Here is a 451,018-nt window from a genome sequence, read left to right on the forward strand (position 1 = left end):
CAGATTGCCATCGAAATCGGTACCAACCTGGCCGCGAACATAAACCGTGTTGCCGGCGCGGACCGCTTGGCACAGGTCATTGTCCAGGCTCTGGTTCGGGTAGGTTTCCTTGGTATTGAACATGCGAATGCGGGTATGGGTTGGTGTGGACATGTAAAGCTCCTGAAAAAGTATTAAGCGCTGACGATGGTTTTAGGGGCGACCTGGGCGACTTCGGCTTCACGCTGGTCGGCATCGCGGTAGTCGAGGTACGAACGCTGGATGGCGATGTGGTCAGCCACGTACTTGGCGTCATGCCAGACGCCCCAGATAAACGACGAGCCGCGCCGGGACTGCCATGGCAAGCCGAGGAAATACACGCCCGGTTCGCTCGACACCCCACGCTGGTGCTGCGGCTTGCCGTTGTCGTCGAACGCGTTGACCTTCAGCCAGCTGTAATCCGTGGCAAAACCGGTGGCCCAGATGATCGAAGTGACGCCAGCCTTGGCCAGGTCGAGTTGCAGGATCGGGTTTGTCACGCAGTCCGGGTCCGGGAAGGTATGCCGGGCTTCAGGTTCTTCCGGCAGGTCCAGGCCGTTGCGCTCGATGTAGGCGTCGGCGGCATCGAGCAGCGCCTTGTAGTTTTCATCGCCGCGCGCCAGGTTGTCCGCCAGGTTCGGCTGGAAGGTCGCGACGGCGCCGTTGAACGATTGAGTCAGGCCGACCAGCGTCATGCCGCGATGAGCCAGGCCACGGAAATCCACGGTGCGACCGCCGTGGGCGCCGCTGACGGCGATGGTCACGTGCTCGCGACCAGGCTTCATCGCCGCTTGATCCCATTCGCCAAGCACCCCCAGCCACCAGCAGAAATCACGGTTGCGATAGGCGCGAGGAGGGCGGTCATGGGCACCCACCGAGAGATAAACCTTCCTGCCAGCGCCTTGCAGTTCATCGGCAATCTGCACCCCCGACGACCCGGCGCCCACCACCAGCACCGCGCCTTCCGGCAACTGTTGCGGATTGCGGTATTCGGCGGAGTGGATCTGGGTGAATGGCGCATCTTTCGGCGCAATCGGCGGGATCACCGGGCGCTGGAACGGCCCGGTGGCAGCCACGACGCGATTGGCTTCGATCACGCCTTCGGAGGTTTCAATGGTGAAACCCGGCCGACCGACATTGCGCTCGACCTTCAGCACCTCCACGCCGGTGCGGACCGGGGCGTTGAACTTCTTGGCGTAGGCTTCGAAATAATCGGCCACCCGCTCTTTCGGGGCAAAGCCGTCAGGGCTCAGATCGTCAAACTCCATACCGGGAAAGCGATCGTGCCAGGCTGGACCATTGGCCACCAACGAATCCCAGCGCCCGGTGCGCCAGCGTTCAGCAATGCGATTGCGCTCCAGCACCAGGTGCGGCACACCGAGTTTGCTCAAATGTTCACTCATGGCCACGCCAGCCTGACCGGCGCCAACGATCAGCGTGTCTGTTTTTATTTTTTCAGTGGTCATCTTTTTACCCTTCGAAGTGGGAGTCAGGTCGGTTATGGCCTGCCATCGCTTGGGGTCAAGACTAGGGTTCACCCTGGTATCGGTAAAATATTATTAAGCTGGGAACTGAGCATAAATAACGGATGCAGAGGGTTGGGCTCTGGCTTTACAAGGCTGGAAGGGAGAGATTGAACAATGAACAAACAAACACTCAGCGACATCTATCGCGCCTACATCGACTGCCTCAACCGCCAGGACTGGCCAGCCCTGGGCCAACTTGTCGATGAAGATGTGCATTACAACGGCCGGCGAATCGGGCTGTCTGGTTATCGGGTGATGCTGGAGCGCGATTTCCGTTCGATCCCTGATCTGCGCTTCGTGATCGAACGGCTTATCGCCGACCCGCCGCATATCGCCGCCAGGCTGTGCTTTGATTGCACGCCGGTGGGGGAATTGTTCGGTTTACAGGTGAATGGGCGGCGGGTGGTATTCAGCGAGAACGTGTTTTATGAGTTCAAACACGGGAAAATCTGCAATGTCTGGTCGGTCATCGACAAGGCAGCGGTCGCAGCGCAAATCACTTAAAAGGGGACACCCATTAGCCATGACTGGAGACCGGCTAATGGGTGTCCCCATTTAAGGATATCGACTACTTCGCTTTCCAATGACCGCCACCCGACTCGCAATCAATCCTGGCTTGCTCGACGTGTTCTACGCCGTAGTAATACGTCGTCACCTGGGCATTGTCGGGAATGTTCAGCGACTTGGCGTTCTTGTCCTTGCTGGTGGAATGCGGGTTGGCCAGGGATTCCTGGGTCAACGTGGCGATGCAGGTGGCCTGGTAATGATCGGCGCAGTGCTCGACCTTCTTCTTGGTGCTGCTGAGTATGTCCTTGCTCTCGTTGCTGCATGACCAATCGATGGAATTCACCGGCATGCCTTCGTACTCATAACAACTATGGGTTTCGACGACGGGCACCGAAGGGCTTTCGGATCGGGTCAGCACGTCACAGCCTTCAGCCATGGCCCAGGCGGGGCTCAGGCTGGCGATCAAAAGCAGAAGCAGGCATCGACTGTTCATCGGCGTTTCCTCTTCAGTGGCGCTTGACCTGATCCAGGATCAGCGCTGATGAAGTTTCGAAAACGCAATGACGTGCGGGGTTCAATTCGTTTTTGATCCGCAGTGGTGGCGCGGGCAGGAAAACTGTGTGGCGAGGGGACAAGCCCCTAACCACAGGGGTGATAAGGAGTGATCAGGCTTTGCTGGCGGCCAGGTAGGCGCCAAGTCGGCTGCCCATTTCGGCTCCCAGGGCTTGCAAGCCACTCAATGGCCGGACCATTACTTCAAATTCAACGATTTTGCCTTCGTCATTGAACCGGATCATGTCGATCCCTTTTAACTCTTTTCCGCCAACCTGCGCGCTGAACTCGAGTACGACATTCAAGCCGTCCGCTGTCGCCAATTCGCGGTGGTATTCAAAATTCTCGAAGACATCGACCACGGTGTTCAGAATCATCGCCACCACGGCCGCGCCCGGATAAGGCGTGTGTGCCATGGGCGAGCGGAACACTGCCTTTGGGTCCAGCAATTCGGGCAAGGCTTTCAAGTCGCCCTTGTGGATCATGGCGTGCCACTGTTTCAAGGACTCTGCAGCTTTGGGATGCAGGTTCAGTTCAGACATCTTCAACTCCTTATTTTTGTTTTGGTCCGTAAATACTCAGCCATCGCAGCAAAGCGCTGGCGCGTTTCATGCTCGAAAATACGATTGACCAGCGGATCCAGCAACCCTCCCAGCCAACGCGGACGTAAACGGACGCTGAAGGTGTAGATCAACTCCGACCGGTTGTCACCCAGATCTCGATGGCGCATCGACGCGGACCACCACTCAAACACGCCTTCAGGCTCGACCAACAGGGCCGCGGCGACCTTTGCCGGTTGGAAGTTGACGAAACGGGTGCGCATGGAAAAGTAACGTTTCCAGCCCCGCCCTTCATTGAAGGTGATTGCACCGATGTAAGGATGACTGCCCCCGCCTTCGACGCCGGCGCGGGACAAGAGCGTGTCCCACTGCATGCGCACCGTATGATTGTGGAAGGCTTCGAATGCATCGGCCGCGCTGCCAGGCATGATCAGGGTGATTCGATGTTGGCGCATGCGTCGTCCTCGACGATTTTCGCCATCATGCCCCAGCGTGGAACCAGAATGATACGAACCGCCATCACCACGCCTACCAGAACGGCAGCAAGTCCCGAGGCTTCTAAAAGCGTCGGCAACCGGCCCTGAAACAACAGGCCGAGCACGCTGGCGAACAGCGATTCAAGGGCGATCAGTTGGCCGGACAGCACCATGGGCAGGCGACGGGACGCGGCGTTCCACGCCCAGGCCCCGGCGAACGACGACATCACCGCGATCACCAGCGCCCAAATGTACAAATGGCCGGCCACGGAAACGCTGAAACCCAGGGTCGGCAGCTTGAGCAGACCGAGCGCCTGCACCACCGGTAACAGGCACAAGGTGCCCATTCCGGCGCCCGCCATCATGAGTCCTGTCCAGACACCGGTCGCATTGGCCGGGAGTTTTTCCAGGGCCCTCTGGTTCAGCACGCTGAAGGCCAGCCACAAGGCCACGGCGCTGATTGAAAAAACCAGCCCCAGCAGCCACGAGCCGTTGACTGCGGCGGGTTGATGGAGGCTGCTGAGATTCGACAGCAAAAGCCCACCGGTCAAAAAAGCCAACGGCAGGGACAATCGGCGCCATTCGATGGTTTTTTTCGTGGCGTTGCCGAGCAGTGCCAACAGCACCGGCACCATCCCGATAAACGCGGGCGTCAGCACCGGGCCGCCAAAAATCACGCCGGCGGCAATACAACTGCTGTAGCCCAGGTAGCCGATGAGCCCCAGGCCTGCGGCAACAAATGGCTGGTCGCGACGCAGAAACCGCAGTTGGGCACGACAGAGCAGGACCACGCCGGCACCCAGCGCACCGGCGATCAGAAACCTGACGATCAACAAATCGAAGATGCTGTAGGCGCCGGTGACGTAGGCCGCCACGAAATTCAGCGCCCAGCTCAGGGTTGCGACCACGGCCAGGGTCACGCCGATGAAGATGTTTGTGGGAGCAGAGGTCATAGCGTGGTGTCCGCGAGGTATTCAGCGCATGTTGCACAGCGTCGTCGGTGTGCTACAAACGAGTTCTCGGTCCTGGATGCATAACCTCAGATTATGAATACCCTTGGGAAGTCATTACCGCCACTCGCCAGTTTGCTGCCGTTTGAAGCAGCGGCCCGACTGGAAAGTTTTTCAAAAGCCGCCGATGAATTGCACATCACGCAAGCGGCGATCAGCCGTCAGATCCGCGGGCTTGAAGAGAATCTGGGGCTGAAGCTCTTTTGCCGGCGCAATCGCGCGGTGTTCCTGACGGAGGAGGGTCGTGAGCTCGGCCGCGTGGTCAGCAGCGCGTTGCAAAGTATCCGCGACAGTGCGGTGACCTTGCGTGAATCACCGCGCAAAAACCGTGTCGTTTTACTCTGCCAGTTGTGCGAAGCGTTCTATTGGCTGATGCCGCGCCTGTCGACGTTCCACCAGCAATACCCGGATATCGAGATCCAGGTCGCGACCTCCACCCGACCACTGACTGAATTCAACGAGCACTTCGACGTTGCCTTGCAAAGCACCGGGCGCGCCAGCGGCTTGCATGTGCTGGCGTTCACCGCCGCCGATGAAGTGTTCCCCGTGTGCAGTCCCCATTACCTGTCGGCCCGACAATCGCTGCCTATCAGCGAACTTCGCATCCATACGCTGTTACACCATCGCGCCACGCCACCCCATTTGATGGAGTGGGACAGCTGGCTGCAGAGGTTTGGGCAGATGGTAGACAGCTATCCCAAGGGGGCCGTGTTCGACAGCTACCCCTTGATGCTTCAAGCCGCAGTGGAAGGGCATGGGATTGCCATGGGCTGGCGTCGAACCGCCGGCAAGCTGATTGACAGCGGGGCGCTGGTGCGACCTTGCGCCGAAAGTGTGCCTTTACCGGAGGCGATATCCGTTTACAGGCAACAGGGCGGGGAAGATCGGCTTGAGGTGCGTGCGCTGATTGGGTGGCTGGAAGAGGAATTGCTCAGTGAAAGCTGAAAGCGGCGCTCCCTGAAAACACCCCTCCAAAGCGCAGCGCTCTCGGATACACTCCAGTGATGCCAAAACATCATCATGCGCCGCTTGATCTCGCCCGAATCGGAAACAGCATCGTTACGCGACTGCTGCTACTGGCGCTGTGCATGGTCATTTTTGGCGCTGTCGTGCGCTATTACGTGTTAACCAATTTCCTGCGGGAAGATTTAAGCGCGGTAGTGGAAGGCCAGCAGTTAACGTTGGCCACCTATGTCGCCCGCGATATCGATAGCAAGATTGACCAGCGTCAGCGTTTGCTGGAGCACTTGGCCGCAGCCATCCCCGCCGAGCTGCTGACGCAACCCGAGCGGCTGCACGCATGGCTGAAAGAGCATTACGACTATCAAACGATGTTCACGGCCGGTTTGTTTATTGTGAACACTCAGGGGCGTTCACTCGCGAACTATCCCGATACCGATGACGTCGTGCCTGAGGACGTTCAGGCGGGTTTGACGGGGCGTTCATTTATCAGCCAACCGCGAGTGAGTGGTGCAACCAAAACGCCAATATTGCCCATGTCGGTGCCCATCAAGAATGCCCACGGAGAAGTCCAGGGCGTGCTGGTTGGCGTCACCGCGCTCGGCGCTTCCGGGCTTCTTGACTCGTTACTGTTGAGTCGCGTGAGTGATGCCTCGGGTGATTTCCTGCTGGTGTTCCCGGACAGTCAATTGTTCGTCGACTCCTTGCGGCTCGATGTCGAACTCAAGCCCACGTCGCCTCCCGGCGCCAACGAACTGCTTGATCGGGCGATGGCGGGGTTTCGCGGGGCAGGGTTGACGCTCAATGCCAAAGGCACCGAGGAAGTCGCCGCGATAGCCGCTGTCCCCAGTGCCGGCTGGTTCATCGTTGCCCGTTTGCCGACCAGCGAGGCGTTCGCCACGGTGACGCGAACCCAGCATTTTTTGCTGAAGGGTGCAGTGTTATCGATTTTGTTTTTCGCCACGTTCGCCTCCATCGGCTTGTATTTTGTCTTTCGTCATCTGTTTCGTGCCGCCACGCAGGCTGACCGCATGACTCGCGATGAAATGCCCCACGCGCCGTTGCCGGTTATTCGAAATGATGAAGTCGGGCATTTGATCTCGGCGTTCAATCGCTTGTTGGTCAAGCTGAATGACAAACAGGATGAACTTAAGAAAATTGCCCATCACGACACGCTGACGGGTTTATCCAACCGGCATCATCTCTCTGGCCAGCTTCGGCAGGTGCTGGCCCTGGCGCAGCGCAAAGAGACCCAGGTCGGTTTGTTGTTTATGGACCTCGATGGTTTCAAACACATCAATGACTCCCTGGGGCATGAGGCCGGTGATGAAGTGCTGCGTCAGGTGGCGCGGCGTTTTTCCAGTGTCGTGCGGGCGAGCGATACCCTGGCGCGCATCGGTGGTGACGAGTTTGTGGTGCTGCTGAGCGACCTTGGGGCCGATGCGGAAGAGACGCTCAGCAGCGTAGCGACGCAATGCATCGACGCATTGAGAGCACCGTTTTTCATTTCCGGCACGGTGTGCATCGTGGGTGTTTCGATTGGCATTGCGTTGGGCAACGGGCAAAGTTCTGCCGATACGCTGCTATTGGCCGCTGACCGAGTCATGTATCAAGCGAAGAAAACCGGGCGCGGTCGGTATGTGACGTACAAGCTTTAGGCCTTTAAGATGGCGGCTTTCCCCGATGACCAAGGATGGACAGTGGCCATGATCACAATCGGTAGTCAGAACAACGCTCCGACGCCGCAACATCAGCATCATGACGTTTATGTTTTTCACATCGACCCGTCCCGGCCCGACAAACCGTTGTGTTTCGAGCAGTCGATTGGCGGCGGGCATTGCGAGCAGGGCGGGGCGATATGGCTGGCGGTTGCGGAACTCGAGACCTGGCCCGGCGACTGGCGCCAGCACCTTAAAAAATCCGGTTGTGGCTGGGTGGCCGCACTGGTGGACGCCCATCCCGGTGCCGACCAGTCGACTATCGTCGCCATGATCCTCAAACAGCACGCCAAGCCTCCCAGCCTGTGGGGTTCAATCGCCGGCTGGTTCAAACGCAACTTTTCCATCACCGGCCGCTACGGCGTTTAATTCAGGAGCAACCCGATGAGCCAGACCCTGGAACGGGCGATTGCAATCGCCGCGGCCGCCCATGAAGGGCAGGTCGACAAGGGCGGATCGCCTTACATCCTGCATCCTTTGAAAGTCATGCTGCGGGTGACGACCCTGGAAGAACGGATCGTCGCCGTGCTGCATGACGTGGTCGAAGACACTGGCATCAGCCTCGAAACGCTGCGCCAGGAAGGCTTCAGCGAAACGGTGCTGACGGCCATTGAATCGGTCACCAAAGTGCCGGGCGAATCCTATGAAGCGTTCGTCGAGCGCGCGGCGCTGAACCCGATAGGTCGGGTGGTCAAACTCGCGGACCTGGAAGAGAACAGCGACTTGTCCCGGATTGCGCAGCCGTCGTGGGACGATCTGGAGCGGGTTGAGAAGTATCGGCGGGCGATTGGCGTGCTGCGGTCGTAACCCGCCAGGTCAATTTGCGAAGAGGTCTGGCGACAATGGTTTATCGCCGCCCCGTGGTGGCACTCAATGCATCCCACACCGCCATGACCTGAGTCACCGATGCATCCATCACCGCATGAGGAATCCCGTCTCTGGCCAGCGCCGTCAGGCCCAGCAGAAAGCTGTCAAACATGGCGGCCAGGGCTTTCGTATCGGTAGCGACCGGCAGTTCGCCCTGAGCGATCGCGCGTTCGATGCAGGCGATGATGCCCACCCGGTTGCGAGCCCTGGCTTCGGCCAGCGGTGCAGAAACGGCGGTGGGCTGTGCCGAGCAGGTGTGCATGACGCCCAGTGTCACCAGGCAGCCTGGCGGATGACCGGTTTCGCTCTGCATTTTGGCTGAGCGGCGCAGGGTCAATTCGATGGCTTCGCGCGGGGGCAGGCTCGTGTCGAACAACCCCTCGGTCACGCGGCCGTGGGTGTTTTGATAGCGCTCGACCACCTCTTGAAACAACGCCTCTTTGGAGCCGAACGCCGCATAGAAGCTGGGCGCAGAGATGCCGCCACCGATGGCACTCTTGAGCTGACTCAGCGACGTCGATTCATAGCCATGCTCCCAGAACAGATGCATCGCCTGTGTGATTGCCGTGTCACGGTCGAACGTGCGCGGGCGGCCCATCGTTGCCATGTTCACCTCCGTTTTTTCATGACTTAGATACTAGTCGATACAAAAGTCATTGACCATGCTCTTTGCGCGCTTTAGATTTATACCGATCAATACATAAGTGCGTAATCAGGAGCAAAGCAATGCAGGACAGTCAGCTTGAAAAACAACGGTTACCCCTCGGCGCGCTGCTGGCGCTGGCGATGACGGGGTTCATTTGCATTGTGACCGAGACCTTGCCCGCCGGGTTACTGCCCGAAATCAGCAGCGGTCTGAATGTGTCTCCCTCACTGGCCGGGCAGATGGTCACGGTCTATGCGCTGGGTTCATTGCTGGCGGCGATCCCGCTGACCATCGCCACCCAAGGTTGGCGGCGGCGCAATGTCTTGCTGCTGACGATTGTCGGTTTCCTCGTGTTCAATTCCATCACCGCCTGGTCATCGAGTTATGGCATTACGCTCATCGCGCGGTTCTTCGCCGGGGTGTCTGCCGGATTGGCCTGGAGCCTTCTGGCGGGGTATGCGCGACGTATGGTGGCGGTGCATCTTCAGGGGCGAGCCATGGCCGTGGCGATGGTGGGCGCGCCGATTGCGCTGTCGCTGGGCGTGCCGTTGGGCACTTGGCTTGGCGCTTTGGTGGGCTGGCGTACGGCGTTTGCGTTGATGTCGGTGCTGACGTTGGGGCTGATCGTCTGGGTGCTGGCGAAAGTCCCGGATTACCCCGGCCAGGCCGGTTCCGAGCGCATGCCGTTAGGCCAGGTGTTTTTCACCCCAGGTGTGCGCCCGGTCCTCGGGGTCGTGATGACCTGGATGCTGGCGCACAACATTCTCTATACCTACGTCGCGCCCTTCGTTACCCCGGCCGGACTGGGCAGCGATATCGATGTCGTGCTGCTGGTGTTCGGTATCGCCGCGCTGCTGAGTATCTGGATCACCGGGCGCCTGGTGGACCGGTACCTGCGCAACGCCGTATTACTCAGCCTCGCCACGTTCGCCGCCACAGCCTTTGTTTTCGGGTTCTTTTCCCAATCGGTGATTGTCATCTACGTCGGTACATTCGTCTGGGGCCTGACCTTCGGTGGCGCCGCGACACTGCTGCAAACCGCACTGGCTGATACGGCGGGCGAGGGCGCGGACGTCGCCTTGTCCATGAACGTGGTGGCCTGGAACGGCGCGATCGCCATCGCCGGTCTGTTCGGTGGTGTCCTTCTCGATCAGGTCGGTGTCGTGTCGTTTCCGTGGGTCTTGCTGGTGTTGTTACTGGCGGGGTTATGGATTGCCGTTGGCGCGCGGGTGCATGGTTTTCCGCAGGGGCAACGGCAAGGAGGCGCGGCGGTGGTCGGCCATTAATATGAGCGAGATTTACGGTGCCTGGTTCAAATCGAGCGCTGATTCACCCGTCGGGTCAGTTCCTCAGCCGTCTCCTTGCGCTCCGAATAGCGGTCAACCAGGTCCGGGCGATCGCGCAGCAGCAGCGTAAACTTCACCAATTCCTCCATCACATCCACCACCCGGTCGTAGAGCGCCGAGGGTTTCATGCGGTTGTCCTCGTCAAACTCCAAAAAGGCCTTCGGCACGGAGGATTGATTGGGGATGGTGAACATGCGCATCCAGCGCCCCAGGACGCGAAGCTGATTGACCACGTTGAAAGACTGGGAGCCGCCACACACCTGCATCACCGCCAGGGTCTTGCCCTGGGTCGGGCGAACCGCGCCGATGGCCAGCGGCACCCAGTCTATTTGTGCCTTGAACACCGCAGACATCGAGCCGTGACGTTCCGGCGAGCACCAGACCTGGCCTTCGGACCATTGCATCAGCTCAAGCAGTTCCTGCACTTTTGGATGATCGTTCGGCGCGTCGTCCGGCAGTGGCAAACCGGAGGGATTGAAAATCCGCGTCTCGGCACCGAAGTGTTCGAGCAAGCGCGCGGATTCTTCGACCATCAATCGACTGAATGATCGGGCGCGCGTCGAGCCGTACAACAGCAAAATCCGTGGTTTGTGTGGGCCGTTTTGATCAGGGGATTGAATCAGCGAGGTGTCGAGGTTGGGCAGCGGGTGAGTCATGGGGGGCTCCAGTTACAACGTGCTGATGCGGTCGAGTTCCCGCTTCAAGGCATCGCGATCAAGTTCGGCGAAGGGCAGGGCGAGAAAGGCCCGGCAGCGTGTTTCGATACGCGCCAGGGTCGAGTGGAAAGCGGCGGAGACGGCGGCTTCGTCGCCTGTCACATCTGATGGATCTTCCAGTCCCCAATGCGCTTTCAATGCTGGCCCGAAGTACACGGGGCACGCCTCACCGGCGGCCTTGTCGCAGACAGTGATGACGATGTCCGGCGGGTTGGCTTCGAAGGCGTCGTTGCCTTTGCTGCTCAAGCCGTCAATGGCGATCCCGGCTTCTTGCAGCGTGGTGAGGCTGCGTGGCAACACCTGGCCTTTGGGAAAACTGCCGGCGCTGACCGCCTCGAAACCCTGCGGCGCCAAGTGATTGAACATCGCTTCGGAGAGGATGCTGCGGCAGCTATTGGCGGTGCACATGAATAGAACTCGCATGGAAACTCCTGATGGACAAGGGTTAGAAACTTAGGCGCAGAGCCAGGGCAGATAAGGTAATGAACAGGATGGGCACGGTCAGCACGACACCGACCTTGAAGTAGTAACCCCAAGAAATACGCAGGCCTTTGCGTTCCAGGACGTGCAGCCAAAGGAGCGTCGCCAGGCTGCCGATCGGGGTGATTTTTGGCCCCAGGTCACAGCCAATGACGTTGCCGTAGATCATGGCGTCGCGCACCACGCCGGTGGCGTCACTGGCCTGGATGGATAACGCGCCCACTAATACCGTTGGCATGTTGTTCATGCCGGACGACAGCAATGCGGTCAGAAAACCAGTGCCCAGAGCGGCGCCCCACACGCCGTATTCGGCCAAGTGGTTGAGGGCATCCGTCAGGTAGGCGGTCAGGCCTGCGTTTTTCAGTCCGTAGACAACCAAGTACATGCCCAGTGAAAAGGTCACGACTTGCCAGGGCGCTTCGCGCAACACTCTGCGTGTGGAAATCACATGCCCACGTGCCGCTACGGCATATAGCGTTGCGGCACAGACAGCGGCGATTGCACTGACCGGAATACCCAGTGGCTCCAGTGCAAACAAACCGACCAGCAACACCACCAAAACACACCAGCCGAAACGAAAGGTCAGTGGATCTCGCACCGCAAGACGCGGGTCTTGAAGTTCTTCGACTTGGTAGTGCTGCGGTATATCGCGGCGGAAAAACAGGTACAGCGCGACCAGCGTCGCGGCCACTGCCACGAGGTTGACCGGAACCATCACCGAGGCGTATTGGCTGAAACCAAGGCCAAAGTAGTCGGCCGAAACGATATTCACCAGATTCGACACCACCAACGGCAGGCTGGCCGTGTCGGCGATAAAACCTGCAGCCATAACAAACGCCAGGGTTGAGGCAGGCGAAAAGCGCATCGCGATCAGCATCGAGATCACGATCGGGGTCAAGATCAGTGCCGCACCGTCATTGGCAAACAGGGCGGACACGGCTGCCCCGAGCAGTACCGTGAACGCGAACAGGCGACGCCCGTCGCCCTTGGCCCAGCGCGCCACATGCAAAGCCGCCCACTGAAAGAATCCCGCCTCATCCAGCAACAAGCTGATGACGATGACCGCGATAAACGTCGCGGTCGCGTTCCAGACAATGCCCCACACCAGGGGAATGTCGTCCAATGTCACCACGCCGGAAACCAGCGCCAGAACGGCACCCAAAGAAGCACTCCAGCCAACGCCCAAGCCCTTGGGCTGCCAGATGACCATCACAATCGTGAATAGAAAAATCGCTAACGCAATCAGCATAAGAACACTCGACGAAACAGGGGTCAGCAGCACGCTGCGGAATTGAGCGGACGGTCGCTCATCTGTCTGAGCCGGGCAGTGTTTTCCGCAAGCCAGTCGGCATTGGCGTGCAGCGTGGTTTCAAGCACCGCGCGCACCCAGTCGGGCAGTTCCGGGTTGAGCCGGTAATACACCCATTGACCCTGGCGTCGATCAAGCAGCAGGCCGCATGCCCGGAGTTGGGCCAGATGGCGGGAGATTTTCGGCTGGCTGTCATCCAGCGCGCAGACCAACTCGCAGACGCATAACTCGCCTTCACGGGTGATCAGCAGAGTGGCCCGGGCGCGGGTTTCGTCGGATAGGCATTTGTAGAGGGCTGGAGGACTGAGCATGGTGAGGCCGTAGATATGTGAAGGTCCGAATATACGGATATCCATATGTATTGAGCAAGCAACTTTTCAATACGGCTCTGGGCGCTTGGAGGTTCCCAAGTAGTGAGGGAGCAAGCCCCCTCACTGCAGCGCCTGGCGATTACCCAGGCTTGTGGTTATCCAGTACCCGGTTGGCCGCCAGCTCACCCATCAGGAGCGTCCGGTGCAGCACCAGCATCGTATGGCGTCGCGGGCCGTCCGTCAGCTCGACGAGATCGTTGACCATTGCGCGGGCCGACGACAGCGATTCGTAGATCTCAACCAGCAACGTTTCGTCATCCACCGCTGCGTCGATGGAGAAGCAGGTGCCGGATCTGCGGGGCGGTATCTGCGTTTTCGTCGCCCCGGGGTTGAGGTAGAACTTGAGTGCGCGGTCTGCCGCCAATTTCATTTTCTTGGGGTCAAGATCGAAAGAGGCGTCGTAGGGTACGGGATTGGTATCTGGGGGGGTTGGGTCTCAGGGGGAAGCGCACAGCCAATTGAACCTTGCTCAGTCTGGCCGACGCCCACTCATGCGATAGCGGCTTGGTTTATCTCGTCCGTTGTATCGGCGGCCGCGTCAGTTCATCTATTCTACAAGCGCCCCGGCAGAGTGTTTGTAGCATCCAAGCAGGGTTCGTCGCGAAGTAACTTGGCACGCCAGACGGGTATATCGTCTGCGTCCACATCTAAGCGCTTGAGCCACTGGTCCGCCGACCAGTCCACCAGCCGTAACTCGCCATCATGAGAGCCGCCGTGCAATGAACCCACAGTCTCGTAGCGGATGCCCTTGAGCACATGGTTCAGTAACACGTAAGCAGCCGGTTTCGGATCATTAGCATCACCGGCAAGGTACGGGTGCGCGCCGGCCTGGATCACCACACCGTTACCGTAGTCATAAAAGGCAAAATGGCTGGAAGGTAGCTGCGCACGTAGCCCCTCAAGACCGCCAACAAGATCCAGTCGCGCTTGGTCGAGCAGGGTCAGCCAACTGACAGTCTTGATTTTTGTGGGCTTGAACTCGGGGATATTAGCCAACAGACCTGCTGTTCCCGCATCCAAACCAGGCATGCGCGCCGCCATAAAGGCTTCAGTAGGCTCATTGCCATCCCGGTTGGTTACGGAGAGATTGAAGGCATGCCCCGCGTAGCCCTGCTCTGGAACCAATCGGCGCGCGGAGTCGAGGAATAAGCGTAGGAAGCTGAGAGGGTTTTGCTCTTGGTACAAAAGCGGTACTGAGAATTGCAGAACGCTTAGCTCATCCCCGATCTTAGCCGCCCATCCCCGCATACCAAAAACATCGAAGAGCCAAGCGCTAGCGTCATTTGATTGCTTGCCACTGAGGTAGTAGAAGCTGAGAAGGTCGTCTTCATCCATTGCTTCGACCATATCTCGTAGTGGCTTTGCGTTAGCATAGGTTGACAATGGCTTGCCTTGAGGAGGTTCTTCGCGCCAGAGCCAGGTGAGGTGGGGCTCAGCCAAGCGTTTGAAGTCGTCGAAGCACTGGCATAGCGCCTCGCGCACCAAGGGTGTATGGGCCTCCTTGAAATACAGCGTTCCTCGCAGGCAAAGTACTGCTCCGATATAGTTCTGGGGGCCGCCCTTCATCAATAGATGGCCGGGTATTTCCAGCAGGTGTGGTTGCTTGGCAAGTTCTTCGGCTACATTGAATTCCGGTTCCATGGGTGTTGCTCCTAGTCAGTAAGCGGGGATCATTGGCCGAGGGGAGCGGCCACGCGTCAGGATAAACATAACGCCACTCGCGATGGCAGCGGCCCATCCGAGCTGTTCCACTGGCACATTGGACTGCTGATTTTCCTGGCTACAGTCACATTCGGTGGATGTCATCTCAACGACCTTGCTTTTGTTGCCAGCAATTTTTGCATAATCCCGCGCCTGCTCCATATTCGGTGGGTCAGGTGGGAATTTCATCTCCACTACTTGCTTGATATTGTCCTGAGTTGGTGACTTGCTGGAATCCTTGACGATCACGACATCGGGTCGACGAATCATCCCTTTCCCGGACTTGAACGGTGGATGTTCTGGGTCTTCATTCCAGTACTTGTTGATCCAGCCCGGTATCCAGCTATGAGGGCTGTTCCCTGTTTGACTGTCGAGGATTGGCTGTGGTGGATTCTTGGTCATGTCGTAACTGACCTCGGGCTTATACGGACTACGCTTCTGGAGAATCTCGTCAAGCTCCCCAAGGCGCTGGGCCACACAGCCCTGTTTGAGATTCTTGCCATCTTGGCTGATGTTGGGTGTGCTGCTGCAATAGCAAATTGCCGAGCACAGTACTTTCTTGTCCTGGGGATCGAGCTTCGGCTTCAGGATGCCCACGGGGTTAGTCTTTCCTTCGGGGCTCATGCCACCCTGAGACAAGCCGGATTGGTCATTCATTCTTCGCCTCCCTGCACCAGGTCAATATGGATAGACTCCGACGCATCGTGCTTAACCCACGATGTCATGCCCTCGATATTTGTGGTGTCGAGCGCGCTCCAGCCGGCACTAGACCAGACCTTTACTTTGCGGCCAACGATGGGTTTGCCGGTTTCCTGATCTATGAGTTGAAAGCGTCCGGAGTAAGGGGCTGTGGAACTGCTCAATGGCACGATGGGGGTGAACGGGGTCGGTGTGAACATGTCGCCGATGATCACGGTTCCCGATCCACCGATGATCACGTTGCCATGTTCACCGACACTGCCGAGCGTTGCGGCAGGTTTTCCGTTGATGAAAACCGTCGATGACACGGCAGAGCTAATCGGGCTTCCGCAAGCAGATACATCACCTTGACGTGCTGCGGGCAAACAATCGAAGACGACGTCAGGAGAACCTTCGATTATAGGGTTGGTGCCATGCCCCGGCATTGGACATGCGGTAGGGTCAGTAACGCGGGCGGCGGGCTTTCCACTCATGATGCCTATCCTTGCAAAAGTGATTGGAGATCAAGAAAACATGTTGAGTTAACGAGTTAGGCTGTGAGAAGCCTTGATTCTTGATGTTCGCGCGAGAGGATACCGCGTATAAGAAATGACACTTTTCATTTAGGTCAGGACGCTCTCTGCTGAGCACCGTTCAACACACGTGCAGTAATAAGTTGGGTCAAGCCTGTGTAGGAAGAATCATTGAGGCGCTGGACTGTCGCACACCTAAAAATTGGGCCGCCGCAATCGTTCTTGTTTATTTGTGGGGCTGTACATTTGCCTACACCCTCATTCATTCGTGCCTAGGAAGGCCGCACGACATGCAGAACGTTCTTCTTTCATCCATTTTGTAAGAAGGTTGGTAAGTTGTGATTTGGTAAGTTTCATGTTCTCAGTTTTATTTAGATTAATAGCGTGTCACTTTGAACATAGATGAAAACTCCTTGTTACAGATTTTAAGGAGCCATCACCCTCGCTACCAAACGAAGGGTGGCGGCCATACGTGGGTTGGTAGACCGGCTGCAACAGGAAAACCCCGGCGCTCACGAAGGAGCCCCACGCATGACCACCATAAAAGCAGAGTCCCAAAAAGAGACTGCATAAGGCGTTGCCATACGGCTGTTACAGCGGGCTACCAAACCCGATCACTGTTTTTCAGTGACCAGCAAACGATATAGCCCGCCCCACAGCCGCACAAGCCGGCGGATTCTGGCGTACTCGTAGGCAACGACGCAAGGCGTTGTAGCCTCTTATGACGTAACACTGAGTGTCTTTAAACATGGGTTGGAAAAAATGTTTAAACGCATCAAAAAATCATGCATGCCAACGGCCCCGATCTGCTGACGGATCTGGATCAGGTCAACTATTTCACCCTTTGACGGGACTCAGGTTTGAGGACGTTAATCCAGTGCATAGTTAATTCCAGCACTGGCCGAAAACCCTTTTTCATCAAAACTGACCCAAGCGTTTCCCCAGGAAAACGCTTCCTGGTCGGTCCGGAATGAACGTGAAAGCTGTCTCCTGAATGAGTTTTTGAGATGGCTGACTTCTTGCTCAATTGATTCTCTCGGGGGCCAACCTTTTTCGGTTCCTGTGCCTGGCACTGACACCCCGATATGGACTGCTGTCAGCCAACCAAAATGGAAGCAGAGAGCAAAACTACCTGATACGCCTTCAATGCTGATTCCCTGATACGTACGCCATACGTACCCGTTTTTGTGGTCCAGTTCGGATCGGTAGAACTGCGCAAGCAGAGCGGATGCGGTTTCGCAGGTAAAAGCGTTCCTGATTTCAAGGTTGCGTCCAGCGGCCGCGATATGTATAGCGCCATCTTTCGGGTTAATGGTGAGTGCGGGATTCAATGTGCAGGCCGCCTGGCGAACCGTTGATTTGTGACAGATTAACAGCTGCTCTTATGCTACGGGTTCAACCAAAGCTGTCACTGCAGCTTGCAGCTGCCACCTACCCTTTGTCGCCTCCCCACCAGCCACGCCATTTTGGGTCTCTACTTCTAACTAGATTCTGTAGCTACAAGTGGAACGCGCAATGAGCATCGAACCGGCGGCACCTGAAACGAAAGGCGTTACGGTGAAGTTACTGGCATCGATTGACCTCGGTCCTGAGATCGAAGGCATGGCAGGGCGCCAACTCAGAATGCGCAGGGTGACCATCGAACCCGGAGGCGTCTTCGGGCCGGTGCACAACCACATCGACAGGCCAGGCACCGTCTACATATTGCAAGGAACAATCACCGACCATCGCAATGGAGTCGCCACGGATTATGGGCCGGGAGTGGGGTGGCCCGAGGACAGGAACACCACCCACTGGCTTGAGAACAGAGGCACGGAGGCGGCGGTGGAGATCTCGGTCGATATCGTCAGGCAAGCCTGAACTCAAGGCTTTGCTGACCATTCGTTCAATCGATAGTCATCATCAAAAAATGCGAGTTCTGTTTTTTCCTCAACGGAGGAGGATAGCGACATACCGATCTCGCTTCTGAAGGAACCTGCGCGATGAGAATCTCAACTGTTTTGGCCCTTGTCGCCGTACTGACCGGCGGTTTTGCCGTCACCGCACCGGCCTACGCCGCCGACCCGCAGGCCTGCCATTTCCTGCCGATGGGGGACAGCAGCGCCGAATTGAAGCATTCCCAATCGGTGGGCGTGCTCTATAGCGAAAACACCGTCAACACCCTCCAATACCTTGAGAGCTACCACGCGGTCGCCGTGAACGGCGGCAAGAACGCCGCCCTCGATTCGCGCATCAGCAACGCTTTCATCAAAAGCTCCGACCCGAAACTGGCGATCAACTGGCTGATGGGTTCGTTGCAGAAACAATTCGCTTCGGTGACCGTCTACGACAACCTCGATGCGCTGGTGGCTGCTCACCCGGATGTGGTGGTGATGCTGGACACTTACAGTCGCTTGGTTTCGAAGCGCAACAACCAGGTCGAAGCGCGATTCCTCGCCAAGTTCTACGACGCGAACCTGCAATATATCGGCAAGGCTGAAGGCTCCCGTGAACAGCAAATGCCTTCGGTCTGGGTCCATGGCAAAGCGGCGCCAGAGATCGCGGCGCAAATCGACCAGCAGACCGAGTTGCAGGTGAATGCGTTGAAACAGTTTGATGCATCGCTGAAAGCGCTAGTGACGTCGGGCAATGTGGCGCGGGTGGCGACTAACTGAGGGAATTGCTGCCTCAGTCTCTTTGTCCATGCCCCAAGGCCGCTGATAAGTGATCCACGGCCCGTGTTTCGACAGAGCCTTCGTCGCCGCCTTCACAGAAGACAGCGCACGTTGCCGAGTGCCCGTTCTCAGTACAGCGGTAAATCGCCACGACACTGCCGGGTCCGCTTCCCGTATGCCCACTCAGGATCAGGCCACTGTGCACGGCACCTTGCATCAGGCCGAGGCCATAACCCGGGGAAGTCCATGGACGTCCGGGAATGGGGGCGCTGAGGGGATGCACCGTTTGCATTTCCTGTCGTAGAGCGTGGGGCAGGAGCCGGTCGCTCAGTAGGCGATCCAGGCACAGCGCCGCTTCCCCAAGTGGCCCGACCAGCAAACCGTGATACACCCAACCTGGGTCGTACGTCGCGCGCACATCCTGCAAATCGGCTGGAGACGTCGCCAGGCGAACCTGCGATAAGCCGAGGGGCGAAAACACCCGTTGAGTCAGCGCCTCTGCGAGTTCGAGACCGGTTACCCGTTCAATAATCTTCGCTACAAACAGATAGCCGACATTCGAATAGCGCCATCCGGTTCCCGGCGCATAGCGCAACCGGCCGGCATCGAGACGTTGCAGCATTTCATCCGTCGACCAAGGTGAGTCATGGCGCGCAACGGCGGCATGGTATTCAGCCAGTTCACCATAATCCGCCAGCCCCGCCTCATGCCGCAGTAGTTGGCGCAGGGTGAAGGGACCTTCAGGCATCGTATCGTCCAGCTCGACCAATCCGTCACGTACCAGTGACAGGGCCGCAGCCGAGAGCACGGTTTTGGTGAAACTCCACCAAGGCACCCCCCTTGCGTCGGTCTGTTCGGGCGCGGCTGGGGATCCGTTCGACACAAGGGAAAAAAGCATGGGGTGATAGCTCTGGAGAAAAGGGTGACGACTTTATGATCAGGAGTTTGCCTGAAAATAAATCGAACACCGCCTCGATTGTGTTTGCCGGGGGCTTTGGCTAATCTTGCACAAACCCGCAAGCTCAGGCATAAACATGCATTCTTCAATCGAACTTCCTTCCCTGCGCCGGCAAAAAATCCTGCTACTCATCGAACGTGATGGCAAGGTCATGGCCTCGGAACTCAGCCAGCATTTCGCCGTTTCCGACGACACCATTCGCCGTGATCTGGCGGAGTTGGATGCCGCAGGCCTGGTGCAGCGGGTGCACGGCGGGGCGTTGCCGCGGCCCAAGGACACCGGCAAGGATTACTTCACCCGCGTCAGCGAAACCGATGAAGTGAAAACCCACCTGGCGCAACTCGCCACGCGGTATGTGCAGAATGGCCAGATCGTGATTTTCGACTCAGGCTCGACCACGCTGCAGATTGCCCGGTCGCTGCCGGCGGATATCGCCATCACTGCCGTTACGGCCTCGCCGGTGATCGCGATCACTTTGGCGGAATACAAAGGCATCAAGGTGATTCTGGCGGGCGGTCAGCTCAATCCGGCGACGATGTCGGCCAGCGGACATGAAACCTTGCGGCTGTTTCAGGGCATCAAGGCGGATCTGTTGTTCACCGGGGTGTGCGCGATTCATCCCGAGGTCGGCATCAGCTCGCTGCATTTCGATGAAGTGCCGGTGAAGCAGGCGATGCTCGACAGCGCGGCTCATGTGGTGGCCGTGACCACGGCGGACAAACTGGGCGCGGTAGAGCCCTTTGTGGTCGCGCCATGCCGGCGCATCCAGACGCTGATCACCGAGCGTCACCTGGCCTCGGGCAATGTTGAGGATTACCAGCGATTGGGAATCGAAGTGGTGCAAGTCGACACGGCGGTTTAGCGCTGACGCAGCAAATCGATTTGCTCCGCCGGGATCAGCGTCCTCAAAGTTTTGTACAGCGAACGGGTTTCCAGCAGGTTCCAGACCCTGAGCATGGTTTCCAGGGCATCGAGTGGTTTGCTGATGAAGTCCTTGGCCCCCAGCGCCAGTGCCCGCAGGCGGGTGTCGCGGGTAGCGTCGGCGGTGAGCACGAGAATCGGCAGGTATTCGCCGCTCGGGATGCGTCGGTTGAGTTGTTCGAGGACGGCAAAGCCGTCGAACTCGGGCATGTGCAGGTCGAGAATCACCAGGTCCGGCTCGAAGCTGTTGAACAGGTCCAGGGTGCGCAGCGGCTGGGTGCTGCTCAGCACATTAGTCAGCCCCTCGCGCACTAGCAGTTGCTCCACCAGGTCGAGATTGGGGCGTTGGTCGTCGATAATCAGAATGCGCAGGTCGGTGTTCACACGGGCTCCGGAAAGTAGTGGTCGAGGTGGGCGAGGAACGAAGGAATGTGAATCGGTTTGGTCAACACCGCCGTCGCACCCGCTTCGCACAAGGCCAGGCGGGTGAGGTCACTGGCGTCGGCGGTAATCATCAGCACTGGCGTAGTCCGTGTGGTCGCGGACTGGCGCAAGCGCTGCAGCACGTTCAGCCCGTCGATATCCGGCAGCGAGACGTCCAGCAGAATCAACTGCGGCGTGTGTTGTGCGGCCAGGTCCAGCCCCAGTTGCCCTTGCATGCTCGACAGCAGTTTTATGCCAGGCCTGCGTTGCAGCAGGGTTTCGATCAGCGCCAGGCTCGAGAGGTTGTCTTCGATGCACAACACCTTGCCCTGGACATCCGGGCCGGTCAGGACGGGGATTAGCGCTCGGTTATCGATCAGCGCAGCGGTTGGCCCGGCGGTTTCCTGCAAGCGCACAAACGGCAGTTCCAGGGTAAATCGCGAGCCGACGCCGGGTTGGCTTTGCACGGTCAGGCTGCCCTTCATCATTTCCAGCAAGCTCTTGCTCAACGCCAGGCCAAGGCCGCTGCCTTCCACATTGGGGTCGGTTTCCAGGCGCTCGAACGGCTTGAACAGTTGACCCAGACGATCCGCCGCAATGCCCTTGCCGGTATCGCTGACCGACACGGAGATGCGCTGTTGTTCAACCGTGACTTCGATGCTCACCTGACCCTCAGGCCGGTTGTACTTGATCGCATTGGACAGCAGGTTCAGCAGCACCTGGGTCAGGCGTTGTCGATCAGCGACAACTCCGCTGTCGGCGGCCAGCGTCGGCAATGGCGCCAGATGGATACCGGCGTCGGTGGCCATCGGCGAAACCAGGGTCAGGGCTTCTTGCAGCGCAGTCGCCAAGGGCACCGATTCGATGTTCAGCGGCAGGCGTCCGGCTTCGATCTTGGCGATGTCGAGCACTTCGTTGATCAGGGTCAGCAGGTGCTGGCCGGCGCGCAGGATATGCCCGATCTGTGCCTTTTGCCCGGGGGGCGAGTCCATGTCCAGTAGTTGCGCAAAACCGAGGATCGAGTTCAGCGGGGTACGCAGTTCGTGGCTCATGCGCGACAGGAATTCGCTTTTGGCCCGGCTGGCGCGCTCGGCTTCTTCGCGGGCGGTGCGCAGCGCAATCTCGGCCGCGCGGCGGTCGGTAATGTCCCGGGTAATCTTCGAAAACCCGCGCAACGCGCCGCTGCTGTCGTATTGCGCGGTGATCACTACACTGGCCCAGAAGCGGCTGCCATTCTTGCGACTGCGCCAGGCCTCTTCCATGTAATGCCCGTTGCGCGTGGCCTCGCGCAGCGCCATCGCGGGATGCTCCGGGCACTCTTGCGCCAGGTAGAACACCGAGAAATGCTGGCCGATGATTTCCTGCTCGGTGTAGCCCTTGATCCGCTCGGCGCCGGCGTTCCAACTGGTGACGTAGCCTTGGGTGTCGAGGGCGAAAATCCCGTAGTCCTTTACGCCGTCGATGATCAGCCGCAAGCGCTCTTCATTGTCACGCAACGCTCGCGAGCGTTCGGCCAGCAGCAACCCGGCCTCCACCAGTCGCGTGCCCAACTGACCAATCTCATCGTTCTCCGGCGGTTGCGGCAGCAATGGCTGACCGAGGGCCAGGCGTTGTGCATTGCCCTGGACTTTCTGCACCCGGGCGACGATGCCCTTGGACAAAAACAGCACTGCAACGATGGCGCCAAACAGTCCGCAGAGGGCGGCCAGCAACGTTGAGAACAACAGCCGCTGGCGGGTCGCGGACGCCGCCGCAGTACGCTCGGCCAGCAGCGTGTCCTCAAGGGTGAGCATGGTGCTGATGTGTTCGCGCAATTCGTCGAGGATGTGTTTGTTGTTGATCAGGATGATGGTGATCGACTCGGGTTTGCCTTCGCGATCGCTGAGCATTTCCTCCAGTCCATCGACTTTGCTGTTGATCAGCGGGGTGATAGCTTCCAGTTGTGCGCGCACCCGCTCATCGCGCACGTTGCTGTCGAGCCGGCGCAGGGCGGATTCGATCAAGGGCTTGGCCTTCAGGTAACCCGGCAGGAAGTCCTCCCGGTGCGTCAGCAGGTAGCCGCGCACGCTGGCGGCGGCCTCGGCGAGCAGCGTGTGGACGGTCTGGATGTCGCCTTGCACCAGCAATACCCGGCGCACGTCTTCTTCGGCGCGCGCGGTCTGGCGTTCGGTGATGTAGATCAGCACCAGCGACAGCAACAGCACCACCAACGGCAGGGAAATCACCACCAGGGCTTTGCCCCGTAGCGGCAGGTCGGCCCAGCGTCGGGCGTAAAACACGTTCATGGTTGAGTCACCAGGCCCAGCGCAATGCCACGGACCGCAGCCTGGGTGCGATCGGACGCCCCGAGCTTGCCAATGACCCGTTCGACATGAGCTTTTGCCGTGCCGGTAGTTATTCCCAATTGCTCGCCGATCAGACGATTGCTCATGCCGTTGGCCACCAATCCGAGCACCTGGCGTTCCCGGGGCGTGAGGTTTTCGGTCGGTGTGGCGCCGCTGGCATTGCGCTCGGTCATCCGTCGCAACAGACGGGCGCTGACCGCACTGTTGAGGGCTTCTTTACCGGCGGCGACTCGCTGCAGGGCGTCGATCACTTCATCGCGGCTGGCGTCTTTGAGCAGGTAACCGACCGCGCCGGCGTTCATCGCCGCCTCCAGGTGATCGGGGCTGTCGTCCATGGTGAAGATCACCACTTTCAGGGTCGGCAGACGTTGTTGAAGCAGGCGTGCCGCACCCAGGCCGTTGAGCACCGGCATGCGAATGTCGAGGATGACGATGTCGGGCAGCAGCCGTTCGCACAGGTCGACCGCTTCCTGGCCATCGCGGGCCTGGCCGACCACTTCGAATTGCGGATGACCCGCCAGCAGGGCGACGAAACCGGTGCGGGTGACTTCATGATCGTCCGCCAGCACCAGACGCAGGATTTGGCTCATTGAGGTGTTCCATTCAAGTGGGCAGGCACGCGAGCGTGCAGTTGGGTGCCGCCGTCGATTGCGCTGGTGCAGGTGAGGCGTCCACCCAGCAGGCTGGCGCGTTCCTGCATGGTGGCGAGGCCCAGATGCCGCGTGTCGTCGGTGTCGAGTTGTTGTTGTTCGGTGGCAAAGCCTTTGCCGTTATCGTCTACCCGCAGCAAGGCCTGGCCTTCGTCCAGTTCCAGCGCCAGTTTTACCTGGCTGGCCCGGGCATGTTTGAGGATGTTGTTGATCGCTTCCTGGGCGATCCTGAACAGGGCGATTTCCACCTGGCTGGGAAAACGCGCCTCGCAACGAGCCATCCACTGCACGCTGATCCCGGCTTCTCGCAGGCGATCTGCCTCTTTATCGACTGCCTTCAATAAACCGAAATCATCGAGCACCGCCGGGCGCAGGCCGCCGATCAGTTGCCGGCCTTCGCCCACGCTGTGCTGGGCCAGCGCAAGAATCGCCTGCAAATCCGCGCCCAGGGTGCCTGGCAGTGCTGGGCAGCGGCCGGCGAAACCTTGCAGGCGCTGGTGCAGCCCGGCGAGGGTTTGGGCGAGTCCGTCGTGCAGGTCGTACGCCACGCGTTTGCGCTCGTCTTCCTGGGCGCGGAACATCCGGTTGACCAGGTCCGACAGGGTCCGATCCCGCGCCTTGAGCGTCGTCAGCAGCCGATCGTTTTCAAGGTGCGCGGCCAGCAGGGTGGCGAGCAGTTGCAGGGATTCGCTGTCTTCGTTGTCCGGCGCGCGCAGGCTGACGCTGTTGGCCAGCACCAGGGCACCAAAGGCATTGCCGTCGCCACCGCGTAACGGCACTCGCAGCACATTGGGCAAGGCGTGCCCCGGACGTTCCTGCCAGCACGGCGTGCGCATGGCGCGGTCGGCGACGGCTTCGAGGCTGTTGAGTCGATCACGGCTGCCATGCCGGGCGGTGGTGCTGACGCGCCCCTCGGCATCCCATTCCAGCAGCAACCCGTGGTCCATTGCGAGGAAGGCGCACGCCCGTGCCAACACGCGCTCGCGCATGGCGCCGGGAGCCAGTTGGGTCAACTCCTGCCCGGTGTCGACCAATAACCGCAGGCGTGCCGCGCGACTCTCGGATTGTCGATAGTGAGTGCGGATGGCCAAGGCGCTAGCAGGGTCGTGAGGCGGGTTTTGCATGGTTCGGCTCCGGCGTTGAGACAAGCCCGCGGGCGCAGGGGGAGGTCATTAAACCTTGTTAACGGCGCCGGGCGCTATCTGCCAAATGGCATAGGCAAATGACTCCGGTTGGCCGATGTCGGCTGGCTGGCGGGTTGGCAAAGTGGGTTCACCGACCCCCCATGGAGTATCGCAATGAAACTGAAAATCCCGGCCATCGCCCTGTTTTTTGCTCTGGGCGCCCCGTTTTTACAGGCCGCAGAGACCGCCGCCCCGTACGTTTATCGCACCGTGGCCCAAGCGCCTGCCAACGTGAAGGACCGTGAGATTGCCGGTTTGTTTGACCGTTGGAACAGCGCGTTGCAGACCGGCAACGCGCAGTCGGTGGTCGACCTCTATGCGCCGGGCGCGGTGTTGCAGCCGACCGTGTCCAATCAGGTACGGACCACGCCGGATCAGATCAAGGACTACTTCGATCACTTCCTGGCGCTCAAGCCTGTGGGTCAGATCAACTACCGCGAAATCCGCCAACTGGGCAGCAACGTAGCCATGGACAGTGGTGTCTACACCTTCACCCTGACCGAGGCCACTGGCGCGACCCGTCAGGTGCAGGCGCGCTACACCTTCGTCTATGAACAGGTCGATGGTCAGTGGAAGATTCTCAACCACCACTCTTCGGCGATGCCTGAAGCGCAGGTGCAACACGCGGCGAAATGATCGTGCTCCCGGCGTCCACACCCTTGAGGTATGGGCGCTTTTGTTTATCCGCTACCGCAGCAGGTGCACGGCCAAGCCGATCAACCCACAGCGGATCAACACCTCAATGACTCCGCGCTTGAAGCGAAACAGCGCAATCGCCGCGCCAATCGCAATCAGCGCCGAAGGCCAGTCGAGATGGCCGCTGAAACCGTTGGGCCAGAGCACGTGGTAGCCGAAGAAACACGCCAGGTTGAGGATCACCCCGACCACGGCGGCGGTAATGGCGGTCAGTGGCGCGGTGAATTTCAGTTCGTTGTGGGTCGACTCCACCAGCGGCCCGCCGGCGAGGATGAACAGGAATGAAGGCAGGAAGGTGAACCAGGTCACCAGCGTGGCGGCGAGCGCGCCGGCGAGGAAGACGTGATCGGCGCCGAACACTTGCTGCACGTAGCCGCCGACAAACGCGACGAAGGCCACCACCATGATCAGTGGGCCGGGCGTGGTTTCGCCCAGCGCCAGGCCATCGATCATTTGCGTCGGCGTCAGCCAGCCATAATGGCCGACCGCGCCTTGATACACGTAAGGCAGCACGGCATAGGCGCCGCCGAAGGTCAGCAGTGCGGCTTTGGTGAAGAACCAGCCCATCTGCGTCAGGGTACCGTCCCAACCGAACAGCACTGTAAGCAGTCCCATCGGCACCATCCATAACACGGCGCCGATCAGGGCCAGGCGCAGCAATTTCATCGCGTTGAAACGCGCATGTTCAGGTGTCGGGGTGTCGTCGTCGATCAGCGCCGGGCCGTAGGATTTGTGCGTCGAACTGTGGCCGCTGTTGCTGAATTTCTCCGGGGCCAGGCGCCCGCCGAAATAACCGATAACGGCTGCGCCCAACACGATCAGTGGAAACGGCACATTGAAGGCGAAGATCGCCGCAAATGACGCCGCCGCGATCCCCCATAACCAGTTGTTTTTCAGCGCCCGCGAGCCGATTCGATGGGCCGCCTGCAGCACAATCGCGGTCACCGCCGGCTTGATCCCATAAAACAGCCCGGCCACCACCGGCACGTCCCCGAAAGCGATGTACACCCAGGACAAGCCAATCAGGATAAACAACGACGGCAATACAAACAGCACGCCAGCGATCACACCGCCCCAGGTCCGGTGCATCAGCCAGCCGATGTAAGTCGCCAGTTGCTGCGCCTCCGGCCCGGGCAGCAGCATGCAATAGTTGAGCGCGTGCAGAAAACGCCGCTCCGAGATCCAGCGTCGGCGTTCGACCAACTCCTGATGCATGATCGAAATCTGCCCGGCCGGGCCTCCGAAGCTGATGAAGCCGAGCTTGAGCCAGAAGAGAAAGGCTTCGCGCAGGGGGACTTCCTGGGGTTTTGCGAATGTATCGCTCAAGAGGTGAGCCTTTTTCATAGACCGGCGGTTTGCTTACAGTAGCGGGGAATAGGTGCGCGCGTTTGATCGTTCCCACGCTCTGCGTGGGAATGCCTCAGGGGACGCTCCGCGTCCAGTGACGCGGAGCGTCACGGGCTGCATTCCCACGCGGAGCGTGGGAACGATCAGTGTCGGGACTTCAACCCTTTGTACATTCAGCAACGTTGTAACTGATACAGCGCTTTCGCGAGCAAGCTTCGCTCCTACAAGGGATAGGGTCGCGCTGGAGATTTACTGCGTCCCGAACATCGCTGTCCAGTAAATCCCCGCATCACTCTTCGGGTCCACCGCATACGCCGCGCCCAGTTCGCGGAACTGCGGGTTCATCAGGTTGGCGCAATGGCCAGGGCTGCCGAGCCAGCCATCGACGACTTTGCGCGTGGTGTCTTGCCCGGCGGCGATATTTTCGCCGATTTGTTGGTAGCTGTAGCCGGCCAGTTCAGCCCGGTCACCCGGTGTGCCGCCCGAGCGGTCCTTGTGATCGAAATAATTGTTGTTGGCCATGTCGCGGCTGTGGGCTTCGGCGGCGGCCCCCAGCGTGGCGTTCCAGGCCAGCGGCGTGGTGGCGGCGAACGGTTGGCCGCCGCACTGCCGTGGTTGGGCGCGGGCGGCATTAAGCAGTTCCAGCAACTTTTGACCTTCGGCTGGCGCGTCGCCCAGTCGCCCGCTCAACAGCGGACGCGCGAGGACGATGCGCCATTGGCTACCGTCGCGGCTGACGCCGACATCGATGAATTGTGGGTTCAGCACCACCTGGCAGAAGCTTTCCTGCACGGCCTTCATGGCCGACGTCGCATCGCGCGGGCCGGACAGGGTGATCGCCTGCACATTGACCATCGGATATTTCGCTTGCGCCATCGCCTGTTGCAGGTCGACGTTTTGCGTGGCGGACAGCACCAGGCGCGGATCGGCCGCCAGCGGTGGCAGCTCCGGCGATGCCTGGCCGCCACAACGCTGCACTTGGCTGCGATAGGTATTGATCGACTGAACCAGTTGCGTCTCGTCAGTGGCCAGGGCGCTGGTAGCGAACACCAGGCCGGACGATAACGCCGCAACACACAAAACGGATGATAGGACGCGCATGAAAATCCCCCTTGAACGGACTGCGCCCATGATGCGCGATTTCACCCCGTTCGGGGCACTGCCTTTTCGAATGATTTGCCGACTACAATAAAGCGAAGTCGCCCGTCGACGCCCTGAAGAGCCTGCCCATCATGCGCCTCCCGTGGATAGCCACCTGCCTCGCCATCACCCTGCTTGCAGGCCAGGTTTTCGCTGACGATCAGGCGCAAAAAAAAGAAGTGGCCGTGGACAAGGCCCAAGTGTTGGAAGAGAAAGCCGCCGACAAAGGCAGTGCAGCACCGGCGCCGAAAAAGGCCGAGACGATTACTCAATCTGAAGTTCAGGCCGTCGACCCGGCAGGCACGGCGCCGCTGGACGAAGCCATCACCTGCATGGCCCGCAGCATTTACTGGGAAGCTAAAGGCAAAGACGCCGCCGACATGGAAGCCGTCGCCAATGTGGTGATGAATCGCCTCGGCCACAAGGGCTTTCCGGACACGGTGTGCGGGATCGTCAAGCAAGGCTCGGAAAAGCATGCCTGCCAGTTTTCCTGGTGGTGTGACGGTAAGCCGGACACGGCCCAGGAAGACGTCCCCTACGCGATGGCCAAGGAAATCGCGCGCAAGGCGCTGAACAAGCAGCTACCGGATCGCACCCACGGCGCCATGTATTTCCATGACCGGACAGTGAAACCGGACTGGGCGCATGAATACATCAAGACTGCCCAGATCGGTTTGTTCACGTTCTACAAACCCCATGGCGGCGACGCGAAATAGCGCGGTCAGGCGTGGCCCAGCGCAATGGCGAAGGACACTACGATGACGCAGGCAATCGCCAGATTGAAATTCATGAGGAGTTCGTCCGAGCTGTTTTAGGTGGTGCCATCGTGAACAGGTCAGGGGGAAATGAAAAATTCGCTTTCGTGATTTGAATGATCGAAAGAAATGATGGGATCAAAAGATCGCGGGCTGCGCCAGCGCCTACACCGACCGCGTTCACGACTGTACGCGCCCAATGCAGGAGCTGCCGAAGGCTGCGATCTTTTGATTTACAGGTTTTTTTTCAATAACCCTTCCAATGCCCCGGCACCCACACCCACTCGTTGTGAGCCCAGCGATACTGCCCGGCCACCCAGTGATACCCCGGCGCGGGCATCACCGGGACCATTTCGACCCGCGGTGGCGGCCGGTGCGGGTGGGCCGGTTCGATGACGCAGCCGGACAGGGTGATCGCCAAGAGGCCGGCGATAGCGGTGGTCTTGAATAGTCGGGACATTGTCGGACTCCTTGATTCGTATGAGCAAGCAGGTGATTCAGCGTCATTGCAATCGGCGGGTCAGCGCACCCAGCGCCCTTCGATCCAGTACCAGTTCGGTCCGCGCGCCTCCCAATGACCGGGCATCCAGCGCCCACCGTGCCTGATGTGTTGCCAATGACCGGGCGCCCACACATAACCCCGACCGTCCCAGCGCCAGTGACCGTTATCCCAGGCATAACCGGGACGGGCCATGGGCGCCTGCTCCATGCGTGGAGGCGGTGGCGCCTGGCGAATGATGATCTCGGGCTGGGCAAATACCGGCGTGCTCGCCAGCGCCGCCAGCGCCAGGGGAACGAGCAAGACATGCCGCAACTTGATCAAGGGGTGCACAGCTTTCATGACAACTCCTCAGGGCGCATCCGAAAGTGGATGTTGCTGATGAATTGGACGTCGTATCGGGAAAAGATTGGTCCCGGGGAAAATGAAATTTTCTTCAGGTTGGGAGGCGCGTACAGTGCAAATCGGCTGGCCTGAAAATCCATCAGGCCACTTTTCAGGTCAAAAGCGATGCACACCCTCGGCCTCATCGTTTACCCCGGCTTCCAGGTATTGGGCCTGGCCATGTGCGCCACTTTCGAAATGGCCAACAGCGCCGCCGACGAGCCGGTGTACAGCCTCGCCTTGCTATCCGAGCAGGGCGGCACGGTGCAGACGTCCGCCGGATTCGGCGTGGAAACCACCGCTTTCGACCAACGCACCTTCGACACCTTGCTGGTGATGGGTGACAACCTGATCCGCCCGGTATCGCCGGGGATGGTCGAGTTCCTGCGCAACGCCAGCCTGACCACCCGGCGCCTGGGCTCGATCTGTACCGGGGCCATCGCCCTCGCCGAAGCCGGATTACTCGATGGCCGGCGCGCAACTACGCACTGGTGCCACGCCCGCGCGTTGCAGCAGGCCTATCCGAAAGTCATCGTTGAAGAAGACCGGATCTTCATCAACGACGGTAACGTCTGGACGGCGGCGGGCATGAGCGCTTGTGTCGACCTGGCGCTGGCTCTGGTGGAAAAGGATCTCGGCGCCGAAATCGCCCGTCGGGTGGCCCGGCAATTGGTGGTCTACCACCGGCGCGCGGGTGGGCAGTCGCAGTTTTCGGTGATGCTCGAACTCGAACCCCGTACCGACCGCATTCAGGCCGCGCTGACCTATGCCAAGCACAACCTGAAGTCCGCACTGTCGGTCGAAGAACTGGCGGTTGCAGCCAACCTCAGTCCTCGACAGTTCAGCCGGGTGTTCCATGCCGAAACCGGCCAATCACCGGCCAAAGCCGTGGAAAATCTGCGGGTGGAAGCGGCGCGTTTGATGATGGAAACCGGGCGGCATTCCATCGATGTGGTGGCCACCGATACCGGTTTTGGCGATCGCGAACGTATGCGTCGGGCCTTTATCCGTGCCTTCGGGCAGCCGCCGCAAGTGATCCAAAGGGCCAATCGAGGTTGATGTCCTAAAAGGTGGTGTATTCGGCATTTAAGACAAAATATGATTGCCGTAATCTTGATCTCGTTGAAGCCCGTTTCCTCAATGAGATCACCGCCATGTCCTTCGTCAAAGCCGCCGCCGTACAGATCAGCCCGGTCCTTTACAGCCGTGAAGGTACCGTCAACAAAGTTGTGCAGAAGATCCTTGAACTGGGTGAGCAGGGTGTGCAGTTCGCCGTGTTCCCGGAAACCATCGTGCCGTACTACCCGTACTTTTCCTTCGTGCAATCGCCGTTTGAAATGGGCGCCGAGCACTACAAGTTACTGGATCAGGCCGTCACGGTTCCTTCGGCTACGACCGATGCCATCGGGGCCGCCGCCAAAGAGGCGAACATGGTCGTATCTATCGGCGTCAACGAACGTGACGGCGGCACGCTGTACAACGCGCAGTTACTGTTCGACGCCGATGGCACCTTGATCCAGCACCGCCGCAAGATTTCCCCGACCTACCACGAACGCATGATCTGGGGCATGGGCGATGGCTCCGGCCTGCGCGCCACCGACAGTGCCGTGGGACGCATCGGCCAACTGGCGTGCTGGGAACATTACAACCCGCTGGCCCGTTATGCCTTGATGGCCGATGGCGAACAGATCCACGCCTCGATGTACCCCGGCTCGTTTGCCGGCCCGTTGTTCACCTCGCAAATGGAAGTCAACATCCGCCAGCACGCCCTCGAATCGGCCTGCTTCGTGGTCAACTCCACGGCCTGGCTCAGTCCCGAGCAGCAAGCGCAAATCATGGCCGACACCGGCTGCCCGATCGGCCCGATCTCCGGTGGTTGCTTTACTGCGATTATCAGCCCGGATGGCGTGGTGTTGGGCTCGCTGCAGGAAGGCGAGGGCGAGGTGATCGTCGACCTCGACATGGGCCTGATCGACAAGCGCAAACGCATGATGGATTCGCGCGGTCACTACAGCCGTCCGGAATTGTTGAGCTTGTTGATTGACCGCACGCCGACGGCGCATGTGCATGAGCGCAGTGCGCATCCGAAACTGGCGGCCGCTCAGCAAGTAGAAGAAGTCAGCCGCTGATATCGATGCCTCGGAAGCCGATCATCTCGGCTTCCAAAGCCCCGTAGGCCCGAGAAACATCACAGATCGGTAATTGTCAGAACCAGAGCCTGAAGCTAGACTCCAGCCCCATGAACCGCTATCTGCGCTTTTGCCTCATTTTCCTGATCAGCCTCGCGCTTCCCCTGAGTGGAATGGCGGGCGTTCAGGCACCCGCCGATCCCTGCCCGATGAAATCCATGGGCATGTCGATGATGGGTGACATGGGCAAGGACTGCTGCCAGGACATGGGCATGCCGTCCGATCACGGCAAACCCTGCAAACCCGGTCAGGAATGCAAGACCGGTGGCATGCTGCAAGTGTTCATCACTAAACCTCCCGTCACTTTGTTCAGTCCCGTGGTAGCGACGTTGTTTGTCGACATGCTGCCAGTCCAGACCCCGTCCGGGGTATGGCGACCCCCTCGCACCTGATTCCTGTTCCCCGTTAAGCCCCATTCCGCCTGCGCGGGATGGCGTTGCTGTGCGCTTTTGATAGCGCGCAGTGGATCCTGACAGGACTCATAAACATGAACTCCATGTGCTCCCGCACACGGTGGCCGCTCGCGGCTGCCCTGGCGGCAAGCGTACTGGCTTTGCCGTGCGTTGCTGCCCCGTTGACCCTGGATGAAGCCTTGCGCCTGGCCGATCACAACGCGCCGTCGCTCACCGCCCAGGCGGAAAAACTCCAGGCGGCCAGAAGTGCCGCGATCCCGGCCGGCGAATTGCCCGACCCGAAGCTGTTGCTCGGCGTGCAGAACTTCCCGGTCGGCGGCCCTGATCGCGGAACCCTGGATCACGATTTCATGACCATGCAAATGGTCGGCGTGATGCAGGAAATGCCCAACCGCGACAAGCGCCGCGCGCGTACTGAAGTCGCTGAAGCTGCGGTTGACCTGGCGGCGGCCCTAGGTCGGGTCGAACGCCTGAACGTGCGTCAAGCCACGGCACTGGCGTGGATCGGCAGCTATTCGGTGGAACTCAAGCAGGCGTTGTTTCAGCAGTTCTATCGCGAGAATCGACTGTTGAGCGACACCGTCCGCGCGCAGATCGCCAGCGGTCGCGCGCAACCGGCCGATGCTGTCACGCCGAAACAGGAAGCCGCGCAACTCGATGAGCAACAGGACCAGTTGCAACTCGAACGAGCCCAGGCCCGCGCCACCCTCAAGCGCTGGATCGGTCCCGCCGCCAATGAACAACCCAGCGGCAACTGGCCGCAATGGCCCATCGATACCTTGGGCTATAGCCACAAACTTGAGCATCACCCGGCACTGGCCGCGTTTGGCCCCATGACCCGCGAAGCCCAGGCCAAAGTCCGTGAAGCCGAAGCCGATAAATCCTCCGATTGGAGCTGGGAGCTCGATTACCAGAAGCGTGGGCGTGAGTTCGGCGACATGGTCAGCGTGCAATTCACCTTCGACCTGCCGCTGTTCCCCGAAACCCGGCAAAACCCCAAGATCGCCGCCCGACATGCCGAGCTCAATCAACTGGAAGCCGAGCGCGAGGCGCAACTGCGCGAGCACACCGAACAACTGGAGACGCAACTGGCCGACTACCAGCGGCTGGACCGTGCCGCGCGGCGAACTCAAGAAAGCCTGTTGCCGCTGGCTAAAGAGAAGGCTGAGCTGACCCTGGCCAGTTACCGCGCCGGCAAAAGCGATGTGTCGGCGGTGGTTGCGGCCCGACGTGAACTGATCGAAGCGCAGCTAAAACAGATCGACGTCAACGAGCAAAAAGCGCTGACCAGCGCACGCCTGTATTTCGCCTACGGGGAGGCCGCCAATGAGTCTTTCTAAAAGCGTTTTGTGGGTCGGCTTATCACTGATGGCGGGTGGTGTCGGCGGCTATTGGTTGGCCCATAAACCTGAATCGAACATGCCAACGGCCTCTGCACAGGACGAACGCAAAGCCCTGTATTGGTACGACCCGATGTACCCGCAGCAGAAGTTCGACAAACCCGGCAAATCACCGTTCATGGACATGGAACTGGTGCCGCGTTACTCCGACGGCGTGGCGCAAACGACGGCGATCAAGATCGACCCGGGCGTTACCCAGAACCTCGGTGTTCGTCTGGCGACAGTCACCCGTGGCGCTCTGGCCGTAAGCTTCGAAGCGGCGGGCGTACTGAGTTACAACGAACGCGATGTGGCGGTGATTCAGGTCCGCGCACCGGGGTTTGTCGAGCGCGTGTATGCCTTGGCGCCGGGTGATGTGCTGAAGGCGGGCGCGCCGTTGGCGGATATTTTGGTGCCGGAATGGGCGGCGGCTCAGGAAGAATTCCTGGCGCTCAAGCGCATGGGTGATGCAGGGCTGCTGGCAGCGGCTCGCCAGCGCCTGCGTCTGACTGGAATGCCGGCTGCGTTGATTGCTCAGGTCGAACGTAGCGGCAAAGTACAGCTGACCCAGACCCTGACCACCCCGATTGCCGGCGCATTGCAGGAGTTGAATGTACGTAATGGCATGACCCTGGCCGTCGGCGAGACGCTAGCCCGGGTCAATGGCCTGAGCAGCGTCTGGCTGGCGGTGGCGGTGCCGGAGTCCCTCGCCGGCGCGGTTCGGGTCGGCCAGACCGTTGAGGCCAGGCTGGCAGCCTACCCAAACGCCATCCTGCGCGGCACGGTCAGCGTGATCCTGCCGCAAACCAGTGCCGACAGCCGTACCGTCAGCGTGCGGGTCGAACTGCCCAATCCCGACGGTCGCTTGCGTCCCGGCCTGACGGCGCAAGTGCGCTTGAACACTGCCGCCGCTCAATCGGCGCTGTGGGTGCCGAGCGAGGCGTTGATTCGCACCGGCAAGCGGGTACTGGTGATGCTCGCCGAAGACGGCGGGCGCTACCGTCCGGTCGAGGTGCAAGCCGGGACGGAAAACGCGGGCAAAACCGCCGTGCTCAACGGGTTGGAGGAGGGCCAGAAGGTCGTCAGTTCGGGGCAGTTCCTGCTCGACTCCGACGCCAGCCTCAAAGGGATCGTCGCCCAGCCCCTGGATAAAGCTGGAGGCCAGCCATGATCGCCGCACTGATTCGCTGGTCCGTGGCCAACCGTTTCCTCGTGCTGCTGGCGACCCTGTTCATCACGGCCTGGGGTGTTTGGTCGGTACAAAGTACGCCCATCGATGCGCTGCCGGACCTCTCCGATGTCCAGGTAATCATCCGCACACCGTACGCCGGCCAGGCGCCGCAAATCGTCGAGAACCAGGTGACCTATCCACTGGCAACCACCATGCTTTCGGTGCCGGGAGCGAAGACGGTGCGCGGCTATTCGTTTTTCGGCGACAGCTTTGTCTACGTGCTGTTCGAGGATGGCACCGACCTGTACTGGGCGCGTTCCCGGGTGCTGGAATACCTGAGCCAGGTCCAGAGCCGTCTGCCGGCCAGCGCCAAACCGGCGCTGGGGCCAGACGCCACCGGGGTCGGCTGGATTTACCAGTACGCCTTGGTCGATCGCAGTGGCGGGCATGACCTGGCGCAGTTGCGGGCCTTGCAGGACTGGTTCCTCAAGTTCGAGCTCAAGACCCTGCCCAACGTTGCGGAAGTTGCCACCGTTGGCGGGATGGTCAAGCAGTATCAGGTGCAGCTCGATCCACTGAAAATGGCCACGCTGGGGATCACTCAGACCCAGGTGACCGAAGCCATCGGCAAGGCCAATTCGGAAACCGGCGGCGCCGTGCTGGAGATGGCGGAAACCGAATACATCGTGCGCGCTTCTGGTTACCTGAAGACCCTCGATGATTTCCGCGCCATTCCATTAAAGCTCGGTGCCGGCAGCGTGCCCGTGACCCTCGGTGACGTGGCAACGATTCAACTGGGCCCGGAAATGCGCCGTGGCATCACTGAACTCGACGGCCAGGGCGAAACGGTCGGCGGGGTGGTGATTCTGCGCAGCGGCAAGAATGCCCGGGAAACCATTGCCGCGGTCAAAACCAAACTTGATCAGCTCAAAAGCAGCCTGCCGCCCGGCGTGGAGATCGTCACCACCTACGACCGCAGCCAGTTGATCGACCGCGCCGTGGAAAACCTCAGCCATAAACTGATCGAGGAATTCATCGTCGTCGCGCTGGTTTGCGGGATCTTCCTCTGGCATTTGCGCTCGGCGCTGGTGGCGATCATCTCGCTGCCGGTGGGGGTGTTGATCGCGTTCATCGTCATGCGCCATCAGGGGATTAACGCCAACATCATGTCTCTGGGCGGGATTGCGATTGCCATCGGCGCCATGGTCGATGCTGCGGTGGTGATGATCGAAAACGCCCACAAGAAGATCGAGGTCTGGCACCGCAGGCATCCCGGGGAAGAGTTGAAGGGTGAACGGCATTGGCAGGTGATGACCGAAGCGGCCGTGGAGGTCGGACCGGCGCTGTTTTTCTGTCTGTTGATCATCACGCTGTCGTTCATTCCGGTGTTCACCCTGCAAGCGCAGGAAGGGCGGCTGTTTGGCCCGCTGGCGTTCACCAAGACCTACGCCATGGCGGCGGCGGCTGGGTTGGCGGTGACATTGGTGCCGGTGCTGATGGGTTACTGGATTCGCGGACGGATCCCGGATGAACAGCACAACCCATTGAACCGTTGGCTGATCAAGATCTATCAACCGGCGCTGGATGCTGTGTTGCGCTGGCCGAAAGTCACCTTGCTGGTGGCGTTGCTGGTGTTTGTCAGCACGCTGTGGCCGGTGTCGCGCCTGGGCGGCGAGTTCCTGCCGCCGATGGACGAAGGGGACTTGCTCTACATGCCGTCGGCACTGCCCGGTTTGTCGGCACAAAAAGCGGCGCAATTGCTGCAACAGACGGATCGGCTGATCAAGACCGTGCCGGAAGTCGAACACGTTTTCGGCAAGGCCGGTCGTGCCGAAACCGCCACCGATCCGGCACCGCTGGAGATGTTCGAAACCACGATCCAGTTCAAGCCCAAGGATCAATGGCGGTCGGGTATGACTTCGGAAAAGCTCGTGGAAGAACTGGATCGGATCGTCCGCGTGCCGGGGCTGACTAATATCTGGATCCCGCCGATCCGCAACCGCATCGACATGCTCGCCACTGGCATCAAGAGCCCGATCGGGGTCAAGGTCGCCGGCAGCGATCTGGCGCAGATCGATGCCGTCACCCAAGCGGTCGAACGCGCGGCCAAAGCCGTGCCAGGGGTCAGTTCGGCGCTGGCCGAACGCTTGACCGGCGGGCGCTACATCGATGTCGATATCGACCGTCAAGCCGCCGCGCGCTATGGCCTCAACATTGCCGATGTGCAAGCGATCGTCGCCGGGGCCATCGGTGGTGAAAACGTCGGGGAAACCATCGAAGGCCGGGCGCGCTTCCCGATCAACGTGCGCTATCCCCGTGAGTGGCGTGACTCGGTGGGCGCGCTGGAACAACTGCCGATCTCCACACCGTTGGGCAGCCTGATCACCCTCGGTACGGTGGCGCAGGTTCGGGTTACGGATGGCCCGCCAATGCTCAAGAGCGAAAACGCTCGACCGTCCGGCTGGGTCTACATCGATGTGCGCGGGCGCGACATTGCGTCGGTGGTCGACGACCTGCGCCGCGTGGTCAGCGAACAGGTCAAGTTACAGCCGGGCATGAGCCTGAGTTACTCCGGGCAGTTCGAGTTTCTGGAACGGGCCAACGCCCGCCTCAAACTGGTGGTGCCAGCGACGCTGGTGATCATCTTTGTGCTGCTGTACCTGACCTTTGCTCGGTTCGACGAGGCCTTACTGATCATGGCCACGTTGCCGTTCGCCCTGGCGGGCGGCGCATGGTTTCTCTATTGGCTGGGGTTCAATTTGTCGGTGGCCACCGGGGTCGGCTTCATTGCCTTGGCCGGGGTGTCTGCCGAGTTTGGCGTGATCATGCTGCTCTATCTGAAGAATGCCTGGGCCGAGAGCGACCGTACCGATGCCGGACTGGTCGCGGCCATTCGCGAGGGCGCGGTGCAGCGGGTTCGTCCCAAGGCCATGACCGTGGCCGTGATCATCGCCGGCCTGTTGCCGATCCTGCTCGGCAGCGGTGCCGGCAGCGAAGTCATGAGCCGTATCGCCGCGCCCATGGTCGGCGGGATGGTCACCGCGCCGTTGTTATCCCTGTTTGTCATCCCGGCTGCGTACCGCTTGATGCGTCGCCGTCAATTGCTTGTTCAAACCACCCTCACTGAAGGAACTATCCAATGAAACTGACTCTGATGGCTGTCGCCACGACCGTTGCTGCGCTGTCGTTTGCTGCTTACGCGCAGGACATGCCGGGAATGAAAATGGACGCCGCACCAACGCAACAGCAAGCCCCGGTGGCCAAGGCTGCCGGCACGATCAAGGCCATCGACGGCGAGAAACACACAGTTACCATCGCCCACGGCGCAGTGCCGGCGGTGCAATGGCCGCCAATGACCATGGGCTTTCGCGCCACCGAGGCGCAACTGGCTGGGGTGAAGGTCGGGGATTCGGTGGACTTCGAGTTTCAACTGGCGGGATCGACAGCGACGCTGGTGTCGATTGAGGTCGCGAAGTAGCGTGTAATTAACCAGCGGCGCGAACCGGGTTCGCGTCGCCGGTTTATCAGTTTTAGAGTTCCATACCCAGGAAAATCAGGGTGTTGCCATGGGCCTCAACCGCCGCACGTTGGTTGTAACTGTCGCGGTGTGAACAGTTGAAGCCGTGCTCGGCCTCCGGATACACCACAATTTCAACGTTGTCGTTGTTGTCGAAACGCTCAGCGATTTTCTCCACCGCTTCTAATGGAATATGGCTGTCCGCCTCGCCGAAGTGCATCAGAATCGGCACCGCGATTTCATCGGCACGGTCCAATTGGTTCTGGATGCCGCCGCCGTAATAGGCAATGGCCACGTCGACGAAACCGTTGGCGGCGGTGTGATACGACAGCAAACCGCCGAAGCAGTAACCGATGGACGCGATGCCGCCATCCAGGCCCGGTTGCGCCTGCAGGGCATCGATGGCCAGTTTGATATCGGCCTGGGCCGCGTTCACGTCGGTGGCGTTCATCAACTCGACCGCACGTTTCCAGCCGGCTTCGTCGTAGCCCAGTTCGATGCGCGGGCCGCTGCGCCAGAACAGGTCCGGCGCAATCACCAGGTAGCCGTCGGCGGCGTATTGCTCGGCGACCGAGCGGATGTGTTCGTTGACGCCGAAGATCTCCTGGATCAACACAATCCCCGGACCCTTTTGGGTATGGGGAATCGCCAGGTAAGCACCGAATTTACCTTCGGGGCTGTCGATCTCGATCCATTGGGTGGTCACGCTCATGGTGGCTCCTGTCTTGGCAAGTGAGGGGGCGGTTGCAGCTTATTCAGCGAGTGTGTCAGTCATTGTGACGGCGCCAGAACCATCGAGCCAGCAAGGCATCAAGGCTGAGCTTTCCGGCACCCGCCAGTAACAGCGGCATCAGGGCGGCCAGGTAGATCAGCGGCAGCTTGAAGTTACCGTGTCCTTTGTTACTGATGGCATAGCCCTGGGCAAGTTCACCCAATGTAGACCAATCGGCGGGCCAATGAACAGCCGCGGTTGCGACGACAGTGACCACCATCAGGATAATCGCCGACACCCGCGTGCCCAGGCCCACCAACAGGGCGAGGGCGCAGATGAGCTCGGCCCACATCGACAGTTCCCAGTTCAACGTGGCCGGTACGTGGTTGAACGGAAACGGGAAGGCGTCCTGGATATCGGCGAACCAGTTCTCACCGTTCCATTTCTCCAGGCCCGACTCGAAAAACTCCCAGGCGAGAAAGACCCGCAAGGTCAGCGGCGCAACCCAGCTGCCGGCGCGGTCGAGGTTCAGGTGCAGGCCTTTGACGGCCGAAGACAGTGAGGTGTTCATGGGCTTGATCTCCGTGAGGGCTTTGATCGGCTGGGCCAATCGACCAGCACATTTGATCAAGCGGGTGTATCTGCGGTGTGTCGTTGAGACGGGGTTTTAGGCGGGAGGTGTATCGAGAGGGCGGCTGTACACACTTTGATACGTAGGAGCTGCCGAAGGCTGCGATCTTTTGACTTTGCTTCTTAAAAACAAGATCAAAAGATCGCAGCCTTCGGCAGCTCCTACAGGGGGCATATTTCACTCAGGAATAGGCACGGTTTTGGCTGCGCTTGTTCTTCACCGCCCACTTACCCACCAGCCGAACGGCAATCGCCGCGCACATCATCCCGAACGGCAACACATACCACGCGCTCATCGGTATCCGCTTGAAATTGGAGTAGGTAAACACCGCCGCAATCACCCACATCCCCGTTATATGCAGAGCTTTCCAGGCTTTGGGGCCGATCAGCTTCGCGGTGGTTTTGAATGAAGTCAGCGCCATCAACAAGATGAACAGATAGCCGACCGACCCCGGAATATTACCCACCGTGGTGCGCCCCGGCCAAAATTCGGGGTTCAACTGCCCATAGCTGTAGATCAACACCGCATGCACCAGATGCGAAAAGGCAAACGCCAAACCAATAAACCGCCGCTCACGCACCAGGGATTTAGTGAAGGGCGAGGGCACCAGCACGGCAAAAGCGGACGCCAGGAACGCCGCCAGAAACAACGCAAACGAGGTCCGGGCCGTGGCGCGAATCGCGCTGCGGGTGGCTTCCACCAGATCGGGGTTGAGCACCAGGATCAGGCCGGTCATCAGCAGCACCAGCAAGGACAGCAGGCCAAACAGCGACCAGCCGTGGTAACGAGGGATTGAGGCATTCATGACAACGCTCCTGAACAAGGGCCGACCTGAGTCAGCAGACGGCAAGAGTTTTTCAACCGGATGTGTGGGCGGTATGTCCGAAAGGTGCCGTGGTGCAACTTCATGTATCTGAACGGGCGCCAGATACATTCCCCTACAAAACTGTGATCCGCCCCGCACCAGTGGCGTCTAGCGTCTGTGTCCCCGAAAACCCATGGGGCGAGACTTCGGAACCCGGCATGCAAGCGCTGTTGAACGAGATCCTTGACGCAGTTCGTCCCCTGATCGGCCAGGGCAAGGTGGCTGACTACATTCCCGCCCTCGGCACGGTGCCGGCCAATCAGCTGGGCATTGCCGTGTATGGCAATGACGGCGAGTTGTACTGCGCGGGCGACGCTGAGACGCTGTTCTCGGTGCAGAGTATTTCCAAGGTGTTCAGCCTGGTGCAGGCCATCGGCCACTCCGGCGAAGCCATCTGGGAACGTCTGGGGCACGAGCCGTCCGGCCAGCCGTTCAACTCGCTGGTGCAGCTGGAATTCGAACGCGGCCGCCCGCGCAATCCGTTCATCAATGCCGGGGCGCTGGTGATCTGCGACATCAACCAGTCGCGCTTTGCCGCGCCGGCCCTGTCGATGCGCGATTTTGTCCGGCGCCTGTCCGGCAACCCGCAGGTGATGGTGGACGGCAAGGTCGCCGAATCCGAATACCAGCACCGCGCGCGCAACGCCGCCATGGCGTACCTGATGCAATCGTTCGGCAATTTCCACAACGACGTCGAAGCCGTGTTGCGCAGCTATTTCAGCCACTGCGCCCTGCGCATGAGCTGCGTCGACCTGGCGCGAGCGTTCTGCTTCCTGGCCAACGACGGTTTCTGCAAACACAGCGGCGAACAAATCCTCACCGCCCGCCAGACCCAACAAGTCAACTCGATCATGGCCACCAGCGGTCTCTATGACGAAGCCGGCAACTTCGCCTACCGTGTCGGCCTGCCGGGCAAAAGCGGCGTCGGCGGCGGGATTGTCGCGGTGGTGCCAGGGCAGTTCACCGTGTGCGTCTGGTCGCCGGAATTGAATGCCGCCGGCAACTCGCTGGCGGGCATGGCGGCTCTGGAATTGTTGAGTCAGCGGATTGGCTGGTCGGTGTTCTAAGACTCCGCGCCAGTAATGACGCTTCGGTCGTTTTCCTATACATTTTCCGGCCGCCCCTCTGCATGGTGAAACCGCTTCATGTCCCTGATGCTCGAACGTCTCGTCGCTGGCACGCCAATCCCTTTTGCCGGTAATCGTGTCTCCGTGGTCAGCCCCGAACTGGCGGCACGCTTTCAGCCCGGTGACCATTTGCTGGTGGAGCAGGTCAGCGGCGAATTGTTGTTGATCCCGGTGGTGGACCAGCAAGCAGCGGCCGTGGCGATCGAGCGCGCGCAAGCGGCATTCACTGCGATGTCGGTGGTGTCGGACGAAGCCATCAGCGAGTTCTTCGACCTGTTTGCCCAACGCCTGGAAACCCAGGAGGCCTGGGCCTTGATCGAGGCCGCCAACCTGGCCGACATCGAACGCGCCAAGGCCCGTGGCCGTTCCACCACGCGCTTGCTGGCCGACGAACGCATGCGCCGCGACATGATCTCCGGCCTGCGGGCCTGGCGCGATGCGTCGGCCACTCGCGGCAAAGTCATCAGTTGCGTCGAGCATGATGGCTGGAAAGTCGAGCAAGTGGTGTCGCCGCTGGGCATCGTCGCCTTCGTCTTTGAGGGTCGGCCGAATGTGTTTGCCGACGCCGCTGGCGTGCTGCGCACCGGCAACACGGCGGTGTTGCGCATTGGTAGCGATGCGTTGGGCACTGCGCAAGCCATCGTCGAGCACGCCTTGAATCCGGCACTGGCCGACGCCGGGTTGCCGAGCGGCGCGGTGTCGCTGGTGGAAAGCGTCAATCATGCCGCCGGTTGGGCGATGTTCGCCGACCGGCGTCTATCGCTGGCCGTGGCCCGTGGTTCGGGTCGGGCCGTCAGTCAACTGGGCAGCATCGCCCAACAGGCCGGCACCGCCGTCAGCTTGCATGGCACCGGCGGTGCCTGGCTGATCGCCGATAAAGCCGCCGATACCACGCGTTTTGCCGCCGTGGTGCGCAACTCGCTGGATCGCAAAGTCTGCAACACCCTCAACGTTTGCCTGATCCAGCGCGACCGTGCCGCCGAACTGGTGCCGCTATTTCTTGAGGCTTTGAAGCAGGCCGGCACGGCTCGCGGCCAGGGCTGCAAATTGCACATCGTCGAAGGCAGCGAATCGTACTTGCCGAGCGATTGGCAGACCGCCAGCGTCGAGGTCTACCGCGCCGAAGGCTACGTCACCGAAGCGTTGGCCGAGCCGCTGGCGGAAGATCAATTGGGCCGCGAGTGGGAGTGGGAAGAAACCCCGGAAGTCAGCCTGAAAATCGTTGACGACCTCGATCAGGCCGTTACGTTGTTCAACCGCTACAGCCCGCAATTCACCGTGTCGCTGATCAGTGAAACCGCCGAGGCGCACGAGCGTTTCTACAACGCGGTCAATGCCCCGTTTGTCGGCAACGGCATCACTCGCTGGGTCGACGGCCAATACGCGCTGAACAAGCCGGAACTGGGGCTTTCGAACTGGGAAAGCGGTCGCCTGTTCGCTCGCAGTGCGATTCTTTCGGGCGATGGGGTATTCACCATTCGCAGTCGCATGACCCAGACCGATCTGTCGGTCAAACGCTGAGCCGCGCAACGAGCGAACTATACTGAAAGGGTGTCTGTGTTTGCGTAATGGAGGTTTTCACCATGAAACTTCATTCCTTTGAGCAGTACTCCCATGGCCTGGCGACGGTCGCTCGCGATGCGTGGATTACCGCCAGGGTCAAGTCGGCCCTGACCAAGGCCGATTCCGGCCTTGGCCTGCATATCCACGTCAAAACTCACGCCGGTACGGTGGCGTTGAGCGGCCTCGTCGACACCCATAGACAGTGCGAACAGGCGATGGACCTGGCTCGCACGATTAATGGCGTTGTCGATGTCGAGGCCAGTGGCTTGCGGACTCATGTGTTCAAGCCAGGAAGCACTTCAACACCGCCCAATGCGGAAGAAACCACTGATCGTCGGCCTGACGACAGATAAAGCCTGACGGCAGCGCTCCCGTTAACCGGGGGCGCTGCGTCGGCTATCAGTTGAATATCGATGTTCCTCTCTCAGGCTGCGGCGTCTACGGATCGCGCTTGAATCGCGCACGTCACCGGATGCTCGGCCAGGGACACAAAGCTGCGGCTGTCAGCGTCCAGCGCATCAATCGAACCGGTCTCGATGTCGTACACCCAACCATGCAGGTTCAACTGACCTTTTTCCTGGGCCAGGCGCACGCTCGGGTGGGTCTGGATATTCGCCAATTGGGCGATGACGTTCTCGCGCACCATCGAACTGACCTTGGCCGCTTCATTGGCGTGGGTGCGGGATTCGTTGATGACCTTGGCCGACTCGGCGTGTTGCAACCAGCCGCTGACGGCAGGCAGGTGATCCATGCATTTGCACTTGGCCACGGCGGTCATGGCGCCGCAGTCGGAATGGCCGCAAATCACGATGTCAGTCACGCCGAGCACGGCGACCGCGTATTCGACCGTGGCCGAGACACCGCCCGGATGCGGGCTGTAGGAAGGGACGATGTTGCCGGCGTTGCGGATTACAAACAGTTCACCGGGTTCTTGCTGGGTCAGCAGTTCCGGCACGACGCGGCTGTCGGAACAGGTGATGAACAAGGTGCCAGGGTGCTGGGTGGTGGCCAGGTGTTTGAACAGGTCAGTGCGTTGTGGAAAGGCTTCGTTCTGGAACTTCAAAAAACCGTCGATGAGCGCTTTCATGTTTGCTTCCTTATAAGTGATGAACGGTGGCGGCTCAGTTTGAGCAACCGGTGCCGAATTCGCTGTATTGCAGAATGTGGGTGACGCCTTTGGAGTCGAGGTACGTCATCTCCACCGGTGCCGGGCCGCAGACATCGGCGACCGGGGTGATGCTGACGACTTGGGCGACATCCAGGTCCATGCCGTACTGGTAGGCGACGGCGCTGTCCTGGGCCTGAGCCTGGGTTGCCAGGCCGGCGATCAGCGAGAGTGCGAGCAGAAATTTGTACATGGGGCAGCCTCCAGATGAACGTGGCGAGTGGAAGAGGTCGGGGTGGTTGGCCCGCACGTTAAGCGCGGGCCGGTACTGATTTAGAAAGGACGCAGTGGCAGGAACTTGCCGTCCAGGGTGATCACGGCGCGGGAGCCGCCTTCCGGGTCTTCGACTTTCTTCATGTCGAGCTTGAAGTTGATCGCGCTGATGATGCCGTCGCCGAATTGCTCATGAACCAGGGCTTTCAAGGTGGTGCCGTAGATCTGGATCATTTCGTGGAAGCGGTAGATGGTCGGGTCGGTTGGCACACCCGAAAGGCTGCCACGCAACGGGATGATCTGCAGACGGGCGATGCTGTCAGCGTCCAGGTCCAGCTTCTCGCCGACCACTTTGGCGGCGGCTTCTGGCAGCGGGTGTTGGCCAAGCAAGGCGGCGGTGACGTACGCCAGACCCAGGCCGGTGCCGTCGGTCAGGTCCTGCCAGGACAGGTTTTTGCGCGCCTTGGCGTCGAGGATCGAAGTGGTCAGGGCCAGACTCTGGTCGTTGTAAGCGTGGGACTGTTGCATGGTGTGACTCCTTTATCGGATTGGGTTGTGCTGTGTGTGGAGCAATCTTCTGCCGATTGATCCATAGCGTCCAAGACCGATATACAATGCTGCGCATAAGTACAGCCTATAGATGGTGTTCCCATGCTGCTCCGACATCTGCGTTACCTGATCGCGGTCGCCGACCACGGCGGCTTCACCCGCGCCGCCGAGGCGCTGCACGTGTCCCAGCCGACCCTGTCGCAACAGATCCGGCAACTGGAAGAAACCCTCGGCGTCAGCCTATTCGACCGCACTTCGCGCACGGTCAAGCCCACCGATGCCGGCGTGGCCTACATCGAATGCGCGCGACGGGTGCTGGTGGAGCTGGAGGCGGGTAAGCGGGCGTTGCATGACGTGAAGGACTTGTCCCGCGGCAGCTTGCGCCTGGCGATGACGCCGACTTTCATGGCGTACCTGGTAGGGCCGCTGGTGCGCGATTACGTGGCGTGCTTCCCCAACATCCACCTGGAGATTTTCGAACTGTCCATGGACGACATCGAGGCTGGGCTGGCGGATGACTCACTGGACATCGCCATTGCCTTTACGCCGGTTCGTAATCCCGAGATCGAGTGCATCCCGGCGTTTGTCGAGACGCTGGGGGTGATGGTCGGGCGCGATCATCCGTTGTACGAGAGCCGAGGGGCGTTGGCGCCGAATGAAGTGGCGCAACTGGAGTTTGCGTTGCTGGCACCGGAGTTCATTACCCGGTCGTCCATCGACGAATATTTCCGCCAGCAAGCCATCACGCCCAAAGTAGTGATCGAGGTGAATTCGGTAAGTACGTTGCTGGAGGTGATTCGGCATACGGCGGTCGCGACCATTTTGCCGGAGGCGATTGCGACCGAGGATCGGGCGTTGCGCAAGATTGCGTTGCAGGGTGAAGCGCCGCAGCGGGGGGCGGCGTTGTTACGTCGTCGGAATAACTACCACAGTGCGGCGGCGTTGGCGTTTGTCGATCTGGTGTTGGGGATGAAGCCAGCTTAGCGGTAGCAAATGTCGCGCATAAAAAAGGGCCTGCTCCGTGATGGGAGCAGGCCCTTTTTCAATCCTGGTTAGTAGAACCGATCAATCACCCGAACTTCGTTCTGGTTCTGCATCGATGCCCACGCCTGTTTCAGAGTTTGCAGAACATTACCGATGAAGTCCTTGTCGGCCGCGGCTTTCTTGCCGACGTAGCCCTGGCCGCGACGGTACATCTTCAGGCGGGCCAGCAAGTTCTGGTTGTTCTGGTCGAACTCTGCTTCGTGAGCATGGGGCGACAGGCAGTCCATGTGCACCTGGCCCGACTTGCTGATCCACAGGATATGGCTGTCGTGGCTGTCTTTTTGCTCAGCGAACATACGAGCCAGTTCATCGATAGTAGGTTGATTGTTCAGATTCATAATTAAGCCCCTTGACCATTTGGTGATCTTTCAAAGTTGATTCGCTAATACAGGTAGCCCATCGGTTAGTTGATCCCTGGCACCGAAACCAGGACGTCAGCGGTCAGCCATCAAATTGACGGGGTCTCGCGTCTGTTGCATGTAGTCGTGTTGAATAACTGCTACGCAATAGCGTCACAACGAAGAGAAGCGGCGAAACCTGGAGGCCACTGCCGACGTTTTCAGGGTCGGCCACAAGCTTCATGAGAACGTTTCGCCAGCGCTTCTCGTCCTTGTACTGGACGTTCGGGCCAGGTCAGCTTCTTCAATCTGCCTTGTGGGCAGCGTGTATCCGGGAAAAACAGCTCGGCGGTCAGACGAGCTTGCTCAAACGTGTTGCCTGTACTCCCGATCGGGGAGCTGTCTGCATCATGCAAGGGCAAATCGACGGCGTCAACGGTTATGTAGTGATTATTTTTGGTCACTACATATTGTCGGACAAAGTCATTCTGGAATTAAAAACGGAAGGGTGAGCGCCGTTCAGGACGACAGACGCTGGCTTTGGAAGTGGTACAAGGTGCACGGATAACCGTCCACCGGAAGGTGATGCAGGGTAAATGCACCACCCGAAAGTTCGGGCAGGATTCGACTCCAGAACAGCCTTGCAGGCTGGTTCACATCGATGTGGAAAATCTGCCATTGACCGGGGAGCCGGCTCAAGAGGGTGGAAGCGACAAACTTCGCGACGCCTTGGCCACGAAAGCGTCGGCTGACAAAAAAATAGCCGATGTTGAACTCTGCGCCGGCCACGTGGGTTTCATCATCCACAGTCACGAATCCGGCCAGCTCGCCGTCAACCTTGATCAGGAACGGCTGCGTCGCCGGACTGCGCCAGTAACCCGATTTGGGCTGGATGTTGAATAACCCCTGTTCACCAAGCTTCAGCGGCAGCCACTCGCTGAAGTCGTACACGTAGAACTGCATCAGGTTTTCAATCGTCTCCAGCTCATCGCGCTGGGCGGCGTGAAGTTCTATGGCCGGCATGGTTGGCTCCCGATTCTGCGGACCGTCCCTGGTCCGCACATGTTCACTCAGTGTGGCGCGAAATCGTACTTGCCACCTGTTTTCAAGGCAGCGGCATAGGCCGGCCGCGCCTGGAAGCGTTCAACCCAGGCGGCAATGTGAGGGTAGTCACGCAACTTGCCCTGGGCTCTGGCGATCTCGCCGATAAAGCTCATCTGGATGTCGGCGGCGCTGAATTCATCGCCGAGCAGATAATCGGAGCCACTCAGTGCCGTGTCGAGGTAGCTCAGGTAGTTGGCCACTTCCGAGTTGATTCGTGGATGCAACGGCGCACCGGCTTCACCCAGCTTGCCGACGTACAGATTCAGCATCAACGGCAGCATCGCCGAGCCTTCGGCGAAGTGCAGCCACTGCACGTATTGATCGTAGGCGGCGGTGGACGGATCAGGTTGCAGGCGCCCCTGGCCGTGACGGCGAATCAGGTAGTCGATGATCGCGGCGGACTCGATGAGCTTCTGCGCGCCGTCCTCGATCACCGGTGATTTGCCCAGCGCATCAATGGCTTTCAATTCCGGCGGCGCGAGGTTGGTCTTCGGGTCGCGCTGATAGAGCTTCAGTTCGTAGGGGATCGCCAGTTCTTCCAGCAGCCAGAGAATGCGCTGGGAACGGGAGTTGTTCAGGTGATGGACGATGATCATGGTCGGTGCCTTTTCAGAAAGTGGGGCGATCGCCGGGCTTGAGCAACACTAGACCATTCGCGGCTTCACGAAGTGCCCTCAAGCGTTGCTGTCATAGCTCACCTTCCGCGAAATGACCAGCGAGCCGGTGCCGTGTTGATCGCTTGTATAGTTTGCTGGCGAGGAATAGATTCGGTCCTCAAGGATGCCATCTGGCCATCAACCAAAGGGAAGTTGCCGTGACTTGCTCAAATTCGCCTGGTTACAACCTCATCCTTTGATCTCAACGACGTCAATTTTTTGCAGGTGACTGATAATTCTGGTCCCTGAGACGTGCGAAGTTGCGTGTCAATCCAGTGAGGATACCGAATGAGAGTGATGATTCTGGATGATGACCCCTGGATATCCGATCTTTTAAAGCAGCTCGTGTTGAGCATCCGCCCGGTTGCCCAGGTCGATTGCTTTATCGATGTCGCTAGTGCTTTAGACGCTTGGCAGCCAAGCACCTACCAGTTGGTGATGGCCGACTGGAATCTACCGGATGCCCCCGGCGTCAACCTGTTGCAGAAAATTCGCGAAAAAGATCAAGACACGCCGCTGATTATGATCACCGGACGCGCTGATCGAGACAGTGTGTTGGCAGTAAAGTCGCTGAGAGTTAGCGCCTTTTTCACCAAGCCATTCCAGGTTTCGCGTGTCGTTCAATGCCTGGACGCGCTCCTTCCGCTTGATGAGCCCCCTCGAGCGACCACTGTCAGCACTGAAGACCTGATGAGCTATCTCAGTGGTTTGTCCGCGGATGAGTTGGACTTGCCTTTACTGGCCTCGGTAAAGGACAAGCTTCAACTTGGCTATGGCGGGGCGTCGATGGATTTGCGGGAACTCGCCAATGACTGGCAGCACGACCCGGCGCTATGCGCCCATTTGATCGCCGCGGCCAACGGTGCTGCCTATCTCGGGCTCGGCCAGCCCTGCACGAATTTGCACGGTGCCCTGACGCGGCTGGGAGGGCTTACCAGCGTGAATCTGGCGATCAGCCAAGCCCTGCGACAGACCAATACTCAACCTGACGGCATGCTGATGACTTCCATCCAGGCGCATTTAGATGATGCGGAGCGTTTGACTGAAAGGGTTGTTCTATTGGCTCAACAATGCGGTCTGGACCCCGCGCCCCTGCAAAGTGCCGCCCTGTTGCACCGCATGGGCGAACTCTGTGTGCTTTACCAAACTCAGAAATGGGAGAACCAGGGCAATAGCGTCGACGAAGAAACGCTCTTGCACGCAGTCCGCGATTTTGCAGCGCCTTTTGCCGTTCGCTTGAAAGCACGCTGGGGACTGCCTATGGTTCTACGTGAGTTGATAGGCGCTATTTATGCGTTGCCTCCTATGCACGTTCGCCGCGAACAAGTGGTGATGCGCCTTGCTGCCGCCATGAACAACGGTGAACCCGAAGCAGACCTTGAAAGACTTCAACGATTAGCCGGCCTGGCCTGAGACCGATAGGGACTGGCAGGCGGGGTGTTCCGGCGCAGATCGAAGCTGTTCAGGTTTGCTGGTTATTAAATGCAAGGGATTTGCCAGGAGCAACGGAATGCGCGACAAGACGTTTAGCCTCAAACCAGTCCTCCTGATCGTCGATGATCAAGTCACCGACCTGAGAATTCTAAGCACTGCAGTGCATGATTTAGCTGAGGTCCATATCGCCCAAAGTGGTCAGCAGGCGCTTGAGATTGCTCGTCAATGCCGGCCCGATGTGGTGTTGCTCGACATCGAAATGCCGGGCATGAATGGTTTCGAGGTGTGCCGGGCGCTGAAGTCCGATCCGGAGCTGTTGGACGCCGCGGTCATTTTTGTAAGCGCTCACACGCAGACCAACGAGGAGCTTTTCGCTCTGGAGTGCGGGGCGGTGGACTTCATTCAAAAGCCGCTGAATATCCCGGTTGCCAGAGCCCATATCAAAGCTCATATCGCCTTGCGCAATGAGGCCAAGAGGCTCGCCAATCACGATGCACTGACGGGGCTGCCCAACAGAATCCTGCTGCAGGATCGTACCGAGCAGGCGTTACAAAAGGCCCGTCGCAACAATGGCCGTGTGGCGATGCTGCTGCTTGATCTGGACAACTTCAAAGCAATCAACGATTCGATGGGCCACTCGGTCGGCGACTTGGTGTTGCAGGAGGTGGCATCGCGATTATCGCGATCCATGCTCGTCGAGGACACCGTCAGCAGGCAGGGAGGCGACGAGTTCATCCTCCTCCTGCCCGAGGTGGTGAGTTTCGATGCCGTCGGTGACTTCGCTGAAAGGGTGCTGGCCACCATCTCCAGTCCTTTTTCAATCCAGGCAAACCGATACGACCTCAGCGCGAGTATCGGCATCAGTGTATTTCCTGAAGATAGCGACGATATGGAGTCCCTGTACCGGCATGCCGACGCAGCCATGTATCAGGCGAAGCTTGCAGGTCGTAATCGCTATTGTTTTTTCTCTTCGCATATCGAGAGCAGCATGCGTGCCAGGCACCTGCTTGAGCGCCATATGCGCAGGGCTTTGGAAGAGGGTGTTTTTGAGGTCTTTTACCAGGCGAAGATTGATGCACGGCATAACCGGATCGTTGGAATGGAGGCATTGATCCGATGGCGCAACCATGACGGCGTTCTGGTCTCGCCCGCAGATTTCATACCATTGGCTGAAGAAACAGGCTTGATCATTCCGATTGGCAAATATGTGCTGCTCCAGGCCTGCAAGGACACGAGGGTGCTTCGTGAACTGGGTCATGACATTTCAATTAGCGTGAACATCTCTGCTGTGCAGTTTCGCGAGGAATCCTTTCTGGCCATGGTGAAAAGCATCTTGGTCGAGTCTGGACTGCAAGCAAAATTCCTGGAGCTGGAGATTACCGAAGGGGTTCTGGCAAGAGACATTGATAACACTCGAGAAACCCTCTTCGATTTGAAGACGCTCGGGGTTCGCATTTCTATCGACGATTTCGGCACCGGTTATTCGAGCCTGGCTTATCTCAAACGGTTTCCCATTGATGTTCTGAAAATAGATCAGAGTTTTGTGCGAGATATGCTCACCGACAAAAGCGATTCGGCAATTATTGAAGCGATCATCAAGTTGGGTCAGGCGCTAGGTCTTGAATTGGTGGCCGAAGGTGTAGAGACCCAGGAACAGGCCGATGCGCTTCTGGAGCAAGGCTGTCAGATCATGCAAGGTTATCTGTATTGCCGTCCTGTTCCTTTTGCTCAGATATCTTCATTTTTATCGTCTGGGCTCAACGTTAATGTTGCGCATACGAACTAAGCTGCAGACGCCCCAACAGGGTCCGAACCTTAAAAATTGAAGGCTTGAAGGTCTTCTGAAACGGGACAATGCGGGTGAGAAAGCATAAGTTTTTTGCATTGAGCTGGGGAGTGGTCATCACTCTGGCGGTGGGGTTGGGGGCAAGTATTCTGGGCGGCTGGCTTCTTGACCGCATCAACCAACAGCAGGCTCAAGAAGCGATCGTAGCGGCTACCGACGAAGCCGCAGATTTGGTTTTAACTCGCCTTAATCTTTACCAATACGGATTGCGAGGCGCTCGTGGAGCGGTGCTGACTGCGGGTGAGCATGGCGTCAGTCGTGAGATTTTTGATCAATATAACCAAACGCGCGACCTCGCTGTCGAGTTCCCCGGCGCAAGTGCCTTGGGCTTTATCAGGCGTGTCCTGGAGCAGGATGAAAGCGACTTTCTCAAGCACGCTCGGGCCGACGGAAAAACTGATTTCTCCATTCGCCAATTCTCGCCTCATTCAGGCGAGCGTTACGTTGTCCAGTATGTCGAACCGGTTGAGGGTAACCAGCCTGCAATTGGCTTGGACATCGCTTCAGAAACATCGCGGCGAGAGGCGGCACAGTCCTCGATACAAAGCGGTGCGGCACGAATCACCGGGCCCATTACGCTGATACAGGCCCAGGGGAAACCGCAGCAGTCTTTCCTGGTGTTGTTGCCCATCTTTCGCGGCGCAGTGACTCCGGCGACTGCTGCTGAACGCGATGCCGCCGCTTTTGGCTGGAGCTATGTCGTGTTGCGCACAGAGGAGGTACTCAGAGGCCTGCGCATAGAAAATGAAGCGGTACATCTACGATTAAGGGATATCACCGTCCCAGGGCAGGAAAAACTGTTTTATGAAAGCCTCGACGCCTCGGCTCGCCGTCAACCGCTGATGACCCATCAGTTGGAGCGCGAGGTATACGGGAGGCGTTGGCAAATCGAACTCGACGCCAACGCGCTGTTCATCCAGCGACTACATCAGGTCTCACCAAAAGTTGTGCTGTTTTTCGGTGGTTTTCTCACGCTTCTAATGGCGACCTTGGCAAGTGTCGTGAGTGTCAGCCGTCAACGTCGGCGGCAGATATTTGCCGAGCAGGCAAGGCTGGCTTCCATCGTTGAAAGCTCGGCAGACGGCATTATCGGGAAGACACTCGATGGCGTCGTCACCAACTGGAACAAAGGTGCCGAGCACCTTTTTGGGTACACCGCCGAGGAAGCGGTGGGACAGACGCTCGCCAATTTGATTGTTCCGGCAGCACTTGTCACAGAGGAAGCTCATATCCTTGCGCGCATCAGGGCGGGAGAGCGTATCGATAGCTTTGATACCCAACGCCATCACAAAGACCAGCGACTGATCGATGTCTCCGCCAGCATTTCACCCATTTATGGCGAGGGTGGTCGCGTCGTTGGAGCCTCCAAGACATTAAGGGATATCTCGGCGAAAAAAGCAGCTGAGGCCCGGATTCTCGAACTCAATTCCAACCTTGAGGAGCAGGTTGCGCAGCGAACGTCCGAGTTGCGGCATCTCAATCTGTTGTTGGGCACGGTGCTGCGCTCGGCTACCGAGGTTTCGATCATTGCGACGGATCTCGATGGCGTTATCCGTGTGTTCAACAAAGGTGCCGAGCATTTGTTGGGTTATGACGCCGATGAGTTAGTCGGTAAAGACACCCCGACGCTCTTCCATGTACCCGAAGACGTCGCTGCCCGTGGTGTAGAGCTGAGCGAGGAGTACGCTCAGACAATCGACGGTTTTCGGGTACTTACCCATAAGCCTGAGCTTGAAGGAGCGGAAACCCGAGAATGGACTTACATACGCAAGGATGGCTTGCGGGTTCCTGTCACGCTGGTGGTCACCTCCATGCGCGACGCCGATGGGGTGTTGAGCGGTTACCTGGGTATCGCCGTAGACATCACCGAACGTAAAGCGGCAGAAAAGGAATTGGCTGCGAGCCTGAAGACGACACTGGAACAACGTAGCGAACTGATGGCGGTGCACGATCAGTTGCTGATGGCGGCTGAAGTGGCCGAACTGGGCGTCTGGTCCTGGACCTTGACTGACAATGCCTTGAAGTGGAATGACCGCATGTTCGAGTTCTACGGGCAGCCACTGTCGTTGCGCAATACCGGCCTGGGTTATGAGCACTGGTACTCGCGTGTTCACCCCGAGGATGTCGTGGCTGCGGCTGCAAAGCTGAAGGGTGCCGTCGAGGGGACTGATGTGTATGACACCATTTTCCGTGTCGTTCGCCCGGACGGCCAGATCCGCTTCATTCATGCAGGCGCGCAGGTCGAACGCGGTCCAAACGGTGCAGCTTTGCGTGTGACGGGTATCAATCGGGACATCACTGCTCAACGCGAGCTAGAGTCACATCTGCTTTACGCCAAGGAGCAGGCCGATGCAGGGAGTGCGGCCAAGTCCGCATTCCTGGCCAACATGAGTCATGAAATACGCACACCGATGAACGCCGTGTTGGGTATGTTGCAGTTGGTGCAGAACACCGACCTGGATGGTCGTCAACTCGATTATGTAAGCAAAGCGCAGACCGCTGCGAAATCACTGCTGGGTTTGCTCAATGACATCCTCGATTACTCCAAGATTGAGGCGGGCAAGCTGCAGCTCGATGTGCACCCGTTCGAGCTCGAACCGCTCATGCGTGACCTCGCTGTAGTGCTGGCAGGCAACCAGGGCCAGAAAGACGTTGAGGTCATGTTTGACCTGGACGCCAATTTACCCAGCGACCTGATCGGCGATAGTCTGCGACTGCAACAGGTACTGATCAACCTGGCGGGCAATGCCCTGAAATTCACCCTGGAAGGCCAGGTTGTGGTCAGCGTTGAACAACGGCTGCGCACGAAAAGTGCTGTGAGCTTGCGCGTCGCCGTTTCTGATACCGGCATCGGTATCAGCCCGGAACAACTTCAGCGCATTTTTGAAGGCTTCACTCAGGCCGAGGCTTCAACTTCCCGGCGCTTTGGTGGTACAGGCCTGGGCCTGGTGATCTGCAAGCGGTTGGTCGCCTTGATGGGCGGTGAACTTCAGGTGCAGAGTCAGCAAGGCGTGGGGAGTCGTTTCTGGTTCGATATCACACTGGATGTAGCCCCAACGTCACTGCCGAAATCCACCCGCCCTGAAGTCGATGTGTCCATACGGATTCTGGTCGTCGACGACAACGCCATGGCGGGTGAATTGCTGTTGCGAACCGTTCATGCATTGGGATGGAAGGCTGACCGCGTGAGTGGTGGCACTCAAGCGGTGGAATGGGTGAAGAAAGCCCAGGCGCTAGGTGAAGCCTACGACGTGGTGCTGATGGACTGGCGGATGTCCGATATGGATGGGCTGAGCGCCGCGCAATTGATCCATCAGCAAGGTAACGGTGTGCCACCTCCGCTGGTCATTATGATCACTGCTTACGGCCGCGAAGTATTGGCCGATGCCCACCAGGCGGGAGACGCCCCCTTTGTGGGTTTTCTCACTAAACCTGTCACTCCCAAACAGCTGGCCGACGCTGTTCAGCGCGCACTCAACGGCGAAGACCTGCTGCATTCCCCCCATTCCCGGTCAACGGTTGTCCGCCCGCAGCGTCTGGCCGGGCTGCGGCTTTTGGTGGTGGAAGACAACATGCTCAATCGCCAGGTAGCCGATGAGTTACTGACAAGGGAAGGCGCTCAGGTGACACTGGCGGAAGGCGGACTGGAGGGTGTCAGCAAGGTGATGAGTGAACGATTTGACGTCGTATTGATGGACATCCAGATGCCGGACATTGATGGCTTGGAGGCGACCCGTCGCATTCGATCAAACCCGCGTTTTGCAAAGCTTCCGATCGTGGCGATGACCGCCAATGCCTCCAATAGCGACCGTGAGGCGTGTCTTGCCGCGGGGATGAATGAGCATGTTGGCAAGCCCATCGACCTGGAACAACTTGTCGCAACGCTGCTCTTGCAAGTGGGCGGCGAGGGCATCCAGGCAGCTTCAGGCCGGGGGCAAACCATGATGGGCGAAGGCGTCATCGATTCCCGTGCATCAATCATTGATCGCTTTGGTGGTGACCTCGAATTGATCCGTGTCGTGCTGAGAAACTTCGGCCCGGAGCTGGAAAAGCAGCTTGTCCGGTTGCACGATCAGATCCAGCACCAAGACGCATCGGGGGCCGCTTTTGTACTTCATTCCATTAAAGGCAGCAGCGGCACCATGGGTGCCAAGGCGCTGTCACAGTTGGCCGGCAGCCTTGAGCAGACCCTGAAAGATCCAGAGTCTGCAGCGAGCATCTTTGCTGATGTCACCTGGTTTGACGAGTTGAGCAGGTTACTGCAACTCAGTCTTGAGCAGATGAATGCCGACTTTGGTCAGAGCCCACGAGCAAAGATCAGTGTTGGCAACGAAACCATGGAACCGACGCAATGGAAGCAATCCCTTGAAGAGATTTTGCTATTGCTGGAGGCAGGTAATCTTCAAGCCATAGAGTTGACTGACGCATTGGTGTCAAAAACTCCGCAATACCTGCGACCCCGGTTCGACGAGCTGGTGGCCAGGGTCCAGTCGCTAGACTTTTCGGCTGCGATGCCGATTGGTCGTGACCTGCTGAGATCTGCCTGATGAAACCGTCGATGGAAACCGGGTTACCGCATTCCCACAACCGTCCAAAATTGCTCATTGTCGACGACCAACCGACGAATATCCGGGTACTGCATGAGCTGTTTCGTGAGGACTTTGATGTATTTATGGCCACCAGCGGTGAACAGGCGATCACCGTATGCCAGGCCCAACAGCCCGATTTGATCCTGCTGGATGTGGTGATGGAGGGCATGGACGGGTATGAAGTATGCCGTCGACTCAAGGTTGACCCGGCGACCCAAGGCATTCCCATCATCTTCATTACCGCACAGCAACAGGAGTCAGAGGAGCTGCTGGGCCTGGAGCTTGGTGCCGTGGACTTCATCAGTAAACCGATCAATCCAGTGATTGTTAAAGCACGGGTACGAACACATCTCACCCTGAAGTTACAGAGCGATCTGCTACGGAGTATGGCGATGATGGACGGCCTTACCGGGGTGGCCAATCGACGCAAATTCGATGAGGATATCTCGGCTGATTGGCGCCTGTGCTTTCGAGAGCAAAAGCCGCTGTCGTTGATCTTGGCGGATGTCGATTTTTTTAAGCGCTACAACGACCGTTATGGGCATCAGGCAGGCGATGGCTGCCTGAGATCCGTTGCCCGAGCCTTATCTGAAACGGTTGGACGCCCCTACGACCTGGTGGCTCGGTATGGCGGCGAAGAGTTTGCCTGCATCCTGCCCAAGACAGACCTTGCTGGAGCAATCGAGATTGCACAAAGGATGCAGGAGCGTGTTCGAGCACTGGGCATTGAACATTCTGCTTCTGATGTCGATCGTGTGGTGACTATTTCTCTGGGGGTCGCAACATTGACGCCCACTGGTGATCTTGTATACCAGGCCTTGATAGAAGCTGCAGACAAGCAACTCTACGAAGCGAAGAGAGCTGGTCGGGGGAGGGTGTGTTCATCTTCAATGGCGGCTAGTTAAGGCTCCCCTTTTTTGGCTGAGTTCTAAAGGCAGTGTTGAATCAGAGCTTGCTCCAATCAAAAACGCCCAGTTATTGCCTGGCTGCCCACAAACTACGCTTTGCTCGCCGGTTTGGCGGCGCGTTTGGTGCCGGTCGCTGGTTTGCGGGGGGCGGTCTTGCGTTTTTTCTTCCACGGCGTGGCGCCGCGACCGGCCGGGCTCGCCGGGCCGCTGATGGTCATGCTCAGGCCGGCACAACGGGCGACCTGCTTGCTCATCCACGCCGCCTGCTTGGTGACGAATTCTTCCAGGCTCATTTCACCGCTTTGCACCATGTCCAGGGCCTGCTCCCAGATCGCGGTAGTCCCCGGATCGGCGATGGCTCGTGGCACCGCGTCGATCAGGCTGAACGCGGCCGGGGTCGCGGCCAGGGCCTTGCCGTTCTTCACCAGGTAACCGCGGTCGAGCAGGCCCTGGATGATCGAGGCGCGGGTCGCTTCGGTGCCGATCCCGGTGGTGTCCTTGAGCTTCTGCTTGAGCAGCGGGTCTTCCACCAGTTTGGCGACGTTCTTCATCGCCTTGATCAGGTCCCCCTCGGTGAACGGCTTGGGCGGTTGGGTCCAGAGGTCCTTGAGTTTGACGTCAGCTACTGCGCAATCCCGTCCTTCGGCCAGGGCCGGCAGGGTTTGCGGCGCTGGCGCCTCACGGCCCTTGGCCGGGGCGAGGGCTTCGGGCAGGGCGCGCTTCCAGCCGGGCTCGACGATCTGCTTGCCCACGGCGCGCAAGGCTTCGCCGGCACAGTCAAAGTCGGCCTGGGTACGGTCATATTCATGATTGGGCAGGAACTGCGCCAGATACCGCGCGCGGATCAGGGTGTAGACCGCCCGCTGCTTGCCCACCAGCCGTTCGAGGTTCTTCGCCGCCGCCGTGGGGATGATGCCGTGGTGAGCGCTGACCTTGGCATCGTTCCAGGCCCGGGAACGGCGTTGAGGCTGCAGATGCTCGTTCAAGGCGTTCAGGCTCGGATCGGCCTGGCGTAGCGCCGCGAGAATGCCGGGGGCTTCGCTGTGCTGGCTGACAGGCAGGAAGCCGCAGTCGCTGCGCGGGTAAGTGATGACTTTGTGGGTTTCGTAGAGCGCCTGGGCGATATCGAGGGTTTCCTGGGCACCGAGGCCGAGCTTCTTCGAGCAGACTTCCTGCAAGGTGCCCAGGTCGAACGGCAGCGGCGCGATTTCCCGCATGCGTTCGGTGCGCAGCTTGATCACCCGGGCGCTCGCCGCGCCACTCATCGCCGCCGCCGCTTGCTGCGCCAAGGACTGATTCAAGCAACGATCCTGATCGTCGCAAACATCGGACGCCGCGCGCCACTGGGCGGTGAACGCGGTGCCATCGTGCAGCAGTTGCACGTCAATGGCCCAATAGGCGACCGGGACGAAATCGGCAATGCTGCGATCCCGATCCACCACCAACCGCAGGGTAGGCGTTTGCACCCGGCCCACCGGCAACACCCCTTGGTAACCGGACTGCCGGCCCAGCAGGGTGAACAGCCGACTCATGTTCATCCCGATCAGCCAATCGGCCCGAGAGCGGCCCAGCGCCGAATGATAGAGGCTGAACGTCTCGGCTCCCGGCTTCAGCGCTGCCAAGGCCTTGCGGATCGAGGCATCGTCCAGCGCCGACAACCACAACCGCTGGATCGGCCCGCGATAACGACAATGCTCTACCAATTCCCGGGCGATCATCTCGCCTTCACGGTCGGCGTCCGTGGCGATCACCAGTTCAGTAGCCTCACCGAGCAAGCGTTTGACCGCTTTGTACTGGCTGGCGGTGCGCGGTTTGACGGTCATCTTCCATTTGTCGGGGATGATCGGCAGATCCGCCAGCACCCAGCGCTTGTAGCGCGCGTCATAGGCGTCCGGCGGTGCGGTTTCCAGAAGATGGCCGATGCACCAGGTCACCGTGACGTTCGTTCCCAGCCAGCAACCGTCGCCCCGGCGCTTGGCGCCAAGCACTGCCGCGATGTCTTTGGCCTGGGAAGGTTTTTCACAGAGGTACAGCTGCATAACCACCATCGTTCAAGTCGGTTTGAAGAAGATGAACAGAATGCGCAGGGATTTCGATTGGGGCAACCTTTATCTGTATGGATATACAGATAAAAGGTTGCCGATGATGACGCGTGGCATCTAGGGCATGCGCATCAGTGCGCTTCGCAGGCGTGTGATCAATTTCCTGGACTTCAGGCAGTCGAGTGGTCGAAGGTCGTCCAGTGCTGGCACCTGCTGCGTGATCCACCATCGGCCTTCTTCAAGGCCCCGCTTGCCATAAATGATGACGGCCATATCGAGGTGGTCGTTCAACAGTGTCGCAAGCTCACGGGCATTTTCGTCGAGATAATCCTCTGCATACAACGCGACCGTCTGTTGCCAATCGGCATCGCCGGGGTAATCGTCTTCCAGTCGTTGCATGTTTCAAATTCCTGTTTATCAGTCCACCACAAACAACCTGGCGCCAATGGCGGTTGAGGACCGATGCGCCTCGGCATTGTCCGCCACTTGATAGCTCATGCCGGGTTTGAGCACGAATTGGCGACCATCCTCCAACTCGGTGTGCAGTTCCCCCTCAAGACAAAACAGCACATGACCCTTGGAGCACCAATGATCGGCCAGGTAGCCCGGTGTGTACTCGACGATACGCACTCGAATCGCCCCTAACTGTTGGGTGCGCCACAACGCACTGCCTGTTTCTCCCGGGTGTTCGGTGGGTTCGATCTGCGACCAGTCGGTGGTGCCGAAGGGGATGTTTGAAATGTCCATTCTGCTCTCCAAAGTTTGGGTCATGCCGTGGTGATGGCCGGCACTTTAACTGCTCAATGCGAAGACACAAACACCGAATTCTCCACCGGCGGCGGCAAGGCAAACGCACCTTTCATCCGCGCCACTTCCTCGGTGGGCGAACGGCCAAACAGCCTTTTGAATTCGCGACTGAACTGCGAGCCGCTTTCATACCCGACGTCGGCCGCCGCCCGCGCCACGCTGTAGCTGTTGCGTACCATCAGTAGCCGCGCCTGGTGCAGGCGTGTCGATTTCAAGTACTGCATCGGCGAAGTGTGGGTGATGGCTTTGAAGTGCGCGTGGAAGGTCGGCACGCTCATGTTCGCTTCCGCAGCCAGGTGTTCGACGTCGAGCCGCTCGCCGAGGCTGCCATGGATTTTACGCAGGGCCCGGGAGATGCGGCCGAACTGCCCACGAGCGGCGAGGGCGGCGCGCATCGATCCGCCCTGGGCGCCGGTGAGGATTCGATAATAGATTTCCCGCACCAGTGAAGGCCCTAGCAGGCGACCGTCCAGTGGCGAGTCGAGGGCTTCCAGCAGACGCAGGACCGATTGGCTCAAGCGCGGCTCCATCGGTGAGGCGTACATGCCTTTGGGTTCTGCGGTGGGCTGGTCGTCGAGCTGCAGCATCAGGTCGGCGGCGAGGTTGAAGTCCAGATGAAAATAGAGCGCCAGCAGCGGCTCTTCGGCGCTGGCGTCGGTTTCCATGGTGAACGGCACCGGCACGGCAACCGCCAGATAGTGTTGGGCATCGTACAGGTAAGTCGCGTCGCCCCAGTACCCGCGCTTGCGGCCCTGACAGACGATGACGATGCCCGGATCGTAGAGCACCGGCGTGCGCTCCAAAGCACGGTTGGAACGCAGCAAACGCACATCCGCCAGCGCCGTGAGGTTGTAACCCTCATCCGGGGCGAGTTTGGCCAACAGTGCAATCGTCTGCGTCTGGCAATCGTTTTGATCTACGCCTGATCCGCTCAAAAGACGTTTCCGCCCGATATGACAAGGCTCGAATGTGAACTGCTGCGAGCCGCAAATCAATCGACTCATAGGATTAGGCAAAAGGCCGACAGTAATCGGCGTTCAGCCGTCGCCGTTGCAGCCCTATCATGGCCAACAAACCACAGCGGAGCACGACCATGACGACGACAAAAACCCTCTTCATCACCGGCGTCAGCAGCGGCTTTGGCCAGGCGCTGGCCAACGAAGCACTGGCCGCAGGGCACCGGGTGATCGGCACCGTGCGCAACGAAACGGCGCGCATCGAGTTTGAACAGCACCCATCGAAAAACGCCTTCGGCCGCTGCCTGGATGTCACTGACTTCGCAGCCATTGACGCTGTTGTCGCTGAGGTCGAAAACAACCTCGGCCCGGTGGATGTCTTGGTCAACAACGCCGGTTACGGCCATGAAGGGATTTTCGAGGAATCGGCGCTGGAAGAGATGCGCCAGCAGTTCGACGTCAATGTGTTCGGCGCCGTGGCCGTGACCAAGGCGTTCGTGCCGTTCTTCCGTCAGCGCCGGGCGGGGCACATCATCAACATCACCTCCATGGGCGGCTTTATCACGATGCCGGGCATCGCCTATTACTGCGGCAGCAAGTTTGCCTTGGAAGGGATATCCGACACCTTGAGCAAGGAACTCAAACCGTTCGGCATCGCGGTCACGGCGGTGGCGCCGGGATCGTTTCGCACCGACTGGGCCGGGCGCTCGATGCGCCGCTCCGAGCGCAGCATTGCCGACTATGACGCGACCTTCGACCCGATCCGCACCGCGCGCCAAGCTAAGAGCGGCAAGCAACTAGGCGACCCGGTCAAAGCCGCCCAAGCCATGCTGGCCTTGATCGCCAGCGACGCACCGCCAGCGCATTTGTTGCTGGGCAGCGATGCGCTGCAATTGGTGCGCGAGCGATTGGCGAATATGGCGCAGGAGATTGACGCGTGGGAGGCGCTGACTCGTTCCACGGATGGTTGAACCAAAGCGCTATCGAGAAATTGATTAGCGCCACGTTTCAAGCTGTGTCAGTTTCACCGCGCCTGCAATGGGGCGAGTGACAGGACGATCTCGCCAAGGGATCGCCGTGGTCTGTCGAAACTGACTACTTTGAACAAGGACGTAAATCATGTCTCAAGCAAAAGCCCGGACCAGTGACGCCTACTCGACCGTCGATACGTTCAGCCACTTGTACGACCGTGGCGGCAGTGCACTGATAAATGGCAAGCCATCGTTCACCGCCGATCAGGCCGCCGACCAGATCCTGCGCAAAGGCGCGTCCTGGCACGATCAGAATGCCGACGGCAAGATCGACCTCAGTTACACCTTCCTGACCTCGAAACCGGCGAACTACGACGCGGCCCTCGGCACGTTCGGCGAATTCAGCGCCCAGCAAAAAGCCCAGGCGGTGCTGGCGATGCAATCCTGGTCGGACGTGGCCAACGTGACCTTCAGCGAAGGCAAGGGTGGTGACGGTCACATGACGTTCGGCAACTACAGCAACAACACTGGCGGCGCGGCGTTCGCCTATTTGCCCCAGGGCAGCCAGTACGACGGCCAGTCCTGGTACATGATCAACGACCAATATCAGGTCAACAAAACCCCGGACACCAACAACTACGGGCGCCAGACCCTGACCCACGAAATCGGCCACACCCTGGGCCTGTCGCACCCCGGCGTGTACAACGCTGGCAACGGCAACCCGACCTATAACGACGTGACCTACGCCCAGGACACCCGTGGCTACAGCCTCATGAGCTACTGGAGTGAAAGCAACACGCACCAGAACTTCAGCAAGGACGGCAGCGGCGCCTACGCCTCGGCCCCGTTGCTGGACGACATCGTCGCGGTGCAGAAACTCTACGGCGCCAACCTGGACACCCGCGCCAGCGACACGGTCTACGGCTTCAACGCCAACGCCGAGCGCGACTTCTACAGCGCCACGTCCGCCGCGTCGAAAGTGGTGTTTTCGGTATGGGACGGCGGGGGTAACGACACCCTGGACTTCTCCGGTTTCAGCCAGAACCAGAAGATCAACCTCAACGAAGGCTCGTTCTCCGATGTGGGCGGTCTGGTCGGCAACGTCTCCATCGCTCACGGCGTGACCCTGGAGAACGCGATCGGCGGTTCGGGCAATGATCTGCTGATCGGCAACGCAGCGGCGAACAGTCTGGAAGGCGGGGCCGGCAACGACATCATTTACGGTGCCGGTGGCGGTGATTCGTTGTGGGGCGGGGCTGGGGCGGACACGTTTGTGTTCGGCGCTGCCAGCGATTCGACCATGACCGCGCCGGACTGGATCATGGATTTCACCAGCGGCCAGGACAAGATCGACTTGTCGGGCATCGCCGAATTTGCCTCGGGCAATGCGACGCTGAACTTCGTCAGCGGCTTCACCGGGCATGCCGGCGATGCAATCCTGACCTGGTTTGCCGAGACCAATCAGACCAGTTTGATGGTCGATCTGACTGGCCATGGCGCGGTGGATTTTGCGGTGGGGACGGTGGGGCAAGCAGTGGCGACCGATATCGTCGCTTGATGTAAAGCAAGATCAAGAGATCGTAGCCTTCGGCAGCTCCTACTGGTTTGATGTTCGCCGCGATTGTGCGGATGAACGCCATCCTGTGTAGGGGCTGGCGCAGCCTGCGATCTTTTGATTTTGTGGTTCCGTTCGGCTGCGAAGCAATCGCGATGCCGAAACATGGGTTATACCTGACAGTCGTGGTCTAAGGTTTTTGGGGCTGCTGTATTGCCCATCGCATAGGTTCATCACTGTCATGAGGAACGTATTCCATGAAAAGCTCCGGTCCCAGTCCTGTCATCACCATCGCCGAGCAACCCGGCTGCCTCTTGGTGAAGTTTCACGGTATTCAGGTGGCCGCGTCCGCCCGGGCGCTGGTGCTGCTTGAGGCCAACTATCCCCCGGTGTATTACGTCCCGCGCGAAGACATCGACGAAAAATATTACGCCCGCACCGACCACACCAGCTACTGCCCCTATAAGGGCGATGCCAGCTATTTCAGTTTGCAGATCCCTGGGCATGAAGGCGCCAATGCGGTGTGGAGCTATGAGAATCCCAAGGTGTCGGTCGAGCAGATTCGCGGCTACGTGGCGTTCTATCCTGACCAGGTGACATTCGAGATTCTCAAAGACGTCTGACCGGTTTTTTATCAGAAGCGATCGAGCCGGTACGGTTCGATTGCTGGCAAACCATGTGAAGGGGTGAGCGCAGCCATGTGGGCGATCAGCTCAGCGGTCACGGCCGCCTGGGTCAAGCCCAAATGCTGGTGGCCAAAGGCGAGCAATACCTTGCCATCGCACACCCGGTCGATGATCGGCAGCGAATCCGGCAAGGACGGGCGAAACCCCATCCACGGCGTGGCATCGGCAGCGTTCAGATCCCGGCGGAACAGGCCTTTGCTCAACCGGTGCAACTGCCAGGCACGCTCCATGCTCGGCGGGCGGTCGAGGCCGGCGAACTCGACGGTGCCGGCCAGCCTCAGCCCATCGGCCATCGGCGTCATGATGAATTTGCGCTCCAGCGAGGTGACGGCGAACGGCAACCGATCCTGCTCATGGGGCAACATCAGGTGATAACCGCGTTCGGTATCCAGCGGGACTTTTTTGCCGGTCAGCGCGGCGGTGAGCTTCGCGGAGTGAGCACCGCAGGCGATCAGCACCTGGCGGGCGTTGAGGCTGCCCTGGTCGGTGATCAGCGAGACGCCGTTTTCATGCAGTTGTCCACCCTGAACCTGCTGTTTCAAGAACTGCACGCCGCAGGTTTTGGCCGCCTCGACCAGTTCGCAGACAACCCGGTAAGGATCCAGAAAGTGCCCGGTGCTTGGAAAAAACAACCCGCCCTGAATCTGTTCGCTGAGTTGCGGGGCAACCTCGCGTACCGCCTCGGCCTGCCAGAAATCGACCGGCACCTGTTGCTGGCGCATCCGTGCCTGCAGCGCTTCAATCGCCTGACGCGAGTCGGCACGCTCGAACACCAGCAACGAGCCATCTTCCTTGAGCAAATCGGGGCGGGCGATGTCCGCCAGCAATCGCTGCCACGCGCCGAGACTGCTTTCGTTGAGCGCGCGGATGCCGGCCACGGTACGTTGGAACGGCGCCGGGCGCAGGTTCAGCAACAGGCGCATAAACCAGGGCAGGGCGCGCGGCAGGTATTTCCAGTCCAGGCGCAGCGGGCCCATCGGGTCCATGAGCATGGCGGGCAGGCGCTTGAGGATCGACAGGTCGGCAATCGGAAACACCTGCTCGGTGGCCAGGTGCCCGGCATTGCCGAACGAGGCGCCATGGCCGGGTTCCTGCTGGTCGATCACCACCACCCGCAGGCCTTGGCGGGCGAGGCGCAGGGCGCAGGCGACGCCGATGATGCCGGCGCCGACCACGGCGATGTCGTGCGGGTCATTCGAAGTGAAGTGATTAGACATTGGCCTGGGCTTCTCTCTGGCCATCGAGCAGGCGGCGCAGTTGCAGCGGATTACCGTGCTTGAGCGCCGCAGGCAACAAGCTGTCCGGGAAGTCCTGGTAGCAGACCGGGCGCAGGAACCGCAGGATGGCGGCAGTGCCGACCGAGGTCGAGCGCGGGTCGGAAGTCGCCGGGAAAGGACCGCCATGGACCATGGCGTCACACACCTCGACCCCGGTCGGCCAGCCATTGATCAGCAGGCGGCCGGCCTTGCGTTCCAGCACCGGCAGTAATGCCCTGGCGCTTTCCAGATCGGCATCATCCAGGTGCAGAGTGGCGGTCAGTTGACCTTCAAGGTGTTCGATGACCTGACGGATTTCATTGTCGTCGGCACATTGCACGACCAGCGATGCGGCACCGAACATCTCAGCCTGCAACGCGGGGTCGCTGAGAAAATCCTGCGCCTGGGTCACGAACAAATACGCTTGGCATTGGTTCGGCGTTTCACCTTTCAGGCCAATGGCGGCCGTTTCTGCACGCATCAAACCCACGCCTGCCTCATAAGCATTGAAGATGCCGGGCGTGAGCATGGTCTGGGCCGGGCTGCGTTGAACGAGGTCCGCAGCCGCGTTGATGAATCGATCCAACGCGGGGCCTTGATGGGCAATCACCAATCCAGGATTGGTGCAGAACTGGCCAGCACCCTGAGTGAGTGAAGCAACGAAACCCTGCGCCAGCGCTTCACCGCGTGCTTGCAGGGCTGCCGGGAACAGCAAAACCGGATTGATCGAACTCATTTCCGCATACACCGGAATCGGCTCGGGACGCGCCTGAGCTGCCTTGCACAACGCCATGCCGCCACTGCGCGAACCGGTGAAACCGACGGCTTTGATTCGCGGATCGCTGACCAACGCGATACCCACTTCGCGGCCAGACCCGAACAACAGCGAAAACACACCTTCGTGCAGGCCGCATGTTTTCACGGCCCGAGCCACTGCGCGGCCCACCAGTTCGCTGGTGCCGGGATGCGCGCCATGGGCCTTGACGATCACTGGGCAACCGGCGGCGAATGCCGAAGCCGTGTCACCACCAGCGACTGAAAAGGCCAGCGGAAAATTACTCGCGCCGAACACCGCCGCCGGCCCTAGCGGCACCTGGCGCTGACGCAAGTCCGGACGTGGCAGGGGCTGACGTTGCGGCAGCGCGTTATCGACCCGTACATCCAGCCATTCCCCGGCGCGCACGGTGCGGGCAAAGGTGCGCAGTTGCTGGCAGGTCCGGCCACGTTCCCCCTGAATGCGCGGGCGCGGCAGACCTGTTTCAGCGACCGCACGTTCGATCAGCTCATCACCCAACGCTTCGATCTCATCGGCAATCGCTTCGAGGAAATGAGCGCGTGCGGCCAATGGTGTTTCGCGATAGCTGTCAAAAGCCGCTGACGCCAACGCGCAGGCCTGATCGACATGCGCCTCGGTGCCTCCGGGATAGGCCGGGTCGAGGGTTTTATCGGTGGCTGGATCAATCGCCCGGATCGCTTCGCGGCTACCGGTAACGGCGTGCTGACCAATCAGCATTTGGCCTGTCAGAGTCATGGCGCTTTCCTGGAAAAATAGAGTGAGCCCGCTGCGAAACAGGGCTGTTCGCAGCGGGCACGAATACAGGGTGAGATCAGGCGACGTTCTGCTCGGCCGACCAGTTTTTGTACCACTGGCGGAACAACGTGTACTGGTTCTCGGCGTAATGCCGCTGGGCATCGCTGAGCACATCGGTGTCGTTGAAGTGCAGGGTGTATTCCTTGTCGCCATTGAGCACCATCAAGTGCTTGTAATAGAGCACCAGGTCGCAGCCCTCATCGAACGACGACAGCACCGCCAGCGCAGATTCCAGCTCCCGGGCCAGGCGTCGGGCCTTGGCGTCACCTTTGGCCGCTTGCTTGCTCAGGGCCACCAGTTGCAGCACTTCGCGGGGCAGCGCGTTGCCGATGCCGGTAATGGCGCCGGTGGCGTTGCAGTTGACGAAACCATGCACCACTTGGGTGTCGACCCCGACCATCAGGGTGACGTTATCGTCCTTGGACGTGATGTTCTCGGCGGCGTAACGCAGGTCGGCAGCACCGCCGAACTCCTTGAAGCCAATCAGGTTCGGGTGCTCGCGGCGCAGTTCGAAGAACAGGTCGGCGCGGGTGGCGAAGCCGTAATAAGGGCTGTTGTAGATCACCGACGGCAGGTTCGGCGCGGCGTTCAGGATGGCGGCGAAGTGGGCTTTCTGCGCGGCGGGAGAGGCACCGCGAGAGAGAACGCGAGGAATGACCATCAAGCCATGGGCGCCGACCTTGGCCGCATGGGCCGCGTGGGAAATTGCCTCGCGGCTGTTCACCGCGCCGGTGCCGACGATGGTCGGAATGCCCGCGGCGACCAGACGCGCCACGCCTTCCTGGCGTTCGGCTTCTGTCAGCAGAGGCCAGTCACCCATGGAGCCGCAATACACGACCGCACTCATGCCGATATCGATCAGTTCGCGACCTTTGGCCACTAACTTGTCAAAGTCCGGCTTGCGTTCGGCGGTGCACGGGGTCATCAGCGCTGGGATGCAGCCAGTGAAAATGTTATCGCTCATTGTTGTCACTCCTCGAAGCGTTTAATTGAAGGTTAAGTGGCGCGGGGCGGCTCAAATGCCCCACGCGAAGGAATCCTGTTCGTCGATCAGCAGCGTGGCGTCGGCGGTCATGAAGGCCTGGCCGGTAATGAACGGGCGGACGCGTTCGCCTTCCCATTCGTAACTGCCGATGAACTGGCTGCCGGTGATGCTCGCTTGTACCCAGGGCTCGCCGGCGGCCAGTTTTCCATCGGCCGCCAGGCAGGCCAGTTTGGCGCTGGTGCCAGTGCCGCAGGGCGAGCGGTCGTAGGCTTTGCCCGGGCACATGACGAAGTTGCGGCTGTCGGCGTGATCGTCACCGGCAAACAGTTCGACATGGTCGATGAGCGCGCCGTCTTCGCCATGGATGCCCTGGTCTTCCAGAGCCTTGAGCATCGCCCAGGTGTAATCGGTGAGGGTTTCGACGTTGTCCATTTGCAACGTATGGCCGTGATCGGACACCAGGAAAAACCAGTTGCCGCCCCAGGCGATATCGCCGTAAACCGTGCCGTGCCCTGGCACTTCGACTGGCACCTGTTGCCGGTGGCGGTAGGCGGGCACGTTGCGCAACGTCACCGTGCCGTCTTCGTGCAGCGTGGCGCTGACCGGGCCGACGGGCGTGTCGATCTTGTGCACGCCGGGGCCGATGTACCCCAGGTAATGCAGCGAATTGACCAGGCCGATGGTGCCGTGACCGCACATGCCGAGGTAGCCGGCGTTGTTGAAGAAAATCACACCGCAGGTGGCATCCGGGGAGACCGGTTCGCAATACAGAGCGCCGACCAGCACATCGTTGCCACGGGGCTCCAACAGGCAGGCACGACGCCAGTGGTCATGCTGGTCGCGCAGGGAATCGCGCTGCTCGGCCATGGTCTGGCCGGCCAATTGGGGAAAGCCTTTCATCACCAGGCGCGTCGGTTCGCCGCCGGTATGGGAGTCAATCACATGAACCCGTTTCATAAATCTGTCCTTTAGAAGTGTGCAGGCGCGGGGCGCTGGCGGGTCGGGGTGGCGAGGGTCGAATCGGCTTCGCTTTCATCGTCCTCGGATTCCAGTCGCACCAGATGCGCCGGCACGCCGGTTGCTGCGCCCCAGCAATAAATCCCCATCGCGCAGACCGCCACCACCAGGGTATCGAAGGGATGGCTGAGCACGCCCAGGCCACCAAAACTGCCGAGCTTGGACAGAACGATGGTTACGGCGTAGAAGCCAATCAGCCAGGCGGATGAGCGCACTTGCTGGGCCAGGCTCAGGTGGTTGGTCGGCACGAAGCGACCGCACAACAGATACACGACGAACATCAGGATTTGCAGGCCGAGCAGCCAGGACACGGTGTCCCAACCCGACCAGTAGACGATCAGCGCCGCGATGATGAACGACAGCGGACCGAGCAGGCCCATCCACTTGACCCGGAACGGGCGCGGCATATCCGGTGCATTGCGGCGCAGGGCGGCGACGGACACCGGCGCGACGGCGTAGCTCAACACCAGTGCGGCGGAGACCACGTTGATCAACGCTTCCCACGAAGGAAAGGGCAGGGTCCAGAACACCGACAGGGCAAAGGTCAACCACAGCGCCGGGCGCGGGATGCCGGACTTTTCATCGATACGGGTGAAGACCTTGAAGAACGTGCCGGTTTGCGCCCAGCCGTAGATCACTCGCGGCGTGGCGTTCATGTAGATGTTGCCGCAACCGCTGGGGGAGATCACCGCGTCGGCGACCACCAGATAAGCCAACCAACCCACGCCAAGTGCCAGGGCGATATCGCGATAAGGCAGCGCCAGTTCCTTGGCCACGCCGGCCCAGCCGTTGACCAGCATTTCGGTGGGCACGCCGCCGAGGAAGGCGACCTGCAACAACACATAAATCAAGGTAGAAAGCAGCACGGAAAGGATCAGTGCAATCGGAATGGTCCGTTGCGGATTCTTCACTTCGCTGGCCACCGAAATGATTGGCGTCAGCCCCAGGTAAGCGAAGATCACACCGCCAGCGGACACCGCCATCTCCACACCCGACAGGCCGAATGGGGCGAAGCCCTGGGCCTGAAAGTTGGCCGGTTTGAAGAAGGTGAACAGCACACCGATCACCAGCAGCGGGACGATGAACTTGAACACGCTGACCAGGTTATTGGCCATGGCGAAGGTCTTCACGCTGCGGTAGTTGAGCATGAAGAACAGGCACAGCAGGGCGAACTGCATCAGCCAGCCAAGGATCGTCGGATCGCTGGAGCCGGCCTTGGTCAGCTCGGGAAACCACGCCGCGGCATATTGCCGGGAAGCCACCACTTCGATCGCCACCAGGCTGGTGAAGGCGATCAATGTGATGAAGCCCATCAAGTAGCCGAGCAACGGTCCATGGGAGTAAACCGGGTAGCGAACCACGCCACCCGCACGGGGCAGCGCCGCGCCCAATTCACAGTAAACAATGCCCAGCAGCAGGACGGCAAAACCGCCCAGCAGCCAGGAGAAAATCCCCGCTGGACCTGCGATTGCTGAAACGTGGCTGGCGGCGAATAACCAGCCGGAGCCGAAGATGGCGCCCAGCCCGATGAACGTAAGGTCCATCAACGAAAGTTGCCTTTTGAACTTGCCTTTGCCTGACATAGCGTCGCGCCTTCTTGTGAGTTATTGGATAGGCAGGGGTGCATGCAATGGCCATAGAGTGAACTCGACGGCGCGCTGGCGATTGATGTTTTGCGTGGGTATGGATGACGAAATCAGCACAATGCAGGAGTGCTCGACACCGCACTCGCGACGGGGCAAGGTGATCGAAAAATGCCTCAAAAGTGAGAGGGTGAGTGTGATGGCGCAGAGTGCGTTGGCGATGTTGTGCGAGGGGAATGAGGGCACTCGTCCGGAAACGATCGAAGCATTATTGGCCGGCGTGGCACCGCTGTTGCCGATGCTCGATGTGATTCCCAATGCCGCGATCTTTATCAAGGACGTCCAGGCGCGCTACGTCATGGCCAATCTCGCTCTGGTCCAGCGCTGTGGCATGAAACAGCTGCTGGGCAAAACCAGCGCCGAGGTGTTTCCGGCGCAATTGGGGCCGGGCTACACCGAACAGGATCGCCGTGTGCTGGAGCAAGGCCTGGTCCTGGAAGATCAACTGGAATTGCACTTGTACGGCAGCCGGGAACCCGGTTGGTGCCTGACGCACAAACGACCGCTATATAGCCGCAGCGGTGAAATTATCGGCTTGGCCGGGATCTCGGTCGATCTGCAATCGGCCAGCGACACTCATCCGGCCTACCAACGTCTGGCGGCGGTCGACGAACACATTCGTGCGCATTTCAATCGCCGGGTCACCTTGGGCGAACTGACGCGCATCGCCGGTATTTCAGTGGCGCAACTGGAACGGTACTGCAAGCGCGTATTCCACCTGACGCCACGGCAAATGATCCAAAAAGTGCGCCTGGAACACGCCCATCGCCTGCTGCACACCGACATTCCCATCACCGAAGTCGCCCTGCAATGCGGCTACACCGACCACAGCGCGTTCACTCGCCAGTTCAAAGCCTTGACCGGATTTACGCCGCGCCAGTATCGGCAGGCTACGGCACAATGATCGTCCCCACGCTCCGCGTGGGAATGCCTCAAGGGACGCTCTGCATTCCAGCTCCGGGAAGGGACGCAGAGCGTCCCGGGCTGCATTCCCACGCAGAGCGTGGGAACGATCTTCATCCGCCAGTTCAAGGCCTTGACCGGATTTACGCCGCGCCAGTATCGGCAGGCTACGGCGCAATGATCGTCCCCACGCTCCGCGTGGGAATGCCTCAAGGGACGCTCTGCATTCCAGCTCCGGGAAGGGACGCAGAGCGTCCCGGGCTGCATTCCCACGCGGAGCGTGGGAACGATCTTCATCCGCCCGTTCAAGGCCTTGACCGGATTTACGCCGCGTCAGTATCGGCAGGCTACGGCACAATGATCGTCCCCACGCTCCGCGTGGGAATGCCTCAAGGGACGCTCTGCATTCCAGCTCCGGGAAGGGACGCAGAGCGTCCCGGGCTGCATTCCCACGCAGAGCGTGGGAACGATCTTCATCCGCCAGTTCAAAGCCTTGACCGGATTTACGCCGCGCCAGTATCGGCAGGCTACGGCGCAATGATCGTCCCCACGCTCCGCGTGGGAATGCCTCAAGGGACGCTCTGCATTCCAGCTCCGGGAAGGGACGCAGAGCGTCCCGGGCTGCATTCCCACGCGGAGCGTGGGAACGATCTTCATCCGCCAGTTCAAGGCATTGACCGGGTTTACGCCGCGCCAGTATCGGCAGGCTACGGCGCAATGATCGTCCCCACGCTCCGCGTGGGAATGCCTCAAGGGACGCTCTGCGTTCCAGCTCCGGGAAGGGACGCAGAGCGTCCCGGGCTGCATTCCCACGCGGAGCGTGGGAACGATCTTCACTACCGGACAGCGCTTACCAACGTCGATTCATCAATCTGCGCAATCGAAGTCACCCCGGTCAACGTCATGGCCACGCGCATTTCCCTGGCGAAAATATCCAGCATGTTTTCCACCCCGCGCTGACCATCCGCCGCCAGCGCATACGCCATCGAACGCCCCAGCAATACACCTTTCGCCCCCAGCGCCAACATTCGCACCACATCCAGCCCCGAGCGAATCCCCGAGTCGACCAACACGGTCAGATCATCACCGATGGCTTGCATGATCGCCGGCAAGGCCTTAGTGGTGGACAGCACACCATCCAGCTGCCGCCCGCCGTGGTTCGACACGACGATGCCATCCGCGCCAAAGCTCACCGCATCTTTTGCATCCTGCGGGTCGAGAATGCCTTTGATGATCATCGGACCGTCCCAGAAATCACGAATCCACTGCAGATCGGCCCAACTGATCGACGGGTCGAAGTTCTTCGCCAGCCAGCCCATGTAGTCTTCGAGCGTGACGGCTTGGCCCAGGTAGGCCGAAATATTGCCCAGGTCATGCGGCCGCCCCATGAGGCCAACGTTCAACGCCCAATCGGGCCGGGTCATCGCCTGCAACATTCGCCGTGACGAAGCGAAAGGACCGGACATCCCCGAATGCGCATCCCGATATCGCGCGCCGGGCGTCGGCATGTCGACGGTAAACACCAGGTTCTTCACCCCGGCGGCCTTCGCCCGTTCAAGGGCGTTTTTCATAAAGCCGCGGTCTTTCAACACGTACAGCTGAAACCAGATGGATTGCTGGCTTTGCGCCGAGACTTCCTCGATCGAACACACCGACACCGTGGACAGGCACAGCGGAATGCCTTTGTTTTCCGCTGCACGCACCGCCTGCACTTCACCTCGGCGGGCAAACATGCCCGTCAGGCCGACCGGCGCGAGGATGATCGGCATGGCCAGGGGTTGGTTGAAGAGGGTGGTTTCAAGGCTCAGGGTTTCGACGTTTTTCAAAATGCGCTGACGCAGGCTGATGCCGGTCAGGTCGGCACTGTTGGCCCGCAGCGTGTGCTCGGCATAGGCGCCGCCATCGATGTAATCGAACAGGAATCGGGGAAGTTTGCGGCGTGCTGCCTCGCGGTAGTCAGATGCGGATGAAATGATCATGGGGCCTCGGTCTGGGGAGTGGCGGGGCGGTGGGTTGCGTCAAATCGCTCATATCAAGACGCTACTGGCTTGAGCATGTTCCACGCGCAAACCAGTAGGCTGGCCCATTAAACAATAGAATCGATGTCCAGCGTATGAGGCATACCGCTGCGAGAGGCATACATCAGGTCGCCATCGTTCTGCTGCGGGATCATTGCGTACTGACCCTTGAGGGTGTTCTCCCGCTGAGCCTTCCAGCGACGGAGGGCGGCTTCGAGATTGGGAGATTGCGCAGCGCTGCCATATACATTTACAAGCGTCAGACGACGTGCTTTTTCCCTTTCCAGCCGTTTCACCGAATCAAAAAGTTTTTGCGACTCAGCGTTCAGCTCATTAACAGTCTGTACATACTCGGGATCATTGTTTTTGTAGCGCAGGGATTCCTTTGTTTGCTTACCTCGAAACTGCACCTTGCCACGCATCGTCTCCAATGCGGTCGCCACCAGTTCGAATTCACCTTCAGTGACCACCGTCCCGCCCGTTTCCTGAGTTTGCTGCCAACGTCGCAAGGTCGCCCAGGAAAACGGGATGTAGGACCCCGGTATGCTGTGGTCACCTAGACTCATGGCTTGATCGATGAAACCACCACGGAACGGCAGGTCGCCATCTTTGGCGAGAGCGCGAGTGCAGGCGGCCTCTTCCACAGAGGCACAACCCGGATCCCAGAGAATCGCCGACTCGTCCTGCCCGGTAAAATCCACGGGCATGAAGTGATGCAACGTACCGTGGTGCTCGTAAGGATCACCACCAATACGAACCAGGCCGACGGCAAAGATCAAAATACCTAAAACAGGATTGGTAATAAAAAGCGCCGCAAGCCCGGGAATCCAGATGGAGCGGCGAGCGTTCATCCAAGGCGCCGGGACACCGGGAATCATGTCGTTGTTGTTCACCATCCTGTGATGCGCCAGCGGCTCGGCAGCGGCGACGAATGTGGCATCACCCACGCGTGGTGATCCGTAGGTGTAGAGGAGGACGTTGTATTTCATGGTTTCATCAGATCGCAATGCTTCCGCCAATAGCAATGCAATAGCGCCGCCAAGACTATGACCACTGATAATGATTTTTTGGTCGACATGGAATCGGACTAAGTAACGTTGAATAAAACTCTTCAGTGCTTTGTACGCATCGTAAAAGCCGTGATGGACCTTTCCTTTACCCTCTATGAAAGGAACTTGTGCCGCATCTGCGTCACGCCACCAATCGGACAACTCCAATGTTCCACGGATAGCGATCAGTATGATCTCATCATGATGGGTGATGAACGCCTGCGTGCTCTTTCCGCTAACCCAACACTCATTGGCGTCATCAAAATTATGCAGGTTGCCGGGGTGTTCCTGGTCTACGCCGGGTTTGTTCTGCTCGTACACCGTTGGGTCAAACGGCAAAATCTCAAAGCGCTTCGAGTAAGGAACTTCTTCATACACTGGGAAGTAACGATGAACCGATGACTGTGAACTGTCGACCTTCCAGCTCTCTCGAAAGTTTGAAAGCGCATTGGCAAAAAAATGTCCGACGCTGGGATCATCCGGGAAGTACACAGGACTCTCGGGGGTTTTAACGGGAACTTGACCAAAATTGGAATAACTCAAATCCGCCATGATCGCGAGTTGGTAAAGGTTGAGTGCACTGAAGTCATTATCGGTTGAGAGCAGGGGCCTGAAAGCACGTAGTGGGCGCACCTGTAGGAGCGTGTGCCGCTTCGACAGCAGCCCGACACCAAATTTGGATAACGGTTCTGGACCAAATCCCAGCTCATCAAGCGCTCTTGCTGCGAGGTCTTCCGGCGGATACTTACGGTCAACGGGTGGAGGTAAGTGTGCGCTTTGCTTGACCAGGTCCCGCACCTCTACCTGGATGAATTTGTCTCCTGCTTTTTTTGCGGGGTTATGGTCGACAGGAAAACCGTCTTGGTGAAAGAAACGAGTTTGTTCGGCGCGGACTTGGAGTTCGGTGATAGGGAGTGGGTAAAATTCTCTATCCATCAGGCGCCGATAAAGCTTGGTAGTGCCTATATGCGGATAATCCAACATTAATACAACGGGTCCTCGATAACAGTTTTCAATTTTGGCAAACCCTTCCGCGTCCAGTACCCCAGTATATTTTTGTTCTGCGCTGTCCTGAAGAGTATAGGCAAGACCTCCATAGGGTTTGCCATCACCGAACTCATCCACTAACTGAAAACTAACCCAGTGCTCGTTGTTTGGGCATTTATACATTTTGCCGCTAAAAGCCGGCGTGTCCCCATCTTCCATGGGTTTATACGAACTCATCCTTTGATGTCCTTATTCGGTACAGTTGGGGTAGACGGTACAGTCACGTCCATCGGGCATCTTGAAAGACTTGATGAACTTATATGGCTTGGCGCAGGGCTCCTCGTTGTTGGTTCCCCACAAACCAGTACAGGCCTTCCAGCCATTGGGAGTCTCGAGCCACCATCCGTTGTAATAAGGCTTCTCCTTATCCGCGACACTAATCACAAACTTCACGGTTTTACCCGCTAACTGATTGCGCTGCAACGCTGCGCCCGGCAGGCTTTTTTGCGCGACTCCATTCGTGTCGGGCGCCCGGCACTGCAGGATTTTGACGATGTAGCGATATGGCCCCATCGTGCGAAACAACCACTGGCACTGGCGCTGAAAGACCAGAGGGTCCGACATAGGTAACGAAGGAGCCGTTTCTGACGGCTCATCACGAATTGTTAAACCGGCCGAGACCGAATCCATGTCCAGCTCACGTTTGCCCCACTGTCCTTTGATATTCAGCACCACCTTTTTCAAAACCATTGAACAACCCTTCGCGGTGTCCGTCAGCGGCAGCTTGAACTCAGCCGGACGCACTCCCTTGGGTTGTTCACTTTCGATACGGTTATGCCCGGAACACGACTCACCGGAGGCCGACTCGTAATACGCCATCGGACTGATGGTGAAGTTCTCCGGCGCGTCGGCCTGGAAGGTAAAGCTCTCTGTCTGCGCCATTGAACAGCCCGACGCCGTCACCGCCATTGCGCTGACAAACAAGGCTCGCAGGAGGCGGGGAGTAAAGCGTCGTGCTTGCAACATGCAGAAAGTCCTCTTTGGCATGGGTTTATTTGAATTCATCCTTTAATTTCCTTATTCGGTGCAGTTGGGGTAGACGGTGCAGTCACGTCCATCAGGCATTTTGAAATTGGTAAACACCGGAGTGGTTTGGCAGCGGAATGTTTCTTTCGTTTCGATACAAGGCTTCCAACCCTTGGGTGTTTCTAGCCATGACCGCCCAAAATAAGGCCATTCTTCTTTCGCCTCCGTCAGCACAAACTTCACGGTTTTGCCCACTAACTGATCGCGCTGCAACGCTGCCCCTGCCAGACTCTTTTGCACGACGCCATTCGCGTCGAGCGCCCGGCACTCTAGTATTTTGATGATGTAGCGATAGGGCCCCACCGTGCGAAACATCCACTGGCACTGCCCCTGAAAGACCAGAGGCCCCGAAACGGGAAAAGAGCGAACCGTTTCCGAAGGCTCATTACGAATTGATAAACCGGCAGTCTGCAGGCTCATGTCCAGCTCACGCTTACCCCACTGTCCTTCGATATGCAGCACCACCTTTGTCAGAACCATTGAACAACCCTTCACGGTGTCCGTCAGCGGCAGCTTGAACTCAACCGGACGCACTCCTTTGGGTGGTTCACTTTGGATAAGGTAATGCCTGGAACACGACTCGCCGGAGGCCGACGCGTAATACGCCATCGGACTGATGGTGAAGTTTTCCGGCATATCGGCCTGGAAGGTAAAGCGCTCAGTCTGCACCATTGAGCAGCCCGACGCCGTCACCGCGAGTGCGCAGACAAACAAGGCTCGCAAACGCTGAGTAAAGCGTCTTGCGTGCCTCATGCCAGGTGTTCTCCTGACCAGAATTTCACCTCATTAAAAAGCCGTTCGTAGTGAACCTGCGGTGTTTCACCGGCATGGGGCAACCAGTTTTTTATGATGGGCGGCTCGGTTTCATGGAGTTTGTTCATGACCAGAAAATGCACTTGCTCAGGCTCAGACCATCCCCATTGCTCAACTTGCGAGAGTTGTTCTGTGAGCCAGGCGCTTGGGTCTTGGCGCTCGCCGAGTCGCATCAGATCGTCGCTGTGTTCTTCCCACAGATAGCGATAGACGTTGGCATGCAGAATTTCCCTCGACTGGCTCGCCGGTGCCGGAACGTTCAGCCAGGCCGGATCGGCAGGAACCGGATGTTCACCGGGCACAGGGTTATGGGTGACTTCCCAATGCGAGCCCTGCCAATAACACACACTGATCGCCGGCCCCAGGTACCCAGGGCGGGCCTCTTCGGGGATATGCCCCAAGGCACGGGTCAGGACTCGATTGTCGTGGAAACGGTACAGCGCCTGGTTGGGTCGCGTGCCGATAATCACGCGCTCACGCCAGTGGCGGGTCAGTGCCGACAGCTCATCTTTGCGAATGCTCGCCAGCCAGCCCCAATTACGCTCGGGCTCCTGGAGCAGTTCTTTGATGCGCTCATCGTCAGGCTTGTCGATGAGGAATATGAAAGGCCCTGCGTCCGCTAAATCGCTGACCTGAGTCTCGCTGTACACACTGCGATGCTGATCAGGATCACGGTTGCTCAACCAGGCCTGGCGAACGTCGAGTTCGCCTTCCGAGTCCAGAATCAGGCACAGGACATGGTTGAGTTTTAGTTGATCGGTCATCCATTGCCGAGGGAGGGCAGCCGTCATGATGTCATTCCTTTGGGCAGGCAAAGACCGTTTTTACAGGCCTCGCAAAGTGGGCAGTAGTCAGCGCCTTTCACTTTGCTCGCTGCCATCAACGCGAGTTGTGTCGGGGCCATTACCGGCAGTGCCGCCGGGGTCGCCAGGGCTGTCAGTACGCCCGGCAACAACGGATTGGCGGCCGTTCCCCCCGCAGGCGCACCGCCGATTTTAATCTCGGTGCTACTGAAAATACCTCCGGGACCAATCACGATGTGTTGGCCACCGGCTTTCAAGGTAATGCTGGCGCCGGCATCAAGAATCAGATTGGCCCCGGCTTTGAGGTGCACTTGCTGGCCTGCCTCGACCACCAGTGTTTGGCCGACGCGGGTATGGCTGCTGTTGGCGACCTGTAAGTGGTCGTTAGCCTTGAGCTGGACCTTACGATCAGCCGTGACAGTACGCTGCTCTTCCGCCTCCAGCACCGAAATACTGTTGCCCTTAATGGTTTCCCGGCGCTCATTTCCGACTTCCAATCGACTGTCATGCTCGACCTTTTGCTCCATATCACGTTGAGCACGCAGGTAGATCAGCTCCTGGCCGCTGCGGTCTTCAATCGACAGCTCGTTGTAGCCGCCACTGGCGGGCGAGCTGTGGCTACGCAGGACTGTTTTGGTTTTGTTCGCGGGCAAGGGGTAGGGCACCGGCGTGACTTTGTTAGGCACGCAACCGGTAATCAATGGATTGTCGGGATTACCTTCCAGGTAAGTCACCACCACTTCCATGCCGATCCGCGGGATGGTCACCGAACCGAAACTATCTCCCGCCCAGCTGGAGGACACGCGTAGCCAGCAACTGCTCTTGTCGCTGCCAAGTTCGGCGCGATCCCAGTGGAACTCGACCTTGACGCGTCCGTACTCGTCGCAAAATATTTCTTCCCCCGCTGGACCGGTGACACGGGCTGTCTGGCTGACCAGCACCGATTTACGCGTGACCAGCGGTGGGCGGTAGAACACGTCCCAGGGAATCGCGCGGAAGCTGTTGCGGTAACCTTGGGTAAACCCGTCTTCGGGTTTGACGTCGCTGGTGATTGATTCCTCCAGTGACTGAGGTTGCTTGCCCTCGTGCGTTACGCTGAGCAACAGCCACAACTCGTTGCACTGCGCTCGCGGGTGTTCGATCAGGTTAAAGAAGTGGCCGCTGCGCAGGAACGGCTGATCGCTTTTACCCTCGGCCAACTGATAGTCGCTACGGTGTCGTTCCAAAGCTTGCCGGGCAAACTGTTTGCCGAGCTTTTCATTTTCGATCAGCAACGGATAGCCGTAATCCTCCAGCACCGGCGTGGCCTCGACCGCCAGTTGGCTTTCCAGCAACAGGCTTGGGCGTTGGAAATCGTAGTCTCGGCGCGTGGCGGTGCTGGTGCGGGTACTGAAGCGCATGGAGAACTGGCTGACGACCGGGTGATCTGCCGCCAGGCCAGCGCCTTGCTGATACGGCACGTCCCCCAGTTTGGGGAAGTAGGTCTGGTCGTCGGTGAACACCAGTTGGTGGCCATCCTCGCTGTGTTGGTGGTGCCACGAAATCCCAGCCTCACTGCACAAGCGCTGGATGAACTCGAAATCGCTTTCACCGTACTGGGTGCAGTATTCGCGCTCAGGGCTGGTGCTGACATGAAAGGTATATGCATCGGCCTGAATGCCGTATCCATCGAGCACCTGGGCGATGATTTGCGGCACCGTCAGGTGCTGGAAAATCCGTTGGTTGTGGCTGAACTGCAAATAGTGCAGCGCGGGCACCAACGTCAGTTGATAACGGGTCAGGCGCTTACCGGCCTCACCCACAAAAACGTCTTCGATACGCCCATGAATACCTTCGCCATCCAGGCCGAACTGAAGGAAAGCCGGCTGACTGAGCAGACTTTCCAGATCGAAATCAGGGGACTCACTGACGAGTTCCACCTGGATCGCGTACAGGGTGCTCATCGCTTCAGTGCCGTGAAAGGCCAGTACCTTGAAGTCGTTGCGAACAGAGGGGATCAGTAACGTGAAGTGCGCAGCATTGGCCGGCGCGAACATACGCTTATCCTTAAGCGGAGAGGGGAGACAAAATGCGAAGCCCAAGCCATTCCTGGCCTGAACAAGCTTGAATTTCACCGCAGGCTAACAAAGCGGCAAAGGAAATGATGTGGGATCCGTCCTGAAAAGCGTTCCGAATTTTCAGTTATTCAGAATGTGTCTTCGGCGAACGAAGGGACCGCGAAAATCAGGCTGAGTTCACCCCGGAAGGGCGCGCATCATACCTAACCCTTTGCCGATACACACAGGATGGTTTCTGAAGGGGATTTTCCGAACAAAAAAACACCCCATCGAGAGGGGTGTTTAATGAGTTGCACGGTTTTTCCCGGACTCCTTTTTTCGGCTGCGCCCGTCAGTTGGTATCCAGATCCACGTTCTTGGTCTCGCGCAAACAGATCAGCCCCACAATCAAACTGACCCCGGTAATCACCACCGGGTACCACAGCCCATAGAAGATGTCCCCGGTGTACACCACCAACGCAAACGACACCGTCGGCAGGAACCCGCCGAACCAGCCATTGCCGATGTGGTAGGGCAGGGACATCGAGGTGTAGCGGATGCGTGTCGGGAACAGTTCGACCATCAGCGCCGCCAGCGGGCCGTAGCACATGGCGGAGATGATGATCAGCACGACCATCAGCGCCACGATCATGGTTTTGTTGACCTGCTGGGTGTCGGCTTGCGACGGATAGCCCGCCAGGGTCACCGCGCCACGCAGGGCTGCTTCGTCGTAGCCATCGATTTTCACGTCACCGACGCTGACTTGCACGCCGCTGCCGGCCGGGGCGGCGACGCTGGTGTAAGGCAGGCCCTGCTTGACCAGAAAGGTCTTGACCTTGTCGCACGGGCTATCAAATTTCGCCTTGCCCACCGGGTCGAACTGGAAGGTGCAGGTGGCCGGGTCGGCCAGTACGGTGATCGGCGCCTGTTGGCGGGCCTGGTCGACCGCCGGGTTGGCGTAGTGGGCGATGGATTTGAAGATCGGAAAGTACAGCGCGGTCGCCAGCAGCAGGCCGATCATCAGCACCGGTTTGCGCCCGACCTTGTCCGACAGCCAGCCGAAAAAGATAAAGAACGGTGCGCCAATGATCACGCTGACGATCAGCAAACTGTTGGCCAGCGCCGGGTCCATTTTCAGGAACTGGGTGAGGAAGAACAGCACGTAGAACTGCGCCGCATAGAAGGTCACCGCTTGCCCGGCGTTGATGCTGAACAGGGCGATCAGCACGACTTTGAGGTTTTCCCATTTGCCGAAGGAATCACGCAGTGGCTGTTTGCACAGCTTGCCTTCCTCTTTCATTTTCACGAAAGCCGGCGACTCGTGCAGGCTCAGGCGAATCCAGGTCGAGATGCCCAGCAGCACGATGGAAAACAGAAACGGAATGCGCCAGCCCCAGACTTCAAACTGGTCGCCGGTGAAGTAACGGCAACCGAGCACCACCAGCAATGACAGCAACAGGCCGAGGGTCGCGGTGGATTGAATCCAGCTGGTGTGGAAGCCGCGTTTACCCATCGGCGCATGTTCCGCCACGTAGGTCGCGGCGCCGCCGTATTCGCCACCGAGGGCCAGGCCCTGGAGCATGCGCAGCACCACCAGGATGATCGGCGCGGCAATGCCGATGCTGGCGTAGGTCGGTAGCAACCCGACACAGAACGTCGCCAGGCCCATGAGCACGATGGTCGCGAGGAAGGTGTATTTACGCCCGATCATGTCCCCCAACCGACCGAACACCAGCGCACCAAACGGCCGCACGATGAAGCCGGCGGCAAACGCCATGAGCGCGAAGATAAACGCCGTGGTGTCGTTGACCCCGGCAAAGAACTGCTTGCTGATCACCGCCGCGAGGGCGCCATACAGGAAAAAGTCATACCACTCGAACACCGTCCCCAGGGACGAGGCGAAGATGACTTTCTTGGTGCCGCTGCTGACGCCCGCGCTGCGCGTGGCTTCCAGGGGCTGAACGTGTTCTGACATATCGGTATCCCTCACAGTGATTGTTTTTGTTGTTCCACTGTCGGCGCCGGCCTTTTGGGCCAGTGCCGCTACTGTCAATTCGATGCTACCTGCATCGATCTTTCGGTGACCCCCCAATCCCTGTAGGCGCTACCGAAGACTGCGATCTTTTGATCCTGGCGCCGGTTCAGTCACCGAAGGATCAAGATCAAAAGATCGCAGGCTGCGCCAGCTCCCACATTGACCGTGTACAGGTGTGATTCAAGCGTTACTCAGCAGTTCCTTCTCCGGGGTGACACTCCTTGTGCCGGGGTTAAGAATCAACTGCGCCGCCTTCTCGGCAATCATCAGCGTAGGCGAACACGTATTACCCGAGGTGATGCGCGGCATGATCGACGCATCGGCGATGCGCAGGCCGGGAATGCCATGTACGTTGAGCTGCGCATCAACCACTGCATCCGCGTCATTACCCATGCGGCAAGTACCCACCGGATGGAAAATCGTCGTGCCGATCCGGGCAGCCGCTTCATGCAATTGTTCTTCACTCTGCAAACTGTCACCGGGCAAATACTCGACCGGTTTGAACGCAGCCAGGGCCGGTGCAGCAACGATGCGCCGGGTCAGGCGAATGGCATCCGCCGCGACCCGTAAATCCTCAGGATGACTCAAATAGTTGGGCTGAATCAGCGGCGCTTCCTGCGGATCGGCACTTCGAATCTCAACCCGCCCACGGCTCTGCGGCCGTAGATCACACACCGACGCCGTAAACGCAGGAAACGCATGCAACGGCTCGCCAAATCGCTCCAGCGACAACGGCTGCACATGGTATTCAAGGTTCGCCGAAGCCTGCTCCGGCCCCGACCGCGCAAACGCGCCCAACTGACTCGGCGCCATGGACAACGGCCCGCTGCGGTCATACAGATAACGCAAGCCCATGCCCATCTTGCCCCACACACTGCCGGCGATCTGGTTCAGGGTGCGGGCGTTTTCCAGTTTGTAGATCAGCCGCAGTTGCAGGTGATCCTGCAAATTGCCGCCAACCCCCGGCAGCTCATGCACCACGCCGATCCCCAAACGTTGCAGCAAGGGTCGCGGGCCGATCCCGGAGCGTTGCAGGATGCTCGGCGAACCGACGGAGCCGGCGCACAACACGATTTCCTTGCGCGCCTTGAAGGTTTTCGCCTGGCCTTGCCAACGAGTGATGACCGCAGAAGCACGACCGTTTTCCAGCAACACACGGTCGACTTCGACGTCGGTCAAAACAGTGAGATTGGCGCGATTACGGATCGGTTTGAGAAACGCCTTGGCCGCGTTCCAGCGAATCCCGGCCTTCTGGTTGACCTGAAAGTAGCCGCAACCTTCGTTATTACCCTGGTTGAAGTCATCGATGCTGGCAATACCGCTTTGCTCGGCGGCGCTGCGAAACGCATCCAGAATCGGCCACGACAGCCGCTGGCGTTCAATCCGCCATTCCCCGGCGGCGCCGTGAAATTCCGAGTCGCCGGCAAAATGGTTTTCGCTTTGCTTGAACAGCGGCAGCACGTCTTTCCAGGCCCAGCCCGGGTTGCCGTCCGCCGCCCAGCCATCGTAATCGCCTGCCTGGCCACGCATGTAAATCATGCCGTTAATCGAGGAACAGCCGCCGAGCACTTTGCCCCGTGGATAGCTGAGTGTGCGACCTTGCAGACCCGGTTGCGCTTCGGTCTTGAAGCACCAGTCGGTGCGTGGATTACCGATGCAGAACAGGTAACCCACGGGGATATGAATCCACGGGTAGTTATCGCGCCCGCCGGCCTCGAGCAGCAGCACCCGATGTTGCGGGTTGGTCGACAATCGATTGGCCAACAAACACCCGGCCGGCCCGGCGCCGACCACGATGTAATCGTATTCATCAAGGGAAGTCTGCATCCCTGACCTCGTATTGTTGTTCTTGTTGTGGCTCATCCTAGTTGTTAGCTTTCGTCAAAAGAATGTTAGTTTTTGCGCAGCCGCTGTGCGTTTTCAGACAGCGTAGCCCTAAGGAAGCATGATGTTCGATTGGAACGACCTACGGTTTTTTCTCGAATTGCAGCGCAGCGGCCGCTTGCTCACCGCCGCCCGCCGCTTGAACACCACCCACGCCACCGTGGCCCGGCACATCGAGGCGATTGAAAAGAGCCTCGGCACCGCGCTGTTCGTGCAGCACGCCCAGGGCTATCAACTGACCCCGGCCGGCGAAGCGCTGCTCAAACACGCCGAAGCCATGGAAAATGTGGCGCTATTAGCCCAGGAAGAAATCACCCAATCCACTGCGCCGCTGGGCAAAATCCGCGTCGGCGTGACCGAAGGCTTGGGCATCATGTTCCTCGCCAGCCGCATGAACGGCCTGTTCGAACGTTACCCTGGCCTCGAAGTGGAGCTGGTCGCCGTGCCGCGCTTTGTCAGCATCCTCAACCGCGAAGCCGAGATCAGCATCCACCTCGAACGCCCGGCCGCCGACATGCTCGTCACGCGCAAACTCACCGACTATCGCCTGGCGCTCTACGCCAGCCAGGCCTACCTCGACCAGGCGCCACCGCTGCACAGCCGCGAAGACCTCGGCCGCCACGCCTGGATCGGCTACGTCGACGACCTGCTGTTCAGCCAGGAACTGATGTTCCTCAACAGCTTCTGCCGCAACCCCCAAGTCGTATTCCACAGCACCAGCGTCATCGCCCAGCAACAGGCGGCGCGTTCGGGGTTGGGGATTGCGGTGTTGCCTTGTTATATGGCCAGTGCTGATCCGCAATTGGTGCCGTTACTGCCGGATGAGAGCATTCAGCGCAGCTACTGGATTAGCACGCGGCGGGAGTTGCATAAGTCGGTGAGGTTGCGGGTGTTGTGGGATTACGTGGTGGAGTTGTGTGAGCGCGAACAAGACTTGCTGCTCGGCGCTACCTAACCGATACACCCAATCCCCCTGTAGGAGATGTGTAGGAGCTGTGTAGGAGCTGTCGAGTGAAACGAGGCTGCGATCTTTTGATCTTGTTCTAGCGGTGTCTTCACAGACGCCAAAAGATCGCAGCCTTCGGCAGCTCCTACAGGGGATCGTGTTTCAATCCGAGAGCGTGAGGGCATCGCAGGGGGAGTTGCCGGAACAACACTTGGCGTCCACTCTATTTCATGACGACAAGGAGCGTTATCCAACACTCCGTCGCGATAAAGGGAGTTTGCACCATGACCGACGATACAAAAACAAAAGGCCCGGCGTCGTATTTCCCCTCAATAGAAAAAAAGTACGACCAGCCGATCGACCACTGGCTGGGGCTGCTGGGCACACTGGGTGACAAGAAGCATATGGAAATGGTGGCGTGGTTGAAAACCGAGCATGGCATGGGGCATGGCCATGCGAATGCATTGGTGGCGCATTATTTGGCGGGCGCTAAAAAGTGAGTGATCAGGCGCAGTCAATTCCCGTGTAGGAGCAAAGCTTGCTCGCGATGGCGTCAGGCCTGGCACACCGCGTTATCGTTCATATCGAGCAAGCTCTGCTCCTACGGAAATAAAGTCTGCATCCCTCACATCAACTCTTCAGGTCTCGGGCGGAAGGTCTCGGATGGTCCGTTGCAACGGGTCGTGCGGCTGGCCGTCGGGAATCGACAGTGTCGCGCGCAATCCGCCTTCCGGCCGGTTCACCAGCGTAATCCGCCCACCCAGCCGCGTCGCAATGGTGTTGACGATCGTCAACCCCAGTCCAGCCCCCTTGGCATTTCCGCGACTGTAAAAACGTTCGAACAATCGCCCGCGATCCGCTTCGTCGATGCCCGGCCCCTGATCCTCGACGCTCAGTGAATAGAACCCGTCCGACTGACTGAGCTGCACAGTGATCACGCCGTGTTCGGGGGAAAAGTTTGCCGCGTTGCTGATCAGGTTGTTCAGGGCAATGTCGATCGCGGCGGCGTCAGCGACGATGTTGAAGGGCCGGTCATTGACGTCGAACGCCAGTTCAAGCTTCTTGCTCAGCAGCCAAGGCGTCAATTCAACCAGGCTGTCGCGCACGGTTTCGGCCAGGTCGATGCTGTGCAGCACCGGCGCCACGGCTTTAGGTTCGAGGCGGGCCATGGTCAGCAGTTGATTGACCAGGCGAGTGGTGCGGTCGACGCCTGAAATCAGGAACTCCAGGGACTCGCGGCGCTCCTGTTCGGTGCCGGCCTCCAGCAGGTTTTGCGCATGCACCCGCAGCACCGCCAGGGGCGTGCGCATTTCGTGGGCGGCGTCGGCGATAAAGCGCCGTTCGCGCCCCAGCACTTCCTGAATCTGCGCAAGCATGCGGTTGAGCGCCGCTTGCATCGGTTCCAGTTCGCTGGGCAAGGGCGCCAGTTGTAAGGGCTCCAGCGAGCCACTGTGCCGCGCCCGCAAGGTCGCCGCCATATTCGCCAGCGGCTTGAGCCCCCAGCCAATCGCCAGCCAGACCATGGCCGCCAGAATCAGACTGCCCAGAATATTGGGCCATAAGGTATGGCGCACGATCCGGTCCACCAGGTCCGAGCGCACGTCGTCGCGTTCGCCCACCCAGATGCGCAGGTTGTTCTGTTTGTCTTCGAGCATGAACGCGCGCCAATGGCGGTTGTTCAGATCCACCACGTCGCTGAACCCAGGTTTGCCCGGTGGTGTGCTGAAGGTAGGCGCGCTTGCGGTATGCACCAATACTTCGTCCTTGGGATTCCACACCTGAAAGGCAATCTTGCTCTCATAGGGATGGCCATCCACCCATGGCACCGCTTCGCTCAGGGCCTGATTGAACGCCTGGTACAGCTCGGCGTGCTCCTTGCTGGCCAGCGGCATGCGCATCACACCCTGCAGCAGGCGGGCGTTCTGCGCCAGTTGGGCGTCGTAGACTTCGGCGATTTCGTGGTTGCTGTCATGCAGGTTGAACACACTGATGATCGCCAAACCGGCCAGCAGCAGGCCAATGATCAGCGTCAGGGTGCGGCGCCGGATCGAGGTCATCGACGCTCCTCGACCAGATAACCGACACCACGAATGGTGCGGATCAGGTCACTGGAGAATTTTTTGCGCAGGTGATGGATATGCACTTCCAGGGTGTTGCTTTCCGCCTCTTCGCTCCAGCCGTAGAGCAATTGCATCAGGTGATCGCGGGTCATGACCCGGCCCGGCGGCGAGAGCAATTCGTGGAGCAACTGATATTCCTTGGGTGTCAGGGCCACCGGTTCGCCCCGATAGCTGACTTGCTGGGTGCCGGGGTTCAGGCTGATGCCAGCATGTTCGATCAGCATTTGCGCGCGCCCGGCACTGCGCCGCAACAAGGCGCGCAACCGGGCTTTCAACTCTGCCAGGTCGAAAGGCTTGACCAGATAATCATCGGCCCCGGCGTCCAGGCCGGCGATGCGGTCTTCGGTGGCATCCCGGGCGGTGAGGATCAGCACCGGCAGGTTGGAACCGCTATCGCGCAGGCGGCGCAGCACTTCGAGACCGTCCATGCGTGGCAGGCCGAGGTCGAGCACCGCCAGATCAAAGGTTTCACTGAGCAACGCATGCAAGGCGCTGCCGCCGTCCTGCAACCAGTCGACGGTGTAACCCTCGCGGCCCAGGGCCTGATGGATCCCCTCGCCGAGGGCCACGTCATCCTCGATCAGTAATAAGCGCACACGGACTCCTGTCAGTTGAGTTTTTTGTTGACGTCCACCAACAAGGCTTCGATCTCTTTGCGTCGGCCTGCATCGGCGGTTTCCCGGCCAGGGCGCGGGGCCGCTTGCAGGGCTTTTTGCAGGGCGTCTTTGGCTTCGCCGTAACGTTTTTGACGGTAGAGGTGATCGCCCCAGAAGTACAGACTATCGATGCCGTTTGGGTTCAGTTGCAAGGCTTGCTTGAGCAACTGATCAGCCTTGTCCGAGTCGCCGAAGCCGATCGGCCAGCCCGGCACCCGGTCATACAGGGCCGCGAGGCTGGTGTAAGCCGAGCCTTGCAAGGCCTTGGGGTCCAGGGTCAGGGCTTTTTCCAGGTCGGCCTTCGCGGCTTTTGCCTTGCTCAAGGCGCCGAGACCACCCTGGGCGCCGGCCCAACTGCTGGTGACGATTCCGGACCAGATCCAGGCTTCGGCCACTGATGGGCGCTCCTGGGTGAATGCCGAAGTCTGGGCCGCGAGTTTCTCGAAAGCCGTGGTGCGTTGTTCGGCCGGCACTTCGTACTGGATGTGCCCCCAGTTTTGCTGGATGCCGGTCAAGCGTTGCTGATCGGCGGCGTCCAGGGCCCAGACGCTCTGGCTCAAGGCACCCAGCAGTAGGCAAGCAATCGTCTTTTTCATGGCTTGAGGTTCTCGTTATCAGGTTTGTGGCTCAGGCGGCGGATCAGCGGCAATTGCTTGCGCAGCCCCTTGTCCACCAGATGCGGCAGCAGGCTGTTGAGGCGCACGAAAAAACGCTCCGGCCAGCCCAGGTACAGGTCGCGACGGTCGCCGGCAATTGCATGGATCACCGCCGAAGCGACGGTTTGTGGATCATCGACGTTGGCTTTCAGCGCATCGTTCAAGGCCTGGGCCGCCGCGCTGTTCATCGTCGTGCGGGTGGCGCGGGGCGCGACATAGAGCACGCCGACCCGGGTGTCCGCGAGTTCCCGGCGCAGCGCTTCGGAAAAGCCACGCAGGGCAAACTTGGTCGCGCAATAACTGGCGTATCCGGCATAGCCGATGGAGCCATAGGTCGAACCGACATTCACCACCATCGCGCTGTCGGCCTGTTTGAGCAGCGGCAGTAACAGCTTGGTCAGGCAGATCGGTGCGCTGATGTTCACCGCCAGCATGGCGTTGATCTCACTGTCGTCGAGCTGTTCAAGCATGGCGAAGTGATTGACCCCGGCCGCGTTGATCAACAGGTTGATGCCACCGATGGCCTCGGCGGCGGCCAAGACCTTGCGGCGGTCGGCGAGAAAAGTCAGGTCGGCAGCGACCCAGCCCAACTGCTGCGGATAGCGCGCAAGTAACGGCTCCAGCACCTCACTATGGCGGGCCACGGCCAATACTCGCGCACCGCTGGCGCACAGGGCGCTGGCGATGGCCAGGCCGATGCCGCCACTGGCGCCGGTCAATACCACGCGAGCCTCAGACAGGCGCATGCAGGTTCTCCCCGTCGCGCGGCAAACCGCGGAACATGTCGGCGTAAAGCCTGTAGACCACTTTCGAGGCGTGGATGACGGCAGCCTGGTCGGCCGGGTCATCGAGGGTGTTCATCAGTCGGCGATAGGTTTGCATGTGCTCCACATCCAGAGAGCCGTGGGAGCTGAGGTAGCTGAAGGCGCTTTCCGGCAACTCCAGACGTTCACGAATGCTGCCCGCCGCGTGGGTAGCCAGGGCAATGCTGGTACCTTCCAGCACGTTGACCATGCCGAACAGACCCACGGGATTGTCCCGGGCGATGAGGTCGTAGAGGAAGCTCACCATCAGTTCAATCGGTAACGACGGACGCCCATTGCGCACCGCCTCCTTGTCACCGCCGCAGGCCTCGATGTCGTCGAGCACCCATTGTTCGTGGCCGTATTCGTCTTCGATGTATTCGCAAACCGCTTTGCGCAGCCATTCCAGACGTGACGGCAGACGGGCGCCACACGCCATCATCAACGGCACGGTATGGCGCACGTGGTAATAGGCCTGGGCCAGGAAGGCGCGGTAGCTTTCCAGACTGACCTTGCCTTCGAGGGCATCGCGAATGATCGGCAGGTTGAACAGCTCATGGCGTTCCTGGTGAGTGGCTTCTTGCAGCGTGTCGAAAAAGGTCATGATGCGGATTCCTGCTGGAAAACAGATTCAGTGAGTTGCGTGCGGTAGCGCTCGACAATGGCGTCCCGGCGCGGTCGGCCATTGGCGGTGAGCAAACCGTTGGCGGGTGTGAAGGGTTGATCCAGGCGAGTCCAGTGATGGACCTGGGCGTAATCAGGCAGGGCATCGTTGGCTTCGGCCACGGCGGCGGCCAGCTCGGCGTCGGTAGCGTCCGGGCGATGGGGCCAGAGCAGGGCGTGATTGGTTGGCATCGCTTCGCCGTAGACGAAGGCCTGGGCGATATGCCTGCGCTGGGTCAGTTCGGCCTCGACCCACTCGGGGTTCACGTTGCGCCCGAAACTGGTGACGAATTGATGTTTCTTGCGCCCGTTGAGGTAGAGGAAACCCTCGGGGTCGAACTCGCCGAGATCACCGCTGGGCCACCATTCGTCAACGTGTGGCGCATTCCCTAAATAGCCAAGCAGGGTCCAGCCCTTGATCAGGACTTCGCCGTCCTCCGCCAGGCGAATCTCGACGTGGGGCAGGGGCCGGCCGACACTGCCGGGGCGGCGTGCGCCAGGTCGGTTGAGGCACACCACCGAGGCGCATTCCGACAGTCCATAGCCTTCGAAGACAGGCACCCCGATGCGCTGCGCGCGGTGCAACAATTCCTCGGAAACCCGCGCGCCGCCGACCGCCGCGAAGCGCAGCGAATGTGGGTTGAAGGCTTTTTGCTCGGCAGCGCTGACCAGTAGCAACAGCAATTGCGGCACCAGGATCAGGCTCTCGGGCGCACGGCTGGCCAGGCAACTGAGCAGCTTCGGCAGGTCGACGCCGCTGGCGCCCTGGATGCCGAGGGTTTTTTGACTTGGCACGCTCAACGTTGCCCCGGCATACAGCGCGGCATAGCAGCCGATATTTTCCAGCAGGATCGCCAGGGGCAGCAGCGCCAGATGGTGCTGCGGATCGGTCGGTTTACTGGCCTGATCCAGCTCGCGGGCAACCCGCAATACGCTTTCGGCGCTCAAGCAAACGCCCTTGGGCGTGCCGGTGGTGCCTGAAGTGAAGGTCAGCTTGGCGGTGCCTTCGTGCATCGGGTTTGGGTTGCTGAAGGTGCGACGCCAGAACTCGCCGTTTTTTTCATACCCGGCGGCTTGCAGTTCGGCTTCCAGTTCCGGTTCGGCAATCACCCGTTCGGCCTGGCTTTGTTCCAGGCAGTGTTTGCGTTGCGCGGGGCTGAAAAACGGCGGCAGCGTCAGGCAGGTCAAGCCCTCAAACAGCGCGGCCAGGTCCCAGAGCATCGCTTCGGTGCCATTGTCCAACGCCAGTGCGACGACCTTGACGTGTTGATCACGCAGGCGCTGCTGGCGATAGATCACTTCAGCGTAGAGCGTGGCGTAGTCCACTTTCAGTTGATCGCCCCACAAGGCGATGGCGTGTCCCTTGCGTTCGGCATGGCTGCGCAAGGTCTGTTTGAAGCGCTCGACTTCAGGCGACATGGCTGGAATCCTCAATGGACGGCGGCAAACCCAGGCGATTGAACATCCCGATGTTGCGCAAATGAATGAACCCGGCGCGGATGTTGCCGACGTGGACCCAAGGCTTGCTTTCGTAGTAACTGCCCCAGTTATTGTTGTCGTCACCCAGCCGCGCCGGATCGGCAGCGCAGAGGGTGACCGGTTTCAAACCGAGGCGATGAAAGCTGTTCACCAGGCCGATATTGCCGGTGAACGCCACCCATTCCAGGCCGCCCATGGCCAGCAGGTAGGTGATGGCGATAATGCTCAGGCGCGCACTGCCGGTGTCGCTGGCGGCCAGGTTGCCCACCTCGACAATACCGGCGCGGTCCACGGGACGGTCGGCGGCGGCACTGATCAGCGGATCGATGGATTCGTCCAGGTAGCGCTCCAGAAACAGCGGCTCGGCATCCGCCCGCCGCACGCCGGCTACGGCACAGAGTTCGCCGACCGCATTGCTCATGCCGAACAGCTCCGGCATGAAATGGCGGATATCGGCGCCGTGGGCCTTGCGAAAACGTCGCTGGATATAGGCTTCGAAGACAGCTCGCTGGGGCTCATCCGGCAAGGCTCTGGCGAGACTCATCGGCGGGGTTTCGGCTTGGCCGAAGTGCAGCGGCAGGGGGATGTTCCAGTCGAAGTCAGGCATTGAAAGGCGCCTCCCGGGTCAGTGTGGGAGGAGTATCAAAGGCATTTCTTAACGGAGTCTGAAGGTGGCGAAAGGAGGTCGCCCAGGCACCTTCAGATTGCCTTAAGGCTGGGCGGGCAGGGTGGCGGCGGTCGATCAAGGCTGCGCGAATGAATCGCCAGCCATTCTGAATTCATGAGGCCCGTTATGACCCGCGATTCAATCGCTCATCGCTATGGAAAACTGTCGATCACCCTGCACTGGCTGATGCTGGCGCTGTTTGTCGGCGTTTACGCCTGCATCGAAATCAAAGGTCTGCTGCCTCGCGGGCATGACTTGAAGAGCCTGTTTCTGGGGCTGCACGGGGTGTTCGGCGTCAGCATCTTCGTGTTGGTCTGGGTTCGATTGATCGGGCGCCTGACACCGCGTCCGCCCATCACCCCGGCCCCGCCAACCTGGCAGACCGGCGTTTCGCACCTGATGCACCTGGCGCTCTATGTCTTGATGATCGCTACGCCGGTGTTGGGCTGGTTGACCTTGGCCGTCGCCGGTAAACCCTTGCCGTATTTCGGTTGGCCGCTGCTGTCGCCGGTGGCGATTGACCCGGACCTGGCCAAGCAGATCAAGTATTGGCATGAACTGCTGGGCAGCACCGGTTACTGGTTGATCGGCTTGCACGCGGCGGCGGGGTTGTTTCATCACTATTGGGTGCGGGACAACACCTTGGTGCGCATGTTGCCGGGGCGTGGCACAGAGCGTCAGCGCTGATCGTCCGGCTCCGTGGATTTCACCTGGCAGACCTCGATCTTTTATAGGAGCGAAGCTTGCTCGCGAAGGCGTCAGGTCTGGCTCACCGCGTCATCCTTGTTCGCGGGCAAGTCGGATCGCCGCACCGCTCGCTCCTACAAAGGCGGGCGTTTAATGGCTTGTTTAATGACACTCGGTGTTACGTCATAAGAGGCTACAACGCCTTGCGCCGTTACCTACGCGTACGCCAGAATCCGCCGGCTTGTGCGGCTGTGGGGTGGGCTATATCGTTTCCGGGTCACTGCAAAACAGTGATCGGGTTGGTAGCCCGCCTCTAAGTGAACCGCATGGTGTTACCTTTTATGGTGGTCATGCGTGGGGCTCCTTTGTGAGCGCCGGGTTTCTCACTTAGACCGGTCTACCAACCCACGTATGGCCGCCACCCTCGTTTGGTAGCAAGGGTGATGGCTCTTAATACTCTAAGTGAGGTTCCATCTATGTTCAAAGTGACACCCAACCCCCCGAATACTGATCCAGTACTCTACGACGCCTCTTTTGATCTTGATCCCAAGAAAATGAAAGCGGCGGCAGACCGCGCACTCAACTTCTACCTCAACCCCGGGGCGACGAAAACGCAGATACCGCCCCGCAGCTGCGGCACCTTCTTCACCATCGACGCAGCGGTGGATGACGAAACGTTGCTGGTCGAGGTCTACGAATCGTTATCAACGGCCCGCAAGATGGTCAACGATCTCGTAGAGCTCACGGACGGCCCGCGACGCCATACGATGCTGGTGTTGCATCGGTCGCTCGTGATGGGAGAGTTAGCGGTCAATCGGATACTGGATAACCACAAGCCCGGCTAATCACCCGGCCCTGTAGGAGCAAAGCTTGCTCGCGAAGGCGTCAGACCTGATACACCGCGTCATCGTTCTTCGCGGGCAAGCCTTGCTCCTACTTTTGCGACTTACGCTGCCAATGTAGGCGCTGCCGAAGGCTGCGATCTTTTGACTTTGCTTCTCAAAAACAAGATCAAAAGATGGCAGCCTTCGTCAGCTCCTACGGGGGATATGTGCTTCAGGGAAGGATTTCGAACGAGGTACTGGCTAAGCGTTCGCCATTCACCATGATGTGTACGGCGTGCTCGCCAGCGTAGTGGCGGCGCGTGGTCAGTTCCTTGATCTGCTGGCCACGGCTGACACATTCGCTGGTGTGGCCGGGCAGGGTGAGGGCCTTGAGCTTGAACACCTTCGCCGATGTGCTGCCATTGGCCTTCACGTAATCAATCGCATAATCAATCACCAACCGCTGACTCTCCGCCACCGTGGATTTCACGGTGAACGACAGGCTGATTTTCTCCCCAAGCCGAATAACCTTCGGTTCCACTTTCACATCGATGATCTCGACCTCGGGTTTACCGCCCGCACCGATAACCGCCAACGCCCGCTGATTCCCCTGTTTGATCAAACTACGCAACGCATGCTTGGCAATCCACGCCGTGTGCTTGTTCTCCAGCGACCAGCCCTCGATCAAATCCAGCACCCACTCCGGATGATCCTTGGTGATGTCATTGAGGTGGTTGGCCACGGACTTGCGCACGTAAAGGCTTTCATCAGCCTTGAGGTTATCGAGAATCGCCGCCGCCAACGTCGGATCAGCCTGAATCGGTTCCAGCCGAAACGACCACGGCAAACGCGGCCGACTGCCTTCACTGGCAAGACGCCGAACGTGTTCGTTTTCATCCAGCGACCACACCTGCATCAATGCCAACGACCGCTCAAGATCGCCGCGCAGAAAATGCCGGATCGCGAATTCGGAAGAACCGAATGAGGTGAAAAACTTGAGCGCTTCCATCGATTGCTCAAAGTCATGCGCGCCATACATAGCGACGTAATTCGGCAACGAGATGCTGACAAACCCGCTATTCAGTCGAGGGGCGAGGGCGCGCAATACGTCGAGGGATTCTTCATACCCCAGCGGCAACACCGCATGCAGGCACTCACTGACCCGCGCCATGCGCTGCATGATCGACAATTCCGCGAGCCCTTCATTGGCCATCTTCAGGAAGGCCTTGGCATTGAACGCCGGATAAACCGCCGTCATTTCGGTCGCGATGTGCTTGAGGCGCTCGGCGTTGAAGATTTCCTTCAGCGCCGGGGCGGAGGTTTCAGCGGCGGTCATGGGCGAGTCCGTGAAGAGGGCGGCTCAGGTTATCGGGGTAGCGATGAACGCCTCAAGCTTTTCTGCCTGCGCGGTGAATTCAGCGATGTGCGGGAAGCGCGTGGCATCGACCTGATCCGGCACCACGAGGTTGGTGAAACTCCAGGCGACTGCAACGGTGATCCCGTCCTGCGCAATCGAAGTACCGCCCAACAGTGGCTGCTTTTCCAGTTCACGTTCCAACGCTGAATAGGCCGCAGCGAGTTGCCCTTCAACCCGCTCAACCCACGGCTGATACTGAATGTCCGCCGGCCGTAGATTACGTTCGTAGTAAAGCTGCACCGACTTCTCACACGCCGCCAAGGCCAACCCGATGACCCGCAACGAACGCAGACGCTGCTTCAGATCGCTTGGCATCAAGCTTTTACCGGGGCCGGCAAGCGCTTCGAGGTAGTCGATGATCAGCGTCGAATCCACCAACACTTCACCATCATCCAGCACCAGCGTCGGAGCCTTGACCACCGGGTTGATCTGCTGGAATTGCTCGAAGTGGCGGAACACAGAAACGGATTCGTGCTCCAGGGCGATGCCCAAGTGTCTGGCAGAAATGGCCACGCGCCGCACATAGGGCGAATCCAGCATGCCAATCAATTTCATCAACGTTCCCCTGTAGGAGCAAAGCTTGCTCGCGATGCGGACAACCTTAGTCAGAGGTGCTGCGACCTGCAAACGCTCTCGCGCTAATCCTCAAACCCCACCTGCTCATGAATCTCATCCACCTTCAATTCCAGCCGATACGCCACGGCAATAAACAACGCCTGACACAAACACAGCGTCGCACTCAACGACCTGAACGCAAACGAACTCCCTTCATTCACCAACAACACCGTGCTCGCCCGCTTGGCCAGCGGCGAGAGGTTGCTGTCGGTGATGATTAACGTTTTCGCCTGATGGTGCTGGGCGATGCGCAGGCAGTGTTGGGTTTCCTTGCCGTAGGGCGTGAAGCTGATGGCGATCACCAAATCATTGGCGCGCACGCTACGCATCTGCTCGCGGTAGCTGCCGCCGAGCCCGGACACCAGGTGAATGCGCTTGTTGGTGTGTTGCAGGTTGTAGACGAGGTAATCGGCCACCGCGAACGAACGGCGCACGCCGACCACGTAGATGTTGTCGGCATTCACCACCAGATCCACAGCCTTGTCGAAGGCCACATCGTCGAGTTCCATCCCCAGCCGTTCGATGCCCGACAGCGTGGCATTGACGCACTCGCGCGCCAGGTCGCCGCCGCTGGCCTTCTGCGACTTGTTGGCGATCATGCTGCGGATGCGCTGCTGGTAGTTCTGCACCGGCGTGGTCTTGTGCGTGTAGGCCTCGCGGAACAACGCCTGCATTTCGCTGAAACCGCTGAAACCAAAGCGCTGGGAAAACCGGACGATGGCCGACGGATGCACTTCGCACTCACGGGCGATGTCGCTGATGCGGTCGACCATGATCCGGTCGCTCTGCTGGCTCATGTAGCTGGCGATGCGTTTGAGCTGGCGCGGCAGGCTTTCGTATTCGTTGGTGATCAGCTGCAGCAAACGCTCGGCGTTGATCGGTGGGCCGGCGAGGTCGCTCTCGGGCGTGCTCTCAGTCGGAGCCGGCTGATCGGTGCGGGACATAAGAAATCCTTCTGGCTTGTTCTTATAGGAATGACGAATTGGTCATCCCCTGACAATAGGTTGGCTGTGCGCAGTCTACAGGGTAGGCCGGAATAAAATCTTGAGCTTGCCGACGGCAAGCGGCCTGCTGAAACGATGAACCACGTCTGGAACGCTCGTACAGGAGTTTATTGGAAAAAATATTCCACGTAAAAAATATATAGAATAAATATTGATTGTTCGGTCCCGGTCGTTTTAGTCTGCATCCACCAAGAGTGTTCGGCACGTCCATCGTCCCGAGCGCAGGCTGATAAAAATAACAGGAGCCAACATGGGCCAGACTCGTTTTGCCAGTGGGCGTCAATTGGATCTGATTTGCCTGGGGCGCCTTGGCGTCGACCTCTATGCGCAGCAAGTCGGCGCACGGTTGGAAGATGTTTCAAGCTTCGCCAAGTACCTGGGCGGTTCCTCCGCCAATATCGCGTTCGGCACCGCACGCCTGGGCCTCAAGTCGGCGATGTTGAGCCGGGTAGGGGACGACCACATGGGGCGCTTCCTGGTGGAATCCTTGGCCCGCGAAGGGTGTGACGTCAGCGGCATCAAGGTCGATCCGGAGCGCCTGACGGCCATGGTCCTGCTGGGCCTTAAGGACCGCGAAACCTTTCCTTTGGTCTTCTACCGCGAAAACTGCGCCGACATGGCGTTGCGAGCCGAAGACGTCAACGAAGCCTTTATTGCCTCCAGCAAAGCCTTGCTGATCACCGGCACCCATTTCTCCACCGACGGCGTCTACAAGGCGAGTATCCAGGCGCTGGACTACGCCGAGAAGCACAACGTCAAACGCATTCTGGATATCGACTATCGTCCGGTGCTCTGGGGCCTGGCGGGTAAGGCCGATGGTGAAACCCGTTTCGTTGCCGACCAGAACGTCAGCCAGCATGTGCAGAAAATCCTCCCGCGTTTCGACTTGATCGTCGGCACCGAAGAGGAGTTTTTGATTGCTGGCGGTTCCGAGGATTTGCTCACCGCGCTGCGTAACGTGCGGCGTTTGAGCACCGCGACGTTGGTGGTCAAGCTCGGCCCACAAGGTTGCACGGTGATTCACGGGGTGATTCCGGTGCGCCTTGAAGACGGCGCGATCTACCCCGGCGTGCGCGTGGAAGTGCTCAACGTGTTGGGCGCTGGCGATGCCTTTATGTCGGGCTTCCTCGCCGGTTGGCTGGAAGACGCCAGCGACGAGCGTTGCTGCCAGTTGGCCAATGCCTGCGGTGGGCTGGTGGTGTCGCGTCACGCCTGCGCCCCGGCCATGCCGACCCGCGCCGAACTCGACTATCTATTCAACAGCCCGGTGCCAATCACCCGGCCGGATCAGGACGTCACGCTGCAACGTTTGCATCAGGTCAGCGTGCCGCGCAAACAGTGGAAGCAACTGTTTATCTTTGCCTTCGACCACCGCGGGCAACTGGTGGAACTGGCGCACAAGGGTGGGCGCGACCTCAACGCCATCGGCGAACTGAAACAGCTCTTCATTAAAGCTGTGGAACGGGTCGAAGCCGATTTGCGCACCCAAGGCATCGAAGCTGATGTCGGGTTGCTGGCAGATCAACGCTTCGGCCAGGACTCGCTGAACGCTGCCACTGGTCGTGGCTGGTGGGTGGCGCGGCCGGTGGAAGTCCAGGGTTCGCGGCCATTGGCCTTCGAGCACGGGCGTTCTATCGGCAGCAATCTGATTGCCTGGCCGCAAGAACAAATCATCAAGTGCCTGGTGCAATTTCACCCCGATGACGAGCCACTGCTGCGCCTGGAACAGGAAGCGCAAATCAAGGGTTTGTATCAGGCATCCCAGGTCAGCGGTCATGAACTGCTGCTGGAAATCATCCCGCCGAAGGATCACCCCTCGACTCACCCGGACGTGCTCTATCGCGCGCTGAAACGCCTCTACAACCTGGGCATTTACCCGGCGTGGTGGAAGATCGAAGCGCAAAGTGCCGAGGAATGGAAACAGCTTGATGAGTTGATTCAGGAACGTGATCCGTACTGCCGTGGGGTGGTGCTGTTGGGCCTGAATGCACCAGCGGCGGCGTTAGCCGAAGGCTTTCAACAGGCCCGCCAGAGCCAGACCTGTCGCGGGTTTGCAGTGGGCCGGACGATTTTTCAGGAACCGAGCCGGGCGTGGATGGCCGGGGAAATCGACGATGAAACGCTGATCCGCCAGGTGCAGGGCACGTTTGTCGAACTGATTGATGCCTGGCGCACCGCCCGCGCCTGAAGCGCCGAAGACCTGTAGGAGCAAGCTCTGCTCCTACAGGGGCGGTTTTTAGCGAATTTATTTAGAAAACAATAAAAGGTGCAGCCATGCCCGCTATTCGAATTGGCATCAACCCGATCTCCTGGAGCAACGACGACCTGCCGTCCCTCGGTGGCGAGACGCCGCTGAGCACCGCCCTGAGCGAAGGCAAGGAGATCGGCTACGAAGGTTTCGAACTCAACGGTAAATTTCCCAAGGATGCCAAAGGCGTCGGTGACGTACTGCGGCCTTACGATCTGGCGCTGGTCTCCGGCTGGTACTCCAGCCGTCTGGCCCGCCGTTCCGTGGCCGAGGAAATCGACGCCATCGGCAGCCACGTCGAGCTGCTGGCGAAGAACGGCGCCAAGGTGCTGGTCTATGGCGAAGTCGCTGATTCGATTCAAGGCCAGCGCATTCCACTGGTCGAACGCCCGCGTTTCCACACCGAACAGGCTTGGCAGGAATACGCCGACAAACTCACCGAACTGGCGCGCTTCACCCTGTCCCAGGGCGTGCGGCTGGCGTATCACCATCACATGGGCGCTTACGTCGAATCCCCGGCGGACATCGACAAGCTGATGGCCCTGACCGGCAGCGAAGTCGGCCTGCTGTTTGATTCGGGCCACTGCTACATGGGCGGCGGCGAACCGCTGCAAGTGCTGCGCAAACACATCGAACGCATCTGCCATGTGCATTTCAAGGACGTGCGCAAACCGGTGGTGCAACTGGCGCGCAATAATCTGTGGAGCTTCCCGGATTGCATCATCAACGGCACGTTCACCGTGCCGGGGGATGGCGATATCGACTTCGGAGCACTGCTCGACGTGTTGCTGGCCGCCAATTACCACGGCTGGCTGGTGGTCGAGGCCGAACAGGACCCGGCGGTGGCGCCGAGCTACATCTATGCCAAGAAAGGCTTCGACACCTTGCGGACGTTGCTCGACGAGAGGATTGCGCTATGAGCCTGCTGGTCAAAAGCAATGCCCGTGGCCGGACCATGGTCGAGTTGGGCAAGGGTGAATTGGAATATGTCGGTTTCGCTGCTTACCGCTTAAGTCTCGGCGAAACATTGCCGGTGTCTGCGGGCGATAAAGAACTGTGCCTGGTGCTGCTCAGCGGACGCGTCAGCATCAAGGGCGAAGCACCAGGGCAGGGCGCATTCGACTGGGACAATATCGGTGATCGCCAATCGGTGTTCGAAGATAAATCGCCGTTCGCTGCCTACCTGCCGCCCGGCAGTCAGGCGCAAGTGGTCGCCCTCAGCGACGTGCAAATCGCCGTGTGCGCCGCGCCCGGTTCAACCGCCGACAACCTCGGCCCACGCTTGATCAAACCCGACACCATGAAGCGCAGCGTGCGCGGCAAGGGCGCGAACACCCGCTACGTCTGCGACATCCTGCCGGACATCGAGCCGGCCCATTCGCTGTTGGTGGTGGAAGTGCGCACGCCGTCCGGGCATTCGTCGAGCTACCCGCCGCACAAGCACGACACCGACGATCTGCCGCACCAGAGCTTTCTCGAAGAAACCTATTACCACCAGATCAACCCGCCCCAGGGCTTTGTGTTCCAGCGGGTCTACACCGACGACCGCAGCATCGATCAGGCCATGGCCGTGGAAAACAGTGATCTGGTCGTGGTGCCCAAGGGTTACCACCCGGTCAGCGTGCCGTACGGCTACGAGTCGTATTACCTGAACGTGATGGCCGGCCCGAAACGCGTCTGGCAGTTCCATAACGATCCAAAGCACAGCTGGCTTCTGGATCTCTGAATTCCAACCTCTGCACGGAGAACAAGAACAATGAGCAACGCCCCGGTTTTAGGCCATTACATCAACGGCCAGGTGCAAGACAGCGGCAGCGAGCGCTTCAGCAATGTGTTCAACCCGGCTACCGGCGCGGTGCAGGCACAAGTCGGTCTGGCCAACCAGAAGACCGTCGACGAAGCCGTTGCCTCGGCATTAAAAGCCTTCCCGGCGTGGTCTGAGCAATCGTCTCTGCGTCGCTCCCGGGTGATGTTCAAGTTCAAGGAACTGCTCGACCGTCACCACGACGAATTGGCAGAAATCATCAGCCGCGAACACGGCAAAGTGTTCTCGGACGCCAAGGGTGAAGTCACTCGTGGCATCGAAATCGTCGAATACGCCTGTGGCGCACCGAACCTGCTGAAAACCGATTTCAGCGACAACATCGGCGGCGGCATCGACAACTGGAATCTGCGCCAGCCCCTGGGTGTATGCGCCGGAGTCACACCCTTCAACTTCCCGGTCATGGTGCCGCTGTGGATGATCCCGCTGGCGCTGGTCACCGGTAACTGCTTTATCCTCAAGCCCTCCGAACGCGATCCGTCCGCCAGTTTGCTCATGGCCCGTTTGCTCACCGAAGCCGGGTTGCCGGACGGTGTGTTCAACGTGGTCCAGGGCGACAAAGTGGCGGTGGATGCCTTGCTGCAACACCCGGACATTGAGGCGATTTCCTTTGTCGGTTCGACGCCGATTGCCGAATACATCCACCAACAAGGCACCGCTCGCGGCAAGCGTGTGCAGGCGCTGGGCGGGGCGAAGAATCACATGATCGTTATGCCCGATGCCGATCTCGACCAAGCCGCCGACGCGTTGATTGGCGCGGCTTACGGCTCGGCGGGTGAACGCTGCATGGCGATTTCGATTGCCGTGGCGGTCGGTGATGTTGGCGACCAGTTGATCGCCAAATTGCTGCCGCGCATCGACCATCTGAAGGTTGGCAACGGCATGCAGGGCGACAGCGACATGGGGCCGCTGGTGACCGCCGAGCACAAGGCCAAGGTCGAAGGCTTTATCGGCGAAGGCGTGGCCCAGGGTGCGCAGTTGATCGTCGATGGCCGCAACTTCAAGGTGCCCGGCGCCGAGAACGGCTTCTTCGTTGGCGCGACGCTGTTCGATAACGTCACGACCGAAATGAGCATCTACCAGCAAGAAATCTTCGGCCCGGTGCTGGGCATCGTCCGCGTGCCGGACTTCGCCAGCGCCGTTGCGTTGATCAACGCCCATGAATTCGGCAACGGCGTGTCCTGCTTCACCAGCGACGGCGGCATTGCCCGGGCGTTTGCCCGCACCATCAAGGTCGGCATGGTCGGCATCAATGTGCCGATTCCGGTGCCGATGGCCTGGCATTCGTTCGGCGGCTGGAAACGCTCGTTGTTCGGCGACCACCACGCTTATGGCGAAGAAGGCATCCGTTTCTACAGCCGCTACAAAAGCGTGATGCAACGCTGGCCGGACAGTATCGCCAAAGGCCCTGAATTCAGCATGCCAACCGCCAAATAACTCACCCTGCGGAGAACAACAATAATGAGCAAGCCCCTGCGTTTCGCCCTGAACCGTATGGTCGCCCCACGTTTGTCACTGCCGGCGTTCATCGAGCTGGCGGTGACCCTCAAGGCCGACGCCATCGAGATCCGCAACGACCTCAAAGGCGTCGAAATCGAAGACGGCACTGCACCAGAGCGCGTACGCGAATTGTGTGCGGCCAAAGGCATCACCGTGCTGTCGATCAACGCGCTGTATCCGTTTGATGTTTGGAATGACGAGCGCCGGGTCCAGGCCTTGAAACTGGCTGCCTACGCCCGGGATTGCGGCGCGCAGGGGCTGGTCATGTGCCCGTTGAATGATCGCGCCGACAAGCGCAACGAAGCCGAACGCGCTTCGGGGCTGCGCACGGCGTTGACTGAGCTGGCGCCGATTCTGCGCGATCACGGCATTCTTGGTTTCATTGAGCCGCTGGGTTTTGAAGAGTGTTCGTTGCGGCGTAAACGCACGGCGGTGGATGCGATCAAGGCGATTGGCGGACTGGATGTGTTCCGGCTGGTGCACGACACCTTCCACCATCACCTCGCCAGTGAGCAGGAGTTCTTCCCTGAACTGACCGGGTTGGTGCACATCTCCGGGGTCGAGGATGCCGAAGCGCCGCTCAACAGCATCCGCGACGGCCATCGGGTGCTGGTGGGCGAGGGCGACATCCTCGGCAACGCGGCGCAGATCGAGACGTTGCTGGGCAGCGGTTACAGCGGCTACCTGTCGTTCGAACCGTTTGCCGACAGCGTCCACGGCCTGGCAGATATAGAACAGGCGATCGGCGCGAGCATGGACCACCTGCAAAAATCTTTGGCCTGAAAGGGGCGCACATGACCACTACAAGACTGACCATGGCCCAGGCCCTGGTGAAATTCCTCGATAACCAGTACATCGAGGTCGATGGGGTCCAGAGCAAATTCGTCGCCGGGATCTTCACCATTTTCGGCCATGGCAACGTGCTCGGTCTGGGCCAGGCTTTGGAGCAGGACAGCGGCGACCTGATCGTTCACCAGGGCCGCAACGAACAAGGCATGGCCCACGCCGCCATCGGTTTCGCCAAGCAACACCTGCGGCGCAAGATTTACGCTTGTTCCTCCTCGGTCGGCCCCGGCGCAGCGAACATGATCACCGCTGCTGCCACCGCCACGGCCAACCGCATTCCTTTATTGCTGCTGCCCGGCGACGTCTATGCCTGCCGTCAACCGGACCCGGTGCTGCAACAGATCGAGCAATTCCACGACCTGAGCATCAGCACCAACGATGCCTTCAAGGCCGTGAGCAAATACTGGGACCGCATCAACCGTCCCGAGCAACTGATGACCGCGGCGATCCACGCTATGCGCGTGCTCACCGACCCTGCGGAAACCGGCGCCGTGACCCTGGCCTTGCCGCAAGACGTGCAAGCCGAGGCCTACGATTACCCGGATTACTTCCTGCAAAAACGCGTGCACCGCATCGAGCGGCGTCCGGCCACCGAAGCGATGCTCGGTGATGCGCTGGCGCTGTTCAAAGGTAAGCGCAAACCGCTGATCATTTGTGGTGGCGGCGTGCGTTATTCCGGGGCGAATGCGGCGTTGCAGGCGTTTGCCGAGCGCTTCGACATTCCTTTCGCCGAAACCCAGGCTGGCAAGAGTGCGGTGGTGTCGAGCCATTCGCTGAACGTCGGTGGTATCGGTGAAACCGGTTGCCTGGCGGCGAATCTGTTGGCCAAGGACGCTGACTTGATCATCGGCATCGGCACCCGATACAGCGACTTCACCACGGCGTCGAAATCCCTGTTCCAACATCCTGAGGTGCAGTTTCTCAACCTCAATATCAGCCCCTGCGATGCGCTGAAACTCGACGGCGTGCAGCTGCTGGCCGACGCAAAAACCGGTTTGCTGGCATTGGCCGACGCACTGGGCGATTACCGTTCGAGCTGGGGCGATCAACCGCGCCAGGCCAAGGCGCACCTGGATGAGGAAGTCGACCGCATCTATCAGGTCGAATACCAGGCCAAGGATTTCGTCCCGGAAATAAACGACCACCTGGACCCGGCCGTGCTGCGCGAATTCATTGAGCTGACCGGTTCCTGCCTGACCCAGAGCCGCGTGCTCGGCGTGCTCAACGAAACCCTGGCCGACGACGCTGTGATCGTCGCCGCCGCTGGCAGCCTGCCCGGCGACTTGCAGCGCAGCTGGCGCAGCAAGGGCGTGAACACTTACCACGTCGAATACGGCTATTCCTGCATGGGGTACGAGGTCAACGCTGCGCTGGGCGTGAAACTCGCTGAACCGGATCGCGAGGTCTACGCGCTGGTCGGCGATGGCTCCTACATGATGTTGCACTCGGAGCTGGCGACCTCGATTCAAGAGCGGCGCAAGATCAACGTGGTGCTGCTGGATAACATGACGTTTGGCTGCATCAACAACCTGCAGATGGAGCACGGCATGGACAGCTTCGGCACCGAGTTCCGCTTCCGCAACCCGGAAACCGGCAAGCTCGATGGCGGTTTCGTGCCGGTGGATTTCGCCATGAGCGCGGCCGCCTACGGTTGCAAGACTTATAAAGTGAACACCGTTGAAGAGCTGCAAGCGGCGTTAGCCGATGCGCGCTTGCAAACGGTGTCGACCCTGATCGATATCAAGGTTCTGCCCAAAACCATGATTCACAAATACCTGTCCTGGTGGCGGGTCGGCGTGGCGCAAGTCTCCACCAGCGCGCGCACCGACGCGGTGGCCAAGACCCTGAACGAACGACTGGCCAAGGCCCGTCAGTACTGATTGCCCCTGAAACCGACAACAATTTTTCACAGGAGAATCTTCATGTCTTTGCTCTCTAATTCACTGCGGGTTGGCGTCATCGGCACCGGGGCCATCGGCCAGGACCATATCCGTCGTTGCAGCCAGACCTTGCTCAATAGCCAGGTCGTCGCCGTCACCGACATCAATTTGCAGCAAGCGGCCAAGGTCGTGTCCGACCTGAAGCTGACCGCCGAGGTTTATCCCGACGGCCACGCGCTGATCAAGGCGCCAGAGGTCGAGGCAATCCTCGTCACCTCCTGGGGCCCGAGCCACGAAGAGTTCGTGCTGGCGGCGATTGCCGCCGGCAAACCGGTGTTCTGCGAGAAGCCCCTGGCCGTCACCGCCGAAGGCTGCCGCAAGATCGTCGAGGCCGAAGTGGCCCACGGCAAGCGCCTGGTGCAGGTCGGTTTCATGCGCCCTTACGATGAAGGTTATCGCGCACTGAAAGCGGTGATCGACAGCGGCCAGATCGGTGAACCGCTGATGCTGCACTGCGCGCATCGCAACCCGACCGTGGGTGAGAACTACAAGACCGACATGGCGATTACCGACACGCTGATCCATGAACTGGATGTGCTGCGCTGGTTGCTCGACGACGATTACGTCTCGGTGCAAGTGGTGTTCCCGCGCAAATCCAGCAAAGCCCTCGCACATTTGAAAGACCCGCAAATCGTCCTGCTGGAAACCGCCAAGGGCACGCGCATCGACGTGGAAGTGTTCGTCAACTGCCAGTATGGCTACGACATCCAGTGCGAAGTGGTGGGGGAGACCGGCATCGCCAAACTGCCGGAGCCGCAACAGGTGCAATTGCGCAGCGGTGCGAAACTGTCGAATGCGATTCTGATGGACTGGAAGGATCGGTTTATCGCCGCGTATGACGTTGAGTTGCAGGCGTTCATTGATGGCGTTCGTGCAGGTCAGGTCGGCGGCCCATCCGCATGGGACGGCTTCGCCGCCGCCGTCGCAGCAGACGCGTGCATCGAAGCACAAAACAGCGGCCAGATCGTAAAAGTTGGCCTGCCAGACCGCCCACACTTCTACGGCTAACCGCCGATCGTTCCCACGCTCCGCGTGGGAATGCATCCCGGGACGCTCTGCGTCCCAAGAGCGGACGCAGAGCGTCCATGGCGGCATTCCCACGCAGAGCGTGGGAACGATCAGCGTCAGGTGAAGGAGAATAAAAATGCGCATCGCACTAGACCCCTACATGTACCGCACCCTGTCCCTGGGCAAGATGGTCGATAAGGTCGCCGAGCTCGGATACGAACATATCGAGCTGTCACCCCGGGAAGACTTCCTGCCGTTCTACAAGGCTCCACGCGTCGACAAGGCGCGAATCAAGGAGTTTCGCAAAGCCCTGAGCGACACCGGGGTCAAGCTCTCTTCCTTATTACCGATGTACCACTGGGCCGCCGCCGACGAAGGCCTGCGGGTCGCCGCCGTGCGCAACTGGAAGCGCGCGATCCAGATTGCCGTGGAAATGGACTGTGAACTGGTCAACACCGAATTCACCGGCCAGTCCGACAACCCGCTGGTCTGCGAGAACCAGTTCATGCGCTCCATGGACGAGTTGATTCCAGAGTTCGAGCGCGAAGGCATCAAGCTTGATATCCAGGCCCACCCGTACGACTTCTGCGAGCGTAACAACGAGTCGGTGGACATCATTCGCGGTCTGGATCGCGACTGGATCAACTACCTCTACGCCGCGCCGCACACGTTTTTCTATGACGACGGGGTCGGTGATATCGCCTCAATGCTCAAGTACGCCGGCTCCAAGCTGAGCCACTTGATCATCGCGGACACCTACAACCACAAGGCCTCTTCGGGGTTGCGCTACATCGTCAACCCGCCGGGCGTGGTTGCCACCGTGCATCAGCACTTGGACATTGGCCAGGGCGAGGTTAACTGGGATGCATTCTTCGGCACCTTGCGCGAGATCCAGTTCGACGGGATTGCCACCGTGTCGGTGTTTGCCTGGGAAGACCGGCCGGATGAATCCAACCGGATGATGCTTGAACGTGTGACCCGGGAACTGTGCCAATAACCCGAAACCGATCGTTCCCACGCTCCGCGTGGGAATGCAGCCCGGGACGCTCCGCGTCCCAAAAGCGGACGCAGAGCGTCCATTGATGCATTCCCACGCAGAGCGTGGGAACGATCAAGAACAAGCTCCGCGGTTACCTATAAGGAGAACAAGATGCGTATCGGACTTGTCGGTTACGGCCATGGCGGCCGGTTTTTCCATGCTCCGCTGCTCAGCAGCCTGCCGGGCGCCACGTTTGTCGGCGTGGTCACCCGTTCCCCGGAGCGCCGGCAGTTGCTGGCTGCCGAGCACCCCGGCGTGCCGGCCTTCGACAGTATCGGCCAACTGGTGGAAGCCGGGATCGATGTGCTGGTGGTGTCCACGCCGCTAAAGGGCCGTCCGGCGCTGGTGCTCGACGGCATTGAGCACGGGGTGGCGGTGGTCAGCGACAAACCGTTCGCTGCCGATGCACAACAGGCGCAAACCCTGATCACCATGGCCGAGCGCCAGGGCGTGCGGCTCAGCGTTTACCAGAATCGGCGCTGGGATTCGGACTTCCTCACCGTGCGCAAACTCATCGAGTCCGGCGCGCTGGGCCAGATCACCCGCTTCGAATCCCGGGTCGAACGCTATTCGCCGCAATCGGTAAACAACGGCAGCGGTGGTGGTTTCCTGCGGGATTTGGGCAGCCATTTGGTGGATCAGGCGTTGCTGTTGTTCGGCCCGGTCACAAAGGTCTACGCCGAATTGGAATACCTGGAAAAAGACCAGACCTACGATAACGGCTTCTTTGTCTCCCTGACCCACGCCAGCGGTGTGATTTCGCACTTGGGCGGCAGTTGCCTGCAAAACACCCCTGGGCCACGTTTCCGGGTGACGGGCACTCAGGGCTGCTACAGCGTCGATGGCCTGGATGGGCAGGAGGACTCGGCCCTGGCCGGGCTCTCGCCAAAAACCGAAGGCGAGCGCTGGGGCGTCGAAGAACATCGGCGCTGGGGCTGGTTTGAACAGGGCGAGGTGCGAGAACGGGTGCCCTCCGAGCGTGGCTGCTGGAATCAGTTCTATTTACAGCTACAAACCGCGCTACAGAGCGGTGGCCCACTGCCGGTGGAGGCCCGTGATGCACTGGCGACCACCCGCGTTCTGGACGCTGCGCGCTTGAGTGCCGAGCGCCATCAAGTGGTGGATTTGGGCCAGTTTGATCACCGTGGAATAAAATCAGAATAAAATTCTAAAATGAGTTGATATAGAAATTATTTTCCAATAAAGTCATTTCCAGGTTGCCGACTATCAACGTCCAATCTCGCTCAAGCCAGGCTTGAACGGGTGCAGGACGAACCAAAAACAAGAAACAAAAGCCAGGTACCGTCGATGAAAACCTTTAACGCTGCTTTGCATGTATTACGTTCCGCGCAACACCTCTTTCGCGACCTGCCTCGCGCCGCGTTTCAATTAATTCCCCGCTTGCTCTGCGTTGAACGCAACGGCGCCCTGGTCTGCTGCATTCCAGGCGCACCGATTGTCCGCTTGCCCCGTCACTGAATCCGTCGCGCCATATCCATAAAACCAACAAGAATGTGGAGAAAGACTTTTCATGAAGACCAAGATCCGTTTCACCGCACTTGCCTTGTCCCTGATGTTCGCCAGCGGCGCTGCATTGGCCGATATGAAGATCGGTGTGAGCATGTCCCAGTTCGATGACACCTGGTTGACCTACCTGCGCGAATCCATGGACAAGAAAGCCAAGTCCTATCCCGATGGCGTGCAGTTGCAGTTCGAAGATGCCCGCAGCGATGTGGTCAAGCAGCTGAGTCAGGTCGAAAGCTTCATCAGCCAGAAAGTCGATGCCATCGTGGTCAACCCGGTGGACACCGCCGCCACCCGTAAAATCACCGAAGCCGCCGTCAAGGCCGGCATCCCGCTGGTCTACGTCAACCGCCGCCCGGATGACTTGAAACTGCCCAAAGGCGTGGTGACTGTGGCCTCCAATGACCTGGAAGCTGGTGAAATGCAGATGCAATACCTGGCCGACAAAATGGGCGGTAAGGGCGATATCGTGATTCTGTTGGGCGACCTGGCCAACAACTCCACCACCAACCGCACCAAAGGCGTCAAAGAGGTGCTGGCCAAGTACCCGAACATCAAGATTGAGCAAGAGCAGACCGGGACCTGGTTGCGGGATAAAGGCATGACCCTGGTCAACGACTGGCTGACCCAGGGCCGCAAGTTTGATGCGGTCGTGGCCAACAACGACGAAATGGCCATCGGTGCCGCGATGGCCCTGAGTCAGGCCGGCGTCGAGAAGGGCAGTGTGCTGATCGCGGGTGTCGACGGTACGCCGGACGGCTTGAACGCGATCAAGAAAGGCAACATGGCGGTCTCGGTGTTCCAAGACGCGAAAGGTCAGGCGGACGGTTCCATCGACACCGCCGTGAAAATGGCCAAGAACGAACCGGTTGAGCAGGCTGTATGGGTGCCATACCGCTTGATCACTCCGCAAAACGTCGACACCTTTAAATAGCCCGTCCGTTCAATAACAACAATAAGTACGCAAGGTTGCCACCGCGACCTTGCTGATGGAGTACCTGATCATGTTCGCTTCAGCGACTGCTTCGAGCACCACCCCGTTGGTGGGTATCCAGCCAACCGCAACACCTGTCGATGAGCCGTACCTGCTGGAGATCATCAACGTCAGCAAGGGTTTTCCCGGTGTCGTGGCCTTGTCCGATGTGCAGCTGCGGGTGCGCCCCGGTTCCGTACTGGCCCTGATGGGCGAGAACGGCGCGGGCAAATCGACCCTGATGAAAATCATCGCCGGCATCTACCAGCCGGACGCCGGTGAAATCCGCCTGCGGGGCAAACCGGTGGTATTCGAAACGCCGCTGTCGGCGCTTCAGTCCGGGATCGCGATGATCCATCAGGAACTCAACCTGATGCCGCATATGAGCATCGCCGAAAACATCTGGATCGGTCGTGAGCAGCTCAATGGCCTGCACATGGTCGATCACCGCGAGATGCACCGTTGCACCGCGAAACTGCTGGAGCGCCTGCGCATCAATCTCGACCCGGAAGAGCAGGTCGGCAACCTCAGCATCGCCGAGCGGCAGATGGTCGAGATTGCCAAAGCCGTGTCCTACGACTCCGACATCCTGATCATGGACGAACCGACCTCGGCCATCACCGACAAGGAAGTCGCCCACCTGTTCTCGATCATTGCCGACCTCAAGAGCCAGGGCAAAGGCATCATCTACATCACCCACAAGATGAACGAAGTGTTCGCCATCGCCGATGAAGTGGCGGTGTTCCGCGACGGCGCCTACATCGGCCTGCAACGGGCCGACAGCATGGACGGCGACAGCCTGATTTCGATGATGGTCGGTCGCGAATTGAGCCAGTTGTTTCCGGTACGCGAGAAGCCGATTGGCGACCTGCTGCTGTCGGTGCGCGACCTGAAACTGGACGGGATTTTTAAAGGTGTGTCCTTTGACCTGCATGCCGGGGAAATCCTCGGGCTCGCCGGGTTGATGGGCTCCGGACGGACCAACGTCGCCGAAGCGATTTTCGGCATCACCCCCAGCGACGGTGGCGAGATTCGACTCGATGGTCAGGTGGTGCGCATCAGCGACCCGCACATGGCCATCGAGAAGGGCTTCGCACTGTTGACCGAGGATCGCAAGCTTAGTGGCCTGTTCCCGTGTCTGTCGGTGCTGGAAAACATGGAAATGGCCGTGCTGCCGCACTACGCCGGTCACGGTTTTATTCAGCAAAAAGCCCTGCGGGTGTTGTGTGAAGACATGTGCAAAAAGCTGCGGGTCAAGACCCCGTCGCTGGAGCAGTGCATCGACACCTTGTCCGGTGGCAATCAGCAGAAAGCCTTGCTGGCGCGTTGGCTGATGACCAATCCACGGATCCTGATTCTCGACGAGCCGACTCGCGGCATCGATGTCGGCGCCAAGGCCGAGATCTATCGGCTGATTTCCTATCTCGCCAGCGAAGGCATGGCGGTGATCATGATTTCCTCGGAACTGCCGGAAGTGCTCGGCATGAGTGACCGGGTGATGGTCATGCACGAGGGCGACCTGATGGGCACCCTCGATCGCAGCGAAGCGACCCAGGAACGGGTGATGCAACTGGCCTCGGGCATGTCCGCGGTTCACTAATTGATGCCGGTGGTGGCTGCGGCCAGCGCTGGCGACGCGATAAAAGGGTGAGTGGTTATGAACGCGATACTGGAAAACAAGCCAGCAACGGCCCCGACGAAAAGTCGTCGGCGCTTTCCGACCGAGTTGAGCATCTTCCTGGTGCTGATCGGCATCGGCCTGGTCTTTGAAGTGTTCGGCTGGATCGTGCGCGACCAGAGCTTCCTGATGAACTCCCAGCGTCTGGTGCTGATGATCCTGCAAGTGTCGATCATCGGCCTGCTGGCCATCGGCGTGACCCAGGTGATCATCACCACCGGTATCGACCTGTCCTCCGGTTCGGTGCTGGCGCTGTCGGCGATGATTGCCGCCAGCCTGGCCCAGACTTCTGACTTCGCCCGAGCGGTGTTTCCATCGCTGACCGACTTGCCGGTGTGGATACCGGTGATTGCCGGGCTCGGGGTCGGGCTGCTGGCGGGGGCGATCAACGGCAGCATTATTGCGGTGACCGGGATCCCGCCGTTCATTGCCACCCTCGGCATGATGGTCTCGGCCCGTGGCCTGGCGCGGTACTACACCGAAGGCCAGCCGGTGAGCATGTTGTCCGATTCCTACACCGCCATCGGCCACGGCGCGATGCCGGTGATCATCTTCCTGGTGGTGGCGGTGATCTTCCACATCGCCCTGCGTTACACCAAGTACGGCAAATACACCTACGCCATTGGCGGCAACATGCAAGCGGCGCGGACCTCCGGGATCAACGTCAAGCGACATCTGGTGATCGTCTACAGCATCGCCGGGTTGCTCGCTGGCCTGGCTGGCGTAGTGGCCTCGGCCCGTGCCGCGACCGGGCAGGCCGGGATGGGCATGTCGTATGAACTGGATGCGATTGCCGCTGCGGTGATCGGCGGCACCAGCCTGGCGGGGGGCGTAGGGCGTATCACCGGCACCGTGATCGGCGCGCTGATCCTCGGCGTGATGGCCAGCGGCTTTACCTTTGTCGGGGTCGATGCGTATATTCAGGACATCATCAAGGGATTGATCATTGTGGTGGCAGTGGTCATCGACCAGTACCGCAACAAGCGCAAACTCAAGCGCTAAAACCGAAACAAACCGCAAAATGCGCCACGCCTGACCCGCGTGGCGCAGCCGTTTGTCTTCTATATACAGCCGCTGGACTGAATTTCTTGCTATAAACGCACTCCGATAATCACCACAACGGCTGCCAAAGCGCACTTTCCGGGTGTTGTCGGACAAATTCGCTGTCTTTTCAGTTGCTGAGGCCTCAAGTCGGCCTTAGACTGCCGCCCCTCGTAAATTGAGTGCCGGGTGGCGCTTGGAATAAATGGCGCCTTTGCGGCGGACGACCAAGGTTCGCCGGAACGCTCCCTAATTCGCCTTAATGCACGTTTTTTTATAGAGATATCAATGACAAAGGACAAGTTGCTGGCCATGCCGGCGGATGACTACATGAATGCCGAGCAACATGCTTTTTTCTACGAGCTGTTGCAGAACATGAAAGTCGAAACCCACGAGCGCATCGAACAGAACCGCATCGCCATCGAAAGCCTGGACACCCCGGCTGACCCGGCCGACGCTGCTTCCGTTGAAGAAGAGCGCACCTGGCTGGTCAACGCGATCGATCGCGACCAGCGCATGCTGCCTCAGTTGGAACAGGCTCTGGAACGCATTAAAGAAGACAGCTTTGGCTGGTGCGACGACAGCGGCGAGGCCATTGGCCTGAAACGCCTGCTGATCAGCCCGACCACCAAGTACTGCATCGAAGCTCAAGAGCGTCACGAGCAGATCGACAAGCACCAGCGTCAGGCCTGATTCGCTAGCGCCGCAATCGCGGGCAAGCCTTGCTCCTACAGACACCCTCTGTAGGAGCAAGGCTTGCCCGCGATGCTTTTTGCCGTCTGTGAAACCCCCCGCACTTCTATTGACCTGCTGCAACATCCACTACTAACGGACCATAGATAATGGCCCACTAGTGGCGTTTAATGCAGTCACAACAAATAGAAGACGCATGGGGTGACGAAGATGACGAGAGACGGATCTCTGGTTGGGGCAATACCTGCACCCGTGCCAGTGCCAAAAAACCTTTGGCTGACGCCGACCTTGCAAAGCATCGCCCTGGTGCTGTTGCTGTGCGGCATGTCCTTGGGCGGCGCATCGCTTTATATCGGCCTGCCAGTGGCGGTGCTGATTATCTGGCTACCACGCCTGCGTTCACGCGCGATCCCCGATTCAACCCTGACGGACAACGCCAGCGCCATCGCCGAACTGACCCGCGACCTTTCCTACACCACCAGTCACAACGCATTGTCCGCCGCGGGCGTGGCCTTTTCGGTCAAACAGCTGGCCGAGAAGGTGCAATCGCAACTCGACGCGGCCAAGCGGATTGTCAGCAGTGCGGAGGTGATGATCTCCACTGAGCAGGCGACGTCGACACTCAGTCGAGAAGCCTTGAGTGCGGCCAGCGAGGCTCACCAGAGCAGCGCCGCCGGGCGCACCGAACTGATCGAATCGATCTCCCGCATGCATCAGCTCAGCCAGCGCGCCAGTGCCAGTCGTGAACTGATCGAAGCCCTGAGCCTGCGCAGCGACGATATTCAGCGGGTCACCCTGGTGATCCAGTCCATCGCCAGCCAGACCAATTTGTTGGCACTCAACGCCGCCATTGAAGCGGCGCGGGCCGGGGAACACGGTCGCGGGTTTGCGGTAGTGGCTGATGAAGTTCGCGGTCTGGCCGCGCGTACAGCGACGGCCACCGGTGAAGTCGGGGAGATGGTTGCCGACATCCAGCAACGCACCGCGCAAGTGGTGGAGCAGATCCGCCAGCTCTCCAGCGATTTGGACATCGGCGTCGAACAGGTGGAACACACCGGCCAGCATCTGGAAAACATCGCGCGCCTGGCCGCCGGCGTCGAACAGCAGGTCGAGGAAATCGCCCGCGGCGCCGACACCAATCGCGAACAACTGGACAGCCTGTTCCATGCCATCGAGCAGATGCGCAGCGACCTGGCGATCAGCGATCAGCAGACCCAGCGCCTGGCCCAGGCTGCGGTGCAAATGGAAGGCCAGGCCGAAACCATCAGCGAACGCCTGGCCGAAGTTGGGCTGGACGATTATCACCAACGGATTTATGACTTGGCCCGCGAAGGTGCAAGTCAGATTGCCGCGCGCTTTGAAGCGGATATCGACCAGGGTCGTGTCAGCCTCGATGACCTGTTTGATCGCAATTACCAGGCGATTCCCAACACCAGCCCAGCCAAGTTCAAGACCCGTTTTGACCGTTACACCGATCAGGTGCTGCCGGCGATTCAAGAGCCATTGCTACCGCGTCATGAAGGGTTGGTGTTTGCCATCGCCTGTACGCAGCAGGGCTATGTGCCGACCCATAACACGGTGTTCAGCCAGCCGCTGACGGGGGATGCGCAGGTCGATGCCGTGCAAAACCGGACCAAGCGCAAGTTTGCTGATCGGACGGGCGTGCGCTGTGGCAGTCATCAGCAACCGGTGTTGTTGCAGACGTATACGCGGGATACGGGCGAGTTGATGCACGATTTGTCGGTACCAATCACGGTGAAGGGCCGGCATTGGGGTGGGTTGCGGTTGGGCTACAAACCCGAGAAACCGCGCGGACCTATGTAGCAGCTGCCGAGGCACGAGGCTGCGTTCGGCTGCGAAGCAGTCGTGAAATCAGGCGGCGCGGTGGCTCAGGAAGACCGTGTGTTCAGGTTTGACGACTGCTTCGCAGCCGAACGCAGCCTCGTGCCTCGGCAGCTGCTACAAGTCGAACGCAGGCTTCGGCAGCTGCTACAAGTCGAATGCAGCCTCGTGCCTCGGCAGATGCTACAAGTCGAATGCAGGCTTCGGCAGCTGCTACACAGTGCGTGTTTCGCCTAGTGAATTTGATGCATCCGCAGGTTCAAATCGTCCACCACCCGCGCCCAGTCGGCGTCTTCGCGCAGTTGTTCTTTCAGGAAGCCGGCTTGTTGCGGGGTCCAGAACTCGGCATCGATCAGTTTCTTGTCGTCGGCCAGGGGGGAGTGGCTGGCGATGAAGTCGTCGATGGCCTTCTCGCTGGAGTCCAGGCCAAGCTGGTCGAACAAACCTTTCAAATCGTGTGTAGGTGAATCCATGTTCATCTCCTTGCGGGTCGCGTCGAGTGCGAGATCTGAGGTGCGGCTTCACTGCATCTGAGGGAGCCACGCTTCAGGAGTTCGATTGCGATGGTCGAAACCAGGAGAGAGCATAGACGGCAAAGCTGAATCAGGCTTTCAACGCACCGTCATCGACCGCGAGCTTCAGGGCCTTGGCGGCTTCCTGGGCGGCGATGGCCGCGACGTCGGAGGTCTTGAACCAGCGATCCTTCTCGACCTGGTGGTAGGTCACAGCGGTCAAGGGTGGTTTGGCGCGCATGACAATGACAGCCTGGAATTCGCCTTCGACCTCTCTGGCTTCGCCCCGGATAAAAAATTCACCGATATCAAATTCCGTCACGTAGCTGCCTTCCCTTGGAAATGTTCTGTTGTATTGAACGCCGTCCGCCGAGGGGCCGGAATTCATGGGTCGTGCAGTATGGCAGTAGTTGCCGGCCGACGGCTGAGTTAAGTCGTCGGCGTGACGAAACGTCATGGGGGATAAATGCAATGATCGACGTCAGGTGCGCGCCGACAATGAACGGGCGAGGGCGCAAGCTTCGTTATGGTCGGTGCGGAAACCTCTGACACGACCGCTAGAAGTTTCCTTGATATGGAAGAAAGCCTTGCCGGCCGGCACCACCTGATAACGCGGCAGCGCAAGCGTCTGAGGAGGCAGGGCATAGGCCTGAAACACCACTGGGTGCAGGCGCGCATCGGTGTTTGTGTGAGGGATGGAGTGATTTGCAAAGTGGGTCATCGTGCACATGAGAAGTCCTTTTCGTGTGTTTACCGACGTGTGTGCGTCGTTTTGAGTAGTCTCGATGAGCATGGCTGCTCTAGAATCGCCGTCACTGGTTGGCGATTGCATCCATCTAAAGCAATTTTTTATGGGCGATATGTCGGAAAAGTGCTTTTCTTAGAGAGTTTTTTCCCTAAAGTTAGTAGTACGCTTTTTCTGGCCGCGAGAAGGGTGTTTTCCTTCAACGTCTGGCGAACGTCGGATGGGACGGCGAGAGTGACAATCCAGTAATCTCACAAACTTCGCGATGGATGAGCGTTCAGCTCAGTTCAGGATTTCAACCCGGCTCATTCGGCAACACCATCGCCATGGCCGCTTTTTTCTGCTGTGCGTTTTTCCTGCGCGCAGCATCATTTTCAGATGTGGGGATGTTTCCTTGGCAGTAAGTAATCTTGATATGCACGCATTGTTCGTTCTGGGTGATTTGCGTGCAAAGTTGGTTAAGCAGTTTCAGTCCCGCTTTGTCTATGTCACCGAACAGAACGCTGAAGGCATCTACATTGCCGAAATCGATACCGAAGCAGCGCTGGTGGTGGACGACAAACCCGGCCTCAAACTCAAGGTCGGCGATCATTTCAGCGCCTCGGTATTGCCCAGTCGCGAAGGCGGCAAACTGGACATCAAGTTCCGTGAAATCAAACTGACGGTCTACGGCCTGGGCGATTACGCCTTTGTCACGACCGCTGACGGTCACGGCATCGTGTTCAAGGAAGGTCATAGCGTGGTGATGGTTTTCGCCGCCCACCAGCAGTTGCAGGAAGGCCTGACCAAAACCCTGAAAGCAGTGACGGCCAAGGCGGCCAAGTGGCGCAAGGGTGAGCTGATTACCTTCAAGGCCAGCGAGTAATGCCCCTGACCCGCGCCGATTTCCACGTACAGAACCTCGCCAGTGCACAGGTCGAGGCCCAGCGCCTGTTCGATCAGAAGGCGATTCTGCAAGGCGGTTGGCTGACTTGGGTGGCGTCACAGATCTACACCTTGCGTCCGGCGGAGTACGCCAGCATGGTGCGAAGGGAGCTCTCGCGCTTACAGCAACCTTCTGAAAAGTAATCCCCGCACCTCGTAACCTCTAAAAAGCAGGAACCTCTACTACAGTCAGTGGACTGAGTATTCAGAGGCTTGCAGTCTTGTCTGTCAGGCCATCCTGCTATTGCTGTGAACAGCACGAGGTGCAAAAGCATGAAAGGACTTCGACGGTTGCTGGCCGCTTACCTGGCCACGTTCGGCTTGTTGGCTGCGTCGGTCCCGGTGTTTGCCGCCCAGGCCCCGATCCACTTCGCCGACCTGAACTGGGAAAGCGGCAGTCTGATCACCGATATCCTGCGGATCATCGTCGAGAAGGGCTACGGCTTGCCGACTGACACGTTGCCGGGCACCACCATTACCCTGGAAACCGCGCTGGCCAACAATGACATCCAGGTCATTGGCGAAGAGTGGGCGGGGCGCAGTCCGGTGTGGGTCAAGGCCGAAGCCGAAGGCAAGGTTGTGAGCCTGGGCGATACGGTCAAGGGCGCCACTGAAGGCTGGTGGGTGCCGGAGTACGTGATCAAGGGCGACCCGGCGAAGGGCATCAAACCCTTGGCGCCGGACTTGCGCAGTGTCAGCGACCTGCCGCGCTACAAGGATGTATTTAGCGACCCGGAAAGCCCGGGCAAGGGGCGCTTCCTCAACAGCCCGATCGGCTGGACCTCGGAAGTGGTCAACAAGCAAAAGTTGACGGCCTATGGGTTGAACGACAGTTACGTGAATTTCCGCAGCGGGTCCGGCGCGGCGCTGGACGCGGAGATTGCTTCATCAATCCGTCGTGGCAAACCGGTGTTGTTCTACTACTGGTCCCCGACACCGTTGCTCGGGCGCTTCAAGCTTATCCAACTGGAAGAGCCACCGTTTGACGCCGAGGCCTGGAAAACCCTGACCGACGCGGACAATCCGAATCCCAAGCCGACCCGTTCGCTGGCCTCGAAACTGTCGATTGGGGTGTCCACGCCGTTCCAGAAGCAATACCCGCAGATTGCCGCGTTCTTCAGCAAGGTCGATTTGCCGATCGGGCCGCTGAACAAGGCCTTGGCCGAGATGAGCGAGAAACACACGGCACCGCGTCAGGCGGCCGAGGCGTTCATGAAGGCGCACCCGGATGTTTGGCAGGCTTGGGTGCCGAAGGATGTGGCGGATAAGGTCAGCGCCTCATTGAACTAGACGGATGCCCCCCGTAGGAGCTGCCGAAGGCTGCGATCTGATTTTGATCTTTAAGAACAACATCAAAAGATCGCAGCCTTCGGCAGCTCCTACGGGGGAGCGGGGCGTCTGTTAAATCGGCTTAGAACCTTGTCTGTACGGCCAACTCAAAGGTCCGCGGCGTACCGAGGTAATACGCCGGCGAAACATGCGCAAACTCGGCATACACCTCGTTGGTCAGGTTGCGCACCCGGCCGGTGACGGTGGTGTGCCGGTCGACCTTGTAGCTCAGGAAACTCCCGAACAGCGTGTAAGACGGCACCGTCATGGTATTGGCGCTGTCGGCGAACACCGAAGCGACATACCGCGCATCGACGCCGCCCTGCCATTGCGGCGCAAAGTCATAGGTCAGCCAAAGGTTACCGACTCGATCCGGCACGTTGGTCGGCGTGTTGCCCTTGCGTGAAACCACCACCCCTGCGGCGTTTTTCTCGGTGAACTCGTCGTATTGCGCATCGACCCAGGCGAAATTGCCTTCGGCCAACAGCTTGTCGGTGATCCTGAAGGAAGTCGCCAGTTCGATGCCTTTCGATGTTTGCTGACCCACCGGGATGCTTTGGGTCGAGTCCAGCGGATCGGTCACTGCGAAATCCTTGCGCTCGATCGTGTACGCCGCCACCGTCGCCGAACCGCGACCGTCCAGATAATCGAACTTGCTGCCCACTTCCCACTGCTTGCCGGTGGACACATCAAAGTCCTGCGTGCCATTGGGCTGTTCGGCGGCGGTGCTGTATTGCACGTAGACGTTGGCCGTCGGAATGAACTGATAGGTCAGGCCGACCCGACCGGTGACCGGCTCCCAACTGCGCTTGAGGTGCCGTGGATTGCTGGCGGTCACTTCCCGATGGTTGGTCACATCGAGGTCGATGTCGTCATAGCGCAGACCGGTCAGTAGCGCCAGTTTGTCAGTCAGCGCCAAACGATTCTCGGCAAACAGTGCCTTGGTGGTGACCTCGTTGGTCTTGTCGCTGACAAACCCCGGTTTGGTGCCAGGGATGTCATAGAAGTGTCCCGGCTGGAAGTTGTTCGGGTCGACGGTGCTGGCGCCTTTGACGTTCAGTGGCGAATGGGTGGTCTGGTTGACCTTGTACTCGAAACCGCCGGACCAGGTGGTGTCGAGGCCCAACAGGGTGTTGTCGTGGCGCAATTCAAACTGGTTGCCGTTCTGCTCTCCCTGGTGCCGTACCTGATAGGCCGTGGAGCGATTCACCGTGCTGTTGTCGGCGTTGTATTGGTAGGTTTCCAGGTTGCGGTAATCGCGCTGGCTGTCGAGGTGGTACAGGGTATTGCGCAGGGTAGTGCTGTCGTTGATCCGGTAGTCGATGATCGAGCGCACCCAAATCGTGCGCTGCTCGTAGCGGCCATCTTCAACGTTGTAGTTATTGAAGCGGTTGTGTTTGTCAATCTTCAACTCGCCAGCCTTGGGATTGAGCACCGGCGTGCCCCAGTACGGACTGTCTTCGTGTTCGTCCTGATATTCCAGGGCCAGGGTGTGGGACAGGTTCGGCGTCAGGTCGCTGAGCAGTGAGAACGCCACGCTCCAGGCATCGCGCTCCTGGCGGTCGATGTAGCCGTTGCTGGTGTTGTGGCTGACGTCGAGTCGCGCGTAATGCTGCACGTCCGCCCCGGCTTCGCTGAGGGCGTGGTTGAGGCCGAACGCGGTTTCGGTGGTGTCGTAGCTGCCGTAGCTGACCCGGCCTTCGACGGCTTGCTCTTCACGGGTCGCCAGTTTGGTCACGTAGTTTAACGAGCCGCCCACGGAGCCGGCGCCATTGATCAGCGACGACGGACCACCCACCAGTTCCACTCGATCATAAATCCATGCATCCACGGGGCGTGCCAGGCCGCTGGCTACGTTAATGCTGTTGAACATCTGGGTGATCTGGCTGCTGGTGAAACCGCGATAGGACACGAAACCGCCGAAACCCGGCGGTGCACTGGCGTTCACACCGGGCAAAGTGTTGGCGGCGTCCTGGAAGTTCTGCGCGCCGTGGCGCTCGATATCGTTGCGGTTGGCGATGGCCACCGAGGCCGGCGTGTCCCGCACGCTCAGGCCCAGGCGCGAGGCCATGCCGCTGGATTGATCGAGGCTCAGCCCCGGTTCGGCATCGGTCTCGCCATCAATGGTGATCGGCGCGAGATCGACAGTGGATTGCGCCCAGGCGTTAACGGACAGGCAGCCAAACAGGCTTGCCAGTAAAGGAATGTGTTTCATCGATTGAATCCTGAATTCTTGTCTAGGAAACAGCGCACAGGCAAACGTCACGCGTTAGCGCAGCGGGCTGATCGGTAAAGGCAAAGAAACTCAGGCGAAAGGCGGGGCGCGAGGGTTGGCCGACGGCCAGGTGTAGCGGGCAGGGAGGTCGATTTTGGCAGCGACTGCCAGTGGTGGGCTGTGTTGTTGCGGCAGGATCGCCAGGGTCAGGCTGGAATTGAACGCCGGGCCCATGCCGCCGGTGGAGCACAGCGGGCAGCCAAACGCCTTGGACAGGGTGGGCAGCTTCTCTTCGGAGGTGTTCGACGATGCCGGCGCCTGGGTTGCCGGGTCCACCGTACAGAACTGGCCGCCGAGGCCGTTGAGCTGCATCCCGACCATTTGCCCATGACCGATACTGCAGGCGAACACGTTGAACAGGACGCAGCAGTAAAGCATCCAGGCCATCAGTGTGCGATCAGTTCGGGCGAATTTCATGGAGCGGCACTTTACCACTGCCGATGACGAATACCCTTACAAAAAAGTTCAATGAAGTTCATCCTGCTGCGACATTTCACGCTGGATGTCTGAATATGAGCCTAATGGTCGCGCAATGGATTGCTGCAATCTTCCTGTTGATCAGCCTGATTCACTTGTATTGGGCGGCAGGCGGCAAGTTGGGAAGCGAGGCGGCGGTGCCGCGCGTGCCCGGGGAGGGTGGAGGGGAACCAAGGCCGGCGTTCAAGCCGTCAGGTTTTGCCACGTTGCTGGTCGCGGTGGGGTTGTTGCTGATCGCAATGCTGGTGTGCCTGCGGGTCGGTCTGTACTTGCCGACGGTGCAGCACTGGTCGCTGCAATGGGTGATCAGCGCGATAGCGATGCTGATGTTTGCCCGGGCGATTGGTGATTCGAACCTGGTGGGGTTCTTCAAGCAGGTCAAGGATTCGAGATTTGCCCGGCTCGACACCTGGGCTTATTCGCCGTTGTGCGTGGTGTTGGGGGCCGGGTTGTTGGCAGTTGCCTGGATTTGATTCACGGGTAGAGCAAGATCAAAAGATCGCAGCCTTCGGCAACTCCTACAGGGGAATGTGTACACCTGTAGGCGCTGCCGAAGGCTGCGATCTTTTCGCGTCTAGCTACCGGTTTCGGTCCGCCGACTACTCACCTCAGCCGGCACATCATCCCCGGCCATCCGCTTGCGAAACAACGCCGCCCGCGCCAGCAACAGCGTGGTCACCGGCACCGTGATCGACAACAAAATCGGAATCAGCCAGGCGTGTAGCACTGGCGCCGACTTGAGTGCCGAAAAGTAAATGATCGAGGCCAATGCCACGCACCAGGCGCCTAAGGTCGAGGCCAGCGCTGGCGGGTGCATGCGTTGAAAGTAATCTTTCATCCGCATCAAGCCGACCGCACCGATCAGCGCAAACAGACTGCTGAGCACCAGCAGGATCGCCACCGGAATCTCGACCCACAACGACAGTTCGCCAGTCATTCGATCACCTCGCCACGCAGCAGGAATTTGGCCAGGGCAAACGAGCCGACGAAGCCGAACAGGGCGATCAGCAGCGCCGCCTCAAAGTAAGTGTCACTGGCATAACGAATGCCCAACGTCAGCATCATCAGCATGGCGATGATGTACAGGTAATCCAGCGCTAGAACCCGGTCCTGAGCCGATGGACCCTTGAACAGCCGGATCAGCGTCAGCACCATCGCCAGGGAAAAGATGAACAGGCTCAGCAGGATCGCGTTCGACAGCAAGGCGCTCATTCGAAGATCTCCATCAAGGGGCGCTCGTAGGTCGTCTTGAAGTGCTCGATAAACGACGCTTCGTCATCCAGATCGAACACGTGCAGCAACAGAATGCTGCGGTCCAGCGCCAGTTCCGACCAGACCGTGCCGGGCACCACCGTGCAGATCATCGACAACGCCGCCAGGCCGTTGGCATCACGCAAATCCAGCGGCACCTTGATGAACGCCGAGCGCGGTGGCCGGCGACCGGCGTTGAGCACGCCCCAGGCCACCGCGAGGTTGGACACCACTACGTCACGACCGATCAGCAAAAACAATCGCACAATCACCCCCGGTCGCCGAATCCGAATCGGCAACGGCCGCAATTTGCGCATCATCAATGGTGCACAGAACCCGAGCATCGCGCCCAGCAGCAGGTTGCCGGGGCTCAGCGACAGGTTCAGCAGCAGCCATAACAGCCACAGCGCCAGGGACAACCACGGTGCGGGAAACAGACGCTTCATGGTTGCACCTCCAGCATCGCCGCCTTGGCTTCAGGACTTGGCACGGCGCGGGTGCCGAGCACCGCCATCACGTATTGCTGTGGGTTGTTCAAGGCATCCGCGGCCGCTTGGGTGTAGCGCATCAGCGGTTCGGCTTTGAAGGTCAGCGCAATGCTCAATCCCAGTAAGGCGATGATCGGCACGCATTCGAAGCGTCGTAGCAGCGGCGATGGTCGCTCTTCAGGGGTCCAGAAACGCTGGATACCGAGGCGCGAGAAGGCAATCAGCGAGGCCAGCCCAGAGAGAATCAGCAACGCCAGCAAGCCCCAGGCCGCGTTCGATATCGGTACGTCGCCGCTGTTGCCGATGCCCAACGGATTGAGCAGGGCGCTGAGCAAGCCCAGCTTGCCGATAAACCCGGAGAGCGGCGGCATGCCGATGATCAGCAACGAGCAGGCAATGAAACTCAAACCGAGGAAGGCCATGGTCCAGGGAATTACCTGACCGACCACGGCTTTCTGTTCGTCGTCTAGGTTGATGCCTTTGGGCGGTTGCAGGGATTCCATCGGTCGTGGCAGCAGGTCGCCGTCGTCGTACAGCGGCATTTCATTGGCCGAGCGGGAACGCTCGATCAACTCGGCCAACAGGAACAGCGCGCTCAACGCCAACGTCGAGCTGACCAGATAGAACAACGCCGCGCCAATCAGGTTCGGCTGGGCGAAACCGATGGCCGACAGCAGAATCCCCGCCGACACCAGAATGCTCAGGCTGGCCATGCGTTCCAGGCGCTGCGCGGCCAGAATCGCTACAGCGGCACAAACGATGGTCGCCATGCCGCCGTAAATCAGCCAGTCGCCGCCAAAGTACGCCGACGCCCCGGCCTGGCCGGAGAACAGCAGCGCCCACAGCCGCAGCAAGGTGTAGACGCCGACTTTGGTCATGATCGCGAACATTGCCGCCACCGGCGCACTGGCGGCGGAGTAGGCCGGCACCAGCCAGAAGTTCAGCGGCCACATCCCGGCTTTCGCCAGAAACGCCACCGCCAGAATCGCCGCGCCGGCATGCAACAGTCCGCGATCGGCTTCCGGCACCAGCGGGATTTTCAGTGCCAGATCGGCCATGTTCAGGGTGCCGGTGACGCCGTAGATCAGCGCCGCGCCAATCAGGAACAGCGACGAGGCCAACAGGTTGATCGAGATGTAATGCAGCCCCGACGACACCCGCGCCCGACCCGAACCATGCAGCATCAGGCCGTAGGACGCGGCCAGCAGCACTTCGAAGAACACGAACAGGTTGAATATATCCGCCGTCAGGAATGCGCCGTAAAGGCCCATCAACTGAATCTGGAACAGCGCGTGGAAACTCGAACCGGCGCCATCCCAACGGGCCATGGCGAACAGCAAGGCGCTGACGCCGATGACCCCGGTCAGCACCAGCATCATCGCTGACAGACGATCGACCACCAGCACAATGCCGAACGGCAACTGCCAGTTGCCCGGCAGATAAACGCCAATAGAACCTGGCACGCCAGTGGATTGCGTCCATTGCAGCAGCATTATGGAAATGCCCAGGCCCATCAGGCTGGAGAACAGATTGATCTTGGCTTTCAGTGGGCGATGTTTTTCGCCGAGCATCAGCATGATGGCGGCGGTCAATAGCGGCAGCAGTATCGGTGCGGCGATCAGGTGCGTCATCGCATTCATTCTTTAGGCTCCCGGCCATCCACGTGGTCGGTCCCGGTCAGGCCCCGGGAGGCCAGCAACACGACAAGAAACAGCGCAGTCATGGCGAAGCTGATAACGATGGCGGTCAGCACCAGTGCTTGCGGCAGCGGGTCGGTGTAATGCAGCAAATCTTGCGGCACGCCGTCCTTGATGATCGGTTCTCTGCCGATGAACAGACTGCCCATGCTGAAGATGAACAGGTTGACGCCGTAGGACAGCAGGCACAGGCCCATGACCACCTGGAACGTCCGTGGCCGCAGGATCAGCCAGACGCCGGACGCGGCCAGGACGCCGATGGCGATTGCGATGACTTCTTCCATCAGACGGCTCCTTTGGCGGCAACGGATTTCGGCAGGCCGGCGGATTTAGGCTGAGACGCGGTCTTGTGACCCCGTACCGATTGGTGGGCGAGGGCAGTGAGGATCAGCAGCGTCGAACCGACCACCACGGCGTAGACGCCGATGTCGAAGAACAGCGCGCTGGCGATGTGAATGTCGCCCAACACCGGCAGATCGAAATGCCAGGTGTGGGTCGTCAGGAACGGATACCCGGCCGCCATTGCCCCAAGCCCGGTGACCGTGGCGAACAGCAGCCCGGTACCCATCCAGCGCAGCGGCCGCAGGCTCATTTGCGCCTCGACCCACTGCGTGCCGGCGACCATGTATTGCAGGATGAACGCCACCGACATCACCAGCCCGGCAACAAAACCGCCGCCCGGTTGGTTGTGCCCGCGCATGAACAGATAGAACGACACCACCACGGCAATCGGCAGCAACAGGCGCACCAGCACCGCCGGCACCATCATGAAACCGAGGGCGGTGTCGCTGGCCTGACGCGGGTTGACCAGGTCGGTGACCACGTCGGGCGCCAACAAACGCTGCTGGGCCGGCAATTGCAGGCTTTCTTTCGGTGGGCGGAAGCGGCGCAGCAGGGCGAACACGGTCAGCGCCACCGCCACCAGCACGGTGATTTCACCGAGGGTGTCGAAGCCTCGGAAGTCCACCAGCATGACGTTAACTACGTTGCTGCCGCCGCCCTCGGGCAGGGCACGGCTGAGGTAGAACGAGGAAATGTCGTTTGGTGTCTGTCGTGTCAGCATCGCGTAGGCCAACAGCGCCATGCCGCCGCCGACCACACTCGACAGCAGCAAGTCACGGATACGGCGGATGCGCGCTTTGCGCAGGGTGCTCGGCAACGGCGAGACTTCTTCGATCCGCCGAGGCAACCAGCGCAGGCCCAGCAGGATCAGGACCGTGGTCACCACCTCGACCACCAGTTGCGTCAGCGCCAGGTCCGGCGCCGAGAACCAGACGAAGGTTACGCAGGTCATCAGCCCGCACACGCTGACCATGGTCAGGGCGGCGAGACGGTGATACTTGGCTTGCCAAGCGGCGCCGAGGGCACAGGCAATCGCCAGCAGCCAGAGAATCACGAACACGATCGAGCCCGGAATCTTCGGCCGGTCGCCCCAGCTCAGGCTGCTGTGGAGCATCGGAATCAACCCGGCCGCCACTGCAGCGAGCACCACCAGGAACAGCTGGGTTTGCAGGCGCTTGGTGCTGATCCGCCGCTCCAGGCGGCGGGCCAGGCGCATCATGACCACCAGGCTGCGCTCGAACAGGCGCTTGCCGTTGAACCGGCCAATCAGCGGCGGGTATTTGAAGCGTCCGCGCTTGAGCTGGTTGCGCAGCAGCAGGTACAGCACGATGCCGCAGGACATGGCGATGAGGCTCATGATCATCGGCGCGTTCCAGCCGTGCCAGATCGCGAGGCTGTATTCAGGCAGGGTACCGCCAACGACGGGCAGGGCCGCCGCCGCGAGCAATGGGCCGACGACTTGCGCCGGGAAAATCCCGACGATCAGGCAGGTGAACACCAGCAGTTCCACTGGGGCGCGCATCCAGCGAGGCGGTTCGTGCGGGGTGTGTGGCAGGTCGGTGGCGGTCGGGCCGAAGAACACGTCGACGGTGAAACGCAGGGAGTAGGCGACGCTGAACGTCCCGGCGATGGTCGCCACAATCGGCAGGGTCATCTCGACCCAGGCCGTGGCGTTGATGAATACCGTTTCGGCGAAGAACATCTCTTTGGAGAGGAAGCCGTTGAGCAATGGCACGCCGGCCATCGAGGCGCTGGCGACCATCGCCAGGGTCGCGGTGAACGGGATCAGCTTGATCAGGCCGCTGAGCTTGCGGATATCCCGGGTGCCACTTTCGTGGTCGATGATCCCGGCGGCCATGAACAGCGAGGCCTTGAAGGTGGCGTGGTTGAGAATGTGGAACACCGCGGCCACGGCGGCCAGCGGACTGTTCAGGCCCAGCAGCAAGGTGATCAGGCCGAGGTGGCTGATGGTCGAGTAGGCCAGCAAGCCCTTGAGGTCATTCTGGAACATCGCGCAGTACGCGCCGAGTAACAAGGTGCAGGCGCCGGCCCCACCGACGATGTAGAACCATTCTTCACTGCCGGACAGCGACGGCCACAGCCGTGCCAAAAGGAAAACCCCGGCCTTGACCATGGTTGCCGAGTGCAGATAGGCCGAAACCGGGGTCGGCGCCGCCATGGCGTGGGGCAGCCAGAAGTGGAAGGGGAATTGCGCGCTTTTGCTCAGGGCGCCAATCAGGATCAGGGGTAGCAGGATAGGGTACAGGGCATGTGCGCGAATCAGATCGCCGGCGGCCAGGACCTTGTCCAGGTCATAGCTGCCGACCACATGGCCAAGCAGCATGACCCCCGCCAGCAGGCACAAACCCCCGGCACCCGTGACCATCAACGCCATATAGGCGCCGCGTCGCGCATCGGCGCGGTGGTGCCAGTAGCCGATCAACAGGAACGAAAAGAGACTGGTCAGCTCCCAGAAAAACACGATCTGGATCAGGTTGCCGGAGATCACCAGCCCGAGCATGGCGCCCATGAACGCCAGGAAAAACGCGAAGAACCGCGGCACCGGATCGTCCGGCGACATGTAGTAGCGGGCGTACAAAGAAACCAGCGTACCGATGCCCAGCACCAGCAGCGAGAACAGCCAGGCAAACCCGTCCATGCGCAGGACGAAGTTCAGGCCCAGGCTCGGCAGCCAGAAGAACTCTTCGCGAATGACGCCGCCATTGGCGATTTGCGGGTACAGGAGGGCGACCTGGATGGTGCCGATCAAGGCAACCAGGCCAGCCAACAGCGATTCGGTGTTACGCGCGTTGTGTGGCAGCAAAGCCGCGACACAGCTGCCGATAAAAGGCAGAAGCAGTAGAACTATCAGGGACATAGGCTTCTAATCTGCGGAAGTTTGTGAAGCATCATACGTGCCACTACCCGGATCACCAACTGCCAAGCTGTGGCAGGATCCTACAAGGTAGGCGGAAAAGGCCGGTTTTGCTCGTTCCCACGCTCTGCGTGAGCTTTTGGGCCGCGGAGCGTCCCGGGCTGCATTCCCACGCGGGAGCGTGGGAACGATCAGTGCTCGGCTTCGCGCTCCAGATCATCCTCAACCTCAGCGACTGCCTTACCCTTGGTCTTCAATTCACTGACAATCACCGCCGCCACGATCAATCCCGCCCCGAGCAACGCAATCGCCGGCAAACGCTCCCCGGCCAGACGCCCGGCAATCCCTGCCCATACCGGCTCACCGGCATAAATCAACGTCGCCCGGGTCGGCGAAACACTCTTCTGCGCCCAGTTCATCGCCACCTGAATCGCCGCACTGGCCGCGCCCAGGCCCAAGGCGCTGCACAACAGCAGCCATGAAAAGTCGGGAATCACCTCGTGGGTGGGCACCACCATCAGGAACGACAACACTGAGGTGACGCCCAATTGCACCACTGTTACCCGCCGCACATCGACCTGGCCCGCAAAGTTACTGATCAGAATAATCTCGGCGGCAATCGCGATGGCGCTGATCAACGTGGCGATTTCACCCGGACTGAAGTTCAGCGAAGCCCCGGACGGACCAGAAAGCAGCATCAACCCGGTAAACGCCAGCATGATCCCGATGCTCGGCATCAACCCCGGGCGTCGTCCCAGCACCAGCCATTGCAGCAACGGCACAAACGGCACGTACAACGCGGTAATAAACGCCGACTGACTACTGGGAATCGTCTGCAAGCCCACGGTCTGCAAGCCATATCCAAGCATGATCGCCACGCCGATAAACGCCCCGGCCTTGAGTTCGAACAGCGTCAGTTTCCGCAAGTGGCGCCAGGAGAAAAGGGCAACGATGCACGCCGCTGCGGCAAAGCGCAGGCCAACAAAAAACATTGGGCCGCTGACGGTCATCGCATGCTGCACCAGCAAGAAAGTCCCGCCCCAGACCATAGTAATCACCACCAGCACGCACTCGGCCTTGCTGAACCGCGAAAAACGGGAAGAAGCCTGGGGGGAATTCACCGACGTCATGACCTTGCGCGCTACCTGAGGCGGACGCACAATGCGTCCGAAGTTGCGCAGTATACTGCCCAACCCCACCGAGTGAGCAATATAGTGCACAAAGATTCTCCCCCGCGGGCTTCGGTCCTCCAGCACGTCAGCCAGAACGTTCGACGCCTGCGCCACGCCGCCGACATGAGCCAGACAGCCCTGGCCGAAAAATCCGGGGTCAGCCGCCGCATGCTGGTGGCCATCGAAGCTGGCGAGAAAAATGTCAGCCTGACCACCCTCGACCGCGTGGCCGAAGCGCTGGAGGTGGCGTTCAGTGACCTGATCCAGGCCCCGGAGGCTCGCGATCATAGTCGTATCAATGAAGTCGCCTGGGCTGGAACGATCCCCGGCAGCAAAGCCGTTCTACTCTCCAAAGCCACCGCTACCCGCGAGGTGGAGCAATGGGAATGGTGCCTGCAACCGGGGGAAATTTACCCCTCGCAACCAGATGCCGATGGCTGGAGCGAACAGATCTACGTATTCGAAGGCTGTCTGACCCTGATGCTGGGCGACACGCCCCACGAAATTGCTGCCGGTGAGTTTTATATGTTTGCCAGCAACCAGCCCCATACCTATCGCAATGACGGGGAAGTGGCGGCGCGGTTTGTGCGTAATGTGGTGATCTGACTGTTTCCAGGCCAACAGTGGATGAACACTTTGCTGTTTTTTAGCTGCAAGTGTTTCTTGGATGACGCTATAAATTATTGAAATAGAAGGTTTTTAGTTTCAGGCATGACTCCTGCAAAAGGTCTTGGGTATTCACCCGGAACCACGGAGTCGGCCCCATGACAACTTCACCCATCACCGCCCACATCATCCGCTCGGACGCCGAAGCCATCGCCGTCGCCCATAAGCTCGCCGCCCGCTTCGCCGTCGAGGCCAGCGTCCGCGACCGCGAACGACGCCTGCCGGTGGCTGAGCTCGATGAATTTTCCGCCAGTGGCCTCTGGGGCATCACCATTCCCAAGGCCTACGGCGGCGCCGGGGTTTCCTACGTGACTGTCGCCGAAGTGATCAAGATCATTTCCGCCGCCGATTCGTCTCTCGGCCAGATCCCGCAAAACCATCTCGGCGTGCTCGACATCCTGTTGCAAACCGCCACCGAAGAACAGAAGCGCTACTACTTCGGCAAAGTCCTGCAAGGCTACCGTTTCGGCAATGCCTTTTCCGAATCCAAAAGCAAAAATGCCGGGGCGTTTGAAACCCGCATCCGCTTCGACCAGGACACCGCGCAGATCGACGGCGAGAAGTTTTACTGCACTGGCGCGTTGTTCGCGCACATCGTGCCGGCGGTAGCGGTCGATGAGGACAACAAGGCGTTCATCGCCTTCATCGAGCGCGACAACCCGGGTTTGACAGTGATCGACAGTTGGGACGGTTTCGGCCAGCGCACTACGGCCAGCGGCGGCGTCACTTTGAACGCGGTAAAAGTCCCGCGCAGCGCGGTAATCCCGGCCCACAAAGCCTTCGATGAACCCACCGCCGACGGCCCGATCTCGCAAATCATTCAGGCCGCCGTGGACACCGGCATCGCCGCTGGCGCGCTGGAAGAAACCAAGCGCTACGCCCGTGAATCCCGGCCATGGATCGACAGCGGCCAGGATCATGGCTGGCAGGACCCGTTCAGCATCGCCGCGATTGGCGACCTTGAATGGCGCGTCCACGGCACCGAAGCAATCCTGAAAAAGGCCGGCCTGGCTATCGACGCAGCGTTGCTCAACCCCAACGAAGACACGGTTGCCCACGCCTCAGTGGTGGTCGCCCAAGCCAAAGTCCTCTCCGCCGAAATTGCCTTGCTCGCCAGCAGCAAACTCTTCGAACTGGCCGGCACCCGCTCGGTGCTCGGCAAGTACAACCTCGATCGCCACTGGCGCAACGCTCGGACTCACACCCTGCACGACCCGGCGCGCTGGAAATACCACTTGATCGGCAACTACCTGCTCAACGGCGTGAAGCCCGCGCGCCACGCCTGGAACTGAGGAGCCCACCATGAACGCTTTGACCCAACCGATTACTGCCGGGCAGCCCCTGGCCAAAAGTCAGCACGACTTGCACAACGCCCGCAGCCTGCTCGATGAGACCCTGCGTTTCGTCCGTCAGCAAGCCCAGGCTACGGATGATCCCTATGTCATCAGTCGCTTCGGCGATTTGCACATTCGCATTGAAGTCGCCGCCGCGCTCTTGGAACGCGCCGAAGATTTTCTGAACAGCGCCGACGAAGACACGGAAATCAGCGTCGCCATCGCCGAGTCGCACCTGGCTAGCGCCGATGCCTTGAATGCCGTGAGCAACGCCGAATTCGAACTCACCGGCCAGCGCACCGCATTGCATGGATCGCTGCACGACCCGTTGCGCTGGAAACCCCATCTGATCGGCAACTTTCGCCTAAACGGCATCCATCCCCCAAGCTTCAGGAGCGCCGTTTGATGGCCCGTGAAATCCGTCTCAATGCTTTCGACATGAACTGCGTCGGCCATCAGTCCCCGGGGTTGTGGGCGCACCCGCGGGATCGCTCCTGGCAGTACAAAGACCTCGAATACTGGACCGATCTGGCGAAAATTCTTGAACGCGGCAAGTTCGACGGTTTGTTCATCGCCGATGTGCTCGGTATTTACGACGTCTACAACGGCAACGGTGACGCAGCAATCCGTCAGGCGGCGCAGGTGCCGGTCAACGATCCGCTGCAACTGATCCCGCCGATGGCGCTGGTCACCGAGCACCTGGGTTTTGGCCTGACCGCATCGTTGTCCTTCGAGCATCCGTATCCGTTCGCCCGACGCCTGTCGACCCTCGATCACCTGACCAAGGGCCGCGCGGGTTGGAACATCGTCACGTCCTATTTGGAGAGCGGTGCGAAGAACCTTGGCCAGAAAAACCAGACCGAGCACGACGCCCGTTACGACTTCGCCGAAGAGTACCTGGAGGTTTGCTACAAGCTCTGGGAAGGCAGTTGGGAAGAGGGCGCGATCTTGCGGGATCGCGAGCGGCGGATCTTCAGTGACCCGAGCAAGATTCACGAGATCCAGCACGTCGGCAAACACTTCCAGGTGCCAGGGATTCATCTCTGCGAACCGTCGCCGCAGCGCACGCCGGTGTTGTATCAGGCCGGCGCGTCGAGTCGCGGCAAGCAGTTTGCTGCTGAACATGCCGAATGCGTTTTCGTCGCGGCGCCATCGAAAGTGCTGCTGAAAAAAACCGTCGCCGATATCCGTCGTCGTGCGGCGGAGGCCGGGCGCGATCCGAAGAAGATCCTGATCTTCAACCTGCAAACGGTGATCCTCGGCGAGACCGATGCCAAGGCCAAGGCCAAATTCGAGGAATACAAAACCTGGGTCAGCTATGAGGGCGCCATGGCGCTGATTTCCGGCTGGACCGGGATCGACTTCAGCCAGTTCAAACCGGATGAACCGCTCAAGCACGTGCACACCAATGCGATTCAATCGGCGGTGGAAGCGTTTTCCACGGCGGACCCGAACAAGGTCTGGACCCCGAATGAATTGGCGGATTGGGTGGGGATTGGCGGGTTTGGGCCGTTGTTTGTCGGCAGCCCCGAGACGGTCGCTGATCTGTTGCAGGAGTGGGTCGAGGAGACCGATGTAGACGGCTTCAACCTGGCCTATGCGCTGACCCATGAAACCTTTATCGACGCCGTGGAACTGCTGGTGCCGGAGTTGCAGAAGCGCGGGGTGTACAAGACCGAATATGCGCCAGGGACCTTGCGCGAGAAGTTGTATGGGGAAGGGCCGCGATTGCCCGACATCCATCCGGGCGCGGGGTATCGCGATTTGGCGGGGTTGCGGCAGCAGGAGAAGAAAGTGGTGTCTGCCTGACCCGATAAATGATCGTTCCCACGCTCCGCGTGGGAATGCATCTCGGGACGCTCCGCGTCCCTGCTCCAAAAGCGGACGCAGAGCGTCCATGGCGGCATTCCCACGCGGAGCGTGGGAACGATCATTACGTCAACCCTTCAGCCCGGCGGACCACCGCACGCTTTTGCCCATGAACAGGAGGTCAAACCCATGAGCGTGCATGAACTCAAACAACCTTCCGGCGTGGATACCGCCGAATGGCAAGTCAAGGCGCCCCAGGCTTTGGAGCAATTGCGCCACTGGGGCCAGGTCAGTCCGTTGCAAACGGCGCTGCGGCACAAGCGGCACGGCCAGTGGTTTGTATGGCGCTGGATCGATGCCTTGCGCGATGTCGAGCGCCTGGCCGATGGCTTGCGCCAGCAGGGCTTTACCGAGGACTCGCGGTTGGTCCTGAGCGGTGCTTTCGAACCGAATCTGTTGCTGCTGGCGCTGGCAGCGAAGCATGTCGGCGGTGAGGTGCTGACCTTGCCCGACACCCTCGATGCCGAGGCGCTGCACAAAGCGCTGTGGCGCAGCCGTCCCACTCACGCCTTCATTCAAGGGCGGCAAACCCAACAACGGTGGCTCAACCACGGCCAATCGCTACTGAACTTCGCCGAACTGCTTGGCCCGGTGGAGCCGCCGCAACGCCTGCGTCTGGGCGTTTCCGGTCCACAGCTCTGGAGCGAAGAGGGCAGCGAATGGCAGGACGGCCTGACGGTGGTGCTCGAACAATGGCTGGCCAGCGGCCAATCCCTGGCCTTCCCGGAAAGTCCCGGCAGCGCCAGTCGTGATCGTCGGGAAGTGGCGCCGTCCGGGCTGCTGCTGTCCGCCGAGCGCCTGCAACGACTGGCCGCAGAAATCGAAAGTCGCCTCGCCCCACAAGGCACCTGGCGCCGACGCCTCTGCGACTGGGCCATCGCCCACCCGGAAAGACCGCTGCAACGGCTGATCAAAAACCGCGTCCGCCGCCTGCTGGGCTTTCACAACCTGCATTTCATCTGGCAAGCCACCCGCACCCCTGACGCTCAATCCGCGCCAACCTGGCTCGCCGAATTCAAACGGGATATCGCATGAGCTCGACCGATTCCATCCTGCAAGTCAGCGGTATTTCCCTGTCGTTCAAAGGCGTGAAGGCGATCAACGAATTGTCCTTCGACGTGCGCCGTGGCGAGATCTGCGCACTGATCGGCCCCAACGGCGCCGGCAAGAGTTCGCTGCTGAACGTGTTGAACGGCGTGTATCCGTTCGATGCCGGCTCCATCGTGTTCGAGCAACAGCCGTTCAAACGCATCGACCCGTTGACCGCTGCGCGCCGGGGCATTGGGCGCACGTTCCAGAACAACGCGCTGTTCAAGAAAATGAGCGTGATCGACAACATCCTCACCGGCCTGTCCCGGCACCTGCGCAGCAGTTTCATCGAGCAGGCGCTAAACCTGCCGCGCGCCCGGCGTGAAGCACAAGATTTCCGCCTCCAGGCCCAGGGCATTCTCGAATTCCTCGAACTGCAAGCCCATCGCGACGTGCCGGTGGGCAATCTGTCTTACGGCCTGCAAAAGCGTGTGGAACTGGGCCGCGCCTTGATCGCCGGCCCGCGCCTGTTGTTGCTCGACGAACCGATGGCCGGGATGAACGCCGAAGAGAAACAGGAAATGGCCCGGTTCATCGCCGACATCAACCGCGACCTCGGCACCACGGTGGTGCTGATCGAACACGACATGAGCGTGGTCATGGGCCTGTCCGACCACGTCGTGGTACTCGATTACGGGCGCAAGGTCGGCGACGGCACGCCCGCCGAAGTGCAGGCCGATCCCGAGGTGATCGCGGCGTATCTGGGAGTGGTGCACTGATGACGTTCTTCTTCGAAACCCTGCTCGGCGGCTTGCTCGCCGGCACCATGTATTCGCTGGTTGCCATCGGCTTCGTGCTGATCTACAAGGCCAGCGGCGTGTTCAATTTCGCTCAGGGATCAATGCTGCTGTTCGCCGCGTTGACCTTCGTCAGCCTGCACGATCAAGGCGTGCCGTTTGCCTTGGCGCTGTTGCTGACGGTGGTGGTGATGATCATCGGCGCGCTGTTGATTGAGCGGCTGGTGTTGCGGCCGTTGGTCAATCGTTCACAGATCACCTTGTTCATGGCCACGCTCGGGCTGTCGTTCATTATCGAAGGCCTGGCGCAAGGGTTGATGGGCTCGCAGGTGCGGGCGCTGGATCTGGGTATCGACGACGTGCCGATTTTTATCGGCGGGATGATGGTCAGTCAGTTCGACCTGATCGCCGCCGCAGCCGCCATCGTGCTGGTGACGGTGTTGGCGCTGCTGTTCAACAAGACCCGGATCGGCGTGTCCCTGCGCGCGGTGGCGGATGACACCACCGCCGCGCTGTCGATCGGCATCAACCTCAACCGCATCTGGCAGATCGTCTGGGCGGTGGCCGGGGTGGTCGGGCTGGTGGCCGGATTGCTCTGGGGCGCACGCCAGGGCGTGCAATTTTCGCTGTCACTGGTGGTGCTCAAGGCCTTGCCGGTGTTGATCATCGGCGGCTTCACCTCGATTGGCGGGGCGATTGTCGGCGGGCTGATCGTCGGCGCGGCGGAGAACCTCGCCGAGGTCTACATCGGTCCGTTGATCGGCGGCGGCATCACCCCATGGTTCGCTTACGTTCTGGCCCTGGCCTTCCTCTACATCCGTCCCGCCGGCCTGTTCGGCGAGCGCGCCATCGAGCGAGTCTGAACCCATGTCGATTTCCCTTTCCCGCGAAACCGCGCCGTCGGTGTTGGTCCAGCGCCGAGTGCCCATTGGACTAAGCGCTTTACTGTTGATCGCCTTCGTCATCGTGCCGCTGACCGGCAATGATTATTGGCTTAACGCGATTCTGATCCCGTTCCTGGTGCTGTCGCTGGCCGGACTCGGCCTCAATTTGCTCACTGGTTACACCGGCCAGACGTCGGTCGGCGCGGCTGGATTCATGGCGGTCGGGGCTTTTGCGACTTACGGTTTTTTGCTGCGATTACCTGAGCTGGGTTTGCCGGTAGCGCTACTCGGCGGCGGTTTGATCAGCGCTGTGGTGGGTTTTGTGTTCGGCCTGCCGAGTTCACGGATCAAGGGTTTTTACCTGATGGTCACCACATTGGCGGCGCAATTCTTCCTTGAATGGCTGTTCGTCAAATTCCCCTGGTTCTACAACTACGGCTCGTCCGGGACCATTTCCGCGCCGAAACTGGCGCTGTTCGGCCATGACCTGAACACACCGGTCGGCCGTTATTTGCTGACGCTGACGACGGTGCTGCTGTTGACCTGGGTTGCCGTGAACCTGGTGAAAAGCCAGATCGGCCGCAACTGGATGGCGATCCGCGACATGGACACCGCCGCGGCGGTGATCGGCATCCCGGTGGTGCGCTACAAACACCTGGCGTTCGCCGTCAGCTCGTTCTACCTCGGCATCGCCGGCGCCTTGTGGGCCTTCGCCTATCTGGGCACCGCCAGCGCCAGCAGCTTCGATATCAATCGATCGTTCCAAATCCTGTTCATCATCATTATCGGCGGCATGGGCAGCATCGCCGGCAACTTCGTCGGCGCAGCGTTTATCAGCCTGCTGCCGATCCTGCTCAGCCACGCCGGGCAGGCCTTGTTCGGCGGGTCGGTGGACGCCGGGCAATTGCAGAACCTGCAAAAAATCATCTTTGGCGTACTGATCATCCTGTTCCTGATCAAGGAACCGGAAGGTTTGATCCGCCTGCTGGGCAACCTTCGTGAGCGGCTGAGCCACTGGCCGCTGCGCTTCTGAATTCCTGACCTGATTAGAGAGACAACATGCGTGCATCCTTGAAACGTTCCTTGCTCGGCGCCGCTCTGACGCTGGCGGTTTTCAGCAGTGCGGTGCCAGTGGTTCAGGCCTCGCCGGACCAGCAATTCTTCCCGCTGGCCACTTACCGGGTCGGCGCGTATGCCTCCAGTGGCGTGCAGGTGTGGGCCGGGATGCTCGATTACCTGAACTACATCAATGAGGTGGAAGGCGGGATTAACGGCGTGAAACTGGTCTGGCAGGAATGCGAGACCGAGTGGACGGCGGAGAAGGGCATCGAGTGTTATGAGCGCTTCAAGAAAGGCCTGGACGGCGCGCCGGTGGCGATCTATTCACCCAACGGCGCCCCGGCGGCTTACGCCTTGAGCGAGCGCGCCGAGGTCGACAAAATCCCGCTGATCACCCTCGGCTACGGTCGCACCGAAGCCACCGACGGCACAGTGTTCCCCTACAACTTCCCGGTGATGCTGACCTTCTACAGCGAGGCGTCGAGCCTGATCAATTACATCGCCCAGCGCGAGGGCGGGTTCGACAAACTCAAGGGCAAGAAGATCGCCACGGTCTATCACGACTCGGCTTATGGGCGCGAAACCCTAGGTCCGTTGAAATTGTTGGCCGAGAAGTACGGTTTCGAGAATATCCAGATTCCTGTCGCAGATCCGGGCAACGAACAGTCGTCGCAATGGCGGCAGATTCGCCAGGTCAACCCGGACTGGGTGTTCCTGCGTACCTGGGGGGTGTCGACGCCAGTGGCGGTGAAAACGGCAGCACGATTTGGCTTCCCGGTGGACCATATCGTCGGCGACATCTGGGCCAGTTCCAGCGAAGACGTGTTGCCTGCTGGCGCCGCCGCCAAAGGCTATCTGGCGCTGACGCCATACCCGGCCGGAACCGATTTCGAGATCCATAAACGCCTCAAGCAGAACATCCTCGACAAGGGCAAAAGCGACCTCAAGGACTTGAAGAATTTCGGCAGCGTCTACTACAACTCGGGGCTGGTGAACGCCGCTGTCATGGTCGAAGCGATTCGCACGGCCCAAGGCAAGTTTGGTAAACGTCCGTTGAATGGCGAGGAAGGGCGTTGGGGCCTGGAGCACCTGAACATCGACGACGCGCGGCTTAAGGACATGGGCTACTTCGGGTTGATGCAGAACCTCAAGTTGTCCTGTAAGGATCACGAGGGCGGCGGTTCGGCGCGGGTGCAGCAGTGGGACGGCGCCAACTGGACGCTGATCAGCGACTGGATCCCGGCCGACCGCGCCTTGCTGCGGCCATTGATCGATGAAAAATCCGCAGCCTTCGCCAAGGAAAAAGGCCTGACGCCACGCACGTGCACCGGGGATGAATAAGCCATGAGCCAAGCCGCCAGCGACATTGCTGCCAATGACCTGTTGCAGGTCAAGGACATCGAAGTGATCTACGACGGCACGATCCTGGCGGTAGCCGGGGTCTCGCTGTCGGTGCCCAAGGGCGGCATCGTCGCGTTGCTCGGTGCCAATGGCGCGGGAAAAAGCACCACGCTCAAGGCGATTTCCGGGCTGGTCCGGGCCGAGCGGGCGGAGGTCAGTCGCGGGAGCATTGAGTTTCTCGGCCGCGATACGGCAGGCGTCGATCCGAGTGTGCGGGTGCGTCAGGGCATGGTTCATGTGCTGGAGGGCCGGCATGTGTTCCCGCAACTGACGGTGGAGGACAACCTGCGCAGCGGTGGGTTTGTCCGGCGCTTGAGTCGCCAGGACATGGCCCGGGACCTGGAAAGGATCTACGCCTGGTTCCCACGGCTGAAAACCAAGCGCAAGACCCAGGCCGGGCTGACGTCCGGTGGCGAGCAGCAGATGGTCGCTATCGGCCGGGCGTTGATGACGCGTCCTACTTTGGTACTGCTTGATGAGCCATCAATGGGTTTGGCGCCTATTATCGTCCAGGAGATTTTCGAGATCGTCGCCCAGCTCAATCGCGACGAGCAGGTGAGCTTCCTGATCGCCGAGCAAAACATTAATGTGGCGCTTAAGTATGCGTCCCAGGCTTATGTGCTCGACACGGGGCGGGTGGTGTTGTCGGGAACAGCTGAGGAACTGCTGGCTCGAGGCGATTTGCACGACTTCTATCTAGGTAAACATTGACCGTGAGAATGCGATGAATCAAACCCCCAGCGGACAGGCGACCGACGCCATCCGCCATGCAGACATCCTGATCGTCGGCGGCGGCCTCAGTGGCGCAATGTTGGCGGCGCAGCTGTTGCGCTTGCCCGGCAAGCGTTCGCTGCTGGTGATCGAACCTCGTGCCGATCTCGGCCGGGGCGAGGCGTATAGCGCGGTCGAATTGGGCCATACGCTGAACGGCAATGCGGCGCGGATGAGTGTCGACCCGGACAACGCCGAAGACCTGACCCAGTGGCTGACCGACTACATCGCCGCCGGTGGCTGGCCGGAGTCGGACCAGCAGCATGTGCCGGTCAGCGAGTTGTTCCCGCCACGGGGGATTTTTGGGTTGTACGTGCAGCAGCGTTTGGCTGAAGCGCAAGCGGTGGGGGCGGTGAATGGTTCTTCGGTGGAGCATTTGCGGGCCGAGGTGGTGGATCTGCAAACCCTGGATGATTCGGTGCTACTGAGCTTGAGCGACGGTCAGCGCTTGCAGGGCGCTTTTGCGGTGCTGGCCACGGGAATGTTTCCTGCCGCGCGTACGCCGCAGACCGAATCCAGCGGCTTGAACGGGTTGGCGCTGGATCCGTGGGATGTCGCCGCCATGCAGCAGCTCGACCCGCAGTCCACGGTGCTGATCATCGGCTCGGGCCTGACCATGGTCGATGCGGTTGTGTCGCTCGAACAGGCCGGACATCGCGGGCCGATTGAAGTGTTTTCCCGTCACGGGTTGCTGCCGCATGTCCGGCGCCAGCCGCCGGCCTGGGTGGATTTTCTGGCCGAGGATCACAGCGTTCGCACGCCGCGTCAGTTGGTGCGGGAGGTGCGTCGGCATTGCCAGGACGCCATCGCCCAAGGCATTGACTGGCAATCGCCGCTCGACACCGTGCGGGCGCACATCGGCCGGTTGTGGAGTCAGGCGACGGACGTGCAACGTCGGCAATTCGTGCGACACGTGCGGCCATGGTGGGAAAGTCATCACCACCGCTCGCCGCCGTTGAGCGCGGAGCTGGTGGCGCGGCTGCATGGGGAAGGGCGGTTGCGGATTCAGGCGGCGTCGTTCAAGGGGCTGGAGCCTTCGGTGAACGGAGAGGTGAGCATTCGCATTCGTCGTCGTGGCGAAGCAGAAACGATGATCGTCAGCGGCGCGGCGTTGATCAACTCCAGCGGCATCGAATACGACTGGCGCCGGGTCGCCCGGCCGTTGCCACAACAATTGCTGGCGCGTGGACTGATCAAACCGGGGCCGTTGGCGCTGGGGATAGCGGCGGCGGTGGATGGCGCGGTGCTGGACGCCGACGGGCAACTCGCCCAACGGTTATTTGCCATGGGCCCGCCGTTGCGCGGCATGTGGTGGGAAAGTACAGCAGTGACGGACGTGGCGAGTCAAGCCAAGGTCTTGGCGGCTCGGTTGGTAGATGGACCGTAGCAGCTGCCGAGCAGCGCGAGGCGGCGTTCGGCGGCGAAGCCGTCGTAAAACCAGCTACCTCGCTGTATCAGGATGACCGTGCATGGCAGGTATACGACGGCTGCGCCGCCGAACGCCGCCTCGCGCAACTCGGCAGCTGCTACCACGGGTATCGGTGGTCGTTAAAACGAGGAAACCCCGGGTAGAACGGATCTACCCGGGGTTTCTTGTTTGAAGCCGCACAAACTTAAGCGTCAATACGCTGATACTTCGAACCGAACTCAGGACGGTTTTCCGCGACGTAGAGTTTGGCTTGTTCGGCGTTCTGTTGCAGGTTGACGCTGCCTTTGCGCTCGGTGTCGATGCCGACGGTGTTGACGTTCCGGGTCGCCTGTTGGCCGACTTTTACTGCGGCAATGGCTTGTGGTGCGGCGATGGCCGAAGTGGCGCCAAGGACGGTAAGGGCGAAGGTAAGACCAATGATGCTTTTCATGATGTTGCTCCAGAGAGTGGGAAGAAGATGTCGCCACTCTAGTGCTGGAGCGTGGCGATGAAAAAACACCCTGAGGCATAGTCGATATCGAGAGCGTTGATCCAGCGTATAACCCCAGTGGGAACAGGCTCGCTCTCACTAGGGTTATCGGTGTGTTGTAGATCGTGATCAGTAGCGCTGATATTTCGAGCCGAACTCTGGGCGGTTTTCTGCAACCACGACACCGCCGAGTACTGCATTGCCCGGGCTGACCAGCGCAACCCGTTCGCGCAGTTCTTGCAGACGGTCGGCGCCGCCTTCGGCCACGCGATTCTGGATCAGGCGATCGGAGCCACCTTCCGCCACACGTTCACGCAACTCTTGCAAACGATCTGCACCGCCTTCCACCAACAGGTGCTGAGTCGGGGTGTGGGACACCGCTTTGGTGTTGGCCGAAGCCAGGTTCGACAGACCGAGGCCGCCAACCAGTGCCAGACCGAGTGCCAGGGACGAGACTTTCGAGAAGTTGAACATGGGTGATTCTCCGTGCGTTTAAGTTGAGTGAGTCAGTAGCGCCGAGTGGGTCAGTGCTATCTGGTGTTCACAGTTAAACGCCGGGGTGTATCGGTGATGTGTGCCGCAACGCCGCGAAATTGGCTGCTTCGTATCTATCGCGGGGGTTTATACAGACGGATACAAAACCCTTTCATGGCTGCTCGCCGAGCAATTCCACAGGAAAAGAGAAGACATAGCCTTCGCTGCGCACGGTCTTGATGTAGGTCGGTTCCCGGGAGTCATCCAGCAGCCGCTGGCGCAGCCGGCTCACCAGCAAATCGATGGAGCGGTCGAACAGATCGGCATCGCGGCCCTGGGTCAGGTTGAGCAACTGGTCGCGGCTGAGTACTCGTTGCGGGTGATCGAGGAATACCCGCAGCAGACGGTATTCGGCGCCGCTGAGGGCGACCATGGTGTCGTCTTCGTCGAGCAAATGACGAGCGCTGGTGTCCAGGCGCCAGCGGCCAAAGCCCAGCAGGCGGCCAGTTTCAGTGATCAACAGATTTGGCGGCAGCATTCGGGTGCGGCGCAGCACAGCGTTGATCCGCGCCAACAGTTCGCGGGCGGCGAAGGGTTTGGTCAAGTAATCGTCAGCGCCCATTTCCAGGCCGAGGATGCGGTCGGTTTCATCGTTGCGGGCGGTGAGCATCAGGATCGGTGTGGCTTTGTGTTTGCCCGAACGCAATTCGCGGCACAGCACCAGGCCGTCGTCGCCGGGCATCATGATATCGAGCACGATCAGATCGACCTGGTTGGATTCCAGGAAGTGGCGCATCTGCCGGCCATCCGCGACCACGGTGGTGCGCAGGCCGTTTTTCTTCAGGTAATTGCCGACCAGCTCGCGGATCTCGCGATCGTCGTCGACAATCAGAATGTGGTTCACATGTTCCATTGCTCAACCCCTCTTGTTATTCGCACGTTGGCATTTTAGGGAGCGACGGCCTGCTTGCCCATGGGCTTTGTATCGCACTGTATCAGGGGCCCTGTTTGACACCTTACGCCTTAATGGCAGGGTCTTTACGACACATGGCAGATACCTCGGGGCGATTGAATGGGATCCATCGAGCCAAGGCGACTGACCTCGCAACGACTCTTCACTGGCAGCCCTGAGGAAATCACCATGAACTGGAACACACTCGCTACAGCCAGCTTCTTCGCGGTCCTGAACGTTGCAGCCTTTTCGGCCCAGGCCGATGTTAAAACCGCGGAGCCGCTGACGGCCAGTGCCGCCACCCTCAAGGCCGACCCGTTTGGCGCTCTGAAGCACGTCAACGCCGGGTTGCTGAACGTGGCGTATGCCGAGGTTGGTCCGGCCGACGGTCCTGTGGTGATTCTGTTGCACGGCTGGCCCTACGACATTCATAGCTACAGCGAAGTGGCGCCGTTGCTGGCGGCCAAGGGATACCGGGTGTTGATCCCGTATGCGCGCGGCTACGGCGACACGCATTTCCTGTCGGACAAGACTCTGCGCAACGGCCAACCTGCTGCGCTGGCCAGTGATGTCATCGATTTCATGGACGCGCTGAAGATCAAAAAAGCCGTGCTGGGCGGCTACGACTGGGGCGCGCGCTCGGCGGACATCGTCGCGGCGCTGTGGCCGGAGCGGGTCGAGGCGCTGGTGGCCGTGAGCGGCTATCTGATCGGTAACCAGGCCGCGGGTAAAAATCCATTGCCGCCCAAGGCCGAATTGCAATGGTGGTATCAGTTCTACTTCGCCACCGACCGCGGCGAGGCCGGTTACGAAAAGAACCGCCACGACTTCGCCAAGTTGATCTGGCAAACCGCCTCGCCGAAATGGACCTTCGACGACGCCACCTTCGACCGCAGCGCGGCGGCACTGGATAACCCTGATCACGTCGCGATCACCGTGTTCAACTACCGCTGGCGCCTGGGCATGGTTCAGGGTGAACCGCAATATGAAGCGCTGGAACAGCGGCTGGCCAAGGCCCCCAGCATCACCGTGCCGACCATTACCATGGAGGGCGACGCCAACGGCGCGCCGCATCCGGCGGCCGAAGACTATGCCAAGCGCTTCACCGGCAAGTATGAGTTCCGGTTGATCAATGGCGGCATCGGCCACAACCTGCCTCAGGAAGATCCGCAGGCCTTTGCCAAAGCGGTGATTGACGCGGATCATCTGTAACCGCCACCGAACTCCTGTAGAAGCGAGCTCGCGATAGCGGTCGGGCAGCCAATATCAATGCTGGATGTGATGGCCTCATCGCGAGCAAGCTCGCTCCCACAGTATGCAACCCACTTCAACAGGATTCGTTGTTCATGAAAGCACTGATTTTCGGCGCCACCGGCATGGTCGGCCAAGGCGTACTGCGCGAAAGCCTGCTCGCAACGGACATCGAGCAGGTGGTCGTCGTTGGCCGAACTGCCGTCGAGACCACGAACCCCAAGCTGCAGTCGTTGGTAGTGGCCGATTTGACCCGGATAAGCGCGGTCGAAGCGCAGTTGCATGGCTATGACGCGTGCTTTTTCTGCCTGGGTGTTTCGTCGTCCGGGATGGATGAAGCGCAATATTCGCGCCTCACCTACGACCTGACCCTGGCGGTGGCCGAGGTGCTGGCGCGGCTCAACCCGAACATGACCTTCGTGTATGTCTCGGGCGCCGGCACTGACAGCAGCGAAAAGGGCAAAAGTATGTGGGCGCGGGTCAAGGGTCGTACCGAGAATGCGCTACTGCGATTGCCGTTCAAGGCGGTTTACCTGTTTCGACCGGGGATGATCCAGCCGCTGAACGGCGCGACGTCCAAGACCTCGGTGTATCGCTGGACTTACATCGTGATGGCGCCATTAATGCCGCTGTTGAGAAGGTTGTTTCCGCGGCAGGTGCTGACCACCGTTTCGGTGGGGCAGGCGATGTTGGGGGTTGCCCGGCATGGGGCGGCGAGTGCCGTTTTGGAAGCTCCCGCTATTGCGGCTGCGGCGCTTAGGGGGTAGCCGGGCAGGGGGGGGCGAGCGAGGTCAGGCGTTGTTGAGCATCTCGATCAAGCGCTCTGGCCAGACCGTTTCGGTGGTTTCCTGCAACTCGGCCACTGACCACCACTTGTGCTCGGTCATCACCCGCGCTTCGTCGGCGGTCCAGCCGTCGCGGGACAGCTGATCGCTGTCGACCCGGACAACGAAGTAACGCTCCACGGCCAGCACTTTTTCACCGTCGGGTAGCATCATCGAAGCGCTGCGCTCTCCCACGCAAGCGCCCACCGTGTCGACGTGCAGACCGGTTTCCTCGCGCAATTCGCGAATCGCTGCAGCTTCGAAGGTTTCACCGTCCTCAACACCACCACCGGGCGTTGCCCAATAGTCGCGACCATCCAGGGCATCGCCCTTGTGCTGGAAGCGAAACAGCAGGACCTGATTGGCGGGGTTGATCACGAGGAGCCTTGCGGCGTTGCGTTGGCGCATTACAGTTTCTCTTTCCATAGAAGACACATGATCGTTCCCACGCTCTGCGTGGGAATGCAGCCCGGGACGCTCCGCGTCCCAGAAGCGGACGCAGAGCGTCCGTTGAGGCATTCCCACGCAGAGCGTGGGAACGATCAACGTAACGGTTTACATCAGGTTGGTTACGCAACCACTTGATAACACGGCACATATGCGGCGCCACCCGGCAGTTTCATCCGGTGCTGGGCGACGAAGGCTTTGAGCAGTTGGTCCAGCGGTTGCATCACCGCCGCGTCGCCACGAATCTGGTACGGCCCGTGTTCTTCGATCAGGCGGATGCCCTTGTCCTTGACGTTGCCGGCAACAATCCCGGAGAACGCGCGGCGCAGGTTGGCCGCCAGTTCGTGGGCCGGCAGGTTGCGGCTCAGTTGCAGGCTGGCCATGTTTTCGTGGGTCGGGTCGAACGGGCGCTGGAAACCTTCGTCGATCTTCAGCAGCCAGTTGAAATGGAACGCGTCGTTGCGCTCGCGACGGAACTGTTTGACCTCTTTGAGCCCGGCCGTCATATGCCGCGCCACTTCCGCCGGGTCGTCGATGATGATGGTGTAGTGCTGTTTCGCGGCGTCACCCAGGGTGGCGCCGACGAAGGCGTCCAGTTGCTCCAGATACGGCGCCGCATGTTTCGGCCCGGTGAGGACGACCGGGAAGGGCAGGCCTTTGTTGTCCGGGTGCATCAGGATGCCCAGCAGGTACAGGAATTCTTCGGCAGTACCGGCACCGCCCGGGAAGATGATGATGCCGTGGCCGACGCGGACGAAGGCTTCCAGGCGTTTTTCGATGTCCGGCAGGATCACCAGTTCGTTGACGATCGGGTTAGGCGCTTCGGCGGCGATGATGCCCGGCTCGGTCAGGCCCAGGTAGCGGCCGCCGTGAATGCGCTGCTTGGCGTGGGCGATGGTCGCGCCTTTCATCGGGCCTTTCATCACGCCGGGGCCGCAACCGGTGCAGATGTCGAGGCTACGCAGACCGAGTTCATGCCCGACTTTCTTGGTGTATTTGTATTCTTCGGTATTGATCGAGTGGCCACCCCAGCACACCACGATCTTCGGCTCGACACCGGGACGCAGGGTGCGGGCGTTGCGCAGCAGGTGGAAGACGTAGTCGCTGATGCCTTGCGAGGTGCTCAGGTCGATGCGCTGGGCGTCGAGTTCGTTTTCGGTGTAGACGATGTCGCGCAGGGCGCTGAACAGCATTTCCCGGGTGCTGGCGATCATTTCGCCGTCGACGAAGGCGTCGGCCGGGGCGTTCAGCAGTTCCAGGCGCACGCCGCGGTCTTGCTGGTGAATGCGGATTTCGAAGTCCTTGTAGGCTTCGAGGATGGTCTTGGCGTTATCAACGTGGGCGCCGGTGTTGAGGATGGCCAGGGCGCACTGGCGGAAAAGGGTATAGGTGCTGCCGGAACCGGCTTCGCTCAATTGCTGAACTTCACGTTGGGACAGGGTTTCCAGGCTGCCTTTAGGGCTGACCGAGGCATTGATTACTTGACGTTGGGACATTCAATGATCCTTAAAACGATGCCAGTCATACAGGAGGAGCGATTGGCATCCGAATAAAATGTATCCATGAAAGAAGATGGCACGAACTGCGCAGTCTCGCCATGTTCCCCGTTTGACGATGAAAAGATGATAAGGAGCCCCAGCATAGCTAAATCCCCCGCAGAGGCGATAATGCGCGCACTCTTTTCGCTCACTGAGCCTTTTACCATTGATGCAGGGAACCCCGCCAAGATGTTCGAAATCCAGCCAATGAATGCCGAAACCTTTCGACGCCAGACCCGGCGCAGCACGGTGATCATCGCCCTGATTTTCCTGGCGCTGGCGATGGTGCTGTCGACCGTGGCAGTGGCGTTGTTCGGCGAACCGGGTGGCGACAACCTGCGGTTTAACGTCGGCGGCGTGTTTGTCGCGGTGTTGCTGATGGCGGCGCTGATGCGCGGCCGGTTCTGGAACGAAGAGTGGATGGCACCGGCAGTTTACGGCTGGCGGCTCAAGCGCAGCCTGATGAGCGTCACCAATGTCATGCATCAGGTGACGGCGGCGGTCGAGAAGGAGGATCCGAGCGCCATGAAACTGCTGCGTTTCTACCATTTGGGCTTGAGCCAGATGCACGAGCTGGACGCCAACTCCAGCGACCACAGCCAGTTGACCCGCGAAATGGACCAGCACAAGGCGCGGATGGAAGCGTTGGGCCTCGACACCGAGCAGACGCGATTGAATCCAGAGTGGCTTGCGGCGCTGAAGCAGACGCCGCGCTAAACGGTGGTGTGGGCGGAATCCGCAGTATTGGATCTAGGGTTTCGCGGCACTGGCGCCTAGGCTGAAGGTCACTCCCCGAACAGGGAACCTGACACCGGCAAGGAAACGCTCATGACCGCGACACGCTTTCACGCTCCGATCCTGATCTTCGCCGCCGTGCTGGGCGTGGCCATGGCCGTCAACGGCGTGTTCATGCTGATCAACCCGTCGTTGTGGTACACCGCCGTGCCCGGTGTCGAACGCACCGGGCTGTTCAACCAGCATTTCATCCGCGACATCGGTTTGCTCTACGTGGCCATTGGCGCCGCGTTCGTCGGTGGTGGCGTGAGCCCGACTCACCGGGTGCTGCTCTGGGCGTCGGCAGCGATCTGGCTGACCGCCCATGCCCTGTTTCACTTCTGGGAAGTCGCCGCCGGGGTCTGTGGGCCGGAGGCGTTGCGGGTGGATTTTGCGGCAGTGACGTTGCCGTCGGTTTTCGGGATCGCGCTGACGGTTTGGGCACTGAAAGCACGCCATCAGCTAATCTGATCCATGATCAGGCATAGTGAAGCGGTCATTTGACCCAAGAAGCGATCAGGAAGCATCGCCTCTTCATCAGCATCTAGGGAACGTCATGGGACATCCGGCCGTAAAGGTTCATATCGAGGCCCTTCAGCCTGGCGCAGCGTTGCTGGCCGAGCAAGTCGAAGCAAAGCTCAAGGTTCGTTATGCGGTGGTTCTGCTGCTGGCGGTGTGTCTGTCGATGACCGCCGTTGCGATCTGGGAGTCCTGGAACTCGCGCCATTACCACTTGCATGACAAAGAAGTGGCGATGTCCAACCTGGCGCAGACCCTGGCCTCCCAGGCGCAGTCAACGATCAAACAGGCCGACACGTTGCTTTTTACCCTGGTCGATCTCCTCGAAAAGGACGGCATGGGCCAGGCGCAACTCCTGCGCTTGCAACAGTTGCTCAGCGCCCAACGCAGTGAACTGGCGCAGATTCACGGTTTGTTCATCTACGATGAAAAGGGCGGCTGGGTCGTCAATTCCAATGGCCCCGCCGCGCCCAATGCCAACAACGCCGACCGTGAATACTTCATTTTTCATCGAGACCATCCCGACCGTGGCCCGCATATCGGCCCGTCGATAAAGAGTCGTTCGACCGGCGAATGGATCATGACCGTGTCGCGCAGGATCAATCATCCCGACGGCAGTTTCGCCGGCGTGGCGTTGGCAACGATCTATCTCAACCACTTTCTGGATTTGTACAACAGCATCGACATGGGCGAGAACGGCGTGATCAACCTGATCGCCAACAATGCCACCATCGTTGTGCGTCGACCGTTCAACGAAGCTGAAGTCGGCACTAGTGTCGCCAAGGGGCCGCTGTTCACCCAATTGCTGCCCAAGGGCAATTTCGGCACGGCAATGGTCAAGTCGTACGTGGATGGTGTCGAGCGGGTGGTGGGGTTTCGACGGGTCGAGGGTTATCCGCTGATCGTTTTCGCGGCCCTTAACAAGGAAGAAGTCCTGGCCGGCTGGCGCGAGCAATCGTTGAACAGTGCGGTTATCGTGGCCTTGCTGCTCGGGTTCCTCGGCGTACTCGGTTATCGGCTCATTCGCGTGATGAAACAGCAGAATCACATTCAAAGCGTATTGCTGGACGCCCAGGAAAAACTCCTTGAGGTCAATCGCAGCCTTGAGTTGTTGGCGTTGGAAGACGCGTTGACGGGGCTGGCCAACCGGCGGCAATTCGATGTGTTCATGGTGGCGGAGATGGGGCGTGCACGGCGCAGCCAGACGGGCCTTGCACTGCTGATGATCGATGTCGATCACTTCAAACTGTTCAACGATCACTACGGGCATGTGGCCGGCGATGTGTGTTTGCGCAAGATCAGCGCGATCATCACGCAAAACATCAAGCGCCCCGGCGATCTGGCCGTGCGCTATGGCGGGGAAGAGTTTGCGGTGGTGCTGCCCGGCACTGACTATGTCGGGGCCTTCCTGGTGGCGGAAAAAATCCGCCGTGCGGTGCAGTTGGCGGGCATGGAGCACAGTGAAAGTGCTGAAGGCATGGTGACGGTCAGCCTGGGTGTCTGCGCCTATGATCCGGCCTCGCAAGCCAGTCCCGACGACTTGGTCAGTGCGGCCGACAAGGCGTTGTACGTGGCCAAGGCCAGCGGCCGGAACATGAGCGTCATTGCCAACTGAATTCAGACAAAGCGGTCACTGCCCTGGACGAGTTTGCTGGCGAGCCAGGGTTGCTTGAGCTTTTCCAGCCACCAACCCAGGGCGCGGCCGTCGTGGTCTCCACGCCAACCGGCATAGAGAATGTTCGGCTCGCGCGGGTCTGCCATCTGTTTTTCAACCAGTGTGCCGTTGTTCAGTAGCGAGCCGACGCGATGCCGGGGCAACCAGCCCACGCCCAAGCCGTCGCACTGGGCGAGGATCTTGGCACGCATGGTTGGCACCGCTAGCACCGGTTGCCCGCCGGAAACTCCATAGGTGCTGCCTTCGCTGGCACGGGAGGAATCGGCCACGACAATCGCCCGATGCTGTGTCACCTGCGCTCGGGAAATCGGTTCCTTGGCCTTGGCCAGCGGGTGTTTGGGTGCGACGGCGAACACCCATTCCATTTCCCCCAGCTGCATCCAGCGTAACGACGCAATGGCCGGTGGCTCGTTGGTGGCGCCGATGATCAGGTCGGCGCGACCTTCACGCAGGGCTTCCCAGACGCCTTTGAGCACTTCCTGGGTGATGCGCAACGGCACGCCGGATTCCAGCGCGTCGAACTCGTGAATTACCGGGATAAACGTGTCGAACTCCAGCAGTTCATCGGTGACGATCCACAGCCGACTCTCCCAGCCGTTGGCCACTTGCTGGACGCGTTGGGTCAGCCGGGACACGTCCTGCATCAGCCGCGCAGCCTCGTTCACCAGCAACTCGCCGGCCGCCGTGAGCTGCAAGCGGTAGCGACGGCGATCGAACAGCAGGGCATCGAAGCGTTCTTCCAGTTGCCGCGCGGCGTAGGAGACGGTTGAAGGCGCCTTGCCCAAATACGCGGCGGCGCGTGACAGGCTGCCGGTTTCGCGGATGGCTTGGAGCAGGGCCAGGTCTTCAATCGACAGCATTTCAGATCCTCGAAGATCAAAAGATCGCAGCCTTCGGCAGCTCCTGCACGGTACCGCGTACACCTGTAGGAGCTGCCGAAGGCTGCGATCTTTTAGCGGTTTCAAGCGGTCCGACGCAACTTCCACAACCGAATCAACCGCACATAAACCAACAGGTTCACCGCCAGCACCACGCTGCCCAACCCCAGCTGAATCGCCGGGGTCAGCCCGGCCGGGTAAATGACCGGCAACACGTAATGCTCGATGAAACCGCCGCCATAAACGGTTTGCCCGGCCGCCTCGCGCATCAGGTTTTCCCAATAGGTCAGCGGGCAGGTCAGGTGAAACACTTCCACGATCACGCCCCAGGCAGCGGCGGGCAGGTGCCACCAGATCAGGGGGCGCCATTTGAGCACCAGCAGCCCGCCGAACAGCACGAACAGAATGAACAACAAGTGAAACAGCACCAGCCCGTCGGCGGCGATTCGGTAAAGCATGTCGACTCCCTGACTCTTCAAGTGAATGGCGCCATGTTACTCGGGCCGGTGGCCTGCGCTCTATCAATTCAGTGCGACGGCCACAAGTGCGCAAGATTGTTCAAGCCTTCGGCCGCGTCTGCTGGCACAGTCGGCGGTCTTTCCACAGGTCAAGAGCGTTATGTCGAACTCACTCATGCCGCGCGCTGCCTTTCTTCGCGGCGCGGCAGCGATCATGCCGTTGTCCCTGGCCACCGCGCCCTGGGGCTTGTTGGCCGGCTCCATGGCCATTGAGGCCAACCTCACGCCGCTGCAAGGCCAGGGGTTGTCGAGCATCGTGTTTGCCGGCGCCGCGCAACTGGTGGCGATTGGCATGCTCAAGGGCGGGGCGGGGATTTTTTCGATTCTGCTGACCACGCTGCTCCTGACCTCCCAGCATTTGCTCTACGGGATGAGCCTGCGTTCGGTGATTTCACCGTTACCGGGTCGTTGGCGGGTGGGCCTGGGCTTTTTGCTGACCGATGAGCTGTTCGCCCTGACCAGTCAACATGACAAGCAGCAGTTCAATCGCTGGTACGCCCTGGGCGTGGGGCTGACGTTCTACATCGCCTGGAACCTGTTCACCCTGGCCGGCATCGTGTTGGGCAGCAGCATTCCGGGGCTGGAACATCTGGGGCTCGACTTCTCCATCGCCGCGACTTTTATCGCGCTGATCACCCCGGTGGTGCGCAATGTGCCGACGGTGGTCTGCGTGGCGGTGTCGCTGTTCTGTTCGGTGCTGTTCAGCTATTGGCAGTGGGGCTCGGCCCTGGTGCTGTCGGGGCTGGCGGGCATGACCGCCGGATTTATCTGCAACAAGCTGTATCTGGAGCGCACATGATCGTTTGGGCAGTGATTATCGGCATGGGCGTGCTGGTGTTTTTGAACCGCTACGTGTTTCTCGAACCGCGATTACCGCTGCGGTTGAGCAGCAATGCGCGGCAATTTCTCGGGTTCGCGGTGCCGGGCATGCTCACGGCGATTTGCGGGCCGATTGTGTTCATGCCCGACAAACAACTGAACCTGCAATGGGACAACCCTTACTTGATCAGTTCGCTGGTGGCGGTGGGGTTGGTGCTCTACACGCGCAATACGCTGCTCAGCATGCTGTTGAGCATGGGCTTCTTCTTTTTGCTGCGCTGGTGGCTGTGAGCCGGGCGGGTGGAAGTGTTCTACGCTTAAAGTTGATATCCCTTCAGGAAGAGAGGTGGACATGACAACCGAACCCAAGCAGCCGGACCTGGATGAAGACACGGATGAGCCGAGCGATGAGGAGATTGAGCGGCAACGGCGCTCGATGCCGGACTGGAAGCATCCCGATGATGGTAAAGAGCTGTCCGACCGCGATGTAGAAATTCCGCTTAAACCTTAAGATCAAAAGACAAGATCAAAAGATTGCAGCCTACGCGCCTGTGGGCGCTGCCGAAGGCTGCGATCTTTTTTGCACCGATGCCTTAAATCGCCTCATTCCAGCGAATCTGCGTAATACCCAATTGCTGAGCTTTATCGCGCGCCGTTTCGAGGCTCGCGTGTAAGGCAATCTTGCGCTCGGATTCGGGATAGGCGTGAGCAGAAGCCGAATGGATGGCTTCCACATCGGAAAACCCCACCGCCAGTTTGAAAAAGTGTTGTCGCACACCACCGAGCAGGTAATGCACGGCATAAGGGACAAGTTCGCTCATGTATTCCTTTTGGAGCCAGCCAGGCCATCGGCTTAGTCGGTGAACAGGGAATTCTGAGAGGTCTGCGGTGCAAGCGTCATGCAGAAACAGGGCGCCTGAAAAACAAGAGGCCAGTTCGGCCTCAGTATTCAGAGCGTTTACACGGCGGGTTCGTTCAGTTCTTCTGCCGAGTGGCCTGCAAGCGTTGCTTCAGGCGTCTTCCAACTGTGGGAAGTCGGGGTGGGCGGCGCGATAACCGAGGGTCTTGTCGATCCAGGCGTTGACTTCATTCACCATCACGGGCGGCTTGCCCGGATAGCGTTGCAGCGTGGCGCGCAGAATGCGTTCGATATGGGCGACCGCGTGCAGGTTTCGAGTCTTTATGTAATGGCCGATAAAGCAGTCGAGTTGCAAGTGTTCTGTCATTGACAGATAGACACACTCCAGCCCATCGACTTGTTTGATTGCAAAATCGTCGCGCAACTTATTTCTCTGCAAGGTGTGTAAAAGTTGTAGGGATTTCCTGAGGTTGTTGACTCTTTGGTCAACTGGGCATGCTTATGGAAATGCGGCGCGCATGCTATCTGTAGTCCTGTTAAATGTATGTATGACGGTTGAAATGTCAGACCGGCGGTTATGTGTCAAACAGTCGCAGTTATATAAGTGTCTCGTGCCTGAAACACTTAATGTAACGTTTGAGTTTCCTGTTTATATAGGCAACTTATTAGTAAGGGTACTCAGGCGTGCTGGATAACTTTCAAGGCACCTCGTCAATCAACGTGGCGCCCTGGTTTCGAACATTGCCCACCGCTTTGCCCACCCTGTGCCATTGGAAACTGTCGCTGGTTTCACCCTGCAACAACACCAGTTGTTCAGCGCGCTCCCTGGGAGTGGCCGGGTCGAGCCATTCCCGGGCCAGCTCCGCCGACAACACCACTGGTCGCCGGTCGTGGACGTCGAGCAGGCCGCCTGCGGCGTCGGCGGTGATGATCACAAAACCGTCGTCGTCCCGAGGCTCGGCACCCGCGACCGGAAACTGACCGATCGCCGCGCAGTAGATCGGCGTCCGGTCGCGGTGGCGGATCAGCCACGGTTGGCGCGTTGAATCGCCGGCATCGACCCATTCAAACCAGTTATCAATCGGGCAAATGGCCCGGTGCGGCCAGATCGCCCGGAAGAACGGATCGTGGGCGACTTTCTCGGCCCGGGCGTTGATCGGCGCGGCGCGATCCTTCGCCCAGTGCGGCCGCCAACCCCAGCGCACGTTGTCGGCGTGCAGGCCATCGCTTTGCAGATGAAACAGCGCCAGTTGGGTGGTCGGCGCAGCGTTGTAGCGAGCTAACGGCTCATCGCCGACGTGGTTGATCAGCGCGTCGGGGATACTCAACACCGCCACGAAATCGTGAATGCCTCGGTACTGCGACAGCCGTCCGCACATGGGCAAAACCTCCAACCGGAGATTTCAGCTTAGATGACGTGAGCCCGCTGCAACTCGGTCAGCGACAAGGCCTTGAGCTGCGCCAGCAACGGATCGCGACGATCACGGGGATGCGCCAGGTCCACCGCCAGTTCCTGACGAATGCTGCTCGGCCGATTGTCCATCACCAGCACCCGGTCGCTCAGGTACAGCGCTTCATCGACATCGTGGGTCACCAGCAGCAGGGCGATGGCGTGGCGCTCGGCCAGTTGCAGCAGCAGGTCCTGGAGTTTCATTCGGGTGAAAGCGTCTACCGCGCTGAACGGTTCATCCAGCAACAGCACCTGTGGGCGCGAATACAGGCCGCGAGCGATGGCCACCCGTTGCGCCATGCCACCGGACAAGGCCTTGGGCAGCGCCTGGGCAAAACCGCCGAGGCCGACTTCTTCGATCAATTGCGCCACCCAGGCTTTGTCGTAACGGCTGTCGGCGCTGAAACCGATGTTCTGTTCCACCGTCAGCCACGGCATCAGGCGCGGTTCCTGAAACACGAACGCTACTTCACCGGCATAGTTTTTTAGTTCGCCCTGAAAGTCCTTTTCCAGCCCGGCAACGATCCGCAGCAAAGTGCTTTTGCCGCAACCGCTGGGGCCGAGCAGGCTGACAGTTTCCCGGGGTTTCAATTGCAGATGGATATTGTTGAGCACCGTCGTGGTGGCGAAGGTTTTGCGCTCAACGTGAATGTCCAGCAGGTGTTCGCTCATGGCTCAATCCTCTGCGCTTTGGCCGTTGAAAGTGTCGCGCCAGGCCAGGAAGCGTTTCTCCAGGCTGGCGAGAATGCCGTCGCTGAGTTTGCCCAGCACCGCCAGCACGATGATCGCGGCGAGCACGATGTCCGGGCGCGAGGTTTCGCGGCCGTCGCTGAGTAGATAACCAAGGCCCTTGGTCGCGGCGATCAGTTCGGCCGCCACCAGGAACATCCAGGCCAGGCTCATGCCGCTGCGCAACCCGGTGAACAGGCCGGGCAGGGCGGCGGGCAACAGAATTCGTCGCACCAGTCGAGCACGACTGAAACCGTACATCTGCCCGACTTCCACCAGTTTGCGGTCGATGTCGCGGATCGCCGCGACGCCGTTGAGGTACACCGGGAAGAATGCGCCGATGGCGATCAGGACAATTTTCGAGGTTTCGTCGATGCCCAGCCACAACAGCAACAGCGGCACCCAGGCCAGGCTCGGAATCGAGCGCAGGCCGGCGAACGTCGGTTCCAGATACGCTTCTGCTTCGCGGCTCAAGCCGACCCACGCGGCAAACACCAGGGCCAGGCTGGCGCCGATGGCGAACCCCAGCAGCACCCGCAAAAGACTGGCGCTGATGTGCTTCCACAGCGCACCTTCGGCCAGATCGCCGAGGGTCAGGGCGACTTCGCTGGGTGCGGGCATCTGGTAGGAGGGGAGCCAGCCGAGGCGGACGACCAATTCCAGTATCAGGATGATCAACACGGGCAGGGCCAGGCCTTTGAGGCGCAGTTTCCAGGCGTTGCTGAGGCGACGGGGTGCGGGCAATGCCACGGGTGTGTGGAGGATTTTGCTTTTGCTGGTCATGGGTTTCTCCAGGCCAAGATCAAAAGATCGCAGCCTTCGGCAGCTCCTACAGTGGGATATGCGGTTCCCTGTAGGAGCTGCCGAAGGCTGCGATCTTTTGCTTTTGCTTTATTGACGGGCCACGGTTTCCTTGAAGCCTGTGTCGATCAGTTGATCAATGACGTGGTCGACGTTAACCCCTTTGCGAACCAGTTCCTCAGACACCAGAATCGGCGCCGCAGCTTTGGAGGCAATCACATCCTTAGCGGTCAATTGCGGGCTGCTCAAGTCGGTGCGCGACAATTGCAACTTGGCCACTTCCAGCGGCAGGCCGGACTCGGTGGCAAGCAGTTTCGCCAGTTCTTCCGGGTTTTTAACCGCCCATTCCCGCGCCTGCTCATAGGCGTTGAGCACGGTTTCGATGGTTTTCGGGTGTTCCTTGGCGTAGCTGTCAGTGACGCTGACCACCCCGTAACTGTTGAAGTTGGTGTTGCGATAGAGCAATCGCGAACCGGCCTGGATCTGGCTCGCGGCCATGTGCGGATCGAGCCCGGCCCAGGCGTCGACGTCACCTTTTTCCAACGCGGTGCGACCGTCCGGATGTTGCAGGTGCACCAGTTCCACGTCGTCCTTGCTCAGGCCGGCCTGTTGCAGGCTGCGCAGGGTAAACAGGTACGGGTCGGTGCCTTTGGTGGCGGCGATTTTCTTGCCTTTCAGGTCGGCCACGGTCTTGTAGGGCGAATCCTTGCGCACCACCAGCGCGGTCCACTCGGCGCGGCTGTAAACGTACACCGACTTGATCGGGCTGCCATTGGCCCGGCTCAACACGGCGGCGAGGCTGGCGGAGGACGCAAAATCGACGCCGCCGCTGTTGAGGTATTCCAACGAGCGGTTACTGCCCTGGCTCAGCACCCAGCCGACCTTGGTCTGGGGCAGGGCTTTTTCCAGGAAACCGAAGTGCTTGAGCACCAGGCTGACCGGCGAGTAATAGGCGTAATCCAGATGCACTTCGGCCGGTGTGGTTTCGGCAGCCTGGGCCAGGGGTTGCAAGCTCAAGGCGATGGCGACGGCGCTGATCAGGTGCCTGGCTTTGGGGAAACGGAAGAGGGAACTCATGGGGGCAACTCCGGCAAGGCAACGGGATTCTTATGTCCTAATAAGCGGTTTGTATGAATGCTTCCTGCATAAAAGGAATATTGCAGGCTCTGTGCCATGTTGTGGGTTTCACCGGTTTCCGGGGCTTTGCGGAGCTTGGAGGGACAAATCGATGTGCCCAGCGAAACAGTCTGTTGCGCCGCTGTTGCTGGGCAAACACCGCGCTTTACCGGTCATGAGCTTATGCATAAATAGAATTTAAAAAGCTTGCGATAAGAGCGTTATGGTCTATCGGAATAACACCCCCGGAGCCTCCGATGAACCTGTCCCGATCCCTGCGCAGTCTGTTGACGTGCGCGTTATTTGCCGCACCGTTTGCCTACGCCACCGAACCCGTTGTCCTGCACGTCGGCGACCAGAACTACTACAACGTCCGCGCCTCGGTGGAGGCCTCGGGTGTGTTGGAAGGGGCGCTTTACACGGTGGACTGGAAACACTTCCAGGCCGCCGCGCCACTGGCTGAAGCGCTGAACACCGGCGCACTGGACCTGGGCTTTCTCGGTGATTCGGGCTTTCTGTTCCTCGCCGCGAAACAGGCCCCGGTGAAGCTGATTGGCGTGTCGCGGCAAAACCCGGACACCATCGCGTTGCTGGTACCGAAGGATTCCCCGGTCAAAACCATCGCCGACCTCAAGGGCAAAAAAGTCGCTTATTGGCCCGGTGCCTGGAGCCAGCAATTGACCTTACGCGCCCTGGAGAGCGCCAACCTGCCGGAGAACTACGTCGACTTCATCAAACTGATGCCAATCGACGCGGCGGCAGCATTGCCCCAGGGCAGCATCGACGCGTTCCCGGTCTGGGAACCATACATCTCGCAACAGATTCTGTTCTCCGGCGCCCGGCCGATTCTTACCGCCAAGAACCTGATGCCCGGCCTCAGCGCGATTGCCGCCTCAACACCTTCCATCGACAGCAAGCGCGAAGCCATCGCCGACTTCCTCGGGCGCCTGAAGAAGGCTCGGGCCTGGGTCGACAACCACACCGACGAATACGCCGACCTCTGGGCCAAGAAAGCCAACCTCGACCAGGACGTTTCCCGTCATTGGTTACGCCAGGCCCACATGACCGTCGGCCCGGTCGATCAGCAAGCCGCCACGGATTTGCAGAGCACTGCGGACTTCCTGTTCAAGGTCAAGGCACTGCCGGCGGCATTGGCCACGGCGCCGATCATCGACCATTCATTCCAGAAGTCCCTGGCTGAGTAAGGTGTCGTCCTGCAGCATGTCGATAAAGCGCTGTGCTGCCGGCGCCATGGCCTGACCGGTGCGGGTGATCAGGCCGATCTGGCGGGTGACGCCCGGATGATCCACCGGCACCTTAACCAAATCATCACGGCCGTCATCGGCTGATTCGGGCAGCAGGCTCACGCCCAACCCCTGGCGCACCAGCGCCAGCACCGTCGACATGTAATTGGCTTCCAGCCCTGGCGATAACGGCAGTTGTGCGTCGGCGAATAGTTGCTCCACCAACTCCCGCACGCTGCTGTCGCGCCCGGTGAGGATGATCGGTTGATCCGTCAGTTCGCTCAGTTTGACCGAGCGCCGCCGCGCCAGCGGGTGGTCGGTGGGGATGAACAGGCACAGCCGATCTTCCAATACCGTCTGAAACTCCAGCCCATGGCTCATCCGCGCCCGCACGCCCAGGCCGAAGTCCACCTCGCCGTCGCGCACTAGCGCATCAATGCGTTGCGCCACAACGTCCCGCAGCCGCACTTCGACCCCCGGAAATTGCTCGCGAAACCGCTTCAACAGCGGTGGCAGGGCAGCGGCGCACATCGACGGCAGGGCAGCGATAGTGACCACGCCCCGGCGCAACGACGCCAGATCCCGCGAGGCGCTGACGATGTTGTCCAGATCCAGCAACAACTTCTCCATGGGCAACAGCGCACTTTGCCCGGCACTGGTCAGCGCAACATGCCGGGGGCTGCGTTCCAGCAGGGCGACGCCGAGCCAGTCTTCCAGTTGTTGAATCTGCACGGTCAGGGCCGACGGCGAGAGGTTCAGCGCCACTGCCGCTTTGGCGAAGTTGCCGGTTTGCGCCACGACGAGGAAGGCGCGGATGTGCTGGATCGAGTTTTTCATTTTGTTTTTCCGAATGCAGGCTGCCGAACATTTCAATTTACAAAGATTACCTGCAATTCCAATACTCGGTGAAAACAACAACAGCGCATTTCATCGCCGTCGCGAGCAGAAATGCCGAACAGGAACTGCCCATGCTTGCCACACTCGGTGTCATCACCATTCTCTGTTTGCTCGTTGCTGTGATGAGCAAACGTCTTTCGCCCCTGGTGGCCCTGATCGCCTTGCCGATCATCGCCGCGCTGCTCGGTGGCTTCGGTCTGCAAACCAGCGCTTTCATCGTTACCGGGATCAAGAACGTCGCCCCGGTGGTCGGGATGTTCGTGTTCGCGATTCTGTTCTTCGGCGTGATGACCGACGCCGGCATGCTCGACCCGATCATCGACCGCATCCTCAAACGAGTCGGCACCCGCCCCACGCGTATCGTCATAGGCACCGCGCTGTTGGCGTTGCTGGTGCACCTGGACGGTTCCGGTGCGGTGACTTTTCTGGTGACCATTCCGGCCATGCTGCCGTTGTACACGCGCCTCGGCATGGATAAACGCATTCTCGCCTGCGTCACGGCGATGGCGGCCGGGGTCAACTTCCTGCCCTGGACCGGCCCGGTGCTGCGTTCCTCGGCGGCGTTGCATGTGCCGGTGGCTGACCTGTTTCAACCGCTGATCCCGGTGCAAATCGTCGGTCTGATCTTCGTCTTCACCTGCGCCTGGTTCCTCGGTCGCCGCGAAGAAAAACGCCTGGGCCTGGGTGCCGGGGCCGCGGTGGACGTAATGCCGCAACGGGTGTTGACCGAGGCCGAGGTCGCCCTGCGCAAACCACGGCTGTTCTGGCTCAACCTGGTGCTGACGGTGGTGGTGATGGGCGTGATGATTGCCGGGGTCGTCGACCCGGTGGTGATGTTCATGCTCGGCACGGTGCTCGCCTTGTGCATCAACTACCCCAATGTTGACGCGCAACGGGCACGCATCGACGCCCATGCGAAAACCGCGCTGACGATGGCCAGCATTCTTCTGGCTGCCGGGGTGTTCACCGGGATCATGCAGGGCAGCGGCATGCTCAAGGCCATGGCCGAGGTCGCCGTGGCGCAGATTCCCGCCGGGCACGGCAAGTTGATTCCGATGGTGGTGGGTTTTATCTCCATGCCCCTGAGTCTGCTGTTCGATCCCGACTCTTTCTACTTCGGCATCATGCCGGTGGTGGCCGAAGTCGGCCGCGCCCTGGGCGTCGATCCGCTGCAAGTGGCCCAAGCGTCACTGCTGGGCGTGCACACCACCGGGTTCCCGGTCAGCCCGCTGACCCCGGCAACCTTCCTGCTGGTGGGCTTGTGCAAGATCGAGTTGGCGGATCACCAGCGCTTCACCATCCCGTTTCTGTTCGCCGCCTCGGTGCTCATGACCCTGACTGCGCTGCTCTTTGGAGTCTTTTGAATGAAAACCTTACGCATCGGTTCCGGTGCCGGTTACTCCGGCGACCGCATTGAGCCGGCCATCGAACTGGCCGAGCACGGCGACTTGGATTATCTGGTATTCGAATGCCTGGCCGAACGCACCATTGCCCTGGCGCAACAGGCGCGTCTTCTCGATCCGCAAGCAGGCTTCGACCCGCTGTTGGGCGAACGCATGCGCCGGGTATTGCCCTTTGTCGGGCGTGGCGTCGATGGTCAGCGCCGACGTTTACGGGTGATCACCAACATGGGCGCGGCCAACCCTTTGGCGGCGGCGCAGGAAGTGCGGCGGATCGCCGGGGAGCTGGGTTTGTCGGGACTCAAAGTAGTCGCGCTCAGCGGTGACGATGTGCTGGCAACGCTGCTGGTCGATCCGTCGCAGATTCTGGATAACGGCAAGACCTTGGCGTCCCTGGGCGAGCGCCTGATTTCGGCCAATGCCTACCTCGGCGTGGACGGCATCATCGAGGCGTTGCAGGCCGATGCCGACGTGATCATTACCGGTCGCGTGGCGGATCCCTCGCTGTTTCTCGCGCCGCAGATGTTCGAGTTCGGCTGGGCGGCGGACGATTGGCCGCTGCTGGGACGCGGTACGTTGGTCGGGCATTTGCTCGAATGTGCCGGGCAGATCAGCGGTGGCTACTTTGCCGATCCGGGGTTCAAGGATGTGCCGGACCTGGCACGCCTGGGGTTTCCGTTGGCCGAAGTGGATGCTACCGGGCGCGCGGTGATCAGCAAGGTCGCCGGTTCCGGCGGGCGCATCGATACCGCAACCTGCACCGAGCAGATGATCTACGAAGTGCATGACCCGGCGGCTTACCTCACGCCGGATGTCAGCGCTGATTTTTCCGGTGTGTCGTTCACGGTTCAAGGTGTGGATCAGGTGCTGGCCCAGGGCGCTGACGGCCGGACGCGACCGTCATCCTTGAAGGTGTCGGTGGGTTATCTCGACGGTTGGATCGGCGAGGGCCAGATTTCCTATGGCGGACCGGGCGCGCTGGCGCGAGGGCGATTGGCCCGTGAAGTGGTGCTGGAACGTTTGAAGCTGACCGGCGTCGAGTTTGAGGAAATCCGCGCCGAGCTGATCGGCGTCGATGCCTTGCACGGTACTGAACTGGGCTCCCGAACGGACAGCGAACCTTGGGAAGTGCGCCTGCGGGTGGCGGCCCGTTGCGCCGATCGCGGCGAAGCGCTGCGCATCGGCAATGAAGTGGAAACCCTCTACACCAACGGCCCTTATGGCGGTGGCGGGGCCAGCAAATCGGTGCGCCAGGTCGTGGCGGTGGCTTCGCTGTTACTGCCGCGTGAAGCCGTCACCTTGCAGATTCATTCGGAGGACGTGGCATGAAACTGCGTGAACTGGCCCATTCCCGAACGGGCGACAAGGGCGATACTTCAAACATCTCGGTGATTGCCTTCCGCGCCGAGGACTACCCGCGTTTGTGCGAATGGCTGACGGTTGAGCGAGTCACCGCGCATTTCGCCGAGCTGCTGGACCTGCAAGGTCCGCCGCTGCGCCGCTACGAGTTGCCCAACGTCCATGCGCTTAATTTTGTCTTGCCCGGCATTCTGCGCGGCGGCGTCACCCGGTCCCTGGCCCTCGATGCCCACGGCAAGGCGCTCGGGGCGGCTTTACTCGATCTGGAACTATGAAACGCCCGAGATAGCGGCACTTGAACCAAAACTGTGTAACCCTATCCAACCTGAGCCCGCAGCGACATGCGGGCCGATTGGAGGATCACCGGGCGAGGGGTTTTTGCCATTAACGTGATGACCGCAATGGTCTGGCCCAAGGCAAAACATGACGCAACTGTTCAAGGTTCTTTCGGCGCTTGCCCTGGCTATCGGGCTGGCGGGTTGTATCGCGGCGCCCATCGAACTGACGCCCCAGACACAACAGAGTCTGCAGGTGCTGCCGCCGATCCGTTTCCTGCTGACCTTTGACGACGGCCCCAGCGCGTCGAGCTTCTGGAACCCGACCGAGACCGTACTCGAGAGCCTCGCGCAAAACCCGGTGCAGCCGAATATCAAAGCGGTGTTCTTCGTCCAGACCGGTGCGCCACGGGCCGGCGATAGCGATATCGGGCGCCGGGTCATGCACCGCGAGCACTCGCAAGGGCAAATCCTCGGTTTTCACACCGCTACCCACTCGCACACCAATCATCGCTCGCTGGACCCTGAAGAGCTGGAACAGTCCCTGACCAAAGGCAGTGCCGACATCGCCGCTATCACCGGGGCGCCGCCGACCCTGGTGCGTCCGCCGTTCTGGAATTACGACAAGCGCACTTTCGCCGCCTATCAACGGCATGGCATGCACGTGCTGTTGACCGACCTGAGCGCCAATGACGGCAAAATCTGGGGTTTCAACGCCAGCCCCCGGCGTCGGGCGAACATGCTGCGGCAGTTGTCCGAAGTCCGCGAGCGTATCGCGAAAGGTGAACTGCCCACGGTCGACGGGGCGATTCCGGTGGTAGTGACCTTTCACGACCTCAATCGCTACACCGCCCGGCATACACGTGAATACCTGCAAATCCTGCTCGACAGCGCCCAGGCCACCGGTGTGAGAACCGCGCCGAAGCCGTTTTATGATGATCAAGGGCAATTGCAGCGAGCGGCGATGGCCCGCACGGTCAGTGAAAGTGCGGAATCGGTGCGTTTGCCAGGCATCTGGAATTGGCTCTGGGACGGGGATTCCCATTAAATACTCACCAAAGTGCTAAGCAGATCGCATTTATTATTGGTATTTCCGGACGCAGGTTGGCGAAAGCGCATCTATGCTGAGCAAGTTGGATCCGATCAATCGCCATGGAGGCACCCGTCATGGTTTCAATTCCAGAACTTTGCGGCATTTTGCAGTCCGGTTTTCGTCCACTCTCGTGCGACTGCACGGTGAACTCCGACGGCTCATTGCGGATCAAGGTGTACGACCTCGCCACCGGGCGGATTGATCTGTTGCTGCCCTATGTCTCACCATCGCGACTGACCACGGTTCGCGACATTTCCAACCTGATTGGCGAACTTCGCACTGAAATGCGTGCGGGGCGCCGGGCCTTTGCAGGCTAATTCGAGCAAAACACAAAACCTGTGGGAGTGAGCTTGTTCGCTCCCACAGGTTATTCATCGCTCGTCTAATCCCTTGGTACCCGTTCATTAACCATCTGCAAGCAATGATTCAATCCCGGCCCATCGTGACCTTATAACCGACGCTGAAACGCCTTGACGATCCGCAGCGTGGTGTCGCTGATTTTCAGGTTGTGGATGGCGTCCAACGGATGCCATAGGCAGTCGATAATCTCGTTTTGTGGCCGGACCTCGTCGAGGTTCACCACCGACGCTTCATAGACATGGTGTCGGGTGCTGCCGTCTTCCAGCTCCATCAGATACAGCATGCCATCGACCCCAAGGCCGGTTTCTTCCGCCAGTTCCCGGATGGCTGCGTCCACTTTGGTTTCGCCGGGCTCGACTTTTCCGCCAGGCAAGGTCCAGCGACACCTTGGCTTGCGCACCAGGAGGACGTGTCGGTCTTGTTCGCAAATAACGGTGGCGCGTACTTTCATGTGTTACCTGAATGCCCGGCTGTCACAAAACAGTCATAAAAATGCAATATTCGAGCCGAGGCCCCGTGTTTCGGTGATTCGAAGGGTTGGAGTTGTCGTGCAAGCCGAAAGTGCAACCGGATGTCGCGACGTCTGGTCGGCACCTGAGCGAAGAGCGGGTGTAGGGTAGGCCAGTCAATCCTGGATTTTTACTGCCCAAATGGAGGTGACTATGAGCATTGAAATGCTAACCAAGATGCACATGAACGGTTACGACGTACTCAGCGTGAACCATGGCCCCTGGCGGGTGTGCACCAAAGGTGACCGCCTGGCCGCCTTTGCCAGCCGCGAAGAGGCATTGGCTTTCGCGGCGTCTCTGCCGGCTTATAAGGCGCGCTCGAAACGGCCGGCACCTGAACGGTAGGCGACTTGTGTGTAGCCCCGGCCTGTTTCGGGGCTTTTTATTGTCCGGCGACTAGTAACCGCTGCCACCTATGCCGCCCATTCCACTCGTGGAGTGGGAGGGTTCCCTGGCTTTGTGTTGGGCATTACTCCACTCCGCACAGCTCATGAAACTGGTGTGATCAACCTTGCCTGCGCCATTGAAACTGACGTTGTAGGGTTGCTGGCGGCCGTCCTGCGTCAGCTTGTAGTCAAAACAGCTGCCGGGTTCCACCGTGCGATCGGTGATCGCCAGGGGCTTGCCGCCGATCTGCTCGACTTGATCCTTGCTCATGCCGCTCTCGACTTTGACGACCAGCGGCTGGTTGCGGTAGAGGTGTGAATCGGTGCTGCAACCGCCCGACGTCGCCAGCACGGCGAGCAATGCGAACAGGGACTTGTTCATGGCAGTGGTCCGGTTAGTCAGCCTTCGTCCGGCTGATGTGCCGCGCCTTCACTTCCTCGGCGTAGGCTATCAGTCGTTCTTCGTCCCCCTGGAACACCTCGTGCAGTCGCAGGACTGCTTGTGCGTCCACCTCATTGCCGGCCTGGCGAAACAGTTCGGCCAGGCGTAAAAGTTCTACCGCCGACCACCGCAGATCTGACGCTACGGTCTGTAGATCGCGCCGAAGTTCCTGCTCGGATTCGTTAAGCCACATGATGACCTCCTGTGTATTCCCGCTACGAAAGATTAGTCCCGTTTAACGCGTGGGGTATTCCGTTTGCAAGGGCGTGCGTCGGTTAAGTCGCTTTCGCCGATCGTTCGCTGGATGTCTGTGCGGGTACGCGCTACATTCGCCGTTTTTCGGGATGAGGAAGCGTCATGCGGATGTTGATAACGGGGGTAGCGGTGGCTATGTTGTCGGGCTGTTCATTGCCCGCATCCCTGGTGCCGGGCGAGCCCAATGTCAGCAAGTACAGCGCCAAGCCTCCCAAGGAGTACGTCGCGTGCGTATTGCCGTTGTGGCAGCAGCAGGTTTCGAAAACCAATCAGATGGCCATTTCCAACGGCTATCGCCTGACGGCGCCAAGCATCATCACGGCGGACGAGATTCTGGATATCGTGAAATCTAAGGACGGCAGCCGGGTGTCGCTGTATCAGGGGCCACCCTGGGCGAAATCGGCGGCGATGCGGCAGGCAGTGCGTGACTGTCTGTAAGACTCGAGTGCGGTGCCGATTCTAAAAAAAGCAGAAGCCGGATTTTTCCGGCTTCTGCTTTTTTACGTTCTAGGTGATGTCGGTCAGCGCAATGCTCTGCTCTGAGCCTGCACCGCTTTTCTTTTCCCGGCGATCCACCAGCCAGTCATCCACCTGCCCGGAAAACTCCGGCGGGGCCTTGCGTCCGACCTTTCTCGCCAGATCAAGAATGGCGGTCTGGGCGAGGGCGTCTTCCATGCGTTTCTGCGCCGTCATCATCGCCCCATGCACCGCGCAGTGGCCGTCCAGCGCCCAGGCCGGCGCCGAGCCTTCGAACAAGGCGCAACGGCCACGAATCTCCCGGCAATCGAAGATCAGCTTCTGGCCGTCGATGGCGTTGACGATGTCCAGCAGGGTGATTTCATCCGCAGGCCTGGCCAGTTTGAAACCACCGCGTACGCCTTCAGTGGCCACCACCAGTTTGGCCTTGGCCAGTTTGGTGAAGATTTTCGCCAGGTAGTCCAGCGGTACGCCTTGCAGCTCTGCGAGGTCGCGCACGCTCGCCTCGCGGGAATCGCCGCCGTTGCCCACCAGAAAAAGCAGGCAATGAATGCCGTACTCAACACCTGCGCTGTAAAGAGACATAGGGATCTCCGACTAATATAGTCGCAAATATTAGCAGCGGAACAGGAGGGCGGCAACGCGCTTCATCGGGCGGTTAAGCGCTGCCGTTTATTTTTTGAAGGCCTGTTTGGTCGACGAGTGCCGGTGTAGAAGGATTGTGATAACCAATCTGATAAGCCGATGGGAATGATCAGTAAAGTTGACTTGTTTAGATTAAAGGCGATCAATACAGTCGTAGTTATCCGGTCAGGCAGCCGTCGGAACCCTGAACAATTTCACTACCTGGTTTTCCTCTCGGAGTTAAAAATGAAACTGCAGATTCTGGTCATTGGCGCAGGTTTCGGTGGCATGTGGACGGCATTGAGCGCCACGCGGTTGTTCGATATTCATGGGCACGACAGCGTTGAAGTGACCGTGCTGGCGCCTCAGGCGGAGCTTCGGGTGCGTCCGCGCTTCTACGAACCGAATGCTCATCAACTGGTCGCTCCGATTGGCGAGCTGTTCGATGCGGTGGGCGTGAAGTTCATCAAGGGCGCCGCCGAAACCATCGATGTCGAGCAAAAACGCGTCGGCTATATCGATGCATTGGCTGCCCAACAGGTGCTCAGCTACGACAAACTTGTTCTGGCTACTGGCAGCCGTCTCGCATCGCCGAACACTCCGGGGGTGGTCGAATTTGCATTCGACGTGGACCAGATTGAGCAAGCCGTGCGCCTGGAAAACCACCTAAAGTCCCTGGCCAACCTGCCAGACACCAAGGCTCGAAACACAGTCGTGGTGGCTGGCGGCGGCTTCACCGGGATTGAAACTGCGACTGAAATGCCCGCTCGTCTGCGAGCAATCCTGGGTCATCACGCCGACATCAACGTGATCATCATTGATCGCGGCGAAAAAGTCGGCGCGTCCATGGGCGCTGAAATCAGCCAGTCCATTGCCGAGGCGAGCACTGAGCTGGGCGTTAAATGGCAGCTGAAATCGTCGGTCGTAGCGGTCGATGAAAACGGTGTGACCCTGGCCGACGGTCAGCGCATCGAAGCCAAAACCGTAATCTGGACCACTGGCGTGCGAGCCAGCTCTTTGACCGAGCAGATCCCAGGCGAACGCGATCACCTTGGCCGCCTGCACGTGGACGCCCACCTGCAAGTCATCGGCCAGGACGATATCTTCGCCACAGGCGATGTGGCCTACGCGGCGAGCGACGACATCGGCAACCACGCGCTGATGACCTGCCAGCACGCCATCGTTCTTGGCCGTCACGCCGGCAACAACGTCGCCGCACAGATGCTCGGTGTCGACCCGACGCCGTACAGCCAACCCAAGTACGTAACATGCCTGGACCTGGGCGCCTGGGGCGCGGTCTACACCGAGGGTTGGGATCGTCAGGTCAAACTGGTAAAACAGGAAGGCAAGGCGCTGAAGACCCAGATCAATACCGTGTGGATTTACCCGCCAGCCGCCAATCGTGAGACCGCGTGGGCCGCCGCCGATCCTCTGATTCCGATTGCTTGAGGCATAGAAGTCCGCACAAATAGTGTTGATATATAAGGGCTTACGCGTTTAATTAACCGAACGGTGTGCAGAAACATATTGTTTCAAAGTGTTTTAGTAGGTTAATATCGCCCCGCGTTCACCACCACGGTTTATGCATTTTTAAGTCCCAGGCGTCCATCAGCTGCCTGGGATTTTTTTTTGCCCGCGATTTGGCATTCGTTGCTGCTTTTTGTTTCTGTGGGTATTGATCGTTAAATACTTCATATTCTAAAAAGGAATATATAAATCATTATTTATTCCTTTTGTTATCGCTCCTGTCGGTGCATTTTGAAGGCCTGCACCTCAGTGCGGTTTTGCCCCACATCAGACAGGAAGCCTCAACATGACCATCAAAGCGATCAACGTTCGTAACCAGTTCAAAGGCGTTATCAAGGAAATCCTGGAAGGTGAAGTGGTCTCGGAAATCGACGTGCAAACCGCGTCCGGCATCGTCACATCGGTGATCACTACCCGTTCCGTGCGCGATCTGGAATTGAAGATTGGCAGTGAAGTGATTGCGTTCGTGAAGTCCACCGAAGTGTCGATTGCCAAGCTCTGAAACTGAGTGAGCAGGCTCTTTGTGCCGAAGACTGCGTTCGCTTGTAGCAGCTGCCGAGGTACGAGGCTGCGTTCGGCTGCGAAGCAGTCGTGACATCAGGCGACGCGGTGTTTCAGGAAGACCGCGTGCTCAGGTTTTACGACTGCTTCGCAGCCGAACGCAGCCTCGCAAGCTCGACAGCTGCTACGAGCCGCATCTCTGCTACCGGGAAATCAACCCACGCTCAATCGCGTAATTAAGCAACGCCGCCGGCTTATCAATATTCAGTTTGCGGCGGATGCTCAGGCGATGGGTTTCGACCGTGCGTACGCTGATGTCGAGTTCCCGGGCCATTTCCTTGTTGTTCAGCCCCAACACCATTTTGCACAGCACCTCGCTCTCTCGCGGGGTCAGCTCGTTGTCGGCCGGCCGGTCAGCCGCCAGCTTCTGGGCGATTTCGGCGCTGTAGAACGTTCCGCCACTGGCAATCGCCTCGATGGCCGCGATGATTTCGCGGGATGGGGAATTCTTCAGCACGTAGCCGCTGGCGCCCGAGCGCACCGACTCGCTCACGTACTCGTTGTTGTCGTACATGCTGAGGATCAGGATCTTGATCGACGGGTGTTCGCGGCGCAGCAGCCGGGTCAGCTCCAGGCCGTTCATGTCCTTGAGGCCAATATCCACTAACAGCAAATCGGGTTGGGTTTCGCGGACCATGTCGACCGCGCTCGCACCGCTGTCGGCCTCGCCGACGATGGCGAGAAAATCCACCACCGCCAGCAAGGCGCGAATGCCGTCACGCACCAGTGAATGATCGTCGACCAGGGCGACACGGATCGGGAAGGGCAGGCTCATCAAGTCATTTCTCTTATTGTGTTGGCCGTCTCGCTCAAGGGCAGCAGAACATTCAGTTCACTTCGGCCCGGCGTGGAATGCAGGTCGAGTCGGCCACCGAAGTGCTCGACCCGCTCACGGATATTGCGCAGGCCGATACCGGCGTTCAGGCGGTCGACTCGATTGACGTTAAAGCCGATGCCGTCATCCACCACGATCAGTCGCAATGCCTGCGGCGATCCCTGCAGTGTGATCGACACCGTGCTGGCCTGGGCATGTCGTTCAATGTTGGTCAGCCCTTCCTGGGCGATGCGGAACACGGCGACGGCCGCACCGTCCACCAGATCGCAATCGATCAGGTCGCTTTCATAGTTCACTTGCAGACCACTGCGCTGCTGGAACTCGGCGGCCAACTGGCCGATGGCGGCCGGCAGGCCCAGGGTATCGAGCAGGGATGAACGCAAGTCATGGGAAATGCTCCGTACCTCGCCGATGGCACTGCCCAGGCGTTCTGTGGCCTCGCGCAAAATGTCCAGGCCATTGTCCCGACCGGCCTCGATCAGGTGACTGGCCAATTCGAACTGAAACTTGATCGAGACCAGCAACTGGCTGATGCCGTCATGCAGTTCACGGGAGACCCGTGAGCGTTCCTCTTCTTGCAAGCTGACGATGCGCTGATTCAGTCGCTGCAGTTTTTTGTCGGCCAGGCGATGTTCGCTGACGTTCAGGGTCATGCCGCTGATAAACACCAGCAGCACGGCAATCAGCGCCACCGCCGCGATGGCCAGCATGGTGCCGTGGATACCATTGGCGACTTCATCTCGGGCTTGTTGGGTCGCCTGTTCGACGTCTTCGAGGTAGATGCCGGTGCCGAGCATCCAGCCCCAGCGGTCCAGCATGACGACGTAGGCGAGCTTGTCGGTGACCGCGCCGGTCGAGGGTTTTTTCCAGGCGTAGCGTTGGAACCCGGCGCCGGATTCGGCGCTTTTCAGCAACGCCTGAATCACCGGCAGGCCGTGGGGATCGGTCATGTCCCACAGGTATTTGCCCACCAGTTCCGATTGCCGCGCGTGCATCAGGCTGCGGCCCTGGCGGTCGTAAACGAAGAAATAGCCATCGACCCCGAAGCTGAGTTTTCGCAGTTCTTCGAGCACCCGCTGCTGGGCCACAGCATCGCCGTGGCCATCGTCATACAGCGGCTCGATCAGGCTCTTGGCCATTTCCACGTAGTTTTTCAGCTCCGCGCGTTTGCTGGCGAGAATGCTGTCCTCGATCAACTGCGCCTGCTGTTCGCCCAGCTGTCGATTCTGGAACATGACCAAGGCGCAAATGACCGCAATCGCCAGGATCAGCGGCAGAATGCCCAGGGCAACAATTTTGTGTTTGAGCTGCATATCTACTCCTGTCCAGACCGGGCGACGGTGCGGCAGGGCCGTTGGTGGGTGTCGTGGTGGGGGCATGATAGGCCAAAAAGACCTGCACTTCGCCAGTGCCAAGCGCCGTCGGACTAATGGATAAACCCGGTCTGCGTAGTACTACGTAGAAGGGCCTTACGTAGTACTGCGGATTCCGCTGGTGGCGACATGCGCGGATATTAGGCGGGCTCGTATAACGGGCACCATTATAAAAATTATCGCCGCGGCCTATCGGACTGCCGGCAGGAGACACGCAATGACCCGTCTGGTTAAACACCTCGCCTGGTTTGTCGTGGCTGTCATTGGAGCGATTGCGCTGAGTGTTGTGGCCCTGCGCCGCGGCGAAGCGATCAACGCCCTCTGGATCGTCGTCGCCGCCATCGCCATCTACCTCGTTGCCTACCGCTATTACAGCCTGTTCATCGCCAACAAGGTGATGCAACTCGATCCCAATCGAGCCACTCCCGCCGTACTCAACAATGATGGCCTGGACTACGTCCCGACCAACAAACACATCCTTTTCGGTCACCACTTCGCGGCGATTGCTGGCGCGGGGCCTTTGGTCGGTCCGGTGTTGGCGGCGCAGATGGGCTACTTGCCCGGTACGCTGTGGCTGATTGCCGGTGTGGTATTTGCCGGTGCGGTTCAGGACTTCATGGTCCTGTTCCTCTCCACCCGCCGCAACGGTCGCTCCCTGGGTGACATGGTCCGTGAAGAAATGGGCCGCATCCCCGGGACCATCGCGCTGTTTGGCTGCTTCCTGATCATGATCATCATCCTAGCGGTGCTGGCGCTGATCGTGGTCAAGGCCCTGGCCGATAGCCCGTGGGGCATGTTCACGGTGATGGCGACCATCCCGATCGCGATGTTCATGGGCGTGTACATGCGCTACATCCGCCCGGGCCGCATTGGTGAAATCTCGGTGATCGGCGTGGCGTTGCTGCTCGGTTCGATCTTCGTGGGCGGGCAGATTGCTGCTGATCCAGCCTGGGCCAAGGTCTTCAGCTTTACCGGTGTGCAGATCACCTGGATGCTGATCGGTTATGGTTTTGTTGCCGCCGTGCTGCCCGTTTGGCTGATCCTCGCGCCGCGTGACTACCTGTCGACCTTCCTGAAAATCGGCACCATCCTGGCGTTGGCGGTCGGGATCCTGATCACCATGCCTGAGCTGAAAATGCCGGCGCTGACCCAATTCATCGATGGCACCGGGCCGGTGTGGAAGGGCGGTCTGTTCCCGTTCCTGTTCATCACCATCGCTTGTGGCGCGGTCTCGGGTTTCCACGCGCTGATCGCCTCCGGCACCACGCCGAAACTGCTCGCCAGCGAAGGCCATGCCCGTTACATCGGTTACGGCGGCATGCTGATGGAATCCTTTGTCGCCATCATGGCCATGGTTGCTGCTTCGGTGATCGAGCCGGGCGTGTACTTCGCCATGAACAGCCCTGCTGCCGTGGTCGGTGGTGATGTGATTCAAGTGGCACAAACCGTCAGCAGCTGGGGTTTTGCGATTACTCCGGAAGCCCTGCAAGCGGTGGCCCATGACATCGGTGAAACCACCATCCTCGCCCGTGCCGGCGGTGCACCGACCCTGGCGGTGGGTATCGCGCAGATTCTGCACAGCGTGTTGCCAGGTGAGAACACCATGGCGTTCTGGTACCACTTCGCGATCCTGTTTGAAGCGCTGTTCATCCTGACCGCCGTCGATGCCGGCACCCGAGCCGGACGTTTCATGCTGCAGGACTTGCTCGGCTCCTTTGTCCCGGCGCTCAAACGCACGGAATCCTGGACCGCCAACCTGATTGCCACTGCCGGTTGTGTCGCGATGTGGGGCTACTTGCTCTACCAAGGCGTGATCGATCCACTGGGCGGCATCAACACCTTGTGGCCGCTGTTCGGCATCTCCAACCAGATGCTCGCCGGCATCGCGTTGATGCTCGCCACGGTTGTGCTGATCAAAATGAAACGCCAGCGCTACATCTGGGTGACCATGCTGCCAGCCGTGTGGCTGCTGATCTGCACCACGACGGCGGGCTTCATCAAGCTGTTCGACGCGAATCCTGCGATCGGCTTCCTGGCCCTGGCCAAGAAATACAGCGACGCCTTGGCCAACGGCCAGATTCTCGCCCCGGCCAAGGACATCAACCAGATGCAGCACGTGATCTACAACGCGTATACCAACGCAACGTTGACCGCGCTGTTCCTGTTCGTGGTGTTCAGCATCCTGTTCTATGCGCTCAAGGTTGGCATCGCCGCTTGGGGCAGCAAAGAACGCACGGATAAAGAGTCGCCCTTCCAGGCTGTGCCGGACGCGTGATCGAGGATTGCAACCATGTTCAATGACCTGAGTCGCCTCGGTAAATACCTCGGTCAGGCCGCGCGTCTGATGGTCGGCATGCCCGACTACGACAACTACGTCGAGCATATGCAAACCAAACACCCGGACAAACCGGTGATGAGCTATGAGATGTTCTTCCGGGAACGTCAGGAAGCGCGTTACGGGAGTAAGGCTGGGCCGAAGTGTTGTTAAACCTGTAGGAGCCAGGCTTGCCGGCGAAAGCGATCTTCAGGACGCCTTCGCCGGTAAACATGACTTCTGTAGGGGCAGGGCTTGCCCGCGATAGCGATCTTGAGGACGCCATCGCCGGCAAGCCTGGCTCCTACAATTTCGTTTTTTGGTGTCAGTGCCCCTGATTGCTTTTGATCAATTCATAAGCCCGCCGCACCAGCGGATTCACCGTATTCGGCCGAATCCACAAGTGATACGTCACGTCCGGCAACCTCGGCAACCCATCGTTTTCCCCCAGTACCCGCATGTCCGGCCCGAGCATTTCCATGCTTCTTGGGGTCACGCCCAACCCTGCGCGAGTGGCGGCCTTGATCCCGATCAGGTTCGACGCCAGGTACGCCTGGCGCCAGGGAATGTTCGCCCGTTCCAAAGCCTCCAGCGCATAACGCCGATAGATGCTTGGCTCATCCACCAGAATCAGCGGCAACGGTTCGCCAGGGTTGTGGATGTACTGCGCCGAGCAGATCCACCACACCGGCGAGGTGCGCAGGGCGAAGCCTTCAAGACTCGGATCGGCGCGGGTGGAAATCACCATATCGACCTTGCCCCGGTGCAGGTCATCCATCAAAAACGGACTGCGCCCGACATCGATCTCCAGACGTAAACGCGGTGCTGAGCGGGCGATGTGGCTGAGCATCGGCGGCAGGATGGTGTCGGCGATGTCGTGGGGCGAACCGATGCGCAGCACGCCGCTCAAGCTGCTTTCACGCAGGGAATTGAGCGCGTCGTCGTTGAGTGAAAGCATCTGCCGGGCATGGCGTAACAACTGCTGACCGGCCTCCGTGAGCTGCTTTTGCCGCCCGCGCTTCTCGAACAGGCTCACGCCCACCTGTTGCTCCAGGCGTTGCATGTGCTGGGTAACCGACGATTGCGTGCGGGCCAGTTGCGCGCCGGCTTCGGCAAAACTGTGGTGGTCGACCACGGCAATGAAGGTGCGCAGTAATTCGAGATCGAGGGTCGACATGGGGCTGCTTTTTATATCAAGGGCAGGAAGCTAAACATTACATATTTTTATGTGTTGGCTGCCAGAAATTTTATCGAATGACGGTTGATGCCAATAAAGTCGGGGTTATAAGCATTTTGCTCTGAGCAGAAACACCGCAAGTTATAACGATATTAGATATTTGTATTTCCGTTACCTCAACGCTGTACCCAGGATGCCCACTCATCAGGTCGGGGTACGCCGATCATCCATGAGGGGAAATCCATGTTGTTCGAGCGCTCACCCGTAAAACGATTGTTGCCTGTGATGCTGGGCGCCTTGATCTCCTTGTCCGGCATCAGCGCCGCCCAGGCCGATGCCACCCTCGACAAGATTGAGCAACGCCATGTGTTGGTGGTCGGCGTGCTGCTGTCCGGCGGCCCGTTTGGCGGGATCGATCCCACCAGCCAGAAACCTCGCGGCTTGAACGTCGACCTCGCTAACGAGCTGGGCCGACAACTCGGCGCCGAAGTGCAATTGGTGCCGGTACTTCCCGCCAACCGCGTGCAGTTCCTGCAACAGGGCAAAGTCGATTTGCTGATCGCCAACATGGAATGGACCACCGACCGCGGTGAAATCCTCGGCTTTGTGCCGACGCCGTTCTACCGCGTCGGTGGCACCGCCGCCGTGCTTAAGGACAGCAAGATCACTCGCTGGGAAGACCTGAAGAACCAACCAGTCTGCACCTCCCAGGGCAGCAGCTACGTCAAGCCGCTGACCGAGTTGGGTGCCGAGATCAAGGCATTCAAGAGTTCGTCGGAATCCTTGCTGGCTCTGCGCGGCAACAACTGCGTCGCCGCCGTGCACGACGCCACGCTGATCAATCCATTGATCGCCGACACCGCCGAATGGCAGGGCTACCGCGCCATCGAGCCGGAACTGAACCCCGCGCCGTCGGTGATCTGGACCCGTCGTGGCGAAAGCGACACCCAGGCCAGACTCGATCCGATCATCAAGGAACTGCACCGCAGCGGCTGGCTGATCGAAGCCCAGACCCGCAACCACATCACCCCGGCATCCCCGGCGTTGGTCGAGTTGCAGAAACAATTCCAGGCCAACGGCGCCTGAGCCCGGCACTTCATCGTTTTCCACCGACCGTCGCTCAAGGTAGCCGTGCATGAAGCCACTTTTTTCCGCTAGAACCCTGACCACCCTGTGCCTGGCCGGGTGCGCCACGCTGGCCGCCAACTTCGCTCAGGCCGACGCCACCCTGGACAAGATCGAGCAACGCCACGTCATAAACGTCGGGGTGATTCTCAGTGGCCCGCCATTTGGCACCATTGACCCGAAGACCGGCGAACACTTGGGCTACAACGTTGAACTGGCCAAAGGCATCGGCAAGGCGCTCGGGGTTGAAGCCAAGACTGTTTCCGTCCTGGCACCGAACCGCGTGCAGTTCCTGCAACAGGGCAAGGTCGACATTCTGATCGCCAACATGCAGTTCACTGAAGAGCGCGCCGAGATTCTCGACTACGTGCCGACGCCCTATGAAGAAGTCGGCGGCGCCGCACTGATTCGCAAGGGCGCGGGCATCACCCAGTGGGCCGACCTGAAGGGCAAACCGGTGTGCGTGTCCCAGGGCAGTAACTTCATCAAGCCGTTGCAGGAAACCTACGGCGCCGAGATCAAGGCCTTCCGCAGCCAGTCGGAATCGCTGTTGTCCCTGCGCGGTAACGGTTGCGTGGCGGCGGTGCATGTCAGCCCGACCATGCATGCGTTGTTGAGTGATGCCGAATGGGCCGGTTATGAAATTCCGCTGCCGGGGGATCTGATCCCGTCGAACTCGGTGATCTGGATTCGCAAGGGCGAGCACGATACCCAGGCCAAACTCGATGCCATCGTCCGCGACTGGCATCGCAGCGGCTGGCTGATCGCCTTGGGTGAGCGCACCGGCATGGCGCCGTCCCAAGCCCTGCGTGATCTGCATGAGCAATATCGAAACGCCGCACCACTGGCGGTTCAGCCATGAGTCAGGGGTTGTTCGAGACATTGCAGCAATTGCTCGGCGCCAGTCATGTGCAAAGCAGCGAAGAGGCTGCGCCGTACCTGACGGACAAGCAGGGTCGCTACGTCGGCCAAGTGATCGCCGCCGTGCACCCGGCCAACACCGAGGAAGTCGCGGCGGTGGTCCGCGCCTGCGTGGCCAATGACACGCCGATGGTGGTGCAGGGCGGCAACACCGGTTTGATGGGCGGTGCGACCCCGGACGCCAGTGGTCGCGCCGTGTTGCTGTTGCTCGATCGGCTAAATCGCATTCGAGCCGTAGACACCGACAACGACACCCTGACCGTCGAGGCCGGCTGCATTCTGCAAACCGTGCAGGACGTGGCGCGCAACGCTGGGCGCCTGTTCCCGCTGAGTCTCGGCGCCGAAGGCAGCTGCACGATTGGCGGCAACCTCGGCACGAACGCCGGTGGCACCGCAGTGCTGCGTTATGGCAACACCCGCGAGCTGACGTTGGGCCTGGAAGTGGTCACCGCTCAGGGCGAAATCTGGAATGGCCTGCGCGGTTTGCGCAAGGACAACACCGGCTACGATCTGCGAGACCTGTTTATCGGCAGCGAAGGCACCCTCGGCATTATCACCGCCGCGACCCTAAAACTCTTTCCGCTGCCCAAGGCCCAGGCTACGGCGTTGTTGGCCTTCGACTCGTTGGCCCAAGCGGTGGCGTTCCTGTCCCATGCCCGCGCCGGTTTCGGTGCCAGCCTGACCGCATTCGAATTGCTCAGCGCCGATTGCCTGGCGTTGCTGCGCGAACAATTTCCCCAAGGCCCGCAACCGTTTCTCGGCGCGGTGCAGCCGTGGTTTGCGCTGTTGGAACTCTCCGACAACCACAGCGAAAGCCACGCCCGCGAAGCCTTCGAAACGGTGCTGGGCGAAGCCTTTGAGCAGGAGCTGTTGGCCAATGCGCTGATCGCCGAAAGCCTGGCCCAGAGCGAAGGTCTGTGGCTGCTTCGGGAGAACATGAGCGAGGCGCAAAAACGTGCTGGTCGCAACATGAAGCACGACATCTCGGTGCCGATTTCCCAGGTTGTGGCGTTCGTCGCCCACACCGATGGGCTGCTGCAGAAGCATTTTCCCGGTGTGCGGAATTTCACCTTCGGCCATTTGGGCGACGGCAACCTGCATTACAACGTCGCGCATCCACTGGATTCGACGGTTGAGGCGCACATGGCGAACTACGCGGCGCTCAGCCTGTTGGTCCACGACAGCGCCCATGCCCACGGCGGCTCGATCAGCGCCGAACACGGCATCGGCCAGCGCAAAGTCGGTTTGCTGGAGCGCTACAAGAGCCCGGTCGAACTCGACCTGATGCGCCGGATCAAGCACGCCCTGGACCCGAAAAACCTGCTCAATCCGGGCAAGGTCGTGGAGGTATCCAAGCCATGAATCTGCGCCTGTCCAAACGCGTGCAGCGCGTATCGCTGTCGGCCAACGCGGCGGCCAAATCCCAAGCCACGGCATTGCGCGAAACCGGTCGCGACATCCTCGACCTGACCACCGGCGAGCCGGATTTCGACACCCCGGAACACATCAAACAAGCGGCTTACGCTGCCATCGCCGCTGGCGCCACCAAGTACACACCGACGCCGGGAGTGAAGGCGTTACGGATCGCGGTGCAACGCAAACTCCAGCGCGAAAATCGGCTGGATTACCCATTGGAATCCATCGTGATTGCCAACGGCGCCAAGCAGATCATCTTCAACGCCTTCGCCGCGACCCTTGATGACGGCGACGAAGTGCTGGTGCCGACCCCGTACTGGCCGTCGTTCCCGGACAGCGTGCGTTTCAATGGCGGCGAGCCGGTGTTTATCGAGTGCGGGTTGGTGCAAGGCTGCAAACTGACGCCGCAACAGCTTGAACAGAACATTGGCGAGCGAACCCGCTGGCTGATTCTCAACGGCCCCGGCAACCCGAGCGGCGCGGTCTACAGCGCCAGCGAGTTGCAAGGCTTGGCCGAAGTGCTGCGTCGGCATCCGCAGGTGCTGATTCTGTTGGATGAACTCTACGAACATATCCGTTTTGATGGCCAACCAGCGCAGAGCCTGCTCAACGTCGCGCCGGATTTACAGCCGCGTTGCCTGTTGGTGGGCGGGGTGTCCAAGACCTACGCCATGACCGGTTGGCGCATTGGTTTTGGTGCCGGGCCACAACCGTTGACCAGTGCGATGGCAGTGGTGCAATCGCAATCAACCTCCGGGGCTTCTTCGGTCGGACAAGCCGCCGCGTTGGCAGCCTTCGATGGCGGGCTGGATTTCTTGCCGGAACAGGTTGCGGCCTATCAGCAACGGCGAGATTTACTGGTCAGTGCCTTAAGCGAAGTGGACGGGCTGGAGGTGCTTGAGCCTCAGGGCGGTTTTTTCGTGTTCGTGCGCTGTGAAGGTTTGTTGGGGCGTTATCGCCCGAACGGAATCCGCCTCAACAGTGACGCCGATGTCATCGCGTACTTGCTGGAGGAGGGCGTCGCCGGAGTAGCAGGCAGCGCTTACGGCTTGTCGCCGTGGTTCCGTCTTTCCATCGCCACCGCAACCGACAGTGTCGCCGAAGCCGGCCGCCGCATCGCCCACGCCTGCGGGCAATTGCGGGGCGAAGCATGAGTCATCTGTTGGAGCTGTTCGTCCACTGGACCGCCGGGTTCGGCCTCAATTACAACTTCCTTCTGGACGCCTACCAGCGCGGCACATTGGAGCAAGGCGCGCTGACCACCGCGCTGCTGTGCCTATTCACCATCGTCGGTAGCTTGTTGGCGGGTGTCGGCTTGGCGGCGATGCTGACCTCGGGCAAACCCTGGCTGGCCAGACCGGCGCGGGTGTTCATCGAAGTCACCCGCAACACGCCGACCCTGGTGCAACTGTATTGCGCCTTCCTGGTGTTGAACATGCTGCTGACCCAGGCCGTCGGCGCGGCCAACCCGCTAACGCCGTTCGCTTGGGTAGTGATCGTGATCTCGTTGCACAAGGGCGCGTTCCACGCCGAAGCCTTGCGCGCCGGCATCGAGGCGGTGCCGGCGGTAACCCTGGAAGCCGCCAGCTCCCTGGCGTTCAGCAGCCGTCAGTTGCTATTGAATGTGCAACTGCCGCTGGCGTTGCGTTTTGCCTTGCCTTCGCTGATCAACAACCTGATCGACCTGGTGAAGATGACCGCCGTGGCCTCGGCCATCGCCGTGGGCGACATCACCTACGCGGCGATCATGATCTGGACCCAAAGCGACAACGTGCTGGAGCTGATGATCCTGATCCTGAGCTTTTTCGGCCTGCTGAGTTTTATCGTCAATTGTGTGGGGCGTCTGCTTGAAGCGCGCCTGAGGATGCCCGGCTATGGCCATTGAATCGTCCGTCAGCGCACCGCTGGCCTGGCCGCGCCGGCATGTCGGCAAGTTGCTGTTGTTGGCTGGCGCTGTGCACTTTCTTCTGTATTTCGCACCGCAAAGTCCGGTGTTCAAGGCCTTGCTGCAATGGTCGCCGGCCCTGGCCGTGGGCTTTGGCCAGAACATTCTGATCAGCCTGGTGGCGATCGGCCTGGGCTCGGTGCTCGGGTTGTTGGTGGGTGCGCTGGCGGTGTCGCCGCTGCGTCTGTTGCGCTTGCCGGCGCAGATCTGGGTGCAGATTTTTCGCAACGCACCGTGGCTGGTGCTGATCTATTTCACCACCTACGTGTTCCCGTTCGAGATCAAGCTCGGCAGCACCTACGTCTCGTTCCCGGACTGGGTCAAGGTCACCATTGGCCTGGCCTTGCCGGCGAGCGCCAACGTCGCGGAAATCTTCCGTGGCGCCATCGACTCGATCCCCAGCACCCAATGGGAAGCCGCGCGGTCCCTGGCCTTCACCCGAGGGCAGATTTTCCGCTCGATCATCCTGCCGCAGTGCTTCAAACGCATGTTGCCGCCGTGGATGAACCTCTACGCGGTGATCACCATGGGCACGGCGCTGGCTTCGCTGGTGGGCGTACATGATGTGATCGACACCGCGCAGATCGCCAGCAACACCGTGAACCTGACCGGTTTCACCGTGGTGATTTACCTGAGCCTGCTGGTGTTGTTCTTTGCCTATTGCTACCCGATTTCCCGACTGACCCAACGCCTGGAGCGACGTTATGCCTTCTATTGAAACCGTCGCCGAGCCCCTGGTCAGCCTGCGCGATCTGCACCTGTCGTTCGGCGCCAACCCGGTGCTCAAGGGCATCGACCTCGACGTCCATCGCGGCCAGGCCGTATCGATCATCGGCCCGTCCGGCTCTGGCAAATCGACGATCCTGCGCTGCATCACCGGCCTGTTGCAGCCCCAGCGCGGCAGCATCCGCGTCGGCAGCACCGAGGTGCACACCTTGGCCAAGGAGGCCCAGCGCATCGAGTTGCGTAAACGTGTGGGCTTTGTGTTCCAGCAGTACAACCTGTTCCCGCATTTGTCGGTGCTGGAAAACCTGGTGATTGCGCCGCGCAAGGTGCTGGGACGCAACCGGGCCGACGCCGAGAAAGAAGCCCGGTCCCTGCTGGCCAAAGTGCGCATGGAGCACAAGGCCGACGCTTATCCGGGGCAGTTGTCCGGCGGTCAGCAGCAGCGAGTAGCAATCGCCCGCGCCTTGGCCATGCGCCCGGAATTGATTCTGTTCGATGAAGTGACCTCCGCCCTCGATCCGGAAACCGTCGGCGAAGTGCTGACGGTGATTCGCGAGCTGACTGAAGAGGGCATGACCTGCGTGCTGGTGACCCACGAAATGCGCTTCGCCGAAGAAATCAGCGACATCGTCTACTTCACCGAAAACGGCGTGATCGTCGAACACGGCAGCGCCGCGCAAATCTTCCAGCACCCGAGCAGCGAACGCACCCAAGAGTTTTTGCGCCATGCCTTGGGTGATCCGGGCCGCCGCCCGGCGACTGCCAATGATCCGTACCTGTTGACCAACCTGAGCCGCTACAGCCTGTCCGTGTAACACCGAGGAGCTAATTCATGAGTACCGATAACCGTGCCGTCGTCATCGAGGATTTCCTCAAGAAAATCCGTGTCATCAATCAGCGGGGCGTCGACCGCTCCGCGCTGGTGGAAATTGTCACCTTGCTCGAAACCCTGGCCGAGCGCCGGGATCTGTTCAACTTCGACGCGTTCCCGGCGCCTGTGCCGGGGCAGGGCAGCACTGCGTTCCGCTACCGCCTCAATGACGATGGTGACACGCCGACTTTGTACTTGAATTCGCTGTTGCCGGGCAAAAGCACGATCCCGCACAACCACGAGACCTGGGCGATCATCAGCGCTGTCGAAGGCCAGGAAATCAACTACGTCTACGGCCGTAGTGACGAAGGTCGCGAGCCTGGTTTCACGACTTTGCACCTGGAGAAAGAAGTGATCGTGCAGCCGGGCACGTCGATCTCATTCCTCGGTGAAGACCTGCATGGGATTCGGGTCGATGGCGAACACGCGACCCTGCATTTCCACCTCTACGGCTTGCCGCTGGAATCCCTCAATGGTCGCTACGGCGTCGAGGCTGACGGGCGCATTCTCAATTACAACGCCTCGCAAATGGCGCCGTCGATCAAGGCCTACGCATGATCGATTTGTACTACTGGCCCACCGGCAACGGGTTGAAGATCGGCATCCTGCTCGAAGAGCTCGGGCTGGAATACCGAGTGTTGCCGATCAATATCCGTGAAGGCGAGCAGAAGCGGGCGGCGTTCCAGCGCATCAGCGCCAATGGGCGGATTCCGGCGATTGTCGATCATGCGCCAGAAGGGTTGGAGGCTCCGCTGAGTCTGTTCGAATCCGGCGCGATCCTCAATTACCTGGCCGACAAGGCCGGGCGTTTTCTGCCACCAACGGGGACGGCCGAGCGGCAAAAGGTTCAAGAATGGCTGTTCTGGCAGGTCGGGCATGTGACGCCGTACCTGAGCCAGTTGCAGCTGTTCAAGGAGAAGGCGCCGGAACCGATTCCGTTCGCCCTCGACCTGCTCAACGCCGAGGCGACGCGGTTGTATCGAGTACTGGAAACGCGGCTGTCTGAAGTGCCGTTTGTGGCGGGCGAATACTCCATTGCCGACATGGCGATCTTCCCGTGGATTCAGCCGCTGCGACAGGGCCAGGACCTGGTGGACCATCCGCAGATCCATGCCTGGCGCGAACGTCTCAAGGCTCGGCCGGCGATTCAGCGCGCCTATGCCAAGGGCCACGACATCGCCGCCAACGAGCGTTCCCTCGCGCTTCAATAACTCTAATTTTCAAACGGGACTCCCATGAGCCAGACCGTAACTCCAGGGCAATTGCAGCAGTGGCTGTTCGATGGGCAGGAAATCGCCCTGTTTGACGTGCGTGAGCATGGCCAATATGGCGAAGCCCATCTGTTTTTCGGGGTGAACCTGCCCTACAGCCGCCTGGAGCTGGAGGTTGGGCGCCTGGCGCCGAATTCTCAGGTACGGCTGGTGATTTATGACCAGGACGGAGGTGACGTTGCGGCGCGCGCCGCCAAGCGTTTGCGGGCGTTGGGCTATGGCCACGTACATATTCTCGACGGCGGTGCCGATGGCTGGCAGGCAGCGGGTTTTCAACTGTTTGCCGGGGTGCATGTGCCATCCAAGGCCTTTGGCGAGTTGGTGGAAGAGGCCAGTCATACGCCTCACGTAACCGCCACACAGTTGGCCGAATGGCAAGCCCGGGGCGAGCCCTTGGTGGTGCTCGACGGTCGGCCGTTTGATGAATACCGCAAGATGACCATTCCCGGCTCGGTGTGCTGCCCGAACGGCGAACTGGGCTATCGCGTCCACGATCTGGTGCCGGACGAGAGCACGCCGATCGTGGTCAATTGCGCCGGTCGTACCCGCAGCATTATCGGCGCGCAGACGTTGATCAACCTCGGAGTGAAGAACCCGGTCTATGCCCTGGAAAACGGCACTCAGGGTTGGTATCTGGAAGACTTTCAGCTGGAGCATGGCAGCACTCGGCGGTATGCCGATGAGGTGTCAACCGATGCCTTGCCGGGGCAGCGTATGGCCGCCGCCCAGCTGGCGGAAAAGGCTGGGGTGAAAACTGTCGGGGCTGCTCAAGTAGAAGCGTGGGCGTCGGATAATGGGCGCAGCCTGTTCCTGTGCGACGTGCGCACCGCCGAGGAGTTTGCCGCCGGCAGTTTGTCGGGTGCGCAACACACGCCGGGCGGGCAGTTGATTCAATCCACCGATTTGTACATCGGCGTGCGTCGGGCGCGGTTGGTGTTGATCGACAGTGATGGCGTGCGTGCGCCGATTGTCGCCAGTTGGCTGCGGCAGTTGGGGCATGAGGCTTATGTGCTTGAGGGCGGCGTGGGCAGTTCTTTGGCGTTGCCTTTATCTGAATCCGTTGCGCCTGAAGCATTGCCATTGATCACGGCGCAGGCCTTGGCTGATGCGTTGAAGGACGATGCCGTCGCGCTGATCGATCTGCGCCCGAGCGTGGTTTATCGCAAAGGTCATATCGGCGGGGCGCGTTGGTCGATCCGTTCGTTGCTGGCGGCTGATGTGGCCGGGGAGCAACGGCCGTTGGTGTTGCTGGCGGATGATCCGCGACTGGCGGCTTTCTCGGCACTGGAATTGCCTGAGCATCAGCGTCAGCTAACCCGGTACGCCTGGAATGTGGCAGGACTTGCCCTGCAAGAGGACGCCAACACACCGCCCGACGAGCAGTGCATCGATTTCCTGTTTTTCACCCACGACCGCCATTCCGGCAACAAGGACGCGGCGCGTCAGTACCTGGCCTGGGAAATCGGCTTGCTGGCGCAGATGAGCGAAGACGAAATCGCCAGCCTCAAGCCGCTGAAAGCTTCCAATGGTGACCGGATCCGCACTCGTCTGGTCCATTCAGCACGTACTGAAAAGGGCAACGGCGGGCGAGCGGTCAACGTTCCAGTCACACGATTAAGCACCGTGCTGTTCGACAACCTCGCACAAATGCGCGACGCCCGTTCCCGTCGCGACCACGAGCGCGTCCTGAGCTACGGCGCGCGGGGCAACCCGACGGCATTCGCCCTGGAAGATCTGGTCACGGAACTTGAGGGCGGCTACCGAACACGCTTGTTCGGCACCGGCCTGGCGGCGGTCGCGCAAACCTTCCTGGCCTACCTGCGCCCCGGCGACCATGTACTGATCACCGACGCCGTGTACTCCCCGGTGCGGCGCCTGGCCCGGGATGTTCTCGAACCGTTCGGCATCCAGGTCAGCTACTTCGCGCCTGACGCCAGCGACCTGCAATCGCAGCTGCAAGCCAACACCAAAATGGTCTACACCGAAGTGCCCGGTTCGTTGCTGTATGAACTCTGCGACCTGCCGGCCCTCGCCGCGCTGTGCAAACCGCGCGGCATCCTCCTGGCCGTGGACAACACGTGGGGCTCGGGTTATCTGTACCGGCCGCTGACCCTCGGCGCGGACATCTCGATCATGGCCCTGACCAAATACTTGTGCGGCCACAGCGATGTGGTCATGGGCAGCGTCTGCACCCGGCAGGACGTCTGGCAACCGCTGGCGGCCATGAGCGACACCTTCGGCAACGCCGTCAGTCCCGACGACGCCTATCTGGTGCTGCGCGGCGCCCGCACCCTGGCGTCGCGTCTGGACGTCCACGAACGCCAGGCGCTGGAAATCGCGCACTGGCTACAGGCTCAACCCGAGGTGAAGCGGGTGTTCCATCCCGCGTTGCCCGATCACCCCGGCCACGCCCTGTGGCTGCGCGACTTCAAGGGCAGCAACGGCTTGCTCTCGTTCGAACTGCGCAACGCCGACGAAAGTTACGTCGAGCGCTTCATTGATGCGCTTCAGCTGTTTGGCCTGGGCGCGTCCTGGGGCGGCTACGAAAGCCTGGTCACGGTCGCCGAACTCAAGGAGCGCGATAGCGAGCAGGATCGCGCGCTCAGTCCGGTGCTGCGATTGCACATCGGGCTGGAGGATGTCGAGGCGTTGATCGAGGATCTGCAGCGGGGATTCGCTGCGGCGGGGTAAACCCGAGGTCGAGGCAGCGAATCGGTGAGGCGCGGCAGTTACCAGAGTTTGTCGCCTTTAGCCGGATCTGCGTTGCGCCGATCCGGGCCAGTGGGGTTGCCGATGTTCACGAGTCTTCTTTCCAGCAGAACATTCTGAAGCGCCTGCCGTGCCGTCGGGTCCAACTGATGCTCGCGCTCCTTGAGTTCAAGCAGGATAGGGCTGGACCAGGCGCGATAGGTTTGCTCGGCAATACGAACGGGGGTCATCTATCTCTCCTTGATAAAACGCGCACCGTTGAAGTGGGCGCTGTTTGATGAGGTAGAAACGTTAGTTGAGGAAAGGGGTTATTGCCAGCCATCGGTCCGGCTGATTCCTGGCCACGACCTGAAAAACACTGTCCCCCACGCCAAAAGCCACGTAACTTACCGCGCAAAATAATTAGACATTTAAGGATGATGCGCGTGGGGGCTTTTCGACTGCTGCTGGCGGTGCTTGTGGCGATTTCACATATGGGCGTGACGTTTGCGGGGCTCAATCCCGGCGTTGTTGCGGTGATTTCCTTTCTGATCATCAGCGGCTTTGTGATGACGTCCCTGATCGAGAGGAACTACAACGCTCCTGAGCAATTTCCATTGTTTTACGTGGATCGACTGTTGCGGCTCTACCCGCAGTTTCTGCTCTACTTCGTCGCTTCCTGCGTGGTGATTTATTTCCAGTTGCCCGGTACGCCGCAAGCGGCAGCGCTGACCGTCAAAAATATCGCCTGGAGCCTGACGATCGTTCCGCTGGATTTCTATATGTTTGGCTTCACCGTGCCTGAGGTCCTGCCAGCGGCCTGGTCGTTGGGTCTCGAGATGTGTTTCTACCTGCTGATTCCGTTTCTGATCGTCTACAAGCTGCGAGGCCTCGCGTTTGCGTTGTCAGTGGCGGTGTTCATGGTTGCTTCGCTGGGCTACATCGACACCGACGTCTACGGTTACAGACTGCTGCCCGGCGTTCTGTTTATCTTCCTTTGCGGCAGCTATATGTACAGGTTGCGGGCCAGAGGCGGAATGATGGTTGCCACCACCGCCATCATTGCAGCGCTGATGTTCGCAGCCATTGTCGCGGGGATCATTCCTCGACGACCTTTCAACGCCGAGGTGACCGCAGGCATCGCCTTGGGCGTGCCGGCCGTGTTCTTGCTGAGCAGGCTGAAATACCACCGCATCGATGAATTACTGGGCAACATCAGCTATGGCGTGTTTTTGAATCACTTTGTGGTGATGTATTTCCTGCGGGGATTCTGGCCTGTTACCTTCAGCGTTTCGACGGTGCTGCTGCTCTCGTTTTTGCTGAGCGGCGTGTCGTATTACTGCGTCGAACGGCCGGCGCTGAAGCTCCGCCACGCGATACGGAAGGGTGCGGGATATGGCGCCGTTCGAGAGCAGCGAAGTGGAAGCGCCGCTTAGGGGAATACTTGTCGCACGCTGAATGTCGAGTCATTCGGCGTGCGACAAAGTGGGTGTCGGCTCAGGCGCAGGCCTGGCCGAGGTGGTTGTCTTGCGCTGCGGTGATCAAGTGCAGTGGAACGTGCTCTTGTGCATCGACGCAGGGGACTTCGAAATGGCCCACTATCTGGAGATGTCGCTCACTCAATTCGGTCGACTCTTGTGCCTTTGCCATAGCCATTCTCGCGTGGTTCGCTGCGATTTCATTGAGAGTTGACACGTTACATCTCCGGGGGGACTGACCAAGCTGATTGTGATTGCCGCCGCGTCAGAATTACGTCGTTCTGGGGCAGTTAGACCGGCCTTTGCAATCCCCACGCCAGACAGGCCCGCGCATGACGCCCCTCCTTTTTACAGGCGACGAATGGTGTCATCCCGTGCCTGTTCAAGCTCACCGACCGTCAGACTGCTTGAATTATCGGTTATGCCCAGACTCCATTGATCGAGGGGCAATTGTTCCTCAATGGCGGTGAACTCCGCGCTGAGGCAAGTTAATGACATCGTTCGAAGATTTCAGAACCCAATCACATGCGCTCTTGATCGAGCTGGATGCCGCGACGATGGGAATGATGACGTTGGTGACATCAAAATGCGTTTCAGGGCCGGAATGGGACGCGGCCACGAAAAGACAGCACGATGCTTACGAACGCTGGAACGCCTTCCTCAATATCCCCGGCTAGTTCCTGCTGGTCGGGCGTAAATTGGCCATGCACTTCAACAAGAGGAGCCGCACATGGACGCCGACCAAGTGAACAAGCAAGCGTCGGAGCAAAGAGTCTGGGATCGGTACTTCTGCGCTGCGTTGATTGCAGAGAGTCATCTGACAGCACCCATTGTCGGAGAGACTACTCACGAAGACCGGCAAAACCTTTTGGTTGAACGGGCCAAGGCACTCGCCGACAAAATGCTGGAAAACAGAAAATAACCGGAGCCCAGCCATCGCGCTGGGCTTTTCATTTGCGTGCGATACCGGTGATCGGCCGCTGTGAATCATTTACCGAATGCAGGCTCAATCCTCCTGAAGCATTTGCTTCTCTGTTTTGGCCAGGTCATCAATAGGGTGGATGCAATGACGTCAGTCGATGATTTCCGGATCAAGTCCCACGCGCTGCTGATGGATCTCGATGCGGCCACCGCGCAAATGATGCAGCTGGTTTCCGCCCGGTCAGTATCAGGGCCGGCATGGGAGGCGGCCGTCAAGCGCCAGCACGATGCCTACGCGCACTGGAATGCCTTCATCAATAGTCGTGACGGGGCCGACCCGGCCGATGGCCCGCCTTGAACAGTGGGTAATGGGCGAAAAAAAGCCCGGCGCCGGGCCGGGCATGTGTCGTTTCGAATCAGCTTCCAGAGCCGCTGCTCCCTTTACCCTCACCACCCCCTTTTGAACCACCGGCGGGAGCGGGGCCGTTATCGGTCGTACCTGCGTCGGCGCCATTGGGCATGGAGCCCGTCGTGCCATCTATGCCCGAGGACGATTTGCCACCGTCCGTGCCCGTGCCGACGCTGTTCGTTTCATTACCTTGCGGCTGCGCGGTACCCGGCGGAAGGGCTGAGCCTTCGGTCGTCTTCTCGGCAGCCAGGCCGTAAAGCGAACAGGTGGATAACAGGCCGGCGAGGGTGAGCACTGCAAATTTGTTTTTCATGGTCCCAGTCTTCCGTAAAAGTGATTGGCACAGTATTGGAAGAATGGGGAATGCAAAGGTGCTGGGGAGCAGACGAGTGGTGGTTATGTTGGCGTGAAGTTTGTCCTCCGTGACCGGAAACGACACGGTGTTTTATGTGTTCTCCTCGGCCGTGTTGAGCGCTTGGGCGCGGACATAGGTGCCGAACACATGGTCCCAGAGTGGCGAGGACACGCCGAAATTCTTCTCGACGCCCTTGCGGTGATGCAGGTCGTGATTGACCGCCAAACCGGAAACAAAACGGTAGGCCCAGTGTTCCGGACGGTGCATTACGTAGTGCAACGAGATGTAGAAGAAGTAGCCAACGATCACGCCGGTGAAAGCCGAAGTCAGGCCGGTCAACCACGCGAGTACCAAAAGAGCGGCATAGGCTGAACTGGTCTTCCAGCTGGAAATGCCGATGAAAGCGAGCACATCGAGATGATGGGTCCAATGCTCCCGGCGATACAGCGAGTGGAACAGGAAGCGGTGCACCAGGTACTCAACCAACGTCCAGGCCAATAGCCCGGCGAGTGCCTGACCGATATGAAAGGGGGCGATGCACAGGGCAAGGACGACAAACAGCGGAACGGTGAAAAAGTCGAGGTAATACGCAGCCGATGACATCAGCCATTTGTTGGACGCAGCCATGCGCAAGAATTCCTTGGTGTGCCCGATGGGCATGATTTTATGAGTCGATGTTGCGAAGCGCGGCAAAGCTAGCATAAGTACGTTTGATTGCATATTTCGGCTGCTCACTGTCTTGGCTGCGCGAGTAAAACGGCCATTCGCCTCTTAATGATTTGATCCAAAAAAAGTTGTAACCCTATTCGTTAATATTCTGCGATATCAGTCAGTTTGACTGCTAGGCATGTCAATGCAGGACATCAACGTTCCCCCCGTCATATCCGGGTAGGCAAACATCATCACTTTTTATCAATGCCCAAGGGCCGTTAGTTTACAGCGGTATTGATTTACATCATGGCGGTCACCAGCCCAGGGCCGAACTTCATTATTGTCAGCCGCTTTTCATCACTCAACTCGGTGACCGCCGGTTTCGGCGCCACAGTGGGGATCTGCACGGTGGGGTATTGTTTTCAACCCTGTCGTTGTTGGGACTTGCCGCGTTGCTGGCGCAATACCCCGTCCGATGTCGCCACGTTGTGCGGTTCCGCGTATCTGCCGTCTTTCTTGGCAGCCACTGAGGGTGGCCTTATGCAGTGGAAGGACATTTGCAAGCAAGTGGCTGACAGTTACAAACGCCGCAACTGGATGCTGGTGCGTACCCCGAAATCAGTGGTCGAATGCGCCGATCCGGGCTTGATCGTATCGGAGCAGTATCAGGGCATGTCGCTGATTCTCGATTGCAGTCTGGATCAGATGTTTCAACTCCTTGAGCGGCTGGGCCCCGGCATGATCGATATCACCGCGCTTGCCTCTTCAAAGGGGCGGGAGGGAAAGCCATCGAGCGTGGTGCCAATGGCGGTCGAGCGTTTTCTGGCGGTACGGTTGGCCTGTTGAACCGGGAGGCGCGATCTTGCGCCTCAGCCCTGGCGCGATACCGGTGTTCTGCGGCTGCGATGGGTCAGCAGCAAGGCCAATATCAGCCCCAGCACACTGGCGCCGTAGGACATTTGCAGCGCGAGGAAGAAGTCCACGGTTTCGCCTGGGGTCACACAGCTGTAGCTGAAGCCGTCACCATCCCGGGTGACGCCCGGTGCGTCGGTCAGGTCAACGGGCGTCTGGGGCGGTAACGGCGCATCGGGATTGCCGATGTTTCTCCAGGTTTGCTCCGACAGCTGATTGATCGCCGTCAGTTGCCCGGCACTGCAGCGGTTGAGCGCATAGAGGCCGATAATAATCATGGCAAATACCAGAATCAGCATTGGCACCACGTGGTAACGCTGTGCAGGTAGCAAACACACCACCACCAGCCCGGCAATAAAACCCGCGACCCATGGATCGAACCAGAAAACCCAGTTGCCGACCCAGCCCTCGGGGATCAGGAGCACTGGCAAGTAGGGCGTGACAAATCTCACCAGCAGAAAGCACAGGGCAGCTACGAGGACGGCGACCAGCAGGGGTTTGATCAAGGACTTCATCGGGTATTCATAACCTTTAGTGAGCAGGGTGGACGCGGGGTGGGCACAGAGGTGCGCGCGGTCATCAGTGGCTGAGCACGTTCGCCGAAGCGGTGGGTTTTTGAGGAGGCGAGGCCAGGGAGGTCTCTAGCGGCTGCGGGGGATGCAGGTCTGCGATCATGTGCGATTCCATCCGTGGAAAATTCGAGCGCGGATTCTGCAGCAATTGGCGCTGGCCTGGAAGGCCCGGTGCAGAGCGTGCGCACGTCTGGGTGGGCGTTTCCAAATCAGCCCACCCTCAGGGAAATCCTGATGGCATATTGAGTTCAGCGATGGCAAGCTTCTGACCTGCAGCGCCGACCCGTGTGCAGTCGGGCAGGACGCTCACTCCTCAATAACTGCTGCCATTTACCTCAGGTGTTCATCACCTGTTGGTCCCACTGAACAAGGATGTCGTCATGAAAATCTCTCTTGGTCTTCTCGCCCTCGCTGGGTGCCTGTCCACCTTTTCTGTCTCGGCCGCTGGCCCGAACCACAACGATCTGTTCAAGGCTTTGGCGGAGTGCAAAGCCAGTGCGCAGCAGGTGACCGAGTTCAACGGTCTGGTTGACGCAGGCCAATTGTCGTTGCCCAAGGATGTGCCGCACACCCCGTGGGGCGGCGGCGCCTGGCAGGTCACGCCGGCGTTGACGGTGCATGGTGTGTCGTCCAGCACCGCAGTAATGACCGACCGCGTCAGCTTCTTTCTCCAAGCCAAAAGCAGCAGTCCGAAGGCTGATGCAGAGCAGCTCGCCAGCACCCTGAAACTGCAAAAGGTGCTGGATACCGACGGCTATGTTGACTTCCAGCGCAGCCTCGACAATGGCGCGACCCTGCGAGTGGTCTCCACGGAAAACAAGGACAGCGATCTCTACGTGGGTTGTAGTTATCAGCAGGACGCATCCTGATACTGGCGGTAGACGGATACGCCGCGAACCCGCTGTGGCTTCGCGGCTCAAGATCTGGTGCAGCGTCACTTTAGTCCTGACCGTAGCTGCAAAAGTACACTCGGATGACACGTAACCGAGGGCAAATAATGAGTTGGAAAATTAGACCGGCTGTCTCGAGTGACATTGAGTTTCTGATGGATATTGATCCTCTCGCCAAAACAGATGAGGGCCGTCAGGAACACATCGAAAGGGCCATAGGATCACTTGGCTGCTGGGTTGCCTGTGCTGCGAACGATCCAAGCGTCCCAATTGGTTATGGCTGCCTGGAACGAAGTTTTTTCGGGGAGTGGCTGATTTCGCTTGTCGTGGTTTCAAACGCATTCAAACGTACTGGTGCAGGTCGAAAAATCGTTACTCATCTTGAGCAATGCGCTAACGCGGCAAAGATTTTCACCTCAACTAATGCGTCCAATGTTGCGATGCAGCAATTACTCAGACAGCTCGGATATCAAGACAGTGGCAGAGTAGAGAATCTTGATCCGAACGATCCAGAGCTAATCTTTGTGAAATTTTTGAGTCGGCGACAGTTGTGAGAGATGAGAGGTCTGTGGGAGCACATGAACTAACAGCTGACTATTAAGTCAGGGTAGTTAGCTGCACTTCTTCCATTTTCAGGACGTCACCATGCGCAACTTCACCCTGGAGTACCTGTTCAACGGCGAACCCCGCACCCACGTTTTCGAATTAAAGCAGCATCAACTGCCCGTCCATCAGGCGGCAATGCATCTGCTACAACTGCATTTGGGGGATGGAGAAAATAGCCTGATCATGCCTACCGCAGACGCGACGCCTGAGGAGATTCTAGAGCAGGCTGAGCGGGTAGGGCTGACGCAGATTAAGGTCGTCGATCCCATCAGGTGATGCCGGGTGTGGCGACCGTTTGAGTCCATAACCGATAGCAGTCAATCCGGCGCTATCAACACCGCCAGCGTCAACTTGATGAATTCAAACGGGAGCCAACCTGATCCGCCTGCGCCCAAGCCTCAACCGCGCCCGCTATAGATATGGCTCAGAATCATCAGCTCAAGCACGGCCACCAGCACACAGAATGCGACAAATCCGCGCGTGAAGGCCCTACGAGGCTTTTCGTAAGGCTCAATATTGCCAAAGATGGTGAGAAGGTCGGATAAAAACTCAAGAAACCCCATAGATGTATGCTTTCGCTCCGTCAATTTACCCAGCCTGCAACGCCGTAGCAGGCTGGCTCGTACATCTCTCTTAGTGGAGTGTCGCAACCCTGCGACTCTCGCCAATTCTGATCCGATCCAGCGCTCTGTTTAGTGAATCCAGGGCATCAAGGAGCGCTTTCGCCTCCGACTCCCGGCCATCACCCCAAAGGCGTTCAGCCATTTTGTTCAGGGCCTGGATTGAGCGCTCAATGTCTGCAGCGGTCGCCGCTGTTTTATTTTCCTGCTGTTTCTTTGGCATTCAGTAACCCTTCTGCGGGGTATTGCTTGTCTCTCAGAAGCCCGCGCTTGGTGGGCACCGATCTGCATGTTCGTTCAGCTTTTGCCTGGTTTCTTTTCGGCGGTAACGATGCAGGCGGCGAAAAAGTTGTTTTGAAAGTTAAGAATGGCTTCTTGCTGCATCTTCTCGGTTGCGTACTTGGGAATCTGGTAAGCCTCTCGGATCAGTATCTTGAACAAATCGCTCACATATTCGTTTCCTGCGTCTTCGGCCATTTGCCATGGCACTGACATAGGTACGCCTTGCTGCCTACTCTTCATGACCTGCTTGGCCGAGTTTTCTGTTCGCTTGCACTCATCAAAGTCTTCACTGGGCAAAGGGGAGCCTTGAGCCGAGAGACTGATAGTGAACAATACAGCGGCTGTAGAAAGATATTTTGAGTGCACGACGCGCCATCCTTGATGTTTGATCTGAATTTTACCAGTCATGGCTCCGAGCCACCATTGGTCGCCTGGAGCGCCATCACACTGAACCCTACCGACGACGCAACCTCTATCCCTGTAGACCAACACTAGGGGCTCCAATGAGAGAGGTACAGCGAAGACTGGCCATGACAGCCTGGCGCAAGTTGTTTGCACTGGTTGGAAACCAAATAGACGAAGAGGATAAGTACTTCAGATTGTTGAGGCGGGCTGATGAGATGGAGCGGGCAGACCTCATCACCAGCGAAGAGTGGCGCAAGCTTGTCCAAGAGGCAGGAGCATCACTTGCAAACACCGCGGAGTGCATGGGCGGACGAGGGTAAGGCGGAACAAAAAAGCCCGGCGCTGGGCCGGGTCTTGGTACTTGGCTATCGAAAAATCCCTGACGAACTGCGCGAAGTCGGTGAGGATTGTGGTCGGCATCGTGTGGCGAGGCTGATGCGTCTTGAAGATCTGCGCTCTCAGACAGGGTATCGAAGACACCCTTGCTACCGTTGCGCGCGGCGCGCAGCTTGTCGTCGGCCAGCGTACTCAGAGAGATGTCAGTGTCCGGATGAAGACCTACATAGGCCCGGCAGTCGGAGCAGAGGTAGGCAAATGGCCAATCTCCGTAGCTGCGACCGTTGTAGATTTCCGAATTGCACACGAGACGGACTTCGTTGCCGCAGTAGCGACATTCCGTAGGTACAGGGATGGGATTCTTTACGCGTTTGAGTGCGCGGCGGCTGACGTGTGGCAGCGGTGCGGACGCAGCAATACGCCCGGTGGCGTTAGCCCGAGGATCGATCTGCATGGTGTTTCCTTATTGGGGCATGTGGGCGGCAAGGGCGCCGTACAACATGAGGGCGGTGCAGATGGCGGGTGCGAAGAATGCGCTGTCGGGCGATTACCTTTCGGCTTGCCCAGCGCTGCAATGGCGAGGTCATAGATTAGGCCGCGCGCTCGGCGGCCATCGGCGATGACTTCGCAGATCATCCGCTCAATCGGATATTCGCGATTGTCGGTCAGCAGGGGGGCAATGTGCTCCTTCGGACCCAGATGTTCGGCCAGCGCCTCCCACAGAGACTGCGGAGTGACCAAGGCAACCGACTTGCCATGCGCCCGCGGTGCCGTGACGTCGCCGCCGCAGATCAGCGAGTTGATTGCATCGTGGAGCCAGTCCGGCCCCTCTGGTGTACCGAGAAAGTCGGTCATGGTCGAACCTCCACTTCAAGTCGGCGTGCCAAGGCGCAGGCTTCGTTGTGATCGCGACGGAAGCCCTGAACCTTCCCGGTCTGGTTATCCACCACATGGAAGAACTCACGGCCAGCCGGCTTGACCTTCAACTGGAAGGTGCACACGGGCATATGCCGATTGATTAACCGGTAGGACTCTGTGGTAGCCAGAGCTGAGCGCTGACGCAGAACGTCGATGATGTCTCGGCGCGCTTGCATGCTTGGGTGCATGGACGCCTCCAGGGTGGTGGATGTTGATCCGACAAAACTCGGCTGCACTCATCCGTTCCGCTGGTTGCCGTTGGGCGCGGAGGGGAGTGCCTGCGGGTTGTGTCGGAGGGAAACGGCTTAGCGTTGGATTTGGCTTTTTGGTCCGCAGCATCTCGCCAATGAATCATTGACCAGACTCACGGTCATATCGCCGATCTTTCCATTTAGGACGTTCAAATGAAGCGTGCAGTAATAGTGTTCATGGTCATCTCAGGCTCCCTTCTGTTGGGAGGCTGCGGGCCTCACTGGGGCGACGGAGACAGGTACGGTCGAGATCGGGGTTACGATCATGGTCGTGGATACGACCGTGGGTATGACCGAGGCGATGACCGAGGCGATGACGATGATCGCGGGCGTGACCGCAGATATGATCGTCGTGACAATGACCAGGGATATGATCGCAATCACGGTCGCGATCGTGACGATAGAGACGACTAGCTCGCTCTGATCTCCCTTCTGAATTTCTCTACGACCTGTCACCAAATTTAATCCGTGAAATCCCTTGGCCCGCTACTGGCGACGGCCTGGATTTGCAGCATCAATTTGTCTTCGTGCGCTGGGGTGGCCTACCGAAATTCCGGCCGATGCGCGGTGACATCGACGGCCTACTGTCCACTGCCTGAATGAGTGTTGGGCGCAGCCTTCAGGCTTGCTGCGCCACGCAGGTGAATCGTTCAGCTACTTCATGGCCGTAGCTCCTATCGCTCACCCACTGGGCAGGCAGTGGCCACCTATGGAATGAGTTTCTTGATGGCTGACTTGCCAAGGCCGCGAATCCAAAGCCCGAAGTGCCCAAGGTCTTTCCGGGCCCTATGCGTTCACGGATACGCCGCTGGCCATTCAAGAGCGCGAGCGGCCGAAGGGGCAGATGGGAAGAGTCAGTTGGGTCTGTTCGGGAGAGGTATGACGAGTAGCGCGGATCCCGTAGCGGGTACGGCACGCATAAAAAAGCCCGCGAGAGAGGCGGGCTTCAGATGCTGACCTTTAGAGGCAGTCGGACCTGCCTATCTGAAAGTCGGCTATCGGTGAGTTGCTTGAGTCGTTGAAGGTGTAATTAACCAAAAGCCCCGACTTCACGAAAGATCCTAGACCTTTTTCAGCGCAGGATACAGAAGCGGCAAGGGCTTTTGTGTCCTTAGTAAATGCATCGGAATCGACTTCGTTTTTCGAGACTTTTGTGAGCGTGTATGAAATACGCATGATCCCATCTTTGTAGGTTACCGAATCGAGGCGAGTTGATTCATCGAACATCTTTCGGGATTCGGCATTCATGATGAGCGCGACACCTTCAAGCTGGCGTTCTCGCTCTTGCTTTTTCTCTTCCGGAGAAGACTGTGCATGCCAGACTTGGACCAGGACAAAGAGTAAAATCATTGCCGAAAAAAAAATGATTAATCCGCGATGCTGCTTCAACTGAGAGCTCCGTAGCAAAAGGCCATCACTTATTTGATCATGCCGCTACTATCATTTCAAGTTAGAGGAATTGCCGGTCACGTCTCCGGCGCCGAGTTCCACGGTCGTGTTCAGTTCGCCAGCGCTCGATAACAGCCGATTCTGGGATTTGATGCAGGTGGGCGGTTACTGTTAGATCCGGTAGCACAGTGACTTTTCTATACGGTGGCGGAGATGAGAACACCCGATATTATTGCTTCGATCTTATGGAAAACAATATTGCTGGCAGTCCATATCTAAAGACGTACACCGATACGGGAATAATTACATTCAATTCACTCCAGCCGTCCTTAAATATAGTTGGAGCAATTCAAGCTCCTGCGCCATCAGTTCTTGACTCTTACGGTCGGTACCCCATCCGGTGCCTCGGCCGCTCGTGGCCATTGAGCGTGCATCTGGGTTTGTGAGGGAGATCTGCTGGTCTGGACTTTCGTGGAGCTGCGCCTCGATTTCTTTGAGTTTCTGCATCTACTTTTTCAGTGTTTCTATCTTTTCTTTCAGCCGCTCTGCTTTGGCCTCGGCCACTTCAGGCGTTGCCCGATCCGCTGAATCCATCGCCGCCAGATATCGATCAATGCTCTGCTCGATCTGCTGCATACGTGCCTTCACCTTGCCCTGAGTGAAGTTGCGGTCGCGATTATTGACGGCCTTTAATTTGCTGCCGTCGATGGCGATGATCGACTGAGAGAAGAGATTGAGGTTGCGGCAAAGAACTACGAACTGGCGGCATACGCTGCGGATGGCTTTGCCGTTGTCTTTGCGAAAGTCGGCAATGGTTTTGAAGTCCGGAGCCAAGCGCCCCGTTAACCACATCAACTCGACGTTGCGTTCGGCCTCACGCTCAGGCCGGCGGCTGGACTGAATCCGATTGAGATAGCCGTAGATATAGATCTTCAGCAATATCGCTGGATGGTAGGCCGGACGCCCTGTTGCGGCAGGGGCGACGCCCTCAAAGCCAAGTGCGCCCAGGTCGAGTTCATCGACGAAAACATCAACCACGCGCACTGGATTTTCTTCGGCTACGTGATCGTCCAGACACTCCGGCAGCAACGTGACTTGCGTCCGAGCCTCACCTTCAATGAATCGCTTCATGATCGCCCCCGCTACGATCTCGACGATCAGAAGGTTAGACAATCACTGGCGTTTTCACACAGCCTGGACCCATAGCGGACGTGCGGGGCGGTCTGATCTCGACGGATTCGACGATTAGTCGCGGCCCGAAGTTGGTTGACCCCTTGTCACCAAGGGGTCGTTTGAATCAGTTGTGAATGGCAATAAACGTTTTGTGGAGACTAGGCCGCTGCCTATCGAGCTGTTGGGCCAGATGTTATGGCCCGCAGTACTTTCCAGCTTCCGGTGCCGACACCGGCCCTGTTCGGCGAGCGGTTTGTATAGACGTGATAACCAATGGTCTTTCTTCCTGCGAAATGATTACAGGTATCCAGGTATCCACCTTGAGAATTGTTGTATTCGTTCCTGAGGCTGATCGGGTCCCCAATATAGATCTGTGAGCCGACAGCACCGTACATTACGACCCAATCGAGAGTTTTGTGACCGGTTTTTTCAACGCCGCGGTTCGCCTTTTCCGCAGTGGAGACATTGTAAAGCTCTGGTGAGGTGGCGTGATTGTTCGTATCGAGGTAGCCGCCACCGTTTTTGTCGCTGTATCCCGGGCCGTCTCCGTACAGATTCAATAGCCTGATGGTATCGCCAGAGCGCACCCTGTCACCGTCTGGCTTACCCGTTGCGGATCCGATCAACCAGGTGTCGATGGGGCCTTCTTTTTCTGGTGAGAGAACGGACACAACATCATACTTGGCGCCCACCTCTTTGGAACTGTCATAAATAGAGAGATAGCCGCCGTTCCAATTGGCATAGCCGTTGAGAAAGCGGACTTTGTCGCCATATTTGAGCACATCGGCTGTTGGCTCAGTGGTGACCGTTTTCTTCTCGACGCTGACGTTGAATGAGCCGCTGTTGTTCCCGTAATCTCCCGCCAAATCATTGATGAGAAAGGTGAGTTCTCCGTCGGTAGGTACTGTCCAGCGGAACACGCCCGTATTGACCGGAGTGAGATAGTCATCGCCGATCTTCATCAGGAGTGCACCGACAAGTCCGTCCGGATAGACCAACCCGGCAGGCTTGTACGAACCAACGAGACTCTCATCCCCTTGAGGACCGTAGGCCCTACTTGAGCCACGCTCTACCCATCCCGAGGCGATAATCGTAATGACGTCGCCCTTCTTAACCGTGAAACCTGTCTTTTTGCCGCTCTCCAGCTTTGCATCGATTGTGCCGGACCAGATATCGGATTGAGACATTGTGAAGCTCCTTTTCCATAGTGATTTCCCAGGCGTTTGCCGGGAGGAAACAACGTTTTTCGCGTTGTGACCTGCGTACTCACTAGTGAAGGAACCCACGTTAAAAGATACGAACCGGCCTAGCTCCATGCTCAATCTGACGGCTTGGGATTCCTTCCCGCAGGTCGCAAACTGACTATAGAGGGTGAGGGTAATCTGTCAAAAAATCACCGAAAGTAGCCATCCATGACTGACCGCTTTCAACCCAAAGCGGTCAGTCGTGACAGGTAAAAAGCGACCGAGTGAAGTCGTTCACTTCGCGCCACGCTCGACTGGCTGCCACACGCCGTCTGCCTTCCTGCACAAGAAAACCTCATCAAGCGACTAACTCGACCTCTGATAGAAATTAGCTGATGTATGTGATTATCGCTGGTCAATCCTTTTCGTGGTTCCCATTCTGCTATGGGACTCTATGGAGAGTGTCCCCGTTCACAACTGTTCAATTGTCTTCATCCATGCCCCTTCTGAATGTTCAGATTTCTCGTGTGAGATAGACGCTGGTACCAGCAGCGCATAAGATTTGTCGCAACAACATTCTCATTGCTGCTTGAAAACCCAATCCCAACACAACAAAAAATTTGGATGGATGAATGGAAGTTTCGATCGGAACCCTTCTCAGCGCTTCGGCTACGCGATATGGCGATAAAACCACCCAGGTTGCCAACGGGCGCAACTATTCATGCATGAGGACATTGAGAAAAACGCTTGTAACTTTGGCGATATGCCTCGCGGCGATGGATGCATCGGCCCAAGCACAACCTGTGGTGCAATTCATCGCCACGGGCGGGACGATAGCCATGAAGATCGACCCGGTGACCAAAGGCGTCGTCCCCGCAATTTCGGGAGATGACCTGATGCAGACGGTGCCGGATGCCGGCAAATACGCGATCGTCGAAGTCAACAACTTCTCGAACATGTCGGCCAACTATGTCGAAGCGAAGTGGTGGACACGTCTCACTAAGGCCGTTGATGATGCGCTCGCGCGTCCCGAGGTCGCCGGCGTCGTCATCGCGCACGGCACCGATACGATGGAGGAAACGGCTTACTGGCTGGACCTGACCGTCAAGTCCGACAAACCGGTGATCCTGATCGGTGCGCAGCATAATGCATCCTCGCCCGATTTCGATGGTCCGCGAAACCTGCTCAATGCCATCCGCATTGCTACCACGGCTCAAGCCCGCGGCAAGGGCGTGATGTTGGCGATGAACAACCAGATCAATGCGGCGCGCAGCGTCACCAAGACTCACACAGGAGATGTCGAGACCTTCAAGTCTGGTGACTTCGGCTTTCTTGGCGAGGTCTGGGAGGACAAGGTCATCTTCACTAACGCACCGCTGCGCCGCCAGCATATCGACATCGGTACCGCAGAGATGCCGCGCGTAGAGATTCTAGCCATGTTCGGTGGGGCCGATGGGTCGCTGCTGCGCTATGCCGTCGACCAGGGTGCCAAAGGCATCGTGGTGCAAGCTGTTGGCATGGGCAACATGAACGTCTCTATGTTCGAGGCGGTCAAGTACGCTCTTTCGAAGAACGTACCGGTGGTGGTTGCGACCCGAGTACCCAACGGCCGCACGATGCCAGTCTATGGTTTCGTCGGCGGCGGCAAGACCAGCTACGAAGCAGGTGCAGTGATGGCCGGCGATCTGAGCCCTCAAAAGGCGCGCCTGCTTCTCATGCTCTTGCTGCAGAGCGGTATCAGCAGTCAGGCAGAACTTCAAGCCGCATTTGATCGCTAGTACTAGTGCGTGGATTCGAGGGTGCCGTCGAAGCTTCTCCGTGGGCCGCGACGGGAGCCATCTTGAGTTGCAGGCTGGTTTCTACGAGAAGCGGCGGTGCAGTAGCGGGGAGTCGGGCGAGAACATTTAAGATGTGATCGGCGTTCAGACTTCCCGACTCAAGCACCCGTTTTACCGCTACCAGCACCGGGTCGAAACCGGCAATGGGCACAGCCGCCAGTACCTGCATCATGATCCGACCACCGTTGCTGTGACGTCTTAGGTCCCCTTCGATGAATGGGATGTAATTCTGCCAGCCAAAACTGACCTGACCTCGATCAAAGAGGCGCTTGTGGTTGGCAATCATTGCGGCATCGGCATCATTTCGACCGCTCCTTGCAGGCTAACATCTCCAGGAAAACCTACCTCTACATGAGGTACCACTCGCTGTGACCAAAGTTGCTCGACTTTCCATCCCGGCCAAGAAATAAGATTGGGATAGTGCTCAGTAGAGAGGAACATCACTACCGCTGGGTCATGCGGTGAATGGCTAGAGTTGGCATGCATCTGCTGCTGTGAGCATTCGCTATCGGGCGAAACCAGAACCGCGCTGACCGTCTGCTTTTGGTCGATTGCAGTCACTCCGGCGCCATCATCAGCGGAAGCGTCATTTTGATGAGTTCCTCGTTCTTGTCTATGGCGTCCAGGGCACTGCGCACGTTGTCGGCAACATCGGCTGAGCCGCGCGCTTCGACCCAGTTGGTCAGCTCCAGAATGGCCGCTTCAAGGGCTAGTTGGTTTTCGTTGATCTTGTACCGCAGAGGGGGGAGCAGGTCTGAATGGGGCATCGCGAATCTTCGGTTAAAAGGTTAGCGTAGCATCGTGTTACATGAAGGATATTTAACGATCGGCAGGACGCCGGAAGAGGGGAAAATGAGCTTGGTTATGGAACGGTTCCAGAATAGTTATGGAACACATGCTGAGCGGAGACGATTTCACCAAACCCCAGAAACGAAAAAGCCCTGACTAATCAGGGCTCTAACGTATTCAAGATGGCGGAGGCGATGGGATTCGAACTCATGGACCTGTTACAGTCGACGGTTTTCAAGACCGTTGCCTTAAACCACTCGGCCACACCTCCGTTTGCGTTGCGGGCGCCATAATACCTGAATGAAACACACTGTCAAACTCTCTGCATGGCTTGTTACAGAGCGTCTGTTATGATCTTTGCCACTGAACGTTTCAAACCAACAGGAGTGTCGCCATGCGCGAACAGGATTACGCAGTTAATAACAGCGTGCAGGCTGAGCAGCTAGAGGTTAGCCGCGTCCTGCGCAACACGTACGGCTTGCTCGCTCTCACCCTCGCATTCAGCGGTGTGATGGCGTTCGTTGCTCAGCAGATGCGCGTCGGCTACCCGAACATTTTCGTGGTGCTGATCGGCTTCTACGGCCTTTTCTTCCTTACCAACAAGCTCCGTGACTCGGCCTGGGGCCTGGTGTCGGCCTTTGCGTTGACCGGTTTCATGGGTTTCCTGCTCGGCCCGATCCTCAACCGTTACCTGGGCATGCAGGGCGGGGCGGAAGTGGTCAGTTCCGCTTTCGCGATGACTGCGCTGGTGTTCGGCGGTCTGTCGGCCTATGTGCTGATCACTCGCAAGGACATGAGCTTCCTCGGTGGTTTCATCACCGCCGGGTTCTTCGTGTTGCTGGGCGCGACGCTGGCAAGCATCTTCTTCCAGATCAGCGGTCTGCAACTGGCGATCAGCGCAGGTTTCGTGCTGTTTTCCTCGGTCTGCATTCTGTTCCAGACCAGCGCCATCATTCATGGCGGCGAGCGTAACTACATCATGGCGACCATCAGCCTGTATGTATCGATCTACAACCTGTTCATCAGCTTGTTGCAGATCTTCGGCATCATGAGCCGCGATGATTGATCGCAAGCCCTGAGTCATAAAAAAACCCGCTTCGGCGGGTTTTTTTATGGGCGCCTCTTCGACTACCTAATAGGTACGCTTGATTTCAGAGGCCGGGATTTTTCATCGATGTCGGCGGCGCTGACTTTCAGCCGCAACGTCAGGCCCTGCAGCTGCCTCATTTTCAACATGCCCAGCTGCCAGCCTTTTCGCTCCTGCCTGTTGGCATCCAGGCCGTGACATTCAAGTTTTCGTTCAGGGTGACTCATGGCGTCCGCGTCTTCCCAATGGCAGCGTACTTCAAGCAATTGCTCGTCCAGCCTGGTCGCTAGCTGCTCGTCCTCCTTCAGGAATGTTTCGACTTCAAGCCCAACGGTGGAGGTGTCAAACGTGTTGCGGCCGGTCTGTGACCGATCCCAGATCGTGAAATCAAAACTGTTGAGCACCAGCGTGCAATCGCCGACTCTTTTACCCAGCTCCACCTCGAATTCAGAGGTGTGAGGTGTGGGGTAAAGCTGACTGTAAAACATCGCTTTGTCAGGATCGGGCTCTCCGGCGTAATCGTCGGGCAAGATGCATAGACTTGTGAACAGCGGGCGGTAGGAGGCGGTCACGTCCACGACAAACTGGGCGGGCATCTCGGTCTTGAGGGTCACGTGATTGGAAAACATCGCGCAGCCTGTTGCTTGCAAAATCAGGCTTCCCAGTAGCAAGTTGCGGACGAAACGAGGTACGGCACGGGGACAGAGGTGCCGTAGTAACGGGCGCATAAGTACTTCCTTGTAGTATTGCCGGGCGGCAATAGGGTGCGCACTCTAGCGGTGTATGAAGAGTGGTGAAAGCGCAAACCTTATTGCGATCAGGAAGAGGACGTCCCTTACTCCGCCACGACAATGCTGCCATCGGCTTGTTGGCGATAGATGGTGTAGGGCAGCAGCATGGTGTCGAGCGCGCCGGAAATGACCACATCGATCAACACAAAGATCGTTCCGTTGTTGTATTTCTCCGGATCGACGCCTGCCTCCAGCGGCGCATGCAGGGTGCAGAAATCATAGGTCACGCCACTGTAGATCCGTGGAACCGCACCGCAGTAGCTTCTTTTCTCCTTGAGACTCTTTGCCGCTGCTTCGTCACTGCGCACCACCGTTTGAACAGTGCCGCAACCCGCCAGCATCAATGCCACCAGCAACATCACCTGAGTTTTCATACCGCCAATCCTTCGCCGGAAAACAGTCAATCTATCCCATACAGCCCCAAACAACACTCACGCCATCGGCGGCAACCGGCGCTTGACCGGGGTTTTCTTGACGATCGCGGTGTTGGTTTCAGCGTGGGTGTTGAGGCGGTCGAGCAGGGTGTCCAGTTGTTCCATCGAGCGCACATGCAGGCGCGCAATGAAGCAGTCGTCACCGGTGACCTTGTCGCACTCGGTGAATTCGGGAATGGCCTGGATTTGCCGCTCGACTTCCTGCAACTGCCCAGGCAACGGACGAATACGCACGATGGCCTGGAGCTGATAGCCGAAGCATTTGGGGTCGATCTCGACGGTGTAGCCTTTGAGCACGCCGCGTTCTTCGAGACGGCGCAGGCGCTCGGCGACGCTGGGCGATGACAACCCGCTAATCTGCGCCAGGGCTTTGAGCGAACGCCGTGAGTCTTCCATCAAGGCGCTGATCAGCACTTGATCAATGTCGTCGGTCATGGCGAAACCTCGATTAGGCAATTAGACAAAACGCCCTCGATAAAAAAGGCAGAAATCGAGTTTAGCCTGATTTTTGCGCTGGAGAAGACCGTCGACGGATTGGCATAATTTGCGCTCAAACACAGGAGTCTGATGATGGACAAAACACTACGTCGCGGGTCATTCGAAATGACCGCCGCCATGCTGATATCCGGAACCATTGGCTGGTTCGTGCTGGTGTCAGGCCAGCCGGTGCTGGACGTAGTGTTCTGGCGTTGTGTGTTCGGTGCCGGCACCTTGTTGCTGATCTGCGCGGCGTTCGGCTTCCTGCGCCCCGGCATTCTGACCCGCACCACGTTCCTGCTGGCAGTGTTCAGCGGGATGGCGATTGTCGGCAACTGGGTGTTGCTGTTTGCCTCCTATTCCCGAGCATCGATTGCCATCGGCACAGCGGTGTACAACGTTCAACCGTTCATGTTGGTCGGGTTGGCCGCGCTATTTCTCGGGGAAAAAATCACCGTGCAGAAGCTGTTCTGGCTGGGCATTTCATTCCTCGGGATGCTGGCGATTGTCAGCGCCCATGGCGAGCAGGGCGCGGGTGGCAATGATTACCTGATGGGGATTGGCCTGGCGCTGGGCGCGGCGTTTCTTTACGCGATTGCTGCGTTGATCATCAAACGCCTCACCGGCACGCCACCGCACCTGATCGCGTTGGTCCAGGTCTGCACCGGCGTGCTGTTACTCGCGCCTTTTGCGCACTTTTCGGCATTGCCCCAAGCGCCGAGTGCCTGGGCCAGCCTGGTGACCTTGGGCATCGTGCACACGGGTTTGATGTACGTGTTGCTCTACGGCGCCATCCAGAAACTGCCGACGGCACTGACCGGCGCACTGTCGTTCATCTACCCGATTGCGGCGATCTTTGTTGACTGGTTCGCCTTCGGCCATCGCCTGGAACCGCTGCAATGGCTGGGTGTGGCCGCGATCCTGCTGGCCGCCGCCGGAATGCAACAGGGCTGGGGCCTGAAATTGCGCCGGGTGGCCACGCCGTAAGCCTCAGAGGTTCCAGCGCGGCGCGGTCTTGGCCAGTCGCTGGCGCATTTCACCGACGTTGGCGGCCAATTGCCGGGTCAATAAGCGGTAACCATCCAAGGGACTGTAAACCGGCGCATCGAGGCTGGCGTCCGGCAGCTCCACTGGTCGACTGAGCCGCTGGGACGCCCCGGATTTCAAGGCCCGGGCCATGCCGATCAACTGAATGCGGATCTGCCGGTGTTCGGCTTTCAACGCCGTTTGCAGATGCGCCATGGCGACCGGATCACTGGCATCCGGACGCGTGTTGCCAAGGATCTCCAGGGTGCTGATGCACATGCGCAGGTTGCGTTGAATGGCATCCAGTTCAGTCATGGAGATCCGCACTTCCTTGGACACCGACGGCATGAGCGAGCGCAGTTGCACCATCACCGTGTTCAGGCGACCCATGAGTTTGAGATGTTCGTCATCGGTGACTGGCAAGCCATTGATGATCCGCCCGTAGCTGGTTGCACAATCGCGCAAGGCATCGGCCAGGTTGTAGCGCCAGGAGAACACCGCGTACAGCGGCAGGGCGAAGGAAAACGCCAGGGCAAGGGCGATGCCGATCAGAATGTCCACGCCGCGCCACAACCCGTCAGTGACCGGGTTGTCGCCATGCCCGGCGACGATAAACACGGTGATCGCCGACAGCAGCGCCGTGTAGCCGCCCTTGCCGATGGCGTGATACGAGAAGAACCCGCACACCACCGACATCGCGAAATACGTCAGCCAAGGCAAGCCGAGCCAGGCCTGCTGCGCCACCAGCAATAAGCCGACGCCAGCCCCGATCAAGGTGCCGATCGCGCGTTCGGCGGCTTTCTTGCCGATGTTGCCGTGGTGCTGCAAGCCGCCGATCACCACCAGCATGGTCACCGACGCCCACTCGCCGTGGGGCAGGTGGATGCCGGTGGTCAGCAGGATCGTCGCCAGCAATCCCAGCGAAACCCGCACCGCGTGGATCACTCGCGCGTTGCGATAGCGCCGGTACGGGTCCAGCAACGGACGCAGCAAACGGCGCATCAGCGGTGGCAGGCGGTAGGCTCTCAGATAGCGTCTCCTCAGAAAATGTAATCAGTGGTCAGGAAGCTCGAATCCCGCCCGCGAATGATCTCGCTGATCAGTGCTTTGTTGCTGTCCTGAAACTTGGTCGCCACCAGCGTGCGGATCGAAAACACCCGCAGCGCATCATGTACCGACAGAGTGCCTTCGGCGGAGTTCTTGCGGCCGTTGAACGGGAAGGTGTCCGGGCCGCGCTGGCACTGGGCGTTGATGTTGATACGTCCGACCTGATTGGCGAAGGTGTCGACCAGTCGGCCGACCGCCACCGGGTTGGTGCCGAAGATACTCAGTTGCTGGCCGAAGTCCGATTCCAGGACGTAATCGATCACCGTGTCCAGATGGCGGTACGGCACGATCGGCACCACGGGACCGAACTGTTCTTCCTGATAGACGCGCATCTGCGGGTTCACCGGATACAGCACCGCCGGATAGAAGAACGACGCCCGGGCTTCACCGCCGTTGGGGTTGACCACGGTCGCGCCTTTGCTCACCGCGTCGGCCACCAGCGAATGCAGGTAATCGACCTTGCTCGCTTCCGGCAGCGGCGTCAGGGCTACGCCGCTGTCCCACGGCATACCAGGTTTGAGGGTGGCGAGTTTGGCGTTGAATTTTTCGATGAACGACTCGACCACATCTTCATGGACGAAGAGGATTTTCAGCGCGGTGCAGCGCTGGCCATTGAACGACAGCGAACCGGTGAGCGCTTCGCTGACGGCGTTGTCCAGATCCACTTCGGGCAGGACGATGCCGGGGTTCTTCGCGTCCAGGCCCAGTGCCGCACGCAAGCGGTGTGGTTTTGGATGCAGTTTTTTCAGGTCGCTGGCGGCCTTGTTGGTGCCGATAAACGCGAAGATATCGATCTTGCCGCTGGCCATCAGCGCACTGACGGTTTCGCGACCGCTGCCGTAGATCACGTTGATCACGCCGGTCGGGAAGCTGTCGCGGAAGGCTTCCAGCAGTGGCCGAATCAGCAACACGCCAAGCTTGGCCGGTTTGAACACCACGGTGTTGCCCATGATCAGCGCCGGAATCAGCGTGGTGAAGGTTTCGTTCAGCGGGTAGTTGTAAGGCCCCATGCACAGGGCGACGCCCAGCGGTACGCGACGGATCTGCCCGAGGGTGTCCTGTTCCAGTTCGAAACGGCTGGAACGACGGTCGAGTTCCTTGAGGGCGTTGATGGTGTCGACGATGTAATCGCAGGTGCGATCGAACTCTTTTTCCGAGTCCTTGAGGTTCTTGCCGATTTCCCACATCAACAACTTCACCACCGCCTCACGCTGTTGACGCATGCGCCCGAGGAAGGCTTCGACGTGTTGAATACGCTCGGCCACGCGCATGGTCGGCCACAGCCCCTGGCCACGGTCGTAGGCGCGGACGGCGGCGTCCAGCGCAGTCAAAGCCGTTTCGGCATCCAGCAACGGCGTGCTGCCGAGGATCACTTGTTCGTCGCCATTTTCGCCGGTCAGGTACACCGGGCTGCGGACCTGGGCGAGGGGGCCGCTCCAGGTGCGCAGTTCGCCGTCTACCAGGTATTCGCGTTGCTCGGTCTGGCCGTCGAGGCGGTATTTTTCAGGGATGTCGCTGCTGTCGGGAAACAGATTGCCAAGGATGTTTGGTGTGGTCATGTCGCTACCCCGTCTGGATTGGGTGATGCACTGATGAATCGTTTTAGCAGACCTGGGCCTTGCTTGTCATGACTCATCTCAGCGTTTGCGCCGCTCGGTCCTATGGATGGCGGAGCGGGTCATGGCCTCAGATGCCCCCCTTGTTGGCCCCCAATGCCCTCAACCCGGCCGCGCCGGTGCCTTAGTGTTGACCTCGCGTTGAACACAATAAAAAGGAGCCTCCCGCTGAGGGGCGCCATAAGAGAGGACTGCCATGCGGGCACGTCGATTCACTGAAAAGCCTAGCCGTTGTTTTGCGTTGGTGGGCTGCGTCTTCGCCACGCTGCTCAGCGGTTGTGGTGATGATCCAGAACCGCCGGCCACCCGCAGCGAAGCGGCCAACGCCATGCCTGGCGATGCCGCACTGGCCCAGGTCTACGCCAACAGCTGCAAGCTCTGCCATGCCAACCCCGCCGCCGGAGCACCGCTGACAGGCGATAAAAAAGCCTGGGAGCCGCGCGTGCAGCAGGGCGCCGACACGCTGCTCGATCATGCGATCAACGGCTACAACGGCATGCCGCCGATGGGACTGTGCATGCAGTGTTCGGAGGAAGAATTCCTGGCGCTGATTTCGTTTATGTCCGGTCAGTCCATCCAACAATAAGATCAGCAGGTGCACTTATGACGATGGACCTGACACGACGTCAGTTACTGCAACGGGCGAGCGTCATCGGTGCCTTCACCGCGCTCGGCTCAAGCCCGGCGCTGGCCGAATTGCTGCGTGCACCGCGGTTGATTCCCTGGCGCAACTGGTCCGGTGGCCAGAGTTGCCTGCCGGCGGCGCGGCTGGCACCGAAAAACCTCGATGAACTGACCCAGGTGATTCGCCAGGCCCCAGGCAAAATCCGCCCGGTCGGCTCGGCCCATTCCTTCAGTGCCCTGGTGCCCACCGACGGCACGCTGTTGTCCCTGAGCTACTTCACCGGCCTGCTCGATCACGACACCCGCACCTTGCAGGCGGAGTTCGCCGCCGGCACGCCGATGTCACGCATGGGCACGCCGCTCAAGGACGTCGGCCAAGCCCTGCCGAACATGGCTGACATCGACTATCAGACCCTCGCTGGCGCCATCTCCACCTCGACCCACGGCACCGGCAAGACTTTTCAGTCCTATTCGGCCCACGTCTGCGGCCTGCAATTGGTGACCGCCAGCGGCGATGTACTGGACTGCGACAGCACGCGCCATCCCGAGGTGTTCAGCGCCGCCCGTGTCTCCCTCGGAGCCTTGGGCGTTGCCACAAAAATCAGAATGCAAAACCGTCCGGCGTATCGACTACGGGAGCGCCAGTGGATCGCCAAAACCGAAGAGCTGCTGGAAGACATCGACAAGAACTCACAGGAAAACCAACACTGGGAAATGCTCGTGGTGACCCATTCCGACTACGCCTTGTCGATCGCCCTCAACGAAACCGCCGACCCGGCCACACCGCCGATCCCGGCGGATGAAGAGGGCGGTAACGAGTTCGTGACCTTGATCGAGAAGATCGACAAGTACGGCAGCGACTTCCCCGACCTGCGCCGCACGATGCTTAACAACCTGCGCCACCTCGCCAGTTTCGATGACCGGGTCGGCGACTCATTCGACATCTACGCCAACGTGCGCACCGTGCGCTTTAACGAGATGGAATACTCGGTGCCCGCTGAATATGGCCCGGCCTGCCTGCGGGAAATTCTCAAGCTGATTCAGGACAAGGACCTGCGCACCTGGTTTCCCATCGAGTACCGCTATGTGAAGGCTGACGACATTCCTCTGAGCATGTTCGAGGGCCGCGACAGTTGTTCGATCTCGGTGCACCAGCATTACCAGATGGACCATCACAACTTCTTCGCCGCCGTCGAGCCGATCTTCTGGAAATACAACGGCCGGCCGCACTGGGGCAAGTTACACACGCTCAACGCCAAGAACTTGCAGCCGTTGTACCCGCGCTGGCGTGAATTCGTTGAGGTTCGCCAGGCGCTGGACCCCAGCGGCAGGTTTCTCAATGCGCATTTGTCATCGATTCTGGGGGTGAACTGATGGCCGTGAATCGTCGCAATTTCCTGCTTGGAACCGTGGGCGTAGGCGCCTTGCTGGTGGGTGTCGGCGCGTGGCTGCGGCCGGGGGATCGGGGCGGGCCGTACAGCGATTATTTTCGCGCGCTGAACCGTGAACTCAAGGCCCACGGCCCGATGCGTCCGGTGATGCTGATCGATCTGGATCGCCTCGATCACAACATCGACGCGGTGCTGCAATCGGTCCGGCGCGGTGGCAAACACTTGCGTCTGGTGGAGAAATCCCTGCCAGCACCGGGGCTGCTGGCGTATATCGCCAAACGTGCCGGCACGAAGCGCTTGATGTCGTTTCATCAACCGTTTCTCAACCATGACGCCGCGCAATTTCCGGACGCCGACATCCTGCTGGGCAAACCGCTCCCGGTGCGTTCGGCGCAGCTGTTTTATGACACCCACAAAGGCCCGTTTGACCCTGCGAAGCAGTTGCAGTGGTTGCTCGATACGCCGGAACGCTTACAGCAATACCTTGCGCTGGCGCAGGGCCTGGGCACGCGAGTGCGGGTGAACATCGAGCTGGACGTCGGCCTGCACCGTGGCGGCGTCAGAGACCTGAGTGTGCTCGGGCAGATGCTGACGCTGATCAGCGCCCACCCGCAACACTTGGCGTTTGCCGGGTTCATGGGCTACGACCCGTTCGTGGGCATGGGCGTGCCGGGGATCCTTGGTTCCCCCGAGGAACTGTTCGGCAAAGTCATGGTGATCTACAACCGCTGCGTCGATTTCACTCGTCAGCAGTATCCGGGTCTATGGCGTGAAGGGCTGACGCTCAACACCGCCGGCAGTCCGAGCTATCGCATGCACGAAAACGAAAGTCTGAGCAGCGAAGTCTCGGTCGGCACGGCGATGCTCAAGCCGACGCACTATGACTTGCCATCGCTGGTGGACCATGTGCCGGCGGCGTACATCGCCACGCCCGTGTTGAAGAGCACCGGGGCGGTGAATATTCCGGCGCTGGACGACAAGTCGAAGCTGTTCTCGTGGTGGGACGCTAATCAGCGCGAGACGTTTTTCATCTATGGCGGCAACTGGATGGCCGAGTTCGAATCGCCCCAGGGTTTGCAGAGCAACGGGGTGTATGGCCGCAGCTCCAATCAGGAAATGGTCAACGGCTCCAGCGCCGTGGGCCTGGCGGTGGAGGATCAAGTGTTCCTGCGCCCGACCCAGACTGAATCGGTGTTGCTGCAATTTGGTGATTTGCTGGCAGTGCGAGGCGGCAGGATTGTCGATGCCTGGCCGGTTTACGCCTGAGCCTGACACACAAGTGCAGCAATCTTCTGGCAACAATCCGTAGAGCTACGCGCGGTCCACCGCGAAGGACGCAAAACCCACCAGATCGACAGGGAGTCATCGATGGCATTCATAGAACCCGCAGGGCGTCAGGACACTGGCGATTATCGCTGTCCCGACGTGCAACCCCAATCCTGGCTGGCGCAGGCAGCCGGGATCGAGGCCGAGGTGGCGCAGTACTTCATGGTCAGCGCCCGGTGCGGCTGTTTCATGCAGGCCGCGCGCAGCCTCAACGTCAGAACGACGTTGTTGCGCAAACAACTGGCGAAACTGGAGGTGCAGGTGCAGCGCTCCCTGTTCAACTTTCAGGGCAGCAACCTGACCCTCAGCCGCGAAGGGCTGGAACTGCATGCCCAACTGATCGCGCTGGCCCACGAACGCACATTGCCGCTGGTCGAACAGCCGCTGATCCGGCTGGCGGTGGCCGAGTCGATCCTGCATGACATCCTCGGCCGCGACCTGATCGCGCTGCTGCGGCGCAATGCCAGCGTGCGCCTGGAGATCATCTCGCTGGACAGTGAACTGGCCTTGCAAGCCGTCAGCGCCGATGTGGTGCTGTGGCTGGCAGCCGGTGACTCACCGCTGCCCGGGCCGACATTTGCAATAGATGAGCCGCAACACCTGGCACGACTGGACTATTTCCCGCACATCGCCAAACGTTATTCACGGGTTACGTCTCGGCCGGACAGCCTCGACGACCTGGCGGATTTCATGCTGGTGCATTGGCAGCATGACCGGCAGATCGACAGCTTCGGGCCATGGAACCGTCTGGTGGAGCAACGCCTGGCCGGGGTTGTGCAGTTGCAGTCTTACGAACTGATGCTGGAAATGATCCGTTGCAGCGCCTGCATCGGCCTGTTGCCCGGCTACATCAGCCGCTTCGACCGCGCCCTGATTGCGCTGCCGGGGTTGTTCAGCGAACCGATGCAGCGTCAGGCGTGGCTGGCAGTGAATGCTGAATCCCGGCAGCAGACCGAGGTGCAGGAACTCGCCGAACTGATCCGCAACACCTTCCATGAACGGCGGGAGTGGTTCTCGAATTGACGGTAACCCCCTGTGGGAGCGAGGCTGCTCGCGAAGGCGTCGTGTCAGTCACATCAATGCTGAATGACTCACCGCCATCGCGAGCAAGCGTTGCTCCTACATTGGATGAGTGTCGTGCTCAAAATCCGCGTATACCGCAGCTCCTCTGTAGGAGCAAAGCTTGCTCGCGATGACGCCAGCACAAACAACATCAACTCAGACGGTCAACCCTGAGCACGAATCCGCCGCCCCAATACATCCATCACATCACAGCCATCGCGTAACAACATCGCCGCCGCCTGCGCCAGTTGCTGCACATCGGCGCCCTTGGCCTGCGTGATATCAAGGCTGGCCAGGCTTTCCATCATCTGCGTCACCGCCAGAAAACGGGTGGCGGCATTGCTGTGCAGCACATCCAACGGCGCTTGCGTGGCCACCAGCAACACCGGAATGTCGTGGTCATTGTTGGTCATCGGCATATGCGCATTCATGCCTCACCTCCCGCTTGTGCTGCGTGCAAACCGTCGATCGAGGCCTGCACCAGTGAGCGTGCGGTATCGAGCATGTGCTTGCTGGCCCAGCGTAATGTCTGAATGTGTTCCGGGCGGGTGGCGTTAGGGGCTTGATGGGCGAGGGCTTCGGCGCAGCTGAGGTAGACGGAAGCGTGTTCCAGGGCGTCGAGCAGGGGGATGTCGGGTTGTACGGCGAAAAGGTGATGGTCGACGTGGTCGCAGCGGGCGAAGGGGGTGGATTTTGTGGTTGCGTTGGTCATTGGTGTAGCTCCTTAGTCATCAAGAGCTGCCACAAAATCGCCGTCAAACGAATGGGTGGCAACTGTGCGCAGGTTGACGGACCGGTCTAAGGTACCCGGCGCACCCGAAAGTGCCCCGCGCACAGTCACCATTAAGCTTTGAGTCGAGCACACGAGTACACGAGCAAAGTTGGAAGACAATGCGCACCTTAAAACCGCCGAGCCGTCAAACCCGATCACGAATGAGTCGTGACAGGCGCGAGGATAGGGAGAGAGGGCAGGGCAGTCAACCAACGCAACGCCCGAAACAGCTGCTTTTCCTGTAGGCGTTTTCCAGGCATGACCCCGATCCCGTAGGCGCTGTCGAAGGCTGCGATCTTTTGATCTTGCCCCTGAAAATCAAGATCATAAGATCGCAGCCTTCGGCAGCTACAGGGGCCTACGTACAGCACGTTAAATAGATGCGCCCCCTTTTGCGGTCTGCATTTTTTAATTTAATTTATTTTTGTGATTCGAATGTCGTCGACGTCAAAAGTTGTACTCCAGCCGACAGTTTGTAGCGCTAATGTTGTGGAGCCAGTGAAATAAAAATACAGCGCATAATCATCCCATGCCGCCGTGGGGAGTATGCAGTTGACATACTTTTCATAAGAAAATCCGATTCTGTAGCCATCCCAAGTTCCTTTAAATCTGGCCTTGCAGTTTATCTTGTAAAGGCCAGGCTCAAACTGAAATGTTTTTCTTATACCCAAGCCGGTACTTGTGAAGAACTTGTTGCCCGATTCACTCACGATAGAACCTGTGGTCAAAATCTCCCAACCATTCAATCCACTCTCAAAATCTGTAAAGTCTATTTCTATCGAAGAATTCATGATTAGTCTCAACGTGGTCTCAGGGAAAGTGAGTGTGGGCAGTGGAACACCGTGATTAATAAGTTTTAATTCCAGTCTGACCCGAATATCGCTGATGTTTTTTAGTTTGGTTAATTCGCTGCGCAATAGTGGTTTTCTCAGACCATTTGTTCGGTCGCTTTCAGTAATGGACTGATTCTCTGCAACCGTTATCGTGTATTTCTCATCATTTTCTTTTATTCCCTCGACATATAGATCGTATCTCTGCCCCACCTCAATAAATAGCCATGGGCGGACTGTAACGGTTGCGTCGCCAGGAAAGGTGCTGAGATCTAGCTCCTCGCCCTTTTCGGCTTCGGGAATTACAGGAGCCGGTAATCTCTGGTCTCCATCCTCAATCCGGATCACCCGCAACCCCAGGGGCAGCGATTCCGAAACGGGCGCACCGCTGCGGATCAACACCCAGGTCAGCTCAATATCCTTTCCCTGCCGCGCCGCCAAAAACGCCGAACTGAGAACAAAGTCTGATTGCCCCGCACTGAACTCCTGCTCCGGAAACGGCACGGCACCCGGTGCGGCGTTGATCTCTTTGAGTAATGCCTTGTCACCCGGATCGCCAGCAAACGTCACTCGTACGTTCACGCCACTCGCATAAGTCAGCACATCAATCGGACTGGCAGCCGGCGGTAGCAGGGTCGGCGGCGTCAATTCCAGCCGCGCACTGCCAATACTCAATACCCGCTCGCGAGAAAAACGCAGCGGTTCCCCCGCTCGCTTGAGGTAATAATCCACCGTCACTGTGCCATTGAGGTTCGGACCAATGTATCTCGGGTCCACCCAGAACGGCACCGGTTTGCCGGCGGTGTGGATGGTCAGCGGGATTTCGTACAGTGGGTGGGCGCCAGTGACAGAACCTACCCAGCGCAAGCCGACGATATCTTTGGCGCGGGTTTCGATCACCGGGTCGTTGAAACGGGCCGTGATGTTGGCGCCGGTCGGGGCGTTTTCCGGTAACAGCACGTCTTTGCTGTCGGCTTCGGTGACATCGGGGGCGCGGAACTCGGGCAGGGCCACACCGACGTTGAGTTCCAGCACCAGGGAATCACGCTCGCTGCGCACCGCCAGTTCGTCATCATTGGCTACTGTGTAATAGATCTTCAAGGTGCCGCCATTGAGGGGGCTGATTTCGCTGCCGGGCAGGCCGCGCTCGATGGGTGTGCCGACGGGCTCGCCGCTGACGATGATGGGGATCTGGTAGTAGGTCTCGCCACCGCCCGGGCGTTTGCCCTGACAATGAATGGTGATCAGGTCGCCGGGTTTGCGACCTTCGTAATACGCCACGGAAATCGTTGCGTAAGGCGAGTCGGCTGGCAGGGTACCGTTGGGGGCTTGCACCACGCTCGGTGCCGGCAAACGGCTGATGTCACCCTCCACGCTGACGCTGGCGTTTTTCGATGGCTGATCCGCCTCACCGCTGCGGATGCGCACGTAGGACACCGTGGCAAACCCTTGGGCGATGGCTTTGACGGCGGCGTTGGGGATGAAGAAGTCGAGGTGAAACGGCACGTAATCCACCAGTTTTACCAGCGGCCCGACGATGATCGGCGAGCCTTGGGCCGGGGTGCCGGTCCAGGTCAGGCGGACAGTGTCGTCCACCGCGAAGTCCGTGGCACGGGTGTAGACCCGCACGTTCACATCGTCGTTGCGCAAATCTTCGAGGTTGATGGTATTGGTCGGTTTGCTCCCAACCAGTACCAGCGGCGCCTCCAGCCGATTGCCGTCCAGATCCACCTTCACGTAGGCGAATTTGGCCCACGGCGCGCGCTCATCCGGGCGGTTATCGACGCGGTCGATGACCTGAAAGGTCACGACCACCCGCGTGCCGTCACCGGCAGCTTCGATCACGGCGCGCGTGAAGGTGATGATGATCGGGTTGTTGACCGGGTCGTCGACCTGCGCCTGAGTCACCGGGTAATAAATCACTTCCTGACTGCCCCAGCGGCAAACGATGCGGTCGAACGTGGTCCTGTGTTCATAGGGCTCGATGCGCATTTGCACGCCCCGGTCGGCCATGTCCGCGTCGACACCCCCGGAGACGTCGGTGATAAAGGTGTAATTGAACCCGGAATGCCCTTCTTCGGGACTGTCGTCATAGTTGCCAGGGCGGGTGGTCTTGACCAGGTAGGTTTCCAGCGGCTCCGAGCGTTCCGGTGTCTGGGTGCCTTGCGTGACCTGGTAAAACACCGGCATCGCGTCACCGTCCAGGACGTGTTCGCGGGGGATCCAGAGCACCACCGGCTTATCCAGTTCGTGATCAAACTCAATGGTTTTACTGACAACCGGTGAGGTGAGGCTCTGCCAATACATCTCAACTTTATCGCCGATGCCCATGGCGAGCCAGGCGCTGACGATGCATTGCAGATCCCCTTCGAGTGCACGAATCGGAATCCCGCCAGCGTAGTGGTCTGGGTCGGTCAGGGTGGTGCTGGACGGAAAGTACGGCGGACGCAACGCCAGAGGGGCATTGGGTGTTTCGGATTCAACCGGATGGAACTTGTTCATGGGGATACCTCTTCGCCGCAGGACAGGGTGGAGGTATCACACAAGAAATGGCGTTGCGCTGCCTACTGTCAGATCTGACAGTGGCGACGAGTGGTCAGTTGATAGCGCCTTGCACAATACTTGCGTCAAGGATCTTGCCATGCAGGTAGATCGCGGTTTGGTTTAGAGTGGGCGGCCATGCACGCTTCACGGAAGAATCATCATGCCCGTCACTGACCCCAGCATCACCCTCCAGCGCTTCAGCGAAGCCCACATCGACGGTATCACCGCGCTCTACAACGATCCGGCCATTACCCGGCAGGTGCTGCAAATGCCGTTTCAGTCCACCGAAGTCTGGCGCAAACGCCTGATGCCGGAAAACGAGCGGGTGGTGCAACTGGTGGCGCTGTATCAGGGAGCAGTCATCGGTAACATCGGGCTGGAGCAGTTCTCGCGGATCCGCCGCAGCCATGCCGGCAGCATTGGCATGTGCGTCGCCGGGGAATGGCAAGGCAAAGGCGTCGGCTCGAAACTGTTAGCGACAGCACTGGACATTGCTGACAACTGGATGAATTTGCGCCGGGTCGAACTCTCGGTCTACGCCGATAACGCAGCCGCTATCGGGCTCTACCGCAAGTTCGGCTTTGAAGACGAAGGCCTGTTTCGCGACTATGCCGTGCGTGACGGCGTGTTGGTGGATGCCTTGAGCATGGCGCGCCTGCGTTCCACGCCCAAGGCCGGTTGAGTCAGTCGCCCAAAGCAAACGCCACCGCCGCCTGCGCATGCAGTTCGGTGGTGTCGAGCAAGGGCAGGGGGCTGTGCTCGGGTTTGATCAACATGCCGATTTCCGTGCAACCGAGGATGATCGCCTGGGCGCCACGCGTGGTCAGCGACTCGATGACCTGTTGATACACCTTGCGTGACGCCTCGCTGATTACCCCGACGCACAACTCGTCATAAATGATCCGATGCAACGCCTGGCGTTCCTCGGCGCCCGGCACCAGCACCGTCAGCCCCATGGCTGACAACCGATCCTTGAGGAAATCCTGCTCCATGGTGAACGCGGTGCCCAGCAAGCCGACCTTGAGCGCCCCGGCATCGACTGCTGCCTGACCGGTCGGGTCGGCGATGTGCAAAAACGGAATGCTGATCGCTGCCTGAATCTGCCCGGCCACCTTGTGCATCGTGTTGGTACACAACACCACACAATCCGCGCCACCAGCCTCCAGTCTGCGCGCGGCATCCACCAGAATCGCCGCCGCATCGTCCCAGCGCCCGGCATGCTGGGCCTGTTCGACAGGCCCGAAGTCGACGCTGTACATTAGCAATTGCGCCGAACGCAACGGCCCGAGGCGGTCGCGAACCTGCTGGTTGATAAGGCGATAGTACTCGGCGCTGGACTCCCAGCTCATGCCGCCGATAAGACCGATGGTGCGCATGCTGTGCTCCTGTTTGATGGCAACCCTTTGTTAGAGAGTCTCCCGTGGATTCGAGCGTCGATCTATCAGGAAATTTCACATGCTGAGCCAACGCCTGCTGGACGATCAACTCTGCCTGCAACTGCTGCCGCGCGCGGCTTACAGCGCGCGGGATCCGGCGCAATGGCACACGCTTGGCGTGACCCTGGAACGTCAGCAAGGCGTGCATGCCATCGATTCCGACCATCGGGTGGACTTTGACACATTGCCCGGCGTACTGGCGCACACCCCGGTCGGTGTCGAGGTGTTTTCCGAATCTGCCGGTGGCGGCGAATACCTGCTGCTGCGGATGGACGAACAATTCGCCCGTCAGCACCTGCCTTCGGTTAACCACCGCGTGCAGTCAGCGGGCCACGGTCCGGCGCTGGGCTTGGCGCGGACGTTGCGGCGCCTGCTGTTCAATCCGCAACCCGACCGTTTGGCCCTGGAACAAGCGGCGCTGGCGTTCGTCGGTCTGGCGAGTGTGCCAGCCGATACCGCGCAAAGGGCTACGCCCAAGGGGTTCAGCCGGGTTTTGGAGCAGATTGCCGAGCAGTTCCATCAACCCCTGAGCCTGGAGCAGTTGGCCGTCACTTACGGGCACAACGAGCTGCGATTTCTGCGCGACTTCACCCGAGCCATCGGCCTCACGCCCCATGCGTATCTGGTCGAAGTGCGCCTGCAAGCGGCGCGGCGGATGATCGAGCAAACGGACCTGCCCCTGGCCAGCATCGCCCTGGACGCCGGTTTCGCCCATCAGTCACACATGGGCAGTGCCTTTCGCAAACACCTGGCCATGACCCCCAGCCAGTACCGCTCGCGCTTTTAGTCGTACGCCGGTAGCGCGCTTCTGCCATGCTCAAAGTCCGCAGCACCGCTTCAATCAAAGGAACACCGCAATGGACGACGTACGGCAACTGGGCGAGATGCTTCGCCACTACGCAGAAAGCGAAGCGCACAAGAAGCAATTGTTTGAATCGCAATCGGCCGTGTGGGCGACGCGCATTGGTGAGCTGTTCGATCAGATCCAGCAGTGGCTGGAACCGGTCCAGGCACCGAACCTGCTGGAGGTCAGCCGCGAGCTGTACGTCGCGTCCGGGCCGAGCGTGGCGGTCGAGACCTCGACCTTCAAGACCGAGAAACTGACAATTGTGATTGCCGGCAAACCGGTGGAGTTCGTGCCGGATGTGATGGGCGCGAGTGGCCAGATTTCATTGGCAGTCATGGGCCTGACCGCTGCGCGTTACGGCAGCATTTCGCTGGTCTGCCTGCCGCCATCCACCAGTTGGCAATGGCGCAAGACCAACGGCCTGAAAGACCCGGACACCTTCGCTTTTGATGCTGATTTCCTGGCGTTGCAACTGCAGAGCCTGATCCCCCGCGAGCGCGGTTGATCGAACTCCTGACGCTGTGTGGCCTCAATGACTCTCGACGTTGATCGTTCCCACGCTCCGCGTGGGAATGCAGCCCGGGACGCTCCGCGTCCCATTGGAACGCGGAGCGTCCCTTGAGGCATTCCCACGCAGAGCGTGGGAACGATCAAGAAGTGCCGTTTCCGCGAACGTTCCTGGCAGTGTGTTTTCAACGGGCGGATTCTAGATCAATCCGCCGTTGAGGGACGAGCATCTTCCTGCTGCCTTGTGACTACTGATCGTTCCCACGCTCCGCGTTGATCGTTCCCACGCTCCGCGTTGATCGTTCCCACGCTCCGCGTGGGAATGCAGCCCGGGACGCTCTGCGTCCCACTGAAACGCGGAGCGCCCCTTGAGGCATTCCCACGCAGAGCGTGGGAACGATCGGTGTCAGACTTCGAGGTTGCCCCACCCCGGCTTCGCCTCTTCCGGCGCCACCGCTTTCACGGTCTTGCCCGTCGCCAGCTCCACCCGCCGCGCCACCTCCGGGTCATCGGCGAACGGAATCAGGCTCGCATCCTCCAGGCTCTCGGGTGTCTGGTGCTTCAGGCAATACTCGATCGCCAGCCAGAACCCGACGACCCCGAAAATATTCAACACCATCTCCATCATCTCAACCCTCAGGCAATCTGCGCTTCACGCTCGGCCATCGCCACATCCGACACCCGCACGGTGCGCCAGCAGTTGTAGGCCATCAGCAACATGCCGCTGAGGAAGAACACCCCGCCGGCAAACCGCACCACGAACCCCGGATGGCTGGCCTGCAAGGCTTCGACGAAGGAGTAGGTCAGCGTGCCGTCGTCGTTGATCGCGCGCCACATCAGGCCCTGGGTGATGCCGTTGACCCACATCGAGGCGATGTACAGCACGGTGCCGATGGTTGCCAGCCAGAAGTGCAAGTTGATCAGCGGCGTGCTGAACATCTGCTCGCGGCCGAAGACTTTCGGCACCATGTGGTAAATCGCGCCGAAGGTGATCATCGCCACCCAGCCGAGCGCTCCGGCGTGGACGTGGCCGATGGTCCAGTCGGTGTAGTGGGAGAGGGCGTTCACCGTCTTGATCGCCATCATCGGCCCTTCGAACGTGGACATGCCGTAGAACGCCAGCGACAGCACCAGGAAACGCAGGATTGGGTCGGTGCGCAATTTATGCCACGCGCCCGAGAGCGTCATCATGCCGTTGATCATCCCGCCCCAGCTCGGCGCCAGCAGGATCAGCGACATCGCCATGCCGAGGGACTGCGCCCAGTCCGGCAGCGCGGTGTAGTGCAAGTGGTGCGGGCCGGCCCAGATGTACAGGGTGATCAGCGCCCAGAAATGCACGATCGACAAGCGATAGGAATACACCGGCCGACCCACCTGTTTCGGCACGAAGTAATACATCATCCCGAGGAACCCGGTGGTCAGGAAGAAGCCCACCGCGTTGTGCCCGTACCACCACTGCACCATGGCGTCGGTGGCCCCGGAATACACCGGGTATGACTTGAACCAGTCCACCGGTATCGACAGGTGATTGACCACGTGCAGCATGGCGATCACCACGATGAACGCGCCGAAAAACCAGTTGCCGACGTAGATATGCTTGGTCTTGCGCTGCACCACGGTGGTGAAGAACACGATGGCGTAGGCGACCCAGACCACGGTCATCCACACCGCGCCGGAGAACTCGATCTCGGCGTATTCCTTGGTGGTGGTGTAGCCCAGCGGCAGGGTGATCAGCATGATGACGATCACCGATTGCCAGCCCCAGAAGGTGAACGCGGCGAGTTTGTCCGAGTACAGCCGCACCTGGCAGGTGCGCTGTACCGCGTAGTAACTGGCGGCGAATTGGGCGCTGCCGGCAAAGCCGAAAATCACCAGGCTGGTGTGCAGCGGGCGCAAGCGACCGAACGTGGTCCACGGCAGGTCGAGGTTCATTTCGGGCCACACCAGTTGCGAGGCGATAAATACGCCCATGGCCATGCCGACCACACCCCAGACGATGGTTGCCACGACGAATTGGCGGACGACCTTGTAGTTATAGGCCTCTGCGATTGTTGCTGTGCTCATGGTCAGTTCATCCATGCAAAGTCTTGCCAGGCCACCCGGTCTGGCATGGGATGCACTGTAGAAACCTTGCCGGAAACAAAACAGACTCAGGAAAACTCGATTTATGCGGATCAGATACGGAGCATGCCTGCGGCCATCTGCTGCGCTCTGATACGGTTTTTTAGCGTTCAGGTGGGTCTGTAACGTGCTGCGCCGCAGGTTCATCATCCCGGCCATAAAGCCCCGTGTAGCAGCTGCCGAGCAACGCGAGGCAGCGTTCGGCGGCGCAGCCGTCGCAAACCCTGCAATCGCGGTCTACCTGAAACACCGCGGTGGCTGATTTCACGACGGCTGCGCCGCCGAACGCTGCCTCGCGTTGCTCGGCAGCTGCTACACGGGGACAAGAATCCACCCTGATGAGGCAGCCACATGTATCAGTACGACGACTATGACCGGGCGCTGGTGTTCGAGCGGGTTGCGCAGTTTCGCGATCAGGTTGAGCGCTTCATGGCCGGTGAACTGAGCGAAGAAGAGTTTCTGCCGCTGCGTCTGCAGAACGGCCTCTATATGCAAAAACACGCCTATATGCTGCGGGTCGCCATACCCTATGGCACCTTGAGTGCCGGGCAGATGCGCACCCTGGCGAGCATCGCCCGGGACTATGATCGCGGCTACGGCCACTTCACCACCCGGCAGAACATGCAGTTCAACTGGATCGAACTGGCCCAGGTGCCGGACATCCTCGAACGCCTGGCCCAGGTGGAGATGCACGCAATCCAGACCTCTGGCAACTGCGTGCGCAACATCACCACCGAAGCCTTCGCCGGGGTCGCAGCGGACGAGCTGATCGACCCGCGCCCCCTGGCGGAAATCCTCCGGCAGTGGTCGACCATCAACCCGGAATTCCTGTTCCTGCCACGCAAATTCAAGATCGCCATCTGCTCGGCGAAACAGGACCGCGCGGCGATCATGATGCATGACATCGGCCTCTATCTTTACCCCGGCAGCGACGGGCAAATGCTCCTGCGGGTGATCGTTGGTGGTGGTCTGGGGCGCACGCCGATCCTCGGTTTGCAGATTCGCGAAGGCTTGCCGTGGCAGCATTTGCTGTCCTACGTCGAGGCTGTGCTGCGGGTCTACAACCGCCACGGTCGGCGGGACAACAAGTACAAGGCGCGGATCAAGATCCTGGTGAAAGCCCTGGGCATCGACGCCTTCGCCAAGGAAGTCGAGGAGGAGTGGCAGCATCTCAAGGACGGTCCGGCGCAACTGACCGATGTCGAGTATGAGCGGGTCGCCAGTGCCTTCGTTCCGCCGGTTTATCGAGCGTTGGCCGGCACCGACCTGGATTTCGGCACGCGCCTGGCGCAGAACCCGGCCTTCGCCCGTTGGGTCGCGCGCAACGTGCAGCCGCACAAAGTGGCGGGCTATGCCAGCGTCGTGCTCTCGACCAAACCGGGCATCGCCTCACCGCCGGGGGATGTCACCGCCGAGCAGATGGAGGCGGTGGCGGACTGGTCCGAGCAGTTTGGTTTCGGCGAGATTCGCATCGCCCACGAACAGAACATCGTGCTGCCGGACGTGACCAAGGCCGACCTGTATGCCTTGTGGTGCCTGGCCTGCGACCAAGGGCTGGGCTGCGCCAACATCGGCTTGCTGACCGACATCATCGCCTGCCCCGGCGGTGACTTTTGCGCGCTGGCCAACGCCAAGTCGATCCCCATCGCCCAAGCGATTCAGGGGCGTTTCGAAGACCTCGATTACCTTCACGATCTCGGCGACATCAGCCTCAACATCTCCGGTTGCATGAACGCCTGCGGTCACCACCACATCGGCAACATTGGCATTCTCGGCGTGGATAAGAACGGCAGCGAGTGGTACCAGATCACCCTCGGCGGTGCCCAGGGCAAAAACAGTGCGCTGGGTAAAGTCATCGGCCCGTCCTTCAGCGCCGCTGAAGTGCCTGATGTGATTGAGCGAATCATCGGCACCTTTGTCCGTTATCGCGAGAGCGAAGAACTGTTTGTCGACACGGTGCAGCGCATTGGCCTGGAGCCGTTCAAGGAACGGGTCTACCCGAAAGTGCTGGAGGTGCCGGCATGAACAATCTGTTGCGGCTGGAGGAGGGTGTGGCGCGGATTGATCGTGATGACCCGTGGACATTGGTTCGGGATATCGACGCTGAATGGCCTGCGGGGCGATTGATTCTGCCGTTGGCCCGCTGGCTGGATGAACCGACTCGGAACGGGGTTTGGCTCGGGCCGGACGATGAGGTCGAAAGCCTGAAGTCCTGCTTCAACCTGCTGCCGTTGATCGCGCTGGATTTTCCGAGTTTTCGTGATGGTCGCGGGTACAGCCAGGCCTATCTGTTGCGCACCCGGCTGGGCTGGACCGGTGAATTGCGGGCGATTGGCGATGTGTTGCGTGATCAACTGAGCCATATGCGTCAGTGCGGGTTTGACAGCTTTGCGGTGCGTGAGGACAAGTCGGCCGAAGATGCGCTCAAGGGGCTGGCAGGGATGAGCGTGTTGTATGGGCGCTCAGTGATTGAGCCGCGCCCATTATTCAGACGCCGCTGAACTCTTTTTTTGTAGCAGCTGTCGAGCAACGCGAGGCAGCGTTCGGCAGCGTTTGGTGGCGCAGCCGTCGTAAAACCATGCACTGCGGTGTATCAAGTAAACCGCGTGCGCAGGATTTGCGACGGCTGCGCCGCCGGACGCTGCCTCGCGTTGCTCGACAGCTGCTACAGGGGTACGGGGAGTGGGTTTAGGGAGGTTTTTGCTTGGGGCAGTACTGGCATTTTGGTAAAGTCCGCGCAATCGGCCGTTTTTTTGGCTGCATGGACGAAATCAAGAAGGGAGTCTGGCGTTGTGAGTTTCGGCAAGAAGATTTTAGGGCTGACGGCATTTTTGCTGATGCTGACCCTGTGGGCTGGCTACTTTTACGTGTTCCAGGAAAACCGCGGCGGGCAGTTGGGCGGCGCCTATGACAGCACCGCTTGGTGCGGCACGCCACCGTCGGCCGATGCGCTGTCCCTGGGCAAGGATCAACTGACCCTGCGCGTCACCAACAACCTGCGCGGCGAGTTTATGCTCGGCGGCTCGGTGATCGTTTCCGAGCGCACCTTCAACCGCTATGACCTGGGCCGCAACGAATTGCGCCTGCGCTTGGAACCGCTGCAATGGTCGTTCGGCGCCACGCCGATCTTCCTCGAGCAGGTGCGGATCAAACCCCTGAGCCGCAACCTCGCCGCCGACAATAAAAGTGCCTACGCCGAACTGGAGTCGCGCCCCATCGGCGTGCAGGGCCGTGCCACCGAGTTTCCGTTCGACACCTACCGCTACGGCTACAAACCGGTGCTGTATTACCTCAAAGGCAACGAACGCATCGACCTGCGTTTCCGCCACATCACTACGCTGATGGAGATGTCGAACACCTTTATGCCGGTCCAGAAATACAACCGCGTGGAGTACATCAACGAGAAGAACTCAATGGTGCGCGATGAGGATTACAAGGCTTACAGCACCAATGAGTGCGCGTTCAGTGTCGAGCGCAAGGGCTCGTTCAAGGTGATCGTTTTGCTGTTGCTGCTGGTGATTTGCCTGCCGCTGATGCACGTGTTTTACCGCGATGAACCGGGGATTGATTTCCTGGCGACGTTGGTCGGGATTGGTGCGGTCCGGGTGATGCTGGTGGGGCCGTTGCAGGATTTTCAGTTGTACAACATCGACTTCCTGTTTGGCGCGGCGATTCTGCTGGTGGGGACGGTGTCGTTGATCAAGGCGATGCGGGCCAATAGTCGGCGGGAATTGGCGGCCAGGAGTGGGTCGTCCTGGTGAGTAACCTGTAGCAGCTGCCGAGCAGCGCGAGGCTGCGTTCGGCGGCGAAGCCGTCGTAAACCCTGCGCACGCGGTCTACCTGAAAAACCGTGGCACCTGGTTTTACGACGGCTTCGCCGCCGAACGCAGCCTCGCGTTGCTCGACAGCTGCTACGGGGGTTATTTCAACGCCGGATCCGCCATGTTCATTTTCTTCCAACCCTGCAATAACACCTGGGCCTTGGGCTCCTTGCCGTTCTCCAGGTAGTACTGGATCAGCGACAACCGCGCATTGCGATTCGCCGGCTGCACCTTCAACAACCTTTCCAGTTCCTCGCACGCTTCATCAACCTTGCCACTGTCATGCAGCGCCACCGCCAGCACATAACCGTACTGCGCGCTCTGGGGTTCCAGCGTCGCGGCTTTGCGCAGCAGCGGCATGGCTTGCGCCGTTTTACCCGCACGAATCAACGACAATCCCTGGGTGTGCAGTAGCAACGCCGCGTCCGGGTGTTCCTTGATGCTCTGTTCCAGCAGCGCTTGCGCCTCGGGACCGCGCCCGCCGGCCTCCAGCCATTGCACCAATGTCACCAGTGCCGGATAGAAGTCCGGGTCAAGTTTCAGGGCTGAGCGCAGCAGCGGCTCGACGTCCGCCGTGCGCCCGCTGGCCTGATAGAGCATGGCCAGGTTGAGGTTGGCCTCGGCCCGTTCCGCCAGGTTTTTCTGCACGTCCTCGTACTCGGCGATGGCCGCGTTCCAGTTGGCCTGCGCACGGCCCAAACCATTACGCGCCACGTTCAGCAGATCCCGAGCGGCAACAATCCGTACCGCCTTCACCGGGTCACCGAGCAACGGCGTCAGCAATGGAGCGCGCTCCGCTGGCGGCAGGAACGCACTGATCGCTCGCACCGCGCTTTCGCGCACTTGCGGCGCCGGGTTGCTCAAGTCCTGGGTCGCCAGTTTCAATGCTTGCTCGCTGGGGTATAGCGGCAGTTCGGCCAGCAGGGTCGCCCGTTGAATCGCCGGCAGGTCGCTGCGCTGCAATTGCTCGTACAAGGCCTGCGCTGCCCCCGGTTGACCATTGCGGATCAGCCACAGGCTTTCGTCATAGCGCGGTGCTTGAACAGCAGACGCCGAAGCGCTGTTCCAAAGCTTGAACTGCTCGGTCACCTTGTCCCCGGCCTTGCCTTGGTGGCAGGTCAGGCACGCATCCGGCGTCCCGAGTTTCGCCGCTCGCTCGGGGTTGGGAATGCTGAAGCTGTGGTCATGCCGGAAGTCATTGCCCATGTAGAACTTGCCCGGCATGTGGCAATCCACGCATTGCGAACCCGGCTGACCCATGGTGTGACGGGTGTGTTCGATGGAATCGTAGTTCTTCGCCTGCAAGCCCTTGCCATCGACACCTTCCACCGCAGTCTTGCCAGCGGTGTTGTGGCATTGCAGGCACACGCCGTTGCCCGGCGCCTTGAGTTCAGTGCTGTGGGGGTTGTGGCAGTTGCTGCAGCGCACGCCTTTGTCGAACATTTTGCTTTGGGCGAAGGAGCCGTGTTCGAACACTTCGTCTTTGATCTTGCCGTCCAGCGCGTACAGCTCACGGGTCAAGGCGCTTGGGAGATAGTCGTCCATCAAGCGCTTGCCGACGGTGTAGCCATCGCCCAGCGGCGCGCGGCGCGAGTGGCAGCGGGCGCAGGTTTCGAGCTCGACGGTGGCGTTCTTGTCCTTGAGATCGACGGCAAAACCGGCGTGGATCAGATCAGTTTTTTTTGCCGTCCATTCCAGGTGAGTTGAGGCCGGACCGTGGCACGCCTGGCAACCGACGCCGAGACTGTTCCAGTGACTCTCAAAGGTGTTTTTTACCGCATCGAAATTGCGCTTGTAACCGGTGGTGTGGCACTCGACGCACATGAAGTTGGCGTTCTGGCTCGGCTTGCTCCAGTGCAGCGGGTTCTTGAAGTTCACCCCCTGGCCCGGATAGAGATGAAACCAGCGGTGCTTCTCGGTATCCCAGGCCACACCGAGGGCCTGCAAGCGACCTTCGCCGACCTCGATCAGGTATTGCTGAAGCGGCGCGATGCCGAAGGTGTAGGCGACCATGAAGTCAGCGTTCTTGCCGTCGACCCCAGGGGTGTTGACCCAGAACTCGTCACCCTTGCGCGAGAACACAGTGGTCTCTTTTTCCGCCTTGAAGGTGACGTTGTTGAAGTCGCCCAGCATCGTGTCGGCGGTGGCCGGCTGCATCGCCAATTGGTGATGGGAGCCTTGCCAGTCCTTGACCTGTTCGGTGTGGCAGCCCTGGCATTGCTGCTCATCAACCATCGTCGCCGGCGCCGCAGCCACCACGGGTTTGACTGGTTGCGCGACAGGCGCTTTGACCGCTACAGGCTTGAGCGGGGCGGGGGCGCTGCTCTGGAACAGAAACCAGCCAATCGCCGCCACGGCCAGCAGCAATACGCCGATGGTCACGGGAAAGAGGTAGCGGTTCATCAGGGTCGGGCGCGAATCAGGGGTTGGGTTTACAGCTTTATTTTTATGCTTCGGCATTGCGACTTCCGTAGTCCGAGTGCGTTGGCCGTTCAGGGCGCGCTTTGAAGCTCAATGCAGCGTTGCCGGATGGTAAGCGTCTGTCAAATGGGCTTTGTGCGCTGAGCCACAGCCTTAGATGAATCTTCGATGATGATGACGGCAGATTATTGATATTTGGCTATAACTACCTGTGCGCTTCCCGTCGCGTTATCGACCCTCTTACAGGAGTTACAGCATGAAGCTTGCGTTAATGATGAGCACACTGTGCATCGCCTCGATCGGGGTGGTCGGCTGCTCCAGTAAAGTGGTCGAACCCGACCAGTATTCGGGGTTTCTCAAGGACTATAGCCAGCTCAAGGAAGCCAAGTCGCCGTCGGGTGCCGAGGTCATGCGCTGGATGGACCCGAAACTCAAAATCGATAAATTCACCAGCGTCTACATCGAGCCGACCCAGCTCTATCCCAAGCCGCAAGCCACGGTGAAAATTCCCCAGGCCACGCTTAATGGCATCACCGGTTACTACGACCAGGCGCTCAAGCGCGAACTGGGTAAATCCTTGCCATTGGCCGCAGGTCCAGGGCCAGGCGTGATCGTGGTGCGCGCGGCCATTACCGCCGTCAGCAGCAAGACCGAAGGCCTCAAGCCGTATGAAGTGATCCCGATTGCGCTGGTGGCGGCGGCGGTCAGTACGGCCAGCGGGATTCGGGATCAGGAAACCACCCTGGCGACGGAAGCGGTGTTCCTCGATGGTGGTAACAACACGGTTGTGGCCCAGGTAGTGCGCAAAGGCACCGGCAAACCGCTGGAGAACGACTCTCAGGTGATGAAGGCCGATGACGTAAAAAGCGTGATCGATGGTTGGGCTTCGGATTTGCATCAGTCGTATCTGAAACTCAAGTCCAAGTAGCCCCCACAGATCGTATACAGATCGTTCCCACGCTCTGCGTGGGAATGCCTCAAGGGACGCTCCGCGTTCCAATGGGACGCAGAGCGTCCCGGGCTGCATTCCCACGCGGAGCGTGGGAACGATCAGCTGGGGGGGGCACTCCCCGACAAACCATCGATAATACGGATTCCCCCCATCCCCACGCATCACGTCAGCAATGTCCCGCGCCCAGGCATCCCGATCCCCGTCATAGGCATGCAAACTCGCTCGATAAAACTGCATCAAGCGCTGGCGGTGCGCGTTCACCCGCTCGTTGAACCCGGCATCGCTTTTGTTATTGCACTTGCTCGGGAGTGGCGGCCTCGAACGGGTAGACCCGGCGCCATTCGGCAGCCATGTCCACGATAGTCCAGCCACGGGATTTTGCTTCGTCCAGCGCCTTGTCCAGCTTGCCGATCTGGGATTGGCGGTCGTAGGCCCATTCGCGTTTGGCGTCGGTGTGATGCACCAGGCCCATGAAGCGTTTGCCGGGCCCGGCGGCGGTCCACTGCAGCATTTGCAGGTCGCCGTCGGAGTTGCCGAAGGCGAGGATAGGTCGCCGGCCAATCACTGCATCGATGGATTCCGGTTTGCCCGGGCCATCGTCGTTATGCGCCAGTTTGGCGGTGCGCAGGATCGACGGCTGGCCGTCCTTGAGCTGGTAGGCGGTGACGAACGTGGTGCCGATCACTTGCTCTGGCGGGATGCCATAGACCTTCTCGGCGAAGGCGCGCATGAACGCGGTGTCGCCGCCGGACACGATGTAGGTCTTGAATTGTTGGCTGCGCAGGTAATCGAGCATTTCCAGCATTGGCTGGAAGATCATCTCGGTGTAAGGCTTGCCGGTTTTCGGATGGCGGGCCTGGGTCAGCCAGGTCTTGGCGTAGTCGTCGAAGGCTTCGGTGGTCATGCCGGTATGGGTCGCACCGAAGATTTTCAGCAAGCCCTCCATGCCTGCGGCGGCCAGGGCTTTGTGATCATTTTCCAGCACGGCTTTGAATGGCTGGGTGGTTTTCCATTCCGGGTGCTGCGGCGCGGTGCGCTTGACCTCGTCGAAGGCGAACAGCAACTCGAAATACGCCGGTTGCTCGCTCCACAGCGTGCCGTCGTTGTCGAACACGGCGATGCGTTCGTCGGGTTTGACGAAGTCTTTGCTGCTCTGATCGGTGACCGCCTGGACGAACTCGATGATGCTCTTCTTCGCCGGGCCGTCGTTCCACGAAGGCAGGGGTTCGTTGGCCTGGGCCAGCAGTGGCAGTGCCAGGGTCAGCAGCAGGGTCAGCCCGTAGCGGTGGCGGATCGATAGCGGGTTAGTCATGGGACATCCTTCTCGTGAACGGGGTTGAGTGGCCGTAACGCGGGACGCGCCGGGGCCTTTCGATGCAGGGTTTGAGAGTGCAGCGTAGCCAAGGATTGCTTGAGCTGGCGCAGGCCATGCCGCTGAGCGTCGCCCCGCAGAGGGTCAGGTGGGTGCGCATCCATATTGTTGTCATTGGTCCGGCTCCGTTACCAGGCGTACTGTAGGCGCAAGGTCCAGGTGTTGACGTCCGGTGAACCGGTGCGCTCGAAACCGTATCCGAGTAAGCGATCATCCCGTCAAACTGCGGCGACAGCATGAAACCGACACAGGCGCCGAAGAGGCCTTTTTCCTGTTTGTTGTCCTACCAGCCACCGTTGATTTTGGTTTCGCCGCCCCGGTTGTAAGTCGCATCAAGCTAAGCCGACAACGTCGTAATCCCCGGTCGGGGCGGTGATCCACAGCGCGCCGAAGAGGAAGGTTTCCGGGGGCCAGTTGGCGAACTCTTCCTTGGGCAGCGCTTTGCCGTCGAACAGGTTGTGCACCAGTACAAAATGGGTGTCGGCCATTCCGCCGTTATGTTTGGTGCCGTCGAAGGTCCAGGGGCAGGCCATCAATCCCTGTCTTGATGTCTTCAAACGTATTTTTTGCTCCTGCAATGTTCTGGACTACGGCTGATGACTTATTGCCCGACTTTATTGAGCAGCGGCATTTGCCACTGGCCACTGGCGACTTCCGGTTTTGGCAGGTACAGGCGCAAAATGCCGTAGAACGGGCCATCCGGCGCTGGCAGCCAGTTGCTTTGCAAGTCGTTGGCGGGGGGCTTGCGCTGTACGTAAAGGGTCAAGCCACCGTCGGCATCGAGCTTGAGGCTGGGCAGCATCCGCGAGTTGATCAGGTAGCGGTTCAGCGGGTTGGCCACCAGCAATTTGTTCTTGCTGTCGTACATCGTCAGGGACCAGAACGCATCGGCCGGGGGCAGGGCGTCCTTGTCGAAATGCAGGGTGTAGTCGTGTTTCGAGGCGTCCACCGGTTGACCGTCCTTGTCGACGAAGTAACCGATGTAATTCGCCTCTTCCGCGGAGTTGCCGAAGATCCCCATGTTGGCGCCGGCATAGCGGTACAAGTAGTTGCCGTTGAGGTGATCGCGAGTACCGAAGAAGTCGCCGCTGGTGACCTGGTGAGTGTCTACTTTGGTTTTCTTGAAGTCGGTGAATTCAGCCTTGGCGTCGCTGATGCCATCTTCAAGGGCCTGGCGCTGATCGGCGGTGAAGTCCGTGAGCTTGAACGGCTCGCCGGCCTCGATACCGATTTTCGCGAAACGTGCCAGCAAGTCTTTTTCCGCGTCCTGGGCCGGGGCGAAGGCGAGCATGAAGTTCAGGTAGCGGAACAGGTCCGGGGTGTCGCTCATGGTCGGCGTGGGTTTGGGCCAGGCGACTTCCGGGGCTGCGAGCGGGGCTTTTTGTTTGACGTAATGGCTCAAGGTTTCGACCTTGTAGCCTTTCTGGATCTGCTTGACCTTGCCCAGGTCTTTTTCGTCGAACAACTGCGTGCGGTACAGCGCATAGGCGATGTTGCTTTCGCTGCGCACCAGCCGATCCATTTCCACCGGTTGCTGGCCCTGCCAGTTCGGCCCGGCAATCATGAAATGCCCGCCATTGTTGCCGGTGCTGCGGGTGCCCAGGTAGGCAAAGTTCTGCGTATAGATGTCGATCAACTGCACGGAATAGTAGCGGTGCTCTTCAATCGGCGGCAGGGTCAGTACCAGCGGTTCGGCGCGCAGGTCCATCCAGATGAAGGAGTAGGGCGTGTCGGCATTCGGCGTGACAAACGCGGTGTCCTTGGCGGTGAAGGCCTTGGCGGTGTTGCCGATCTGATTGAACGGCGCCTTGAAATTCGCGCTCGTGGTGTCCACGGCCTGGGAGTAGAGGGTTTTGTACATCTCCACCACCGGGAAACCGTACAGGTAGGCTTCCTTGGCGATGCCCCGGGCTTCTTCCGGGGCGGCGGTGAAGTTGGCCCAGGCGCTGCCACTCAGCAGGATTGAGAGACTGGTGAGTATCAGGCGTGGGGCTTTTTCAAAACGCATGGGGTGTCCTTTCAAGGTAATGCCCGTCAATGACGAGATAGAACAAACCGTGCGTAGCCTGTGGTGAGGGCGCTTGCTCCCGCTGGACTGTTGAACACCATCAGCTCGCCGTTGTGGGCGCCGAGCCGCGTGTCGAGGTCCTGGGCTTGCGCCTGGGCGCCCACACCGCAGCTGACGAACGCCGCCATGATGCTGAAACCCGCTGCACGCAGTGCAATGTGCATATCAATGTCCTCATTTGCCGAAGGTGACGTTGATCCCGGCGAACAGCGTGAATTGCGGCAGGCCATCGCCTTTACGCTCGACTGTCCATTGGGGTTCTACGAAGGTGTTGAATATATTGCTCCCGGATTTCCAGACCTTGCCGCCACCGAAACCGATAGGGATGTGCCGGTGCTGTAGCCGTTGTGCGGGTCGGGGCGGGTGCTGATCGGCAAGGTCGCTCGCAGCAATTGCGGGACGCCGATGAAATTGTCGGGGGGCCACTGGCAGGGTGCCACGCAGCAACGCGTCATTGGTGTGGACGTTGGTGTCAAAGAGTTTGGGCGTGCAGTAGTCCTGCAGATTGGCGCTCGGCGCCAGGTTCAGCGGGTTGTCACTTTTGTTGGCTTCCTCGGCGTTATTGGCGTGAGCACAAAAGGCAGACGCCAGCAATGCCGCCAACAAACAGGCCTGCGCTCCCTGACTTTTCGACATGATTCCCCGGTTCCTTGGTGGCTCAGTGGACGAACTCGGCCATATTTTTGGCCTTTACTGCGTAATCTCTTTCCTATCAAGCCTGTAGGACACGTCTTCTGACGCTAGCAGCTAACCGTGAGTTATCCAGTCGAAAGGGTCAATTCTTTGGTTTTGTGAGCGGATTGGTGTTTTTTCTGTGTAGTAAAAAGTTAATACGAAACAGCGGGTTGGAAGCGGGGGTTGATGAGAAGGGTGAGGTTTTATAACGGTGAGGCGGGCACATAGGATGTGCCCGCTGAAGATTTACGTCGGGATACTGATTCAGCTCTTCTTCGCCTGCGCCCGAATTCGCTCTTCCTGCTCACGCAGCTCTGGCGTGAACTCGGGACCGAAATCCTCGGCCGAGTACACCGGGCGAATCTCGATCTCGGCGTCTGTCCCCGGCATGGGGTTCGGGCAGCGCTTGACCCATTCGATGGCTTCCTCTTTCGACTTCACTTCCCAGAGCCAATAACCGGCGATCAGCTCCTTGGTCTCGGCAAACGGACCGTCGATGACCGTGCGTTTGTCGCCTGAAAACCGCACACGGGCGCCTTTGCTGCTGGGTTGCAGGCCATCGCATGAAAGGAGAATGCCAGCCTTGGCCAGTTCTTCGTTGTAGTTGCCCATCGCGGTCAGCAGTTCCTCGGTGGGCATCACACCCGCTTCGGAATCCGGGCTGGCTTTGACAATGATCATAAATTGCATGGTGTTCTCTCCGCTGCAGGTGAGTGATTCACTGTCTAGTCGAATGGCTGTGTCCTGAATCGACAAATTCTTCGACATTATTTTCGTTACTTAGTATTCCTGCCCTGCGACTCCACTCGTCACTGGAATGCCACCACCTATGCCTGTCCTGGAATTCACCACCCTGATCCCCGATCGCACACCTGCGCAGGTCCTGGATTTCTGCCTGGAAGGCGTCAACTTCCCGAAGATCTTCCCCGAGCGCGTCACGCCGTTGGGCGATATCGACATCAACAACCTACGCATCGAAACCGGTCGGCAGTTTCGTTTTCGGCACTGGATGTTCAATGTCATTCCTTCGAACTGGACAGTGGTGATTCGAGAAGTCTGCGACACACATTTCATCGACGAAATGCTCAAGGGGCCGATGGCTGCCTTTCGTCATGAACACCGGGTGGCGGCGGGAGAGGGCGGTACGCTATATACCGACCGGGTGACCTATGCGGCCATCGGCGGCGCGCCATTGGAGTGGTTGCTGGTCAATGGCTACCTGCGGCGGATTTTCGCGGCGCGGCATCGCAATATGCTGCGGTTGCTGGCCCTGTAGGCGCAAGGCTTGCCCGCGATAAACGATAACGCGGTCCACCTGGCGCAGCGCGGCGCTTCCATCGCGGGCAAGCCGTGCTCCCATAAGGGCGTGTGTGTTGTATCCAATTTGTGCGCCGACACTTCACAATTTGTATCCGGGCATAGGTCGTCGGCCCATTTCGTGGTTAACTTCGGCCTCTTCAGATTTCCAACAACACTTCCAGAAGGACTCCGTTCATGGCTCAAGTCACTCTTAAAGGCAACCCGGTTCAAGTCAACGGCCAACTGCCACAAGCCGGTTCCAAGGCGCCAGCCTTTTCCCTGGTTGCCGGCAATCTGTCGGACGTAACCCTGGCGAGCTTCGCCGGCAAGCGCAAAGTGCTGAACATCTTCCCAAGCGTCGACACCCCGACCTGCGCAACCTCCGTTCGCAAGTTCAACGCCCAGGCCAACGACGTCGCCAACACTGTGGTGCTGTGCATCTCCGCTGACCTGCCGTTCGCCCAGGCACGCTTCTGCGGCGCCGAAGGCCTGGAAAACGTGCAGAACCTGTCGACCCTGCGTGGCGCCGAGTTCATCGAAAACTACGGCGTTGCCATTGCTGACGGCCCGCTCAAAGGCCTGACGGCCCGTGCCGTTGTAGTACTGGATGAGAACGACAACGTGCTGCACAGCGAACTGGTTAAAGAAATCGCAGAAGAGCCTAACTACGAAGCGGCACTCGCCGTTCTGAAGTAAGGCTTTTACAATTGTTAACGGCCTGGCTCTGTCCAGGCCGTTTTCATTTGTGCTTCAGTGTCTTAGATAAATCTCCTGTTACGTAAGCCGAAGGTAAATTGCCGGTAAAGGCGCTTTGCTTAATACCCGCCAGTGCTTATCGTTCAGCCTCCCGTAGAAGAAGCCCACGCGCCCAATGGTTGATCATTCAATGCAATCCTCCTCCCGTAGTCCCCGTCGCTGGCTGTTCGGCCTGCTTGTCCTGTTGGTCGTCGCTGGCGTGTGCTGGAAATTCTGGCCAGCCGGTACCGACCATAAAGCAGGCGAAAAGCCGAAAGCCGTCGCCGGGCATACGGGCAAGTCCGGGGGCATGCGTCCGGGCTTTGGCGGTGCGACCGGGCCGATTCCGGTGCGAGTGGCCCCGGCGGTCAAGGGTGACTTTCCGCTGTATTACAAGGCGCTGGGCACGGTCACGGCACTGAACACCATCAATGTGCGCAGCCGGGTGGCCGGCGAATTGATGAAGATTGCCTTCGAGGAAGGGCAGATGGTCAAGGCCGGTGACTTGCTCGCCGAGATCGACCCGCGCCCTTACCAGAACGCCTTGCTTCAAGCCGAGGGCACCTTGCTGCAGAATCAGGCGCAGTTGAAAAACGCTCAGGTCGATGTCGAGCGCTATCGCGGCCTGTTTAAAGAAGACAGCATCGCCAAGCAAACCCTGGACACCGCCGAAGCGCTGGTAGGCCAATACCTGGGCACGGTCAAGACCAACCAGGCAGCGGTCAACGACGCCAAACTCAATCTCGAATTCACCAAAATCCGCGCGCCGATCACCGGGCGGGTCGGCTTGCGCCAACTCGACGTCGGCAACCTGGTCGCTGCCAATGACACCACCGCGCTGGCGATCATCACCCAGACCCAGCCGATCAGCGTGGTGTTCACTCTGCCGGAAAACAGCCTCGACACCGTGCTCGCCCGTTACCACACCGGCGCCAAACTGCCGGTGGAAGCCTGGGACCGTGGCGACATGAAAATCCAGGCCAGCGGCGTCTTGCAGAGCCTGGATAACCAGATCGACGTCACCACCGGCACCCTGAAATTCAAGGCCCGTTACGATAACCGCGATCAGGCGTTGTTCCCCAACCAGTTCGTCAACGTGCACCTGCTGGCCGACACCCTCAAAGACGTGGTGCTCGCGCCCTCGGCAGCCATCCAGTTCGGCACCAACGGCACCTTCGTCTACGCCATGGACGGGGACAAGAAAGTCACGATCCGCCCGTTGAAAGTCGGCGCCAGCGACGGCGATAACACCGTCATCACCGAAGGCCTGGCCGTCGGTGATCGCGTGGTCCTGGAAGGCACCGACCGCCTGAAGGAAGGCAGCGAAGTGGAAGTGGTCAACGACAGTCTGGACGTGCCGACCACCCCGACCGAACACCTGCAAGGCAAGTCGGCGGCCAAGACCACTGAAGCGACCGCCAACGACAAGGTGAAGAAGGGCGCATGAACATCTCGCGGCTGTTCATCCTTCGCCCGGTCGCTACGACCCTGAGCATGCTGGCCATTATCCTGGCCGGCATCATCGCCTATCGTTTGCTGCCGGTGTCGGCGCTGCCCCAGGTCGATTACCCGACGATTCGTGTCATGACGCTCTATCCAGGCGCCAGCCCGGACGTGATGACCAGCGCGGTGACTGCGCCCCTTGAGCGGCAGTTCGGGCAAATGCCCGGCCTGACGCAAATGGCGTCTACCAGCTCCGGCGGCGCTTCGGTGCTGACCCTGCGTTTCAGCCTCGACATCAACATGGACGTCGCCGAGCAGCAGGTGCAGGCCGCGATCAACGCCGCGACCAATTTGCTGCCCAAGGACCTGCCAGCTCCGCCGGTGTACAACAAGGTCAACCCGGCGGACACCCCGGTGCTGACCCTGGCCATCACCTCCAAGACCATGCTACTGCCCAAACTCAATGATTTGGTCGACACCCGCATGGCGCAGAAAATCGCCCAGATCAGCGGCGTCGGCATGGTCAGTATTGCTGGCGGCCAGCGTCAGGCCGTGCGGATCAAGGTCAACCCCGAGGCCCTGGCCGCCAATGGCTTGAACCTGTCGGACGTGCGCACCCTCGTGGGTGCCTCCAACGTCAACCAGCCCAAGGGCAACTTCGACGGCCCGACCCGGGTGTCGATGCTCGATGCCAACGACCAACTGACTTCGCCCAAGGACTACGCCAACCTGATCCTCGCTTACGCCAACGGTGCGCCGTTGCGGCTCAAGGATGTGGCGGAAATCGTCGACGGTGCCGAGAACGAACGACTGGCGGCGTGGGCCAATGAAAACCAGGCGGTGTTGCTCAACATCCAGCGTCAACCCGGGGCAAACGTCATTGAGGTGGTGGACCGGATCAAGGCCTTGCTGCCGAGCATCACCGACAACCTGCCGGCCGGTCTTGACGTCACCGTTCTGACCGACCGCACACAGACCATCCGCGCTTCCGTAACCGATGTGCAACACGAACTGCTGATCGCCATCGCCTTGGTGGTGATGGTGACGTTCCTGTTCCTGCGCCGCGCCAGCGCGACGATCATTCCTTCAGTCGCGGTGCCGCTGTCGCTGATCGGCACCTTCGGCGTGATGTACCTCGCCGGGTTCTCGGTCAACAACCTGACCTTGATGGCCCTGACCATCGCCACCGGTTTCGTGGTGGACGATGCGATCGTCATGCTGGAGAACATTTCCCGATTTATCGAAGAGGGCGACAGTCCGCTGCAAGCGGCGCTCAAGGGCGCCAAGCAGATCGGCTTCACCCTGATTTCCCTGACCCTGTCGCTAATTGCGGTACTGATTCCGCTGCTGTTCATGGCCGACGTGGTGGGGCGGCTGTTCCGTGAATTCGCCATCACCCTGGCGGTGGCGATCCTGATTTCCCTGGTCGTGTCCCTGACCCTGACGCCGATGATGTGCGCGCGGCTGCTCAAGCGTGAACCCAAGGAAGAAGAACAGGGCCGTTTCTACCGGGCCAGCGGCGCGACCATCGACTGGATGATCGCCGCCTACGGGCGCAAGTTGCAGTGGGTGCTCAAGCACCAGCCGCTGACTTTGCTGGTGGCCATCGCCACCCTGGGCCTGACCGTGTTCCTTTATATGGTGGTGCCCAAGGGCTTCTTCCCGGTGCAGGACACCGGGGTGATCCAGGGCATTTCCGAGGCGCCGCAGTCGATTTCCTTTGCGGCGATGAGCGAGCGTCAGCAGGAACTGGCCAAAGTCATCCTGGCCGACCCGGCGGTGGAGAGCCTGTCGTCCTACATCGGTGTCGACGGCGACAACTCGACGCTCAACAGCGGTCGCATGTTGATCAACCTCAAACCCCATAGCGCTCGCGACCTCAGTGCCACCAAGATCATTGCCCGCCTGCAACCGGAAGTGGACAAGCTGACCGGCATTCGCCTGTTCATGCAACCGGTGCAGGACCTGACCATCGAAGATCGAGTCAGCCGCACACAGTACCAATTCAGCATGTCGTCGCCGGACTCGGAGTTGTTGAGCCTGTGGAGCGGCCGTCTGGTGGAAGCTCTGGCCCAACGGCCGGAACTGACCGACGTCGCCAGCGATTTGCAGGACAAGGGTTTGCAGGTGTACCTGGTGATCGACCGCGATGCGGCGTCGCGGGTCGGTGTGTCGGTGTCGAACATCACCGATGCACTGTACGACGCCTTCGGCCAGCGGCAGATTTCGACCATTTACACCCAGGCCAGCCAGTACCGCGTGGTGCTGCAATCGCAGTCCGGCGAGAAGATCGGCCCGGATGCGCTGAACCAGATTCACGTCAAGACCACTGATGGCGGCCAGGTGCGCCTGTCGAGCCTGGCGCATGTCGAGCAACGGCAGACGCAATTGGCGATCACTCATATCGGCCAGTTCCCGGCGGTGATGATGTCGTTCAACCTGGCGCCCGGTGTGGCGCTGGGGCATGCGGTGGACATCATCGATCAGGTGCAGAAAGACATCGGTATGCCGATTGGCGTGCAGACCCAGTTCCAGGGCGCGGCCGAAGCGTTCCAGGCGTCGCTATCGAGCACTTTGCTGCTGATCCTCGCGGCGGTGGTGACCATGTACATCGTGCTCGGCGTGCTCTACGAGAGCTACATTCACCCGATCACCATCCTCTCGACCTTGCCCTCGGCGGCGGTCGGCGCCTTGCTGGCGCTGCTATTGACCGGCAATGACCTTGGGATGATCGCGATCATCGGCATCATCCTGCTGATCGGCATCGTGAAAAAGAACGCGATCATGATGATCGACTTCGCCCTCGACGCTGAGCGCAATCAAGGCATGGACCCTGAAAAGGCGATCTATCAAGCCGCGCTGCTGCGTTTCCGACCGATTTTGATGACCACCCTGGCCGCGTTGTTCGGCGCGGTGCCGCTGATGCTGGCCACCGGTTCCGGCGCAGAGCTGCGTCAACCGTTGGGTCTGGTGATGGTCGGCGGCTTGCTGGTCAGCCAGGTGCTGACACTGTTCACCACGCCGGTGATCTACCTGTACTTCGACCGGTTGGGACGCCGCTTTGGCAAGACTGACTCGAAAGAGGTGGTGGTATGACGGCGAGCTGCGAGTTTCAAGCTGCAAGCGGCAAGCTAAAGCCAGCGCATGAACTGCTTTTCTCTTGCGGCTTACGGCTTGTAGCTTGGAGCTGTCGTCCATGAACCTGTCCGGACCTTTCATCAAGCGCCCGGTCGCGACCATGTTGCTGAGTCTGGCGATCATGCTGCTGGGCGGCGTGAGCTTCGGCCTGTTGCCGGTGTCGCCATTGCCGCAGATGGACTTCCCGGTGATCGTGGTCCAGGCCAGTCTGGCCGGTGCGAGCCCGGAAGTGATGGCTTCGACCGTGGCCACGCCGCTGGAGCGTTCCTTCGGCGCCATCGCCGGGGTCAACACCATGAGCAGCCGCTCCAGCCAGGGCTCGACCCGGGTGATTTTGCAGTTCGACCTCGACCGCGACATCAACGGTGCGGCGCGGGAAGTACAAGCGGCAATCAACGCCTCGCGCAACCTGCTGCCCAGCGGGATGCGCAGCATGCCGACCTACAAGAAGGTCAACCCGTCGCAAGCGCCGATCATGGTGTTGTCGCTGACGTCTGACGTGCTGGAGAAAGGCCAACTCTACGATTTGGCCTCGACCATCCTGTCCCAGAGCCTGTCCCAGGTGCAGGGCGTCGGTGAAGTGCAGATCGGCGGCAGTTCCTTGCCGGCGGTGCGCATCGAGCTTGAACCCCAGGCGCTGAACCAGTACGGAGTGGCCCTGGACGATGTGCGCAACACCATCGCCAACGCCAACGTGCGCCGGCCGAAAGGCTCGGTCGAGGACGACCAGCGGTTGTGGCAGGTCCAGGCCAACGATCAACTGGAAAAGGCCAAGGATTACGAGTCGCTGATCATCCACTACAACAACGGCGCAGCCCTGCGCCTGAAGGATGTAGCCACGGTCAGTGATGGCGTCGAGGACCGCTACAACAGTGGTTTCTTCAACGACGACGCGGCGGTGTTGCTGGTAATCAACCGCCAGGCTGGCGCCAACATCATCGAGACGGTCAACGAGATCAAGGCGCAATTGCCGGCATTGCAGGCGGTATTGCCGGCCAGCGTCAAACTGAACCTGGCCATGGACCGTTCGCCGGTGATCAAGGCGACCTTGCACGAAGCAGAAATGACCCTGCTGATCGCCGTGGCGCTGGTGATTCTGGTGGTGTTCCTGTTTCTCGGTAACTTCCGCGCTTCGCTGATACCGACGCTGGCGGTACCGGTGTCGCTGGTCGGCACCTTTGCGGTGATGTACCTCTACGGCTTTTCCTTGAACAACCTGTCGTTGATGGCGCTGATTCTGGCCACCGGGTTGGTGGTGGATGACGCCATCGTGGTGCTGGAGAACATTACCCGGCACATCGACGAAGGCGTGCCGCCGATGAAGGCCGCGTACCTCGGCGCCCAGGAAGTCGGGTTCACCTTGCTGTCGATGAACGTGTCGCTGGTGGCGGTGTTCCTGTCCATTCTGTTTATGGGCGGGATCATCGAGAGCCTGTTCCGCGAATTTTCCATCACTCTGGCGGCGTCCATCGTCGTCTCGCTGATTGTGTCGTTGACCCTGACGCCGATGCTCTGCGCCCGTTGGCTCAAGCCGCACACGCCGGGCCAGGAAAACCGTCTGCAACGCTGGAGCCAGCGCGCCAACGAATGGATGGTCGGCAAATACGCCACCAGCCTCGACTGGGTACTGCGTCACCGGCGCCTGACGTTGCTCAGCCTGTTCGTGACCATTGGCGTCAACGTCGCGCTGTATGTGGTGGTGCCGAAAACCTTTATGCCGCAGCAGGACACCGGTCAGTTGATCGGTTTCGTGCGTGGCGACGACGGGCTGTCGTTCAGCGTGATGCAGCCGAAAATGGAAATCTTCCGCCGTGCCGTGCTCAAGGACGAGGCGGTGCAAAGCGTGGCCGGTTTCATCGGTGGCACCAACGGCACGAATAACGCCTTTATGCTGGTGCGCCTGAAGCCGATCAAGGAACGCAACATTTCCGCGCAAAAGGTCATTGAACGCCTGCGCAAGGAAATGCCCAAGGTGGCCGGCGCCCAACTGATGCTGATGGCCGACCAGGACCTGCAATTTGGTGGCGGCCGTGAACAGACCACCTCGCAGTATTCCTACATCCTGCAAAGCGCCGACCTGGGCTCGTTGCGCGAGTGGTATCCGAAAGTCGTCACCGCGTTGCGGGCCTTGCCTGAACTGACGGCGATTGATGCCCGCGAGGGACGCGGTGCGCAACAGGTGACCCTGGTCGTCGACCGTGACCAGGCCAAACGCTTGGGCGTGGACATGGACATGGTCACGGCGGTGCTGAATAACGCCTACAGCCAGCGGCAGATTTCGACGATCTACGACAGCCTCAACCAGTATCAAGTGGTGATGGAGGTCAACCCGAAATACGCCCAGGACCCGATCACCCTCAAGCAGGTTCAGGTGATCACCGCCGATGGCGCGCGAATTCCGCTGTCGACCATCGCGCATTACGAAAACAGCCTGGAAGACGATCGGGTCAGCCACGAAGGCCAGTTCGCTTCCGAGAGCATTTCCTTCGACATGGCCGAAGGGGTCACGGTGGAGCAGGGCACGTCGGCCATCGAGCGGGCGATTGCCAAGCTCGGCATGCCGGAAGACGTGATCGTGAAAATGGCCGGCACTGCCGACGCCTTTGCCGCGACCCAGAAGAGCCAACCGTTCATGATTCTCGGCGCGCTGGTGGCGGTGTATCTGGTGTTGGGCGTGCTGTATGAAAGTTACATTCACCCGCTGACCATTCTGTCGACCTTGCCGTCGGCCGGGGTCGGCGCCTTGTTGTCGATCTATGCCTTGGGCGGGGAGTTCAGTTTGATCTCGCTGCTGGGGCTGTTCCTGCTGATCGGCGTGGTGAAGAAAAACGCCATCCTGATGATCGACCTCGCCTTGCAACTGGAGCGGCATCAGGGCATGACGCCGCTGGATTCGATTCGCAGCGCCTGTTTGCAACGTCTGCGACCAATCCTTATGACTACGCTGGCGGCAATCCTCGGCGCGCTGCCGTTGCTGCTCAGCCGTGCCGAAGGTGCGGAAATGCGCCAGCCGCTGGGTCTGACCATCATTGGCGGGCTGATCTTCAGCCAGGTGCTGACTCTCTACACCACCCCGGTGGTTTACCTCTATCTCGACAAACTGCGCCATCGCTTCAATAAATGGCGTGGGGTACGTACCGATGCAGCTCTGGAAACTCCGCTATGACTGACCGTTCGCTTATCACTCTGGCTGCACCGATTGCCATGGCCCGAGGCTCGCGCTTGTTGAGCCTGGCGCTGTGCATGGCCCTGATCAGTGCCTGCGCTGTCGGCCCGGATTATCAGCGCCCGCAAACTGCCGAGATTGCGCAGTACAAGGAAGCCGAGGGCTGGCGCCAGGCCAATCCCAGTGATTCCCTGGCCCGTGGCGCCTGGTGGGAGTTGTATGGTGACCGGCAGCTCAACGGCTTGATCGAAAAACTCAACACTGCCAACCAGACCGTCGCCCAGGCCGAAGCTCGCTATCGTCAATCGCAAGCCTTGGTGAAAAGCGCCCGTGCGGCGTTTTACCCGACGGTTGACTTGAGCGCGGGCAAAACCCGATCCAGCCAGGGCGCCGGTAGCAGCAGTTCCAGCCTGAGCAGCTCCGCCAGTGGTATTCGCAATACCTACAGCACCGAATTGGGCGTCAGTTGGGAAGCGGATATCTGGGGCAAGTTGCGCCGGGGGCTGGAAGCCGACACGGCCAGCGCCCAGGCGAGTTTCGCCGATCTGGCGGCCATGCGCCTGAGCCAGCAGTCGGAGATGGTGCAGAACTACTTGCAGTTGCGGGTCATCGATCAGCAGAAACGCTTGCTGGAATCGACCGTCGTGGCGTATCAACGCTCGCTGCAAATGACCCAGAACCAGTACCGCGCCGGCGTCTCCGGGCGTGACGCGGTGGCTCAGGCCCAGGCGCAGCTCAAAAGCACCCAGGCCGATCTTGTCGATCTGATCTGGCAACGGGCGCAGTTTGAAAATGCCATTGCGGTATTGATCGGGTTGCCCCCGGCAGAATTCAATCTGGCGGAAACCCAGGACATTCCAAAACTGCCGCAAATCCCTCTGAGCCTGCCGTCGCAACTGCTCGAACGCCGCCCAGACATTGCCTCCGCCGAACGCTCGGTGATTGCCGCCAACGCCAATATCGGCGTGGCGAAAGCCGCGTACTACCCGGACCTGACCCTGAGTCTCAGCGGCGGTTACAGCAGCAGCACGTCCAGCAACCTGATCAGCCTGCCGAACCGCTTCTGGTCGGTGGGGCCGAAACTGGACTTGCCGTTGTTCGACGGTGGCGCGCGCTCGTCGGAAGTCGACCGCAACGAAGCGCTCTACGACGAAACCGTGGCCAAGTATCGCCAGACCGTACTCGATGGCTTCCGCGAGGTGGAAAACTATCTGGTGCAGCTCAAGGTGTTCGAAGACGAAGCGGCAGTGCGGCAGGAAGCGTTGGACGCGGCGCGCGATTCCTTGCGCCTGACCGAGAACCAGTACAAGGCCGGGTTGATTGCTTATCTGGATGTGGTGGTGGTTCAAGCGACCGCGTTGAGCAACGAACAAAGCGTGTTGAATGTGTTGCAGAGCCGGTTGATTGCCAGTGTGCAGTTGATTGCGGCGTTGGGCGGTGGATGGGATGGGCAGTTGCAGGTGAGTGACAAGGAATAACCTGCGCAGATCGTTCCTGCCCTCTGCGCAGATCGTTCCCACGCTCTGCGTGGGAATGCCTCAACGGACGCTCTGCGTCCGGGACGCGGAGCGTCCCTGGCTGCATTCCCACGTGGAGCGTGGGAACGATCAAAAAAGGGGCTTCGGGGTGTCAAACAAGCGTTTCATCGGCTTGATGGCCTTTTGATAATTTTGTCAGTGCGTTCTTCCGCGCAATCAGTACAATCGCCGACTTTGCCCCCCGAGCACGGACGCAATACGGTGGGCGGTCACGAGAAATCTCATGCTCATCGGCACCTATTCCCCCACGCTGGTTTTCATCTCGCTGTGCGTGGCGATTCTCGCTTCCTATACCGCCCTGGACCTCACCGGCCGGATCGCCACCACCAAGGGCCGCGCCGTCCACCTGTGGACCGCCGGTGGAGCCGTCGCCATGGGTATTGGCGTGTGGTCGATGCATTTCATCGGCATGCTCGCGTTCAAATTACCGATCGATCTTGGCTACGACCTCGGCATTACCGTGCTGTCGCTGGCCATTGCCGTTTTGTCCTGCGGCTTTGCCCTGTGGCTGGTCAGCCAGCCGAAGCTGCCGGTGTGGCAATTGGCGTTCGGCGCGCTGGTCATGGGCAGCGGGATCAGCGCCATGCATTACACCGGCATGGCGGCCATGCTGATGCAGCCGGGTATCGATTACGACCCGACGCTGTTTGGCGCCTCGCTGCTGATTGCCGTCGGTGCGTCGGCTGCGGCGTTGTGGATTGCCTTCCGCCTGCGCCAACACACGCCTTATGTGGGCCTGATCCGTGGCGGCGCTGCGGTGATCATGGGTTTCGCCATCGTCGGCATGCACTACACCGGCATGGCCGCTGCGCGCTTCCCGGACGGCAGTTTTTGTGGCGCGGCCCTCAGCGGCTTGAGCGGCAAGGGCCTGGACAACCTGGTGTTGATCACCACGTTGGCGGTGTTGAGCATCGCTTTGCTGACGTCGATTCTCGATGCACGCCTGGAAGCCCGTACCGCCGACCTGGCGCATTCGCTGACCGAAGCCAACCGCGAACTCACCCAACTGGCTTTGCACGACACTCTGACCGGCCTGCCAAACCGCACGTTGCTGGCTGACCGCATTGAACTGGCCATGTCCAAGGTGCAAGAGCAGGGCGGTTGTTTTGCACTGATGTTCATCGATCTGGACGGCTTCAAACCGGTCAACGATGCCTTTGGCCATCACATGGGCGACCAGTTATTGCGTGAGGTCGGATTGCGCCTGCGCGAGGACTTGCGCAGCCAGGACACCTTGGCGCGGATCGGTGGCGACGAATTCGTGCTGCTGGTGCGCCTGAGCGAGCCCAACGATGCGCTGAGCCTGGCGGCGCGACAGGTCAACCTGATTGCACGCTCGTTCCGGGTGGCCGAACATGACTTGCAGATTTCCGCCAGCGTCGGCATCGCGCTGTATCCGGGCAATGGCCAGACTGCGCAAGAACTGCTGATGAACGCCGACGCCGCGATGTACCACGCCAAGGGCGCCGGGAAAAACGGCCACAGCTTCTTCGACGCGTCAATGAACAGCAACGCCCGCAAACAGCTGCAATTGCTGCAAGACCTGCGCGCGGCTCTTGAACACCAGCAGTTCAGCCTGTATTACCAACCCAAATTCGACGCCAGCAACGGCCGCCCGGTCGGCGCGGAGGCCTTGCTGCGCTGGGAACATCCGACCCAGGGCATGCTGCTACCGGACAAGTTCATCGAACTGGCGGAAAAGACCGGACTGATCATTCCCATCGGCGAGTGGGTGCTCAATGAAGCCTGCCGGCAGATGCGCGAATGGTACGTGCTTGGCTACACCGACTGGCGCATCGCAGTGAACCTCTCGGCCTTGCAGTTCTGCCACGTCGGTTTGGTCCAGAGCGTGGCCAAGGCCTTGGCCACGCATCATTTGCCGGCCAACAGCCTGACCCTGGAAATCACCGAAACCACCGCTATGAGCGACGCCGATGCGAGCATGACCGTGCTGCAGGAACTGTCGGAAATGGGCGTCGATTTGTCCATTGATGACTTCGGCACCGGTTATTCGAGCTTGATGTACCTCAAGCGTTTGCCGGCCAATGAGCTGAAGATTGACCGCGGTTTTGTTCGCGATCTGGAGCACGACAGCGATGATGCGGCCATCGTCTCGGCGATCGTTGCGCTCGGCCAGGCGCTGGGTTTGCGGATTGTGGCAGAAGGCGTGGAGACCGGTGTGCAGCAGGACTTCCTGACCAAACTGGGGTGTGATTCGTTGCAGGGTTACCTGCTCGGGCACCCGCTGCCGGCGGAGCGTTTCATGATCGATATTCACCGTGGCGAGCAATTAGCGGCCGGCTGATCCCCAGTAGCAGCTGTCGAGCACCGCGAGGCAGCGTTCGGCGACGAAGTCGTCGTAAAATCAGCCAACGCGGTGTATCAGGCAGACCGCGTGCGTAGGGTTTGCGACGACTTTGTCGCCGAACGCTGCCTCGCGCTGCTCGACAGCTGCTACGGGGTCGCTGCCATGACAATTGATGCAGGCCATGCAAAACCCGCCAATGGCGGTTATTCTTGCCCCCGACTGCTTAAGCTCGAAACGGGGAACGTTAGCATGGAAAAAGTCATCGTCATCACCGGCGGCAGCCGCGGAATCGGTGCGGCCACGGCACTGTTGGCCGCAGAACAGGGCTACCGGATCTGTATCAACTATCAGGCTGATGAACAGGCTGCGCAAAGTGTGCTGGAGCAAGTCCGCGCCCTAGGTGCCCAAGCTATTGCAGTGCGCGCCGACGTCAGCATTGAAGACGAAGTGGTCGCCATGTTCCACCGGGTCGACACTGAACTGGGCCGGGTCACCGCGTTGGTGAACAACGCCGGCACCGTCGGGCACAAGTCCCGGGTCGACGAAATGTCCGAATTTCGCATTCTCAAAACCCTTAAAACCAACGTCCTGGCGCCGATCCTCTGCGCCAAGCACGCGATCCTGCGCATGTCGCCCAAGCACGGCGGGCAGGGTGGCAGCATCGTCAATGTGTCTTCGGTCGCTTCGCGTCTGGGCTCGCCCAACGAGTACGTGGATTACGCAGCATCAAAAGGTGCGCTGGACAGCTTCACCATCGGCCTGTCGAAGGAAGTGGCGGGCGAGGGGATTCGTGTCAACGCCGTGCGGCCCGGTTTTATCTACACCGATTTCCACGCGCTGAGCGGCGACCCGGATCGGGTCAGCAAGCTGGAATCGGCGATCCCGATGGCCCGTGGCGGCCGGCCGGATGAAGTGGCGGAGGCGATTGTCTGGTTGCTGTCGGATAAGGCTTCCTATGCGACAGGGACGTTTGTGGATTTGGGTGGTGGACGCTAACCGCTGATCGTTCCCACGCTCTGCGTGGGAATGCCTCAACGGACGCTCCGCGTTCGGCTTTTGGGACGCAGAGCGTCCCGGGCTGCATTCCCACGCGGAGCGTGGGAACGATCACGCGGTCACTGTCAGAACGACCGCACAATCCGCCCCAACGTCTCCATCGCCTTCTCCGAAGCCTCATCCCACGGGCTGCCGTAGTTCAACCGAATGCAATTCCTGAAGCGCTGGGTCGGTGAAAAGATCGGCCCCGGCGCGATGCTGATGCCCTGTGCCAGCGCCATCTGGAACAATTTCAACGAATCCATCTGCGGTGGCAGTTCCAGCCACAGGAAATAACCGCCCGCCGGTTGGCTGACGCGGGTCTGTGCCGGGAAGTAGCGGGCAATGGCGGCGAGCATGGCGCTTTGTTGTTCTTCCAGGGCGTAGCGCAGTTTGCGCAGGTGGCGGTCGTAGCCGCCGTGTTGCAGGTAATCGGCGATGGCTGCCTGGGCCGGCATTGAGGCGCAGAGCGAGGTCATGAGTTTCAGCCGTTCGATTTTCTGTGCGTAGCGCCCGGCGGCGACCCAGCCGATGCGGTAGCCGGGGGCCAGGCTCTTGGCGAACGAGCCGCAATGCATCACCAAGCCTTCGGTGTCGAACGCCTTGGCTGGTTTCGGCGCTTGCTGGCCGTAATAGAGCTCGGCATAGACGTCGTCCTCGATTAGCGGCACTTGATGGCTGCGCAACAGTTCCACCAGTTCCTGTTTCTTCGCCTCGGGCATGGTCGCGCCCATCGGGTTCTGGAAACTGGTCATGCACCAGCAGGCCTTGATCGGATGGCGTTCCAGGGTTTGCGCGAGCACGCCGAGGTCGATGCCGTCACGCGGGTGCACGGGGATTTCCACCGCTTTGAGTTTCAGGCGTTCCAGCACTTGCAGGCTGGCGTAGAACGCCGGGGCTTCGATGGCCACCAGGTCGCCGGGCTCGGTGACGGCTTGCAGGCACAGGTTCAGCGCTTCGAGGGCACCGTTGGTGATCAGCAGTTCTTCCATCGGCAGCATCAGCCCGCCGACCATGTAGCGCAGGGCGATTTGCCGGCGCAGTTGCGGGTTGCCCGGCGACATGTCGGTGACCACCATGCGCGGGTCCATTTCCCGGGCGGCACTGGCCAGGGAACGGGACAGGCGTTGCAGCGGGAACAGGGTCGGGCTGGGGAAGGCCGAACCGAACGGCACGGTGTTCGGGTCCTTGATCGAGTCCAGCACCGAGAACACCAGTTCGCTGACGTCGACTTCGGTGGATTCGTTGACCTGGCTGCTGATCACCGGCTCCGAGAACGGGCTCGGGGCGTGGGTGTTGACGAAGTAGCCGGAACGCGGCCGGGCGCGGATCAGGCCACGACGTTCCAGCAGGTAATAGGCCTGGAACACCGTGGACGGGCTGACTCCGTAAGTCTGGCTGGCGTAGCGCACCGACGGCACGCGCTGGCCGGGGCCGAGGACCCCAGAGCGGATCAGTTCAGCGATGTCATCGGCGAATTTTTCGTAGCGTTTCATCTAGAACCCGGTTTGGAGTCATTCTGGGAAATCGGGGAAGCTTCATCGCGGGCAAGCCTTGCTCCTACGGTACGGTGGTGCCTGTAGGCGCAAGGCTTGCCCGCGATTGAGCGCGAAGCGCTCGGCATCTTAACGGCTCAACGATTCATCGGCGCAACAAACCGGCTCTGCGCCACGCTGTAAATGTCCGGCTCATCGCTGTCGATAATCTTGAAGCTGATCGTCTGCGAGCTGCTGCTCGGCCGTTCCGTGGTCATCGCCACCGACACCGGCACATCGACAATCTCACCCGGCGCCAGGCTCAACTCAGTCTTGCCTTGCAACTGGAAGCCGTCGCCGTCCTCCAGGCTCAGGCGGTAATCCTGGCGCTGCTGGGTCTTGTTGATGACTTTGAGGCTGTAGATGTTCTCGATCAGGCCTTCGCTGTTTTCACGGTACATGCCACGGTCTTTGGTGACGTCCAGCGACACCATCGGCCGTTCCACCAGCGCCAGGGCCAGCGCGCCGATCATGATCAGCAGCACCGCCGTGTAACCGATCAGCCGTGGCCGCAGCAGATGCGTCTTGCCGCCCTGCAACTCATGCTCGGAGGTGTAGCTGATCAGCCCGCGAGCGTAGCCCATTTTGTCCATGATCGAGTCGCAGGCGTCGATGCATGCCGCGCAGCCGATGCATTCCATCTGCAAGCCGTCGCGGATGTCGATGCCGGTGGGGCAGACCTGCACGCAGACCTGGCAGTCGATGCAGTCACCGAGGCCGACATCGGCCGGTTTCACATCACGTTTGCGCGGGCCACGGTTTTCGCCACGGGCCACGTCGTAGGAAATGGTCAGGGTGTCCTTGTCGAACATCACGCTCTGGAACCGCGCATACGGGCACATGTGCATGCACACCGCTTCCCGCAGCCAACCGGCATTGATGTAGGTGGCGCCGGTGAAGAAAATCACCCAGAACAGACTGACACCGGCCATTTGCAGGGTCAGCAGTTCTTCGGCCAAGGGCCGGATCGGCGTGAAGTAACCGACAAAGGTCAGGCCGGTGAGCAGGCTGATTGCCAGCCACAGCGTGTGCTTGGCCGAGCGCCGCAGCAGCTTGTTCAGGCCCCAGGGCGCGGCTTGCAACTTGATCCTCTGGTTGCGCTCGCCTTCGGTGATCTTCTCGCACCACATGAAGATCCAGGTCCAGGAGCTTTGCGGGCAGGTGTAGCCGCACCAGACCCGGCCGGCAAACACGGTGATCGCAAACAGGCCGAACGCGGCAATGATCAACAGCGCCGAGAGCAGGATGAAATCCTGCGGCCAGAAGGTCGCGCCAAAAATGTGGAATTTGCTTTCGGACAAGTCCCAGAGCACCGCCTGACGGCCGCCCCAGTTCAGCCACACGGTGCCGAAGAAGGCGAGGAACAGGAAACCGGCACCGCTCAATCGCAAGGTGCGGAACAGACCGGTGAAGCTGCGGGTGTGGATCAGGTTGTCGCTGGATTTGGCCTTCATCTTTGGGCGTGAAGGCTCGAATGTTTCTACGGTTCGGACGGGGATTCTCTCGCTCATGGTCGTTCGCTCATCAGCCTCCATCAGGCCGGTGCACTATGAGCGGCGATCTGTTTGCATAACAGGCTCAGGTATTGCAATAAAAAGCGGATCAGATGGGCTTTGAACGAGTGCCTGCGACAACTTGATGCACCCGCGAACGCAGGCCGCAGGCGCCTATCCCAGGCGCCCGGGCGGGTTGTTGATCCGGGTCAGTCAAATCACCGAATCACTGTCGGTGGCCTTCAAATGCTTACGACCGTCGACGGCGCCTGCTACGGTCAATGCGTCGGCTTCTGCTTCGGTGATGTAAATGCGCTGGCCGTTGATCTCCACCGCCGACATGGCTTTTTCCGAATCGGTGATGACGGTGACGTCGGGGCACAGACGAATTTCTTCGCCGTTTTCGGTGGTGAAAAAGCAGGTTTGGCTTTCGATGCGCACGGTCATGGGACTGTCCTTTTTTCGGCGGAGACTAAAACGTTAGGTCGCCATGGACGGTCATCGTTCTGTGCAACCGATTAATGGTCGGCGCGGTCCACCCTCTATCAACTCTCACAAGGACTGCGCGATGGACGCCTGGTGGCATGAAGTTTGGGTGACGCTGCAAGCCGAGTTCGCCGACGTCGGCGACGCTTCACAACTGACGCGCATTACTGTGCGCCTGCTGATGGCCGCGGTGCTGGGCGGCATTCTCGGTTTCGAACGTGAGCTCAAGGGCAAGGCTGCCGGGGTTCGCACGCATATGTTGGTGGCCTTGGGCGCTGCGCTGTTTGTGCTGGTGCCGCAGATGTCCGGCTCCCAGGCCGACGCGATGAGCCGGGTGGTGCAAGGGGTGATCGCCGGGATCGGCTTTCTCGGCGCCGGGACCATCCTGAAGAACACCGAGGGTGACGAAGGTCACGTGAAAGGCCTGACCACCGCCGCCGGGTTGTGGATGACAGCGGCCATTGGCGTTTCGGCCGGGATGGGCCGCGAAGCGACGGCGGTGCTCAGTACGTTGCTGGCGTTGGCGATTTTCAGCGTGATGCCCGTGGTGGTGCGAATGCTCGACAAAGACCGCAGCCCTAAGGATTGACTTGATAGGATCGTTCCCACGCTCTGCGTGGGAATGCAGCCCGGGACGCTCTGCGTCCCAGTGGAACACGGAGCGTCCCTTGAGGCATTCCCACGCGGAGCGTGGGAACGATCGGCTACTCAGGGGTAACGATCACCGGCGGCATGGTGTCCGGCGGGTCTTCACGAGGTGGCGGGGTGGTGCCCGGCGGCTCTTGTTCGGGCACCGGCTCCGGCTCGGTCGGCGGTATCGTCGGGTTGTCGATGTTCGGATCAGGCGTTTCAGCCGGGATCGGTATGCTCATCGTTGAAGCCTCCTTTGTTGCACATGGCGTGAGTCGTGCTTAAGTGAGTTGACCACCGCGCGAAGGTTTTGATTCCCACCAATACTCAGGCAAATCCCCGTGAACTTTTACCGGCGCCTGTCGCTCGGAACCTAAGTGAGTTCATTCCGGGACGGATCGGCCCGCGTGGATGAACATCAGGCACAAGAGCGTCCTTGGGGCGTAAAGGAGAGATGCTCGATGATCGCTGAAAAACCGACAGAACTCAGTTACAACCCGCACATGCCGCTGTCACAGGCGTTATTGCTGCCGCGCATTGCGATTGAAGACACCATGCCGACCCTCGACGGCGGGCAGTTTGCCGTCAAGGCTGTGGTCGGTCAGGACGTGCTGGTCACCAGCAAGGTCTTTGCCGATGGCCACGACAAACTGGCCGTGCGCATCCGCTGGCGCGGCGAGGGTGAGGAGTCCTGGCACAGCGAAACCATGGCTGACTTGGGCAACAATGGCTGGCAGGGCCGGTTCCGGGTCGAGCGCCAGGGCCGCCATGTGTTTTGCATCGAAGCCTGGATCGATCAGTTCGCCAGCTTCTGTTATGAGCTGGAAAAGAAACACACTGCCCGAGTGCCGGTAAGCCTTGAGTTGCAGGAAGGCCGGACGATGGTGCAAAAGGCCGGCGAGCGCAGTGAAGGTCAACTGAGCGAGCAACTGGCCGAGCTGCACCATGACCTTTCCGGGTTGCTCGAAACCGAGCAGGTCGCGCTGTTCCTGCACCAGCGTAGCGCTGACCTCATGGCCGAGGCCGATCACCGCACCTACCTGAGCCTGAGCCAGGAATACCCGCTGGACGTCGAACGGGAAATCGCCCAGTTCGCCAGCTGGTATGAGCTGTTTCCACGCTCGATCACCGATGACCCCGCACGCCACGGCACCTTTAACGACGTGCACTCGCGGCTGCCGATGATTCAGGACATGGGTTTCGACGTGCTGTACTTCCCGCCGATCCACCCGATCGGCCGCAGCTACCGCAAAGGCCCGAACAATTCCCTGACCGCCGGCCCCGACGATCCGGGCAGCCCGTACGCCATTGGCAGCGCCGAGGGTGGCCACGAGGCGATTCACTCCGAACTGGGCACCCGCGAAGACTTCCGCCGACTGGTGGTGGCGGCGGCTGAACATGGGTTGGAAATCGCCCTCGACTTCGCCATCCAGTGTTCCCAGGACCACCCTTGGCTGCAGCAACATCCGGGCTGGTTCAACTGGCGGCCCGACGGCACGATCAAATACGCCGAGAACCCACCGAAGAAATACCAGGACATCGTCAATGTCGACTTCTATGCCGCTGACGCAATCCCCAGCCTCTGGGTCGAATTGCGCGACATCGTGGTCGGTTGGGTCGAGGAGGGCGTGAAGATCTTTCGCGTCGACAACCCGCACACCAAGCCGCTGCCGTTCTGGCAATGGCTGATTGCCGATGTGCGGGCATTGCACCCCGAAGTGATCTTCCTCGCCGAAGCCTTTACCACCCCGGCGATGATGGCGCGTCTCGGCAAGGTCGGTTACTCCCAGAGCTACACCTATTTCACCTGGCGCAACACCAAGTACGAACTGTCGACGTATTTCAGCGAGCTCAACGAGTCGCCGTGGAGTGAGTGTTTCCGCCCGAACTTCTTCGTCAACACCCCGGACATCAACCCGGCGTTCTTGCATGAGTCCGGACGTGCCGGGTTTCTGATCCGCGCAGCGCTGGCGACCATGGGCTCGGGCCTGTGGGGTATGTATTCGGGTTTTGAGCTTTGCGAGGCGGCGCCGATTCCGGGCAAAGAGGAATACCTCAACTCGGAGAAATACGAGATCCGCCCTCGGGACTTCAATGCGCCGGGCAACATCATTGCCGAGATCGCCCAGCTCAACCGCATCCGCCGGCAGAACCCGGCGCTGCACACGCACCTGGGGCTGAAGATCTACAACGCCTGGAACGACAACATTCTGTATTTCGGCAAACGCAGCGCCGATGGCAGCAACTTCATTCTGGTGGCCGTCAGCCTTGATCCGCATAACGTTCAGGAAGCGAATTTCGAATTGCCGCTGTGGGAAATGGGCTTGCCGGACGACGCCAGTACTCAAGGCGAAGACTTGATGAACGGCCATCGCTGGACCTGGCACGGCAAGTACCAGTTCATGCGGATCGACCCGGCCCATCAGCCGTTCGGGATTTGGCGAATTACCGTCTAGCACGATCGTTCCCACGCTCCGCGTGGGAATGCAGCCCGGGACGCTCCGCGTCCCTTCAGAGCCGAACGCGGAGCGTCCGTCGAGGCATTCCCACGCAGCGCGTGGGAACGATCATCAACAGGAGTTTCAAATGGCGAAGAAACCCAAGGCCACAACCTTCATCAAAGATCCACTCTGGTACAAGGATGCGGTGATTTACCAAGTTCACGTTAAGTCTTTTTTCGACTCAAACAATGACGGTATCGGCGACTTTCCCGGGCTTATCGCCAAACTCGATTACATTGCCGATCTGGGCGTCAACACCATCTGGCTGTTGCCGTTCTATCCATCGCCACGTCGCGACGACGGCTACGACATTGCCGAATACCGTGGCGTGCATTCCGACTACGGCACCATGGCCGACGCCAAGCGCTTTATCGCCGAGGCGCACAAACGCGGTTTGCGGGTGATCACCGAGCTGGTCATCAACCACACCTCCGACCAGCACGCCTGGTTCCAGCGCGCGCGCAAGGCCAAGAAAGGCTCGGCCGCCCGGGATTTCTACGTCTGGTCCGATGACGATCAAAAGTACGCCGGCACCCGCATCATTTTCCTCGACACCGAAAAGTCCAACTGGACCTGGGACCCGGTCGCCGGCCAGTACTTCTGGCACCGCTTCTATTCGCACCAGCCAGACCTGAATTTCGACAACCCGCAAGTCATGAAAGCCGTGCTCTCGGTGATGCGCTACTGGCTGGACATGGGCATCGACGGTTTGCGGCTGGACGCGATCCCGTACCTGATCGAACGCGACGGCACCAACAACGAAAACCTGCCCGAGACCCACGACGTCCTCAAGCAGATCCGTGCCGAAATCGATGCCAACTACCCCGACCGCATGCTGTTGGCCGAGGCCAATCAATGGCCGGAAGACACTCAGCTGTACTTCGGTGACGCCGATGCCATTGGCCTGAACGGCGATGAATGCCACATGGCGTTCCACTTCCCGCTGATGCCACGCATGTACATGGCGCTGGCCCAGGAGGACCGCTTCCCGATCACCGACATCCTGCGCCAGACCCCGGAAATCCCGGCCAACTGCCAGTGGGCGATTTTCCTGCGCAACCACGATGAGCTGACCCTGGAAATGGTTACCGACAAGGAGCGCGATTACCTGTGGAATTACTACGCGGCCGACCGCCGCGCGCGGATCAACCTGGGGATTCGCCGCCGTCTCGCGCCGCTGATGGAGCGCGACCGTCGCCGCGTCGAATTGCTCAACAGCCTGCTGCTGTCGATGCCCGGCACGCCGACCTTGTATTACGGCGATGAGATCGGCATGGGCGACAACATCTACCTCGGCGACCGTGATGGCGTGCGCACGCCAATGCAATGGTCGATTGACCGTAACGGTGGCTTCTCCCGCGCCGACCCGGCCAGCCTGGTGCTGCCGCCGATCATGGACCCGCAATACGGCTACCTGTCGGTCAACGTCGAAACCCAGGCCGGCGACCCGCATTCGCTGCTGAACTGGACCCGGCGCATGCTTGCCGTGCGCAAACAGTCCAAGGCCTTCGGCCGTGGCACGCTGAAAATGCTCTCGCCGAGCAACCGACGGATTCTGGCCTATACCCGCGAATTCACCGGCGCTGACGGCAAGCACGAAATCATCCTGTGCGTGGCCAACGTGTCGCGCAGCGCGCAGGCGGCGGAACTCGACCTGTCGGCTTACGCCGGCATGGTCCCGGTGGAGATGCTCGGCGGTAACGCCTTCCCGCCGATCGGCCAGTTGAACTTCCTGCTGACCCTGGCGCCGTACGGCTTCTATTGGTTCGTCCTGGCGGCGGAAAACCAGATGCCGAGCTGGCACGTGGAACCGGCGCAAAGCTTGCCGGACTTCACCACCCTGGTGCTGAAAAAACGCATGGAAGAACTGCTCGAAGCGCCGTCGCGCGGCACGCTGGAGCAGGGCATCTTGCCGAACTGGTTGCAGAACCGTCGCTGGTTCGCTGGCAAGGACGCGGCCATCGACAGCGTCAACATCGCTTATGGCGTGCGTTTCGGCGATCCGTTGCACCCGGTGCTGTTGAGTGAAATCGACGTCACCAGCGGCGGCCAGACCAGTCGCTATCAACTGCCATTCGGCTTTATCTCCGAGGACCAGGTCGGCGCGGCGCTGCCGCAGCAACTGGCGTTGTCGCGAGTGCGGCGGGTGCGTCAGGTCGGCTTGATCACCGATGCGTTCAGCCTTGAAACCTACATCCATGCGGTGCTTGAGGGCATGCAGGCCAGTACCGTGTTGCAGTCCAGCGAAGGCGAGATTCGTTTCGAACCGACGAAGGAACTGGAAAAACGCGGCCTGACCACCGAATCGGAGGTGCGCTACCTGTCCGCCGAGCAGTCCAACAGTTCGGTGGTGATCGGCAACAGCCTGGTGCTGAAACTGATCCGCAAAATCGCCTCGGGCGTGCACCCGGAACTGGAAATGAGCGCGTACCTGACCCATGCCGGTTTCGCCAATATTTCACCACTGCTGGGTTCGGTGATTCGCCGTGATGCCAAGGGTGAGGACACGCTGTTGATGATCGCCCAAGGCTACTTGAGCAATCAGGGCGATGCCTGGGAGTGGACCCAAAACAACCTCGAACGCGCATTGCGCGATGAACTGGCCGATGCCATGTCCGAGCAGGAGCAGCACTACAACGCCTTGGGTGAATTGCGCGATTTCGCCGGCATGCTCGGCCAGCGCCTGGGGGAAATGCACCAGATCCTGGCGGCGCCGACCGACAACCCGGACTTCGCCCCGCAGGTCACCACGCAGAAAGAAGCCCTGGCCTCGGCCAAGGATGTGGCGGCGCAACTGGAACATGCGCTGAAGTTGCTCAAGCAGCATCAAAGCGAATTGAACCCGGCCGACAAAGTGCTGGTCACTCGTTTGCTGGACAACAAAAAAACCATCCTCGGCCATGTCCAGGAACTGGGCAAGAAAGCGGCGGGTGGTCTGCGGATTCGTGTCCACGGCGACTTGCATTTGGGCCAGGTGCTGGTGATCAAGGGCGACGCCTACCTGATCGACTTTGAAGGCGAACCGGCGCGGCCGCTCAGCGAGCGCCGTGGCAGGCACAGCCCGTATAAAGATGTCAGCGGTGTGTTGCGTTCCTTCGACTACGCCGCGGCGATGGCGATCAACGTGCACAACGTCGACAACACCGCCGACGCCCAAGCGGCGCGGCAACGGGTCGCCGATCGCTATTTAATTGAAGCGCAACAGGCATTTATCGACGCTTATCGGCTGGCGGCAGCTAGTCTTGCTCATGCGTGGCAAGATCCCGAGGGCGAAGACGCTGCATTGGCGTTATTCGGCCTGGAGAAGGCGGCCTATGAAGTGGCTTATGAGGCGGAAAATCGCCCCACCTGGCTGCCGGTGCCGTTGCACGGTTTGTATGGGTTATTGAGTGGGCTCAAACCCTTTTCGGATCTTGGTGGAGAGTAGTCATGAGTTTCTCGAACAAGGAACAGGGGCATCATAAAGAAGCGCTGCTGCCCAGGGCGCGGGACATTGACGCGCTGGTGCGCGCCGAACACCACGACCCCTTTGCCATACTCGGCCCCCACGGCGATGACCATGGCGGGCAATTCATCCGTGCTTATTTGCCGGACGCGCTGAGCGTTCAGGTAGTGGCCAAGGATTCCGGCGAAGAGCTGGGCAGCCTTGAAGCCACCCAGACACCAGGGCTGTTCGTCGGCCACTTCGACCGCGCCCAGCCGTATCTGCTGCGCACCCGCTGGGCCGGTGGCGAGCAACTGGCCGAAGACCCTTACAGCTTCGGGCCGTTGCTCGGTGAGATGGACTTGTACCTGTTTGCCGAAGGTAATCACCGCGATCTCAGCGCCTGCCTCGGCGCGCAGCTGAAGAACGTCGACGGTGTGGACGGCGTGCGGTTCGCCGTGTGGGCACCAAACGCGAAACGGGTCTCGGTGGTTGGCGACTTCAACGTCTGGGACGGTCGTCGGCATCCGATGCGCCTGCGTCATCCGACCGGGGTCTGGGAGTTGTTCGTTCCGCGTTTGCAAGCGGGGGAGGCGTACAAGTACGAAATCCTTGGCACCCAGGGCATTCTGCCGCTGAAAGCCGACCCGATGGCCCTGGCCACGCAAATGCCGCCGGACACCGCTTCGAAAGTCGCTTCACCGCTGAGTATCGACTGGCAGGACCATGAGTGGATGCAGTCGCGCGGTGACAAGCAGAAGCCTAGCGCGCCGCTGTCGATCTATGAATTGCACGCCGGATCGTGGCAGTGCGAATTGGACGATCTGGGCGAAGTCGCCCGCCAGTACACCTGGCATGAATTGGCCGATCGGCTGATTCCGTATGTGAAGGAGCTGGGTTTCACCCACATCGAACTGATGCCGATCATGGAGCACCCGTTCGGCGGTTCCTGGGGTTATCAGTTGCTCTCGCAATTTGCCCCGAGCGCCCGATACGGCTCGCCGGATGACTTCGCCGCGTTCGTCAATGCCTGCCACCAGGCTGACATCGGCGTGATCCTCGATTGGGTGCCGGCGCATTTTCCGACCGATACCCATGGCTTGGCGCAGTTCGACGGCACGGCGCTGTATGAATACGCCAACCCGATGGAAGGCTTTCACCAGGACTGGGACACCCTGATCTACAACCTCGGGCGCACCGAAGTGCACGGCTACATGCTCGCGTCGGCGCTGCACTGGCTCAAACATTTCCACGTCGATGGCCTGCGGGTCGATGCCGTGGCGTCCATGTTGTATCGCGACTACTCGCGCAAGGCCGGCGAATGGGTGCCGAACCGCCATGGCGGTCGCGAGAACCTGGAAGCCATCGACTTCCTGCGCCACCTCAATGATGTGGTCGATCTGGAAGCGCCTGGCGCGCTGGTGATCGCTGAAGAGTCCACGGCGTGGCCGGGTGTCAGCCAGAACACCCAGCAGGGTGGCCTCGGTTTCGATTACAAATGGAACATGGGCTGGATGCACGATTCGCTGCATTACATCCAGCAGGACCCGGTCTACCGCGCTCATCATCACAACGAGCTGAGTTTCGGCTTGGTGTATGCCTGGTCCGAGCGCTTCATCCTGCCGATTTCCCACGATGAAGTGGTGCACGGCAAGCATTCGCTGATCGACAAGATGCCTGGCGACCGCTGGCAGAAATTCGCGAATCTGCGGGCCTATTTGAGTTTCATGTGGGCGCATCCGGGCAAGAAGTTGTTGTTCATGGGTTGCGAGTTTGGCCAGTGGCGCGAGTGGAATCACGATCAGCAGCTGGACTGGTACTTGCTGCAGTACTCCGAGCACAAAGGCGTACAGAAACTGGTCGGCGACCTCAATCGGTTGTACCGCGAAGAACCGGCGCTGCACGATCAGGACGATGCACCGCAAGGCTTCCAGTGGTTGATCGGCGATGACGCGATCAATAGCGTCTATGCCTTTATGCGCTGGAGCAAGGAGGGTCGGCCGGTGCTGGTGGTGGCCAACTTCACGCCGGTGCCGCGTTCGGCCTATCGCGTCGGCGTGCCGTTTGCCGGGCGCTGGACCGAGCTGATCAACAGTGATGCCGACACCTACGCCGGTTCCAACTATGGCAATGGCGGCGGGGCGTTTACCGAGGAAGAACCGAGCCATGGCCAGGCGTTGTCGCTGGTGTTGAATCTGCCGCCGCTGGCGGTGTTGATTTTGCGGCCGGAAGGCTAGTTCCTGATCGTTCCCACGCTCTGCGTCACTAGTGTCCGGTAAACATGTTTCAAAGCTGAAGGTTGCCCTGGGCAGCCTTTAGTTTTTCTTGTTCCTGCCTTCGTCGGTCTTTGAATTCTTGGGTAGCGGGCCGTTCATGCAGGACATGTGCAATCCGCACCGTCAGCTCAAACAACGAGCCGGGAAACCCTGAGCGACGGTGAAAAAGGTGCAGTAACAAGTAGCTGATCAAAGCACTGTAAATCTGCAGGCGAACGGCATTTTCGGAGAAAGCATAGAACCGCTTGAGTTTCAGATGTTGCTTGATCCACTTGAAAAACAACTCGATCTTCCAGCGATTCTTGTACAAACCCGCGATTTCTTCAGCTGTTCTGGCAAAGTCGTTGGTCACCAGGATTAACGGTGTCACGTGCCCTTCGCGTTCAATCACGACACGTCTTACTGGTTCGTCTCGATAGTCATTCACACGTTTGCCACCCAGACGTTTTTTGCCGAACTGAACGACCTCATCACTCATGACCGGGCTTTGTTCGGCAACGGTTGAGTGCTCGTGCAGCACCTCGTAGTTGGCATTTTTCTTAAACCGAGTGACGAAATAAGCACCTTTGCTCTGCAACTGGTACCACCAGTTGTAATCGCAGTAACCTTTGTCAAAGACATAAGTCATGCCGGCCTGAATCGGCATATTCAGCGCATCGCTCATGTCGTTGACGTTGGCGGGGGTAATGTTCACGTACACCGGGGCCAACTGAGCCAGATCCAACCCTACGTGTACCTTGAGGCCTTGTGTGATGCGGGTTTTAGTTGCGGCAGTCCAGTCATCAAAGTGAGGTCCACGCAAGGTAATCGAAGTGGAATCAATCAGACTAACCATGGCGCCGACTTCCTTGCGCTGTTGACGGCCGACACCGCGCAACAGGTTCTCACAGAGGTCTTGGAACGGCCGGTAATCACGCTTGTTCAACGCATCTGACAGGGTCGAGCGGGCAATGGGGCCGGCTTGGAGATGGTAGCTATGCGCAGCCAGCGTTTCGGAGAAAGTCGCCAATGACCGCAGGCTTAAGGCTTGGGTTACATGGCCGCTGACCAGTGTTACCAGCAATTGCCAGGATGTGCAGCGTTTGACGTAGCGATCCGCCTGGTACTTTTCGGTGGATTGCTGGAAGGACGGGCGAGGGATCGCACTGAGCAGTTGGGCTAAACGGGTGCTGGAGAACATGAGTCAAAATCGAGTCTGAAAAATCCGATTATGACTGAAGTCCGCCAACAGCAAGGGGGAGCAAGCTCCCCCTTCAGTTTTTACCGGACACTAGTGACGCTCTGCGTGGGAATGCCTCAAGGGACGCGGAGCGTCCCGGGCTGCATTCCCACGCAGAGCGTGGGAACGATCACTTCACCACCGCATCCGCACCCCCAAACTGCCAATCAACCCATTCAAATCATTGTCATCCACATCACTGCTGTAATCGGCGCTGACGTACAGGCTGACGGTGGGCGTGACCCTGGCCACCAACCCCAATCCCACATCCACGGTCGACGAATTGCGGCTGCTGCTGATCTTGTCCACCTGGTCCAGGGTCACGGTATTGCCGGTGTACACCGTGTGCCACAAGTTGGTCCGCACATAGGGTTCGACCGGCAGGCCATTGATGTCGTAACTGCCTTTCAACCGCGCACCGACCCGGCCGCTCCAGGACGTCAGATCGCTGGAGGAAGCGTTATTGGCGCCGGCATAGGGCGTGTCCAGGGTAATGCGCTGATTGATCAACTGCGCCTGGGGTTCCACCACCCAGTTCTCGCCCAGGCCAATAGGAAAGCCACCTTCCACCGACACCGTCATCGCGCTGCCCTCGGCGGTTTGCCGCATGCCCTGGGCATCGCGGCTGTAGCCGTTGACCCGGCCACCGCTGGCGGTCAAGTCGACGTGCCAGCCTTGTGGCCCGGTCAGGCTCCAGTAAGCGCCGAGACTCTGGCCTTGCAGGTTGAGGGTGTCATTGCCGGGGTCGGCCATCGCTCGGCTGGTCAACAGGCCGTTGCTGTTGCCTTGGTATTGGCTGGTGCCGCCGACCAGGCCGACCCGCTGCACATGACCGCTGCCGCTTTGCAGGGTCAGGATGGCCGGGCCTTTGAAATCGTCTGCGCCGGGGATCGCAAAATTCTCGGACTGTACATCGGTTTGGGCCTGGCGTGACGCCTGCCCATAGAGTTGATCCCAGGCAGCAGGTGCGGCGTCTTCGGTGGTCAGGTGTGAACTTCGCAAGTCCGGGTTGAAGGTGTAGCGGCCCGGGTAGGTGGCGGCAACGTTGGGCAAGGTCAATGTTGGCACTTCCTGGCGATACCAAGGAGTGGTGTCATCCTCGGCAGGACCGGCCTGTACATCCATGGACGAACACAGCAGGAGTGTGCTCGAGACTGTGCAAACAGTGATTCTGATCTCTTGTGGGGTGAATGAAGTTTTCATGGAGGTCTACCTTGCAAACGCATGCCGTTTCGCGCTTTGGCGTCTCTCCTACCCCGAATGAGGGGCGACCGAATGGATTGAGGCAAGCCTTTGGCCGCCCGTTTTAGCGGGTGTCTGAAGGTTTGTCCCTGGCGTATTTCCGGGGGTAGTAACGTGTAGCTAAGAAGACCTGTGACCTTGCGTCAAGAAAATGGCCGATAAATGGTAGGGCTATTTTAGCGATTGCAAGTGGCTGATTATTGGCGCGTACATAAGTGTTTGTTTGTACGAAAAATCATCAAAAAACCGTCAAGTCAGCCGCTTTTGATAGCTGGCTAACGGCCTACCAGCTCAACCTGACACCGACGTTGCCGACAACGCCGCGCAGCTGATTGCTGTCAATATTGCTGCTGTAATCGGCACTGGCGTACACGCTGACGGAGGAGGCGAGGCTCACTACCACCCCGACACCGAGATCGGCGGAAGAAGATTTTTGTTCACTCTCGATTCGGTCGACATGATCGAACGTCACCGTGTCGGTCCCCGAAAAGGTGTGCCACAAATTCGCCCGCAGATAGGGTTCCAGCGGCCGGCCACTGACTTCGTAGCGGCCCTTGAGGCGAGCGCCGAGGCGACCGGTCCAGGCACCGTCGGAATCGAAGGAGACCCGGGAAATGCCGTCGTCCTGACTGTCCAGGGAAATCTGCTGATGGATCACTTGCGCCTGGGGTTCCACTACCCAGTTGCCGGCCAGCGCGATCGGGTAGCCAGCCTCGGCCGAAAGCGTCAGGGCATGGCCACGGTTGTCGAGTTTGAGGCCACGTTCGGAACGGTTGTCACCGTCGAACCGCGTGCCCATGACGACCGTATCGATGTACCAGCCCTTGGGATCGGTCAGCGTCCAGTACAAGCCGTAGCTGTCGCCTTCAAGTTCCACGCTGCCGGCACGCTTTCCTTCAAAGCCTTCGTTGAAACCGTCGACAGCGCCCTGCAAGCGGGTGTGGCCGACGAAGAACCCGGTGCGCTGGGTTTGCCCGCCAGAAGTTTGTGAGCTGTACAGGTCGTTGCCCACCTGAAAACCGTTCAGTGATCCGTTGAGCCGTGGGGTGACGGTACCAGCCCAGGTCTGGTCGAAATTTTTGCCATAGACCCGCGCCCAGCCTGCGCCGAATGCACCGGTTTCCGTGAGCAGGCGTTGATCGCCTTGTCGATCATGGAAGGTGCCCAAGGCGCTGAGGGTCAATTGCGCCGCGGCGGGTGGCAGCACCGACCAGGTCGGGACTTCCGGGCGATACAAGGGAATCGGCGCCGCACCCGGTACCGCGGTGGGCAACACCGGGAGCGGCGAACTGCCGGCCGGCGCAGCGGGCACCGTGATGAGGGTCGGTGGCAGCGTTGGGTCGGCGTTGGGAATACTGATGACTGTGGGTGTCGCCGCTGCTGCAACGAGAATCGGCGGCAACGCGGGGTCGGGGTTGGGAATGCTGAAGATCGTCGGCGTCGCCGCTGCCACGGGTGTCGCCGCCGCCGGAACGATGGTCGGTGGCAAGGTCGGGTCGGGATTGGGAATACTCACGAGCGCTGGCGCGACCACCGCCGAACGCAAATACCAACTGTTTTCGGTGCCTGCCGTTACACCGCCCTTGAACAGGCGGTAGTCGTAGGCGCCCGCCGATATCGGGCCACTGAGGACAAACGCGCTGTTTTCGCTGACGGCCGCGCCTTGGGCCTGGACCAACTGGATACCATTTTGCTGGGTCAAACCGCCGACGCCGCCGAGGTTGCTGACACTGATCACCGTGCTTCCGGTCAAGGTTCCGTCGTTGACCACCAGTTTGTCGCTGGGGGAATTGTCGTCGCCGACCACGCTTTGCAGCAGCAACTGGCCGCCATTGCCGGCGTAATTGCCTTGCACCGTCAGGGTGTCGTCGGTGCGGGTGTTGTCGCGGGCGAGGTCAATGAAGCCTGCGTTGTTCAGGGTCGCGAACTGGCCGGCGGTGAAGGGCGTGATGCTGCCTTGTGCGGAGGTCAGGGTGCTGCTGCCATCAATATTGAACACCCCGGTGCCGCTGGCGCTGTCGCCGAGGACAAAGTTGCCGGCAAGGTCGAATTGCGCGCCGTTGCTCAGGTTGACCGTTTCCCAGTTGAGATAGCGGGCGGGGCTGCTTGCCTTAGTGTGATCGAAGGTCAGCAGGTCATTGCCGGGGCCGCCGTCAAGGCTTGGGGTCAGGGCGAGGGTGCTTTCATCCAGGTTGCTCACGGTTACGCGGTCATTGCCGTCGGCCATCAGGATCGCCGAACGAATGAGGCCGCCGCCATTCCAGACCAGCGTGTCGTCGCCGACACTGGCGCGGATTTCGCCGACGATCTCGCCGCCCGTCACGGTGATGCTGTCGTTGCCGCCGCTGACACTGACGTTGCCGCCGATTCGGCCACCGGAAACAATGATGGTGTCGGTGCCGAAACCGGTCACCAGATTGCCAAGGATCTGCCCACCGGACAGGTCGAAAATATTGTTATCAAGTTTCATGTCGACCCGGCCAATGGTGCCGCTGGTCATCCTTGCAACATCGCCGTCCTCGAAGGCCCCGGTAATCGTGCCACCGGTCATCAGGAAGGTGTCGCGACCGTCGCCTTGAGCGAGGGACTGAATCGTCCCGCCGCTCATGAAAAAATCATCGATGCCATTGCCCTGGCTGACGGCTCCGGTGATTTGCCCGCCGGTGATGCGCAGACTGTCGTTGCCGATGCCCTGATCCAGCGTGCCAGCGAGGGTGCCGGAGTTCATCTGCACCGTGTCGATGCCGGCGCCAAAGGTTACGTTGCCATTGATACGTCCGGTGCCGTTGACGGGGAAGGTCAGGCTGTTATTGCCCGCCAGGTCGGTCAACGCAGCGCTGCTGCCGCTGTCGCAGGTGTATGCATCGTTACCGGGGCCGGCGATCAGGGTGCATGCGCCGGAGGCGGGTGGGCTGACAAAAATCAGCAATGAAGCGGGTACTGCGAAGACCTGCGGTACTGACCGCAGCAGGCTGGTGTAACGGCTCATGGCGAATCCCTACGTCTTACTTCGGGGAATTCATCCTTGGTGGTTCGCCGGACCTTGAATCAACTTAATCTCATGAATAACGCGAAGCCTGTGCCCTAACGAATTGAATGCGCTACTCCTTAGCTTTTTAAGGTGTAGACGCATTCTTTGGCTTGGGGTAGCGCTACTGACGAATGGTTCTGTCAAAAGAGAGGCTTACAGGTGCACTTCTACCGCCAGCGGTAAATGGTCCGACAGGTGAGTCCAGGGGCGGTTGCCGAGTATTGTCGGATGATGGCTGCTGGCATTGCGCAGGTAAATGCGGTCCAGACGCAGCAGCGGAAAGCGCGCCGGATAAGTCTTCGCGGGACGGCCGTGATGGCGTTCAAAGGCTTCGTGCAGGTAAGCGCGCCGGGCGAGGGCGGCATTGCCTTGCAACTGCCAGTCGTTGAAGTCGCCGGCGATGATCACCGGCGCATCGTCGGGCAGGGATTCGAGCAGTTGGCAGAGCAACTGCAACTGCAACTGACGATGGCTTTCGAGCAGGCTCAGGTGCACGCAGATCGCATGGACTTCGGCGTGGCCCGGCACGTCCAGTACACAGTGCAGCAAGCCCCGTCGTTCGGGGCCGGTGATCGAAACGTCAAGGTTGCGAAATTCGCGGATCGGGTACTTCGACAGCAGCGCGTTGCCGTGGTGGCCGTCGGGGTAGACCGCGTTGCGACCATAGGCGAAATCACTCCACATGCTGTCGGCGAGGAACTCGTATTGCGACATCTGCGGCCATTCGTTGTAACGGGACGAGTGGCGCTCGTGTTCGCCGATCACTTCCTGCAGGAATACCAGGTCCGCCGAGGTGCTGCGCACCGCTTCACGCAATTCCGGGAGGATGAAACGGCGGTTGAGCGCGGTGAATCCTTTGTGGGTATTGACCGTCAGCACTCGCAGTCGATGGATGGCGGTGGAGGTGTTCAAGGGCACCGATTCGCGCGTGCGGTGTTCTGAATCGCTGGTCACGTTGGCTCCTCTGAATCCAGGTTGCATAAGTATGCGACTGATGGAGCAGCGGGCAGTTCAGCGGGATTTTTTATAGGAGCAAGGCTTGCCCGCGATGACGTCCTTGAGATCGATATCGCGAGCAAGCTTTGCTCCTACAGGGCACGTTCAGACGAACACGATTTCATACGGCAAACGAATCCGCTCCAGCAGCGCCTTGGGCAACAGCGGCGCAATGCCGATGGCCGGTTCGCCATCGAGTTGACTGGCATAGGCGTGGGTGGCGTGGCTTTTGCGGGCGATGGTCCAGGTGTCGAGGCGCACCTTGCGGGCCCGGTGCCAGGGAATCAACCCGTGGTCGCGCGTCGACCAGTGCCAGGCCCAGACCGGCATTTCGTAGATCGCCACGCCGACGATCGCCGCGGCCCTGGCGGCTGCCCGGCCAACGGCGTCATGGTCATCGGTGCCGTCTTCACGCCACGTGCTGAACAGCACATCGCCGGGTCGCAGGTAGCGCGCAATGTAGTGACTCAACTGTTGTTCGCGCTCGATCAGGGCGTTATCGGTAAAGCCGCCACGAATCCATTTCAGGCTGTGCATCGGCAAGCCGAGGCGGCGTAAGGCCTCGACACTTTCCTGGGGGCGGAACACGCTCAAGCGTTTTTCCGACCATTGCTGCGAGCCCGGATGGCTGGCGCTGCCGTCGGTGATCGAGATCAGTTGCAGGGGATGGTCGAGGGAGGACAACAACTGCAGCAAGCCGCCGCACATGACCACTTCGTCACCGGGATGGGGCGCGATCACCACGGCGCGTGCGCCTTCGGGGACCAGGGTCTGGGTGTTGATGACCGGGATGTTGTCCAGTTGCGGGGCGTTGTTCCAAACCTGTGAAGGTAGACTGCTTTCGCTGAGGTAAACCGATGTCATGGGTTACGTCCTTGTTCTGTCTCGCCCTCAGTCGTGCAACGCTTGATGGATCAAGCCTGGCCGACCCGTGAAGGCTGGTTGATAGCAATGTGCCGCGCTCCGAACCCTGGATTGCAGCCAACAGAGTATTGCTCATACAACCCTGTTCGTCGCCTTGCGGTTTCATCTGATCCGGTTTTTTTATTCAATCTGTACCATGTTCCGCAAAAAATCCCCGAAACCACCCCGCGCCCGGCTGTCCAGCCGGGCGCTGGTCAGCACTTGCGGCTGATGGCTCCAGGCGATATTCGCCCCGCTGAGCTCCAACTGGCGCACCAGTTGCACATCTTCATCGCAGGCCAAGGCTTCAAACCCGCCGGCGCGCTGATAAGCCTCGGCGCTGATGCCCAGATTGGCGCCGTGGATATGCCGGTGACCGTCCCGGGCCTGGTAATGCTGGTGATAGCGAATCTGCGCCGACTCATCGAACTCGGCGGTCCACTGATCCACCGTGACCGTGCCGCACACCGCGTCGGCGCCGAGGGCCAGTTGCGCCACCAGCCAGTCCTTGGCCACCAGGCTGTCGGCGTCGGAGCAGGAAATCCAGCGCGCCCCCTGTTCCAGTAGATACCGTGCGCCTGCGGCCCGGGCCTGACCGACATTGCGCGCCTCGATCGCCAGGCTGTGCACCGGGTATTGCTCGACGATCCAGGCGGAGCGGTCGGTGCAACTGTCGAGCACCACCAGCACGATCACCGGTTCACCCTCCAGCCGTTCATGGCACCCGGCACGCAGGGCGGCGCGGATGCAGCCTTCGAGCAGGTCTTCTTCGTTGTGTGCCGGGATCAGGATTCCAATCATCGCAAGCCCTCCAGCGCCGCCACGGAGCGGGGTTCTCGGCTCCAGAGTTCCAACAGGAAATCCGCTTCCTGATGCAAGAGCAGGCGCGGCAAGTGCAAATGTTCGTGGAGCAAGTCATGGACCTGGCGAGCATTCAGCGGACAGCCATCGATGGACGGGCGCCAGTGGCAGGCGAGCAGTTGGCCGTCAGCCGTCAGCGACTGTTCGGCCCGGGCGATCAGGCGAATCAGGTCGTCGGCATCCAGGTAATAGCCGATCTCGCTGATCACAATCAGGTCGAATTTCTCTTCAGGCCAATCGGCGGGCAAGCGGCTCTGGCGCACTTCGGCGTGATCGAACAGGCTCAAGCGCGTGCGGGCCAGTGCGACGGCGGCGGCCGCGGTATCGCAACACAGCAGGCGGTCGCAGCGGCTGGCCAGTTCCGCACTCAATTCACCATTGGCGCAGCCGGGTTCGAAGATTGAGCGGTAATGGGGCCGGGGCAGGGCGGCGAGGGTGATCGCGCGTTTGCGTTGTTCGTACCAGCGTTGGCGAAATGCCCAAGGGTCATCGTTCCCAGAGAACAATCCATCGAAATAGCGATCCTCTACGCTCATAGAAACACCACTTCGAACGGTTGCAGTAATCGGTCCAACACGTAGGGCGCGAGCACCGGCGGCAGGCCGATCTGCGGGTCGCCTTCCAATTGGCTGGCGAAGGCGTGGATGGCGTGGCGCTTGCGGGCGACCCGTTGCGGCTCAAGCAGAATCTTGCGTGCTCTGTGCCAAGGCACAAAGCTGTCTTCCGGGGTTGCCCAGTGCCAGGTCCAGACCGGTAATTCATGCAGGGTCGCACCGACCCGCTTCGCCGCCTCGGCGCTGGCGCGGCCCACGGCTTCGTGGTCGCAATGGCCGTCCTCGCGCCAGGTGGTGAATACCACATCGTCGGGCCGCAAATGCCGTTCGATGAACTCGCACAGCTCGGCTTCCTGCGCTGCCACTTGGCTGTCAGCAAAGCCACCACGCAACCATTTCAGGCTGTGCAGCGGCAGGCCGAGTCGGCGTAAGGCTTCGACGGATTCCTGCGGCCGCACGGCGCTCAAGCGCTCCACCGGCCAGCGCCGGGAACCGGGGTGACTGGCGCTGCCGTCAGTGACCGAGATCAGTTGCAGCGGTCTGCCAGCGTCGGCCAGCAGTTGCAGGAAGCCACCGCAACCGAGCACTTCGTCATCCGGGTGCGGGGCGATGACCACGGCGCGTGAGCCTTCAGGCACCAGGTCGAGAATGTCGATCACTGGCAATCGCGCGAGATGGTGCGAGGTTTGCCACAGGTGCAGCGGCGTGCCCTGGCCGACGATGGGGTTGGCTTTCATAGCGTCCAAGCCCCGCTGACAACCTCTTGGCCGAGTGCGGCGAGATCCCGTTCCGCGTGGCTTTGGCGCAGGAATACCGGCAGATCGGCCATCAACTGGGCGAACTGTCGATCCTTGCAATAGGGGCCGGCGCCGAGGGCATGGCCGACATGCAGAATGACGTGCTCGGCGCAGTGTTCAACCACCGCTCGGGCTCGCCGGGCCAGCAGTTGCGTGTTGTCCATGGGGTAGGCGTCGATGGTCAGGGCGCTGCCCCGCAACACTTCGGCCGCCGCATGCAAGGCACTGTCGACCGCGCCGAGATGCGCCAGGGCATGCGGTTCCGGGCGTTGCGCGCAGTGCCGGCGCAGGCGTTCGGCAATGCTCCGGGCTGCGCCGTACCAGCAGGCGGCGATACCGATCCCGCCTTGCCAGAAACCCGGCCGCTGCAAGTAGTCGCCGGGGTTGCCGATGGCTTGCGCTTCGGCACCTTCGAACAGCACTTCGACGCTGCCGGTGGCGCCCATACCCACCGCTTGCCAGCCATCAGCGGTCACGTTCACACCCGGTTGATCCAGCGCGACCGCGACCAATTGCTGGCGGTCTTGATCATCCCAGGCCGTCAGCAGTGCATGACTGATGACCGTGGCCCCCGAACACCAGGCCTTGCGCCCATTGAGCAGCACCATGTGCCCCGAAGGGCTGATCTGAACCTTGGCCTGCGGTGGTTCGGCGGCCCACATGCCCCAGGTGCTGGCGGGTGTCGGCGATCCTCCGAGTTGCTGGATGATCGCCAGCGCGTCGGTATGGCCCTCATACAATTTGCACAACCCGAGGTCATGACCGCCGACCTCGGCCAGTCGCTGAAACCGTTCAAGCGTCTGGCCGCTGCCGGGCAGTGGAAGCTGATCGAAACCGGCCTCCACCAACGCCCGCAGGCACTGGCCTAACGCCTGAGTGTCGGCGTAGTTCGTGGGTTGCTGTTGAAGAAACGCCTGAAGGTCCATTTCAATCGTCTTCCTCATGCTGCAATTCGAACAGCAGCAGCGAACGGCCGGTGACCGAATATTCGTGACCGAACTCGAAGCGCTCCTGACCGCGAATCGATGGCTGATTGGTGTCGATCATGCAGGTCCAGTGACCGCCATCCGGCACTTCCGGCAAGGTGAAATTGACGATGTCGTGGTGGGCGTTGACCACCAGCAGCAGCGTGGCATCGCCACCCTTGCGGCGGATCCCGGTTTCCTGGGCGCGGCCATCCAGCAGCATGCCCAGGCAACGGCCATGAGCTTCCTGCCATTGTTCGATGGACATCTCGCTGCCGTCCGGGGCCAGCCAGGTGACGTCCTTGACGCCGATGTCCTCGTTGTAATTACCCACCAGGAAGCGGCCACGACGCAGGATCGGATACGCCAGGCGCAACTTGATCAGACGTTTGACGAATTTGAGCAGGGCCTTGCCGTCATCGCTCAAGTCCCAATTGACCCAGCCGATCTCGCTGTCCTGACAATAGGCGTTGTTGTTGCCGTCCTGAGTGCGGGCGAATTCGTCGCCGGCCACCAACATTGGCGTGCCCTGGGACAGCAACAACGTGGCGAAGAAGTTGCGCATTTGCCGCTGGCGCAGTTCGTTGATCTCGGGGTCGTCGGTCGGGCCTTCGACGCCGTGGTTCCAGGACAGGTTGTTGTTGCTGCCGTCCTGATTGTTTTCGTCGTTGGCTTCGTTGTGTTTGTCGTTGTACGACACCAGGTCGTTGAGGGTGAACCCGTCGTGGGCGGTGATGAAGTTCACCGACGAGTACGGCCGCCGTCCGCGCTGGTTGAACATCTCGCCGGACGCGGTCATGCGGCTGGCAAAGTCGGCCAGTTGGCCGTCATCGCCTTTCCAGAAGGCGCGCACGGTGTCGCGGAATTTGTCGTTCCACTCGACCCAACCCGGTGGGAAACCACCGACCTGATAACCGCCGGGGCCGCAATCCCAAGGCTCGGCAATCATCTTCACCTGGCGCAAAACCGGGTCCTGACGGCAGGCAACGAGGAAGCTGTGACGTTCATCAAAACCGTCGTGATAGCGCCCGAGAATGGTTGCGAGGTCGAAACGGAAACCGTCCACGTGCATTTCCGTGGCCCAGTAACGCAGGGAGTCGGTGACCATTTGCAGCACGCACGGGTGACTCAGATCCAGGGTGTTGCCGGTGCCGGAATCGTTGATGTAGAAGCGCTTGTCATCGGGCATCAAGCGGTAGTACGAGGCGTTGTCGATGCCGCGCATCGACAGGGTCGGGCCTTGTTCGTTGCCCTCGGCGGTGTGGTTGTAAACCACGTCGAGGATCACTTCCAGGTTCGCTTCGTGCAGGTGCGCGACCATTTCCTTGAACTCGGCGATCTTGCCGCTGGCCAGGTAGCGCGGGTCCGGGGCGAAGAAGGCGATGCTGTTGTAGCCCCAGTAATTGGTCATGCCTTTGTGCAGCAGATGCTGGTCGTTGACGAAGGCGTGGATCGGCAGCAACTCCACGGTCGACACGCCGAGCTTGCGGATGTGTTCCAGCACGTCATCGACCATCAACCCGGCGAAGGTGCCACGCACGTTCTCGGGGACGGAGGGGTGGCGCATGCTGAAACCGCGCACGTGAGTCTCATAAATGATCGTTTTGTCCCACGGTACGCTGACCCGATGGTCGTGGCCCCAAGTGTGGGCCGGGTCGATGACTTTGCATTTCGGTACGAAGGGTGCGCTGTCGCGTTCGTCGAAACTGAGGTCGGCATCTTTATGGCCAATGGTGTAGCCGAACAGCGCTTCAGACCATTTCAACTGGCCGACCAATTGTTTGGCATAGGGGTCGATCAGCAATTTGTTGTGGTTGAAGCGATGGCCGTTGGCGGGGTCGTACGGACCGTAGACACGGTAGCCATAGATCAGCCCCGGATGGGCGTCAGGCAGGTAGCCGTGGTAGATCTCGTCGGTGTATTCCGGCAGCTCGATGCGCTCCAGTTCAACTTCGCCGGCATCGTCGAAGATGCACAGTTCGACCTTGGTGGCGTTGGCGGAAAATAGTGCGAAGTTGACCCCCAGGCCATCCCAGGTCGCGCCCAGCGGGAAGGGCAAACCTTCACGGATTCGCGAGGCCTCGGCTTGAGGTTCTGGCGCGGCTTTCTTTGGATTGGTCATAGGTGCTCCTGCAAATGGGGTACGGGTGTGTCGTGGTGCTTTCCTGTAGGAGCGAGGCTTGTCGGCGAAAGTGCCCTCAAGAATGCCTTCGCCGGCAAGCCTGGCTCCTACACAATCAAATATTGCGGGCGAACGCGCCCACGGTGGCGAGCGAACTCGCCACGAGATCAGTCAGCTCAAAAGCGTGAAACGTCAGACCGCCGGCGGTTTTTTCGCGGTGCGCGGTTTTTTCTCGGCGGCTTTTTCCCCCGGCGGGGTTACTTTTGCCGCAGCGGCCGGCTTGGCTTTGGCTTTCGTTGCCGCGGCTTTGCCATCCGGTTTTTCGTCCAGTTTGCCGTTAGCCTTGCTGGCAACCGGTTTGGCAGCGGCGGCTTTGCCGGCGGCAGCCTTCGATGATTTCTTCGGCGCCAGGGCTTCCGCTTCAGCCAGTTTGCGCGCCATCTCCCAATGGCGTTCTTCCTGGCCCTCGGGCTTGCCTTCGGACTCCCAGATTTGATAGGCAAATTCGCGAACGCGTTTATCTTCGGTACTCATCGCAATGCTCCTGAACTGAACTCAAGTGTGGATAGTTTGGATAAAGAGATTGACCGGGAAATCCCCCAGCGCGGCGCTGATGTTCAGCTCCCTGTGATTTGTGACTGCTGCGCTGGAAAAAAGTCCCTTCAGGTTTTCGTCCGGGGCGGCGAACGGTAATTTGACCCGCGTATCGCCCCACTGCAGCGCGTCCACCTGAGGCGTGGCACTGTTTTCCAGCAACCCGGCACAACGTATCGGCACGATCACGATGGCGCGTTTTCCTTCCAGCGAGCGCGTAAATGCCAGCACTCTATGCGCCTCGCCACCGACCACCTCAAGCGCCTCGTAAGTCCCTTGGCGGAATAACTCGGCATGCTCGGCCCGCCAGTTAAGCGTGCGGGCGATCAGCCGTTGCTTAATGCGCCCGTCACGCCAGTTCGCCAACAGCTCGGGCGCATCCAGCGGCGCTTGCAGTGACTGCTGACGGTTGGCGTAATCCACCGGCCGGCGGTTGTCCGGATCGACCAGGGTAAAGTCCCAGTAGTCGTTGCCCTGATAGAGGTCCGGTACCCCCGGCACGGTCATGCGCAGCAAGGTTTGCGCCAAACCATTCAGCGCGCCGGGAGCGGCAATCGCCTGCGCCGCTTCACCGAGGGCCGAACGCAACGGATGACCTTCGGTGCTCAGCAACAACCGATTGAGAAAGGCCTCGGTGGCCTGCTCATAAGCGTCGTTCGGCGCGCTCCAACTGCTTTGCAATTTGGCTTCGCGCAGGGCTTTTTGCTGCCACTGCCAGAGGCGTTTGGCATAGTCCGCCAGCGCCGGTTGATCGTCGCTGCGCAACGTCAGCGGCCAACTGCCGAGAATCGCTTGATAGAGAATCAACTCGTCACCCGCCGATGGCGCGCTGTCGTCGCTGCGCAGTTCGCGCGCCAGGTCTCGCCAGTGTTCGACCTGCTCGGCGTACCAGCCGCTGCGTTCACTCAGCACCGCGAGCCGGGCGCGAGTGTCTTCGCCGCGCTTGTGGTCGTGGGTGGCGGTGGCCAGCAGATTGTTCGGGAAGGTGTCGAGGCGATTGCGGCACACGGCATGGAAGTCGCTGACCGGCGCACTGAACTGCTCGGTGCTGAAGCCCACGTCATTGCGCGACAGCAACACCGCTGAGCGATAGAACGCGGTGTCTTCGACAGCTTTGGCTGCGGCCGGCGAGGTCAGTTGTTGAAAGCGCACGCAGGCATGTTTGAGGATCTTGCGCTGGCGGCCCACCGAGCGTTTGCGCCAAGGCTCGCCGCCGAGCCAGCCGGCCAGGCAATCGAGCACCGGCCAGTCGGCCTCGCTCAAGGTCAGCCGCGCACCGTCCATGGCTTGCTGGAAAAACACGTCATCTTCAGCCGAGCGGCCACGGGGGCTGATGTAGGTGCGGTACACCGGGAAATGCACGATCAACTCCTGCAACGCCCGGCGAATCGCACCAAGGGTCAGGTCGCGGGTCATCAGGTCATCCCGGGCCACTTGCAGCAGCGCCTGGGCAACGCTTTCGAAATCCCCGGCCAGCGAGCCGTTGAGGATCTGCTGGCGCGCCAGTCGCGCTTCCTGGATGAACTCGGCTGGCCGTTCGCTGTGACGGCTCCACAATTCGCCCAAGGTCTCGGCGCCGGCCGGATCGTGTTGCAGCAACGACAACTGGTTCATGAATTCGTAACCGGTGGTGCCATCCACCGACCAGTCGCGGTGCAGCGTTTCCCCTTCGCCGAGGATCTTCTCGACGTAGATCGGCAAGTGCCGCTGCGGCGACAGGCTATCGACCCGACGCCGCAGTTTGCGGCAGTAACCCCGTGGGTCGGCGAGGCCGTCGATGTGGTCGATGCGCAAGCCATCCACTAAACCCTCGGCAATCAGCTCAAAGATTTTTGCGTGGGTCGCTTCGAACACTGCCGGGCGTTCAACCCGCAGACCGCCGAGTTCGTTGACATCGAAAAAGCGCCGCCAGTTGATATCGTCTGCCGCCGTGCGCCAACTGGCCAGGCGATAACTCTGGCGCTCCAGCAAGTTGTGCAGGTTTTGAAAGCCTTCTGTCGTCAACGAGTCATATGTGCTGATGTGCTGTTGGATGGCGTGCAGGATGGCCGGCTCGCCCGCCAACTCGCGCAGTTCCTCTTGCAAAGGAATCGCCAGGCTATGGGCATCGGTCTGGTAGCTCAGGGCGGCAAAACGGTCGCTGAGAAATTTCAGTTGCTCGGTCTGTTCGGCATTCAGGTGCTCGTCAGGCTTGAGCAGTTCGCCGTACCAGGTCGGACAGATCGGAAAGTGATGGTCGTAGTGCTCGACGTAAAACGCGCCGTGCGCGGCATCAAAACGCAGGGGCAGGGTTCCGTCCTGCAACGCCACGCCGTAGTCGCTGCCCAGGAACGGCAGCAGCAATTGGCCTTCCATCAATGGATCGGGGGAGTGCCACTGGATGTCGAAAAATTCGCCGTAAGGACTCAGGCGCCCCCATTCCAGCAAGTCCAGCCACCAGGGGTTATCGCCACCGCCGACCGCCATGTGATTGGAAACGATGTCGAGGATCAGGCCCATGCGCTGCTGACGCAAGGCATCGACCAAACGCCGCAACGCCGCTTCACCGCCGAGTTCCGGGTTGACCGTGGTCGGGTCCACTACGTCGTAGCCGTGCATGGACCCGGCCCGGGCGCTGAGCAACGGCGAGGCATAGACATGGCTGATGCCCAGGCGGGCGAAATACGGCACCAGCGGCACCGCATCGTCGAGGGTGAAACCTTTATGGAATTGCAGCCGCAGGGTCGCCCGCAGCGGTTGGATAAGCGCCTGGTTCATTGGTCACGCTCGGCCGCCTGAAGTCGCGCGCAGGCGAGCAGTTCCAGGCGTCGAGCGGCGTCCGGGCCATCGAGCAAGGCCTCGCTGTCACCGGGCAGGCGCCGCGACCAGTTGGGGTGCGTGTCGGTGGTGCCGGGCAGGTTGGCTTGCTGTTCGATGCCCAGGGCATCTTCCAGCGGCAGCAACACCAGCGGCGCACGGGTGTGACCGAGGAAACGGACAGCCGCGTCGAGCACCTGATCGGCCTCGTGAGACTCTTCACGAAAATTTTGCGGGTCCTCGCTCAAGGCCCGGCGCAAGCCTTCGCGTTCGCGTTCGCGGTGCTGGCGCCACTCGATCTCACCGTTGGCATCGATCAGACCGAGCCTGGAGTTCCAATCGATATCGTGGCCATGCCACCAGCCATTAATCGTTGGCAGATCATGGGTGCTGGTGGTCGCCAGGGCGTTGTCCGGCCAGTCGAGGATCGGCTTGAAGTGAGCGTTGTCCTGTTCAAACAACAGCACGCGCATACCGAGGATCGAGCGGGCGATGAGTTTTTCCCGCAGGCCGTCGGCCACTGTCCCCAGGTCTTCACCGAGGACAATCGCCTGATGCCGATGGGATTCGAGGGCCAGCAGACGCAGCATGTCGTCCACCGGGTAATACAGATAAGCGCCGTCGGCGGGCGGTGCATCGTTGGGGATCACCCACAATCGTTGCAAGCCCATCACATGGTCAATCCGCAGGCCACCGGCGTGGGCGAAATTGGCCCGCAGCATTTCAATAAATGCACGGTAACCGTTACGCACCAGGCCTTCCGGGGAAAAGGCAGAAATCCCCCAGCCCTGGCCGGATCGGTTGAGGATGTCCGGCGGTGCGCCAACGGTCAGCGACGCGAGCAGTTCGTCCTGACGACTCCAGGCCTGGCTGCCACCACCGTCGGCGCCGACCGCCAGATCGGCCACCAGCCCAATGCCCATGCCGGCGCTGATCGCCGCGGTTTGCGCGCGGGCCAGGCAACGGTCGATCAGCCATTGGCAGAAGGCGAAGAAGCCGATGCGTCCGGCGTTTTCTTCGGCAAAGTCGGCGAGGGCCGCGCTGCGCGGGTCGCGCCAGTGTTCAGGCCAGTGGCGCCAGTCCAGATCTTCACCGCGAGCGGCGCGGGCTTCCTGGATGGCTTCGAACCGGCAGTGGTTTTCCAGGGCTTCGCCGCCAGCATGACGGAAACTGCTGAAGTCTTCGTGCAAGGGATGTTCACCCTGGATAAAGCCTTCGTAGAGCGCCTGCAACAACCGATGCTTCACTTCGGCGGCGACCGGCCAGTCAATCAGCGGCAGGGCTTCCAGTTGCTGCAGTTGTTCGGCCAGCCCAGTGACGTCAATCGCATCACGCAAGGCGCGCTCGCCAAGGATCGCCCCCGGCGCGGCGTAGAGGCTGTTGAGGAACAAACGGCTGGACGGTGAATAGGGGCTGTAGCGATGGGTGTCGCTGCTGAACATCGCGTGCATCGGGCTGATCGCCAGCGCTTCGGCACCGCGTTCACCGGCGACCCGAGCGAGGTCTTCCAGGGCCTGGGTATCGCCGAAGCCTCCGTCACCGGGGCGACGCAGCGAATACAGCTGCACGCTCAAGCCCCACGTGCGCGGGATCGGGCTGTCGACCGCATCGCCGACGCTGTAGCAGCGCTCGGGCGCCACGGCCAGGGTAAAGGATTGTCCGTCGATGCTGACGTGTTGATAGCCCACCGGGATCAAGCCGGGCAGGACCGCTTCGGCATCGAGTTTCAAGTGCAGGCGCGAGCCGTCTTCGAGGTGCACCTCACACGGGGTTTCAGGCTCGAAATAGCGTGCCAGGTCGAGGCCCTTGCCCACGTCCGCGGTGATCAGCGGCGGCAGGTGCCGGGTCTGTTGCACTTGCTGCAATTGCAGCAGGCTGGCGTCGATTTCCTGAGTCGTGCTGGCCGGGTGGCCGAGCCCGATCAGCACCGCGCGCAGCACCGCCGACGCGACTTTCTGTGGGCGGCCGTTGGCGTCGATCCAGTCGACTGCCAGGCCAGCACGGCTGGCCAGTATTTCCAGTTGCGCATCGCTCATAGGCGCTCTCCATCAGGTAGCAAAGGGTTTGCAGCCGTGAGGCTGACGAGCACGCAAAAAGGGGCGAGGCTGCTCTGGTTCAACAGGCCGGACGCGGGAGGGTGTTCGAACAACAGCGAAGCATCGGCCTGTGGAGGGTGGACCACGGGCGCCGCGCTGAGGTTCAGGTCAATGCGCAGCAGACTGCCGTTGCCCAACCGCCAGCGCGCCGACACCGCGCCTTCGGCCAGCACTTCGGCTCCCAGCGCCTGGGCACCGGGCAGGTGAGGAATGATGTGCTCATGTCGCAGTTGCAACAGTTGCTGATAAAGGTCGTGCATGGCTTGCTGCGCCGGGTTGCCAGCGTGTTTGGGCTGTGAGGCCTCGAAGGTTTGCGGCGCATTCGGGTCGGGAATCTGCTCGCGTTTGTGCGGGTCCTGGAAGGCACTGAAGGCCGCGAACTCGCTGCGCCGACCTTCACGCACCAACTCCGCCAGTTCGCCGTGGTGGCTGGTGAAAAACAGGAAGGGTTGCTCGGCAGCAAACTCGTCACCCATGAACATCAGCGGAATCATCGGCGACAACAGCAGCAACGCGGTGGCGGCTTTCAGCGCGTCGGTCGGGGCCAGTTGATGCAGGCGTTCGCCAAAGGCGCGATTGCCGATCTGGTCATGGTTTTGCAGGAACAGCACAAAGGCACTCGGCGGCAGGTGGCCGCTGGGTTCGCCCCGTGACTCACCGTGGCGATTGATGTGGCCCTGAAACACGAAGCCTTCGCTCAAGCAGCGCGCCAGTTGCTCCGTGGGGTTTTGTGCATAGTCGGCGTAATAGGCGTCGGTTTCGCCGGTCAACAGAACGTGCAGGGCGTTATGGCCGTCGTCGTTCCATTGCGCATCGAAACCTTGTTCCAGCAGGCTGGCCTGGTTGTGTTCGTTTTCCAGGTTCAGCCACACATGCCGGCCGGGCGCGGTCTGGCGGCGCACCCGTTGCGCCAGCTCCTGGAGGAAGTCCGGGTCTTCGATGGCGTGTACCGCATCCAGGCGCAAGCCGTCGAAGCGGTATTCCTGCAGCCACATCAGCGCGTTTTCGATGAAGAAGTCCCGCACCTCGCGCCGCCGGAAATCGATGGCTGCGCCCCACGGCGTGTGTTTGTCTTCGCGAAAGAAGCCCTTGGCATAGCGATGCAAATAATTGCCGTCGGGGCCGAAGTGGTTGTAGACCACGTCGAGAATCACCGCCAGGCCATGGCCGTGGGCGGTGTCGATCAGGTGTTTGAGTTGTTCGGGGGAGCCGTAGGAGGCTTGGGGCGCGTAGGGCAGGACTCCGTCGTAGCCCCAATTGCGCGCGCCGGGAAATTGCGCCAGCGGCATCAGTTCGATGGCGGTGATGCCCAGTTCAACGAGACGCGCCAGGTGTTGCTCGACTGCACTGAAACCGCCAAGGGTGCCGACGTGCAGTTCGTAGATCACCGCTTCATTCCACGGCCGACCTTGCCAGTCGTTGTGTTGCCAGTGGTAGGCGAGGGGATCGATCACCACACTGTGGCGGTCGAGGTCCCCGGCCTGGGCGCGAGAGGCCGGGTCGGGCACCTCCAGCTCGCCATCGATGTTGTAGCGGTAACGCGTGCCGGCCGGGCAGCGGGTCTTGATCATAAACCAGCCATCGGCCTGGGGCAGTAGTGGCAAGGATTGTCCATCATCCAGTTCGACACTGACGTCAAACGCATCTGGCGCCCACAAGGCAAAACGCGTGTGTTCTGCGTCCAGCATGATTGCGCCGTGGGGCCAGGTCTCAAGGGTCCGTAACGGCATCGTTGAAAACCTCTTGGTTATTTTATTTGTGGCCCGATTTACCCAAGGCTTTCGCCACCAGTTGTTCGTAGAGTTCGGCGTAGGGTTCGACTGCCTTGCACCAGTTGAACGGCGCGGCCATGGCGCGGCAACGCATGGCGTTGAGCAAATCGGGGAAGGCGAACACCTTGAACGCACGGCCCACGGCTTCGCGGTAACTCTCGACGGTGGATTCGTCGAACAGGAAACCGGTCACGCCGTTTTCAATGGTGTCGGCCAGCCCACCCGTGTTGCGCGCCACCGGCAACGAGCCGAAACGCTGGGCGTACATTTGGCTCAAACCGCACGGTTCATAACGCGAAGGCATCAGCAGGAAGTCACTGCCGGCGAACATGCGACGGGCGTCGGTTTCATTGAAACCGATGCGCACGCCCACCTGGCCGGGGAAGCGCAGCGCCAATTCGCGCATGGCTTGTTCTTCTTCCGGTTCGCCACGGCCGATGATTGCGATCTGGCCACCGTTTTCGACGATGAAATCAGCCACGGCTTCCGTCAGGTCCAGGCCTTTCTGGTAGACCAGTCGCGACACGACGGCGAACAGCGGACCTTCGGAATCGTCCAGGCCAAACAGCTCGCGGACATGGGCCGCGTTGACCGCTTTACCGTCCCAGTCGCCGATGGTGAACGGGCAGAACAAGTGCGGATCGGTGGCCGCGTCCCAGCTCTCATCAATGCCGTTGGGAATCCCGCTGAGCAGGCCTTGCTGGGTCTTGGCGGCAAGAAAACCGTCGAGGCCGCAGCCGAAGGCTGGCGTAGTGATTTCCTGAGCGTAAGTGGCGCTGACCGTGGTGATGTGGCTCGAATAAGCCATACCGGCCTTGAGGAACGACATCTTGCCGTAGAACTCCATGCCTTCCTGTTGCAGTGCGTGCATCGGGATACCCAGTTCCGGGCAAGAGCCCAGACTGGTGACGCCTTGGTAGGCGAGGTTATGGATGGTGAACAGGGTCGGGGTGCGCTGCCCACGCCAGTGCATATAAGCAGGGGCCAGGCCGGCGGGCCAGTCATGGGCGTGCACCAGGTCCGGGCACCAGTGGATTTGCGCAAGGTTGGCGGCGATATCCGCAGCGGCCAGGCCGAGGCGGGCGAAACGAATGTGGTTGTCTGGCCAGTCGCGGCCGTTGTTGGCGCCGTAGGGCGAACCTTCGCGCTCGTAGAGTTCGGGGCAGATCAACACGTAAATGACCAGGCCGTCGGCCATGTCCATGCGCCCGATCTTGCAAGGTGGAAGCGCGGCATGACCGCCGAGTTCGCCGATAATGTGGATCGGATTTTCACTGTTAAGCACTTGCGGATAACCGGGGATCAGCACGCGAACGTCGTGCAGGTGAGCCATGGCTCGTGGCAGCGCCGCCGAAACGTCGCCCAAACCGCCGGTCTTCACCAGGTCGGCGATTTCCGAAGTGACGAACAGGACTTTTTTCTTGTTGGGGTTCTGACTGGCAACCGGTGCCAGTGTCTTGGGTACGCTGATTACCTTGCTGCTCGGGGCATTCACGGCGCTCGATTCGCCGACCTGCTGATGAGCACGTTCTCCCTGAATATCTAAAGCCGCACTGATCATATGAATCTCCCGTGTTGTTGATCTAATTCTAGGTCTGGCACAAACGGTGTTCGTGGCCAAATCCTGTGGCCGGGCGCAAACGCGCTACGCATCGAGGAGCAATGGCTGCCCAATACGCTAATGCACAAAGGGTGAGGCGGCTCATACAAGGGCTACTGCAAGGATTGCACCAGTCGGAACGCACCTGTCTAAGAGAGGACTCTTCACGCCAGGTAAAAGTTTCGACTATTTTCCCGCTTTGTGACCGACCGGTTTCAACCCGCGAAAATGAGTCTAGGCCAGAACTTAGAGCGGCACGGAGCAAATGGCAAAATTGTTCGACAATCGGTTTAAAGAGGTACGGACGTACTGATTTGGAGGGTAAACGCACCGACGAAGGGCATGTTTATTTTTGTTGGCGGGCCAAAATGTCACGGAGGAGTCATAAGGTTGTGCGTGGGGGAATCGGGTTTTGCACTATTGCGGTGCGCAGGATATATGGGGTAACGGCTAAAAGATCGCAGCCTTCGGCAGCTCCTACAGGGGAATGCGTGCTCTGTAGGCGCTGCCGAAGGCTGCGATCTTTTGATCTTTGCTTCAATTCAACAAACGAACCGGCGTTCCCGCCGCCCAACCCTGAATGTCCTCGATCATCTGCGAAAAGAACATCTGGTAATTCTGCCGGCTGACATACCCGACATGGGGCGTGGCCAGTACATTCTCCAGCGTGCGGAACGGATGATGCGCAGGCAACGGCTCCTGCTCAAACACATCCAGCGCCGCACCCGCCAGCCGATTTTTCTGCAACGCCTTGATCAGCGCCGCTTCATCGACAATCGGCCCGCGAGCGGTGTTCACCAGCAGCGCCGAAGGTTTCATCCAGTCCAGTGCCTGGGCATCAACCATCCCTCGGCTACGGTCGCTGAGCACCAGGTGTACCGACAGCACATCGGCCTGTTCGAACAGCTCCTGTTTGCTGACATAGGTCACGCCGACTGCTGCGGCCCGTTCGGCGGTGAGGTTTTCGCTCCAGGCGATCACCCGCATGCCGAACACCTGGCCGAACTGCGCCACGCGCTGGCCGATGCTGCCCAAGCCGAGAATCGCCAGGGTCTTGCCATGCAGGTCTCCACCCAAACCTTGCTGCCAAAGGCCTGCACGCAACGCGTTGGCTTCGGCGACGAGATTGCGGGTAGCGGCCATGATCAGCGCCCAGGTCAGTTCCGGTGCGGCGTGTTTGTAGCTGTCGGTGCCGCAGACCTGAATCCCCAGCGTCGCTGCGGTTTTGAGGTCCAGGGCGGCGTTGCGCATGCCGCCGGTGACCAGCAGTTTCAGTTTGGGTAAACGCCGCAGCAGGTCTTCGTCGAACCGCGTGCGCTCGCGCATCACGCAAATCACCTCGAACTCGCCCAGGCGTTCGGCCAAAGCGTCGTTATCGGCCGGGTAATCATGGATAAAACTGACTTCGCCAATGCTGTCGAGCACCGACCAGTCCACCACGCCGCTGGCCACGTCCTGCCAGTCATCGATCACCGCAATCTGCACTGCCATCAGCCTCACCTCATCCGCGAACAGGGTTGTATTTGCTTAGCCAGCCCAGCAGGGCCTGGTGGAATTTCGCCGGTTCTTCCATCTGTGGCGCGTGGCCCAGGCCTGGGAATTCGATCAGCGTCGACTGGGGAATGAGCTGGGCCACCTGCTTGCCGAGCACTTCATAGTGACCAATCTTCGCCTTGACCGCCGGTGGCGCGATGTCCTTGCCGATGGCGGTGGTGTCAGAGGTGCCGATCAGCAACAGCGTCGGCACCTTCAAGTCCTTGAACTCGTAGTACACCGGTTGGGTGAAGATCATGTCGTAGATCAGCGCCGAGTTCCATGCCACCTGGGTCTTGCCCGGACCTTTGCTCAGGCCGGCGAGCATGTCGACCCAACGGTCGAACTCAGGCTTCCAGTGCCCGGCGTAATAGGTGCTGCGTTCGTATTCGCGGATGCCGTCGGCGCTGACTTTCAACTCCCGTTCATACCATTGATCGACGGTGCGATACGGCACGCCGAGGGCTTTCCAGTCTTCCAGGCCGATGGGGTTGACCAGCGCCAGTTGCTCGACTTGTTCCGGGTATTGCAGCGCATATCGGGTGGCGAGCATGCCGCCGGTAGAGTGCCCGAGCAGGGTGGCTTTCTGGATGCCCAGCGCCTTGAGCAACTGTTGGGTGTTGGTGGCCAGTTGCTGGAACGTGTATTGGTAATTGTCCGGTTTGCTGGAAGTGCAAAAGCCGATCTGGTCCGGGGCGATCACCCGGTAACCGGCCTCGCTCAAGGCCTTGATCGAACTGTCCCAGGTGGCGCCGCAGAAGTTCTTGCCGTGCAGCAGCACCACGCTGCGTCCGTTGGCCTTGCCATGGGCGGCGACGTCCATGTAACCCATCTGCAGGGATTTGCCTTGGGATTGAAAGGCAAAGTGCTTGACCGTGTAGGGGTAGTCGAAACCTTGCAGTTCCGGGCCGTACGCCGGACCTTCGGCATGGGCCAGGACGGGCAGTGCGGCGGTCAGCAGCAGGCTGGGCAGCCAGCGGGAAGGGGACATAGGTTTACTCCATGGAAATGCGGCGATGCTGGATGGGCATGATTAGGGCGACATTAAACACAGGCAATGAGCGACCCTGATCGTTCAACCCATCCAGCCCAGCGTTGCCAGGGCCAGTACGGCATACCGGGCGCCCTTGGCAAAGGTCACGATCAACAGGAATCGACCCAGCGGCTCGCGCATGACGCCCGCCACCAGGGTCAGCGGATCACCGATCACCGGCACCCAACTGAGCAGCAACGACCAATGACCATAGCGCTGATAATGTTTGCGGGCTGTTTCAAGATGCCGAGGGCTGACCGGAAACCAGCGCCGCTCGCGAAAGCGCTCGATGCCCCGGCCCAGCCACCAGTTCAGCAGTGAGCCAAGGACATTGCCCAGGGTCGCGACCGCCAGCAGCGACCAAAGCCAATACTGGTCGCTGAGTAACAGCCCTACCAGCAGGGCTTCGGACTGCAATGGCAATAGCGTCGCGGCGCCGAATGCCGCCAAAAACAGCCCGAGGTAGGCACCGGACATCAATGGGCGGGGTAGTCCGCCACCACCGTGTCAGCCCCGTCTTTTTTCAGGCCAATGATTTGATAGGCGTCGCTCATGCCGTCCATTTCCATGCCGGGCGAGCCCATGGGCATGCCGGGAGCGGCAACCCCCAGCAGATCGGCACGCTTGCTCAGCGCCAGCACTTGCTCGGCCGGCACATGACCCTCGACGAACTTGCCGTTGATCAGCGCTGTGTGACAAGACGCCAGGCGTGGCGGCACGCCGTGCTGTTGTTTGAAGGTGCTCATATCGGCTTCGACGTGATCCTCGACCTTGAAGCCGTTGGCCTCCAGGTGGCTGATCCATTTTTTGCAGCAGCCGCAATTGGCGTCGCGGTGGACTTCGATGGGGATCAGGTCGGCGGCCTGGGCCAGGGAGGAAATAAACAGGGCGCTCAGGGCGACTAGACGCAGGTGGGTTCGCATGGGGGGATCTCGACTCGGGTGGCGGTCAAAAAAGAGGCATTTTGACTACTTTAGCCAATGAAGAGGAGTGAGAGTGTTTCGAAGTAATACATACCAGCACGCGGTAGCTGCCGAACAGCTCGTAGCAGCTGCCGAGGCACGAGGCTGCGTTCGGCTGCGGAGCAGTCGTCAAACCTGAGCATGCGGTCTTCCTGAAACACCGCATCGCCTGATTTCACGACTGCTTCGCAGCCGAACGCAGCCTCGTGCCTCGGCAGCTGCTACGAAAGAATGCAGCCTCGTGCCTCGGCAGCTGCTACGAAAGAATGCAGCCTCGTGCCTCGGCAGCTGCTACGGGAGGACGCAGCAGCTGCATGTCCAGGATGATCAGCGAACCTTGAACCGGCCCATGATCGAACTCACCCGGCTATTGGCTTCCAGTAACTGCTGAGTATTGAGCTCACTTGCGTGACCGCTTTTCACCAACTCATCCACCATGTGCCGGATCTGCACCATGCTGCGGTTGATCTCTTCGGTTACCGCGCTTTGCTGTTCGGCGGCGGTGGCGATCTGGGTGCTGAGGCTGTTGATGTGGCTGACGGAGCCGGCCATTTCATCCAGGCCAGAGTTCACCCGAGCCGTCGCGTCTGCAGCGGACTGGCAACTGGCCTGGGTGTTTTCCATGGCCGCCACCGAGGAGCTCACGCCCTGGGTCAGGCGTTTGAGCATTTCGTTGATTTCCGACGTGCTGGCCTGGGTCCGGGCGGCGAGGGCGCGGACTTCATCGGCCACCACCGCAAAGCCACGACCCTGTTCACCGGCGCGCGCCGCTTCAATCGCCGCGTTCAGCGCCAACAGGTTGGTTTGCCCGGCAATCGCGCCGATCACCCCGAGAATCTCGGTAATCCGTTGCGCGTCCTGCTGCATGTTTTCAACTTTATGGGTGGCGCTCGCCACTTCTTCAATCAACGCCACCACACTGCTGGACGCTTCACCCACCACCACCCGCGAGCGATCGGCGTGTTCGCTGGCGCGTTGGGTGAACGAAGCGGTTTCGGCGGCGTTCTGCGCGACGCTGTCGGCGGTGGAGCTCATTTCGGTGATGGCGGTGACGGTCTGATCGGTTTCCGAGGCGTGACGCACCAGGATCTGACTGGTGTGCGCCGAGGTCCGTTGCAGGTTGTCCAGGCTCGACGCCATGGCCCCGGTGGCCTGGGTCACTTCGCCGATCATGTTCTGCAAGTAGATGATGAAGGCGTTGACCGAATGGCCGATGGCCCCCAGTTCGTCCTCGGCGCGGATGGTAATGCGCTTGGTCAGGTCGGCGTCGCCGGCCGACAGCGCGTCGATGTTGGCCTTGAGGATTTTCATGCGATGGATCAGTTGGCGAATCGCGTAGATCTGCAGCAACACCAACAGGATCACCATCGGAATCTGCAACAGGCTCAAGGTGTTCAGCACATCGTCACGCTGGGCGGTGATCAGCTTGGTCGGCAGGGCGGTGGCGAGGAACCACGGCGTGCCTTCGATCGGGCGCATGAAGAAGGTGCTGGCTTCGCCATTGTTGTCGAATTCGACCCGCTGCGCCTTATCACGGTTTTGCAGACCAGCCTTGACCTGGCTGGCGAACGGCGAGTTGCCGGCCAGCTCACTGATGTTCTTTAGAACGACCGGCCCGCTGATGCGCGAACTGTTGCTGATGATTTTGCCGTCGGCTTCGACGATCAGCATCTCGGCGCCGAGGTCTTTTTCCTTGCGCGCGATCAGGTCATTGAAGAAGCCCAGGGTTACATCGATGGTCGACACGCCGTAGGCCACGCCATTTTTCTGAATGGCCATGGCGCAGTTGGTGCGCGGCTCGGCACTGGCGTCATCTTTATAGGCCGCGGCCCAGGCGCACTGGCCGCGCGGGGTTGCCATGCCGCCCTTGTACCAGGTCTGGTCGTAATAGTTGGGCGCGGCGTCGCTGTTCCAGAACGTATTGACCGCCAGTTTGCCGGAGCTGTCGCGGTGCCAGAAGGTGCTGAACTTGTTGCGCCCCGCTTCACGCTGGCCGGGCAATGGCCAGATACCGCCACCAAACACTTTCAGCTCGCCGTACTGGTCCACCAGACCGGGCAACACCGTATCGATGGCGGCGCTGTCGAGCAGGGGAATGGTCTGGGTGATGCTGCGTTGCTGGGCCTGGACCTTGTTCAGTTCGCCCTGGATCTGCTCGGCGACTTCGGCGATGCGGTTAAGGGCCACCTGTTCTTCGGTGTGGCGCAGTTTCGGCGCGACCAACTGGCTGATGCCCACCACCGTGAGCACCGATAGCAGCAGGATGAACAGGACCAGAAACAGCGTGTAGCGAGCCTGAATGGTACGGAATGCGGGCATGGGACCGGTCCTTGTGCTGCGTTCTTATTGTTGGAATTCGGGATTGGAAATTGGGGGTGTCGAAGACTTATCGGCCCGCTTGGGGGGAGCTTTAGGTACGCGCGTACAAGAAACGCATTTAAGGGACGGGCGGGCCGGGAGAGGTGAGTGTCGCCGCCGATACAAGCAGACTGATCAGCGGAATATGACAATCGATGAATCGCCTATACCAAGATTAAAAATTCCCTGTAGACCAATGAAAACGGGCACTTGGAGATTTGTATCGAAAATGTACGAGATTTGTAAAAAGTTGAAATATTTGTAGGTGGGCCGTCGTTTCGCGCCGATACTTCCCCGCATTCATCTCGCTTAAACAAGGATTTTTTATGTTCCCGTCGCAAGGACATCCGAACGTCGTCGCGCTGGCAGGAGTACGGTCATGACTATCGGTGTGGTCGGTAGCTGGACTGCCAAATCGGGCCTGCTGGTACGCCAGGGTTCGCCCAATGCCAAACCGGTGTCGCAGAGTGCCAAGGTGCGGGAAATCCTGACCATGGTCGGCACCAACCCGACATTGCTGGACCGCACGAAGATGGATGCCGAGCAACTGTTCAAGCAGGTCAAGGGCTTTGATCCGACGAACATCTCGGCCAAGCAACTGGGCAACATGAGCACCTTCCTCAAGCAGAAGGGCATCATCGGTGATGTGACCGCGCTGACATTGCTCAACGCTGGCGACAAGTTCGACAAGTTCGGTGTGCCGAATGACCCCGATGCGAAGTTCAATGCGCTGGAGTACTTTGCCACTCAACTGGACTCCATCCAGAACAACAACCTCAAGGGCAACAAGTACGCCAACTACCTGGTCCCTGAGTTCAAGAAAGCGATCTACGTCTTGCAGAACCTCAAGACCTACGGCGAAGGTAACGGCACGACGGTCAAGAAGAAGGAAGTCTGAAGTGGGCTTCTGACCCGATTGACTCGGGTCAGAAGACGCTCGATCAACGATCGAGCAACTGCATCACCGCTTCCGGGTAACGCAAGCCGGCGGTGGCATCGGCGGGGAAAATCGCTTCCAGCGCCTGCAACTCACTGCTGCTCAGCTTCACCTCCAGCGCCGCAACATTTTCCTCCAGGTATTTACGCTGCTTGGTCCCGGGAATCGGGATCAGGTAATCGCCTTGCGCCAGGACCCAGGCCAACGCCAGTTGTCCGGCCGTCACGCCCTTATCGGCGGCGAGTGCTTGCACTTGCTGCACCAGCAGCAGGTTTTTTGCGAAATTCTCCCCTTGAAAACGCGGGCTGAAGCGGCGGTAGTCATCCGCGGCAAAGTCATCCGGGCTTTTTAGCGCGCCCGTCAAAAAACCACGACCGAGCGGACTGTAGGGGACAAACGCGATACCGAGTCGCTGGCACGCGGCCAGGCAACCGTTGTCTTCCTGATCGCGGCTCCATAACGAGTATTCACTTTGCAAAGCGCTGATCGGATGAACCTTGTGCGCCCGTTCAAGTGTGGCGACCGAGGCTTCGCTCAAGCCCAGGTATCGCACCTTGCCAGCCTGTACCAGTTCGGCCATGGCGCCGATGGTTTCCTCGATGGCCACTTGCGGGTCGATCCGGTGCTGGTAGTACAAGTCCAGGGTGTCGACGCCAAGGCGTTTAAGCGTGCCGTCGATTGACTGGCGGATGTATTCCGGGCGGCCATCGACACCCCGCGCGCCGGGGTTGGCCGGGTCGCGCACGATGCCGAACTTGCTGGCCAGGAACACCTGATCGCGCTTGCCGACGATGGCTTTACCGATCAGTTCTTCATTGGTGTGCGGGCCGTACATATCAGCGGTGTCGAGCAGGTTGATCCCCAGTTCCAGCGCCCGGTGCAGCGTGGCGGTGGCTTCGCGGGTATCGGTGCCGGTGGTGTAGAAATCGGTCATGCCCATGCAGCCCAAACCGATGGCGCTCACTTGTGGTCCGTTCTTGCCCAATTGACGTGTTTGCATGAGATCAGCTCCCTGAAAATGTGAGCCGCCATTGTTAACCTCGACAGAAAGCAGATAAACCGGCTAAAACCGCTATCACTATTCGTTATTTCTAAATAATCAGCAGGTACGGCAGAACCATGGACCGTCTCAACGCCATGCGCGTGTTTACCCGGATCGTCGAAACGGGCGGCTTTGCCAAGGCGGCGGACAGCCTGCAAATGCCCCGTGCCTCGGTGACGATTCTGATCAAGCAACTGGAGGCCCACCTCGGGGTGCAACTGTTGCAGCGAACCACCCGGCAAATCAGCCTGACCCTGGATGGCGCGGCGTATTACCCGCGTTGTGTGCGCCTGCTGGCGGATCTTGAGGAAACCGAAGCGGTGTTTTCTGCGGCCCGGCACAACCCCAAAGGCTTGCTACGGGTGGACATGCCGGCGGGGATCGGGCGTTTGATCGTGATTCCGGCCTTGCCGCAGTTCACCGCCAGGTACCCGCTGATCGAGCTGGAAATCAGTTTGAACGACCGCACCGTGGACCTGATTCGTGAAGGCGTGGACTGCGTGCTGCGTGGCGGCTCAGCGCTTGATGACTCTCTGGTGGCGCGGCCGCTGGTCATGCTGGATCAGGTGACCTGCGCCAGCCCCGACTACTTGCAGCGTCACGGCGTGCCTCAATGCCCATCGGATCTGCACGGCCATCGGATGGTGGAGTATTTCTCCGCCACTACCGGTACGCGCTTCGGGCTTGAGTTTGTGGTGGAGGGGCAGGTGCAGCAGGTGAATTTGCCCAGGCAGGTTTCGGTCAACAGCGCCGATGGTTATATGGCCGCGTGTGAGGCCGGGTACGGGTTGGTTCAGGCCCCGTACTACCACGTGGCACGGCAGTTGAACGAGGGGCGGCTGTGCGAGGTGCTCAGGGATGCGCCGCCACCGGGAATGCCGTTGACGGCGCTGTACCCGCCACACCGCCAGTTATCCCGGCGGGTGCGGGTGTTTGTCGACTGGCTGGTTGAGCTTTGCGCGCAACCGGGCAAGCATTTTTACCGAAGCGAATCAGGCGGCTGAACGATTGGCTTCGGTGTGTGTGGCGAGTTGCAGCGTGTCGTGCAGCTGTTGCATGTGCGGGCAGTGCAGGTCCAGGCTGCGCGCCCCGGCGCCGCGATGAAACAGGGCGAACCATCGATCCTGATCAAGTGCAGGGATCAGCCCGGTGAAGACGAATCCCTTGGTGCTCAAACGCTGGAGATCCTCGGCAAAACACGCTGACAGTGCCAGCCTGAGCGAAATCAGCCAATTCACGGGCAGTTGAATCAGCTGTTCGAGCAGGCGTTTGTTCAGGCGTTCGATGACGACATCAACCCTGTGGTGATGCTGTTTCAACTGCAGGGGCAATGAAGGGGAGACCGACACGCACTGGCCACTGCCGAACACTGAACCCAAGTGCTGCATGAACGCCCGGCAGCTGTCCGGCCACGTAATGTCGGGTAGCGGGCAGGTGCGCCCACTGCGCAGATGGACACCGACCACGATGCTTTCCGCGAAGGTTTGAGCGAAAGGAGAGGGCACGTAGTCCGGCAGCAACCCAGTGCAATGGAAACCCAGCGTGTGCGCCATGCGCTGGGTGTATGGATGATGGGTGACTTGTTTGATCAAGATGCACCGCCCTGCAACCGCACGGGGGTGTTCCAGTAATTCACGGCCCAGACGAGTCGCGATGCTCTGGCCGCGAGTCGCCGGGTGCACGACGCTGAGGGCCAGTTCGGCGCTCTCGGTCGGGAGTTTGTCCCGGCATAGCGCTGCGTGCCCGAGGACCTGCGAACCCTCCACCGCAAGCATGGATTGCCAGCGACCGTCGTTGTTGTGCTGGGTGATCAACTTCGGCAGATACACATCCGGCGTCACGTAATGATCACCGTACACCTGCCGAAAAAGCCCGCTGACAGCTGCAGCATCGGAGGCCCTGAAGGGGCGGAAAATCAACTGACTCATGGCCCGGCCTCCGGCGCGGGCGTGTACACCCGCAAGTCCAGGACACGCAGTTGTTTACCCGAGCGTGGGTGCAGCGCGAGATCGGTGACGGCACAGGGCCTGACCTGGAAATCCAGCAGACCGTCCTGGTTCAGGTTGCCAATGGCGGGGTAGTGAGCCACGAGTGCCTGGCGCAGCACCTGGCTCAGCGGTTCGATGGTTTGGGTGCCCGCCACGGGGACCCAAAGCACGCTCAACAGGTCTTTGTGTCCGGACTGTTCGATGCGCAATTGCCACTGCTCACTCTGGGTCAGGCGCTGGACGATGTCCTGTATTTCGTCGGTCAACAGCGACATCACTCCCACGCGCACTCGCTGACTGTGGACGCTGCGCCCCCTGAGGGCGAATTTGCGCCTGGGCGTATCAATGGGCTCAAGCCAGCAAGCGCGATCACCCACCGGGTAGCGCAACAGCGGCATTAACCGGCGACTCAGATTGGTCACCATCAACAGGCCCACACGGTTGCACTCATCAATGATGTCGCCGCTGAGTTCGTCGATGATCTCCAGCACCGTGTGATGTTCGAACACCCGATGTTCGCCCAGCGCACAGTCACGGTCGCAGCCCCCAATCAACCCGGCGTCAACGCTGGCATAACCGATGGAGGCCACGCGGGCATTGGGGAACACTTGGGCGAAGATCGCCAGTTGGCCGGCAAACACGCTTTCACCGCCGTAAAGCAGGGTGTTAACGCCGCTCAACACCCGTCCGTGTTCTATCAGGTACGCCGCATACTTGAGCAACTGTGCCGGTACGCCGGACAGCACATTGATCCTGTGGTCGCCAATCGCCGACGTCAGCCCCTGAAAATCGACGTTGCCGGTAAAGGGAAACTCACTGATTGAAACCCTGACATGAGCCAGTGAATCGTGGATAAACAGAAAGCTGGCGCAAAGGTCCCCGGCAAAAAACAGATTGGCGACCCGGTCGCCATTGTTCAATTGCGATGAGAGGCTTTCACCGAAAGCAGTGACCAGGGCGCGCCATTCATCGTGGGTGTAAACCGCCAATTTGCCCTGGCTGGTAGTTCCCCCGGTTTTAAACAACAGCGCATCGTCGACCGTAGCCGTCAGGACCGGCCACTGTTTCAAGTCATGGCTGCCCGCCCAATAGTTAATCCCGTCGATCAAGGGAATATCGTTTAACGTGAATCCCTGTAACGGTAAATGTTTGAGGTGATTGTTATAAAAGCGCGAGTGTTCGCGTATGTATTGCACCAGTTGTTCAAGCGTAAAAAGTTCGTTCATTGGAATTCCTTTTCCAGGCGTTTATTCAAACGGCTAACGATTAAAAAATTATTGTTGTTTACGTCGGTCGATCACTAACGGCGTCTTGCCGCTGTGACTGTTTCGTTCAAATTGAGTGGCGGCACAGGGGTTAACTTCAAGGATCAACAGTGCGGCCCTCACTGCATTTTCAAGCGCGGTGTCGGACAGCAGTTGGTCGCAAACCTGTTGCGCCTCGCCATCGGCACGCACCACCAGGCGTTCGCCCCCACTGGGCGCATGGTCGAGCACCATCTGAATGGGCACACCTGCGCAGCGAGCCAGGTGTGAAGGCGAAATGAATTCGGTGCCGATCCGCAGCCATTGTCCGTGCCGTTCCAGCAATTCAAACCGTGGCGAACTCAGCCCGCAGGGGCAATTCCCTGGAACCCAGCGCCCGGTGTCACCCACTTCGTAGCGGCGCACGGTCTGCGTGTCACGGGCCAGTGAAGTGAACAGCAGGCGCCCGACTTCACTGTCGTGGATAGGCACATCCTGTTCCAGACCAACGATTTCCAGGTGCTGGGTATCGCACATCAAGTGAAAGACGCCATCGGTAGTCGCCGCGCAGGCATGACCCAAGGGACCGGCGTCCACGGAGCCGTAGATCGCTGAGCGAATCGTTGACACGCCGCAGCTTTCCATCAGTTGTCGGCTGGCCAGTCCAGGATGCTCGCCACCGAGGAACACCTTACGAATACCCCCATAAGCCCGCAGGGTCGTTTGTTCGTTGAGAAACAGCCGGTGCAGGGTGCTCGGCATGCCGATCAGCACGTTGACTTTCTGCTGGACGATCAGCCGTGCGATTTCGCTGAAGTCGTCGTCATGGGGTGCGCCCATGGGTAAATGGGTGGTGCCCATCAGCCGCAGAATCCAGGAAAAACTGGAAAAACCGCCGTACAGACTGCCGCCATAGAACAGGTTCATGACCCGGTCTTGTGCCGGGTCCAGTCCGGCGGCGAACAGCCCGTCAGCCGTTGCGCGCATTTGCCGTTGAAAGTCGCGGTAGCTGAAACCGGCCAGCGCCGGAGTGCCGCTGCTGCCGCCAGAGCGAAAGTACAGCTGTGCCGATTGGGCAATGGGCTGGGCCTGGAAGGCGTGTTTGTCCATGATCGCAAAGCCCCTCGTGTCCACGGCTGCGGGCACTGCATCGAGGCTGGCATGGGTGCTCAGCACCTCCGCGGGCAGGCTCACCGAGAGGCGGCGACTCAGACGGGCCAGGGCGTATACACCATCATGGGGCTCGCCGGCGTAGCCTTCGTGGATCGACTTGGCAGGCGCAATTCGAGTGACACCGGCATTGACCAGCGTTCGCACCAGCGCCGGCGTTTGTGCCGGTGGGCAAATCAGAGCGCAGCTTTGCAGGACGGTGCGCCAGGGCAGTAGCGTTTCGGCAATCAGCGACTGCGGCACCGGTTTGAGCACCAGGGTGCGAAACAGCGGCGAGGGTGCGAGGGTTCGATGATGCTCCCAGATAACCCGCCATCCTGCTTCGGTCCAGACCTCGCCGATTTGCCCGGCAAAACACTGCTCCAGTCGCGCCATTGCACAGAGGGTGGTGATTTCAGAGGCTTCCTGATCGGTTGGAACCAGCGCCGGCCAGTGTGCGCTGCGACGCTTGAATGCCTCGGCCAGGCGCGATCCCATGTCGTGCAGAACGGCCGGGTCATCGCTGTCCACCAGCACCCATTGCGGGCTGGAACAGGCCTGCTGATCGAGGCGACAGACTTCGTCCACCAGGGCATCCAGTGCGCCCGGCTGCGCAGCTTCGGGCGAGAGATAAGCGAAGCTGATCCGGTGCCCCCAGTCGATCCAGCGACAGCCGATGGGCACTTGCCGACGAATCGCCTTGAGCGCGGTTTCGCCGCCCCATGCCGCCACCGCATCGGCCCGGGTGCAGAGGCGCGCAATGTCTGCGGTCTCGACGGGCAACACCGCAATAAAATCGGCCAGCCTGCCGCTGCTGTCGCATCGGCCGAGGGCGTCCAGCAGGTGTGCCGTCAGGCCCTGGTCGCTGGAACTGGGGCGCAGCCAGTTGATGTTGCCCGCCAGCAGGCTTTCCAGCACCGCACAAAACGCCAGCATCGGCGCATTGCCCGGCGTGATGTGCACCACCAGCCCCAGCGGGTGCCAACTCTCGAAGCGCGGTTGCCGGTAATCGATCCTCCGCAGGGAGCGCGGCTGCAACCCCAGTTCGCGCTCAAGTTTGCTGTTCAGATGCTCTGGCTGGCAGAAATCGATCAGCCCTTGACGCTGATCGTCATCCAGGCCGAGGTCCAGTTCGCGAGTCTGCAAGCGCCGGGCAAAACGCGCGGCCGAGGCCACGACGATTTCGCTGTCGACAGGTGTCATCAGCAATTGCGGCAAAGCCTGGTGCAGACGGTCCAGGGCAGTATCGAGGGCAAGGTCGGCGTGCAGTTGGCCGTTGATCAGGAACATATCAAGCCCTCCCGAGCAATTCGGCCGCAGCCATGGCGCAGCTGCGACCGGGGCTGGTGCCGGCGCGTCCGTGCAACTGAAACCAGTCGCTGGTCAGGCCGCATCCGCACGTTGCGCCGGGGTACAAGGTGGCCAGGTCGCTCATGACCACGGCATGGGCCGGACTCGACGAAATATACGGTGACACGAAGTTCAGCAGGCCGCTTTGGCCATAAGGCTGGACGCTGAAGTCGGCTGGATTGCGCACGAAAACCTTCGAGTAAACCGGTACATGAAAATGATGATGGGCACATTCGATATAGGGCACCGCGTGCTCGACCGCGCCATAGCCGTCGCGGCAGCGGGCCGGTTCGATGCCCAGTTGCCGCTCGATCCGTTCATAGAGTCGAGCCTTGGGAATCTCCTGCGCGGCGTGGTTTTTCCAGCCGCCACCGAGAAACACCAATGACCCGGCAGGCAAATCGAGCGGCGCCATGCCGGTCACCTCCATGCGTTGCAGCGTCTGCCAGAGGAACGCCGGAAAACCGAAAATGCGCACAGGGAGCTGTTCTTCGGCGAACGCCTGCAATGCGCGAATCACGCCGGACAGGTCGAACTCGTGGCCATCGCCGGTGCGCCGCAGGGCGTAGACGATTCGGTTGGCAGGCGCATAACGACACAGGAATTGATCGGTGTAGGCGGTGCCCAGGCGGTTGTCGGACTCGGGTTCATAGCTCAGCAGCAGGTAGTTACACGGGGTGTCCGGGGTGTCCCAGCCATACTGCTGAAAAATCCGCGTGACCATGCCTTGGGCAGCGGCCATGCTGCGTTCGTCATAGCGCATGCGGCTCTTCTGGCCGCTGGTGCCGGACGAGGTCAGCTCCAGCGCGCCTTCACCGGTGGGGCTCAACAACAGATGCTGCTTGAAATAGTTGGCGAAGATCGGCGGCAGTCGCGACCAGTCCTCCAGCGTATTGAAGGCCTGAGCATCCAGGCCGTGGCTGTGCAGCCAACGTTCGTAGCCGGGCGTATGGTGGCAATGAAACAGGCTGATTTCAGCCATGGCGCGATCGAACAACCCCGGCGGTACGCCATCCAGGTTGTAAGGTTGCGCCAACGCACACAGTGCGTCGGTGTAGGGAAGGTGAATCATCAAAAATCCTTTTTTGAGTGTTTGATTTAGACGGCTACCGTGTGCGGCGCCGTCGCAGAAAGGGTTGTAATGGCACGAGGCAGAGCAGCCCTGCAGTAGCGGCGATCAAGGCGAATGACTCAAGGCTGTCTCCGGCACCAAGCGCCGCCATCAGTGACCCGGCGCCGCCCATGATCGAGATGGAAAGCATGCCGATCATGGCCGACACCAGCCCTTTGCTGTCCTCGCTGGAAAACAGCGCCAATCGATACAGCGCGGCATTGCTCATGCCCAGGCCGACGGCGTAGATCGCCAGGCAGCCGACCAGCCACCCAATCGAAGCGCCATAAAAACCAACGATCAGTAGCGCGCCGAGCCCAGCGCAAAAGGGCCAGAGTGCGTAGCGAATCAGTTGCGGCAGGGCCGATCCGGCAACCAGGCGATCAAGCAGCAGATTGCCGAGAATGACCGCGCCGAACACCGGGATCTGCCAGAGCCCGTAGTGCAGGGCGGACAAGCCCTCACCCTGAATCAACAACAGTGGCGACAGGCCAATCCAGGCTATCAGGGGCAAGCTCATCAGCCCCAGGGCGACGGACGACCGCACAAACGCCCGGTTGCGCAATAACACGCCATAGCGGCGCACGGTCCTGCGTAAGTCGAAGGGCATGCCGGTGGTTCCGCCGCCCAGGGTTCGCGGCATGAAGACATACAAACCCACCCAGCCCCCCAAGGCGGCGATACCCAGCAGCAGAAACAGTTCCCGCCACGAGAGCCATTGCAATAGCAAACTGCCGAGCAACGGCCCCAGCAGCGGCGAAAGCAGGGCGATGTTCCCCAGCCACGCCATGATCCGGACCGCATCGGCCTCACAGAACACTTCTTGCAAGGCGGGATAACTCACCGCGATGACAAAGCCCAATCCCATGCCCTGGATCAGTCGCAAGCTGTTGAATGCCTCGATACCTTGCACCCAGTACGCCGCGCCACAGGCCACGGCAAATAGCGCACTGCCGATGAGCAGCAACGGCCGGCGGCCGTAGTGATCGGACAACGGGCCTATCAGCCATTGCAGCAGCACACCGCCGGTCAAATACAGGGTGAATGCATACGGAACATGTTCGGGACTGGCCGCCAGTTGTTCGGTCACGGTCAACATGGCGGGCATGATCAAATCGCTGGCCATATAGGTCAGTAGTTCGAAAACAGCGAGAGCCAGGCAAAAACCGGTTAGTTGTAAGGGGCGTAGATTTATTAGTGATGTGTGCATGACGTCCTTGTCGATACATAAAGTTCAGGGAGCAACGTGTGTCGCTGTATCGAGAGTAATCATGGAGGCGCACTCACCCTAGCGAGCGATTGAGACTTGGGGTTTCAATGGTTTGCCATGTATTGCAAGTTGCCGGGATAAGAAAAAGTAGAGGGCGATGTGGATCCAAACTTACATAAGTGCGAAAAATCCGCTGTACGAAAAATGCCCGCAACAGGGCGGGCATTTGTTCAGGATTGATGAAAAAAGAGTCTTTGTCTTACCTGTGATTCAAAGATGCGGATTACCGGTGCTCGTAATAACCCGGTCCGCCACGATCATAGTGGCGGTCGCCGTGCCAGCCTCCGTGGGGGAAAACGATACAGCCGCTCAGGGACAGTAGAGCGATCAGGGGAATCAGCAGTGTGATTCGACGAAGCATTTCAAAATCCTCATGGTTATCGCCGCAATGAAGCCAAAACTCTTCATCGGCTGTAACATGAGACTCCGTTTACGGCCGTTCATCCCCGTCTGAAGGTAGGGGCTTGGCATGTAAACGGATACAAACCGGATACATTTCAAGGTTCAGGAACCCGCAATGACCCAGTCGCAACGTTTGAAATACTCGATTCTGATCTCCCTGGTAGTCCTGGGGATCATGTTCGGCCTTTCCTATCTGCAAAACGCAGGGATCATCAGCGAGAAGCTGTTCCAGTACATCGCCATTGGCGTGGCCGTGATCGTGGTGGTCGTCAATGGCGTGATGCGTCGCAAGGTCAAGCCTTGAGCGACGCGCTCGAGGTGGTTTCGCTGTAGAGAATGGCAATAGCCTGCGGATGCAGGCTGTAGCTTTTGTCCGCATTGAGCGTGATCACGCCCTCGCTGCATAGCCGCTTCAAAACCTCCCGCACACTCAGGAAGGACAGGGGAATATCCAGGTCCAGCAAATACGTGTGCACGCCGCGTACGCCCAGGTTGCGTTCGTTTTCGGCGGCGTTGAGCAGGGCGTCGATGACTTTCAGGCGAATCAGGCTGGTTCTCAGGCCAAAGCTCTTGAGCAGTACTCTGATTCGTTCGTTTCCGTGGCGCTCGGCCCGTTCAAAGATCCCGGAGCCGTGGCTCATGGAAACGCTCTTTGGCGCATGGCTACCGTCCGTTGGCAGTTGCGAGTTGTACATGCAAAAACTCCTTTTCAGAGCCTGATCAGGAAAAAGTGATGGTGCTCTCAATCATTAAGACGAACGAGCACGGCAAATCATGAAGACTTTGATGTAGAAAATTTGTCGCTTTCTTGTCAGCGCTACGTGATACGGGTTCTGGCGCGGCCCTGAGGGCTAAATATCTTGTTATTCATTTCGTTCCTAAGGCCAGGCACATTCCGTGTAAAACGCGGGGTGTGATTTTCCCCAGGCTGGGTTCCGATGTCGCTGCGCCGCCATCCCGTCGTGCGCCCATCCTGGTTTCAGTCTTTTTTTGGAGCAGGAGCGAGCGTGATTAATTACAGGCAGTTAACCCGGTTAAGCCTTGCAGGAGCGTTGGTCGCGCTGAGTCTTGCGGCATGCGCGCGCAGTGTGCCGGAACCCTCGTCCGTCGATATTCGCCGCACCAGCTTCGGCGTGCCGCACATTCGTGCCGAGAACGAGCGCGGGCTCGGTTACGGTATCGGCTACGCCTACGCCCAGGACAACCTGTGCCTGATGGCCAACGAGATTGTCACCGTCAACGGCGAGCGCTCGAAGTATTTCGGCCCGGACCAGTTCACCATCGAAGAACGCGCCAACCTGGCCAGCGACCTGTTTTTCAACTGGCTGAATACGCCCCAGGCGGTGGCCGGTTTCTGGCAGGCGCAGACCCCGGAAGTAAAGGATCTCATCGACGGTTACGTGGCGGGTTACAACCGCTCGTTGGCTGAGCGTCAGGCCCAGGGTTTGCCGGCTCAATGCCAGGGTGACTGGGTACGTCCGATTGTCGCCCAGGACCTGGTGAAGCTGACGCGGCGCCTGCTGGTCGAAGGCGGGGTCGGGCAGTTTGCCGAAGCGTTGGCCGGCGCTACTCCGCCTGCCGCCGTCGCTCAAGCGGTGGGCGCTACGCAGTCGTTCCAGGTCGCTGCCGAACGCCAGCAACGCTTTGCCCTGGATCGTGGCAGTAACGCGGTGGCGATCGGCAGTGAGCGCTCGTTCAACGGTCGCGGCATGCTGTTGGCCAACCCGCATTTTCCGTGGGTGGGCGGGATGCGCTTCTACCAGATGCACCTGACCATTCCCGGCAAACTGGATGTGATGGGCGCAGCCTTGCCCGGTCTGCCGATGATCAATATCGGTTTCAACCAGCACCTGGCCTGGACCCACACGGTCGATTCGTCCAAGCATTTCACCTTGTATCGCCTGCAACTGGACCCCAAGGATTCCACCCGTTACGTGCTGGATGGCAAGTCGTTGCCACTGGATAAACAAACGCTGACGGTCAACGTGAAACAGCCGGACGGCCAGGTCAAACCGGTTTCCCACGTGGTCTACAGCTCAGTGTTCGGCCCCGTGGTGCAGTGGCCCGGCAAGCTCGATTGGGACAACCAGTTCGCCTACAGCCTGCGCGATGCCAACCTGGAAAACGATCGCGTCCTGCAGCAGTGGTACGCGATGAACCGCGCCACCAGCCTCAAGGATTTGCAGGCCTCGGTGCACAAGATCCAGGGCATCCCGTGGGTCAACACCCTGGCGGCGGATGATCAGGGGCAGACGCTGTACATGAACCTGTCGGTGGTGCCGAACGTCAATGCTGACAAGTTGGCCAAGTGCAGCGATCCGCGCGCCGGGTTGCAGATGATCGTGCTCGATGGTTCCAACAGTGCTTGCGCCTGGGACATCGACCCGAATGCCGCGCAAAAGGGCATTTACGCGGCGGACCAGCTGCCGCAGCTGCTGCGCAAAGACTTTGTGCAGCATTCCAACGATTCCGCCTGGCTGGCCAACCCGGCACAACCGCTTACCGGTTTCTCGCCACTGATCAGCCAGGACAGCCAGCCGTTGGGGCTGCGCTCGCGTTTTGCCCTGGATCGCCTGGGCTTGCTGGCCAAGGCCGGGCCGGTGGCAGCGGCGGATCTGCAACGGATGGTGATGGATGATCAGGTGTATCTGGTGGCACAAGTCATGCCAGACCTACTGAAGTTCTGTAGCACGGATCTGGGTGCGGATGCCGCGACACTCACACCGGTGTGCGCCAGCCTGAAGGCGTGGGATGGCCGGGCGAATCTGGACAGCGGTCTGGGCCTGGTGCATTTCAATATCGTCATGGAGTCGTTGCAGCCATCACCTGGCGTCTGGCGTGTGGCCTTCGATCCGAAAGACGCGCAACACACCCCGCGCGGGCTGGCTTTCGAACGACCAGACGTTGCCAAAGCCATCCGCGAGGCGATGCTCGCCTCCGTGGAGCTGACCACCCACATGGGACTCAAGCCGGACAGCCGCTGGGGCGACATTCAGGTGGTCAGCAGTGGCGGACAACAAACGTCGATCCACGGCGGGCCGGGCACATTGGGGATCTACAACGCTATCCAGAGCGTCCCGAGAACCGACGGTAAACTGGAAGTGGTCAGCGGTACCAGTTATCTGCAAGTGGTGACCTTCGATGAAAAAGGCCCGCACGCCCAAGGTTTGCTGGCGTTCTCGTTGTCCAGTGATCCGACGTCGAAGTATTCGCGGGACCAGACGCAGGCGTTCTCGAAGAAGCAGTTGAGTGTGTTGCCGTTCACCGAGCAGCAGATCCAGGCTGATCCGCAGTATCAGGTTCAGACGCTTCGCGAGTCGGATGAAAAAGCCGGGAAGGTCGCGGCTCAGTAAACACCGCACTATTGGTTGCAGGAACATGAAGGCCGCACCCCACAAGGGTCGCGGCCTTCAGCTTTTTGGCGCTTGCTGCGGAATCGAATTGAGCACCGGATTGCCGTTCTCGTTGCGGGTCAGGTAGACCGGCAACACCCGGGGCAGGGACGCCACCAGGTTGTTAAGCTCCTTGATGTTGTAGATGCCGCCGATGCGGATCGCCGCCGTGCTGTTATCCGCCACCATCACCGGTTTGCTCAGGTAACGATTGATCAGCGGTAACGCGTCGCTCAGGGGCAGGTCGTCGAGCACCAGTTTGCCGCTGCGCCAGGCCAGCGAGTTGTCGTTGGCGTAGGTCTGGCTGATTTGCGGCATGTAGTCGCCGTGACGAAAGCGCGCCTGCATCGCCGGACCCAGGCGCAACCCGTCGCCGTTCAGGCTGTCATTGCTGGTCACCAGCACCGAACCTTCGATCAGGTTCACCCGCACCTGATCTTCATACAGCCAGACGTTGAATTTGGTCCCGGTCACCCGAATCCTGCCTTCGGCCGCCTTGACGATGAAGGGGTGGGTCATGTCGTGGCTGACGTTGAAGAATGCTTCACCCTTTTTCAGCGTGACCCGGCGTTCATCTTTGTAATTGCGGAAGGTCAATTCACTGCCCAGGTTCAGCTCCACCTGGCTGCCATCACTCAAGGTGACCTGGCGGACATTGTCGCTGGCTTCGAAATGCTGGTAGGCATTGGGGAGCCAACCGAGGTTCCAGCCGGTGTACGCCGCCAGCGGCAATGCCAGGGCGCAGACGGCCGCGGTGATACCGAAGGTGCGCCAGGCCGCCGAGGGGCTGGTAGGCGGCACCGGTATGGCAGATTCCGGGCGTGGTAAATCGCCCGCGACCTCCCAGATTTCCAACATGGCTTCGAACTCGAACGCATGCAGCGGATGAGCGTCCCGCCATTGCTCGAATGCCTGGCGCTCCTCGGCCGTGCAGTCGATGGCGTGCAGACGCATGCACCAGTGCGCAGCGGCATCGGTGATGGCGTCGTATTCGGCTTCCGAGAGGGTGTGTTCGGTCATTGACTCATCCTGATTTGCTGCATTCTAACCTTCAGCGCAACGTGGCGAGAACATCGGTCATGGCAATTACCCATCAAAGTGGAACTTATTTTTCACCGTGAGGCCCTAAAAACAGGACATCACCCTGCAGTATCCACAAATGGAGTGAAAAAATGATCAAGAAAACCTTTGCTGCCGTCATTGCCGCTGCAACGTTGCTGAGTGCCGGTGCAGCCATGGCTGATCGGCCAGGCGCCGGCTGGATCTCGATCGAGAAGGCCATCGAAACGGCGAAGACCAAGGCCGGTTATGTCGAGGTCTATGAAGTCAAAGCCGATAACAACGGTTACTGGAAAGGCGAGGGGCGCAAGGCCGATGGCGTGGTCTATGAATTCCGCATCGACGGCGCCTCGGGAAACATACTGCGCGATCAGAAGGATTGAACCGGTCAGGGCACTGTCGCCACAGTGCCCTGGCCTCTAACTTATGGCGTACTGGTGTGGAGCTGGCGCCCCAGATGGCTGATCAGCCAGGACACCGAGTCCGCGTTGCCCAACTGTACCGCCAGCCTGACCGTTGCATCATCCTTGAAGACTGTCCGGGCCTCGGCCAACGTGTCCTTACCGGTCAATTTCAAGACATGGGTCAGTGCCCGATCACTGAATTCGAAAGTCGTATCACCAAAATCTTCCCAGATCCCGTCTTCGGCGTTGTAGATCGCGAACAATTCCGCCTCGGAGGTTTTCTTCGATAGCGCCTTGCTCTGAAGCCCCGTCAACGCCTCCTTGAACGCTATGGCGCGCAGGTTTGTGGTTTCGATCAGGTCAGCAAATGGGCGCGGGGCGTCCAGATACGCGAAGTCCTCAGTCTTGCAGATGATATGGGAAAGCTCATGGATCAACGTTGTGGCTCGGGCATGGGCGCTGATCGGGAAAGAAGCGTCTGTCATGTAGTTACGGTAGTAATCGAATTTGGGGAAAAAGAACTTCTCCGTGAGGTAGATCTTGTTCCTCTCATCCTTTGGGAGCGCGAACGCCAAGACGTTTTCCGGATCCTCCTTTACCGCACCGATGACAAACCGATTGGATTTCTCTCGCCTGAGTGTCGGATCGAGCAGCGCCCCGAAGATCTCCTCCACGACTTTTTCAATCATCGTCACGTGCTCGGGCAGCACCGCCGGCACCTCCAGAAAATCCTTGATCAGTTGATGGATCGGTGTCATTCGAGTCCCCGAGGTCTTCAGCAACTGGAGATTGCGAAAGCTGTTCCAGGCATAGGTGGTCGCCAGGTCGAGACCCTCGTCGATCAGTCGGGCCCTCACCGGAAAGAGCTGACGAATCTCTTCCATGCCATCCGCCAGGACATTCATCCCCTGACTGACGGTGTCCCAGGTTTTCAAGCGACGGAGCAGGCTATAGCGCGGTGTCTGAGCGTCTGAGTCCAATACCCATTTTTTCGCCGGATTTCGCAGTGCATAAGGACCGTCAACCTTGTTGCTACGGATGATCCAGCGATCGCCACGCTTCTGGAGCGGGTACACCTTGCCTTCGATCGGCACGTAGTGCTGTTGGGTGGTCGAATGGGCGTAGAGCCCCAGTTGGCTGTCCAAAGTCAGGTCGCCCAGATCGACATCGGTGCTTTCGTGACGCTGTAAGCGCGTGCGTTCGGGGGCGGTTATGTCGATACGCTGCAAAGACGTGGCGATGGCGCTGGCCGGCGGCGAAGGCTCACGACTGTCCATTGAATCGCGCAACATGGCCAGTTGCGTCATCCCGTGAATGAAGGCCTTTATTGCGGCGCTCCATTTGTGTTCTTGCAGGTCTTCAGCCGAGCCCTTGATATCGCGGTAGCTGCGCCATACCGTGATCGGATACGCCAGCTTGCCCGTCATAAAGGAAAACGCCTGATCCAGGTCTTCGCCCAGTACACGCTTGATGGTTGACCATTCGCCTTGGCTGTCCTTGTCCGATTGGCAGCCCAGTAACCTGCCCAGTAGCTCGGCGTTGTCTTTGAACAAGCGGTTGAACAACGATCCTTTGACGGGGCTGGACGCCAGACTGGCACTGGCCGGCGTACTGGCGGTGGCGGTCAGGCGGTTTTTGCACAGCGCGCGGTTTGACGTCGACAGACTATTGAGAACCCAACGCTGCAACGCGCTGGCTGTCTTCAGCTCGCTCAGCAACGCATTTTCGCTTTCAAATTCTTTCAGCCCGTGTTCCGGGCTGTAGGGCGCCAGCAAGACCTGAGGACCGACCGCGTCCTTTTTGGGGCCGATCAGGTAGACCCCCGGCACTTTGATCGCAGTCTCATTTTTTGCACCCAGCAGCTCAAGCGGGCGGATGAGTGCGTTGCTGCCGTCCACCGCATCTCGGGCAATGGTGTCGGGCATGTCGATGATTTGCCGAATCAGGTCAAACCCGGATTCGCTCAGGCGTTCCTGGAGTTTTTCCGAATGGGCGTAATGCAGCAGTTGCCACGGTAATTGGGCAGCGAAGCGTTTTCTGTGCGTTGCGGCCTCTGCATGAGTGTCGGCGAATGCCTTGTTCAGCTCTGTGCGCTGATGTTCGCCAGGCTTGAGGTTACGGATCAGGTTTTTGATGTAGGTTTCGTCGATTCCGGCGGGAAGCACGCTGGGAGTGAGCGACGCCGGTTTGAAGCTGACATCGTTCAGGTCTTGCAGGTGAGTCAAGGCAAAGGCCGGCAAGGTTTGCGTCTGTGCCGCAGCAGTCACGCGTGCATTGATTTGAATCTCAACCGTGTCCGGGTCGATGGTGTGCTTGTCGGCCTTGAGTTGCTTGTGCAATTCATGATGAGCCGTACGTTCCAGAGTGCGAACGCCGGTCAGGTAGTCCTTGTCGTCTTCGGCATTTTTCAGATATTGCGCCAGCAGTTCGGCGTGCAATATCTGATCTTCCAGAGAAGCATTGGCCAGCCATGCCGGAAGTTTTTGCCGGGTGATCAGCGACTGGGCGATATCCGTCGCCCGTTGCAAGCCGGTCTTCGGTAAGCCCAGTGCCGTCAGGCTCAGCAGATCGGCCCGATGTCGAGTGGGTAGGCTGGAGGCCAATGTGCGCTCAACGGAGGTTCTATCCAATCGAACATGCGGCGTTTGCAGGTGGTCGAGGAAATCCTCATGAATCAGTTGCAGTGGCGCGAGGGTGAGTGCCCGGCCTGCGACGCGTCCGGCCCGCTCCAGGTTCTCCAACAGTGCGGGGCGTTCAAAATCACTGTGCAGGCGCCGGTTGAGTTCGACCAGCATTGGGGTCAACGAAGGGAATGCTTCAAGCCCCAGGGCCGGGGTCCACAGAACGGTTTTACCGGAATGGTCCGGGTCGAGGCCGCCGCGCTCTGTGAGCACAAAACTACTCGCCAGTTTCAGTGACGTCTCAGCGCCGTCGGCCTTGAGCGCCAGGCTAAAGACATCCGGCAGAAAGCCGTTCAATGCGCCACGCGTGCGGCGCACAGGCGTATCGAGCACCGTGCGCACCATCGCTTGCTCCACGCTGCCGAGTGTGCAACTGAGGCTTCGCAATTTGAGTTCGCTGCGCAACGCGGTCGACAGCGTGTGGGCAAACTTGGGTTTGAGCAGCTCCAGCGAGGCGCGCACACTTTCTTCGGCTTGCTCGAGCGTGGTGACAGCGCTGGAAATGGCCGGGTGTTTTTGCAGTTGTTGGTTCAGGGAACTGTCGACGCTGGCCAGCAGCGCCAACTGCTGTTTTGCCGAGTCCGCGCGCACGGTGGCCGGTTGTGCGCTCCAGCGCTGGTCGGCGCGAGTGCTCCAGCGGCCGTTGGCCTCGACGAGCAACAGCCTTTTATCGATCAGGGCGCGTACGTCCAGCGCGCTATCGAGCAATGCGTGAGGATCAAGAACGCCAGCGCTTTCACGGTAACGGCTCAAGGCGTAGGTCAGGTTCTGCTGCTGCTTGGATATAACGTCCGCCATCAAGTGCGCGAACACCGGGCCGTCAATCGGCGTTCCCTCAATCAGCCGTTGGTGTTCCTCAAGTGACAGAAACAGGCCGCGTTCTTCGAGGGCCAGGAAGTTGAAAAGAGTGTCGTCGTGGCCCTCGCTGTTCATCATGCCCAGCAAGGTATTCTTGATCTGGCCCAGGTTGCCGCTGGTTTCGATACCTCTTGCCTGGGTGTACAGAAAAGCGCTGGTCTTGTTGGTGCCGATCATCAAGGTGGAGGCCGGTTCGACGTAATGCTTGAGCGGCGCGGTGACCCGGACTTTTTCGATCCGCACGGGATCGCTTGAGGCGGGCAAATCGTCGGTGCCTGCCAGGTTGACGTCCATCAACCGCAGGTATTCCTCGCGGGTCAGGACGCCTTGCTGGCGTTTGAGCAAAAGGTCCACGCAATAGGTGTCACCCAGGCTTTGGGCGAAAAATGCCGAGCGGGCCAGGCCTTTGCTCATGGGACTGTTCCAGAAGGTCTCGAGCAGGCTGCGCAGGTGCGGCGTCAGGCTTTGCGCAATGTCCTTGATCGCCACCTCCCAAGCCAGGTTATCGGCGTCGCTGCTGACTTCGCGGGCCGGGTGGACAAAAACCCGGGCATTGCCGTCCGGCCACTGGTTGTTCAGGTAGTAGTGCAGCACGGCTTCGCTCAACGACAGCGAGGACTTTTTGCGCTGAGGGGCATTGCCAGCGAAGCTGTCCAGAGCGGTGCGACGCAGGTCCAGTGCCGGGAAGCGTCTGGCCAGGGCGTTCTTGAGGACGTCGTCGAGCATGGTGCGCAGGGTCGGGAACTTGATCAGTTCGGCCAGCATCGTCGTGATGTTCTGGTTTTGATTGCGCTCGATGACGGCTTCCTGATCCTGAAAAACCGCACCGTCAATTGGCTGGGTGGAAACGCTCAGGGTTCTGGCGGCCAGGACGCTGCAGCGCTGTTCGATGGACAGGTAGCGCAGCAACTCACGTTTGCCGGCGGACTCGCCGAGCCATTGTTTCACCTTGTTTTTGAGGTCGTTGATGTCTGCGTATTTGACCAGGCCTTTCCACGGGGTGTAGAGCGTCGCCTCGCCGTCGTCGGGCTTGCTCATGGAAAAAGCCCCCGCCAAGGTGATCGCCGATCCGTTGTCCGCGGTCAGCAACAGCCGGTGCACATGCATGCCGGGCCTGTTGGCCACGCGAGACGTATCGGTGGCCAGGTAAACCGCCTTCAGCCACTTGAGGTCGTCGATGCTGAAGTTCAGGGCTTTTTCACGATCACCCGGCTGCCGGGCGATGGCCGCTGTTTCGGCCTCGTCAAAAAAATAGGGGAGTGGGGGGGCTGTCATGGTTCTTCCTCTGTATGCCAGCAATCGCTGGCAGTTGGATTGAGGAAAAACAGTAAGGCCAGCGCAAAGCCTTGGTGCGGTACATATTGCTTGATTCGATCATGTTGCCGAGGCTTGACAGGACACCTCTAAAACAGCGCTTAATCGGCGATGTTTTTACCGGGTTGCCGCGCAACCCCGTTTCAGCCTGTTGCCCGAACTCAATAATAAAACTGGAGCCTCAGATGACCGCAACACCCGTCAGTTCGAACACCGAACCCCTTGATGTCGATTCACTCGTTTTGTTGCTCGAGCAAGTCTTCCTGCGCCATGGCACCTCGGCCGATGTCGCCCGGACCCTGGCCCTCAACTGTGCCGGTGCCGAGCGCGACGGTGCCCACAGCCACGGTGTGTTCCGCATTCCCGGTTATGTGTCGACGCTGAAAAGCGGTTGGGTCAATGGTCAAGCGGTGCCGGTGGTCGAGGATGTGGCCTCGGGCTTCGTCCGGGTCGACGCTGGCAACGGCTTTGCCCAGCCGGCGCTGGCCGCCGCCCGTGCCTTGCTGGTGGAAAAAGCCCGCAGCGCCGGGATTGCCGTGTTGGCGATTCGCAATTCCCATCACTTCGCCGCGCTCTGGCCGGACGTCGAGCCCTTTGCCTATGAAGGCCTGGTGGCGCTGAGCGTAGTCAACAGCATGACGTGCGTGGTGCCCCACGGTGCCGATCGCCCGCTGTTCGGCACCAACCCGATAGCGTTCGCCGCGCCAAGGGCTGACGGCGAGCCGATTGTCTTCGACCTCGCCACCAGCGCCATCGCCCATGGCGACGTGCAGATCGCCGCGCGCAAGGGTGAGCGGTTGTCGCCGGGCATGGGTGTGGACAGCCTCGGCCAGCCGACCCAGGATCCGAAAGCGATTCTTGAAGGGGGCGCGTTGCTGCCGTTTGGCGGGCATAAGGGGTCGGCGTTGTCGATGATGGTGGAACTGTTGGCCGCCGCGTTGACTGGCGGTAATTTTTCCTTCGAATTCGATTGGTCGAACCATCCGGGCGCCAAGACACCGTGGACCGGGCAATTGCTGATCGTGATCGACCCGAGCAAGGCCGCCGGGCAGAACTTCGCCGAACGCAGCCAGGAACTGGTGCGGCAGATGCACGGCGTGGGGCTCAAGCGTTTGCCGGGGGATCGACGTCATGAACAGCGCGCCAAATCTGCGGCGCAAGGTATTCAGTTAGAGGCTGAAGTGCTGGCCAATCTGCGGGAACTCGCAGGGCTTTGAGCCCTATGTAGCAGCTGCCGAGCACCGCGAGGCTGCGTTCGGCGGCGCAGCCGTCGTAAACCCTGCACACGCGGTCCACCTGACACATCGCATAGCCTGACTTCACGACGGCTTCGCTGCCGAACGCAGCCTCGCGGTGCTCGGCAGCTGCTACAGGGATTCGTCGCCGAACGCAGCCTCGCGGTGCTCGGCAGCTGCTACAGGGCTTCGCTGCCGAACGCAGCCTCGCGGTGCTCGGCAGTTGCTACAGGGATTCGTCGCCGAACGCAGCCTCGCGGTGCTCGGCAGTTGCTACAGGGATTCGCTGCCGAACGCAGCCTCGCGGTGCTCGGCAGCTGCTACAGGGATTCGCTGCCGAACGCAGCCTCGCGGTGCTCGGCAGTTGCTACAGGGATTCGTCGCCGAACGCAGCCTCGCGGTGCTCGGCAGCTGCTACAGGGCTTCGCTGCCGAACGCAGCCTCGCGGTGCTCGGCAGCTGCTACAGGGCTTCGCTGCCGAACGCAGCCTCGCGGTGCTCGGCAGTTGCTACAGGGAATCGCTGCCGAACGCAGCCTCGCGGTGCTCGGCAGCTGCTACAGGGATTCGCTGCCGAACGCAGCCTCGCGGTGCTCGGCAGCTGCTACAGGGATTCGCTGCCGAACGCAGCCTCGCGGTGCTCGGCAGTTGCTACAGGGATTCGCTGCCGAACGCAGCCTCGCGCTGCTCGGCAGCTGCTACAGGGATTCGCTGGCGTAAAAAAGGCGAGCATCAAGCTCGCCTTTTTCATGCAGGACTGATTAACGACGACCCAGCAACAACCCGACCACCAGGCCAAACCCGGCGGAAATCGCCACGGTTTGCCATGGATGGCCACCGATATAGGTTTCAGTAGCGTCCACCGCCGGTTTGGTGCGTTCGCGCACACTGGTGACCGAGTCCAGCGCCTGTTGCAGCTTCTGGGCGACTTGCCCACGCAAGGTATCGGCTTCCTCGCCTACCAGGGAGGCGCTGCTTTTGAGCAATTTGTCCGATTCTTCGATCAGCGCCTGTAGTTCACTGAATGCCTGATCCTTGATTTGGTCTGCGGCGGCTTGTACGGAAGTTTTGCGGGCCATTGAGTCTCTCCTTGCGGGTAAGTGGGCAGTGAACAATGGAGTCTGCGGCGGTTAAAAAAGTTGCAGTGATTTTGCGTGCAGACTCGATCCTGAAGAAAAATCCAGGGTCGGACATTTCCTCCTACAGTGTAAGATGTCGCCTATTTTACGCAGCAGGTATTTCCCATGAGCTTCAATCTGGCCGACAAACCCCTTGCTGAGCGCGCTGCGCTTGAAGACGAAAAATCCCGTCTGTTCGATCTCTGGCAAAGCAACCTGGGCAAGTCCAAGGGCGAAGCTGCACGGTTGTTCGGTGAACGGGCCAAGCGCAAAGGCAAATGGGCGGAATGGGTCCGCGCCGAGCTCGACCTTATGTCGCCACCTGAGTACGCCAACATGGTGCGCAGTGAAGTGAATCGCTTGATGGCTGCTAAATAACCTGATATCAGTCCAAAATCTTTGAACGGTTGGCGCCGATTTCGACGTCAACGCCTGTAGGAGCAAGGCTTGCCCGCGATGGCGTACTTGAGATCGCCATCGTGGGCAAGCCTTGCTCCTACAGGGTGGGGTGTCGTTTATAGGCGCGAGTCATCGAGACCGCCATCGTGGGCAAAACTCGCGACAATCGCCTCGCGCACCTTCAACACCACCGGATCAAGCTGCGTGCTGGTGCGCCAGCCCAGTTCGATCGGGTAACGCGGCAACGCCAGCGGGCAGGGCAGCAGTGTCAGGCCGCTGAGCGCCGCAATGCTTTGTGCGGCGTGGGCCGGAATGGTCGCCACCGCCTGACTGCCCTTGAGCAGATGCGGCAACGCCGCGAAGTGCGTGGTCGAGGCGCACACCCGCCGACTCAGCCCCAACGCCGCCAACCCTTCATCGGTGATCCCGATAAAACCGCCGGACGACACCAGAATGTGTTCCCGCGCGACGAATTCCTCCAGGCTGAGCGTCTGCTGCCCTTGCGCCAGGCTGATCGGGTCCACCAGACACAGATAACCCCCTTCGCCCAGCACCTGCCGGCTAAGTAAACGCTCGGCAAACCCACCGGCGGTGATCGCCAGATCAATGCTGCGCTCCATCAATGCATGGGCAACGATCTGGCTGTGAGTCTGGCGGAAGATCAATCGCAGTTTCGGTGCGGCGCGTGCGATTTCTTCAATCAGCCGCCGTCCGTAGGCGATCTCGAAGTCATCCGACAAGCCCACGGTGACTGAACGACCTTCGTAATGACTGGCCCCGGGATCGACCATCGCCAAACTCTGCCGACATTTATTCAATGCATCGCTGACCACCGGTTTCAACTGATTGGCCTTGAGGGTCGGCGCCAAACCACGCCCCGTGCGCACGAACAATTGATCGCCATACACCTCCCGCAGCCGCCGCAATGCGGCGCTGACCGCCGATTGCGTGACTCCCAGGCGCAAGGCGGCGCGGCTGGCACTGGACTCCTCGTGCAAGGCTTCGAAGACTTTGAGCAGGTTGAGGTCGACGGTGGCGATATTCATGGTGTTTATATCATTCAGCAGCGAACAGGGCTTTATTCATGATCCGGTGGCCGCCGAGAATGAGCAACACCTCATTGCCCACGGAGTTACCACGATGTCCAAGTCAATTGTTGCTGCCCTGCAAATCGGCGCCTTGCCTGGTGGCAAGGGCGAAACACTGGAGCAGATCCTTTCCTGGGAAAACGCAATCATCGAGTCCGGCGCGGCGCTGGTGGTCATGCCCGAAGCACTGCTGGGGGGCTACCCCAAAGGCGAGGGGTTCGGCACGCAGTTGGGTTACCGCTTGCCAGAGGGGCGCGAGGCGTTTGCGCGGTACTTTGCCAACGCCATCGACGTGCCCGGTGCCGAGACCGAAGCATTGGCCGGGTTGTCGGCGCGCACCGGGGCGAACCTGGTGCTTGGCGTGATCGAGCGCGCGGGCAGCACTTTATATTGCACGGCGCTGTACTTCGATCCGCAGGCCGGATTGGTGGCCAAACACCGCAAGCTGATGCCGACCGGCACCGAACGGTTGATCTGGGGCAAGGGCGATGGCTCGACGTTGCCGGTGATCGACAGCCAGGTCGGGCGCCTCGCCGCCGTGGTGTGCTGGGAAAACATGATGCCGCTGCTGCGCACCGCGATGTACGCCAAAGGCGTGGAAGTCTGGTGTGCTCCGACCGTGGATGAACGCGAAATGTGGCAAGTCAGCATGCGCCACATCGCCCATGAAGGCCGTTGCTTTGTGGTCAGTGCGTGCCAGGTGCAGGACTCGCCACAGGCCTTGGGCGTGGACATCGCCAACTGGCCGGTGGATCGGCCGTTGATTGCCGGCGGCAGTGTGATCGTCGGGCCGATGGGCGACATTCTGGCCGGGCCGCTGCGGGGCGGGCCGGGTTTGTTGACCGCTGAAATCGACACCGCCGAACTGATCCGCGCACGTTACGACTTCGACGTGGTCGGCCACTACGCGCGGCCGGATGTGTTCGAACTGAGCGTCGATGAACGCGCCAAACCGGGTGTGCGTTTCACTGCATAGCCCATGCTGGGTCGCTGCAACCCCTACGGGATGTGATTCGCCTTATTTTTCGAATGTTTGCAGCCATTCTTCGCGGGTGATTTCCCAGATGTCTCTCTGGAATCGGCCGCTGACGAAGTTGTCTTCGTCGCTGCGAATCAAGCGCATGCCGGATCGTTCCGAGAGTTTGCGCGAGCCAATGTTGGGTGTCGCTTTCGGCACCCGCATCAGCGGTCGGCCAAGGGTCTGGAACCAATATTCGGTAACCGCTGCACTGGCTTCGGTCATCAAGCCCTGGCCCTGCCAGTGCGGCGTAAGCCAAAAGCCGCGATTGTTGTCCTGGTGGTCCATCAGGCTGACATTGCCGATCAGTTGCTCCGGCGCTGACTTCAAACGAATCGACCAGTGCCACTCTTCGCCCCGGGCAATTGCGGGTAGGGCAATGTCACGCAAATAGGTCAACGCGCCGTCGGCAGGATACGGCCACGGTACGAAGGCATTGAGATAACGCACCACTTCCCAGTGCGGGAATTGTTGCTGGATGGCGTTGGCGTCGGCCAGTTCCAGCGGGCGCAGGATCAAGCGTTCGGTGTAGAGCGTGGGTGTGGCTTCCATGGGCGAATGGATCTCCTTGTGAATCTGTACTGAACGATACGGCTGGCGGCGAATTTACCAGGTCGCCGCACTCGACCCCGGAAAACTGAGCTTGCCGGTATCGACAAAACGCATCGTGCCAAACAACCCGCCGGCCAGTTTGCCGCGCAATACGTAGGGCAGATTATCGAGGGTTTGCGTCTGGCTCAGGCCCAGGGTTTGGCGCAGTACCGAGAACGCCGAGACACTCACCGGTACGGTCAGCACGGCTTCGGAAAATCGCGGGATCGTGCCCGACTGATCGCTGACGCCAGAGGCTAATGGCCGGCCGTTGACTTCCAGGTCCAGCGCCACGCCGTTGTAGTCGATGGCGGTTTCATTAGGGTTTTGCACGCGGATTTTCATGGCGAAACGCACTTCCAGATCCTGGCTTTGCAGTGGTTCGATGCCGACCACGTTGATGTTGAGCGGATCGCGATGGGGGAACAGTGCGCAGGCGCTCAGGGAGAGCAACAGCAGGGAAAGGGACAGGGCAAGAAGTCTGCGCATGAAAGGCTCTCGACAGAAAAAGGGACTGAACCGCCAGGGTAAAAATCTGGCGGTTCACCTGTGCGACCACGCTCACTGTGAGGGGTTCGCCGCAGGCTGTCACTTGTTCATGATTGCCAGTGGTTTCAGTTGCCCTTGACCGGCGTCGGCAAGGTCACGAGGTTCACGTAGCCATCCCAGAACTGCTTCTGATCGATGGCAAACACCACTTTGGCTTTTTGCGTGCCCATCGGCGGGCTTTTCTTGTAGCCCAGGGCCCGGCCGTAATCGGCACCGAACTGCGCGTCCACATCGACCCATAGGTCGCGGGACTCGGTGACGATGCCCGGTTCCACCAGAAACAGCGCTGGCAGGCTGTCCCAGGTGAAGCTGTGATACGCCGGATCCTTGTCGAACAGCGGGCCGAATTCATGCTTGTACAGGTCGGCAATCGGCCCCGGTTTGGCGATCACTCGTTTGTACACCGAGGCATCGAACGTGACCTTCTCGCAGACATCGTTGGGGAAGATCACGTGTTCGATGGGCGAGCGCAGCACGATCTTCGCCGCCTCGGGATCGAACCACCAGTTGAACTCGGCGGCCGGCGTGGTATTGCCCGGAATCTCGAGGGCGCCGCCCATGTACACGATGCGTTTGATCAACGGCACGATGTCGGGCGCGGAACGGATCGCCAGCGCGATATTGGTCAGCGGCCCGACCGCCAGCAGCGTCACCTCATGGGGATTGGCGCGCACGCTGTCGACGATGAATTGCGCGGCGGTTTCTTTACGAAGTGTTGTGTGGGTCGCCAGGCCATCCGGCGGCGCGACCAGTTGCGTGGCGGCAGTCGGGCGCGGCGCCTTGAACGCTCCCGGCCAACCGGCACCGAACAGCGCCTGTTCCTGGGGGTAGGTGGCGAAGTCATGCAGCAGCGGATACGCCGCCCCGGAATACACCCCGACCTCCTTTTCCACGCCCATGCGTTCGACAGCCTTGAGCGCGTCGACCTGTTCCTGATCGACCCAGGCGTTGCCGCTGACCAGGGTCATGCCGAGCAGGTCGATGCGTTTTTGCGCGTGCAACTGGGCGAGCATGATGAAGGCCTGGCCGTCATCGTTGAGCACGTTGAAGTCGGTGTCGAAGATGACTTTTTCCGCCGCTTGCAGGGAGCCGGCGCACAGGCCGGCGGCGACAAGCAGGGCACAGCGTTTGATCAAACCTTGCATGGAGACTCACCTGATGATTTGTATTTGTCCGGTTACCACGTCACCCGTAGGAGCAGCCTGCGGCAGCTCCTACGGGGTCGGGTGTGTCAGCGGTTTACCAGTTTGGCTGGCAACGCAATCACCAGGAAGCTGCTGAGAATCAGGCACCCGGCAAAGAACCACAACGCCCCGGCACTGCTGCCGGTGACATCAATCGCCACGCCCATCAGCGAGTTGCTGACCAACCCGGCAATGTTCGCCAACGAACAGGCGAGGGCAAACCCGGTGGCCGCCGCCGTGCCTTTAAGGAAGGTCGCCGGCAGGCTGAAAAACACGGGTACCGCACCGATGATCGCCGCCGATGCGATGGCGAACAGCGCCACGGTCGCGACTACGTTGTGCACGAAGAACGGCGCAGTGGCCATGGCTGCAGCGCCGACCAGGAACGGCACGATGATGTGCCAGCGGCGTTCGCGGTGTTTGTCCGAGCTTGCACCGATCAGCAGCATGCCCAGCAGCGCGGCGACGCTCGGCAACGCGGTGAGGATGCCGATGTGGAAGGTGTCGACGATCCCGGCATTACGGATGAAGGTTGGCATCCAGAAACCCATGGCGTAGGCGCTGAGCAGGATCGAGAAGTCGATCCCACCGAGCATCCACACTTTCAGGTTGAAGAAACCGTCGCGAAAGCTGTGTTTGCTGTCGCCGGCACTCGCCTCGTCGGCGCGCAGATCCTGTTCCAGCAGGGCTTTTTCTTCGTTGTTGAGCCACTTGGCTTGTTGATAGCTGTTCGGCAGCGCCCAAAAGGTCAACACGCCCAGCAACACGCTAGGCACCGCTTCGATCAGGAACAGCCATTGCCAGCCGTGCAAGCCGCCAAGGGTATCGAAATGACTCATCACCCAGCCGGACAGCGGCCCGCCAATCACGCTGGACAACGGCAAACCGATCATGAACAGCGCGATGATGCGGCCGCGTCGATAGGTTGGAAACCAAGTGGTCAGGTAATACAGCACCCCCGGCAGAAACCCGGCTTCGGCGGCGCCGAGCAAGAAACGCAGGACGTAGAACTGGGTGGTGGAGGTCACGAGCATGGTGCAGGCCGAGAGCAGGCCCCAGGTGATCATGATCCGGGCGATCCAGATCTTCGCGCCGACTTTCTCCAGCACCAGGTTGCTCGGGACTTCGAACAGGATGTAGCCGACAAAAAACAGCCCGGCGCCGAGGCCGAACGCGGTTTCGCTGAAGTGCAGTTGGTCGAGCATCTGCAGTTTGGCGAAGCCGATGTTGATCCGGTCGAGGTACGCGGCCAGGTAGCAAAAGCACAGGAACGGAATCAGCTTCCAGGTGATCTTGTGGTAAAGCGCTTGAATCGGGTCGGCGACCGTGGTCGCGGGTGCTGCGTTCGCAATGGGCATCGGATGTCTCCTGGCGGTGACTTATGGTTTTTATACAGCCGCTTTTTCCAGCGCTCTGGCGCGCTGCAAAAGCGACGTCCAAAGGCAGTGTCAGAAGACTGGGGTCGCACCCTGTAGGAGCGAAGCTTGCTCGCGAAGGCATTCTTGAAATCGCCATCGCGGACTAGCCTCGCTCCTACAGGGTTTGCGCCTCAGTTTTTACCAAGACCAACGCTCTAAATGGCGCGGTTCTTGTGGCACGCATCAGCTTTTTTCGAAGTGGGCGATGGCCTCCTGTTTGCTGACGACATCGCCGTACTTGCTGTCGATGTCGAACAGGTTGGCTTCATGGGGCGCCGGATGCCGGTCGCCGACGCACTCGCGCACGACAATGGTGCGGAAGCCGTGTTGCACCGCGTCCACGGCGGTCGCCCGAATGCAGCCGCTGGTGGAGCAACCGGCCAGCACCACGGTATCGATCCCTTGAGCGTGCAGCATCGAGGCCAGGCTGCTGCCGAAAAAGGCACTGGCATATTGTTTGCTGATCACCACTTCATCCTCCTGCGGCAGCACCTCTTCGCAAAACGCCGCCAAGGGGTTGCCCTCGACCATGTCCTTCATCACCGGGGCCTTTTTCACCCAGATACCGCCGTCGGCGAAATGGCCGGGATGGTAGCGGATATTGGTGTGCACCACCGGGATGCCCTGACGACGTGCGCTGCTCAGCAGTTCGACGCTTTCAGCCACGGCGCTGACCACGCCAGGAGCAAACAGCGGCGCGCCTTCGGTGGTGTAGCCGCGCATGAAATCGATCATCAGCAACGCAGCCTTCTGGCCGAACCCGATGCGCTGGCCCCACACGCCTTGATAGTTGTCGTTGGCGGTTTGTTCGCTCATCTCGCTCACCTCTTAATAAGCGCCGGAGAGCAGGGCGCCGGCGCCGGGAACGATCGGTTCCAGGTCCAGGGCCTTGAGCATGGCGTAGGTCGTGGCAATGGCCGCGGTCAGCACCGGTTTGCCGGTTTGCGCTTCGACTTGCGCCACCACCGGCAGCGACTGCATCTGCACACAGGCCGACAGCACGATCACATCGACCCCTTCCAGATTCATGCCAGCCACGATGCCGGGCAGGTTCGCCGGGTCGTGCCGGGCCACGGCGAGGTTGTCGGGGATCTCCAGCGCGCGCCAGTCCACCACTTCGAAACCTTCTTCGCGAATGTAATCCACCACCAGTTCGGTCAGCGGTTTCATGTACGGCGCGACGATGGCGATGCGTTTGGCACCCATTACTTTCAAGCCTTCGATCAAAGCGCCGGCACTGGTAATCACCGGGGCGCTGGCATCGTTATCGGCGGTGGCTTTGCGTAGCCGCTGCTCGGACTTGCGATGATAACCGAGCCCCATGGCCATGATCGCCACCAGACATGCGTAACCCAGCACATCGACCTTGGCGTCGGACAACTCGACGGCGCAACGGTCGGACTCGCCGTCCATCGCCGCCAGTTCTTCCTTGCGCACCTGCTTCATGCGCATGCGGCTGGAGTGGAAAGTGAAGCGTTCCGGGCGGATCAACTGGCGCGCGTAGAGCATCGCCGGGATCTCGGTTTCCATGGTGGTGTTGGAGCTCGGCACAATCTGGCCGATGCGGTAAGGCTTGAGCATAAAAGTCTCCCGATTCGATTAGTTGAGGCGCGGGCCGAGGAAATCACCGAAAGCGGCGAAGAAGCCTTCAAGATCATCCCAAGGGATCATGTGTCCGGCGTTGTCGACGTGGACGCTGCGAATGTTCGGTTGCAGGTCGAGGATTTCCGCTTCGTCCTCGGGCTGAATCACGCCGCCGCGACCGGCAATCATCAGCAGCGCCGGGGCCTGGAGTTTTGGCAGGTCCTGATGGAAATCCACGTCATGGAAATCGTTGAAGGCGCGGACGATGGCCGGTTCGTAGCAGGTGTGCAGCCATTCGGCGCGCAGCTGCAATTGTTCATCGGTCCAGGTGGCACAGAAGGCGCGCATCGCCTCGGCATCCATCCCGATTAATGACTGACGGATCGAATCGACGTACCACGGCAGTTTGCTCGGGTATTCGCGCCGGCCAGGACCGGACACCGGCGGGTCAATCAGCACCAGACGATTCACTCCGGCTGGATGCTTCACGGCGCTGCGCACGGCAAAACGGGCGCCCATGGAGTGGCCGACCAAGTGATAGTTGTCGAGGTTCATGGCTTGGGCAAAGGCACCAATGTCATCGGCACAGGTGTCGGCGCTGTAGTCCAGCTCCGGGCCAGTGGCGGAGAGGCCGCGACCACGTACATCGAGCACGTAAGTATCGAAATGCTCACCGAGACGTTCAGCGACAAAACCCCAGGTGATCGCCGGGCTGGTAATGCCCGGAATCAGCACCAGCGCCGGGCCCTTACCGCCGTAACGCAAGTAATGCTGGCGGATGCCGTTGGCCTGGACGTTGCCGCCATGGACGAAAGTGCTCACGCGGCCACCCCCGATTTCAGCGCTTGGGCGTACAAGTCGTAACCGTAGACCCAAGCCGGATCTTCCTGGGTGCGCAGCCAGGTGTTGGCGTTGGAAACGGACTGCACGCGGGAGGCGCGCTCCTTGCGGTTGGCTTCGTAGAGTTCGAATGCGGTGCGGTAGTCGCCGAGGCCGGTTTCCTGCAAGCAGCGAGTGAGCATCGCCGCATCTTCGATGGCCATGCCAGCGCCTTGGGCCATGTGCGGTTTCATCGGGTGGCAGGCGTCACCGAGCAACACCAGTCGGCCACGGCTCCACAGCGGCAGCGGGTTGCGGTTGCGCAGCGGCCATTTGGTCACGCTTTCGGTGGACTCGATCAAGGCCTGCACGGTCGGGTGATAACCCTGGAACGCCTCGAACATTTCTTCGCGGCTGCTATCGACGAACGCGCCCTGGAAATCCCACTCCGGGTGCGGCACGCCGGTGACGTAGTAGTACTCGTCGCGCTTGCCGGTGGTGTAGTAGACCATCATGTGCCGGTCCTCGGTCCACCACTTGATGCAGTCCTCGAACTTCAAATCGTACTTGGCCAGTTGATCGCCACGGATCAGCGCCCGGTGCGCCACCCAGCCGCTGTACAGCGGTTTTTCCGCGCCGAGCAGCTCCTCACGAATCTTCGAATTGATCCCGTCGGCGCCGATGACGATGTCGGCGTAGGTGACTTCGCCGTCGCTGAAAGTCAGGCGCACTTGGGTGTCGGTTTCTTCGAGGGTTTCCAGGCGTTTGTTGAAGTGCACGGTGCCGGGTTTGATGGTCGACATCTGCAAGGCGTGCAGGTCGCCGCGGTGCACGGTGACGTAGGACGCGCCGTATTCCTTGCGAGCGAAATCCCCCAGCGGGATGCGCGACAGGTAGTCGCCGCTCAGGCCATCACGACTGAACCAGTGATCCGGGTGCGAGCCCATCAGGTCGAGCTGCTGCTCGATGCCCATGCGCCTGAAGATTTTCATGATGTTCGGGCCCATGTGGATCCCGGCGCCGAGGCGGGAGAACTCCGGGGCTTGTTCGTAGATGTCCACTTGGAACCCGGCTTGTTGCAACAGTGTCGCAGCGGCTGCACCGCCAAGACCTGCACCGACGATGGCGATTTTTTGCGTGTTGGCCATGGGGCTTGTTCCTCTTCTTCGAATGGTCGCTGGCTGTGTCGCCGCAAGGTTTTTAAAGTGTATACGCTGTATTTTTCAAAAAGAAAGAGCCGCCGGTAAAATTAATTTTCAGCGCTTTTTCTCGGTAGTCACTGAATGTAACCATTGTTTGTTGGGTTTGTGTGGGTTGGTAACGTTATGGCCTGGCGCTTGCAGTCCGCTCGCATTTCAGGTCTTATCGTTAATAAGTGGCGTACACACTATAAAATTGCACTAGAGTGAGGCAGGGCGCCTCGACTTGGTGCGCAGCAGACGATTGAGGAGATTGGAAATGCCGGTAAGCGATTGCGAACTGACCCAGATGTTTGAACACGTGTTGAAGCTGTCGAAGGTCGACTCGACCCAGAGTGTCGCCGTGCTCAAGAGCCACTATTCCGACCCGCGCACCGTGCGTGCTGCGATGGACGCCGCCCAGCGCTTGGGCGCCAAGGTGTACGCGGTGGAGTTGCCGTCGTTCAACCACCCGACGGCCATGGGCAATGACATGACCGCCTACTGCGGCGATACCGCGCTGACCGGCAATATCGCCGCGCAACGGGCGCTGGAAGCGGCGGACCTGATCGTCGACACGATGATGCTGCTGCACTCGCCGGAGCAGGAGCAGATCCTCAAGACCGGCACCCGAATCCTGTTGGCCGTCGAGCCCCCGGAAGTGCTGGCGCGGATGCTGCCGACCGAGGCGGACAAGGTGCGGGTGATGGCGGCGGAAAAACTACTGAAACAGGCGCGTTCGATCCACGTCACATCCCGCGCCGGCAGCGATTTTCGCGCGGCGCTGGGGCAATATCCGGCGGTCACCGAGTATGGTTTCGCCGATGAACCGGGGCGTTGGGACCACTGGCCCAGCGGGTTTCTGTTCTCCTGGCCCAACGAAGAAACCGCCGAAGGCGTACTGGTGCTGGATATCGGCGACATCGTGCTGCCGTTCAAGACCTACGCCCGGGAGAAGATCACCCTGGAGATCGAGAAAGGCTTTATCACCTCGATCCACGGCGGTTTCGAGGCCGAATACCTGCGCGATTACATGAAGTATTTCAACGATCCCGAGGTGTACGGCATCTCCCACATCGGCTGGGGCTTGCAGCCAAAAGCCCAGTGGACGGCCATGGGCCTGCACGATAAGAACGACGGCATGTGCATGGACGCCCGGGCGTTCTACGGCAACTTCCTGTTCTCCACCGGGCCGAACACCGAAGTCGGCGGCAAGCGCAAAACCCCGTGTCACCTGGACATTCCACTGCGCAATTGTGATGTGTACCTGGATGACCAGGCGGTGGTGATTGGCGGGGACGTGGTGGCGCCAGAGGCCTCCCGGGTTCGCTAAACCCGAATGCGCTTGGGTTTTCTGAAACGCTGAAACCTGTTGGAGCAAGGCTTGCCCGCGATGGCGATCTCACGGGAGCCATCGCGGGCAAGCCTTGCTCCTACGAAAAGCGGTTCCAGGTATTTGCCCCCAAGCCGCGCTTGAGTCCAATCCCCAACCTGTCCATCATGCCTCCCCAACCTTCATCGCCTTTCGAGTCTGCCGTGCCTGAAACTCCTGATGCTTCCTACGTTTTCTCCGAACAAGTCGGGCATTTGCTGCGCAAGGCTTATCAGCGGCATATGGCGATTTTTCAGCAGAACGTCGGTGATTCCCAGCTCACAGCGGTGCAGTTCGTCACCCTGTGCGCCGTGCGCGATCACGGCCCCAGCTCTCTGACCGAACTGGTCAAGGCCACCGCTGTGGACCAGGCGACCATTCGCGGCATCGTCGAGCGGCTCAAGGCCCGGGAACTGATCACCCTCGAACCCGACCCGCAAGACCGGCGCAAAGTCATCGTCGGCTTATCCGAAACCGGCGACCGCCTGGTGCAGCAAACCGTGCCCTGCGCGGGGAAAATCACCGAGCTGACCCTGAGCAATCTCAACCCGGCAGAACGGGTCGCAGTGCTGTTCCTGCTGCGCAAAATGATCGACGACCCACAAGACTGATCACAGCCACTGGCAAAACACGTGCTCTGTAGCAGCTGCCGAGCCGACATCCGGCCGGTGTAGCAGCTGCCGAGGTACGAGGCTGCGTTCGGCTCATGTAGCAGCTGTCGAGCCTGCGAGGCTGCGTTCGGCTGCGAAGCAGTCGTGAAATCAGCCAACGCGGTGCATCAGGAAGACCGTGCACTCAGGTTTGACGACCGCTTCGCAGCCGAACGCAGCCTCGCAGGCTCGACAGCTGCTACATGAGCCGAGCGCAGCCTCGTACCTCGAAGCTGCTACATGTGAGCCGAACGCAGCCTCGTACCTCGACAGCTGCTACATGTGAGCCGAACGCAGCCTCGTACCTCGACAGCTGCTACATGTGAGCCGAACGCAGCCTCGTACCTCGACAGCTGCTACATGTGAGCCGAACGCAGCCTCGTACCTCGACAGCTGCTACATGTGAGCCGAACGCAGCCTCGTACCTCGACAGCTGCTACATGTGAGCCGAACGCAGCCTCGTACCTCGACAGCTGCTACATGAGCCGAACGCAGCCTCGTACCTCGACAGCTGCTACATGAGCCGAACGCAGCCTCGTACCTCGACAGCTGCTACGTGAGCCGAACGCAGCCTCGTACCTCGACAGCTGCTACGTGAGCCGAACGCAGCCTCGTACCTCGACAGCTGCTACGTGAGCCGAACGCAGCCTCGTACCTCGACAGCTGCTACATGTGAGCCGAACGCAGCCTCGTACCTCGACAGCTGCTACATGTGAGCCGAACGCAGCCTCGTACCTCGACAGCTGCTACATGTGAGCCGAACGCAGCCTCGTACCTCGACAGCTGCTACATGTGAGCCGAACGCAGCCTCGTACCTCGACAGCTGCTACATGTGAGCCGAACGCAGCCTCGTACCTCGACAGCTGCTACATGTGAGCCGAACGCAGCCTCGTACCTCGACAGCTGCTACATGAGCCGAACGCAGCCTCGTACCTCGACAGCTGCTACATGAGCCGAACGCAGCCTCGTACCTCGACAGCTGCTACATGAGCCGAACGCAGCCTCGTACCTCGACAGCTGCTACAAGCCGAAACCAGGCTTCGGCAGTTGCTACAGACCGCGTATTGGCGCCTGGCATCGTTTTTGCTCTTATTTCATGTAGTAGCCACTTCACCAGTCAAGTGTGTCGCGTCGCCACAACCCAATCTGGCTCGCGACGTTTTTTTTGACCTTTTGGTGTAGCGGATACTTCATCAAACGAAGCAGGCGAAGCGAATGAGTAGCCAGGAAATCACGGTAGCGCTTGAGGTCAACGGCCTCACCACCACAGTCACCGCCATGGCGGACACGCCGTTATTGCTGATTTTGCGCAATGACCTGCACCTCAACGGCCCGAAGTACGGCTGCGGCCTGGGCGAGTGCGGGGCGTGCACGGTGATCATCGACGGCGTGGCCGCGCGCTCTTGCGTATTTCCGTTGGCCGGCGCCGTGGACCGGCAAATCGTCACCCTCGAAGGCCTCGGTACCCGCGCCGATCCGCACCCGGTGCAGCAAGCCTTTATCGATGAGCAAGCGGCGCAATGCGGTTATTGCCTCAACGGCATGATCATGACCGCCAAGGCCTTGCTCGACCGCATTCCGCACCCCAGCGAAACCCAGATCCGCAACGAACTCTCGGCCAACCTCTGCCGATGCGGCACCCATATCGAAATCCTCCGCGCGGTGCTGCGTGCCGCCCGTCAAATGCCTTGAATGTGGATCGATGACCATGACTGACTCCATCCCAACCCGCGACCAACTCCTGGCCAAGACCGGCGTGCTGCTGATCGTCGACGACATCCTGCCGCCGTCCGGCCCCGTGGCGAAGGGCGGCACGCCGCTGATCAAACCCAAAGAACTGGGGCTGTTTATTGCTATCAGCGATGACGGGTGCGTGTATGCGTTCAACGGGCATGTCGACCTCGGCACCGGCATTCGCACCTCGCTGGGGCAGATCGTCGCCGAAGAACTCGATTTGCACATGGAGCAGGTGTGCATGGTGCTCGGCGATACCGAGCGTGCGCCGAATCAGGGCGCGACCATTGCCAGTGCGACGCTGCAGATTTCCGCGATTCCGTTGCGTAATGCCGCCGCTGAAGCCCGGCGCTATCTATTGGAAACAGCGGCGGAGCGTTGGTCCCTCGATGCCAGCAGCCTGAAAATCGAAGCCGGCGTGATTCAAGCCGAGGATGGTCGCAAAGCGACTTACGCGGAACTGGTCAGCGGCGAGCACATCGAACTGCGCATCTCCGGCACCGCACCGCTCAAACCCGCCGAAGACTATCGACTGGTGGGCAAAGGCGCCGCCCGGGTGGACATTCCAGGCAAGGCGACGGGTGAGCTGACCTACGTCCACGACATGCGCGTGCCAGACATGCTCCACGGTCGAGTGATTCGTCCACCGTATGCCGGGCTCGATTGCGGTGACTTTGTCGGCAACAGCCTGCTGGAGGTCGATGAATCCTCCATCGCGCACATCGCCGGGATCGTCGCGGTGGTGGTGATTCGCGATTTCGTCGGCGTCGTCGCCCTGCGCGAAGAACAGGCGATCAAGGCTGCCCAGGCGTTGAAAGTCACCTGGAAAGCCTGGAATCAGGGGTTGCCAGATTTAAACAATGTCGAGCAAGCAATCCGCGACAACCCGCGAGTGCAACGGGTGGTCCTCGATCAAGGCAACGTCGACGAAGCCTTGGCCGCCGCCAGTCAACGCATGCCGCGCACCTATATGTGGCCGTATCAAATGCACGGTTCGATCGGCCCGTCCTGCGGCGTCGCGGACTATCAGGTGTCGGGCAGTCGCGTATGGTCCGGCAGCCAGAATCCGCATTTGCTGCGGGCCGATCTCGCCTGGTTGCTGGAATGCGCGGAAGAATCCATCGAGATCATTCGCATGGAAGCGTCCGGCTGTTACGGGCGCAACTGTGCCGACGATGTCTGCGCCGATGCCTTGCTGTTATCGCGAGCGGTCGGCAAACCGGTGCGCGTGCAATTGACCCGCGAACAAGAGCATCTGTGGGAGCCCAAAGGCACCGCGCAACTGATGGACGTCGATGGCGGCTTGAACGCCGATGGCAGCGTCGCCGCCTATGATTTCCAGACCAGCTACCCGTCCAACGGCGCGCCGACCCTGGCCTTGTTGCTGACCGGGCGCGTCGAGCCGGTGGCGGCGATGTTCGAAATGGGCGACCGCACCTCGATTCCTCCGTACGACTACGAACACATGCGCGTGACCATCAACGACATGGCGCCGATTGTCCGCGCCTCGTGGATGCGCGGGGTTTCCGCGCTGCCGAACACCTTCGCCCACGAGTCGTATATCGATGAGTTGGCCTTTGCGGCCGGCGTCGATCCGGTGGAATACCGGCTGCGTTATCTGCACGACGAGCGCGCCATCGACCTGGTGAAATCCACTGCCGAACGCGCGGCCTGGACGCCCCGCACCGCGCCGATGCAAACCCCGAATGAGGACCAGTTATTGCGCGGTCGCGGCTTCGCCTACGCGCGCTATATCCACAGCAAATTCCCCGGTTTCGGCGCGGCGTGGGCGGCGTGGGTGGCGGACGTGGCGATTGACCGCCAGACCGGTGACGTCTCGGTCACACGGGTGGTGATCGGCCATGACTCGGGGATGATGATCAACCCTGACGGCGTGCAGCATCAGATTCACGGCAACGTCATCCAGTCCACCAGCCGCGTGCTCAAGGAGCGGGTGACCTTCGAAGAATCGACGGTAGCGAGCAAGGAGTGGGGCGGTTATCCGATCCTGACCTTCCCCGAGGTGCCGCAGATCGACGTGCTGATGATGCCGCGCCAGGACCAGCCACCGATGGGCGCCGGTGAATCGGCGTCGGTGCCGAGCGCGGCGGCGATTGCCAATGCGATTTATGACGCCACCGGGATTCGTTTTCGCGAGCTGCCGATCACCCCGGAGCGCGTGTTGGCGGCGCTGAATGCCGGCACCTGTGACGAGCCGCCGAAGTCCCCAACCAAGCGTTCCAAGTGGCTGTTCGGTTCGCTGTTTGCGGCATTCGGCGCGGTGCTCGGCATGGCGGCGACGGCGTGGCCATTCCACGGTGAAATCGCACCGATTGCGCCACCGAGCGCCGGCACCTGGTCCACCGCCACCCTGGAACGGGGGCGTTTACTGGCGGCGGTCGGCGATTGTGCGGTGTGCCACACCGCGCCCGGCGGCGCGACCAATGCCGGCGGCTTGGCGATGGAGACGCCGTTCGGCACGCTCTACAGCAGCAACATCACCCCGGACGTGAAGACCGGGATTGGCAACTGGTCGTACCCGGCATTCGAACGAGCAATGCGCGACGGCATTGGTCGCGATGGGCGCAATTTGTATCCGGCGTTTCCCTACACCGCGTTTCGTAATATCAATGATGCGGACATGCAGGCGTTGTACGCGTACCTGATGTCGCAAACGCCGGTCAGCCAAGCGGCGAAGGCTAACGACATGCGCTTTCCGTTCAACCTGCGGCCACTGATGGCGGGGTGGAATGCATTGTTTTTGCGCAAGGGGGAAATCAGCGTGCAGCCGCAGCGAAGTGAGCAGTGGAATCGCGGCAATTATCTGGTCAACGGTTTGGGCCACTGCGCGGCCTGCCATTCGCCGCGCAATTTGATGGGGGCGGAGAAGGGCGGTGCTTCATTCCTCGCGGGCGGCATGGTTGATGGTTGGGAAGCGCCGGCGCTGAATGGTTTGTCCAAGTCACCGACGCCGTGGACTGAGGATCAGTTGTTCGGTTACTTGAGCACTGGCTATTCCGCTGAACATGGCGTTGCGACCGGGCCGATGGGGCCGGTGGTCACGGAACTGGCGAAGTTGCCCACGGCGGATATTCGGGCGATGGCGGTGTACCTGGCGTCACTTAATGGCGCGCAGGCTGAAGCCCAAGTCGTAGAGAAAGCCACGCGTCCGGTGGCCACTGTTTCCTTGAGCAATGGCCAGCGTGTATTCGAAGGTTCGTGCAAGGCCTGTCACGCCGATGGTTTGGGGCCGAAGCTGTTTGGCGTAAGTCCGTCGCTGGCCACCAACACCAACGTGCACAGCGATCTGCCGGACAATTTGATCAAGGTTATTTTGCAAGGCATCGATACCCCGGCGACCAAGGACTTGGGTTACATGCCTGCTTTCAAGGACAGCCTGTCGAACACGCAGGTGGCGGAATTGGCGGCGTATTTGCGCAATCGGTTTGCGGGGAATGCGCCGGGGTGGGAAGGGTTGGAGCAGAAAGTGGCGCATTTGCGGGCAAATCCGGGGAGCCATTAAAAGCATCGCGAGCAAGCCTCGTACCTGTAGGCGCGAGGCTTGCCCGCGAAGAGGCCGGCCCAGTCACCCCAAATCCTGACCAGGCAACCTCATCACCCCCCGCACCACCAAATCCTGAATAAACCCCAACCAATTCTGCTGCTGCCCCTTGTCCGCTAAATCCTCGCCGAGGAACGAACTCAGCGTATGCCGGTTGGAGTTATAGAAATAACAAAGCGAAGCAATCATCAAATACACATGCTTGATGTCTAGCACCTCACGAAACAAGCCCTGCGCCTGACCCGCCTCGATGATCGGCTTTAGCACCCCGACTGCTTCCCCTGACAATCTGCGCAACTCGCTGGACTGCTGCGCGTGCTTGCCGCCGTGGAGGTTCTCATTGCTGAGAATCGCCACGAATTCCGGGTGCTTGACGTAGTAATGCCAGACAAACGCGACCAGATCCTGCAACGCCACCAGCGGTTGGCTCAGGTCCAGCTTCAACCGGCTCTCGGCCTTGTTGAACTGCTCGTAAGTGTGTTCCAGCACGCAGATAAACAGCTGCTCTTTACTGCCGAAGTAGTAATAGAGCATGCGGTCGTTGGACTCGGCTTCCCGGGAAATGCTCTCGACCCGCCCCCCGGAATAGCCGTCGCGGGTGAACACTTTCACCGCTGCTTCGAGAATCCGTGTGCGGGTCTGCTGGGCCTGGGCGGCCCGGATACCGGTCTTCTTGTTCAACGTGCGGTCAACCTTGTGCCAAGCGGAGTCGCTGGGAATGTAGCACGCTCCGTTCAGCGGTTCAGGCTTGGGGATGTTTCAGTGGCCGGCGGGTTTTCCATGACCTGCAGGATCGATGCTTCCGGGTCGAAGTCATCCTCTTCCAGCTCCATGAATTCTTCGGGCAGGAACACGTTGAGAATGATCGCGCACAGCGCACCCACGGTAATCGGCGATTCGAAGATGTTGTGCAGGGCCAGCGGCAGTTCGCGCAACACTTCCGGCACCGCCGCGATGCCCAGGCCCATGCCGAGGGAAATCGACACGATCAGCATGTTGCGCCGATGCAGGCCGGCTTCGGCGAGGATCTTGATCCCGGCTACGGCCACGGTGCCGAACATCACCAATTCGGCGCCGCCGAGCACCGGTTTCGGCATGAGTTGCAGCACCGCGCCGATCATCGGGAACAACCCCAACAACACCAACAGCCCGGCAATGAAAAACGCCACGTAACGACTGGCCACGCCAGTGAGTTGGATCACCCCGTTGTTCTGGGCGAAGGTCACCATCGGCATGCTGTTGAACACCGCGGCCATGGCCGAATTGAGGCCATCGGCGAGCAGGCCGGACTTGATCCGGCGAATGTAGATCGGGCCTTTGACCGGCTGCCGGGAAATCATCGAGTTGGCTGTCAGGTCACCCGCAGCTTCCAGCGGCGACACCAGGAAAATCACCGCCACCGGTACAAACGCCACCCAATCGAAGTTGAAACCGTATTTGAACGGCACCGGTACGCTCATCAGCGGCACGGCGGGCAGGCTGGCGAAATCGACATCGCCCATCAGCCAGGCGACGACATAGCCGAGGGTCAGGCCAATGACAATCGCCCCGAGGCGCAGAAATGGCACATCGACCCGGTTCAGCACCACGATGGTCCCCAGCACCAACGCCGCCAGAGCCAAATGATGACTGGCGCCGAGGTCCGCCACGCCGAAGCCGCCGGCGATGTCGGTCATGGCGACCTTGATCAGCGACAGGCCCATCAGGGTGATGATGGTCCCGGTGACCACCGGGGTGATCAGCATCCGCAGTTTGCCGATGAACTGGCTCAACACCACTTCAATGAAGGCTGCGAAAAAGCACACGCCGAAGATCGTCGACAGGATCTCATCGGTGCCGCCGCCCCGGGCCTTGACCATGAACCCGGCGCTGAGGATCACGCTGATAAAGGAAAAACTGGTGCCTTGCAGGCACAGCAAACCGGAACCCACCGGGCCAAAGCGCCGGGCCTGGACGAAAGTGCCCAGGCCGGAAACGAACAGCGCCATGCTGATCAGGTACGGGATTTCGCTTTGCAGGCCCAGCGCGCCGCCCATGATCAGGGTCGGGGTGATGATGCCGACGAAACTTGCCAGCACATGTTGCAGGGCGGCGAAGACCGTGGCGGTCAAATGGGGGCGGTCGTTGAGACCGTAGATCAGGTCGGAGCGGGGCTGGGGTTTTGCGTGTTCGGATGAGGTCACGAGGAAAGCGCCAGGGGCCAGGTCAGAAAATGGAGGCGCAGGATGCCAGAAAACTTACAACCTCACACCGTGATCGTTCCCACGCTCCGCGTGGGAATGCAGCCCGGGACGCTCCGCGTCCAATGGAACGCAGGGCGTCCCTTGAAGCATTCCCACGCGGAGCGGGGGAACGATCAGGTCAAGCGAACGCGGCAAGCAAATCCTCTTCAAACGCCTTCTGCGCATCCCCGGCCACCTGCGCCCGATGCCGCGCCAGGTGAAATCCCACATCGAAACTCATTTCTCCTACACGCACTGCGCGAAGCAACCCCTTATCCTCCCAGCTACGAGCAAAGTGGCTCGGCAGATACCCGACGTGTTTACCGGACAGAATAAAGGCGAGGGTGCCCTCAACCTGCTCCGACCGCGCCGAACACAACTTTCCTTGAAACGGCTCGTCACTGCGCAGAAACCGATAAGGATGATCCACCCGATCACACGCCTGCAGCGCCTCATCATCCGGCGCCTCATTGGTAAACAACGGATGCCCCGGCGCGCAATACAAATGCTGGGTTTCGCTGAACAACTCACGGTAGTCAAAAGCACTTTGCACCTGTGAGAAATAACCGATCGCCAGGTCCAGCCGCTGTTGCAGCATCAGCCGCTCCATTTCCCCGGGCATGGCGCTGATCAGCTCGATGCGCACCGATTCATCCCGCTCGCGAAAGCGCCGGATTGCGTCCGCCACCCGCTGCAGCACCGATTGATCGAGGGCTTCGGACAAGCCCAGGCGCACTTCGCCAATCAACCGCCCGGCCACGCCGTTGGATTGATGGCGGAACGCTTCGATGGATTCGAACAGTCCGCGAATGGCGACCAGCAATTGCTCGCCCTTGGGCGTGATCCGAAAACCGCCCTTGCCGCGACTGCATAAACGATAGCCAAGCCGGGTCTCGAGCTTGGCCATTTGCTGGCTGATGCTCGACTGGCTCAAACCCAGTTCACCCTGGGCCGCGCTGAAGCCGCCGCATTCGACCACGCTGACAAACAGGCGCAGCAGTTGCAGGTCCAGATCGTGGAGTTGACCGAGCATCACACATTACCTCTGGATAAAGTCAGGTTAACAAACTTGATATTTTTCCAATGTATCCGACGGCGCACGCTGCAACCACTCCAACTGGTCAGGTGTTTGTCATGGCTCCTCTCTTCAAGCTGTGTTTTCCCGCGCTTTTATTCGCCATGGCTGCGTCGGCCCAGGCCGAGGAAAACGTCGTCAACCTCTACAGTTGGGCCGAATACGTGGCACCCGAAACCTTGCAGCGCTTCGAAAAGGAAACCGGCATTCATGTGCGTTACGACACGTTCGATGCCCCCGAGGTCCTGGAAACCAAATTGCTCACGGGCGGCAGCGGCTATGACGTGGTGGTGCCATCGTCCAGCGTTCTGGCCCGTGGCTTGGCGGCTGGCGCGCTGAAGGCGATTCCACATGAGGGGCTCAAGGGTTACGCCAACCTTGACCCGGATTTGCTGGAGAAACTCGCCGCGGTCGATCCCGGCAACCGCTACGGCGTGCCCTACACCTGGGGCACTTTGGGTTTGGGGATGAATGTCGACGAAGTGAAAAAACGCTTGCCCGACGTACCGCTCAACAGCCTGGACCTGCTATTCAAGCCCGAATACGCCAGCAAGCTGAAAGACTGCGGCATTGCGATCATCGATTCGCCCCAGGAAGTGATCGGTCTGGCGCTGCATTACCTCGGTAAAGATCCCTACAGCGTCGACAAGACAGATCTGTCAGCCGCCGAGGCGTTGTTGCATCAGTTGCAGCCGAATGTGCTGTACGTCGCCAGCGGTCGGCAAATCAACGATCTGGCCAACGGCAGTGTCTGCCTGGCCCTGACCTACAACGGCGACGCGAGCATGGCCGCCGATCAGGCGCGCAAGGCTAACAAGCCTTATGAAGTGGCGTACCGGATTCCCAAGGAAGGCACGCTGGTGTGGCAGGACAACCTGGCGATCCCCAAGGACGCACCGCACCCCGAAGCCGCGCGGCAGTTCATCGAATTCATGTTGCGCCCCGAATCCGTGGCCGCGCTGACCAACACCCTGTTCTTCGCCACCGCCAACACCGCCGCCACACCGCTGGTGGATGAAGCGGTGCGCACTGACCCGGATATCTACCCGCTGGCCGACGTTCGCGACCGTTTGTACGCCGACCGCAGCATGAGCCTCAAGGACATGCGCCAGCGCACCCGCTTGTGGACCACTTTCCGTAGCCGCCAATAATAAGGAATCACCATGGATCTCCCTGTGCAAAACGACCAGGCCATGACCCGCGACAGCCTTTACGGGACTGCCGCCGAAAGCACCTACGCCGGTATCACCAGTTTCATGCGCCGCCGTTACAGCCGCGACTTGCGCGGGGTCGACGTGGCGGTCAGTGGCGTACCGTTCGACACCGCCACCAGCAACCGCCCCGGCGCGCGTTTCGGACCGCGAGGCATTCGGGCCGCGTCCACCGGGATCGCCTGGGAACGCCACTGGCCGTGGACGTTTGACCCGTTCGATCACTTGGCGGTGATTGATTATGGCGATTGCGATTTCGACTTCGGCTCACCGCAATCGGTGCCGGAAAGCATTGAAGCCCACGCCGAGCACATTCTGAGCGCAGGCAGCGCGATGCTCACGTTTGGTGGTGACCACTTCATCACCTATCCGCTGCTCAAGGCCCATGCACGCAAACATGGCACCTTGTCACTGATTCACTTCGATGCCCACAGCGACACCTGGCCGGACGAGGAGGGCAAGCGGATCGATCACGGTACGATGTTCTGGCACGCGGCCAGGGAAGGGCTGGTGGATCCGTCGCGCTCGGTGCAGATCGGTTTGCGTACCACCAACGACGATCACATGGGGTTTCAGGTCTTGGACGCACGGCAGGTGCATCGTCAGGGCTGTGAAGCGATCGTCGAGGCGATCCGGGCGCGGGTCGGTGATAACCCGGTGTACTTGACGTTTGACATCGACTGCCTGGACCCGGCTTTCGCCCCCGGCACGGGAACGCCAGTGTGTGGCGGACTGAGCACGGTGCAGGCACTGGAGATTCTTGGCGGCTTGCGCGGGATCAATCTGGTGGGGATGGACGTGGTGGAAGTAGCGCCGGCCTACGACAACGCGGACATTACCTCACTGGCGGCGGCGACGTTGGCGATGGAAATGCTGTGTTTGTATGCGGCGAAACATAAAGTCGACCGTTAACCCATCAAATCAAAAGATCGCAGCCTGCGGCAGCTCCTACACCGGTCGACTGTAGGAGCTGCCGCAGGCTGCGATCTTGGCGGTCTTCAGGCCACCGGAATCTTCGGTAAATCCAGGGTCTCAACCCCGGTATACCGCGCCACCGACCCGGCAATCATTGCGTGGGGCACACCCGGTTCCACAGCGCTGGTCCCATCCAGCCGCGACAACTGCTCTTCACTCAAATGCACATTCAACGCCCCCAGCGTGGCATCCAATTGCTCACGAGTCCGCGAACCCAGAATCGGAATCAGCGCCGTGGTCGAACGCTTGGCTTTCTCGCGCAACCAGGCAATGGCCACATGCGTCGGGCTGGACTCCATTTCGGCAGCCACGGCGAGCAAGGTGTCTAGCAGGGCAGTTTCCCGGGCGCTTTTCTCGGTGTGGATCAACATGCCGAGTTTGGCCGCGCGGTTGTTCTCGTCGTTGGTGCGGTACTTGCCGGTGAGAAAACCACCGCCCAGCGGCGACCATAAGGTTGCGGCAAGGCCCAGCGCTTCGGCCATCGGCAGCAATTCCCGTTCGGCGGTGCGTTCGGCCAAGCTGTATTCGGTCTGGATCGCGGCAATTGGCGAAAAACCACGCACTTCGGCCAGTACATCGGCGCGGGCGATGCGCCAAGCCGGGAAGTTCGACAGGCCGGCGTAGTGAATCTTGCCGGCGCGGACCAGGTCGTCGAAGCCCCGCAGGATTTCTTCCATCGGCGTGACGCCGTCGCTGATGTGCGCCCAAAACAGGTCGATGTGATCGGTTTTCAGGCGTTTCAGGCTTTCTTCCGCCGCGCGGACCATGTTCTTGCGGTTGTTGCCGGTGAAGGAAATATTGGCCGTGCGCTCAGTGCCCATGGTGTATTTGGTGGCGATGACCAAACGGTCCCGCTCGGCGGCAATGAACTCGCTGAGCATGCCTTCCGACTCACCACCCTGATAACCGTTGGCGGTGTCGATGAAATTGCCGCCGGCTTCCAGGTAGCCATCGAAAATCCGTTTGGCTTCATCGCGCTCGGCGCCGTGGCCCCAACCGGTGCCGAAGTTACCGGCGCCCAACGCCAGTTCCGAAACCCGCAAGCCGGTTTTACGGCCAAAGACTTTGTAATGCATGGGAGACTCCTGAGGGAAAACGTCGCGGCTGAATATAAATGACTAACAACATGTATTTAATATGATGCGAGTAATATCCAGCGTCAAGACGCTTTTTTCGGGGCCGATGAAAGGGGCGATCACTCCTGCCAGTTTCTGACAGCAGCCTTTGCTAAGCTGCGGGATCTTCCCGGACTGAGCGTGCCGATCGTGTCGCGAACCACTCGTTTACTGACCTTGCTGCAAGTGTTGCGGGGTAAAAGCCGCCCGGCGACTGCCGCGACACTGGCCAGCGAACTGGAGATTTCCGAACGCACGCTGTACCGCGACATCGCCGAACTCACGGCCCTCGGCGCGCCGATCTATGGCGAGGCCGGGATCGGCTATGTGCTGCGCAGCGGCCTGTTTCTGCCGCCATTGATGCTCAACGCCGACGAAACCGAAGCCATCGTGCTCGGTTTACGTTATGTCGATCAGCGCGGGGATGAGGTCTTGAGCAAAGCCGCGGCGGATGCGCTGGCGAAGATTGCCGCGGTGTTGGCGCCCGAGGCGTTGGAGGCGTTACACAACCCGACGGTGTTGCCCGGCCCGTCAGGTTATGGCTTTGCACAAAATGCCGTGCCATTGAATGTATTTCGCCAGGCCATTCGCAATCAGGCCAAGCTTCATATCGATTACGCTGATGCCAATCAGGTGCCGACGCAGCGCCTGATCTGGCCTTTGGCGCTAGGGTTTCTCAACGAAGTGCGGATCATCGTCGCCTGGTGCGAACTGCGCAGCGCCTATCGGACCTTTCGCACCGACCGGATTTCGGCGGCGAGCGAGCAGGGCGAGCGTTATCCCGGCCGACGCAGCGACCTGTTGCGCACTTGGCGCAAGCAGATGCAACTGGATGAAGCCGGGCGCTTCACTCCTGACAAGAACTGACACAGCAGTGCCTTAACATGGCTCCAGAATCAAACAACAAGGAGCCTTCAACATGTCTAGTCCAGCCTCTTCACTGGCGCCAGCCATCGCCGCTTACATCGCTGCCGCCAATGCCCGTGACACCTCGCGGGTCGCCAGTTTCTTCGCCGAAGATGCCAATGTCTTCGATGAAGGCGAGCATCAGGTCGGCCCCCAGGCCATCGCCCAATGGATGCAAGACACCGCCCAGCGTTACCAGCCACGGGTCGAGGTGCTCGACGTGCAGTTGCGCACTGGCAAGGTGCTGGTGCACAACCTGATTTCCGGGACGTTTCCGGGTAGCCCGCTGGAGTTGCGCTACACGTTTCGTTTGAACGAGCAGGGCAAGATTGCCCGGTTGGACATTTCGTTGTAGCCATCCTCGATTACGACGGCTGCGCCGCCGGACGCAGCCTCGCTGGAGCTCGACAGCCAGCTGCTACAGGCGCCAAACCTCGACCGCTTCGCGATCGAACGCAGCCTTCGGCAGCTGCTACATAACGGTCGTATACTGCGCGCCATGAATATCGACTCCCCCCTTAGCGCCTGGCAATACGCCGTTGAGCAAAAGGGCTTCGTCCAGGACGAAGCCCAGGAACATGCCGTCTGGGCCCTGCAAAAGTGTCACGAAGCCCTGCATGAAGGACGCCAGCCGATCACCGGCGTTTACCTGTGGGGCCCGGTCGGTCGGGGCAAGACCTGGTTGATGGACCAGTTCTACGAAAGCCTGCGGGTGCCGGCCCGGCGTCAGCATTTCCACCATTTCATGGGCTGGGTGCATCAGCGTTCTTTCCAGCTGACCGGCACGGCCGACCCGCTCAAAGCCCTGGCCCGCGAATTGGCCCAGGAAGTCCGGGTGCTGTGTTTCGATGAGCTGTTCGTCAACGACATCGGCGACGCAATCATTCTCGGTCGTTTGTTTCAGGTGATGTTCGAAGAAGGCGTGGTGGTGGTGAGTACCTCCAACCAGCCGCCGGCTCAGTTGTATGCCGATGGCTTCAACCGCGACCGTTTTACCCCGGCCATCGAAGCGATCAAGCAGCACATGCAGGTGATTGCGGTGGACGGCGGCGAAGATCATCGCCTGCACCCTGGCGCGGCGTTGCAGCGCTATTGGGTGGGGGCGCTCGATCTGCCCAGCGGGTTGGCCGAAGCGTTCAAGGCCCTGACGGTCGGGCAGTCGGTGTCCAGTGATCCGATCCAGGTCGGCTACCGCAACGTCCACGTGGTGCAGGCCAGCGCCACGGTGTTGTGGTGTCGTTACGCCGATCTCTGCGAGCAACCGTTTGCCGCCATGGACTTCATGGCCCTGTGCGACACCTTCAGCGCTATTCTGCTGAGTGAAGTGCCCAACCTCAGCGCGCAAAAGCGCGAAGGGCGCATCGCCAGAGGCACGGAGGACGGCGTGGAGCGGGTGGTGGCCGGCGACCGTGAGTTGCCACAATTGTCGGTGCACGACGATGGCGTTCGGCGTTTCATCGCCCTGGTGGATGAATGCTACGACCGCAAGGTGCCGCTGTACCTCGAAGCCCAGGTGCCGATGGACGCCTTGTACACCGAGGGTTATCTGGAATTCCCGTTCCGCCGCACCCTCAGTCGTTTGCAGGAAATGCAGCTGCAACGGTTTGCCGAAGTTTGAACACGGGAGGCGCGACGATGACTCAACCCCTGTCTCACCATTTGCTGACCATGGCCTACCAGAATGCCTGGGCCAACCACCGACTGGCCAAGGCCTGGGGCCAGTTGAGTGCGGCGGAGCTGACGGCGGCGCGGGTCAGTTTCTTCCCCAGTCTCTGCGCCACCCTTAATCACATCCTGACCTGTGACTGGTTCTATGTGGACGCCCTTGAGCGCGAGTTGCGCGGTGATGTGCCGCATCCCGATTGCTACGTGTTTTTCAACGACGAGCAGCCGTTTACCGTCGGCGCCGACCTCCAGCGCGAGCAGGCTCATGTAGACCGTCGGCTGATCGCTTATTGCGAGCAATTGCGTGACGCCGACCTTGGGCGGCTGGTGACCATCGCCCGTGACACGCCGCAACACGACAGCCGTTTGCGCATGCTCTCGCATGTGTTCGAGCACCAGATTCATCATCGTGGGCAGGTGCATGGGATGCTCAGTGGCACCGCTGTCAAACCGCCACAATTGGATGAGTTTTTCTGTGCTGGGGAAGCGGGGTTGCGGGCGGGGGATTTTGCTGAATTGGGGTGGACTGAAGAGTTGATTTGGGGGCATTAGGATCAAAAGATTTCAGCCTTCGCCAGCGCCTACAAGGTTGCGATCTTTTGATCTTGATCCACTCCAGCACCCGCGCTAATGTCCGCGGCCAATTTGATGTGTGTGATCGAGGGTGGAAATGGAATCCGCAGAAATACTTGTCCTTCAAGCCAGCTACACCAACCCGGTGCATGCTGAAGCCATTTGTCTGGTGTTGAACCACTACGCCAAAGACCCGATGGGTGGTGGTGAGCCGCTGGCGGCCGACGTGCTGCAACAACTGCCGGCGGAACTGGCCAAGCGTCCTTATGCGTTCAGCGTTATCGCGTTCGTCGGCGGTGAACCGGCGGGGCTGGTCAATTGCTTTGAAGGGTTTTCGACCTTTGCCTGCCGGCCATTGGTCAATGTGCACGATGTGTCGGTGGTGGCGAAGTTTCGCGGTTTGGGGTTGAGTCAGAAGATGCTGCAAAAGGTTGAAGAAATCGCCCGCCAACGCGGCTGCTGCAAGATCACCCTCGAAGTCCTGGAAGGCAATGCCGTGGCCCAGGCGTCCTATGCCAAGTTCGGGTTTGCCGCCGGCATGTTCGACCCGGCCCATGGCCGCATGCTGTTCTGGACCAAGGCGCTGTAAATCGCAGGCATAAAAAAGGGCGTCCATCAGGACGCCCAAGTGTCAGCTCTGGCGACGGAGCAGGGGCCGCCAGAGGTCGATTGGTTTTACGGTCTGTAGGATTCGGTCACTTGTGCGGTTTGATCATCCGGAACCCGGAGTTCGCCACTTTGGCGATGATCGGTCTGGCTTTGCGCGGAGGGGACCGGGAAGTGGTCCCAGTGATGCTTCATCCGTTCCGCGCCGCCTTCGGCAAACGCGCTGGTGGAACCGACGATGAGCAGACCGGCGAGGATCAGGCTGACTCGTTTCATGATGTATCTCCCACTAAGAATGACGGGGTGCCTTTCATCCGTGATTCAAGGGCGTGGGCGCAGTATTGGCAGACCTCATTAAATCGGGGTTAACACCGATCAAAACGCGGGAGCCAAGTCGCTCCCACGGTAGATTGCGGGGGTGGCTCAGAGTTTCCAGTCAAGGCTGAGCGTCACGGTTCGCGGGTCGCCCCAGAACACGCCGTTATAAAAACCGACGTTGTCGTAATACTTTTTGTCGAGCAGGTTATCGACGTTCAGCGAGGCCGACAGGTGCTTGTCGAACTCGTAGCGCGACATCAGCTTGACCACGGTGTAGGCCTCCTGGCGGATCTTCGCGCGCTCGGTGATCAACTCCCCCTCGGCATCGCGTCCGACCGGTCGATTGGAGTTGCCCCAGATATCGCTCTGCCAATTCACCGCGCCGCCCACGGTCAGCGCATGCCAATCGCCGGGCAGGCGATAGGCCGTGGACAGGCGGAACATGTTCAACGGTTCACTGGTATTCGCCCGTTGCTTGTCGCCGTTGGCCGCGTGGGTGTAGGTATAGCCAGCGGTCATGTTCCAGTCAGTCATGACTTCGCCGGAGACTTCTACTTCGAAGCCCTGGACCTTTTGCCCCTTGCCCCCGGATTTGTAGAATTCCTCGCCCGTCACCGGGTCTGGCCGCACCGAGTCATCCACTTCGGCGGCGTTGTCCTGCTTGCTCCAGAACAGCGCCGTGGCGACGTTCAGGCGTTCTTCGAGCAGGCTGCCCTTGAGGCCCAGTTCATAGTTGCTGCCGACCACCGGTTCCAGGTATTTGCGGTTGGCGTCGCGATTTTCCTGAGGTTTGAAGATGTCGGTGTAGCTGACGTAAACGGTGTACTCGGGCGTCAGGTCGTAGAGCAACCCGGCGTACGGCGTCCAGATATCGCGGTGTTCCTGGGCGGTGCTCTCGACGCCGGTCAGTTGCAGGTTGTCATCGAAGGAGTAGCGGTTATCCGTGCTTTTCCAGCTGCCGTAACGGCTGCCGAGCACTGCGTGAAATTGCTCGGTCAGGTTGAGGCGGGTGGCCAGGTAACCAGCCTTCTGCCGGGTGCTGTCCGAGGCGCCGGTGCGGCCGGTGACAGTGTCGGGAAACTTGGCGATACCGCCCATGTATTTCCAGTCAGGAATGTTGCCGTACCCTGCAGGCACATCGCCCGCCACGGTGTAAGGCGACCTGGAGCTGCGTTCGGCTTCGCCATAGCCAAACATCAGTTCGTGCTCACGCCCGAACAGTGCGTAAGGCCCGGCCACGTTGAAGTCATAGGTTTTCATCTTCTGCGTGCCGAGCATATGGCTACTGTAAGCGCTCATGCCGCTGCGATCATCATTCGGGAAACCACCACCGCCGTAGTAGACCTTGCCGTCGGTATCGCTCTCGCGGTGGGTGTAGGCCGCCTTGAGGTGCCAGCCGCCGCCCAGTTGCTGGTCGAGGTTGGCGAAGGCGGTCTTGTCCTTCAGTGGCCAGGAACTCCACGAGGTCGCCATGTGGGTGGAGCGCCCGAGGTTGGCCTTGCCACCGGACGAATTCCAGTACGGCACCGTGCCCCAAGACGTGCCCTGGACCTGTTTGTCCTGATAGTCATAACCCACTGCCAGCACGGTATCGTCGGTGAGATCGGCTTCAAGCACGCCGTAACCGACTTCCCGTTGCATCTGGTAATGGTCGCGGAACGATTGGCTGTCGCGATAGGCCAGCACGCTGCGCCCGCGCAAACGGCCATCGAATGCCAATGGGCCGCCGACATCCACGTAACTGTAGTAATCGTCATAGCTGCCGCCACTGACGCCGGTCTGGGCTTGCCATTGCGCGGTCGGCCGCTTGCGCACCATGTTGATGGTGGCTGACGGGTCGCCCGCGCCGGTGGTCAATCCGGTGGCGCCGCGAACCACTTCGATGCGGTCGTAGATGATGGTGTCGGAGTCGGACTTCATCCGCCCGAAGGTATTGAGCATCCCATCGATCTGGAAGTTGTTGATCTCGTAGCCACGGGACGAATAGCTGACCCGGTCCGAGTCATTGTGCTGGACCACTACGCCAGTGGTCTGGCTCATCGCTTCGGAGAGCGTACCGAGCTTGAAGTCATCCATTTGCTGGCGAGTGACCACGGACACCGATTGCGGGGTTTCCTTGATCGACAGGTTCAGGCGGGTCGCGGTGCTCATGGCGCCGGTGGTGTAGGACTCGGTGTGTTCGGTGGTGCTGCCCAATCCTTCGGCTGTCACGTTGGTCGCGGTGAGCTCCAGCGCGCTGGCGGCCGGTTCCTTGTCGGGCTCGGTGTCGGCCAGCAAATCGGGGCTCAGGGCTGCACTGCACAGCCCGAGGGTCAAGGTCATGGAACGGGTAATAGGCGCGAACATCGCGGCCGACTCCTTGTCTTCGAGGGAAAAATTCCGTTTGCTCAAAGACGAAGGGGAGCGGCGAGATTTAGCGTTAAACGAGAATAATTGTTATCTCCGGATGTTTCAACGCGCAAAAAAATGTGGGAGCGAGCCTGCTCGCGATGGCGGCGTGACAGTCAACTTTGATGTTGAATCTGATGGCCTCATCGCGAGCAAGCTCGCTCCCACAGGGGATTGCGGGGTTACTGCTTGACCACTGCCGGTACTTCCGTCACTGCAGCCTTGGGTTTCATCAGGCTGAAGTCGATCAGCGGGCGCACCTGACGCTCATACGGGTTGCCGATCAAAAGCGGCCGCGGCTTGAAGCTGTCGCTGACCAGGCTTTTACTGTGGTCCAGCTCATCGAAGCTCAGCCCGGCCAGGTCCGCCCAGGTGTGGATCAACTGTGAGCTGCTGTAGGGACGGCTCAGGTCGGCGGCAAAATTCCAGTCGTGGGTTTCACGCCATTTTGGCGAGGCCCAGGCCATGAACGGAATGGTGTACATCGGTGCCGTCGGCTTGTTCTCGTTACGCCCCAGGGTGTTGTGGCCCGGGGAGTCGAACACGTCTTCACCGTGGTCGGAGAGGTACAGCAGAAAGCCGTTCGGATCGACCTTGGCGTAGTCCTTGATCAGGCTCGACACCACGAAGTCGTTGTACAGCACCGCGTTGTCATAGCTGTTGTAGGTCGGCACTTCGGCGTCGCGTACACCGGCCGGAACCCCGGTGCGATCCTTGAACTTGTCGAAGGTTTGCGGGTAACGGTACTGGTAGCTCATGTGCGTGCCGAGCAAATGCACGACGATCAACTTGTGCGCAGCCGGATCACCCAATGCCTTGTTGAACGGCTCGATCACGTCGCCATCGTACTGGGCGGCGTTCTGGTTGCGGTTGTTGTTCAGGTACACCTGCTCGTCGGCCTGCTCGGAGAACGTGGTGAGCATGGTGTTGCGCTTGGTCATGGTCTGCTGGTTGGTGATCCAGAAGGTCTTGTAGCCCGCCTGTTTCATCATGCTGACCAGCGACGGAGTCGACAGGTACAGGTCCGGGTTCTCTTCGTCGGCGAAGGTCAGCACCTGCTGCAGCGCCTCGATGGTGTAGGGGCGCGGGGTGATGACGTTATTGAAGACCGCCAGTTGATCCTTGAGTTTGTCCAGTTCCGGGGTGGTTTCCCGGTTGTAGCCGTACAGGCTCATGCGCTGACGGTTGGTGGACTCGCCGATCACCAGCACTAGGGTCGACGGTTGGTCGGCCATGGTGTTCTTGAGGTTTTTCAGCGGCGCAATCTTGCTCGCATTGTCGAGCATGTCTTGCATGCCGGCCAGGGTGTCGAGGTAACGGTGATAAGCCACGGCCATCTGCCAAGGCACGGCCGGCTCGATCCGGGTTTCGAACTTCTCGAAGCCGCCGGCAAAACTGCCGGTACGCGCGGTTTGCTTGATCAGCGGATAACCGACCACGGCCACCAGAATCGCGGTTGCAGCGACCAGCGCGCGGCCACGGGGCATGTACACCGGGCGCAAGCGAGTCCAGAGGAAGTAGGCGAACGCCGTGTGGGCGAGGAACGCGAACACCATCCACCAGGCAAAGTACTGGGTCATGTACTCGCCGGCTTCAGAGATGTTCGACTCGAACATGATGAAGATGACGCTCTGGGAAAATTCCTGCTGATAGATGAAGAAATAGCCCAGGCTGGCCATCGAACAGGCCCAAAGCACGACGCCGATCAGCGCGGCCAGCAGGCGGGTACGTTTGGGAAACAGCAGCATCGGCGCCAGCCAGATGGCGCTCATCACAAAGGCTTGGCGAAACCCGGTGAAACCGGACGTACCGGTCAACTGGATCAGTAGCTGGGTGATGCCGGAAAAGTACCAGAAGAAGACAAATAGCCAGAGAAATCCGGCCCAATCGAAACCTGTCGCAGACGTTTTGCTGCGTTTGAACACTGCCATTCAGAACTCCCACCGGCATCAGCAAGCCACCGGCGTCATCAAACGAACCCACGAGACACCACTGTCCGAGAACCGAACAGCCACAAGGATCGGGAGTATCGCTAGCTGAATGTGAAAACTTTGTGAGTTTCGTTCAGGGGGGCGACAGGTAACAAGTCACCTTTTGGGAGAAGACATGTGTGAGGGAGCAAGCTCCCTCGCCACAGAATCAGGCGTTCAGCGCGGGCATCGCTTGCCCGGACAGCTGAGCCTGTTGCTGCAACAATTGCCGGAGCTGGGCCACCTGGTTCTTCAAGGTGTCACGCTCGTCTTTCAATTGGCGCAGTTCATCACGACGAATCGTGACGTAGAGAGTTTGTGGGGGACGTGCGGTAACGATTGTGTCCATTGCTCACCTCGCAAATGGCCTGCATCAACTGTGATTGTGTCGTTCTTGCGAGCGACACCTTCACTATCGGCGCCGATTTTGATTTCTTTTGCCTGGGAATGGAACTTTTTTATTTTTCATGGTCGGTGTGTCTTCAACATGATTCCCGACGTTATCAGTCTGGATCGGGCACAATGCCCGGAAACTTCATCCCGCCGCTCTGGACTAACCCACATTAGTCGCGTTGGGCTATAACCTTTGACACACATTTTTTGTAGTAAGGAGCATCAGCACATGCAACTCGGGATTATTGGACTGGGCCGCATGGGCGGTAATATTGCGCGGCGCCTGATGCTCAACGGGCATACCACCGTTGTTTACGACCGCAATACCGCCTTCGTCGAGAACCTGGCAAAAGAAGGCTCCACCGGCGTCGCCGACCTGCCGGCCCTGGTCGCAGGCCTGGCCAAACCGCGTGCGATCTGGGTCATGCTGCCGGCCGGCGCACCGACCGAAGACACCATCGAAACACTGAGCAACCTGCTTGAAGCCGGTGACACCATCATCGACGGCGGCAACACGTTCTATAAAGATGACATTCGCCGGGCGAAAACCCTGGCGGAGAAAGGCCTGCACTACATCGACGTCGGCACCTCCGGCGGCGTCTGGGGCCTGGAGCGCGGTTACTGCATGATGATCGGTGGCGACGCCGACACCGTCACACGCCTCGACCCGCTGTTCGAAAGCCTGGCCCCGGGCCTGGGTGACATCCCGCGCACCAAGGACCGCAAGTCCGACGACGATCGTGCCGAGCGCGGCTACATCCACGCCGGCCCTGCGGGTTCGGGGCACTTCGTGAAGATGATTCACAACGGTATCGAGTACGGCATGATGCAGGCCTTCGCTGAAGGCTTCGACATCCTCAAGACCAAATCCAGCGAAATCCTGCCGGAAGACCAGCGCTTCGACCTCAACGTCGGTGACATCGCCGAAGTCTGGCGCCGTGGCAGCGTGGTGTCCTCGTGGCTGCTCGACCTGACCGCCGATGCACTGGCCAGCGATCCGAAGCTGGAAGGCTATTCGGGTGAAGTGGCCGACAGCGGTGAAGGCCGCTGGACCATCGAAGCCGCCATGGAGCAAGCGGTGCCGGTACCGGTGCTGTCGAACTCGCTGTTCTCGCGCTACCGTTCGCGTGGCCAAGGCACCTTTGGCGACAAAATCCTCTCGGCCCAGCGTTTTGGCTTCGGCGGCCACGTGGAGACTCCGAAAAAATGACTAATACGATCCGCAGGAAATCCAAGGCAGAACCCGCACCACCGACCACGCTGTTCCTGTTCGGTGCCCATGGTGACCTGGTCAAGCGTCTGTTGATGCCGGCCCTGTACAACCTCAGTCGCGACGGCCTGCTGGGCGATGGACTGCGGATCATCGGCGTTGACCACAACGCCATCAGCGATGAAGCCTTCGCGCAAAAGCTCGAAGACTTCATTCGCACCGAAGCGGCGGGCAAGGTCGGCAAGGGCGATCAGCTACTTGATCCGGTCTTGTGGGCCAAGCTCGCCAAAGGCATCAGCTACGTCCAGGGCGACTTCCTGGACGACAGCACTTATCAAGCCCTGGCGGCGAAAATCGCCGACAGCGGCACTGGCAATGCGGTGTTCTACCTGGCCACCGCGCCGCGTTTCTTCAGTGAAGTGGTGCGCCGTCTCGGCAGTGCCGGTTTGCTGGAAGAAACGCCCGAAGCTTTTAGAAGGGTGGTGATCGAAAAACCGTTCGGCTCCGACCTGCAAACCGCTGAAGCCTTGAACGCCTGCTTGCTCAAGGTCATGTCGGAGAAGCAGATCTACCGGATCGACCATTACCTGGGCAAGGAAACCGTGCAGAACATTCTGGTCAGCCGGTTCTCCAACAGCCTGTTCGAAGCGTTCTGGAACAACCATTACATCGACCACGTGCAAATCACCGCCGCCGAAACCGTCGGTGTGGAAACCCGTGGCAGTTTTTACGAACACACCGGCGCCTTGCGGGACATGGTGCCCAATCACCTGTTCCAGTTGCTGGCGATGGTCGCCATGGAACCGCCGGCTGCGTTTGGCGCCGATGCGGTGCGTGGCGAGAAAGCCAAGGTGGTCGGCGCGATTCGGCCCTGGTCTGTCGAGGATGCACGAGCCAACTCGGTGCGCGGCCAGTACGCGGCCGGTGAAGTCGATGGCAAGCCGCTGGCCGGTTACCGCCAGGAAGGCAACGTCGCGCCTGACAGCAACACCGAAACCTATGTTGCGCTGAAAGTGATGATCGACAACTGGCGCTGGGTCGGCGTGCCGTTCTACCTGCGCACCGGCAAGCGCATGAGTGTGCGCGACACCGAGATTGTCATCTGCTTCAAACCGGCGCCGTACGCGCAGTTCCGCGACACCGAGGTCGAGGAGTTGCAGCCGACTTACCTGCGGATTCAGATCCAGCCTAACGAAGGCATGTGGTTCGACCTGCTGGCCAAGCGGCCGGGCCCGGCGCTGAAGATGGCCAATATCGAGCTGGGGTTCGCCTACAAGGACTTCTTCGAGATGCAGCCGTCCACCGGCTACGAAACCCTGATCTACGATTGCCTGACTGGCGATCAGACGCTGTTCCAGCGCGCCGACAACATCGAGAACGGCTGGCGCGCCGTGCAGCCGTTCCTCGACGCCTGGCAGCAGGACCCGAGCGTGCAGAGCTACCCGGCCGGTGAAGATGGCCCACAAGCCGCCGAGGACCTGCTGGCCCGCGATGGCCGCGTCTGGCACAGCCTCGGATGAGTGACGCCGCGCAACATCCCATCCGTTTTCTGCTCAGCGACATGGACGGCACCTTGCTGCTGCCCGATCACAGCCTGAGCCAGCGCACCATCGAAGCGGTCGGCGCGCTGCGTGAGGCCGGCGTGTTCTTCAGCCTGGCCACCGGCCGGCCACCGAAAGCCATGCTGCAACAGATCGAAGCCCTGGGCGTCGATCTGCCGACCGCGGCCTTCAATGGCGGCACCCTCGTCAATCCGGATGGCAGCATTCTGGTTGCGCATTATTTGCCCGCCACCGCGGCGCTGACGGCGCTGGCGCTGTTTGCCGATCGGCCGGACATTGAAATCTGGGTGTTCAGTGGTGGTGATTGGTTGCTCAAAGATCCGAACGGCCCGATGGTCCCGCGCGAACAGCACGGTCTGGGCTATCCGCCGGTGGTGGTCGAGAGTTTTGAGCCGTACCTGGAGCGGATCGACAAGATCGTCGCCACCAGCAACAACACCCAGTTGTTGATCGAGCTGGAAGCGCTGTTGCTGCCCAAGGTTGAAGGCCAGGCCCAGGTCTCCCGCTCACAGCCGATTTACCTGGACGTGACGGCGATGCAAGCCAACAAAGGTGATGCGCTGGCGACACTGGCCGAGTACCTCGGTGTGCCGCTGGAGCAAACCGCCGCACTGGGCGACGGCGGCAATGACCCGGCGATGTTCCATCGTGCCGGGCTGTCGATTGCCATGGGCCAAGCGGAAGAGGCGGTGAAGCGTCAGGCTGACGTCGTGACAGGCGCTAACACCGAAGACGGTGCGGCGCAGGCGATCGAGCAGTACATCCTCAAACGCTGAGTCCCTGTCCCCCGTACTGATCGTCCCCACGCTCTGCGTGGGAATGCAGCCCGGGACGCTCCGCATCCCATTGGAACGCTCCGCGTCCCTTGAGGCATTCCCACGCGAGCGTGGGAACGATCAGCGCGGTGTTACAACCAGAAACTCACCGCATACCAGCCCAAAACCCCCATCACCACGGTGTACGGCAACGCCATCCACACCATCCGCCCGTAAGACAAACGAATCAGCGGTGCAATCGCCGACGTCAGTAAAAACAGAAACGCCGCCTGGCCATTGGGTGTCGCCACGCTCGGCAGGTTGGTGCCGGTGTTGATGGCAATCGCCAGCGTCTCGAAATGCTCGCGGCTCATGTGGCCGGAGATGAACGCCTGTTTCACTTCGGTGATGTAAATCGTCGCGACAAACACGTTATCGCTGATGGCCGACAACAATCCGTTGGCGATAAACAGCATGCCCGGCTGTTGCTCCACCGGCAGGGCCAGCACCCACTGAATCAGCGGTGTGAACAGTTGCTGATCGTGAATCACCGCCACCACCGCGAAGAACACCACCAGCAGCGCCGTGAACGGCATGGCGTCTTTAAACGCGTTGCCGATGCGATGCTCGTCGGTGATGCCGGTGAACGCGGTAATCAGCACGATCACCATCAAGCCGATCAGCCCGACTTCGGCGATGTGAAACGCCAGCCCGGCAATCAGGATCAACGCCGCCACGCCTTGCACCAGCAATGCTGCGCGCTGGCGCGAGGTGCGTTCGGCGTTGTCTTCGGCGGCATAGTTGGCCAGCACCGCGCGTACGTTATCCGGCAACAGCGTGCCGTAACCGAACCAGCGCAGTTTCTCCAGCAGCACGCAAGTCACCAGGCCTGCGGCCAACACAGGCAGGGAAACCGGGGCGACCTTCAGGAAGAACTCGGCAAAATGCCAACCCATCTCGTGGCCGATCAACAGATTCTGCGGCTCACCGACCAGCGTGCACACACCGCCCAATGCTGTGCCCACGGCGCCATGCATCAGCAGGCTGCGTAGAAAAGCGCGGAACTGCTCGAGATCTTGGTGATGAAGTTTGGGCAGCGCCTTATCGTCGCTGAAAGCGCTGTCCTGCCGCGGATCGTTGCCTGACGCGACGCGGTGATACACCGAATAGAAACCCACCGCTGCGCTAATGATCACTGCGGTAACGGTCAAGGCATCGAGAAACGCCGACAGGAACGCCGACAGAAAACAGAACATCAACGCCAGCAACGCCTTGGAGCGCACCCCAAGCAACAGCCGCGAAAACAGAAAAAGCAGCAGGTCTTTCATGAAGTAGATGCCGGCCACCATGAACATCAGCAGCAGGATCACCGGGAAGTTGTGCACCAACTCGTCATACAGCGCCTGGGGCGTGGTCATCTTCAGCAGCAGCGCTTCGATCAGCAGCAAGCCGCCGGGCATCAGCGGATAACACTTGAGCGCCATGGCCAGGGTGAAGATGAACTCCAGGACCAGCAGCCAGCCGGCGGCTTTCGGTCCGACCGTCCACAACACCAGGGCGTTGAGTATCAGGAAACCAACAATGCTGGCTTTGTACCAGCGGGGAGAGTGCCCGAGAAAATTATGCGCGAACGCCTGGGCCATCGAACCGGACATTGGCTACTCCTTGTATTAAGAAGCGCGCAACTTGCCGCAAGGGGAAGGGAAGATCAAGGGTCGCCGCATACTAGGCGAGGTATCGCGCCACCACCGCGCGGTAATTGCCGTCCAGTGAATAACCGCCGACGACGATTCTGCCGTTGTCATGCACCGCCAGGGAGGTGGCGGTGTCCAGACTGCGGCCCAGACGCGTCCGAACCCAGCCGATGCCATTGGCAAAGCTGCGATCCAGATGCCCTTGTGGCAGATAGCGCGCCAGGATGAAATCGGCTTCGATACCGCCGATCGTGGCCCCGACGGCCAGCAAGCTGCCATCCGGTTGAACCTGGGCGGCGGTCCATTGGCAGCCACTGTGGCCGATTTCCAGGCGTTGCGGCTGTCCGCCGTTGCAATGATTATCCGGGCGGCCGTTGCTGTGTACTTTCAGTGACAGGCAGTGCATCGGGTCGCGGCTGCTACCAAAGCAGTGCAAGTCGCCATTGGCCTGCTGGACGATCTGGCTGACCTGCGCGCTGCGTCCCTGCGCCTTGAAGGTCATAAAGCCATCCAAGGCGAAGGTGTCGTCCCGCGTGCCGTCGGCGTGGTAGCGCGCGAGCAATCCTTCTTCGGGGAAATTGATCGCGCCGCCGGCCAGGATTCGCCCGTCCCGTTGCACCATCAGGCTGTTGAGCCAGGTATTCATCATCAGATGCCTGACCACGACGAAACCGCGGTCGTTGAAATTGCTATCCAGTGTGCCGTCGACGTTAAGACGAATCAGCAGGCCGACGTGATCGGCCAGTTCGAAATGATGATTGGCCAGCAGCAGGATTCGACCGTCATCCTGCACGCAGATATCGCAGGCCTCGGCGCCTGGCACACCGGGTGGCAACCAGTCGTCACGCAAACCCAGAGACAGATCGCCCGGTAACCGCACCACCAGGCGGCCATTGTCGCCAAAGCTTCGAACCGGTTGGCCATTGGGGTCGAACAGCGCCAGCGCGGGTAAGGTGCGATGCGCGTTTTCGTAGTGCAAACCAGCTAACAGAATGGAGCCGCAGGGCAGGACGCGAACCTTGCTGCCCATGGCCTCGAAACCCAGTGCGAATTGGCTGATCAGGCTGCCCTGATTACCAAAGCCCAGATCCGCCGAGCCATCCTCCAGCAGACGGGCCAGGCCGAAGCGGCTGCCGCCATGGGTGCCGACTTTGGCCGCGACCAGCAGACGGTCATCCGCGTCGATGGCGATACCGTTGGCCATGCTTGAGGAACTGCCAGCGAAATACACTTGGGTTTTACCGGCGGCAGCAAAATCCGGATCGAGATGTCCGGCTTGATTCAAGGTGGCAGGGCGGGCGAAAGCGGTCTGGGTTGGCATGCACGCATCTCCTTGCCAGTCGACCTGATCCCGGTGGCCGGGAGGGTGACTGCGCGTGCAAAACATTCAATCCCTGAATGGCTGGACGCACAACTGTCATAACTAACAAGCGGAGGGTCGCTTTGTGCCAGAACAGTGTCTTTTGGAACCACCGATTAGCTGGCCAAGTTCCTTAAAGCAAAAAATCGCAGCTTTCGGCAGCGCCTACATTGGAATTCGGATCCCTGTAGGCGCTGCCGAAGGTTGCGATCTTTTGATCTTTAATTAATGCGGCATGGACCACGACTGTAGCGTGTAGCCATCTTCGCTCAACGCTTTACGAGCCTGTTCCAGCAAAAGTTCAAGTTGTACCGGGTCGGAATAAGCGCTGCATGGGATCTGCGCGCGGCCGACGCGGTTATTGGTGCGATCGATGACACTCAGGCTGAGTTCGCCGTTGCCTTCTTGTGGAGCCCAGGCCACGCATTGAAATGGTTCGAATGCGTGTTTGGCAATCAAAAGAGCTTCGTTGATACGGAGCGGGGCGGTCATGGGATCTTCTCTCTGTATGCCCAATCAAGTGATCTGCCGTCGGTTGGGCTTACCGTTCGGCTGGTTACTTGTACTGATGCCCTCAGTAGGGGGTTGGGTCACACACAATCCAAAGAAAATTCAACTTTCTTTCATATACTCAATGTTCAGGCAGAGTTTGAAAGCGGAATGAAAGGTTCAAGTCGTTAGGCAACTAACAAAACACCTTCTTATAACTAATTAGTTAAGGCTCCTATAGTCAAACGATACAAGCCCCTGTCAAATTCTTGCTAATGTTACAGCCAGGTCCGCCAAATGACTGTTTTTAATAATATTTCCTTAAATTTGGCGCCAAGGAACAGTCATGATCGAAGCGCCTGCCTTACGACGTCTGTTAGTGGTTGATCCTTGCGACGATTGCCATCGTCTTTTGCCAGGTTTGCGTTCTGTGGGGTGGGATGTTGACAGCTGTACGCTGGAAAACGCCGCCGACCGAACCTGCGATGTTGGCCTTTTGCGATTACAGCCTTTCCACCTGGAACGTCCCGAAGCCGTCAAGGAACTGATCAGCCGCAGTGGCACCGAATGGATCGCCGTGCTCAACCAGGAAGTCCTGCGATTGCAGAACGTCGGGGACTTTGTGTGCGAATGGTTTTTCGACTTCCATACGTTGCCGTTCGATGTGTCCCGGGTCCAGGTGACTCTGGGGCGGGCGTTCGGCATGGCGCGGCTGCGCGGGCAAGGCACGATTCATATCGATCAGCCGGAACACGAGTTGCTCGGTGACAGCAAGCCGATCCGCGAACTGCGCAAGCTGCTGAGCAAACTGGCGCCCACCGAGTCGCCGGTGTTGATCCGTGGTGAAAGCGGCACCGGCAAGGAGTTGGTCGCCCGCACCCTGCACCGACAATCCCAGCGCCACAGCAAACCCTTTGTGGCGATCAACTGCGGCGCGATTCCCGAACATCTGATCCAGTCCGAATTGTTTGGCCACGAGAAAGGCGCCTTCACCGGCGCGCACCAGCGCAAGGTCGGGCGGATCGAAGCGGCGAACGGCGGCACTCTGTTTCTCGATGAGATCGGTGACCTGCCGCTGGAGTTGCAAGCCAATTTGCTGCGCTTCCTACAGGAAAAACACATCGAGCATGTCGGCGGCAGCCAGCAGATTCCGGTGGATGTGCGGGTATTGGCGGCGACGCACGTCGACCTTGAGGCGGCCATCGAGAAAAAACGCTTTCGCGAAGATTTGTACTACCGCCTCAACGTTCTGCAAGTCGTCACCGCGCCACTGCGTGAGCGCCATGGTGACTTATCGATGCTGGCCAATCACTTTGCCCACTTCTACAGCCATGAAACCGGTCGCCGCCCGCGCAGTTTCAGCGAAGACGCGCTGATCGCCATGGGCAAGCATGACTGGCCGGGCAATGTTCGCGAGCTGGCCAACCGGGTGCGTCGCGGGTTGGTACTGGCCGAAGGCCGGCAGATCGAAGCGCGAGACCTGGGGCTGATCAGCCAGCAGACCATTGCCGCGCCGATGGGCACGCTGGAAGACTACAAGACCCGCGCTGAACGCCAGGCCTTGTGCGATGTACTTAACCGCCATAGCGATAATTTGAGCATCGCCGCCAAGGTGCTGGGGATATCCAGGCCCACGTTCTACCGTTTGTTGCACAAGCATCAGATTCGTTAGAAAGATCAAAAGATCGCAGCCTCGTTTCACTCGTAGGCGCGTAGGCGCTGTCGAGTGAAACGAGGCTGCGATCTTTTAATGATCCACACAAAAAAAGCCCCGTTGCGATTGAAGTCGCAGCGGGGCTTTACTGTTGCGGATCAGAAGTAGTACGGGAATTTCAGGCTGAAGGAAAAGTCAGGTGAGTCGTCGGTCAGGCCAATGGCCAGGTTGGGCACGATCGTCAGGTTATCCGTAGCGGCCAGGGTCATGCCAATGTTGAAGTTGGCCGAGTTGTAATCGCTGTTGGAGATCGATTGCCAATCGCCACCGTCTGGCTTGATCTTGCTCTTGCGGGCGAACTGATCGGTGAATGAGAACGACATACTCATCTTCTCGTTCAAGGCGAATGCAATGCCGGCGCCGACCTGCCAGGAATCACCCAGTTTCACATCCCCTTTGACCTTGGAGCCGACCTGAGGGCTGATGTCGCTGAAAGAGTCTTGCATGTTGTAGGTGTAGGACAAGGTGCCGAACAGTACGGCCGGGTCGAAAGTCTTGACCAGCGAAATACCCGGGGTGATCGACCAGATACCATTACCGGTAGGCAAGTCCTCGGGCACCGCGAGGTTGTCGTTGGTCGGGTCTTCGACCAGCTTGATGCCGTAAGGGTCCTTACCGGTCGGTGCCTTGACGCGCAGTGTAGCGACCGCGTCGGGCCAGTTGGCCGACTCATCCAGAAACTTGTACGCAACGCCGACGTTCACATCGCCGATGGTTGGGTCCCGGGTAACGGTTGCGTCCGACGTCACCGGGCCTGCGCCACCGGCGCCACCGGAAGAATACGTTGACTCGCGATAAACCACGGGGACGTTAATGTCGAATTGCCAACGTTGTGCCACGTTGTAGCGGGCGGTCAGGTCCAGGGTCCAGTTGTCGGCCTTGATGCGGTCGAGGTTGATGTTGCCGAGAAAAATCGAGTCCAGTGCCAGGAAGCCGTTGAGCGTTAATGCACGGGTATCGTAGTGCGTGTAGGTCACGCCGGTTTCGAGGCTGAACTTGCCGCCACCGAAGAAGCCGCTGGCTTCGTCATACAGGTTGGAGACGCTTTGCGCAGGCTCCGAATCATCCTTGAGCGATTGGCCGTATGAACTGCCGGTGGTTCCGGGTGCCCCGGCGGCCACCGTCTGGCCACCCTTGACCGTTTCGGCGGGGGATTTTGTCAGGCGTTTGGGAGCTGGTGTCGCAGGTGCTTCTTCTACTTGGCGAACACGTTGCTCGAGTACCATCAGCGCGTTCTGTTGTGCTTCGTAACGCTGTTTCAACTCCGTGAGTTCTTGTTTTAGTGCTTCGACCTGAGGGTCCGGTGCTGCGTATAGCAGTGTCGCCGGGGTCAGGCTACTCAAACAGACCATAGCTCTGAACGTTAACGATCGGTGCATGGGTAAGCCGTCCCTTCTGATGAAATCTGATGAGACTGAGCGTAGATCAGAATCCGATAGTGCGAAGACCTTTGAGCTGGTCCAGATTGCCGCTCACGGAGCCGGCTGTCGGCACGTTGTCACGCAGCACGACATTGAAGGATGTGAGGTTGCGGACCTGGTTGCTATTGCCGAGCAACGTCGTGTTCTGCATCAGTCCACCCTGGGCCAGGCGTTGTACGGTGCTGCCCTGGTTGTTGTTAGCCACGATGTTGAGTTGCACCCCCGTACTGGTCGAGGAAACGCTGAGCGAGCCCGCACCATTGTTGCCGACCAGCGTCGAGCCTGCGGTCAATGCCTGGCCCTGTGGTTGCGTTGCGGGGGCCTGGTCGACTTGGCTAGCCTTTGCGACGTTGATATCAACATTGTTGTAGGCCGTGTTGTTGTCGCCGGCAGCGCGCACGACTTGAGTGACGCCTTCGGTGGTGTTGAGACCGTTGCCGCCAGTGACGGTGCCTGTACCTGTGACTGCGCCGGAGCCTTGCGAACGCGTTGAGCCAGTAGGTTTTTCGTCGATCATCGACACATAGAACTGCGGCTTGATGGTCGATTGCTGGATTTTCATCGAGGAAGTCGCCCCGATCATGTCACCGTTGGCATTTTGCCAAGTGCTGGTCATGACAATGCCGAAACTGACAATCCGTCCCGGCATGACATAGCGGCCTCGCAGAGTCGCCAGTTCCTGATCCTTCAGTTCGATGGGTTTGAACGTCTGTGCCTGGGTCGGCAGACTGGCGGCCAGGCAAACCATGGCCAGCCAGATTGGAGTCTTCATTGGATGCTCCCGGAGCTTCATGCTCCTTATCATTAGAAGAAGTCGCTTTGGATGAATCCGAAATCCATTAACTCTGCGTCTTGCACCGGGCTGAAGGCGTTTATGCGGCTCTTGGCGGTCAGCGGCAAGGGTGGGTCGAGCAGCGCATTGGTTTTGTCGTAGCCCTTGCCGATGATGGCAAAGATGATGCCGTTCCAGCCTTTGACAAAATCGTCGACTTTGTAACGTTTATGGCCGAGTACCGGATCTCCGATATATACCCAGCCGTTATGGATTTTTTGCATGACCACAAAATGTTTGTAGCCACGGATATCCATGAGTACCACCACCGGAATTCTGATATCGCTCAACGTTTCCGGCGCTACCCGGTAACCACGGGCCCGCATGCCGATGCTTTCCACGTAACGCTTCATGTCGAGCATGGAGAAGCCCTGGACACGGACAAGATCTTGATCGGAGTGCGCCAGCATGCCTTCGATGATTTGTTCTTCATTCACGTCCAGCCAATAGGCCTGGCGCAAGATGGTCGCCAGCGCAGCTGCGCCGCAACTGAAGTCGGTTTTCTGTTGCACCAGATCGGCAAATTTACGCTCGCGAACGCTCTGGATTGGCTTATACACAACCGCGCCGCCCGGCAGGACGGAAAGCGGCATTTGTGCAGCCTCGATCACGCTGGCCACGCAAAGCAAAAATGCCAAGGCGATAATGCGCATGATGGGGCGCCCTCTGGTTATGTTGAAAAAGGCCCCCGTCAGGGGGCCTCCAGAGACAGCCATCAGAACGATTGGTTGGAAATGGCCAGCGAGTTGCTTTGTTGGTTACCCACACCAGCAGCTACGTTGACGCCCAGGTTGCCACTGCCGCCATTCACCGAACCGCTCAGGGTTGCAGTGTTGGTTACAGGGTTGGCCCAGCCAGTTGGAGTCAGCACTTGATAGGAGTAGGTGTTGCTCAAATCATAAGAGCTGCTTTCACTGTAGCTTTTCGCTTTGTCGTACGCAGACTCGGACGATTTACTGCCCGATTTTTCGTACGAGGAGTCAGACGACTTCGAGTACGATTTATCGTACGATTTTTCGAACGACGAATCGCGCGATCTGTCGTACGAGGAATCGCGCGATTTGTCGTACGAGGAGTCGTGCGATTTGTCATACGATTTGTCTATCGATACATCAAGCGTTGCGTCGAGCGATGCGTTAAGCGATGCGTCGGAAGACCTGCTGCGGGTGCGGTCGCCCCAGCCATTATTGACGGTAGTGGAGCTGGAAGCCGCCGCAGCAGCGTCCAACGTAGCGCTCAAGGAAGCACTCAAAGAAGCGCTCGAAGAACCGCTTGCACTACTGCTGTTAGAGCCGCTCGCATTACTGCTGTTAGAGCCGCTCGCATTGCTGCTGTTAGAACCGCTTATATCAACGCTTTTTGAACCGCTGGCGTTATAGCTTTTGGAACCGGCAGCGTCCCAACTCGAAGAAGCGCTTTTACTTCCGCTCGCCTCAAACGACTTATCTTTAGAGAAACTACCGCTGGCCGAGTTGGTAACGGTGATCGTATCCACACGATACGTCCGATCGGCGTTGTTGTTCACCGTCAGCCCAGGACCTTGTTGATCGGCGGAGGCGGTGGCGATTGCGTTACCGAGTGGAGCACTGGTGTTGGCAATTGCCATGGTGTTTTTCTGTTGGTTAAGGTCGCCGCCAGCAATGTTGATGCCCATGTTGCCGCTGCCGCTGTTACCCGATCCGCTCATCACGGCTGAGGATGTGCTGCCGTAGTTGTCGACACGGTTGTTGTTGCTGTATTGCTTGACGCTGGCGGTGGCGGAGGCAGTGCCGAACACGAAGCTGTTATCGAGACTGGAGTCTGAAGCAGCGTTTGCGATGGCGGCGGCGTTGTCTTGTTGGTTGCCGTTACCGGCAGCCACGTTGACGCCGACGTTGCCGCTGGTGCCTGTAGCAGAGCTTGTCATCTCGGCTTCGTTGACTGTCCCTTCATTACGGATGCGGTTGCCAGTACTGCTCTGGTTATCCCAGGCATTGGCAGTCGCGTAAACAGGGATCTTTGTTGGAGGAGGAGTGTGTTGACCGCCGTTATTATGGCCGCCGTTGTGGTGGCCATTATTACGATCGTTTTGCCCAGCTTGTACAGCAACAGCCATGACCGCAGCAATTGCGAAAACCAGAGGCTTGATTGCCATCGAAGGTTTCATGGTGATTCTCCGTACTTGTTTTAGGTTAAGTGTTGTTTTTACCTGTTTTGGGTCAATCCGCGACCCGTACGCTCACGGTGTTGGCCGTTCGGTTTCCCACCCCGGCGCTCTGATTCAACTGGATTACCCCACGGCTACCGGTGAAGGCCTGGTCGCTGGTAGCTACCTGGCGATAGCCTTGTGCAGAGTCAGTTGGATCGGAGTTGTTGATCAGCGCCACGTTCTGTTGCATGAGGACGCTGTCGTCGATAGTTTGCGGCTGTGTACTGATGCTTATCCGCAGGGCATTGGCCTGCTGATTGCTGGCGCCCGAGCTTTGGTTGACGCCAAGGACGCCGTTGCCGTGGCTGAAGGAGTCGCCTTGAATGCTGGATCGAGCATCGATGCGGGGGTCCACGTGGGAACGCAGCCGTTGGCGAATTTGTGTGGATGCACTGGCGTTGTTGCCGATGGCGATGGCCCGGGCGTTGGCCTGTTGCTGCTGGTCGCCCGCCGCCTGGTTGACTGAGAGGTTGCCTTGGTATTGCGTGCCCGAACCGTCGATGTAGGCGTTATTGATGACGGGAGGTTGGGCAAAGGTCGATGCACTGCAAAACATGGCGATAATCAGCAGCGAACGATTCATGCTAACGGTCTCCCGTTATGATTTTGAGAGCACCCAGGCCTTGCTGGACGTTCGAATTGACCATGTTGGCAATGCCGTTTCCCGAGTTTCCCGAACGTCCAGCGGGGAGGTTGGAAAGTTGGGTCTGGTTGCTGATATTGCCGCCCAGGTTGTTGGTGTTTTGAGTCACCAGTTGACTGATGCCTGCACCACTGGCGACACCGGCAAAGTCGCCGTCGCTCAACTCGCTCGTTTGATTGAGGATTTGTTTGGACGGGTTGGCATTGACGGTCGTGGGGTTGGGGTCGGGGATCAGCGGCGGAATCGTTGCGTTGCGCGTTTGGACATCACGTTTGATAGTAATGATGCCGTTGTCAGCGTGGACAGGCAGGCAGACACTTGAGCCCAATGCGCATCCGATCAGCAGGAGGCTATAGATGTGTTTATCGAATTTCCCCACGGCGGCAATTCCTTCTGTGATGAAACGCCGGCCCTTATCAGCGTTGCGAGGAAGAGAGCAGAAGGTGTGCCGCTTTTTGTTTTTCTTTTAAAAACAGTGAGTTGACTTTAATTTTCGAGACAGTCAAAAAAATTCTGTAACGCCGCTGAGACAGAGCCACGCAAGTACGCCGTCAATGCGGGCGGCCTTGCTCGCTAGAGCGCTGAAAAGCAGGTTGTATCAGCGGCTTAACATTTTCGTTCTGAAGTGCACGGACCGCTTTAGCTCGCGGTTGTGCTCAGGAGGGGGTGTTTCAGGAATGGACACTTGCGGCAGGGCGGTCGCCCCCCCTGTCAGGCCTCGAGCAAGCGTGTCACAACCTCGAATGCCGCGTCCTTGCGTTGTTGCCAGTCACCTTGCAGTACCTGATATGGCTGGCGGTGCAGCTCAAGCCATTCGTGGCTGGCCTGGAAAAAAGCTTGGCGTTCTGCCAGTTGCGGTTGGCAACGCTGCCCGTCGTCATGCCAGGCTACGGTTTCAGGGCTCAGCAGCAAATGCAGGTCGTACTGCCGTGCCAGCAATGCTTGCTCGATCCAAGTCGGGCAAGCACCAAACAACGTGCGACTCCAAAGGATATTGCTCAAGAGGTGCGTATCGAGAATCAACAATGACGGTAGTTTGGCCCGTGCTTCATCTTCCCAGGCCAACTGGCCAAGAGCGATGCAAGTAATGTCATCGTAACGGGTCTCGCGGGCTTCGCTGTCGATAAAATGCCGAACGTACTCACCGACCAACAGGCCGCCAAAATGGGCCTGAATTTCACTCGAAAGCCAGCTTTTGCCGCTGGATTCCGGGCCTGTCAGCACCAACACTTTCATGTGTGCAACGCCGGATCAGCGCGCCATTCGCGCCAGCCTTGCACGGCGATCAGGGCGAACAAGCCGTAGAGAGTGGCGGTCAGGTACAGGCCTTTATAGATGAACAGGCTGACAAAGATCACATCGAGGACGATCCACAGCGGCCAGCATTGCACGCGTTTTTGCGCCATCCATAACTGCGCCACCAGGCTGAAACCGGTCAACGCAGCGTCGAGCCAGGGTTGCGCGGCATCGGTCCAATGGGCCATGGCAGCGCCCAGCAGCAAACTGCCGATGGCGCCCACAGCCAGCCCGAGCATGATCGAGCGGGCACCCAGTGCACTCACTTGCCGGCCGTCATGGGCAGCGCCGGCCCGGGTCCACTGCCACCAGCCATAGAGTTGCAGCGCGGCGTAGATCACCTGCAGCAACATGTCCGAATACAGCTTCACCTCGAAGAAGATCCAGCTGTAAAGCAGCACCATCACCAGTCCGATCGGCCAGCACCAGGGGTTCTGTTTGACCGTCAGCCAGACGGCGATCACGCCGAGGGCGGCAGCAAACAGTTCAAGCCCGGACATGGGGGTTCCTTGGGGAAGTCGAAGAGGGAGGCGATTGTAGCCGCAGGACCGACCAGCGCAAACCCACGTAGCAGCTGTCGAGCAGCGCGAGGCAGCGTTCGGCGGCGAAGCCGTCGTAAACCCTGCAATCGCGGTGCGCCTGAAACACCGCGGTGGCTGATTTTGCGACGGCTGCGCCGCCGAACGCTGCCTCGCGGTGCTCGACAGCTGCTACAGAGATCCGTTACACGCGGAATTGCTTCAGCAACCCATTCAACTGTTCACTCAATTCCTTGAGGTGAACGCTGGCCAAACTCGACTGCTCGGCCGCCAGTGCCGTGCTGTGGGACAACCCGGCTGCCTGAGTGACGTTCTGGTTGATGTCTTCCACTACGTGAGCCTGTTGCAGGGTGGCGCTGGCGATCGAGGCGTTCAGCCCGTTGAGGTTGCGCAAGGCCTGGCCGATGGCGCTCAGGCTCGCACCGGCCAGCCCGGCTTGCTCGATGGTCAGTTGCGACGCGCGGCTGCTGTCACTGATCACCTTGACCGCTGCTTCGGAGTGGTTTTGCAGGCGTTCGATCATCGCCTGGATTTCCGCCGTGGACTTCTGCGTGCGCTGAGCCAGCAGGCGAACTTCATCGGCCACCACTGCAAACCCGCGCCCTTGCTCGCCGGCCCGGGCCGCTTCGATGGCCGCGTTGAGCGCCAGCAGGTTGGTTTGCTCGGCAATCGAGCGAATCACTTCCAGCACGCTGCCGATCTGGGTACTTTCGGCGGCCAGGGTGCGAATCACTTCGACCGCTTGATCAATCGTGCCCGAGAGCTTGTCGATCTGCTGCAAGCTGCCATCGATGTTGACCTGGCCTTGCTGCGCCTGGGACTCGGCGTCACGCATTTCGCTGGCCGCGTGCTCGGCGTTCTTGGCCACATCCTGCACGCCGTAGGTCACTTCGTTGATCGCGGTCGCCACCAGTTCCATTTGCTGGGACTGTTGCTGGCTGCGTTGCTGGGCCTGCGCGGCGTCATTGCCCAGGTCGCTGGACGACTGGCCCAGGGCGCTGGCCGACACCTGCAACTGGCTGATCACCAGGCGCAGCTTGGCGGTGAAGCCATTGAAGTGGTGCGCCAATTGCGTGACTTCGTCCTGGCCATGGGTGTCGAGGCTGCGGGTCAGGTCACTTTCGCCGCTGGCAATGTTGGCCATGGCGTTCACGGTCTCCTGCAACGGTCGCACGATGCTGCGGGCAATCATGATCACCAGCAACGCCATAATCAGCGCAATCGCCAGACCGATGAACGAGGCTTTCCAGACTTGGCCGTAGAACTCGGCCTGCATGTCATCGATGTACACCCCGGAACCGATAATCCAGCCCCAAGGCTCGAACAGTTTGACGTAGGAGGTTTTTTCCACCGGCGCATTGGCGCCCGGTTTCGGCCAACGGTAATCGACCATGCCGGCGCCCTTGGCCTTGGCGATGATGACCATCTCGTTGAACAGCGCAAAGCCGTCCGGGTCGCGGATCGCCGACAGGTTCTGGCCTTCGAGTTTCGGGTTGGCCGGGTGCATGATCATCACCGGCGTCAGGTCGTTGATCCAGAAATAATCGTTCTGGTCATAGCGCAGGCCGCGAACTACGGTCAGTGCCTGTTTCTGCGCTGCTTCGCGGGTGAGGGTGCCGGCGGTTTCCAGGTCGTGGTAGTAGTTCAGGATGCCACTGGCGGTCTGCACTACGTGCTGGGTTTTTTGCGCCTTGGCGTGGTACAGGTCGTCGTGAATCTGTTTGAGCATCAGCATGCCCAACGTCAATAACATCACGATGGCCACGATCAAGATGAGCCACAAGCGTCGGCTGATCGACACACTGCGTAAGCTGTTCATAACGCTGTCACTCCAGATTCTTTTTCTTGTAATAAACGATCGCCAGCATCCAACCACACTTTGCTGATCGGGCATATCCGACCCAAGTCCAATTACACGGCGGTGTAAACGGGGCTTGTCTGATAGGATTTCGGCCTCGCACAGAAAAACCTGAATCCAAGTTGATTTTTCACGGGATTTTTACGGTTTTGTAGAGATCCTGTGCGCGCGCAACTTCAGCTACGCTGAGCGCAGTGAACGTATTAAAAATATTAATGGGGCATGCCTTAGCGCAATGCCTTTGGGGGATTGATGGATCTTTGGACGGCCTTTCAGGCACTGATACTAGGAGTTGTAGAAGGGCTGACGGAGTTTTTGCCCATTTCGAGTACCGGACACCAGATTATCGTCGCGGATTTGCTCAACTTCGGTGGTGAACGGGCGATTGCATTCAACATCATTATCCAGTTGGGGGCGATTCTTGCGGTGGTCTGGGAGTTCCGCCGCAAAATCCTCGACGTGGTCGTCGGCTTGCCGACTCAGCCAAGCGCACGGCGCTTTACCGCGAACCTGCTGATTGCCTTCATGCCGGCCGTGGTGCTGGGGGTGATATTTTCCGATTTGATTCACCACTACCTGTTCAACCCGATCACGGTGGCAGCGGCGCTGGTCGTCGGCGGGATTGTCATGTTGTGGGCCGAGAAGCGTCAGCATGAAGTACACGCTGAAACGGTCGACGACATCACGTGGCAAGACGCGCTGAAAGTCGGCTTCGCCCAGTGCCTGGCGATGATCCCGGGAACCTCGCGTTCTGGCTCGACAATCATCGGTGGCCTGCTGTTCGGGCTGTCGCGTAAAACCGCGACGGAGTTCTCGTTCTTCCTGGCGATGCCGACCATGGTCGCGGCGGCGGTGTATTCGGGGTTCAAGTACCGCCATCTGTTCGTGCCGGCCGACTTTCCAGTGTTCGCCATCGGCTTCGTCACCGCGTTTATCTTTGCGATGATCGCGGTCAAGGGGCTGCTCAAGTTCATTGCCACCCACAGCTATGCGGCGTTTGCCTGGTATCGCATTGCGTTTGGCCTGGTGATCCTGGCGACATGGCAGTTCGGTTGGGTCGATTGGGCTGCCGCCAAGCCATGAGTGATTCCAGCGAGCGGAACAACCCCGGGCGCCCGTCCGGGGGGCGAATCCAGCATCCACGCCTGAAACTGCTGGTATTCGCCGCCCTCTGCGCGCTGCCGCTGTATGGTTCGCTGACGTTGTGGCTGCGCGCGGTGTCAGTGATTCCGTTGGCGGCCTACGGGGTTGTCAGCGTGGTGGCGTTTTTCCTGTACTGGAGCGACAAGCGCAAGGCCCGCGCCGACACCTGGCGCACGCCGGAAAACGTCTTGCACGCGGTGGAACTGGCCGGCGGCTGGCCGGGCGCTTTGTTGGCCCAGCAAGTGTTTCGGCACAAGACCCGCAAAGTCTCGTTTCAGTTGGTGTTCTGGCTGATCGTGTTAATGCATCAAGTGTTCTGGATCGACCAGCTGTTCCTCGGCGCGAACCTGCTGGCCTTCTTCTAAAGAACACACACGTCTCCTGTAGCAGCTGTCGAGCACTGCGAGGCAGCGTTCGGCTGCGAAGCAGTCGTAAAATCTGCGCACGAGATTTTCCTGAAGCACCGCGTTGCCGAACGCTGCCTCGCGGTGCTCGACAGCTGCTACAGGTAGCGTTACGGCAGCATTAGTCCGGCCTGAGTGCGCTTGGGCAACTTGCTCACCACCAGTTGGTGGGAGCGTTGCAGCAGCGCTTTCAGTTCTTCGGCGCCCAGCGGGTAGGGCGTCTGCATGATGATCCATTGCGCCCGGGCCAGGTACGGCGCCGGGTGAATGCCCGGTCGGTCGCAATGACCGAGAAACAGGTCCTTGTCGACCTTGAACGCCAGGGACTCGCCCCGCAGGTTCTGCAACGCGAACATCTTGTTGCCGGCAATCGAAAACACCCGCACGCCACCCCATTTGTAATCCTCCCGCGCACCGGGCAGCCCCAGGCAAAACTGCGCGACATCGGCTTCGCTCATGCGTCCAGCCTTCATATCAATCGGTCCCCACAGGCATTGAATGATTCGATCAAATGGTCGAGCCAGGCGCGCACGGCCGGCATCACCCCGCGCCGATGAGGGTAGACCGCTTGCAACCAGCCGCCAGGCATCGACCAGTCGGGCAGCAGTTGGATCAAAGAGCCGTCCGCCAACTCCGACTCGCAATACATCATGGGCAGAACCGTAAAACCCTGCCCAGCGAGGGCACAGGCCCGGCGCACGATAAAGTCGTCGATGCCCAGCCGTGCCTCCAGCGCCAGGTCATAGCTTTTACCCTGTTGATCGAGCATGCGGAAATGCACCATGCGGTCGGGCTCCAGCGCCCCGAGCACCGGTAAACCCTTGAGGTCTTCCGGATGGTTGATTTCCCGGCCGTGCAGGAAGGCGGGACTGGCGACCATTAGTGTCTGCGCCTGACGCAGTCGTCGGGTGACCAGCAACGGATCTTCATCGCCAAGTTCGCGTACTCGCAGGGCGACATCGACTCCTTCTGTGACCAGATCGACCCGGCGGTTGACCAGCATCACCTCCAGCTGGACCTGCGGGTATTTCTCGAGAAAGTCGCTGATGATCGTCGGCAATATTTGATTGGCCAAACCCACCGGGCAGGACACCCTTAGTCGCCCTCGGGGTTCGCTGGACATGCTGGCCACCGCTTCGTCGGCCATCTCCGCTTCCAGCAACATCGCCTGACAGTGGCGCAAGTAGCGTTCACCCACGGCGGTCAGCTTGAGTTGGCGGGTAGTGCGTTGCAGCAGGCGCGCGCCCAGGCGCTCTTCCAGCTCGGCGATGCGCCGCGACAGCCGCGACTTGGGAATCCCCAGCAACCGCCCGGCCGCCGCGAAACCACCGGCTTCGACGACTTTGGCGAAATAGTAGAGGTCGTTAAGGTCTTGCATGGTCTGAACTCGATTGTTCTATCAGTGAGACGAACTATCGCATTGTTGCGGGCTAATCACCTATTAGATTCATCTGTAGGATCAACCCCATCAGATCGCCCGGTGGCGATCCTCACCTGGAGATCCTTATATGAAACTGTTGCATATCGATTCGAGCATTTTGGGTGACAACTCGGCTTCCCGTCTGTTGAGCGGCGAAGTAGTCCAAGCCTGGCAAGCCGCTGACGCTTCGGCCGTCGTGACTTACCGTGACCTGGCCGCTGATGCCATCAGCCATTTTTCCGCCACTACCCTGGTTGCCGCTGGTACGACTGCCGAACTGCGCAACGCTGCACAACAGCACGAAGCCGAACTGAGCGCTTCGACCCTGGCAGAATTCCTCGCCGCGGACGCCGTGGTGATTGCCGCGCCGATGTACAACTTCACCATTCCGACCCAATTGAAAGCATGGATCGACCGCATCGCCGTTGCCGGCCAGACCTTCCGCTACACCGAAGCCGGCCCTGAAGGCCTGTGCGGTGGCAAGAAAGTCGTGATCGTTTCGACTTCCGGCGGTCTGCACGTGGGTCAGGCGACGGGTGTTGCTCACGAAGATTACTTGAAAGTGCTGTTCGGTTTTCTGGGCGTCACTGATATTGAGTTCGTTCGCGCCCATGGCCTGGCCTACGGTGACGAAGTGCGCACCAAAGCCATGACCGATGCACACACGCAAATCAGCGAGCAACTGTTCGCTGCGGCATAAAGCCTTTGTAAGGCTTGCGTAAAAAATACTAAACAGCTCAGGCAATATCCGAAAAACTCTGTATTCTGATCACGGTAATGATCAGTTACAGAGTTTTTTTGTTTTTAACAGTTTTTTATGTTTGTGGCCCAGGTTATGCAGTCGAGGGTTAACGTCCCCGTTGCGCAATGACCTTGGTGGCCGCAAACACTGGCACAAGGCCGCGTTCTCCGCTTGTCGGAGCAGTACGGGCTTTTCAGTCGAGTATCAAAGGTGGGGCATCCCATGGTGCGTCTTTGTGCAACGTTACTGATATGCCTGCTCAGCAGCCTGAATTCAGTGCACGCCGCGCCTGGGTTGCATGCGCACTGGAGCGTCGGCTACCACGAGATGACGTTCCTCGATCCGCTGGACTTGCAGCCGATGCGCGCCATTGCCTTTTATCCGTCCAGCGATAAAGAACACACCAGTAAACTCGAGGGCTACACCGTCGACGCGAGTGAAGATGCCCGCGTCGCCATCGGTCGTTTCCCGATGCTGATGCTGTCCCATGGCAACGTCGGCACCCCGCTGGCCTTGCACGACCTCGCCACCTCGCTGGCAAGTAAAGGGTTTGTGGTGGTGGCGGTGATCCATCCCGGCGACAACTCCAAGGATCACAGCCGGCTCAACACCTTGAGCAACCTGTACGGTCGCCCCCTGCAAATTTCCGAAGCCATTACCGCGACGCTGGGCGATGCCATGCTGGCGCCGTTCGTCAACGCCGATCAAGTGGGGGTGATTGGTTACTCGGCGGGTGGCGAAACGGCGTTGATCCTGTCCGGCGCCACGCCAGACCTGGATCGTCTGCGCCGCTATTGCCAGGAACGCCCGGACGACCGCGATGCCTGCAACACCCAGGGCGAGCTGATTGTCGACCGTGACGACTTGCAGCCCGTCGCCGACCCGCGGGTCCATGCCTTGTTGTTGATGGCGCCGCTAAGCCTGAAGTTCGGCCGCCATACCCTGGCGGATGTGCATGTGCCGGTGCTGCTGTACAGCGGCGACGGCGACAAACTGGTGGCCTTCGACAAAAACGCCGCCGCGCTGGCGCGCAAACTGCCGATTGCGCCGGACTTCAAGTTGCTGGCTGGGGCAGGGCACTTCGTGTTCATGGCGCCGTGCAATGAAGAGCAGATCATCGCTATGCCGGCGCTGTGCACCGATGCTGATGGCGTGGATCGCGAAGACATTCACCGCAACCTGATCTCGGAGGCGGGGCGGTTCTTCTCCCATGCGCTCGGCAAACCGAGTCGGGCGGGAATGCAGACGGCAGATCAATAAGACTGGCGCGCCCCCTTGTAGGAGCATCAGACCATCGCGCGGCGTTTCAGTAGAAGCGTCAAACCGAGCCCGGTCACCGACAACAACGCCGCGCAGAAGAAAATCCACGAATACCCCAGGTTCAACGCCACCGCGCCCATCAGCGGCCCGGCAATCGCCAGCGCCAAGTCAAAAAACACCGCATAAGCACTCAACCCGGCACCTCGACTGGAGTTGGGCACCTGCTTGATCGCCTCGACCCCCAGCGCCGGATACACCAGCGACAGGCCGAATCCGGTCAGGCCAGCGCCGATCAACGCGTAACCGGTGGACGGCGCCAGCCACAGCAGCACCAGGCCCACGGTCTCGATGGTCATGCAAGCAATGGCCGAGGTGAAGCCGCCGAATCGGCTGATGCTGGAAATGAACAACAGCCGCGACAGGATGAAACAGACCCCGAACACCGTCAGGCAATACGCCGCACCGTTCCAGCCGCGATTGAGGTAATACAGGGTAATAAACGTGGTCAGGGTGCCGTAGCCGATCGATGCCAGGCTCAAGCTCGCGCCGAACGGGGCGATACGCCCGAACACCGCCCAGAACGGCAGGCGTTCGCCACGAATTACCGGCACCGATGGCTTGTTGCGGATCAGCAACAGCGCCCCCAGGGCCAGTAGCGACAGGACAATCCCCAGGCTTTCAAAACCGTAATCGTCGACCATCACCACCCCCAGCGGTGCACCAATCGCGATGGCGCCATAGGATGCGATGCCGTTCCAGGAAATCGAGCGCGCGGTGTGCTCGGCGCCGACCTGGCCCATGCACCAACTGATGGTGCCGACGCCGATCAAACCCTGGGCGATCCCCAGCAGCAACCGGCCGGCAATCAGGATCATCAGACTCAGCATCGGCAAGCTTTGCAGCAAGGTCGACAGCAAGGTCAGCAGACCGCTCAACACAATCCCCGATAAGCCATAAACAATCGCCCGCTTGGTACCGATGCTGTCCGACATGCGCCCGGCCATCGGACGGCTGAGCAGGGTGGCCAGGTATTGGCAGCCGATGGTCAGCCCCGCGATGATCGCGCTGAAACCCAGCTGTTCATGGACATACCCCGGCAACACCGCAATCGGCAGGCCGATGCAGAGGAAGGCAATAAAGGTATAGAAGACGATGGAGACGATCTGCAGGGTGATCGCCATAGCGCTTTGCGGGGGCAGTTGCTGCGCAGACATGAGGGCTCGTTCGCGGGCGGCGGTGGGAGAACAGCATCATGGCGTGGGCTGGGAATAAAAGGAAGCAGGCTAACTATATTCTCCGTCCAGATCGTTCCCACGCTCCGCGTGGGAATGCCTCAACGGACGCTCCGCGTTCGGCTTTTGGGACGCAGAGCGTCCCGGGCTGCATTCCCACGCGGAGCATCACTAGTGTCCGGTAAAAACTGAAGGGGGAGCTTGCTCCCCCTTGCTGTTGGCGGACTTCAGTCATAATCGGATTTTTCAGACTCGATTTTGACTCATGTTCTCCAGCACCCGTTTAGCCCAACTGCTCAGTGCGATCCCTCGCCCGTCCTTCCAGCAATCCACCGAAAAGTACCAGGCGGATCGCTACGTCAAACGCTGCACATCCTGGCAATTGCTGGTAACACTGGTCAGCGGCCATGTAACCCAAGCCTTAAGCCTGCGGTCATTGGCGACTTTCTCCGAAACGCTGGCTGCGCATAGCTACCATCTCCAAGCCGGCCCCATTGCCCGCTCGACCCTGTCAGATGCGTTGAACAAACGTGATTACCGGCCGTTCCAAGACCTCTGTGAGAACCTGTTGCGCGGTGTCGGCCGTCAACAGCGCAAGGAAGTCGGCGCCATGGTTAGTCTGATTGATTCCACTTCGATTACCTTGCGTGGACCTCACTTTGATGACTGGACTGCCGCAACTAAAACCCGCATCACACAAGGCCTCAAGGTACACGTAGGGTTGGATCTGGCTCAGTTGGCCCCGGTGTACGTGAACATTACCCCCGCCAACGTCAACGACATGAGCGATGCGCTGAATATGCCGATTCAGGCCGGCATGACTTATGTCTTTGACAAAGGTTACTGCGATTACAACTGGTGGTACCAGTTGCAGAGCAAAGGTGCTTATTTCGTCACTCGGTTTAAGAAAAATGCCAACTACGAGGTGCTGCACGAGCACTCAACCGTTGCCGAACAAAGCCCGGTCATGAGTGATGAGGTCGTTCAGTTCGGCAAAAAACGTCTGGGTGGCAAACGTGTGAATGACTATCGAGACGAACCAGTAAGACGTGTCGTGATTGAACGCGAAGGGCACGTGACACCGTTAATCCTGGTGACCAACGACTTTGCCAGAACAGCTGAAGAAATCGCGGGTTTGTACAAGAATCGCTGGAAGATCGAGTTGTTTTTCAAGTGGATCAAGCAACATCTGAAACTCAAGCGGTTCTATGCCTTCTCCGAAAATGCCGTTCGCCTGCAGATTTACAGTGCTTTGATCAGCTACTTGTTACTGCACCTTTTTCACCGTCGCTCAGGGTTTCCCGGCTCGTTGTTTGAGCTGACGGTGCGGATTGCACATGTCCTGCATGAACGGCCCGCTACCCAAGAATTCAAAGACCGACGAAGGCAGGAACAAGAAAAACTAAAGGCTGCCCAGGGCAACCTTCAGCTTTGAAACATGTTTACCGGACACTAGTGACGCGGAGCATGGGAACGATCAGCGCAAAAAAAGCCCCGTCACCAGGACAGGGCTTTTCATTTCAAGCAGCTACTTAGAACACGACGCCCTGGCTACGCAGGTAATCATCATAAGTACCGCTGAAGTCGATCACGCCGCTTGGGCTCAACTCGATAATACGAGTAGCCAAAGACGATACGAACTCACGGTCGTGGCTGACGAAGATCAGCGTGCCCGGATAGTTCTCCAGCGCCAGGTTCAGTGCCTCGATGGATTCCATGTCCAAGTGGTTGGTCGGTTCGTCCATGATCAGCACGTTCGGCTTTTGCAGGATCAGCTTGCCAAACAGCATGCGACCTTGCTCACCACCGGAGATGACCTTGACCGACTTGAGGATCTCATCGTTGGAGAACAGCATCCGGCCGAGGGTGCCGCGAACGATTTGCTCGCCGCCCTGAGTCCATTGGCCCATCCAGTCGAACAGGTTGCAGTCGTCTTCGAAGTCGTGCGCGTGGTCCTGGGCGTAGTAGCCCAGTTCCGCAGCGTCGGTCCACTTCACGGTGCCGGCATCCGGGGTCAGTTCGTTGACCAGGGTGCGCAGCAGGGTGGTCTTACCGATACCGTTCGGGCCGATGATCGCCACGCGTTCGCCGGCTTCAACAACGAAGCTGAAGTCCTTGAACAGCGTCTTGCCGTCGAAGCCTTTGGCCATTTGGTCGACGATGACCGCTTGACGGTGCAGCTTCTTGGTTTGTTCGAAGCGAATGAACGGGCTCACACGGCTCGAAGGCTTGACCTCGGCCAGTTGGATCTTGTCGATCGCCTTGGCGCGGGAGGTGGCTTGCTTGGCTTTCGAGGCGTTGGCCGAGAAGCGGCTGACGAACGATTGCAGCTCGGAAATCTGTGCTTTCTTCTTGGCGTTGTCCGACAGCAGTTGCTCGCGGGACTGGGTCGCCACGGTCATGTACTCGTCGTAGTTGCCCGGGAACAGACGCAGCTCGCCGTAATCCAGGTCAGCCATGTGGGTGCACACGCTGTTCAGGAAGTGACGGTCGTGAGAGATGATGATCATCAGGCTGGAGCGCTGGGTCAGAATGTTTTCCAGCCAGCGAATGGTGTTGATGTCCAAGTGGTTGGTCGGTTCGTCGAGCAACAGCACTTCAGGATCGGAGAACAACGCCTGAGCCAGCAATACGCGCAGTTTCCAGCCTGGGGAAACTTCGCTCATCGGGCCGAAGTGTTGCTCGATGCCGATACCCAGGCCCAGCAACAGTTCGCCGGCACGGGATTCGGCGGTGTAGCCGTCCATTTCAGCGAACTCGGTTTCCAGCTCGGCCACGGCCATGCCGTCTGCTTCGGTCATTTCCGGCAGCGAGTAGATGCGATCGCGCTCGGCCTTGACCTTCCACAGCTCTTCGTGACCCATGATCACGGTGTCGATCACGGTGAATTCTTCGTAGGCGAACTGGTCCTGGCGCAATTTACCCAGACGCACATTCGGCTCGAGCATGACCTGGCCGCCGGACGGCTCGAGATCGTCACCGAGGATTTTCATGAAGGTCGACTTGCCGCAACCGTTGGCGCCGATCAGGCCGTAGCGGTTGCCCGCGGCGAATTTGACCGAAACGTTCTCGAATAACGGCTTGGCGCCGAACTGCATCGTGATGTTAGCTGTAGAAATCAAAGGTTTTTCCTGCGAAGCATTCAGAGTAGCTAGGGGTGCGGCAGTACCGATTCAGTACCCGGTTCCGGTATCCAATCCACGGGAAATGCATCCCGGTCAGAAGCGGAAGGTCCATCTGGCAATAAGTGGACAGCAGCAATGGAGCGCTTGGCCCGAGTCGAAGTGCGCTGAGGCGGGGTTCATTCCCGTCATCAACCAAGGGGGGCGCGTAATGTTTGGCGGCGATTGTACTGGTCTGGCTCTTTAAACGATAGGGCGTTGAGGCCGTGCGGGTACTTTGGTGGCATCAGCGGACAGATTTTCACATCTGGATGCTAACTATTTGTTACAAACCGTGGCTAAAATGCCATCTATTCACCCAATGCCACTGTCGGCATGGGCTCAAGGACGTGCCACCGGGAACGCTGTTTCGTATTCAGACACTGCGCCAGACCGCTTGGCCGGCAGCGCAGTTTGTTCACTTCTGACGTGTGACGATTGCCGTGAAAATCATCATTGCCGCTATTTATGTTGTCTCCATCGCGTACGTTCACCTGCGTGGGCGCGTGCGCCACAAACTCGGTCGCCAACTGAGCGACCACTCGACGTTTCTGGCGCCGATCAATTGCTTCCTTTATATGTTCTCCAAACTTACGAGCAAACCGTACCTCAACCCGGCTGACTTTCCGGACCTGAGTCCGCTGCAGGCACACTGGGAAGAAATTCGCGCTGAAGGCCAGAACCTGCTCCGGGCCGGGGAGATCAAGCGCTCGAATCAATACGACGATGTGGGTTTCAACTCGTTCTTCAAGAGCGGCTGGAAGCGTTTCTACCTCAAGTGGTACGGCGACAGCCACCCTTCGGCCGAGAAACTCTGCCCGCGTACCACCGAACTGGTGCAAAGCATCGGCTCGATCAAGGCGGCGATGTTCGCCGAACTGCCACCGGGTTCCAAACTGGTGCGCCATCGCGACCCGTATGCCGGTTCTTATCGCTATCACTTGGGCCTGGAAACACCGAACGATGCCGGGTGCTACATCAACGTCGACGGTGAGAACTATCACTGGCGCGACGGTGAAGCGGTGATGTTCGACGAGACGTTTATTCATTACGCCGAAAACACCACCGACCAGAACCGCATCATCCTGTTCTGTGACGTCGAACGGCCGATGAAATACCGCTGGGCGGCGGCGTTCAATGCCTGGTTCAGCCGTAACGTGATGTCGGCGGCGGGCGCGCCGAATGATGCGGGCGACAAGACTGGCGGCATCAATCGCTTGTTCACCAAAATCTACAAGGTTCGTCTGCGGGGCAAGGAGCTGAAAAAGCGCAACCGTGCCCGTTACTACTTTGAGAAGTGGGCAATTTTTGGTGGGTTGTTGGCGGTTTTCGTTCTGATCTGAGGACGCCATCGCGAGTAAGCTATGCTCCCACACTTGTAGGAGCGAGGCTTGCCCGCGAAGAGGCCGGTAAATTCAACACAAGACCTACGGCTTCTTGCCCCCCAACTGCTTCCACATCTTCGCCGTTATCTTCTGCCGATTGGCATACCCCGCCCACGGATCACCTTTCAACCCTTCCAACCGCTCCAGCAAATTGGCCACCGTCCATTCCTGCGAGCCATGCAGCGCCGTCAATTCCTCCCGCGCAATCGGCACTGACACCGGCAACCCTGGCCGCGCCCGCACTGAATACGCCGCCACGGTACTGGCCCCGCGGGTGTTGCGCAGGTAGTCGACGAAGATCTTGCCGACGCGGTTTTTCGGGCCCATGGTCGCGGTGATCCGTTCCGGCAACTGCTGCGCCATAAACTGGGCGATGGCTTTGGCGAAACCCTTGACCGTGTCCCAATCCTCCTTGCGTGCCAGCGGCACAATGATGTGCATGCCCTTGCCGCCACTGGTTTTCAGAAAGGCTTCGAGGCCGATTTCGTCGAGCACCGACAGGGTCAGTTGCGTCGCCTCGACCATGCTTTTCCAGGGCAGCGCCGGATCGGGGTCGAGGTCGAGCACAAACAGGTCGGGCGTTTCGATCTTGTCATGGGTCGCGCCCCAGGTATGCAGCTCGATGGCGCCCATTTGCGCGGCACCGATCAGCGCCTGGACACTGTCGATCTCCATCAGGCGTGCATGCCCCAGGTCGATGTTCGGGTCCAGGTGCTTGATGTTGGGGATCGCCAGGCGTTCGGCGTGCTTCTGGAAGAACTGTTCGCCGTCGACACCTTCCGGGGCCCGTAATAGTGAAACCGGTCGGTTACGCAGATACGGCAGGATCCACTGGCTGATACTTGCGTAAAACTGCACCAATTCAAGTTTCTGTGTGCCGCTGTCCTTGTCGATCACACGATCGGGGTGAGTAATCTTCACCCCGACGACGGTGCTGTCCTTGCTGCTGGTTTTCTTTTCGCTCACGGGTTTGTTCGCCTTGGGGGATTGTGGCTGTTCACGAACAATCTCTGTCGCCGGTTTGTCGGTGCGCATGGCGATAAATGCTGCTTGCCGGACCACACCTTCGCGGGTCCATTCGGCAAACTCGACCTCGCACACCAGCGTTGGCTCGACCCAGTGAACGCCCCGAGCCTGAGCGGCCGTCAATGGTTTGGCCAAGGGTGAGGTCTTGCGCTCGATCTTCTGCAACTGCCCATGAAACAGTTTCAAGTTGGCCTGATTGAACCCGGTACCAACCCGCCCGGCATACACCAGACCTTTATCGTCGTAGACGCCCAGCAACAGGGCGCCGAAACCGCTGCGCGAACCTTGAGGCTGCGTATAACCGATGATCACGAATTCCTGGCGCAAACGGCATTTGAGCTTGATCCAGTCGGGACTGCGTCGTGATACATAAGGGCTGCCAGCGCGCTTGCCGATCACGCCTTCCAGCGATAACGCACACGCGCTCTCGACGATGTCCTGGTGGTTCGCCGTGAAAGCCTCGGAGAAGCGCAACACCTGCCGCGACTTGCGCCCCAGGGCTTTTTTCAGCGCGGCCCGGCGATCCTCCACCGGCAACTCACGCTGATCCACGCCGTGGAGGAACGGCGCATCGAATACGAAATAAACGATGTCTACAGAGCGACCGATCTCGAACGCGTTCTGCAGCGCCTGAAAGTCCGGAAAGCCTTTGTCGTTCAGCACCACCACCTCGCCATCCAGCCAACTGCCGTCGAGCTTCATCTCGGCCAGCGCTTTGGCCTGCAGCGGCAGCTTGGCCGTCCAGTCGTGGCCATTGCGGGTCAACAGCCGCACTTCGCCGTTGTCTATGCGCGCGAGGATGCGGTAGCCGTCGAATTTGATTTCATAGCGCCAGTCGCCGGCCGGGGCTTTGTCCATCAGCGTAGCCAATTGCGGGCTGAACTCTTTGGGTAGGGTTGCCGGTTCGGGTTTGGCGGCTTTGGGCTTTTTCGCGGTTTTTTTGGGCGTTTTGTCGCCCACGGTTGCATCACTCAATACGCTTTTTGGCAGTTCGGCGACCACGTCAAACTCGCTGATTGGCCGTGCCTGTTGATCCTTCTCCTTGATCAGTAACCATTGTTCCTTGTCGCCACTGCCGCGCAGGTGAGTGCGCACCAGCGCCCAGTCGCCGGAGAGCTTTTCACCGATCAGGGTGAATTTCAGCTTGCCGGCCTTGTAGGTTGCTTGCGGGTCGCCAATCGGTTGCCACACGCCGTGATCCCAGACAATCACATCCCCCGCACCGTATTGCCCCTCGGGAATGCTGCCCTCGAAGGTGCCGTAACTGATGGGATGGTCTTCGACATGCACCGCGAGGCGCTTTTGCGTCGGGTCCAGGCTCGGGCCTTTGGGCACCGCCCAGCTTTTCAGGGTGCCATCGAGTTCCAGGCGAAAGTCGTAATGCAGATTGCGCGCATCGTGCTTCTGAATAACAAAGCGCAGGGCCGAGGCGGCTTTTTTGCCTCGTTTGGCCGGTGCCGATTCGGGCGGTTCCGAGGTGATCTCGAAGTTGCGTTTGCGCGTGTATTCACTCACCGGTTTAGCCATGGCGGACTACCTTGTGTTGCGAGTATCGCGGGCCGTCAGCCGCGAGAGCTCTTTGTGGCTTTTTTCGCCGGGGCCGGTTTGGCGGCGGCTTTGCGGGGTTTGGCTGCCGGTTTGGCGGCTGCCTTGCCGCCGAGGCTGCGCTTAAGCAGTTCGGTCAAATCGATAACATCGGCGGTTTTGCGTTCCTCTTCGCCGCTGGTGCTCTCGACGTCTTCGATCTTGCCTTCATGGGCCTTCTTCTCGACCAGGGCCATGATCTTGTCTTCGAAGCTGTCGCGGTAATCCTCGGGTTTCCAGTCGGCGCTCATGTCTTCCACCAGCCGCTTGGCCATCTCCAGTTCACCTTTTGCCAATTCGGGTTCGGTCACTTCACTGCCCAGCGCCAGTTCGTCCAGGCTGCGCACTTCCGCTGGCCAGCGCAGCATCACCAACACCATGGCTGACTCCAGCGGCATCAACGCCGCCAAGTGCTGGCGGGTGTGCAGCACGACATGGGCGAGGGCGACTTTGTTGGTTTTGCTCAGGGTTTCACGCAGCAGCGCATAAACCTTGCCACCGCGTTTGTCCGGCGCCAAGTAGTAGGGTGTGTCGATGTTTTGCAGCGGGATCTGCTCGCTGTCGACAAAGGCGAAGATGTCGATGGTCTGGGTCGACAGCGGGTGCGCCGAGCGAATTTCCTCTTCGCTGAGTACCACGTAACGACCTTTTTCGTAGGCCACGCCTTTGACGATGTGTTCCTTGGTGACTTCCTTGCCGGTGACTTTGTTGACGCGCTTGTAGCCCACCGGGTCCATGCTGCGGCTGTCGAGCCAGTCGAAATCCACCCCTTGGGACGAGGTGGCCGAGACCAGTGCCACAGGGATGTGCACCAAGCCAAAACTGATTGCGCCTTTCCAGATTGCCCGGGCCATCGTCGTCTACTCGCAAGTGATGTTCAGGTGACCTGTGGCCCGGCGCAAAAGTTTCAGCGGCTTGCGCCCAAGTCCTGCGGGGGGATCAGCGGTGCGGCAAACGGGTGTTACATCTGTGAAGGAGGTTTCAGTTAACAAATGCGAACCTCGGGCGTAGCGTGGCATCGAAGACTCTATTCCCATGTCCGTAGAGAGGCTCCCCATGAACAGATTTGTGCTCGGCTTTATCGCGCTGGCCTTGAGCGCCGTGCTCGGCCAGGCGGCCCTGGCCCAGAGCCCGACGGGCAGCAGCAATAACAATCCCTACAACAGCCCGATTCACCGGGCCAATCCCAACAGCATGCAGGGCACGCAGCCGGCCACCCGGCAGCCGACTTTCGCGCCGACGCCGCGTCCGCCCACCCTGGAAAACGGCGGTATCGGCAACCGCTATCCCCAGGACAAGTCGGCGCCCGCCACGCCACCGAAATTCATTCCCAATCCACCGCCCCGCGACTCGGACAGCAGCAACCGTTGAACGGCAGGACTGAGGTTCTGTCAGCCATTCGAACGACAAAAGGAAGCGTGCATGTTGCGTAAAACCCTCCTGGCCACCTTCTGCGCCAGCGTATTGATCAGCGTCGCGGCGCCTGTTTTCGCGGCGCCCACCCAGGAACTCAAAAGCGAGCAAGGCACCCTTGAAGTCACACCGATCACCCAAGGCCTGGAACATCCGTGGGCCCTGGCGTTTCTCCCGGATCGAAAAGGCATGCTGGTGACCGAACGGGCCGGCAACCTGCGAGTGGTCACCATCGATGGCAAACGCTCAGCGCCGATCAGTGGCGTGCCCAAGGTCTGGGCCAAGGGGCAGGGCGGTTTACTCGACGTGGTGTTGTCACCGGACTTCAAGCAGGACCGCATGGTCTACCTGTCCTACGCCGAAGGTGGCGGCGAGGGCGACAAGGCCGGGACGGCGGTCGGTCGCGGGCGTTTGTCCGACGACCTGACCACCCTCAAGGATTTCAAGGTGATCTTCCGCCAGGAGCCGAAGCTTTCGGTCGGTAACCATTTTGGCTCGCGGTTGGTGTTCGACCGTGACGGCTATCTGTTCATTACCCTGGGCGAAAACAACGACCGCATGACTGCCCAGGACCTCGACAAGCTGCAGGGCAAAGTCGTGCGAATTTACCCGGACGGCAAGGTGCCGGATGACAACCCCTTTGTCGGTCAGGCCGGCGTCCGTCCCGAGATCTGGTCCTACGGCCAGCGCAATCCGCAAGGCGCGGCGCTCAATCCGTGGAACGGTACGCTGTGGGAAAACGAGCATGGCCCCAAAGGGGGCGACGAAATCAACGTCATCGAGCGCGGCAAGAATTACGGTTGGCCGCTGGCAACCAACGGCATCAACTATTCCGGTCAGCCGATCCCGGAAGCCAAGGGCAAGACCGCCGAAGGCACCGTGCCACCGCATCATGTCTGGGAAGTCTCTCCCGGCATCAGCGGCATGGCGTTCTACGACGCCGATCGCTTCAAGCCTTGGCAGCACAACGTGTTTATCGGCGCGCTGGTGAGTCAGGAACTGATTCGGTTGCAGTTCGATGGCGACAAGGTGGTGCATGAAGAGCGCTTGCTGGGTGAACTCAAGGCGCGTATCCGCGATGTACGGCAGGGCCCGGACGGGTATTTGTATGTGCTGACGGATGAAGAGGATGGGGCGCTTTACAAGGTTGGCCTGAAGTAAAGTCTTTGCGCTGATCGTTCCCATGCTCCGCGTGGGAATGCAGCCCGGGACGCTCCGCGTCCCAAAGCGTGACGCAGAGCGTCACAAGAGGCATTCCCACGCAGGAGCGTGGGAACGATCAGGTCCGGGCATACAAAACCACCGCCGCTCGAAGCTTCCCCCGCCCGAAACTGCACATCTTCTCAAACTCCCCATGACTCACCGGCAAATGCTGGCAGTCCATGGGTTGCCGGTGCTGGCTGTGATCCACATCCGGATCATGCAAATACACAAACTCTTCGTCGCAATCGGTGACCATCACCCAATGTGGTGCCTTGGAGCGGGTCAACCGATAGCTGCTGATCAACACCAACGGCTGCCCGCCAGCGTCCAGCAACCGTGGCAGGTCCAGCGGCCCGCCAATCACCCGTTCCACATCGGTGTCCTGCAACTGTGCGGTGAACTCTTCGTGCACCAAACGCATTACGTCCTTTTTATGTTCATCGCGCACGCCATCCAGAAACAACGGGCTGGCCATGCTCAGTTGCAGTCGCACCCGAAACCCGCGTCGCCACGCCGCCAATGCCAACCCTTGAGGGCTACAGCCACCATGGCCGGAGGTCATGAACACCGTGGTCGCCTCGCGCCAGATTTGCAGTTCCTCACGCCGCTCCAGCAACCGACCCTGTTGCAGCGCGCCCATGGCCATCAGCAAACACGCCGGGCCACAGGTGAAGTCGGTGGTCTGGCGATACCAAGGCACCTGAATATTGCGCGAATCGCGGTGCTGGAGAATGCGTTTCTCCAGGCGCAGCGCGTCGGCATGGTCCTGGTAATAGTCGTGAATCAGAGCAAAACGCCGGTAACTGTTGCGCTCATACAGGGCGATCGCCGCCGGGTTATCGATGCGCACCTCCAGCCTTAGGTAAGCGCAATCGTGCTCAAGGGCGCAGGCCTCGACGCGCTCCAGCAATTGTTTGCCCAAGCCATTGCCTCGGGCCTCGGAGGCGATGGCAATCGAATACAGCCGCGCCAGGGACGTGCCGCGATGGAACAACACCACCGCATAGCCGAGCAGCACATCCCCGACTTCGGCGACCAACAACTGTCCATGCGCGCGCGTGATCATCCACTGAAAACTGCGACTGTTGAGCCGATCCGTGGTGAAGCATTGCTCTTCGAGTTTCAGCAGCGCCGGTAAGTCTTCAACTACCGCCAAGCGAAAGACAGGATTCATATGACCGCCGTAAAAGTTGCGTAACGAAACGGGACTTTCGAAAAAGTTCGTGCTTAATAGGAAAGGTCTTGTTCTCCAACGGATCAATCACTATGTCAGCGGTACAAGGTCATTGGCGCGAAGTATCCGAGCAAACTTTGCCGGCGGCAACTTTTTTAAATGACGCGGTTAGAACTTCAAGTCAGTTGATTATCATCGTCGAACGCAAGGAAGACTGGGCGTCGTACTTTCCCAGCGAAGACATCGTCACCGCCCAGGAATACCTGGAGCAAACCCGCGACAACGAGCAGGGCAAGCGGGTTCAGGTGATCAACCTGTGCCGCAGCTACAAGTACCTGGGGCACGGCTACTACTGCTCGCTGCTGGCCGAAGCCCGGGGGCACAAGGTCATTCCGTCGGTGCGAACCATCAGCGAGCTGACGCGCAAATCGCTGTATGGCCTGGCCTTGGATGATCTGGATAAACCGCTCGAAAAAGCCCTGAGCAATCATCTTTACAGCGATACCGAAGGCTTTACGCTAACCCTGTATTTCGGTAAGACCAATATCGAGCCCTTGCAGGATCTGGCGCGACAATTGTTTGAAGTGTTTCCATGTCCAATACTGCTAGTTGAGTTTAGACGAACTAACGGTTGGCACATCGAAGGCATAAAGTCCGGTGCCTTGCACAAGTTGCGCGAGGATCAGGAAGATCAGTTCGCCCACTCGCTGGACAGTTTCAGTCGCAAGATCTGGCGCGTACCTCGCTCGCGGCGCCTGGCCCGTTATGACCTGGCCATCCTGCATGACCCGCAAGAAGCGTTGCCACCGTCCAACGCCAAAGCACTCGATAACTTTGTCCGGGTCGGCAAAACCCTGGGCATCGACGTTGAGCTGATTGAGCGCAAGGACTACGCCCGTATTGCCGAATACGACGGGCTGCTGATCCGCGAGACCACAAGCGTCGACAACCATACCTACCGCTTCGCCAAGAAAGCCGAGAGCGAAGGGCTGGTGGTGATGGACGACCCGGCGTCGATCCTGCGCTGCACCAACAAGGTCTACCTGACCGACCTGCTAAAAAGCCACCAGTTGGGCATGCCCGCCACTGAAATCCTCTACAAGGAACGACCGGAAGATTTCGAACGGGTCGGCGAGCGTTTGGGCTTTCCGCTGGTGTTGAAGATTCCCGACGGCTGTTTCTCCCGGGGCGTGATCAAGGTCGAAAGCCAGCAAGCCTTGCTCGAAGCCACCGCCGAATTGTTCGAACACTCGGTGCTGTTGCTCGCTCAGGAGTTTTTCTACACCGAGTACGACTGGCGCATCGGCGTGCTCAACCGCAAACCGATCTTTGCCTGCCAGTACTTCATGTCCAAGGGCCATTGGCAGATCTACAACCACAAAGCCAAGGGCCAGGACATCAACGGCGAATGCCGCACCCTGGCGGTCCACGAAGCACCGCGCGCGGTGGTGGAGCTGGCGGTGAAGACGGCCAACCTGATCGGCGACGGTCTCTACGGCGTTGACCTCAAGCAGTCCGGCGACAAAGTGGTGGTGATCGAGGTCAACGACAACCCCAACATGGACGCCGGCATCGAAGACGCTTATTTGCAGGACGATTTGTACTCGTTGGTGCTGGAAGAGTTCGTCCGTCGCCTGGAGCTCAAGCGCCGCGGCCAGGCCTGGTGAGCGGCCGATGATCAAGAGCTTTCAACTGACCCACGGCGCCCTGCACAAAGTCGAACGACTGGACGCCGAAGTGATGTTGTTCAGCAACCCCGACGCCGCCGAGCGGGACCTGCTGCACAGCCATTTCAAGCTCGATGAACATGCCTTGGCCTCGGCTCTGGACCCCGACGAGGTGTCGCGCATCGAGTTTCACCCCGACAATTTGTTTTTGATCTGGAAACGCCCGGAAAACTATTCCGGCGCCGGTAGCCTGGCCTTTGAGGTGTCGTCCTGCGGCTTGCTGTTCTCGCCAGGCCGTTTGCTGGTGATCGCCACCGACGACTCGCCACTGCATGGGCTCGGCACCCGGCAGCGGCTTAATACGCCGCTGGATGTGTTGCTGGATTTGTTGTTCAACAACATCCATCACTACCTGGGCCACCTCAAGGTGATCAAATTGGTTGCCCGGGAGTTGCAGCAAAAATTCAATGCGTCGATGGAAAACCAGCACCTGATCCAGATGTTCAATCTCAGCGAGAGCCTGATCTATTACATCAACGCCATCCACAGTAACGGCGCGGTGCTGACCCGGCTGCGCAACCACGCGGAAAAGGAACACTTCAGCGCCCAGGCCATCGGCCTGATCGACGACCTGATCATCGAAAACAACCAGTGCTACAAACAGGCGGAAATCTACTCCACGGTGTTCTCCGGGCTGATCGACGCCCGGGGCAACCTGATGAACAACAGCATGAACAACCTGCTGCGTAAACTGACGTTGATCAACGTGGTGTTTTTGCCGTTGAACCTGATTGCCAGTATTGGCGGGATGTCGGAGTTCAGCATGATGACGGCAGGGACGCCATGGTGGGTTTCGTATCCGTTGTTTTTGACGGCGATGATGCTTGGGGCCGGGGTAATGGTGCTGGGGCTCAGGCGGTTGGCGAAGTGAGCGCCTTGCGCCGATTCTGCAAGCCACGGACGACGAGGTACAGCAACGGCCCAACCGACACGAAAATGGCCGTGAGCAACAGATAGGGAATCACTGACAACGCCGACTGGCCGCGTTGACGAGCATCCCGGTACATCCAGATGCCCGCCAGCGTTGCCAGCAGATAAAGATCAATCACCACCTGCGCCGTATCCGGTCGCGACATCAGGCCGATGCCAAAATCGATCAACGACTGTTCCGCCTGCAGCATCACCGAAACGGTGTAGCCGGCAAACGCGATCAGGGCAATCAGGGGCAGGGCGACAGACTTCATGGTTTCCTTCCTTGGGGACAATGAGCAGAATCGCCAGCCTACAGAGCCCCGGCAAAATTGGCCATTGACTTGCCACCAGCGCCCGGCTAATTTCCAGCCATGATTTCCACTGTATTGCGCTGCCAGCCAAGCATTATTACCGCCATTCCTTATTTGGCGGGCTAGCTCACGACTGCAGCACCCAACCCGCCCTAGAGGCGGGTTTTTACTTTCTGTCTCCTGGGTTTTGAATTGACGCACAACCCGCGTAGGAGCTGCCGAAGGCTGCGATCTTTTGCTTTTGAAGATCAAAAGATCGCAGCCTTCGGCAGCTCCGACGCAGACCGTGTGCAACAGGAGATGAGCATGAGCACCACCGCCCAACAAAGCTTGCTTGAGCACTACGTGAAAAAGATCCTCGCCGCGCCGGTGTATGAACTGGCGGTGCGCACGCCGCTGCAACCGGCACCCGCGTTGTCCGAAGCGCTGGGCAATCAGATCCTGCTCAAGCGCGAAGACCTGCAACCGACCTTTTCCTTCAAGGTCCGCGGCGCCTACAACAAACTGGTGCAGCTCAGCGATGAGCAAAAGGCCCGGGGGGTGATCACGGCTTCCGCTGGCAATCATGCCCAGGGCGTGGCGCTGGCGGCGCGAGAATTGGGGATCGCCGCGACCATCGTCATGCCCAGCACCACGCCGGAGTTGAAGGTGCTCGGTGTGCGAAGTCGAGGTGCCGATGCGGTGCTGCATGGCGAAAGCTTTCCCTTTGCGCTGGAATACGCCTTGAACCTGGCACAGCAAACCGGTCGCACTTTTGTTTCGCCCTTCGACGACCCGGACGTGATCGCCGGGCAGGGCAGCGTCGCCATGGAAATCCTGCGTCAGCACCAAGGGCCGCTGGACGCGATATTCGTCCCGGTGGGCGGCGGTGGCTTGATCGCCGGTATCGCCGCGTACGTCAAATACCTGCGCCCCGAAGTACGCATCATCGGCGTCGAGTCGGAGCATTCCGCGTGTTTGCAGGCGGCGTTGCAGGCTGGCGAGCGAGTGGTCCTGCCCAACGTAGGAACCTTCGCCGATGGCGTGGCGGTGGCGCAGATCGGCGCCTATGGTTTCGAGGTGTGCCGGTTTTGTGTCGATGAAGTCATCACCGTCAGCAACGACGAACTCTGCGCGGCGATCAAGAATATCTACGACGACACCCGCTCTATCACCGAGCCTTCCGGCGCCTTGGCCGTGGCCGGGATCAAGAAGTACGTGGCACAGACCGGCGTCCGGGGGCAGACCCTGGTGGCCATCGACTCGGGAGCGAATATCAACTTCGACAGCTTGCGCCATGTCGCCGAGCGCGCCGCGGTGTGTGGCGTCCCTGTGTGAGGAGGTCAGGCCAGCATTGGGCGCAGGAACGTGCGCTCGTAGCTGACGATAAACTTCTTCTCCACCAGCGAGGCCACCAGCGCGGTGCTTTGCGGGTCGGTCATCGCGATATGGCGGTAGCTTTCGTAGTCCGCCAGCGAAGGAAAACTGAACAAGCAGTAGGCGATATTGCTCGCACCTTCGGACGGCAGGAAGTAACCGTGATGAGTACCACCGAGGCGTTCGACGATATCGAGCCAGGCCTTGGCGTAGGCTTCGAATTCGGGCAGTTGATACGGATCGATCACATATTTGACGTGGCAGGTAATCAAAGGGCAGCTCCTGTAGAGGATGGCGGCAGTGAACGAAATTTCGCCGCACCGCACGCTATATGTAGCAGCTGGCGAAGCCTGCGTTCGGCTGCGAAGCCGTCGCAAAATAAGACGACGCGGTACATCAGAAAGACCGCGCAATCAGGTTTCACGACTGCTTCGCAGCCGAACGCAGGCTTCGCCAGCGGCTACAACAACGGATCGGGTTACTCCTGAACGGCTGTCTCGACCTTGCTCGATGCCGACCAGATCCGATAACGAACCTCAACATCCTTAGGCACATACAGCACAACCGGCAGCTTGCTGTTATAGCGCAACATAAACCCGTCCCCGACCACCGGCACAAAGTCCTTCCTGGTCTTGCCATCAGGGCAGGCCATCATCGTGCTCATCGGCCCGATCACGGTTTCCAGTCGATAAAACGGATAACCCCAACCCTCCAGATTCTTCTCTTCCAGCATCCCGCCCAAGCGCTGACGGTTGCAGTCCACGGACAACGTCTTGCCGGCCAGAATCTCGACCTGATAGCCGTCCTCTTGGGTGTGTGGCGCGAGATGGATGACCTGACGGGTAAAACCGCTCTCGGCCTTGGGGAACGGCGCGACTTCTTCGAGTTTCGAGGCGTGCGCGGCGCACGACAACCCGGCAACTATTAGCCCAACGGTCGTGTTTAAGGTCAAAGAACCCATGATGCCTCCTTGCGTGTGAGTGGGGTCAGCGGATACTGAAACATCGGATAGCATTTTTACTGCCAAGCATGACGAATGCAAACCCACCGCTGATACCTGCAATTTGCAGGGCTTTTACCCGCCTTTCTTGCATCTTGCATGAGGGCAGTCTGATAGCGCGTAGCCTAAACCTTTGATTTGCCGACGAGGTGCAGAGCGAAATCCTGGGCATGTTTTATGCTGTAGCTGGTCTTAAGCTGATCGACGATGTCATATGAGTCAGCGTTGCTACGAGAGAACGGTCAGGTAATGAAATGTTCAGGCCCGCAAGGAAGACAAACGGGTTTTTTCAGCACCGACCGATGATTATTTTGATTGGCAGTCTCACATTAAGGAGAGGGTCGCCATGTTTCTTTCTGCCCTGGAACTTCGCAATATCATTGAAAGCAGCTTCCTGCCGAAGCGCTGTCAATGCACGCTATCGCCGGATCTGTCGATGACCATAAAAGTGTATGCCGACAAGCAAACGGATCAGCTGGATCTGATGGTAACTGGCATCAACGCCAAGCAGTTGAATGGATGTCGCGAAATCAACGACCTGATCGCCGAGCTTCGTTCAGACATGCAGCTCAGGGCATCCACCCAGACACTGCATCCTGACCGTAAAGCACTTTAACCTACAGCTTCGAGCTCTACCGATACGCGCCGGGTCTGGAAAAATCCCAGGCCCAGCGCCAGTTCGACCCCGACCGCCATCAAAATACCTGGCCCGGCATGGCCATTCAGCCATTCGCCGAAGCCCAGTGCTGCCAACCCCCAACAGCCGACAATAAAACCATTGCTCAGAGCACTGCGACTCGCGGACGGCGCCTCGTTGCGAACCAGATAAAACATCGCCCCAAGCGCCGCAAACAGCACAGCAATACGCCGCGCGACCAGTCCCGCCGCCGACGAATACTCGATGCTCCAGATCGCCAACAACCGATCCGGCAGCAAACCCCAGACCAGCGCCAGCACGAAACACAGCGCGGCGGTGAACGTCGACAATGTACGAAACGATAACTGCATGGCGGATCCTTGCGGCAGTGAGGGAGGCGCCCAAAGCATAGCGCCAGATCCTTCACAAGCAAGTCGCAAAGCGCCGAATCAGAGCCTTCTGTCAGTTCTGATAACTGCAGGCGTCAGACAATTTCCGATAAGTGATTTCCGAAGGTTTACCCGTGGCGCTATCGATGTACTTCATGTCCGCCGTGACCACTTTACAGTCCAGTGTCGACGGTTCGTTCAAGGCAATCACCTTGCCCACGTGCAGCGGCATGCCGTACTGGTACGGGGTGGCCTGGGAAGTTGAAGCGTCATTGGCTTGGGCCAGGCCGGCGAATGCGGTGCAGGCGAGGGCAGTGGTGATCAGCAAGGTGCGCATGTTCATGGAAAGTCTCCGGTGCAGGCTTATAGTCAGCTCGACGTGTAACGCGTCGAACCTGCCGCACTGGGCGTCAGAAAAGTCTGAAGGCGTGCGGTCCAGTAAAGTTTTGGACCGCGGCGTTAAGCGATGGTTAATCCGTCTGTATACCACCTGTCGTGAGGCGGTTTCTGACAGAGGTTTCATGTCGGGGAAGAAATGTGGGTTGATACCGGTCAGTTAATAGCCGGAACGCCTCTCCAAACGCACGACCTTAAAACCACGCCTTTGGGGAGGGGTGTCAATGCCGATGGCGGTTTCAGCCTGGCCTTTGCCGGCCACGTAGTCATAGAGCAGAAACTTCGTCGGGACTTCATAGCCTTCGTTTGGCATGACCAGGCGCATTTGCTGCGGCCCCAGATAGAGCCAACGGGGCAGGGTTTTCTCGGCGAAATTGATTTGTTCGACGGCGTGAGTGACCGGGTTTTTGCGCAGTACGACGCCTTTCATATAGGGCGAGCCGTATTCGAGGGCGAACATCAGGGTTGAGGACACGCACTTTGCCAGGACGATGCGGCCAATGAAGTCCTCTTGGGGCATATCGGTGAAGGCGATGTGGGTGTTGCCATCGAGTTTTACGAAAAGGCGATGGCCGTCTTCGGCGGGCTCGGCCAGCAGCGATACCTTGGCGTTGCCGGCTAAAGGGCAGGTGAGGATGGTCTTGAGCGGTTGCGCGTAGGCCGGGGTGGTTAGCAGCGCTGCGATGAGGTACTGCCAAGGTGATTTCATTGGGAGGGAATCCTTTCTTTTTGATGGGCCTACAGCGTTATCCGCTTCTTGTAAAAAATCCTAGGTGAGCTTCATCTCGGTCCTACAGGCTTGGGCGCTTTGTCGGCTTTCGCCGGGCGGCTTCCAGCGGGTACTGTTTGGCATCGCTGCAAAATCAGCGAACAGGTTTGGTCACCTGATAACACTGCACATATGTGCCATCATTCGCGCTGCGGACTTCTACGTTTCGCAGTGCGTTGCAATGGTGGCTGTGTGCAGGACGCTTTCGAGCGAGCCGTTTTGAGTGTTAGCGGTTGACCAAGCCTGTACACAGCCGCCTCCATCGTTTGGTCACGGTGCTGGCGATTACTAATTAATGCTCGAGTAACCACTATGCCAACGCTAAATCCTTTTCCCGATCGCTACCGCTCAATCAAAAGCAACGTCACCGACACAAACCCCATGGTCATCGACACCGAGGCCAATCCCCAAGACATTCTCGAAGCCGCTCTACAGCGCATCCGTGCCTCCAGCAACTTGCTGGAAACGTTGCATTGCCAGTGCTTCAAAAACGGTGATGTCCAGGATATTCCGCACATCACCCACGCGCTGTATCTGCTGACGCAGGACGGCTGCGATCTATTGCAGGTCGCGCAGCAGCAGATGTTGGGCTGGACAGCGCCGGCCTGACGCCTGCTGAAACACACCTGCCTCCTGTGGGGCAGGTTGTGTAGCTAAATGCTCGAGCGCGATGCATCCAAGGCTTTCTGGTTTCGGGCATATTCAACGAGATCTTTGGGGTAAACCCTGTGATCTATTTCGCTGTCGTCGATGTCGTACAAAAATGCGATAGCTCCCGCTTCAACCGCCCAGTAACCGACGTAATTCCCATCCTTGCCCTGCAAATGACTGTCATGCCAAGGCGCCTGCTTGAAGGCGGAATACCATTGCTTGCAATACTTTTTAAGAAACTGGCTCGCGTCCTCTTTGCTCTCTGCATAAATGGCCCGAATCAAATGTGAGTAGACGTCATGAAACCATTGGTCCACATCGTGTCTGTTCGGCAACACCTTGATTAGCAGATCTTCATAGAGCGTGTCGTCGCCGGCATAGCCTGCGCGGTCTATCAGCAGTACAAAACGTTTAAGTAAATCAATGCGATGCAGCAGAACGCAGAAGCCGATAACTTGCACGCATTCTTCAAATTCGTCAGGCCAATCGTCTATCGCGAGCGGCGATATGTCGGGACTGTTCTGGTACTCCGCCAGCCTGGCTTGCCTGGTTTCGTATTTTTCTATGAGAACTTCAAGCAAAGGTATGAGAGAGGCGATTTCCTCTCCTGCCGTGTAAGCGGCTAAAAGCTTGTCCAGTGCCAACTGCTTGAAGTGCGATGAGCGAAGCATCGCCTCTTCTTCTGGCGAGTCAGACTGAAAGGTGTTGGTCTGGAAAAACTCAATCACCTCGTCATGCTCTCTCAGAAACTTGTTGTACTGATATTCACTGAAGAATTTTTGTCGTTTGTTCATGGCGGCGGCTTTTGAAGGGCAGAGATTTATTGGTTTGATCAACGTTGCAGGATCTGCCAACCGTCAAATGACCGAGTCGGGTACCCGGCTTAAAAACAACGCCAAGCCTTGCTGATACTGCTCCGCGTCCATGACATCGCTATGCCTGGGGATGTGATAGGCCTTGTCCTTACGATCCAGTTCAGCGCAAGCCACTGAGTAAAAGTCAGGCGTTTCCTTGAGGCGCACGATCTTTGCCCAGGCCAGTCCACCTTTCGCGCCTTTGGCATTGATCAGGTTGAAACCCTGGTCGTCGATTAGCAGGCGATAAGCGCCTTCAGCAGCCTTGAGGTTAATACGCAGTTTGGTTTCGATGAGGCGCTGGTTCGCCCCGCGCAAAGGCGCACGCGGCTTGGCGTGGCTGGCGGCGATACGTGCTCGCAGGCGGCGCAACAAACGACCGGAGAAGAACCACCAAACCACCGCCAAGAGCACCCCGGACAACACCATGGAGATAATCTTCTCGGGAGTGAACTGACGATCAGGAAAATAGATCGCCAGCATGCCACCGACCAGACAAAGGACAAACAACAGCGGGGCGAGCAGACGATCCTGTAAGCGTGTGACGTAGCCCAACAGCTGGGCGTGCTGTTGATCATGCTTGAGCATTTCGCGCGCCAGCTGTTCGCCGATCCTGATCTGGGTGTGCTCGGGGGTAATGGTGAATTGCAGTTCCATGGTTTTGAGTCCGAAGTCCGTTTCCTGAAGAGGGCGGGAGTTTACGTGTTTGCGCGGCTCCTGGCATACGCCACCAGGTCTTTGGGGTAAACCATATGATCGATTTCGCTGTCGTCAATACCGTATAAAAAGGCAATGGCGCCTGCTTCAAAAGCCCAGTAACCGACGTAGTTGCCATCGTCGCCTTCCATGTCCAAATGACTGTCATGCCAGTTGGTTTGTAGCGAGGCGAAAGCGGGATACCACCCTAAGCAATATTGCTTTAACAGGTGGCTGGACTCTCCAGGGTCGGTGGCATATATCGCCCTGATCAGCGGCGTGTAGAGGTCGTGGAACCACTCGTCCACGTCAGCGCGATCAGGTAAATGCTTGCGCAGAAGGTCTTCGAAGAGCGTGTCTTCGTGGGCGTATCCCCCGCGATCTATCAAAGCGACGACGCGAGCCAGCAGGTCGTTGCGATGCAACAGAATGCAAAGGCTGATGACTTGAACACACTCTTCATAGTGTTCGGGCCAGTCATCAATGGCCAAGGGTGAAATATCAGGTTCGCGTTCCTCGGCAGCCAGGGCTTGCTGGTAAATCTCGTATCGACTGATCAGCTTCTCCAGCCGGGGAATAAGGCTGTCGATCGGCTCGCCCGCCGTGTAACTGATCAGCAAGGCATTAAATGCAGCCTCCTTGAAGTACCCCGTGCGTAATGCCTTCTCCTGGTCTGGAGAATCTGCCTGCATCGTCCTGCCAGACCAGCGCGACTCGGTCGTATCGTAGAGATGGATGGACTTTTGATAGTAGGAGTCGGCGATGAAACGCTGGCGTCTGTTCATGGCGATCCTTCTCGATAGGGGGGGATGTGGTTTCTGGCGTATTCAACCAAAGCTTTCGGATACACCATATGGTCGATTTTGCTGTCGTCAATACCGTATAAGAACGCGATTGCTCCGGCTTCTATCGCCCAATATCCAAAATAGTTGCCACCTTCGCCCTGTAAATGGGTGTCATGCCATGGCGCCTGTGTAAAGGCGTCGTACCATTCGCTGCAATATTGTTCAAGAAAGTTGGTGGCATCTTCTTTAGTCTTTGCATAGATGGCCTGCACTAATGGCGAATAGACGTCGTGATACCACTGATCTACATCATGTCGATCAGGTAGTCCTTTGCCAAGTAAATCCTCATACAACGTGTCATTGCCCGCATAGCCGGCATTGTCTATCAACTGTACGAATCGGCCAAGAAGATCTGTGCGATGTAGCAGAATACAAAATCCTATGACTTGAACGCACTCTTCATACTGATAGGGGTAGGCATCTATCGCGAGCGGGGAGATATCAGGGCATTGCTCGTATTCTGCTAGTTTGGCTTGTCTAACCTCGTATTTATGAATTAAGTCTTCAAGCAGCGGGAGGAGGGAGCCGATCTCTTCTCCGGCGGTGTATGCAGCCAGAAGTTTATGAAGCGCCAGGCGTTGAAAAAATCTTGAGCGAAGCGTCGCTTCTTCTTCGGCAGAGTCTGATTTGAATGGGCGTGATTTAAAGAATTCTATAGCTTCATCGTGTTCTGTCAGGAAGATTCTATAGTGGCTTTCACTGTAAAACGCTTGTCTTTTAATCAACGTTTTATGCCTCTGGCATATTTGACTAGATCTTTCGGGTAGACCATGTGAGTCATGTTGCTGTCGTCGACATCGTACAGAAACGCAATGGCTCCCGCCTCCAGCGCCCAGTAACCAACATAACTTCCTTCATCGCCATCCTTGTGCGTGTCATGCCAAGGGGCTTGATCAAAGGATGAATACCAGTTCGTACAGTATTTTCCCAATAGTTCGGATGCGGTTTTTTTATCTTCGGTGTAGATGGCTTGAATCAGCAGGGTGTAAGCGTCGTGATACCACTGATCCACATCTTCACGGTCGGGAAGGACCTTTATCAGCAGATCTTCATATAACGTATCCGAGCCCGCATGACCGGCATTGTCTATCAGCAAAACGAATCGTTTTAGTAAGTCTCGCCGATGCAGAAGGATACACAGACTGATGACCTGCAAACATTCCTGGTATTCGTCAATCCAGTCATCAATCGTCAGAGGTGTGATATTTTCAATTTGTTCATGTTGAGCCAGCTTTTGTTGCAGAGTTTCATAGCTATCGATCAACACCTCCAAGAGGGGCGGCAAGCAGTGAATTTCTTCTCCTGCGGTATAGCGCATCAAGATATTTTTCAAATAGAGCGTTTGAAAATGCCTGGCTCGTAAAGACTTTTCCTGCTCGGGAGAGTCGGCTTGAAATAGCTTGCCCTCCCAGAATGTAAAGGATCTTTCATAATGGTTTAAAAAAGTTTCGTATCGCTGCTCGGTAAGGAATTTTTGTCTTTTAATCATGTGTCTTTACTTTGATCAGTCGTGGTGTTGTTTCTGGCATATTCGACTAAAGCTTTCGGGTAAACCATGTGATCGATTTTGCTATCATCAATGTCGTATAAAAATGCGATGGCGGCGGCTTCAATTGCCCAATAGCCAACGTAACTTCCGCAGTCCCCCTGCAGGTGCGTATCATGCCAGGGCGCATGCGGAAATGCGGGATACCACTGTTCACAATAGTCACCGAGAAGCTTGCTCGATTGCGCTTTAGTATTTGCATAGATGGCTTGAATTAACGGCGTGTATACATCGTGGTACCATCGATCAACATCATGTCTGTCCGGCAGTACTTTACGCAACAGGTCCTCATACAGGGTGTCATCGCCAGCGTATCCCGCTTGATCTATTAAAGTCACGAAACGCTTCAATAGATCAATGCGATGCATCAGGATGCACAAACTTATGATTTGTACGCATTCTTCATACTGGTCCAGCCAGTCATCAATTGCGAGGGGAGATATTTTAGGCGCGCGTTCAAAGATCGCCAATGTTGTTTGCCATGTTTCGTAGTTTTCAATTAGTTCCTCAAGCAATGGAATAAGAGCTTCTATCTCTTCTCCTGCCGTGTAGCAGGCGAAAATCCTGTCAAGCAGAAGATTTTGGAGTTGCTCTGCTCGAAGTGAAGCTTCTTCTTCAGGAGAGTCGGATTCGAATGTGTTGGTTTTGCAAAACTCAATGGTTTCATTGAATGCTTTCAGGAAATGTTTGTAGTGGCCTTCACTGTAAAAATCTTGCCTTGTATTCATGTGTTTCTCGCATATTCGACCAGGTCCTTTGGGTAAACCATGTGATCAATTTTGCTGTCGTCTATACCATACAAAAATGCGATTGCTCCCGCTTCAATAGCCCAGTATCCGACGTAATTTCCATCCTCTCCTTGAAGGTGAGTGTCATGCCACGGAGCTTGCTCGAAAGCTGAATACCACCCCTCACAATACTGTTGGAGCAACGTTGATTTCTCTTCTCTATTGTCGATGTAGATCGCCTGGATAAGGGGCGTATAGACGTCGTGATACCACTGATCGACATCGTGACGGTCAGGCAACACTTTCTTCAACAAGTCTTCATAAAGCGTGTCGTCGCCAGCATATCCGGCGTTGTCGATCAATCTTACAAATCGCTTAAGGAGGTCTGAGCGATGTAATAGAATACAAAAACCAATAACTTGTACGCACTCTTCATATTCGTGTGGCCAGTCATCTATTGAAAGAGGTGATATTCCAGGAGATTGTTCAGACTCTGCCAGTTTTGCCTGCCTGATTTCATACTTGTCGACCACGTCTTCAAGCAGAGGGGCGAGAGACGATATTTCTTCTCCTGCCGTGTATGCCGCCGTCAGTTTGCGAAGTGCTAATCGCTGAAAAAATCTTGAGCGAATTGTTGCTTCTTCGGCTGGCGAGTCTGATTGAAATGTGTTTGTTTTAGAGAAATCGATGACTTCGTCGTGTCCTCTCAGAAAATTTCTGTAGTGGTTTGCACTAAAATACTTTTGTCTTTTGATCAAGGTTTGATACCTCTAGCAAATTCAACCAAGTGCTTTGGATAAACCATGTGATCGATTTTGCTATCGTCGATATCGTAAAGATAGGCAATTGCTCCCGCTTCCAACGCCCAATAGCCAACGTAACTTCCGCAGTCTCCCTGCAGGTGCGTATCATGCCAAGGCGCATGCGGAAATGCGGAATACCACTGTTCACAATACTCGCCGAGAAGTTTGCTGGATTGCTCTTTGGTCTTGGCATAGATGGCTTGAATCAGCGGGGTATATACGTCGTGGTACCATCGATCAACGTCACGTCTGTTCGGCAGTACTTTGCACAATAGGTCTTCATACAGGGTGTCATCACCCACATATCCCGCCTGGTCTATTAGAACCACGAACCGCTTCAATAGATCGATGCGATGCAACAGGATGCACAAGCTTATGACTTGTACGCATTCTTCATACTGGTCCAGCCAGTCATCTATGGCGAGCGGGGAGACAGTTGGGAGCTGTTCATAAACAGCCGATGCTCTCTGCGATATTTCGTATTTCTCTATGAGCGTTTCAAGAAATGGTATAAGCGTCGCAATCTCTCCGCCTGCGGTATAACAGGCCAGGATTCTGTCAAACAGCAAGCCTTGAAGGTGGCGTGCCCTAAGGGAAGCTTCTTGTTGAGAGGAGCCAGATTGGAAGGTATTGGTCTTACAGAATTCAATAACTTCATCGTATTCTTTCAGAAAGCCCTTATAGTTGGCTTCACTGTAGAATGCCTGTCTAACCTTCATGTGCTCTCGCATAGTCGACCAAATCCCTTGGGTAGACGCTATGGGTGATTTTGCTGTCATCGATTCCATACAAAAACGCAATAGCGCCCGCCTCGAATGCCCAATACCCTACATAGCTGCCTTCGTCCCCATTCAAGTGTGCATCGTGCCAAGGAGCGTGGCTAAATGCCGCGTACCATTGTTCACAATAATCCGCTAGCAACTGAGAAGCCTCGGCTTTTTCATCTGCATAGATTGCTTCGATTAAAGGCGTGTAGACATCGTGGTACCACTCATCGATATCTTCTCGCCCGGGTAGCCGTTTGCGCAGCAAGTCTTCGTAGAGCGTGTCCTCACCCTTGTAATTTGCATCGTCTACAAGCTTGGCAAATCGTTTGAGCAAGTCCGTTCTGTTGAGCAGGATGCACAGGCTAAAGACTTGTACGCATTCTTCAAATTCATCTGGCCAGTCATCAATGGCAAGGGGCGAGATGTTGATTACCCCCTCGGAGATTGAAAGTTTTCTTTGACGCTCTTCGTAGGCGGATATCAGTTCTTCAAGCAAGGGCACCAGCGAATGGATTTCCTCTCCCGCTGTATATGAAATAAATAGTTTTCTTCGCGCCACACTTTTGAAGTGAGCAGCCCTGAGGGACGCTTCTTGTTCGGGAGAGTCTGACTCAAATGTGTGGGTCTTCCAGAAAATATTGGTCTCTTCGCTGTAAGCCAGAAAGTTCGCGTATCGGGCCTCGGTGAGGAATGCTTGTCGTTTGTTCATTGTGATCCAACCCTGGAAACAATAGCTGCCTTATATGCTCTAGCATATTCGACCAAATGCGTGGGATATACCATATGGTCTATTGTGCTGTCGTCGATGTCGTATAAAAAGGCGATGGCCCCAGCTTCTATAGCCCAATAGCCAACGTAGTTGCCGTCCTCGCCTTGATGATGAAGGTCGTGCCACGGCGCTTGTTCGAAGGCTGAATACCATTGATCGCAGTAGTGTTTGAGAAACTCAGTAGCTTCTTCTTTACTCTCTGCATAAATGGCCTGAATCAAAGGCGAGTAGACGCCGTGAAACCAGTAGTCTACATCGTGTCTGTTCGGCAGTAGCTTGGTCAATAAATCTTCGTACAGCGTATCGCTATTGGCATAGCCTGCACTGTCTATTAGTTTGACAAAGCGCTTAAGTAAATCAGTGCGTTGTAACAGGACGCAAAAACCTATTGCTTGTACGCATTCTTCATATTGGTAAGGCCAATCGTCTATCGCGAGTGGGGATATATCAGGCATGTTTTCATACGCCTCCAGTTTTGCTTGTCTGATTTCGTATTTTTCTATGAGGTCTTCAAGCAACGGCAGGAGAGAAGTGATTTCCTCTCCTGCGGTGTAAGCGGCCAAGAGCCTGTCCAGGGCCAGCGTTTGAATGTGCCTTGAACGAAGTGCTGCTTCTTCTTCGGCAGAGTCAGACTCAAAGGTGATTGTCTTAAGGAGCTCGATAACTTCATCATGCTCCCTAAGAAAGTTGTTGTAATGGTTTTCACTGAATAACGATTGTCTTATTGGCATTTTATTGTTCGCCCGACCAATACCAGAGCGTATCACCGCAACCGGAGTCGATAAGCTTCGGCATGACTTCGCTTTGTTGGAAGTGACGTCTTGAGTTCGCTTCAGTCGGGGTGAACCAGTAGCCTGTTTTGCTGCAGGGTTCACCACCAACAATGCGGCCAATCCGAGAGCCGCTCACTGTCTTATTGATTCTGGCGTACTCAACCAACGCGGTCGGGTACACCATATGATCAATTTCGCTGTCGTCCATGCCATATAAAAACGCGATGGCACCCGCTTCGATAGCCCAATAACCTACGTAGTTACCGTCCTCACCTTGATGATGAGTATCGTGCCACGGGGCTTGCTCGAAAGCTGAATACCACCCCTCACAATACTGTTGGAGCAACGTTGGCTGCTCTTCTTTATTCTCGATGTAGATCGCCTGAATAAGGGGCGTATAGACGTCGTGATACCACTGATCGACATCGTGACGGTCCGGCAAAACTTTCTTCAACAGGTCTTCGTAAAGCGTGTCGTCGCCAGCATATCCGGCTTCGTCCATGAGCTTGACGAAGCGCGGTAGCAAGTCTGTGCGATGCAGCAGAACACAAAAACCGATCACTTGAACGGCTTCTTCGTATTGATCCGGCCAGTCATCCATTGCCAACGGCGAGATTTTTCCGGAGCCCTCAAACCTGGCCAACATTTTCTGACGAATTTCGTACTTTTCAATCACGTCCTCAAGCAGAGGGATAAGAGACTCTATGGTCTCTCCGCCGGTATAAGCGGCGAGCAGCCTATCCAGTGCCAGTGTCTGAAAATAACGGGCACGCTGAGAGGCTTCCTCCTCGGCTGTGTCGGATTTGAATTTATTGACTTTGAAGAATTCTATGACTTCGTCGTGTTCCCGGAGGAAGTTTTCATAGTGTTTGTTGCTGAATAAATGTTGTCGTACGTTCATCGATGTCATGTCTAGGTCCTGGGGGCCAATGCGCCGTATTTTCTCGTCAGGGATGATCTTGTTATTCGCTCGCCCAATACCAGATCGTGTTGCCGCACTTTGAATCACCTGCAATCGGCATGACTTCGCCCTGTTCGAAATGGCGACGAGATTCTGCTTGTACTGGTGTGAACCAATACCCTGTTTTGCTACAAGGTTGTCCTGCGTCTATGCAGGCGATTTTTGTAATGTCTGTCGGTTGGCAATTTCTGGCGTATTCAACCAAGTCCTTTGGGTAAACCATGTGATCGACATTGCTATCATCTATGCCGTACAGAAAAGCAATGGCACCAGCTTCCAACGCCCAATATCCACAGTAGCTTCCTTCATCCCCTTGTTTATGAGAGTCGTGCCATGGAGCCTGTTCAAACGCGGGATACCAACCATTGCAGTATTTCTGCAATAGCTTGGATGCCTTTTCTTTGTCCTCCTCATACGTGGCGTATACCAGATCCGAGTAAACATCGTGGTACCAGCGATCTACGTCGTATCGATCAGGTAGAAGTTTGCAAAGCAGATCTTCGTATAGAGTGTCATCGCCTGCGTAACCCGCTGGGTCTATTAAGGCCACGAAGCGTTTTAGCAGGTCGGTGCGGTGCAAAAGAATGCACAGACTGAACACTTGAACACATTCTTCGTACTGGTCAGGCCAGTCATCAATCGTTAATGGTGTGACGTTTGGAATCTTTTCGTAATTCGCCAACGTTTTTTGAAGAAGCTCGTAGCTATCGACAAGCTTTTCCAATAATGGAATCAGGTTTTCGATTTTATTTCCGGCGGTGTAGCGTATCAGTATTTCTTTGAGGATCAGCTTCTGAAAGTGCCTAGCCCTGACGGCTTTTTCCTGATTCTCACAGTCCGCTTGGAATGTATTTTTATCGAAAAAACTAATGGTTTCTTCGTAATTGATGAAGAAATTATCGAAGCGCGCGTCGCTCAGGAGTTTCTGTCTTGTTTTCATGTGGTTCTTTTTGTTCTGGGTGACTGGCAATCAAAACGTGTATACCATTGATAAGTGCTCTCTTTTTCGAAGCAGTTGCCGTGTGGTGAATAACTATGGAGTTGGTCTGGGTTATGAATTCTTACCGGCTTTAGAACATTATTTACAGCGACGTACGCTGCTGGGTGACCATCCATCAAGGCGCCTAGCTCTGGATAATCTCCTGCGCGGATAATCAGGCCTTCATTGTAATTGAAGATTTCTACATCCCCGCGCCCGCTAAAGGAATGACGTAATGCAGACTCACCAGCAAGGCTCTCTATAATGCTTTTGTTGATGATTGTGTACCAATTCACTCCCTTGATATAGCCTAGTAATTCTCGTGAAGAAGAGTGGGGCATTGAATCGACTTCCAGGCCCGAATATTGTAATGCTAATTCGTATTCAGTGTGCATGTAGCTGTGGTAGTCGTAAGGTAATACACTTGAAAGTCCGCCATAACCATGCTCTGCATTAATCTGGTTGCACAGATAAATTATCCAGCCTTGGTAGCGATCAAGTCCGCCCGGTTCTTTTAGAAAAGACCAAGGCAGCACTAACTTTATGTAAGATCGCTTTTTGTCGCCATGTGCTTCAAATGAATTCAACATCGAGAGGCTGAAGCTATCGGCTTCGGCCGCGCTGCTGGCACTACCTAAAAACCAACTGAATTGATCGTTTGAGTCGGTTTTTAATATAGCTTTTTTTGCTTTGTTGAAGCTTCCATCGTTTAGCTTTTTCTGTCGACGATAGATCATTGTTTTGAGATGAGGCTTGAACTCTTCATAAAATCTGGTGAAGCACTCGTCTATTTTTTTCTTTGATTCGAAGGTGTACCCATGCTTAAAGTATAAAGTGATGATTAGCCCCAATTTTACTACGGGAGTTCCGTTCGGCAGTTCAAACTCAAGGTCGGGAACCTTTTCATCTAGCTTTTTAAAAATCTTATTCATGGGGATCTCAATCAACGATTCAAGAGAGACGGGCTGTTAGCGAGCGTTGTCAAGTGGGTGGCTAATAATGCCCAAGCGACTTGGGCCAAACGAACAAGTACGAGCAAGGCTGCCATAACAGTTGCGGGAATTGCAGCTGCGACAATCATCCCGCCGATTACTGTAATCACAACAGTCGTCGCAACAGCTCCACCCAAATCGAGCAGATGTTGTACCCCATCGATATTTTTGAGCACGTCGAGTGTCAAGTCGGTGTACAACTGAACCTCCTGCCTATTGAGGTCGCGCAGCAACAGATGTTGGGGTGGAGCTTCAATTAATAAGAAATATATTTGCTATTACCAAGAGCCATAAGGCACGCCAAATTTCTCGACATAGGCTTTGGATACGTCTGAAAGTGTGTCGTATTTCCCACCAGACTTACCTTCATAGGGACCGCGCGGATCAACCTTGGCTTGTACCCTTGTGACTTCAATGGCAGGCAAGCAGGGCCCCATTACCCAGACTTTTGCAACGCCGCCAGGAGCAAGACCTATGACCAATGCCTCACGGTAATCCGTTATCCATTTACCATCAAAGGCGCAAAAAACCTTTTCTTCCTTGCGCATCATCTCCCTGGCCGAGTCCGGTATGTCGATGGTTACTTGGTAGGTTTGTGGTTCAACCAGTGACTGCCAGCGGACGTAGATTTTCTTTGGTAAGTCTGCCCCTTTGACGTACTTACCTTTACCCCAGCCCGGTTTTGCAGGCCAGCCTTTGGGGTTGCCACTATTGTTCGAAGGTTTCAGTGTTTCAGCGTTTCCACTCATGGCTCGTACATATACATTCCCTTGAATATCTACAGCGTCGGCTGTTTCGATCCAGACATCCATATAGCTGGGGGCCGAGAAGCCCAGCCGCCATGAGTCATAAGGCAATGATTCACTATTGGCGAGTGCGCTTGCACTGAGCAGGAACGCGACAAAGGCGATACGTATGAATTTACTCATTAGGGTGCACTGTGCGCAGTAAGTTTTCGTTTGGACGATTGATGAAAACGACATCCAGATCGCTATTGTTCATGTTTTTTGCCGCATTCCAGTTATCGGACAGATGTACATACCGTTGGAAAAGCAGTTCTTCTTCTTGTGGGCTCAGTCCAGTTGTAGCGCTTTTGCCCAATGCAAAGTTCATCAGCTTTTCAGAAATTGGAACGAGCTCGGCAGGCAGCGCTAGCCTAGGATCATTTTCCGATATCTTTTGAAGGGGTACGCCGTTCTCTACCGCCAGGTCACGCATGACCCGCAAGTAGATCAACGACAGGTCACTACGCACTTCACGCTGGCTGCTCACTGCGGCATACACATGTTTCATGTTGGTTCGATTATCTTTGTCGGCTGGTCGATACGGCACCTCCCATGTGCGCACTTCTAAAGGGAGGTTGTATTGCGCCAGTTGGTCTTGGAGTCTTCTCAAATCCTGCTGGGCAAGCTTGTAGCTATTGGCTTCGGTAAACGAGGTTTTTTCCGCTACATCGCTTCGGCGTGGCTTGCTAACCAGTACGCGTTCTGTGGCCTTCGGCAGGTAACCTCCACCGAGGTCTGAATGCACGCCGGGCAATACAATATCCGCCGCACCGACGCTATTCAGAGAGAAGTTATAACGCCGCTCATTTCTGGCGACCAGATGAACGACTTTTTTCGCGGCATCGGGCGCCAGAACGATATTGATACCAGGGTTGCTTGCGTTATGCCCATTCAGGTCCAGCAGTAGTGGATTGGCAATCGCGGCCACGGTGTCATAAATACCGATAAAGTCTATCGATACATCGGAATGTGCCTTCCATGTAAAACCACCTACGAAGCCGGCTGTGGCTGCTGGAATGGCTTTAGCCAGAATGCTTTGTTCCCCTTTAAGCACTTCATTGGCAAAGTCCCGTGCGGCAGCTGCTCCCCGACTGAAGCCGAAAATATCAAATTCAATAGATTTAATTCGTTTGTCGGCATTATTCATTCCGAAAGCTCGCAACGCTTTGATCAGTAGTGCAGGGGTCTCCTCCACCCGTGACCTCACGCCCTGAGCGCCTAATCCAGTACCTTGCGAGTACAGGGAATCATCACCGGTGCTACTGGTACCAATGCCCTCTACATAGATGGCCAGATTCGCTGTCGTAGCATCGATCGGCAAAGTTTCATTCGATTGTTGGTCATACAAGTCATACAGCTTAGCCACATTACTCGCATCATTCCCGTAGCTGTTATCCGGCGAACTCCCTTTGCCGTCATAGCCATGAGCGGCGCAGTACTTGCGAATATCCTCTGCTGCTTCTTCCAGGTTCACGTCCGGCGCAAAGCAGCCATATACACGTTCACTGTTGGTTCGGTTATTACCAGTCCCATCGAAAAACACGCCGATGCGCAAGGTAATCTCTTCTTCACCGACCTCTTCTTCCTCTTCCTCCTCTTCGAGCTCATCCGCTTCAGCAGGTGCCGCTGTTTTAGGGGCCGAATCAGGGACCGCATTGAACTTTCCAACAGGTGGAGCGCTAAGCAGCTTGCCCGCGATGGCAGCAGCGGCGGCGCCTGGAGTGATTGGCGCAAGAATCTGAATCCCGGTGCCCGCCCCGGGTGAGCCACCCGTGTTCACCTTCACATTTGCACCACTAATCGTCACACCGCCCGCATCCACCTTCACAAAGCTCCCACCAGCCTTGGCCGTCAGCTCCATTCCACCTTCAACCACAACCTTTTGCCCAGCGTTGTAGTGAATCTCCTGACCCGCCTCGACAAACTGCGCCGTCCCCACCTTCACATGCTGGGTCACGCCAACCGTGAGGTGATCATTCGCCCGGGATTCAGTCTTGCGATCCAGGTGGGTGATGCGGTGTTCTTCAACCTTGAATTCGCTTAAAACATTCGCCTCAACCGTGTCATGCCGTTCGTTGCCGATGCGGATCTTTTGGTCGTGCTCGATGTTTTCATCCCAGTCCCGCTGGGCGTGCAGGTAGATCTGTTCCGCACCTTTTTTGTCTTCGATGCGGAATTCGTTGTAGCCCTTGCCGCCCGGGGAGCTGAGGGTCTTGAACGTACTGCGGGTCTTGTTCGCCGGGAGGTCGTAGGGGACGACGTTTTCCTTGTGATACAGGCAACCGGTGACCAGCGGCTGATCCGGGTCGCCTTCCATGAACGACACCAGCACTTCCATGCCGATGCGCGGGATGGCGATGCCGCCGTAGGCGTTGCCGGCCCAGCCGGTGGCGACGCGTAGCCAGCAGGTGGTGTTGTCGTCGGCCTGGCCGTCGCGGTCCCAGTGGAACTGGACTTTGACCCGGCCGTACTGGTCGGTGTGGATTTCCTCGCCGTTGGGGCCGGTGACGATGGCGGTCTGGCTGCCGAGGATTTTGGCTTTCGGGTGTTCGAGGGCAGGGCGGAAGTGCGCGTCCCACGGGGTGGCGAGGAAGCGGTTGCGGTAGCCCTGGTGGAAGTCATCCTTGTTGTCGGTGACGTCGCTGGTGGTGTTTTCGCCGAGCACTTGCGGCTGTTTGCCTTCGTGGACGACTTCCAGCAGCAGCCAAAGGTCGTTCCATTCGGCGCGCGGGTGTTCGCTCAGGGCCAGGAAGTGGCCGCTGACCAGGGTCGGCTCGTCGCTTTTGCCTTCGGCGAGTTTGTAGTCGCTGCGGTGACGCTCAAGGGCGCGGGTCGCCAGTTGCTTGCCGCGCTCGCGGTCGGTGAAGCGGCCGGGGTAGTCGTAGTCTTCAAGGTCCGGGGCGAAGGTGCTTTTGGCGGTGCCTTCAGGGAGGATGCGCGGTTTTTCGAAGTCGTAGTCCCGGCGGCTGACGCGGGTGGTGCGGGTTTCCAGGCGCAGGTTGAAGCGCTTGATCACCGGTTTTTCGGCGGCCATGCCGGAATCTTGCTGGTAGCTCACGGGGGCGAGTTTGCGGAATACCGTCTGGTCATCGCCGAACTCCAGTTTGTGGCCGCTGGCGGAGTGCTGGAAGTGGAAGTGAATGCCTTCTTCTTCGCATAGGCGCTGGATGAAATGCAGGTCGGATTCGTCGTACTGCACGCAGTAGTCGCGTTCGGGGTAGATCGCGCCGAGCTGGAAGCTGTAGGCGTCGGCGAGGATGCCGCGCGCTTCGAGGACCTGGCCGATGATCTTCGGCACCGTCAGGTGCTGGAAGATTTGCTGGTCATGGTTGTGCCGCAGGTAGGCGAGTTGCGGCACCAGGCTGACGCTGTAGCGGGTCAGCTTCTTGCCGGAATCGCCTTGCTCGATGCGGTAGACCAGGCCATGGATGATGCCTTTGCCGGTGGCGCCGAAAGTCAGGCAGCCAGGCTTGTGCAGCAGCTCTTCGAGTTTGAGGTCGGGGCGTGTACTGACCAGTTCGATGTCGAAACAGAACGGTTGGTTGAGGGCTTCGCGACCGACGAAACTGAGCACTTGAAGGTCGGTGGAAACACCTTCCAGCGTGAGGGAAATATGGGTTGCGTTCGCGTCCAGCATGCCTTGTATTCCGTCCTTTGAATAAGCTGGGGCGGATGGTGCAGGATTAACCGGCCCCGTTCAAGGCGCAAATGCCGTGCTTGAGGGTAGGGAAATCCCCTATGTGCGGGGTTTCGGTCAATGAACCCGGGGATTTAGACCTGCCCGGTTCCAGCAGGAGGGGGCTCCAACTCAAGAACTGCCAGTCAGTTTCAGACTAAAGTCGCCTTCAGCACGTAAAAGCCTTGTGCCATCATTGCCGCTCACCCCCGTGTGTTCACTTCACTCTGGCCCGTCATCGGTCCAGGGCGGAAGCTATTTTCTGGCTTATTGCGCACTGCGCAAACGCTGCACTGTTGGAGCTTTTTTTCATGCGTCCCCCATTTCCCCTCATCACGGCCCGCCAGTCATTCGGCTTCGGCGCTTTAGTCCTGTGCGCCGGTTTTACCGCGCCGGTTCAAGCCAGCGGTTTTATCGACGACACCACGGCGAAAATCGAATCGCGCACGGTGTATTTCAACCGTGACTTTCGTGATGGGCACACCAGCAACGACCAGGGCGCTTCCAAGCGTGAAGAGTCTGCGCAGGGTTTCATTCTCAACCTGCAATCGGGTTACACCGAAGGCACCGTCGGTTTTGGCATCGACGCGTTAGGAATGCTCGGGCTCAAGCTCGATTCCAGCGCCGACAGCAGCAACAGCGGCTTGCTGCCGTCGTCCGGCGAGAACCCGCGCGGTTCGAAGGACCAGTACGCCAAACTCGGCTTGACCGCCAAAGTGCGGATATCGCAAAGCGTGTTGAAGTACGGCGCGCTGCTGCCGGATCTGCCGCTGCTCAAGTACAACGACGGCCGTCTGCTACCGACGATGTTCAACGGCGCGATGCTCACGTCCAAAGAGGTGAAGGACCTGACCTTTATGGCGGCGCGGCTGGACAAATACACGGCCCGGGATTCGACGGATTCGCAAGACATCCGCGTGCACTGCAAGAACAAGCGTTACGCCTGCAATGTCACCGCTGATCATTTCGACATGTACGGCTTCGACTACAAGATCAACGAGCGCCTGACCGCGCAGTACCACTACGCTGAACTAGAGGACATCTACCGCCAGCATTTCGTGGGTGTGCTGGCCAACCAGCCGTTGGGTGACGGTGTGTTGAAGGCCGATCTGCGGGTCCTGAAAAGCGCCGACAGCGGCGCCGCCCGGGCCGGCTCCATCGACAACCGCGCCCTGAGCGGCATGCTGTCGTACGCGTTGAGTGGCCATACCTTCAGCGCCGGTTGGCAGCGCATGAATGGCGATAACTCAATGCCGTATCTGGATGGCACTAACCCGTACCTGGTCAATTATGTGCAGGTCAACGACTTCGCCGCCGCGCAAGAGCGTTCGTGGCAGTTGCGGTATGACTATGACTTCAAGGCGATCGGTATCAACGGGCTGAGCTTCCTGACCCGCTATGTGAATGGCGATCACATCAAGGTGCTGGGCAGCGCTCAGGACGGGAAGGAGTGGGAGCGCGACAGCGAGCTGAAGTACGTGGTGCAGAGCGGGACGTTCAAGGATGTGAGTTTGCGCCTGCGCAATGCGACGTACCGGACCAATTACGAGAAGTTTGCCCGGGATGTGGATGAGACTCGGCTGATTGTGAGTTACAACTTTTCGGTGTTGTGACGGTGTAGGCCTTTGTAGGCGCGGCCGCAGGCTGCGATCTTTTAAAGCAAGATCAAAAGATCGCAGCCTGCGGCAGCTCCTACGGGGTTTAGAGCCAATGCCAGAATCGGCTCCAGAACCCCCGATTCAGATCGTTCTTGCACCCGGCGTACTGCTGCGCATACATATCGGATCGACCCTGGACTTTGCCGGCCGTGGCGACTAACCACGCTTTGCCGGCCGTGGCGACTAACCACGCTTTGCTGGCGTAGGTCTTCTGACGATACCCGCCCCATCCTTCGTGATAGTTGAGGTACTGCCCGTAGGCGTCGTATTTGTAGACGCCGTTGATGCTGGTGGTTTTATCCATGTACCAGCCGACAAAGTCGATGGCGTCATCGAAATCCTCGCGGTCGGCCCCACCTCTGCCAGTGCTTTTCTGATAGTCGGACCAGACCTCGTCCTTGGCTTGGGCGTAGCCCGACGCCGTCGACACCCGGCCCCACGGGATTATCCAGAGCAGGTATTTGCGCGGCGTCTTGGCGTCGTAACGATAGCCGGACTCTTGATACATGATCGCGAAGGGCACCTGGATCGGCACGCCCCAGCGTTTTTGCGTGACTTGCGCGGCGTCGTACCAGTCGCTCTTTTCCCGGAAAATCTCACAGATATCGTTGGGGGAGCGTGGCGGCGAGGTGCTGCAACCGGCCAGCAGTGTCGTGAGTAGCAAGAGTCCAACCGTTTGCCTTGAGTTCAAGAGCCCAGCTTCCTGTCATGCGCGTAAAAGGGCGACAGTTTAACCACTCAAGGCAGAGGAGGGGTTGATTGTGGGTTATAGGATTTCGGTGTTGTGGCGTTGAGGTGACCGATCGTTCCCACGCTCTGCGTGGGAATGCAGCCCGGGACGCTCCGCGTCCCTTTAAAGCCGAACGCAGAGCGTCCGTTGAGGCATTCCCACGCAGAGCGTGGGAACGATCGGTCAGGCTAACTGCTGGCGATACGGCAAATCCGGCCCGGTCTTGCTGCACGTCAACGCCGCCGCCTGCACCGCAAATTTCAGCATCCCGTCAATCTGCTCCCGACCCAGCCGATGCACACCGTCCACCGAGTCCAGCTGATGCTCGGTCAACCAGGTAATCAATGCCGCCTGGAAGGTATCGCCAGCCCCAACGGTATCGGCAATCTTCACCGAACTGGCCGGCACCGACCACGAGCCATGAACCCGACTGAATACCGTCGCCCCTTCGCCACCACGGGTCAGGAACACCAACTGGCAGCGATGCTGCAGCCAACCCTCGATCACCCGCTGCGGATCCTGCTCGGGATACAGCAGGCTCAAGTCTTCATCGCTGACCTTGATCAGGTCGGCCAACTCCACCCATTCAGCAACTCGCGAACGCCAGAGGTCGATGTTCGGCTCTGGATTCAACCGCACATTCGGATCAAGGCTGATCAGGCGTTTGCCACTTTCGCGCTGGACCAACGCCAGCAGTGTGTCGGCAATCGGCTGCACCACCAGCGAGAACGAACCGATGTGCAAGCCGCGCACTTCAGGCCCCAGTTCCGGCAAATGCTCCGGTTTCAACTGGCGATCCGCGCAGCCTTCGCCGCGAAAGCTGTAGTGGGGCGAGCCGTTGGCACCCACCGCGACCATCGCCAGGGTGGTCGGCGCGGCGAAATCCACCAGGTAGTCCGGGCATACGCCTTCATCCTGCAGCACTTGCTGCAAACGTCGGCCAAGGTAGTCGGTGGACAGGCCGGCAAACAGCGCAGCGTCCACGCCCAAGCGGCGCAAGCCGACGGCCACATTGAACGGTGAGCCACCGGCAATCGCCTTGAAATTCACTTTTGAAGCCAGACCGCTGGCATCGTCTTCGCTGAAGAAATCGAACAGCGCTTCGCCACACACCAGATACATAAAATTGTTCGCTCTTTAAAGGGTTGCGACATGCTGTTGATAGCGTTCGTAGGCTTGCTGCGCGGCCGCCACATTGTCGGCGATCGGCAGGGTTTCGCTGGCCAGGTCGAGCTTCACGCAGCGCTCGCACAAATCCGCCAGGGTGCTTTCGTGGCCGTTAGACCAGGACTTGCACCACGCCGCTTGAATCGCCGCGCCGAGGGCAGCGGCTTCGCTTTGTTCTGTGCAGATAACCGGGGTGTTCATGATATCGGCGACGATCTGTCGCCACACCGAGCTTTTCGAACCGCCGCCGATCAAGCAAATGCTGCGGCTTTGTAAGCCATTTTGGCGCAACAGGTCCAGTCCGTAGCGCAATCCGAAGGTCGTGCCTTCGACGGCGGCGCGGCACAGGTTGGCCTGGGTCAGGTTGGTCATGGTCAAGCCTTGCAGGCTGCCGGTGGCGTGGGGCAGGGCGGGGACGCGTTCGCCGTTGAGGAACGGCAGCATGCACACGCCATCCGCGCCAATCGGAGCCTGTTCGACCAAATCGTTGAAACGTTCGATATCCAGCTCGAACAACTCGCGAATGACCCCGGTGGCATTGGTCAGGTTCATCGTGCAAATCAACGGCAACCAGCCGCCGCTGGAGGAACAGAACGTCGCGACCGAGGCGTCCGGGCTGATGTTGGGCTGCTCGTCGTAGGCGTAGACCGTGCCGGAGGAGCCGAGGCTCATGGTGATCGCGCCGGGCTTTATGTTGCCGGTGCCGATGGCGCCCATCATGTTGTCGCCGCCGCCGCTGGACACCAGCGCCTGCGGATTGATGCCCAAGTGTTCGGCGATGCTTGGCAGAATCGTGCCGACCGCTTGATGGGAGTCGATCAGCTCCGGCAATGCCGCTTGCAGACGTCCAGCGGGGTCGATGTCGCGCAGCAGTTGCAAGTCCCACTGGCGGGTGCGCACGTTGAAGTAGCCGGTGCCCGAGGCATCGCCGTATTCGCTGCAACTGCGGCCGGTGAGCCAATAGTTGAGGTAATCGTGGGGCAGCAGAATGCGCGCGATACGGGCAAAAATCGTCGGGTGTTGTTCTTTGGTCCAGAGCAGTTTGGACACGGTGTAGCCCGGCGCGATGACGATGCCGAGGCGTTCCAGCGAGCCTTTTTCGCCGCCCAGATGCGCCAGCAGGCGGTCGTTTTCCGGGGTGGATTCGGTGTCGCACCAGAGCTTGGCCGGGCGCAGGACCTGGCCTTGATCGTCGAGCAGCACCAAGCCGTGTTGCTGGCCGGAGACGCCGATGCCGAGGATGTCCTGGCCGTCGACGTTAGCCGCGAGCAGCGCACGGCGAGTGGCCAGGGTGAAGGCTTCCAGCCATTGATTGGTGTCTTGCTCGCGGCGGCCATTGGCGCCGCTGATCAGGGTGTGGGCGGCGGCGCCCAGTCCCAGCACCTGACCGCTGACGGCATCGAGGATGATGGCTTTGGTGCCTTGGGTGCCGCAGTCGATGCCGAGGAATAATTGTTGGTTTGCCATGTCATGACCCTACCGAAGATCGTTCCCACGCTCGGCGTGGGAATGCCTCAATGGACGCTCTGCGTCCGCGTTTGGATGGGACGCGGAGCGTCCCGGGCTGCATTCCCACGCAGAGCGTGGGAACGATCAGGCGGCGAGTACTTTTTCCAGGGTCCGCGTAACCCCCACCTCCCGCAAGCTGTTGCAGCACCACTCAAACGCCGCGACAAACTCTGGCGAACGCGGGATCGCCGTGCCAAAAATCTCCTCAACCTCCAGCAACCGCTGAGTGATCAACACATCATCAGCCACCAGCGCCTGACAGAACGTCGCCCGCGGATCGGGAATGGCGTAGGTATCGCCGTTCTCGTCAACGCCCTTCAAATACAAGGCCCAAGCCGCCACCACCAGCGCCGCACGCTTGGTCTCCTGGCCATCGGCAATCAAGCGATTAATCGTCGGCACGGTGAATTTCGGAAACTTCGACGAACCGTCGGAGCACACGCGCTCCAGTTGATCGGCAATCGCCTGATTGGAGAACCGCGCCACCAGAGTGTTTTTGTATTCGGTCAGGTCGATCCCCGGTACCGAGGCCAGTTGCGGCGTGACGTCCAGGTCCATGTAGGCACGCATGTACTGCACGAACAGCGGGTCGTTCATGGTTTCGTGGACGAAGCGGTAACCCTTCAAGAATCCCAGATAAGTCAGGGCCAGGTGGCTGCCGTTGAGCAACTTGATCTTCATCTCTTCGTAAGGCGTGACGTCGTTGGTGAACTGCACGCCGACCTTTTCCCAGGCCGGACGCCCGTTGACGAACTTGTCTTCCAGCACCCACTGCACAAACGGTTCGCAGACCACCGGCCAGGCGTCGTCGATCGCGGTTTTGTCGTGCAATTGCAGCTTGTGCTCGGTGCTGGTCATCGGCGTGATGCGGTCAACCATGGCGTTAGGGAAGCTGACGTTCTGGTCGATCCAGTCCCGCAGATCGGCATCGCGCAGCGCAGCAAAGGCCAGCAATGCCTTGCGGGCTACCGCGCCGTTGTGCGGCAGGTTATCGCAGGACATCAGGGTGAACGCTGGCGTACCGGCGGCGCGACGTTTGGCCAACGCGGAGCAGAGAAAGCCGAACACGGTTTTCGGTGCATCCGGGTGCGCCAGGTCGTGCTGAATCAGCGGCAAGTGCGCCATGAACTCGCCGTTGCTGTCGTCGATGCAATAACCGCCCTCGGTGATCGTCAGCGAAACGATGCGGATCTCGGGGTTGGCCAGTTTGTCGATCAACGCCTCGGCGCTGTCTTCAGCCAGCAACATGTCGCGAATCGCGCCGATGACCCGGACTTCGGCGTCGTTGTCGCCCAGTTCAAACAAGGTGAACAGGTAATCCTGTTCCTTCAGATCGTCCCGGGCCCGACGGTCTTCGGCACGCAGGCCGACCCCGCAAATCGCCCAGTCGAGGCCTTCGCCGGTGTTCATCAGCGCATCGGTGTAATACGCCTGATGCGCCCGGTGGAAACCGCCGACGCCGATGTGCGCGATGCCTTGGCGCGTATCGCTCAGGGCGTAGGCGGGCAGCACCACCTCAGGCGCGAGGCGATTGAGGTTCTGTTTATTCAGTTTCATCGCATAGTCTCGTCAGGCAGCTGCGCGCAGTGGGCGAGTTAACGCCACGCCGTCGGCATCGAATAAATGGCAGTGTTCGGCGTCCAGGTGCAGGCTCAGCGACTCGCCATAACGGCTTGCCAAGTCACCGCGTACGCGCATGGTCAGCGCTTCGCCGGAGGAGGTCACCACGTGGCAGAAAGTGTCGCTGCCCAAGCGTTCGCTGACGTCGGCGGTGACTTGCAGCGTGCAGTCGCCGGTTTGCGCCAGGTTCAGGTGTTCCGGGCGAATCCCCAGCGTCACCGGACCGCCGACGCTCAAGTTAGCACCGCTCAACGGCAGGGTGATGCGGGTGCCGGCCTCCAGCAATACTTCGACGTTCTGGCTTTCGACGCGGGTGACTTTGCCTTTGAGGAAGCCCATTTTCGGCGTGCCGAGGAAGCCGGCGACAAACAGGTTGGCCGGCTGGTGATACAGGTCCAGCGGTGAACCGACTTGTTCAACTTTGCCGCCATTGAGAACGACGACTTTGTCGGCCATGGTCATGGCTTCGACCTGGTCGTGGGTCACGTAGATCATCGTGGCTTTGAGTTCTTTGTGCAGGCGCAGCAGTTCCAGGCGCATCTGTACGCGCAGGGCGGCGTCGAGGTTGGACAGCGGTTCGTCGAACAGGAATATTTTCGGGTTGCGCACGATGGCGCGGCCGATCGCTACCCGTTGGCGCTGGCCGCCGGACAGTTGTTTCGGCTTGCGTTCCAGCATCGGCCCGAGTTCGAGGATGCGTGCCGCTTCGCCGACTTTCTTCTCGACTTCGGCCTTTGGTACGCCGGCCAGGTCGAGGGCGAACGACATGTTCTTTTTCACGGTCATGTGCGGGTACAAGGCATAGGTCTGGAACACCATCGCCAGGTCACGCTTGGCCGGGCTGACTTCAGTGATGTCGCGGCCATCGAGTTCGATGGTGCCGCCGCTGACTTCTTCCAGGCCGGCGATCAGGCGCAGCAGGGTGGACTTGCCGCAGCCCGACGGGCCGACGAACACTACGAATTCTTTGTCGTTCACTTCCAGGTCGATGCCCTTGATGATGGAAAAGCCTTCGAAGCCTTTTTGCAGATTCTTGATTTTCAGGTTGGCCATGGTGGCGCTCCTTTATGCTAATTCTTGAGGGCTATTTCACAGCGCCGAACGACAGGCCGCGGACCAGTTGTTTCTGGCTGATCCAGCCGAAGATCAGGATCGGCGCGCAAGCCAGGGTCGATACGGCTGACAACTTGGCCCAAAACAGGCCTTCGGGGCTTGAGTACGAGGCGATCAATGCGGTCAGCGGCGCGGCTTTGGACGACGTCAGGTTCAAGGACCAGAACGCTTCGTTCCAGCACAGGATCAGCGACAGCAACACCGTGGAAGCCAGACCGCCCTTGGCGATGGGCAGCAGCACCCGGACCATTTCCTGCCACAGGGTCGCCCCGTCGAGGCGTGCGGCTTCGAGGATGTCTTTCGGAATATCTTTGAAGTAGGTGTAAATCATCCAGACCACAATCGGCAGGTTGATCAGCGTGTAGATGACGATCAGCGCGATACGGGTATCGAGCAGGCCGAAGCTCTTGGCCAGCAGGTAGATCGGCATCAGCACGCCCACCGGCGGCAGCATTTTCGTGGAGAGCATCCACAGCAGCGTGCCTTTGGTGCGCTTGGTTTCGTAGAACGCCATCGAGTAGGCCGCCGGCACGGCGATCAGCAGGCAAAGGGCCGTGGCGCTGAACGAAATCACCACCGAGTTCCAGGCGAAGCTGAAGTAATCGCTGCGCTCATTGATGTGCAGGTAGTTTTCCAGCGTCGGCGTGAAGATGAATTGCGGCGGCGTGGCGAACGCGTCGATTTCGGTTTTGAAGCTGGTCATCACCATCCAGAAGATCGGGAAGAAGATCAGGATCGCGATGGCCCAGGCCAGGGTGCCGAGCAGCAGGCTTTGCAGACGGCGGGATTGTTGAAGAGTCATGGCGCAGGCCTCAGGCTTTGTCTGTCAGGTTTTTGCCGATCATGCGCACCAGCACGATGGCCGCGACGTTGGCAATCACCACCGCGATCAAGCCACCGGCGGACGCCATGCCGACGTCGAACTGCACCAGCGCCTGGTTGTAGATCAGGTAGGCGAGGTTGGTCGAGGCGTAGCCGGGGCCACCGTTGGTGGTGGTGAAGATTTCGGCAAATACCGAGAGCAGGAAGATCGTTTCAATCATCACCACCACCGCAATCGGCCGCGCCAGGTGCGGTAGGGTCAGGTGCCAGAAGATCGCGACCGGGCCGGCACCGTCGAGGCGCGCGGCTTCTTTCTGTTCCTGGTCGAGGGACTGCATGGCGGTCATCAGGATCAGGATCGCGAAGGGCAGCCATTGCCAAGAGACAATGATGATGATCGACAGCAGCGGATAGTGGGCCAGCCAGTCCACTGGTTGCGCGCCGAAGAGCTTCCAGACGTAGGCGAGAATCCCCGACACCGGATGGAAAATCAGGTTTTTCCAGATCAGCGCACCGACGGTGGGCATGATGAAGAACGGCGAGATCAGCATGACCCGCACGATGCCGCGACCGAGAAACTCACTGGCCTCCAGCAGCGCACTGATCAATACGCCGAACACCACGCTGATCAGCAGCACGCTGCCCACCAGCAACAAGGTGTTGGTGGCGCCGGGCAGGAAGCCCGAGTCGGTCAGAAAGTAGGTGAAGTTCTCCAGCCCCACGAACTCGTTCTCGCCGGGGTTGAGCAGGTTGTAGCGGATCACCGAGAAGTAGAGGGTCATGCCCAGCGGCACGATCATCCACAACAGCAACATGGCGACCGAAGGGCTGACCAGAAACCAGCCGGGGTTGGACAACCGGCTTTTACGCACCGGTTGGGGAATGTCCATTTGAGCTTTGGCAGTTGAAATATTCATGGCGATAGAACCGATTGGGTGCATGAGCAAGAGAGCGGTGTGTCCCCTGTAGGAGCAAAGCTTGCTCGCGATGAACGATAACGCGGTTCATTCGAGAGACCGCGTCGTGGCAATCGCGGGCAAGCCTTGCTCCTACAGGTAGTGCCGGGTTACTTGGGATAACCGGCGCGCTTCATCTCACGTTCGGTGGTTTGCTGGGCGGCGGCCAGGGCCTGGTCGACCGTGGTCTGGCCGATCAGCGCGGCCGAGAAGGACTTGCCGACCTGTGTGCCGATGCCCTGGAATTCAGGAATCGTCACCAACTGGATGCCGATGTACGGCACAGGCTTGATGCTCGGTTTGCTCGGGTCGGCGGCTTTCAGCGACTCGAGGGTCACTTTGGCGAACGGCGCGGCTTTCATGTAAGCGTCGCTGTAGGTCGAGGCCCGCGTACCTGGCGGTACGTTAGCGATGCCGTCTTTTTCCGCGACCAGCGCGCCGTACTCCTTGGAAGTGGCCCAGGCGCTGAAGGTTTTCGCGGCGTCCTTGGCCTTGGAACTGGTCGGAATCGCCAGTGCCCAGGAGTACAACCAGGCGGAGCCCTTGTCGGTGGTCTCGTGCGGCGCGTAAGTAAAGCCGACGTGCTCGCTGACCTTGCTTTGCGTCTTGTCGGTAACGAACGAGCCGGCGACGCTGGCATCGACCCAGATCGCGCACTTGCCGCTGTTGAACAGCGCCAGGTTTTCGTTGAAACCGTTGCTGGAGGCGCCCGGCGGGCCGGATTTTTTCATGGTGTCGACGTAGAAGTTCAGCGCGTTCTTCCACTCGGGGCCGGTGAATTCCGGTTGCCACTTCTCATCGAACCAGCGCGCGCCATAGGCATTGGCGATGGTGGTGATCAGCGCCATGTTCTCGCCCCAGCCGGCCTTGCCGCGCAGGCAGATGCCGTACTGCTCTTTATCTTTGTTGGTGAGTTTGCTGGCGAATTCGCTGATCTGGGTCCAGGTCGGGTGCTCCGGCATGGTCAGCCCGGCGTCCTTGAACAGGTCGGTGCGGTAATAGGTGATCGAGCTTTCGGCGTAGAACGGCAGGGCGTACAGCGAGCCCTTGACCGACAGGCCTTCACGCACCGATGGGAACACGTCGTCGAGGGCGTAGCTGGCCGGCAAGTCCTTCATCGGTTCCAGCCAACCTTTGGCGCCCCAGAGTGCTGCTTCGTACATGCCGATGGTCAGCACATCGAACTGTCCACCCTGAGTGGCAATGTCGGTGGTCAGGCGTTGGCGCAGGACGTTTTCTTCGAGCACCACCCAATTGAGCTTGATGTCCGGATGCTCGGTCTCGAAGGTTTTCGAGAGCTTTTGCATGCGAATCATGTCGCTGTTGTTGACGGTGGCGATGGTCAGGGTCTGGGCGCCAAGGCTGACGCTGCTGAGGGTCATGCAGGTGAGGGCAAGCAGAGCTTTTACAGAAGGTTGCATCGTGCACTCCTTTTCTGCACCCAGCGGTGACAGAAGGACAGTTATTGTTTTTGTGTCTTCCTGCGGAGGGAAGAATCTGCACTGATTACAGCCTTCAATTGCGGATGTGACAAATCATCCATCGCACTTGAATCGATACTATTTTGCACTGGGGTTTAGGGCGAAAAGTACGGGGTAGGGCTTTTTGCTGTTTGTCGGTGATGGAATGCGTATAGGTTTCGATCGCCAAAAGCAAAAGATCGCAGCCTTCAGCCGCGCCTACAGGGAAATGCGATCCCTGTAGGCGCGGCTGAAGGCTGCGATCTTTTGATCTTTAACCCAGATTCTGCTCAGTCAAGCGCTGCACCGCCAACCGCCGGTAATGGGAAGGGGTCATGCCCTTTAGTTGCTGAAACCGCCGGTTGAAGTTGGAAATATTGTTGAAACCCGACTCGAAACACACGTCAGTCACCGGTTTGTCACCATCGGCCAGCAGTTCACAGGACTTGCTGATCCGCAGGCGATTGACGAATTCAATGAAGCAGCGCCCGGTGGCCTGCTTGAACACCCGGCTGAAATACGTCGGCTTCATGCCCAGGTGCTCGGCGACTTCTTCCAGCGGCAGTTCCCGGGCGTAATGGGCAAAGATGTAGTCCACCGCCCGGTTGGTTCGATCAACGTTGTGTTCATCGGCCAGTTGCGATGTCGTGGCCCCCGAGAGCAGTTGGTAATCATCGGATGCGGCGAGCAATTCCAACAGAATGAAAAAGTGCCCGAGCCGGGTCACGCCTTTGGTGTCGGCGATGCGCTGCATCAACGTCATGGCCTGGCGGATGGTGCGCTTGCAGCGAAACTCGATGCCGTACTGTGCGCGTTCGAGCAATGGCGTCAGGGTCTTGAGCTCGGCGAACACCAGATGGCCGCTGTCGAACAGCTCATCGGTGAAGTTGACCAGCATGTCGCGCTTGGGTACCACTTCGTCTTCGGCGATCTGACTGATCCAGTTGTGCGGCAGATTCGGGCCGGTCAGGAACAGCGACTCAGGGTAGAAGTTGCCGATGTAATCGCCGATGAACACCTTGCCGGAACTGGCGACGATCAGGTGCAGTTCGTATTCCTTGTGAAAATGCCAGCGCACCAACGGGCACGGAAAACCATGCTGGCGGTAGATGATGGACAACCCGTTGTGGTCATCCATCAACTCGTAGGAAGGATCGGTGATTCTGGCGGATCGGCTCATGGCATGGCACTTTTATTGTTATTGCGTCCTGATGATGCCTCTTTCTGGACCGATTACGCCAGCGGCCAGCACTCAAGCCTGCTGGCTTACCGCCTTCATACTGTTGGCCACCCAGCAATAGCCGACGATCTCCGATTCATCGAAAAAGTCGGTGCTGATAATGCTGCATTGGCTTATCCAATCCCGGTGTGGGTGAAACCACTCATTGATGTTCTGCTTGATGTCCACCGGCCCGCCGAGGAACGTATAGCTGGTGGCGGCGAGTGACCATAGGTAGGAGCCGAAGCGAGGTGTGTCCAGGGTGCGGACGATATGTCGGCGCAAGTCGGTCACATCGGTGAGTCGAGTGCCACTCCAACGATGGGGGGCGGAGCCCCAGAAGTAGTCCAGATCCAGCTCAACCGAGATGCGGGAGGCGAGAATGACGCGCTTTTTGCTGCTCGCAGCCTTGAGTTCGCCAATGGTCTTCTCCTCGTCATCGGGTGAGATGGCTCGTTCTCCGAGGCGTTGCTTCAGCAAATCGTTGAGCTGTCGAAAATCAAAGGGCTGATCGCCGTCGCGTAACTGATGGAAATCGAGAACGATGAATTCATCCGGGTTGCTATCCAGAAAAGCATTCACTGCGTCAATCAGTTCATCCAGTACACGATGGGACTGATAGCCATTGTGATGGAAGTAGAACGTGCCTTTGGGCGAGCCGGGCCGGTAACCCAGGCGCAGATCGAACGCCCGGGCACCGTTGGCCAGTTGCCAGGCAAACGAATCGTTCTGGCAGGTGGTCCAGTTGCCAACGATGACTTCATAGTTGGGGGCTTTTTTATCCATGCCGGCGTTGTGCACGCCAGGCCAGATAAGATCGATGAGTTTCAAGCGGTCGATGTCGGTGACTCTGCTCATCCAGCAGTGTTTATCGACATTTGAAGTGGGGCTGTAGTGCATGTTTCTAGGCTCCTGCCTGTGGCTTGGCTCCCCATCCGTGGGGGCGAGGTATCGTGGAAAATCACCTCATGCCCAAAGCCTAGAAGCCTGGAAGGTGTTTTTCAATGCACGGAAACATCCACATAAATATAGCCTTGCGCCACTTTCCTCAGGTCCGTTATCACCCGCGTGAATCGGAAACGGCTGACTCGTTGTGCCGATTTTTCGCCTCGATCCATTGCGCCATGTACTGCGTACTTTTATGCGCGTGATGGCGAAGCATGGCCCCGGTGAAGTTGTCGCGCCGCCGCTCGGCCAGGTCACGACGGCAGGCTTGCAGCCGCTCGATCAGGGCCGGGCCGTGCTCTGACTGACGGTATTGGGCCGTGAGTAATTGGTCGCCATGGTTCTGCGCCTGGGTCCACAGCGCCTTGTCCTGATAAAGCGCCACGGCCGCTGCGGCGATGGCTTCGGCAGACACGCCAATAACGCCCGGCCATGGCAGACCATCGCTCATGCCCTCGGCACCGATTGGCGTGGTGACGGTCGGCGTGCCGCACAGCATGGCATCGACGATTTTGCCCTTGATCCCCGCGCCGAATCGCAGCGGCGCCAGACAGATTCGTGCGGCGGACATCACTTGCAATGCGTCTTCAGCCCAATTCATCACGTGAAACCCTTGGGCGGGGTTGTGCAGTGCAGTGGCTTTGGGCGGCGTATAAGCGCCATAAAGATGCAGTTGCGCACCGGGCAATTGCTGGCGGATCAACGGCCAGACCGAGGTTTTCATCCAGAGCACCGCGTCCCAGTTCGGCGCGTGGCGAAAGTTACCGATGCTGAGAAAGTGCGCCCGCTCTTCAAATGGCGTATGGGCCGTCGTTGGCAGTGGCGGCATCAAGGGACACCAGTGCAGCACGTCCCGCGGTAGCTTGAACTGATCGACCAGCAATTCGATTTCCACCGGAGAAATCATCAGGCTCAGGTCACAGCGATACAGTGCGGCAATCTCGCGTTTGGCCAGATCGGTGCTGGTCATCAACTCGAACTCTTCGCGCAACGCCGGGGCGAACAGATCGCTGAAGTCGTTTTCATCGGCATTGGCCTTCAAGCGATCCTTGAGCCGCTGGTGCCGGGCGTGTCGCAGACTTTGCAGGTCGGAAGTTTCAAGCACGCGCAGGGCATCGGGACAGTGCTTCTCCACGCGCCAGCCGAATTGCTCTTCCATCATGAACTGATCGAACAGCACGATATCCGGGGCCAGTTCGCTGATAAAGGTGTCGAAACTGCTGTTATTCAGCTCGATCGGGCATTCCCGAATGCCCAGCGCAGCGAGATCGGCTTTGTGTTCGCCGACGCCCGCCGGGCTACTGAAGGTGATGTCCCAGCCTTGCTGCAGAAACGTTTCAAGAATCTGCATGACATGCCCACTGGCTGCAGAAGAGCGGGGTTCAGGCCAGACGTAACCAATGACCAGGACTTTGGTTGTGGGCTGACTCATGAACGAATTTCCTGTAGGCGTGCGGGTGGCAGTCAATAAAAGCGGCGCAATTAAACCACAGGAAACTCGTTTGAGCGTTAAAGCGGATGATGCCCGCTGGTTCGAATCAAATCTTCGGCGAGCACAGTTGATAAAGAGAGGAGTCAGACTTGACAGGTCAGCGCGTAAAACTGCCGAAAAAGGCAGCCTTACGTCGGTTTTTCCGGGCCGTGAACACCGAGCCTCTCAGGCAAGCATGCCCTTGACCTTGTCGCGCAACTGATCAATCGAGAATGGCTTGCCAATCACCTGCATGCCCGCCGGCACATCGATACTTTCGGCATAACCGCTGGCAAACAGGATCGGTAGTTCGGGGCGCAGCATCCGCGCCTGGGTGGCCAGTTCACGGCCATCCATCACCGGCAAGCCGACGTCGGTCATCATCAGGTCGATGTACTGGTCTTCATCATTGAGAAACTCCAGGGCCTTCTCGCTGCCATCCGCTTCCAGCACCTTGAATTCCAGTTCCTCCAGCACATCGACGATGAGCATACGGACGATGGCATCGTCTTCGACGACAAGAATGATGGACGCGCTGGAAGACATAATAGGGCTCTCAATGGTGGATTTGCGGGTCGGCGGTTAATCGAAATCGCCGCTCTCTTGCTTGAGTAATTGGCGGACCCCGACAAGTTCCCGACCCGATACAAAAAACAATAGCTGTACAAGAACCAGCAAGGATAACGCGCGGCATTGATCAAGCGCAGTTAATTGCAGGAATTTGCCACCAAACCTGTCAGAAAATTGGATCAGCGTGATCGTTTTGGGGCAAACTCCTTGGTTTTCAACAGTTCGACAAGGCCTTCCCCATGACCTCTGCGTCTTCGGTTGATGAGCAACGATTCCGTAAACTCCTGAGCCGCAACGTCAGCTTGCCGCTGGGCGTGGGCGCCATCAGTGCGGTTTTCTTTGTGGCGTTGATCACTTACCTGTTGTCAGTGATCCAGTGGGTTGAACATACCGACCGGGTGATCAATAACGCCAATGAAGCGGTGAAGCTGACCGTCGACCTGGAAACCGGGATGCGTGGCTTCCTGCTCAGTGGCGATGAGCACTTCCTGGACCCCTATGAAACGGCCAAGCCGAGAATTGCGGTCGCGCTCAATACCTTGCTCGAACTGACGGCTGACAACCCGGTCCAGACCGACCGTTTGCGCCGACTTCAGGCTTTGCAAACCGAGTGGGCTACATACGCGCAATCGATGATCGATTTGCAGCGGGCCAGTGGTGACTACCGCGCTGCGGTCAAGGCTGGGCGCGGCAAGCGCCTGACCGACGAAATCCGTAAACAGTTCGAAGACGTGATCGACATGGAGCAGCAGTTGCGCACCACGCGTAACGAAGACGTGCGCCGCACCACGATCTGGAGCATCACCCTGTACCTGCTGTTTGTGGCCGGTATCAGCGGGCTGCTGGCCTATATTGGACGCCGGGACCTGCTCAATCTTTCCCAGAACTACGGCACCACCCTTGCTGCGCAACGGACCAGTGCCGGGCGTCTGGAGCAGCAAGCCTGGCTACGCAATGGCCAGACCGAATTGGCGGAACAAGTGTTGGGGCAGTTGAGCCTTAGCCTGTTGGGTCGCAATATTCTGCAGTTCTGCGCGCAATACCTGGGCACCGCCGTGGCGGCCATTTACGTGCGAGAGGAACATGGCGGCCTCAAACGCGTGGCCTCTTATGGTTTTTCCCGCGAACAGGAAGAGCAGAATCAGTCGATCTACACCGGTGAAGGCATTGTCGGTCAGGTGGTAGCACAAGCTCGGATGATTCGTCTGGATAACGTGCCTGCCGATTACTTCAAGGTCAGCTCCGGTCTGGGCGAAGGCTTGCCGCACAGTGTGCTGGTAGTGCCGACCAGCGACGATGACCGGATCAATGGGGTTATCGAGCTCGGCTTCCTGCGCCCGCTGGACGAGCGTGATATCGAATTGCTCGAGTTGATCGCCGGCAACATCGGCACCTCGATCGAAGCTGCGCGTTATCGTCAACGCTTGCAGGAAGTGCTGGCCGAAACCCAGCAGCTCAATGAAGAGCTGCAAGTGCAACAGGAAGAACTCAAGACCGCCAACGAAGAGCTGGAAGAGCAGTCCAGGATTCTCAAGGAATCCCAGGCACACCTGGAAACCCAGCAAGTTGAGCTGGAGCAGACCAACGAACAGCTCGCCGAACAGGCGCAGATCCTCGCCGATCAGCGCGACGCCATGGACTTGAAGAACACCGAACTCAATCAGGCGCAGATTCAGCTGGAAGACCGCGCAGAAGAATTGCAGCGCTCCAGCAAGTACAAATCCGAATTCCTCGCCAACATGTCCCACGAGCTGCGCACGCCGCTGAACAGCTCGTTGATCCTGGCCAAGTTGCTGGCGGAGAACCCGCAGGAAAACCTCAGCGCCGAACAGGTCAAGTTCGCCGAGTCGATCTATTCGGCCGGCAATGACTTGCTCAACTTGATCAACGACATCCTCGACATTTCCAAAGTCGAAGCCGGCAAGCTGGAAATGCGTCCGGAAAATACCAGCGTCGCCCGTCTGGTGGATGGCCTGCGCGGCATGTTCGAGCCGATGGCCACAGACAAGAAACTGGAGTTCCAGATCGAGTTGCAGGCCGGTGCGCCGATGATGATTTACACCGACCGCCAGCGTCTGGAACAAGTGATCAAGAACCTGCTGTCGAACGCGGTGAAGTTCACTGAAAAAGGCACGGTCAGCCTGACCGTAGCCAGTCAGCCGGGCGACGGCATCGCCTTCATCATTCGCGACTCCGGGATCGGCATTGCCACTGATCAGCAGGAAAGCATCTTCGAAGCCTTCCGTCAGGCCGACGGCACCACCAATCGCCGTTACGGCGGCACCGGGTTGGGCCTGTCGATTTCCCGCGACCTGGCGAATTTGCTCGGTGGTTCGATCAGCGTCACCAGCGAACCGGGGCAGGGCAGTGCGTTCACCCTGGTATTGCCGCAGCAGTACGTCGAACCGGGTGATGAACCCATTGAGCCAATGCGCGCCACCCCGGTGGCCCATGTGCCAAAGCCGCCGGTGGCCGCTCTGGTGCCGTTGATTGCTGAAGTCGACATCCCGCGTTTCAACGATGATCGCGCTAAGGCGCCGTTCGCCACGCGTTGCATTCTGGTGGTGGAAGATGAAGCTAATTTTGCGCACATCCTCTACGACCTGGCCCATGAACTGGGCTACCGGTGCCTGGTCGCCCATGGCGCCGATGAAGGTTACGACCTGGCCAAGGAGTTCATCCCCGACGCCATTCTGCTGGACATGCGCCTGCCGGATCATTCCGGGCTGACGGTGTTGCAGCGCCTGAAGGAACACGCCGAAACCCGGCACATCCCGGTGCACATCATCTCGGTCGAAGACCGGGTTGAAGCGGCGATGCACATGGGCGCCATCGGCTATGCGGTCAAGCCGACCACCCGCGAAGAGCTCAAGGACGTGTTTGCTCGCCTGGAAGCCAAGTTGACCCAAAAGGTCAAACGGGTCTTGCTGGTGGAAGACGATGATTTGCAGCGCGACAGCATCGCGCGTCTGATCGGCGACGAAGACATCGAGATCACCGCCGTCGGTTTCGCCCAGGAAGCGCTGGACCGGCTGCGCGAGACGGTTTTCGATTGCATGATCATCGACCTCAAGCTGCCAGACATGCTCGGCAACGATCTGCTCAAGCGCATGTCCACCGAAGACATCTGCTCCTTCCCGCCGGTGATCGTCTATACCGGGCGCAACCTGACCCGGGACGAAGAGGCCGAGCTGCGCAAGTATTCGCGCTCGATCATCATCAAGGGCGCGCGTTCGCCAGAGCGCTTGCTGGACGAGGTGACACTCTTTCTGCACAAAGTCGAATCCCAGTTGTCCCATGAGCGGCAGAAGATGCTCAAGACCGCGCGCAGTCGCGACAAGGTCTTCGAGGGCCGCAAGGTGCTGCTGGTGGACGACGATGTGCGCAACATCTTCGCCCTGACCAGTGCGCTGGAGCAAAAGGGTGCAGTCGTGGTGATCGGCCGGAACGGTCGTGAAGCGATTGAGAAACTGAATGAAGTCGAGGACATCGACCTGGTGCTGATGGACGTGATGATGCCGGAGATGGATGGCTTCGAGGCCACGGCCTTGATCCGCCAGGATCCGCGCTGGCGCAAGCTGCCGATCATCGCCGTGACGGCCAAGGCCATGAAGGACGATCAGGAGCGCTGCCTGGCGGCAGGTTCCAACGATTACCTGGCCAAGCCGATCGACCTGGATCGCCTGTTCTCGCTGATTCGTGTGTGGTTACCGAAGATGGAACGTATTTAGTGGAACGCCTTTAGTGGAAAAGAATACCGAAATCGAGTTGCGGCTGCTGATCGAGGCGATCTACCTCAAGTACAGCTATGACTTTCGCGATTACTCCGGTGCCTCGATCAAGCGCCGGGTGGGTCACGCATTGAGTCAGTTCGAGTGCGCGACCATCTCGGCGTTGCAGGAGAAAGTCCTGCACGATCCGACCGCGTTCATGCAGTTGCTGCAATTGCTGACGATCCCGGTCAGCGAGATGTTCCGTGACCCGTCGCACTTTTTGGCGATCCGTCAGGAAGTGGTGCCGCTGCTCAAGACCTATCCATCGATCAAGATCTGGATTGCCGGGTGCAGCACCGGTGAAGAGGTCTATTCGATGGCGATCCTGTTGCGTGAAGAAGGCTTGCTCGAACGCACGATCATCTATGCCACCGACATCAATCCGCGCTCGCTGGAAAAAGCCAAGCAAGGGATTTTCTCCATGGAGAACGTCCGCGCCTACACTTCCAATTACCAGCAGGCCGGTGGCCAGCGCTCGTTTGCCGACTACTACACAGCGGCCTATGGTTACGCGATTTTCGACAAGAGCCTGTGCGAGAACGTGACCTTTGCCGACCACAGCCTGGCGACCGACAGTGTGTTTTCAGAGACTCAATTAATTTCGTGTCGCAACGTATTGATTTACTTCAATAAAAAATTACAGGATCGAGCGTTTGGCTTGTTTCATGAGTCCCTCTGCCATCGCGGTTTCCTAGTGTTGGGCAGCAAGGAAACCCCGGATTTTTCGGCATTCGGCAAACAGTTCGAGCCTTTGGTCAAACAAGAACGGATCTACCGCAAATCATGAACAACGAAGCCGGTTTGCCCACCGTAGAGGCTATCGTGATCGGCGCTTCGGCCGGCGGAGTCGAGGCGCTGCTGAATATCCTCAGCCCGCTGCGTCAAGGTTTTGCGCTGCCCATCATTGTGGTACTGCACCTGCCTGACGAACGTCGTAGCCATTTGGCCGAGGTGTTTGCCCGGCGGGTTTCACTGCCGGTGCTGGAGGCCGTCGACAAGACGCTGGTCGAAGCAGGGACCCTGTATTTTGCAGCGCCGGGCTACCACCTCTCGGTGGAGCAGGACCGCAGTTTTTCGTTGAGCCTGGAAGATCGCGTGCACCATTCGCGGCCGGCCATCGATTACCTGTTCGAGTCGGCCGCCGATGCTTACGGGCCGACCCTGGCCGCCGTGCTGCTGACCGGTGCCAACCGCGATGGCGCCAGCGGCCTGGCCCAGGTCAAGCACCGTGGTGGCTTGACCGTGGTGCAAGACCCGGACGAGGCCCAAGTCGCGACCATGCCCCAGGCTGCGCTGGATTTGCATCAACCCGACCACATTCTCCCTATACGCGGCATCGGCCGTCTGCTTGTCGAGCTGGAACGAATAGCATGCTGAGTAACATCCAAGCCAAACTGCTGATCGTCGACGATCTGCCGGAAAACCTGTTGGCCCTCGAAGCGCTGATCAAGCGCGAAGACCGCACGGTCTACAAGGCGCTGTCTGCGGACGAAGCGCTGTCGTTGTTGCTGCAACACGAATTCGCCATAGCCATTCTCGATGTGCAGATGCCGGGCATGAATGGCTTCGAACTGGCCGAGTTGATGCGCGGCACGGATAAGACGAAGAACATCCCGATCGTCTTCGTCAGTGCCGCTGGCCGCGAGCTGAACTACGCGTTTAAAGGCTACGAAAGCGGCGCCGTGGACTTCTTGCACAAGCCGCTGGATATCCACGCGGTCAAGAGCAAGGTCAATGTCTTCGTCGACCTGTATCGCCAGAGCAAGGCCATGAAACAACAGGTCGAAGCCCTGGAGCAGAGCCGTCGCGAGCAGGAAGCGCTGCTGAAAAAACTGCAGGCCACCCAGAACGAACTGGAGCAGGCCGTGCGCATGCGCGATGACTTTATGTCGATCGTCGCCCACGAAGTGCGCACGCCGCTCAATGGTCTGATCCTCGAAACCCAATTGCGCAAGATGCACCTGGCCCGGGACAACGCCGCAGCGTTCACCCTGGACAAGATGCACGCGATGGTTGATCGCGACGAGCGGCAAATCAAAAGCCTGATCCGCCTGATTGAAGACATGCTCGATGTCTCGCGCATTCGCACCGGCAAGCTGTCGATTCGACCGAGCCGGGTCGATCTGGTGAAACTGGTAGAGAACCTGCTGCAAAACTTTGCGCCACAGGTGGATGCCGCCGAGTCCTCGGTGACGTTCACCGCCGATGGGGCGGTGGAAGGGCAGTGGGACGAATTCCGGATCGAGCAGGTGATCTCTAACTTGCTGACCAACGCCCTGCGCTATGGCGGCAAGGGTCAGATTGATGTGCGGGTGTATTGCCACGAAGGCCAGGCCCGGGTCGAGGTCCAGGACCGCGGCATCGGCATCAGTGAAGAAAACCAGAAGCGTATTTTTCAACAATTCGAACGGGTTTCAGCCAAGACCGTGGTTGCGGGACTTGGGCTCGGGCTATTTATTTCCGAGCAAATCGTTGCCGCCCATGGCGGATCCATCGTCGTCGAGAGCAGAATCAACGAAGGCGCCTTATTTCGCGTTTGTCTGCCGCTGTAGGAAAGCAGCCAGATAAACGCAACCTCTGAACGACCCGACGGTCGTATCAGCAGCTATTGACCGAACAAAGGCTTCCCATGAGTGAAGATGCGCAAGATGTAGTACTCATTGTCGAGGACGATCCCTCGATTTTGATGGTGTTGTCTGCCTATCTGTCGGGCGAGGGCTATCGGGTGTTGCAGGCCGAAAACGGCGAGCAGGCTTTCGAAATCCTTTCCAGCAAGCCACACCTGGACATGATGATTACCGACTTCCGCCTGCCTGGCGGAATTTCCGGCGTGCAGATCGCCGAGCCCGCCGTCAAGCTGCGACCGGAACTCAAGGTGATTTTCATCAGCGGTTATCCGCAGGAAATCCGCGAGACTGACAGCCCGATTACCCGCAAGGCGCCTATTCTCGGTAAGCCTTTTGATCTGGATGTGTTGCAGGAATTGATGCAGCAGATGTTGTCCTAATCGCTTTTGATCTGCATAGGAGCTGCCAAAGGCAGCTCCTGCGTGGGTGGTGTTCTTTAGATCCTGATCATCTCCCGCACCTTGGCGGTCAACAGGTCAAAGGTAAACGGCTTGGTGATCATCTGCATCCCAGGGTCGAGGAAACCACCGCGCACAGCCGCATGCTCGGCATACCCGGTAATGAACAAGACCTTGAGATCGGGCCGATACTGGCGACCGATTTCCGCCAGTTGCCGGCCGTTCATCCCTGGCAGGCCGACATCGCTGATCAACAGATCGATGCGCTGGCTGGAATCCAGGATCGGCACGGCGCTGTCGGCATCGCCGGCCTCGACGAAGGCATAGCCCAACTCGCTCAACACCGCACTGACCAACACCCGAACCGCGGGGTCGTCTTCGACAATCAGTACGGTCTCACCGTCCTGGGCGAAAGGCGCTTGCTGGATATCCGCGAGCGGATCCTCCGCCAGGTTCCCCATGTAGCGCGGCAGGTAGAGGTTAACGGTGGTGCCGTTGTCGACCTCGCTCTGGAGGGTGACATGGCCCCCGGACTGCTTGCTGAACCCGTAAATCATTGACAACCCGAGCCCGGTGCCCTGGCCAATGGGTTTGGTCGTGAAGAACGGGTCGAAGGCACGGTTCATGGTGCTTTGCGGCATGCCGCAGCCGGTATCGGTGACGGTCAGTACCACGTAATCGCCGGATTGGAGGTTGCCGTGGGCCTCGGTGAAACCTTGGTCCAGATGTTGATTGAAGGTCTTCACTACCAATTGGCCGCCGTCGGGCATCGCGTCGCGGGCGTTGAGCACCAGGTTGAGCAGGGCGCTTTCCAGTTGATTGGGGTCGGCTTCCGCCACCCATAACTGCTCGCTCAGTTGCATATCCAGTTGAATGCTTTCGTTGATGCTGCGTTGCAGCAGTTCGCCCATCGAAGTCACCAGGGTGTTCATCACCACCGGTTTGGAGTCCAGCGACTGGCGGCGGGAAAACGCCAGCAAACGGTGAGTCAGGCCCGCCGCACGGTTGGCCGAAGTGACCCCCAGATCGATCAGGCTATCGAGGTCTTCGGTGCGCCCGCGAGCCAGGCGCCGCCGCAGCAACTCCAGGCTGCCGATGATGCCGGTCAACATATTGTTGAAGTCGTGGGCGATGCCGCCGGTCAACTGACCGACCGCTTCCATTTTCTGTGACTGGCGCAGGGCTTCTTCGTTGTGCCGCAGCTGGGCGGTGCGTTCCTCGACTTGTTGTTCGAGGGTTTCCAGGGTGGTTTGCAGGCGCAATTCACTTTGGCTCAGGTCGATCAACCGGTCCCTGGCTTCGTATTGTCGTCGTCGCCCGCGCAATGCGGTAGTGACCAGGCTGATCAGCGTCACCGGATGGAAAGGCCGCTCGAGAAAGGTCACGTTGCCCAGTTGCGGTCCCAATCGCGAGGCCGGGTTCTGTTCCGGGCCGCCGTGGTAGGTGAGTAGCACAATCGGCAAGTCCGACCAGGCCGGTTGTTGCTCGATCAGCCCCAACAGGGGATCCAGATCACCGCTCAATAACGCTTCGGAAGAAATCAGCAGCAGGCCGGCACCGTGCTCCAGTTCGCTGCACAACCCTGGCAGGTCACGGCTGATGACGCCGTCATAACCCGCTTCATTGAGCATCATCAGCGCAATCTGGCTGTCGCGACCCAGCGGCGCGAGGATGATCGCGCGCTCGGACGTCGCTGCCAGGGCCGTCACTGGTTGTCATCCTCGAGCAACGGCATGCTCGCGCCCAGGTAGGTTGGCACTCCGCGCAATACACCCTGGAACGCGTCCAGCGGTTCGCCGATTTTCATGCCATTGCCGCTGATGCGGTATTCGCGAATGGTCGATTCATGGCTGCCGGTGCGTTTTTTGATGATCGAGATCGCCCGGCGCACTTTGCCCAGAGCTTCGAAATAGCGCAGCAGAATGACGGTGTCCGCCAGGTAAGTGATATCGACCGGCGCCTGCATGTCCCCGACCAAGCCGTGCTGGGCGACGGTCATGAAGGTCGCCGCACCTTGACGGTTGAGGTACAGCAACAACTCGTGCATGTGCAGCACCAAGGCGTTTTCTTCGGGCATCGCCGCCTGATAGCCGTTGATGCTGTCGATCACCACGGTCTTGATGTTGCGCTCATCGACGCAACGCCGCACCCGATGGGAGAACTCGCCGGGGGACAATTCGGCGGCGTCCACTTGTTCGATCAGCAGGTTGCCGGTGTCTTGCAGGGCCTGCAGGTCGATGCCCATGTTTTTCATGCGCTCGAACAGCAGCCCCAGCTCTTCATCGAAGATAAACAGCGCGGCTTTTTCGCCACGGGCGACCGCCGAAGCGGCGAAAATCATCGAAATCAGCGATTTGCCGGTACCGGCAGGGCCTAGGATCAAGGTGCTGGAGCCAGTCTCGATGCCGCCGCCGAGCAGGGCGTCCATTTCCTTGATGCCGCTGGTCAACTGCGTGCGGACGTATTTGCCGCGATGTTCCGCCGCCACCAGGCGCGGGAACACATGGACGCCGTCGCCCATGATGGTGAAGTCATGAAAACCGCCGCGGTATTTCTGGCCGCGGTATTTCACCACGCGGATGCGTCGGCGTTCGGCGCCGTAGTTGGGGGTCAGTTCTTCCAGCCGAACCACCCCGTGGGCCACGCTGTGCACGGTTTTATCCAGGGCTTCGGTGGTCAGGTCATCGAGCAGCAGCACGGTGGCGTTATAGCGCACGAAGTAATGCTTGATGGCGAGGATCTGCCGGCGATAGCGCAGTGAGCTTTGCGCCAGCAGGCGAATTTCCGAGAGGCTGTCGAGGATCACGCGGGTCGGTTTGACCCGTTCGACCACTTCGAAGATCTGCTTGGTGGCTTCGCCCAGCTCCAGGTCCGAGGAGTACAGCAGGCTTTGCTGGTGCTCGGCGTTGAGCAGGCTTTCGGGCGGGGTCAGCTCGAAGATGTGGATGTTCTCATCCAGCTCCCAGCCGTGAGACAACGCGCCCTGGCGCAGTTCGCGTTCGGTTTCTGACAGGGTGATGTACAACGAGCGCTCGCCGGCTCGGGCTCCGGCAAGAAGGAAATGCAAGGCAACGGTGGTTTTACCGGTTCCGGGTTCACCCTCCAGCAAAAACACATGACCGCGAGACAATCCACCGGCCAGGATGTCATCCAGACCCTCAATGCCGGTGGCGGCTTTTGCACTGAACAGCTCGTTAGACGTAGACAAAAAAAGCCCTCTCATGACTAGGGGAAGCGAGGCAGCAGGCCTGAAGTGCCTGAATTGACTGCCTGTTTCTCTTGACCCTTGGCCGAGACGACGGTTCAACGAAATTTTGTGGGGGTTAAAGACCTTGCTGCAACGCCGGATCATCCGGGTTCATCTGTTCCAGTTGCGCCAGCAGAATCTGCACGTTCTGCAGCTGGCCGCTTTCCTTCCAGTAATTGATCAACAACACCCGCGCCTTGCGATCGGCTGGATGGCGCTGGACGATTTCCTGCAGCTGTTTCTGCGCCGCTTCCAGCTCTTCCTCGCCGTGCAGCGTGGTGGCCAGGTCGTAGCGGTAATCTTTGTTGTCCGGCTCCAGTTCAACGGCCTTGGAGAGACCGAGTACGGCGAACTCGCTTTGCCCATGGTGCAGCAGCCAGAGACCAAGGGCATGTTGCAGATAGGCGGAATCCGGCTGGGCCTTCAACTGTTTGGCCAGCAACTGGCGGGCGGTGTCGCTCTGGCCTTGTTTGTCCAGCACTTCGATTTGCATGACCAGTGCCGGCAGATTGCCGGGCTCCAGCTGCAAAGTGCGGTCCAGCGACTGTTGCGCCTCTTTCAGCTCGGCGTTGTGCAGGTGCAGTCGTGCCAGTTGATAGTGTGTGTTGGCGCTTTCCGGTTCGCCCTTGAGCACCAGTTCCCAAGCATCGATTGCTTGCTGCAACGGCCCGAAATACAGGCCCAGATCATCCGGTGACAGACCCAGTAGCGCGTTGACGGCCGCCAGGCGCACGGTTTGGTCGCTGTCATCGAGCAATGGCCCCAGCAACAGGCTGCGCTGCCCACTGGGGACGAAGCCGACCACACTTTTGATCGCCGCCACCCGAACATCCGCCGCGCTGTTTTGCAAATCGGCATCCGCCAGCTTCAAGGCTTGCGGGCTGGGGTAGTTGGGCAATTCGGCGAGGAGCCAGAGCCGGCGTTTGGTCGACAGGTCTGGCCGGCCCAGTTGCTGGTAAAGCACCCGCGCCGCCCCCGGTTGACCGGCGCGCGCCTGGGCCAGCGCTTCGCTGTAGCCATGTTTGATCGCCTCCGGCACCACGGGCGTGGTACTGCGCAGGAAAAACCAGGCGAGGGCAATGGCGAACAGGACGCAGAGGCTGATAAGCAGGTAGCGGCGGGACTGGGGCATGCACGGATCCGGGGGCTGGCGAGCTTTTGCAAAAGACGTCAGCTTCGGTCAGGCGCGGCTTTGAGTCAAACCCTGGCTCAGTTCAATACGTACTCGATGGGTTCAAGGGCCGGCGGTAAATCGGTTTGCCCCAGCGCGGCCAGCACTTCGCGCTCCAGGGTGCGCAAAATCGCATTACACGGCAAATCGTTCTCATCGAAGCCGAACGGGTCCTCCAGGTCGTCGCCGATTTCGTCAAGGCCGAAAAAGGTGTAACTGACGATGGCGGTGAACACCGGCGTCAGCCAACCCAACGGTTCGGCCATGGCGAACGGCAACAAGATGCAAAACAGATAAATGGTGCGGTGCAGTAACAGGGTGTAAGGGAAGGGCAGTGGCGTGCTTTTGATCCGCTCACAACTGGCCTGGACCTGGCTCAGGCTGACCAGGCGAGTCTCCAGTTGGGTATAGCGCCACTCGCTGATGCGGCCGAGCGCGGCCAGTTCCGAGCAGCGGGCGCCGATGCGTTGCAACAGCGCGTCGGGGATGTTCGGGTGCTTATGATCGATGGGGTCATGGGTCCATGACGCAATCGCACGGTGTTCACTTTCGAGACGCAGGCGAGCGATCAAGCCGTGGGCGAAGCCGCAGAGTTCACGCAACAGCAACTCGCGTTCGTCAGCGTCCATCAGGCCCTGTGTCTGGCGGATCAGCGAACGCACCTCGATGATCAGTTGCCCCAATTGCTTGCGACCTTCCCACCAACGGTCGTAACAGGCGTTGTTGCGAAAGCTCATAAAGATCGACAGCGACAACCCCAACAGGGTGAACGGCGTGGCGTTGACCTTGGAGAAGTAAGCCGGGTGCCAGGTTTCCACCAGCACAATCACCGACGCGAGCAGGGTCACCAACAGACTGCGCAAGGCAATGCGCTTGGCAATCGAGCCTTTGAGGGAAAACAGGATGCCGATCAGGTTCGGCTTGGGACGTACGATCATGGGGGCGGGGCTTTTTCGAGTGACGCTTTCGCAGCGGTTAAAGCCTAGGGGCAGGGCCGGTGTCTGTCCAATCGCTATGGCTGACAGGATTATCGAGCGCATCTATCGCAAGTGGCTGGCTCATCATCGAATTTGCCTACAACTCCTGTCGACTTTGAAACCTGTCGAGGTCCTGAAGCAGTGACTACGCTTGCTTGAGATGACTCAATGAGTGCGCCCATGCAACCGTTTCTTCACTACTTCAAGATGCTGCTCAATCCCGGCCAGGGAGGACTGTTGTTTGCCTTGCGAACCATCGCCGCCGGTTTGCTGACCTTGTACCTGGCGTTCCTGTTCGACCTCGACCAGCCCAAGTGGTCGATCATGGCGGTGGTCATCGTCAGTCAGCCCTTGGGAGGCATGGCGTTGGCCCGTAGTTTTGGCCAGGTCATTGGCACTACTCTTGGCGCCATGGCCGCGGTAATGATCATGGCGATTTTCCCCCAGGCACCGTTGCCCTTCATTATTACCTTGGCTCTGTGGCTGGCGCTGTGTACAGCTGGTGGAACCTTATTGCGCTACACCAGTTCCCAGGCCTTTGTGCTCAGCGGATATACGGCGGTGGTGGTGGCGCTGCTGTCGGTGCCGGACCAGGAAGGCACGTTCCTGCTGGCGGTCACGCGGGTGACCGAGACGCTGCTGGCGGTTGCTTGCGTGTGCGTCGTCAGTCTCCTGACCGCCCGCCCGGAGACGGTGGCGCGCAACTATTTCGCCAAGGTCGATCAAGTGATAAAGCTGCTCGCGACTCACGCGGCGGCGGTCATCCGTACCGAGGAAAGCGAAGCCGATTTCCACCGTCGACAGATGCAACTGCTGGGTGAGATCAGTGCGCTGGAAGGGTTGCGTCGGCATTTGTACTTCGATGCGCCTCGCTTGCGCAGTGCCAATGGCCTGGTGCAGATGCTGGGCAATCAATTGGTGCTGCTGACTTCACGCCTGACAGCGTTGCGACACCAGCGAGAGTTGCTGGCCGAGCGCTGGCAAGGCGCATTGCCCGAAGAAATCGAACTGTTGCGCGCCGAAGAACTGGCTTTTCTCGATGAGCTGGCGATTCAGGGGCGCTCATTATCGACTGAGGCGCGCCATCATTTCGTCGCGCTCCAGCAACGTTTCGACAGCCAGGCCTACAAGGCCGAACAACTCACCGAAACCATGACCGCCACCTTACGCTCGCTGGCCTGGGCGTTGCGTTGGGAACAGGCGCGGTTGCTTCAGCAACTGGAGCAGATTCTGGAGCTGAGCGATGCGATTCAGGAAGGGCGCGAAGCGAGCTGTGTGTTTCGCGGGCAGGAGAATCCATTGCACCTGGATTTCACCCTGGCCGCGATGAATGCCATTCGCGCCTTTACGGCGTTGGTGGTGGCCGGGCTGATCTGGATCGAAACCGGCTGGGACGGCGCCCGTGGCGGGATGGTGCTGGTGGGTATTCTCTGTTCGCTGATGGCGACGTTCCCGCGCCCCCTGTTGGCCGCCCAGAGTTATGCGAGGGGGTTGGTAATGGCGCTGATCGCTTCGGCGCTCTACCTGTTCATGCTGTTGCCGATGATCAGCAATTTCGAGTTGTTAGCATTTCTGTTGGTGCCGCTGCTGTATGCCGTTGCGATCGGGTTGACCACGCCGCCCACCACCGGGACGGCCATTGGCCTGGGGCTGACGACGTTCCTGTTGTTGGGGCCGCAAAACATTGGGATCGGCCAAAACACAGCGATCCAGTGGTTCGAGTTTGCCGGCGCCTACACCTGCGCCACCGTACTGGCGTTGAGTGTCTATGCGCTGATCTTCCCGTTCAGGCCGGTTTTGCGGATGCGCCGGTTGTTCAATGAGAACTGCGAGCAGGTCTACGCCTTGCTGAAGACGCCAGTCACCGATGAACAGCAATTTGCCTTTGAAAGCCGCATGGTCGATCGCCTGACCATGATGCTCGGATTGCTGCCGGCGATTACTGATCGGCGTTCCAGCGAGCTATTTGAAGTCAGCCTCGGTTGCATGGCACTGGGCGTGGCGTTGAACCAGCTCAGGCAACAAGGGCAAAGCAACGCCTTGCTCAGTACCGATCAGCAGAACCGTTTACTGGCTGCGGTCCGTGAAGCAGGACGGTTGATTGCCGGGCGACCGGGGATTGATCTTGAGCGACTGCTCGCCAACTTGCGCGGCCTGGGCGATGAAATGGATGACCTGCATCTGGATGTTCATGAGCAGCTGTGGTCGGTGTTTCGGATACGTGTGTCGTTGCTGATCGTGGTGTCGTTTCTACAGCGCTACCGTGACTACTTTCAACCCGCAGTCATGGAAGGAGTGCCGGCCCTTGCCCATTGATCTGGAATTGGGTGGTGTCTATCTGCCGCCAATCGCCCAGGCCCTGTTGCTGGCCTTGCCTATTTTTCTGCTGCTGGACTGGCTCCTGAGGCGCTTGGGTGTGTTGCGTTTCGTCTGGCATGAAGCGCTGTTCGAGGGGGCGTTATATGCCTGCGTTTGCGCCACGCTGATACTGGTCATGGGAGCCTGATGCCTTGAAAAAGATCCTTGCCCGACTCGCGACCGTTGCGGTGGTGTTGCTGGCCTTCATCCTCGGCTGGTTTGCGTGGGAGCATTACACCCGCGCGCCCTGGACTCGGGATGCCCGGGTGCGTGCGGATGTGGTGACTTTGTCGGCCGATGTCGCGGGACGCATCGTCAGCCTCGGCGTGCAGGACAACCAGCATGTGGAGAAAGGCCAGTTATTGCTGGAGATCGATCCAGCGCGGTATAGCCTGGCGGTGGAGCGGGCCAAGCGGTCCGTAGAAGTGTCGAAAGCGACCCTTGGCCAGTCGCAAGCTTCGATTGTCTCCAGTGAGGCGCTGCTCAAGCAACGTCAAAGCGAGGAACAGCGACGGCGTAAGCTGAAACAGGGTTTCGCGATTTCCGGCGAGGAGTGGGAAAAATCCAGCACCGAAGTCGCGGTGGCTCAGGCCGAGTTGTTGCGCAACCAGGCCAACCTCGGTCTGGCACAAGCCAATGTGCAATTGGCTATTGCCGCGTTGACCCAGGCGGAACTCGATTTGCAACGTACCCGGGTTGAAGCGCCGGTCAGCGGCTACGTCACCAACCTGTTGACCCGTCAGGGCGACTACGCCACAGCCGGGGGCGCGTTGCTGGCGCTGGTGGACAGTGACTCGTTTTATGTCAGCGGTTACTTCGAGGAAACCAAACTGCCGCGAATAGAGGAGGGTGACCGGGTGCGGATCGAGTTGATGAGCGGTGAAACCTTTGGCGGCACGGTGCAAAGCATCGCCTTTGCCATTGCCGACCGGGAGAACGCCCCGGGCGGGCGCCTTCTGGCCAACATCAACCCCAGTTATACGTGGGTCAAATTGGCGCAACGGGTGCCGGTCCGGATACAGATCGATGCCGACTATGCAGCGAAAAACCGCTTGCGTGCGGGGACCACGGCCACCGTAACCGTCGATGAAAACCGTAAGACAGAAGTTCACCACCAACCCCTGTAGGTGTTTTCAGTAGGCAAAAAAAAGCCCCGCGACCGAATGAGACGCGGAGCCAAAAAAATTGGTTGGTTGCGGCCAACCAAAGGAGCTCTTTAAAAACTTACTTGCTGGCGACCGTCTCCGGCTGCCAACCGCCACCGAGGGCTTTGTAGATCGCGACGATGCCGCGATACAGATCGACTTCGGCCTGGGCCTGGGAATCTTCGGCTGCCAGACGCTCACGTTGCGCATCGAGCAGGACCAGGAAGTCCGCCGTGCCTTCGCGGTAGCGAATTTCCGCCAGGTCGGCAGCGGCGCGGCTGGATTCGCTCTGACGAATCAGCGAAATCAGGCGTTGCTGACGTTTGCCGTAATCGCTGAAGGCGTTTTCCGATTCTTCCAGGGCCAGCAGCACTTGTTGCTCGTAGGTCGCCAGGGCGCCTTCGGCATCGGCGTCGGCACCGCGCAAACGGGCGCGCACGCTGCCCAGGTCAAACGCTGCCCAGGTGATGCTTGGGCCGAGTGCCCAGGCATTGGCCGCCGCAGAACCGATCTGCGAGCCACGCCCGGCGGTAAAGCCGAGGAAGCCGCTGAGGCTGACCCGTGGGAACAAATCAGCCTTGGCCACGCCGATACGCGCCGTGGCGGAAGCCAGTTTGCGCTCGGCGCTGAGAATGTCCGGGCGACGTTGCAGCAGTTCACCCGGGTCACCGATCGGCAGAGCCTTGGCGATCGCTGGTAAATCTTTCGGGCTCAAGTCGACGGTCAGCTTGTCCGGACGCTCACCCAGCAGGGTGGCAATGCGGTTTTTCTGCCGAACCTGTTCGGCCTGCAATTGCGGCACGCTGGCTTCGACGGAGGCCAGCCGTGCATCGGCGCGGACCACATCGAGCTGATCACCGACACCGGCATCACGCAGGCTGACGGTGATCTTGCTTGATTCCTGCTGGTTGTTCAGGTTGGCCAGGGCGATCTTTTCCCGCAGTTGTGCGCCGCGCAGTTGACCGTAGGCGTCCACCAGTTCGGCAATCATGCTGACTTGCAATTGGTACAGATCGGCTTCAGCTGCCTGCTGCTCGGCGTCGGCCGATTCCAGGTTGCGCTGGATACGACCGAACAAGTCCAGTTCCCACGCCATGTCCAGGCCCAGGTCGTAGCGTTCGCTATTGACCCGTTTGGTGGTCTGGCCTGGGATTTGTCCCTTGGCCAGGTCACTGCTGGCGCGGCTGGTGATGGTCGGCATGGCGTCGTTGCTGGCGTCGTCGCGAATCGCCCGAGCGGCTTTCCAGCGAGCGAAAGCCACGCGCAGATCACGGTTGCCTTGCAGCGATTGCATCACCAACTGGTTGAGGGTCGGGTCTTCAAACTGTTGCCACCAGATGCCTTCGAAACGCGAGCGGTCGTAGTTTTTCTGACCGTTGGCGCCATCGGTGACGGCCGTGATGTTGGCCGCCTCCGTGGTTGGGGTTTTGTAGTCCGGGCCTACGGCACAGGCGCTTAGCGCCAGTACCAGCAAGCTCGGCAGGAAGGCTTTCAGGCTCATTGTTGCGACTCCAGTTTCAGGGCCTTGGCCGCTTTGCGCGCTTCACCGCGCTCCACAAAGTTACGAATCAATACGTAGAACACTGGCGTCAGCAATAGACCGAAGAAGGTCACCCCGAGCATCCCGGAGAACACCGCCACACCCATGGCGTGACGCATTTCGGCACCGGCACCGCTGGAGAACACCAGTGGCACAACACCCATGATGAACGCGAAGGAGGTCATCAGGATCGGCCGCAGACGCAGACGGCACGCTTCCAGCACCGCAGCCAGAGGGCCGAGGCCTTCCTGCTGTTTATCCTTGGCAAACTCGACAATCAGAATCGCGTTCTTACAGGCAAGCCCCACCAGTACGATCAAGCCGATCTGGGTGAAGATGTTGTTGTCGCCTCCGGAGGCAATGACACCGGTAATGGCCGACAGCAGGGTCATCGGTACGATCAGGATCACCGCCAGTGGCAGGCTCCAGCTTTCGTACTGGGCTGCAAGCACCAGGAACGCCAGCAGTACGCAGAGCGGGAACACGAACAACGCGGTGTTGCCGGACAGAATCTGCTGGTAGGTCAGGTCGGTCCATTCGTAGGTCATGCCGTTCGGAAGTTCATCCTTGAGCAGTTTCTCGATGGCGATCTGCGCCTGGCCAGAGCTGTAGCCCGGAGCTGCCGCACCGTTGATTTCAGCGGTGATAAAGCCGTTGTAGTGCATCACGCGGTCCGGGCCCGAGGTGTCGCTGACCTTGATGAAGGTCGCCAGCGGGATCATCTCGCCTTTGTTGTTACGCACTTTCAGCTGGCCGATTTGATCCGGTTCGAGGCGGAACTGTTGCTCGGCCTGAACGTTGACCTGATAGGTGCGACCGAAGCGGTTGAAGTCGTTGGCATACAGCGAACCCAGGTAGATCTGCAGGGTGTCGAAGATATCGCTGACGGCCACGCCGTGGGTCTTGGCTTTTTCCCGGTCGATAGCAGCATCGACCTGCGGCACGTTCACGGTGTAGCTGGTGAACAGGGCGGCCAGTTCCGGCACGTTGTGGCTCTTGGTGATGATGTTCATGGTTTCTTTGTACAGCTCGTCGTAACCCAGGTTGCCCCGGTCTTCGATCTGCAGGCGGAAACCACCGATGGTGCCCAGGCCTTGTACCGGCGGCGGCGGGAAGATCGCCATGTAGGCCTCTTCGATACCGGCGAACTTGCCGTTCAAGGCACCGGCAATCGCACCGGCGGACATGCTTGGGTCTTTACGCTCGTCGAACGGTTTCAGGGTCACGAACACGATGCCGGCGTTCGGGCTGTTGGTGAAGCCGTTGATCGACAGGCCCGGGAAGGCCACCGCACTTTCCACGCCAGGCTGTTTCAGGGCCAGGTCGGACATGCGTTTGATCACGTCTTCGGTACGGTCCAGGCTCGAGGCATCCGGCAATTGCGCGAAAGCCACCAGGTATTGCTTGTCCTGGCCGGGTACGAATCCGGTCGGGGTGTTGGCGAAACCGAAGAAGGTCAGCACCATCAGGCCAGCGTAAAGGAGCAGGGCGATACCGCTGCTGCGGATAACCCGGCCTACCGTACCGACATAACCATGGCTGGCTTTCTCAAAGAAGCGGTTGAACGGACGGAACAACCAGCCACCGAAGATCTTGTCGAGGACCTTGGAGAAACGGTCTTTCGGCGCGTCATGGCTCTTGAGCAATACCGCGGCCAGTGCTGGCGACAGGGTCAGCGAGTTGAAGGCCGAGATCACCGTCGAAATCGCGATGGTCAGGGCGAATTGTTTGTAGAACTGCCCGGTCAACCCGGAGATGAACGCCGCCGGGATAAATACCGCACACAGCACCAGTGCCGTGGCGATGATCGGACCGGTCACTTCACGCATGGCCCGCTTGGTGGCTTCGACCGGGGTCAGTCCCAGTTCGATGTTTCGCTCGACGTTCTCCACCACCACGATGGCGTCGTCCACCACGATACCGATGGCCAGTACCAAGCCGAACAGTGACAGGGCGTTCAGCGAGAAGCCGAACAGGTGCATCACCGCAAACGTACCGATCAGCGAAACGGGCACCGCCACCAATGGAATAATCGAGGCGCGCCAGGTTTGCAGGAACAGAATCACCACCAGAACTACGAGGATCAGCGCTTCGAACAGGGTGTGAACCACGGCCTCGATGGAGCCGCGCACGAAGATCGTCGGGTCATAGACGATGCTGAAGTCCATGCCTTCCGGGAAGCTCTTCTTCAGTTCGGCCATCTTGTCGCGAACTTCGTTGGAGATCTGGATCGCGTTGGAGCCCGGACGCTGGAAGATCGGGATCGCCACCGCCGGTTGGTTGTTCAGCAACGAACGCAGGGCGTACTGGCTGGAACCGAGTTCAACGCGAGCGATGTCCTTGAGGCGAGTGATTTCACCGTTGTCGCCTGCGCGAATAATGATGTTCTCGAACTCTTCCTCGGAAACCAGACGTCCTTGAGTGTTGACCGACAACTGGAAACTGGTGGCATTTGGCGCAGGTGGCGCGCCCAGGGCACCGGCAGCGACCTGGCGGTTTTGCTCACGAATGGCGTTGACCACATCGGTCGCGGTCAGGTTGCGCGAAGCGGTCTTGTTGGGATCGAGCCATACCCGCAGGGAGTAATCGCCCATCCCGAACAGTTGCACATCACCGACACCGCCCAGACGCGCCAGCTCATCCTTGATGTTGAGCAAGGCGTAGTTGGACAGGTAGAGCATGTCGTAGCGTTTATCCGGCGAGGTCAAGTGGACCACCATGGTCAGGTCCGGAGAGGCCTTGTCCACGGTGATACCAATGCGCGTCACTTCTTCGGGAAGCTTCGGCTCGGTCCGGGTCACACGGTTCTGCACCTGTACCTGCGCGTTATCCAGGTCAGTGCCCAGGGCGAAGGTGATGGTCAGGGTGATCTTGCCGTCAGCGGTGGACTGCGAGGACATGTACAGCATGTTCTCGACGCCGGTGATGGCTTGCTCCAGGGGAGCAGCCACGGTTTCACCGATGACTTTAGGGTTGGCACCCGGGAAGTTGGCGCGGACCACAACGGTCGGCGGAACCACTTCCGGGTATTCGCTGATCGGCAACTGGAACAGCGAGATGGCGCCGGCGATCAGGATCAGCAGCGACAGTACCGCTGCAAAGATCGGCCGAGAAATGAAGAATTGGGAAAAATTCATCGGAGTTGTCGTCCCTTAACCGCGTGGAGTCGCAGCAGCCAGTTTCACAACCGAGCCCGGCGCGACCTTGGCAGGTGCGACTTGGGGCAGGTTGCTGGCTTCCAGCGCTTGTCGTTGTTGAGCCAGAGCGGCGAGGGTTTCCTTGGTGGCCATCGGGATCACTTCAGGCGTCACTGGCGAACCAGGACGAACCCGTTGCAGACCCTTGACGATGACGGTGTCGTCCTTGTTCAGGCCGTTGCGCACGATGCGCAAGCCTTCGATCTTCGGACCCAGTTCAACCGAACGGTAGGCGGTCTTGTTGTCGCCATCGATCACCAGCACGAACTTTTTACCGAGGTCGGTGCCGACCGCTTCGTCATTGATCAACACGGCAGAGTAGGTGCCGCTGCCGACCAGTTTCAGGCGTGCATACAGGCCGGGGGTGTACTGGCCATCAGCATTATCGAACACGGCGCGACCGCGAATGGTGCCGGTCTTCGGGTTGACCTGGTTGTCGACGAAGTTCATCACGCCTTGATGCGGGTTGCCGTCTTCGTTGGACAGACCGAGGTACACCGGGGTGGTGGCGCCGCGTTTACCCTGGCGAGCAAGTTGGGTGTATTTGAGGAATACACGCTCGTCGGCGTCGAAGTAGGCGTAGACCTTGTCGGTGGAGACGACGCTGGTGAGCGCGGTGGTGTCGGCGGTCACCAGGTTGCCGGCAGTGATTTCCGCACGGCTGACGCGACCGCTGATTGGCGAAGTCACGCGGGTGAAGCTCAGGTTCAGTTTGGCCAGGTCCAGTTGGGCCTGGAGGGCGCCGACGGCAGCGCGGGCTTCTTGCGAAGCGCTGGTGCGCGAATCGGCCAGTTCTGCGGAGATCGCGTTGCTGGTACGCAGGCGTTCGCCGCGCTGGGCTTCGTTTTCGCTGCGGGTGGCGTTGGCACGGGATTGGGCGACCAGGGATTCTAGGCGGCGGACCTCAGCCTGGAATGGACGGGGGTCGATCTGGAACAGCACATCGCCTTTCTTGACCAATGTGCCTTCAGTGAAAGCCACTTCATCGATCTGGCCGGAGACCCGTGGACGAATTTCTACGGTTTCTGGCGCTTCGAGGCGCCCAGTGAATTCGTCCCACTCGTTGACGGGTTGCTCCAGCACCTTGGCCACACTGACCTTGGCCGCTGGCATGGTGGCGGCGGTCTCAGGAGCCTTGCCGCAAGCGCTTATCACCAGCACGGCCAACAAGGCCAACGGGAAGCGCAAATGTTTAAGTGACTGTTCCATGGATGCATCCGCCAATGTATTAAGAATGGACGGATGATGCTCGGCGATGTTGTATCGCACGAATCGAATGAGGCAAAGATAACTATCATTCGGAATGATATAAGCGCGAAGCAAGCCCTCTAGCATGCGCCTTTCGTTAGGAGGCTATCAATTGGATTGATGGCAATTCTGTGTTGCGAAGAATGCAAAGGTCGGACGGATTGGAAGTCTTGTCAACGGCTCAAACAAAGAGACGGCCATTGCGACCGTCTCGATTAGCGTCTTACGAAGCTAACTTCAGTTGATCCCTTTAGGGTTCGGACCGAAGCGGTTAACGCCAGGCTGGCTGTCTTGAGCCAGGAACACAATGTTCACAATCGGCAGCAAGATCCACCAGCCACTGCGATCAGTGTCGTGCATCCGGCGAATGGCCGCACCGAGGCCCGGGAGGAACACCGCCAGGCTATAAACATTCGAGAAGATCCCTTTGGTACTCAACAAGGCGTCAATAACCATGAAGCCGATAGAGACCGCAATGTTGATCAGAATAAACATCCAGTATTCCCGACGGCTTGCACGGCCGCTGAACACAGCATATTTCTTCAGTACTTCGATGTAAGGATTACCTTGCGCCGCACCAGCGTTTGGCGCTGTAAAGGCTTGCTGGCTCGCTTGCGGCGCGCCGCATTGCGGGCAGGCCTTGGCCAGGGTGCTGATTTCCTTGGCACAACCACGACAAAAAACCATGCTCATATTTTTTCCCTAAAATTAGTCTAATGACAGTCCGATGAAAACAAGCGTCGCAATAGCCGACAAGATAACGCCGGCGATCGCCAAGTTATTTCCTGGTTTTTTCTGGTTGATGCTAATGATCCCGCAAATGAGACCGGCGACGGAAAAAGTGCTCATGCCGACGACGGTATCTCTATCCCATTCGGAGTCATCAAGCAGGGTGAGTAAGCAGATGATGCCCAATATCAGCGAGAGGATGGCCAGCCACGGTGAACCGGTGCCATGGGTTGCCGCCAAGGCAACCTGTTGGCTCGCTCCGCATTGGGGGCACGCTGGGGCTGTCTCGTGAATTTCCTTGGCGCATGCGCGACAAAATACCATTGTCATTGTTGTCCTTAACTTCGAATGCTTAATACCCGCCCGTTTATCGACCGGGCTTGGAATAACTTTACAGCGCTTCCCTATGTTTTTTGCGGCAATCAGGTGCGGTTATTGGAGGCTGTCCGGGTCGCCAAAGAACATCTGAATCCGCGAGCGCAACCAACGCTCCCCCGGATCATTGTCCTGCGACCCGCGCCAGGCCATGTGCAATTCAAAACTGCGCGTCGGCAACGGCGGATCTTCAGCCCGGACACCGCCGGCCGCGGTCAAGGCTTCTGCGGTGTAGTCCGGCACGGTGGCGACAATATCAGTGCCGCTGATGAGCGTGCTCAGCCCGTTGAACTGCGGCACGGCAAGTACCACGTGGCGTTTGCGTCCGAGTTTTTCAAGCTCTTCATCTATAAAGCCGCTCAGGTCACCGGCGAACGACACTAGCGCATGGGGACGCGCGCAGAAGTCATCCAGGCTCAGCGGCCCCGGCACGGTATCGGCCCGTAACAGCTTCGGCATGCTGCGACGCAGCACTTTGCGCTTGGCGTTGGCCGGCAGGTCGGCGGTGTAGCTGACGCCAATTGAAATTTCACCCGAGGCCAGCAGGCTCGGCATCAGGATGTAGTTGGCTCGACGCACCACCAGAACGATGCCCGGTGATTCGGCGCGCAGGCGCTTGAGCAGCATCGGCAGCAAGGCGAATTCGACGTCGTCCGACAGGCCGATACGAAACACCGCGGTGCTGGTGGCCGGATCGAATTCCGCCGCCCGGCTGACCGCCGTGGAAATGGAATCCAGGGCTGGGGAGAGCAGGGCGAAGATCTCCACCGCCCGGGCGGAAGGCTCCATGCTGCGGCCGGTGCGCACGAACAACGGGTCGTCGAACAGCCCGCGCAGGCGCGAAAGCGCCGCACTGATGGCTGGCTGGCCGAGGAACAATTTCTCCGCAGCGCGGGTCACACTGCGTTCATGCATTAATGTTTCGAAAACGATCAACAGGTTCAGGTCGACACGACGCAGGTCATTACGATTCATCTGGAGTCCTGGCAGAGTCAGCTAACTTGACGTGAGCGGCCATATGAGAACAATGGCCGGCATGAATCTTACGGGCAAAGGCTGCTACTCTGCACCGTGTAATTCAATTTTTACTTAAATGGCTGCTTCGGTTTTTACGGCATCTGATGATGTCGCCGTCGCTGCGGAATCAATGACAGGCATGTCGACTATTAATAGCCACTGATGGTCTTGGGTAGAAAGCCCAGATAGAGTTCGGGGCATTAGAGGTTACTTTGACGAGGTTTGCGATGTCCCGCACGATCCGTTTTCACAAGTTTGGTCCAGCCGAGGTGCTCAAATGCGAAGAGCATGCGGCCGCTCTCCCTGCGCCGGGCGAAGTGCAGGTGCGCGTCGAGGCGATTGGCATCAGCTGGTACGACATTCTCTGGCGCCAGAACCTGGCCTCATCCCACGCTCGTCTGCCTTCAGGCCTTGGCCATGAAATGGCCGGCGTGGTGACGGCGGTCGGCGACGGTGTCGACGACCTGGCAGTGGGTGACAAGGTCGCCAGCTTCCCAGCCGAGAGTCCTAACGACTATCCGGTCTACGGCGAGCAGATTGTTCTGCCGCGCTCGGCACTGACCCGTTACCCGGACGTGCTCAGCCCGATCGAAGCCAGCGTGCATTACACGCCGCTGTTGATCGCCTACTTTGCCTATGTCGATCTTGCGCGGGTCAAACCGGGTCAGTTCGCCCTGGTGACCGACGCCAGCCATTGCGCCGGGCCATCCTTCGTGCAACTGGGCAAAGCCCTGGGTGTGCGAGTGATCGCGGCGACCAAGACCGCCGACGAGCGTGAATACCTGCTGTCCCTCGGCGCCGAGAAAGTCATCGTCACCGAAGAACAGGATCTGCTCATGCAGATCAATAAAATTACCGATAACCGTGGCGTCGATGTGGTGTTCGACGGTCTCGGCGGGCCGCAGATGTCGCTGCTCGGCGATGTGCTCGCACCGCGTGGCAGCCTGGTGCTCTATGGCCTGCAAGGTGGTAACCAGACGCCATTCCCGGCCTGTGCCGCGTTCCAGAAGAACATCCAGTTCTTCGTACACTGTATCGGTAACTTCACCGGCAAGCCGGAGTTGGGCATCATTCAGGATCAGGTGGCGTTGCAACGAGCGTTGCGCGACATCAACCAGTTGACCGCCGACCGTGTGCTGCTGCCGCTCAAGACTCGGGTCTTCCCGTTTGCCGAGTTTGTCGAAGCCCACCGCTACATGGACGAATGCCCATGCCGCGAACGGGTCGCCCTTCAGGTCGAGCCTGCGTAACACCCTTCAAGCAGTCTACCGATGCCCTCTGTGCTCCCCGCACCGAGGGCATCGTCGTTTCTGGCTGGTGCATTTGAGCAACTGAACCGGTTTTTGCTTTCGATCTGTATCTTCTAATCATCATATAAGCCCTGATAATTGAATGATTACTTTCATCTCAAGGAGCGAGTCATGAGTGGGCGTTCGGTTGATATTAATCACTGCATGTTTGCCCCAGGCGATGGGCCAGTGTTGCATCGGCTAGTTATCAAAAATACATCAGTAACTTCTTTCTCTATTTTTTGTACTCAATGTCTGTGGGACGCTGTCGGAAGTTTCCTAGGAAGTTGTGTTAAACCTCAAGGGCCTTGCCCGGCTGGGCTTTGCGAGGAGGTGACTGTCGCCTTGGCATAGGCAGAGTGCAAACATTTCAAATAATTACTCAAATTCAAGTGCTAGCATTTTATGACAGGATCCAGCACTTCATCACCGAGAATCGGTCGCGCAGTGTCCATGACTGTTTGCGTGACATTGAACTTCCGAATACCAGGTAAAACACTGATGACGACAATCCACGATCAGGCAATGAACTATGTTTATCAGCAAGTACTGCAAAGGCTGCTGAGTTTTTTCTCTCGCGCCGAGCGCACCGCATTGCAGCTTATGATTCAGCGTCTGGTGGTGGCCGCCGGGGGAATAGAGCGAATCGGCGATTTCAAGGTGATGTCGATTCAGTCCGGGACGCTGGACAGTTGCTACACCCTGGCATTGCTGCGCGCCGCACAACTGAGTATTGCCAGTCGCGCACCGGCGACTTTCCAACTGCGCGTAGCGACCTTGCACCTCAGCGGGACCGGCTCGACGGCGCTGGACAACATCCACCGGAGCAACGCGGCACTGTTCCTCTACGATGATCCTCGGGTCGAACTGTTGATGGTGGATAACCGCGAAGTCCTGCCATTCGACCACTTGGCACCCATCTCCGAGGCCGGGCGCGAGTCGAATCGGCTCAATCTATTGATGGTCGGCCATCGTCGGACCTGGGACGGCCCGCTCGATCTATGGGATGACGGCTACCTCACCACTGGCGAGTTCTACGGGCAAATTGCTCGCTGGGACAGCGGCGTCGATGCCTTGATCACCAGCGAAACACCTCGCCAACAGAAGCAGTTTCTCGACGGATTGCGGCGTGCGGCGCAAAAGGCCGGCCTCGGGCCTTTGAGCTGCAATTCCGTCGGGTTCGAGGTGTTGTTTGCCATGCTCGATGAGCTGGGCAGCGACTACTACCGCGAGTTCTACTTCGGCCATGGGTACGCAAGCTGGCGCCCGGTGGGCCGGTTTGAAGCCTGCCGTCGCACCACCAGCCTCGACATTCACGATATGGTCATCGGCAAACTGGAAGAACGCTGGCCTCTGCTCACCGAGTTCCTGGGTGTCCGGTCCGACGAAATGGCGGCGCACCTGAGCGATAACGAGTACGTCAGCCCTGCGATTGCGGCGCACTTGCGAGGGCTGCAGGCGTGCTTTGTGTCGGGTCGCAGCTACGAAACAGGGGTCGCCGAATACTTGCAGCGAGCCTTGGTGATGATGCGACGCAAGCAGGTGCCGGAGCGTATTTGCGAGCTGGCACTGGAATCGTTCGGAAACCCGGCCACCTTGGTCGAACAGCGCCTGTTGGCGGCGGCCGAGGCGCAGAAAACCCTCGGGCTGACCGAGGCCCAGCTGATATGCCTGCTGTTTGCGCCCTTTATCGATGGTGGCGCGGGTTTGGAGCGTTTCCTGCGCAGTTGCCATCCCGGCATGCTCGTGGCGATGCCGGACTTGCACAAGGCGATGCAGGGGTATCAGGTGCCCGAACAGGTTGTGCAATGGATGGTCGATGTCAGCGGTTTGCCAGTCAGCCTGATCGGCACGCTTTATCGCATGAAACCCGTGGCGGTAGAGGCCGGCATCTGTGTCGAAGACCCGCAGAACGATGACGCTGCCGTGGTTGGCGAACTGTCAGCGGGGCATTGAAAGTGCAAGGGCTGCCGCGATCCACAATCGCTCACGTTCACGCCTGCATCGTGCCTGGCCATTACCGATGAAAGGACCCAGAGAAACCGATTTTGCTTACCAGGCGGTTTACCGATACCTGACGCATCTCATCCACAAACCAGGCTGCGGCACACCCATTCGCATGCCGTCATTGAGGCAGTTGGCGGTGCGCCTTAACGTGTCGATCTCAACCATCCAGTACGCCTATTCGTTGCTTGAAAAGGAAGGGCGGGTCTACTCGGTCGCCAAGTCCGGCTATTACTCCCTGCCGGTCACCACCATTGGCCCGCTGACCAGCGGCAACGACTTGCTTGAGACTGTATATGTCAATGCACGGCGTCCTGAAATGCTGGTGTTGAGCGCCGATGAGCCGGCTTTGTTGCAACCGCTGGACAGCCCCTTGCTGATGTTGGAGCGGGAGCTGCTGCGCCAGTATCCGCGTCAGCCGACATCGGCTGCGCAACCCTGTGGCGAGCTGGAACTGCGCACGGCCCTCGCGGCGCGCTACACCACGTCGCCGGCGCGTTGCTGGCATGCCGATGAGGTTTACATCGGTGCCGATCTGCGGGGGGTACTGGAAATACTGATCGCCGTCCTGTGCCTCAAGGACGCCACAGTGGTGATCGAATCGCCGTGTGACTGGGTCATCCTGCGATTGTTCGAGGCGGCGGATGTGCGGGTGATCGAGTTGCCGTTGCAAGCCTGCGGCGCACTGGACCTGGAGCAGCTCAAGGAAGTGCTGGAGTCCCGACCGGTTCGACTGGTCATGCTCTCTTCCGGGCTGAGCATGCCCCGAGGCAGCCGTGTCCCCGACGACAACAGGCAATCGATCGCACACCTGTTGGTGCGGCATGGCAGCTGGGTTCTGGAAAACGATTGTCATGGCGAACTGGGTTTCGAGCCCGACGGCCTGAGGTTTCGGGACCTTCTGGACCCTGACCGACTGATCGTGTTTTCCACCTTCGAGAAAATCATCGGACCGGAAGCGCCTTACGGCGATCTGCTTTCACGACCACTGGGTAATGAGCTGCAGCGGCATTTTTTGCTGCGCGCTTTTCGTCTGTCGCCGATCCGCCAGAAAGCTATCGCGCGCCTGTACAGCAATGGACGTATCGACCAGCATCTGCAAGTGCTGAGGCGCTTGCTCAAGGATCGCCAGATGCAGATGACCCAGCTCTTGCACGAGCGCCTGGGCGATGCCTTGCAACTGGTGGAGCCGCAGGGTGGGGCGACGATCTGGGCGCGCTCGTTGCGTCAGGTCGATGTGCGCCGGGTGTTTCAGCGCTTGCTCAAGCAACAGGTGGTGATTGCACCGGGCGAGCTGTTCAGCCTGCAAGGTCTGCATGCTCAGCACTTGCGCCTGAGCCATACTTTCAGTGGCGATCATGATCTGGGAACTGCCTTGGGTTTGCTGGGAGATGCGCTGCGTCTGGAGTCGGTCGACTGAGTCAGGTTAAAAAACGTCGTCGAAGGCCAGGATCGTTACCATCGCGTTGCGGTCAAACTGCCAGTAAACTGCGTTCCTATTCCTGAACCACTCTATCTAGAGGTTTTGCATGACAATCAGTCCTTTTGCGGGCAAACCGGCACCGGCAGAATTGTTGGTCGACATCCCGCGACTGGTTACGGCCTATTACACCGGCCAGCCTGATGCCACCATCTCTACCCAGCGCGTTGCCTTCGGCACGTCCGGTCACCGAGGCAGCTCGTTCGACTTGAGTTTCAACGAATGGCACGTTCTGGCAATCAGCCAGGCTATCTGCCTGTACCGTGAGGCCCAGGGCATCGACGGCCCGCTGTTTGTCGGTATCGACACCCATGCGCTGTCGACGCCGGCCGGTGCGAGCGCTCTCGAAGTGCTGGCGGCCAACGGCGTCACCGTGATGATCGCCGAAGGCGACGAGTACACACCGACCCCGGCCATTTCCCATGCAATTCTTTGCTACAACCGCGGTCGCACCTCGGGCCTGGCGGACGGTATCGTTATTACGCCGTCCCACAACCCGCCACAAAGCGGCGGCTACAAATACAACCCTACCAACGGGGGCCCGGCCGATACCCACATCACCAAGTGGATCGAAGCCAAGGCCAACGAGCTGCTCGGCAACAAGCTGGCCGGCGTCAAACGCATCAGCTATGAGCAGGCGCTGAAGGCCAGCACCACTCACCGTCACGACTACCTCAACACCTATGTCGCCGACTTGATCAACGTGATCGACTTCGACGCCATTCGCGACGCCAAGCTGCATCTGGGTGTCGATCCGCTGGGCGGAGCAGGGGTGCGCTACTGGTCGGCGATTGCCGAGCATTACCGACTGGACCTGGAAGTGGTCAACACCCAGGTCGATCCGACCTTCCGTTTCATGACCGTCGATTGGGACGGGCAGATCCGCATGGACCCATCGTCCACCCACGCCATGCAAGGGCTGATCGGTCTGAAAGACCGTTTCGACGTGGCCTTCGGCTGCGACCCGGACCATGACCGTCACGGTATCGTCACTCCGTCCGGCGGCTTGCTGGCGCCGAACAACTACCTTGCGGTAACCATCGACTACCTGTTCCAGAATCGCCCGCACTGGCGTGCCGATGCCGCCGTGGGTAAAACCGTGGTCAGCAGCGGCCTGATCGACCGCGTGGCCAAGCGCCTGGGTCGTCGGCTGTACGAAGTGCCAGTCGGCTTCAAATGGTTCGCGGACGGTTTGTTCGACGGCTCCCTGGGCTTTGGCGGCGAAGAGAGCGCCGGTGCCTCGTTCCTGCGCAAGGACGGCGGTGTTTGGAGCACTGACAAGGACGGCCTGATTCCAGCCCTGTTGGCGGCAGAAATGACCGCACGCACTGGTCGCGACCCAAGCCAGGCCTATCGCGCCCTGACCGATGAACTGGGCGAACCGTTCTCGGTACGAGTCGATGCCAAGGCAAACCCTGAGCAGAAAGCGTTGCTGAGCAAGTTGTCCCCGGATCAAGTGACCTCGACCCAACTGGCCGGTGAAGCAATCCAGAGCATCCTCAGCCATGCGCCGGGCAACGATCAGGCCATCGGCGGTTTGAAAGTCATGACCGAGAACGGCTGGTTTGCCGCGCGTCCGTCGGGCACAGAAGACATCTACAAAATCTACGCGGAAAGCTTTGTCAGCGACGATCACCTCAAGCAGTTGGTGGCTGAGGCTCAAACGTTGGTGGATGGCGCTATTTCGGCGAAGTGATTGAGCGCCCCGTCGCGGGCAAGTCCTGCTCCTAAACTATGTGATCGACACTGATCGTGTAGGAGCGTGGCTTACCCGTTAAGACGGCAGCATGATCACAGAAAGTCTCCAATCAAACAAAAAGGGGCGACCATCACGGTCGCCCCTTTTTTTGCCTGCGATTTACTCGATCAAGCCAGATCCACCAACACGATTTCACTGTCCTCAATCGCGGTCACCCGCAACAGCTGCTCATCGGCAACCGCAACACCGTCTCGAGCTTGTGCCCGCAAGCCATTGACTTCAATCACGCCGGTCGCTGGAACCAGGTAGGCACGACGACCGCTGTCCAGGTGATATTCCGCCGATTCCCCAGCTTTCAGGTTCGCCGCCACTAACCGCGCATCGGCGCGAATCCGCAGGCTTTGATCGTCGCCGGTCTTGCCGCTGGCCAGAGTGACGAAACCTTCGCGCTGACCTTTCGGGAACGGCTTGGCGCCCCACGACGGCGCCGAACCGGCCTCGTTGGGGATGATCCAGATCTGGAAGATCCGGGTTTCGGTGGATTCCAGGTTGTATTCGCTGTGGGCGATCCCGGTGCCGGCGCTCATGACTTGCACGTCGCCTGCTTCGGTGCGGCCTTTGTTGCCCAGGTTGTCCTGGTGAGTGATGGCACCTTCACGCACATAGGTGATGATTTCCATGTCGCGATGCGGGTGCTGTGGAAAGCCCGTACCGGCGGCAATCACATCGTCGTTCCAGACCCGCAGGTTGCCCCAGTTCATGCGTTTCGGGTCGTGGTACTCGGCGAACGAAAAGTGGTGATGGGCATCCAACCAGCCATGGTGGGCGCCGCCCAAGGTGTTGAAAGGTCTGAGTTCAAGCATGATCGTCTCCTGAAAGGTTCGTCATGGGGCGGTGCGCCTGGGCCACGAAACAAGAACCGGTGGTTGATGGCGTGCATCATCTATCAGGCGATAATCGATAAAAAGCGTAAAAAGTGCCTCAAAACAATCGAATAGGCTGATGTTAAATCACCTCGAAACATTCTCACCCAGCCTTCACTTCATCGTATAAGCCAATGACCTGTAAGCATTTCACTAGAACTCAACGGCAAATGCAGACACCATAGCCCTCAACAGCCTCACACCCTGGAGTCCGTCCGCGTGCCGCAACACACCCCCGATCTTCCTCCTGAACTTCGCCCCCTGGCCGAGATGCCGCTACTCAAGCGCCTGGCCGCCCGATTTTTTGGGCATGGCCTGACCCGACTGCGCGCGCAACACCGTGCCTCCTGGCTGCACGGGCAAGCCGACGGTTTTCGCAGCGGTCACAGCGCCGGGGTGGATTACGGGTTCAAGGAAGGCAAGCTCGAAGGGCTGGAAGAAGGCCGGCAGGTATTGCTGATCCGCGATTCACGTTCTACCGAGCATCGGCCGCCGAATGTCGATGACAACCTGTTCGATGACTGGCGCCTGCCATTAACGGCCGACATCAAGAAGCGCATGAAGGCCGACGTCGCGCGACTGCTGCCTCCGCACGCTCAGCCCAGCGTTGCGCAATGGAAGATGATATTCAGCGATACCCCGTCGACCTCAGTGATCGCCGGGGCGGGCGCCGGCAAGTCGACGACCCTGGTGCTGCGCATTCTGTTGCTGACTCATTACTTGGGCTTCGAGCTTGGCTCGATGACCGTGGTGACCTTCACCCGTGAGTCGCGCAAAGACTTCATTAATAAATTGATAGAACTGTTCGGGTTGTGGGGCCGGGCGCTCAGCCTTAAAGAAGCACGGGACCTGGTGCGCACCTTCCATTCGCGAATTCTGCCGATGGTCCGCAGCTTGCCGGGGTTCGAACGCCTGCAAGCCTTCGAAAATCTCAGTAATCGTGTGCAAAACGGCGACGATGAGGTCGACAGCAATCCGTTCGACCTGCGCATCAACGACGCCCAGCGCCAGCAACTCAACACCTGCTATCACTCACTGTTTACCCGCAACGAGCGATTCCGCGAACTGATCCAGCCGTTGTCCCGCCACGCTTTACAGCTCAAGGCGCTGGAGCGCGATCACCCGGATGTGCAAAAGCGCATGGCCGTGACCGAACTGGCGGCCAAGCGCGACGAAGAACTTTGCGACACGATTGAAGACCTATGGTTTCGCGCCGGTGCTTGGCCGATCAAGGGCATCGAGACCAACCGTCAATCGTTCGATATCAACGGCTCGACGTTCCATTGTCATGGCTATATTCCTTCCCTGGATGCTTGGGTGGTGCTGGGCTTTGATCCTCGGGAAAACCCGCAGGTCAGCCGTCCGAATGCCAAGTTGACGGTTCGCGCCGAGTGGGCAGTAAAGCGCACCCTGTTTCAAGCTTTCTGTCATAAGCCATTGATATGGCTAGATAGTTATGATGCATCAAAGCGCGTTTTGGCCTCGCTCGCCGGTGATGCCAGCGCCGGGCCAGGCTTCGATTACAAGGTCAAGGGTGAGCTGGCTTCAGCGCCTCTGCTGGACAGTTTTGTCGCCGCCGCCGGGTTTATCGAGAACCTGGGCCTGGACGTTCCGGATGCCGTGGGCCGGATGAATTTTGCCAAGGACGACCCGGACCGGTTTTTCTTCGAGGCGTTGAGCCTGTTCTGGCGCGCGCTGGAAGATCACTTGCTCGATCAAAAGCCGCCGGTGATGACCTACAACCGCATGTTCGCCTTGTTCAGCGAACATTCACCAGAGAATCTCAAGCTGTTGAGCGATGAGCTGCTCAGGCCGCTGTCGCACTTGATGATCGACGAATTTCAGGACGTATCGCCGCAGATCGTTTCCTGGATTCGCGCCAGCCTGTCCGAAATACGCAGCCGCGGCCCGGCGATGCACGTGGGGCGCGGCGCGCAGCGTTCCTCGTTGCTCTGCGTCGGCGATGATTGGCAGTCGATCTACGGCTGGCGCGGCAGCTCGCCGACGTACTTCATGGAGTTCAACAAGGAATTCCCATCGCCAAGCACGACCCGGGTAATGCTCAGCGACAATTACCGCAGCCACCAGCACATCATCGATGCCGCTGAACACATCGTGCGAGCCGCACCGGCCATCCCGGGCAAAAAGGCCAAGGCCAGTGGTGAGTCCAAGGTGTTACAGCCGGTCAACGTGCTGGATCGCGATGATCAGGGCATGGCGCAACGACTGATGGAGCACTACAGACAGGGCGATTCAATCTTGATGCTTTATCGAAAAGGCAGTGATAAGTTATTGATTGAGCAGCATATTCAATCTGTAGTTAATGTGGATTCTAGCTTGCCGTACGAAGCGCGCCGCCTCAAACAACTGACCTATCACAGCGCCAAGGGACTTCAAGCGGACGCGGTATTTTTGTTGGGTGATTGCCAGCATCTGACCAGTTCGCCTTATAAGAACCAGGTGTATCGCATGGCCGGACTCGGCAAATCTGGCGACAGCGAACCGTATGACAGCGCGCAGAAAGACGAGATCCTGCGGCTGGCCTATGTCGGTATTACCCGGGCGGTGAGTCATTGCTACTGGTATGTCGACGGTCAGGATAGCCAAGCAGTGAACATGCCCAAGGCGTCGGACAAAGTGGGCAAGGGCAAGGCGTTCTTCGCGGATCACCGGCAAGGTCAGAAATCGGCGGCGCCCACAGGCTAGTAGGATAGGAGCTGCCGAAGGCTGCGATCTTTTGATCTTTTCACCCATAAAAAAGCCCACATCATGTGGGCTTTTTGCCGCGTAATCCGCCTTCAGGCATAACTTCGAAGTGCAACCGGCGGAATAAATGCTTCCAGCTCATCTTCCACCGCTTCGATTATTCGCTCTACATCCGCGGCATTCATCACGGTCGCGCAGGGAATACCGGCAATGGCGATCATGGTTTCGCCACTGGCACGGTCAAACAGACGGGCAATCATGCTGCCCGGCGCGTCCATGCTCGCCTCGAAACCCATGGGATGAAAATGCCAGCGCATCAGCTGGCAGGCGTTCGGAAAAGTGACTTTGCTGAATGTCCCTTTGTTCATGTGTTGCCCGCCTGAGTCATCGAGCGCTTCCTTTAGCTCATGTGAGGAGGGGTAGAACCTTCATTGGTTCAACCGGTGAATGCATTTAAAAGTAGCATCCAGATGTGAAAACCATGTGGATTTTTTCAGTCCGTTTGGCGATTGGTGCGGTTTTTTTTGATATGGGTCACGTCGCGAGTGGTTATCGCCAAAACGCCAGTATCGATTGGCCATTGAAGCCGATGCGGAACTTGGGCAAGCTCGTTTTTTTTCGCCGAGCCCTTTATGCACGCCGATGATGATGGCCCGCTGCAAACCCAGGCCACGGGCGAAACGGTCATGCGCTACCACCTATGCTGGAAACACCGGGATCTGGACGGCGTCATGGCCCTTTATCACCCGGACATCCAGTACAGCGACTTTTTCCAGAACCGCGTGATGGGGCTGGATGAACTGCGCGAGTACGTGCGCGACAGCATGCCGCGCAGTCCCGACGAAGCACTGGAACACTCGGACCGCATCCGGCTGGACGGCAATACCGCGTTCATTCAATACCAGATGACCCTGCGCGGCGGCGAAGGGCTGGTGTCGTTCCGCTCCAGCGAAGCCATTACCGTGCGTGACGGGTTGATCTGGCGCGTCAACGAATACGCCTCTTTGGTGCGTGAGCAGCCCGCCAGCAAATCCAGCGGTAACCTGCGTCCGGCGGCCAGTCGGCTCGGTTTGTCACCGCGACAACTGAGCTTCATGGCCGAAGACCTGCAGCAGTACTTTCAACGCCAACAACCGTACCTGGACCCCGAGCTCGACTTGCAACGGGTGGCGAAGGAGTGCGGTTACAGCCGCAATCAGATTTCCTACCTGCTGAACCAGGTGCTCGGGCAAAGCTTCTACCGCTACGTCAACCAGGCGCGTTTGCAGCATTTGCTTGCTGCGCTGGACAAAGCGACACCACCGCTGCGGGTCGATGAACTGGCCTTTGCCGCTGGTTTCAACTCGCTGTCTGCGTTCTATAGCTGTTTCCGCCAGCACACCGGCCAGTCGCCCAAGGCCTACGTCAAACAAATTTCTTTGCGTGCACGCGCGCAAGACAGCCTCTGAGGTCACGCTCTAGGATCGACGCCATTGAAGTTTGAGTGGTGGAGTCTTTATGTCGGCGTGGCGCGGTATCAGTTTATGGATGGATCAACTCGACGAGCCATTGCAGGCCCGCCCGGCCTTGGAGCAGGATCTGGACGTCGACGTGGCCATCATCGGCGCGGGCTACACCGGGCTGTGGACCGCTTACTACCTCAAGCGTCTGGCCCCGGGTTTGGACATCGCCATTGTCGAAGCGCAAACCGCCGGGTTTGGCGCGTCTGGCCGCAATGGCGGCTGGCTCATGGGCAATCTGCTGGGCGAGGACCGCTTGCTGGCCGGACTGCCGGCCGAACAGCGTCGCGCCTCGTTTGATCTGTTGCACAGCATCCCCGATGAAGTGGAGATCGTCATCGAACGCGAGGGCATCGACTGCGATTACCGCAAAGGTGGGGTGCTGTACTGCGCCGCGCGTTATCCCGAGCAGGAAACCAGCCTGCGCAGTTACCTGGACAAACTCCATAGCCAGGGACTGACCGAAAACGATTACCGCTGGCTCAGCCCCGAGCAATTGGCGCAACAGATCAGGGTTGCCAAGCCTTATGGCGGTATCTATGCACCGCACGTAGCGACCATCAACCCGGCAAAGTTGGTCCGAGGTCTGGCGCGGACGGTAGAGCGCATGGGCGTCAAGATCTATGAGAACAGCCCGGTCACTCACTGGCAGTCTGGCAGCTTGCGTACATCTAAAGCCCAGGTTCGCAGTCGCTGGGTTGTGCCAGCGGTAGAAGGCTATTCGGTCACGCTGCCGCCCTTGGGTCGCTATCAGTTGCCAGTGCAAAGCCTGCTGGTAGCCACCGAGCCGTTGTCCGCCGCCACCTGGGACGAAATTGGTCTTAGCCAGGGCCAGGCCTTTAGCGAAGCCAGCCGTC

Annotated in this window: 419 protein-coding genes, 1 tRNA gene and 8 pseudogenes (2 of these 428 cut by a window edge); 182 read left to right on the plus strand and 246 right to left on the minus strand. The window is 59.3% G+C overall.

Annotated elements, in window-relative coordinates; genetic code table 11:
- Positions 1-153: the beginning of a RidA family protein gene (locus ACA071_RS13150; RefSeq protein ID WP_497644736.1), read on the minus strand. The gene continues 264 nt to the left of window position 1, outside the view; the window shows 153 of its 417 coding nt (coding positions 1-153); the start codon lies at positions 151-153; its stop codon lies off the left edge, out of view.
- Between the two features lie 20 nt (positions 154-173).
- A complete protein-coding gene (locus ACA071_RS13155) occupies positions 174-1,520 on the minus strand; it encodes a flavin-containing monooxygenase (RefSeq protein ID WP_497645303.1) in 1,347 nt (448 codons plus the stop codon).
- A gap of 138 nt (positions 1,521-1,658) precedes the next feature.
- On the opposite strand from ACA071_RS13155, the gene ACA071_RS13160 reads away from it, so the two are divergent.
- Complete coding sequence (locus ACA071_RS13160; protein WP_497644737.1) at positions 1,659-2,048, plus strand: ester cyclase; 390 nt, start codon at positions 1,659-1,661, stop codon at positions 2,046-2,048.
- Between the two features lie 64 nt (positions 2,049-2,112).
- Here ACA071_RS13160 and ACA071_RS13165 read toward each other — a convergent pair whose 3' ends face one another.
- The 4 genes from ACA071_RS13165 to ACA071_RS13180 form a co-directional block, all read right to left on the minus strand.
- Positions 2,113-2,544 (minus strand): hypothetical protein, encoded by a 432-nt coding sequence (locus ACA071_RS13165; protein ID WP_497644738.1) that lies wholly within the window; start codon positions 2,542-2,544, stop codon positions 2,113-2,115.
- Between the two features lie 172 nt (positions 2,545-2,716).
- Positions 2,717-3,145, minus strand: a complete 429-nt coding sequence (locus ACA071_RS13170; protein ID WP_497644739.1) for a nuclear transport factor 2 family protein — start codon at positions 3,143-3,145, stop codon at positions 2,717-2,719.
- A 2-nt stretch (positions 3,146-3,147) separates the two neighbouring features.
- Positions 3,148-3,618 carry a hypothetical protein gene (locus ACA071_RS13175; RefSeq protein WP_497644740.1) on the minus strand — a complete coding sequence of 157 codons (471 nt, stop codon included), beginning with the start codon at positions 3,616-3,618 and terminating at the stop codon, positions 3,148-3,150.
- Positions 3,594-4,592, minus strand: a complete 999-nt coding sequence (locus tag ACA071_RS13180; RefSeq protein WP_497644741.1) for a DMT family transporter — start codon at positions 4,590-4,592, stop codon at positions 3,594-3,596. The genes ACA071_RS13175 and ACA071_RS13180 overlap by 25 nt, the downstream gene beginning before the upstream one ends.
- 93 nt (positions 4,593-4,685) lie before the next feature.
- Here ACA071_RS13180 and ACA071_RS13185 point away from each other — a divergent pair, with 93 nt between their 5' ends.
- From ACA071_RS13185 to ACA071_RS13200, 4 genes are read left to right on the plus strand one after another with little or no spacing between them, the layout of a single operon-like run.
- On the plus strand, positions 4,686-5,594 hold the full coding sequence (locus ACA071_RS13185; RefSeq protein ID WP_497644742.1) for a LysR substrate-binding domain-containing protein: 909 nt from the start codon (positions 4,686-4,688) through the stop codon (positions 5,592-5,594).
- Positions 5,595-5,653: 59 nt separating this feature from the next.
- Positions 5,654-7,267 carry a diguanylate cyclase domain-containing protein gene (locus ACA071_RS13190; RefSeq protein WP_497644743.1) on the plus strand — a complete coding sequence of 538 codons (1,614 nt, stop codon included), beginning with the start codon at positions 5,654-5,656 and terminating at the stop codon, positions 7,265-7,267.
- A 48-nt stretch (positions 7,268-7,315) separates the two neighbouring features.
- Complete coding sequence (locus tag ACA071_RS13195; protein ID WP_497644744.1) at positions 7,316-7,696, plus strand: hypothetical protein; 381 nt, start codon at positions 7,316-7,318, stop codon at positions 7,694-7,696.
- A 15-nt stretch (positions 7,697-7,711) separates the two neighbouring features.
- On the plus strand, positions 7,712-8,134 hold the full coding sequence (locus ACA071_RS13200) for an HD domain-containing protein (RefSeq protein ID WP_497644745.1): 423 nt from the start codon (positions 7,712-7,714) through the stop codon (positions 8,132-8,134).
- 40 nt (positions 8,135-8,174) lie between these two features.
- On the opposite strand, the gene ACA071_RS13205 is transcribed toward ACA071_RS13200, so the two are convergent.
- Complete coding sequence (locus ACA071_RS13205) at positions 8,175-8,801, minus strand: TetR/AcrR family transcriptional regulator (protein ID WP_497644746.1); 627 nt, start codon at positions 8,799-8,801, stop codon at positions 8,175-8,177.
- Between the two features lie 119 nt (positions 8,802-8,920).
- Between ACA071_RS13205 and ACA071_RS13210 the strand changes: the two genes are divergently transcribed.
- Complete coding sequence (locus ACA071_RS13210) at positions 8,921-10,126, plus strand: MFS transporter (protein ID WP_497644747.1); 1,206 nt, start codon at positions 8,921-8,923, stop codon at positions 10,124-10,126.
- Positions 10,127-10,152: 26 nt separating this feature from the next.
- Here the strand turns inward: ACA071_RS13210 and arsH are convergent, their stop codons facing one another.
- The 9 genes from arsH to ACA071_RS13255 form a co-directional block, all read right to left on the minus strand.
- The gene (gene arsH, locus ACA071_RS13215; RefSeq protein WP_497644748.1) at positions 10,153-10,842 is read right to left on the minus strand and encodes an arsenical resistance protein ArsH; all 690 of its coding nucleotides are present in this window, start codon (positions 10,840-10,842) and stop codon (positions 10,153-10,155) included.
- Positions 10,843-10,854: 12 nt separating this feature from the next.
- Entirely contained in the window at positions 10,855-11,325 is a 471-nt protein-coding gene (locus ACA071_RS13220; protein ID WP_497644749.1) for an arsenate reductase ArsC, read from the minus strand.
- A gap of 22 nt (positions 11,326-11,347) precedes the next feature.
- Positions 11,348-12,631 (minus strand): arsenic transporter, encoded by a 1,284-nt coding sequence (locus ACA071_RS13225; RefSeq protein WP_497644750.1) that lies wholly within the window; start codon positions 12,629-12,631, stop codon positions 11,348-11,350.
- Positions 12,632-12,654: 23 nt separating this feature from the next.
- A complete protein-coding gene (locus ACA071_RS13230) occupies positions 12,655-13,002 on the minus strand; it encodes a metalloregulator ArsR/SmtB family transcription factor (protein ID WP_497644751.1) in 348 nt (115 codons plus the stop codon).
- Between the two features lie 139 nt (positions 13,003-13,141).
- On the minus strand, positions 13,142-13,432 hold the full coding sequence (locus ACA071_RS13235) for a DUF6124 family protein (RefSeq protein ID WP_497644752.1): 291 nt from the start codon (positions 13,430-13,432) through the stop codon (positions 13,142-13,144).
- Positions 13,433-13,614: 182 nt separating this feature from the next.
- Positions 13,615-14,703, minus strand: coding sequence for a DUF3396 domain-containing protein (locus ACA071_RS13240; protein ID WP_497644753.1), 1,089 nt, complete (start codon positions 14,701-14,703; stop codon positions 13,615-13,617).
- Between the two features lie 15 nt (positions 14,704-14,718).
- Positions 14,719-15,420, minus strand: a complete 702-nt coding sequence (locus ACA071_RS13245; RefSeq protein WP_497644754.1) for a VRR-NUC domain-containing protein — start codon at positions 15,418-15,420, stop codon at positions 14,719-14,721.
- A complete protein-coding gene (locus tag ACA071_RS13250) occupies positions 15,417-15,935 on the minus strand; it encodes a PAAR domain-containing protein (protein ID WP_497644755.1) in 519 nt (172 codons plus the stop codon). Before ACA071_RS13250 ends, ACA071_RS13245 begins: the two co-directional genes overlap by 4 nt.
- A 908-nt stretch (positions 15,936-16,843) precedes the next feature.
- Positions 16,844-17,305, minus strand: a complete 462-nt coding sequence (locus tag ACA071_RS13255; protein ID WP_497644756.1) for a hypothetical protein — start codon at positions 17,303-17,305, stop codon at positions 16,844-16,846.
- Positions 17,306-17,489: 184 nt separating this feature from the next.
- Here ACA071_RS13255 and ACA071_RS13260 point away from each other — a divergent pair, with 184 nt between their 5' ends.
- Complete coding sequence (locus tag ACA071_RS13260; protein WP_497644757.1) at positions 17,490-17,834, plus strand: cupin domain-containing protein; 345 nt, start codon at positions 17,490-17,492, stop codon at positions 17,832-17,834.
- 122 nt (positions 17,835-17,956) lie between these two features.
- A complete protein-coding gene (locus ACA071_RS13265) occupies positions 17,957-18,628 on the plus strand; it encodes an ATPase (protein WP_497644758.1) in 672 nt (223 codons plus the stop codon).
- Between the two features lie 13 nt (positions 18,629-18,641).
- On the opposite strand, the gene ACA071_RS13270 is transcribed toward ACA071_RS13265, so the two are convergent.
- Complete coding sequence (locus ACA071_RS13270; RefSeq protein WP_497644759.1) at positions 18,642-19,526, minus strand: serine hydrolase domain-containing protein; 885 nt, start codon at positions 19,524-19,526, stop codon at positions 18,642-18,644.
- A gap of 136 nt (positions 19,527-19,662) precedes the next feature.
- On the opposite strand from ACA071_RS13270, the gene ACA071_RS13275 reads away from it, so the two are divergent.
- Complete coding sequence (locus ACA071_RS13275) at positions 19,663-20,448, plus strand: DeoR/GlpR family DNA-binding transcription regulator (protein WP_497644760.1); 786 nt, start codon at positions 19,663-19,665, stop codon at positions 20,446-20,448.
- On the opposite strand, the gene ACA071_RS13280 is transcribed toward ACA071_RS13275, so the two are convergent.
- Genes ACA071_RS13280 through ACA071_RS13295 form a run of 4 tightly spaced genes read right to left on the minus strand, consistent with a single transcriptional unit; the run spans position 20,445 to position 25,049 of the window.
- A complete protein-coding gene (locus tag ACA071_RS13280; protein WP_497644761.1) occupies positions 20,445-20,891 on the minus strand; it encodes a response regulator in 447 nt (148 codons plus the stop codon). The genes ACA071_RS13275 and ACA071_RS13280 overlap by 4 nt on opposite strands.
- Positions 20,888-23,215 (minus strand): ATP-binding protein, encoded by a 2,328-nt coding sequence (locus tag ACA071_RS13285; protein ID WP_497644762.1) that lies wholly within the window; start codon positions 23,213-23,215, stop codon positions 20,888-20,890. The genes ACA071_RS13280 and ACA071_RS13285 overlap by 4 nt, the downstream gene beginning before the upstream one ends.
- Positions 23,212-23,865 carry a response regulator gene (locus ACA071_RS13290; protein ID WP_497644763.1) on the minus strand — a complete coding sequence of 218 codons (654 nt, stop codon included), beginning with the start codon at positions 23,863-23,865 and terminating at the stop codon, positions 23,212-23,214. Before ACA071_RS13290 ends, ACA071_RS13285 begins: the two co-directional genes overlap by 4 nt.
- Positions 23,862-25,049: a sensor histidine kinase gene (locus ACA071_RS13295; protein ID WP_497644764.1), complete on the minus strand. Its 1,188-nt coding sequence runs from the start codon at positions 25,047-25,049 to the stop codon at positions 23,862-23,864. Before ACA071_RS13295 ends, ACA071_RS13290 begins: the two co-directional genes overlap by 4 nt.
- 174 nt (positions 25,050-25,223) lie before the next feature.
- Here ACA071_RS13295 and ACA071_RS13300 point away from each other — a divergent pair, with 174 nt between their 5' ends.
- On the plus strand, positions 25,224-25,745 hold the full coding sequence (locus tag ACA071_RS13300; RefSeq protein ID WP_497644765.1) for an SgcJ/EcaC family oxidoreductase: 522 nt from the start codon (positions 25,224-25,226) through the stop codon (positions 25,743-25,745).
- A 51-nt stretch (positions 25,746-25,796) separates the two neighbouring features.
- Here ACA071_RS13300 and chrA read toward each other — a convergent pair whose 3' ends face one another.
- Together chrA and ACA071_RS13310 are read right to left on the minus strand one after the other, a co-directional pair.
- On the minus strand, positions 25,797-27,131 hold the full coding sequence (chrA, locus tag ACA071_RS13305; protein WP_497644766.1) for a chromate efflux transporter: 1,335 nt from the start codon (positions 27,129-27,131) through the stop codon (positions 25,797-25,799).
- A 270-nt stretch (positions 27,132-27,401) separates the two neighbouring features.
- A complete protein-coding gene (locus ACA071_RS13310) occupies positions 27,402-28,253 on the minus strand; it encodes a CAP domain-containing protein (protein WP_497644767.1) in 852 nt (283 codons plus the stop codon).
- Between the two features lie 131 nt (positions 28,254-28,384).
- On the opposite strand from ACA071_RS13310, the gene ACA071_RS13315 reads away from it, so the two are divergent.
- Positions 28,385-29,008: a cell wall hydrolase gene (locus ACA071_RS13315; RefSeq protein WP_497644768.1), complete on the plus strand. Its 624-nt coding sequence runs from the start codon at positions 28,385-28,387 to the stop codon at positions 29,006-29,008.
- Between the two features lie 286 nt (positions 29,009-29,294).
- On the opposite strand, the gene ACA071_RS13320 is transcribed toward ACA071_RS13315, so the two are convergent.
- Both ACA071_RS13320 and ACA071_RS13325 read right to left on the minus strand, forming a co-directional pair.
- Positions 29,295-29,507 (minus strand): YXWGXW repeat-containing protein, encoded by a 213-nt coding sequence (locus ACA071_RS13320; RefSeq protein WP_497644769.1) that lies wholly within the window; start codon positions 29,505-29,507, stop codon positions 29,295-29,297.
- A 60-nt stretch (positions 29,508-29,567) separates the two neighbouring features.
- The gene (locus tag ACA071_RS13325; RefSeq protein WP_497644770.1) at positions 29,568-29,888 is read right to left on the minus strand and encodes a YXWGXW repeat-containing protein; all 321 of its coding nucleotides are present in this window, start codon (positions 29,886-29,888) and stop codon (positions 29,568-29,570) included.
- A gap of 168 nt (positions 29,889-30,056) precedes the next feature.
- Here ACA071_RS13325 and ACA071_RS13330 point away from each other — a divergent pair, with 168 nt between their 5' ends.
- The 7 genes from ACA071_RS13330 to ACA071_RS13360 all read left to right on the plus strand — a co-directional run bounded on the left by ACA071_RS13330 (position 30,057) and on the right by ACA071_RS13360 (position 38,560).
- The gene (locus tag ACA071_RS13330; protein ID WP_497644771.1) at positions 30,057-30,989 is read left to right on the plus strand and encodes a GlxA family transcriptional regulator; all 933 of its coding nucleotides are present in this window, start codon (positions 30,057-30,059) and stop codon (positions 30,987-30,989) included.
- A gap of 95 nt (positions 30,990-31,084) precedes the next feature.
- Complete coding sequence (locus tag ACA071_RS13335; protein ID WP_497644772.1) at positions 31,085-32,059, plus strand: nitrilase-related carbon-nitrogen hydrolase; 975 nt, start codon at positions 31,085-31,087, stop codon at positions 32,057-32,059.
- Positions 32,060-32,169: 110 nt separating this feature from the next.
- Positions 32,170-32,511 (plus strand): hypothetical protein, encoded by a 342-nt coding sequence (locus ACA071_RS13340; RefSeq protein ID WP_497644773.1) that lies wholly within the window; start codon positions 32,170-32,172, stop codon positions 32,509-32,511.
- A gap of 95 nt (positions 32,512-32,606) precedes the next feature.
- Positions 32,607-33,872 (plus strand): TolC family protein, encoded by a 1,266-nt coding sequence (locus ACA071_RS13345; protein ID WP_497644774.1) that lies wholly within the window; start codon positions 32,607-32,609, stop codon positions 33,870-33,872.
- Positions 33,859-35,082, plus strand: a complete 1,224-nt coding sequence (locus ACA071_RS13350; protein WP_497644775.1) for an efflux RND transporter periplasmic adaptor subunit — start codon at positions 33,859-33,861, stop codon at positions 35,080-35,082. Before ACA071_RS13345 ends, ACA071_RS13350 begins: the two co-directional genes overlap by 14 nt.
- Positions 35,079-38,225 carry an efflux RND transporter permease subunit gene (locus ACA071_RS13355; protein ID WP_497644776.1) on the plus strand — a complete coding sequence of 1,049 codons (3,147 nt, stop codon included), beginning with the start codon at positions 35,079-35,081 and terminating at the stop codon, positions 38,223-38,225. Before ACA071_RS13350 ends, ACA071_RS13355 begins: the two co-directional genes overlap by 4 nt.
- On the plus strand, positions 38,222-38,560 hold the full coding sequence (locus ACA071_RS13360) for a copper-binding protein (RefSeq protein ID WP_497644777.1): 339 nt from the start codon (positions 38,222-38,224) through the stop codon (positions 38,558-38,560). Before ACA071_RS13355 ends, ACA071_RS13360 begins: the two co-directional genes overlap by 4 nt.
- A 52-nt stretch (positions 38,561-38,612) precedes the next feature.
- On the opposite strand, the gene ACA071_RS13365 is transcribed toward ACA071_RS13360, so the two are convergent.
- The 3 genes from ACA071_RS13365 to ACA071_RS13375 all read right to left on the minus strand — a co-directional run bounded on the left by ACA071_RS13365 (position 38,613) and on the right by ACA071_RS13375 (position 40,747).
- Positions 38,613-39,311, minus strand: a complete 699-nt coding sequence (locus ACA071_RS13365) for a dienelactone hydrolase family protein (protein WP_497644778.1) — start codon at positions 39,309-39,311, stop codon at positions 38,613-38,615.
- A gap of 55 nt (positions 39,312-39,366) precedes the next feature.
- The gene (locus tag ACA071_RS13370) at positions 39,367-39,882 is read right to left on the minus strand and encodes an HvfX family Cu-binding RiPP maturation protein (protein ID WP_497644779.1); all 516 of its coding nucleotides are present in this window, start codon (positions 39,880-39,882) and stop codon (positions 39,367-39,369) included.
- A 241-nt stretch (positions 39,883-40,123) separates the two neighbouring features.
- Positions 40,124-40,747 (minus strand): ferric reductase-like transmembrane domain-containing protein, encoded by a 624-nt coding sequence (locus ACA071_RS13375; protein WP_497644780.1) that lies wholly within the window; start codon positions 40,745-40,747, stop codon positions 40,124-40,126.
- A 218-nt stretch (positions 40,748-40,965) separates the two neighbouring features.
- Between ACA071_RS13375 and glsB the strand changes: the two genes are divergently transcribed.
- The 3 genes from glsB to ACA071_RS13390 all read left to right on the plus strand — a co-directional run bounded on the left by glsB (position 40,966) and on the right by ACA071_RS13390 (position 43,850).
- Positions 40,966-41,874, plus strand: coding sequence for a glutaminase B (gene glsB, locus ACA071_RS13380; protein ID WP_497644781.1), 909 nt, complete (start codon positions 40,966-40,968; stop codon positions 41,872-41,874).
- Positions 41,875-41,952: 78 nt separating this feature from the next.
- Positions 41,953-43,455, plus strand: coding sequence for an aldehyde dehydrogenase family protein (locus ACA071_RS13385; RefSeq protein ID WP_497644782.1), 1,503 nt, complete (start codon positions 41,953-41,955; stop codon positions 43,453-43,455).
- 62 nt (positions 43,456-43,517) lie between these two features.
- Positions 43,518-43,850 (plus strand): BON domain-containing protein, encoded by a 333-nt coding sequence (locus ACA071_RS13390; RefSeq protein WP_497644783.1) that lies wholly within the window; start codon positions 43,518-43,520, stop codon positions 43,848-43,850.
- A 71-nt stretch (positions 43,851-43,921) separates the two neighbouring features.
- On the opposite strand, the gene ACA071_RS13395 is transcribed toward ACA071_RS13390, so the two are convergent.
- From ACA071_RS13395 to cynS, 3 genes are all read right to left on the minus strand, one after another.
- A complete protein-coding gene (locus ACA071_RS13395) occupies positions 43,922-44,584 on the minus strand; it encodes a carbonic anhydrase (protein WP_497644784.1) in 663 nt (220 codons plus the stop codon).
- A gap of 34 nt (positions 44,585-44,618) precedes the next feature.
- Positions 44,619-44,855, minus strand: coding sequence for a DUF2790 domain-containing protein (locus ACA071_RS13400; protein WP_497644785.1), 237 nt, complete (start codon positions 44,853-44,855; stop codon positions 44,619-44,621).
- Positions 44,856-44,935: 80 nt separating this feature from the next.
- The gene (cynS, locus tag ACA071_RS13405) at positions 44,936-45,403 is read right to left on the minus strand and encodes a cyanase (RefSeq protein ID WP_133836027.1); all 468 of its coding nucleotides are present in this window, start codon (positions 45,401-45,403) and stop codon (positions 44,936-44,938) included.
- 123 nt (positions 45,404-45,526) lie between these two features.
- Between cynS and cynR the strand changes: the two genes are divergently transcribed.
- Positions 45,527-46,408, plus strand: coding sequence for a transcriptional regulator CynR (gene cynR, locus ACA071_RS13410; RefSeq protein ID WP_497644786.1), 882 nt, complete (start codon positions 45,527-45,529; stop codon positions 46,406-46,408).
- Positions 46,409-46,476: 68 nt separating this feature from the next.
- Here cynR and ACA071_RS13415 read toward each other — a convergent pair whose 3' ends face one another.
- Positions 46,477-46,806, minus strand: a complete 330-nt coding sequence (locus ACA071_RS13415) for a hypothetical protein (protein WP_169370198.1) — start codon at positions 46,804-46,806, stop codon at positions 46,477-46,479.
- Positions 46,807-47,048: 242 nt separating this feature from the next.
- Here ACA071_RS13415 and ACA071_RS13420 point away from each other — a divergent pair, with 242 nt between their 5' ends.
- Positions 47,049-47,318 (plus strand): hypothetical protein, encoded by a 270-nt coding sequence (locus ACA071_RS13420; protein WP_497644787.1) that lies wholly within the window; start codon positions 47,049-47,051, stop codon positions 47,316-47,318.
- A 7-nt stretch (positions 47,319-47,325) separates the two neighbouring features.
- Here ACA071_RS13420 and ACA071_RS13425 read toward each other — a convergent pair whose 3' ends face one another.
- Positions 47,326-47,829, minus strand: coding sequence for a GNAT family N-acetyltransferase (locus ACA071_RS13425; RefSeq protein WP_497644788.1), 504 nt, complete (start codon positions 47,827-47,829; stop codon positions 47,326-47,328).
- Between the two features lie 47 nt (positions 47,830-47,876).
- Entirely contained in the window at positions 47,877-48,506 is a 630-nt protein-coding gene (locus ACA071_RS13430) for a glutathione S-transferase family protein (protein WP_169370196.1), read from the minus strand.
- Between the two features lie 348 nt (positions 48,507-48,854).
- Between ACA071_RS13430 and ACA071_RS13435 the strand changes: the two genes are divergently transcribed.
- From ACA071_RS13435 to ACA071_RS13450, 4 genes are all read left to right on the plus strand, one after another.
- On the plus strand, positions 48,855-49,979 hold the full coding sequence (locus ACA071_RS13435) for a response regulator (protein WP_497644789.1): 1,125 nt from the start codon (positions 48,855-48,857) through the stop codon (positions 49,977-49,979).
- A 97-nt stretch (positions 49,980-50,076) separates the two neighbouring features.
- Positions 50,077-51,786: a two-component system response regulator gene (locus tag ACA071_RS13440; RefSeq protein WP_497644790.1), complete on the plus strand. Its 1,710-nt coding sequence runs from the start codon at positions 50,077-50,079 to the stop codon at positions 51,784-51,786.
- Between the two features lie 68 nt (positions 51,787-51,854).
- The gene (locus tag ACA071_RS13445) at positions 51,855-56,393 is read left to right on the plus strand and encodes a PAS domain-containing hybrid sensor histidine kinase/response regulator (protein WP_497644791.1); all 4,539 of its coding nucleotides are present in this window, start codon (positions 51,855-51,857) and stop codon (positions 56,391-56,393) included.
- Positions 56,393-57,340 carry a diguanylate cyclase gene (locus ACA071_RS13450; protein ID WP_497644792.1) on the plus strand — a complete coding sequence of 316 codons (948 nt, stop codon included), beginning with the start codon at positions 56,393-56,395 and terminating at the stop codon, positions 57,338-57,340. The genes ACA071_RS13445 and ACA071_RS13450 overlap by 1 nt, the downstream gene beginning before the upstream one ends.
- A gap of 92 nt (positions 57,341-57,432) precedes the next feature.
- Here ACA071_RS13450 and ACA071_RS13455 read toward each other — a convergent pair whose 3' ends face one another.
- The 4 genes from ACA071_RS13455 to ACA071_RS13470 form a co-directional block, all read right to left on the minus strand.
- Positions 57,433-59,382: a DNA topoisomerase III gene (locus tag ACA071_RS13455; protein WP_497644793.1), complete on the minus strand. Its 1,950-nt coding sequence runs from the start codon at positions 59,380-59,382 to the stop codon at positions 57,433-57,435.
- A gap of 120 nt (positions 59,383-59,502) precedes the next feature.
- A complete protein-coding gene (locus ACA071_RS13460) occupies positions 59,503-59,784 on the minus strand; it encodes a hypothetical protein (protein ID WP_497644794.1) in 282 nt (93 codons plus the stop codon).
- A gap of 18 nt (positions 59,785-59,802) precedes the next feature.
- Complete coding sequence (locus tag ACA071_RS13465) at positions 59,803-60,132, minus strand: DHCW motif cupin fold protein (RefSeq protein WP_497644795.1); 330 nt, start codon at positions 60,130-60,132, stop codon at positions 59,803-59,805.
- A 53-nt stretch (positions 60,133-60,185) separates the two neighbouring features.
- Positions 60,186-61,082 (minus strand): AraC family transcriptional regulator, encoded by an 897-nt coding sequence (locus ACA071_RS13470; protein WP_497645304.1) that lies wholly within the window; start codon positions 61,080-61,082, stop codon positions 60,186-60,188.
- Positions 61,083-61,285: 203 nt separating this feature from the next.
- Between ACA071_RS13470 and ACA071_RS13475 the strand changes: the two genes are divergently transcribed.
- The 3 genes from ACA071_RS13475 to ACA071_RS13485 all read left to right on the plus strand — a co-directional run bounded on the left by ACA071_RS13475 (position 61,286) and on the right by ACA071_RS13485 (position 64,297).
- Positions 61,286-62,119: an oxidoreductase gene (locus ACA071_RS13475; protein WP_497644796.1), complete on the plus strand. Its 834-nt coding sequence runs from the start codon at positions 61,286-61,288 to the stop codon at positions 62,117-62,119.
- A 148-nt stretch (positions 62,120-62,267) separates the two neighbouring features.
- Positions 62,268-63,677, plus strand: coding sequence for a serralysin family metalloprotease (locus ACA071_RS13480; protein ID WP_497644797.1), 1,410 nt, complete (start codon positions 62,268-62,270; stop codon positions 63,675-63,677).
- Positions 63,678-63,931: 254 nt separating this feature from the next.
- Entirely contained in the window at positions 63,932-64,297 is a 366-nt protein-coding gene (locus ACA071_RS13485; protein WP_497644798.1) for a DUF427 domain-containing protein, read from the plus strand.
- 11 nt (positions 64,298-64,308) lie between these two features.
- On the opposite strand, the gene ACA071_RS13490 is transcribed toward ACA071_RS13485, so the two are convergent.
- The 5 genes from ACA071_RS13490 to ACA071_RS13510 all read right to left on the minus strand — a co-directional run bounded on the left by ACA071_RS13490 (position 64,309) and on the right by ACA071_RS13510 (position 70,792).
- Positions 64,309-65,577, minus strand: coding sequence for an NAD(P)/FAD-dependent oxidoreductase (locus tag ACA071_RS13490; protein WP_497644799.1), 1,269 nt, complete (start codon positions 65,575-65,577; stop codon positions 64,309-64,311).
- Positions 65,570-67,147, minus strand: coding sequence for an aldehyde dehydrogenase (NADP(+)) (locus tag ACA071_RS13495; protein WP_497644800.1), 1,578 nt, complete (start codon positions 67,145-67,147; stop codon positions 65,570-65,572). Before ACA071_RS13495 ends, ACA071_RS13490 begins: the two co-directional genes overlap by 8 nt.
- A gap of 76 nt (positions 67,148-67,223) precedes the next feature.
- The gene (locus ACA071_RS13500) at positions 67,224-68,171 is read right to left on the minus strand and encodes a dihydrodipicolinate synthase family protein (protein ID WP_497644801.1); all 948 of its coding nucleotides are present in this window, start codon (positions 68,169-68,171) and stop codon (positions 67,224-67,226) included.
- Between the two features lie 51 nt (positions 68,172-68,222).
- Positions 68,223-69,149, minus strand: a complete 927-nt coding sequence (locus ACA071_RS13505; protein ID WP_497644802.1) for a 4-hydroxyproline epimerase — start codon at positions 69,147-69,149, stop codon at positions 68,223-68,225.
- A gap of 11 nt (positions 69,150-69,160) precedes the next feature.
- Complete coding sequence (locus ACA071_RS13510; protein WP_497644803.1) at positions 69,161-70,792, minus strand: APC family permease; 1,632 nt, start codon at positions 70,790-70,792, stop codon at positions 69,161-69,163.
- A 199-nt stretch (positions 70,793-70,991) separates the two neighbouring features.
- Here ACA071_RS13510 and ACA071_RS13515 point away from each other — a divergent pair, with 199 nt between their 5' ends.
- Positions 70,992-71,756: a PAS domain-containing protein gene (locus ACA071_RS13515; protein WP_497644804.1), complete on the plus strand. Its 765-nt coding sequence runs from the start codon at positions 70,992-70,994 to the stop codon at positions 71,754-71,756.
- A gap of 835 nt (positions 71,757-72,591) precedes the next feature.
- On the opposite strand, the gene lldD is transcribed toward ACA071_RS13515, so the two are convergent.
- The 8 genes from lldD to ACA071_RS13555 form a co-directional block, all read right to left on the minus strand.
- Positions 72,592-73,734, minus strand: a complete 1,143-nt coding sequence (gene lldD / locus ACA071_RS13520; protein WP_497644805.1) for an FMN-dependent L-lactate dehydrogenase LldD — start codon at positions 73,732-73,734, stop codon at positions 72,592-72,594.
- Positions 73,735-73,841: 107 nt separating this feature from the next.
- Positions 73,842-76,046 (minus strand): lipase family protein, encoded by a 2,205-nt coding sequence (locus tag ACA071_RS13525; RefSeq protein WP_497644806.1) that lies wholly within the window; start codon positions 76,044-76,046, stop codon positions 73,842-73,844.
- 12 nt (positions 76,047-76,058) lie between these two features.
- A complete protein-coding gene (locus ACA071_RS13530; RefSeq protein ID WP_497644807.1) occupies positions 76,059-76,835 on the minus strand; it encodes a hypothetical protein in 777 nt (258 codons plus the stop codon).
- 51 nt (positions 76,836-76,886) lie between these two features.
- On the minus strand, positions 76,887-77,648 hold the full coding sequence (locus ACA071_RS13535; RefSeq protein ID WP_497644808.1) for a hypothetical protein: 762 nt from the start codon (positions 77,646-77,648) through the stop codon (positions 76,887-76,889).
- Entirely contained in the window at positions 77,645-78,499 is an 855-nt protein-coding gene (locus ACA071_RS13540; protein WP_497644809.1) for a DUF4123 domain-containing protein, read from the minus strand. The genes ACA071_RS13535 and ACA071_RS13540 overlap by 4 nt, the downstream gene beginning before the upstream one ends.
- The gene (locus ACA071_RS13545) at positions 78,496-80,547 is read right to left on the minus strand and encodes a type VI secretion system Vgr family protein (RefSeq protein ID WP_497644810.1); all 2,052 of its coding nucleotides are present in this window, start codon (positions 80,545-80,547) and stop codon (positions 78,496-78,498) included. The genes ACA071_RS13540 and ACA071_RS13545 overlap by 4 nt, the downstream gene beginning before the upstream one ends.
- Before the next feature lie 352 nt (positions 80,548-80,899).
- Complete coding sequence (locus ACA071_RS13550) at positions 80,900-82,522, minus strand: MFS transporter (RefSeq protein ID WP_497644811.1); 1,623 nt, start codon at positions 82,520-82,522, stop codon at positions 80,900-80,902.
- 240 nt (positions 82,523-82,762) lie between these two features.
- Positions 82,763-84,409 (minus strand): GMC family oxidoreductase, encoded by a 1,647-nt coding sequence (locus ACA071_RS13555; RefSeq protein WP_497644812.1) that lies wholly within the window; start codon positions 84,407-84,409, stop codon positions 82,763-82,765.
- A gap of 121 nt (positions 84,410-84,530) precedes the next feature.
- Between ACA071_RS13555 and ACA071_RS13560 the strand changes: the two genes are divergently transcribed.
- Together ACA071_RS13560 and ACA071_RS13565 are read left to right on the plus strand one after the other, a co-directional pair.
- The gene (locus ACA071_RS13560) at positions 84,531-85,421 is read left to right on the plus strand and encodes a LysR family transcriptional regulator (RefSeq protein ID WP_497644813.1); all 891 of its coding nucleotides are present in this window, start codon (positions 84,531-84,533) and stop codon (positions 85,419-85,421) included.
- Positions 85,422-85,696: 275 nt separating this feature from the next.
- Complete coding sequence (locus tag ACA071_RS13565; RefSeq protein WP_497644814.1) at positions 85,697-85,912, plus strand: DUF4287 domain-containing protein; 216 nt, start codon at positions 85,697-85,699, stop codon at positions 85,910-85,912.
- 138 nt (positions 85,913-86,050) lie between these two features.
- Here ACA071_RS13565 and ACA071_RS13570 read toward each other — a convergent pair whose 3' ends face one another.
- Genes ACA071_RS13570 through ACA071_RS13600 form a run of 7 tightly spaced genes read right to left on the minus strand, consistent with a single transcriptional unit; the run spans position 86,051 to position 92,396 of the window.
- A complete protein-coding gene (locus ACA071_RS13570; protein WP_497644815.1) occupies positions 86,051-87,469 on the minus strand; it encodes an ATP-binding protein in 1,419 nt (472 codons plus the stop codon).
- A complete protein-coding gene (locus ACA071_RS13575) occupies positions 87,466-88,128 on the minus strand; it encodes a response regulator (RefSeq protein ID WP_497644816.1) in 663 nt (220 codons plus the stop codon). The genes ACA071_RS13570 and ACA071_RS13575 overlap by 4 nt, the downstream gene beginning before the upstream one ends.
- An 11-nt stretch (positions 88,129-88,139) precedes the next feature.
- A complete protein-coding gene (locus ACA071_RS13580; protein ID WP_497644817.1) occupies positions 88,140-88,784 on the minus strand; it encodes a tetratricopeptide repeat protein in 645 nt (214 codons plus the stop codon).
- Positions 88,781-89,590: an SDR family oxidoreductase gene (locus ACA071_RS13585; protein ID WP_497644818.1), complete on the minus strand. Its 810-nt coding sequence runs from the start codon at positions 89,588-89,590 to the stop codon at positions 88,781-88,783. Before ACA071_RS13585 ends, ACA071_RS13580 begins: the two co-directional genes overlap by 4 nt.
- Positions 89,577-90,251, minus strand: a complete 675-nt coding sequence (locus ACA071_RS13590) for an iron-containing redox enzyme family protein (protein ID WP_497644819.1) — start codon at positions 90,249-90,251, stop codon at positions 89,577-89,579. Before ACA071_RS13590 ends, ACA071_RS13585 begins: the two co-directional genes overlap by 14 nt.
- Entirely contained in the window at positions 90,248-91,729 is a 1,482-nt protein-coding gene (locus ACA071_RS13595) for an AMP-binding protein (protein ID WP_497644820.1), read from the minus strand. The genes ACA071_RS13590 and ACA071_RS13595 overlap by 4 nt, the downstream gene beginning before the upstream one ends.
- Positions 91,719-92,396 carry a thermostable hemolysin gene (locus ACA071_RS13600; protein WP_497644821.1) on the minus strand — a complete coding sequence of 226 codons (678 nt, stop codon included), beginning with the start codon at positions 92,394-92,396 and terminating at the stop codon, positions 91,719-91,721. Before ACA071_RS13600 ends, ACA071_RS13595 begins: the two co-directional genes overlap by 11 nt.
- 186 nt (positions 92,397-92,582) lie before the next feature.
- On the opposite strand from ACA071_RS13600, the gene ACA071_RS13605 reads away from it, so the two are divergent.
- Entirely contained in the window at positions 92,583-93,143 is a 561-nt protein-coding gene (locus ACA071_RS13605; protein WP_497644822.1) for a cytochrome b, read from the plus strand.
- Between the two features lie 476 nt (positions 93,144-93,619).
- Positions 93,620-93,988 (plus strand): DUF6124 family protein, encoded by a 369-nt coding sequence (locus tag ACA071_RS13610; protein ID WP_497644823.1) that lies wholly within the window; start codon positions 93,620-93,622, stop codon positions 93,986-93,988.
- Between the two features lie 211 nt (positions 93,989-94,199).
- On the opposite strand, the gene ACA071_RS13615 is transcribed toward ACA071_RS13610, so the two are convergent.
- The 3 genes from ACA071_RS13615 to ACA071_RS13625 all read right to left on the minus strand — a co-directional run bounded on the left by ACA071_RS13615 (position 94,200) and on the right by ACA071_RS13625 (position 96,943).
- Positions 94,200-95,303: a DNA alkylation repair protein gene (locus ACA071_RS13615; protein ID WP_497644824.1), complete on the minus strand. Its 1,104-nt coding sequence runs from the start codon at positions 95,301-95,303 to the stop codon at positions 94,200-94,202.
- Between the two features lie 24 nt (positions 95,304-95,327).
- Positions 95,328-95,939 (minus strand): glutathione S-transferase, encoded by a 612-nt coding sequence (locus ACA071_RS13620; RefSeq protein WP_497644825.1) that lies wholly within the window; start codon positions 95,937-95,939, stop codon positions 95,328-95,330.
- Between the two features lie 83 nt (positions 95,940-96,022).
- Positions 96,023-96,943 (minus strand): MurR/RpiR family transcriptional regulator, encoded by a 921-nt coding sequence (locus ACA071_RS13625; RefSeq protein WP_497644826.1) that lies wholly within the window; start codon positions 96,941-96,943, stop codon positions 96,023-96,025.
- A gap of 310 nt (positions 96,944-97,253) precedes the next feature.
- On the opposite strand from ACA071_RS13625, the gene ACA071_RS13630 reads away from it, so the two are divergent.
- The 14 genes from ACA071_RS13630 (at position 97,254) to ACA071_RS13695 (ending at position 115,139) form a co-directional block, all read left to right on the plus strand.
- On the plus strand, positions 97,254-99,191 hold the full coding sequence (locus tag ACA071_RS13630) for a bifunctional 5-dehydro-2-deoxygluconokinase/5-dehydro-2-deoxyphosphogluconate aldolase (protein WP_497644827.1): 1,938 nt from the start codon (positions 97,254-97,256) through the stop codon (positions 99,189-99,191).
- 86 nt (positions 99,192-99,277) lie between these two features.
- The gene (gene iolE / locus ACA071_RS13635; protein WP_497644828.1) at positions 99,278-100,171 is read left to right on the plus strand and encodes a myo-inosose-2 dehydratase; all 894 of its coding nucleotides are present in this window, start codon (positions 99,278-99,280) and stop codon (positions 100,169-100,171) included.
- The gene (iolB, locus tag ACA071_RS13640) at positions 100,168-100,977 is read left to right on the plus strand and encodes a 5-deoxy-glucuronate isomerase (protein ID WP_497644829.1); all 810 of its coding nucleotides are present in this window, start codon (positions 100,168-100,170) and stop codon (positions 100,975-100,977) included. Before iolE ends, iolB begins: the two co-directional genes overlap by 4 nt.
- A 30-nt stretch (positions 100,978-101,007) precedes the next feature.
- Positions 101,008-102,510, plus strand: coding sequence for a CoA-acylating methylmalonate-semialdehyde dehydrogenase (locus tag ACA071_RS13645; protein WP_497644830.1), 1,503 nt, complete (start codon positions 101,008-101,010; stop codon positions 102,508-102,510).
- Positions 102,511-102,534: 24 nt separating this feature from the next.
- Entirely contained in the window at positions 102,535-103,356 is an 822-nt protein-coding gene (locus ACA071_RS13650) for a TIM barrel protein (protein WP_497644831.1), read from the plus strand.
- 11 nt (positions 103,357-103,367) lie between these two features.
- On the plus strand, positions 103,368-105,299 hold the full coding sequence (iolD, locus tag ACA071_RS13655) for a 3D-(3,5/4)-trihydroxycyclohexane-1,2-dione acylhydrolase (decyclizing) (RefSeq protein WP_497644832.1): 1,932 nt from the start codon (positions 103,368-103,370) through the stop codon (positions 105,297-105,299).
- 42 nt (positions 105,300-105,341) lie between these two features.
- Positions 105,342-106,367, plus strand: a complete 1,026-nt coding sequence (gene iolG, locus ACA071_RS13660; RefSeq protein ID WP_497644833.1) for a bifunctional inositol 2-dehydrogenase/D-chiro-inositol 1-dehydrogenase — start codon at positions 105,342-105,344, stop codon at positions 106,365-106,367.
- A 136-nt stretch (positions 106,368-106,503) separates the two neighbouring features.
- On the plus strand, positions 106,504-107,364 hold the full coding sequence (locus tag ACA071_RS13665; RefSeq protein ID WP_497644834.1) for a sugar phosphate isomerase/epimerase family protein: 861 nt from the start codon (positions 106,504-106,506) through the stop codon (positions 107,362-107,364).
- Between the two features lie 153 nt (positions 107,365-107,517).
- Positions 107,518-108,570: a Gfo/Idh/MocA family protein gene (locus ACA071_RS13670; protein WP_497644835.1), complete on the plus strand. Its 1,053-nt coding sequence runs from the start codon at positions 107,518-107,520 to the stop codon at positions 108,568-108,570.
- 367 nt (positions 108,571-108,937) lie between these two features.
- The gene (locus ACA071_RS13675; protein ID WP_497644836.1) at positions 108,938-109,864 is read left to right on the plus strand and encodes a sugar ABC transporter substrate-binding protein; all 927 of its coding nucleotides are present in this window, start codon (positions 108,938-108,940) and stop codon (positions 109,862-109,864) included.
- 70 nt (positions 109,865-109,934) lie between these two features.
- Positions 109,935-111,503, plus strand: a complete 1,569-nt coding sequence (locus tag ACA071_RS13680; RefSeq protein WP_497644837.1) for a sugar ABC transporter ATP-binding protein — start codon at positions 109,935-109,937, stop codon at positions 111,501-111,503.
- A gap of 57 nt (positions 111,504-111,560) precedes the next feature.
- Entirely contained in the window at positions 111,561-112,583 is a 1,023-nt protein-coding gene (locus tag ACA071_RS13685; RefSeq protein WP_054052830.1) for an ABC transporter permease, read from the plus strand.
- Between the two features lie 327 nt (positions 112,584-112,910).
- Positions 112,911-113,315 carry a TraR/DksA family transcriptional regulator gene (locus tag ACA071_RS13690; protein ID WP_010459637.1) on the plus strand — a complete coding sequence of 135 codons (405 nt, stop codon included), beginning with the start codon at positions 112,911-112,913 and terminating at the stop codon, positions 113,313-113,315.
- A 591-nt stretch (positions 113,316-113,906) separates the two neighbouring features.
- A complete protein-coding gene (locus ACA071_RS13695) occupies positions 113,907-115,139 on the plus strand; it encodes a methyl-accepting chemotaxis protein (protein ID WP_497645305.1) in 1,233 nt (410 codons plus the stop codon).
- A gap of 251 nt (positions 115,140-115,390) precedes the next feature.
- On the opposite strand, the gene ACA071_RS13700 is transcribed toward ACA071_RS13695, so the two are convergent.
- From ACA071_RS13700 to ACA071_RS13715, 4 genes are all read right to left on the minus strand, one after another.
- Entirely contained in the window at positions 115,391-115,630 is a 240-nt protein-coding gene (locus ACA071_RS13700) for a DUF2789 domain-containing protein (protein WP_033057641.1), read from the minus strand.
- Positions 115,631-115,760: 130 nt separating this feature from the next.
- Positions 115,761-115,991, minus strand: coding sequence for a hypothetical protein (locus tag ACA071_RS13705; protein ID WP_497645306.1), 231 nt, complete (start codon positions 115,989-115,991; stop codon positions 115,761-115,763).
- A 159-nt stretch (positions 115,992-116,150) separates the two neighbouring features.
- Positions 116,151-116,399 (minus strand): hypothetical protein, encoded by a 249-nt coding sequence (locus tag ACA071_RS13710; RefSeq protein WP_497645307.1) that lies wholly within the window; start codon positions 116,397-116,399, stop codon positions 116,151-116,153.
- A 310-nt stretch (positions 116,400-116,709) separates the two neighbouring features.
- Entirely contained in the window at positions 116,710-116,835 is a 126-nt protein-coding gene (locus tag ACA071_RS13715) for a hypothetical protein (RefSeq protein WP_497645420.1), read from the minus strand.
- On the opposite strand from ACA071_RS13715, the gene ACA071_RS13720 reads away from it, so the two are divergent.
- From ACA071_RS13720 to ACA071_RS13730, 3 genes are all read left to right on the plus strand, one after another.
- Positions 116,809-117,279, plus strand: a complete 471-nt coding sequence (locus tag ACA071_RS13720; RefSeq protein WP_427626411.1) for a hypothetical protein — start codon at positions 116,809-116,811, stop codon at positions 117,277-117,279. The genes ACA071_RS13715 and ACA071_RS13720 overlap by 27 nt on opposite strands.
- Entirely contained in the window at positions 117,279-117,482 is a 204-nt protein-coding gene (locus tag ACA071_RS13725) for a hypothetical protein (protein WP_403018505.1), read from the plus strand. The genes ACA071_RS13720 and ACA071_RS13725 overlap by 1 nt, the downstream gene beginning before the upstream one ends.
- 129 nt (positions 117,483-117,611) lie before the next feature.
- Entirely contained in the window at positions 117,612-118,628 is a 1,017-nt protein-coding gene (locus tag ACA071_RS13730) for an ABC transporter substrate-binding protein (protein WP_497644838.1), read from the plus strand.
- 121 nt (positions 118,629-118,749) lie between these two features.
- On the opposite strand, the gene ACA071_RS13735 is transcribed toward ACA071_RS13730, so the two are convergent.
- Both ACA071_RS13735 and ACA071_RS13740 read right to left on the minus strand, forming a co-directional pair.
- On the minus strand, positions 118,750-120,882 hold the full coding sequence (locus ACA071_RS13735) for a TonB-dependent receptor (protein WP_497644839.1): 2,133 nt from the start codon (positions 120,880-120,882) through the stop codon (positions 118,750-118,752).
- A 90-nt stretch (positions 120,883-120,972) separates the two neighbouring features.
- On the minus strand, positions 120,973-121,359 hold the full coding sequence (locus ACA071_RS13740; RefSeq protein ID WP_497644840.1) for a DUF2946 domain-containing protein: 387 nt from the start codon (positions 121,357-121,359) through the stop codon (positions 120,973-120,975).
- A 95-nt stretch (positions 121,360-121,454) separates the two neighbouring features.
- Here ACA071_RS13740 and ACA071_RS13745 point away from each other — a divergent pair, with 95 nt between their 5' ends.
- Entirely contained in the window at positions 121,455-121,892 is a 438-nt protein-coding gene (locus ACA071_RS13745) for a DUF3995 domain-containing protein (RefSeq protein ID WP_497644841.1), read from the plus strand.
- A gap of 101 nt (positions 121,893-121,993) precedes the next feature.
- Here the strand turns inward: ACA071_RS13745 and ACA071_RS13750 are convergent, their stop codons facing one another.
- From ACA071_RS13750 to ACA071_RS13780, 7 genes are all read right to left on the minus strand, one after another.
- Positions 121,994-122,356 carry a Na+/H+ antiporter subunit G gene (locus ACA071_RS13750; RefSeq protein ID WP_497644842.1) on the minus strand — a complete coding sequence of 121 codons (363 nt, stop codon included), beginning with the start codon at positions 122,354-122,356 and terminating at the stop codon, positions 121,994-121,996.
- Entirely contained in the window at positions 122,353-122,631 is a 279-nt protein-coding gene (locus tag ACA071_RS13755) for a K+/H+ antiporter subunit F (protein WP_133836076.1), read from the minus strand. Before ACA071_RS13755 ends, ACA071_RS13750 begins: the two co-directional genes overlap by 4 nt.
- Positions 122,628-123,116, minus strand: coding sequence for a Na+/H+ antiporter subunit E (locus ACA071_RS13760; protein WP_497644843.1), 489 nt, complete (start codon positions 123,114-123,116; stop codon positions 122,628-122,630). The genes ACA071_RS13755 and ACA071_RS13760 overlap by 4 nt, the downstream gene beginning before the upstream one ends.
- Positions 123,113-124,798: a monovalent cation/H+ antiporter subunit D gene (locus ACA071_RS13765; RefSeq protein ID WP_497644844.1), complete on the minus strand. Its 1,686-nt coding sequence runs from the start codon at positions 124,796-124,798 to the stop codon at positions 123,113-123,115. Before ACA071_RS13765 ends, ACA071_RS13760 begins: the two co-directional genes overlap by 4 nt.
- Positions 124,795-125,139 carry a Na+/H+ antiporter subunit C gene (locus tag ACA071_RS13770; RefSeq protein WP_007944721.1) on the minus strand — a complete coding sequence of 115 codons (345 nt, stop codon included), beginning with the start codon at positions 125,137-125,139 and terminating at the stop codon, positions 124,795-124,797. Before ACA071_RS13770 ends, ACA071_RS13765 begins: the two co-directional genes overlap by 4 nt.
- Entirely contained in the window at positions 125,139-128,075 is a 2,937-nt protein-coding gene (locus ACA071_RS13775; protein ID WP_497644845.1) for a monovalent cation/H+ antiporter subunit A, read from the minus strand. Before ACA071_RS13775 ends, ACA071_RS13770 begins: the two co-directional genes overlap by 1 nt.
- 188 nt (positions 128,076-128,263) lie before the next feature.
- Positions 128,264-129,292 carry a DMT family transporter gene (locus tag ACA071_RS13780; protein ID WP_497644846.1) on the minus strand — a complete coding sequence of 343 codons (1,029 nt, stop codon included), beginning with the start codon at positions 129,290-129,292 and terminating at the stop codon, positions 128,264-128,266.
- Between ACA071_RS13780 and ACA071_RS13785 the strand changes: the two genes are divergently transcribed.
- From ACA071_RS13785 to ACA071_RS13835, 11 genes are all read left to right on the plus strand, one after another.
- Positions 129,287-129,850 carry a helix-turn-helix domain-containing protein gene (locus ACA071_RS13785; protein WP_497644847.1) on the plus strand — a complete coding sequence of 188 codons (564 nt, stop codon included), beginning with the start codon at positions 129,287-129,289 and terminating at the stop codon, positions 129,848-129,850. The genes ACA071_RS13780 and ACA071_RS13785 overlap by 6 nt on opposite strands.
- Before the next feature lie 158 nt (positions 129,851-130,008).
- A complete protein-coding gene (locus ACA071_RS13790; RefSeq protein WP_497644848.1) occupies positions 130,009-131,202 on the plus strand; it encodes an SfnB family sulfur acquisition oxidoreductase in 1,194 nt (397 codons plus the stop codon).
- Positions 131,203-131,212: 10 nt separating this feature from the next.
- Complete coding sequence (locus ACA071_RS13795) at positions 131,213-131,650, plus strand: acyl-CoA dehydrogenase family protein (protein ID WP_497644849.1); 438 nt, start codon at positions 131,213-131,215, stop codon at positions 131,648-131,650.
- Complete coding sequence (locus ACA071_RS13800; RefSeq protein WP_497644850.1) at positions 131,650-133,053, plus strand: LLM class flavin-dependent oxidoreductase; 1,404 nt, start codon at positions 131,650-131,652, stop codon at positions 133,051-133,053. Before ACA071_RS13795 ends, ACA071_RS13800 begins: the two co-directional genes overlap by 1 nt.
- A 189-nt stretch (positions 133,054-133,242) precedes the next feature.
- Complete coding sequence (locus tag ACA071_RS13805; RefSeq protein WP_497644851.1) at positions 133,243-134,148, plus strand: AMP-binding protein; 906 nt, start codon at positions 133,243-133,245, stop codon at positions 134,146-134,148.
- Positions 134,145-134,921, plus strand: coding sequence for an ABC transporter ATP-binding protein (locus ACA071_RS13810; RefSeq protein WP_497644852.1), 777 nt, complete (start codon positions 134,145-134,147; stop codon positions 134,919-134,921). Before ACA071_RS13805 ends, ACA071_RS13810 begins: the two co-directional genes overlap by 4 nt.
- On the plus strand, positions 134,921-135,802 hold the full coding sequence (locus ACA071_RS13815; protein ID WP_429527086.1) for a branched-chain amino acid ABC transporter permease: 882 nt from the start codon (positions 134,921-134,923) through the stop codon (positions 135,800-135,802). The genes ACA071_RS13810 and ACA071_RS13815 overlap by 1 nt, the downstream gene beginning before the upstream one ends.
- A gap of 4 nt (positions 135,803-135,806) precedes the next feature.
- A complete protein-coding gene (locus ACA071_RS13820) occupies positions 135,807-136,856 on the plus strand; it encodes a branched-chain amino acid ABC transporter permease (protein WP_497644853.1) in 1,050 nt (349 codons plus the stop codon).
- Between the two features lie 26 nt (positions 136,857-136,882).
- On the plus strand, positions 136,883-138,223 hold the full coding sequence (locus ACA071_RS13825) for an ABC transporter substrate-binding protein (RefSeq protein WP_497644854.1): 1,341 nt from the start codon (positions 136,883-136,885) through the stop codon (positions 138,221-138,223).
- Positions 138,224-138,226: 3 nt separating this feature from the next.
- The gene (locus ACA071_RS13830) at positions 138,227-138,994 is read left to right on the plus strand and encodes an ABC transporter ATP-binding protein (protein ID WP_497644855.1); all 768 of its coding nucleotides are present in this window, start codon (positions 138,227-138,229) and stop codon (positions 138,992-138,994) included.
- Between the two features lie 13 nt (positions 138,995-139,007).
- A complete protein-coding gene (locus ACA071_RS13835; protein WP_497644856.1) occupies positions 139,008-140,441 on the plus strand; it encodes an FAD/NAD(P)-binding protein in 1,434 nt (477 codons plus the stop codon).
- Positions 140,442-140,667: 226 nt separating this feature from the next.
- Here ACA071_RS13835 and ACA071_RS13840 read toward each other — a convergent pair whose 3' ends face one another.
- The 3 genes from ACA071_RS13840 to ACA071_RS13850 form a co-directional block, all read right to left on the minus strand.
- Entirely contained in the window at positions 140,668-140,913 is a 246-nt protein-coding gene (locus tag ACA071_RS13840; protein WP_497644857.1) for a hypothetical protein, read from the minus strand.
- Between the two features lie 168 nt (positions 140,914-141,081).
- A complete protein-coding gene (locus tag ACA071_RS13845) occupies positions 141,082-141,426 on the minus strand; it encodes a hypothetical protein (protein WP_497644858.1) in 345 nt (114 codons plus the stop codon).
- Between the two features lie 172 nt (positions 141,427-141,598).
- On the minus strand, positions 141,599-142,339 hold the full coding sequence (locus tag ACA071_RS13850) for a response regulator (protein ID WP_497644859.1): 741 nt from the start codon (positions 142,337-142,339) through the stop codon (positions 141,599-141,601).
- A gap of 228 nt (positions 142,340-142,567) precedes the next feature.
- Between ACA071_RS13850 and ACA071_RS13855 the strand changes: the two genes are divergently transcribed.
- The gene (locus tag ACA071_RS13855; protein WP_497644860.1) at positions 142,568-143,590 is read left to right on the plus strand and encodes an alpha/beta fold hydrolase; all 1,023 of its coding nucleotides are present in this window, start codon (positions 142,568-142,570) and stop codon (positions 143,588-143,590) included.
- Positions 143,591-143,724: 134 nt separating this feature from the next.
- Positions 143,725-144,396, plus strand: a complete 672-nt coding sequence (locus tag ACA071_RS13860; protein WP_497644861.1) for an NAD(P)H-binding protein — start codon at positions 143,725-143,727, stop codon at positions 144,394-144,396.
- A 24-nt stretch (positions 144,397-144,420) separates the two neighbouring features.
- Here the strand turns inward: ACA071_RS13860 and ACA071_RS13865 are convergent, their stop codons facing one another.
- Positions 144,421-144,861: an NUDIX hydrolase gene (locus ACA071_RS13865; protein ID WP_497644862.1), complete on the minus strand. Its 441-nt coding sequence runs from the start codon at positions 144,859-144,861 to the stop codon at positions 144,421-144,423.
- A 161-nt stretch (positions 144,862-145,022) separates the two neighbouring features.
- Positions 145,023-146,396: a nucleotide 5'-monophosphate nucleosidase PpnN gene (ppnN, locus tag ACA071_RS13870; RefSeq protein ID WP_497644863.1), complete on the minus strand. Its 1,374-nt coding sequence runs from the start codon at positions 146,394-146,396 to the stop codon at positions 145,023-145,025.
- Between the two features lie 231 nt (positions 146,397-146,627).
- Between ppnN and ACA071_RS13875 the strand changes: the two genes are divergently transcribed.
- From ACA071_RS13875 to ACA071_RS13885, 3 genes are all read left to right on the plus strand, one after another.
- A complete protein-coding gene (locus ACA071_RS13875) occupies positions 146,628-147,155 on the plus strand; it encodes a DUF3087 domain-containing protein (protein ID WP_497644864.1) in 528 nt (175 codons plus the stop codon).
- A 111-nt stretch (positions 147,156-147,266) separates the two neighbouring features.
- Positions 147,267-147,683, plus strand: a complete 417-nt coding sequence (locus ACA071_RS13880) for a hypothetical protein (protein WP_497644865.1) — start codon at positions 147,267-147,269, stop codon at positions 147,681-147,683.
- Positions 147,684-147,768: 85 nt separating this feature from the next.
- Positions 147,769-149,346 (plus strand): sensor domain-containing diguanylate cyclase, encoded by a 1,578-nt coding sequence (locus ACA071_RS13885; protein ID WP_497644866.1) that lies wholly within the window; start codon positions 147,769-147,771, stop codon positions 149,344-149,346.
- A gap of 2 nt (positions 149,347-149,348) precedes the next feature.
- Here ACA071_RS13885 and ACA071_RS13890 read toward each other — a convergent pair whose 3' ends face one another.
- Both ACA071_RS13890 and ACA071_RS13895 read right to left on the minus strand, forming a co-directional pair.
- Positions 149,349-150,266, minus strand: a complete 918-nt coding sequence (locus ACA071_RS13890; protein ID WP_497644867.1) for a LysR family transcriptional regulator — start codon at positions 150,264-150,266, stop codon at positions 149,349-149,351.
- Between the two features lie 101 nt (positions 150,267-150,367).
- Positions 150,368-150,742, minus strand: coding sequence for a DUF2784 domain-containing protein (locus ACA071_RS13895; protein ID WP_497644868.1), 375 nt, complete (start codon positions 150,740-150,742; stop codon positions 150,368-150,370).
- Between the two features lie 160 nt (positions 150,743-150,902).
- On the opposite strand from ACA071_RS13895, the gene ACA071_RS13900 reads away from it, so the two are divergent.
- From ACA071_RS13900 to ACA071_RS13910, 3 genes are all read left to right on the plus strand, one after another.
- The gene (locus ACA071_RS13900; protein ID WP_497644869.1) at positions 150,903-151,601 is read left to right on the plus strand and encodes an AzlC family ABC transporter permease; all 699 of its coding nucleotides are present in this window, start codon (positions 150,903-150,905) and stop codon (positions 151,599-151,601) included.
- Positions 151,601-151,912, plus strand: coding sequence for an AzlD domain-containing protein (locus ACA071_RS13905; protein ID WP_010455066.1), 312 nt, complete (start codon positions 151,601-151,603; stop codon positions 151,910-151,912). The genes ACA071_RS13900 and ACA071_RS13905 overlap by 1 nt, the downstream gene beginning before the upstream one ends.
- A gap of 61 nt (positions 151,913-151,973) precedes the next feature.
- Entirely contained in the window at positions 151,974-152,132 is a 159-nt protein-coding gene (locus tag ACA071_RS13910; RefSeq protein WP_497644870.1) for a hypothetical protein, read from the plus strand.
- An 82-nt stretch (positions 152,133-152,214) separates the two neighbouring features.
- Here ACA071_RS13910 and ACA071_RS13915 read toward each other — a convergent pair whose 3' ends face one another.
- The 6 genes from ACA071_RS13915 to ACA071_RS13940 form a co-directional block, all read right to left on the minus strand.
- Positions 152,215-152,442, minus strand: a complete 228-nt coding sequence (locus tag ACA071_RS13915; RefSeq protein ID WP_497644871.1) for a DUF6555 family protein — start codon at positions 152,440-152,442, stop codon at positions 152,215-152,217.
- Between the two features lie 189 nt (positions 152,443-152,631).
- Positions 152,632-152,904: a hypothetical protein gene (locus ACA071_RS13920; RefSeq protein WP_497644872.1), complete on the minus strand. Its 273-nt coding sequence runs from the start codon at positions 152,902-152,904 to the stop codon at positions 152,632-152,634.
- Between the two features lie 274 nt (positions 152,905-153,178).
- On the minus strand, positions 153,179-153,859 hold the full coding sequence (locus tag ACA071_RS13925; protein ID WP_497644873.1) for an SOS response-associated peptidase family protein: 681 nt from the start codon (positions 153,857-153,859) through the stop codon (positions 153,179-153,181).
- 29 nt (positions 153,860-153,888) lie between these two features.
- Positions 153,889-154,602 carry an ABC transporter ATP-binding protein gene (locus ACA071_RS13930; protein WP_497644874.1) on the minus strand — a complete coding sequence of 238 codons (714 nt, stop codon included), beginning with the start codon at positions 154,600-154,602 and terminating at the stop codon, positions 153,889-153,891.
- Positions 154,603-154,605: 3 nt separating this feature from the next.
- Positions 154,606-155,442, minus strand: a complete 837-nt coding sequence (locus tag ACA071_RS13935) for an ABC transporter permease (protein WP_497644875.1) — start codon at positions 155,440-155,442, stop codon at positions 154,606-154,608.
- A 108-nt stretch (positions 155,443-155,550) separates the two neighbouring features.
- Entirely contained in the window at positions 155,551-156,537 is a 987-nt protein-coding gene (locus ACA071_RS13940) for an aliphatic sulfonate ABC transporter substrate-binding protein (protein ID WP_497644876.1), read from the minus strand.
- A 296-nt stretch (positions 156,538-156,833) separates the two neighbouring features.
- Here ACA071_RS13940 and ACA071_RS13945 point away from each other — a divergent pair, with 296 nt between their 5' ends.
- A complete protein-coding gene (locus tag ACA071_RS13945) occupies positions 156,834-157,781 on the plus strand; it encodes an ABC transporter substrate-binding protein (RefSeq protein WP_497644877.1) in 948 nt (315 codons plus the stop codon).
- Here ACA071_RS13945 and ACA071_RS13950 read toward each other — a convergent pair.
- Positions 157,755-158,657, minus strand: coding sequence for a LysR family transcriptional regulator (locus tag ACA071_RS13950; RefSeq protein ID WP_497644878.1), 903 nt, complete (start codon positions 158,655-158,657; stop codon positions 157,755-157,757). The genes ACA071_RS13945 and ACA071_RS13950 overlap by 27 nt on opposite strands.
- A 131-nt stretch (positions 158,658-158,788) precedes the next feature.
- Here ACA071_RS13950 and ACA071_RS13955 point away from each other — a divergent pair, with 131 nt between their 5' ends.
- The 5 genes from ACA071_RS13955 (at position 158,789) to ACA071_RS13975 (ending at position 163,161) form a co-directional block, all read left to right on the plus strand.
- Positions 158,789-160,081: a CitMHS family transporter gene (locus ACA071_RS13955; RefSeq protein WP_497644879.1), complete on the plus strand. Its 1,293-nt coding sequence runs from the start codon at positions 158,789-158,791 to the stop codon at positions 160,079-160,081.
- Positions 160,082-161,446, plus strand: coding sequence for an acyclic terpene utilization AtuA family protein (locus tag ACA071_RS13960; protein ID WP_497644880.1), 1,365 nt, complete (start codon positions 160,082-160,084; stop codon positions 161,444-161,446). It begins immediately after the preceding gene.
- A complete protein-coding gene (locus ACA071_RS13965) occupies positions 161,443-161,751 on the plus strand; it encodes an AtuA-related protein (RefSeq protein ID WP_497644881.1) in 309 nt (102 codons plus the stop codon). Before ACA071_RS13960 ends, ACA071_RS13965 begins: the two co-directional genes overlap by 4 nt.
- A gap of 148 nt (positions 161,752-161,899) precedes the next feature.
- Entirely contained in the window at positions 161,900-162,799 is a 900-nt protein-coding gene (locus ACA071_RS13970) for a polysaccharide deacetylase family protein (RefSeq protein WP_497644882.1), read from the plus strand.
- A 119-nt stretch (positions 162,800-162,918) separates the two neighbouring features.
- A complete protein-coding gene (locus ACA071_RS13975; protein ID WP_497644883.1) occupies positions 162,919-163,161 on the plus strand; it encodes a DUF1652 domain-containing protein in 243 nt (80 codons plus the stop codon).
- A gap of 131 nt (positions 163,162-163,292) precedes the next feature.
- Here ACA071_RS13975 and ACA071_RS13980 read toward each other — a convergent pair whose 3' ends face one another.
- Positions 163,293-163,655, minus strand: a complete 363-nt coding sequence (locus tag ACA071_RS13980; RefSeq protein WP_497644884.1) for an NUDIX hydrolase — start codon at positions 163,653-163,655, stop codon at positions 163,293-163,295.
- 211 nt (positions 163,656-163,866) lie between these two features.
- Between ACA071_RS13980 and ACA071_RS13985 the strand changes: the two genes are divergently transcribed.
- A complete protein-coding gene (locus ACA071_RS13985; RefSeq protein ID WP_497644885.1) occupies positions 163,867-164,058 on the plus strand; it encodes a DUF2188 domain-containing protein in 192 nt (63 codons plus the stop codon).
- 51 nt (positions 164,059-164,109) lie between these two features.
- On the opposite strand, the gene osmE is transcribed toward ACA071_RS13985, so the two are convergent.
- Both osmE and ACA071_RS13995 read right to left on the minus strand, forming a co-directional pair.
- Positions 164,110-164,481 (minus strand): osmotically-inducible lipoprotein OsmE, encoded by a 372-nt coding sequence (gene osmE, locus ACA071_RS13990; RefSeq protein WP_497644886.1) that lies wholly within the window; start codon positions 164,479-164,481, stop codon positions 164,110-164,112.
- A 13-nt stretch (positions 164,482-164,494) separates the two neighbouring features.
- Positions 164,495-164,734 carry a hypothetical protein gene (locus ACA071_RS13995; protein ID WP_497644887.1) on the minus strand — a complete coding sequence of 80 codons (240 nt, stop codon included), beginning with the start codon at positions 164,732-164,734 and terminating at the stop codon, positions 164,495-164,497.
- 164 nt (positions 164,735-164,898) lie between these two features.
- Here ACA071_RS13995 and ACA071_RS14000 point away from each other — a divergent pair, with 164 nt between their 5' ends.
- The gene (locus ACA071_RS14000; RefSeq protein ID WP_497644888.1) at positions 164,899-165,234 is read left to right on the plus strand and encodes a hypothetical protein; all 336 of its coding nucleotides are present in this window, start codon (positions 164,899-164,901) and stop codon (positions 165,232-165,234) included.
- A gap of 69 nt (positions 165,235-165,303) precedes the next feature.
- Here the strand turns inward: ACA071_RS14000 and ACA071_RS14005 are convergent, their stop codons facing one another.
- Complete coding sequence (locus ACA071_RS14005; RefSeq protein ID WP_497644889.1) at positions 165,304-165,858, minus strand: RrF2 family transcriptional regulator; 555 nt, start codon at positions 165,856-165,858, stop codon at positions 165,304-165,306.
- Between the two features lie 285 nt (positions 165,859-166,143).
- Between ACA071_RS14005 and ACA071_RS14010 the strand changes: the two genes are divergently transcribed.
- Complete coding sequence (locus ACA071_RS14010) at positions 166,144-167,346, plus strand: NAD(P)/FAD-dependent oxidoreductase (RefSeq protein ID WP_497644890.1); 1,203 nt, start codon at positions 166,144-166,146, stop codon at positions 167,344-167,346.
- A 364-nt stretch (positions 167,347-167,710) separates the two neighbouring features.
- A complete protein-coding gene (locus ACA071_RS14015; protein WP_034150404.1) occupies positions 167,711-167,926 on the plus strand; it encodes a TOBE domain-containing protein in 216 nt (71 codons plus the stop codon).
- A 201-nt stretch (positions 167,927-168,127) separates the two neighbouring features.
- Here ACA071_RS14015 and ACA071_RS14020 read toward each other — a convergent pair whose 3' ends face one another.
- Together ACA071_RS14020 and ACA071_RS14025 are read right to left on the minus strand one after the other, a co-directional pair.
- Positions 168,128-168,760, minus strand: coding sequence for a response regulator (locus ACA071_RS14020; protein WP_497644891.1), 633 nt, complete (start codon positions 168,758-168,760; stop codon positions 168,128-168,130).
- Complete coding sequence (locus tag ACA071_RS14025) at positions 168,760-170,133, minus strand: cache domain-containing protein (protein WP_497644892.1); 1,374 nt, start codon at positions 170,131-170,133, stop codon at positions 168,760-168,762. The genes ACA071_RS14020 and ACA071_RS14025 overlap by 1 nt, the downstream gene beginning before the upstream one ends.
- A gap of 277 nt (positions 170,134-170,410) precedes the next feature.
- Between ACA071_RS14025 and ACA071_RS14030 the strand changes: the two genes are divergently transcribed.
- On the plus strand, positions 170,411-172,468 hold the full coding sequence (locus tag ACA071_RS14030; protein ID WP_497644893.1) for a carbon starvation CstA family protein: 2,058 nt from the start codon (positions 170,411-170,413) through the stop codon (positions 172,466-172,468).
- Between the two features lie 15 nt (positions 172,469-172,483).
- On the plus strand, positions 172,484-172,681 hold the full coding sequence (locus ACA071_RS14035; protein WP_201119648.1) for a YbdD/YjiX family protein: 198 nt from the start codon (positions 172,484-172,486) through the stop codon (positions 172,679-172,681).
- 151 nt (positions 172,682-172,832) lie between these two features.
- On the opposite strand, the gene ACA071_RS14040 is transcribed toward ACA071_RS14035, so the two are convergent.
- Positions 172,833-173,684, minus strand: coding sequence for a LysR substrate-binding domain-containing protein (locus tag ACA071_RS14040; RefSeq protein WP_497644894.1), 852 nt, complete (start codon positions 173,682-173,684; stop codon positions 172,833-172,835).
- Positions 173,685-173,927: 243 nt separating this feature from the next.
- Between ACA071_RS14040 and ACA071_RS14045 the strand changes: the two genes are divergently transcribed.
- Genes ACA071_RS14045 through metC form a run of 10 tightly spaced genes read left to right on the plus strand, consistent with a single transcriptional unit; the run spans position 173,928 to position 184,650 of the window.
- A complete protein-coding gene (locus ACA071_RS14045; RefSeq protein WP_497644895.1) occupies positions 173,928-174,770 on the plus strand; it encodes a transporter substrate-binding domain-containing protein in 843 nt (280 codons plus the stop codon).
- Positions 174,771-174,819: 49 nt separating this feature from the next.
- Positions 174,820-175,671, plus strand: coding sequence for a transporter substrate-binding domain-containing protein (locus tag ACA071_RS14050; protein ID WP_497644896.1), 852 nt, complete (start codon positions 174,820-174,822; stop codon positions 175,669-175,671).
- A complete protein-coding gene (locus tag ACA071_RS14055; protein WP_497644897.1) occupies positions 175,668-177,092 on the plus strand; it encodes an FAD-binding oxidoreductase in 1,425 nt (474 codons plus the stop codon). Before ACA071_RS14050 ends, ACA071_RS14055 begins: the two co-directional genes overlap by 4 nt.
- A complete protein-coding gene (locus ACA071_RS14060) occupies positions 177,089-178,300 on the plus strand; it encodes an aminotransferase class I/II-fold pyridoxal phosphate-dependent enzyme (protein ID WP_497644898.1) in 1,212 nt (403 codons plus the stop codon). Before ACA071_RS14055 ends, ACA071_RS14060 begins: the two co-directional genes overlap by 4 nt.
- Positions 178,297-179,031 carry an amino acid ABC transporter permease gene (locus ACA071_RS14065; RefSeq protein ID WP_497644899.1) on the plus strand — a complete coding sequence of 245 codons (735 nt, stop codon included), beginning with the start codon at positions 178,297-178,299 and terminating at the stop codon, positions 179,029-179,031. The genes ACA071_RS14060 and ACA071_RS14065 overlap by 4 nt, the downstream gene beginning before the upstream one ends.
- The gene (locus ACA071_RS14070) at positions 179,021-179,809 is read left to right on the plus strand and encodes an amino acid ABC transporter permease (protein ID WP_497644900.1); all 789 of its coding nucleotides are present in this window, start codon (positions 179,021-179,023) and stop codon (positions 179,807-179,809) included. Before ACA071_RS14065 ends, ACA071_RS14070 begins: the two co-directional genes overlap by 11 nt.
- On the plus strand, positions 179,796-180,632 hold the full coding sequence (locus tag ACA071_RS14075; RefSeq protein WP_497644901.1) for an amino acid ABC transporter ATP-binding protein: 837 nt from the start codon (positions 179,796-179,798) through the stop codon (positions 180,630-180,632). Before ACA071_RS14070 ends, ACA071_RS14075 begins: the two co-directional genes overlap by 14 nt.
- Positions 180,633-180,649: 17 nt before the next feature.
- Positions 180,650-181,246, plus strand: coding sequence for a cysteine dioxygenase family protein (locus ACA071_RS14080; RefSeq protein ID WP_497644902.1), 597 nt, complete (start codon positions 180,650-180,652; stop codon positions 181,244-181,246).
- The gene (locus ACA071_RS14085) at positions 181,243-181,899 is read left to right on the plus strand and encodes a glutathione S-transferase N-terminal domain-containing protein (RefSeq protein WP_497644903.1); all 657 of its coding nucleotides are present in this window, start codon (positions 181,243-181,245) and stop codon (positions 181,897-181,899) included. Before ACA071_RS14080 ends, ACA071_RS14085 begins: the two co-directional genes overlap by 4 nt.
- Before the next feature lie 24 nt (positions 181,900-181,923).
- Complete coding sequence (metC, locus tag ACA071_RS14090; RefSeq protein ID WP_497644904.1) at positions 181,924-184,650, plus strand: cystathionine beta-lyase; 2,727 nt, start codon at positions 181,924-181,926, stop codon at positions 184,648-184,650.
- Positions 184,651-184,688: 38 nt separating this feature from the next.
- Here metC and ACA071_RS14095 read toward each other — a convergent pair whose 3' ends face one another.
- Entirely contained in the window at positions 184,689-184,898 is a 210-nt protein-coding gene (locus ACA071_RS14095) for a hypothetical protein (RefSeq protein WP_497644905.1), read from the minus strand.
- A gap of 195 nt (positions 184,899-185,093) precedes the next feature.
- Here ACA071_RS14095 and ACA071_RS14100 point away from each other — a divergent pair, with 195 nt between their 5' ends.
- Entirely contained in the window at positions 185,094-186,083 is a 990-nt protein-coding gene (locus ACA071_RS14100; RefSeq protein WP_497644906.1) for an acyltransferase family protein, read from the plus strand.
- Positions 186,084-186,144: 61 nt separating this feature from the next.
- Here ACA071_RS14100 and ACA071_RS14105 read toward each other — a convergent pair whose 3' ends face one another.
- On the minus strand, positions 186,145-186,342 hold the full coding sequence (locus ACA071_RS14105) for a hypothetical protein (RefSeq protein WP_497644907.1): 198 nt from the start codon (positions 186,340-186,342) through the stop codon (positions 186,145-186,147).
- A 274-nt stretch (positions 186,343-186,616) separates the two neighbouring features.
- Between ACA071_RS14105 and ACA071_RS14110 the strand changes: the two genes are divergently transcribed.
- The 3 genes from ACA071_RS14110 to ACA071_RS14120 all read left to right on the plus strand — a co-directional run bounded on the left by ACA071_RS14110 (position 186,617) and on the right by ACA071_RS14120 (position 187,404).
- Entirely contained in the window at positions 186,617-186,802 is a 186-nt protein-coding gene (locus tag ACA071_RS14110) for a hypothetical protein (protein ID WP_497644908.1), read from the plus strand.
- Positions 186,803-186,855: 53 nt separating this feature from the next.
- Positions 186,856-187,047, plus strand: a complete 192-nt coding sequence (locus ACA071_RS14115) for a hypothetical protein (RefSeq protein ID WP_497644909.1) — start codon at positions 186,856-186,858, stop codon at positions 187,045-187,047.
- Between the two features lie 144 nt (positions 187,048-187,191).
- The gene (locus ACA071_RS14120; RefSeq protein WP_497644910.1) at positions 187,192-187,404 is read left to right on the plus strand and encodes a hypothetical protein; all 213 of its coding nucleotides are present in this window, start codon (positions 187,192-187,194) and stop codon (positions 187,402-187,404) included.
- Between the two features lie 58 nt (positions 187,405-187,462).
- On the opposite strand, the gene ACA071_RS14125 is transcribed toward ACA071_RS14120, so the two are convergent.
- Together ACA071_RS14125 and ACA071_RS14130 are read right to left on the minus strand one after the other, a co-directional pair.
- Positions 187,463-187,768, minus strand: coding sequence for a hypothetical protein (locus ACA071_RS14125; protein ID WP_497644911.1), 306 nt, complete (start codon positions 187,766-187,768; stop codon positions 187,463-187,465).
- A gap of 132 nt (positions 187,769-187,900) precedes the next feature.
- Positions 187,901-188,437 (minus strand): sterol desaturase family protein, encoded by a 537-nt coding sequence (locus ACA071_RS14130; RefSeq protein ID WP_497644912.1) that lies wholly within the window; start codon positions 188,435-188,437, stop codon positions 187,901-187,903.
- A gap of 330 nt (positions 188,438-188,767) precedes the next feature.
- Here ACA071_RS14130 and ACA071_RS14135 point away from each other — a divergent pair, with 330 nt between their 5' ends.
- Positions 188,768-189,307, plus strand: coding sequence for a hypothetical protein (locus ACA071_RS14135; RefSeq protein WP_497644913.1), 540 nt, complete (start codon positions 188,768-188,770; stop codon positions 189,305-189,307).
- Positions 189,308-189,330: 23 nt separating this feature from the next.
- Here the strand turns inward: ACA071_RS14135 and ACA071_RS14140 are convergent, their stop codons facing one another.
- Entirely contained in the window at positions 189,331-189,888 is a 558-nt protein-coding gene (locus ACA071_RS14140) for a hypothetical protein (protein ID WP_497644914.1), read from the minus strand.
- A 437-nt stretch (positions 189,889-190,325) separates the two neighbouring features.
- On the opposite strand from ACA071_RS14140, the gene ACA071_RS14145 reads away from it, so the two are divergent.
- The 3 genes from ACA071_RS14145 (at position 190,326) to ACA071_RS14155 (ending at position 191,717) form a co-directional block, all read left to right on the plus strand.
- Positions 190,326-190,814: a hypothetical protein gene (locus ACA071_RS14145; protein ID WP_497644915.1), complete on the plus strand. Its 489-nt coding sequence runs from the start codon at positions 190,326-190,328 to the stop codon at positions 190,812-190,814.
- Positions 190,815-190,990: 176 nt separating this feature from the next.
- Positions 190,991-191,389: a GNAT family N-acetyltransferase gene (locus tag ACA071_RS14150; RefSeq protein WP_497644916.1), complete on the plus strand. Its 399-nt coding sequence runs from the start codon at positions 190,991-190,993 to the stop codon at positions 191,387-191,389.
- Between the two features lie 91 nt (positions 191,390-191,480).
- Positions 191,481-191,717: a hypothetical protein gene (locus ACA071_RS14155; protein WP_497644917.1), complete on the plus strand. Its 237-nt coding sequence runs from the start codon at positions 191,481-191,483 to the stop codon at positions 191,715-191,717.
- Positions 191,718-192,074: 357 nt separating this feature from the next.
- On the opposite strand, the gene ACA071_RS14160 is transcribed toward ACA071_RS14155, so the two are convergent.
- Together ACA071_RS14160 and ACA071_RS14165 are read right to left on the minus strand one after the other, a co-directional pair.
- Positions 192,075-192,284 carry a hypothetical protein gene (locus ACA071_RS14160; protein WP_169370041.1) on the minus strand — a complete coding sequence of 70 codons (210 nt, stop codon included), beginning with the start codon at positions 192,282-192,284 and terminating at the stop codon, positions 192,075-192,077.
- Between the two features lie 74 nt (positions 192,285-192,358).
- Positions 192,359-192,751, minus strand: coding sequence for a hypothetical protein (locus tag ACA071_RS14165; protein ID WP_497644918.1), 393 nt, complete (start codon positions 192,749-192,751; stop codon positions 192,359-192,361).
- A gap of 354 nt (positions 192,752-193,105) precedes the next feature.
- On the opposite strand from ACA071_RS14165, the pseudogene ACA071_RS14170 reads away from it, so the two are divergent.
- A pseudogene (locus tag ACA071_RS14170) lies at positions 193,106-193,231 on the plus strand (IS3 family transposase); the annotation flags it as partial.
- A gap of 19 nt (positions 193,232-193,250) precedes the next feature.
- Here the strand turns inward: ACA071_RS14170 and ACA071_RS14175 are convergent.
- The 3 genes and pseudogenes from ACA071_RS14175 to ACA071_RS14185 form a co-directional block, all read right to left on the minus strand.
- Positions 193,251-193,538, minus strand: a pseudogene (locus tag ACA071_RS14175) (zinc-finger-containing protein); the annotation flags it as partial.
- Positions 193,448-193,939: a hypothetical protein gene (locus tag ACA071_RS14180; RefSeq protein ID WP_497644919.1), complete on the minus strand. Its 492-nt coding sequence runs from the start codon at positions 193,937-193,939 to the stop codon at positions 193,448-193,450. The pseudogene ACA071_RS14175 and the gene ACA071_RS14180, both read right to left, overlap by 91 nt.
- A complete protein-coding gene (locus ACA071_RS14185; protein WP_497644920.1) occupies positions 193,936-194,190 on the minus strand; it encodes a hypothetical protein in 255 nt (84 codons plus the stop codon). The genes ACA071_RS14180 and ACA071_RS14185 overlap by 4 nt, the downstream gene beginning before the upstream one ends.
- Before the next feature lie 216 nt (positions 194,191-194,406).
- Between ACA071_RS14185 and ACA071_RS14190 the strand changes: the two genes are divergently transcribed.
- Positions 194,407-194,667 carry a hypothetical protein gene (locus ACA071_RS14190; RefSeq protein ID WP_497644921.1) on the plus strand — a complete coding sequence of 87 codons (261 nt, stop codon included), beginning with the start codon at positions 194,407-194,409 and terminating at the stop codon, positions 194,665-194,667.
- A 546-nt stretch (positions 194,668-195,213) separates the two neighbouring features.
- Here ACA071_RS14190 and ACA071_RS14195 read toward each other — a convergent pair.
- The 3 genes and pseudogenes from ACA071_RS14195 to ACA071_RS14205 all read right to left on the minus strand — a co-directional run bounded on the left by ACA071_RS14195 (position 195,214) and on the right by ACA071_RS14205 (position 198,002).
- Entirely contained in the window at positions 195,214-195,642 is a 429-nt protein-coding gene (locus ACA071_RS14195; RefSeq protein ID WP_497644922.1) for a hypothetical protein, read from the minus strand.
- A gap of 402 nt (positions 195,643-196,044) precedes the next feature.
- Positions 196,045-196,773, minus strand: a pseudogene (locus tag ACA071_RS14200) (transposase); the annotation flags it as partial.
- Positions 196,774-196,985: 212 nt separating this feature from the next.
- On the minus strand, positions 196,986-198,002 hold the full coding sequence (locus ACA071_RS14205) for a LecA/PA-IL family lectin (RefSeq protein ID WP_497644923.1): 1,017 nt from the start codon (positions 198,000-198,002) through the stop codon (positions 196,986-196,988).
- Between the two features lie 629 nt (positions 198,003-198,631).
- Between ACA071_RS14205 and ACA071_RS14210 the strand changes: the two genes are divergently transcribed.
- A complete protein-coding gene (locus ACA071_RS14210; protein ID WP_497644924.1) occupies positions 198,632-199,777 on the plus strand; it encodes an asparaginase in 1,146 nt (381 codons plus the stop codon).
- Here the strand turns inward: ACA071_RS14210 and ACA071_RS14215 are convergent.
- From ACA071_RS14215 to ACA071_RS14230, 4 genes and pseudogenes are all read right to left on the minus strand, one after another.
- A pseudogene (locus ACA071_RS14215) lies at positions 199,737-200,135 on the minus strand (IS21 family transposase); the annotation flags it as partial. The gene ACA071_RS14210 and the pseudogene ACA071_RS14215 overlap by 41 nt on opposite strands.
- Positions 200,120-200,398 (minus strand): hypothetical protein, encoded by a 279-nt coding sequence (locus tag ACA071_RS14220; protein WP_497644925.1) that lies wholly within the window; start codon positions 200,396-200,398, stop codon positions 200,120-200,122. The pseudogene ACA071_RS14215 and the gene ACA071_RS14220, both read right to left, overlap by 16 nt.
- Positions 200,395-200,604, minus strand: coding sequence for a hypothetical protein (locus ACA071_RS14225; RefSeq protein WP_497644926.1), 210 nt, complete (start codon positions 200,602-200,604; stop codon positions 200,395-200,397). Before ACA071_RS14225 ends, ACA071_RS14220 begins: the two co-directional genes overlap by 4 nt.
- A gap of 205 nt (positions 200,605-200,809) precedes the next feature.
- Positions 200,810-200,897: transfer RNA gene (locus ACA071_RS14230), tRNA-Ser, on the minus strand.
- A 123-nt stretch (positions 200,898-201,020) separates the two neighbouring features.
- On the opposite strand from ACA071_RS14230, the gene ACA071_RS14235 reads away from it, so the two are divergent.
- Positions 201,021-201,692, plus strand: a complete 672-nt coding sequence (locus ACA071_RS14235) for a Bax inhibitor-1/YccA family protein (protein ID WP_092280745.1) — start codon at positions 201,021-201,023, stop codon at positions 201,690-201,692.
- Between the two features lie 62 nt (positions 201,693-201,754).
- Here ACA071_RS14235 and ACA071_RS14240 read toward each other — a convergent pair whose 3' ends face one another.
- The 3 genes from ACA071_RS14240 to ACA071_RS14250 all read right to left on the minus strand — a co-directional run bounded on the left by ACA071_RS14240 (position 201,755) and on the right by ACA071_RS14250 (position 203,373).
- Positions 201,755-202,441 (minus strand): hypothetical protein, encoded by a 687-nt coding sequence (locus ACA071_RS14240; protein ID WP_497644927.1) that lies wholly within the window; start codon positions 202,439-202,441, stop codon positions 201,755-201,757.
- A 107-nt stretch (positions 202,442-202,548) separates the two neighbouring features.
- Entirely contained in the window at positions 202,549-202,878 is a 330-nt protein-coding gene (locus tag ACA071_RS14245; RefSeq protein ID WP_497644928.1) for a YceK/YidQ family lipoprotein, read from the minus strand.
- Positions 202,879-202,935: 57 nt separating this feature from the next.
- The gene (locus ACA071_RS14250) at positions 202,936-203,373 is read right to left on the minus strand and encodes an Lrp/AsnC family transcriptional regulator (RefSeq protein ID WP_054046539.1); all 438 of its coding nucleotides are present in this window, start codon (positions 203,371-203,373) and stop codon (positions 202,936-202,938) included.
- 135 nt (positions 203,374-203,508) lie between these two features.
- On the opposite strand from ACA071_RS14250, the gene ACA071_RS14255 reads away from it, so the two are divergent.
- Entirely contained in the window at positions 203,509-204,402 is an 894-nt protein-coding gene (locus ACA071_RS14255; protein WP_497644929.1) for a DMT family transporter, read from the plus strand.
- 3 nt (positions 204,403-204,405) lie between these two features.
- Here ACA071_RS14255 and ACA071_RS14260 read toward each other — a convergent pair whose 3' ends face one another.
- Together ACA071_RS14260 and ACA071_RS14265 are read right to left on the minus strand one after the other, a co-directional pair.
- A complete protein-coding gene (locus ACA071_RS14260; RefSeq protein WP_497644930.1) occupies positions 204,406-205,443 on the minus strand; it encodes an FUSC family protein in 1,038 nt (345 codons plus the stop codon).
- Between the two features lie 38 nt (positions 205,444-205,481).
- Positions 205,482-207,107, minus strand: coding sequence for an NADP-dependent glyceraldehyde-3-phosphate dehydrogenase (locus ACA071_RS14265; protein WP_497644931.1), 1,626 nt, complete (start codon positions 207,105-207,107; stop codon positions 205,482-205,484).
- Between the two features lie 253 nt (positions 207,108-207,360).
- Here ACA071_RS14265 and ACA071_RS14270 point away from each other — a divergent pair, with 253 nt between their 5' ends.
- From ACA071_RS14270 to ACA071_RS14285, 4 genes are all read left to right on the plus strand, one after another.
- Entirely contained in the window at positions 207,361-207,750 is a 390-nt protein-coding gene (locus tag ACA071_RS14270) for a c-type cytochrome (RefSeq protein WP_497644932.1), read from the plus strand.
- A 17-nt stretch (positions 207,751-207,767) separates the two neighbouring features.
- Entirely contained in the window at positions 207,768-209,162 is a 1,395-nt protein-coding gene (locus tag ACA071_RS14275; protein ID WP_497644933.1) for a D-arabinono-1,4-lactone oxidase, read from the plus strand.
- Between the two features lie 74 nt (positions 209,163-209,236).
- A complete protein-coding gene (locus ACA071_RS14280; protein ID WP_497645308.1) occupies positions 209,237-210,445 on the plus strand; it encodes a DSD1 family PLP-dependent enzyme in 1,209 nt (402 codons plus the stop codon).
- A 102-nt stretch (positions 210,446-210,547) separates the two neighbouring features.
- The gene (locus tag ACA071_RS14285) at positions 210,548-211,528 is read left to right on the plus strand and encodes a LysR substrate-binding domain-containing protein (protein ID WP_497644934.1); all 981 of its coding nucleotides are present in this window, start codon (positions 210,548-210,550) and stop codon (positions 211,526-211,528) included.
- A 203-nt stretch (positions 211,529-211,731) separates the two neighbouring features.
- Here the strand turns inward: ACA071_RS14285 and ACA071_RS14290 are convergent, their stop codons facing one another.
- From ACA071_RS14290 to ACA071_RS14300, 3 genes are all read right to left on the minus strand, one after another.
- Positions 211,732-211,998, minus strand: coding sequence for a short-chain dehydrogenase (locus ACA071_RS14290; RefSeq protein WP_497644935.1), 267 nt, complete (start codon positions 211,996-211,998; stop codon positions 211,732-211,734).
- A complete protein-coding gene (locus ACA071_RS14295) occupies positions 211,995-212,279 on the minus strand; it encodes a DUF3077 domain-containing protein (protein ID WP_497640280.1) in 285 nt (94 codons plus the stop codon). Before ACA071_RS14295 ends, ACA071_RS14290 begins: the two co-directional genes overlap by 4 nt.
- 473 nt (positions 212,280-212,752) lie before the next feature.
- A complete protein-coding gene (locus tag ACA071_RS14300; RefSeq protein ID WP_497644936.1) occupies positions 212,753-215,671 on the minus strand; it encodes a hypothetical protein in 2,919 nt (972 codons plus the stop codon).
- Positions 215,672-215,873: 202 nt separating this feature from the next.
- Here ACA071_RS14300 and ACA071_RS14305 point away from each other — a divergent pair, with 202 nt between their 5' ends.
- Positions 215,874-216,395 (plus strand): GNAT family N-acetyltransferase, encoded by a 522-nt coding sequence (locus tag ACA071_RS14305; protein WP_497644937.1) that lies wholly within the window; start codon positions 215,874-215,876, stop codon positions 216,393-216,395.
- Position 216,396: 1 nt separating this feature from the next.
- Here ACA071_RS14305 and ACA071_RS14310 read toward each other — a convergent pair whose 3' ends face one another.
- Positions 216,397-217,089, minus strand: coding sequence for an aspartate/glutamate racemase family protein (locus ACA071_RS14310; RefSeq protein ID WP_497644938.1), 693 nt, complete (start codon positions 217,087-217,089; stop codon positions 216,397-216,399).
- Between the two features lie 79 nt (positions 217,090-217,168).
- Here ACA071_RS14310 and ACA071_RS14315 point away from each other — a divergent pair, with 79 nt between their 5' ends.
- Positions 217,169-217,936: a helix-turn-helix domain-containing protein gene (locus ACA071_RS14315; RefSeq protein WP_497644939.1), complete on the plus strand. Its 768-nt coding sequence runs from the start codon at positions 217,169-217,171 to the stop codon at positions 217,934-217,936.
- 70 nt (positions 217,937-218,006) lie between these two features.
- Positions 218,007-218,501: a hypothetical protein gene (locus ACA071_RS14320; protein WP_497644940.1), complete on the plus strand. Its 495-nt coding sequence runs from the start codon at positions 218,007-218,009 to the stop codon at positions 218,499-218,501.
- Between the two features lie 408 nt (positions 218,502-218,909).
- On the opposite strand, the gene ACA071_RS14325 is transcribed toward ACA071_RS14320, so the two are convergent.
- Together ACA071_RS14325 and ccoN are read right to left on the minus strand one after the other, a co-directional pair.
- Positions 218,910-219,131 carry a cbb3-type cytochrome c oxidase subunit 3 gene (locus tag ACA071_RS14325; RefSeq protein WP_497644941.1) on the minus strand — a complete coding sequence of 74 codons (222 nt, stop codon included), beginning with the start codon at positions 219,129-219,131 and terminating at the stop codon, positions 218,910-218,912.
- Positions 219,132-219,139: 8 nt separating this feature from the next.
- Entirely contained in the window at positions 219,140-220,567 is a 1,428-nt protein-coding gene (ccoN, locus tag ACA071_RS14330) for a cytochrome-c oxidase, cbb3-type subunit I (RefSeq protein WP_497644942.1), read from the minus strand.
- Between the two features lie 408 nt (positions 220,568-220,975).
- On the opposite strand from ccoN, the gene nirA reads away from it, so the two are divergent.
- The 3 genes from nirA (at position 220,976) to ACA071_RS14345 (ending at position 224,385) form a co-directional block, all read left to right on the plus strand.
- Positions 220,976-222,649, plus strand: a complete 1,674-nt coding sequence (gene nirA / locus ACA071_RS14335; RefSeq protein WP_497644943.1) for a nitrite reductase NirA — start codon at positions 220,976-220,978, stop codon at positions 222,647-222,649.
- Positions 222,646-223,125, plus strand: a complete 480-nt coding sequence (locus tag ACA071_RS14340; protein WP_497644944.1) for a DUF934 domain-containing protein — start codon at positions 222,646-222,648, stop codon at positions 223,123-223,125. The genes nirA and ACA071_RS14340 overlap by 4 nt, the downstream gene beginning before the upstream one ends.
- A gap of 291 nt (positions 223,126-223,416) precedes the next feature.
- Positions 223,417-224,385 carry a hypothetical protein gene (locus ACA071_RS14345; protein ID WP_497644945.1) on the plus strand — a complete coding sequence of 323 codons (969 nt, stop codon included), beginning with the start codon at positions 223,417-223,419 and terminating at the stop codon, positions 224,383-224,385.
- 159 nt (positions 224,386-224,544) lie between these two features.
- On the opposite strand, the gene ACA071_RS14350 is transcribed toward ACA071_RS14345, so the two are convergent.
- Positions 224,545-226,905, minus strand: coding sequence for a tetratricopeptide repeat protein (locus ACA071_RS14350; RefSeq protein WP_497644946.1), 2,361 nt, complete (start codon positions 226,903-226,905; stop codon positions 224,545-224,547).
- A gap of 217 nt (positions 226,906-227,122) precedes the next feature.
- Here ACA071_RS14350 and ACA071_RS14355 point away from each other — a divergent pair, with 217 nt between their 5' ends.
- Positions 227,123-227,794 carry a DUF3313 domain-containing protein gene (locus ACA071_RS14355; protein WP_497644947.1) on the plus strand — a complete coding sequence of 224 codons (672 nt, stop codon included), beginning with the start codon at positions 227,123-227,125 and terminating at the stop codon, positions 227,792-227,794.
- A gap of 313 nt (positions 227,795-228,107) precedes the next feature.
- Here the strand turns inward: ACA071_RS14355 and ACA071_RS14360 are convergent, their stop codons facing one another.
- From ACA071_RS14360 to ACA071_RS14385, 6 genes and pseudogenes are all read right to left on the minus strand, one after another.
- Positions 228,108-229,130, minus strand: coding sequence for an HAD family hydrolase (locus ACA071_RS14360; RefSeq protein ID WP_497644948.1), 1,023 nt, complete (start codon positions 229,128-229,130; stop codon positions 228,108-228,110).
- 188 nt (positions 229,131-229,318) lie between these two features.
- Positions 229,319-229,705: pseudogene (locus ACA071_RS14365) on the minus strand (transporter); the annotation flags it as partial.
- A gap of 86 nt (positions 229,706-229,791) precedes the next feature.
- Positions 229,792-231,198 carry a DUF1254 domain-containing protein gene (locus tag ACA071_RS14370; RefSeq protein ID WP_497644949.1) on the minus strand — a complete coding sequence of 469 codons (1,407 nt, stop codon included), beginning with the start codon at positions 231,196-231,198 and terminating at the stop codon, positions 229,792-229,794.
- A gap of 26 nt (positions 231,199-231,224) precedes the next feature.
- The gene (locus ACA071_RS14375; RefSeq protein ID WP_497644950.1) at positions 231,225-231,422 is read right to left on the minus strand and encodes a hypothetical protein; all 198 of its coding nucleotides are present in this window, start codon (positions 231,420-231,422) and stop codon (positions 231,225-231,227) included.
- Positions 231,423-231,432: 10 nt separating this feature from the next.
- A pseudogene (locus ACA071_RS14380) lies at positions 231,433-231,894 on the minus strand (hypothetical protein).
- A 303-nt stretch (positions 231,895-232,197) separates the two neighbouring features.
- Positions 232,198-232,623 carry a YciI family protein gene (locus ACA071_RS14385; RefSeq protein ID WP_497644951.1) on the minus strand — a complete coding sequence of 142 codons (426 nt, stop codon included), beginning with the start codon at positions 232,621-232,623 and terminating at the stop codon, positions 232,198-232,200.
- A gap of 139 nt (positions 232,624-232,762) precedes the next feature.
- Here ACA071_RS14385 and ACA071_RS14390 point away from each other — a divergent pair, with 139 nt between their 5' ends.
- The 8 genes from ACA071_RS14390 to ACA071_RS14425 all read left to right on the plus strand — a co-directional run bounded on the left by ACA071_RS14390 (position 232,763) and on the right by ACA071_RS14425 (position 246,556).
- A complete protein-coding gene (locus ACA071_RS14390; protein WP_497644952.1) occupies positions 232,763-233,209 on the plus strand; it encodes an SRPBCC family protein in 447 nt (148 codons plus the stop codon).
- A 218-nt stretch (positions 233,210-233,427) separates the two neighbouring features.
- Positions 233,428-233,928: a thiol peroxidase gene (gene tpx / locus ACA071_RS14395; protein WP_008030203.1), complete on the plus strand. Its 501-nt coding sequence runs from the start codon at positions 233,428-233,430 to the stop codon at positions 233,926-233,928.
- Between the two features lie 175 nt (positions 233,929-234,103).
- On the plus strand, positions 234,104-235,414 hold the full coding sequence (locus tag ACA071_RS14400) for an MdtA/MuxA family multidrug efflux RND transporter periplasmic adaptor subunit (RefSeq protein WP_497644953.1): 1,311 nt from the start codon (positions 234,104-234,106) through the stop codon (positions 235,412-235,414).
- Positions 235,411-238,506: an MdtB/MuxB family multidrug efflux RND transporter permease subunit gene (locus ACA071_RS14405; RefSeq protein WP_497644954.1), complete on the plus strand. Its 3,096-nt coding sequence runs from the start codon at positions 235,411-235,413 to the stop codon at positions 238,504-238,506. Before ACA071_RS14400 ends, ACA071_RS14405 begins: the two co-directional genes overlap by 4 nt.
- Before the next feature lie 100 nt (positions 238,507-238,606).
- Complete coding sequence (locus ACA071_RS14410; protein ID WP_497644955.1) at positions 238,607-241,714, plus strand: efflux RND transporter permease subunit; 3,108 nt, start codon at positions 238,607-238,609, stop codon at positions 241,712-241,714.
- The gene (locus ACA071_RS14415; protein ID WP_497644956.1) at positions 241,711-243,192 is read left to right on the plus strand and encodes an efflux transporter outer membrane subunit; all 1,482 of its coding nucleotides are present in this window, start codon (positions 241,711-241,713) and stop codon (positions 243,190-243,192) included. The genes ACA071_RS14410 and ACA071_RS14415 overlap by 4 nt, the downstream gene beginning before the upstream one ends.
- 283 nt (positions 243,193-243,475) lie before the next feature.
- Entirely contained in the window at positions 243,476-245,557 is a 2,082-nt protein-coding gene (locus ACA071_RS14420; RefSeq protein ID WP_497644957.1) for a putative bifunctional diguanylate cyclase/phosphodiesterase, read from the plus strand.
- A gap of 252 nt (positions 245,558-245,809) precedes the next feature.
- Positions 245,810-246,556, plus strand: coding sequence for an SDR family oxidoreductase (locus ACA071_RS14425; RefSeq protein WP_497644958.1), 747 nt, complete (start codon positions 245,810-245,812; stop codon positions 246,554-246,556).
- A gap of 125 nt (positions 246,557-246,681) precedes the next feature.
- Here ACA071_RS14425 and mapR read toward each other — a convergent pair whose 3' ends face one another.
- From mapR to ACA071_RS14440, 3 genes are all read right to left on the minus strand, one after another.
- The gene (mapR, locus tag ACA071_RS14430; RefSeq protein WP_497644959.1) at positions 246,682-248,091 is read right to left on the minus strand and encodes a GntR family transcriptional regulator MpaR; all 1,410 of its coding nucleotides are present in this window, start codon (positions 248,089-248,091) and stop codon (positions 246,682-246,684) included.
- A gap of 137 nt (positions 248,092-248,228) precedes the next feature.
- Positions 248,229-249,641, minus strand: a complete 1,413-nt coding sequence (gene ccoG / locus ACA071_RS14435; RefSeq protein ID WP_497644960.1) for a cytochrome c oxidase accessory protein CcoG — start codon at positions 249,639-249,641, stop codon at positions 248,229-248,231.
- 195 nt (positions 249,642-249,836) lie between these two features.
- Complete coding sequence (locus ACA071_RS14440) at positions 249,837-250,070, minus strand: DUF3203 family protein (RefSeq protein WP_169369924.1); 234 nt, start codon at positions 250,068-250,070, stop codon at positions 249,837-249,839.
- Positions 250,071-250,191: 121 nt separating this feature from the next.
- On the opposite strand from ACA071_RS14440, the gene ACA071_RS14445 reads away from it, so the two are divergent.
- Complete coding sequence (locus ACA071_RS14445; protein WP_497644961.1) at positions 250,192-250,698, plus strand: MgtC/SapB family protein; 507 nt, start codon at positions 250,192-250,194, stop codon at positions 250,696-250,698.
- 115 nt (positions 250,699-250,813) lie between these two features.
- Here ACA071_RS14445 and ACA071_RS14450 read toward each other — a convergent pair whose 3' ends face one another.
- Complete coding sequence (locus tag ACA071_RS14450) at positions 250,814-250,981, minus strand: hypothetical protein (protein WP_497644962.1); 168 nt, start codon at positions 250,979-250,981, stop codon at positions 250,814-250,816.
- Between the two features lie 219 nt (positions 250,982-251,200).
- Here ACA071_RS14450 and ACA071_RS14455 point away from each other — a divergent pair, with 219 nt between their 5' ends.
- The 3 genes from ACA071_RS14455 (at position 251,201) to glgB (ending at position 258,901) form a co-directional block, all read left to right on the plus strand.
- A complete protein-coding gene (locus tag ACA071_RS14455; protein WP_497644963.1) occupies positions 251,201-253,195 on the plus strand; it encodes an alpha-1,4-glucan--maltose-1-phosphate maltosyltransferase in 1,995 nt (664 codons plus the stop codon).
- Positions 253,196-253,325: 130 nt separating this feature from the next.
- Positions 253,326-256,667, plus strand: coding sequence for a maltose alpha-D-glucosyltransferase (gene treS, locus ACA071_RS14460; protein WP_497644964.1), 3,342 nt, complete (start codon positions 253,326-253,328; stop codon positions 256,665-256,667).
- A 2-nt stretch (positions 256,668-256,669) separates the two neighbouring features.
- Positions 256,670-258,901 carry a 1,4-alpha-glucan branching protein GlgB gene (glgB, locus tag ACA071_RS14465; RefSeq protein WP_497644965.1) on the plus strand — a complete coding sequence of 744 codons (2,232 nt, stop codon included), beginning with the start codon at positions 256,670-256,672 and terminating at the stop codon, positions 258,899-258,901.
- A 49-nt stretch (positions 258,902-258,950) separates the two neighbouring features.
- Here glgB and ACA071_RS14470 read toward each other — a convergent pair whose 3' ends face one another.
- The 20 genes from ACA071_RS14470 to ACA071_RS14565 all read right to left on the minus strand — a co-directional run bounded on the left by ACA071_RS14470 (position 258,951) and on the right by ACA071_RS14565 (position 286,335).
- Entirely contained in the window at positions 258,951-260,120 is a 1,170-nt protein-coding gene (locus tag ACA071_RS14470; RefSeq protein WP_497641581.1) for an IS4 family transposase, read from the minus strand.
- 174 nt (positions 260,121-260,294) lie between these two features.
- On the minus strand, positions 260,295-261,362 hold the full coding sequence (locus tag ACA071_RS14475) for an autotransporter domain-containing protein (protein WP_497644966.1): 1,068 nt from the start codon (positions 261,360-261,362) through the stop codon (positions 260,295-260,297).
- A 322-nt stretch (positions 261,363-261,684) separates the two neighbouring features.
- Positions 261,685-264,390 (minus strand): autotransporter family protein, encoded by a 2,706-nt coding sequence (locus tag ACA071_RS14480; RefSeq protein WP_497644967.1) that lies wholly within the window; start codon positions 264,388-264,390, stop codon positions 261,685-261,687.
- A 195-nt stretch (positions 264,391-264,585) separates the two neighbouring features.
- Complete coding sequence (locus ACA071_RS14485; RefSeq protein ID WP_497644968.1) at positions 264,586-265,386, minus strand: endonuclease/exonuclease/phosphatase family protein; 801 nt, start codon at positions 265,384-265,386, stop codon at positions 264,586-264,588.
- Positions 265,387-265,533: 147 nt separating this feature from the next.
- Positions 265,534-266,292 carry a PIG-L deacetylase family protein gene (locus ACA071_RS14490; protein ID WP_497644969.1) on the minus strand — a complete coding sequence of 253 codons (759 nt, stop codon included), beginning with the start codon at positions 266,290-266,292 and terminating at the stop codon, positions 265,534-265,536.
- A gap of 180 nt (positions 266,293-266,472) precedes the next feature.
- A complete protein-coding gene (locus ACA071_RS14495; RefSeq protein ID WP_497644970.1) occupies positions 266,473-267,132 on the minus strand; it encodes a glycosyltransferase family 2 protein in 660 nt (219 codons plus the stop codon).
- Positions 267,129-267,728, minus strand: a complete 600-nt coding sequence (locus tag ACA071_RS14500) for an SAM-dependent methyltransferase (protein WP_497644971.1) — start codon at positions 267,726-267,728, stop codon at positions 267,129-267,131. Before ACA071_RS14500 ends, ACA071_RS14495 begins: the two co-directional genes overlap by 4 nt.
- Positions 267,725-268,483, minus strand: a complete 759-nt coding sequence (locus ACA071_RS14505) for a PIG-L deacetylase family protein (protein ID WP_497644972.1) — start codon at positions 268,481-268,483, stop codon at positions 267,725-267,727. Before ACA071_RS14505 ends, ACA071_RS14500 begins: the two co-directional genes overlap by 4 nt.
- Positions 268,480-269,469, minus strand: coding sequence for an acyl-CoA dehydrogenase family protein (locus tag ACA071_RS14510; RefSeq protein ID WP_497645309.1), 990 nt, complete (start codon positions 269,467-269,469; stop codon positions 268,480-268,482). The genes ACA071_RS14505 and ACA071_RS14510 overlap by 4 nt, the downstream gene beginning before the upstream one ends.
- Before the next feature lies 1 nt (position 269,470).
- Positions 269,471-271,630, minus strand: a complete 2,160-nt coding sequence (gene glgX / locus ACA071_RS14515) for a glycogen debranching protein GlgX (RefSeq protein WP_497644973.1) — start codon at positions 271,628-271,630, stop codon at positions 269,471-269,473.
- 192 nt (positions 271,631-271,822) lie between these two features.
- Positions 271,823-272,164, minus strand: a complete 342-nt coding sequence (locus ACA071_RS14520) for a DUF2934 domain-containing protein (protein WP_497644974.1) — start codon at positions 272,162-272,164, stop codon at positions 271,823-271,825.
- 21 nt (positions 272,165-272,185) lie between these two features.
- On the minus strand, positions 272,186-274,981 hold the full coding sequence (locus ACA071_RS14525) for a malto-oligosyltrehalose synthase (RefSeq protein WP_497644975.1): 2,796 nt from the start codon (positions 274,979-274,981) through the stop codon (positions 272,186-272,188).
- Positions 274,978-277,056 carry a 4-alpha-glucanotransferase gene (gene malQ / locus ACA071_RS14530; protein WP_497644976.1) on the minus strand — a complete coding sequence of 693 codons (2,079 nt, stop codon included), beginning with the start codon at positions 277,054-277,056 and terminating at the stop codon, positions 274,978-274,980. The genes ACA071_RS14525 and malQ overlap by 4 nt, the downstream gene beginning before the upstream one ends.
- Positions 277,053-278,846, minus strand: a complete 1,794-nt coding sequence (gene treZ, locus ACA071_RS14535; RefSeq protein WP_497644977.1) for a malto-oligosyltrehalose trehalohydrolase — start codon at positions 278,844-278,846, stop codon at positions 277,053-277,055. The genes malQ and treZ overlap by 4 nt, the downstream gene beginning before the upstream one ends.
- Positions 278,847-278,868: 22 nt before the next feature.
- Entirely contained in the window at positions 278,869-280,449 is a 1,581-nt protein-coding gene (gene glgA, locus ACA071_RS14540; RefSeq protein WP_497644978.1) for a glycogen synthase GlgA, read from the minus strand.
- A 576-nt stretch (positions 280,450-281,025) separates the two neighbouring features.
- Positions 281,026-281,979 (minus strand): D-2-hydroxyacid dehydrogenase family protein, encoded by a 954-nt coding sequence (locus ACA071_RS14545; protein ID WP_497644979.1) that lies wholly within the window; start codon positions 281,977-281,979, stop codon positions 281,026-281,028.
- A gap of 10 nt (positions 281,980-281,989) precedes the next feature.
- Positions 281,990-283,012: an alpha/beta fold hydrolase gene (locus tag ACA071_RS14550; RefSeq protein ID WP_497644980.1), complete on the minus strand. Its 1,023-nt coding sequence runs from the start codon at positions 283,010-283,012 to the stop codon at positions 281,990-281,992.
- 84 nt (positions 283,013-283,096) lie between these two features.
- On the minus strand, positions 283,097-283,531 hold the full coding sequence (locus ACA071_RS14555; protein ID WP_497644981.1) for a YqaA family protein: 435 nt from the start codon (positions 283,529-283,531) through the stop codon (positions 283,097-283,099).
- Complete coding sequence (locus tag ACA071_RS14560; RefSeq protein WP_497644982.1) at positions 283,531-283,977, minus strand: DUF411 domain-containing protein; 447 nt, start codon at positions 283,975-283,977, stop codon at positions 283,531-283,533. The genes ACA071_RS14555 and ACA071_RS14560 overlap by 1 nt, the downstream gene beginning before the upstream one ends.
- A gap of 366 nt (positions 283,978-284,343) precedes the next feature.
- The gene (locus ACA071_RS14565; protein WP_497644983.1) at positions 284,344-286,335 is read right to left on the minus strand and encodes a methyl-accepting chemotaxis protein; all 1,992 of its coding nucleotides are present in this window, start codon (positions 286,333-286,335) and stop codon (positions 284,344-284,346) included.
- A 418-nt stretch (positions 286,336-286,753) separates the two neighbouring features.
- Here ACA071_RS14565 and ACA071_RS14570 point away from each other — a divergent pair, with 418 nt between their 5' ends.
- Positions 286,754-287,272, plus strand: a complete 519-nt coding sequence (locus ACA071_RS14570; protein ID WP_497644984.1) for a hypothetical protein — start codon at positions 286,754-286,756, stop codon at positions 287,270-287,272.
- A 43-nt stretch (positions 287,273-287,315) separates the two neighbouring features.
- Here ACA071_RS14570 and ACA071_RS14575 read toward each other — a convergent pair whose 3' ends face one another.
- Positions 287,316-288,311 (minus strand): aldo/keto reductase, encoded by a 996-nt coding sequence (locus ACA071_RS14575; RefSeq protein ID WP_497644985.1) that lies wholly within the window; start codon positions 288,309-288,311, stop codon positions 287,316-287,318.
- A 119-nt stretch (positions 288,312-288,430) separates the two neighbouring features.
- On the opposite strand from ACA071_RS14575, the gene ACA071_RS14580 reads away from it, so the two are divergent.
- A complete protein-coding gene (locus ACA071_RS14580) occupies positions 288,431-289,357 on the plus strand; it encodes a LysR family transcriptional regulator (protein ID WP_497644986.1) in 927 nt (308 codons plus the stop codon).
- Here the strand turns inward: ACA071_RS14580 and ACA071_RS14585 are convergent.
- The 5 genes from ACA071_RS14585 to ACA071_RS14605 are packed head-to-tail and all read right to left on the minus strand — an operon-like array spanning position 289,346 to position 296,405.
- Complete coding sequence (locus ACA071_RS14585; RefSeq protein ID WP_497644987.1) at positions 289,346-290,281, minus strand: GNAT family N-acetyltransferase; 936 nt, start codon at positions 290,279-290,281, stop codon at positions 289,346-289,348. The two genes, ACA071_RS14580 and ACA071_RS14585, sit on opposite strands and share 12 nt — an antisense overlap.
- Entirely contained in the window at positions 290,278-291,567 is a 1,290-nt protein-coding gene (locus ACA071_RS14590; RefSeq protein ID WP_497644988.1) for a phenylacetate--CoA ligase family protein, read from the minus strand. The genes ACA071_RS14585 and ACA071_RS14590 overlap by 4 nt, the downstream gene beginning before the upstream one ends.
- Positions 291,568-291,615: 48 nt before the next feature.
- Positions 291,616-294,024 carry an acyl-CoA reductase gene (locus tag ACA071_RS14595; protein ID WP_497644989.1) on the minus strand — a complete coding sequence of 803 codons (2,409 nt, stop codon included), beginning with the start codon at positions 294,022-294,024 and terminating at the stop codon, positions 291,616-291,618.
- Between the two features lies 1 nt (position 294,025).
- Complete coding sequence (locus ACA071_RS14600) at positions 294,026-295,156, minus strand: LuxE/PaaK family acyltransferase (RefSeq protein ID WP_497644990.1); 1,131 nt, start codon at positions 295,154-295,156, stop codon at positions 294,026-294,028.
- 34 nt (positions 295,157-295,190) lie between these two features.
- Positions 295,191-296,405: an MFS transporter gene (locus ACA071_RS14605; protein WP_497644991.1), complete on the minus strand. Its 1,215-nt coding sequence runs from the start codon at positions 296,403-296,405 to the stop codon at positions 295,191-295,193.
- A 577-nt stretch (positions 296,406-296,982) separates the two neighbouring features.
- Here ACA071_RS14605 and ACA071_RS14610 point away from each other — a divergent pair.
- A complete protein-coding gene (locus ACA071_RS14610; RefSeq protein ID WP_054046397.1) occupies positions 296,983-297,171 on the plus strand; it encodes a hypothetical protein in 189 nt (62 codons plus the stop codon).
- Here the strand turns inward: ACA071_RS14610 and ACA071_RS14615 are convergent.
- Positions 297,161-297,562 carry a fe2+ zn2+ uptake regulation protein gene (locus tag ACA071_RS14615; RefSeq protein ID WP_497644992.1) on the minus strand — a complete coding sequence of 134 codons (402 nt, stop codon included), beginning with the start codon at positions 297,560-297,562 and terminating at the stop codon, positions 297,161-297,163. The two genes, ACA071_RS14610 and ACA071_RS14615, sit on opposite strands and share 11 nt — an antisense overlap.
- A 312-nt stretch (positions 297,563-297,874) precedes the next feature.
- Between ACA071_RS14615 and pvdQ the strand changes: the two genes are divergently transcribed.
- Positions 297,875-300,220 (plus strand): bifunctional acylase PvdQ, encoded by a 2,346-nt coding sequence (gene pvdQ / locus ACA071_RS14620; protein WP_497644993.1) that lies wholly within the window; start codon positions 297,875-297,877, stop codon positions 300,218-300,220.
- Between the two features lie 57 nt (positions 300,221-300,277).
- Here pvdQ and ACA071_RS14625 read toward each other — a convergent pair whose 3' ends face one another.
- Complete coding sequence (locus ACA071_RS14625; RefSeq protein WP_497644994.1) at positions 300,278-301,279, minus strand: FecR family protein; 1,002 nt, start codon at positions 301,277-301,279, stop codon at positions 300,278-300,280.
- 152 nt (positions 301,280-301,431) lie between these two features.
- On the opposite strand from ACA071_RS14625, the gene ACA071_RS14630 reads away from it, so the two are divergent.
- A complete protein-coding gene (locus ACA071_RS14630; RefSeq protein ID WP_497644995.1) occupies positions 301,432-301,701 on the plus strand; it encodes a PepSY domain-containing protein in 270 nt (89 codons plus the stop codon).
- A gap of 41 nt (positions 301,702-301,742) precedes the next feature.
- Here the strand turns inward: ACA071_RS14630 and ACA071_RS14635 are convergent, their stop codons facing one another.
- On the minus strand, positions 301,743-306,536 hold the full coding sequence (locus ACA071_RS14635; RefSeq protein WP_497644996.1) for a dermonecrotic toxin domain-containing protein: 4,794 nt from the start codon (positions 306,534-306,536) through the stop codon (positions 301,743-301,745).
- A 224-nt stretch (positions 306,537-306,760) separates the two neighbouring features.
- Here ACA071_RS14635 and ACA071_RS14640 point away from each other — a divergent pair, with 224 nt between their 5' ends.
- Positions 306,761-307,792 carry an Ldh family oxidoreductase gene (locus ACA071_RS14640; protein WP_497644997.1) on the plus strand — a complete coding sequence of 344 codons (1,032 nt, stop codon included), beginning with the start codon at positions 306,761-306,763 and terminating at the stop codon, positions 307,790-307,792.
- A 777-nt stretch (positions 307,793-308,569) separates the two neighbouring features.
- On the opposite strand, the gene ACA071_RS14645 is transcribed toward ACA071_RS14640, so the two are convergent.
- Positions 308,570-308,887 carry an ElaB/YgaM/YqjD family protein gene (locus tag ACA071_RS14645; RefSeq protein WP_497644998.1) on the minus strand — a complete coding sequence of 106 codons (318 nt, stop codon included), beginning with the start codon at positions 308,885-308,887 and terminating at the stop codon, positions 308,570-308,572.
- A gap of 165 nt (positions 308,888-309,052) precedes the next feature.
- Here ACA071_RS14645 and ACA071_RS14650 point away from each other — a divergent pair, with 165 nt between their 5' ends.
- Positions 309,053-309,304: a hypothetical protein gene (locus ACA071_RS14650; RefSeq protein WP_123407440.1), complete on the plus strand. Its 252-nt coding sequence runs from the start codon at positions 309,053-309,055 to the stop codon at positions 309,302-309,304.
- Between the two features lie 137 nt (positions 309,305-309,441).
- Here the strand turns inward: ACA071_RS14650 and ACA071_RS14655 are convergent, their stop codons facing one another.
- Positions 309,442-310,380 (minus strand): LysR family transcriptional regulator, encoded by a 939-nt coding sequence (locus tag ACA071_RS14655; protein ID WP_497645310.1) that lies wholly within the window; start codon positions 310,378-310,380, stop codon positions 309,442-309,444.
- A gap of 85 nt (positions 310,381-310,465) precedes the next feature.
- On the opposite strand from ACA071_RS14655, the gene ACA071_RS14660 reads away from it, so the two are divergent.
- Complete coding sequence (locus tag ACA071_RS14660; RefSeq protein WP_497645000.1) at positions 310,466-311,389, plus strand: carbon-nitrogen hydrolase family protein; 924 nt, start codon at positions 310,466-310,468, stop codon at positions 311,387-311,389.
- A gap of 42 nt (positions 311,390-311,431) precedes the next feature.
- On the opposite strand, the gene ACA071_RS14665 is transcribed toward ACA071_RS14660, so the two are convergent.
- The 8 genes from ACA071_RS14665 to ACA071_RS14700 all read right to left on the minus strand — a co-directional run bounded on the left by ACA071_RS14665 (position 311,432) and on the right by ACA071_RS14700 (position 318,724).
- Positions 311,432-311,983 (minus strand): GNAT family N-acetyltransferase, encoded by a 552-nt coding sequence (locus tag ACA071_RS14665; protein WP_497645001.1) that lies wholly within the window; start codon positions 311,981-311,983, stop codon positions 311,432-311,434.
- A gap of 54 nt (positions 311,984-312,037) precedes the next feature.
- A complete protein-coding gene (locus tag ACA071_RS14670; RefSeq protein ID WP_497645002.1) occupies positions 312,038-312,511 on the minus strand; it encodes an LEA/WHy family protein in 474 nt (157 codons plus the stop codon).
- A 125-nt stretch (positions 312,512-312,636) separates the two neighbouring features.
- Complete coding sequence (locus tag ACA071_RS14675; protein ID WP_497645003.1) at positions 312,637-313,716, minus strand: nucleoside hydrolase; 1,080 nt, start codon at positions 313,714-313,716, stop codon at positions 312,637-312,639.
- Between the two features lie 86 nt (positions 313,717-313,802).
- On the minus strand, positions 313,803-315,113 hold the full coding sequence (locus tag ACA071_RS14680) for an MFS transporter (protein WP_497645005.1): 1,311 nt from the start codon (positions 315,111-315,113) through the stop codon (positions 313,803-313,805).
- 243 nt (positions 315,114-315,356) lie between these two features.
- Positions 315,357-315,989, minus strand: coding sequence for an N-carbamoylsarcosine amidohydrolase (locus ACA071_RS14685; RefSeq protein WP_497645007.1), 633 nt, complete (start codon positions 315,987-315,989; stop codon positions 315,357-315,359).
- 12 nt (positions 315,990-316,001) lie between these two features.
- Positions 316,002-316,754 (minus strand): maleate cis-trans isomerase family protein, encoded by a 753-nt coding sequence (locus ACA071_RS14690; RefSeq protein WP_497645008.1) that lies wholly within the window; start codon positions 316,752-316,754, stop codon positions 316,002-316,004.
- Positions 316,755-316,772: 18 nt separating this feature from the next.
- Positions 316,773-317,579 (minus strand): alpha/beta fold hydrolase, encoded by an 807-nt coding sequence (locus ACA071_RS14695; RefSeq protein WP_497645009.1) that lies wholly within the window; start codon positions 317,577-317,579, stop codon positions 316,773-316,775.
- Entirely contained in the window at positions 317,576-318,724 is a 1,149-nt protein-coding gene (locus ACA071_RS14700) for an FAD-dependent monooxygenase (RefSeq protein WP_497645010.1), read from the minus strand. Before ACA071_RS14700 ends, ACA071_RS14695 begins: the two co-directional genes overlap by 4 nt.
- 310 nt (positions 318,725-319,034) lie before the next feature.
- Between ACA071_RS14700 and ACA071_RS14705 the strand changes: the two genes are divergently transcribed.
- The 4 genes from ACA071_RS14705 (at position 319,035) to ACA071_RS14720 (ending at position 326,033) form a co-directional block, all read left to right on the plus strand.
- Positions 319,035-320,087 (plus strand): 2,5-dihydroxypyridine 5,6-dioxygenase, encoded by a 1,053-nt coding sequence (locus ACA071_RS14705; protein WP_497645011.1) that lies wholly within the window; start codon positions 319,035-319,037, stop codon positions 320,085-320,087.
- Positions 320,088-320,254: 167 nt separating this feature from the next.
- Entirely contained in the window at positions 320,255-320,737 is a 483-nt protein-coding gene (locus ACA071_RS14710) for a MarR family winged helix-turn-helix transcriptional regulator (RefSeq protein ID WP_497645012.1), read from the plus strand.
- Positions 320,738-321,991: 1,254 nt separating this feature from the next.
- Positions 321,992-322,468: a (2Fe-2S)-binding protein gene (locus ACA071_RS14715; RefSeq protein WP_497645013.1), complete on the plus strand. Its 477-nt coding sequence runs from the start codon at positions 321,992-321,994 to the stop codon at positions 322,466-322,468.
- A 16-nt stretch (positions 322,469-322,484) separates the two neighbouring features.
- Positions 322,485-326,033, plus strand: coding sequence for a molybdopterin cofactor-binding domain-containing protein (locus ACA071_RS14720; RefSeq protein WP_497645014.1), 3,549 nt, complete (start codon positions 322,485-322,487; stop codon positions 326,031-326,033).
- 63 nt (positions 326,034-326,096) lie between these two features.
- Here the strand turns inward: ACA071_RS14720 and ACA071_RS14725 are convergent, their stop codons facing one another.
- The 3 genes from ACA071_RS14725 to ACA071_RS14735 all read right to left on the minus strand — a co-directional run bounded on the left by ACA071_RS14725 (position 326,097) and on the right by ACA071_RS14735 (position 329,327).
- A complete protein-coding gene (locus ACA071_RS14725) occupies positions 326,097-326,753 on the minus strand; it encodes a TetR family transcriptional regulator (protein WP_497645015.1) in 657 nt (218 codons plus the stop codon).
- 53 nt (positions 326,754-326,806) lie between these two features.
- Complete coding sequence (locus ACA071_RS14730; protein ID WP_497645016.1) at positions 326,807-328,255, minus strand: nucleobase:cation symporter-2 family protein; 1,449 nt, start codon at positions 328,253-328,255, stop codon at positions 326,807-326,809.
- Positions 328,256-328,433: 178 nt separating this feature from the next.
- Positions 328,434-329,327, minus strand: coding sequence for a LysR family transcriptional regulator (locus ACA071_RS14735; protein WP_497645017.1), 894 nt, complete (start codon positions 329,325-329,327; stop codon positions 328,434-328,436).
- Between the two features lie 101 nt (positions 329,328-329,428).
- On the opposite strand from ACA071_RS14735, the gene ACA071_RS14740 reads away from it, so the two are divergent.
- Positions 329,429-330,520: a polyamine ABC transporter substrate-binding protein gene (locus tag ACA071_RS14740; RefSeq protein WP_497645018.1), complete on the plus strand. Its 1,092-nt coding sequence runs from the start codon at positions 329,429-329,431 to the stop codon at positions 330,518-330,520.
- Positions 330,521-330,532: 12 nt separating this feature from the next.
- Positions 330,533-331,492, plus strand: a complete 960-nt coding sequence (gene speB, locus ACA071_RS14745) for an agmatinase (protein ID WP_497645020.1) — start codon at positions 330,533-330,535, stop codon at positions 331,490-331,492.
- Between the two features lie 86 nt (positions 331,493-331,578).
- Here speB and ACA071_RS14750 read toward each other — a convergent pair whose 3' ends face one another.
- The gene (locus ACA071_RS14750; protein ID WP_497645021.1) at positions 331,579-332,631 is read right to left on the minus strand and encodes an aldo/keto reductase; all 1,053 of its coding nucleotides are present in this window, start codon (positions 332,629-332,631) and stop codon (positions 331,579-331,581) included.
- 189 nt (positions 332,632-332,820) lie between these two features.
- Here ACA071_RS14750 and ACA071_RS14755 point away from each other — a divergent pair, with 189 nt between their 5' ends.
- From ACA071_RS14755 to ACA071_RS14775, 5 genes are all read left to right on the plus strand, one after another.
- Positions 332,821-333,537, plus strand: a complete 717-nt coding sequence (locus ACA071_RS14755; protein WP_497645022.1) for a helix-turn-helix transcriptional regulator — start codon at positions 332,821-332,823, stop codon at positions 333,535-333,537.
- Positions 333,538-333,589: 52 nt separating this feature from the next.
- Positions 333,590-333,931, plus strand: a complete 342-nt coding sequence (locus ACA071_RS14760; protein ID WP_497645023.1) for a nuclear transport factor 2 family protein — start codon at positions 333,590-333,592, stop codon at positions 333,929-333,931.
- A 144-nt stretch (positions 333,932-334,075) separates the two neighbouring features.
- Complete coding sequence (zapE, locus tag ACA071_RS14765) at positions 334,076-335,194, plus strand: cell division protein ZapE (protein ID WP_497645024.1); 1,119 nt, start codon at positions 334,076-334,078, stop codon at positions 335,192-335,194.
- A gap of 17 nt (positions 335,195-335,211) precedes the next feature.
- Positions 335,212-335,793, plus strand: a complete 582-nt coding sequence (locus ACA071_RS14770; protein WP_497645025.1) for a DinB family protein — start codon at positions 335,212-335,214, stop codon at positions 335,791-335,793.
- Positions 335,794-335,911: 118 nt separating this feature from the next.
- Complete coding sequence (locus ACA071_RS14775) at positions 335,912-336,403, plus strand: GNAT family N-acetyltransferase (RefSeq protein ID WP_497645026.1); 492 nt, start codon at positions 335,912-335,914, stop codon at positions 336,401-336,403.
- A gap of 86 nt (positions 336,404-336,489) precedes the next feature.
- Here the strand turns inward: ACA071_RS14775 and ACA071_RS14780 are convergent, their stop codons facing one another.
- From ACA071_RS14780 to ACA071_RS14795, 4 genes are all read right to left on the minus strand, one after another.
- Complete coding sequence (locus ACA071_RS14780; RefSeq protein WP_497645027.1) at positions 336,490-336,696, minus strand: hypothetical protein; 207 nt, start codon at positions 336,694-336,696, stop codon at positions 336,490-336,492.
- Positions 336,697-336,843: 147 nt separating this feature from the next.
- Positions 336,844-339,084: a TonB-dependent siderophore receptor gene (locus ACA071_RS14785; RefSeq protein ID WP_497645029.1), complete on the minus strand. Its 2,241-nt coding sequence runs from the start codon at positions 339,082-339,084 to the stop codon at positions 336,844-336,846.
- A gap of 224 nt (positions 339,085-339,308) precedes the next feature.
- Positions 339,309-341,057: a phosphoethanolamine transferase CptA gene (locus ACA071_RS14790; RefSeq protein ID WP_497645030.1), complete on the minus strand. Its 1,749-nt coding sequence runs from the start codon at positions 341,055-341,057 to the stop codon at positions 339,309-339,311.
- Positions 341,058-341,265: 208 nt separating this feature from the next.
- Complete coding sequence (locus ACA071_RS14795) at positions 341,266-341,445, minus strand: DUF6026 family protein (RefSeq protein ID WP_497645031.1); 180 nt, start codon at positions 341,443-341,445, stop codon at positions 341,266-341,268.
- A gap of 273 nt (positions 341,446-341,718) precedes the next feature.
- Between ACA071_RS14795 and gnd the strand changes: the two genes are divergently transcribed.
- From gnd to ACA071_RS14810, 3 genes are read left to right on the plus strand one after another with little or no spacing between them, the layout of a single operon-like run.
- Positions 341,719-342,699, plus strand: coding sequence for a phosphogluconate dehydrogenase (NAD(+)-dependent, decarboxylating) (gene gnd / locus ACA071_RS14800; RefSeq protein WP_497645032.1), 981 nt, complete (start codon positions 341,719-341,721; stop codon positions 342,697-342,699).
- Positions 342,696-344,219 carry a glucose-6-phosphate dehydrogenase gene (gene zwf, locus ACA071_RS14805; RefSeq protein ID WP_497645033.1) on the plus strand — a complete coding sequence of 508 codons (1,524 nt, stop codon included), beginning with the start codon at positions 342,696-342,698 and terminating at the stop codon, positions 344,217-344,219. Before gnd ends, zwf begins: the two co-directional genes overlap by 4 nt.
- Entirely contained in the window at positions 344,216-345,037 is an 822-nt protein-coding gene (locus ACA071_RS14810; RefSeq protein ID WP_497645034.1) for an HAD family hydrolase, read from the plus strand. The genes zwf and ACA071_RS14810 overlap by 4 nt, the downstream gene beginning before the upstream one ends.
- Positions 345,038-345,168: 131 nt before the next feature.
- Here the strand turns inward: ACA071_RS14810 and nhaB are convergent, their stop codons facing one another.
- The 3 genes from nhaB to ACA071_RS14825 form a co-directional block, all read right to left on the minus strand.
- A complete protein-coding gene (gene nhaB / locus ACA071_RS14815; RefSeq protein ID WP_497645035.1) occupies positions 345,169-346,671 on the minus strand; it encodes a sodium/proton antiporter NhaB in 1,503 nt (500 codons plus the stop codon).
- 70 nt (positions 346,672-346,741) lie between these two features.
- A complete protein-coding gene (locus tag ACA071_RS14820; protein WP_497645036.1) occupies positions 346,742-348,031 on the minus strand; it encodes an NHL repeat-containing protein in 1,290 nt (429 codons plus the stop codon).
- Positions 348,032-348,295: 264 nt separating this feature from the next.
- Entirely contained in the window at positions 348,296-348,562 is a 267-nt protein-coding gene (locus tag ACA071_RS14825; RefSeq protein ID WP_497645037.1) for a hypothetical protein, read from the minus strand.
- 343 nt (positions 348,563-348,905) lie between these two features.
- Between ACA071_RS14825 and ACA071_RS14830 the strand changes: the two genes are divergently transcribed.
- Positions 348,906-350,231 carry a sigma-54 dependent transcriptional regulator gene (locus ACA071_RS14830; protein ID WP_497645038.1) on the plus strand — a complete coding sequence of 442 codons (1,326 nt, stop codon included), beginning with the start codon at positions 348,906-348,908 and terminating at the stop codon, positions 350,229-350,231.
- Between the two features lie 140 nt (positions 350,232-350,371).
- Here the strand turns inward: ACA071_RS14830 and fapF are convergent, their stop codons facing one another.
- From fapF to ACA071_RS14875, 9 genes are all read right to left on the minus strand, one after another.
- Positions 350,372-351,652, minus strand: coding sequence for a fibril amyloid transporter FapF (fapF, locus tag ACA071_RS14835; RefSeq protein ID WP_497645039.1), 1,281 nt, complete (start codon positions 351,650-351,652; stop codon positions 350,372-350,374).
- Between the two features lie 46 nt (positions 351,653-351,698).
- The gene (gene fapE, locus ACA071_RS14840) at positions 351,699-352,466 is read right to left on the minus strand and encodes a fibril amyloid subunit FapE (protein ID WP_497645040.1); all 768 of its coding nucleotides are present in this window, start codon (positions 352,464-352,466) and stop codon (positions 351,699-351,701) included.
- Between the two features lie 32 nt (positions 352,467-352,498).
- Positions 352,499-353,179, minus strand: coding sequence for a fibril amyloid maturation endopeptidase FapD (gene fapD, locus ACA071_RS14845; RefSeq protein WP_497645041.1), 681 nt, complete (start codon positions 353,177-353,179; stop codon positions 352,499-352,501).
- A gap of 62 nt (positions 353,180-353,241) precedes the next feature.
- Positions 353,242-354,672 (minus strand): amyloid-like fimbrin subunit FapC, encoded by a 1,431-nt coding sequence (gene fapC, locus ACA071_RS14850; RefSeq protein WP_497645042.1) that lies wholly within the window; start codon positions 354,670-354,672, stop codon positions 353,242-353,244.
- A 52-nt stretch (positions 354,673-354,724) separates the two neighbouring features.
- The gene (gene fapB, locus ACA071_RS14855) at positions 354,725-355,297 is read right to left on the minus strand and encodes a fibril amyloid subunit FapB (RefSeq protein WP_497645043.1); all 573 of its coding nucleotides are present in this window, start codon (positions 355,295-355,297) and stop codon (positions 354,725-354,727) included.
- Between the two features lies 1 nt (position 355,298).
- Complete coding sequence (gene fapA / locus ACA071_RS14860; RefSeq protein WP_497645044.1) at positions 355,299-355,736, minus strand: functional amyloid chaperone FapA; 438 nt, start codon at positions 355,734-355,736, stop codon at positions 355,299-355,301.
- Positions 355,737-356,068: 332 nt separating this feature from the next.
- Entirely contained in the window at positions 356,069-356,593 is a 525-nt protein-coding gene (locus ACA071_RS14865) for an AAA family ATPase (protein WP_497645045.1), read from the minus strand.
- Positions 356,590-357,153: a nicotinamide riboside transporter PnuC gene (gene pnuC / locus ACA071_RS14870; RefSeq protein WP_497645046.1), complete on the minus strand. Its 564-nt coding sequence runs from the start codon at positions 357,151-357,153 to the stop codon at positions 356,590-356,592. Before pnuC ends, ACA071_RS14865 begins: the two co-directional genes overlap by 4 nt.
- Positions 357,154-357,376: 223 nt before the next feature.
- Positions 357,377-359,011 carry a methyl-accepting chemotaxis protein gene (locus ACA071_RS14875; RefSeq protein ID WP_497645047.1) on the minus strand — a complete coding sequence of 545 codons (1,635 nt, stop codon included), beginning with the start codon at positions 359,009-359,011 and terminating at the stop codon, positions 357,377-357,379.
- 291 nt (positions 359,012-359,302) lie between these two features.
- On the opposite strand from ACA071_RS14875, the gene ACA071_RS14880 reads away from it, so the two are divergent.
- Both ACA071_RS14880 and ACA071_RS14885 read left to right on the plus strand, forming a co-directional pair.
- Complete coding sequence (locus tag ACA071_RS14880) at positions 359,303-360,133, plus strand: undecaprenyl-diphosphate phosphatase (protein ID WP_497645048.1); 831 nt, start codon at positions 359,303-359,305, stop codon at positions 360,131-360,133.
- The gene (locus ACA071_RS14885) at positions 360,130-360,558 is read left to right on the plus strand and encodes a DUF1294 domain-containing protein (RefSeq protein WP_497645049.1); all 429 of its coding nucleotides are present in this window, start codon (positions 360,130-360,132) and stop codon (positions 360,556-360,558) included. Before ACA071_RS14880 ends, ACA071_RS14885 begins: the two co-directional genes overlap by 4 nt.
- Before the next feature lie 149 nt (positions 360,559-360,707).
- Here the strand turns inward: ACA071_RS14885 and ACA071_RS14890 are convergent, their stop codons facing one another.
- Both ACA071_RS14890 and ACA071_RS14895 read right to left on the minus strand, forming a co-directional pair.
- Positions 360,708-361,070, minus strand: a complete 363-nt coding sequence (locus ACA071_RS14890; protein WP_497645050.1) for an MmcQ/YjbR family DNA-binding protein — start codon at positions 361,068-361,070, stop codon at positions 360,708-360,710.
- The gene (locus tag ACA071_RS14895; RefSeq protein WP_497645051.1) at positions 361,067-361,975 is read right to left on the minus strand and encodes a LysR substrate-binding domain-containing protein; all 909 of its coding nucleotides are present in this window, start codon (positions 361,973-361,975) and stop codon (positions 361,067-361,069) included. The genes ACA071_RS14890 and ACA071_RS14895 overlap by 4 nt, the downstream gene beginning before the upstream one ends.
- Before the next feature lie 130 nt (positions 361,976-362,105).
- On the opposite strand from ACA071_RS14895, the gene ACA071_RS14900 reads away from it, so the two are divergent.
- Together ACA071_RS14900 and ACA071_RS14905 are read left to right on the plus strand one after the other, a co-directional pair.
- On the plus strand, positions 362,106-362,717 hold the full coding sequence (locus ACA071_RS14900) for an FMN-dependent NADH-azoreductase (RefSeq protein ID WP_497645052.1): 612 nt from the start codon (positions 362,106-362,108) through the stop codon (positions 362,715-362,717).
- 264 nt (positions 362,718-362,981) lie between these two features.
- Positions 362,982-364,019: an alpha/beta hydrolase family protein gene (locus ACA071_RS14905; protein WP_497645053.1), complete on the plus strand. Its 1,038-nt coding sequence runs from the start codon at positions 362,982-362,984 to the stop codon at positions 364,017-364,019.
- A 26-nt stretch (positions 364,020-364,045) separates the two neighbouring features.
- On the opposite strand, the gene ACA071_RS14910 is transcribed toward ACA071_RS14905, so the two are convergent.
- Positions 364,046-365,233, minus strand: coding sequence for an MFS transporter (locus ACA071_RS14910; RefSeq protein ID WP_497645054.1), 1,188 nt, complete (start codon positions 365,231-365,233; stop codon positions 364,046-364,048).
- A 283-nt stretch (positions 365,234-365,516) separates the two neighbouring features.
- On the opposite strand from ACA071_RS14910, the gene ACA071_RS14915 reads away from it, so the two are divergent.
- A complete protein-coding gene (locus tag ACA071_RS14915) occupies positions 365,517-366,686 on the plus strand; it encodes an IS4 family transposase (RefSeq protein ID WP_497641581.1) in 1,170 nt (389 codons plus the stop codon).
- A gap of 97 nt (positions 366,687-366,783) precedes the next feature.
- Here ACA071_RS14915 and ACA071_RS14920 read toward each other — a convergent pair whose 3' ends face one another.
- Complete coding sequence (locus ACA071_RS14920) at positions 366,784-368,373, minus strand: ABC-F family ATPase (protein WP_497645055.1); 1,590 nt, start codon at positions 368,371-368,373, stop codon at positions 366,784-366,786.
- A gap of 482 nt (positions 368,374-368,855) precedes the next feature.
- Between ACA071_RS14920 and lpxO the strand changes: the two genes are divergently transcribed.
- The gene (lpxO, locus tag ACA071_RS14925) at positions 368,856-369,755 is read left to right on the plus strand and encodes a lipid A hydroxylase LpxO (RefSeq protein ID WP_497645056.1); all 900 of its coding nucleotides are present in this window, start codon (positions 368,856-368,858) and stop codon (positions 369,753-369,755) included.
- Between the two features lie 84 nt (positions 369,756-369,839).
- Here lpxO and ligD read toward each other — a convergent pair whose 3' ends face one another.
- Together ligD and ku are read right to left on the minus strand one after the other, a co-directional pair.
- A complete protein-coding gene (ligD, locus tag ACA071_RS14930) occupies positions 369,840-372,350 on the minus strand; it encodes a DNA ligase D (RefSeq protein ID WP_497645057.1) in 2,511 nt (836 codons plus the stop codon).
- Positions 372,351-372,385: 35 nt separating this feature from the next.
- The gene (ku, locus tag ACA071_RS14935; RefSeq protein WP_497645058.1) at positions 372,386-373,261 is read right to left on the minus strand and encodes a non-homologous end joining protein Ku; all 876 of its coding nucleotides are present in this window, start codon (positions 373,259-373,261) and stop codon (positions 372,386-372,388) included.
- A gap of 202 nt (positions 373,262-373,463) precedes the next feature.
- On the opposite strand from ku, the gene ACA071_RS14940 reads away from it, so the two are divergent.
- A complete protein-coding gene (locus tag ACA071_RS14940) occupies positions 373,464-373,778 on the plus strand; it encodes a hypothetical protein (protein WP_497645059.1) in 315 nt (104 codons plus the stop codon).
- Positions 373,779-373,829: 51 nt separating this feature from the next.
- Positions 373,830-374,981 carry a PQQ-dependent sugar dehydrogenase gene (locus tag ACA071_RS14945; RefSeq protein ID WP_497645060.1) on the plus strand — a complete coding sequence of 384 codons (1,152 nt, stop codon included), beginning with the start codon at positions 373,830-373,832 and terminating at the stop codon, positions 374,979-374,981.
- Between the two features lie 118 nt (positions 374,982-375,099).
- Here ACA071_RS14945 and ACA071_RS14950 read toward each other — a convergent pair whose 3' ends face one another.
- Entirely contained in the window at positions 375,100-376,197 is a 1,098-nt protein-coding gene (locus ACA071_RS14950) for a peptidase C39 family protein (RefSeq protein WP_497645061.1), read from the minus strand.
- 92 nt (positions 376,198-376,289) lie between these two features.
- On the opposite strand from ACA071_RS14950, the gene ACA071_RS14955 reads away from it, so the two are divergent.
- Positions 376,290-377,864: a RimK family ATP-grasp domain-containing protein gene (locus ACA071_RS14955; protein ID WP_497645062.1), complete on the plus strand. Its 1,575-nt coding sequence runs from the start codon at positions 376,290-376,292 to the stop codon at positions 377,862-377,864.
- 7 nt (positions 377,865-377,871) lie between these two features.
- Entirely contained in the window at positions 377,872-378,795 is a 924-nt protein-coding gene (locus tag ACA071_RS14960) for a magnesium transporter CorA family protein (RefSeq protein WP_497645063.1), read from the plus strand.
- Here the strand turns inward: ACA071_RS14960 and ACA071_RS14965 are convergent.
- The gene (locus tag ACA071_RS14965; RefSeq protein ID WP_497645064.1) at positions 378,776-379,108 is read right to left on the minus strand and encodes a DUF2834 domain-containing protein; all 333 of its coding nucleotides are present in this window, start codon (positions 379,106-379,108) and stop codon (positions 378,776-378,778) included. The two genes, ACA071_RS14960 and ACA071_RS14965, sit on opposite strands and share 20 nt — an antisense overlap.
- 339 nt (positions 379,109-379,447) lie before the next feature.
- Between ACA071_RS14965 and ilvA the strand changes: the two are divergent.
- A pseudogene (gene ilvA / locus ACA071_RS14970) lies at positions 379,448-380,440 on the plus strand (threonine ammonia-lyase, biosynthetic); the annotation flags it as partial.
- A gap of 29 nt (positions 380,441-380,469) precedes the next feature.
- Here the strand turns inward: ilvA and ACA071_RS14975 are convergent.
- Complete coding sequence (locus tag ACA071_RS14975; RefSeq protein ID WP_497645065.1) at positions 380,470-380,775, minus strand: NIPSNAP family protein; 306 nt, start codon at positions 380,773-380,775, stop codon at positions 380,470-380,472.
- Positions 380,776-380,981: 206 nt separating this feature from the next.
- A complete protein-coding gene (gene eco / locus ACA071_RS14980; RefSeq protein WP_497645066.1) occupies positions 380,982-381,464 on the minus strand; it encodes a serine protease inhibitor ecotin in 483 nt (160 codons plus the stop codon).
- A gap of 385 nt (positions 381,465-381,849) precedes the next feature.
- On the opposite strand from eco, the gene ACA071_RS14985 reads away from it, so the two are divergent.
- Positions 381,850-382,119 (plus strand): DUF1652 domain-containing protein, encoded by a 270-nt coding sequence (locus ACA071_RS14985; protein ID WP_497645067.1) that lies wholly within the window; start codon positions 381,850-381,852, stop codon positions 382,117-382,119.
- Here ACA071_RS14985 and ACA071_RS14990 read toward each other — a convergent pair.
- The 3 genes from ACA071_RS14990 to ACA071_RS15000 form a co-directional block, all read right to left on the minus strand.
- Entirely contained in the window at positions 382,116-382,511 is a 396-nt protein-coding gene (locus ACA071_RS14990; protein WP_497645068.1) for a hypothetical protein, read from the minus strand. The genes ACA071_RS14985 and ACA071_RS14990 overlap by 4 nt on opposite strands.
- A 91-nt stretch (positions 382,512-382,602) precedes the next feature.
- The gene (locus ACA071_RS14995; protein WP_497645069.1) at positions 382,603-382,872 is read right to left on the minus strand and encodes a DUF2790 domain-containing protein; all 270 of its coding nucleotides are present in this window, start codon (positions 382,870-382,872) and stop codon (positions 382,603-382,605) included.
- Between the two features lie 213 nt (positions 382,873-383,085).
- On the minus strand, positions 383,086-383,634 hold the full coding sequence (locus tag ACA071_RS15000; protein ID WP_497645070.1) for a hypothetical protein: 549 nt from the start codon (positions 383,632-383,634) through the stop codon (positions 383,086-383,088).
- A 372-nt stretch (positions 383,635-384,006) separates the two neighbouring features.
- On the opposite strand from ACA071_RS15000, the gene ACA071_RS15005 reads away from it, so the two are divergent.
- Entirely contained in the window at positions 384,007-384,303 is a 297-nt protein-coding gene (locus ACA071_RS15005) for a hypothetical protein (protein ID WP_497645071.1), read from the plus strand.
- 44 nt (positions 384,304-384,347) lie between these two features.
- Here ACA071_RS15005 and ACA071_RS15010 read toward each other — a convergent pair whose 3' ends face one another.
- From ACA071_RS15010 to tssI, 16 genes and pseudogenes are all read right to left on the minus strand, one after another.
- Positions 384,348-385,139: a PoNe immunity protein domain-containing protein gene (locus tag ACA071_RS15010; protein WP_497645072.1), complete on the minus strand. Its 792-nt coding sequence runs from the start codon at positions 385,137-385,139 to the stop codon at positions 384,348-384,350.
- Between the two features lie 63 nt (positions 385,140-385,202).
- The gene (locus tag ACA071_RS15015) at positions 385,203-385,856 is read right to left on the minus strand and encodes a hypothetical protein (RefSeq protein ID WP_497645073.1); all 654 of its coding nucleotides are present in this window, start codon (positions 385,854-385,856) and stop codon (positions 385,203-385,205) included.
- 41 nt (positions 385,857-385,897) lie between these two features.
- On the minus strand, positions 385,898-386,680 hold the full coding sequence (locus ACA071_RS15020; protein WP_497645074.1) for a PoNe immunity protein domain-containing protein: 783 nt from the start codon (positions 386,678-386,680) through the stop codon (positions 385,898-385,900).
- The gene (locus ACA071_RS15025; protein ID WP_497645075.1) at positions 386,677-387,465 is read right to left on the minus strand and encodes a PoNe immunity protein domain-containing protein; all 789 of its coding nucleotides are present in this window, start codon (positions 387,463-387,465) and stop codon (positions 386,677-386,679) included. The genes ACA071_RS15020 and ACA071_RS15025 overlap by 4 nt, the downstream gene beginning before the upstream one ends.
- Positions 387,462-388,229: a PoNe immunity protein domain-containing protein gene (locus ACA071_RS15030; protein WP_497645076.1), complete on the minus strand. Its 768-nt coding sequence runs from the start codon at positions 388,227-388,229 to the stop codon at positions 387,462-387,464. The genes ACA071_RS15025 and ACA071_RS15030 overlap by 4 nt, the downstream gene beginning before the upstream one ends.
- Entirely contained in the window at positions 388,226-389,014 is a 789-nt protein-coding gene (locus tag ACA071_RS15035; protein WP_497645077.1) for a PoNe immunity protein domain-containing protein, read from the minus strand. The genes ACA071_RS15030 and ACA071_RS15035 overlap by 4 nt, the downstream gene beginning before the upstream one ends.
- A gap of 2 nt (positions 389,015-389,016) precedes the next feature.
- Positions 389,017-389,772 (minus strand): annotated as a pseudogene (locus tag ACA071_RS15040) (PoNe immunity protein domain-containing protein); the annotation flags it as partial.
- Entirely contained in the window at positions 389,769-390,536 is a 768-nt protein-coding gene (locus ACA071_RS15045; protein ID WP_497645078.1) for a PoNe immunity protein domain-containing protein, read from the minus strand. The pseudogene ACA071_RS15040 and the gene ACA071_RS15045, both read right to left, overlap by 4 nt.
- Positions 390,526-391,293 (minus strand): PoNe immunity protein domain-containing protein, encoded by a 768-nt coding sequence (locus tag ACA071_RS15050; protein ID WP_497645079.1) that lies wholly within the window; start codon positions 391,291-391,293, stop codon positions 390,526-390,528. Before ACA071_RS15050 ends, ACA071_RS15045 begins: the two co-directional genes overlap by 11 nt.
- Positions 391,290-392,084, minus strand: a complete 795-nt coding sequence (locus ACA071_RS15055; RefSeq protein ID WP_497645080.1) for a PoNe immunity protein domain-containing protein — start codon at positions 392,082-392,084, stop codon at positions 391,290-391,292. The genes ACA071_RS15050 and ACA071_RS15055 overlap by 4 nt, the downstream gene beginning before the upstream one ends.
- A gap of 1 nt (position 392,085) precedes the next feature.
- On the minus strand, positions 392,086-393,027 hold the full coding sequence (locus tag ACA071_RS15060; protein ID WP_497645311.1) for a PoNe immunity protein domain-containing protein: 942 nt from the start codon (positions 393,025-393,027) through the stop codon (positions 392,086-392,088).
- A 61-nt stretch (positions 393,028-393,088) separates the two neighbouring features.
- A complete protein-coding gene (locus ACA071_RS15065) occupies positions 393,089-394,027 on the minus strand; it encodes a PoNe immunity protein domain-containing protein (RefSeq protein ID WP_497645081.1) in 939 nt (312 codons plus the stop codon).
- The gene (locus tag ACA071_RS15070; RefSeq protein ID WP_497645082.1) at positions 394,024-394,998 is read right to left on the minus strand and encodes a type VI immunity family protein; all 975 of its coding nucleotides are present in this window, start codon (positions 394,996-394,998) and stop codon (positions 394,024-394,026) included. The genes ACA071_RS15065 and ACA071_RS15070 overlap by 4 nt, the downstream gene beginning before the upstream one ends.
- Positions 394,999-395,009: 11 nt before the next feature.
- Positions 395,010-395,258 (minus strand): hypothetical protein, encoded by a 249-nt coding sequence (locus ACA071_RS15075; RefSeq protein WP_497645083.1) that lies wholly within the window; start codon positions 395,256-395,258, stop codon positions 395,010-395,012.
- Between the two features lie 78 nt (positions 395,259-395,336).
- On the minus strand, positions 395,337-395,987 hold the full coding sequence (locus ACA071_RS15080) for a DUF2931 family protein (protein WP_497645084.1): 651 nt from the start codon (positions 395,985-395,987) through the stop codon (positions 395,337-395,339).
- Positions 395,980-399,480, minus strand: a complete 3,501-nt coding sequence (tssI, locus tag ACA071_RS15085) for a type VI secretion system tip protein TssI/VgrG (RefSeq protein ID WP_497645085.1) — start codon at positions 399,478-399,480, stop codon at positions 395,980-395,982. Before tssI ends, ACA071_RS15080 begins: the two co-directional genes overlap by 8 nt.
- Before the next feature lie 350 nt (positions 399,481-399,830).
- Here tssI and ACA071_RS15090 point away from each other — a divergent pair, with 350 nt between their 5' ends.
- The gene (locus ACA071_RS15090) at positions 399,831-401,132 is read left to right on the plus strand and encodes an OprD family porin (RefSeq protein ID WP_497645086.1); all 1,302 of its coding nucleotides are present in this window, start codon (positions 399,831-399,833) and stop codon (positions 401,130-401,132) included.
- An 88-nt stretch (positions 401,133-401,220) separates the two neighbouring features.
- On the opposite strand, the gene ACA071_RS15095 is transcribed toward ACA071_RS15090, so the two are convergent.
- The 12 genes from ACA071_RS15095 to ACA071_RS15150 form a co-directional block, all read right to left on the minus strand.
- A complete protein-coding gene (locus tag ACA071_RS15095) occupies positions 401,221-401,868 on the minus strand; it encodes a transglycosylase SLT domain-containing protein (protein WP_497645087.1) in 648 nt (215 codons plus the stop codon).
- Between the two features lie 222 nt (positions 401,869-402,090).
- Positions 402,091-403,029, minus strand: coding sequence for a carbohydrate kinase family protein (locus ACA071_RS15100; RefSeq protein WP_497645088.1), 939 nt, complete (start codon positions 403,027-403,029; stop codon positions 402,091-402,093).
- Between the two features lie 15 nt (positions 403,030-403,044).
- Positions 403,045-404,541, minus strand: coding sequence for a xylulokinase (xylB, locus tag ACA071_RS15105; protein WP_497645089.1), 1,497 nt, complete (start codon positions 404,539-404,541; stop codon positions 403,045-403,047).
- A 126-nt stretch (positions 404,542-404,667) separates the two neighbouring features.
- Complete coding sequence (locus ACA071_RS15110) at positions 404,668-406,140, minus strand: mannitol dehydrogenase family protein (RefSeq protein WP_497645090.1); 1,473 nt, start codon at positions 406,138-406,140, stop codon at positions 404,668-404,670.
- A gap of 12 nt (positions 406,141-406,152) precedes the next feature.
- Positions 406,153-407,256, minus strand: a complete 1,104-nt coding sequence (locus ACA071_RS15115; RefSeq protein WP_497645091.1) for an ABC transporter ATP-binding protein — start codon at positions 407,254-407,256, stop codon at positions 406,153-406,155.
- 31 nt (positions 407,257-407,287) lie between these two features.
- Positions 407,288-408,118, minus strand: a complete 831-nt coding sequence (locus ACA071_RS15120; protein WP_033055010.1) for a carbohydrate ABC transporter permease — start codon at positions 408,116-408,118, stop codon at positions 407,288-407,290.
- Positions 408,119-408,128: 10 nt separating this feature from the next.
- Positions 408,129-409,028, minus strand: a complete 900-nt coding sequence (locus tag ACA071_RS15125) for a carbohydrate ABC transporter permease (RefSeq protein ID WP_236708625.1) — start codon at positions 409,026-409,028, stop codon at positions 408,129-408,131.
- A 176-nt stretch (positions 409,029-409,204) separates the two neighbouring features.
- Entirely contained in the window at positions 409,205-410,515 is a 1,311-nt protein-coding gene (locus tag ACA071_RS15130; RefSeq protein ID WP_497645092.1) for an ABC transporter substrate-binding protein, read from the minus strand.
- A gap of 313 nt (positions 410,516-410,828) precedes the next feature.
- Positions 410,829-411,734: an AraC family transcriptional regulator gene (locus ACA071_RS15135; RefSeq protein WP_497645093.1), complete on the minus strand. Its 906-nt coding sequence runs from the start codon at positions 411,732-411,734 to the stop codon at positions 410,829-410,831.
- 72 nt (positions 411,735-411,806) lie between these two features.
- The gene (locus ACA071_RS15140; RefSeq protein WP_497645094.1) at positions 411,807-412,673 is read right to left on the minus strand and encodes a phosphatidylinositol-specific phospholipase C domain-containing protein; all 867 of its coding nucleotides are present in this window, start codon (positions 412,671-412,673) and stop codon (positions 411,807-411,809) included.
- A gap of 160 nt (positions 412,674-412,833) precedes the next feature.
- Positions 412,834-414,150 carry a glycosyltransferase gene (locus ACA071_RS15145; protein ID WP_497645095.1) on the minus strand — a complete coding sequence of 439 codons (1,317 nt, stop codon included), beginning with the start codon at positions 414,148-414,150 and terminating at the stop codon, positions 412,834-412,836.
- 225 nt (positions 414,151-414,375) lie between these two features.
- On the minus strand, positions 414,376-414,735 hold the full coding sequence (locus ACA071_RS15150) for a response regulator (RefSeq protein ID WP_497645096.1): 360 nt from the start codon (positions 414,733-414,735) through the stop codon (positions 414,376-414,378).
- 263 nt (positions 414,736-414,998) lie between these two features.
- Between ACA071_RS15150 and ACA071_RS15155 the strand changes: the two genes are divergently transcribed.
- From ACA071_RS15155 to ACA071_RS15175, 5 genes are all read left to right on the plus strand, one after another.
- On the plus strand, positions 414,999-418,490 hold the full coding sequence (locus ACA071_RS15155) for a response regulator (protein ID WP_497645097.1): 3,492 nt from the start codon (positions 414,999-415,001) through the stop codon (positions 418,488-418,490).
- A gap of 13 nt (positions 418,491-418,503) precedes the next feature.
- Entirely contained in the window at positions 418,504-419,319 is an 816-nt protein-coding gene (locus ACA071_RS15160) for a CheR family methyltransferase (RefSeq protein WP_497645098.1), read from the plus strand.
- Positions 419,316-419,909, plus strand: a complete 594-nt coding sequence (locus ACA071_RS15165) for a chemotaxis protein CheB (RefSeq protein WP_497645099.1) — start codon at positions 419,316-419,318, stop codon at positions 419,907-419,909. The genes ACA071_RS15160 and ACA071_RS15165 overlap by 4 nt, the downstream gene beginning before the upstream one ends.
- Entirely contained in the window at positions 419,903-421,084 is a 1,182-nt protein-coding gene (locus ACA071_RS15170; RefSeq protein WP_497645100.1) for a hybrid sensor histidine kinase/response regulator, read from the plus strand. The genes ACA071_RS15165 and ACA071_RS15170 overlap by 7 nt, the downstream gene beginning before the upstream one ends.
- 77 nt (positions 421,085-421,161) lie before the next feature.
- Entirely contained in the window at positions 421,162-421,539 is a 378-nt protein-coding gene (locus ACA071_RS15175; protein WP_497645101.1) for a response regulator, read from the plus strand.
- Between the two features lie 56 nt (positions 421,540-421,595).
- On the opposite strand, the gene ACA071_RS15180 is transcribed toward ACA071_RS15175, so the two are convergent.
- The 4 genes from ACA071_RS15180 to ACA071_RS15195 form a co-directional block, all read right to left on the minus strand.
- Positions 421,596-423,266 (minus strand): ATP-binding protein, encoded by a 1,671-nt coding sequence (locus ACA071_RS15180; RefSeq protein WP_497645102.1) that lies wholly within the window; start codon positions 423,264-423,266, stop codon positions 421,596-421,598.
- A complete protein-coding gene (locus tag ACA071_RS15185; RefSeq protein WP_497645103.1) occupies positions 423,263-424,765 on the minus strand; it encodes an ATPase domain-containing protein in 1,503 nt (500 codons plus the stop codon). Before ACA071_RS15185 ends, ACA071_RS15180 begins: the two co-directional genes overlap by 4 nt.
- 115 nt (positions 424,766-424,880) lie before the next feature.
- Positions 424,881-425,936, minus strand: coding sequence for a tetratricopeptide repeat protein (locus ACA071_RS15190; protein WP_497645104.1), 1,056 nt, complete (start codon positions 425,934-425,936; stop codon positions 424,881-424,883).
- Positions 425,937-426,013: 77 nt separating this feature from the next.
- Positions 426,014-426,913, minus strand: coding sequence for a bestrophin family protein (locus ACA071_RS15195; protein ID WP_497645105.1), 900 nt, complete (start codon positions 426,911-426,913; stop codon positions 426,014-426,016).
- A gap of 207 nt (positions 426,914-427,120) precedes the next feature.
- Here ACA071_RS15195 and ACA071_RS15200 point away from each other — a divergent pair, with 207 nt between their 5' ends.
- The 3 genes from ACA071_RS15200 to ACA071_RS15210 are packed head-to-tail and all read left to right on the plus strand — an operon-like array spanning position 427,121 to position 430,437.
- A complete protein-coding gene (locus tag ACA071_RS15200; protein WP_497645106.1) occupies positions 427,121-429,268 on the plus strand; it encodes an FUSC family protein in 2,148 nt (715 codons plus the stop codon).
- On the plus strand, positions 429,258-429,458 hold the full coding sequence (locus ACA071_RS15205; RefSeq protein WP_133839750.1) for a DUF1656 domain-containing protein: 201 nt from the start codon (positions 429,258-429,260) through the stop codon (positions 429,456-429,458). The genes ACA071_RS15200 and ACA071_RS15205 overlap by 11 nt, the downstream gene beginning before the upstream one ends.
- 4 nt (positions 429,459-429,462) lie before the next feature.
- Positions 429,463-430,437, plus strand: coding sequence for an HlyD family secretion protein (locus tag ACA071_RS15210; RefSeq protein ID WP_497645107.1), 975 nt, complete (start codon positions 429,463-429,465; stop codon positions 430,435-430,437).
- Positions 430,438-430,534: 97 nt separating this feature from the next.
- Here the strand turns inward: ACA071_RS15210 and ACA071_RS15215 are convergent, their stop codons facing one another.
- From ACA071_RS15215 to ACA071_RS15240, 6 genes are all read right to left on the minus strand, one after another.
- Positions 430,535-431,956 carry an efflux transporter outer membrane subunit gene (locus ACA071_RS15215; RefSeq protein WP_497645108.1) on the minus strand — a complete coding sequence of 474 codons (1,422 nt, stop codon included), beginning with the start codon at positions 431,954-431,956 and terminating at the stop codon, positions 430,535-430,537.
- Complete coding sequence (locus ACA071_RS15220) at positions 431,953-435,132, minus strand: efflux RND transporter permease subunit (RefSeq protein WP_497645109.1); 3,180 nt, start codon at positions 435,130-435,132, stop codon at positions 431,953-431,955. Before ACA071_RS15220 ends, ACA071_RS15215 begins: the two co-directional genes overlap by 4 nt.
- A 15-nt stretch (positions 435,133-435,147) precedes the next feature.
- Positions 435,148-436,401, minus strand: a complete 1,254-nt coding sequence (gene mexE, locus ACA071_RS15225) for a multidrug efflux RND transporter periplasmic adaptor subunit MexE (RefSeq protein WP_497645110.1) — start codon at positions 436,399-436,401, stop codon at positions 435,148-435,150.
- A 276-nt stretch (positions 436,402-436,677) separates the two neighbouring features.
- On the minus strand, positions 436,678-437,133 hold the full coding sequence (locus tag ACA071_RS15230; protein WP_497645111.1) for a DUF805 domain-containing protein: 456 nt from the start codon (positions 437,131-437,133) through the stop codon (positions 436,678-436,680).
- A gap of 15 nt (positions 437,134-437,148) precedes the next feature.
- The gene (locus ACA071_RS15235) at positions 437,149-437,499 is read right to left on the minus strand and encodes a DUF4190 domain-containing protein (protein WP_497645112.1); all 351 of its coding nucleotides are present in this window, start codon (positions 437,497-437,499) and stop codon (positions 437,149-437,151) included.
- Positions 437,500-437,601: 102 nt separating this feature from the next.
- Entirely contained in the window at positions 437,602-438,519 is a 918-nt protein-coding gene (locus ACA071_RS15240) for a LysR family transcriptional regulator (RefSeq protein ID WP_169369781.1), read from the minus strand.
- A gap of 269 nt (positions 438,520-438,788) precedes the next feature.
- Here ACA071_RS15240 and ACA071_RS15245 point away from each other — a divergent pair, with 269 nt between their 5' ends.
- From ACA071_RS15245 to pgm, 4 genes are all read left to right on the plus strand, one after another.
- Positions 438,789-439,811 (plus strand): zinc-dependent alcohol dehydrogenase family protein, encoded by a 1,023-nt coding sequence (locus tag ACA071_RS15245; RefSeq protein ID WP_497645113.1) that lies wholly within the window; start codon positions 438,789-438,791, stop codon positions 439,809-439,811.
- Positions 439,812-440,351: 540 nt separating this feature from the next.
- Positions 440,352-441,806: an HAD domain-containing protein gene (locus ACA071_RS15250; protein WP_497645114.1), complete on the plus strand. Its 1,455-nt coding sequence runs from the start codon at positions 440,352-440,354 to the stop codon at positions 441,804-441,806.
- A gap of 67 nt (positions 441,807-441,873) precedes the next feature.
- Positions 441,874-443,274 (plus strand): aminotransferase-like domain-containing protein, encoded by a 1,401-nt coding sequence (locus tag ACA071_RS15255; RefSeq protein ID WP_497645115.1) that lies wholly within the window; start codon positions 441,874-441,876, stop codon positions 443,272-443,274.
- Between the two features lie 109 nt (positions 443,275-443,383).
- Complete coding sequence (gene pgm / locus ACA071_RS15260) at positions 443,384-445,030, plus strand: phosphoglucomutase (alpha-D-glucose-1,6-bisphosphate-dependent) (protein ID WP_497645116.1); 1,647 nt, start codon at positions 443,384-443,386, stop codon at positions 445,028-445,030.
- 170 nt (positions 445,031-445,200) lie between these two features.
- Here the strand turns inward: pgm and ACA071_RS15265 are convergent, their stop codons facing one another.
- Positions 445,201-445,896, minus strand: a complete 696-nt coding sequence (locus ACA071_RS15265) for a pirin family protein (protein ID WP_497645117.1) — start codon at positions 445,894-445,896, stop codon at positions 445,201-445,203.
- Between the two features lie 279 nt (positions 445,897-446,175).
- Between ACA071_RS15265 and ACA071_RS15270 the strand changes: the two genes are divergently transcribed.
- Positions 446,176-448,662, plus strand: a complete 2,487-nt coding sequence (locus ACA071_RS15270) for a UvrD-helicase domain-containing protein (RefSeq protein ID WP_497645118.1) — start codon at positions 446,176-446,178, stop codon at positions 448,660-448,662.
- 92 nt (positions 448,663-448,754) lie between these two features.
- Here ACA071_RS15270 and ACA071_RS15275 read toward each other — a convergent pair whose 3' ends face one another.
- Entirely contained in the window at positions 448,755-449,030 is a 276-nt protein-coding gene (locus ACA071_RS15275) for a DUF1652 domain-containing protein (RefSeq protein ID WP_133839770.1), read from the minus strand.
- 264 nt (positions 449,031-449,294) lie between these two features.
- On the opposite strand from ACA071_RS15275, the gene ACA071_RS15280 reads away from it, so the two are divergent.
- Together ACA071_RS15280 and ACA071_RS15285 are read left to right on the plus strand one after the other, a co-directional pair.
- Positions 449,295-450,110 (plus strand): helix-turn-helix domain-containing protein, encoded by an 816-nt coding sequence (locus tag ACA071_RS15280; protein WP_497645119.1) that lies wholly within the window; start codon positions 449,295-449,297, stop codon positions 450,108-450,110.
- Positions 450,111-450,159: 49 nt separating this feature from the next.
- Positions 450,160-451,018 carry the 5' portion of an NAD(P)/FAD-dependent oxidoreductase gene (locus ACA071_RS15285; RefSeq protein ID WP_497645120.1) on the plus strand. It continues 548 nt past the right edge of the window, so only the first 859 of its 1,407 coding nucleotides appear in the window; the start codon lies at positions 450,160-450,162; the stop codon falls past the right edge of the window.

The organism is Pseudomonas sp. LBUM1646, assembly GCF_059716165.1.

What these genes read in the sequence shown, in the direction of transcription:
- ACA071_RS14440 (WP_169369924.1), bottom strand. Translation starts at nt 250,070, where the DNA reads ATGACCGTGCGCATCGAAAGCCAAACCTGCTTTTTCACCACCGAAAAC.
- ACA071_RS13815 (WP_429527086.1), top strand. Translation starts at nt 134,921, where the DNA reads ATGACGTTCTTCTTCGAAACCCTGCTCGGCGGCTTGCTCGCCGGCACC.
- ACA071_RS13375 (WP_497644780.1), bottom strand. Translation starts at nt 40,747, where the DNA reads ATGAATGCCTCAATCCCTCGTTACCACGGCTGGTCGCTGTTTGGCCTG.
- ACA071_RS13560 (WP_497644813.1), top strand. Translation starts at nt 84,531, where the DNA reads ATGTTCGATTGGAACGACCTACGGTTTTTTCTCGAATTGCAGCGCAGC.
- ACA071_RS13160 (WP_497644737.1), top strand. Translation starts at nt 1,659, where the DNA reads ATGAACAAACAAACACTCAGCGACATCTATCGCGCCTACATCGACTGC.
- ACA071_RS13795 (WP_497644849.1), top strand. Translation starts at nt 131,213, where the DNA reads ATGAACGCTTTGACCCAACCGATTACTGCCGGGCAGCCCCTGGCCAAA.
- glgA (WP_497644978.1), bottom strand. Translation starts at nt 280,449, where the DNA reads ATGATCAGTGCGGCTTTAGATATTCAGGGAGAACGTGCTCATCAGCAG.
- ACA071_RS13485 (WP_497644798.1), top strand. Translation starts at nt 63,932, where the DNA reads ATGAAAAGCTCCGGTCCCAGTCCTGTCATCACCATCGCCGAGCAACCC.
- ACA071_RS13240 (WP_497644753.1), bottom strand. Translation starts at nt 14,703, where the DNA reads ATGGAACCGGAATTCAATGTAGCCGAAGAACTTGCCAAGCAACCACAC.
- ACA071_RS14875 (WP_497645047.1), bottom strand. Translation starts at nt 359,011, where the DNA reads ATGAACAGCTTACGCAGTGTGTCGATCAGCCGACGCTTGTGGCTCATC.
- ACA071_RS14135 (WP_497644913.1), top strand. Translation starts at nt 188,768, where the DNA reads ATGGCGGTCACCAGCCCAGGGCCGAACTTCATTATTGTCAGCCGCTTT.
- ACA071_RS14000 (WP_497644888.1), top strand. Translation starts at nt 164,899, where the DNA reads ATGCGGATGTTGATAACGGGGGTAGCGGTGGCTATGTTGTCGGGCTGT.
- ACA071_RS13455 (WP_497644793.1), bottom strand. Translation starts at nt 59,382, where the DNA reads ATGCAGCTGTACCTCTGTGAAAAACCTTCCCAGGCCAAAGACATCGCG.
- tssI (WP_497645085.1), bottom strand. Translation starts at nt 399,480, where the DNA reads ATGCTGGACGCGAACGCAACCCATATTTCCCTCACGCTGGAAGGTGTT.
- ACA071_RS15145 (WP_497645095.1), bottom strand. Translation starts at nt 414,150, where the DNA reads ATGAGTCAGCCCACAACCAAAGTCCTGGTCATTGGTTACGTCTGGCCT.
- ACA071_RS14290 (WP_497644935.1), bottom strand. Translation starts at nt 211,998, where the DNA reads ATGAATGCGCATATGCCGATGACCAACAATGACCACGACATTCCGGTG.
- ACA071_RS14760 (WP_497645023.1), top strand. Translation starts at nt 333,590, where the DNA reads ATGTCTAGTCCAGCCTCTTCACTGGCGCCAGCCATCGCCGCTTACATC.
- iolG (WP_497644833.1), top strand. Translation starts at nt 105,342, where the DNA reads ATGTCTTTGCTCTCTAATTCACTGCGGGTTGGCGTCATCGGCACCGGG.
- ACA071_RS14455 (WP_497644963.1), top strand. Translation starts at nt 251,201, where the DNA reads ATGATCGCTGAAAAACCGACAGAACTCAGTTACAACCCGCACATGCCG.
- ACA071_RS13890 (WP_497644867.1), bottom strand. Translation starts at nt 150,266, where the DNA reads ATGCTGTCGATTGAAGACCTGGCCCTGCTCCAAGCCATCCGCGAAACC.
- ACA071_RS14595 (WP_497644989.1), bottom strand. Translation starts at nt 294,024, where the DNA reads ATGTTCCTGATCAACGGCCAACTGCACGCCGACCTTGCCCTCGATACT.
- fapD (WP_497645041.1), bottom strand. Translation starts at nt 353,179, where the DNA reads ATGCGCATTATCGCCTTGGCATTTTTGCTTTGCGTGGCCAGCGTGATC.
- ACA071_RS13980 (WP_497644884.1), bottom strand. Translation starts at nt 163,655, where the DNA reads ATGAAAGTACGCGCCACCGTTATTTGCGAACAAGACCGACACGTCCTC.
- ACA071_RS14625 (WP_497644994.1), bottom strand. Translation starts at nt 301,279, where the DNA reads ATGACCGAACACACCCTCTCGGAAGCCGAATACGACGCCATCACCGAT.
- ACA071_RS14720 (WP_497645014.1), top strand. Translation starts at nt 322,485, where the DNA reads ATGACTGACTCCATCCCAACCCGCGACCAACTCCTGGCCAAGACCGGC.
- ACA071_RS14245 (WP_497644928.1), bottom strand. Translation starts at nt 202,878, where the DNA reads ATGAAAACTCAGGTGATGTTGCTGGTGGCATTGATGCTGGCGGGTTGC.
- ACA071_RS14165 (WP_497644918.1), bottom strand. Translation starts at nt 192,751, where the DNA reads ATGACTGGTAAAATTCAGATCAAACATCAAGGATGGCGCGTCGTGCAC.
- fapE (WP_497645040.1), bottom strand. Translation starts at nt 352,466, where the DNA reads ATGAAGACTCCAATCTGGCTGGCCATGGTTTGCCTGGCCGCCAGTCTG.
- ACA071_RS14155 (WP_497644917.1), top strand. Translation starts at nt 191,481, where the DNA reads ATGCGCAACTTCACCCTGGAGTACCTGTTCAACGGCGAACCCCGCACC.
- ACA071_RS13940 (WP_497644876.1), bottom strand. Translation starts at nt 156,537, where the DNA reads ATGAGTTCCCTCTTCCGTTTCCCCAAAGCCAGGCACCTGATCAGCGCC.
- ACA071_RS13765 (WP_497644844.1), bottom strand. Translation starts at nt 124,798, where the DNA reads ATGAATGCGATGACGCACCTGATCGCCGCACCGATACTGCTGCCGCTA.
- ACA071_RS13845 (WP_497644858.1), bottom strand. Translation starts at nt 141,426, where the DNA reads ATGTTCAACTTCTCGAAAGTCTCGTCCCTGGCACTCGGTCTGGCACTG.
- ACA071_RS13800 (WP_497644850.1), top strand. Translation starts at nt 131,650, where the DNA reads ATGGCCCGTGAAATCCGTCTCAATGCTTTCGACATGAACTGCGTCGGC.
- ACA071_RS13200 (WP_497644745.1), top strand. Translation starts at nt 7,712, where the DNA reads ATGAGCCAGACCCTGGAACGGGCGATTGCAATCGCCGCGGCCGCCCAT.
- ACA071_RS15220 (WP_497645109.1), bottom strand. Translation starts at nt 435,132, where the DNA reads ATGAATTTTTCCCAATTCTTCATTTCTCGGCCGATCTTTGCAGCGGTA.
- ACA071_RS14075 (WP_497644901.1), top strand. Translation starts at nt 179,796, where the DNA reads ATGCCTTCTATTGAAACCGTCGCCGAGCCCCTGGTCAGCCTGCGCGAT.
- ACA071_RS14205 (WP_497644923.1), bottom strand. Translation starts at nt 198,002, where the DNA reads ATGTCTCAATCCGATATCTGGTCCGGCACAATCGATGCAAAGCTGGAG.
- ACA071_RS14820 (WP_497645036.1), bottom strand. Translation starts at nt 348,031, where the DNA reads ATGCCAACCCAGACCGCTTTCGCCCGCCCTGCCACCTTGAATCAAGCC.
- ACA071_RS13210 (WP_497644747.1), top strand. Translation starts at nt 8,921, where the DNA reads ATGCAGGACAGTCAGCTTGAAAAACAACGGTTACCCCTCGGCGCGCTG.
- ACA071_RS14420 (WP_497644957.1), top strand. Translation starts at nt 243,476, where the DNA reads ATGCTCATCGGCACCTATTCCCCCACGCTGGTTTTCATCTCGCTGTGC.
- ACA071_RS14670 (WP_497645002.1), bottom strand. Translation starts at nt 312,511, where the DNA reads ATGCGCAGACTTCTTGCCCTGTCCCTTTCCCTGCTGTTGCTCTCCCTG.
- ACA071_RS15190 (WP_497645104.1), bottom strand. Translation starts at nt 425,936, where the DNA reads ATGCCCCAGTCCCGCCGCTACCTGCTTATCAGCCTCTGCGTCCTGTTC.
- ACA071_RS13320 (WP_497644769.1), bottom strand. Translation starts at nt 29,507, where the DNA reads ATGTCCCGACTATTCAAGACCACCGCTATCGCCGGCCTCTTGGCGATC.
- ACA071_RS14005 (WP_497644889.1), bottom strand. Translation starts at nt 165,858, where the DNA reads ATGTCTCTTTACAGCGCAGGTGTTGAGTACGGCATTCATTGCCTGCTT.
- ACA071_RS15090 (WP_497645086.1), top strand. Translation starts at nt 399,831, where the DNA reads ATGCGTCCCCCATTTCCCCTCATCACGGCCCGCCAGTCATTCGGCTTC.
- ACA071_RS14700 (WP_497645010.1), bottom strand. Translation starts at nt 318,724, where the DNA reads ATGGCCAACACGCAAAAAATCGCCATCGTCGGTGCAGGTCTTGGCGGT.
- ACA071_RS14030 (WP_497644893.1), top strand. Translation starts at nt 170,411, where the DNA reads ATGACCCGTCTGGTTAAACACCTCGCCTGGTTTGTCGTGGCTGTCATT.
- ACA071_RS13625 (WP_497644826.1), bottom strand. Translation starts at nt 96,943, where the DNA reads ATGTCCCGCACCGATCAGCCGGCTCCGACTGAGAGCACGCCCGAGAGC.
- ACA071_RS13885 (WP_497644866.1), top strand. Translation starts at nt 147,769, where the DNA reads ATGGGACATCCGGCCGTAAAGGTTCATATCGAGGCCCTTCAGCCTGGC.
- ACA071_RS14740 (WP_497645018.1), top strand. Translation starts at nt 329,429, where the DNA reads ATGGCTCCTCTCTTCAAGCTGTGTTTTCCCGCGCTTTTATTCGCCATG.
- ACA071_RS14565 (WP_497644983.1), bottom strand. Translation starts at nt 286,335, where the DNA reads ATGCCCGCATTCCGTACCATTCAGGCTCGCTACACGCTGTTTCTGGTC.
- ACA071_RS13400 (WP_497644785.1), bottom strand. Translation starts at nt 44,855, where the DNA reads ATGTACAAATTTCTGCTCGCACTCTCGCTGATCGCCGGCCTGGCAACC.
- ACA071_RS14615 (WP_497644992.1), bottom strand. Translation starts at nt 297,562, where the DNA reads ATGTACAACTCGCAACTGCCAACGGACGGTAGCCATGCGCCAAAGAGC.
- ACA071_RS14410 (WP_497644955.1), top strand. Translation starts at nt 238,607, where the DNA reads ATGAACCTGTCCGGACCTTTCATCAAGCGCCCGGTCGCGACCATGTTG.
- ACA071_RS13170 (WP_497644739.1), bottom strand. Translation starts at nt 3,145, where the DNA reads ATGTCTGAACTGAACCTGCATCCCAAAGCTGCAGAGTCCTTGAAACAG.
- iolE (WP_497644828.1), top strand. Translation starts at nt 99,278, where the DNA reads ATGCCCGCTATTCGAATTGGCATCAACCCGATCTCCTGGAGCAACGAC.
- treS (WP_497644964.1), top strand. Translation starts at nt 253,326, where the DNA reads ATGGCGAAGAAACCCAAGGCCACAACCTTCATCAAAGATCCACTCTGG.
- ACA071_RS15230 (WP_497645111.1), bottom strand. Translation starts at nt 437,133, where the DNA reads ATGAGCATGGTTTTTTGTCGTGGTTGTGCCAAGGAAATCAGCACCCTG.
- ACA071_RS14890 (WP_497645050.1), bottom strand. Translation starts at nt 361,070, where the DNA reads ATGAAGGCTGGACGCATGAGCGAAGCCGATGTCGCGCAGTTTTGCCTG.
- ACA071_RS14040 (WP_497644894.1), bottom strand. Translation starts at nt 173,684, where the DNA reads ATGTCGACCCTCGATCTCGAATTACTGCGCACCTTCATTGCCGTGGTC.
- ACA071_RS14350 (WP_497644946.1), bottom strand. Translation starts at nt 226,905, where the DNA reads ATGCCGAAGCATAAAAATAAAGCTGTAAACCCAACCCCTGATTCGCGC.
- ACA071_RS14750 (WP_497645021.1), bottom strand. Translation starts at nt 332,631, where the DNA reads ATGCATTACAAAGTCTTTGGCCGTAAAACCGGCTTGCGGGTTTCGGAA.
- ACA071_RS14915 (WP_497641581.1), top strand. Translation starts at nt 365,517, where the DNA reads ATGTTCTCCAGCACCCGTTTAGCCCAACTGCTCAGTGCGATCCCTCGC.
- ACA071_RS14675 (WP_497645003.1), bottom strand. Translation starts at nt 313,716, where the DNA reads ATGCAAGGTTTGATCAAACGCTGTGCCCTGCTTGTCGCCGCCGGCCTG.
- ACA071_RS13710 (WP_497645307.1), bottom strand. Translation starts at nt 116,399, where the DNA reads ATGTGCACGATGACCCACTTTGCAAATCACTCCATCCCTCACACAAAC.
- ACA071_RS14115 (WP_497644909.1), top strand. Translation starts at nt 186,856, where the DNA reads ATGGACGCCGACCAAGTGAACAAGCAAGCGTCGGAGCAAAGAGTCTGG.
- ACA071_RS13595 (WP_497644820.1), bottom strand. Translation starts at nt 91,729, where the DNA reads ATGTCGCCTGAAGTCGAGCGCTTCAAACAGACCTTGCGCAGCCATGCC.
- ACA071_RS15120 (WP_033055010.1), bottom strand. Translation starts at nt 408,118, where the DNA reads ATGACTCTTCAACAATCCCGCCGTCTGCAAAGCCTGCTGCTCGGCACC.
- ACA071_RS14665 (WP_497645001.1), bottom strand. Translation starts at nt 311,983, where the DNA reads ATGGAAGCCACACCCACGCTCTACACCGAACGCTTGATCCTGCGCCCG.
- ACA071_RS13475 (WP_497644796.1), top strand. Translation starts at nt 61,286, where the DNA reads ATGACGACGACAAAAACCCTCTTCATCACCGGCGTCAGCAGCGGCTTT.
- glgB (WP_497644965.1), top strand. Translation starts at nt 256,670, where the DNA reads ATGAGTTTCTCGAACAAGGAACAGGGGCATCATAAAGAAGCGCTGCTG.
- ACA071_RS13725 (WP_403018505.1), top strand. Translation starts at nt 117,279, where the DNA reads ATGCCCCTGACCCGCGCCGATTTCCACGTACAGAACCTCGCCAGTGCA.
- ppnN (WP_497644863.1), bottom strand. Translation starts at nt 146,396, where the DNA reads ATGTCCCAACGTCAAGTAATCAATGCCTCGGTCAGCCCTAAAGGCAGC.
- ACA071_RS14085 (WP_497644903.1), top strand. Translation starts at nt 181,243, where the DNA reads ATGATCGATTTGTACTACTGGCCCACCGGCAACGGGTTGAAGATCGGC.
- ACA071_RS13770 (WP_007944721.1), bottom strand. Translation starts at nt 125,139, where the DNA reads ATGGAAGAAGTCATCGCAATCGCCATCGGCGTCCTGGCCGCGTCCGGC.
- ACA071_RS14500 (WP_497644971.1), bottom strand. Translation starts at nt 267,728, where the DNA reads ATGAGCGTAGAGGATCGCTATTTCGATGGATTGTTCTCTGGGAACGAT.
- glsB (WP_497644781.1), top strand. Translation starts at nt 40,966, where the DNA reads ATGCAAGCGCTGTTGAACGAGATCCTTGACGCAGTTCGTCCCCTGATC.
- ACA071_RS13610 (WP_497644823.1), top strand. Translation starts at nt 93,620, where the DNA reads ATGTTCAAAGTGACACCCAACCCCCCGAATACTGATCCAGTACTCTAC.
- ACA071_RS13985 (WP_497644885.1), top strand. Translation starts at nt 163,867, where the DNA reads ATGAGCATTGAAATGCTAACCAAGATGCACATGAACGGTTACGACGTA.
- ACA071_RS15140 (WP_497645094.1), bottom strand. Translation starts at nt 412,673, where the DNA reads ATGCACTACAGCCCCACTTCAAATGTCGATAAACACTGCTGGATGAGC.
- ACA071_RS14940 (WP_497645059.1), top strand. Translation starts at nt 373,464, where the DNA reads ATGAACAGATTTGTGCTCGGCTTTATCGCGCTGGCCTTGAGCGCCGTG.
- ACA071_RS14895 (WP_497645051.1), bottom strand. Translation starts at nt 361,975, where the DNA reads ATGCAAGACCTTAACGACCTCTACTATTTCGCCAAAGTCGTCGAAGCC.
- ACA071_RS14715 (WP_497645013.1), top strand. Translation starts at nt 321,992, where the DNA reads ATGAGTAGCCAGGAAATCACGGTAGCGCTTGAGGTCAACGGCCTCACC.
- ACA071_RS14735 (WP_497645017.1), bottom strand. Translation starts at nt 329,327, where the DNA reads ATGCTCGGTCAACTCCACGATCTGGACCTGCAACTGCTGCGCCTGTTT.
- ACA071_RS14605 (WP_497644991.1), bottom strand. Translation starts at nt 296,405, where the DNA reads ATGCACACATCACTAATAAATCTACGCCCCTTACAACTAACCGGTTTT.
- ACA071_RS14690 (WP_497645008.1), bottom strand. Translation starts at nt 316,754, where the DNA reads ATGCTCAAGCCTTACCGCATCGGCCAGATTGTGCCGAGCTCCAACACC.
- ACA071_RS14545 (WP_497644979.1), bottom strand. Translation starts at nt 281,979, where the DNA reads ATGGCAGTGCAGATTGCGGTGATCGATGACTGGCAGGACGTGGCCAGC.
- ku (WP_497645058.1), bottom strand. Translation starts at nt 373,261, where the DNA reads ATGGCCCGGGCAATCTGGAAAGGCGCAATCAGTTTTGGCTTGGTGCAC.
- ACA071_RS13680 (WP_497644837.1), top strand. Translation starts at nt 109,935, where the DNA reads ATGTTCGCTTCAGCGACTGCTTCGAGCACCACCCCGTTGGTGGGTATC.
- ACA071_RS13820 (WP_497644853.1), top strand. Translation starts at nt 135,807, where the DNA reads ATGTCGATTTCCCTTTCCCGCGAAACCGCGCCGTCGGTGTTGGTCCAG.
- ACA071_RS13900 (WP_497644869.1), top strand. Translation starts at nt 150,903, where the DNA reads ATGTCGAACTCACTCATGCCGCGCGCTGCCTTTCTTCGCGGCGCGGCA.
- ACA071_RS13975 (WP_497644883.1), top strand. Translation starts at nt 162,919, where the DNA reads ATGGTTTCAATTCCAGAACTTTGCGGCATTTTGCAGTCCGGTTTTCGT.
- ACA071_RS13750 (WP_497644842.1), bottom strand. Translation starts at nt 122,356, where the DNA reads ATGACTGGCGAACTGTCGTTGTGGGTCGAGATTCCGGTGGCGATCCTG.
- ACA071_RS15240 (WP_169369781.1), bottom strand. Translation starts at nt 438,519, where the DNA reads ATGAATCGTAATGACCTGCGTCGTGTCGACCTGAACCTGTTGATCGTT.
- ACA071_RS14080 (WP_497644902.1), top strand. Translation starts at nt 180,650, where the DNA reads ATGAGTACCGATAACCGTGCCGTCGTCATCGAGGATTTCCTCAAGAAA.
- ACA071_RS14580 (WP_497644986.1), top strand. Translation starts at nt 288,431, where the DNA reads ATGGACCGTCTCAACGCCATGCGCGTGTTTACCCGGATCGTCGAAACG.
- ACA071_RS13535 (WP_497644808.1), bottom strand. Translation starts at nt 77,648, where the DNA reads ATGAGGCACGCAAGACGCTTTACTCAGCGTTTGCGAGCCTTGTTTGTC.
- ACA071_RS14795 (WP_497645031.1), bottom strand. Translation starts at nt 341,445, where the DNA reads ATGGACACAATCGTTACCGCACGTCCCCCACAAACTCTCTACGTCACG.
- ACA071_RS13550 (WP_497644811.1), bottom strand. Translation starts at nt 82,522, where the DNA reads ATGTCAGAACACGTTCAGCCCCTGGAAGCCACGCGCAGCGCGGGCGTC.
- ACA071_RS13360 (WP_497644777.1), top strand. Translation starts at nt 38,222, where the DNA reads ATGAAACTGACTCTGATGGCTGTCGCCACGACCGTTGCTGCGCTGTCG.
- ACA071_RS13620 (WP_497644825.1), bottom strand. Translation starts at nt 95,939, where the DNA reads ATGAAATTGATTGGCATGCTGGATTCGCCCTATGTGCGGCGCGTGGCC.
- ACA071_RS13565 (WP_497644814.1), top strand. Translation starts at nt 85,697, where the DNA reads ATGACCGACGATACAAAAACAAAAGGCCCGGCGTCGTATTTCCCCTCA.
- ACA071_RS15200 (WP_497645106.1), top strand. Translation starts at nt 427,121, where the DNA reads ATGAGTGCGCCCATGCAACCGTTTCTTCACTACTTCAAGATGCTGCTC.
- ACA071_RS14510 (WP_497645309.1), bottom strand. Translation starts at nt 269,469, where the DNA reads ATGGACCTTCAGGCGTTTCTTCAACAGCAACCCACGAACTACGCCGAC.
- ACA071_RS13290 (WP_497644763.1), bottom strand. Translation starts at nt 23,865, where the DNA reads ATGAGCCAAATCCTGCGTCTGGTGCTGGCGGACGATCATGAAGTCACC.
- ACA071_RS13600 (WP_497644821.1), bottom strand. Translation starts at nt 92,396, where the DNA reads ATGCCTGACTTCGACTGGAACATCCCCCTGCCGCTGCACTTCGGCCAA.
- ACA071_RS14680 (WP_497645005.1), bottom strand. Translation starts at nt 315,113, where the DNA reads ATGCCCATTGCGAACGCAGCACCCGCGACCACGGTCGCCGACCCGATT.
- ACA071_RS14575 (WP_497644985.1), bottom strand. Translation starts at nt 288,311, where the DNA reads ATGCAAACACGTCAATTGGGCAAGAACGGACCACAAGTGAGCGCCATC.
- ACA071_RS15125 (WP_236708625.1), bottom strand. Translation starts at nt 409,028, where the DNA reads ATGGACATTCCCCAACCGGTGCGTAAAAGCCGGTTGTCCAACCCCGGC.
- ACA071_RS14070 (WP_497644900.1), top strand. Translation starts at nt 179,021, where the DNA reads ATGGCCATTGAATCGTCCGTCAGCGCACCGCTGGCCTGGCCGCGCCGG.
- ACA071_RS13365 (WP_497644778.1), bottom strand. Translation starts at nt 39,311, where the DNA reads ATGAGCGTGACCACCCAATGGATCGAGATCGACAGCCCCGAAGGTAAA.
- ACA071_RS13960 (WP_497644880.1), top strand. Translation starts at nt 160,082, where the DNA reads ATGAAAACCTTACGCATCGGTTCCGGTGCCGGTTACTCCGGCGACCGC.
- ACA071_RS13850 (WP_497644859.1), bottom strand. Translation starts at nt 142,339, where the DNA reads ATGGAACATGTGAACCACATTCTGATTGTCGACGACGATCGCGAGATC.
- ACA071_RS14495 (WP_497644970.1), bottom strand. Translation starts at nt 267,132, where the DNA reads ATGATTGGAATCCTGATCCCGGCACACAACGAAGAAGACCTGCTCGAA.
- ACA071_RS13950 (WP_497644878.1), bottom strand. Translation starts at nt 158,657, where the DNA reads ATGAAAAACTCGATCCAGCACATCCGCGCCTTCCTCGTCGTGGCGCAA.
- ACA071_RS13350 (WP_497644775.1), top strand. Translation starts at nt 33,859, where the DNA reads ATGAGTCTTTCTAAAAGCGTTTTGTGGGTCGGCTTATCACTGATGGCG.
- ACA071_RS13340 (WP_497644773.1), top strand. Translation starts at nt 32,170, where the DNA reads ATGAACCGCTATCTGCGCTTTTGCCTCATTTTCCTGATCAGCCTCGCG.
- ACA071_RS13300 (WP_497644765.1), top strand. Translation starts at nt 25,224, where the DNA reads ATGAAACTGAAAATCCCGGCCATCGCCCTGTTTTTTGCTCTGGGCGCC.
- ACA071_RS13955 (WP_497644879.1), top strand. Translation starts at nt 158,789, where the DNA reads ATGCTTGCCACACTCGGTGTCATCACCATTCTCTGTTTGCTCGTTGCT.
- ACA071_RS13630 (WP_497644827.1), top strand. Translation starts at nt 97,254, where the DNA reads ATGGGCCAGACTCGTTTTGCCAGTGGGCGTCAATTGGATCTGATTTGC.
- ACA071_RS14910 (WP_497645054.1), bottom strand. Translation starts at nt 365,233, where the DNA reads ATGTCTGCGCAGCAACTGCCCCCGCAAAGCGCTATGGCGATCACCCTG.
- ACA071_RS13650 (WP_497644831.1), top strand. Translation starts at nt 102,535, where the DNA reads ATGAGCAAGCCCCTGCGTTTCGCCCTGAACCGTATGGTCGCCCCACGT.
- ACA071_RS14190 (WP_497644921.1), top strand. Translation starts at nt 194,407, where the DNA reads ATGAAGCGTGCAGTAATAGTGTTCATGGTCATCTCAGGCTCCCTTCTG.
- ACA071_RS15100 (WP_497645088.1), bottom strand. Translation starts at nt 403,029, where the DNA reads ATGTATCTGGTGTGTGGCGAAGCGCTGTTCGATTTCTTCAGCGAAGAC.
- ACA071_RS13925 (WP_497644873.1), bottom strand. Translation starts at nt 153,859, where the DNA reads ATGTGCGGACGGCTGTCGCAGTACCGAGGCATTCACGATTTCGTGGCG.
- ACA071_RS13260 (WP_497644757.1), top strand. Translation starts at nt 17,490, where the DNA reads ATGAGCATCGAACCGGCGGCACCTGAAACGAAAGGCGTTACGGTGAAG.
- ACA071_RS13310 (WP_497644767.1), bottom strand. Translation starts at nt 28,253, where the DNA reads ATGCGCGTCCTATCATCCGTTTTGTGTGTTGCGGCGTTATCGTCCGGC.
- malQ (WP_497644976.1), bottom strand. Translation starts at nt 277,056, where the DNA reads ATGAGCGATGCGCAACTGGAAATACTGGCCAGCCGTGCTGGCCTGGCA.
- ACA071_RS14210 (WP_497644924.1), top strand. Translation starts at nt 198,632, where the DNA reads ATGGAAGTTTCGATCGGAACCCTTCTCAGCGCTTCGGCTACGCGATAT.
- ACA071_RS13685 (WP_054052830.1), top strand. Translation starts at nt 111,561, where the DNA reads ATGAACGCGATACTGGAAAACAAGCCAGCAACGGCCCCGACGAAAAGT.
- ACA071_RS13880 (WP_497644865.1), top strand. Translation starts at nt 147,267, where the DNA reads ATGACCGCGACACGCTTTCACGCTCCGATCCTGATCTTCGCCGCCGTG.
- ACA071_RS15265 (WP_497645117.1), bottom strand. Translation starts at nt 445,896, where the DNA reads ATGCTTGAACTCAGACCTTTCAACACCTTGGGCGGCGCCCACCATGGC.
- fapC (WP_497645042.1), bottom strand. Translation starts at nt 354,672, where the DNA reads ATGAAACCTTCGATGGCAATCAAGCCTCTGGTTTTCGCAATTGCTGCG.
- ACA071_RS13265 (WP_497644758.1), top strand. Translation starts at nt 17,957, where the DNA reads ATGAGAATCTCAACTGTTTTGGCCCTTGTCGCCGTACTGACCGGCGGT.
- ACA071_RS13895 (WP_497644868.1), bottom strand. Translation starts at nt 150,742, where the DNA reads ATGCTTTACCGAATCGCCGCCGACGGGCTGGTGCTGTTTCACTTGTTG.
- ACA071_RS14610 (WP_054046397.1), top strand. Translation starts at nt 296,983, where the DNA reads ATGACCCAGTCGCAACGTTTGAAATACTCGATTCTGATCTCCCTGGTA.
- ACA071_RS14570 (WP_497644984.1), top strand. Translation starts at nt 286,754, where the DNA reads ATGACTATCGGTGTGGTCGGTAGCTGGACTGCCAAATCGGGCCTGCTG.
- ACA071_RS13730 (WP_497644838.1), top strand. Translation starts at nt 117,612, where the DNA reads ATGAAAGGACTTCGACGGTTGCTGGCCGCTTACCTGGCCACGTTCGGC.
- ACA071_RS14095 (WP_497644905.1), bottom strand. Translation starts at nt 184,898, where the DNA reads ATGACCCCCGTTCGTATTGCCGAGCAAACCTATCGCGCCTGGTCCAGC.
- ACA071_RS14600 (WP_497644990.1), bottom strand. Translation starts at nt 295,156, where the DNA reads ATGATTCACCTTCCCTACACCGACGCACTGTGTGCGTTGGCGCAACCT.
- ACA071_RS15135 (WP_497645093.1), bottom strand. Translation starts at nt 411,734, where the DNA reads ATGAGCCGATCCGCCAGAATCACCGATCCTTCCTACGAGTTGATGGAT.
- ACA071_RS15010 (WP_497645072.1), bottom strand. Translation starts at nt 385,139, where the DNA reads ATGAACAAACGACAAAAATTCTTCAGTGAATATCAGTACAACAAGTTT.
- ACA071_RS14225 (WP_497644926.1), bottom strand. Translation starts at nt 200,604, where the DNA reads ATGCCCCATTCAGACCTGCTCCCCCCTCTGCGGTACAAGATCAACGAA.
- ACA071_RS14885 (WP_497645049.1), top strand. Translation starts at nt 360,130, where the DNA reads ATGAGTGATTCCAGCGAGCGGAACAACCCCGGGCGCCCGTCCGGGGGG.
- ACA071_RS13835 (WP_497644856.1), top strand. Translation starts at nt 139,008, where the DNA reads ATGAATCAAACCCCCAGCGGACAGGCGACCGACGCCATCCGCCATGCA.
- pnuC (WP_497645046.1), bottom strand. Translation starts at nt 357,153, where the DNA reads ATGTCCGGGCTTGAACTGTTTGCTGCCGCCCTCGGCGTGATCGCCGTC.
- ACA071_RS15080 (WP_497645084.1), bottom strand. Translation starts at nt 395,987, where the DNA reads ATGAGTAAATTCATACGTATCGCCTTTGTCGCGTTCCTGCTCAGTGCA.
- ACA071_RS13250 (WP_497644755.1), bottom strand. Translation starts at nt 15,935, where the DNA reads ATGAGTGGAAAGCCCGCCGCCCGCGTTACTGACCCTACCGCATGTCCA.
- ACA071_RS14965 (WP_497645064.1), bottom strand. Translation starts at nt 379,108, where the DNA reads ATGAAGTCTGTCGCCCTGCCCCTGATTGCCCTGATCGCGTTTGCCGGC.
- ACA071_RS14270 (WP_497644932.1), top strand. Translation starts at nt 207,361, where the DNA reads ATGCGGGCACGTCGATTCACTGAAAAGCCTAGCCGTTGTTTTGCGTTG.
- ACA071_RS14555 (WP_497644981.1), bottom strand. Translation starts at nt 283,531, where the DNA reads ATGTCCGGTGCCTACCTCGGGCTGTTTTTGGCGGCATTCGGCGCCGCG.
- ACA071_RS13615 (WP_497644824.1), bottom strand. Translation starts at nt 95,303, where the DNA reads ATGACCGCCGCTGAAACCTCCGCCCCGGCGCTGAAGGAAATCTTCAAC.
- ACA071_RS13460 (WP_497644794.1), bottom strand. Translation starts at nt 59,784, where the DNA reads ATGCAACGACTGGAAGACGATTACCCCGGCGATGCCGATTGGCAACAG.
- ACA071_RS13190 (WP_497644743.1), top strand. Translation starts at nt 5,654, where the DNA reads ATGCCAAAACATCATCATGCGCCGCTTGATCTCGCCCGAATCGGAAAC.
- eco (WP_497645066.1), bottom strand. Translation starts at nt 381,464, where the DNA reads ATGGGTTCTTTGACCTTAAACACGACCGTTGGGCTAATAGTTGCCGGG.
- ACA071_RS14125 (WP_497644911.1), bottom strand. Translation starts at nt 187,768, where the DNA reads ATGAAAAACAAATTTGCAGTGCTCACCCTCGCCGGCCTGTTATCCACC.
- ACA071_RS15175 (WP_497645101.1), top strand. Translation starts at nt 421,162, where the DNA reads ATGAGTGAAGATGCGCAAGATGTAGTACTCATTGTCGAGGACGATCCC.
- ACA071_RS13385 (WP_497644782.1), top strand. Translation starts at nt 41,953, where the DNA reads ATGTCCCTGATGCTCGAACGTCTCGTCGCTGGCACGCCAATCCCTTTT.
- ACA071_RS15255 (WP_497645115.1), top strand. Translation starts at nt 441,874, where the DNA reads ATGAAAGGACCCAGAGAAACCGATTTTGCTTACCAGGCGGTTTACCGA.
- ACA071_RS15065 (WP_497645081.1), bottom strand. Translation starts at nt 394,027, where the DNA reads ATGAAAACAAGACAGAAACTCCTGAGCGACGCGCGCTTCGATAATTTC.
- ACA071_RS13570 (WP_497644815.1), bottom strand. Translation starts at nt 87,469, where the DNA reads ATGACCTCGATCCGGCGCCGCACCCTGACGCTGATCATTGGCCTGCTG.
- ACA071_RS13335 (WP_497644772.1), top strand. Translation starts at nt 31,085, where the DNA reads ATGTCCTTCGTCAAAGCCGCCGCCGTACAGATCAGCCCGGTCCTTTAC.
- treZ (WP_497644977.1), bottom strand. Translation starts at nt 278,846, where the DNA reads ATGCCGTTACGGACCCTTGAGACCTGGCCCCACGGCGCAATCATGCTG.
- ACA071_RS13205 (WP_497644746.1), bottom strand. Translation starts at nt 8,801, where the DNA reads ATGGCAACGATGGGCCGCCCGCGCACGTTCGACCGTGACACGGCAATC.
- ACA071_RS14785 (WP_497645029.1), bottom strand. Translation starts at nt 339,084, where the DNA reads ATGTTCGCGCCTATTACCCGTTCCATGACCTTGACCCTCGGGCTGTGC.
- ACA071_RS13315 (WP_497644768.1), top strand. Translation starts at nt 28,385, where the DNA reads ATGCGCCTCCCGTGGATAGCCACCTGCCTCGCCATCACCCTGCTTGCA.
- ACA071_RS13935 (WP_497644875.1), bottom strand. Translation starts at nt 155,442, where the DNA reads ATGACCAGCAAAAGCAAAATCCTCCACACACCCGTGGCATTGCCCGCA.
- ACA071_RS13490 (WP_497644799.1), bottom strand. Translation starts at nt 65,577, where the DNA reads ATGTCTAATCACTTCACTTCGAATGACCCGCACGACATCGCCGTGGTC.
- ACA071_RS14110 (WP_497644908.1), top strand. Translation starts at nt 186,617, where the DNA reads ATGACATCGTTCGAAGATTTCAGAACCCAATCACATGCGCTCTTGATC.
- ACA071_RS13510 (WP_497644803.1), bottom strand. Translation starts at nt 70,792, where the DNA reads ATGTCAGGCAAAGGCAAGTTCAAAAGGCAACTTTCGTTGATGGACCTT.
- ACA071_RS13230 (WP_497644751.1), bottom strand. Translation starts at nt 13,002, where the DNA reads ATGCTCAGTCCTCCAGCCCTCTACAAATGCCTATCCGACGAAACCCGC.
- ACA071_RS15150 (WP_497645096.1), bottom strand. Translation starts at nt 414,735, where the DNA reads ATGTCTTCCAGCGCGTCCATCATTCTTGTCGTCGAAGACGATGCCATC.
- ACA071_RS14255 (WP_497644929.1), top strand. Translation starts at nt 203,509, where the DNA reads ATGGACAAAACACTACGTCGCGGGTCATTCGAAATGACCGCCGCCATG.
- ACA071_RS13805 (WP_497644851.1), top strand. Translation starts at nt 133,243, where the DNA reads ATGAGCGTGCATGAACTCAAACAACCTTCCGGCGTGGATACCGCCGAA.
- ACA071_RS14305 (WP_497644937.1), top strand. Translation starts at nt 215,874, where the DNA reads ATGCCCGTCACTGACCCCAGCATCACCCTCCAGCGCTTCAGCGAAGCC.
- ACA071_RS13585 (WP_497644818.1), bottom strand. Translation starts at nt 89,590, where the DNA reads ATGCGCCTGTCTGAGGCTCGCGTGGTATTGACCGGCGCCAGTGGCGGC.
- ACA071_RS13285 (WP_497644762.1), bottom strand. Translation starts at nt 23,215, where the DNA reads ATGAACGTGTTTTACGCCCGACGCTGGGCCGACCTGCCGCTACGGGGC.
- ACA071_RS13495 (WP_497644800.1), bottom strand. Translation starts at nt 67,147, where the DNA reads ATGACTCTGACAGGCCAAATGCTGATTGGTCAGCACGCCGTTACCGGT.
- ACA071_RS13830 (WP_497644855.1), top strand. Translation starts at nt 138,227, where the DNA reads ATGAGCCAAGCCGCCAGCGACATTGCTGCCAATGACCTGTTGCAGGTC.
- ACA071_RS13995 (WP_497644887.1), bottom strand. Translation starts at nt 164,734, where the DNA reads ATGTGGCTTAACGAATCCGAGCAGGAACTTCGGCGCGATCTACAGACC.
- ligD (WP_497645057.1), bottom strand. Translation starts at nt 372,350, where the DNA reads ATGGCTAAACCGGTGAGTGAATACACGCGCAAACGCAACTTCGAGATC.
- ACA071_RS14265 (WP_497644931.1), bottom strand. Translation starts at nt 207,107, where the DNA reads ATGACCACACCAAACATCCTTGGCAATCTGTTTCCCGACAGCAGCGAC.
- ACA071_RS15245 (WP_497645113.1), top strand. Translation starts at nt 438,789, where the DNA reads ATGTCCCGCACGATCCGTTTTCACAAGTTTGGTCCAGCCGAGGTGCTC.
- ACA071_RS14295 (WP_497640280.1), bottom strand. Translation starts at nt 212,279, where the DNA reads ATGACCAACGCAACCACAAAATCCACCCCCTTCGCCCGCTGCGACCAC.
- ACA071_RS13670 (WP_497644835.1), top strand. Translation starts at nt 107,518, where the DNA reads ATGCGTATCGGACTTGTCGGTTACGGCCATGGCGGCCGGTTTTTCCAT.
- ACA071_RS13270 (WP_497644759.1), bottom strand. Translation starts at nt 19,526, where the DNA reads ATGCTTTTTTCCCTTGTGTCGAACGGATCCCCAGCCGCGCCCGAACAG.
- ACA071_RS14240 (WP_497644927.1), bottom strand. Translation starts at nt 202,441, where the DNA reads ATGCGCCCGTTACTACGGCACCTCTGTCCCCGTGCCGTACCTCGTTTC.
- ACA071_RS14900 (WP_497645052.1), top strand. Translation starts at nt 362,106, where the DNA reads ATGAAACTGTTGCATATCGATTCGAGCATTTTGGGTGACAACTCGGCT.
- ACA071_RS14790 (WP_497645030.1), bottom strand. Translation starts at nt 341,057, where the DNA reads ATGGCAGTGTTCAAACGCAGCAAAACGTCTGCGACAGGTTTCGATTGG.
- ACA071_RS13435 (WP_497644789.1), top strand. Translation starts at nt 48,855, where the DNA reads ATGAGAGTGATGATTCTGGATGATGACCCCTGGATATCCGATCTTTTA.
- ACA071_RS13420 (WP_497644787.1), top strand. Translation starts at nt 47,049, where the DNA reads ATGAGAACGTTTCGCCAGCGCTTCTCGTCCTTGTACTGGACGTTCGGG.
- ACA071_RS13515 (WP_497644804.1), top strand. Translation starts at nt 70,992, where the DNA reads ATGGCGCAGAGTGCGTTGGCGATGTTGTGCGAGGGGAATGAGGGCACT.
- ACA071_RS14185 (WP_497644920.1), bottom strand. Translation starts at nt 194,190, where the DNA reads ATGCACCCAAGCATGCAAGCGCGCCGAGACATCATCGACGTTCTGCGT.
- arsH (WP_497644748.1), bottom strand. Translation starts at nt 10,842, where the DNA reads ATGACTCACCCGCTGCCCAACCTCGACACCTCGCTGATTCAATCCCCT.
- ACA071_RS13810 (WP_497644852.1), top strand. Translation starts at nt 134,145, where the DNA reads ATGAGCTCGACCGATTCCATCCTGCAAGTCAGCGGTATTTCCCTGTCG.
- ACA071_RS14035 (WP_201119648.1), top strand. Translation starts at nt 172,484, where the DNA reads ATGTTCAATGACCTGAGTCGCCTCGGTAAATACCTCGGTCAGGCCGCG.
- ACA071_RS15115 (WP_497645091.1), bottom strand. Translation starts at nt 407,256, where the DNA reads ATGGCCAACCTGAAAATCAAGAATCTGCAAAAAGGCTTCGAAGGCTTT.
- ACA071_RS13390 (WP_497644783.1), top strand. Translation starts at nt 43,518, where the DNA reads ATGAAACTTCATTCCTTTGAGCAGTACTCCCATGGCCTGGCGACGGTC.
- ACA071_RS15250 (WP_497645114.1), top strand. Translation starts at nt 440,352, where the DNA reads ATGACGACAATCCACGATCAGGCAATGAACTATGTTTATCAGCAAGTA.
- ACA071_RS14370 (WP_497644949.1), bottom strand. Translation starts at nt 231,198, where the DNA reads ATGCGTTTTGAAAAAGCCCCACGCCTGATACTCACCAGTCTCTCAATC.
- ACA071_RS13220 (WP_497644749.1), bottom strand. Translation starts at nt 11,325, where the DNA reads ATGCGAGTTCTATTCATGTGCACCGCCAATAGCTGCCGCAGCATCCTC.
- ACA071_RS14425 (WP_497644958.1), top strand. Translation starts at nt 245,810, where the DNA reads ATGGAAAAAGTCATCGTCATCACCGGCGGCAGCCGCGGAATCGGTGCG.
- fapB (WP_497645043.1), bottom strand. Translation starts at nt 355,297, where the DNA reads ATGAATCGTTCGCTGCTGATTATCGCCATGTTTTGCAGTGCATCGACC.
- ACA071_RS14880 (WP_497645048.1), top strand. Translation starts at nt 359,303, where the DNA reads ATGGATCTTTGGACGGCCTTTCAGGCACTGATACTAGGAGTTGTAGAA.
- iolD (WP_497644832.1), top strand. Translation starts at nt 103,368, where the DNA reads ATGACCACTACAAGACTGACCATGGCCCAGGCCCTGGTGAAATTCCTC.
- ACA071_RS14300 (WP_497644936.1), bottom strand. Translation starts at nt 215,671, where the DNA reads ATGAACAAGTTCCATCCGGTTGAATCCGAAACACCCAATGCCCCTCTG.
- ACA071_RS13555 (WP_497644812.1), bottom strand. Translation starts at nt 84,409, where the DNA reads ATGCAGACTTCCCTTGATGAATACGATTACATCGTGGTCGGCGCCGGG.
- ACA071_RS15060 (WP_497645311.1), bottom strand. Translation starts at nt 393,027, where the DNA reads ATGAACGTACGACAACATTTATTCAGCAACAAACACTATGAAAACTTC.
- ACA071_RS14235 (WP_092280745.1), top strand. Translation starts at nt 201,021, where the DNA reads ATGCGCGAACAGGATTACGCAGTTAATAACAGCGTGCAGGCTGAGCAG.
- ACA071_RS15155 (WP_497645097.1), top strand. Translation starts at nt 414,999, where the DNA reads ATGACCTCTGCGTCTTCGGTTGATGAGCAACGATTCCGTAAACTCCTG.
- ACA071_RS13525 (WP_497644806.1), bottom strand. Translation starts at nt 76,046, where the DNA reads ATGAGTTCGTATAAACCCATGGAAGATGGGGACACGCCGGCTTTTAGC.
- nhaB (WP_497645035.1), bottom strand. Translation starts at nt 346,671, where the DNA reads ATGTCCGGTTCGATGGCCCAGGCGTTCGCGCATAATTTTCTCGGGCAC.
- ACA071_RS13325 (WP_497644770.1), bottom strand. Translation starts at nt 29,888, where the DNA reads ATGAAAGCTGTGCACCCCTTGATCAAGTTGCGGCATGTCTTGCTCGTT.
- ACA071_RS13465 (WP_497644795.1), bottom strand. Translation starts at nt 60,132, where the DNA reads ATGGACATTTCAAACATCCCCTTCGGCACCACCGACTGGTCGCAGATC.
- ACA071_RS14130 (WP_497644912.1), bottom strand. Translation starts at nt 188,437, where the DNA reads ATGGCTGCGTCCAACAAATGGCTGATGTCATCGGCTGCGTATTACCTC.
- zwf (WP_497645033.1), top strand. Translation starts at nt 342,696, where the DNA reads ATGACTAATACGATCCGCAGGAAATCCAAGGCAGAACCCGCACCACCG.
- ACA071_RS15030 (WP_497645076.1), bottom strand. Translation starts at nt 388,229, where the DNA reads ATGATTAAAAGACAAAAATTCCTTACCGAGCAGCGATACGAAACTTTT.
- ACA071_RS13745 (WP_497644841.1), top strand. Translation starts at nt 121,455, where the DNA reads ATGAGCCTAATGGTCGCGCAATGGATTGCTGCAATCTTCCTGTTGATC.
- ACA071_RS14585 (WP_497644987.1), bottom strand. Translation starts at nt 290,281, where the DNA reads ATGAGTCAGTTGATTTTCCGCCCCTTCAGGGCCTCCGATGCTGCAGCT.
- ACA071_RS14950 (WP_497645061.1), bottom strand. Translation starts at nt 376,197, where the DNA reads ATGAATCCTGTCTTTCGCTTGGCGGTAGTTGAAGACTTACCGGCGCTG.
- ACA071_RS14630 (WP_497644995.1), top strand. Translation starts at nt 301,432, where the DNA reads ATGATCAAGAAAACCTTTGCTGCCGTCATTGCCGCTGCAACGTTGCTG.
- mapR (WP_497644959.1), bottom strand. Translation starts at nt 248,091, where the DNA reads ATGAAACGCTACGAAAAATTCGCCGATGACATCGCTGAACTGATCCGC.
- ACA071_RS14415 (WP_497644956.1), top strand. Translation starts at nt 241,711, where the DNA reads ATGACTGACCGTTCGCTTATCACTCTGGCTGCACCGATTGCCATGGCC.
- ACA071_RS13695 (WP_497645305.1), top strand. Translation starts at nt 113,907, where the DNA reads ATGATCTCCACTGAGCAGGCGACGTCGACACTCAGTCGAGAAGCCTTG.
- ACA071_RS15045 (WP_497645078.1), bottom strand. Translation starts at nt 390,536, where the DNA reads ATGAAGGTTAGACAGGCATTCTACAGTGAAGCCAACTATAAGGGCTTT.
- ACA071_RS14645 (WP_497644998.1), bottom strand. Translation starts at nt 308,887, where the DNA reads ATGGCCCGCAAAACTTCCGTACAAGCCGCCGCAGACCAAATCAAGGAT.
- ACA071_RS14310 (WP_497644938.1), bottom strand. Translation starts at nt 217,089, where the DNA reads ATGCGCACCATCGGTCTTATCGGCGGCATGAGCTGGGAGTCCAGCGCC.
- ACA071_RS13175 (WP_497644740.1), bottom strand. Translation starts at nt 3,618, where the DNA reads ATGCGCCAACATCGAATCACCCTGATCATGCCTGGCAGCGCGGCCGAT.
- ACA071_RS14985 (WP_497645067.1), top strand. Translation starts at nt 381,850, where the DNA reads ATGTTTCTTTCTGCCCTGGAACTTCGCAATATCATTGAAAGCAGCTTC.
- ACA071_RS14325 (WP_497644941.1), bottom strand. Translation starts at nt 219,131, where the DNA reads ATGATGGAGATGGTGTTGAATATTTTCGGGGTCGTCGGGTTCTGGCTG.
- ACA071_RS13545 (WP_497644810.1), bottom strand. Translation starts at nt 80,547, where the DNA reads ATGTTCGCGCCGGCCAATGCTGCGCACTTCACGTTACTGATCCCCTCT.
- ACA071_RS14285 (WP_497644934.1), top strand. Translation starts at nt 210,548, where the DNA reads ATGGCATTCATAGAACCCGCAGGGCGTCAGGACACTGGCGATTATCGC.
- ACA071_RS14020 (WP_497644891.1), bottom strand. Translation starts at nt 168,760, where the DNA reads ATGAGCCTGCCCTTCCCGATCCGTGTCGCCCTGGTCGACGATCATTCA.
- ACA071_RS13665 (WP_497644834.1), top strand. Translation starts at nt 106,504, where the DNA reads ATGCGCATCGCACTAGACCCCTACATGTACCGCACCCTGTCCCTGGGC.
- ACA071_RS13840 (WP_497644857.1), bottom strand. Translation starts at nt 140,913, where the DNA reads ATGAAAAGCATCATTGGTCTTACCTTCGCCCTTACCGTCCTTGGCGCC.
- speB (WP_497645020.1), top strand. Translation starts at nt 330,533, where the DNA reads ATGGATCTCCCTGTGCAAAACGACCAGGCCATGACCCGCGACAGCCTT.
- ACA071_RS13415 (WP_169370198.1), bottom strand. Translation starts at nt 46,806, where the DNA reads ATGAATCTGAACAATCAACCTACTATCGATGAACTGGCTCGTATGTTC.
- ACA071_RS13825 (WP_497644854.1), top strand. Translation starts at nt 136,883, where the DNA reads ATGCGTGCATCCTTGAAACGTTCCTTGCTCGGCGCCGCTCTGACGCTG.
- ACA071_RS13480 (WP_497644797.1), top strand. Translation starts at nt 62,268, where the DNA reads ATGTCTCAAGCAAAAGCCCGGACCAGTGACGCCTACTCGACCGTCGAT.
- ACA071_RS13330 (WP_497644771.1), top strand. Translation starts at nt 30,057, where the DNA reads ATGCACACCCTCGGCCTCATCGTTTACCCCGGCTTCCAGGTATTGGGC.
- pgm (WP_497645116.1), top strand. Translation starts at nt 443,384, where the DNA reads ATGACAATCAGTCCTTTTGCGGGCAAACCGGCACCGGCAGAATTGTTG.
- ACA071_RS13605 (WP_497644822.1), top strand. Translation starts at nt 92,583, where the DNA reads ATGACCCGCGATTCAATCGCTCATCGCTATGGAAAACTGTCGATCACC.
- ACA071_RS14260 (WP_497644930.1), bottom strand. Translation starts at nt 205,443, where the DNA reads ATGCGCCGTTTGCTGCGTCCGTTGCTGGACCCGTACCGGCGCTATCGC.
- ACA071_RS13775 (WP_497644845.1), bottom strand. Translation starts at nt 128,075, where the DNA reads ATGTCCCTGATAGTTCTACTGCTTCTGCCTTTTATCGGCAGCTGTGTC.
- ACA071_RS13910 (WP_497644870.1), top strand. Translation starts at nt 151,974, where the DNA reads ATGACAACCGAACCCAAGCAGCCGGACCTGGATGAAGACACGGATGAG.
- ACA071_RS13790 (WP_497644848.1), top strand. Translation starts at nt 130,009, where the DNA reads ATGACAACTTCACCCATCACCGCCCACATCATCCGCTCGGACGCCGAA.
- ACA071_RS15035 (WP_497645077.1), bottom strand. Translation starts at nt 389,014, where the DNA reads ATGAATACAAGGCAAGATTTTTACAGTGAAGGCCACTACAAACATTTC.
- ACA071_RS14445 (WP_497644961.1), top strand. Translation starts at nt 250,192, where the DNA reads ATGGACGCCTGGTGGCATGAAGTTTGGGTGACGCTGCAAGCCGAGTTC.
- ACA071_RS14550 (WP_497644980.1), bottom strand. Translation starts at nt 283,012, where the DNA reads ATGTCCCCTTCCCGCTGGCTGCCCAGCCTGCTGCTGACCGCCGCACTG.
- ACA071_RS15275 (WP_133839770.1), bottom strand. Translation starts at nt 449,030, where the DNA reads ATGAACAAAGGGACATTCAGCAAAGTCACTTTTCCGAACGCCTGCCAG.
- ACA071_RS15015 (WP_497645073.1), bottom strand. Translation starts at nt 385,856, where the DNA reads ATGGAACTGCAATTCACCATTACCCCCGAGCACACCCAGATCAGGATC.
- ACA071_RS13345 (WP_497644774.1), top strand. Translation starts at nt 32,607, where the DNA reads ATGAACTCCATGTGCTCCCGCACACGGTGGCCGCTCGCGGCTGCCCTG.
- ACA071_RS14150 (WP_497644916.1), top strand. Translation starts at nt 190,991, where the DNA reads ATGGATATTGATCCTCTCGCCAAAACAGATGAGGGCCGTCAGGAACAC.
- ACA071_RS14315 (WP_497644939.1), top strand. Translation starts at nt 217,169, where the DNA reads ATGCTGAGCCAACGCCTGCTGGACGATCAACTCTGCCTGCAACTGCTG.
- ACA071_RS13450 (WP_497644792.1), top strand. Translation starts at nt 56,393, where the DNA reads ATGAAACCGTCGATGGAAACCGGGTTACCGCATTCCCACAACCGTCCA.
- ACA071_RS14275 (WP_497644933.1), top strand. Translation starts at nt 207,768, where the DNA reads ATGACGATGGACCTGACACGACGTCAGTTACTGCAACGGGCGAGCGTC.
- ACA071_RS14385 (WP_497644951.1), bottom strand. Translation starts at nt 232,623, where the DNA reads ATGCAATTTATGATCATTGTCAAAGCCAGCCCGGATTCCGAAGCGGGT.
- ACA071_RS14995 (WP_497645069.1), bottom strand. Translation starts at nt 382,872, where the DNA reads ATGAACATGCGCACCTTGCTGATCACCACTGCCCTCGCCTGCACCGCA.
- ACA071_RS14505 (WP_497644972.1), bottom strand. Translation starts at nt 268,483, where the DNA reads ATGAAAGCCAACCCCATCGTCGGCCAGGGCACGCCGCTGCACCTGTGG.
- ACA071_RS14865 (WP_497645045.1), bottom strand. Translation starts at nt 356,593, where the DNA reads ATGAAAGTGTTGGTGCTGACAGGCCCGGAATCCAGCGGCAAAAGCTGG.
- ACA071_RS14405 (WP_497644954.1), top strand. Translation starts at nt 235,411, where the DNA reads ATGAACATCTCGCGGCTGTTCATCCTTCGCCCGGTCGCTACGACCCTG.
- ACA071_RS14400 (WP_497644953.1), top strand. Translation starts at nt 234,104, where the DNA reads ATGGTTGATCATTCAATGCAATCCTCCTCCCGTAGTCCCCGTCGCTGG.
- ACA071_RS13930 (WP_497644874.1), bottom strand. Translation starts at nt 154,602, where the DNA reads ATGAGCGAACACCTGCTGGACATTCACGTTGAGCGCAAAACCTTCGCC.
- ACA071_RS14830 (WP_497645038.1), top strand. Translation starts at nt 348,906, where the DNA reads ATGATCGAAGCGCCTGCCTTACGACGTCTGTTAGTGGTTGATCCTTGC.
- ACA071_RS14355 (WP_497644947.1), top strand. Translation starts at nt 227,123, where the DNA reads ATGAAGCTTGCGTTAATGATGAGCACACTGTGCATCGCCTCGATCGGG.
- iolB (WP_497644829.1), top strand. Translation starts at nt 100,168, where the DNA reads ATGAGCCTGCTGGTCAAAAGCAATGCCCGTGGCCGGACCATGGTCGAG.
- fapF (WP_497645039.1), bottom strand. Translation starts at nt 351,652, where the DNA reads ATGCACCGATCGTTAACGTTCAGAGCTATGGTCTGTTTGAGTAGCCTG.
- ACA071_RS15070 (WP_497645082.1), bottom strand. Translation starts at nt 394,998, where the DNA reads ATGAATAAGATTTTTAAAAAGCTAGATGAAAAGGTTCCCGACCTTGAG.
- ACA071_RS13945 (WP_497644877.1), top strand. Translation starts at nt 156,834, where the DNA reads ATGAACCTGTCCCGATCCCTGCGCAGTCTGTTGACGTGCGCGTTATTT.
- ACA071_RS15235 (WP_497645112.1), bottom strand. Translation starts at nt 437,499, where the DNA reads ATGACAATGGTATTTTGTCGCGCATGCGCCAAGGAAATTCACGAGACA.
- ACA071_RS13425 (WP_497644788.1), bottom strand. Translation starts at nt 47,829, where the DNA reads ATGCCGGCCATAGAACTTCACGCCGCCCAGCGCGATGAGCTGGAGACG.
- ACA071_RS13180 (WP_497644741.1), bottom strand. Translation starts at nt 4,592, where the DNA reads ATGACCTCTGCTCCCACAAACATCTTCATCGGCGTGACCCTGGCCGTG.
- ccoN (WP_497644942.1), bottom strand. Translation starts at nt 220,567, where the DNA reads ATGAGCACAGCAACAATCGCAGAGGCCTATAACTACAAGGTCGTCCGC.
- xylB (WP_497645089.1), bottom strand. Translation starts at nt 404,541, where the DNA reads ATGGCAAACCAACAATTATTCCTCGGCATCGACTGCGGCACCCAAGGC.
- ACA071_RS14055 (WP_497644897.1), top strand. Translation starts at nt 175,668, where the DNA reads ATGAGTCAGGGGTTGTTCGAGACATTGCAGCAATTGCTCGGCGCCAGT.
- ACA071_RS13370 (WP_497644779.1), bottom strand. Translation starts at nt 39,882, where the DNA reads ATGAACACCTCACTGTCTTCGGCCGTCAAAGGCCTGCACCTGAACCTC.
- ACA071_RS13395 (WP_497644784.1), bottom strand. Translation starts at nt 44,584, where the DNA reads ATGAAAGCGCTCATCGACGGTTTTTTGAAGTTCCAGAACGAAGCCTTT.
- glgX (WP_497644973.1), bottom strand. Translation starts at nt 271,630, where the DNA reads ATGACCAATCCAAAGAAAGCCGCGCCAGAACCTCAAGCCGAGGCCTCG.
- cynS (WP_133836027.1), bottom strand. Translation starts at nt 45,403, where the DNA reads ATGCAACAGTCCCACGCTTACAACGACCAGAGTCTGGCCCTGACCACT.
- ACA071_RS15020 (WP_497645074.1), bottom strand. Translation starts at nt 386,680, where the DNA reads ATGAACAGACGCCAGCGTTTCATCGCCGACTCCTACTATCAAAAGTCC.
- ACA071_RS13855 (WP_497644860.1), top strand. Translation starts at nt 142,568, where the DNA reads ATGAACTGGAACACACTCGCTACAGCCAGCTTCTTCGCGGTCCTGAAC.
- ACA071_RS15055 (WP_497645080.1), bottom strand. Translation starts at nt 392,084, where the DNA reads ATGCCAATAAGACAATCGTTATTCAGTGAAAACCATTACAACAACTTT.
- ccoG (WP_497644960.1), bottom strand. Translation starts at nt 249,641, where the DNA reads ATGAGCGAGAGAATCCCCGTCCGAACCGTAGAAACATTCGAGCCTTCA.
- ACA071_RS13645 (WP_497644830.1), top strand. Translation starts at nt 101,008, where the DNA reads ATGAGCAACGCCCCGGTTTTAGGCCATTACATCAACGGCCAGGTGCAA.
- ACA071_RS13690 (WP_010459637.1), top strand. Translation starts at nt 112,911, where the DNA reads ATGACAAAGGACAAGTTGCTGGCCATGCCGGCGGATGACTACATGAAT.
- ACA071_RS14705 (WP_497645011.1), top strand. Translation starts at nt 319,035, where the DNA reads ATGCCGGTAAGCGATTGCGAACTGACCCAGATGTTTGAACACGTGTTG.
- ACA071_RS13760 (WP_497644843.1), bottom strand. Translation starts at nt 123,116, where the DNA reads ATGAAGCGTCTGTTTCCCGCACCGTGGTTGTCCCTGGCGCTGTGGCTG.
- ACA071_RS13915 (WP_497644871.1), bottom strand. Translation starts at nt 152,442, where the DNA reads ATGAGCGAACTTGTCCCTTATGCCGTGCATTACCTGCTCGGTGGTGTG.
- ACA071_RS13735 (WP_497644839.1), bottom strand. Translation starts at nt 120,882, where the DNA reads ATGAAACACATTCCTTTACTGGCAAGCCTGTTTGGCTGCCTGTCCGTT.
- ACA071_RS14945 (WP_497645060.1), top strand. Translation starts at nt 373,830, where the DNA reads ATGTTGCGTAAAACCCTCCTGGCCACCTTCTGCGCCAGCGTATTGATC.
- ACA071_RS14250 (WP_054046539.1), bottom strand. Translation starts at nt 203,373, where the DNA reads ATGACCGACGACATTGATCAAGTGCTGATCAGCGCCTTGATGGAAGAC.
- ACA071_RS13430 (WP_169370196.1), bottom strand. Translation starts at nt 48,506, where the DNA reads ATGATCATCGTCCATCACCTGAACAACTCCCGTTCCCAGCGCATTCTC.
- ACA071_RS14065 (WP_497644899.1), top strand. Translation starts at nt 178,297, where the DNA reads ATGAGTCATCTGTTGGAGCTGTTCGTCCACTGGACCGCCGGGTTCGGC.
- ACA071_RS15195 (WP_497645105.1), bottom strand. Translation starts at nt 426,913, where the DNA reads ATGATCGTACGTCCCAAGCCGAACCTGATCGGCATCCTGTTTTCCCTC.
- lldD (WP_497644805.1), bottom strand. Translation starts at nt 73,734, where the DNA reads ATGATCATTTCATCCGCATCTGACTACCGCGAGGCAGCACGCCGCAAA.
- zapE (WP_497645024.1), top strand. Translation starts at nt 334,076, where the DNA reads ATGAATATCGACTCCCCCCTTAGCGCCTGGCAATACGCCGTTGAGCAA.
- ACA071_RS13440 (WP_497644790.1), top strand. Translation starts at nt 50,077, where the DNA reads ATGCGCGACAAGACGTTTAGCCTCAAACCAGTCCTCCTGATCGTCGAT.
- ACA071_RS14825 (WP_497645037.1), bottom strand. Translation starts at nt 348,562, where the DNA reads ATGACCGCCCCGCTCCGTATCAACGAAGCTCTTTTGATTGCCAAACAC.
- ACA071_RS14960 (WP_497645063.1), top strand. Translation starts at nt 377,872, where the DNA reads ATGATCAAGAGCTTTCAACTGACCCACGGCGCCCTGCACAAAGTCGAA.
- ACA071_RS14375 (WP_497644950.1), bottom strand. Translation starts at nt 231,422, where the DNA reads ATGCACATTGCACTGCGTGCAGCGGGTTTCAGCATCATGGCGGCGTTC.
- ACA071_RS13275 (WP_497644760.1), top strand. Translation starts at nt 19,663, where the DNA reads ATGCATTCTTCAATCGAACTTCCTTCCCTGCGCCGGCAAAAAATCCTG.
- ACA071_RS14650 (WP_123407440.1), top strand. Translation starts at nt 309,053, where the DNA reads ATGAGCTTCAATCTGGCCGACAAACCCCTTGCTGAGCGCGCTGCGCTT.
- ACA071_RS14525 (WP_497644975.1), bottom strand. Translation starts at nt 274,981, where the DNA reads ATGAACCAGGCGCTTATCCAACCGCTGCGGGCGACCCTGCGGCTGCAA.
- ACA071_RS13500 (WP_497644801.1), bottom strand. Translation starts at nt 68,171, where the DNA reads ATGAGCGATAACATTTTCACTGGCTGCATCCCAGCGCTGATGACCCCG.
- ACA071_RS14710 (WP_497645012.1), top strand. Translation starts at nt 320,255, where the DNA reads ATGCCTCCCCAACCTTCATCGCCTTTCGAGTCTGCCGTGCCTGAAACT.
- mexE (WP_497645110.1), bottom strand. Translation starts at nt 436,401, where the DNA reads ATGGAACAGTCACTTAAACATTTGCGCTTCCCGTTGGCCTTGTTGGCC.
- ACA071_RS14060 (WP_497644898.1), top strand. Translation starts at nt 177,089, where the DNA reads ATGAATCTGCGCCTGTCCAAACGCGTGCAGCGCGTATCGCTGTCGGCC.
- ACA071_RS13245 (WP_497644754.1), bottom strand. Translation starts at nt 15,420, where the DNA reads ATGAATGACCAATCCGGCTTGTCTCAGGGTGGCATGAGCCCCGAAGGA.
- ACA071_RS13295 (WP_497644764.1), bottom strand. Translation starts at nt 25,049, where the DNA reads ATGCAAAACCCGCCTCACGACCCTGCTAGCGCCTTGGCCATCCGCACT.
- ACA071_RS15005 (WP_497645071.1), top strand. Translation starts at nt 384,007, where the DNA reads ATGCCAACGCTAAATCCTTTTCCCGATCGCTACCGCTCAATCAAAAGC.
- ACA071_RS13590 (WP_497644819.1), bottom strand. Translation starts at nt 90,251, where the DNA reads ATGACCTTTTTCGACACGCTGCAAGAAGCCACTCACCAGGAACGCCAT.
- ACA071_RS13540 (WP_497644809.1), bottom strand. Translation starts at nt 78,499, where the DNA reads ATGACGGCTGCCCTCCCTCGGCAATGGATGACCGATCAACTAAAACTC.
- tpx (WP_008030203.1), top strand. Translation starts at nt 233,428, where the DNA reads ATGGCTCAAGTCACTCTTAAAGGCAACCCGGTTCAAGTCAACGGCCAA.
- ACA071_RS13445 (WP_497644791.1), top strand. Translation starts at nt 51,855, where the DNA reads ATGCGGGTGAGAAAGCATAAGTTTTTTGCATTGAGCTGGGGAGTGGTC.
- ACA071_RS14145 (WP_497644915.1), top strand. Translation starts at nt 190,326, where the DNA reads ATGAAAATCTCTCTTGGTCTTCTCGCCCTCGCTGGGTGCCTGTCCACC.
- ACA071_RS14990 (WP_497645068.1), bottom strand. Translation starts at nt 382,511, where the DNA reads ATGCAGTTATCGTTTCGTACATTGTCGACGTTCACCGCCGCGCTGTGT.
- ACA071_RS15110 (WP_497645090.1), bottom strand. Translation starts at nt 406,140, where the DNA reads ATGAAACTGAATAAACAGAACCTCAATCGCCTCGCGCCTGAGGTGGTG.
- ACA071_RS14470 (WP_497641581.1), bottom strand. Translation starts at nt 260,120, where the DNA reads ATGTTCTCCAGCACCCGTTTAGCCCAACTGCTCAGTGCGATCCCTCGC.
- gnd (WP_497645032.1), top strand. Translation starts at nt 341,719, where the DNA reads ATGCAACTCGGGATTATTGGACTGGGCCGCATGGGCGGTAATATTGCG.
- ACA071_RS14050 (WP_497644896.1), top strand. Translation starts at nt 174,820, where the DNA reads ATGAAGCCACTTTTTTCCGCTAGAACCCTGACCACCCTGTGCCTGGCC.
- cynR (WP_497644786.1), top strand. Translation starts at nt 45,527, where the DNA reads ATGCTGCTCCGACATCTGCGTTACCTGATCGCGGTCGCCGACCACGGC.
- ACA071_RS14780 (WP_497645027.1), bottom strand. Translation starts at nt 336,696, where the DNA reads ATGAAACGAGTCAGCCTGATCCTCGCCGGTCTGCTCATCGTCGGTTCC.
- ACA071_RS13235 (WP_497644752.1), bottom strand. Translation starts at nt 13,432, where the DNA reads ATGAAATTGGCGGCAGACCGCGCACTCAAGTTCTACCTCAACCCCGGG.
- ACA071_RS14320 (WP_497644940.1), top strand. Translation starts at nt 218,007, where the DNA reads ATGGACGACGTACGGCAACTGGGCGAGATGCTTCGCCACTACGCAGAA.
- ACA071_RS15000 (WP_497645070.1), bottom strand. Translation starts at nt 383,634, where the DNA reads ATGAAATCACCTTGGCAGTACCTCATCGCAGCGCTGCTAACCACCCCG.
- ACA071_RS14390 (WP_497644952.1), top strand. Translation starts at nt 232,763, where the DNA reads ATGCCTGTCCTGGAATTCACCACCCTGATCCCCGATCGCACACCTGCG.
- ACA071_RS14775 (WP_497645026.1), top strand. Translation starts at nt 335,912, where the DNA reads ATGGAATCCGCAGAAATACTTGTCCTTCAAGCCAGCTACACCAACCCG.
- ACA071_RS13740 (WP_497644840.1), bottom strand. Translation starts at nt 121,359, where the DNA reads ATGAAATTCGCCCGAACTGATCGCACACTGATGGCCTGGATGCTTTAC.
- ACA071_RS14045 (WP_497644895.1), top strand. Translation starts at nt 173,928, where the DNA reads ATGTTGTTCGAGCGCTCACCCGTAAAACGATTGTTGCCTGTGATGCTG.
- ACA071_RS15130 (WP_497645092.1), bottom strand. Translation starts at nt 410,515, where the DNA reads ATGCAACCTTCTGTAAAAGCTCTGCTTGCCCTCACCTGCATGACCCTC.
- ACA071_RS14010 (WP_497644890.1), top strand. Translation starts at nt 166,144, where the DNA reads ATGAAACTGCAGATTCTGGTCATTGGCGCAGGTTTCGGTGGCATGTGG.
- ACA071_RS13755 (WP_133836076.1), bottom strand. Translation starts at nt 122,631, where the DNA reads ATGAGCGCCTTGCTGTCGAACGCGATCCTGCTGAGCCTGTTCATCTTT.
- ACA071_RS14360 (WP_497644948.1), bottom strand. Translation starts at nt 229,130, where the DNA reads ATGACTAACCCGCTATCGATCCGCCACCGCTACGGGCTGACCCTGCTG.
- ACA071_RS13185 (WP_497644742.1), top strand. Translation starts at nt 4,686, where the DNA reads ATGAATACCCTTGGGAAGTCATTACCGCCACTCGCCAGTTTGCTGCCG.
- ACA071_RS14015 (WP_034150404.1), top strand. Translation starts at nt 167,711, where the DNA reads ATGACCATCAAAGCGATCAACGTTCGTAACCAGTTCAAAGGCGTTATC.
- ACA071_RS13225 (WP_497644750.1), bottom strand. Translation starts at nt 12,631, where the DNA reads ATGCTGATTGCGTTAGCGATTTTTCTATTCACGATTGTGATGGTCATC.
- ACA071_RS15050 (WP_497645079.1), bottom strand. Translation starts at nt 391,293, where the DNA reads ATGAACAAACGACAAGCATTCCTCACCGAGGCCCGATACGCGAACTTT.
- ACA071_RS15170 (WP_497645100.1), top strand. Translation starts at nt 419,903, where the DNA reads ATGCTGAGTAACATCCAAGCCAAACTGCTGATCGTCGACGATCTGCCG.
- ACA071_RS15165 (WP_497645099.1), top strand. Translation starts at nt 419,316, where the DNA reads ATGAACAACGAAGCCGGTTTGCCCACCGTAGAGGCTATCGTGATCGGC.
- ACA071_RS15280 (WP_497645119.1), top strand. Translation starts at nt 449,295, where the DNA reads ATGCACGCCGATGATGATGGCCCGCTGCAAACCCAGGCCACGGGCGAA.
- ACA071_RS13505 (WP_497644802.1), bottom strand. Translation starts at nt 69,149, where the DNA reads ATGAAACGGGTTCATGTGATTGACTCCCATACCGGCGGCGAACCGACG.
- ACA071_RS13530 (WP_497644807.1), bottom strand. Translation starts at nt 76,835, where the DNA reads ATGTTGCAAGCACGACGCTTTACTCCCCGCCTCCTGCGAGCCTTGTTT.
- ACA071_RS13700 (WP_033057641.1), bottom strand. Translation starts at nt 115,630, where the DNA reads ATGGATTCACCTACACACGATTTGAAAGGTTTGTTCGACCAGCTTGGC.
- ACA071_RS14685 (WP_497645007.1), bottom strand. Translation starts at nt 315,989, where the DNA reads ATGAGCGAACAAACCGCCAACGACAACTATCAAGGCGTGTGGGGCCAG.
- ACA071_RS14120 (WP_497644910.1), top strand. Translation starts at nt 187,192, where the DNA reads ATGACGTCAGTCGATGATTTCCGGATCAAGTCCCACGCGCTGCTGATG.
- ACA071_RS14640 (WP_497644997.1), top strand. Translation starts at nt 306,761, where the DNA reads ATGACCGCAACACCCGTCAGTTCGAACACCGAACCCCTTGATGTCGAT.
- ACA071_RS14490 (WP_497644969.1), bottom strand. Translation starts at nt 266,292, where the DNA reads ATGACATCGGTTTACCTCAGCGAAAGCAGTCTACCTTCACAGGTTTGG.
- ACA071_RS14475 (WP_497644966.1), bottom strand. Translation starts at nt 261,362, where the DNA reads ATGAAAACTTCATTCACCCCACAAGAGATCAGAATCACTGTTTGCACA.
- ACA071_RS14340 (WP_497644944.1), top strand. Translation starts at nt 222,646, where the DNA reads ATGAACAATCTGTTGCGGCTGGAGGAGGGTGTGGCGCGGATTGATCGT.
- ACA071_RS14770 (WP_497645025.1), top strand. Translation starts at nt 335,212, where the DNA reads ATGACTCAACCCCTGTCTCACCATTTGCTGACCATGGCCTACCAGAAT.
- ACA071_RS13965 (WP_497644881.1), top strand. Translation starts at nt 161,443, where the DNA reads ATGAAACTGCGTGAACTGGCCCATTCCCGAACGGGCGACAAGGGCGAT.
- ACA071_RS14520 (WP_497644974.1), bottom strand. Translation starts at nt 272,164, where the DNA reads ATGAGTACCGAAGATAAACGCGTTCGCGAATTTGCCTATCAAATCTGG.
- ACA071_RS14955 (WP_497645062.1), top strand. Translation starts at nt 376,290, where the DNA reads ATGTCAGCGGTACAAGGTCATTGGCGCGAAGTATCCGAGCAAACTTTG.
- ACA071_RS14905 (WP_497645053.1), top strand. Translation starts at nt 362,982, where the DNA reads ATGGTGCGTCTTTGTGCAACGTTACTGATATGCCTGCTCAGCAGCCTG.
- ACA071_RS14140 (WP_497644914.1), bottom strand. Translation starts at nt 189,888, where the DNA reads ATGAAGTCCTTGATCAAACCCCTGCTGGTCGCCGTCCTCGTAGCTGCC.
- ACA071_RS14180 (WP_497644919.1), bottom strand. Translation starts at nt 193,939, where the DNA reads ATGACCGACTTTCTCGGTACACCAGAGGGGCCGGACTGGCTCCACGAT.
- ACA071_RS14590 (WP_497644988.1), bottom strand. Translation starts at nt 291,567, where the DNA reads ATGAACGAACTTTTTACGCTTGAACAACTGGTGCAATACATACGCGAA.
- ACA071_RS14560 (WP_497644982.1), bottom strand. Translation starts at nt 283,977, where the DNA reads ATGCGAACCCACCTGCGTCTAGTCGCCCTGAGCGCCCTGTTTATTTCC.
- ACA071_RS14025 (WP_497644892.1), bottom strand. Translation starts at nt 170,133, where the DNA reads ATGCAGCTCAAACACAAAATTGTTGCCCTGGGCATTCTGCCGCTGATC.
- ACA071_RS13860 (WP_497644861.1), top strand. Translation starts at nt 143,725, where the DNA reads ATGAAAGCACTGATTTTCGGCGCCACCGGCATGGTCGGCCAAGGCGTA.
- ACA071_RS15215 (WP_497645108.1), bottom strand. Translation starts at nt 431,956, where the DNA reads ATGAGCCTGAAAGCCTTCCTGCCGAGCTTGCTGGTACTGGCGCTAAGC.
- ACA071_RS13970 (WP_497644882.1), top strand. Translation starts at nt 161,900, where the DNA reads ATGACGCAACTGTTCAAGGTTCTTTCGGCGCTTGCCCTGGCTATCGGG.
- ACA071_RS13195 (WP_497644744.1), top strand. Translation starts at nt 7,316, where the DNA reads ATGATCACAATCGGTAGTCAGAACAACGCTCCGACGCCGCAACATCAG.
- ACA071_RS13355 (WP_497644776.1), top strand. Translation starts at nt 35,079, where the DNA reads ATGATCGCCGCACTGATTCGCTGGTCCGTGGCCAACCGTTTCCTCGTG.
- ACA071_RS14660 (WP_497645000.1), top strand. Translation starts at nt 310,466, where the DNA reads ATGTCCAAGTCAATTGTTGCTGCCCTGCAAATCGGCGCCTTGCCTGGT.
- osmE (WP_497644886.1), bottom strand. Translation starts at nt 164,481, where the DNA reads ATGAACAAGTCCCTGTTCGCATTGCTCGCCGTGCTGGCGACGTCGGGC.
- ACA071_RS13675 (WP_497644836.1), top strand. Translation starts at nt 108,938, where the DNA reads ATGAAGACCAAGATCCGTTTCACCGCACTTGCCTTGTCCCTGATGTTC.
- ACA071_RS14160 (WP_169370041.1), bottom strand. Translation starts at nt 192,284, where the DNA reads ATGCCAAAGAAACAGCAGGAAAATAAAACAGCGGCGACCGCTGCAGAC.
- ACA071_RS13865 (WP_497644862.1), bottom strand. Translation starts at nt 144,861, where the DNA reads ATGCGCCAACGCAACGCCGCAAGGCTCCTCGTGATCAACCCCGCCAAT.
- ACA071_RS13875 (WP_497644864.1), top strand. Translation starts at nt 146,628, where the DNA reads ATGTTCGAAATCCAGCCAATGAATGCCGAAACCTTTCGACGCCAGACC.
- ACA071_RS13165 (WP_497644738.1), bottom strand. Translation starts at nt 2,544, where the DNA reads ATGAACAGTCGATGCCTGCTTCTGCTTTTGATCGCCAGCCTGAGCCCC.
- ACA071_RS14635 (WP_497644996.1), bottom strand. Translation starts at nt 306,536, where the DNA reads ATGACAGCCCCCCCACTCCCCTATTTTTTTGACGAGGCCGAAACAGCG.
- metC (WP_497644904.1), top strand. Translation starts at nt 181,924, where the DNA reads ATGAGCCAGACCGTAACTCCAGGGCAATTGCAGCAGTGGCTGTTCGAT.
- ACA071_RS14810 (WP_497645034.1), top strand. Translation starts at nt 344,216, where the DNA reads ATGAGTGACGCCGCGCAACATCCCATCCGTTTTCTGCTCAGCGACATG.
- ACA071_RS13580 (WP_497644817.1), bottom strand. Translation starts at nt 88,784, where the DNA reads ATGAAAAAGACGATTGCTTGCCTACTGCTGGGTGCCTTGAGCCAGAGC.
- ACA071_RS14480 (WP_497644967.1), bottom strand. Translation starts at nt 264,390, where the DNA reads ATGAGCCGTTACACCAGCCTGCTGCGGTCAGTACCGCAGGTCTTCGCA.
- ACA071_RS14450 (WP_497644962.1), bottom strand. Translation starts at nt 250,981, where the DNA reads ATGAGCATACCGATCCCGGCTGAAACGCCTGATCCGAACATCGACAAC.
- nirA (WP_497644943.1), top strand. Translation starts at nt 220,976, where the DNA reads ATGTATCAGTACGACGACTATGACCGGGCGCTGGTGTTCGAGCGGGTT.